Origin of the sequence: Agrobacterium sp. SORGH_AS 787 (assembly GCF_030819035.1) — a bacterium.
Taxonomy (GTDB): Bacteria; Pseudomonadota; Alphaproteobacteria; order Rhizobiales; family Rhizobiaceae; genus Agrobacterium; species Agrobacterium larrymoorei_B.
The window spans coordinates 1,453,639-1,915,011 of the sequence record NZ_JAUTBG010000001.1 but is presented as its reverse complement, the minus strand read 5'-3'; the positions used below and the strand labels follow the sequence as shown (position 1 = coordinate 1,915,011).

General features: G+C 57.8%; 400 protein-coding genes, 3 tRNA genes and 6 pseudogenes (2 of these 409 cut by a window edge). 198 read left to right on the top strand and 211 right to left on the bottom strand.

From position 1 onward, the window contains the following. On the top strand, window positions 1-1,507 hold the 3' portion of the coding sequence (locus tag QE435_RS08435; protein ID WP_349040944.1) for a DEAD/DEAH box helicase. 1,505 nt of this gene lie to the left of the window's left edge; the window shows 1,507 of its 3,012 coding nt (coding positions 1,506-3,012); its start codon lies beyond the left edge, outside the window; the stop codon is at window positions 1,505-1,507. A 136-nt stretch (window positions 1,508-1,643) separates the two neighbouring features. Here QE435_RS08435 and QE435_RS08430 read toward each other — a convergent pair whose 3' ends face one another. Together QE435_RS08430 and QE435_RS08425 are read right to left on the bottom strand one after the other, a co-directional pair. After that, window positions 1,644-2,669 carry a hydroxyacid dehydrogenase gene (locus tag QE435_RS08430; protein ID WP_349040943.1) on the bottom strand — a complete coding sequence of 342 codons (1,026 nt, stop codon included), beginning with the start codon at window positions 2,667-2,669 and terminating at the stop codon, window positions 1,644-1,646. A gap of 170 nt (window positions 2,670-2,839) precedes the next feature. Then, window positions 2,840-3,628 (bottom strand): DUF4394 domain-containing protein, encoded by a 789-nt coding sequence (locus QE435_RS08425; RefSeq protein WP_349040942.1) that lies wholly within the window; start codon window positions 3,626-3,628, stop codon window positions 2,840-2,842. A gap of 202 nt (window positions 3,629-3,830) precedes the next feature. Here QE435_RS08425 and QE435_RS08420 point away from each other — a divergent pair, with 202 nt between their 5' ends. Next, window positions 3,831-4,376 carry a sigma-70 family RNA polymerase sigma factor gene (locus tag QE435_RS08420; RefSeq protein WP_349041160.1) on the top strand — a complete coding sequence of 182 codons (546 nt, stop codon included), beginning with the start codon at window positions 3,831-3,833 and terminating at the stop codon, window positions 4,374-4,376. Beyond that, window positions 4,373-5,071: an anti-sigma factor gene (locus tag QE435_RS08415; protein WP_349040941.1), complete on the top strand. Its 699-nt coding sequence runs from the start codon at window positions 4,373-4,375 to the stop codon at window positions 5,069-5,071. The genes QE435_RS08420 and QE435_RS08415 overlap by 4 nt, the downstream gene beginning before the upstream one ends. A 149-nt stretch (window positions 5,072-5,220) precedes the next feature. On the opposite strand, the gene QE435_RS08410 is transcribed toward QE435_RS08415, so the two are convergent. Together QE435_RS08410 and QE435_RS08405 are read right to left on the bottom strand one after the other, a co-directional pair. Further along, window positions 5,221-6,114: an NAD(P)-dependent oxidoreductase gene (locus tag QE435_RS08410; protein WP_309770390.1), complete on the bottom strand. Its 894-nt coding sequence runs from the start codon at window positions 6,112-6,114 to the stop codon at window positions 5,221-5,223. Between the two features lie 178 nt (window positions 6,115-6,292). Beyond that, on the bottom strand, window positions 6,293-7,204 hold the full coding sequence (locus QE435_RS08405) for a LysR family transcriptional regulator (protein ID WP_349040940.1): 912 nt from the start codon (window positions 7,202-7,204) through the stop codon (window positions 6,293-6,295). Window positions 7,205-7,341: 137 nt separating this feature from the next. Here QE435_RS08405 and QE435_RS08400 point away from each other — a divergent pair, with 137 nt between their 5' ends. From QE435_RS08400 to QE435_RS08370, 7 genes are all read left to right on the top strand, one after another. Then, the gene (locus tag QE435_RS08400) at window positions 7,342-8,139 is read left to right on the top strand and encodes an alpha/beta hydrolase (protein ID WP_349040939.1); all 798 of its coding nucleotides are present in this window, start codon (window positions 7,342-7,344) and stop codon (window positions 8,137-8,139) included. 50 nt (window positions 8,140-8,189) lie between these two features. Further along, on the top strand, window positions 8,190-9,380 hold the full coding sequence (locus QE435_RS08395; RefSeq protein ID WP_349040938.1) for an efflux RND transporter periplasmic adaptor subunit: 1,191 nt from the start codon (window positions 8,190-8,192) through the stop codon (window positions 9,378-9,380). A 124-nt stretch (window positions 9,381-9,504) separates the two neighbouring features. Then, a complete protein-coding gene (locus tag QE435_RS08390) occupies window positions 9,505-12,696 on the top strand; it encodes an efflux RND transporter permease subunit (RefSeq protein ID WP_349040937.1) in 3,192 nt (1,063 codons plus the stop codon). Between the two features lie 293 nt (window positions 12,697-12,989). Then, a complete protein-coding gene (ugpB, locus tag QE435_RS08385; protein ID WP_349040936.1) occupies window positions 12,990-14,294 on the top strand; it encodes a sn-glycerol-3-phosphate ABC transporter substrate-binding protein UgpB in 1,305 nt (434 codons plus the stop codon). Between the two features lie 79 nt (window positions 14,295-14,373). Then, a complete protein-coding gene (gene ugpA / locus QE435_RS08380) occupies window positions 14,374-15,255 on the top strand; it encodes a sn-glycerol-3-phosphate ABC transporter permease UgpA (protein WP_309770381.1) in 882 nt (293 codons plus the stop codon). 9 nt (window positions 15,256-15,264) lie between these two features. Next, on the top strand, window positions 15,265-16,113 hold the full coding sequence (gene ugpE, locus QE435_RS08375) for a sn-glycerol-3-phosphate ABC transporter permease UgpE (RefSeq protein WP_309770380.1): 849 nt from the start codon (window positions 15,265-15,267) through the stop codon (window positions 16,111-16,113). Beyond that, complete coding sequence (locus QE435_RS08370; protein WP_349040935.1) at window positions 16,113-17,162, top strand: sn-glycerol-3-phosphate import ATP-binding protein UgpC; 1,050 nt, start codon at window positions 16,113-16,115, stop codon at window positions 17,160-17,162. The genes ugpE and QE435_RS08370 overlap by 1 nt, the downstream gene beginning before the upstream one ends. A 64-nt stretch (window positions 17,163-17,226) precedes the next feature. Here the strand turns inward: QE435_RS08370 and QE435_RS08365 are convergent, their stop codons facing one another. After that, window positions 17,227-18,210: an asparaginase gene (locus tag QE435_RS08365; RefSeq protein WP_349040934.1), complete on the bottom strand. Its 984-nt coding sequence runs from the start codon at window positions 18,208-18,210 to the stop codon at window positions 17,227-17,229. A 223-nt stretch (window positions 18,211-18,433) separates the two neighbouring features. On the opposite strand from QE435_RS08365, the gene QE435_RS08360 reads away from it, so the two are divergent. From QE435_RS08360 to QE435_RS08345, 4 genes are read left to right on the top strand one after another with little or no spacing between them, the layout of a single operon-like run. Continuing rightward, entirely contained in the window at window positions 18,434-19,102 is a 669-nt protein-coding gene (locus QE435_RS08360; RefSeq protein WP_349040933.1) for an FCD domain-containing protein, read from the top strand. A gap of 41 nt (window positions 19,103-19,143) precedes the next feature. Further along, entirely contained in the window at window positions 19,144-20,043 is a 900-nt protein-coding gene (locus QE435_RS08355) for a polysaccharide deacetylase (protein WP_306927739.1), read from the top strand. Between the two features lie 26 nt (window positions 20,044-20,069). Further along, window positions 20,070-20,369: a hypothetical protein gene (locus QE435_RS08350; protein ID WP_349040932.1), complete on the top strand. Its 300-nt coding sequence runs from the start codon at window positions 20,070-20,072 to the stop codon at window positions 20,367-20,369. After that, entirely contained in the window at window positions 20,369-21,430 is a 1,062-nt protein-coding gene (locus QE435_RS08345) for a GTP-binding protein (protein WP_349040931.1), read from the top strand. Before QE435_RS08350 ends, QE435_RS08345 begins: the two co-directional genes overlap by 1 nt. 65 nt (window positions 21,431-21,495) lie before the next feature. Here QE435_RS08345 and QE435_RS08340 read toward each other — a convergent pair whose 3' ends face one another. The 7 genes from QE435_RS08340 to QE435_RS08310 form a co-directional block, all read right to left on the bottom strand. Beyond that, on the bottom strand, window positions 21,496-22,221 hold the full coding sequence (locus QE435_RS08340) for an SDR family oxidoreductase (protein WP_349040930.1): 726 nt from the start codon (window positions 22,219-22,221) through the stop codon (window positions 21,496-21,498). Window positions 22,222-22,278: 57 nt separating this feature from the next. Further along, the gene (locus QE435_RS08335; RefSeq protein WP_349040929.1) at window positions 22,279-23,889 is read right to left on the bottom strand and encodes an FGGY-family carbohydrate kinase; all 1,611 of its coding nucleotides are present in this window, start codon (window positions 23,887-23,889) and stop codon (window positions 22,279-22,281) included. Window positions 23,890-23,966: 77 nt separating this feature from the next. Continuing rightward, window positions 23,967-24,698, bottom strand: a complete 732-nt coding sequence (locus QE435_RS08330) for an SDR family oxidoreductase (protein ID WP_349040928.1) — start codon at window positions 24,696-24,698, stop codon at window positions 23,967-23,969. 37 nt (window positions 24,699-24,735) lie between these two features. Then, window positions 24,736-25,713 carry a ribose ABC transporter permease gene (locus QE435_RS08325; protein WP_349040927.1) on the bottom strand — a complete coding sequence of 326 codons (978 nt, stop codon included), beginning with the start codon at window positions 25,711-25,713 and terminating at the stop codon, window positions 24,736-24,738. Next, window positions 25,703-27,205, bottom strand: a complete 1,503-nt coding sequence (locus QE435_RS08320; protein ID WP_349040926.1) for a sugar ABC transporter ATP-binding protein — start codon at window positions 27,203-27,205, stop codon at window positions 25,703-25,705. Before QE435_RS08320 ends, QE435_RS08325 begins: the two co-directional genes overlap by 11 nt. Before the next feature lie 129 nt (window positions 27,206-27,334). Continuing rightward, window positions 27,335-28,246, bottom strand: coding sequence for an ABC transporter substrate-binding protein (locus QE435_RS08315; protein WP_349040925.1), 912 nt, complete (start codon window positions 28,244-28,246; stop codon window positions 27,335-27,337). 92 nt (window positions 28,247-28,338) lie between these two features. Continuing rightward, on the bottom strand, window positions 28,339-29,223 hold the full coding sequence (locus QE435_RS08310) for a helix-turn-helix domain-containing protein (RefSeq protein WP_349041159.1): 885 nt from the start codon (window positions 29,221-29,223) through the stop codon (window positions 28,339-28,341). Between the two features lie 554 nt (window positions 29,224-29,777). On the opposite strand from QE435_RS08310, the gene ggt reads away from it, so the two are divergent. Continuing rightward, window positions 29,778-31,535, top strand: coding sequence for a gamma-glutamyltransferase (gene ggt, locus QE435_RS08305; protein ID WP_349040924.1), 1,758 nt, complete (start codon window positions 29,778-29,780; stop codon window positions 31,533-31,535). 194 nt (window positions 31,536-31,729) lie between these two features. On the opposite strand, the gene QE435_RS08300 is transcribed toward ggt, so the two are convergent. From QE435_RS08300 to QE435_RS08290, 3 genes are all read right to left on the bottom strand, one after another. Continuing rightward, the gene (locus tag QE435_RS08300; RefSeq protein ID WP_306927756.1) at window positions 31,730-32,251 is read right to left on the bottom strand and encodes a flavin reductase family protein; all 522 of its coding nucleotides are present in this window, start codon (window positions 32,249-32,251) and stop codon (window positions 31,730-31,732) included. Window positions 32,252-32,313: 62 nt separating this feature from the next. Beyond that, window positions 32,314-33,699, bottom strand: coding sequence for an NtaA/DmoA family FMN-dependent monooxygenase (locus QE435_RS08295; RefSeq protein WP_349040923.1), 1,386 nt, complete (start codon window positions 33,697-33,699; stop codon window positions 32,314-32,316). Between the two features lie 392 nt (window positions 33,700-34,091). Beyond that, window positions 34,092-35,027 carry a helix-turn-helix domain-containing protein gene (locus QE435_RS08290; RefSeq protein ID WP_306927759.1) on the bottom strand — a complete coding sequence of 312 codons (936 nt, stop codon included), beginning with the start codon at window positions 35,025-35,027 and terminating at the stop codon, window positions 34,092-34,094. 535 nt (window positions 35,028-35,562) lie between these two features. On the opposite strand from QE435_RS08290, the gene QE435_RS08285 reads away from it, so the two are divergent. Both QE435_RS08285 and QE435_RS08280 read left to right on the top strand, forming a co-directional pair. Beyond that, complete coding sequence (locus QE435_RS08285) at window positions 35,563-36,738, top strand: zinc-dependent alcohol dehydrogenase (RefSeq protein ID WP_349040922.1); 1,176 nt, start codon at window positions 35,563-35,565, stop codon at window positions 36,736-36,738. Between the two features lie 11 nt (window positions 36,739-36,749). After that, window positions 36,750-37,301, top strand: coding sequence for a hypothetical protein (locus QE435_RS08280; RefSeq protein ID WP_349040921.1), 552 nt, complete (start codon window positions 36,750-36,752; stop codon window positions 37,299-37,301). A gap of 140 nt (window positions 37,302-37,441) precedes the next feature. Here the strand turns inward: QE435_RS08280 and QE435_RS08275 are convergent, their stop codons facing one another. The 5 genes from QE435_RS08275 to QE435_RS08255 form a co-directional block, all read right to left on the bottom strand. Then, window positions 37,442-39,445, bottom strand: a complete 2,004-nt coding sequence (locus QE435_RS08275) for a CocE/NonD family hydrolase (RefSeq protein WP_349040920.1) — start codon at window positions 39,443-39,445, stop codon at window positions 37,442-37,444. 89 nt (window positions 39,446-39,534) lie between these two features. Then, on the bottom strand, window positions 39,535-41,148 hold the full coding sequence (locus QE435_RS08270; protein ID WP_349040919.1) for an ABC transporter ATP-binding protein: 1,614 nt from the start codon (window positions 41,146-41,148) through the stop codon (window positions 39,535-39,537). Then, the gene (locus tag QE435_RS08265) at window positions 41,145-41,969 is read right to left on the bottom strand and encodes an ABC transporter permease (protein ID WP_349040918.1); all 825 of its coding nucleotides are present in this window, start codon (window positions 41,967-41,969) and stop codon (window positions 41,145-41,147) included. Before QE435_RS08265 ends, QE435_RS08270 begins: the two co-directional genes overlap by 4 nt. Continuing rightward, window positions 41,966-42,913: an ABC transporter permease gene (locus tag QE435_RS08260; RefSeq protein WP_349040917.1), complete on the bottom strand. Its 948-nt coding sequence runs from the start codon at window positions 42,911-42,913 to the stop codon at window positions 41,966-41,968. Before QE435_RS08260 ends, QE435_RS08265 begins: the two co-directional genes overlap by 4 nt. Beyond that, complete coding sequence (locus QE435_RS08255; RefSeq protein ID WP_309770353.1) at window positions 42,913-44,475, bottom strand: ABC transporter substrate-binding protein; 1,563 nt, start codon at window positions 44,473-44,475, stop codon at window positions 42,913-42,915. Before QE435_RS08255 ends, QE435_RS08260 begins: the two co-directional genes overlap by 1 nt. A 232-nt stretch (window positions 44,476-44,707) precedes the next feature. On the opposite strand from QE435_RS08255, the gene QE435_RS08250 reads away from it, so the two are divergent. Then, window positions 44,708-44,974 (top strand): cyclic nucleotide-binding protein, encoded by a 267-nt coding sequence (locus tag QE435_RS08250; protein WP_349040916.1) that lies wholly within the window; start codon window positions 44,708-44,710, stop codon window positions 44,972-44,974. A 6-nt stretch (window positions 44,975-44,980) separates the two neighbouring features. Here the strand turns inward: QE435_RS08250 and QE435_RS08245 are convergent, their stop codons facing one another. Together QE435_RS08245 and QE435_RS08240 are read right to left on the bottom strand one after the other, a co-directional pair. Beyond that, on the bottom strand, window positions 44,981-45,871 hold the full coding sequence (locus QE435_RS08245; protein ID WP_349040915.1) for a LysR substrate-binding domain-containing protein: 891 nt from the start codon (window positions 45,869-45,871) through the stop codon (window positions 44,981-44,983). A 126-nt stretch (window positions 45,872-45,997) separates the two neighbouring features. Further along, complete coding sequence (locus tag QE435_RS08240; RefSeq protein ID WP_349040914.1) at window positions 45,998-46,288, bottom strand: hypothetical protein; 291 nt, start codon at window positions 46,286-46,288, stop codon at window positions 45,998-46,000. Between the two features lie 150 nt (window positions 46,289-46,438). Here QE435_RS08240 and dinB point away from each other — a divergent pair, with 150 nt between their 5' ends. The 9 genes from dinB to QE435_RS08195 all read left to right on the top strand — a co-directional run bounded on the left by dinB (window position 46,439) and on the right by QE435_RS08195 (window position 56,139). After that, on the top strand, window positions 46,439-47,536 hold the full coding sequence (gene dinB, locus QE435_RS08235) for a DNA polymerase IV (protein ID WP_349040913.1): 1,098 nt from the start codon (window positions 46,439-46,441) through the stop codon (window positions 47,534-47,536). 3 nt (window positions 47,537-47,539) lie between these two features. After that, window positions 47,540-48,316: a DNA polymerase III subunit epsilon gene (locus tag QE435_RS08230; RefSeq protein ID WP_349040912.1), complete on the top strand. Its 777-nt coding sequence runs from the start codon at window positions 47,540-47,542 to the stop codon at window positions 48,314-48,316. Next, window positions 48,313-48,675 carry a hypothetical protein gene (locus QE435_RS08225; protein WP_349040911.1) on the top strand — a complete coding sequence of 121 codons (363 nt, stop codon included), beginning with the start codon at window positions 48,313-48,315 and terminating at the stop codon, window positions 48,673-48,675. The genes QE435_RS08230 and QE435_RS08225 overlap by 4 nt, the downstream gene beginning before the upstream one ends. 331 nt (window positions 48,676-49,006) lie before the next feature. Further along, a complete protein-coding gene (locus QE435_RS08220) occupies window positions 49,007-49,135 on the top strand; it encodes a hypothetical protein (protein WP_349040910.1) in 129 nt (42 codons plus the stop codon). Next, window positions 49,132-50,973 (top strand): ABC transporter ATP-binding protein, encoded by a 1,842-nt coding sequence (locus tag QE435_RS08215; protein ID WP_349040909.1) that lies wholly within the window; start codon window positions 49,132-49,134, stop codon window positions 50,971-50,973. Before QE435_RS08220 ends, QE435_RS08215 begins: the two co-directional genes overlap by 4 nt. Window positions 50,974-51,012: 39 nt before the next feature. Continuing rightward, entirely contained in the window at window positions 51,013-52,548 is a 1,536-nt protein-coding gene (locus tag QE435_RS08210) for an ABC transporter substrate-binding protein (RefSeq protein WP_349040908.1), read from the top strand. Window positions 52,549-52,621: 73 nt separating this feature from the next. Next, window positions 52,622-53,545 carry an ABC transporter permease gene (locus QE435_RS08205; protein ID WP_349040907.1) on the top strand — a complete coding sequence of 308 codons (924 nt, stop codon included), beginning with the start codon at window positions 52,622-52,624 and terminating at the stop codon, window positions 53,543-53,545. A 6-nt stretch (window positions 53,546-53,551) separates the two neighbouring features. Continuing rightward, a complete protein-coding gene (locus tag QE435_RS08200; RefSeq protein WP_349040906.1) occupies window positions 53,552-54,400 on the top strand; it encodes an ABC transporter permease in 849 nt (282 codons plus the stop codon). 5 nt (window positions 54,401-54,405) lie between these two features. Further along, entirely contained in the window at window positions 54,406-56,139 is a 1,734-nt protein-coding gene (locus QE435_RS08195) for a M14 family metallopeptidase (RefSeq protein ID WP_349040905.1), read from the top strand. Between the two features lie 20 nt (window positions 56,140-56,159). On the opposite strand, the gene QE435_RS08190 is transcribed toward QE435_RS08195, so the two are convergent. After that, on the bottom strand, window positions 56,160-57,737 hold the full coding sequence (locus tag QE435_RS08190; protein ID WP_349040904.1) for a sulfatase: 1,578 nt from the start codon (window positions 57,735-57,737) through the stop codon (window positions 56,160-56,162). Window positions 57,738-57,854: 117 nt separating this feature from the next. Between QE435_RS08190 and QE435_RS08185 the strand changes: the two genes are divergently transcribed. Beyond that, on the top strand, window positions 57,855-58,772 hold the full coding sequence (locus QE435_RS08185) for a lysylphosphatidylglycerol synthase transmembrane domain-containing protein (protein WP_349040903.1): 918 nt from the start codon (window positions 57,855-57,857) through the stop codon (window positions 58,770-58,772). 8 nt (window positions 58,773-58,780) lie between these two features. Here QE435_RS08185 and QE435_RS08180 read toward each other — a convergent pair whose 3' ends face one another. The 3 genes from QE435_RS08180 to ribA are packed head-to-tail and all read right to left on the bottom strand — an operon-like array spanning window position 58,781 to window position 61,429. Further along, the gene (locus QE435_RS08180) at window positions 58,781-59,536 is read right to left on the bottom strand and encodes an FkbM family methyltransferase (RefSeq protein WP_349040902.1); all 756 of its coding nucleotides are present in this window, start codon (window positions 59,534-59,536) and stop codon (window positions 58,781-58,783) included. Beyond that, window positions 59,533-60,297, bottom strand: a complete 765-nt coding sequence (locus tag QE435_RS08175) for a CDP-alcohol phosphatidyltransferase family protein (RefSeq protein ID WP_349040901.1) — start codon at window positions 60,295-60,297, stop codon at window positions 59,533-59,535. The genes QE435_RS08180 and QE435_RS08175 overlap by 4 nt, the downstream gene beginning before the upstream one ends. A gap of 25 nt (window positions 60,298-60,322) precedes the next feature. After that, window positions 60,323-61,429, bottom strand: coding sequence for a GTP cyclohydrolase II RibA (gene ribA, locus QE435_RS08170; RefSeq protein WP_349040900.1), 1,107 nt, complete (start codon window positions 61,427-61,429; stop codon window positions 60,323-60,325). Window positions 61,430-61,757: 328 nt separating this feature from the next. On the opposite strand from ribA, the gene QE435_RS08165 reads away from it, so the two are divergent. The 4 genes from QE435_RS08165 to QE435_RS08150 are packed head-to-tail and all read left to right on the top strand — an operon-like array spanning window position 61,758 to window position 64,831. Beyond that, a complete protein-coding gene (locus tag QE435_RS08165) occupies window positions 61,758-62,585 on the top strand; it encodes a zinc-binding alcohol dehydrogenase (protein ID WP_349040899.1) in 828 nt (275 codons plus the stop codon). 13 nt (window positions 62,586-62,598) lie between these two features. Then, entirely contained in the window at window positions 62,599-62,997 is a 399-nt protein-coding gene (locus tag QE435_RS08160) for a 6-carboxytetrahydropterin synthase (protein WP_349040898.1), read from the top strand. Continuing rightward, window positions 62,994-64,040 (top strand): glycosyltransferase family 4 protein, encoded by a 1,047-nt coding sequence (locus QE435_RS08155; RefSeq protein ID WP_349040897.1) that lies wholly within the window; start codon window positions 62,994-62,996, stop codon window positions 64,038-64,040. The genes QE435_RS08160 and QE435_RS08155 overlap by 4 nt, the downstream gene beginning before the upstream one ends. Next, complete coding sequence (locus tag QE435_RS08150; protein ID WP_349040896.1) at window positions 64,037-64,831, top strand: class I SAM-dependent methyltransferase; 795 nt, start codon at window positions 64,037-64,039, stop codon at window positions 64,829-64,831. The genes QE435_RS08155 and QE435_RS08150 overlap by 4 nt, the downstream gene beginning before the upstream one ends. Here the strand turns inward: QE435_RS08150 and QE435_RS08145 are convergent. From QE435_RS08145 to QE435_RS08085, 13 genes are all read right to left on the bottom strand, one after another. Next, on the bottom strand, window positions 64,760-65,593 hold the full coding sequence (locus QE435_RS08145) for a RibD family protein (protein ID WP_349040895.1): 834 nt from the start codon (window positions 65,591-65,593) through the stop codon (window positions 64,760-64,762). The genes QE435_RS08150 and QE435_RS08145 overlap by 72 nt on opposite strands. A gap of 10 nt (window positions 65,594-65,603) precedes the next feature. Further along, window positions 65,604-66,137: a cytochrome b gene (locus QE435_RS08140; RefSeq protein WP_349040894.1), complete on the bottom strand. Its 534-nt coding sequence runs from the start codon at window positions 66,135-66,137 to the stop codon at window positions 65,604-65,606. Window positions 66,138-66,305: 168 nt separating this feature from the next. Next, a complete protein-coding gene (locus QE435_RS08135) occupies window positions 66,306-68,132 on the bottom strand; it encodes an ABC transporter ATP-binding protein (protein ID WP_349040893.1) in 1,827 nt (608 codons plus the stop codon). A gap of 3 nt (window positions 68,133-68,135) precedes the next feature. Further along, window positions 68,136-69,920 (bottom strand): gamma-glutamyltransferase family protein, encoded by a 1,785-nt coding sequence (locus tag QE435_RS08130; RefSeq protein ID WP_349040892.1) that lies wholly within the window; start codon window positions 69,918-69,920, stop codon window positions 68,136-68,138. Window positions 69,921-69,941: 21 nt separating this feature from the next. Beyond that, the gene (locus QE435_RS08125; protein ID WP_349040891.1) at window positions 69,942-70,814 is read right to left on the bottom strand and encodes an ABC transporter permease; all 873 of its coding nucleotides are present in this window, start codon (window positions 70,812-70,814) and stop codon (window positions 69,942-69,944) included. Then, complete coding sequence (locus tag QE435_RS08120; RefSeq protein ID WP_349040890.1) at window positions 70,811-71,758, bottom strand: ABC transporter permease; 948 nt, start codon at window positions 71,756-71,758, stop codon at window positions 70,811-70,813. Before QE435_RS08120 ends, QE435_RS08125 begins: the two co-directional genes overlap by 4 nt. Before the next feature lie 81 nt (window positions 71,759-71,839). Beyond that, the gene (locus QE435_RS08115; protein ID WP_349040889.1) at window positions 71,840-73,351 is read right to left on the bottom strand and encodes an ABC transporter substrate-binding protein; all 1,512 of its coding nucleotides are present in this window, start codon (window positions 73,349-73,351) and stop codon (window positions 71,840-71,842) included. A gap of 65 nt (window positions 73,352-73,416) precedes the next feature. After that, the gene (locus QE435_RS08110) at window positions 73,417-74,154 is read right to left on the bottom strand and encodes an FCD domain-containing protein (protein ID WP_306927828.1); all 738 of its coding nucleotides are present in this window, start codon (window positions 74,152-74,154) and stop codon (window positions 73,417-73,419) included. A 203-nt stretch (window positions 74,155-74,357) separates the two neighbouring features. Beyond that, window positions 74,358-75,167, bottom strand: a complete 810-nt coding sequence (locus tag QE435_RS08105) for an inositol monophosphatase family protein (protein ID WP_349040888.1) — start codon at window positions 75,165-75,167, stop codon at window positions 74,358-74,360. 30 nt (window positions 75,168-75,197) lie between these two features. Beyond that, window positions 75,198-76,259: an ABC transporter ATP-binding protein gene (locus tag QE435_RS08100; protein WP_349040887.1), complete on the bottom strand. Its 1,062-nt coding sequence runs from the start codon at window positions 76,257-76,259 to the stop codon at window positions 75,198-75,200. Then, complete coding sequence (locus tag QE435_RS08095; RefSeq protein WP_349040886.1) at window positions 76,256-78,487, bottom strand: iron ABC transporter permease; 2,232 nt, start codon at window positions 78,485-78,487, stop codon at window positions 76,256-76,258. Before QE435_RS08095 ends, QE435_RS08100 begins: the two co-directional genes overlap by 4 nt. 92 nt (window positions 78,488-78,579) lie before the next feature. Next, window positions 78,580-79,605, bottom strand: coding sequence for an ABC transporter substrate-binding protein (locus QE435_RS08090; protein ID WP_349040885.1), 1,026 nt, complete (start codon window positions 79,603-79,605; stop codon window positions 78,580-78,582). Window positions 79,606-79,704: 99 nt separating this feature from the next. Then, window positions 79,705-80,733 (bottom strand): ABC transporter substrate-binding protein, encoded by a 1,029-nt coding sequence (locus tag QE435_RS08085; protein ID WP_349040884.1) that lies wholly within the window; start codon window positions 80,731-80,733, stop codon window positions 79,705-79,707. A gap of 215 nt (window positions 80,734-80,948) precedes the next feature. Here QE435_RS08085 and QE435_RS08080 point away from each other — a divergent pair, with 215 nt between their 5' ends. The 3 genes from QE435_RS08080 (at window position 80,949) to QE435_RS08070 (ending at window position 85,961) form a co-directional block, all read left to right on the top strand. Continuing rightward, on the top strand, window positions 80,949-81,695 hold the full coding sequence (locus tag QE435_RS08080; protein ID WP_349040883.1) for a response regulator transcription factor: 747 nt from the start codon (window positions 80,949-80,951) through the stop codon (window positions 81,693-81,695). After that, window positions 81,692-83,797 (top strand): ATP-binding protein, encoded by a 2,106-nt coding sequence (locus QE435_RS08075; RefSeq protein WP_349040882.1) that lies wholly within the window; start codon window positions 81,692-81,694, stop codon window positions 83,795-83,797. The genes QE435_RS08080 and QE435_RS08075 overlap by 4 nt, the downstream gene beginning before the upstream one ends. 154 nt (window positions 83,798-83,951) lie before the next feature. Then, window positions 83,952-85,961, top strand: a complete 2,010-nt coding sequence (locus tag QE435_RS08070; RefSeq protein WP_349040881.1) for a hypothetical protein — start codon at window positions 83,952-83,954, stop codon at window positions 85,959-85,961. 121 nt (window positions 85,962-86,082) lie between these two features. Here the strand turns inward: QE435_RS08070 and QE435_RS08065 are convergent, their stop codons facing one another. The 3 genes from QE435_RS08065 to QE435_RS08055 form a co-directional block, all read right to left on the bottom strand. Further along, window positions 86,083-87,375: a diguanylate cyclase gene (locus QE435_RS08065; RefSeq protein WP_349040880.1), complete on the bottom strand. Its 1,293-nt coding sequence runs from the start codon at window positions 87,373-87,375 to the stop codon at window positions 86,083-86,085. Between the two features lie 155 nt (window positions 87,376-87,530). Further along, the gene (locus tag QE435_RS08060) at window positions 87,531-88,673 is read right to left on the bottom strand and encodes a GTP-binding protein (RefSeq protein ID WP_349040879.1); all 1,143 of its coding nucleotides are present in this window, start codon (window positions 88,671-88,673) and stop codon (window positions 87,531-87,533) included. Window positions 88,674-88,785: 112 nt separating this feature from the next. After that, entirely contained in the window at window positions 88,786-89,829 is a 1,044-nt protein-coding gene (locus QE435_RS08055) for a D-alanyl-D-alanine carboxypeptidase family protein (protein WP_349041158.1), read from the bottom strand. A gap of 236 nt (window positions 89,830-90,065) precedes the next feature. On the opposite strand from QE435_RS08055, the gene QE435_RS08050 reads away from it, so the two are divergent. The 4 genes from QE435_RS08050 to QE435_RS08035 all read left to right on the top strand — a co-directional run bounded on the left by QE435_RS08050 (window position 90,066) and on the right by QE435_RS08035 (window position 92,763). After that, window positions 90,066-91,229, top strand: coding sequence for a M20 aminoacylase family protein (locus tag QE435_RS08050; RefSeq protein WP_349040878.1), 1,164 nt, complete (start codon window positions 90,066-90,068; stop codon window positions 91,227-91,229). Between the two features lie 248 nt (window positions 91,230-91,477). Further along, the gene (locus tag QE435_RS08045) at window positions 91,478-91,783 is read left to right on the top strand and encodes an ETC complex I subunit (protein ID WP_062424309.1); all 306 of its coding nucleotides are present in this window, start codon (window positions 91,478-91,480) and stop codon (window positions 91,781-91,783) included. A 31-nt stretch (window positions 91,784-91,814) separates the two neighbouring features. Then, a tRNA-Arg gene (locus QE435_RS08040) sits at window positions 91,815-91,891 on the top strand. A 731-nt stretch (window positions 91,892-92,622) separates the two neighbouring features. Beyond that, window positions 92,623-92,763: a hypothetical protein gene (locus QE435_RS08035; RefSeq protein WP_306927938.1), complete on the top strand. Its 141-nt coding sequence runs from the start codon at window positions 92,623-92,625 to the stop codon at window positions 92,761-92,763. Window positions 92,764-93,709: 946 nt separating this feature from the next. On the opposite strand, the gene QE435_RS08030 is transcribed toward QE435_RS08035, so the two are convergent. The 3 genes from QE435_RS08030 to QE435_RS08020 all read right to left on the bottom strand — a co-directional run bounded on the left by QE435_RS08030 (window position 93,710) and on the right by QE435_RS08020 (window position 95,930). Further along, the gene (locus QE435_RS08030) at window positions 93,710-94,750 is read right to left on the bottom strand and encodes a pentapeptide repeat-containing protein (protein WP_349040877.1); all 1,041 of its coding nucleotides are present in this window, start codon (window positions 94,748-94,750) and stop codon (window positions 93,710-93,712) included. Between the two features lie 56 nt (window positions 94,751-94,806). Continuing rightward, the gene (locus QE435_RS08025; RefSeq protein ID WP_349040876.1) at window positions 94,807-94,929 is read right to left on the bottom strand and encodes a hypothetical protein; all 123 of its coding nucleotides are present in this window, start codon (window positions 94,927-94,929) and stop codon (window positions 94,807-94,809) included. A 924-nt stretch (window positions 94,930-95,853) separates the two neighbouring features. Continuing rightward, window positions 95,854-95,930, bottom strand: a tRNA-Pro gene (locus QE435_RS08020). Between the two features lie 258 nt (window positions 95,931-96,188). On the opposite strand from QE435_RS08020, the gene QE435_RS08015 reads away from it, so the two are divergent. The 5 genes from QE435_RS08015 (at window position 96,189) to QE435_RS07995 (ending at window position 100,988) form a co-directional block, all read left to right on the top strand. Then, on the top strand, window positions 96,189-97,487 hold the full coding sequence (locus tag QE435_RS08015) for an efflux RND transporter periplasmic adaptor subunit (protein WP_349040875.1): 1,299 nt from the start codon (window positions 96,189-96,191) through the stop codon (window positions 97,485-97,487). A 14-nt stretch (window positions 97,488-97,501) separates the two neighbouring features. Beyond that, window positions 97,502-98,224 carry an ABC transporter ATP-binding protein gene (locus QE435_RS08010; protein ID WP_309770303.1) on the top strand — a complete coding sequence of 241 codons (723 nt, stop codon included), beginning with the start codon at window positions 97,502-97,504 and terminating at the stop codon, window positions 98,222-98,224. Further along, the gene (locus QE435_RS08005; RefSeq protein ID WP_349040874.1) at window positions 98,214-99,422 is read left to right on the top strand and encodes an ABC transporter permease; all 1,209 of its coding nucleotides are present in this window, start codon (window positions 98,214-98,216) and stop codon (window positions 99,420-99,422) included. The genes QE435_RS08010 and QE435_RS08005 overlap by 11 nt, the downstream gene beginning before the upstream one ends. A 73-nt stretch (window positions 99,423-99,495) precedes the next feature. Continuing rightward, a complete protein-coding gene (gene greA, locus QE435_RS08000; RefSeq protein WP_349040873.1) occupies window positions 99,496-99,978 on the top strand; it encodes a transcription elongation factor GreA in 483 nt (160 codons plus the stop codon). 74 nt (window positions 99,979-100,052) lie between these two features. Then, window positions 100,053-100,988 (top strand): MYG1 family protein, encoded by a 936-nt coding sequence (locus QE435_RS07995; protein WP_349040872.1) that lies wholly within the window; start codon window positions 100,053-100,055, stop codon window positions 100,986-100,988. Between the two features lie 65 nt (window positions 100,989-101,053). Here QE435_RS07995 and sufA read toward each other — a convergent pair whose 3' ends face one another. The 8 genes from sufA to QE435_RS07955 form a co-directional block, all read right to left on the bottom strand. Next, window positions 101,054-101,443 (bottom strand): Fe-S cluster assembly scaffold SufA, encoded by a 390-nt coding sequence (sufA, locus tag QE435_RS07990; RefSeq protein WP_349040871.1) that lies wholly within the window; start codon window positions 101,441-101,443, stop codon window positions 101,054-101,056. Between the two features lie 110 nt (window positions 101,444-101,553). Continuing rightward, window positions 101,554-101,961: an SUF system Fe-S cluster assembly protein gene (locus tag QE435_RS07985; protein WP_349040870.1), complete on the bottom strand. Its 408-nt coding sequence runs from the start codon at window positions 101,959-101,961 to the stop codon at window positions 101,554-101,556. A 23-nt stretch (window positions 101,962-101,984) separates the two neighbouring features. Further along, window positions 101,985-103,238, bottom strand: coding sequence for a cysteine desulfurase (locus tag QE435_RS07980; protein WP_349040869.1), 1,254 nt, complete (start codon window positions 103,236-103,238; stop codon window positions 101,985-101,987). Beyond that, window positions 103,231-104,502 (bottom strand): Fe-S cluster assembly protein SufD, encoded by a 1,272-nt coding sequence (sufD, locus tag QE435_RS07975; RefSeq protein WP_349040868.1) that lies wholly within the window; start codon window positions 104,500-104,502, stop codon window positions 103,231-103,233. The genes QE435_RS07980 and sufD overlap by 8 nt, the downstream gene beginning before the upstream one ends. A gap of 24 nt (window positions 104,503-104,526) precedes the next feature. Further along, the gene (gene sufC, locus QE435_RS07970; protein ID WP_306927952.1) at window positions 104,527-105,282 is read right to left on the bottom strand and encodes a Fe-S cluster assembly ATPase SufC; all 756 of its coding nucleotides are present in this window, start codon (window positions 105,280-105,282) and stop codon (window positions 104,527-104,529) included. 11 nt (window positions 105,283-105,293) lie between these two features. After that, on the bottom strand, window positions 105,294-105,515 hold the full coding sequence (locus tag QE435_RS07965) for a hypothetical protein (RefSeq protein WP_349040867.1): 222 nt from the start codon (window positions 105,513-105,515) through the stop codon (window positions 105,294-105,296). Further along, the gene (gene sufB, locus QE435_RS07960) at window positions 105,515-106,984 is read right to left on the bottom strand and encodes a Fe-S cluster assembly protein SufB (protein ID WP_306927957.1); all 1,470 of its coding nucleotides are present in this window, start codon (window positions 106,982-106,984) and stop codon (window positions 105,515-105,517) included. The genes QE435_RS07965 and sufB overlap by 1 nt, the downstream gene beginning before the upstream one ends. 201 nt (window positions 106,985-107,185) lie before the next feature. Further along, window positions 107,186-108,355 (bottom strand): cysteine desulfurase family protein, encoded by a 1,170-nt coding sequence (locus QE435_RS07955; RefSeq protein WP_349040866.1) that lies wholly within the window; start codon window positions 108,353-108,355, stop codon window positions 107,186-107,188. A 211-nt stretch (window positions 108,356-108,566) separates the two neighbouring features. Between QE435_RS07955 and QE435_RS07950 the strand changes: the two genes are divergently transcribed. Together QE435_RS07950 and tyrS are read left to right on the top strand one after the other, a co-directional pair. Then, the gene (locus QE435_RS07950; protein WP_062441481.1) at window positions 108,567-109,244 is read left to right on the top strand and encodes an alpha/beta hydrolase; all 678 of its coding nucleotides are present in this window, start codon (window positions 108,567-108,569) and stop codon (window positions 109,242-109,244) included. Window positions 109,245-109,423: 179 nt separating this feature from the next. Next, on the top strand, window positions 109,424-110,677 hold the full coding sequence (gene tyrS / locus QE435_RS07945; RefSeq protein WP_306927961.1) for a tyrosine--tRNA ligase: 1,254 nt from the start codon (window positions 109,424-109,426) through the stop codon (window positions 110,675-110,677). A gap of 85 nt (window positions 110,678-110,762) precedes the next feature. Here the strand turns inward: tyrS and QE435_RS07940 are convergent, their stop codons facing one another. The 5 genes from QE435_RS07940 to QE435_RS07920 all read right to left on the bottom strand — a co-directional run bounded on the left by QE435_RS07940 (window position 110,763) and on the right by QE435_RS07920 (window position 113,152). Further along, window positions 110,763-111,305, bottom strand: a complete 543-nt coding sequence (locus QE435_RS07940; RefSeq protein ID WP_349040865.1) for a lipocalin family protein — start codon at window positions 111,303-111,305, stop codon at window positions 110,763-110,765. A gap of 75 nt (window positions 111,306-111,380) precedes the next feature. Next, a complete protein-coding gene (locus QE435_RS07935; RefSeq protein WP_349040864.1) occupies window positions 111,381-111,824 on the bottom strand; it encodes a VOC family protein in 444 nt (147 codons plus the stop codon). 72 nt (window positions 111,825-111,896) lie between these two features. Beyond that, window positions 111,897-112,472 carry a hypothetical protein gene (locus QE435_RS07930; RefSeq protein WP_349040863.1) on the bottom strand — a complete coding sequence of 192 codons (576 nt, stop codon included), beginning with the start codon at window positions 112,470-112,472 and terminating at the stop codon, window positions 111,897-111,899. An 89-nt stretch (window positions 112,473-112,561) separates the two neighbouring features. Further along, window positions 112,562-112,636, bottom strand: a tRNA-Glu gene (locus tag QE435_RS07925). A 222-nt stretch (window positions 112,637-112,858) separates the two neighbouring features. Beyond that, entirely contained in the window at window positions 112,859-113,152 is a 294-nt protein-coding gene (locus tag QE435_RS07920; RefSeq protein WP_349040862.1) for a DUF1127 domain-containing protein, read from the bottom strand. A 94-nt stretch (window positions 113,153-113,246) separates the two neighbouring features. Between QE435_RS07920 and QE435_RS07915 the strand changes: the two genes are divergently transcribed. The 3 genes from QE435_RS07915 (at window position 113,247) to QE435_RS07905 (ending at window position 117,261) form a co-directional block, all read left to right on the top strand. Then, on the top strand, window positions 113,247-114,659 hold the full coding sequence (locus tag QE435_RS07915; RefSeq protein ID WP_349040861.1) for a PLP-dependent aminotransferase family protein: 1,413 nt from the start codon (window positions 113,247-113,249) through the stop codon (window positions 114,657-114,659). A 114-nt stretch (window positions 114,660-114,773) separates the two neighbouring features. After that, a complete protein-coding gene (gene purL, locus QE435_RS07910; protein ID WP_349040860.1) occupies window positions 114,774-117,008 on the top strand; it encodes a phosphoribosylformylglycinamidine synthase subunit PurL in 2,235 nt (744 codons plus the stop codon). A 19-nt stretch (window positions 117,009-117,027) separates the two neighbouring features. Next, a complete protein-coding gene (locus QE435_RS07905) occupies window positions 117,028-117,261 on the top strand; it encodes a BolA family transcriptional regulator (RefSeq protein ID WP_003516012.1) in 234 nt (77 codons plus the stop codon). 72 nt (window positions 117,262-117,333) lie between these two features. On the opposite strand, the gene QE435_RS07900 is transcribed toward QE435_RS07905, so the two are convergent. Further along, complete coding sequence (locus QE435_RS07900) at window positions 117,334-118,488, bottom strand: hypothetical protein (protein ID WP_349040859.1); 1,155 nt, start codon at window positions 118,486-118,488, stop codon at window positions 117,334-117,336. A 153-nt stretch (window positions 118,489-118,641) separates the two neighbouring features. On the opposite strand from QE435_RS07900, the gene QE435_RS07895 reads away from it, so the two are divergent. Next, a complete protein-coding gene (locus QE435_RS07895) occupies window positions 118,642-118,905 on the top strand; it encodes a hypothetical protein (protein ID WP_349040858.1) in 264 nt (87 codons plus the stop codon). Window positions 118,906-118,919: 14 nt separating this feature from the next. Here the strand turns inward: QE435_RS07895 and QE435_RS07890 are convergent, their stop codons facing one another. Next, window positions 118,920-119,636, bottom strand: a complete 717-nt coding sequence (locus QE435_RS07890) for a polysaccharide deacetylase family protein (protein ID WP_349040857.1) — start codon at window positions 119,634-119,636, stop codon at window positions 118,920-118,922. Between the two features lie 186 nt (window positions 119,637-119,822). On the opposite strand from QE435_RS07890, the gene grxD reads away from it, so the two are divergent. Then, window positions 119,823-120,158 carry a Grx4 family monothiol glutaredoxin gene (grxD, locus tag QE435_RS07885; RefSeq protein WP_306927989.1) on the top strand — a complete coding sequence of 112 codons (336 nt, stop codon included), beginning with the start codon at window positions 119,823-119,825 and terminating at the stop codon, window positions 120,156-120,158. Window positions 120,159-120,295: 137 nt separating this feature from the next. Further along, complete coding sequence (locus QE435_RS07880; RefSeq protein WP_306930146.1) at window positions 120,296-121,504, top strand: multidrug effflux MFS transporter; 1,209 nt, start codon at window positions 120,296-120,298, stop codon at window positions 121,502-121,504. A gap of 76 nt (window positions 121,505-121,580) precedes the next feature. Here QE435_RS07880 and QE435_RS07875 read toward each other — a convergent pair whose 3' ends face one another. The 5 genes from QE435_RS07875 to QE435_RS07855 form a co-directional block, all read right to left on the bottom strand. Then, window positions 121,581-122,405 carry an inositol monophosphatase family protein gene (locus QE435_RS07875; RefSeq protein ID WP_349040856.1) on the bottom strand — a complete coding sequence of 275 codons (825 nt, stop codon included), beginning with the start codon at window positions 122,403-122,405 and terminating at the stop codon, window positions 121,581-121,583. A 24-nt stretch (window positions 122,406-122,429) separates the two neighbouring features. Beyond that, window positions 122,430-123,260: an inositol monophosphatase family protein gene (locus QE435_RS07870; RefSeq protein WP_349040855.1), complete on the bottom strand. Its 831-nt coding sequence runs from the start codon at window positions 123,258-123,260 to the stop codon at window positions 122,430-122,432. Between the two features lie 43 nt (window positions 123,261-123,303). After that, window positions 123,304-124,182: a tRNA 2-thiocytidine(32) synthetase TtcA gene (gene ttcA / locus QE435_RS07865; RefSeq protein WP_349041157.1), complete on the bottom strand. Its 879-nt coding sequence runs from the start codon at window positions 124,180-124,182 to the stop codon at window positions 123,304-123,306. 68 nt (window positions 124,183-124,250) lie between these two features. After that, window positions 124,251-125,180 carry a glutaminase gene (locus QE435_RS07860; RefSeq protein ID WP_306927993.1) on the bottom strand — a complete coding sequence of 310 codons (930 nt, stop codon included), beginning with the start codon at window positions 125,178-125,180 and terminating at the stop codon, window positions 124,251-124,253. Between the two features lie 59 nt (window positions 125,181-125,239). After that, window positions 125,240-127,108 (bottom strand): murein L,D-transpeptidase, encoded by a 1,869-nt coding sequence (locus QE435_RS07855; protein WP_349041156.1) that lies wholly within the window; start codon window positions 127,106-127,108, stop codon window positions 125,240-125,242. Window positions 127,109-127,547: 439 nt separating this feature from the next. Here QE435_RS07855 and fumC point away from each other — a divergent pair, with 439 nt between their 5' ends. Next, window positions 127,548-128,939: a class II fumarate hydratase gene (gene fumC / locus QE435_RS07850; protein WP_349040854.1), complete on the top strand. Its 1,392-nt coding sequence runs from the start codon at window positions 127,548-127,550 to the stop codon at window positions 128,937-128,939. Window positions 128,940-129,197: 258 nt separating this feature from the next. Beyond that, window positions 129,198-130,268 (top strand): GGDEF domain-containing protein, encoded by a 1,071-nt coding sequence (locus tag QE435_RS07845; protein ID WP_306927999.1) that lies wholly within the window; start codon window positions 129,198-129,200, stop codon window positions 130,266-130,268. A gap of 46 nt (window positions 130,269-130,314) precedes the next feature. Here QE435_RS07845 and QE435_RS07840 read toward each other — a convergent pair whose 3' ends face one another. The 3 genes from QE435_RS07840 to QE435_RS07830 are packed head-to-tail and all read right to left on the bottom strand — an operon-like array spanning window position 130,315 to window position 133,197. Then, window positions 130,315-130,923, bottom strand: a complete 609-nt coding sequence (locus tag QE435_RS07840; RefSeq protein WP_306928001.1) for a pyridoxamine 5'-phosphate oxidase family protein — start codon at window positions 130,921-130,923, stop codon at window positions 130,315-130,317. Window positions 130,924-130,963: 40 nt separating this feature from the next. Beyond that, window positions 130,964-132,781, bottom strand: a complete 1,818-nt coding sequence (locus tag QE435_RS07835) for a monovalent cation:proton antiporter-2 (CPA2) family protein (protein ID WP_306928004.1) — start codon at window positions 132,779-132,781, stop codon at window positions 130,964-130,966. Window positions 132,782-132,816: 35 nt separating this feature from the next. Beyond that, window positions 132,817-133,197, bottom strand: coding sequence for a DUF971 domain-containing protein (locus QE435_RS07830; RefSeq protein WP_306928006.1), 381 nt, complete (start codon window positions 133,195-133,197; stop codon window positions 132,817-132,819). 237 nt (window positions 133,198-133,434) lie between these two features. On the opposite strand from QE435_RS07830, the gene QE435_RS07825 reads away from it, so the two are divergent. From QE435_RS07825 to mobB, 7 genes are all read left to right on the top strand, one after another. After that, window positions 133,435-134,115 carry an alpha/beta hydrolase gene (locus tag QE435_RS07825; RefSeq protein ID WP_349040853.1) on the top strand — a complete coding sequence of 227 codons (681 nt, stop codon included), beginning with the start codon at window positions 133,435-133,437 and terminating at the stop codon, window positions 134,113-134,115. Window positions 134,116-134,292: 177 nt separating this feature from the next. Next, window positions 134,293-135,282, top strand: a complete 990-nt coding sequence (locus tag QE435_RS07820) for a carbon-nitrogen hydrolase family protein (RefSeq protein ID WP_349040852.1) — start codon at window positions 134,293-134,295, stop codon at window positions 135,280-135,282. 194 nt (window positions 135,283-135,476) lie between these two features. Further along, window positions 135,477-136,526, top strand: coding sequence for a GTP 3',8-cyclase MoaA (gene moaA, locus QE435_RS07815; protein WP_349040851.1), 1,050 nt, complete (start codon window positions 135,477-135,479; stop codon window positions 136,524-136,526). Between the two features lie 148 nt (window positions 136,527-136,674). Then, window positions 136,675-137,577 carry a DMT family transporter gene (locus QE435_RS07810; protein ID WP_349040850.1) on the top strand — a complete coding sequence of 301 codons (903 nt, stop codon included), beginning with the start codon at window positions 136,675-136,677 and terminating at the stop codon, window positions 137,575-137,577. After that, a complete protein-coding gene (locus QE435_RS07805) occupies window positions 137,574-138,800 on the top strand; it encodes a multidrug effflux MFS transporter (RefSeq protein ID WP_349040849.1) in 1,227 nt (408 codons plus the stop codon). Before QE435_RS07810 ends, QE435_RS07805 begins: the two co-directional genes overlap by 4 nt. Beyond that, complete coding sequence (gene mobA, locus QE435_RS07800; protein ID WP_349041155.1) at window positions 138,800-139,429, top strand: molybdenum cofactor guanylyltransferase MobA; 630 nt, start codon at window positions 138,800-138,802, stop codon at window positions 139,427-139,429. Before QE435_RS07805 ends, mobA begins: the two co-directional genes overlap by 1 nt. Beyond that, window positions 139,426-139,947: a molybdopterin-guanine dinucleotide biosynthesis protein B gene (gene mobB / locus QE435_RS07795; protein WP_309770273.1), complete on the top strand. Its 522-nt coding sequence runs from the start codon at window positions 139,426-139,428 to the stop codon at window positions 139,945-139,947. Before mobA ends, mobB begins: the two co-directional genes overlap by 4 nt. A 51-nt stretch (window positions 139,948-139,998) precedes the next feature. Here the strand turns inward: mobB and QE435_RS07790 are convergent, their stop codons facing one another. Next, window positions 139,999-141,552, bottom strand: a complete 1,554-nt coding sequence (locus QE435_RS07790) for a peptidoglycan DD-metalloendopeptidase family protein (protein ID WP_349041154.1) — start codon at window positions 141,550-141,552, stop codon at window positions 139,999-140,001. 348 nt (window positions 141,553-141,900) lie between these two features. On the opposite strand from QE435_RS07790, the gene QE435_RS07785 reads away from it, so the two are divergent. The 7 genes from QE435_RS07785 (at window position 141,901) to QE435_RS07755 (ending at window position 150,888) form a co-directional block, all read left to right on the top strand. Then, window positions 141,901-142,836 carry a LysR family transcriptional regulator gene (locus QE435_RS07785; RefSeq protein WP_309770271.1) on the top strand — a complete coding sequence of 312 codons (936 nt, stop codon included), beginning with the start codon at window positions 141,901-141,903 and terminating at the stop codon, window positions 142,834-142,836. A gap of 133 nt (window positions 142,837-142,969) precedes the next feature. Next, entirely contained in the window at window positions 142,970-143,449 is a 480-nt protein-coding gene (locus QE435_RS07780; RefSeq protein WP_349040848.1) for a formate dehydrogenase subunit gamma, read from the top strand. Continuing rightward, on the top strand, window positions 143,446-145,002 hold the full coding sequence (locus QE435_RS07775; RefSeq protein ID WP_349040847.1) for an NADH-quinone oxidoreductase subunit NuoF: 1,557 nt from the start codon (window positions 143,446-143,448) through the stop codon (window positions 145,000-145,002). The genes QE435_RS07780 and QE435_RS07775 overlap by 4 nt, the downstream gene beginning before the upstream one ends. Before the next feature lie 4 nt (window positions 145,003-145,006). Further along, window positions 145,007-147,889: a formate dehydrogenase subunit alpha gene (gene fdhF, locus QE435_RS07770; RefSeq protein ID WP_349040846.1), complete on the top strand. Its 2,883-nt coding sequence runs from the start codon at window positions 145,007-145,009 to the stop codon at window positions 147,887-147,889. Between the two features lie 9 nt (window positions 147,890-147,898). Further along, window positions 147,899-148,723 (top strand): formate dehydrogenase accessory sulfurtransferase FdhD, encoded by an 825-nt coding sequence (gene fdhD / locus QE435_RS07765; RefSeq protein WP_349040845.1) that lies wholly within the window; start codon window positions 147,899-147,901, stop codon window positions 148,721-148,723. Then, the gene (locus tag QE435_RS07760) at window positions 148,713-149,048 is read left to right on the top strand and encodes a formate dehydrogenase subunit delta (RefSeq protein WP_306928028.1); all 336 of its coding nucleotides are present in this window, start codon (window positions 148,713-148,715) and stop codon (window positions 149,046-149,048) included. The genes fdhD and QE435_RS07760 overlap by 11 nt, the downstream gene beginning before the upstream one ends. Window positions 149,049-149,235: 187 nt before the next feature. Continuing rightward, the gene (locus QE435_RS07755) at window positions 149,236-150,888 is read left to right on the top strand and encodes an OFA family MFS transporter (RefSeq protein WP_349040844.1); all 1,653 of its coding nucleotides are present in this window, start codon (window positions 149,236-149,238) and stop codon (window positions 150,886-150,888) included. Window positions 150,889-150,964: 76 nt separating this feature from the next. Here the strand turns inward: QE435_RS07755 and QE435_RS07750 are convergent, their stop codons facing one another. From QE435_RS07750 to QE435_RS07695, 12 genes are all read right to left on the bottom strand, one after another. Beyond that, complete coding sequence (locus tag QE435_RS07750) at window positions 150,965-151,618, bottom strand: protein-L-isoaspartate(D-aspartate) O-methyltransferase (RefSeq protein WP_306928033.1); 654 nt, start codon at window positions 151,616-151,618, stop codon at window positions 150,965-150,967. Beyond that, window positions 151,615-152,391, bottom strand: a complete 777-nt coding sequence (gene surE, locus QE435_RS07745; protein WP_306928034.1) for a 5'/3'-nucleotidase SurE — start codon at window positions 152,389-152,391, stop codon at window positions 151,615-151,617. Before surE ends, QE435_RS07750 begins: the two co-directional genes overlap by 4 nt. Before the next feature lie 139 nt (window positions 152,392-152,530). Continuing rightward, window positions 152,531-153,814 carry a serine--tRNA ligase gene (gene serS / locus QE435_RS07740; RefSeq protein ID WP_349040843.1) on the bottom strand — a complete coding sequence of 428 codons (1,284 nt, stop codon included), beginning with the start codon at window positions 153,812-153,814 and terminating at the stop codon, window positions 152,531-152,533. Window positions 153,815-153,909: 95 nt separating this feature from the next. Next, complete coding sequence (tatC, locus tag QE435_RS07735) at window positions 153,910-154,722, bottom strand: twin-arginine translocase subunit TatC (protein WP_306928037.1); 813 nt, start codon at window positions 154,720-154,722, stop codon at window positions 153,910-153,912. Beyond that, window positions 154,719-155,552, bottom strand: coding sequence for a Sec-independent protein translocase protein TatB (tatB, locus tag QE435_RS07730; RefSeq protein ID WP_349040842.1), 834 nt, complete (start codon window positions 155,550-155,552; stop codon window positions 154,719-154,721). The genes tatC and tatB overlap by 4 nt, the downstream gene beginning before the upstream one ends. A gap of 89 nt (window positions 155,553-155,641) precedes the next feature. Beyond that, window positions 155,642-155,854: a twin-arginine translocase TatA/TatE family subunit gene (locus tag QE435_RS07725; RefSeq protein WP_306928039.1), complete on the bottom strand. Its 213-nt coding sequence runs from the start codon at window positions 155,852-155,854 to the stop codon at window positions 155,642-155,644. Window positions 155,855-156,013: 159 nt separating this feature from the next. Further along, complete coding sequence (gene scpB / locus QE435_RS07720) at window positions 156,014-156,748, bottom strand: SMC-Scp complex subunit ScpB (RefSeq protein ID WP_349040841.1); 735 nt, start codon at window positions 156,746-156,748, stop codon at window positions 156,014-156,016. Further along, on the bottom strand, window positions 156,735-157,580 hold the full coding sequence (locus QE435_RS07715; RefSeq protein ID WP_309770263.1) for a ScpA family protein: 846 nt from the start codon (window positions 157,578-157,580) through the stop codon (window positions 156,735-156,737). The genes scpB and QE435_RS07715 overlap by 14 nt, the downstream gene beginning before the upstream one ends. A gap of 47 nt (window positions 157,581-157,627) precedes the next feature. After that, window positions 157,628-158,644, bottom strand: a complete 1,017-nt coding sequence (nagZ, locus tag QE435_RS07710) for a beta-N-acetylhexosaminidase (RefSeq protein ID WP_349040840.1) — start codon at window positions 158,642-158,644, stop codon at window positions 157,628-157,630. Between the two features lie 100 nt (window positions 158,645-158,744). Then, window positions 158,745-161,822, bottom strand: coding sequence for an SPOR domain-containing protein (locus tag QE435_RS07705; RefSeq protein WP_309770261.1), 3,078 nt, complete (start codon window positions 161,820-161,822; stop codon window positions 158,745-158,747). Window positions 161,823-161,890: 68 nt separating this feature from the next. Next, window positions 161,891-163,648 (bottom strand): arginine--tRNA ligase, encoded by a 1,758-nt coding sequence (argS, locus tag QE435_RS07700; protein WP_349040839.1) that lies wholly within the window; start codon window positions 163,646-163,648, stop codon window positions 161,891-161,893. Between the two features lie 63 nt (window positions 163,649-163,711). After that, window positions 163,712-164,929 carry a deoxyguanosinetriphosphate triphosphohydrolase gene (locus QE435_RS07695; RefSeq protein ID WP_349040838.1) on the bottom strand — a complete coding sequence of 406 codons (1,218 nt, stop codon included), beginning with the start codon at window positions 164,927-164,929 and terminating at the stop codon, window positions 163,712-163,714. 175 nt (window positions 164,930-165,104) lie between these two features. On the opposite strand from QE435_RS07695, the gene erpA reads away from it, so the two are divergent. Both erpA and xth read left to right on the top strand, forming a co-directional pair. Further along, window positions 165,105-165,434 carry an iron-sulfur cluster insertion protein ErpA gene (gene erpA / locus QE435_RS07690; protein ID WP_306928044.1) on the top strand — a complete coding sequence of 110 codons (330 nt, stop codon included), beginning with the start codon at window positions 165,105-165,107 and terminating at the stop codon, window positions 165,432-165,434. Window positions 165,435-165,516: 82 nt separating this feature from the next. Further along, the gene (xth, locus tag QE435_RS07685) at window positions 165,517-166,311 is read left to right on the top strand and encodes an exodeoxyribonuclease III (RefSeq protein ID WP_349040837.1); all 795 of its coding nucleotides are present in this window, start codon (window positions 165,517-165,519) and stop codon (window positions 166,309-166,311) included. An 88-nt stretch (window positions 166,312-166,399) separates the two neighbouring features. Here xth and QE435_RS07680 read toward each other — a convergent pair. The 6 genes and pseudogenes from QE435_RS07680 to QE435_RS07655 form a co-directional block, all read right to left on the bottom strand. After that, a pseudogene (locus QE435_RS07680) lies at window positions 166,400-168,384 on the bottom strand (methyl-accepting chemotaxis protein). Between the two features lie 195 nt (window positions 168,385-168,579). After that, window positions 168,580-169,374: an exopolysaccharide production regulator ExoR gene (exoR, locus tag QE435_RS07675; protein ID WP_306928049.1), complete on the bottom strand. Its 795-nt coding sequence runs from the start codon at window positions 169,372-169,374 to the stop codon at window positions 168,580-168,582. Next, window positions 169,368-169,703 carry a hypothetical protein gene (locus QE435_RS07670; protein ID WP_349040836.1) on the bottom strand — a complete coding sequence of 112 codons (336 nt, stop codon included), beginning with the start codon at window positions 169,701-169,703 and terminating at the stop codon, window positions 169,368-169,370. The genes exoR and QE435_RS07670 overlap by 7 nt, the downstream gene beginning before the upstream one ends. A gap of 193 nt (window positions 169,704-169,896) precedes the next feature. Further along, a complete protein-coding gene (locus tag QE435_RS07665) occupies window positions 169,897-171,063 on the bottom strand; it encodes an outer membrane protein transport protein (RefSeq protein ID WP_349040835.1) in 1,167 nt (388 codons plus the stop codon). Between the two features lie 404 nt (window positions 171,064-171,467). Then, complete coding sequence (locus QE435_RS07660; RefSeq protein ID WP_349040834.1) at window positions 171,468-174,395, bottom strand: valine--tRNA ligase; 2,928 nt, start codon at window positions 174,393-174,395, stop codon at window positions 171,468-171,470. A 106-nt stretch (window positions 174,396-174,501) separates the two neighbouring features. Next, a complete protein-coding gene (locus QE435_RS07655) occupies window positions 174,502-177,903 on the bottom strand; it encodes a DUF3971 domain-containing protein (RefSeq protein ID WP_349040833.1) in 3,402 nt (1,133 codons plus the stop codon). Window positions 177,904-178,078: 175 nt separating this feature from the next. Between QE435_RS07655 and bcp the strand changes: the two genes are divergently transcribed. From bcp to QE435_RS07610, 9 genes are all read left to right on the top strand, one after another. Then, window positions 178,079-178,546 carry a thioredoxin-dependent thiol peroxidase gene (bcp, locus tag QE435_RS07650; RefSeq protein ID WP_306928057.1) on the top strand — a complete coding sequence of 156 codons (468 nt, stop codon included), beginning with the start codon at window positions 178,079-178,081 and terminating at the stop codon, window positions 178,544-178,546. A gap of 24 nt (window positions 178,547-178,570) precedes the next feature. Continuing rightward, the gene (locus QE435_RS07645; protein ID WP_349040832.1) at window positions 178,571-179,392 is read left to right on the top strand and encodes a ferritin-like domain-containing protein; all 822 of its coding nucleotides are present in this window, start codon (window positions 178,571-178,573) and stop codon (window positions 179,390-179,392) included. Window positions 179,393-179,467: 75 nt separating this feature from the next. After that, window positions 179,468-180,727, top strand: coding sequence for a peptidoglycan DD-metalloendopeptidase family protein (locus tag QE435_RS07640; RefSeq protein ID WP_349040831.1), 1,260 nt, complete (start codon window positions 179,468-179,470; stop codon window positions 180,725-180,727). A gap of 188 nt (window positions 180,728-180,915) precedes the next feature. Further along, window positions 180,916-182,418, top strand: a complete 1,503-nt coding sequence (locus QE435_RS07635; RefSeq protein ID WP_349040830.1) for a DEAD/DEAH box helicase — start codon at window positions 180,916-180,918, stop codon at window positions 182,416-182,418. Continuing rightward, complete coding sequence (locus QE435_RS07630; RefSeq protein WP_349040829.1) at window positions 182,418-182,831, top strand: NUDIX domain-containing protein; 414 nt, start codon at window positions 182,418-182,420, stop codon at window positions 182,829-182,831. Before QE435_RS07635 ends, QE435_RS07630 begins: the two co-directional genes overlap by 1 nt. A 147-nt stretch (window positions 182,832-182,978) precedes the next feature. Further along, window positions 182,979-184,052 carry an ABC transporter substrate-binding protein gene (locus tag QE435_RS07625; protein WP_349040828.1) on the top strand — a complete coding sequence of 358 codons (1,074 nt, stop codon included), beginning with the start codon at window positions 182,979-182,981 and terminating at the stop codon, window positions 184,050-184,052. A gap of 139 nt (window positions 184,053-184,191) precedes the next feature. Beyond that, the gene (gene rpe / locus QE435_RS07620; RefSeq protein WP_349040827.1) at window positions 184,192-184,869 is read left to right on the top strand and encodes a ribulose-phosphate 3-epimerase; all 678 of its coding nucleotides are present in this window, start codon (window positions 184,192-184,194) and stop codon (window positions 184,867-184,869) included. A 126-nt stretch (window positions 184,870-184,995) separates the two neighbouring features. Further along, entirely contained in the window at window positions 184,996-186,303 is a 1,308-nt protein-coding gene (gene purB, locus QE435_RS07615; protein ID WP_306928072.1) for an adenylosuccinate lyase, read from the top strand. A gap of 149 nt (window positions 186,304-186,452) precedes the next feature. Further along, window positions 186,453-187,040, top strand: a complete 588-nt coding sequence (locus QE435_RS07610; protein WP_349040826.1) for an alpha/beta hydrolase — start codon at window positions 186,453-186,455, stop codon at window positions 187,038-187,040. A gap of 399 nt (window positions 187,041-187,439) precedes the next feature. Here the strand turns inward: QE435_RS07610 and QE435_RS07605 are convergent, their stop codons facing one another. Next, a complete protein-coding gene (locus QE435_RS07605) occupies window positions 187,440-187,781 on the bottom strand; it encodes a DUF1476 domain-containing protein (RefSeq protein WP_349040825.1) in 342 nt (113 codons plus the stop codon). Window positions 187,782-188,028: 247 nt separating this feature from the next. Here QE435_RS07605 and purC point away from each other — a divergent pair, with 247 nt between their 5' ends. The 5 genes from purC to gpt all read left to right on the top strand — a co-directional run bounded on the left by purC (window position 188,029) and on the right by gpt (window position 190,998). Beyond that, window positions 188,029-188,793: a phosphoribosylaminoimidazolesuccinocarboxamide synthase gene (purC, locus tag QE435_RS07600; protein ID WP_306928078.1), complete on the top strand. Its 765-nt coding sequence runs from the start codon at window positions 188,029-188,031 to the stop codon at window positions 188,791-188,793. 17 nt (window positions 188,794-188,810) lie between these two features. Continuing rightward, entirely contained in the window at window positions 188,811-189,053 is a 243-nt protein-coding gene (gene purS, locus QE435_RS07595) for a phosphoribosylformylglycinamidine synthase subunit PurS (protein ID WP_062441600.1), read from the top strand. A gap of 119 nt (window positions 189,054-189,172) precedes the next feature. Further along, entirely contained in the window at window positions 189,173-189,844 is a 672-nt protein-coding gene (gene purQ, locus QE435_RS07590; protein WP_349040824.1) for a phosphoribosylformylglycinamidine synthase subunit PurQ, read from the top strand. A 66-nt stretch (window positions 189,845-189,910) separates the two neighbouring features. Next, window positions 189,911-190,315: a hypothetical protein gene (locus QE435_RS07585; protein ID WP_349040823.1), complete on the top strand. Its 405-nt coding sequence runs from the start codon at window positions 189,911-189,913 to the stop codon at window positions 190,313-190,315. A 185-nt stretch (window positions 190,316-190,500) separates the two neighbouring features. Beyond that, window positions 190,501-190,998 carry a xanthine phosphoribosyltransferase gene (gpt, locus tag QE435_RS07580; protein WP_306928084.1) on the top strand — a complete coding sequence of 166 codons (498 nt, stop codon included), beginning with the start codon at window positions 190,501-190,503 and terminating at the stop codon, window positions 190,996-190,998. 110 nt (window positions 190,999-191,108) lie between these two features. On the opposite strand, the gene soxR is transcribed toward gpt, so the two are convergent. After that, window positions 191,109-191,576: a redox-sensitive transcriptional activator SoxR gene (soxR, locus tag QE435_RS07575; protein WP_349040822.1), complete on the bottom strand. Its 468-nt coding sequence runs from the start codon at window positions 191,574-191,576 to the stop codon at window positions 191,109-191,111. A gap of 64 nt (window positions 191,577-191,640) precedes the next feature. Here soxR and QE435_RS07570 point away from each other — a divergent pair, with 64 nt between their 5' ends. After that, window positions 191,641-192,216 carry an NAD(P)H-dependent oxidoreductase gene (locus tag QE435_RS07570; RefSeq protein ID WP_349040821.1) on the top strand — a complete coding sequence of 192 codons (576 nt, stop codon included), beginning with the start codon at window positions 191,641-191,643 and terminating at the stop codon, window positions 192,214-192,216. A gap of 114 nt (window positions 192,217-192,330) precedes the next feature. On the opposite strand, the gene QE435_RS07565 is transcribed toward QE435_RS07570, so the two are convergent. Continuing rightward, window positions 192,331-192,909, bottom strand: coding sequence for a histidine phosphatase family protein (locus tag QE435_RS07565; RefSeq protein WP_349040820.1), 579 nt, complete (start codon window positions 192,907-192,909; stop codon window positions 192,331-192,333). 756 nt (window positions 192,910-193,665) lie between these two features. On the opposite strand from QE435_RS07565, the pseudogene QE435_RS07560 reads away from it, so the two are divergent. Further along, a pseudogene (locus QE435_RS07560) lies at window positions 193,666-197,471 on the top strand (vitamin B12-dependent ribonucleotide reductase). 254 nt (window positions 197,472-197,725) lie between these two features. On the opposite strand, the gene QE435_RS07555 reads toward QE435_RS07560, so the two are convergent. The 6 genes from QE435_RS07555 to QE435_RS07530 all read right to left on the bottom strand — a co-directional run bounded on the left by QE435_RS07555 (window position 197,726) and on the right by QE435_RS07530 (window position 205,267). Then, window positions 197,726-199,177 carry an SMI1/KNR4 family protein gene (locus QE435_RS07555; RefSeq protein WP_349040819.1) on the bottom strand — a complete coding sequence of 484 codons (1,452 nt, stop codon included), beginning with the start codon at window positions 199,175-199,177 and terminating at the stop codon, window positions 197,726-197,728. Between the two features lie 257 nt (window positions 199,178-199,434). Then, window positions 199,435-199,782, bottom strand: a complete 348-nt coding sequence (locus tag QE435_RS07550; protein WP_306928093.1) for a hypothetical protein — start codon at window positions 199,780-199,782, stop codon at window positions 199,435-199,437. A 172-nt stretch (window positions 199,783-199,954) separates the two neighbouring features. Beyond that, window positions 199,955-201,562 carry an ABC transporter ATP-binding protein gene (locus QE435_RS07545; protein WP_113180238.1) on the bottom strand — a complete coding sequence of 536 codons (1,608 nt, stop codon included), beginning with the start codon at window positions 201,560-201,562 and terminating at the stop codon, window positions 199,955-199,957. 1 nt (window position 201,563) lies between these two features. Beyond that, on the bottom strand, window positions 201,564-202,694 hold the full coding sequence (locus QE435_RS07540; RefSeq protein ID WP_306928097.1) for an ABC transporter permease subunit: 1,131 nt from the start codon (window positions 202,692-202,694) through the stop codon (window positions 201,564-201,566). Then, complete coding sequence (locus tag QE435_RS07535; RefSeq protein ID WP_349040818.1) at window positions 202,687-203,610, bottom strand: ABC transporter permease subunit; 924 nt, start codon at window positions 203,608-203,610, stop codon at window positions 202,687-202,689. The genes QE435_RS07540 and QE435_RS07535 overlap by 8 nt, the downstream gene beginning before the upstream one ends. Before the next feature lie 58 nt (window positions 203,611-203,668). Then, window positions 203,669-205,267 (bottom strand): peptide ABC transporter substrate-binding protein, encoded by a 1,599-nt coding sequence (locus QE435_RS07530; RefSeq protein ID WP_309770237.1) that lies wholly within the window; start codon window positions 205,265-205,267, stop codon window positions 203,669-203,671. A gap of 380 nt (window positions 205,268-205,647) precedes the next feature. On the opposite strand from QE435_RS07530, the gene QE435_RS07525 reads away from it, so the two are divergent. From QE435_RS07525 to QE435_RS07515, 3 genes are all read left to right on the top strand, one after another. Beyond that, on the top strand, window positions 205,648-206,445 hold the full coding sequence (locus tag QE435_RS07525) for a DeoR/GlpR family DNA-binding transcription regulator (RefSeq protein ID WP_306928103.1): 798 nt from the start codon (window positions 205,648-205,650) through the stop codon (window positions 206,443-206,445). Window positions 206,446-206,528: 83 nt separating this feature from the next. Further along, window positions 206,529-208,037 carry a glycerol-3-phosphate dehydrogenase gene (gene glpD / locus QE435_RS07520; protein ID WP_349040817.1) on the top strand — a complete coding sequence of 503 codons (1,509 nt, stop codon included), beginning with the start codon at window positions 206,529-206,531 and terminating at the stop codon, window positions 208,035-208,037. Between the two features lie 87 nt (window positions 208,038-208,124). Then, window positions 208,125-208,451, top strand: a complete 327-nt coding sequence (locus tag QE435_RS07515; RefSeq protein WP_349040816.1) for an ATP-binding cassette domain-containing protein — start codon at window positions 208,125-208,127, stop codon at window positions 208,449-208,451. A 162-nt stretch (window positions 208,452-208,613) separates the two neighbouring features. Here the strand turns inward: QE435_RS07515 and QE435_RS07510 are convergent, their stop codons facing one another. The 4 genes from QE435_RS07510 to QE435_RS07495 all read right to left on the bottom strand — a co-directional run bounded on the left by QE435_RS07510 (window position 208,614) and on the right by QE435_RS07495 (window position 212,847). Further along, window positions 208,614-209,636 carry an LLM class flavin-dependent oxidoreductase gene (locus QE435_RS07510; protein WP_349040815.1) on the bottom strand — a complete coding sequence of 341 codons (1,023 nt, stop codon included), beginning with the start codon at window positions 209,634-209,636 and terminating at the stop codon, window positions 208,614-208,616. Between the two features lie 91 nt (window positions 209,637-209,727). After that, entirely contained in the window at window positions 209,728-210,816 is a 1,089-nt protein-coding gene (locus QE435_RS07505) for a glycine betaine/L-proline ABC transporter ATP-binding protein (protein WP_349040814.1), read from the bottom strand. Continuing rightward, window positions 210,809-211,696 carry a proline/glycine betaine ABC transporter permease gene (locus QE435_RS07500; protein ID WP_306928123.1) on the bottom strand — a complete coding sequence of 296 codons (888 nt, stop codon included), beginning with the start codon at window positions 211,694-211,696 and terminating at the stop codon, window positions 210,809-210,811. The genes QE435_RS07505 and QE435_RS07500 overlap by 8 nt, the downstream gene beginning before the upstream one ends. Before the next feature lie 149 nt (window positions 211,697-211,845). Further along, window positions 211,846-212,847, bottom strand: a complete 1,002-nt coding sequence (locus QE435_RS07495) for an ABC transporter substrate-binding protein (protein ID WP_349040813.1) — start codon at window positions 212,845-212,847, stop codon at window positions 211,846-211,848. A gap of 413 nt (window positions 212,848-213,260) precedes the next feature. Between QE435_RS07495 and fba the strand changes: the two genes are divergently transcribed. From fba to QE435_RS07480, 3 genes are all read left to right on the top strand, one after another. Then, entirely contained in the window at window positions 213,261-214,325 is a 1,065-nt protein-coding gene (fba, locus tag QE435_RS07490; RefSeq protein ID WP_306928127.1) for a class II fructose-bisphosphate aldolase, read from the top strand. A 186-nt stretch (window positions 214,326-214,511) separates the two neighbouring features. Then, window positions 214,512-215,171, top strand: a complete 660-nt coding sequence (locus tag QE435_RS07485) for a peroxiredoxin (protein ID WP_306928130.1) — start codon at window positions 214,512-214,514, stop codon at window positions 215,169-215,171. Between the two features lie 165 nt (window positions 215,172-215,336). After that, window positions 215,337-216,965: an ABC-F family ATP-binding cassette domain-containing protein gene (locus tag QE435_RS07480; protein WP_349040812.1), complete on the top strand. Its 1,629-nt coding sequence runs from the start codon at window positions 215,337-215,339 to the stop codon at window positions 216,963-216,965. A gap of 77 nt (window positions 216,966-217,042) precedes the next feature. On the opposite strand, the gene QE435_RS07475 is transcribed toward QE435_RS07480, so the two are convergent. Next, window positions 217,043-217,276 (bottom strand): DUF2171 domain-containing protein, encoded by a 234-nt coding sequence (locus QE435_RS07475; RefSeq protein WP_349040811.1) that lies wholly within the window; start codon window positions 217,274-217,276, stop codon window positions 217,043-217,045. A 202-nt stretch (window positions 217,277-217,478) separates the two neighbouring features. On the opposite strand from QE435_RS07475, the gene QE435_RS07470 reads away from it, so the two are divergent. Both QE435_RS07470 and QE435_RS07465 read left to right on the top strand, forming a co-directional pair. Further along, entirely contained in the window at window positions 217,479-219,158 is a 1,680-nt protein-coding gene (locus tag QE435_RS07470) for an FAD/NAD(P)-binding protein (protein WP_349040810.1), read from the top strand. A gap of 52 nt (window positions 219,159-219,210) precedes the next feature. Continuing rightward, window positions 219,211-219,951: an MOSC domain-containing protein gene (locus QE435_RS07465; protein WP_349040809.1), complete on the top strand. Its 741-nt coding sequence runs from the start codon at window positions 219,211-219,213 to the stop codon at window positions 219,949-219,951. Between the two features lie 18 nt (window positions 219,952-219,969). On the opposite strand, the gene QE435_RS07460 is transcribed toward QE435_RS07465, so the two are convergent. The 12 genes from QE435_RS07460 to QE435_RS07405 form a co-directional block, all read right to left on the bottom strand. Further along, window positions 219,970-221,211 (bottom strand): glucoamylase family protein, encoded by a 1,242-nt coding sequence (locus tag QE435_RS07460; protein ID WP_349040808.1) that lies wholly within the window; start codon window positions 221,209-221,211, stop codon window positions 219,970-219,972. Window positions 221,212-221,317: 106 nt separating this feature from the next. Beyond that, window positions 221,318-222,376 carry a lipocalin-like domain-containing protein gene (locus QE435_RS07455; protein WP_349041153.1) on the bottom strand — a complete coding sequence of 353 codons (1,059 nt, stop codon included), beginning with the start codon at window positions 222,374-222,376 and terminating at the stop codon, window positions 221,318-221,320. Between the two features lies 1 nt (window position 222,377). After that, window positions 222,378-224,786, bottom strand: a complete 2,409-nt coding sequence (locus tag QE435_RS07450) for an FtsX-like permease family protein (RefSeq protein WP_349040807.1) — start codon at window positions 224,784-224,786, stop codon at window positions 222,378-222,380. Then, window positions 224,783-225,442, bottom strand: a complete 660-nt coding sequence (locus QE435_RS07445) for an ABC transporter ATP-binding protein (RefSeq protein ID WP_349040806.1) — start codon at window positions 225,440-225,442, stop codon at window positions 224,783-224,785. Before QE435_RS07445 ends, QE435_RS07450 begins: the two co-directional genes overlap by 4 nt. A 49-nt stretch (window positions 225,443-225,491) precedes the next feature. Beyond that, window positions 225,492-226,031 (bottom strand): 2'-5' RNA ligase family protein, encoded by a 540-nt coding sequence (locus QE435_RS07440; RefSeq protein ID WP_349040805.1) that lies wholly within the window; start codon window positions 226,029-226,031, stop codon window positions 225,492-225,494. Then, a complete protein-coding gene (locus QE435_RS07435; protein WP_306928146.1) occupies window positions 226,003-226,254 on the bottom strand; it encodes a DUF2188 domain-containing protein in 252 nt (83 codons plus the stop codon). Before QE435_RS07435 ends, QE435_RS07440 begins: the two co-directional genes overlap by 29 nt. 104 nt (window positions 226,255-226,358) lie before the next feature. Then, on the bottom strand, window positions 226,359-227,252 hold the full coding sequence (locus tag QE435_RS07430) for a DMT family transporter (RefSeq protein WP_349040804.1): 894 nt from the start codon (window positions 227,250-227,252) through the stop codon (window positions 226,359-226,361). Window positions 227,253-227,503: 251 nt separating this feature from the next. Then, on the bottom strand, window positions 227,504-229,246 hold the full coding sequence (locus QE435_RS07425; protein WP_349040803.1) for a methyl-accepting chemotaxis protein: 1,743 nt from the start codon (window positions 229,244-229,246) through the stop codon (window positions 227,504-227,506). 172 nt (window positions 229,247-229,418) lie between these two features. Beyond that, on the bottom strand, window positions 229,419-230,072 hold the full coding sequence (gene alkB, locus QE435_RS07420) for a DNA oxidative demethylase AlkB (protein WP_349041152.1): 654 nt from the start codon (window positions 230,070-230,072) through the stop codon (window positions 229,419-229,421). Window positions 230,073-230,074: 2 nt separating this feature from the next. Continuing rightward, window positions 230,075-230,710 carry a hypothetical protein gene (locus QE435_RS07415; RefSeq protein ID WP_349040802.1) on the bottom strand — a complete coding sequence of 212 codons (636 nt, stop codon included), beginning with the start codon at window positions 230,708-230,710 and terminating at the stop codon, window positions 230,075-230,077. Window positions 230,711-230,907: 197 nt separating this feature from the next. After that, a complete protein-coding gene (locus QE435_RS07410) occupies window positions 230,908-231,900 on the bottom strand; it encodes an aldo/keto reductase (RefSeq protein WP_349040801.1) in 993 nt (330 codons plus the stop codon). A 97-nt stretch (window positions 231,901-231,997) separates the two neighbouring features. After that, on the bottom strand, window positions 231,998-232,774 hold the full coding sequence (locus QE435_RS07405) for an SDR family oxidoreductase (protein ID WP_349040800.1): 777 nt from the start codon (window positions 232,772-232,774) through the stop codon (window positions 231,998-232,000). Window positions 232,775-232,883: 109 nt separating this feature from the next. On the opposite strand from QE435_RS07405, the gene QE435_RS07400 reads away from it, so the two are divergent. Together QE435_RS07400 and QE435_RS07395 are read left to right on the top strand one after the other, a co-directional pair. Beyond that, window positions 232,884-233,801, top strand: a complete 918-nt coding sequence (locus QE435_RS07400) for a LysR family transcriptional regulator (RefSeq protein WP_349040799.1) — start codon at window positions 232,884-232,886, stop codon at window positions 233,799-233,801. A gap of 145 nt (window positions 233,802-233,946) precedes the next feature. Next, window positions 233,947-234,669: a metallophosphoesterase gene (locus tag QE435_RS07395; RefSeq protein WP_349040798.1), complete on the top strand. Its 723-nt coding sequence runs from the start codon at window positions 233,947-233,949 to the stop codon at window positions 234,667-234,669. 186 nt (window positions 234,670-234,855) lie between these two features. On the opposite strand, the gene QE435_RS07390 is transcribed toward QE435_RS07395, so the two are convergent. Further along, window positions 234,856-236,667: an IlvD/Edd family dehydratase gene (locus QE435_RS07390; RefSeq protein WP_349040797.1), complete on the bottom strand. Its 1,812-nt coding sequence runs from the start codon at window positions 236,665-236,667 to the stop codon at window positions 234,856-234,858. Between the two features lie 495 nt (window positions 236,668-237,162). Here QE435_RS07390 and ytfQ point away from each other — a divergent pair, with 495 nt between their 5' ends. The 5 genes from ytfQ to QE435_RS07365 all read left to right on the top strand — a co-directional run bounded on the left by ytfQ (window position 237,163) and on the right by QE435_RS07365 (window position 242,588). After that, a complete protein-coding gene (gene ytfQ, locus QE435_RS07385) occupies window positions 237,163-238,122 on the top strand; it encodes a galactofuranose ABC transporter, galactofuranose-binding protein YtfQ (protein WP_306928161.1) in 960 nt (319 codons plus the stop codon). Window positions 238,123-238,291: 169 nt separating this feature from the next. Next, complete coding sequence (locus QE435_RS07380) at window positions 238,292-239,815, top strand: sugar ABC transporter ATP-binding protein (protein ID WP_349040796.1); 1,524 nt, start codon at window positions 238,292-238,294, stop codon at window positions 239,813-239,815. Then, the gene (locus QE435_RS07375; RefSeq protein ID WP_309770214.1) at window positions 239,815-240,858 is read left to right on the top strand and encodes an ABC transporter permease; all 1,044 of its coding nucleotides are present in this window, start codon (window positions 239,815-239,817) and stop codon (window positions 240,856-240,858) included. Before QE435_RS07380 ends, QE435_RS07375 begins: the two co-directional genes overlap by 1 nt. Further along, on the top strand, window positions 240,855-241,835 hold the full coding sequence (gene yjfF, locus QE435_RS07370) for a galactofuranose ABC transporter, permease protein YjfF (protein ID WP_306928167.1): 981 nt from the start codon (window positions 240,855-240,857) through the stop codon (window positions 241,833-241,835). The genes QE435_RS07375 and yjfF overlap by 4 nt, the downstream gene beginning before the upstream one ends. Before the next feature lie 21 nt (window positions 241,836-241,856). After that, window positions 241,857-242,588, top strand: coding sequence for a FadR/GntR family transcriptional regulator (locus QE435_RS07365; protein WP_306928169.1), 732 nt, complete (start codon window positions 241,857-241,859; stop codon window positions 242,586-242,588). 54 nt (window positions 242,589-242,642) lie between these two features. On the opposite strand, the gene QE435_RS07360 is transcribed toward QE435_RS07365, so the two are convergent. The 8 genes from QE435_RS07360 to QE435_RS07325 all read right to left on the bottom strand — a co-directional run bounded on the left by QE435_RS07360 (window position 242,643) and on the right by QE435_RS07325 (window position 253,083). Further along, complete coding sequence (locus tag QE435_RS07360) at window positions 242,643-245,909, bottom strand: error-prone DNA polymerase (protein WP_349040795.1); 3,267 nt, start codon at window positions 245,907-245,909, stop codon at window positions 242,643-242,645. Further along, window positions 245,906-247,420: a DUF6504 family protein gene (locus QE435_RS07355; RefSeq protein WP_349040794.1), complete on the bottom strand. Its 1,515-nt coding sequence runs from the start codon at window positions 247,418-247,420 to the stop codon at window positions 245,906-245,908. The genes QE435_RS07360 and QE435_RS07355 overlap by 4 nt, the downstream gene beginning before the upstream one ends. Further along, window positions 247,335-248,096: an ImuA family protein gene (locus QE435_RS07350; protein WP_349040793.1), complete on the bottom strand. Its 762-nt coding sequence runs from the start codon at window positions 248,094-248,096 to the stop codon at window positions 247,335-247,337. Before QE435_RS07350 ends, QE435_RS07355 begins: the two co-directional genes overlap by 86 nt. Before the next feature lie 148 nt (window positions 248,097-248,244). Then, window positions 248,245-249,516 carry an O-antigen ligase gene (locus QE435_RS07345; RefSeq protein ID WP_349040792.1) on the bottom strand — a complete coding sequence of 424 codons (1,272 nt, stop codon included), beginning with the start codon at window positions 249,514-249,516 and terminating at the stop codon, window positions 248,245-248,247. A gap of 7 nt (window positions 249,517-249,523) precedes the next feature. Beyond that, on the bottom strand, window positions 249,524-250,792 hold the full coding sequence (locus tag QE435_RS07340; RefSeq protein ID WP_349040791.1) for a polysaccharide biosynthesis/export family protein: 1,269 nt from the start codon (window positions 250,790-250,792) through the stop codon (window positions 249,524-249,526). A gap of 119 nt (window positions 250,793-250,911) precedes the next feature. Further along, window positions 250,912-251,592, bottom strand: coding sequence for a sugar transferase (locus QE435_RS07335; protein ID WP_306928179.1), 681 nt, complete (start codon window positions 251,590-251,592; stop codon window positions 250,912-250,914). A 666-nt stretch (window positions 251,593-252,258) separates the two neighbouring features. Continuing rightward, window positions 252,259-252,819, bottom strand: a complete 561-nt coding sequence (locus QE435_RS07330) for a type 1 glutamine amidotransferase domain-containing protein (protein ID WP_349040790.1) — start codon at window positions 252,817-252,819, stop codon at window positions 252,259-252,261. 42 nt (window positions 252,820-252,861) lie between these two features. Further along, on the bottom strand, window positions 252,862-253,083 hold the full coding sequence (locus QE435_RS07325) for a hypothetical protein (protein WP_349040789.1): 222 nt from the start codon (window positions 253,081-253,083) through the stop codon (window positions 252,862-252,864). A gap of 307 nt (window positions 253,084-253,390) precedes the next feature. Here QE435_RS07325 and QE435_RS07320 point away from each other — a divergent pair, with 307 nt between their 5' ends. Beyond that, entirely contained in the window at window positions 253,391-254,044 is a 654-nt protein-coding gene (locus tag QE435_RS07320; protein WP_349040788.1) for a glutathione binding-like protein, read from the top strand. Window positions 254,045-254,129: 85 nt separating this feature from the next. Here the strand turns inward: QE435_RS07320 and QE435_RS07315 are convergent, their stop codons facing one another. From QE435_RS07315 to QE435_RS07300, 4 genes are all read right to left on the bottom strand, one after another. Then, window positions 254,130-255,032 (bottom strand): amino acid ABC transporter substrate-binding protein, encoded by a 903-nt coding sequence (locus QE435_RS07315; RefSeq protein ID WP_349040787.1) that lies wholly within the window; start codon window positions 255,030-255,032, stop codon window positions 254,130-254,132. Beyond that, entirely contained in the window at window positions 255,029-255,973 is a 945-nt protein-coding gene (locus QE435_RS07310) for an amino acid ABC transporter substrate-binding protein (RefSeq protein WP_349040786.1), read from the bottom strand. The genes QE435_RS07315 and QE435_RS07310 overlap by 4 nt, the downstream gene beginning before the upstream one ends. A gap of 194 nt (window positions 255,974-256,167) precedes the next feature. Continuing rightward, on the bottom strand, window positions 256,168-257,112 hold the full coding sequence (locus tag QE435_RS07305) for an amino acid ABC transporter substrate-binding protein (RefSeq protein ID WP_349040785.1): 945 nt from the start codon (window positions 257,110-257,112) through the stop codon (window positions 256,168-256,170). Between the two features lie 4 nt (window positions 257,113-257,116). Further along, on the bottom strand, window positions 257,117-259,327 hold the full coding sequence (locus QE435_RS07300) for an EAL domain-containing protein (protein ID WP_349040784.1): 2,211 nt from the start codon (window positions 259,325-259,327) through the stop codon (window positions 257,117-257,119). Between the two features lie 263 nt (window positions 259,328-259,590). Here QE435_RS07300 and QE435_RS07295 point away from each other — a divergent pair, with 263 nt between their 5' ends. Continuing rightward, a complete protein-coding gene (locus tag QE435_RS07295; RefSeq protein WP_349040783.1) occupies window positions 259,591-260,523 on the top strand; it encodes a methylenetetrahydrofolate reductase in 933 nt (310 codons plus the stop codon). A 40-nt stretch (window positions 260,524-260,563) separates the two neighbouring features. On the opposite strand, the gene QE435_RS07290 is transcribed toward QE435_RS07295, so the two are convergent. The 4 genes from QE435_RS07290 to QE435_RS07275 are packed head-to-tail and all read right to left on the bottom strand — an operon-like array spanning window position 260,564 to window position 264,450. Continuing rightward, on the bottom strand, window positions 260,564-261,481 hold the full coding sequence (locus QE435_RS07290) for an ROK family protein (RefSeq protein WP_349040782.1): 918 nt from the start codon (window positions 261,479-261,481) through the stop codon (window positions 260,564-260,566). After that, window positions 261,478-262,659 (bottom strand): N-acetylglucosamine-6-phosphate deacetylase, encoded by a 1,182-nt coding sequence (nagA, locus tag QE435_RS07285; protein WP_349040781.1) that lies wholly within the window; start codon window positions 262,657-262,659, stop codon window positions 261,478-261,480. The genes QE435_RS07290 and nagA overlap by 4 nt, the downstream gene beginning before the upstream one ends. Further along, window positions 262,656-263,678, bottom strand: coding sequence for an SIS domain-containing protein (locus tag QE435_RS07280; protein ID WP_306928190.1), 1,023 nt, complete (start codon window positions 263,676-263,678; stop codon window positions 262,656-262,658). The genes nagA and QE435_RS07280 overlap by 4 nt, the downstream gene beginning before the upstream one ends. A 22-nt stretch (window positions 263,679-263,700) precedes the next feature. Further along, the gene (locus QE435_RS07275; protein WP_309770201.1) at window positions 263,701-264,450 is read right to left on the bottom strand and encodes a GntR family transcriptional regulator; all 750 of its coding nucleotides are present in this window, start codon (window positions 264,448-264,450) and stop codon (window positions 263,701-263,703) included. A 473-nt stretch (window positions 264,451-264,923) separates the two neighbouring features. On the opposite strand from QE435_RS07275, the gene QE435_RS07270 reads away from it, so the two are divergent. The 5 genes from QE435_RS07270 (at window position 264,924) to ugpC (QE435_RS07250) (ending at window position 270,361) form a co-directional block, all read left to right on the top strand. Continuing rightward, the gene (locus QE435_RS07270) at window positions 264,924-266,102 is read left to right on the top strand and encodes a Gfo/Idh/MocA family oxidoreductase (protein WP_309770200.1); all 1,179 of its coding nucleotides are present in this window, start codon (window positions 264,924-264,926) and stop codon (window positions 266,100-266,102) included. Between the two features lie 13 nt (window positions 266,103-266,115). Continuing rightward, window positions 266,116-267,000 (top strand): sugar ABC transporter permease, encoded by an 885-nt coding sequence (locus tag QE435_RS07265; protein ID WP_062441711.1) that lies wholly within the window; start codon window positions 266,116-266,118, stop codon window positions 266,998-267,000. Beyond that, window positions 266,997-267,857 (top strand): carbohydrate ABC transporter permease, encoded by an 861-nt coding sequence (locus QE435_RS07260; protein WP_349040780.1) that lies wholly within the window; start codon window positions 266,997-266,999, stop codon window positions 267,855-267,857. The genes QE435_RS07265 and QE435_RS07260 overlap by 4 nt, the downstream gene beginning before the upstream one ends. Before the next feature lie 95 nt (window positions 267,858-267,952). Further along, a complete protein-coding gene (locus tag QE435_RS07255) occupies window positions 267,953-269,116 on the top strand; it encodes an ABC transporter substrate-binding protein (protein ID WP_309770630.1) in 1,164 nt (387 codons plus the stop codon). 126 nt (window positions 269,117-269,242) lie between these two features. Next, window positions 269,243-270,361: a sn-glycerol-3-phosphate ABC transporter ATP-binding protein UgpC gene (gene ugpC, locus QE435_RS07250; protein ID WP_349040779.1), complete on the top strand. Its 1,119-nt coding sequence runs from the start codon at window positions 269,243-269,245 to the stop codon at window positions 270,359-270,361. 242 nt (window positions 270,362-270,603) lie between these two features. Here the strand turns inward: ugpC (QE435_RS07250) and QE435_RS07245 are convergent, their stop codons facing one another. Both QE435_RS07245 and QE435_RS07240 read right to left on the bottom strand, forming a co-directional pair. Next, complete coding sequence (locus tag QE435_RS07245) at window positions 270,604-272,079, bottom strand: M81 family metallopeptidase (RefSeq protein WP_349040778.1); 1,476 nt, start codon at window positions 272,077-272,079, stop codon at window positions 270,604-270,606. A gap of 35 nt (window positions 272,080-272,114) precedes the next feature. Next, a complete protein-coding gene (locus QE435_RS07240) occupies window positions 272,115-272,603 on the bottom strand; it encodes a hypothetical protein (protein ID WP_349040777.1) in 489 nt (162 codons plus the stop codon). Window positions 272,604-272,716: 113 nt separating this feature from the next. Here QE435_RS07240 and QE435_RS07235 point away from each other — a divergent pair, with 113 nt between their 5' ends. The 7 genes from QE435_RS07235 (at window position 272,717) to QE435_RS07205 (ending at window position 280,360) form a co-directional block, all read left to right on the top strand. Next, on the top strand, window positions 272,717-273,103 hold the full coding sequence (locus QE435_RS07235; protein ID WP_062424125.1) for a RidA family protein: 387 nt from the start codon (window positions 272,717-272,719) through the stop codon (window positions 273,101-273,103). A gap of 10 nt (window positions 273,104-273,113) precedes the next feature. Further along, window positions 273,114-273,980: a MurR/RpiR family transcriptional regulator gene (locus QE435_RS07230; protein ID WP_349040776.1), complete on the top strand. Its 867-nt coding sequence runs from the start codon at window positions 273,114-273,116 to the stop codon at window positions 273,978-273,980. 4 nt (window positions 273,981-273,984) lie between these two features. Beyond that, window positions 273,985-274,767 (top strand): SDR family oxidoreductase, encoded by a 783-nt coding sequence (locus tag QE435_RS07225; RefSeq protein ID WP_349040775.1) that lies wholly within the window; start codon window positions 273,985-273,987, stop codon window positions 274,765-274,767. Between the two features lie 27 nt (window positions 274,768-274,794). After that, entirely contained in the window at window positions 274,795-276,714 is a 1,920-nt protein-coding gene (locus QE435_RS07220) for a family 20 glycosylhydrolase (RefSeq protein ID WP_349040774.1), read from the top strand. A 14-nt stretch (window positions 276,715-276,728) separates the two neighbouring features. After that, the gene (locus tag QE435_RS07215) at window positions 276,729-278,168 is read left to right on the top strand and encodes a M81 family metallopeptidase (RefSeq protein ID WP_349040773.1); all 1,440 of its coding nucleotides are present in this window, start codon (window positions 276,729-276,731) and stop codon (window positions 278,166-278,168) included. 220 nt (window positions 278,169-278,388) lie between these two features. Then, entirely contained in the window at window positions 278,389-279,633 is a 1,245-nt protein-coding gene (locus QE435_RS07210; RefSeq protein ID WP_349040772.1) for an MFS transporter, read from the top strand. Beyond that, window positions 279,626-280,360, top strand: a complete 735-nt coding sequence (locus QE435_RS07205; protein ID WP_349040771.1) for a copper homeostasis protein CutC — start codon at window positions 279,626-279,628, stop codon at window positions 280,358-280,360. The genes QE435_RS07210 and QE435_RS07205 overlap by 8 nt, the downstream gene beginning before the upstream one ends. A 29-nt stretch (window positions 280,361-280,389) precedes the next feature. Here QE435_RS07205 and QE435_RS07200 read toward each other — a convergent pair whose 3' ends face one another. Further along, a complete protein-coding gene (locus tag QE435_RS07200; protein WP_349040770.1) occupies window positions 280,390-281,799 on the bottom strand; it encodes a diguanylate cyclase in 1,410 nt (469 codons plus the stop codon). Window positions 281,800-282,112: 313 nt separating this feature from the next. Beyond that, on the bottom strand, window positions 282,113-284,203 hold the full coding sequence (locus QE435_RS07195; RefSeq protein ID WP_349040769.1) for a carboxy terminal-processing peptidase: 2,091 nt from the start codon (window positions 284,201-284,203) through the stop codon (window positions 282,113-282,115). Between the two features lie 405 nt (window positions 284,204-284,608). Between QE435_RS07195 and QE435_RS07190 the strand changes: the two genes are divergently transcribed. From QE435_RS07190 to QE435_RS07165, 6 genes are all read left to right on the top strand, one after another. Further along, a complete protein-coding gene (locus QE435_RS07190; protein WP_349040768.1) occupies window positions 284,609-284,896 on the top strand; it encodes a hypothetical protein in 288 nt (95 codons plus the stop codon). A 390-nt stretch (window positions 284,897-285,286) separates the two neighbouring features. After that, window positions 285,287-285,790, top strand: a complete 504-nt coding sequence (locus QE435_RS07185) for an RNase H family protein (RefSeq protein WP_349040767.1) — start codon at window positions 285,287-285,289, stop codon at window positions 285,788-285,790. A 138-nt stretch (window positions 285,791-285,928) separates the two neighbouring features. Next, a complete protein-coding gene (locus QE435_RS07180; RefSeq protein ID WP_306928222.1) occupies window positions 285,929-286,795 on the top strand; it encodes an SDR family oxidoreductase in 867 nt (288 codons plus the stop codon). Between the two features lie 90 nt (window positions 286,796-286,885). Further along, window positions 286,886-287,272 carry a hypothetical protein gene (locus tag QE435_RS07175; protein WP_349040766.1) on the top strand — a complete coding sequence of 129 codons (387 nt, stop codon included), beginning with the start codon at window positions 286,886-286,888 and terminating at the stop codon, window positions 287,270-287,272. Between the two features lie 72 nt (window positions 287,273-287,344). Further along, window positions 287,345-287,806, top strand: a complete 462-nt coding sequence (locus QE435_RS07170) for a hypothetical protein (protein WP_349040765.1) — start codon at window positions 287,345-287,347, stop codon at window positions 287,804-287,806. A gap of 151 nt (window positions 287,807-287,957) precedes the next feature. Then, the gene (locus QE435_RS07165; RefSeq protein WP_349040764.1) at window positions 287,958-289,097 is read left to right on the top strand and encodes a ceramide glucosyltransferase; all 1,140 of its coding nucleotides are present in this window, start codon (window positions 287,958-287,960) and stop codon (window positions 289,095-289,097) included. 85 nt (window positions 289,098-289,182) lie between these two features. Here the strand turns inward: QE435_RS07165 and QE435_RS07160 are convergent, their stop codons facing one another. The 6 genes and pseudogenes from QE435_RS07160 to QE435_RS07135 form a co-directional block, all read right to left on the bottom strand. Beyond that, entirely contained in the window at window positions 289,183-289,434 is a 252-nt protein-coding gene (locus QE435_RS07160) for a hypothetical protein (RefSeq protein ID WP_349040763.1), read from the bottom strand. 171 nt (window positions 289,435-289,605) lie between these two features. Next, entirely contained in the window at window positions 289,606-290,889 is a 1,284-nt protein-coding gene (locus QE435_RS07155) for a glycosyltransferase family 4 protein (RefSeq protein ID WP_349040762.1), read from the bottom strand. A 134-nt stretch (window positions 290,890-291,023) separates the two neighbouring features. Beyond that, window positions 291,024-292,278 (bottom strand): annotated as a pseudogene (locus tag QE435_RS07150) (glycosyltransferase family 4 protein). A gap of 9 nt (window positions 292,279-292,287) precedes the next feature. Beyond that, window positions 292,288-293,058, bottom strand: a complete 771-nt coding sequence (locus tag QE435_RS07145; protein WP_349040761.1) for a polysaccharide deacetylase family protein — start codon at window positions 293,056-293,058, stop codon at window positions 292,288-292,290. After that, window positions 293,033-294,379: an O-antigen ligase gene (locus QE435_RS07140; protein WP_349040760.1), complete on the bottom strand. Its 1,347-nt coding sequence runs from the start codon at window positions 294,377-294,379 to the stop codon at window positions 293,033-293,035. Before QE435_RS07140 ends, QE435_RS07145 begins: the two co-directional genes overlap by 26 nt. Beyond that, on the bottom strand, window positions 294,379-295,848 hold the full coding sequence (locus tag QE435_RS07135; protein ID WP_349040759.1) for a GumC family protein: 1,470 nt from the start codon (window positions 295,846-295,848) through the stop codon (window positions 294,379-294,381). Before QE435_RS07135 ends, QE435_RS07140 begins: the two co-directional genes overlap by 1 nt. A 119-nt stretch (window positions 295,849-295,967) precedes the next feature. On the opposite strand from QE435_RS07135, the gene QE435_RS07130 reads away from it, so the two are divergent. Further along, window positions 295,968-297,257, top strand: coding sequence for a lipopolysaccharide biosynthesis protein (locus QE435_RS07130; protein WP_309770177.1), 1,290 nt, complete (start codon window positions 295,968-295,970; stop codon window positions 297,255-297,257). 121 nt (window positions 297,258-297,378) lie between these two features. Next, window positions 297,379-298,323, top strand: coding sequence for a hypothetical protein (locus tag QE435_RS07125; protein ID WP_349040758.1), 945 nt, complete (start codon window positions 297,379-297,381; stop codon window positions 298,321-298,323). A gap of 89 nt (window positions 298,324-298,412) precedes the next feature. Here QE435_RS07125 and QE435_RS07120 read toward each other — a convergent pair whose 3' ends face one another. From QE435_RS07120 to QE435_RS07100, 5 genes are all read right to left on the bottom strand, one after another. Further along, window positions 298,413-300,578, bottom strand: a complete 2,166-nt coding sequence (locus QE435_RS07120) for a glycoside hydrolase (RefSeq protein ID WP_349040757.1) — start codon at window positions 300,576-300,578, stop codon at window positions 298,413-298,415. Then, window positions 300,578-301,579, bottom strand: a complete 1,002-nt coding sequence (locus QE435_RS07115) for a glycosyltransferase (RefSeq protein WP_349040756.1) — start codon at window positions 301,577-301,579, stop codon at window positions 300,578-300,580. Before QE435_RS07115 ends, QE435_RS07120 begins: the two co-directional genes overlap by 1 nt. A gap of 155 nt (window positions 301,580-301,734) precedes the next feature. Then, complete coding sequence (locus tag QE435_RS07110; RefSeq protein ID WP_349040755.1) at window positions 301,735-302,016, bottom strand: hypothetical protein; 282 nt, start codon at window positions 302,014-302,016, stop codon at window positions 301,735-301,737. 164 nt (window positions 302,017-302,180) lie between these two features. Continuing rightward, window positions 302,181-302,873 carry an SDR family NAD(P)-dependent oxidoreductase gene (locus tag QE435_RS07105; protein ID WP_349041151.1) on the bottom strand — a complete coding sequence of 231 codons (693 nt, stop codon included), beginning with the start codon at window positions 302,871-302,873 and terminating at the stop codon, window positions 302,181-302,183. Between the two features lie 14 nt (window positions 302,874-302,887). Further along, window positions 302,888-304,438, bottom strand: a complete 1,551-nt coding sequence (locus tag QE435_RS07100) for a cryptochrome/photolyase family protein (protein WP_349040754.1) — start codon at window positions 304,436-304,438, stop codon at window positions 302,888-302,890. Window positions 304,439-304,791: 353 nt separating this feature from the next. On the opposite strand from QE435_RS07100, the gene QE435_RS07095 reads away from it, so the two are divergent. Further along, window positions 304,792-305,106, top strand: a complete 315-nt coding sequence (locus tag QE435_RS07095; RefSeq protein ID WP_349040753.1) for a BA14K family protein — start codon at window positions 304,792-304,794, stop codon at window positions 305,104-305,106. A 66-nt stretch (window positions 305,107-305,172) separates the two neighbouring features. Here the strand turns inward: QE435_RS07095 and QE435_RS07090 are convergent, their stop codons facing one another. Beyond that, the gene (locus QE435_RS07090; protein WP_349040752.1) at window positions 305,173-305,802 is read right to left on the bottom strand and encodes an outer membrane beta-barrel protein; all 630 of its coding nucleotides are present in this window, start codon (window positions 305,800-305,802) and stop codon (window positions 305,173-305,175) included. Window positions 305,803-306,108: 306 nt separating this feature from the next. Between QE435_RS07090 and QE435_RS07085 the strand changes: the two genes are divergently transcribed. Further along, on the top strand, window positions 306,109-306,306 hold the full coding sequence (locus tag QE435_RS07085) for a hypothetical protein (protein ID WP_306928251.1): 198 nt from the start codon (window positions 306,109-306,111) through the stop codon (window positions 306,304-306,306). 61 nt (window positions 306,307-306,367) lie between these two features. Here the strand turns inward: QE435_RS07085 and QE435_RS07080 are convergent, their stop codons facing one another. Both QE435_RS07080 and QE435_RS07075 read right to left on the bottom strand, forming a co-directional pair. Further along, window positions 306,368-307,555: a Gfo/Idh/MocA family oxidoreductase gene (locus QE435_RS07080; RefSeq protein ID WP_309770170.1), complete on the bottom strand. Its 1,188-nt coding sequence runs from the start codon at window positions 307,553-307,555 to the stop codon at window positions 306,368-306,370. A 26-nt stretch (window positions 307,556-307,581) separates the two neighbouring features. Continuing rightward, window positions 307,582-308,634 carry a sugar phosphate isomerase/epimerase gene (locus tag QE435_RS07075; RefSeq protein ID WP_306928255.1) on the bottom strand — a complete coding sequence of 351 codons (1,053 nt, stop codon included), beginning with the start codon at window positions 308,632-308,634 and terminating at the stop codon, window positions 307,582-307,584. Between the two features lie 280 nt (window positions 308,635-308,914). Between QE435_RS07075 and QE435_RS07070 the strand changes: the two genes are divergently transcribed. The 6 genes from QE435_RS07070 (at window position 308,915) to QE435_RS07045 (ending at window position 315,306) form a co-directional block, all read left to right on the top strand. Next, the gene (locus QE435_RS07070; protein ID WP_349040751.1) at window positions 308,915-309,607 is read left to right on the top strand and encodes a superoxide dismutase; all 693 of its coding nucleotides are present in this window, start codon (window positions 308,915-308,917) and stop codon (window positions 309,605-309,607) included. Between the two features lie 307 nt (window positions 309,608-309,914). Beyond that, a complete protein-coding gene (locus QE435_RS07065; protein ID WP_309770168.1) occupies window positions 309,915-311,513 on the top strand; it encodes an ABC transporter substrate-binding protein in 1,599 nt (532 codons plus the stop codon). A 145-nt stretch (window positions 311,514-311,658) separates the two neighbouring features. Then, window positions 311,659-312,663: an ABC transporter permease subunit gene (locus QE435_RS07060; protein ID WP_349040750.1), complete on the top strand. Its 1,005-nt coding sequence runs from the start codon at window positions 311,659-311,661 to the stop codon at window positions 312,661-312,663. 15 nt (window positions 312,664-312,678) lie between these two features. Continuing rightward, window positions 312,679-313,596, top strand: a complete 918-nt coding sequence (locus tag QE435_RS07055) for an ABC transporter permease subunit (protein ID WP_306928261.1) — start codon at window positions 312,679-312,681, stop codon at window positions 313,594-313,596. 1 nt (window position 313,597) lies between these two features. After that, the gene (locus QE435_RS07050) at window positions 313,598-314,464 is read left to right on the top strand and encodes an ABC transporter ATP-binding protein (protein ID WP_306928262.1); all 867 of its coding nucleotides are present in this window, start codon (window positions 313,598-313,600) and stop codon (window positions 314,462-314,464) included. Further along, on the top strand, window positions 314,461-315,306 hold the full coding sequence (locus tag QE435_RS07045) for a dipeptide ABC transporter ATP-binding protein (RefSeq protein WP_349040749.1): 846 nt from the start codon (window positions 314,461-314,463) through the stop codon (window positions 315,304-315,306). The genes QE435_RS07050 and QE435_RS07045 overlap by 4 nt, the downstream gene beginning before the upstream one ends. Window positions 315,307-315,346: 40 nt before the next feature. Here the strand turns inward: QE435_RS07045 and QE435_RS07040 are convergent, their stop codons facing one another. Further along, a complete protein-coding gene (locus QE435_RS07040; protein ID WP_349040748.1) occupies window positions 315,347-316,156 on the bottom strand; it encodes a methyltransferase domain-containing protein in 810 nt (269 codons plus the stop codon). Between the two features lie 110 nt (window positions 316,157-316,266). On the opposite strand from QE435_RS07040, the gene QE435_RS07035 reads away from it, so the two are divergent. The 5 genes from QE435_RS07035 to QE435_RS07015 all read left to right on the top strand — a co-directional run bounded on the left by QE435_RS07035 (window position 316,267) and on the right by QE435_RS07015 (window position 321,836). Next, the gene (locus QE435_RS07035; protein ID WP_349040747.1) at window positions 316,267-317,400 is read left to right on the top strand and encodes an ABC transporter substrate-binding protein; all 1,134 of its coding nucleotides are present in this window, start codon (window positions 316,267-316,269) and stop codon (window positions 317,398-317,400) included. A gap of 94 nt (window positions 317,401-317,494) precedes the next feature. Further along, window positions 317,495-318,631: an ABC transporter substrate-binding protein gene (locus tag QE435_RS07030; RefSeq protein ID WP_349040746.1), complete on the top strand. Its 1,137-nt coding sequence runs from the start codon at window positions 317,495-317,497 to the stop codon at window positions 318,629-318,631. A gap of 1 nt (window position 318,632) precedes the next feature. Next, window positions 318,633-319,700 carry an iron ABC transporter permease gene (locus QE435_RS07025; protein ID WP_349040745.1) on the top strand — a complete coding sequence of 356 codons (1,068 nt, stop codon included), beginning with the start codon at window positions 318,633-318,635 and terminating at the stop codon, window positions 319,698-319,700. After that, window positions 319,694-320,446, top strand: a complete 753-nt coding sequence (locus QE435_RS07020; RefSeq protein ID WP_349040744.1) for an ABC transporter ATP-binding protein — start codon at window positions 319,694-319,696, stop codon at window positions 320,444-320,446. The genes QE435_RS07025 and QE435_RS07020 overlap by 7 nt, the downstream gene beginning before the upstream one ends. Window positions 320,447-320,693: 247 nt before the next feature. Next, on the top strand, window positions 320,694-321,836 hold the full coding sequence (locus QE435_RS07015) for a PLP-dependent cysteine synthase family protein (protein WP_349040743.1): 1,143 nt from the start codon (window positions 320,694-320,696) through the stop codon (window positions 321,834-321,836). Window positions 321,837-321,857: 21 nt separating this feature from the next. Here QE435_RS07015 and QE435_RS07010 read toward each other — a convergent pair whose 3' ends face one another. Both QE435_RS07010 and QE435_RS07005 read right to left on the bottom strand, forming a co-directional pair. Continuing rightward, window positions 321,858-323,039, bottom strand: coding sequence for a low temperature requirement protein A (locus tag QE435_RS07010; RefSeq protein WP_349040742.1), 1,182 nt, complete (start codon window positions 323,037-323,039; stop codon window positions 321,858-321,860). Between the two features lie 51 nt (window positions 323,040-323,090). Then, on the bottom strand, window positions 323,091-323,474 hold the full coding sequence (locus QE435_RS07005; protein WP_349040741.1) for a hypothetical protein: 384 nt from the start codon (window positions 323,472-323,474) through the stop codon (window positions 323,091-323,093). Window positions 323,475-323,732: 258 nt separating this feature from the next. Between QE435_RS07005 and QE435_RS07000 the strand changes: the two genes are divergently transcribed. From QE435_RS07000 to QE435_RS06990, 3 genes are read left to right on the top strand one after another with little or no spacing between them, the layout of a single operon-like run. Continuing rightward, window positions 323,733-325,187: a CHASE3 domain-containing protein gene (locus QE435_RS07000; RefSeq protein ID WP_309770629.1), complete on the top strand. Its 1,455-nt coding sequence runs from the start codon at window positions 323,733-323,735 to the stop codon at window positions 325,185-325,187. Beyond that, the gene (locus QE435_RS06995) at window positions 325,184-325,621 is read left to right on the top strand and encodes a response regulator (protein ID WP_306928275.1); all 438 of its coding nucleotides are present in this window, start codon (window positions 325,184-325,186) and stop codon (window positions 325,619-325,621) included. The genes QE435_RS07000 and QE435_RS06995 overlap by 4 nt, the downstream gene beginning before the upstream one ends. 13 nt (window positions 325,622-325,634) lie before the next feature. Further along, window positions 325,635-326,663: a histidine kinase dimerization/phosphoacceptor domain -containing protein gene (locus tag QE435_RS06990; protein WP_306928276.1), complete on the top strand. Its 1,029-nt coding sequence runs from the start codon at window positions 325,635-325,637 to the stop codon at window positions 326,661-326,663. A 19-nt stretch (window positions 326,664-326,682) separates the two neighbouring features. On the opposite strand, the gene QE435_RS06985 is transcribed toward QE435_RS06990, so the two are convergent. The 3 genes from QE435_RS06985 to QE435_RS06975 all read right to left on the bottom strand — a co-directional run bounded on the left by QE435_RS06985 (window position 326,683) and on the right by QE435_RS06975 (window position 329,542). Then, on the bottom strand, window positions 326,683-327,429 hold the full coding sequence (locus tag QE435_RS06985) for a L,D-transpeptidase (RefSeq protein WP_309770164.1): 747 nt from the start codon (window positions 327,427-327,429) through the stop codon (window positions 326,683-326,685). Between the two features lie 123 nt (window positions 327,430-327,552). Then, window positions 327,553-328,557 (bottom strand): murein L,D-transpeptidase family protein, encoded by a 1,005-nt coding sequence (locus tag QE435_RS06980; RefSeq protein ID WP_349041150.1) that lies wholly within the window; start codon window positions 328,555-328,557, stop codon window positions 327,553-327,555. Between the two features lie 205 nt (window positions 328,558-328,762). Beyond that, entirely contained in the window at window positions 328,763-329,542 is a 780-nt protein-coding gene (locus tag QE435_RS06975; protein ID WP_349040740.1) for an SDR family NAD(P)-dependent oxidoreductase, read from the bottom strand. Between the two features lie 110 nt (window positions 329,543-329,652). On the opposite strand from QE435_RS06975, the gene QE435_RS06970 reads away from it, so the two are divergent. Continuing rightward, on the top strand, window positions 329,653-330,207 hold the full coding sequence (locus tag QE435_RS06970; protein ID WP_349041149.1) for a DNA-3-methyladenine glycosylase: 555 nt from the start codon (window positions 329,653-329,655) through the stop codon (window positions 330,205-330,207). Window positions 330,208-330,623: 416 nt separating this feature from the next. Here the strand turns inward: QE435_RS06970 and QE435_RS06965 are convergent, their stop codons facing one another. The 4 genes from QE435_RS06965 to queC all read right to left on the bottom strand — a co-directional run bounded on the left by QE435_RS06965 (window position 330,624) and on the right by queC (window position 332,897). After that, the gene (locus tag QE435_RS06965; RefSeq protein WP_309770162.1) at window positions 330,624-330,815 is read right to left on the bottom strand and encodes a hypothetical protein; all 192 of its coding nucleotides are present in this window, start codon (window positions 330,813-330,815) and stop codon (window positions 330,624-330,626) included. A gap of 257 nt (window positions 330,816-331,072) precedes the next feature. After that, window positions 331,073-331,822, bottom strand: coding sequence for a 7-carboxy-7-deazaguanine synthase QueE (gene queE / locus QE435_RS06960; protein ID WP_349041148.1), 750 nt, complete (start codon window positions 331,820-331,822; stop codon window positions 331,073-331,075). Beyond that, window positions 331,819-332,187 (bottom strand): 6-carboxytetrahydropterin synthase QueD, encoded by a 369-nt coding sequence (gene queD, locus QE435_RS06955; protein ID WP_309770161.1) that lies wholly within the window; start codon window positions 332,185-332,187, stop codon window positions 331,819-331,821. The genes queE and queD overlap by 4 nt, the downstream gene beginning before the upstream one ends. Beyond that, window positions 332,187-332,897, bottom strand: coding sequence for a 7-cyano-7-deazaguanine synthase QueC (gene queC, locus QE435_RS06950; RefSeq protein ID WP_349040739.1), 711 nt, complete (start codon window positions 332,895-332,897; stop codon window positions 332,187-332,189). Before queC ends, queD begins: the two co-directional genes overlap by 1 nt. 214 nt (window positions 332,898-333,111) lie before the next feature. Here queC and QE435_RS06945 point away from each other — a divergent pair, with 214 nt between their 5' ends. The 3 genes from QE435_RS06945 (at window position 333,112) to QE435_RS06935 (ending at window position 337,170) form a co-directional block, all read left to right on the top strand. Further along, window positions 333,112-333,636: an RNA polymerase sigma factor gene (locus QE435_RS06945; RefSeq protein WP_349040738.1), complete on the top strand. Its 525-nt coding sequence runs from the start codon at window positions 333,112-333,114 to the stop codon at window positions 333,634-333,636. Further along, a complete protein-coding gene (locus QE435_RS06940; RefSeq protein WP_349040737.1) occupies window positions 333,633-334,583 on the top strand; it encodes a FecR family protein in 951 nt (316 codons plus the stop codon). The genes QE435_RS06945 and QE435_RS06940 overlap by 4 nt, the downstream gene beginning before the upstream one ends. A gap of 313 nt (window positions 334,584-334,896) precedes the next feature. Continuing rightward, complete coding sequence (locus QE435_RS06935) at window positions 334,897-337,170, top strand: TonB-dependent receptor (protein WP_349040736.1); 2,274 nt, start codon at window positions 334,897-334,899, stop codon at window positions 337,168-337,170. 189 nt (window positions 337,171-337,359) lie between these two features. Here QE435_RS06935 and QE435_RS06930 read toward each other — a convergent pair whose 3' ends face one another. From QE435_RS06930 to QE435_RS06905, 6 genes are all read right to left on the bottom strand, one after another. Further along, window positions 337,360-338,493, bottom strand: coding sequence for a Gfo/Idh/MocA family oxidoreductase (locus QE435_RS06930; protein WP_349040735.1), 1,134 nt, complete (start codon window positions 338,491-338,493; stop codon window positions 337,360-337,362). A 122-nt stretch (window positions 338,494-338,615) separates the two neighbouring features. Next, entirely contained in the window at window positions 338,616-339,377 is a 762-nt protein-coding gene (locus QE435_RS06925) for a sugar phosphate isomerase/epimerase (protein WP_349040734.1), read from the bottom strand. A gap of 43 nt (window positions 339,378-339,420) precedes the next feature. Further along, on the bottom strand, window positions 339,421-340,509 hold the full coding sequence (locus QE435_RS06920) for an ABC transporter ATP-binding protein (RefSeq protein WP_349040733.1): 1,089 nt from the start codon (window positions 340,507-340,509) through the stop codon (window positions 339,421-339,423). A 4-nt stretch (window positions 340,510-340,513) separates the two neighbouring features. Continuing rightward, window positions 340,514-341,455 carry a carbohydrate ABC transporter permease gene (locus QE435_RS06915; protein ID WP_306928296.1) on the bottom strand — a complete coding sequence of 314 codons (942 nt, stop codon included), beginning with the start codon at window positions 341,453-341,455 and terminating at the stop codon, window positions 340,514-340,516. Further along, on the bottom strand, window positions 341,448-342,350 hold the full coding sequence (locus QE435_RS06910; RefSeq protein ID WP_349040732.1) for a sugar ABC transporter permease: 903 nt from the start codon (window positions 342,348-342,350) through the stop codon (window positions 341,448-341,450). Before QE435_RS06910 ends, QE435_RS06915 begins: the two co-directional genes overlap by 8 nt. Before the next feature lie 139 nt (window positions 342,351-342,489). Beyond that, window positions 342,490-343,725: an ABC transporter substrate-binding protein gene (locus tag QE435_RS06905; protein WP_349040731.1), complete on the bottom strand. Its 1,236-nt coding sequence runs from the start codon at window positions 343,723-343,725 to the stop codon at window positions 342,490-342,492. Between the two features lie 657 nt (window positions 343,726-344,382). Here QE435_RS06905 and QE435_RS06900 point away from each other — a divergent pair. From QE435_RS06900 to QE435_RS06840, 13 genes are all read left to right on the top strand, one after another. Continuing rightward, window positions 344,383-345,513: an HD domain-containing phosphohydrolase gene (locus tag QE435_RS06900; protein ID WP_349040730.1), complete on the top strand. Its 1,131-nt coding sequence runs from the start codon at window positions 344,383-344,385 to the stop codon at window positions 345,511-345,513. Continuing rightward, window positions 345,510-345,821, top strand: coding sequence for an STAS domain-containing protein (locus QE435_RS06895; RefSeq protein ID WP_349040729.1), 312 nt, complete (start codon window positions 345,510-345,512; stop codon window positions 345,819-345,821). Before QE435_RS06900 ends, QE435_RS06895 begins: the two co-directional genes overlap by 4 nt. Then, complete coding sequence (locus tag QE435_RS06890) at window positions 345,822-346,190, top strand: response regulator (protein WP_112357843.1); 369 nt, start codon at window positions 345,822-345,824, stop codon at window positions 346,188-346,190. After that, window positions 346,187-348,184 carry a chemotaxis protein CheA gene (locus QE435_RS06885; RefSeq protein WP_309770149.1) on the top strand — a complete coding sequence of 666 codons (1,998 nt, stop codon included), beginning with the start codon at window positions 346,187-346,189 and terminating at the stop codon, window positions 348,182-348,184. The genes QE435_RS06890 and QE435_RS06885 overlap by 4 nt, the downstream gene beginning before the upstream one ends. Continuing rightward, entirely contained in the window at window positions 348,181-348,723 is a 543-nt protein-coding gene (locus tag QE435_RS06880; RefSeq protein WP_306928306.1) for a chemotaxis protein CheW, read from the top strand. Before QE435_RS06885 ends, QE435_RS06880 begins: the two co-directional genes overlap by 4 nt. Before the next feature lie 169 nt (window positions 348,724-348,892). After that, entirely contained in the window at window positions 348,893-350,707 is a 1,815-nt protein-coding gene (locus tag QE435_RS06875) for a methyl-accepting chemotaxis protein (protein ID WP_349040728.1), read from the top strand. 137 nt (window positions 350,708-350,844) lie between these two features. Continuing rightward, window positions 350,845-352,908: a methyl-accepting chemotaxis protein gene (locus QE435_RS06870; RefSeq protein ID WP_309770147.1), complete on the top strand. Its 2,064-nt coding sequence runs from the start codon at window positions 350,845-350,847 to the stop codon at window positions 352,906-352,908. Between the two features lie 131 nt (window positions 352,909-353,039). Next, a complete protein-coding gene (locus QE435_RS06865; RefSeq protein WP_349040727.1) occupies window positions 353,040-354,737 on the top strand; it encodes a methyl-accepting chemotaxis protein in 1,698 nt (565 codons plus the stop codon). A gap of 120 nt (window positions 354,738-354,857) precedes the next feature. Continuing rightward, window positions 354,858-356,798 (top strand): methyl-accepting chemotaxis protein, encoded by a 1,941-nt coding sequence (locus QE435_RS06860; RefSeq protein ID WP_349040726.1) that lies wholly within the window; start codon window positions 354,858-354,860, stop codon window positions 356,796-356,798. 99 nt (window positions 356,799-356,897) lie between these two features. Further along, complete coding sequence (locus QE435_RS06855) at window positions 356,898-357,392, top strand: chemotaxis protein CheW (protein WP_306928315.1); 495 nt, start codon at window positions 356,898-356,900, stop codon at window positions 357,390-357,392. A 12-nt stretch (window positions 357,393-357,404) separates the two neighbouring features. After that, the gene (locus QE435_RS06850; RefSeq protein ID WP_306928316.1) at window positions 357,405-358,253 is read left to right on the top strand and encodes a protein-glutamate O-methyltransferase; all 849 of its coding nucleotides are present in this window, start codon (window positions 357,405-357,407) and stop codon (window positions 358,251-358,253) included. Between the two features lie 6 nt (window positions 358,254-358,259). Then, the gene (locus QE435_RS06845; protein ID WP_349040725.1) at window positions 358,260-359,348 is read left to right on the top strand and encodes a chemotaxis response regulator protein-glutamate methylesterase; all 1,089 of its coding nucleotides are present in this window, start codon (window positions 358,260-358,262) and stop codon (window positions 359,346-359,348) included. A gap of 122 nt (window positions 359,349-359,470) precedes the next feature. Next, complete coding sequence (locus QE435_RS06840; RefSeq protein ID WP_349040724.1) at window positions 359,471-360,163, top strand: ParA family protein; 693 nt, start codon at window positions 359,471-359,473, stop codon at window positions 360,161-360,163. 33 nt (window positions 360,164-360,196) lie between these two features. Here the strand turns inward: QE435_RS06840 and QE435_RS06835 are convergent, their stop codons facing one another. Together QE435_RS06835 and QE435_RS06830 are read right to left on the bottom strand one after the other, a co-directional pair. Beyond that, the gene (locus tag QE435_RS06835) at window positions 360,197-361,627 is read right to left on the bottom strand and encodes a mannose-1-phosphate guanylyltransferase/mannose-6-phosphate isomerase (RefSeq protein ID WP_349040723.1); all 1,431 of its coding nucleotides are present in this window, start codon (window positions 361,625-361,627) and stop codon (window positions 360,197-360,199) included. 265 nt (window positions 361,628-361,892) lie between these two features. Continuing rightward, complete coding sequence (locus tag QE435_RS06830) at window positions 361,893-364,322, bottom strand: glucose/quinate/shikimate family membrane-bound PQQ-dependent dehydrogenase (protein WP_349040722.1); 2,430 nt, start codon at window positions 364,320-364,322, stop codon at window positions 361,893-361,895. Window positions 364,323-364,853: 531 nt separating this feature from the next. On the opposite strand from QE435_RS06830, the gene QE435_RS06825 reads away from it, so the two are divergent. From QE435_RS06825 to QE435_RS06815, 3 genes are all read left to right on the top strand, one after another. Then, window positions 364,854-367,142, top strand: coding sequence for an NADP-dependent malic enzyme (locus QE435_RS06825; RefSeq protein WP_349040721.1), 2,289 nt, complete (start codon window positions 364,854-364,856; stop codon window positions 367,140-367,142). A 170-nt stretch (window positions 367,143-367,312) separates the two neighbouring features. Next, entirely contained in the window at window positions 367,313-368,890 is a 1,578-nt protein-coding gene (locus QE435_RS06820) for a glycosyltransferase family 39 protein (RefSeq protein ID WP_349040720.1), read from the top strand. A 133-nt stretch (window positions 368,891-369,023) separates the two neighbouring features. Further along, window positions 369,024-370,286, top strand: a complete 1,263-nt coding sequence (locus tag QE435_RS06815; protein WP_349040719.1) for an FAD-binding oxidoreductase — start codon at window positions 369,024-369,026, stop codon at window positions 370,284-370,286. 112 nt (window positions 370,287-370,398) lie between these two features. Here the strand turns inward: QE435_RS06815 and QE435_RS06810 are convergent, their stop codons facing one another. The 3 genes from QE435_RS06810 to QE435_RS06800 all read right to left on the bottom strand — a co-directional run bounded on the left by QE435_RS06810 (window position 370,399) and on the right by QE435_RS06800 (window position 374,076). Continuing rightward, a complete protein-coding gene (locus QE435_RS06810; protein ID WP_349040718.1) occupies window positions 370,399-371,346 on the bottom strand; it encodes a substrate-binding domain-containing protein in 948 nt (315 codons plus the stop codon). 132 nt (window positions 371,347-371,478) lie between these two features. After that, window positions 371,479-372,492 (bottom strand): ABC transporter permease, encoded by a 1,014-nt coding sequence (locus tag QE435_RS06805; RefSeq protein ID WP_349041147.1) that lies wholly within the window; start codon window positions 372,490-372,492, stop codon window positions 371,479-371,481. 63 nt (window positions 372,493-372,555) lie between these two features. Continuing rightward, entirely contained in the window at window positions 372,556-374,076 is a 1,521-nt protein-coding gene (locus tag QE435_RS06800; protein ID WP_349040717.1) for a sugar ABC transporter ATP-binding protein, read from the bottom strand. 161 nt (window positions 374,077-374,237) lie between these two features. Between QE435_RS06800 and QE435_RS06795 the strand changes: the two genes are divergently transcribed. After that, a complete protein-coding gene (locus QE435_RS06795; protein ID WP_349040716.1) occupies window positions 374,238-375,281 on the top strand; it encodes a LacI family DNA-binding transcriptional regulator in 1,044 nt (347 codons plus the stop codon). Between the two features lie 28 nt (window positions 375,282-375,309). Here QE435_RS06795 and QE435_RS06790 read toward each other — a convergent pair whose 3' ends face one another. After that, window positions 375,310-375,579 (bottom strand): DUF6074 family protein, encoded by a 270-nt coding sequence (locus QE435_RS06790; RefSeq protein WP_306928331.1) that lies wholly within the window; start codon window positions 375,577-375,579, stop codon window positions 375,310-375,312. Window positions 375,580-375,920: 341 nt separating this feature from the next. Between QE435_RS06790 and QE435_RS06785 the strand changes: the two genes are divergently transcribed. Both QE435_RS06785 and QE435_RS06780 read left to right on the top strand, forming a co-directional pair. Further along, on the top strand, window positions 375,921-376,211 hold the full coding sequence (locus QE435_RS06785; protein ID WP_309770133.1) for an exopolysaccharide production repressor protein: 291 nt from the start codon (window positions 375,921-375,923) through the stop codon (window positions 376,209-376,211). A 128-nt stretch (window positions 376,212-376,339) separates the two neighbouring features. Beyond that, window positions 376,340-377,329 carry a glycosyltransferase family 2 protein gene (locus QE435_RS06780; protein ID WP_349040715.1) on the top strand — a complete coding sequence of 330 codons (990 nt, stop codon included), beginning with the start codon at window positions 376,340-376,342 and terminating at the stop codon, window positions 377,327-377,329. 23 nt (window positions 377,330-377,352) lie between these two features. On the opposite strand, the gene QE435_RS06775 is transcribed toward QE435_RS06780, so the two are convergent. Both QE435_RS06775 and QE435_RS06770 read right to left on the bottom strand, forming a co-directional pair. Next, entirely contained in the window at window positions 377,353-378,306 is a 954-nt protein-coding gene (locus QE435_RS06775) for a polysaccharide pyruvyl transferase family protein (RefSeq protein WP_349040714.1), read from the bottom strand. Window positions 378,307-378,358: 52 nt separating this feature from the next. After that, window positions 378,359-379,324, bottom strand: coding sequence for a glycosyltransferase (locus tag QE435_RS06770; protein ID WP_349040713.1), 966 nt, complete (start codon window positions 379,322-379,324; stop codon window positions 378,359-378,361). A 120-nt stretch (window positions 379,325-379,444) separates the two neighbouring features. On the opposite strand from QE435_RS06770, the pseudogene QE435_RS06765 reads away from it, so the two are divergent. From QE435_RS06765 to QE435_RS06725, 9 genes and pseudogenes are all read left to right on the top strand, one after another. Further along, window positions 379,445-380,930 (top strand): annotated as a pseudogene (locus QE435_RS06765) (lipopolysaccharide biosynthesis protein). Window positions 380,931-381,286: 356 nt separating this feature from the next. After that, complete coding sequence (locus QE435_RS06760) at window positions 381,287-382,435, top strand: acyltransferase (RefSeq protein ID WP_349040712.1); 1,149 nt, start codon at window positions 381,287-381,289, stop codon at window positions 382,433-382,435. A gap of 3 nt (window positions 382,436-382,438) precedes the next feature. Next, entirely contained in the window at window positions 382,439-383,227 is a 789-nt protein-coding gene (locus QE435_RS06755; RefSeq protein WP_349040711.1) for a glycoside hydrolase family 16 protein, read from the top strand. A 41-nt stretch (window positions 383,228-383,268) separates the two neighbouring features. Further along, complete coding sequence (locus QE435_RS06750; protein WP_349040710.1) at window positions 383,269-384,468, top strand: glycosyl transferase family 1; 1,200 nt, start codon at window positions 383,269-383,271, stop codon at window positions 384,466-384,468. Continuing rightward, window positions 384,465-385,481, top strand: coding sequence for a glycosyltransferase family 2 protein (locus tag QE435_RS06745; protein WP_349040709.1), 1,017 nt, complete (start codon window positions 384,465-384,467; stop codon window positions 385,479-385,481). The genes QE435_RS06750 and QE435_RS06745 overlap by 4 nt, the downstream gene beginning before the upstream one ends. After that, the gene (locus QE435_RS06740) at window positions 385,478-386,410 is read left to right on the top strand and encodes a glycosyltransferase family 2 protein (RefSeq protein WP_349040708.1); all 933 of its coding nucleotides are present in this window, start codon (window positions 385,478-385,480) and stop codon (window positions 386,408-386,410) included. The genes QE435_RS06745 and QE435_RS06740 overlap by 4 nt, the downstream gene beginning before the upstream one ends. Further along, window positions 386,407-387,399, top strand: a complete 993-nt coding sequence (locus tag QE435_RS06735; RefSeq protein WP_349040707.1) for a glycosyltransferase family 2 protein — start codon at window positions 386,407-386,409, stop codon at window positions 387,397-387,399. Before QE435_RS06740 ends, QE435_RS06735 begins: the two co-directional genes overlap by 4 nt. Window positions 387,400-387,469: 70 nt before the next feature. Continuing rightward, complete coding sequence (locus tag QE435_RS06730; RefSeq protein WP_349040706.1) at window positions 387,470-389,818, top strand: Wzz/FepE/Etk N-terminal domain-containing protein; 2,349 nt, start codon at window positions 387,470-387,472, stop codon at window positions 389,816-389,818. Between the two features lie 124 nt (window positions 389,819-389,942). Continuing rightward, on the top strand, window positions 389,943-390,887 hold the full coding sequence (locus QE435_RS06725) for a glyoxylate/hydroxypyruvate reductase A (RefSeq protein WP_349040705.1): 945 nt from the start codon (window positions 389,943-389,945) through the stop codon (window positions 390,885-390,887). Between the two features lie 65 nt (window positions 390,888-390,952). On the opposite strand, the gene QE435_RS06720 is transcribed toward QE435_RS06725, so the two are convergent. Together QE435_RS06720 and QE435_RS06715 are read right to left on the bottom strand one after the other, a co-directional pair. Continuing rightward, complete coding sequence (locus QE435_RS06720; RefSeq protein ID WP_349040704.1) at window positions 390,953-393,901, bottom strand: PAS domain-containing protein; 2,949 nt, start codon at window positions 393,899-393,901, stop codon at window positions 390,953-390,955. A gap of 139 nt (window positions 393,902-394,040) precedes the next feature. Continuing rightward, window positions 394,041-395,252, bottom strand: coding sequence for a TIGR03862 family flavoprotein (locus QE435_RS06715; protein ID WP_349040703.1), 1,212 nt, complete (start codon window positions 395,250-395,252; stop codon window positions 394,041-394,043). A 75-nt stretch (window positions 395,253-395,327) separates the two neighbouring features. Between QE435_RS06715 and QE435_RS06710 the strand changes: the two genes are divergently transcribed. From QE435_RS06710 to QE435_RS06700, 3 genes are read left to right on the top strand one after another with little or no spacing between them, the layout of a single operon-like run. Further along, on the top strand, window positions 395,328-395,915 hold the full coding sequence (locus tag QE435_RS06710) for a YigZ family protein (protein WP_349040702.1): 588 nt from the start codon (window positions 395,328-395,330) through the stop codon (window positions 395,913-395,915). A gap of 52 nt (window positions 395,916-395,967) precedes the next feature. Next, window positions 395,968-396,636: a pseudouridine synthase gene (locus tag QE435_RS06705; RefSeq protein ID WP_349040701.1), complete on the top strand. Its 669-nt coding sequence runs from the start codon at window positions 395,968-395,970 to the stop codon at window positions 396,634-396,636. Window positions 396,637-396,644: 8 nt separating this feature from the next. Then, the gene (locus tag QE435_RS06700; RefSeq protein ID WP_349040700.1) at window positions 396,645-397,271 is read left to right on the top strand and encodes a class I SAM-dependent methyltransferase; all 627 of its coding nucleotides are present in this window, start codon (window positions 396,645-396,647) and stop codon (window positions 397,269-397,271) included. Here the strand turns inward: QE435_RS06700 and QE435_RS06695 are convergent. Next, window positions 397,268-397,453 carry a hypothetical protein gene (locus QE435_RS06695; RefSeq protein WP_306928359.1) on the bottom strand — a complete coding sequence of 62 codons (186 nt, stop codon included), beginning with the start codon at window positions 397,451-397,453 and terminating at the stop codon, window positions 397,268-397,270. The two genes, QE435_RS06700 and QE435_RS06695, sit on opposite strands and share 4 nt — an antisense overlap. A 182-nt stretch (window positions 397,454-397,635) precedes the next feature. On the opposite strand from QE435_RS06695, the gene QE435_RS06690 reads away from it, so the two are divergent. From QE435_RS06690 to QE435_RS06665, 6 genes are all read left to right on the top strand, one after another. Further along, the gene (locus QE435_RS06690; RefSeq protein ID WP_349040699.1) at window positions 397,636-398,859 is read left to right on the top strand and encodes a PQQ-dependent sugar dehydrogenase; all 1,224 of its coding nucleotides are present in this window, start codon (window positions 397,636-397,638) and stop codon (window positions 398,857-398,859) included. Between the two features lie 112 nt (window positions 398,860-398,971). Next, entirely contained in the window at window positions 398,972-399,988 is a 1,017-nt protein-coding gene (locus tag QE435_RS06685; RefSeq protein ID WP_349041146.1) for a DNA topoisomerase IB, read from the top strand. Window positions 399,989-400,126: 138 nt separating this feature from the next. Continuing rightward, window positions 400,127-401,782, top strand: coding sequence for a phosphoethanolamine--lipid A transferase (locus QE435_RS06680; protein ID WP_349040698.1), 1,656 nt, complete (start codon window positions 400,127-400,129; stop codon window positions 401,780-401,782). 67 nt (window positions 401,783-401,849) lie between these two features. Further along, complete coding sequence (locus tag QE435_RS06675; protein ID WP_306928364.1) at window positions 401,850-402,503, top strand: response regulator transcription factor; 654 nt, start codon at window positions 401,850-401,852, stop codon at window positions 402,501-402,503. A 37-nt stretch (window positions 402,504-402,540) separates the two neighbouring features. Continuing rightward, window positions 402,541-403,854, top strand: coding sequence for an ATP-binding protein (locus QE435_RS06670; RefSeq protein WP_349040697.1), 1,314 nt, complete (start codon window positions 402,541-402,543; stop codon window positions 403,852-403,854). 148 nt (window positions 403,855-404,002) lie between these two features. After that, window positions 404,003-405,103: an RHE_PE00001 family protein gene (locus QE435_RS06665; RefSeq protein ID WP_349040696.1), complete on the top strand. Its 1,101-nt coding sequence runs from the start codon at window positions 404,003-404,005 to the stop codon at window positions 405,101-405,103. Between the two features lie 126 nt (window positions 405,104-405,229). Here QE435_RS06665 and QE435_RS06660 read toward each other — a convergent pair whose 3' ends face one another. The 6 genes from QE435_RS06660 to minC all read right to left on the bottom strand — a co-directional run bounded on the left by QE435_RS06660 (window position 405,230) and on the right by minC (window position 411,531). Further along, window positions 405,230-407,428: a methyl-accepting chemotaxis protein gene (locus QE435_RS06660; protein ID WP_349040695.1), complete on the bottom strand. Its 2,199-nt coding sequence runs from the start codon at window positions 407,426-407,428 to the stop codon at window positions 405,230-405,232. Between the two features lie 316 nt (window positions 407,429-407,744). Continuing rightward, window positions 407,745-408,680 (bottom strand): dihydrodipicolinate synthase family protein, encoded by a 936-nt coding sequence (locus tag QE435_RS06655; protein WP_306928372.1) that lies wholly within the window; start codon window positions 408,678-408,680, stop codon window positions 407,745-407,747. Window positions 408,681-408,814: 134 nt separating this feature from the next. After that, window positions 408,815-409,534 carry a GntR family transcriptional regulator gene (locus QE435_RS06650; protein WP_306928374.1) on the bottom strand — a complete coding sequence of 240 codons (720 nt, stop codon included), beginning with the start codon at window positions 409,532-409,534 and terminating at the stop codon, window positions 408,815-408,817. A gap of 165 nt (window positions 409,535-409,699) precedes the next feature. Continuing rightward, window positions 409,700-409,960 (bottom strand): cell division topological specificity factor MinE, encoded by a 261-nt coding sequence (minE, locus tag QE435_RS06645; RefSeq protein ID WP_062424021.1) that lies wholly within the window; start codon window positions 409,958-409,960, stop codon window positions 409,700-409,702. Then, the gene (gene minD / locus QE435_RS06640) at window positions 409,957-410,769 is read right to left on the bottom strand and encodes a septum site-determining protein MinD (RefSeq protein ID WP_309770107.1); all 813 of its coding nucleotides are present in this window, start codon (window positions 410,767-410,769) and stop codon (window positions 409,957-409,959) included. Before minD ends, minE begins: the two co-directional genes overlap by 4 nt. A 30-nt stretch (window positions 410,770-410,799) precedes the next feature. After that, window positions 410,800-411,531 carry a septum site-determining protein MinC gene (minC, locus tag QE435_RS06635; protein ID WP_349040694.1) on the bottom strand — a complete coding sequence of 244 codons (732 nt, stop codon included), beginning with the start codon at window positions 411,529-411,531 and terminating at the stop codon, window positions 410,800-410,802. Between the two features lie 208 nt (window positions 411,532-411,739). Between minC and QE435_RS06630 the strand changes: the two genes are divergently transcribed. After that, entirely contained in the window at window positions 411,740-412,591 is an 852-nt protein-coding gene (locus QE435_RS06630; RefSeq protein WP_349040693.1) for a TIGR02587 family membrane protein, read from the top strand. Between the two features lie 7 nt (window positions 412,592-412,598). Then, entirely contained in the window at window positions 412,599-413,009 is a 411-nt protein-coding gene (locus QE435_RS06625) for a TIGR02588 family protein (RefSeq protein WP_349040692.1), read from the top strand. A 3-nt stretch (window positions 413,010-413,012) separates the two neighbouring features. On the opposite strand, the pseudogene ugpC (QE435_RS06620) reads toward QE435_RS06625, so the two are convergent. From ugpC (QE435_RS06620) to QE435_RS06595, 6 genes and pseudogenes are all read right to left on the bottom strand, one after another. Further along, window positions 413,013-414,090 (bottom strand): annotated as a pseudogene (gene ugpC / locus QE435_RS06620) (sn-glycerol-3-phosphate ABC transporter ATP-binding protein UgpC). Further along, entirely contained in the window at window positions 414,087-414,917 is an 831-nt protein-coding gene (locus QE435_RS06615; RefSeq protein ID WP_309770103.1) for a carbohydrate ABC transporter permease, read from the bottom strand. The pseudogene ugpC (QE435_RS06620) and the gene QE435_RS06615 overlap by 4 nt, the downstream one beginning before the upstream one ends. Next, complete coding sequence (locus tag QE435_RS06610; RefSeq protein WP_349040691.1) at window positions 414,907-415,806, bottom strand: sugar ABC transporter permease; 900 nt, start codon at window positions 415,804-415,806, stop codon at window positions 414,907-414,909. Before QE435_RS06610 ends, QE435_RS06615 begins: the two co-directional genes overlap by 11 nt. Before the next feature lie 124 nt (window positions 415,807-415,930). Further along, window positions 415,931-417,136 (bottom strand): sugar ABC transporter substrate-binding protein, encoded by a 1,206-nt coding sequence (locus QE435_RS06605; protein ID WP_349040690.1) that lies wholly within the window; start codon window positions 417,134-417,136, stop codon window positions 415,931-415,933. A gap of 52 nt (window positions 417,137-417,188) precedes the next feature. After that, the gene (locus QE435_RS06600; protein ID WP_349040689.1) at window positions 417,189-418,121 is read right to left on the bottom strand and encodes a sugar phosphate isomerase/epimerase; all 933 of its coding nucleotides are present in this window, start codon (window positions 418,119-418,121) and stop codon (window positions 417,189-417,191) included. Window positions 418,122-418,129: 8 nt separating this feature from the next. Further along, window positions 418,130-419,164 carry a Gfo/Idh/MocA family oxidoreductase gene (locus tag QE435_RS06595; RefSeq protein WP_349040688.1) on the bottom strand — a complete coding sequence of 345 codons (1,035 nt, stop codon included), beginning with the start codon at window positions 419,162-419,164 and terminating at the stop codon, window positions 418,130-418,132. Between the two features lie 139 nt (window positions 419,165-419,303). Here QE435_RS06595 and QE435_RS06590 point away from each other — a divergent pair, with 139 nt between their 5' ends. Beyond that, the gene (locus QE435_RS06590) at window positions 419,304-420,344 is read left to right on the top strand and encodes a LacI family DNA-binding transcriptional regulator (RefSeq protein ID WP_349040687.1); all 1,041 of its coding nucleotides are present in this window, start codon (window positions 419,304-419,306) and stop codon (window positions 420,342-420,344) included. Between the two features lie 43 nt (window positions 420,345-420,387). Here QE435_RS06590 and QE435_RS06585 read toward each other — a convergent pair whose 3' ends face one another. From QE435_RS06585 to QE435_RS06565, 5 genes are all read right to left on the bottom strand, one after another. Next, the gene (locus QE435_RS06585) at window positions 420,388-422,391 is read right to left on the bottom strand and encodes an aldo/keto reductase (RefSeq protein WP_349040686.1); all 2,004 of its coding nucleotides are present in this window, start codon (window positions 422,389-422,391) and stop codon (window positions 420,388-420,390) included. Window positions 422,392-422,426: 35 nt separating this feature from the next. Next, complete coding sequence (ugpC, locus tag QE435_RS06580; protein WP_349040685.1) at window positions 422,427-423,509, bottom strand: sn-glycerol-3-phosphate ABC transporter ATP-binding protein UgpC; 1,083 nt, start codon at window positions 423,507-423,509, stop codon at window positions 422,427-422,429. Window positions 423,510-423,524: 15 nt separating this feature from the next. After that, complete coding sequence (locus QE435_RS06575; RefSeq protein ID WP_349040684.1) at window positions 423,525-424,361, bottom strand: carbohydrate ABC transporter permease; 837 nt, start codon at window positions 424,359-424,361, stop codon at window positions 423,525-423,527. Beyond that, a complete protein-coding gene (locus tag QE435_RS06570; protein ID WP_309770094.1) occupies window positions 424,358-425,218 on the bottom strand; it encodes a sugar ABC transporter permease in 861 nt (286 codons plus the stop codon). The genes QE435_RS06575 and QE435_RS06570 overlap by 4 nt, the downstream gene beginning before the upstream one ends. 90 nt (window positions 425,219-425,308) lie before the next feature. Beyond that, entirely contained in the window at window positions 425,309-426,580 is a 1,272-nt protein-coding gene (locus QE435_RS06565; RefSeq protein ID WP_349040683.1) for a sugar ABC transporter substrate-binding protein, read from the bottom strand. 87 nt (window positions 426,581-426,667) lie between these two features. Between QE435_RS06565 and QE435_RS06560 the strand changes: the two genes are divergently transcribed. The 4 genes from QE435_RS06560 to recX all read left to right on the top strand — a co-directional run bounded on the left by QE435_RS06560 (window position 426,668) and on the right by recX (window position 429,981). Then, window positions 426,668-427,561, top strand: a complete 894-nt coding sequence (locus tag QE435_RS06560; protein WP_349041145.1) for a helix-turn-helix domain-containing protein — start codon at window positions 426,668-426,670, stop codon at window positions 427,559-427,561. Window positions 427,562-427,771: 210 nt separating this feature from the next. After that, window positions 427,772-428,002, top strand: coding sequence for a helix-turn-helix domain-containing protein (locus QE435_RS06555; RefSeq protein WP_306928407.1), 231 nt, complete (start codon window positions 427,772-427,774; stop codon window positions 428,000-428,002). Between the two features lie 184 nt (window positions 428,003-428,186). Further along, window positions 428,187-429,434 (top strand): adenylate/guanylate cyclase domain-containing protein, encoded by a 1,248-nt coding sequence (locus tag QE435_RS06550; RefSeq protein WP_306928409.1) that lies wholly within the window; start codon window positions 428,187-428,189, stop codon window positions 429,432-429,434. Between the two features lies 1 nt (window position 429,435). Then, window positions 429,436-429,981, top strand: a complete 546-nt coding sequence (gene recX, locus QE435_RS06545) for a recombination regulator RecX (RefSeq protein ID WP_349040682.1) — start codon at window positions 429,436-429,438, stop codon at window positions 429,979-429,981. Between the two features lie 8 nt (window positions 429,982-429,989). On the opposite strand, the gene QE435_RS06540 is transcribed toward recX, so the two are convergent. The 4 genes from QE435_RS06540 to QE435_RS06525 form a co-directional block, all read right to left on the bottom strand. Next, a complete protein-coding gene (locus tag QE435_RS06540) occupies window positions 429,990-430,376 on the bottom strand; it encodes a cytochrome c family protein (protein WP_349040681.1) in 387 nt (128 codons plus the stop codon). A 102-nt stretch (window positions 430,377-430,478) separates the two neighbouring features. Then, window positions 430,479-431,009: a DUF992 domain-containing protein gene (locus QE435_RS06535; RefSeq protein WP_309770089.1), complete on the bottom strand. Its 531-nt coding sequence runs from the start codon at window positions 431,007-431,009 to the stop codon at window positions 430,479-430,481. 318 nt (window positions 431,010-431,327) lie between these two features. Beyond that, complete coding sequence (locus QE435_RS06530; protein WP_349040680.1) at window positions 431,328-432,149, bottom strand: endonuclease/exonuclease/phosphatase family protein; 822 nt, start codon at window positions 432,147-432,149, stop codon at window positions 431,328-431,330. 153 nt (window positions 432,150-432,302) lie between these two features. Then, complete coding sequence (locus QE435_RS06525; protein ID WP_349040679.1) at window positions 432,303-433,763, bottom strand: phospholipase D-like domain-containing protein; 1,461 nt, start codon at window positions 433,761-433,763, stop codon at window positions 432,303-432,305. A 125-nt stretch (window positions 433,764-433,888) separates the two neighbouring features. Between QE435_RS06525 and QE435_RS06520 the strand changes: the two genes are divergently transcribed. From QE435_RS06520 to scpA, 8 genes are all read left to right on the top strand, one after another. Further along, window positions 433,889-435,190 (top strand): L,D-transpeptidase family protein, encoded by a 1,302-nt coding sequence (locus QE435_RS06520; RefSeq protein ID WP_349040678.1) that lies wholly within the window; start codon window positions 433,889-433,891, stop codon window positions 435,188-435,190. Then, on the top strand, window positions 435,187-435,420 hold the full coding sequence (locus QE435_RS06515) for a sulfurtransferase TusA family protein (protein ID WP_349040677.1): 234 nt from the start codon (window positions 435,187-435,189) through the stop codon (window positions 435,418-435,420). Before QE435_RS06520 ends, QE435_RS06515 begins: the two co-directional genes overlap by 4 nt. A 97-nt stretch (window positions 435,421-435,517) precedes the next feature. After that, on the top strand, window positions 435,518-436,336 hold the full coding sequence (locus QE435_RS06510; RefSeq protein WP_349040676.1) for an N-formylglutamate amidohydrolase: 819 nt from the start codon (window positions 435,518-435,520) through the stop codon (window positions 436,334-436,336). Then, window positions 436,333-438,207 carry a flavohemoglobin expression-modulating QEGLA motif protein gene (locus QE435_RS06505; RefSeq protein WP_349040675.1) on the top strand — a complete coding sequence of 625 codons (1,875 nt, stop codon included), beginning with the start codon at window positions 436,333-436,335 and terminating at the stop codon, window positions 438,205-438,207. Before QE435_RS06510 ends, QE435_RS06505 begins: the two co-directional genes overlap by 4 nt. A 12-nt stretch (window positions 438,208-438,219) precedes the next feature. Beyond that, window positions 438,220-439,266 (top strand): glutathione synthase, encoded by a 1,047-nt coding sequence (locus tag QE435_RS06500; protein WP_349040674.1) that lies wholly within the window; start codon window positions 438,220-438,222, stop codon window positions 439,264-439,266. Window positions 439,267-439,367: 101 nt separating this feature from the next. Then, window positions 439,368-440,261: a DMT family transporter gene (locus tag QE435_RS06495; protein WP_349041144.1), complete on the top strand. Its 894-nt coding sequence runs from the start codon at window positions 439,368-439,370 to the stop codon at window positions 440,259-440,261. Window positions 440,262-440,448: 187 nt separating this feature from the next. Then, complete coding sequence (locus tag QE435_RS06490; protein ID WP_349040673.1) at window positions 440,449-441,717, top strand: GNAT family N-acetyltransferase; 1,269 nt, start codon at window positions 440,449-440,451, stop codon at window positions 441,715-441,717. A 162-nt stretch (window positions 441,718-441,879) separates the two neighbouring features. Beyond that, on the top strand, window positions 441,880-444,021 hold the full coding sequence (gene scpA, locus QE435_RS06485) for a methylmalonyl-CoA mutase (protein ID WP_349040672.1): 2,142 nt from the start codon (window positions 441,880-441,882) through the stop codon (window positions 444,019-444,021). Window positions 444,022-444,156: 135 nt separating this feature from the next. Here scpA and QE435_RS06480 read toward each other — a convergent pair whose 3' ends face one another. The 5 genes from QE435_RS06480 to QE435_RS06460 form a co-directional block, all read right to left on the bottom strand. Next, window positions 444,157-444,987 (bottom strand): DUF4167 domain-containing protein, encoded by an 831-nt coding sequence (locus tag QE435_RS06480; protein WP_349040671.1) that lies wholly within the window; start codon window positions 444,985-444,987, stop codon window positions 444,157-444,159. 385 nt (window positions 444,988-445,372) lie between these two features. Continuing rightward, window positions 445,373-446,236: a peptide chain release factor N(5)-glutamine methyltransferase gene (gene prmC, locus QE435_RS06475; RefSeq protein WP_349040670.1), complete on the bottom strand. Its 864-nt coding sequence runs from the start codon at window positions 446,234-446,236 to the stop codon at window positions 445,373-445,375. Further along, window positions 446,233-447,312 carry a peptide chain release factor 1 gene (gene prfA, locus QE435_RS06470; RefSeq protein ID WP_306928435.1) on the bottom strand — a complete coding sequence of 360 codons (1,080 nt, stop codon included), beginning with the start codon at window positions 447,310-447,312 and terminating at the stop codon, window positions 446,233-446,235. The genes prmC and prfA overlap by 4 nt, the downstream gene beginning before the upstream one ends. Window positions 447,313-447,343: 31 nt before the next feature. Beyond that, a complete protein-coding gene (gene ptsP, locus QE435_RS06465) occupies window positions 447,344-449,611 on the bottom strand; it encodes a phosphoenolpyruvate--protein phosphotransferase (RefSeq protein WP_306928438.1) in 2,268 nt (755 codons plus the stop codon). A gap of 163 nt (window positions 449,612-449,774) precedes the next feature. Further along, the gene (locus QE435_RS06460; RefSeq protein WP_349040669.1) at window positions 449,775-451,055 is read right to left on the bottom strand and encodes an aspartate kinase; all 1,281 of its coding nucleotides are present in this window, start codon (window positions 451,053-451,055) and stop codon (window positions 449,775-449,777) included. Between the two features lie 342 nt (window positions 451,056-451,397). On the opposite strand from QE435_RS06460, the pseudogene QE435_RS06455 reads away from it, so the two are divergent. Then, window positions 451,398-453,243: pseudogene (locus tag QE435_RS06455) on the top strand (DEAD/DEAH box helicase). A gap of 134 nt (window positions 453,244-453,377) precedes the next feature. On the opposite strand, the gene QE435_RS06450 reads toward QE435_RS06455, so the two are convergent. Then, window positions 453,378-454,154, bottom strand: coding sequence for an SH3 domain-containing protein (locus QE435_RS06450; RefSeq protein WP_349040668.1), 777 nt, complete (start codon window positions 454,152-454,154; stop codon window positions 453,378-453,380). Between the two features lie 215 nt (window positions 454,155-454,369). Here QE435_RS06450 and ubiG point away from each other — a divergent pair, with 215 nt between their 5' ends. Continuing rightward, window positions 454,370-455,116, top strand: coding sequence for a bifunctional 2-polyprenyl-6-hydroxyphenol methylase/3-demethylubiquinol 3-O-methyltransferase UbiG (ubiG, locus tag QE435_RS06445; protein WP_349040667.1), 747 nt, complete (start codon window positions 454,370-454,372; stop codon window positions 455,114-455,116). A gap of 149 nt (window positions 455,117-455,265) precedes the next feature. On the opposite strand, the gene QE435_RS06440 is transcribed toward ubiG, so the two are convergent. Genes QE435_RS06440 through QE435_RS06425 form a run of 4 tightly spaced genes read right to left on the bottom strand, consistent with a single transcriptional unit; the run spans window position 455,266 to window position 457,645 of the window. Then, a complete protein-coding gene (locus tag QE435_RS06440; RefSeq protein ID WP_306928448.1) occupies window positions 455,266-455,694 on the bottom strand; it encodes a DUF1178 family protein in 429 nt (142 codons plus the stop codon). Further along, the gene (locus tag QE435_RS06435; protein WP_349040666.1) at window positions 455,691-456,551 is read right to left on the bottom strand and encodes a carbon-nitrogen hydrolase family protein; all 861 of its coding nucleotides are present in this window, start codon (window positions 456,549-456,551) and stop codon (window positions 455,691-455,693) included. The genes QE435_RS06440 and QE435_RS06435 overlap by 4 nt, the downstream gene beginning before the upstream one ends. Before the next feature lie 37 nt (window positions 456,552-456,588). Further along, on the bottom strand, window positions 456,589-456,843 hold the full coding sequence (gene grxC / locus QE435_RS06430; protein ID WP_062423982.1) for a glutaredoxin 3: 255 nt from the start codon (window positions 456,841-456,843) through the stop codon (window positions 456,589-456,591). A 43-nt stretch (window positions 456,844-456,886) separates the two neighbouring features. Next, window positions 456,887-457,645, bottom strand: a complete 759-nt coding sequence (locus QE435_RS06425; RefSeq protein WP_349041143.1) for a ComF family protein — start codon at window positions 457,643-457,645, stop codon at window positions 456,887-456,889. A gap of 81 nt (window positions 457,646-457,726) precedes the next feature. Between QE435_RS06425 and QE435_RS06420 the strand changes: the two genes are divergently transcribed. Further along, window positions 457,727-458,599, top strand: coding sequence for a methyltransferase domain-containing protein (locus QE435_RS06420; protein WP_349040665.1), 873 nt, complete (start codon window positions 457,727-457,729; stop codon window positions 458,597-458,599). A 35-nt stretch (window positions 458,600-458,634) separates the two neighbouring features. Here the strand turns inward: QE435_RS06420 and QE435_RS06415 are convergent, their stop codons facing one another. From QE435_RS06415 to argJ, 5 genes are all read right to left on the bottom strand, one after another. After that, window positions 458,635-458,832, bottom strand: coding sequence for a Flp family type IVb pilin (locus tag QE435_RS06415; protein WP_349040664.1), 198 nt, complete (start codon window positions 458,830-458,832; stop codon window positions 458,635-458,637). Window positions 458,833-459,103: 271 nt separating this feature from the next. Continuing rightward, window positions 459,104-459,421 carry a hypothetical protein gene (locus QE435_RS06410; RefSeq protein WP_306928455.1) on the bottom strand — a complete coding sequence of 106 codons (318 nt, stop codon included), beginning with the start codon at window positions 459,419-459,421 and terminating at the stop codon, window positions 459,104-459,106. Window positions 459,422-459,563: 142 nt separating this feature from the next. After that, a complete protein-coding gene (mutT, locus tag QE435_RS06405) occupies window positions 459,564-459,977 on the bottom strand; it encodes an 8-oxo-dGTP diphosphatase MutT (RefSeq protein ID WP_306928457.1) in 414 nt (137 codons plus the stop codon). Continuing rightward, window positions 459,977-460,747, bottom strand: coding sequence for a GNAT family N-acetyltransferase (locus tag QE435_RS06400; RefSeq protein ID WP_349040663.1), 771 nt, complete (start codon window positions 460,745-460,747; stop codon window positions 459,977-459,979). The genes mutT and QE435_RS06400 overlap by 1 nt, the downstream gene beginning before the upstream one ends. A gap of 18 nt (window positions 460,748-460,765) precedes the next feature. Beyond that, on the bottom strand, window positions 460,766-461,373 hold the 3' end of the coding sequence (gene argJ / locus QE435_RS06395) for a bifunctional glutamate N-acetyltransferase/amino-acid acetyltransferase ArgJ (RefSeq protein ID WP_349040662.1). Its footprint extends 634 nt past the window's final position; the window shows 608 of its 1,242 coding nt (coding positions 635-1,242); its start codon lies off the right edge, out of view — the gene reads right to left on this strand; its stop codon occupies window positions 460,766-460,768.

The following is a 461,373-nucleotide window of genomic DNA, read 5'->3' as shown; positions in this document are numbered from 1 at the left end:
AGTCGCGTTGCGCGCAGCGGCAGCGGTAGCCCTCTTCGGCGGACAGGTTGCCGTTATCGCGCCCACGACCGTTTTGGCTCGCCAACACTTTCAAACTTTCGTGCAACGCTTCGAAGGAACGGGCATTTCGGTCGGGCTGCTGTCTCGACTGGTGAAGCCCGGGGAAGCCAAGCAAACGAAGGCGGCACTCGCTGACGGTACGATCAGTGTAGTCGTTGCAACCCAGGCCATCTTCGCAAAGGACGTAAGTTTCGCGCGCTTGGGGCTGTTGATCGTGGATGAGGAGCATCGTTTCGGCTTGAAAGAGAAGAGCGCTATGGCCAAGCTCGCGCCTTCCCTTCACACGCTTATGATGTCGGCAACGCCAATTCCGCGAACACTGCAATCGGCGATGGTTGGCGTTCAGGAGGTCAGCCTGCTCACCACGCCGCCCTCGCGAAGGCGTCCGGTGCGCACCTCACTCGCTGCTTTCGACCGCGCCTCCATGCGAACTGGGTTGATGCGCGAGCATCGCCGCGGAGGCCAGAGCTTCGTCGTCGTCCCTCGCATTGAGGACATTGAAGGCGTCGAAGCGATCCTTAAGAGCATCGTTCCGGAACTGTCGGTCAAAGTCGCGCATGGTAAGATGCCGGCCGCAAAAATCGACGAGACGATAGTTGGCTTTGCGGGAGGAGATGGAGACATCTTGCTCGCCACCAACATCATCGAGAATGGGCTCGACGTGCCGCGGGCGAATACCATGTTCATTTGGCACCCAGAGCGTTTCGGGCTTGCTCAACTTCATCAACTGCGCGGACGCGTCGGTCGTTCAGGCGCGCAGGGCAGAGCGACCCTGTTGCTGGAAGAGGGTTCAGATCTGGGCGAAGACGCCATGTCGCGGCTTTCGACCCTTGTTGAGAGTGACCGGCTGGGATCCGGCTTGGCAATCAGTGTTCGCGATCTTGATTTGCGTGGCGGTGGCGACATCGCTGGCGATGATCAGGCCGGGCATATGAGGGTGATCGGGGTTGGACTATACCAAAAGCTTTTAGCTGGAGCTGCCGCGAAACTGGGCAAAAAGCCATCGCCATTCCCGCCACGGACGATCCTTCAGCTTGACGCGGCAGCCACGATCCCGGCAAGCTATGTGTCGGACCCCGCCACCAGACTCAATCTTTACGCCAAGCTCTCCCGCGCTTCGAACCTCGCGGAGATAGATGATCTCAAAGAAGAGTTTGAAGACCGGTTCGGTGAATTGCCTTCAGAGGTCCTCATCCTGCTGCGAACAAGCCGCCTTCAGCTCGTTGCCGCGCGCCTCGGCATATCGAAGCTCGAGGCTGGACCAAAGGCGCTCGCATTGACCTTCACACAGAGGACACCAGCCAAGGTTCTCGCACATCTCACGAAAAAGGCTGGAGCAATGCAACGGGACGACAGGCTGATCTTCCAGATTTCGAGCGAGACCGGAGACAAGCAATTGAAACAGTTTGAGCACATCCTGGCGGAAGCGCAAACGAGTGTGAAGTAAGAGCTAGAGCGTTTCCATTTATCAAGGAAACGCTCTAGCCGCACTCTTTGGTCGACGTTGGGCTGGGCAACGTCCGCCAGGCTATCAGTCGCAATCGCGAAATATCACGGTTTAGGTTACGCAGTTAACTTCCTGATCAGGAAACAGAAACTGGCTTCGATCTCATCATGTTAGCGGTTGCCGGATCGGCTCGGCGGCAGAGCCTTGGCGGCAGTCCCTTCATGATCAGCTCGGCATCCGCAACAGCCATAGAACCCAACGCATAGAAAGCGTCGCGCGTGCCGCCCGTCCTGTGAGCCGAGAGAAGAACACCAGGTGCTTTACGCACAGGATCGTCTGGCCCGACGGGCTCCTCCGGAAACACATCCGTCGCCACCCTGATGTGGCCCGATGCTGCAGCCTCAATCATCGCCGGAAAGTCAACAACGGCAGCACGGCTCATCAGCAAGAATGCCGCGCCCGGCTTCATCGAGGCAAATTCCTTCTTGCCGAGAAACCCCTCGTTTTCGCTGGTCACACTGGCAAAAACGAAAACCACTTGGCTTTCGCGCAGGACGTCATCGAGCGTCGATGGCAGACAATCAAGTCGCTCGACGATCTCTTTTGGAAGCCAGGGATCGAACACGCGGACCGTGTTTCTAAAGGGCCGAATAAGCTCTCGCAATTCACGACCAAGATCCCCGAAACCGATGATACCCACCGGCGCTCCGGCAAAACGGAAGGTCTCCGCATTACCATCTAGCCCATAACGCTCGGTTCCCTGCCTGAACGCGCGATCCGCCGCGGTAATGCCGCGCGCTAGGTCAAGCGCCATGGCAAGCGACGCTTCCGCAACCGGTGACGCGAAAGCCGAGGCCGGTGTGATGACCCATATGCCTCGCTCGACACAGGCCTGGTAATCGATGTTCGGGAGAAAATTCGATTCCACATTTATGATCGCCTTCAATCGCGGCGCCCGATCCAAACGTTCTCTTGGCATATCCGTTTGGCCGAAAATCAAAACCGTGTCAGGAAGATAGCGCTCCACCTCTTCGGCAGGCATCTGGCGGTCTTCGGATACGATCACCTCACCGAACGCCTCCAGCCGGGCTCGAACGGAAGGCTCCATGATCAGGTCCAGCGTCCTCGGCAATGGATCGACCAGTATGATATTGCGGCTCATCGTTTCCTCCCTCGAGAATCGCCTTGAGCAGCAGATTAGCGTGAACACCCCCTCGACGGGCAAGCTCAATTCGGCAATGATTCCGGTCGAAAACTATGAGTGCCGATTTCACGCCCTACCCCATAAGAAGCGTGGGAGCAGACAGATGATGCTGTCTGCTCCCTCCTTGCTTACATCGCCGGCAGAACGGCGATGTCTCTCACTTCATTCTCCAGGCCGGTGATCGCGCCGACTTCCGTCGCTTTGCCGGTTTCCAGATTGACGGTGTAGAGCATCTTGTTTGCCACGAGGTAGGCGGAGTTTTTCCCGCCCTCCATGCCCTGAACATCGAAGGCGTAGGTCGCCGGCTTATCCTTGAGACCAAGCTTACCGATCGCCTTCAGCGTCCCATCATTCGGCTTGGTTTGTTGGATCAACGCACCGATGGTAGCGTCGATATTGTACATCGCCGTCTTTTCCGGCTTTCCAATGGAGTTTGTGTAGGCGGCCGCGACGATGTTTGGCGTCTCTCCCTTGTGCATATCGCCTTCTTCGAAGGCGAGCGTACCGTCGACCGTCACCGCACCCGTGTCCGGGTGAACCCGGTGGTTGGTGGTTCCTGTCATGAAACGCAGGCGATCGGCCATGGGATTGAAATCGACCACTACTGGCGCGTCGGTAATGGTCAGCATCTTGTCCATCTTGGCGATATCGCTTGCAGCACCCGTCTCCAGATTAATGCTGACAATGCGATGATCAGGCGTAACCCCGATGACGGTCCTGTTGCCGGGGCGGTAATCGATGCCGACGAGCTTGTCGACGCCTGTTACGTCCATTGTCTTCGATACAGCGGGCTTCTCCGTGTCGAACATGACGAGCGTCTTATCGCCGCTCAATCCAAGTATCGGTGCTGCCAGCGCGGATGTCGCAGTAGCGATGACGGATATGGAGGCTGCCAAAGCGAAACGAATAGTCTGCATAATCTTCTCCCGTGCGTTTGAATTCGAAGAAGGCTTCGCCACATGGCCTTGAACCCTTCATCTTGAAGACACCTCGGATGATGCGATTGGATGCAGCAGGCAAAAAAAAGTTTTAGAGATGCATCTAACAGCCGTCGACACGGGTATAGCTTGAAAAGCAACGGGTTTACCTTTCCGATCGGAGGAGACGGGTTTGACAGTGATGGGCTCCATGCCGATTGACCTCGCAAAGGCCCTCGATGGCTGCGCCAAAGGCGACCGTCTGGCATTGCGGCAAATATTCGATCAGGAAGCTGGCAAGCTTATCGCGGTTGCCCAACGTATCGTTAGACGTCGTGAGCTTGCCGAAGAGGTGGTGCAAGAGGCCTTTATCCGCATCTGGACGCACGCCCATCAATACCGGTCCGACAATGGGTCGGCGCGCGGTTGGATCTATGCCATCGTCCGCAACAGAGCGCTCAACTTGCTGCGCGACGGTAGACGAGAACACTCAGTCGAAGACGTTGAAGCGCTTCGCGATGATCAGCAGGCGGATGAGATTATGGCGGCCTGGCATCGTCTGGATCGCAATTCGCGCCTATACGAGTGCCTCGGTACGCTTGACGCCACCAAGCGCCAAGGCATCCTGATGGCCTATGTCGGGGGCTATTCTCATGGCGAGATCGCCGGCCGGCTGCGCGTACCGCTCGGCACCACCAAATCCTGGATCCGGCGTGGGCTGTCGGCGCTGCGGGAGTGCCTGGCATGACCTATGACCGCAAGGACGTGCCCTATCTCGCTGACGAATATGTGCTCGGGTTACTCGACGCGGTTGAGGCCGAAGAGATCGAGGATTCCATGAAACGTGATCCCGAACTACAGGCCGCGATCGCAGCAAGCAGGGATCGGTTCCTGCCACTCGACACGGGGCTATCGCCTCAATCGGTGAGTGAAGACGTTTGGCAGCGCATCGAGTCCGCCCTACCCCAACAAGAGAAGCCTGCCACCCCTCTGCCGGTGGCAAATGACAATGGCGTACGGCGCTGGAAGTTTGCAGCGCTCACCTCGCTTGCAGCCTCTCTGATCCTCGCTGTTGGACTAATCTACAGCCTCACCAGAACAGTGGAACCGCTGGTCATTGCGGTGCTGGTCAACGATGCCGGTGAGGTTCAGGCCGTTGTCGAGGATTTCGGCAATGACGAAGCGTCTGTCCGGCTGCTGGCCGATTTCGCCGTTCCGCGCGACAAGACGATCCAGGTCTGGACCTTGCCGTCCCAGGATGTCGGACCCGTCTCACTCGGCTTACTTGAGGGCGTGCGCTCGGCGCGCCTGCAAGGGCCAGCGCTTCCAAGACCACGCGCCGATCAACTTTACGAGCTGACGCTCGAGCAGGCAGGCGGCTCACCGACAGGCCGTCCAACGGGACCGATCCTGGCAAAGGGATTTGCACGCATGCCGCGCTAGCACTTCGCTGCCAAATCGAACCCCGGATGGGTTTTTAGGCGTTTCAGACCCGAGATGGGTGAAGCTTCCGCATATACTGAAGAAGAGGCCAATGGCGAATTCGCGTTGAACCCGCCATCATGTTTAGCTCTTGATCAGACGGACCTAGCTTACCTCGTCACATAGCGCTTCCAAGGATGCTCCTCTTTGAACCCTAGAACTTCTCGCGCTTTGCGATTGGACAGCGGCGCTTCGTCCCTCCCCATTTCACGAGTTACAGGCGTATTAGGAGCATATTTGGCGAGGAATTCCGCCGTCGGCAGATCGGCCGTGATGGTGTCGTTGACCGCGTTGAACACCTGAAAGCCCAATCCATCTTTTTCGATACAGAGATGAACGATCTCACCAAGATCGCGCGCATCGATGTAGCTCCAGGCATTGCGTTTGCGAGACATCGGGTCGTCAATGAAGGCTGGAAAGTTGCTGTACTCATGCGGCTCGATCACATTGCCGATGCGCAGGGCGTAGATATCGGCCTTGTATCGCATGGCGAAGGCGCGTGCCGTCTTCTCGTTCACCAGCTTGGAGAGACCATAGCTGTCCATCGGGTCGATATCGTAATCCTCTTCCAGAGGGAAAGAATGGAAGTCCTTGTCTCCTTCGGCAAAGCATACGCCATAGGTCGTTTCGCTGGAGGCGATGATGACTTTGCGAACGCCGAGCTTCATCGCAGCTTCAATGACATTGTATGTGCCGACGACATTTGCCTGAAATGTCTTGTTATCAGGCTCGATCAACACGCGAGGGATCGCCGCAAAGTGCACGACGGCATCGGGCGCCGAAGGCGGAGCACCGTTTTCAAAACCTTCGAAACCGTTATGCGTCGTCAGTGCATTGAAGACCTGACCGCTATCGGTGATATCCGCGATCAGCGTGTTCACTCCTGGCAAGTCCAAGGGCTTCAAATCGATATTGAGGACGGAGTATCCCTTTTCCAGAAGCTTGGGAACGGCATGGCGTCCAGCCTTGCCTGTGCCACCGGTGAAAACGATGCGTTTGGTCATGTCTTGCCTCCTCTTGCAACTCCCGCGCCTCTCGATGGCGATCATTACGAATCTGATCGCGGCCACCGTTTGCGCCCGCTATACATACGACATTAAGTCCCGCCTCCACGCAACGCAGGAAATCGAAAGCAAACTTAATCGTGATCTTCCAGTCACTTAAAAAACTTTATAACGGCAATCACAACGTTCCCAACGCGCTTCTGTTCAGCAGCTTTGCCACCCAATCCACAAAGACACGAACCTTGTTCGTCACGTGTCTGGTCTGCGGGTAGACAATATAGATCGGCATGGGCTCGCTTTTCCATTCAGGCAAAACACGCACCAGCTTTCCCTCTTTAATCTCATCCCTTATCGAGAACGGCACCAGTTGCCCGACCCCCATTCCGGCGACCACAGCATGCTGATAGGTCCGCGCATCATTCGCGGACACGATATACCGCGGACTGATTTCAACTGAACGGGTACCATTGTCGAAGGCCATGCTCATGACTTGGCCGGCATTGGCGTTCAAGTACCCAACACAGTGATGATCGACCTCAAGGTCTTCCGGCGTCTGCGGCATGCCAAAGCGCTCGATGTAAGCGGGCGAGGCAACAGTGAGAAAGTCGAGTTCCGAGACTTTTCGGGCGATCAGCGACTGGTCGCGCAGGGTCCCCACGCGCAAGGCACAGTCCACGTTTTCGGCGATGTAATCGACCAGACGATCTCCAACACCGATGTCGAGCCGGATCTGTGGGAAGCGCTGGTGGAAATCGCAAAGGTTGGGAATGATGATCTCGTCAGCGAACATCCCGGCCATTTCCACACGCAGGCGACCAGAAGGCTGGACATTGGCGCTTGAAACGCTACCATCCAACTCGTCGATCTCTGCCAGAATTTGCGTTGCCCGCTCGTAATAAAGAGCGCCGTCCGTGGTCACCATCACGCGGCGCGTCGTTCGGTTGAGCAAGGTCGTGCGCAAATGCGCCTCAAGCCCTTGCACCATGTTCGTCACGGTCGTCTTGGGGATGTTCAAGGCATTTGCAGCTTTCGTGAAGTTCCCTGTTTCAACGACCCGCGCGAATACCCGCATCGCAGCCAGCTGATCCATCCTGTCACCTCGCGTTATTGTCCGTGAATTTGGAATAGTGTTTTCGAATTTGGATGCTTGCGCAACTTATCCCGAACAATATATCAATATTAGAAAGCACTACAAGAGATATAGACGAGTCTCTAAAGGAAACGACGATGGACACCCGGTGGCACCAAATGGAGACGAGCGGCACAGCGTGCACGTCCCTATCCGTGCGTGTCTACAGCAATGAGGGCAAGGTGCGCACGCCGCCTCTGGTCCTTTATCTCAGAGGTGGCTCCTTTCTGGCAGAAGGGGCGCAGTGTGAGGAGCTACCAGTCGCGAAAGCGCTTGCCGAAAGTGGAGCGGTGGTCATTGAGGCAGATTACAGCACCGGCTCCTGCAATGAGTTTCCGGCTGTGATCGATCGGGCTTTCGATGCGCTGGATTGTCTCAGCAATAGCCGCAAGCAGTATGGCAGCGCGAAGTCCCTGCTGTTCGTGGCCGGCGAAGAGGCAGGCGGCAATGTCGCTGCGGGCTTGGCTTTGAAGGCGCGCGATCGGATGCCGGGTAAATTGGCAGGGCAGATTTTACTGTCGCCGATGATCGATCCGTTGATGGCGTCGACGTCTTTCAGGGATGCCGACAAGATCGGGATGCGGAAGCGTTGGGCAGAAGGCTGGAGCCGGTATTTGGCAAAGGCCTGTGGGGTGGCCCACCCTTATGCGGCGCCCTGCCAGTGTACGAGGCTAGACCGAGTGGCACCGGCTCTCATTTTTACTGCTGAGGACGACCCTTTGCGGGACGAGACAGTCAATTACGCCGGGCGCCTGCGTGATGCAGGAATACAGGTTCGGCTCCATGTTTTCCCTGCTGGCTCCAACTGGACAGGGCTTTATCGAGGTGAAGGTGGCAAATGGCTTCCGGCTGTTTGCAATGAATTTTCGGGTTTTGTTCAAGACCTCAAGCACTAGCATTTAAGACAATCACTGATCGGCTTCCTCACGAAGCCAAGGAGTATCCCATGACGCTCAAGAACAAGCGCCGTGCCCTTGCGGGTGCCGGCATAGGCCTTGCCATGTCTGTTGCAGCCGGACCGCTGCTATTCGATCTTCCCATGACGACGGGTGCCGTCGCTGCGGCTCCGCAAGCGGAGGCGCCTGCGATTCCAGTCACTGTTGCGGTTGTTGAAAGCCGAGACGTCACGCACTGGGAGCAATTTTCCGGCAGGCTCGAAGCTGTCGAGCGCGTTCAGGTCCGCTCCCGCGTTGCAGGCCAGATCCAAGCGGTTCACTTTCGTGAAGGCGCACTGGTAAAAGCTGGCGATCCGCTCTTCACCATCGATCCGGCCCCCTATCAAGCAATTGTCGCTGGCGCGGAAGCACAGGTTGCCTCGGCAGAGGCGAAGGTCAGTCTGGCCAAAACCGAACTGGAACGGGGCCGGCGACTTTCAGACAACCGCACCATTTCGCAAAGCGATCTCGATCAACGCCAGAGCAATGTCGCGGAGGCCGAAGCCCAACTGCGGGCGGCGCGTGCAGCACTGACCACCGCACAGCTCGATCTCAGCTACACGGAACTGCGCGCACCGATTTCAGGGCGCGTCGGCAAGCTTGATGTGACAGTTGGCAATCTCGTTGCCGCTGGCTCCGCATCCCCTGCTCTCACGACGCTCGTGTCTATCGATCCGATCTATGCAAGCTTCAATGCCAGCGAGGAAATCGTCACCAAGGCACTGTCGCAGCTTCCAACCTCAAATGGAGCGCTTCAGGCCCTGGAGCAAATCCCGGTCGAAGTCGGCACGCTCGCAGATGAGGGCACGCCGATCAAGGGAACGCTTCATTTGATCGACAATCAGGTGGATGGCGCAAGTGGCACCATCGGTGTCCGCGCCGTATTCGCCAACACGGATGGGCGCCTCATTCCCGGCCAGTTCGTTCGTGTTCGGTTGGGAGAACCTAAATCCGAAAAGCGCATCGTCATCACGGACCGCGCGATCGGCACCGATCAGGACAAGAAGTTCGTCTTCGTCGTCGATAAAGACAACAAGGTGAACTATCGCCAGATCAAACCCGGCCCATCGGCTGAGGGAATGCGCGTCGTCGAAAGCGGCCTTTCCGTCGGAGACAAGATCGTCGTCAACGGTCTGCAGCGCATCCGCCCCGGTGCGGTCGTGGCTCCGCAGACCGACGACAAGGTCGCGGCGGCGCAATAACCGATCCGACGGGCCTACTCGGCCCGTCTCATTCACAATCCAGGCAGCGAGATCCTCCTGCCGGTGGCGACACGCCACCGGGGCGGTCTCTCGCGTTCAGAATTCACCCGGAGAGGGCTAACTCATGAACATCTCCAGATTTTTCGTGGACCGGCCAGTTTTTGCTGGCGTCCTATCGGTCCTCATCGTCGTGGCAGGCCTTATCGGCATGCGCGCTTTGCCGATTTCCGAATATCCCGAAGTCGTACCACCCTCCATCGTCGTTCGCGCCACCTATCCCGGCGCGAACCCGAAGGTCATTGCCGAGACGGTGGCGACACCGCTTGAAGAGCAGATCAATGGCGTCGAGAACATGCTCTACATGTCCAGCCAGGCGACCTCCGACGGCGTCATGACGCTGACGGTGACTTTCAAGCTGGGTACCGACCCGGACAAGGCGCAGCAGCTGGTGCAGAACCGCGTGTCACAGGCCGAGCCTCGCCTTCCCGCCGAAGTCAGAAGTCTTGGCGTTTCCACCGTCAAGAGTTCTCCCGACCTGATGATGGTCGTGCATCTCGTCTCTCCCGGCAATCGGTACGACCTCACCTACCTGCGCAACTACGCCGTCCTCAACATCAAGGATCGGCTGGCGCGCATCGAGGGTGTGGGCCAGGTACAGATCTTCGGTGCCGGCGATTACTCCATGCGTATCTGGATCGATCCGCAGAAGGCCGCCGAGCACGACCTTGCCGCCAGCGATATCAGCAACGCCATTCGCGAACAGAACGTGCAGGCGGCAGCCGGCACGATCGGCGCTTCGCCAAGTCCGAACGGCGTCGATCTGCAGCTCAACGTCAACGCACAAGGTCGGCTTTCCACTCCGGAAGAATTCGGCAACATCATCGTGAAAAGCGGCTCGAATGGCGAGATCACCCGCCTGCGTGACGTCGCACGTGTCGAACTCGGCGCTGCCGATTACGCCTTGCGCTCGCTGCTCGATGGCGAATCTGCCGTTGCAATTCCGGTCTTCCAGGCCCCCGGCTCAAACGCCATCACCATTTCCGATCAGGTTGCTGCGACCATGCAGGATCTGCAGAAAGCGATGCCAGATGGCGTCAAATACGAAATCGTTTATGACACGACCGAGTTTGTTCGCGCCTCCATCGACAAGGTGATCGACACGCTTCTGGAAGCCATCGCCCTTGTCGTGATCGTCGTCATCCTGTTCCTGCAGACATGGCGTGCCTCCATCATCCCGCTGATTGCCGTTCCGGTGTCGATCATCGGTACATTCGCAGTCATGTATGTCTTCGGCTTCTCCATCAACGCACTCAGCCTGTTCGGCCTTGTGCTTGCCATCGGCATCGTGGTGGATGACGCTATCGTCGTGGTGGAGAACGTCGAGCGCAATATTGAGAACGGCCTTTCTCCCCGTGACGCGACCTACCGCGCTATGAAAGAGGTATCCGGTCCGATCATCGCGATCGCGCTGGTGCTCGTGGCCGTCTTTGTGCCGCTGGCCTTCATTTCCGGCCTCTCGGGGCAGTTCTACCGTCAGTTCGCATTGACGATCGCGATCTCCACCGTCATCTCCGCTATCAACTCCTTGACGCTGTCACCCGCACTGGCGGCCCTGCTTCTAAAGGACCACCACGCGCCGAAGGATTGGCTGACCCGTGGCATGGACAAGGTTCTGGGCGGCTTCTTCCGTGGCTTTAACCGTGCCTTCGGCGCGGCATCCAATGGTTACGGCAAAAGCGTGGGAGGTCTGCTCAATCGCAAGAGCATCGTGATGATCGTCTACGTCATTCTGGCAGCCGCGACCTATGGCATGTTCAATGCAGTTCCGGGTGGCTTCGTCCCCGCGCAGGACAAGCAGTATCTGATCGGCTTTGCACAATTGCCGGATGCCGCGAGTCTTGATCGAACGGAAGACGTCATCAAGCGCATGAGCGACATAGCCATGCAGCAGCCAGGCGTCGAACATGCGATTGCGTTCCCCGGCCTCTCCATCAACGGCTTCACCAACAGCTCGAACGCGGGCGTCGTTTTCGTCGCCTTGAGTCCGTTCGAAGAGCGCACCACGTCGGAGCTCTCCGGCGGCGCCATCGCCATGGCGCTCAACCAGAAATTCGGCGCCGTTCAGGATGCTTTCATTGCCATGTTCCCGCCACCGCCGGTCAACGGCCTCGGCACCACCGGCGGCTTCAAGATGCAAATCGAAGACCGCGCAGGATTCGGCTACCAGACGCTCGACGAGGTGACCAAAGCCTTCCTCGGCAAAGCCTATCAGACGCCCGAACTGGCTGGTCTGTTCTCAAGCTTCCAGATCAATGTGCCGCAGCTCTACGCCGATCTCGATCGTGCCAAGGCGGAGCAACTGGGCGTCTCGGTGACGGACGTGTTCGAAACGCTGCAGATCTATCTCGGCTCGCTCTACGTGAACGACTTCAATGCCTTCGGCCGCACTTACAGCGTGCGTGTGCAGGCGGATGCCAAGTTCCGCTCCCAGGCGGAAGACATCGGTCAGTTGAAGGTGCGGTCATCTAACGGTCAAATGATACCCTTGTCCGCATTGTTGAAGGTGGACGCCACGACAGGCCCTGAGCGTACGACACGGTACAATGGCTTCCTGTCGGCCGATATCAATGGCGGCCCCGCACCGGGCTTCTCTTCCGGCGAAGCCCAGGCAGCCATCGAACGCATCGCCAATGAGACCTTGCCATCGGGCATCGCCTTCGAGTGGACGGATTTGACCTATCAGCAGATCCTCGCCGGAAGCTCGGGCTTCCTCGTTTTCCCGCTGGCGCTGCTCTTGGTCTATCTGGTTCTGGCCGCACAGTATGAGAGCCTCACCTTGCCGCTCGCCATCATCATGATCGTGCCGATGGGTGTGCTTGCGGCCATGACGGGTGTCTGGTTGACGGGCGGGGACAACAACATCTTCACCCAGATCGGCCTTATCGTCCTTGTCGGGCTCTCGGCGAAGAATGCCATCCTGATCGTAGAGTTTGCACGGGAACTGGAGTTTGAAGGACGCTCACCGGTTGCCGCAGCCATCGAAGCCAGCCGCCTTCGTCTGCGCCCCATCCTGATGACATCGCTTGCCTTCATCATGGGTGTCGTGCCGCTGGTCATCTCCACCGGCGCGGGAGCGGAGATGCGCGCCGCTATGGGCGTCGCCGTCTTCTCCGGCATGATCGGGGTCACCTTCTTCGGCATCTTCATGACGCCGGTCTTTTATGTGCTCGTTCGCAAACTCTCCGGCAATCGTCCGCTGGTCCAGCACAAGCAAGAGCCTGCGAACACTGACTACAAGATGAGCGAAGCCGTGTGACGACGATTACCACATCGTCAAACAAGAAGCCCCGAAGACATTTGTCTCCGGGGCTTCTCTCTATCGTCTGGAGTGCTCCAAGCCGACGCCAACCGGCCATCAATATTCTCAGCCTCTGGTTTTGCACAACCACAAACAACCGACTGTCATAATTTCGTTGCACGTTCACTTGTTTTCGTTTTCTATATGACATGCTTCGAATGAAGCAGGTTGACGCTGGTTCTGGGAGGTTCCGGCGGAAAAAAATCCTGGGCAGCTTGTTGCTGGACCATGCGTAAATTTAGGGAGGCATCATGTCCACGAAACGTCTCGCTGCATCCGCGGCGGCATTTGCTATTTCGCTTTCTTTTGGCACCTCTGCCTTTGCAGCAACCGAACTGCAATGGTGGCACGCCATGACCGGCGCGAACAACGAAGTGGTCGATCAGCTCGCCAAGGAGTTCAATGAGAGCCAGAGCGAGTACAAGATCACGCCGGTGTTCAAGGGCACCTATCCGGAAACCCTGAATGCAGGGATCGCAGCCTTCCGTTCGAAGCAGCCTCCTGCCATCATTCAGGTCTTCGATGCCGGCTCTGGCGTCATGATGGGCGCAGAAGGCGCCATCATGCCGGTCGCCGACGTTCTCAAGAAGGGCGGATTCGAGTTTAACAAGGCCGACTATCTTGCTGGGATTGTTGCCTATTATTCGAAGCCGGACGGCACCATGCTGTCCTTCCCCTACAACTCGTCTTCGCCGATCCTCTATTACAACAAGGATGCCTTCAAGAAGGCCGGCCTCGACGCCGAAAACCCTCCAAAGACCTGGCCGGCTGTGTTCGAAGCCGCTCGCAAGATCAAGGAAAGCGGCGCTGCACCCTGCGGCTTCACCTCGACCTGGCTGACGTGGATCCAGACCGAAAACTTCGCCGCCTGGAACAACGTCTCCTACGGTACGAATGAGAACGGCCTCGGTGGCGGCAAGGTGGAATTGAAGATCAATGCGCCGCTCTTCGTCGAGCACTTCCAATCGATCGCCGATCTCGCCAAGGATGGCACCTTCCGTTATGGTGGCAGAACGTCCGAAGCGAAACAGCTTTTCCTGTCCGGTGAATGCGCGATCTTGACGGAATCATCCGGCGGCCTCGGCGACATCGTAAAGTCCGGAATGAACTACGGCATCGGCCAGCTTCCTTATTACGAAGGTCACGGACCACAGAACACCATTCCAGGCGGCGCAAGCCTTTGGGTCTTCGGTGGAAAGACCGATGAAGAATATAAGGGCATTGCCCAGTTCTTCCACTTCCTGTCGCAGACGCCGATCCAGGCACGCCTGCATCAGGTGTCCGGCTACCTTCCTGTGACCAATGCCGCTTACGAAGCCACCAAGGCTTCCGGGTTCTATGAAAAGAATCCGGCGCGTGAAACGCCGATCCTTCAGATGACCGGCAAGGCACCGACGGAAAACTCCAAGGGTGTTCGCCTGCCGAACCTGCCGCAGGTTCGCGACATCATGAATGAGCAGTTCGAAGCCATGCTGGCGGGTAAGCAGGATGCCAAGACGACGCTCGATCAGATCGTCAAGCGCGGCAACGCAGCCATCGCGGCCGCCTCCAAATAATCCCTGTAAGCTGAAGCCGCTGCCCGCATCTTTGGATGCGGGCAATGCTTTTTCCCTGGCCGGCTGAGGAGCATCACCCTTGCACACGGTTCACTTCCCGAACAAAATCCTACCCTACCTGCTGTTGGCACCCCAAATCGTCCTGACACTGATTTTCTTCTTCTGGCCCGCAAGCCAGGCGATCTATCAGTCGGTGCTGCAGGAAGATGCATTCGGGCTTAAAACGACCTTCGTCGGTCTTGCCAATTTTTCAGACACGCTGTCGGACCCGAATTATCTCCACGCGCTTCAGGTCACGATCGTCTTCAGCGCGTTGACAGCCCTGGTTTCCATGGCGGTGGCACTGCTTCTGGCAACGGCTGCCGACAAGGTCGTACGCGGACAGACATTTTATCGTACGCTGCTGATCTGGCCCTATGCGGTTGCACCTGCCGTCGCTGGCATGCTGTGGCTCTTCATGTTCAACCCTGCCATGGGAACGCTTGCCTATCTGCTGCGCTCCACTGGCTTCCAGTGGGACCCGCTGCTGAAGGGCGACCAAGCCATGGCACTGATCGTCTTTGCGGCAGCGTGGAAGCAGATCAGCTATAATTTCCTCTTCTTCGTGGCGGGTCTTCAGGCCATCCCGAAGTCGCTCATTGAGGCCGCGTCCATTGATGGCGCTCGAGGAAGCCGGCGCTTCTGGACGATCATCTTCCCGCTTCTTGCGCCGACCACGTTCTTCCTGCTGGTGGTCAACACGGTCTACGCCTTCTTCGACACCTTCGGCATCATTCACGCCGTCACCGGCGGCGGCCCTGCCAAGGCTACCGAAACGCTCGTCTACAAGGTCTACAATGATGGCTTCGTCAACCTGAACCTCGGCTCATCCGCGGCCCAGTCCGTGATCCTGATGATCATCGTGATCGGCCTGACAGCCTTCCAGTTCCGCTTCGTCGAGAAGCGGGTGCATTACGGGTGAGGACCAGACATGATTGAAAAACGCCCTATCGCAAATGGCATCGGCCATCTCATCCTCATCATCGGCATCATCATTGTCGCCTTCCCGATCTATTATACGTTCATCGCCTCCTCGATGACATCGCAAGACATCATCCGCCCGCCCATGTCGCTGCTTCCGGGCGGCCACCTTGTGGAAAATTATCGAGAAGCCTTGGCGGGTGGTGTCGAACGTGTGGTCGGCGTCAGTCTTGAACGCCTGCTCTTCAACTCCTTCGTCGTGGCCATGGCGATAGCGGTCGGCAAGATTATCATCTCGTTCCTCTCTGCCTTCGCCATCGTCTTTTTCCGCTTCCGCTTCCGGATGTTTTTCTTCTGGATGATCTTCATTACGCTGATGCTGCCAGTCGAGGTGCGCATCCTGCCAACCTATAAGGTGGTCGTCGATCTCGGTTTGATCGACACCTATGCGGGCCTGACCCTGCCATTGATGGCGTCGGCCACGGCCACCTTCCTGTTTCGGCAGTTCTTCCTGACGATCCCAGGAGAGCTGGTCGAAGCGGCGCGCATCGACAACGCCGGACCGTTCCGCTTCATGAAGGACATCCTTCTTCCGCTCTCGAGCACCAATATTGCAGCTCTCTTCGTGATCCTGTTCATCTATGGCTGGACCCAATATCTCTGGCCTCTCCTGGTCACGAATGACGCCAAGATGAACACGATCATCATCGGCCTTCGCCGCATGGTCGACTTCACTGACGCCTCCACCCCCTGGAACTACGTCATGGTCACAGCGATCCTCGCTATCATCCCACCCATCATCGTTGTCGTTGTGATGCAGCGGTGGTTCGTTAAAGGTCTTGTGGAGACAGAAAAGTAATGGCCCAGATTGTTTTGAACGATGTCCGCAAGATGTATGGCAGTGTCGAAGCCATCAAAGGCGTGTCTCTGCAAATCGCCGATGGAGAACTGGTCGTTCTCGTAGGCCCATCCGGTTGCGGCAAATCCACGCTGCTGCGCATGATCGCCGGTCTCGAAAGTATCTCAGGCGGTGAAATTTCGATCGGCAATCGGGTGGTCAACGACTTGGAGCCGTCCGAGCGGGATATCGCCATGGTTTTCCAGAACTATGCGCTCTATCCGCATATGACGGTGCGACAGAACCTCGCTTACGGGCTGAAAAACCGTAACACCCCGAAGGACGAGATCGATCGCCGTATCGAGCAGGCGGCAAAGGCGCTGGAAATCGAGCAGTTTCTGGAGCGCAAACCGAGGCAATTGTCCGGCGGCCAGCGGCAGCGTGTTGCGATGGGGCGCGCAATCGTACGCGAACCCGCCGCCTATCTCTTCGACGAGCCTCTATCGAACCTTGATGCCAAGCTTCGCGTACAGATGCGTGTCGAAATCAAGAGGCTCCAGCGTTCGCTTGCCACGACAAGCGTCTACGTTACGCATGACCAGATGGAAGCGATGACGCTGGCCGATAGGCTTGTGGTCCTGAATGCAGGGCGCATCGAGCAGGTAGGCACCCCGATCGAACTCTATGAGCGTCCGGCGACGACCTTTGTCGCGACCTTTATCGGCTCGCCCTCGATGAACCTGCTTGCCATCCCGACATCGTCCGGCAACTGGTCGATGACGCAAGACGCAGCAACTCCGGCCGCTGCAACCACGCTCGGCATTCGCCCGGAAGACCTTCACCTGATCGCAGACGTTCCCCAGGATGAGGCCTTTAGCGCATCCGTCAAGGTGGCTGCGGTGGAACTGGTCGGCGCTGAAAGCTACGTCCACGGCACATTAGCCGATGGCAGCGATATCGTCTTTCGTGTGGCGGGACGCTCACGCATCGAGATGGACGATGTGTTGCAGATCGGCGCGAAGGCTGCGGATCTGCACTTCTTCAATGCCAGCGGCGCTCGTATCGACTGACTGCAAAAATGAAGCGGGATCTCCGAAGGTCCCGCTTCAACAATTCGGTAGAGCGAAACATCGCCTAAAGACCGAAGCGCTCGACCTGACGGCGTATTTCTTCGATCCCCAATCCGGATCCTAGAAGCATCGAGAGAAGAACGCGCGCTTTTTGCGAACTCAGATCACCTGCAAAGATGACGCCGCCTTCGGCAAGCGTCTTGCCGCCGCCGTTCCCGTAGATCGGTTTGACGCGACCGCGTTGGCACCTGCTCGTCATGATGACGGGGAAACCGCTCTTGACGAGATCGATAGCAGCAGCCGTCACGGCGGGCGTCGCATTGCCACGGCCAAAACCCTCGATGACGATGCCGCGCATTCCTTCAGAGGCAGCGAAGCGGAGGAACCGGTCGCTGGTGCCGATTCCAAGCTTGACGATCTCGATATCCGACTCGACGCGCTCTGCGCCAATTTTGCCGGGGCTCACCGGACGCCGGTGCACGACGACCAAGTCGCCATCGACTTCGCCTAGTTTCCCATGCTCGGCAGAAATGAACGTATCGGTACGAGAGGTGTGCGACTTCGTCACGTCGCGGGCCGCATGAAACTCCTGCTCGAAACAAAGCAGCACGCCCAGACCGCGGGCGGTCTCAGATGCAGCGATACGAGCCGCGTCCGCGATGTTTCGCGGACCATCTCCGTCCGGCTCATCGGCTGCGCGCTGCGCGCCGGTGAAGACGACCGGCTTTTCGCAGTCGATGAGAAGATCGGCCATATAGGCGCTCTCCTCCATCGTGTCGGTTCCATGCGTCACGACAACCCCGTCGATTTTGGGGTCGGCGAGATGGTCCCTTATCCGGCAAGCGAGAGCAAAGGCGTCTTCGAGCGAAAGCGCAAAACTCCCGACCGTCATGAATTCGTCGACCACCAGCTCGACGCCAGCAAGACGGCTTTCCACCGTGGCCCGAAGGTCATTACCGCCAAGCTTAGCAGTCACATGGCCTGTGCTCGCATTCTTCTGCGAGGCGATCGTCCCGCCCGTGGTAATGAGGCAAACAGTTTTCGTCATGATCATTCCCCTAAAATCTTTAAGGCAGCTAACTTGGTCTGACCAAGATTGTCAAATGGCTAAGAAATGGGCAGGAACTGCCTATTCTTTGACGTTGACGGCCTGACCAAAATCCGATCTTCTGCAACAAACAAAACCCTTGGTCAGACCAAGACGGAGAACAAACCTGGTTGAAGCGGCGATCAAGAGGACAGCGGGAGGGGCAAGCGCAGGCGGAAGCACTGTGGCGGCCACGGTCAAAGCGCTCGCCTCGATGATCGCCGAAGGCCACTGGTCGCAAGGCGCAGCACTTCCGCCGCAGCGAGAACTCGCAAGGCTTCTGGACATCAGCCGGGCGACACTTCGTGAGGCCATCTCCGTTTTGTTGACCACCGGCAAAATCAAAGCTCAAGACAATGGTCGCGGGTTCATCATCGCTGAGGCCAGCGACGAGAGAAACGGTGCCTGGCCGCAAGCCGCCCCCTACTCTCTTCGCGAGGTTTACCAGTTGCGGCATGTTGTCGAGAGTTACGCAGCGCAGCTTGCTGCGATCTCCCGCACGCAGGACGATCTTGCCGCCCTCCGCAACACGCTCGCTGCCTTTCGCCGCGCGGCACATGACGCGGACTTGGGCGGTTACGTAGAGGCCGATGCAGAGTTTCATCGCCAGATCCTGGCGATCTCCGGCAACCGTCTGCTCGTCGATATGCATCGAACATTCGCGGTCGTCATGCAGGAGAGCCAACGTATGCCGGTATTGCACCCCGGCGATCTTTGGCCTGCGGTCAAGGAGCATGAGTTGATCCTGGAGGCCATCGAACGCGGCGATCCGGACGGTGCGCACTATTACATGCGCAAACATATCAGCATGGGGGGCAGCCGCTCGGGCCTCTCTCCAACCGAACTGCCCTGAATTTAATCAGGCCAACCTGGCCATTACAGAAGGAAGCGATCATGGCGAAGGAAATTTTGGTGTCCTATGGTATCGACGTCGATGCCGTCGCGGGCTGGCTTGGCTCTTACGGTGGCGAAGACAGCCCTTGCGATATTTCCCGCGGCGTCTTTGCGGGCAAGGTCGGCTCTGTACGCCTTCTCCGTCTTTTCGAAAAATGGGGCATCAAGACCACGTGGTTCATTCCCGGACACTCGATCGAGACATTCTGGGATGAGATGAAGCAGGTCGCCGATGCCGGTCACGAGATTGGCATGCATGGCTATAGCCATGAAAACCCGATTGCCATGACGCCCGAGCAGGAGGAAGCGATCTTCGACAAGTGCGTCGACCTCATCACCAAGCTTTCCGGCAAACCGCCGCGCGGTTATGTGGCGCCTTGGTGGGAGTTCGGCTCCAAGACGAACGAGTTGCTGAAGCAGAAGGGTATTCTTTACGATCACTCCCTGATGCACAATGACCACCATCCCTATTACGTCACCGTCGGTGACGAGTGGACGAAGATCGATTATTCGAAACATCCTTCGCACTGGATGAAGCCTTTCACCCAGGGTCCCGAAACCGACCTGATCGAAATCCCAGCATCCTGGAATCTCGACGACCTCCCGCCGATGATGTTCATCAAGGCCGCGCCCAATAGCCACGGCTTCGTCAACCCACGCGACCTCGAGCAGATGTGGATCGACCAATTCGAGTGGGTCTATGAGAACTACGATTACGCCGTCTTTCCGCTGACCATCCACCCGGATGTCTCCGGCAAGCCACACGTTCTCAAGATGCATGAGCGCATTTTCGACCACATCCGTCAGTTTGAAGGCGTGAAGTTCGTCACCATGGAAGAAATCGCTGCTGACTTCGCCAAGCGCTATCCACGCAGCGGCACGGCCCGTCCACAGTCATAAGTCTTAAGGCATAAGGGAGAAAGCGAATGTGCGGCCTGTGCGGTGCGCTTGGCGCGGCAGATCATTGGAGCAGCGGCGGCAAAGGCGTTGCGTCGATGACGCCCGCCGCCGAGCGCTACCGACAGGCCAGTGCCGTCAATGCAGTCCTCGGTCACTATGGGCTGCGTTTGAAGGTGTGGAACGATCGATATGTTCTCACTGGCCGCACGGGAAGAAGTGCGGTCGTGGACCATCTGGGCCAGTTGTGGCCATTGGCAGAGGCTTTTGCCGGCGAGGCGATCGATCCTCTCGATCCAACACTCCTCTTGAAAATGCGGGAGGCGTGATGGCATCCGGCGCCCAGCAACCCATTATCGTCAATGTCCTCACCGGCTTTCTGGGCTCCGGCAAGACGACTTTGCTCAATGCATTGCTGTCGGAGCCCGATCTTTCCAACACCGCTGTGATCATCAATGAATTCGGCAGCATCGGTCTCGATCACCTGCTTGTCGAGACGATTGAGGACGACACCGTCCTTTTGCAGAGTGGCTGCATCTGCTGCACCATCCGCGGCGATCTGAAGCAGGCGATCCTGTCCCTCTTCGAAAAGCGCAAGGCAGGTCGTATAGGCTCTTTCACCCGGCTCATCATCGAGACCACGGGACTTGCCGACCCGGCACCGATCGTCGCCACGCTGACGGCTGATCTGATGTTGAAATATCATTTCTCGATGGGCAACATCGTCACCGTCGTCGAAGTGCCGAATGGGCAGCATAACATTGAGACCTATACCGAGAGCGCGCGGCAGGTCGCCGTTGCCGATCGCCTGATCATTACCAAAACGGATCTTGCAGAGCCCGATGCGATAGCGGCGCTCATCGCCAAGCTGTCGACCATGAATCCGACAGCCAGCATCGAAATCACCGATCCTGCCAATCCCGCGGCGAGCCTGATCCTGACGGAGGATATCCACGACCTCTCAGCCCGGCCAGCCGAAGCTCGGCGCTGGGTCGCAGCTGAGCGTTACCATGACCACGCACATGCGCCGCTGCAAGACGTCAACGCGCATGGTGCGATCCGCGCCATATCCGTGACCACACCCAACACCGTCTCATGGCCACGGTTTTCGACATGGCTTTCCCTGCTGGTCAACAGGCATGGCGAAAAGCTCCTGCGGGTAAAGGGCATCATCGGCGTCAACGGATATGAGACGCCGGTGGTGATCCACGGTGTTCAACATCTTATCCATCAACCCGTGCACATGGCCGCATGGCCCGCAGGCGACCGCACGAGCGTGCTCGTCTTTATTGTCGATGGCGACATCGGGGATATTGCCCAGTCCTTTGCCGCCTTTGTCGAGGCCGATCCGCTTGCGATAACAGACTCTCCGAAGCAGGCGGAGCGATAGTCACGCCTCGCTCATCGAACGCCAAGCGCGCGGCTTCGCTACTGATTAGCTTTGAAACCCGCTGATCAAACAGCGAGGAAGCCGCCATCGATCGGCAGTATGGCACCGGTAATCATCTTGCTGTCGTCGGACAAGAGCAGCGCGATGCTCTCTGCCACTTCCTCCGCCTCAGCGAAGCGATTGAGGGGATGGCGAACCATCATCGGCTGGCTCTTGACTGGATCGTTCCATGCTTCTGCAGCGAGTTCGGTCAGGGTGATGGTGGGTGCGACCGCGTTGACGCGAATACCATGGGGACCAAGCTCTTTGGCAAGCACACGCGTCGCGCCCTCAAGCCCGGCCTTGGACGCCGCATAGCAAAGATGGTCCTGAAACCCGCGGTGTCCGGCAATTGACGTGATGTTGACGATCGCGCCGCCCCCTCCTTTTGCCACACGTGCCCGGGCGAACTCCTGGCAGGTGATAATTGCCGCGCGCAGATTGATGCAGAGTACAGCCTCATAGCCGGCATCCGTCATGTCCAACACGCTTTCCAACACATTGATGCCGGCGCTATTGATCAGAAAATCGCAGGGGCCTGCTTCTGCCATTGCGGCCCGGGTGGCGGCGGCATCGGCAAGATCTGCGCGGATCGAGCGTCCACCAATTTCGGCTTTCAGGCTGTCGAGATCGGACTGAGTACGGCTGATCGCCACGACCTCCGCACCGCGTGACGCCATCAGGCGGGCGCAGGCGCGTCCAATTCCTTTTCCGGCTCCGGTAATGATGACGGACTTTCCAGTAAACTGCATGGTATCCTCGCATTAATGCGGCCGCGTTGGCCTGCTAATCTCTGACTTCTACGGTGTTCAGGAGTGACTGTTGGAGCGAACGGTCCGTGCTACATTCTGCAGCGCCAGGAACGCCTGGTAGCGCGCATCGTGCACCTTTCGGAATGCAGCTTCAGGTGAGGCAAGGTTTTTAACCCTCGACATTGCAGGCATAGCGGACGAAAGATCCGGGAAAGCCCCTGCGGCAACTGCGCCCAGCATGGCCGAACCAAGAAGAACCGGCTCTTCGCATTCCGTCAGCTCGACAGGCATACCCATCGCATCCGCCAGCAACTGCTGAGCAAGCGGATGGGCCCCCGCCCCTCCACTGACGCTGATGGTTTCCACCGGCGCACCGTGGCGCGCCTGTGTCTCGATGATCTGGCGAAGCCCGTAGCCGAGGCCAAGAAGCCCCGCGACATAAAGCGCGACGAGGGAATCCACCCCAGTCTCCATGCCATAACCAGCGATGATAGCGCGCGCGTGGGGGTCGGCGAACGGCGCGCGATTACCGAGAAATTCCGGCACAACGTGAAAGTCCTTGGCAATATCCGCTGCGGCGGAAGCCGACGCAGCCAGGCTCAAGGCGCGATCGGCGAGCCAGACCGGCAAGGCCTTGCCCTCCTGATCGGCTCGCGCCTTTGCCTCGGCAAATGCCGGATGCAGTTGCACCAGATAATCGATGGCAGCCCCGGCAGCCGACTGCCCGCCTTCATTCAACCAGGCGCCTGGAACCATGGCGGAATAATAGGGACCCCAGACGCCTGATACAAAGGCAGGTTTGGCGGTGGTCGTCATGGTGCAGGAGGATGTGCCGAACACGTAACCGAGGCATCGCGACGCGTCACCGCCTGCAGCGACCGTTCCCACTCCACCGGCATGCGCGTCGATCAGACCGGCGGCGACAGCGGTGCCGGGGCGTAACCCCATCGCTCGTGCCGCCTCTTCCGTCAGGCCGGAGCCGAGCGCAGTGCCGGGATGGACGACGCTTTGACCAATGCGGCGGAAGCCCTGCTCCGCCAGGTCGCCGAGACCGATCGCGTTGAAATAATCGGCGTCCCACCGGTCCTCATGGGCAAGATAGGTCCATTTGCACGTCACGGTGCAGGCGGAACGGTCGAGCGATCCGGTGGCCTTCCATGTGAGAAAATCCGTAAGATCGAAAAACTGCGCAGCGCGGTCGTAGACAGTGGGGCTGTTTTCCTTAAGCCATAGAAGCTTGGGCGTCTGCATCTCTGGCGAAATGCGCCCGCCAACATATTGCAAGACGGCGTGGTCGCCGGCATTGATCCGCTCAGCCTGTCCAACCGCGCGGTGATCCATCCAAACGATAATGTCCCGCTCAGGATGGCTGGGATCGCCAACCGGAAGCGTCTCATCGCCCGCACCGCAGACAACAAGCGAACATGTCGCGTCAAAGCCGAGGCCCGCCACGTCAGCCGGGTCTATACCTGCTCGCGAAACGCTTTCCCGGACGCTCTCGCAGACCGCTTGCCAGACCTCGGCACTCGACTGTTCCGCAATGCCACCGTCTTCCCGATGCATCGAGATCGATCGCTTGGCCGTTGCGAGAAGCTTGCCCTCGGTATCGAATACACCAGCGCGAGCAGATCCAGTGCCGACATCGACGCCAATCAGGTAAGAAGCCATTTGAGACAGTCCTCGCTCGGGTGATCCAATATGTGAGAATAGCGTCTGAAATATTTGATTTCAGACGCTCCTTGATGTTAGACGCGATCGAAGTTGGTCGGCAAAACCAACATGTCGCGGATCGTGACCGTGCGCTTGCGCGTCAGCATATAGACGATGGCGTCGGCCACTTCGCTCGCGTCGATGAGGCTACCCGACTCCTTGGCCTTGCGGAGGTTTTCCTCCGGCCAGTCTGCCAGCAGCGCGGAGACGACCGGACCGGGCGAGACCTGGGCGACACGCACACCGTGCGGGATCATCTGGCGGCGCATGCCTTGGACGAAGCTGGTGATCGCCCATTTCGAACCGGAATAGACGGGCTCCCAATAAGTGGGGAAGTGACCGGCGATCGAGCAGGTCACGATGATATCGCCAGTCTTGCGCTCCGACATGTGCGGGACCACGGCGTGGACATTCTTCATCACGGCATTGACGTTGAGGTTCAACATCTTGTCGATCGCGTCAGGCGTCGTCTCCGTCAGATCGCCGCCGATGTAGGTGCCAGCATTGCAATAGAGAATGTCGATGTGATCGACCTTTGCCAAGATCTCCGGGATCATGGAATTGCAGCTGTCGGTATCCAGAAGGTTGGTAACCTGCGCGATGGCACGCTCGCCAAGCTTTGCGACGAGCTCATTCAAGGCCTTTTCGTTCCAGTCGACCATGACCACGGTCGCGCCCTGTTCCAAGAGTGCTTCGGTGGTAGCAAGCCCGATACCGGAAGCGGCACCGGTGATGACCGCGATCTTGCCTTGCAGCGATTCAGACATTTAGTTCTCCTGCGTTTATGAAGATGTTCCGGATGACCTAGCGCCACTCGCGCCCGATATAGATGGCCAGCAGAATGATGAAGCCCTTGATGACGTCCTGCAGATAGGGGTTGATGCCCATCAGGTTGAGGCCGTTATTGAGGATGCCGAGCAAGACGGCGCCGATCAGTGTGCCGAGAATAAGCCCTCTGCCGCCGGCAATGGCCGTACCGCCCAGGACCACCGCAGCGATCGCATCCAGCTCGAAGCCGACACCGGCGTTGGGCTGACCGCTCATCAGACGCCCGGTCAAAATGAGGGCAGCGAGCGCGGCCGTGACGCCCGAAATGCCGTAGACGGCAAGCTTGACGCGCTGCGTCTTTACACCCGAGAGCCGCGCTGCGAGCTCATTGCCGCCAAGAGCGTAGACGTGACGACCAAAGGCAGTCCGCTGAAGAAGAACCCAGGCAACGGCGTAGATCACAACCATGATGACAACCGGGACAGGTACGATGCCAATGCGGCCAACACCGAACCAGGAAATCCAGCTTGGAATGCCGCTGACTGGGTAGCCGCCGGAATAGATAAGGCCGAGACCGCGCGCCATTCCCATTGTCGCCAGTGTAACGATGATGGCCGGCATCTTTCCCCAGGCGACAAGAGCGCCATTGAATATGCCGATACCGAGCCCGATGAAGAGCCCCGCGGGCAGCGCCACCGAAGCTGGCAACCCGGTATTGACCATCAATCCCGCCGAGAGCGTTCCGACAAGCGCCATGACCGCGCCGACGGACAAGTCGATGCCGCCGGTCAGGATGACGAATGTCATACCGACGGCAAGAATGCCGACCACTGACACCTGCCGAAGCACGTTCATGATGTTGTTGACGCTGAAGAAGTTGTCGCTCGCGAGACCCATCAGGATCGAGACGACGATCAGGCCTGCAAGCGGCAATGCTAAGGGCGAATGCAGCAGGCCGCTCAGTTTGAAGCCGCCCGTCTTCACGGCAACGCCGGTGTTTGCATCAAGCGACATGTTCAACTCTCCCGGTGGTGGCGTTTGTCATTATTGTTTCGGAATTGATATCGTCGCCCTCGAGCGTGGCGACGATGCCGCCGGAGCGGAAGACGCAGACCCTGTCGGACATGCCGATCACCTCGGGCAGCTCTGACGAGATCATGATGATCGAGTGGCCGCTTGCGGCGAATGAACGCATCAGCGCGTAGATCTCTGCCTTGGCACCCACATCGATGCCACGCGTAGGCTCATCGAAGATCAGCACGCGCATGTCATGGTTCAGCCAGCGCGCAATCACGATCTTTTGCTGGTTGCCACCGGATAGCGTGTCAACGCGAGCGTAGGGTCCCTGCGCCTTGACCTGCACCTGCGCCATCGCCCGCTGCGTGTGCTCCAGTTCCTTCTTGAGGTCTAGGAACCAATGGGCTTTACGGTATTTGCGGTAATTGTTCAGCGAAATGTTTTGCAGGATGGAGAAGCTGGTGATGAGCCCCTCTTCCTTCCGGCTTTCCGGTAGCAGGCCGATACCGCGGATCAGCGCATCGTCAGGACCGGAGAACCGCGTCTCTGAGCCATCCAGCTTTATCTTGCGCCGCGAGGCAGAGTGCGCGCCAAGCATGGCGAGAACCGTTTCCGATCGGCCCGAGCCCACAAGCCCGGCGAAGCCGAGGATCTCGCCCTTACGCAACGAAAACCGCGAGACGGGGCCGCCCTTCTTCAGCTGAAGTTCTTCGACATCGATCACGACGTCGGCCGATGGATCAAGCTTCGGTTTCGGCGGGAAGCTCGCCTCGATGCGCCGGCCCACCATCATTTCGACCAGCCGATCGTTATCCACCTCGGATGTCAGGCAAGACCCGATCAGCTCTCCGTCACGCAGAACGGTGATGCGGTCACAGATTTCGAAAATTTCCTCGAGGTGATGCGAAATGAAGATGATCGCCACACCCTGGCGACGCAGTTCACGCATGACGTTGAACAGGTGCTCAGTCTCGGACGGGGTCAGCGTTGCCGTTGGCTCGTCGAGCACAAGAATGCGCGCGTCGAGCGATAGCGCCTTTGCAATTTCGACGAATTGTTGCTGAGCGACCGAAAGCCGTTTGATCGGCACATCAAGCGGAACATCCACCGCCAGACGGCGCATGATCTCAGCGGCCCGCTTGCGCATGGCGCCCTTGTTCAATAGGCGAAACGGCCCGCGGATCTCCCGGGCGAGGAACATGTTCTCGACAGCGTTGAGGTACGGGATCAGGCTAAACTCCTGAAAGACGATGCCAACCCCGGCAGCAATAGCCTCATCGTAGGTGGCGAAACGCCGCTCCGTACCGTCGATGCGGATCGTCCCTTCGGAGGGCTGCAAAATGCCACAGAGGATCTTCATCAAAGTCGACTTGCCAGCGCCGTTCTCGCCGAGAAGCGCATGCACCTCTCCGGGGCGTACCTGAAGGTCGGCACCGCGCAGGACTTCGATCTTGCCGAAGCTTTTTCTTATTCCATTCAGTTCCAGCATCTTAACCCTCCTCAATGGTCGGGATTTAGAGCGCCGTGCGTCTTTCAGGACGCAAAAAGGACGCTCTAATGTCGTTAGATCCAAGCGTCCCGCCCCCGCCTAAGCGAGGACGGAGCCTGGGAGGAGTTCTTACCAGCTGAATTCGCCGGCGTTCTTGCTGTCCACGACCATGACGTCGATCGGGACTTCCTTCGGCACAACGCGGGCGCCCCACTTCTGGGCAAGCGCCATGGCAAGTCCGACACGGACCTGGTCACGCGGGAACTGCGCCGTGGTTTCGATGAAAGGCGTACCGTCGGCGATGGCCTTCACCGCTTCTGGAGCGCCGTCTACGGACGTCAGCTTGATGTCCTTGCCGGAACCCTGGATCGCCGAGAGCGCCCCCATCGCACCGCCGTCATTCACGGAAAAGATGCCCACGAGGTTGGGATGCGACTGGATTATGTTCTCGACGACGCCAAGAGCAACGGAGCGATCCTGACGGCCATTCTGCGTGTCGACGAGCTTGATATCCTTGAATTCCGCCAGTGCGGCCTTGCAGCCTTCGACGCGCTGGAGGATCGGCACGACCGGAATACCGTCGAGGATCGCGACCTCGCCCTTGCCGCCAACGGCGTCACCGAGATGTTTGCAAGACATGTAGCCCGCATCGCGGTTCTTCGAACCTACGAAGGTGTCGACCGGACCATTTGCATTGGCATCCACGGCGACAACGATGACGCCCGCGGCCTTGGCGGCATGAACGGCGGCTTCGATGCCTGCGCTGTCGGTCGGATTCAGAAGAAGGATATCGATCTTCTGCTGAAGCATATCTTCAACGTCGGAAATCTGCTTCGCAACATCATGGCCAGCGTCGGTTAGGACGACATCGGCACCGATGCTCGCTGCGGCTTCCTTCAGCGCTTCCTGCATGGACACGAAGTAAGGGTTGTTCAACTCCTGAAACGTCATGCCGATCTTCAGCTTTTCCTGCGCCAGAGCTGGAGCGGCCATCAGTGCAAGCGCGGCTGTCGCCATCAGAAACTTGGATTTCATTTTCATGTACTCTTCCTCCCGTTGGAATTTGGGCAGCAACTACCCGTTTCCGGACAGTCGTCTGTCCGAATTGATGAAGTCTGCGATGTACGGTTGCGTTATTCCGCCATGACTGCCGCCTTTTGGGCTGCGAATATGGTTCGGAATCTCGACGGTGACATTCCCTTAAGCTTCAGGAAATGCCGGTTGAAATTCGACAGGTTGGAGAAGCCTACATCGTAGCAGACTTCTGCAACCTTGACGTCCTGATCCGCCAGCAGCATCTGGCAGGCGAGATCGATCCTGAGTTGATTGCGGTAACGCACAAGCGTCGTTCCGGTATGACGCTTGAAGGCCCGTGAAAAGGTGCTCGGGCTCTGGCCGACGATCTCAGCCAAATCGATTTCATCCACCTGAGCGGTCAGATGCTGGCGCAGATGCGACAAGGCGCGATTGATGCCGCTATCTCCGGTTCCTGTCAGGTCCAGCTCATAGCTGAGACTGGCCAGAACTTCGGGAGATGGCGCTTTGACGAGCAGGTCAAGAATTTCCCAGAAGAGCGCGAGGCGAGTGAGCCCCTGTGCTTCTATTAGCCTTTCGATCAGAGGCCGGACGCGGTTGCTCGTCTCATCGTCAAACAGAATGCCACGGCGGCTACGCTCCAACAGACTGCGAACCGGTTCCATCTCCGACATGCATGCGCTGGCGTCTTCAATAAATACTTCCGGAAACTGGATCACGAGAGAGCGCGTCGGAACGATTTCCTCGGGCTCAATCTCGCTAATCCAGTTCTGGGGGAGATTGGGTCCGGTCATAATCAGCTGACCGGGGTCGAAGCGTCCAACGAAGTCACCGATATAGAACGTGCCAGAGGTGGCCACGACGAGGTGAATTTCGTACTCGGGGTGGTAGTGCCAGCGGACCGTGCGGAACGGGTAGCCATGCCGCCAAGCAGCGAAAGACTCGCCCTTGCGAATATGGACCAGTTCCAGATCGGGCTGCATCATGGTTCCTCCCTCACGCACGTCCGCCTTAATTAGAAGCGAGACCATTCCTCTTATGGCTCGTCCCGGGCGTTGATGCGGACCATAGGCGCGACAGCATATGTTGCTCCACATCACGGCGCGGAAATTGCTGATACTTTTTTGACTCCTATATGCTGAAAATCGAATAGACGTGCATCGGGCCCTTCAATCAACAGCAAACACGCAGCCATTTTAGCCAACAACTTTGCGTGATGCGCTGACAAACAGTGCAATCGCACCCCGAGCAGCCAAAATTTTTACACTTCTCGCGGAGGCGACACTGGCGCGTGCCTTATACTTTTCCGCACATCTTGTGGTGGATAATCATCAGAAAATCATCGGTGGTAAAATGGAGGACTATCATCGGAGGCGTCCATCCGAACGTCGTGCACCTGTCATCAGTCAGAGTGGACAGGCTGAGACGCAGTCATCATAGTGTCACCAAATCGTTGCGCACCTGACCGGCTTGGGACCTGGCGCAAGGAGGCATCCCACTGCCATTGGTCGTCATGCCACTTAGAAGGATAGGACGAATGCAACCGAAACTTCTCAGCCAAACCTTTTTTGCCCTGACCCTATGCGCCGCCGTGGCCTCGGCACAGCAGGCGTCCGACATCGTTGCGCCGGAGAAAGCGACAACGGTCGCAACCGCCCAACGTGTGGAAGCCAAAGACTTTATGGTGGCAGCGGCCAATCCCCTCGCTGCCGAGGCGGGGCGTGATGTCATCGCAGGCGGCGGAAATGCGATCGATGCGATGGTTGCCGTGCAGACCGTGCTTGGTCTCGTCGAACCGCAAAGCTCCGGTCTCGGCGGCGGTGCGTTTCTCGTCTATTACGATGCAAAAAGCGGGAAGCTGACCACCTTCGATGGCCGGGAGACAGCGCCTATGGAGGCCACACCGACACTCTTTCTCGACGAGAAAGGTCAACCCCTGAAGTTCATGGACGCTGTGGTTGGCGGTCGCTCCGTTGGAACGCCTGGAACGGTCCGCCTGCTTGGGGACGTCCACAAACGCTTCGGCAAAACGGAATGGGCAAGTCTGCTGAAGCCGGCCCAGACTCTGGCAACGCAAGGGTTCCAGGTGTCGCCGCGTCTTGCCTCCCTGGTTGCTTCCGAGGGTGACCGGTTGAAGACGTACAAGGAAACCACGTCCTATTTCTTCGATAGCGCAGGCGCGGCCTTGAAGGCAGGCACCGTGTTGAAAAATCCGTCTTATGCCGACACGCTTGCGATACTTGCGAAGGACGGTGCCGACGCTTTCTACAAAGGGAAAATTGCCGAAGACATCGTCAAGACTGTGCGGGAAGCCGCCGGTAATCCTGGCGTACTTTCGCTGGCCGATCTGTCCAACTATCGCATCATCGAGCGAGAGCCGGTCTGCTTCACCTACCGCGCTCTCGATGTTTGCGGCATGGGGCCGCCGTCGTCAGGCGCGGTTGCCGTCAGCCAAATTCTCGGCCTCTCGGAACATTTCGATCTCAAGGCTTTGGGGCCAAAGAATGTGGAAAGCTGGCGCATCATCGGCGATGCCCAACGTCTTGCCTTCGCAGACCGCGAACGTTACCTAGCCGATCCGAACTTCGTGCCTTTGCCGATCAAAGGCTTGCTCGACAAATCCTATTTAAGCGAGCGATCAAAGCTGCTGGATGGTGACAAGGCGTTGACCAAGGATGCGGTCAAAGCCGGTGAACCGGGTTGGGACCACGCGCTCCTCTTCGGGCAGGATGCGGCACTGGAATTACCCTCCACAAGCCACTTCGTCATCGTCGATAAGGAAGGCAACGTCGTTTCCATGACGACAACGATCGAAAATGGCTTTGGGTCGCGTCTGATGACCAATGGCTTTCTCCTCAACAACGAGTTGACCGACTTCTCCTTCAAGACCCATGACGGCGGCCTGCCGATTGCCAATCGTGTCGAACCCGGAAAGCGCCCACGCTCTTCGATGGCGCCAACCATCGTGATGAAGGACGGCAAACCGCTGCTCGCCATTGGCTCTCCAGGCGGCAGCCAAATCATCGGATATGTGGCGCAGGCGCTGATCGCCTATATCGATTGGGGCATGCCCGTGGAGGAAATCGTCGCCCAGCCGCATCTCATCAATCGCTTCGGCACTTACGATATCGAGGCTGGCACCCAGGCGGAAGACATGGCCGACGCCCTCAAATCGTTGGGATACGACGTGAAGCTGGGCGAGATGAATTCCGGCTTGCACGCCATCGAGATCACCGACGAGGGTTTGGCCGGAAGCGCCGATCCGCGACGGGAAGGCGTGGCTGTGGGGAACTGATTTGTCCCGCGAAAAGGCAAGCCTCTCCTAAGAGGCGATGTGAGAACCGAAGCCCAGAGCTTATACCAAAGCTTACTGTCGGTATTAAACATGCCGGAAGATCGACCTAAACTGGCTCACTCTTTCCTATGCCGTACACATCTCAGAGGCACCCTCCCCTCCATTCTCGGGTTTTTGGACTTTCGGTTACCCCCTCACGCTTCTGCCAGTGTGACCTGTGGAAGCGTCGTCATCATCCGGTCGAAATAGACCAGCGGCAACGGACCCCTTTGGCTATCGGCAGCGTGAACGTCGCAAAGGAAGATCGTATGCGTCCCAGAGCGCATCGTATCGTGAATGGTGCAACTGAATCGCGCACATGCGTCTTTCAAAATGGGCTGCCCCAATTCATCCGAGCCCCACTCCCCAACCTCAAAACGTTGCTCCGGGGGAACCTTGCCGCCAAATGCGCCTGCTACGGCCTCTTGGCCTTTCGCCAGAATGTTCAGGCTCAACCGGCCATTTTCAACAACGACAGGATGCGCGGAAGCTGACGTGTTGACACAAACAAGGAGACGGGGCGGCTCCTGGGAAACGGAACAAGCCGCAGTCACCGTCAATCCACCTCGCCCGGCCTTGCCATCGGTCGCGACGACTTTGACGGCGGCGGCCATCATCGCCATGGCATTCTTGAAGTTGGCGTTCTCTGCCGCCTCAATGTTTTTATCAGTGGACATGTCTGTCTCTCCAACGTGTTGACCCGAAGGATCCGGCGATGCCGGATCCTGTTTCTCGCAGATCACTCCGCTGCAACCTGCGTGGCACCGTTGCGTGCGAGGCGCAGCGCCGCGCCGGGGTGGTTGTCGGGAAGAAGCGGACCTCGGCCGAAGAGCTTTTGACGGAGCGGGCCTTCCGCATACTCCCGCTGAGCTAAGCCCCGCTGCTGCAAAACGGGCGTGACGTGGTCGATGAAATCTACGAATGTTTCCGGGTGAAGCTGGCAGATCATGTTGATGCCATCAACGCCTGCATCCTGCCAACGCTCAAGTTCATCCGCGATGAAGTCCGGCGTGCCCACGATGCGGCAATTATAAGACAGCGCATTCGCGACTTCCTTGACGGTGGCCTTTTCCCCGTGAGGCTTACCCATCTCAATCATGCGCGCATATCCCTGCAGGCCGTCGAGACCAGACTCGTCCACCGGCTTATCAGGGTCGAGATGGGAAAGATCGACGCCCATATCGCGGCTGACATGGGCAGCAAGCCCTTCATAGAGAACCCATTCGTCGATTTCAGCGGCTTTCCTGTTTGCCTCCTCCATCGTGCTGCCGACGACGAAGGACAAGCCCTGGATGAACTTAATGTCGTCCACGCCCCGCCCCATCTGCTCGGCGAGCTTCTTCGTTCCCGCGATGCCGATACGGGCGCCATCGACATTCGGATAGAGGATGAACGTGCCCTCTGCGTGTTGCGCCGCGAATTGACTTCCCCTTTTCGAGGCACCAGCCTGGTAGAGCATGGGCGTACGCTGAGGCGATGGCGCAACAAGGTGCGGTCCCTGCACCTTATAACGTTCGCCTACGTGGTCTATGGGGTGTACTTTGGTGTGATCGCTGAAGACCCCCCTCTCCCGATCGGCGATCATCGCGCCCGCTTCCCAAGACCCTTCAAAAAGCTTGTAGACCACGTCCATATATTCATCGGCCCAGTCATATCGCTGATCATGAGGGACGATCTTGTCATATCCGAAATTGCGCGCTGCATTGTCTGTCACACTCGTAACAATGTTCCAGCCGATACGCCCGCGGCTGATGTGGTCGAGTGTGGACGCCTTCTTCGCAAATGCGAAGGGATGCTCGGAAAGAATCGAACTCGTAAACACCAGTCCAAGGTTCTCTGTCACGGCAGCAAGCGCGGCGCACATTGTAAACGTGTCGTTACAGGGCATGTGAAGGCCCTGTTCAAAATAAGCATCCCACTTTCCATCATAAGCCGGGTCGATACCAAGGATGTCGGCGAAGAATATCGCGTCGAAGCGCCCCGCTTCCAGCTTCTTGACGAGTGCTGACCAGGTCTCGAACTCGTTGAACTTGGCAAGCTGGTTTCGCGGATGGCGCCAGGTACCGTGATAGATATGAGACGCGACATTCATGGTGAAGCAGTTGAATATCATTCGCTTGCGCATTCGCTGTTCCTTCTCGCTTTTCTGTTGCGGTTGAAGGAAAGATTATGTCGCAGTGCAGCAAGCGTCTTGCTCCACAGTGAACATCGGTTGTTCTCAGAGTGTCGTGTAGACCAACCGGACCAACACGAGCCGCGCCCCTTCGAGTGACACGCATCTCCATTCGGCTCTGCCTACACGGCGGTGCTGGTCGCCAAGAAAGGAAGAAGGCAAGTCGATAGCAGGATGACGTTTCGTAAATCGGAGCCACAGGATCACGGAGGCTGCGATGCGTATGCACGAGAAGACTGTGTGAGTGCAGAGGTCGTATCGGGTCTGAATTCCCTTGGGATTTACCGGCTTAAGCGCGGCCCATGGGGCGACCTCAACGGCGCAGCGGGCATCTGGCGGATGGATTACGGCAGTCTGTAGTCCCTGGGGGCAACACCGAACTGGTTCTTGAACGATCGGCTAAAGTGCGAGAGATCGTTGAAACCCCAGCGGAACGCGATCTCGCCGATGGAGTGGCCCTTATCAGCTCGCAGATCATCTGCACATTTTTCCAGCCGACGCTTGAGCAGAACCTTGCTGAATGTATCGCCGCTGTCCTCGAGAAGCCTATGTACATACCGCACTGAGATGCGAAAATGATGGGCGGCTTTGGCAGGCGTCAATTCAGGATCGGCAGCGTGCGTTGCAATGTATTGGACAAGGGATTTCGAAAGTTGCTGCTTCAAGGTCCCTCGCGCCTGCTCCTCCTCCCGCGATGAGATGCCCATTGCCAAGGATACCAGCTCGATGATTTGGCCCGATACCGGGGCTGCAACCGGCCCCAGATGTTCGGCCTGTGTCGCGATCGAGGTCAGATAATCGCACGCAATCGAGGCAACCGGATCGGAACGGCTGATCAACGTGGCCGTTTGCTGCTCCGACCGTCTCAGAAAAGGCTTGAGCGCTGCTCTGGGAATTCGGAAGGAATGCTGCTTCCATCGATCGCTGCAATAATCGTTGAGATAGGGTTCGGTCGAATCCACGATGGAAAAATCGCCAGGCCGAAGAAACGCCTCGCGACCGCCTTGCATCATCCGACACTGACCCTCCACCTGAAGATTGAGGAAGTAGACCTCTTCAGGCATTCTGCTGATCTCTTGCCGTCGCCTGTAGACCTTTTGCCGCGTCGAGGAGATCGTCGTGACATTTGTGGAGCCAATGAGGTTTGCCTTGACCTCCCCACCAAAGCCCTGCTCCGCGTCAGGGACGGGGTTCAATGCAATATAGGCCTCACAGAGGACTTCCTTCCAGAAAGGGAAGCGATCCTTAACGGGCAAGTCATTCGCACTCCAGAATGCCATCGTCGCCTCCGCGTCTTCAAAGGTCAAACTCTGTGACGCAATCTTCGTGCCAGTTGGAACAACAACCGATTTTCTGACCATCTCCTTCATATTGTTCGTTCAAGAACAGCCCGTCAGTGTGAAGCTGCTCAAGGGAAACGCCCGTCGCTAGTGGATTGATCTCAACTCTCCCCTTGGATCCTCCCCACCATTTTATCCTGAAGGCTTCTGAACGCCGGGCATCTGACACCTCCAGAAAATCGAACGGCTTTGAATGCGATCGAGACGTCCGGGTCGGTGGGACTATCGTCCCCTCTCGCAATAAAATCCGGGAACTTCCGCAAAATGCCGTGGTTCGCAGGGCTTGGCGATGAACAGGCAATGCGTGCCTACAGCATCGGCCCGAAATCGGAATGGATTTTCGGATAAGCACGATACGTAGGTTCAAAGAGTTAGAGCGTCCTTAGTCCGTCCAAAAAGACTCACGGCGCTCTAGACACAGCGCGCGGCGAAGACCGCCATATCCGCTATCGATCAACCCTGGCAGGAGAAAGCAATGCGCGCACTTGTTTGGCATGGCAAAGAAGACATACGATGCGACACCGTATCGGACCCGGAAATCGAGCATCCCCGTGATGCCATTATCAAGGTAACGAGTTGCGCGATCTGCGGCTCAGACCTTCATCTGTTCCACAATTTCATCCCCGCGATGATGCCGGGCGATGTGATGGGCCACGAAATGATGGGAGAGGTCGTGGAGACCGGGTCGCAGATGAACGGCCGCCTGAAGAAAGGCGACCGGATCGTGGTACCCTTTACGATCAACTGTGGTGAATGCGATCAGTGCAAACGCGGCAACTTTTCCGTCTGCGAGCGGTCGAACCGCAAAAAGGAGCTGGGAGATAAGGTGTTCGGCCACACCACGGCCGGCCTGTTTGGCTACACGCATTTGACGGGTGGCTATCCCGGCGGTCAGGCAGAATATCTCAGAGTCCCCTTTGCGGATGAAACGCACATAAAGGTGCCGGACAGCCTCACTGACGAACAGGTTCTCTTCCTGGGCGACATCTTTCCGACCGGCTGGCAGGCCGCTGCACAATGCGACATCGAACCGACCGATACTGTCGTCGTCTGGGGCTGTGGTCCGGTCGGTCAGATGGCGATCCGCAGTGCTGTGCTTCTTGGCGCCAAGCAGGTGGTTGCTATCGACCGCATCCCGGAGCGGCTCTCCATGGCCGAGGCAGGCGGCGCCATCACAATCAACTTCAGCGACGAAAGTGTCGTCGAGCGGCTCAACGAGTTGACCGGCGGCAAGGGGCCGGAAAAATGCATCGATGCGGTTGGACTGGAAAGTCACGTTTCGATGGGGCAACCGGACACGCTTCTCGACCGGGCAAAGCAGATTGTGATGCTAGAGAGTGACCGTCCGCATGTCCTACGCGAAATGATCTATGTCTGCCGGCCAGCCGGGATCATCTCAATTCCCGGCGTATACAGCGGCCTCGTCGATAAACTTCCGATGGGCATAGCGATGAACAAGGGCCTCACCTTTCGCATGGGGCAGACGCATGTCCGTCGTTGGACCGACGATCTTCTCCGCCGCATCGAGGAAGGCCAGATCGACCCGTCATTCGTCATTACCCACACAGTCGGGCTCGAACAGGGGCCGGAGATGTACAAGACGTTTCGCGACAAACAGGACAGCTGCATCAAGGTTGTTCTCAAACCGTAAGGAGGTCCAACATGTCGTTTTTCAGCAATATCACTCGTCCAGAAGGCGATCCGCGCGTCATCAAGTCGGGGCAAAGTTCACTTAGTTCGTCCGATCGGCTGGCCCGCAATCTCGGTTGGTTCAGCATCGGCCTCGGGCTCGTGGAAATCGTTGCAGCCCGGAAACTGACCCGAGCGCTCGGCCTGCGCGGTCAGGAAAATCTTGTGCGGGCGTTCGGGGCTCGAGAAATCGCCTCCGGTTTTGTGACTCTGTCGGTTGACAAGCGAGCGGGGTTGACCTCCCGGATTGCGGGCGATGCCCTCGATATCGCCACCCTGGCAACCGCCATGCGGCCGGAGAACCCGAAGAGGGGTAATGCCGCCTTGGCTCTGCTGATGGTTGCCGGCGTTACCCTTCTTGACGTGATCGCGGCTGGCGCAACCACCATCCGTCACACCAGCCACAAAGGTCAGCGCCGCAGCTACGATGACCGGAGCGGCTTCCCGAAGGGAATCGAGGCCGCACGCGGCGCAGCGCTTAAAAAACTCAGCGACAAGAGGCCGACCCCGAGCGCCAACCTCTGATCAAGATTTTGCGCCGCTCCGCTCAGGCTCAACACCTCCAAGCGGAGCGGTGCAAGATCGCCCTTGTCCGACCAAGCCCGCGCGCCAAGAATTTGTCGCCTTTAGCGATGGCTGCCAATTCTATCTTTAGCAGGTCATCCTTAGATCAGATCACGGTCAAAGCGCTCGTCCCATTGGCGCGTCTTGACCAGCGTTCCATTCTCGAATGCTGACAATTCTCCGGCCAGGTAGAATTTGTTCTCGTCCGAGCGCATTTCTGTTCGGCTTTCGATTTTTATCCGCCAGCCGTCACGCCCCATTTCATAGGTTTGGGTCAGCACGTATTTCGCCGAGAGCGGATCGTCGTCCTTGATGGTCAACTCACGGCGAAGGCTGTGACTGAGTTGAGTATCGATCTCGTCGAAGCGGATGACGCCCTCTCCGAACAAGCCGCCCACGCCCTCCGTGATGTAGGTGTTGATACCAGTTTCATGATCCTGTTCGGTCCAGCGTCTGACGGTGCCAGCGTCGATCTGCGTCGTAGGAGTGAACGGTCCGTGCGCAGGCGCCTCGAAACGCACTTTTGCCTCCTGCGAGGGCGCACGAACCGGTAGCTCGAGTCTGCTTTCCGCGACTGAGATGCTCAGCGTCGCGTCATAGGGTGACGTCCACACCATGGGCCAGTAGGCTGTGGCGATGGCAAGTTGGAGCCGATGACCTTTCGCAAAGCGATAGCCGCAATCATTAAGCTTGATCGCTACATCATAGAACTTGCCTGCTTCCAGTGCTTCGGGTTCTTCGTGGCTATCACGATGCGTCAGATTGAAGACCTGATAGCTCACGCGCGTGACACGGCCATCCGGCAGAACGTCATTCAAACGAAGGGAGACTTGCGCGACCGGGCAATCCGCGGCAACCCGCAGGCAGACCAAGGGCGCACCCAAAACGTCAAAGTCCTGTTCCAGCACATCCGTTTCGAAAACGAGCGCGCCGCCATTATCGAGACGCTGGTCTGTCGGGTGTTCGCCCGGGCAGCCCGTTGCCATCCATTCTCCACCTGCTTTTCCATGGCTTTGCGGGGAACGAATTTGCAGTATCGCTGCTTGCCCTGCGTCACCACCAAGGCGGCGATCGGCACCGAGATTGAACTGCTTTGCAGCTATCTCAGGCGATGGCCACGTTGCCTCACCAACCCATCGACCGTCCGTCGTGGTGCGCGTGCCCGTGGGTTCGATTGTATCACAGACAAAGGCGCGCAGCATGGGCTCATCCATGACGCCGGTCTCTTCACCCTTAAGCCACTGGTCCCACCAACGGGTTGCCTCCTGGAGGAAGCCAATGGCAGGACCTGGAACACCATCCTGAGGATAGATGTGCCCCCAGGGACCGATAATCCCGCGACGTGGAACCTGCAGGTTTTCCAAAAGTCGGGACACAGGGTTGGTGTAGCTATCGGCCCAAGCGCCGATTGCCAGCACCGGGCACTGGATTGCGGTCCAGTCTTCACAGACCGAACCGTGTTTCCAGTAGTCGTCATAACGCTGATGTTCGAGCCAAAGGGCGGGGAAGAAAGGGAGCCTGTCGAGCCGTTCCAGCCACTGCTCTCTCCACGCCTCGCCGACGATCTTTAGGTCCAGAGGCCGGCTCTGGTAAGCGAGCATGATTGTGCCCCACCACAAATTATCATTGAGCAGCAAGCCGCCCATGTAATGAATGTCGTCCCTATAACGATTATCCGTCGAATAGGCGGTGATGATCGCCTTCAGCGCTGGCGGCCTGCGCGCCGCCACCTGCAAGCTGTTGAAGCCGCCCCAGCTTTTTCCCATCATTCCAACATTGCCGCTGCACCAGGCTTGGCGGGAAATCCAGTCAATGACTTCAAGCGCGTCATCCTGCTCCTGCTTCAGATACTCATCCGCCATATGTCCATCGGACTCGCCCGTCCCGCGCATATCGACGCGGATGGCCGCATAACCCTGGCTGGCAAAATAGCCATGCATCGGCTCGTCACGCCCGCGCGTGCCATCGCGTTTGCGGTAAGGAATATATTCAAGGACTGCCGGAACCGGCGATTGTTCTGCGTTCTCCGGCAACCAAAGCCGCGCCCCAAGGCGCGTACCATCGCTCAAGGGAATCCAGATGTGTTCTTGGACATGCACTGTCATTTCAACTATTCCAGTCAGAGTATGCGCCTTACCGGGGCTCCAGTAGCGACGATAGGATTTTGAACGGCGATCGAAGATCGCCGTCGTCCTCAAGCGGCGGGAATTCCGCGATTTGCCAATACGCCATCAAGCCAGTCTCGCCGCAGCTCCGGCACGGAAGTGATGAGCTGTTCGGTATAGGGCTTGTAAGGCGGTGCAAAGACATCAGCCGTTTCACCGGTTTCGACAATCACGCCATGCTGCATCACCATGGTCCGGTCGGCCAACCTGCGAACGACGCCCAAATCATGGGTGATGAACAGATAGGAGACGGACAACTCATCCTGCAACGAGCGCAGCAATCGCAAGATCTCTTCCGCCACAAGCGGATCGAGCGCAGACGTAACCTCATCGCAAATGATGAGATCGGGACGCGCTGCAAGGGCGCGGGCAATACAGACGCGCTGCTTCTGACCGCCGGAAAGCGCTTTAGGAAGCCGCTCGGCAAAATCCCGCGGTAGTCCTACAAGATCCAGCAGCCGTCCAACTTCGGAAGCGCGCTGGTCCTCTTTCATGTTGAAATAAAATGACATGGGCCGACCGATGATGTCGCCCACCGTCTGTCGCGGATTGAGTGCCACATCCGGTAGCTGATAGACGAGTTGGATGCGGCGGAGCTCTTCGCGGCTGCGCTTCTTGTAGCTGTCGGCAAGCCTGTGCCCGACAAGTGAGATAACCCCCGAGGAATGGGGTGGCAAACCTGCGATAACGCGTGCGAGCGTGGACTTTCCAGACCCGGATTCGCCGACGACAGCGAGCGTTTCACCGCGGCGCAACGTCAGATGGACATTGTCCAATACCTTTTTGCGCCCGTAGTGAGCCGTCACGTCCCGCACATCCAGCAAGACCTCGCCACTCTCGTGGTGAACGCCTTGCCCCGCCATGCTGGTTTCGCGTTCCGAGACAAGACGCTTGGTGTAATCCTCTTGAGGATGCTCGAGGATCTGCTCGGCGCTCCCCTCCTCTACTCGCTTTCCATGGCGCAAGACCGTGATCGTATCGGCCACCTGCGCCACCACCGCCAGATCGTGCGTGATGTAAAGGGCGGCGGTCTTGTACCGCTGGATCAGATTGCGCAGCAGCGCGAGAACTTCGATTTGCGTCGTGACATCGAGAGCCGTGGTCGGCTCATCGAGCACAAGGATGTCCGGCCGGCATGACATCGCCATCGCAACCATGGCACGCTGCAACTGACCTCCGGAAACCTGATGCGGGTAGCGATTGCCGAAATTGCGAAAATCCGGCAGTTGTAGCGCTTCGAGCAATTCCAGCATCCAGGCATGGGCCTCCTGCCGGTTCATGATGCCGTGATAGAGAGGCCCCTCGATGATCTGATCGCCGATCTTCATGGCGGGGTTGAAAGCCGCAGCGGCACTCTGGGCGACATAGGCAATACGCGCGCCACGCACCGCCTCGCGTCCAGCACGGCCGATCTTCATCAAAGAAATGCCATCGACGACGATCTCGCCGTCAACGATGCGGCAGCCATTTCGACCGTAGCCCATGGCGGCGAGGCCGATGGTGGATTTCCCCGCCCCCGATTCACCGATGAGGCCTTTGACCTCACCGCGGGACAGGTCGAGATCGATGCCATCGACCAGAATGGCGCCGTTGGGAGCTGCGACTTTCAGGCCGCGGATTTGAAGGACTTTGGTTTCGCTCATCGATCCGCTCCTTGAATTGCACTGCGGCCCGCCAGCAACCAGTCTACGACAAGATTGATGCCGATGGTCAGGATGGCGATCGCGGCAGCGGGATAAAGCGGCGCATAAAGGCCGTAAAGAATAGCCTGCTGGTTATCTTTCACCATTCCGCCCCAGTCTGCGAAAGGCGGCTGAATACCGAGGCCAAGGAATGAGAGACCGGCAACGAAGAGGAAGGTGAAGCAGAAACGCAGACCGAATTCCGCGATCAGCGGCGGCAGCGCGTTCGGCAAGATTTCCTTGAAGACCAGCCACACCAAGCCTTCGCCCCGCAGACGTGCGGTTTCGGCGTATTCGAGAACATTGATCCCTTGCGCAACGATACGTGCCAGACGAAACACACGGGTCGAGTCCAGCAATGCAATGGTGACGATCAGAACCGGGATCGACGATCCCAGCGCCTGCAAGACGACCAAAGCCGAGATCAGCACCGGAATGCACATGACGGTATCGACGATGCGCGAGAGAATGGTATCGACCCAACCTCCGAAAATGGCCGCAATAAAGCCGAGCGTGATGCCGATGGTAAACGACAACAAAGATGCGGCGAGCGAAACGCCGATGGACATCTGCGCGCCTGCGAGAATACGCGACAGCATGTCCCGGCCGTTCTGATCGAGACCGAACCAGTGGGCGGCTGAAGGGGGATCGAAGGGCGATCCGACGATCTCTTCCTGCCCGAAAGGCGCAATATGGGGACCGGCCAAGAACAGGATAATGTTGAGTGTAATGATGAAGAGACCGATCCATGCCGTCGGTGAAATAGTACGCAGGAATTTCATCGGGCATGCCTCAGGCGCGGATTGAGCGCGATTGCCGTAACATCGGCAATAATGTTCAGGATAACGTAGGCGGTGCCGAACACGAGCGCCGCCGCTTGAACCAGCGGAAGATCGCGTTTCGAAACGGCATCGACCATGAAGCGACCAAGCCCGTTGTAGTTAAACACCGCCTCGACCAGAACGACGCCGGTAATGAGGTAGGCGATGTTGAAGGATACGACATTGACGATGGGGGCTGCCGCATTGGGAAGCGCGTGGCGAAGAACCGCACGCTTGGTGCGTAGACCCTTCAGGTAAGCAGTCTCCACATAGGCCTGATCCATGACGGCCAGAACCGCGGTCCTTGTCATTCGCAGCATCTGGGCGACCGTTACCAGAACAAGCGTCAGAGCCGGAAGCGTCGTCGCCTTCAGCCAGTCTCCCATGCTCATGCCCGGATAGGTGTCCGCAAGGCTTGGCAAGAGATTGTATTGCACCGAGACGAACAGGATCAGCAGCAGGCCGAGGAAGTATTCGGGAAGCGACACGAAGGCAAGTGCCGCGATATTGACGGCCCGGTCGAAAACAGTACCTCTCCAGATCGCGCTGAGCAGCCCCAGAAGAACGGCAACTGGCACCGAGATCACGGCAGCGTAGAACGCAAGCGCCATGGTATTCCAGAACCGTGGCCATAGCAGATCCGCAACGGGCTGCCGGTTGGCAAGCGAATTGCCAAGATCACCGGTTACAAAGCCGCCGAGCCAAATCAGGTATCTGTGCAGCAGAGGTTGGTTGAGACCGAGTTCCGTGCGCAGCACTGCGAGAGACTCGGGCGTTGCATTCTGTCCGAGTATTGCCGACGCCACATCACCAGGCAGAAGCTGCGTGCCGGCGAAAATCAGCGCCGACACGAGCAATAGCGTCAGAATACCCAAAGCAATGCGCTTCAGGATAAGGATAGTCATTACGCGTCCAACCATACCTTTTCAGCGAGACGAGCACCCATGAAGTTGAACATCGGGTGCGTGGTGACGCCTTTGAGCTTTTTGGACGTGGCGTCGAGATAATCGCCGAACATCGGGATCATCGCGCCGCCTTCGTTCGAGATCAGCGCCTGAAGCTCGGCGTAGATTTCCTTGCGCTTGGCATCGTCCAGAAGAGCGCGGGCTTCGATCAGCTTCTTGTCGAAGGTCTCGTTCTTCCAATGCGTGTCGTTCTGTGCCGAGGTGGACTGGTATGCAATCGTCAGCATCTGGTCGGCGGTCGGACGTCCGCCCCAATAGGACATGCAGAACGGTGCCTTCATCCAGACGTTGTCCCAGTAACCATCCGAGGGCTCGCGCTTGATCGAAACATCGATTCCGCCCTTGGCAGCGCTGGTGCGGAAAATCGCTGCTGCGTCGACCGCGCCAGAGAACGCCGCGTCCGAGGCCGATATCTCGACCTTCAACGCATCGAGTCCAGCCTGCTTCAGATAGAACTTGGACTTCTCGGGGTCATAAGGGCGCTGCGGCAGATCCGCCGCGTAAAAGCGATCGGAACTTGGGATCGGATGATCGTTGCCGATACGGCCATAGCCACGCAAGGCAGTTTTCAAAAGCTGCTCGCGATCGATCGCGTGCTTGATGGCAAGGCGGACATTGTTGTCCTTGTAAGGCGCCTGCGTGCAGTCCATCAGGAATGTGAAATGCTGGCCGCCAGCCGATTGAACGATGTTGAGGTTAGGATTACGACGCAAGAGATCGACGGTCTTGAAGTCGAGCTGGTTGATCGCATGAACCTGGCCCGACATCATGGCATTGGTGCGCGCGGCAATGTCATTGATGACGATCACTTCGACGGCGTCGACATGCGCGGCGTTCGGCTTCCAATAGCTAGGGTTACGCGTAAACCGCGAGCGCACGCCGGGATCATAGCTTTCGAACACGAACGGACCCGTACCGACGGGCTTGTTGAAATCCGTCCATCCTTCGGGAACGACAAGGAAGTGGTAGTCGGAGAGAATGTAGGGAAGGTCGGCGTTGCCGCTTTCCAGGACGATCTTGATTTCGCTGTCCGAGACTTTCTCGACGCTTTTGAGCGCAGACGCGATCGAACGCGCTCCAGAGGTGGTTTCCCCACGGTGAAGATTGATCGAGTAAATCACATCTTCGACTGTCAGCGTCTTGCCGTTATGGAACGTTACGCCTTGCCGCAGCTTGAACGTCCACTCCTTGGCACCGGGCTGCGCTTCCCAGCTTTCGAGCAGTTCTGGAACCGCGTGATTGTTGGCGTCGATCTCAACAAGGCCATTCATAATCATGAAGGCCTGATTGACGGGAACCCAGTCCTTCAAGATGCGCGGATCGAGATTGTCTGTCGTGCTACCGCCGCCAATACCAAGTTTCAGCACGCCCCCTTTCTTCGGAGTTTGAGCGTCTTGTGCGCTGGCCTGCGTGATGAAACCAGCAGAAAGCGCCGTCAGACCGGCAGCGCCGATCAGGAAGCTACGCCGGTCGAGAGAAAAGGAAGAAGGGGGGTGAGTCATGGTACAGTTCCCTGTTTTTATCATCGCCGTTCATGGGACGGCTCTCGGGTTTGGCCTATCGTACTCGGCGGTTCGGCACTAGAGACGCAGCCATAACCGAGGGTATGATTTTTGCGCATGGGGTCATGAAATCAAAGCGTATCCGCTTGTTTGCGAAGCGGAGTAAACGGGCGGCGCCGGAGTGAACCGGCGGTCGATGCGACCATACTAGGCGGATACGGAGTGCGTATAAATGGGGCTTGCGGATATTGTTGGCCTTGCAGGAGCAATTTTCTATCTCATCGCATATGCCCTGCTGCAATTGCGCGTTCTGAACGTTGAAGACGGCCGCTACACCATTCTCAACATCCTCGGCGGCGTTCTCCTGATCTACTCGCTGATATGGAATTTCAATCTTGGCTCCCTGATTTCACAGGTGGCCTGGCTGATATTCACTTTGATCGGTTACGCACGCTTCATGCTGGATCGGCGGCGTAGAACTCGTGTTGCGCAAGCTTAACGAAGATCAGCGCGCGGTTTGCTTGTTGTTTGCAATCAACCAGTCCGCCACTTCGCGCACGATTTTTCGCTGATGCCGATCGGCAGGCCGCATAAGATAAAATCGTCCTTCGGATCGCATCGTGTGGCTATGCACCGGAACGAGAATACCACTGTCCAATTGATCGCGGATAAGCCATGTCCAGCCCAGCGTGGTGCCGAGACTCTGGGAGGCAGCGGCGACACATAGACCGTAATCCCCGAGCTTCCAGTGCACGGCATCCTGGGGCGGGGACATCTTTGATGATCGCCACCAATCTCCCCAATCCTGCCACTCTCGCATAGAGTCTTCAATGGAAATGAGTACCGGCGCCTTTTGCTCTTCCAGCGTCACCGCGCCAGCGCCCGAAACCGGCACGACCTCTTCCTGACCAAGTTCAGAGAGCCAAACGCCGATCGGTCTTTCTTTGCGGTAGAAAATCGCAAGATCGAACTCGTCGAGCCGCAAATGTGCGACGTCGTCGGTGACGCGCAGTCTGAGTTCAAGACCTGTAATATCGTTCTTCAGTTTCTTGAGGCGCGGCATAAACCACTGATCGGCGATCCCTCTGGAACAGGCAATCGTGATCTGGCTGGCGCCTGTCCATGAGCGAACACCATCCGTGACACTTGCGATATCGAGGATCAGTCGAGAGACGTCGATGGAATAATTCTCGCCCACTGTCGTCAACCGCACGCCTGTCGGTACACGTTCGAACAGTTTCGAGCCAATAAATGCTTCCAGCTTACCGATCTGGCGGCTGACCGCGCTCTGGGTCAGGCCGAGTTCGATGCCTGCACGGGAAAAGCTTCCGAGACGCGATGCCGCTTCGAAAACAACCAGCGCTTCAAGTGGCGGCAATCTGGAAAAGGTCTGCATTTTGATCCCTGACGTTGCCGGATCAAATACATGCACATCACAGGATCATCAACGTGGTTATTGTCCTAAGGCGGCAAGCTCTTCTTCAAGAACCCATGGCTTGCCGCCTAAGCTTATCGCCTCGCTTCAGCGGCCTGAAACCCGGATCGCACCGGCGTCACCAAAACTGCGCTGAACGGCCTGCAGCTGGTCGGCTGCGATATCAACAGACACTTCGATCTCACCCTCGTGGGGAGCGTCGGCGCGCTTCACATCCCCGCGGGACGATTCCGTTCCCGTGGTGTTTTCGTCGGAAGCGGACTGGATGATGTCCGGGCGAGCAATACCGTGCTGCTGCACCAAGTGTTCGACGGCAAGGTCGGCAGCCTCACGGGTATCGAATGTCGCGCGAATGGTACTGGTGGCGTTGTCGGCCATAATGGATCTCCTCAAACCTTTTGAGGAGATCAAACTCTTCATAGGCGCGCTGGTTTCATCGGCTCGACAAACTTCTGGCGTCAACATATTGGCGCACGCGATCGCACATGCTATGTTCTACTTTTGTTCGAAACTGCATCCCCGGCCTCCATGAGCTTCATCGACCCCTCGCCGCTTCGAAAAATCATTCATGTGGACATGGATGCATTCTACGCGTCCGTCGAGCAGCGTGACAATCCCGAGCTTCGTGGCAAGCCTCTCGCCGTTGGCGGCGCTGCGGCGCGTGGCGTTGTGGCAGCAGCGAGCTACGAAGCGCGCGCCTTTGGCGTACATTCCGCCATGCCCTCCGTGACCGCAGCACGAAAGTGCCCCGACCTCATCTTCGTCAGACCCCGGTTCGAGGTCTACCGCGCCGTCTCTCAGCAAATCCGGGAGATATTTGCCGAGTATACGCCATTGATCGAGCCGCTTTCGCTCGATGAGGCCTATCTGGATGTGACCGAGAACTTGAAGGACATGCCGATCGCGACCGAGATTGCGCTCGAAATCCGCGAGAAGATCAAGATGGTGACTGGCCTCAACGCATCCGCCGGGATTTCCTACAACAAGTTTCTCGCCAAGATGGCGTCGGACCTCAACAAGCCCAACGGTCAGGCAGTGATCACGCCCAAGCGCGGGCCGGCCTTCGTCGAGGGATTGGCCGTCAAGAAGTTTCACGGCGTCGGACCTGCAACCGCCGAGAAGATGCGCAGATTGGGGATCGAGACCGGCGCCGATCTCAAGGCACAGACGCTCGAATTTCTCACACAGCATTTCGGTAAGTCAGGGCCGTATTTCTATGGGATCGCGCGTGGTATCGACGAGCGCAGGGTTCGACCCGACCGCGTCCGAAAATCGGTCGGCGCTGAAGATACTTTCATGCAGGATATTGAAGACCTCGATCTTGCCACCGACGAGCTGAGACCGCTTGCCGAGAAGGTCTGGAGCTACTGTCAGGCCAAGGGTTTCAGCGGGAAGACTGTGACCGTGAAGATCAAGTACTCAGACTTCACGCAGGCGACCCGCAGTAGAAGCAACGCTGTCCCGTTCGCCAACGGGAACGCTATCCTGGAAGCCGCCGCAGGACTGCTCGCAACCGTCTATCCTTTTAAGCGGTCGGTCCGCCTGCTCGGCGTCACGCTTTCCTCTCTGACCAACGAGGGCAACTCAGACGATGGGGAACAACCTCAGCTCGGCTTCGATTTATAATCGATGAGAGACAGTAGAGACGACCTAAAGGCGGCAGCGCAGCGCATACGCGTGATTGATCTAGAGACCGCCGGTAACGGTGCAAATGACGTTTGCGAGATCGGCTGGCAGGATGTGGCCCTGGCCGATGACGGACGTTGGGCGCTGACGGACGAGCGTGGCGCCCTCTTCGTCAATCCCGGTCGTCCCATAACGGCTGACACCATGGCCATCCACCACATTCTCGACGAGCAGGTCGCGGACGCACCTTTCTGGAGAGACGTGGCGCCGAGCGTTTTGCGTCCTGAGGGCGGCTTGGTAGCGTTGGCAGCTCACCGTGCGGCCTTCGAACAGCGATATTGTACCGCCAGATTTACGGGAGGGTTGCCCTGGATCTGCACGTGGAAATCTGCGCTACGGGTTTGGCCTGAGCTGCCACGGTTTTCCAACCAGATGTTGCGCTATCAGCGGATGCCGGAGGGACTTGTCCATGAGATCGGGCTGCCTGCACACCGGGCCATGCCGGATGCCTACGTCACCGCCCATCACCTGCGCGATATGCTGAACGCTGCCTCGCTCGAAGAGCTACTGGCGTGGAGTGCCGAGCCAGGATTGCTGCCGCGCGTGCCTGCAGGTCCAGACCGCGGGAAAGCATGGGCTCGCCTGACCACCGAGGCATTGGCTGGATATCTTCACGACCGGGATGGCGATGTGCGGTTCAGCGCCCAAACCGAGTTGAACAAGCGCGGAGACATTGAAATTCATCAAGACATCGAGCCGGCGCAGGGTTCGTTGTTGTGAGCGGCCGCGCAAAGCCAACCTCCTATCCTGAAACACCAGACGGTCGGTATTTTGTGGTCCGCGGACGCCTCTGGCGCAAAAGCGATCCCGCTCTGGACAAGGAGACCAAGGCGCGATTGGTCAAGGAATTGATGGCTGCGAGGCGCGCTGTTCGGCAAGCGAAGGGTGATCAGGCGAAGTTGGCGCTGGCGCGTGCGCGGGTTGACGACGCCAAGATCGCTCTTGGCGAGAGGGGAAAGGTGTGGTGGGATGATGGGGAGCCCGATCTTAATCGGCACCTCGTCAAGAACACCGTTTATGCGACCTGGTTTTCGCAGCTTTCCGCAGGCGAGCCCATCAACAGCGACTCGCGCGTTTAGGTGTCAGCTCAAGTTGTGAGGGTCTCACCATTTAACCTGCTGGCTATCGACTCTCCCACACTACTCCCCGTCAGACAACCGAATTTCGGTCCTCTCTGCGCGCCCGGCAGCAACCTGTCGAGATGCCTTAAGCCCAGGAATATGGCCGAGCCAGCATGCGGGTTAATTCCACGAAGATGCCGCGCTGCGGGGTGTACGTCCTGCGCAACTCTCTCGCCCAAAGCGAAAGCATGTGACTATTTGTAGGGCAATATGCAAAAATTGTTCAACACGATGGACAGGATTGTTCGCCTTTGTTAGCGTCGATTTGTATTGTGGAGGAACCAGTACGATGCTGCTCATCGGCTTCAAACGCGACCTTTCGACCAATTTCAGCGCCCCTGCGACCGGCAAGGACGGTCCTCACGTCCTTGACCTTGGCGACACTGGCACGGTCCTTGCAGCAAGGGCGCTGACATGACCATTGCAAAGGATATTGCCCTTATGGACGACAAGACACCGCTCCTCTCCGTCGAAGGTCTGAGCGTTGAGTTTGGTGAAAACCGAGTCGTGGACGATCTGTCGTTTATAGTGAAAGCGGGTCGGACGGTCGCAGTCGTCGGTGAATCGGGATCGGGCAAATCGGTCACGTCACTTTCGACGATGCGTTTAGCCGACATGATGGGAGCGACCTATCCGACCGGGAAAATCCTGTTCGAAAACAAGGATCTGTTGAAGACATCTCAGAAGGAGATGCGGTCGATCCGCGGCAAGGAGATCGCCATGATCTTCCAGGAGCCGATGACGTCACTAAATCCGGTCTTCACGATTGGCGACCAGATTTGCGAAGTGCTGATCTTGCATGAGAAGCTCAGCAAGCAGGAGGCAATGGCGCAAGCCCAGTCGCTGCTCGACATGGTGCGTCTGCCGGATGCGGCCGAATTGGTAAAGCGCTATCCCCACCAGCTCTCCGGGGGCATGCGCCAGCGCGTGATGATCGCCATGGCGCTTGCCTGCCGCCCGAAGCTGCTGATTGCCGACGAGCCGACGACCGCGCTGGATGTCACCATTCAGGCCCAGATTCTCAACATCATGCGAGACCTGCAAAAGAAACTCGGCATGGGCATGGTCTTCATCACCCACGACATGGGCGTGGTGGCAGAGATGGCCGATGATGTCGTGGTGATGTGGAAGGGCAAGAAGGTCGAGGAAGGTCCGGTCAAAGATGTCTTTGCCCATCCTAAGCACCCTTATACGCGCGCGCTCCTCTCCGCTGTTCCCCGCCTTGGCAGCATGGAAGGCGAAGACTATCCCAAACGCTTGCCGCTGACTGTATTGCAGAATGGCGAACCCGTCACCGTCGGTGAAGAGCGTGTTCAGGACACGGCAAAATACGATCAAAAGCCGCTTCTCTCCGTCAAAGATCTCTTCGTGCGTTTCGACATCCGCAAGAACCTGTTCGGCAAGACGACCCATCGTCTGAGTGCAGTCCAGAAGGTGAGCTTCGACATTCATGCTGGGGAAACGCTGGCACTGGTTGGTGAATCCGGTTCCGGCAAGTCCACCATCGGACGGACCATCCAGCAATTGCAAAACGCCGTCTCTGGCGAGATCTCATTCAACGGCCGCAGCTTTTCGCAGATGTCCGCCTCCGAGCGCTTCCGGATGCGCCAGGAAGTGCAGTACATCTTCCAGGATCCATTCGCCTCGCTCGACCCACGCAAGACAGTCGGCTTCTCGATTGCCGAACCCATCAACACGCATGGATTGATCAATGATAACAAGGCGGTGAAGCGACGTGTGGATGAACTGCTGGAGCGCGTTGGATTAACGTCCGAACACGCCTCACGCTATCCCCACGAGTTTTCAGGCGGTCAGCGACAACGTGTCTGTATCGCCCGTGCGCTCGCATCCGATCCAAAGCTGATCATTGCCGACGAGGCACTGTCAGCGCTCGACGTTTCCATTCAAGCCCAGATCATCAATCTCTTCATGGATCTGCAGGCCGAACGTGGCCTCGCCTACCTCTTCATCAGTCATGACATGGCCGTGGTCGAGAAGATGAGCCACCGCGTGGCCGTGCTCTATCTCGGTCAGATCATGGAGATGGGAAGCCGTCGCCAAGTGTTCGAGACACCGACGCATGACTACACCCGTCGATTGCTTTCTGCCGTGCCGGTCGCCGACCCGACCATAGAGCGCCGCATCGCCATGATCGAAGGCGAGATACCCAATCCGGTGCGCCGCGTCGGCGACGAACCACCGATCCTTACCCATCGCGAAATCAATCCTGGTCACTTCATCGCCCAAAGTGCCTGACCGAACCAACACTCACACCATCTGAAGAGGAAACAGAAGATGAGACTAATCAAAAGGGGAATATCCGCTGCCATGACGTCGCTGGCCTTGGCCAGCGTAGCATTCGTGGCATCACCCGCTTTTGCCGCCGGCAAAATGACCATTTCCAGCCCGCAGGACCCGGGCAGCTGGGACCCGATCGACACCTTTCTGGTTCAGTGGGCAGCGGTTGCCACCAACATCTTTGACGGTCTGACCTATCGCGGCCCGGATTTGAAGCTGGTCCCAGGCCTCGCTGAATCCTGGGAGGAACTGGATGGGGGCAAGCGCATCCGCTTCAAGCTCCGCCAGAACGTCAAGTTCCACGACGGCGAGCCCTTCAACGCCGCCGCTGTCAAATTCACCTTCGAGCGCCTTCTCGGCGAACAGGGCGCAAAGGGCCCACAGCGTTCCAACTATGTGTCGATCGAAAGCGTCGATATCGTCGACGACTATACCGTCGATATGAAGCTGAAGGCACCCGATCCCGTGTTGCTGACCAAGCTGGCCGGTTACGGCGCCATGATCGTGCCGCCGAAGTACATTCAGGAAAAGGGCGAGGACAACTTCAACCTCAATCCTGTCGGCACCGGTCCGTTCAAGTTCGTGTCCTACGCACCGAAAAACAACATCAAGCTGGAAGCGGACCCGGATTACTGGGGCGGCGCTCCGAAGCTGTCGGAACTGGAATACCGCTTCATCGCTGAGCCTGCGACCGCCGTTGCAGAATTGCAGGCAGGCCGCGTCGATCTGGTCATACCGCCCACCATTCCAATCGGCATGATCCCTGTGATTGAAGGCGACTCCAAACTTGAGATCGTCAGCGTTCCAGGCCCAACCGTTGACGCACTGCGCTTCAACACCCGTGATGGCGTGACGGCCGATGCAAAGGTGCGTAAGGCGATCATCATGGCGGTCGATCGCGGCACCATTGTGAAGTCGATCCTTGCCGGGCAGGCCTCGGAAATCGCAAGCTTCCAGAGTGCATTGTCCTTTGGTTACGATCCCGAACTCAAGCCTCTACCCTACGATCCAGAAGGCGCAAAGAAGCTGTTGGCCGAAGCGGGTGTGAAGCCTGGCACGACGCTTCAGATCGACATTCGCGGCAATGACGCGACGATGAATGAGGTGGCGCAGGTCATTTCCAGCTATCTCTCCATGGTTGGCATCACCGCGACCATCAAGCCCTATGAAACCAACGTTCTACTGAACGACATCATCCCGCAGGGCAAGACCGGTGCCATGTTCCAGCAGAAATGGGGCGGCTGGACCTTCGACTACGACAACACGGCCTATTCCATGTACCACTCCGGCGAAAAGTGGAACCCCTATGATAAGGACGAGAAGCTCGACAAGATGCTGGAATCCCAGCGCCCGCTGACAGACCGCGCCGAGCGGGAAAAGATCCTGAAGGAGATCGGCAGCTACACCGCCGATCGCGCACTTGAACTTCCGCTCTACAACACCAACGCCATCTACGGCATGAACAAGCGGGTCAAGGGTTTCATCGCACCACCGGACAACCGTCTGAAGCTCACCGACGTCACCGTCGAATAAGGCTCTCGACCCTTTGACGCATCGCCTTGCCCGCTTGCGCGGGCAAGGCAGGACATTTCTCAAGGAAAAACACGTGGCCGGTTTTCTCATCAAGCGATTGCTGCAGGCGATTTTCGTCGTCATCGCCATCACCCTTCTCGTCTCCTTCGCGATCCGTCTCACGGGCGACCCCGCGGTCACCATGTTCCAGGGCGGCGGCAGCATAACGGAAGACGACCTGGCACGCATTCGTGCAGCGCTCGGGACCGATCAACCCTTCTTCGTTCAATATTTCAGCTTTCTGAAGGGGCTTGTAACGCTCGATTTTGGGCGCAGCTTCACCGGCAGCACGCCGGTCTCCCGACTGATTGCGGACGCACTCCCAGCCACGCTGCTCCTCGCTTTCATCTCCATGACCGTATCGATCGCGCTTTCCATTCCGCTTGGGATCAAGGCTGCCACGTCGCGCGGCAAGACGGCGGATCAGGTGATCCGCATCTTCTCGCTCATCGGCCTGTCGTTTCCGAATTTCTGGCTCGCGACGATGCTGGTGCTGCTCTTCTCGATCACGCTCGGCTGGTTGCCTCCCAGCGGCATGGGCGGATTTGCGAGCTACATCATGCCAGCCGTCACAATGGGCGTCATCCTGACAGCAACCAATGTTCGTCTGGTGCGCACGGCCATGCTCGACACGTTACGCTCGCAATATGTGATGGTGGCGCGGGCCAAGGGCCTGAGCGAAAACAAGGTGCTCTACAAGCACGCCCTCCGCAACTGCGCCATTCCGCTCATTACTTATTTCGGCCTTCAATTCGGTGGGCTGCTCGGCGGCATCGTCGTCATCGAGCGCGTCTTCAACTGGCCGGGCCTCGGCACGCTCGCCTTCGATGCGGTCGGTGCACGCGACTACCCGGTTCTCCAGGCCGTCATCACTGTCCTGTCGCTGATGATCGTCGGCATCAACCTTCTGGTCGATATTGCCTATGGGCTTGTCGATCCGCGCATCCGCACGGAGTAAGAGACGATGGCTGCCAAAACCTTGCGTGCCTCGCGCTTCAACAGTCTTGAATTCATCCTGGGCGCAACGCTGACGCTGGTGATCTGCCTTGCCGTCGTCTTCTCTGACTTCCTCTTTCCCGGTGGCGCAGACAAGATCGACCTGATGGCGCGACTTGCAAAGCCATTTACAAATGCGGCTCATCCGTTCGGGACCGACCCGCTTGGCCGCGACGTCTTGGCACGCGTCGTTGCTGGCGGCAAGATTTCACTCCTCGTTGGCTTCACCTCGGTGATCGGCGCGGTGATCTTCGGCGTCGCTGTGGGGCTGGTGGCCGGTTATTACCGCGGCTTCTGGGACATGCTGGTGATGCGCTTTGCCGACATCCAGCTCGCCATGCCCTTCATCCTGCTGGCCATCACTTTCATCGCCATCGTGGGCGGTAGCCTGACGAACACCATCATCCTGCTGATCGTATCGCAGTGGGTGCAGTATGCCCGTCTGGTGCGCGGTTCGGTGCTGACGCTGAGAGAGCGCGAATTCATTCTGTCTGCCCGTGCCATCGGCGTGAAGGACTGGCGCATCATCCTCCAGCACCTGCTACCAAACCTGATCGGTCCCGTCATCGTGCTGATGACGCTGAACATCGCCACCAACATCCTGCTCGAGAGCAGCCTGACCTTCCTCGGCCTCGGCGTCGATCCCACGATTCCCAGCTGGGGCGGTATGCTGGCGGATGGGCGTACTTATCTTCAGATCGCATGGTGGGTCAGCGCCTTCCCAGGCCTGGCGATCCTTTTGACCGTTCTCGGTCTCAACCTTCTCGGCGACTGGCTGCGCGACAGCCTGGACCCGACCGGCAGAACCTCGAGGTAAACGCCATGAACCAGCTTTTCCGCCAGACTTTCACACGAACGCTGGACACCTTGGTCGAGCATGGAATTCCAGGCCAGCAACTGGAAGCCTGGACCTTCGACGATCCTGAAAGCCGGCGGCAGGCGGAAAAGCGATTGCAGGAAAAGGGCGTGGATGCGCGGATCCGAAGCGCTTATAAACCACTTCTCTTTGCTTTCCTGGAAGAGATCAGCCTGGAGGGTGTCGAGGCGATCGAAGTGCGCTATCCGGTCCATCCCAACGCACCCGCCAACCGCTTCCGCCTGGAGGCCTATCCGCTCGCGGCTCTCGTGGGTGAGGCAAACATCAGCTTCATCGCCCGTGACGACGATGACTTTCACTATGATCTCTCGTTGAAGCGCGGGGAGCGGATCGAAAGCGTGACTGTCCTCGCGCCGAACCGCGTACATACCGACATCGTTGGCGAAATCAATGTATCACCCACAGGCTGGGTGAAGCTTGGCGGGCAGCCGGGTGAGCGACTGGAAACGGATTACGAGAAGCTCTTCGAGGCGGGTATCAAAGCCGTAGCCAATCATCCCTGGGGTGACCATGAACCCTATTTCGAAGAACTGAACGTCCGTGTTACTCACCCCGCGCAGGATATCTCGTTGCCGGTCGGCGATGAGGTCGTGAGCCTCCGCGAAGCGCTCCATGAAGATTTCTATTTCTCCCTTCTCGAATTTTTCCAGAAAAAATCCGGCCGGCCCTTGGGTGATCGGGGGCTGAGACCGGGCCAGATCGTGCCGGAGATCGTCAAGAGCGACGGCGAAATTTCGGTCGTCATCGAGACGCGAGCGCTCACGACAGGTTTCTCCGACGGCAATGAGCAGCCGATCGACACCGCCCGAGAACCAATCGCGGAAAGCCAGATCAGAAAGCTTCTTACAGACATCGGCGGCGAGGCCTTCGAAGCACAATCGCGTTCCGGACGCGTCCTTTCCGCTCGCTATAAAGCGGGCGACGATACCGCCGTGATGATCAGCGGCGGGCAACATCCGAACGAAACGACGGGCATTGTCGGCGCTCTTCGCGCAGCCCGTAAGCTTGCTCAGAGGAAGCAAGCCCACTTTACGATATCTCCGCTGGAGAACCCGGACGGCTATGCCGTGCACCAGCGACTTCGCCTCGACAATCCTCGCCATATGCATCATGCGGCCCGCTATACGGCGCTTGGCGATGATCTCGAATATCGCACCTCGGAGAACGCTGGCACGAACCTGTTCGAAAAGGAAATCCGATTCAAGGCCGAGCAAAAGAGCAAGGCGAGGCTGCATGTGAACCTGCATGGCTATCCATCACACGAATGGACGAGACCGCTTTCCGGATATGTGCCGCGCAACTTCGCCATGTGGACGTTGCCGAAGGGCTTCTTTCTCATCATCCGCCATCACCCGGATTGGGAACTTCAAGCAGAAGCGTTGCTGGACAAGGTCACACGGCATCTCGGCGCGATCCCCGGGCTTCTCGATTACAACAACCGCCAGATCGCTCTGTATGAAATCCACGCGGGCGAGACAGGTTTTCGGATCATCAATGGCTTCCCCTGCCTCTCATCCGTCGATGATCGGCATACGGTCCCCATGACCCTGATCACCGAGTACCCGGACGAAACGATCTATGGTGACGATTTCATCACCGGTCACACCGCGCAGATGGAGACGGTTCTCTCGGCCTACGACGCTTGGCAAGAGATTATGCGTGAGACCGCGTCTGCCTGACCCACGCGTGCGCGCCTTCCTCAAGGCGCGCCACTGAAAGCATCGATGAGAGTCTGACGGAGGTCGCTCATTGGTTGCTCTGGCGTCGTATTGGCGGGCATCATCCCGCCAACAAATCCCTTGGCCTCAAAGTGGCCAACGAGATCAGCATCGTCGCTGACGATATGCACGGGCACGGCGCGGGACGCGCCCTGCCCCGTAATGATGGACGCGGGCTGATGATCGCCGAGGATAACGTAGACCACGCCGCGATGATGCCTTTCCATGAACTCCCCGAGCGTCGCCAACGAATAATCGATCGTCTGTATGTATTGGCGGCGCACCCGCTCGGGGTCAGCCCAGACGACGGAGGGCGGGTCGCCACTGGCAGCCTGATCGTTGAAGGCGGAGCCATCGCCGACCTTGTCCCAATCGATGAGCTTCGGCACCGGCGTCCATGGCGCGTGGCTGGAAATGAGTGCAATCTCCGCCATCACATTCTGCCCCCGCTCGCGCGCAGGTTCGAGCGCCAAACGATCGACAGCAGACATGGTGTACTGATCCGGCATCGTCACCCAGTTGAAGGGCTTGCCACGATATTGAAGGCCGGATGCCGACAGGATCTGGTCATAGCCGAAATAATCCGCTTCCGGCCACGCCATGGTGATGGCTGGCATGACAGCCACGCTGTGCCATCCGGCTTGCGAAAACAGCCGGTTCAAGCTCGGTTGGCGGCTGATCATCAGGCGATCGTAGCGTGCCTGACTGTCGACCCACAGCCCTGACAGCAAGGTGCCGTGGGCAAGCCAGCTCAGGCCACCAACCGTTGGAGACGTAACCCAGCCACTGGCTGCGTGTAAGCCTGCCTCTCCGATCTCACTATTGATGGCGCTGAGCCGCGGCACTGTAACGTCGGCGTATCGGGGATCTTCGATTGCAGACCGTCCATAGGACTCAACGAAGATCAGAATGACGTCCTTGCCTTTGACGCTTTGAAAAAGATCACGCCCATCTGTTGGACCAAGCCCCGTGACCAATTCCTTTTCGAAAGCTCGCATGTCCTCTGCGGAGCGTACGACCAAACTCAGCCTATTCGACAAATAGCCGGGCGTGCGAAAATCCACCCAAGGCAAGCCCAGCCACATCAGCCCTGCCCCAAGGACAAAGATTGCCGCGAAAAGCGCTGTCAGAATGCGCCGCGTCGACCCAACAGCCTTCCCCATCCACGTCAGTGACCTCAGGAAGACGCTTGCCACAAGGACGAAGATCAGAACTCCTCCGACCAAGGCTGCGAGCGCTGCCGGTGTGCCGATCGTACCGGAAATCAGGTTCCAGCCATCCTTTAGCATCTTGATATCGAGATAGGGGTTGAACGGGCGCTGGAAGGCAGACTGCACGCCAATATCCGCGAGCTTCAGGAAAAGCACGAGGAAGACGACGAAGCCGCACACGAAAATCACGATGCGCCTTAGCCAACCCCTCGTCAAAAGCGTGAGAAGGCCGATGAGAGACCACTCCAACGGGAGTCTCTCGAAGGCTCCCATCCCGAGTGCATCGGGATGATCAGGCAGGTTGAAAGCGAGCAGTGCAGCAGACGAGAAAAGCAATGCACCAATCATGGCTTTCAAGTTAATGTGTTTGCGGCTGGACCCGATTTTCCCGTTCACTTCAATCCACTCTCCAGGCAGTGCGTATCAATGAGCTGGAAAAGCAGCCGAATGCAAAGGTCTTCCCGCTTGAACAAACTGCGAATTGTCGTCTCTTTTATCACGCTTACATTTCTGATTGCGATCATTCTTCGAACAGATGTGAGCGCTCTCGGACAATCGCTCTCCCGAACCTCTTGGGTTGTTGTCGCAATCTGTCTTGCGCTGGTCCAGGTGCAAGTCGTCCTCTCTGCGCTTCGCTGGCGTTTCACCTCCCGTCGTCTCGGCCATGACATCGCTCCTCTTAAAGCAATACGCGAATATTATGTCGCAAGCTTCCTGAATCAGACCCTTCCGGGCGGCGTGGGTGGAGATGCCATCAGGGCGTGGCGAATGCGAGGTAACGAACCCGGCGGCTGGCGCCAGCCTGCCAAGGCGGTGATCTTCGAGAGACTGTCCGGGCAGATTGCCTTTTTCATTCTTGCGATCGTCGGGATCATTGTCTGGCCGTTGGTGACGACGACGGATTTCGGACAACAGCTGCGGCACTATCTCCTGTTTGCTGGCGCGCTCCTTTTGGTCGCAGCGTTCGCTCTTTCTCTGGCGAAGCCCAAATGGGCGGCGGAGAGCGCATTGCATGAAGGCCTCGCCGAGGTGTTTGTGCGACGAGGAGCATGGGTCGTCCAGTCCATCACAAGCATGAGCGTGCTGATGACCTATGTGATCATATTCTTCATCGCCGCTGCCGCGACAGGCTCGCACCTGCCCTGGGTCGCCTGTTTGACGATCATCCCTTTCTGTCTCGTGGCAATGCTCATTCCAACAGGCTTTGGCGGCTGGGGCACACGTGAGGCCGCGGCAATGGCGCTCTGGCCGTTGTTGGGAGCGGCACCGGTCGATGGACTGGCGGCGAGCATCACTTATGGGTGGCTGTCTCTCCTGGGCACCGCGCCCGGCGCGATCTTCCTTGCCGCCAGCGCCTTGAAGAGACGACCGAGCCACGCCTGAGCGCTGCCTCACCGACGATCAATCCGCGCATAGACGTCGCCGGACCTGGCATCGGCCGGCATAGCAGCGAGTTCCGTCAGCATCTGGCTTCCCGTTTTCCACCCTTGCGAAACGAAGCGATGGGTTTCGCCTTCGACGCGATTGAAGCGGTAGTCGCCGATCGAGACAAGCTTCGCGATCGCTTTATGGGCAACAGACGGCATGGCCGGGATATACTCGAATGCGATGAGGTCAATCGGCTGGCTCAAGCCTGAGAGGACCGCTGCTTCAGCGCCCTCCACGTCGATCTTGATGAAGGCCGGCACCCCGTATTTTTCGATGAGATCATCCAGGCGCAGCATGGGAACGGTGACCTTCTTGTCCCATTCGACGTGAGAGAATCCGGCATTCTGCTTGACCGCTTCAACAAAGCTGGACGAAACGCTGGTAACCGTTGGGTGGCGGCTGGAGATCAGCAGGTCCACACTTCCCTGAGATGCACCGACAGCGACCCTTTCGAACCCCTCAAGCTCTTTGCCAAGATGCTTTTCGATGAAATCTGCGAAGAGCGGCTGAGGCTCGATTGCAACGACCCTCGCTCCGATCTCGATCAGTGTTCGGCTGCGGCTTCCCACATGAGCGCCGATGTCGAAGACGAGTTGTCCAGGGGAAACAAGGGAACGGTAGAGGCGCTTCAAGCCGAAACGTCTCCACGGCTGACCGTAATAGACGATGAGAGAGCGAATGAGACCGAGCGATGACGACAGCCTCCCCGCCACCGTCATGCGCCCACCCGCTTGCCCACGAGATACACAATGTCTGCAGCAAATGAGTAGACAAGCATCAAAAGCGCTGCCGAAGCCAGATAGTCTGAAACTGGAGCCACGACAGCAGGCACGAGGATGAGGCACAGCGCCGACACCTGCACGACGCAGACGAACTTGCGTCTCGTGGACGGCGGGAGATCGGCCGCGAGGGCCGGAAGAAGCCAGCCAGCCGCCACAAAGACATAACGCATCAGCCCGATCAGCAGCACCCAAGCACCAGCCTTGTCCAAAAGAGCGGCTGCGACCGAAAGGATCAGGATCAGGAAGGCATCGACTTCCATATCGAAGCGCGCACCAAGCTCAGATTCTTGGCGATACCGCCGTGCGAGATAGCCGTCGATCCCGTCAAGCATCAACGCCACCACAACGACGCCGACGAGGATCCATAAGACCGTTTCGGCCTGCTGCAGGCTTTCGAAACACAGCACCGTTGCCGCCGTCAAACTCACGAGCGACGCCCGAAAGGCCGTCACCATATTGGCGTAGCCGAATTGCCGATACGGGTATTGCGGAAGCATATAGAGCACAAAGGCAAAGATGGCCGAAAGGGAAAGCGTTGCCGCAACGACAAAATCCCAACCCAGCGACATTTCCACACGCACCAAGACGGCGACGGCGATGGTGCCGAACAATAGGCAGGCGAGATTTACCAGCGTATTTTGCAGGAGAGGCCTTCGGTCTTTCAATGTCGCCAGCGACTCGCCGTGGATCAGTGCCATTTGTCTCCTCCCGGGATCCTTAGGCTTACTCGGCTGCGACCAGCGTTTCAAGGTCCATCAGATGCCCGGCCCGAACGGTCTTGGTTCGAAGGTAGTTCTGGTTCTCGGCGGTCACGGTGCCCGTGACGGGCGCGCGCGCTTCTACCTCGATACCCCCGGCACGAAGACCTTTGATCTTGGTTGGATTGTTCGTATAGACGGCCACTCTCGTAATGTTCATATGGCCAAGCATGGCGACAGCGGCCTCATAGCGGCGATGGTCCTCGGAGAGGCCAAGCTCGGCGTCGGCATCGATCGTATCGAGGCCGAGATGCTGGTAACCATAGGCACGCATCTTCGCGCCGATACCGGTGCCGCGACCCTCCTGGTCGAGGTAGAGCAGCACGCCACCCCCGGCCTGCTTCAACAGCGCCAGACCGTTGCGCAACTGATCGCCACAGTCGCATTTCAGCGAGTTGCAAAGGTCACCCGTGATGCAGGACGAATGGATGCGGATCGGCACGGTCCGCGACACGTCGGGATTGCCGACGACAATCGCGACCTGATCTTTTTGCGCAAGTCCTCCGCGGAACACGACGAACTCGGAATCGCCGAGATCCTTAAGCGGGACGCGGGTTCTCACCACCTTTTCGAAACGCTGGAGCGCCATTCTCGTATTCAGCAGGCGGGACGCAGAGAGCTCGCAGCATCCGGAAAAACGCTCCGGCGACGAAGACACATCGGCCATGACCATGGCAGGTAGGAGCAGCGCCACGCGCGCCAGCTCTGCCGTCTGCGATGCAAGTTCGTCGGCCTTGGTCCATTTTTGCGGACGCTCTGCACCCAGAACGTAGGATAGCTGCGAAGCCTGTTCGAAGCTGACACCTGAAAGGGGCGTCAGCACGTCTCCATGACCGAGAATGCCAAGACGTGTTGCACGTGGCGCGGTCAAGAGCAGAGAATGGCTGTTCGCAGTTGCCATTGCGAACTGGTCGTAAACCGAAGGTGCAACGGCATCCAGCGCGAGAACTGCCAGGCGTCGCTCGTTCGAGGAGAAGAGGATGGGGCGACCGTAGCGAAGTTCCGAAACGGCGCGCTCTACTTCAATCTCAGGGGTGGAAGACTCAAAGGCAGCTTGGGCGGCAGACGACATGTGACATACTCTCCCTAGACGTTTTTGCTCTCTACGGAGAAGATCATGGTTGGATTTCTCGCAGACACGGAATTTATTTTGGTAATCCGCACGGAACAAAACGCGCGTCTTGGCAATACGCTCCATTGAAATCGCATTTATCAGGATCACCCTTTTGGCACCAACGTCGGCCGAACCTTCGAATAGCAGAAACATAATTTGCCGGGCGCTGTGGGTCGAGACAGCAAACCGTTGCGCCTTAAGGCAAGAGACCCTCGAGCCGGTTCAGGCAGACCAAGTTCTGGTTCGCACGCTCTTTAGCGGGATCAGCCGTGGCACTGAGTCTCTCGTGCTGGCGGGCAAAGTGCCGCTGAGCGAGTTCGACAGAATGCGCGGTCCCCACATGGAAGGCAATTTCTCCTTTCCCGTGAAGTACGGCTACTCCACAGTCGGGAAGGTTGAAGATGGCCCCAACGATTTGATCGGCAGGACGGCGTTCTGCCTTCATCCGCACCAGGATCGTTTCGTCACCACCCGCGACATGGTCGCGTTACTGCCAGAAGATCTTCCGCCAGAGCGTGGCGTGCTCGCGGCAAACATGGAAACGGCACTCAACATCGTTTGGGATGCCATGGTCCAACCGGGCGACAGGGTCGCTGTTTTCGGCGCCGGCGTCGTTGGCACGTTGATCGCCGGTCTTTCCCGCCGGATTGCAGGCACAGAGACGGTCTTGGTGGACACCAACACCGATCGCCGCGCGCATGTGGAGGCCATGGGTATCTCCTTTGCAGAGGCGGGTACGCTCAATGGCGAGTTTGACGTGTTGATCAACGCCTCGGCGGCGGGCGCCGCACTTTCCGAGGCCATCGAACACGCTGGCACCGAGGCGCGCATCATCGAGGCAAGCTGGTATGGCGACAAGAACGTATCCATTCCGCTCGGCGGCGCCTTCCATTCCAAGCGCCTGCAACTCCTAAGTTCGCAGGTCGGTGCCGTTCCTGCCTCGCGGCGAGCGCGCTGGAGCTTTGGCCGACGTATGGCGAAAGCCTTGGAACTGTTGGAGGACGAGAGCCTCGATCACCTGATTTCCGGCGAGACGGCCTTTGCTGATCTGGCCGACGATTACCCCCGTATCCTTTCATCGCAGACGACGCTCTGCCACCGCATCCGCTACTAACGAAAGAGAGACCATGTTCGCAGTCGAAGTCAGAGACCACATCATGATCGCCCACAGCCTGCCGCGTCCCGTCTTCGGACCAGCACAAGGCATGCATGGCGCCACCTTCGTTGTCGATGCTGCATTTTTCACGAAGGACGTGGACGAAGACGGTCTTGCCGTTGATATCGGCGCAGCGACAAGTGTTCTCTCCGAAACGCTGAAGCCGTTGAATTATCAGAACCTCGACGAGCTTGATGTCTTCAAGGGCAAGGTCAGCACCACCGAAGTCATTGCAAAGCATATTTTCGATCAACTCGCTGAGGCCATTGCCGCCAAGCGGCTTGGCCCCGGAAGCCACCGGATTTGCCGCATCCGGGTGCTGCTGCATGAATCGCACGCCGCACGCGGCTGGTACGAGGCCGACCTTTGAGACAACGGCTGGCCTTCGCCTACCCCGGTAATCTTGAACTGAAGACCGGAGGCTATGGCTACGATCGTGAAATGATCGCGGGTCTGAGGCGGCTTGGATGGGATATCGACCTTATCGCTCTTGGAGAGGGTTTTCCCTCCCCTTCTTTCCAGGCATTGGAAAAGGCTGAAGGACGTCTCTCTGCGCTGCCCGACGGCACGCTGGTGATGATCGACGGGCTTGCCTTCGGCGTCATGGACGAGTGGGCAAAGCGTGAAGAACAGCGCCTGAAGATCGTGGCGCTTGTCCATCATCCCCTGGCGCTTGAAACCGGCGTAAGCGAGGCCGATCAATCCCGCTTGCGGAGCAGCGAAAGACGGGCTCTTGCCACGACGCAGCATGTTTTCGTTACGTCACCAATGACGGCACGCGAGCTGATCAAGAACTTTGCTGTTCCGACCGCCAAGGTGAGTGTGGCTGTGCCCGGCACGGTGAGGCAACCGAAAAGCCATAAGGCACAAAACGACGTCCCTCAGATCCTCTCCGTCGGCTCCCTCACGCGACGAAAAGGCCATGACGTCCTGATCGCCTCGCTTGCCATGATCGTCGATCTGCCGTGGAAGACCACGATTATCGGGAGCCCACATCTCGACCCTTCTGTCGCTGCCGCTTTGGCGGAGCAGATCAGCGCTCTTGACCTGAACGACCGCATCACGCTGGCAGGTGAATGCGAGGAGCTTTCGGCGGCCTATGCGAGTGCGGACATCTTCGCGCTTGCCAGCCGCTATGAAGGCTACGGCATGGTGTTTGCGGAAGCACTCTCTTACGGCCTGCCGATCGTTGCGTGCCATACGGGCGCCGTGCCGGAAGTCGTGCCAAGCGAGGCCGGTTATCTTCTGCCGGTGGACGATGTGGAGGCTTTAGCCTCTGCGTTGAAACGCCTCTTGATGGATCCCGAGGATCGAGCACGCCGGGCCGAGGCGGCAGCATCTGCGGGTGCAGATCTTCCGAGCTGGACCGATACGTGCACCATCCTTTCCAACAGATTGAAAGCATTGATATGAGCGGCTTTGACAAGGAATGGCTTCGCCTTCGTGAACCGGCAGATCGCGAGGCACGATCGTCCTCTCTTGTTGAGGCGGTGAAAGAATACATCCAATCCCACTCTCAGCATGTCGTCATGGATATTGGTTGCGGCACGGGATCGACCTTTCGCACCCTCTCGCCACGTCTTCCCGATGTTAAGTGGAAGCTACTGGATTATGAGACGGTGTTGCTTGACGAGGCAAAACGCCAGATCGGGCCGCGGGACGACGTTTCGTTTCATTGCGCCGACCTCAATACGCTGGACGAGACCTTGCTCGACAATGTCGCGGTCGTCACCGCATCCGCCTTGTTCGACCTCTGTTCGGCGGACTTCTGCCGACGATTTGTCGAGCGATTGGCGCGCAAAAAGATCGGGCTTTATGCGGCGCTCAACTATGACGGCGCCATGGAATGGTCGATCAAGCATCCTCTTGATCGTGCCGTTGTTGCCAGCTTCAACCAGCATCAACGCACGGATAAGGGCTTCGGACCGGCTCTTGGACCTGACGCTTCAGGCTATCTGTCGAGCTTGTGCGAGGATGCAGGATTTTCCGTCAAGACGGCCTCCAGCCCATGGGCGCTCGGGCCTGATTCCGAGGCGCTTCAGAGCGAGTTTCTTGCGGGCCTCGCCGCCCCTATCCAAGAAATCGGAAACATCGACACGGCAGAGTTCAAGAGTTGGCTTGAGTTTCGCTTGTCACGCGTTGGCGTAGATGGAAGCCGGTGCATCGTCGGCCACACGGATTTCCTGGCCCTTCCGAACGTTTAAATCCGACTGCGGCTTCAGGCAGCAGTCGAAAAGCACGTCGCTCCCGAGACCATAGATATCGGCTTGGGGGCGGTGGGCGTTGCAAAGCCTTGCGATCGGCGGAAGCGAAATCCCGCACGGACCTGAACCAATAATCAGAGGCGCGATCGCAACATGCAGTCGGTCGACCAGTCCCGCATCGATAAAGCGAGAGATCGTGCGCGCCCCGCCTTCGACGAGAATGCGTTTCAATCCGCGCTCTGCGAGACAATCGAGAATGTCTCGGGGGTCAAGTCCTCCGGCGCCGCGCTGAAGTTTTATCACCTCGGCGCGATACGACGTCGCATGCGCGTCATGTCCTTGAATGACGATCACTGGAGCGCCGTCATCATTGAACAGCCCCTCGTGTCCAGTCAGTTCGCCCTTGCAATCGATGATGACACGTGTGGGGCTCGGTCCCTTGACTTCGCGAACCGAAAGGCGCGGATTGTCGTTCTGAACCGTGCCGACACCGACAATGACCGCATCCACAAGGGCACGACACCGGTGGAGATGCGCCAGACCATCAGGTCCGGATATGTCGCGAGCATCGCCTGTTGGCGTTGCGACCCGACCGTCAAGCGACTGACCGACCTGCGCGATGACGAAACCGTCCCTGGCTGCCGCAATAGGACCATAGAGCATGAGCGCTGGGTCGGCTTCCTTTCGGCGCAGTGCATCCTTCCCGTCACGAATGGAAAGAAGCTTTGTCCAGAGCCTGTCGGTCATGTGAAGGTTGCGCATCGACGTCCCTTTAAAGAATGCGGTAAAGCGTGGCGTCCCGGCGGATCAGATGGTGGAAGATCACAGCCAGCATGTGTAACGCGAACAGCGCTAAAATGATCCAAGCGCTCCATTCATGGATCGCCGAAAATACCGGTGCGATCTCAGGAGATTTTCCGATCGGGCTCCAGACGGGCACCACTCCGAACCATTGCAGGGGAAAGCCATACGCATTCGTGGCAAGGAAACCAGACACCGGCATGATGATGAGGAAGAGGTAGAGCAGACCATGGACCGCATGGGCGGCGATCCGCTCCAGCGCTGGTCCCTCTATCGGTGGCGCCGGTTGATACAGTCTTGCCCCGACCCTCAGCAACATGACCCAAAGCAGCAGAAATCCAAGGCTTTCGTGGACGAGGTAAAAGTCGAGCTTCACCTCATCCTTGACGAAGCCGATCATCAGACCCAGCGGCCATGTCAGGAAAACGAGGATGGCAACGACCCAGTGAAGCCCCCTCGAAGCGGCACTGTATCTTGGAACATCCGGCAGCGATTGATTACTCATCCATAAGACTCCTCGGAATCGAGCATCATCATGCCACAACGGACGGAGCGAGTGATAGTTCTCAGTATTGATAGAACTCGATGTGGTACCCTTGCAATGCGATGCGGCAACGAGTGTCGCAGTGTGACCCGATCTCCGGTCTCGCTGCGACCGTGTTCGTCGTAGCGATCAGGCCAACACGAGATGTCCTGGCGAAACCTCACGATACTCTCGCTTCGGTGCGACATAGCCGACATTTCGGACAGGACTTTTCAGCTCTTCGATGCCGGCATTGCGCCGAATGCCGCGACGGGCTGGGTCTGGCACAGGTACTGCCGCCATCAGCTTCTTCGTATAGTCGTGCTGTGGATTGGCGAAGATTTCCGTGCGCGGTCCGATCTCGACGATCTCTCCGAGATACATGACTGCCACCCGGTGGCTGACGCGTTCAACAACTGCCATATCATGGCTGATGAAAAGGAAGGCGATCTTGAACTGCTCCTGCAAATCCATCAGCAGATTGCAGACCTGCGCCTTGATGGACACATCAAGCGCGGAGACACTTTCGTCGGCAACGATAACCTTCGGATTGAGCGCCAAAGCGCGGGCAATGGCGACGCGTTGACGCTGACCGCCGGAAAACTCATGCGGGTAGCGATCCATCATGGTGGATGACAACCCGACCCGTTCCAGAAGATCAGCCGCTTTGCGGCGCGCATCCGAAGGTGACGCGATGCGGTGCTTGATCATCGGCTCGGCTACGGCAGAGCCAACGGTCATGCGCGGATTGAGACTCGAGAACGGGTCCTGGAAGATCATCTGCACGCTTCGACGTAGCGAACGCAGGCCCGTCGGGTCGAGCCTCAACACATCATAACCGTCTAGCGAAACTTGACCGGACTCTGGTTCCACGAGCCTCGTGATGGAGCGGCCCGTCGTGGACTTACCGCAGCCAGACTCGCCCACCAGCGAAAGCGTCTCACCTTGAAAAAGATCGAAGCTGATATTCTCGACTGCATGCACCGCGCCCGTGACCCGGCCAAAGAGACCGGAGCGGATGGAAAATCGCGTGACGAGGTTCTTGACCGAAAGAACAGGCGTAAGCCCGCCTTCCACGGTGTCTGCGACCTCGACGCTCTCGCCCACCTCACCCGTTTGCATATCGACCTTGGGGAAGCGCAACGGTCGTCGATGCCCATCCATGGAGCCAAGTTTCGGTACCGCCGCGAGAAGCGCGCGGGTGTAAGGGTGCTTTCCGCGGTGAAAGATATCCGCAGTGTCGCCGGTCTCGACCTGGTCACCACGAAACATCACGATGGTGCGGTCGGCAATTTCAGCGACGACGCCCATATCATGGGTGATAAAGAGGACCGCCATGCCCTCCTCTTCCTGGAGGGTTTTGATCAGGTCGAGGATTTGTCCCTGGATCGTCACGTCGAGCGCGGTCGTCGGCTCGTCGGCAATCAGAAGCTTCGGTTTCGAGGCCAGCGCCATGGCAATCATGACGCGCTGCCGCATGCCGCCGGAAAACTGATGCGGATACTCGTCGAAACGACCCGCCGCATTGGGGATGCGGACCTTTTCCAGCAGCCGTATTGTTTCGTCCCTGGCTTGGGCCTTGGTCATTCCCTTATGCCGGATTAGCACCTCGGAGATCTGTCGACCGATGGTAAAGACCGGATTAAGCGATGTCATCGGCTCCTGAAAGATCATCGCGACATCATTGCCGCGAACATGGCGCATCTCATGCTCGGAAAGCGAGAGAATGGCCTTGCCGTTCAGTTCCACCTCGCCTTCGATCCGGCTGACCAGGGGATCGAGAAGCCGCATCAACGACAGCGAGGTTACGCTCTTGCCCGAACCGCTTTCTCCGACGATAGCGACCGTTTCACCGGCTTTCACCTCAAAGGAAAGTCCGCGGACGACCGTCTTCCATTCGTCATCGACCTTGAAGGAGGTCGTCAGGTTTTTGACACGCAGAACTGCTTCATTGGAAGTCTGCCCGTTGACGGTCATGGCTCATCTCCCCACAGCATAGGCCTGCATCAGGCGTGGTGTCGCCGCCGCGCGCAGCAGCCCATCGTGATCGCGTCGCGCTGCCGTCAGGCGGCCGACCGTCCACGGCTCGGCGGGCGTCACGTCATGGCCGCGGCTGCGCAATTCGCGCAGGGTATCTTCACCAACGCTCGTCTCGATCATCACGTTACCGGGCTGGCGCGTTCGCGGATAGAAGGACCCCGGGAAGTGCGATGTATGGAAGAGTGGCAGATCGATCGCTTCCTGCAAGTTCAGTCCAAAGTGGGCATAGCGCAGGAAGAAGGAAAGCTGCCACTGGTCCTGCTGGTCGCCGCCCGGCGTCCCGAAGGCGAGTGTCGGGCGACCCTCGAAAAGGGCGAGTGACGGTGTCAGTGTCGTGCGGGGGCGCTTGCCGGGCGCAAGAGAGGTCGGAAGACCCGGCTTCAGCCAGAACATCTGCGCGCGGGAGTTCAGGCAGAAACCGAGACCGGGAACGATGGGCGAGCTTTGCAGCCAGCCACCCGACGGCGTGACCGAGACGATGTTTCCTTCCCGGTCGATCACGTCGATATGGACTGTGTCGCCGCGCTTTTCTGTCAGATGCGACATGGTCGGCTCGTAGACTGCGCCAATCCCTTGCATGGAGTTCAACATGGAGAGCGTCAGATCGCGCTGGTTCTCAAAGCCGGGCACCAGTCCCGGCCGCAGGTCCATCGATGCCTTGTCGGAAATCAGCGTGCGACGCTCGTCATTGTAGCTGTCGGACAGCAGAGTCTGCACCGGCACCTGCGCGAAGTCCGGGTCTCCGTAGTAGACTTCGCGGTCGGCATAGGCGAGCTTCATCGCCTCGACGACGGTGTGAACGAAGTCGGGACCAGCCGGGTCCATCTTGCCAATATCGACGCCCTTCAACAGCGCAAGCGATTGAAGCAGGACTGGGCCCTGCCCCCACGGCCCTGTCTTGGCAATCGTCCAGCCGTGATAATCATAGGTGGTCGGCGCATCGATGGTGGCCTGGTAGCCCGCCATATCATCCGCCGTCAGCACACCCTTGTGTCTCGAACCGCTGGCATCCATCACCTCGGCTTTGGCCAGATAGTCGGCGATCTTTTCAGCGACGAAGCCTCGGTAGAAGGCGTCGCGTGCCGCTTCAATGCCGGCTTCGCGACCGGGCTTTGCCTCCGACTCCTTTACAATCCGCTTCCAAGTCTCCGCAAGCACCGGGTTCTTGAAGTTCGACAGTGGTTGCGGCACTGCACCGCCCGGCACCCATGTCTCGTAGGACGTCGGCCATTCCGTCTCGAAGAAATGCGCCAGACCTGCAATCGAGGCCGAAACGCGGGCCAGCAGCGGATGGCCGTTTTCGAGATAGTGGATAGCGGGCTCCAGCACCTCACGCACACTCATCGTGCCATAATCGCGCAGCATCAGCATCCAGCCATCGAAGGCGCCGGGAATAACGGTCGCCAGCAACCCGTCGCCGGGGATGATGTCGATGCCCTCGCCTTTGTAGTGCTCGATGGTTGCGCCAGCAGGGGCCGGACCCTGCGCGCAGATTACCTCGACCTTATCCTTCTTCTTTGAATAGATCACAGCGGGCATGTCGCCGCCTGGACCATTCAGATGCGGCTCGAGCACCTGGAGCACGAAGCCCGTTGCAACGGCAGCGTCGAAAGCGTTTCCGCCCTTTTCGAGAATGCTCATGCCGACCGAGGATGCAATCCAGTGCGTGGAGGTCACGACACCGAATGTACCGAGGATTTCAGGGCGAGTTGTGAATGCAGTCATAGGTTCAGTCCTTCGGGATTATCAGTGTTCGCGCGGATCGAGCGCATCTCGCAGGCCGTCGCCCAGGAGATTGAAACCGATCACCACGAGGAAGATGGCTGCACCCGGCCAGATGGCCATCCAGGGTGCCTGGGAGAGATAGTTCTTCGCCACATTGAGCATGGAGCCCCAGCTCGCTGCCGGCGCCTGCTGCCCAAGGCCAAGGAAGGAGAGGCTTGCCTCGGCAATGATTGCGGTTGCTACCGTCAGCGTCGCCTGAACGATGATGGGCGGCACGATGTTGGGAAGGATGTAGCGGAGCATGATATCGTAATGTCCGAGCCCGATCGAGCGCGCTCCTTCGATATAGTCCTCGGTCTTGACCGCAAGTACCTGTGCGCGTGTCAGCCGGATGAAGATAGGCATGGCGGAAAGGCCGATCGCGATCATCGCATTGGTCAGGCTCGGGCCAAGAAAGGCGGCCAGCGCGATTGCCATGATCAGGAACGGCATCGCCAGAAAGGCTTCCGTGATACGGGAGATGACTTGGTCCAGCCAGCCGCCGAAATAGCCGGAGACAAGGCCGAGCGGCACGCCCGTGATGACCGCTATGAACACGGAGATGACGCCCGCCATCAGCGAGGCCTGCGCACCCCAGATCATGCGCGAGAGAATGTCGCGGCCGATATCATCCGTGCCGAGCCAATGCGCCGCCGACGGTGCCTTGCGAATGGCACTCCAGCTTGTGGCATAGGGATCGGCGATCGGCAGAACGGGTGCGAGCAGAGCGACGACGGCAAAGAACACGATGATGATCAAACCGGCGATAGCGCTCTTGTTGCGCTTCATTTTCTTCCATGCGCGATTTTGCGAGCGCTTGGCGACCGGTGCGGCTATCTGAACGGTCGCGCTCATATCGCAGCCCTCATGCGCGGATTGAGGAGAACCGTGACGACATCCGCCAGCAGGTTCATCAGGATGAAGCCGATTGCTGTGCAAAGCACCACACCTTGGACGACAGCATAATCACGCGTGAAAACCGCATCGACGATGAGCTTGCCGAAGCCGGGAATGGTGAAGATCTGCTCGGTCAAAACCGCACCGGCCAGCAGCTCTCCGAAGAGCAGCGCCGACAAGGTGATGACGGGCAAAAGAGCGTTTCTGAAGGAGTGGCTGAGCACCACCTGCCAGTTGGACAATCCCTTGGCTCTGGCGGTGCGGATATAGTCGGACTTCATCACCGAGAGCATGGCAGATCGCGTGTGACGCATCAGCGTCGCGGCCAGCGCATTACCGAGAACGAAGGACGGCATGATCATGGTCTGGATCGAGCGCACGGGATCAACGAAAATAGATTCGTAGCCTGATGCCGGAAGCCAGCCAAGATGGACCGACACCAGCAGGATCAGCATGATACCAAGCCAGAAATTCGGGATCGAAAGGCCGGACAGCGCGACGATGTTAGAGAGATAATCGATCCACGTATTCTGTTTGACGGCAGCAAGAATACCGATCGGTACACCGATGATCAGCGCGAAGAACATCGACATCAGGGCAAGCTGGATGGTGACCGGGAGCTTCTGGCCGATCAATTCAAGAACCGGCTGGTTGGTCCTGAGCGAAATGCCGAAATCACCCTGAAGCACAGAGCCAAGCCAGTAGAAATACTGGTAAACGACCGGGTCGTTCAATCGATACCGCTCGCGTAGCAATTCGATAACGGCAGGATCGCGCTCCTCCCCCGCCATGGCGAGAATGGGATCGCCCGGCAGGAGCTTTTGCAGCGAGAAGACGAAAATGGAAATGATAAGCAGAGTCGGTATGGCAACCAAGAGCCGCTTGCCGATATAGATGTGCATTGCATCGATCCTTGAAACACCGGGTGTGCCAGAGATTGGCACAGGCGCTGTTGCCAGCGCCTGCGACGGAACATCAAGGGCTTATGAGCCTTTCTTCACACCGGTCAGGCGGATCATGCCATCGGACGAAGGGGTGAAGCCGGTCACGGCTTTGGACGTCGCGTAGAGATAGGCCTGATGACCGAGATAGATCAGCGGCAGATCCTCATCGAGGATCTTGGTCGCCGCATCATACTTCTCCTTGCGAACGGCATTGTCAGTCGAGGCACGCGCCTCGTCGAGCAGCTTGTCCACTTCCGGGTTGCAATATTTGGTGTCGTTGATGCCGCCCTTGCAGGTAACAAACTGGTGGATATTGCCATCGGGATCGGAACGACCAGACCAGTCGGAGCGTGACAGAACGTAATTGCCCGCTGTCTGCTCCGAAAGCAGCGTCGCGAATTCAGTGGCCTTCAGCTTCACATCGAAGCCTGCCTCCGCCACCATGGCCTGAATGACCTGCATCATCTGCGTCTGGGTCGTATTGTTGGCATGCTGCAATTCGATTTCGTAGCGGTCGAAGCCAGCTTCCTTCATCAGCGCCTTGGCTTTTTCCACGTCGCGCGCCGGCACGGGAACATCCTTGTTGTACCAGGGGCTGGTCGGCGGCCATGCCTGGTTGCCAGCCATTGCCGTTCCTTCGAAGACAACCTGGTTGATCGCCTCGCGGTCTATGGCGAGCGAAAAGGCCTGGCGCAGACGCTTGTCCTTGCCGAAAGGATTGTCCGCCTTCGGCCCGTTGCCGATATTGACATACATGGCCATGTAGCCCGGCCCGACGACTTCACCATAAGTCAGCTTCGGATCGTCTTTAACCGATGCTGCGTCCGAAGCAGAAATGCGCTCCGCCATGTCGAGATCGCCGGCACGCAGGTTCGCCAGACGAACCGTCGTATCGGGAATAGGGAGGAAGGTCACCTTGTCGAGAAAGATGTTATCCTTGTTCCAGTAATCGGCGAACTTCTCCAGCACGATGCGGTCCTGCTGGATGCGCTCCACGAACTTGAAGGGACCGGCGCAAACCGGCTTAGAACCAAAATTGGCGCCAAGTTCCTTGCCGGCCTTCGGCGAAATCATCATGCCTGCACGGTCCGAAAGCTGAGCGAGCAGGCTGGCATCCGGCTTCTTCAACGTGAACTTGATCTGGTACTTACCAGTCGCTTCAACCTTGGCTACGGAGGCGAGCTCGCTCTTGCGGCGCGACTCCGGCATCGTCATGTTGCGCTCGATCGTATAGACGGCAGCCTCGGCATTGAACGGCGTGCCATCATGAAAAACGACGCCTTCACGCAAATCCATTGTCAGCGTGTTGCCATTGTCGCCCCATGCCCATTTCGTCGCGAGCTGCGGAACGACGGCGAGATTGTTGTCGAGATCCACAAGCTTGTCGCACATGCTGGTATAGACCAGGCGACCGACGAAGGTGCGTGACTGGGCCGGATCGAGCACGTCGGCATCGTCCTGCAAACCTATGCGAATATCCGCAGCAAAGGCGGAGGTGGACAGCAATGCTGCAGTCAGCAGACTGGCGGAGAATTTGGTGATCTGTCTCATGTCGTTCTTCCTCTGAATGGCGTTCAGGCAGCCGGTGTTCCGGTTCATGCCGTGGTGATTGTCTGTCAGATCTCTCCCGTCGATCCGTGATCGAGATGATCCATCGATGTCTGGCGGATAAGCCGTTCCTGCAATGTCAGGAGGTGATTGCGCATGGCTTCACCGGCCTTCGATGGATCGCGAGCCGCAATCGCGTCGATGATTTCGGCATGCTGGTCGCGCGATTCCTTCAGCGTGTCATCGAGCCGGCGTGCACGTTCACGAACCGCCTGCCAGGACGGGTCCTGGCGAACCCGATTGACGACATCGAACAGCGATAGGAAGAGCTGATTGCCCGCACTTTGCGCGATCAATCGATGGAGCGAACCATCCCAAAGCTCCCGCCAATCCGCATCGGTTCGCTCATAGATCTTGGCGCAGGTTTCCCGCATACGAAGAACGTCGGAGGGTTTGGCGCGCATGGCGGCAAGCTGTGCAAGCTGCGGCTCGATGCGGAGCCGGACCTCCATGATCTCCATGAAGTTGGTGCCGGGGACGAGACTTGCCGCATGGTCACCCCAACTATCCGGTTTTTGACCAAGGAAGGTACCGGCACCCTGGCGGCGCCAGATCAGGCCTTCCGCTTCAAGCACTTCCAATGCTCGCCGAATTTCCCGGCGGCCCGCACCAAGGCGCTCGCTCAACGTGCGCTCTGTCGGCAATTTTCCATCGCGTCCAAAAGCACTTACGGCGATCAGTTCACGCAAGCGTTCAAGCGCGTAATTCGCATTGTCCAGCCCGGTGATGTTGGACTTCTCATTCATTGGTGCGTACCAATTTCACATTGGTTCAATCAATGCCGAACAGGTCCTTTCGTCAAGCTTAAAATTTACCCACGCGGAAATTTTATGCAGTGAAGCTTCACGGAGAGAGCGCGTTTGCCCGAGATAAACGCGAAATAGCAGCGGTCGTGTTACGGACCGCTGCTTTCTATACGCGCCAAAAGTGGCTTCTCGTTAGAACGGTATCAGGCAGCCAAACTGGTTTGATGAACTTCGACAAGCTCTTGATAGCATGAGATATTTCCTGCAAGAACGGGTTGGCCCTCGAAGAGCTTCTCACCCTCTAGCGAAAACGGCATGACCTTTCCGCCTGCCTCCTTCACCAGGCAAAAACCGGCCATGCAGTCCCAGGCTCGCATATGAGGCTCGTAGTAGCCGACCAAGCGACCCGCAGCGACATAGGCCAGCATCAGCGCACCGGATCCATTGCGAATAAAATTGCCGCCGCGCGCCATGACGTCGCTGATGATCCGACCGACACGCTCCGGCGTCACGTAGTTGTTGCAGCCAATCCCGGTCAGGGCGTTCTGAATATTTCTCGAAGGGTCGAGCGTCAAACGCACACCGTTCAATGTCGCGCCGTGGCCTTCGGCAGATGCGTAGGTTTCGTTAGCACAGGGTACGCGGATCACACCGATGACCGGCTTGCCGTCCCGGACCACGGCAATAGACACACAACAGCTTGGCATGCCGTTGACGAAAGGGGCTGTGCCATCGATCGGGTCGACCACCCAGGTGTAGCCAGAGACACCGTCGTCGTAGCCATGCTCCTCGCCGAGAAAGCCATCCCCGGAAAAGATCGCAGCGACGCGCTCCCGCAGCATGGTTTCGACGTTGCGATCGGCGATTGAGACAACGTCCTGAAGGTCCCTCTTGGTTTCGATCACCAGGCTGTCGCGCTTGTTGAAATAGTCGAGCGCCATGGCGCCAGCCTCAGCCGCCAATTCCTTTGCAAGCGCAAAGCGCTGTTCGAGGCCGTCATTCCGTTCTGTCATTTCCAATGTCCTTGATTCAATCTGCGATGTTTACGCGTCGATGAGCGCTATGCCACGGTTTTTAAAACTCAGTGTGACATCGCTGGTCTCGTTCACAGTCTGGTTCATGTCGTGATCAACGATGAACAGCGTGCCGACTTCTGTCTCGACTTCGTATTCCAGGTGCCCGCCGAGATAGGCGGTGTGCAGCACGCGTCCCGGCATCCCGGCCTCGCCCGGCGCGCCGATCCGGATAGACCCTGGACGAACGGCAAGTTTTGCCGCGCCAGCGCGGGGATGCCTGCTTGGAATGCGATGTTCCGTCTTACCGATCCGGACGATCGCTTCCTCGCCTGACTGTGAGATGACCTCGCAAGGCACGACATTTGCCTCGCCCATGAAGTCCGCAATGAAGGACGATGCCGGGGCTTCGTAGAGCTCGCGCGGTGCTCCCGATTGGGCAATTTCACCCTCCTTCATGACGATGATGCGATCGGAAACCGCCAGCGCCTCATCCTGATCATGGGTCACATAGACAGCGGTAAAGCCGATGCGCTGTTGCAGTTCACGAATGTCGGTGCGCACGCGTCGGCGCAGACGTGCGTCGAGGTTCGACAAGGGCTCGTCGAGCAGGAGCACTTGCGGCTCCAGCACAAGGGCTCGCGCAACTGCCACGCGCTGCTGCTGCCCGCCGGAAAGTTCGGCAGGTAGACGATGGCCCATGCCGGCGAGACCGACGAGGCGCAGCCCTTCCTCCGCCTTGTCACGCGCCTCGTACTTCTTTAGCCCGGAGGATTGAAGGCCATAGGCAACGTTGTCCAACGCACTCATATGGGGAAACAATGCGTAGGACTGGAAGACCATCGACACATCGCGCTCATTGGCCGGCAGCATGGTGACATCCTTGCCGCCGATCAGGATACGGCCGGAGTTCGGATGCTCAAGACCAGCGAGCATTCGAAGCGTCGTCGTCTTGCCACAACCGGACGGGCCAAGAAGCGTAACAAGCGTGCCCGGCTCGATGGTGAGAGATAGATCCGGTATGGCAGTAAACGCGCCGAAGGTCTTGCGAACATTCTGAAAAACGACTGAGCCGGGTTTGACGGTAATCATGCGGCTTTCTCCTGAGGATTGGATATGGATGTGGCTGGGGAAAAGCCGGCAACGCGGTTTTCACGGCGAAGGCGTCGTTCCCCAACGGCAAGTTGGAAGCCAGCGATGACGGTGATCATGACGACAATCAGCATGGACGAGTAGGCGATCGCCACTCCGTATTCCCCATTTTCAACCAGGCCGACGATGTAGGATGTCGCCATGTTGTACTGGGCACTGACGAGGAAGATCACGGCACTGATGGATGTGATGGCGCGGACGAAGGAATAGACGAGTGCCGCCCTGATCGCCGGACGAAGCAACGGCAGCACCACCAGCCGTATAGTGCGGAAGCTGTTTGCGCGCAGCGTCATGGAGGCTTCGTCCAGGCTCTTGTCCAACTGGCTCATGGCCGCGATGCCACCGCGCACGCCGACCGGCATGTTGCGGAACACAAAGCACATGATCAGGATGATGGCGGAACCCGTCATTTCCAGCGGCGGCAGGTTGAATGCCATAATGTAGCTGACCCCAATGACCGTCCCAGGAATGGCAAAGCTCATCATCAACGCGAATTCGAAGAGATTGCGCCCGGCAAATTTCTGTCTGACGATGATGTAGGCGGTCAGCAAGCCGACGGCCGCCGTCAGGGGCGCCGCGATGAGCGCGATTTCCATGGTCGTCCAGAAGGAGTTCCAGGCAACACCCGTCCAGGCGATGGAACCGTTGCTGATGCTGACGGAGAAAGCGCGAACGTAATGATCGATCGTCAGCGTGTTGTCCAAGCCCCAGGTCTTCACGAAGCCACCGACAAGGATCATGCCATAGATGACGACGGTAAAGATCATCCATGGAACCACCAATGCATGAACTGCAATCGACATCGATTTCGGCAGAGCGATGTGTGCCCCGCTGTCGCCCTTGCCCGTCACCGTGGCAAAGTTCTTTCCCGACAGCCAGAAGCGCTGTGCAAGAAAGGCAGAGAGCGTGAAGCAGAGCAGGACGATGGCAAGGACGGCCGCTCGCGAAGGGTCGTTCTGAGAACCAACCACTGCAAAAAAGATTTCGGTCGAGAGAACGCCATGGCTCCCACCCAGCACCAGCGGGTTGCCGAAGTCGGCCATACTTTCGATGAAGCCGATCAGGAACGCGTTTGCGAGGCCAGGCTTCATCAGCGGCAGGGATACGCGCCAGAAGGTCCGCCAGCGGTCGGCACGAAGCGTCTGAGATGCCTCTTCCATGGAAGGGCTCACCCCTTCGACAACGCCGATGAGGACGAGGAAGGAGATGGGTGTGAACGAGAGAACCTGGGCGATCCAGATACCCGAAAGACCGTAGAGCCAGCGACCCGGTTCGACGCCAAAGACGCCAGACATGAATTCGGTCACGACACCTGCGCGCCCGAAAAGCAGCGTGAGTGCGAGGCCGATCACGAATGGAGGTGTGATAATCGGCAACACCGTCAACAGACGCAAACCCTTCTTGAAAGGAAAGCGTGTTCTTGTCGCCACCAGTGCGAAGGCAAGGCCGAGGATGGTGGATCCTGCTGCTGTCATGATCGCCAGGAACAGGGTTCTCCATGCCACACCGCAACGACCACCGCCCATGACGCAGTCAAGGCTCCAGATGCCTGGATCGCGCATGTTGCGGATGAAGCCGTCAGGATTGAAGGAACCGTCGAAGTCCTGAAGGGCGCCGACCATCATGCTGCCGATCGGATAAAAGACGAAGACGCTCACGAGAAAAATCAGCAGCGAGATGCATGAGACGATAAAGGCATCGCCTTTCATGAAGCCCCGTTCGGCAAGCCCGAAGGAAATAAACAGGACGAAGACGAAGGCCATTGTGACTGCGCCTGCACCCATGGAAGGCTGGCCATCCGACAGGGCACCAAAGAGACCTTCGGTCGCTTGCCAAGTCCAACCGGAAAACCCGATCGCCAGCCCCTGAAGCACGAGGAAACCGAGACCGAGACTGCCCGCTGTCACCAACAAGGCGCCACGTTTGTCGGCGTCAGAGATCATCCGCCCAGCCACTCCCAGAAGGAAGAACGCAAGGACGCCGAACAGCCAGGCGCGACCTTCAGACACCATCTGAAGAATGCCCGGAGCGACCGCCTTAGAGAGCGGGAATTCCGCCAGCCAGCGGAGACCGAAGAAACCGCCTTCAATGCGGTACCAGGGAACGAGCACAAGTGCCGCTAGTCCCACGGCCAGAACAATGTCCAGCCGGCGATTGCCATGGGTCATGGTCAACCTCACAAATTTGAATGTGTCAGAAAGGACCGCCTTCATCCCTAATCTGGCGAAGACTTGAAGACGAAGGCGGCAGGAGGAAGCAATCAGTTGGCGGCTGCGCCAACGTCCTTGTCCCAACGTTCCAGCAAGGCCTTGCGCTTTGCGGGATCGCCATAGGTCTTGAAGTCGTAGTTGATCAGCTTGATATCCTCAAAGCGTGGAGCTTCTTTCGGAATTTCAGCATTCTTGTTGGATGGAAGCTGGAACGACTTGGCGTCCTTCATCCGCGACTGCACATCGGCCTGCAGTGCCCAGTCGTACCAGATCTTGGCATTCTCCATATTGCGGGCGCCCTTGACGATCGACATGGAGCCGATTTCGTAACCCGTGCCTTCGCAAGGGGCGATCGACTTTACCGGGAAACCCTCTGCTGTCTGAGCAACGGCATCGTGCATGAAGACGATCCCGAGCGCCGTCTCACCGCGGGCAGCCGCCTTTACGGGCGCCGAACCGGACTTGGTGTATTGAGAGATGTTGGCGTTCAGCTTCTTCAGATAATCGAAGGCCTGATCTTCTCCCATGATCTGCGCAAGCGAAGCGAGCGCCGTGTAAGCCGTTCCCGAAGAGTTCGGATTGGCGATCTGGATTTCACCCTTCAGCTCTGGATCAAGCAGGTCTACCCAGCACTTCGGCTCCTTGAAACCCTTCTTCTTGAAAATGTCGGTGTTGTAACCCCAGCCCAAGGCACCGGCATAGACGCCGACTGTCTTGTATCCGGCGCTCTCAGCCTGGTTCTTTGCCCAGTCCTGCAGCTGGTCCAGCATCTTTGATTTGTATTCAAGCGTCAGGTTCTCGGATGCTGCCTGCAGGTGCGGATCGCCGGTCCCTGCCCACCAGACATCCGTCTTCGGATTGCGCGCTTCGGCACGGATTTTGGCATATGCTTCGCCAGACGACATGCGCACCATGTTGACCTTGATATCGTGGCTCTTTTCAAAGTCGCCTTTCATCTGTTCGCAGATCACCACATCTGCTGCACAGATGAGATTGAGGTCACCGGCCGCATGGGCAGGTACGCTCATCAGAGTAGTTCCTGCCAAAAGCAGGCTGGAAATAAGTGTCAGTCGCATGTTTTCCTCCATGATGTGCGTCTGAATGCTGATCTCAGGACATGGCTTCGCCGTCCGGCGTGCTATCGCCGCCGTTTCTGTCCCGGTTAAGTCGCTGATCTATTGGCTGGGCGGATGGACTTCCCTATCGAACCTTAGAAGAAGTCTGCCTCTTTCCTCTGGAGTGCCAAATGTCGCAAAGTCGTAGTCAACCATCTTGATGAGCGATAGGTCGGGCGCTCCAGGTGGCAAGGCAGTCTTTGCGTTGGAAGGGACCTGGTTCTGCCCGGCGGCGGCACCTGTCGCCTGCCCTTCGGCGCTCAGCGCAAAGTCCACAAACCGCCTTGCCTCGTCCCGGTTCTTTGCCCCGCGGATGACGCTGACCGCGCCAATCTCGTATCCCGTACCCTCGCAAGGGGCGACAATGACAAGCGGCGCGCCCGCCTCCTTCTGCGTCACGGCATCGTGCATAAAGGATATCCCGATGAGCGCTTCTCCACGAGCGGCGGCCTTTACGGGTGCGGAACCGGCCCGGGTATAATCGGCGACATTCCGGTTGAGCGCCGCTAGGTAGCTGAATGCCTCATCCTCACCGAAGAGTTGCACGAGGGTGGCAAGCATGGTGAAGGCCGTGCCGGAATAGTTGGGATCGGGCATGACGACTTTGCCGCGATAGGCCTCGTTGATCAGATCCTTCCAGCATGTTGGCGCCGGTAGACCTCGCTTCTGCAGGAGTTCGCTATTGTAGGCAAAGCCGAGCGCGCCGCCATAAATCCCTGCCGCCTGCCCTCCTGACATGGCAAAGAAATTCTGAGCCCAGGGAAGAACCTCCGGTTCATGCACGGACGCATAGGCCTCAAGCAGACTTTCGGATGCGGCCTGAAGATGCGTGTCGCCGGTGCCACCCCACCAGACATCGACGGTCGGCGCGTCCTTTTCTCTTCGTATTTGATCGAGAACTTCACCCGTGCTCTTGCGTACCACGATGGTTTGGACACCACTCTTCTGCTCGTAGGCGCGCTGCATTGCCGCACACCACGCCTCGTCGGCTGCGCAAAGCACGCTCAGCGTCGCGCCGTTCCGTGCCAAGGCCGCGCCACCAACCCATAGGATCAGCCCTGCGCTCAATGCCGCAAGCAGTGATTTCAATCGATCCTCCCTGGAACCTCCCCGTTCCATTCTTGCCGCCAAGAATGCCAGAACCGGGCGCTTGCGCAATCGCAGAATGGTTACCGATTTTTCAACACTCAGATCATGCAAGGACATTCCGTTACGAATGTTACAAATCTGACAGGCCCGGTCATCATCGACCTTTTGAATAATCCCGCGCTCTTGCCTATGATCGATACCGGGAGGACTTCATTTTGCAAAACCAGAGGATCAAGATTCTGATCGTCGAGGACGATCTGGATATGGCAGAATTGATTGCGGATCTCGTTGAAGCCGAAGGCTGGTTACCAACGGTTGTCCATTCCGCCGAAGACGCGACCGCGATTTTAGCGCGCGATCAGTTCCATATCGTTCTTCTCGACCACAATTTGCCGGGCATATCCGGAAGAACATTTGCGCAGCGTATCCGCACCAACCTTGGGCTCAATGTCGGCATCCTCATGGTCACAGCCGCCGGCAGCGCCACCGAACGTGTTCTCGGGCTGGAAACCGCGGCCGATGATTACGTCGTAAAACCCTTCGAGCCGATCGAGTTGACGGCACGCATAAAGGCGGTCCTTCGCCGTATCGCGCCCTCGCTCAAGGTGGAGAGAGAGCCGGAGCGCGAGCACGAAGCGAGTTCTTTGCGACTTGGCGATTGGGCGGTCGATCTATCCGCGCGACGCGCGCTCTGCCTTGCCGATCGGAGCAAGACGCTGACCAGCGCCGAATTTGCTCTCCTGGAGATACTGGCGGAGACGCCGAACAAACCGGTCAGCCGGTCCCAGATCCTCGATCGTCTCGGGGCGGAGAGTGATCGCTTCATCGATCGTAATGTCGATGTGCTGGTCCTACGCCTGCGCCGGAAGATCGAGCGCAATCCGGACCTGCCGCAGCACATCCAGACCCGCCGCGGCAAGGGATATGTCCTGCACACAGACACCGCAGAGCTGCCTCAGTGATCGACCGGCGCTTCCTCCAGTCCATCGCGTTTCGGCTGCCCTTCGCCATCGTCTTCATCTGTTCATCGGTCTTCATCCTGTCGGCCGTCGCGATCTACGGTTTGCATAAAGCCAAGAAGGAGATGGCGGCCTACAGCCTGGAGGCCTTTTCCAGCCTCGCCCGAGCGTCGCTCATTTCGCGCCAGGTGACCGATCTTGTTTCCAGCGCACCGCTGTTAGTGAACGCTACATCCCCCTATCGGGTCTCCAGCGAGAGCCGAGCAGTCGTGGCGCAAGTCGATGGGCTTCTTCAGACAATTGCGCAGTACAAGCACGGAGACAGCCAGAACGCACTGCCGAATAATGATATCGTCAGCCTCCTCCAGTCCATTCGTCAGCAGACCATGTCGCTTGCGGCGGATGCAGATGCGGCACAGCAACACAAGGCGGAGGCGGCCGCAGCACTTGGCCAGATTGCAACTCGCCAAACCCTTGCCGAAGATGCGATACGCCAGCGCCTCAATGCTCTCGTCCAGGCAGCCGCCAATTCTGCGAGCCTGTTCCAACTGGGCGAACTACAGCGCCGTTTCACTGCGGAGACCGGCTACTTCATCAATGACCCGGCAGCTGCACCGCAGATCGGCAATGAAGGGCTTACGCTTTACAAGAGCGTGTTCGACGCGCAGACACAGTATCTTCTGGAGATGTTCGCCATCCAGTCGTCGGTGTCGAAACTCCACACGGTTTCCCGTAGCCTGTCTCTCGCGACCGAAACGCAGAGTGAAGCGGTCGCTGAGAGACTGACCGGAGGACTTGCCTCCGCATCGGCTGCACTGACGCGATTGATTGTCATGGTCGCGATTGCCTTTTTTATCGTCGTTATTCTCTCTACCCTCTCAATCCGCTCCGTCATGCGGGTATCGAGCGGCATCACGGCGCTGTCCACTGGCATGAACTCGCTTGCCAAGGGTGAGCAGGATGTCGCCCTTTCCGCCTATAGAGGCTCAGAGACCGAACTCGTGCGTCTGTCGGCTGCATTCCACGCCTTCAAGGATAGCGTCGATCGGGCCTCGCGTCTGCGCCGCACAGCGGAAGCCGCAGCAAGAACGATCCGCTCGACGTTCAGGACCATGAAGGAGGGCATCGCACTTTTCGACGCGACCGGTCAGCCAATCACCATGAACAGGCGGATCATCGAACTTGTCGGCAGGCGGGGTGGATCATCGCGAAAGTTGCCCCTGCGCAGCTTTATCAGCACGATCCCCGAAATCGACCCACAGCTTCTGCCACGTGACGGTGATCCTGGAACGCTTGAAAACCGGATCATCGTACGTCATCGCACCGACAATCAGCAGGTCACGGAGATTGCGCTTTCCCGTCAGCCGGATGGCGGGATCGTCATTCTGGCGCGGGACGTCACAGCGCTCGATCGGCAGGAGGCGGAAGCGGCGAAAGCCCAGAGGCTCGATGGTATCATGCGCATGACCCATCAACTGAGCCACGAAGTCGGCAACATGATCGGCATCATTACGGGAAGTCTTGGACTTCTTGAGCGGGAGACGGGCTTCAGCGAGCGCCAGCAGCGCAACATCAACCGCATTCGCAAAGCGGCAAATCGTGGGCGCGAACTTGCCAGCAGCATGCTGTCGATCGGCAGTCAGCAGCCCATTCATCCCGCCTCCGTCGACATCGGCGCACTTTTGCGGGCAATGATGGATGTGCTCGAGATTGCGGTTGGCCCTCGCAACCACATCACTCTCGAAATTGAAGACGCCTTGCCGCAGCTCGCATTGGATGCCGCACTGTTCGAACAGACGATCCTCAACCTCTGCCTCAATGCCGCAGCCGCGCTGCCGAATGGCGGCTCGATCCTCATCTCGGCGCGGATGCTAGAGCAGGACGTGGAAGTGTCGGTGGAAGACAATGGACACGGCATGGATCAGGATGACATAGACAGGGCTTTCGAACCTTACTTCACGACGCGCACCCAGCAGGGCGGTACGGGGCTTGGCCTTGCCATGGTGTATGGCTTCATGCGCCAGAGCGGCGGCGACGCGAAGATCACATCGAAGCCGGAGCAAGGTGTTTGTGTGGCACTGACATTTCCCACTCTCGGGCGATGACCGCGGCGGCAGCTGCGCACTTTCGTTTGCCGTTATCGCCAAGGACGCGAATAACGGCGCGATATGTTGTGACGGCTGAAATGCCCCCTTGCCTGGCAACTTACGCGTGCCTAGAAGACCTTAATTGTCATTTGGGCTGGAGAGGACAGGCATCGTGGAACAAGCAAACACCAAGAGCGGCAGCGGAACGAAGAAGGCCCTTTGGGCCGCAACGGCGATCATCGTTGTCGTTGGCGCGGGCGCGGTCGGTGCCAAGGTGTACTATCAGAAGCAGGTCGAAAAAGTCATTGCCGAAAGAGGCGCGACCGCGGCTTCGGTGGATGTCGACTTTCTGGGACAAGTTCGCATCCGCGACCTGACTTTGCCTTTGGAGAAAGGTGAGAAAATCAGCATTGCCTCGGTTGACGGACGCCCGAAACTTCCCTTTGCCGACGGCGTGCTGGAACTCAGCAACATCTCCATGGATGTGGCGAAAACCAATATCGTCATTCCCAACGCCCGAATTGAGAACGCCGAGGTCGAACGACCTGCTTCATCGCAAGCAGATGGAAAAGATGCTGACATTTCGCTCTCCAAGCGCATCGAGCGCTTCTCAGCCAAGCGCATCTCCATGCCTGTCGTGACGGTCTCGCAATCCATAGGCAGCGTGCAGCAGAAGATCGCTTACACAAACGCGGTCCTCTCGGATATTGCCCATGGACGGATCGAACAATACACCATCGACAAGACAAATATCGATGCCAGCGTTGTTGCAAGCGGCAGCAAGAGCGCGTCTCAACCAAAACCAATGACGATGTCGACCGGCGAAATCAAAGGCCAGGATGTCGACCTCGCCTACGCGGCCAGGCTCTACACGGAAGCGGCTGGTCCAGACGACAAGGAGCCCAAGCAGGTCTATGGCCCTGTTTCCGTGAGCAAGCTGTCCATGTCCGATCGCTCGGGACGATTTAGCTACGAGGAACTGCGCAGCGACGGTTTCAGCGCCAAAATGCCGGCTCAACCACTCGTCGAAACGCTTGCGGCAATCACGGCAGTCCAAAACATCGACGATCTGACGTCTAAGCAACGCCAGGCATATTTCGGCAAGGTCCTCTCGATCTTCGGCATGATCGGAAAGAGCAACATTCAGTTGATAGGACTCAAGATCGATGCTGCCGACGAGGTTGCAGGGACGCAAGGCAAGCGGTCGATCTCCACGATTGACCGCATTGAAATGCAGATCGAAGGCCACAAGACGGATTTCGGCCTGCACGGCCTGTCCATCGCAAACGGTGAAGACAAGGTCTCGATGGAGGAGGCGAGCATCAAAGGGCTTGATTGGACCTTGCCCGCCAAGGGGCTCACCCAGGCCGCCGCTCTGGAAGCAGACGAGTTGGCAACCTTCCCCGTTAAGCAGTTCTTCCCAACCTTCGACCGGCTGCGGCTTGCTGGTTTGGATTTCGACACATCAGGACCGAAAAAGTCGGACGAACCGGTAGACGGCAAACCCGAGCGCATCAAGTTCACGCTCAGGAATTTTGAAACGGTGCTGAAGGATCCGGTCAACGGCATTCCGACCGATTTCGAAAACAAGATGGAAGATCTCGTTATCCCAATCCCGGAGGGTTCCTCTGAATTTGCCGGGGCGCGCGCGCTGGGCTTCAAGGAACTGACACTCTCCTACGCGCTCTCAAGCGCTTGGGATGAAAAAAACAGCAGCCTGGTAATTCGCCAAATCTCTGTCAGCGGCAAGGATTTTGGCCGGATCGAACTGTCAGGACTGTTGAGCGGTATCACCAAAGAGTTCTTCTCGTTCGACGCCGCCAATGCTTACGCAGCGCTTTTCAGCGTGATGGGTCGTGAGATCAAATTCACCTGGAAGGATGAAGGTGGAGTAGCGCTCCTGACGAAGCTCTACGCCTTGCAGAACAACATCAGCGAAGCACAAGCGCGCACGACCTTGACGCTGGGTGCAAGCTTCCTGCTGCAACAGGTTGCCGCCGAGCGGCCGCAGCTTAGAAGCGCAACCGATGCCCTTGCCGCCTTCGTCCTCAAGCCAGGTACCCTCACCGTTACCGTCAAGGCGAAGAGCCCCAACGGGTTGGGGATCTTCGATCTCGCGGCAGCATCGCAGGATCCGCTCGTTCTCCTCGACAAGGTCGATATTCAGGCGGCGGCCGAGTAACCGAAAAACGAAACATTACGCGCGTCGGCAACGGCGCGCGCATTCTCCCCCAGGCCATATATCGTTAAAAGAAAGACAGAGTTAGGCCAGTCGAGCCTCCACCGGCCGTAGACGCCGCACCTCAATGGGTGATGGCAGGATGAATTTTGGCTTCCAAGGTCCACCGATCCTTGCCTGCCGCTTTCGCCTGATAAAGCAAGACATCGGCATCGGCCAGGAGCTCATCAAGAGACGTCTTGGCGGGCGTCCAGACGCCACCGATCGTGGCACGGACATCGACAGTCGTTTTGCCGACGCTGACGGGCTCGCGCATGCCTTCCACGATGCGGGCTGCGACTTGATCAGCAACGCTGAGGTCTCCCGCAACGACGATCACAAATTCGTCTCCGCCCGTTCGACAGACCAGATCTCCGGGACAGACGTGTTGCTCCAGACGCCTGGCAGTCTCTAGCAGCACCTTGTCGCCTGCGGAGTGACCGTGAACGTCGTTGACGATCTTGAAGCCATCGAGGTCCATCAGCAAAACCGTCCATCCAGCCGATGATGACAGCAGTGGGAAGCGCATGGCGAGACCGCGTCGATTGAGAAGACCGGTCAGAGCGTCGGTTTCCGAGCGGCGCTCGAATTCCTTGAGACGCAGATGCTCGTCGGTGAAATCGATAGCGACGCCCACGATCCTGCGCGGTGTTCCGTCAGGATTACGCAAGAGACGGCGGTCGCAGCGCATCCATCTCTCTCCAAAAACTGTGTTGAGACGGTACTCCGCACAGGAGTGATCGACTTCGCCGGACAACAGAGACGTTAGATCAGCAGCCGCCATGTCGCTAGGATTGACCCGCGCCAGATAGAGCGCCAGATCAAGCCGCGCAGCCGCCGGACCACCTATGAACTGTGCCAGCCGTTCGGAGGTTTCGAAGCGGCCCGCGGCCACATCCATGTGCCAGAACCCGCCACGCACGGCTTCCATGGCAAGCTCCAGTTGTGCCGCCTTTTCCGCCAGTTGCCGCTCGCTTTCCTTTTGAGCGGAGATATCCTGGACCTGAGACAATAACTGCACGATATTCCCGGTCGCGTCCCGCATCGCGGTCAGATGGATCACCACATGAACGATTGCGCCGTGCCGATTGGTATATCGCTTCTCGATGGAGTACCCATCTCGCGCGCCCTCGATAACAGCATTGAACAGCGTCTGGTCCCGGTCGACATCGTCGGGATGGGCAAAATCCGCAAATGACATACCCTGAAGCATATCGAGGGGAATGCCGACGAGCCGGGAGAAAGCCTGGTTTACACGACGAATACGACCATCGACATCATGAAATACGACGCCGACCGGGGCATGCTCGAAAGCAAAGTCAAAAAGCGCCAAGCGGGCTTGTGCGTTTTCTTTCAGCCACTGCGCCCCTCTGTGCAAAATCTTCTCCTTGAAACAACGCCTGCCTATTTATTAGTAGGCACGAATGTATTTGATTCAAGCACAAGAAATCATGGTTGGTCTCACGACGATCGGCCTTATGGCCGACTTATGCGACGTTTACGCAGTTTTCATCCCGATCGCGCTCGTCGACATTAGAACCTCAGCCCAGGCACCGCGAGTGGATTGTCTGTCATCGCCTGACGATCCGGCCTGTCGATATTGGCTGTTCCGGTAAAGGCCGCGAACAGATCCTTGACGAAATCCTCGCTCAAGTCCTTGGTGATGAGCACCATGCGGGTACGGCGATCTTGAGGGTCGGGCCATGCGGGCAGACGCTGCGGCGGATGGAAGATGGACTGCACGCCATGCAGAACGAGCGGTCGATCTAAATTGTCTGAGAGCGCAACGATCGCCTTCATCCGCAAAAGCTTTTCCCCATGAGCAGAGCGCAGCAAATCCACGAACATTTCAATCGCCATCGGGTCGATAGGGCGATCATGCATGATCGAGAAAGACCGAATGGACGCGTTGTGCCGGTTCACATCGTGGTGGTGATGATGGTGGCCGTGATGATGATCATGATCGTGGTGGTGATGATCGCCATGATGATGGTCTTCATCATGCGCGGCCTCTTCACCCAGCCACCGGCTGACATCCGCGCTCTTGCTGGCAAAATCATAAAGACCATTGTCCAGAAGACTTGCGGCGCTCCACTTTTCCTGATCACCATCCTCAATCGCTGCACGGGGATTGAGATGAGCAAGACGCGCTACGAGTGTTGCGACAGTATCCAGGGAGGCTAGCTTTCTCTTCGTCAATACCAGCCGGTCGGCAACCGCCACCTGTTTCACGGCTTCCTCATGATGATCGAGCGTCGATGCCCCGTTGACCGCGTCGACAACCGTAATGACGCCATTCAGCATGAAGTTCTGCGCAATGACAGGATTGCCCATGATCGACTGCATGACGGGCGCCGGATCGGCGAGCCCTGTGGTTTCGATCACCACCCGCTTTACCGGCTTCAAACGTCCTGTCTGGATGCCATCCATGAGTTCGGCCAGCGTATCCACCAACTCGCCGCGCACGGTGCAGCAAAGGCAACCCTCCGCAAGCTCGATGATACCGTCACCCGAACGCTCCACGAGCAGGTGATCGATACTCACATCACCGAACTCGTTGATGATGATGGCTGCATCGGCCATGTCCGGGTCTTTCAGCAGCCGGTTGAGCAAGGTCGATTTGCCGGCGCCCAGGAAGCCGGTGAGAATGGACACGGGGATCCGTTCGAATGCCATAAGGCACCTTTTCGTTATAATGTTACAATGAGCCGCTTATAGCATCAAACGCGGCTTGGGAAAGCCGCTAGACGTCTTAAAGGCTTTGCTAGATGTCGAGAAACCCAAAGGGTCAGAAAGCCGGGCGCGGGATCGGGATCGGCACATTGGCCATTTGGCTTTCGCCTTTGCCCTTTGTTTCAGCCACTGCAACCGGTTCCGTGCCGGGGATCAGCCCAGCGAAAGAATAGACCGGCGGACGTGTCATTTCGCGCACATAAGGCGACTTGATGATCATGCGGCCCGCCTCGTCGCGGCTTTCGCTTCGCACCTTGGCAGCCTTCGGGTTGCAGATTTCCTTGCTGATATCGTTCACCGCAAGCGTATCGCCATAGGGCGCGAGAGAGGCGAGCGATACGCCCTGCCCGGCTGGCGAAGTCAGGCCAAGCTGCAGCAACTCGGCGGATTCATCGGTGCGCCCGGCAAGACTGTCGGAGCCAAGAACCACGGAAATGACCTGCCGTCCATCGCGCTTGGCGGAAGAGACCTGGTTGAAGCCGGAGGCACAGATGAAGCCAGTCTTCATGCCATCGGCACCATCGAAGCGGCCGACCAGCATATTGTAATTGGCATAGTTCTTCTTGCCGGTCGTCACACCTTCCAGCGAGAAGTAACCCGCATAATCTGGAAACTCACGCTTGATGATAAGCGCCAGCAGCGCCAGATCGCGCGCTGTCGTATACTGCCCAGCGCCGGGAAGGCCGTTCGGATTGATGTAATGGGTGGAGGACATGCCCAGACGCGCGGCTTGAGCGTTCATTTGCGCGACGAAATTGTCTTCCGTGCCACCAATGGTTTCTGCAATCGCCACCGCGACATCATTGGCCGACTTGATCAGCAGCAGCTTCAGCGCGCTATCGAGTGTGAGCTTCGAGCCAGGCTTGAAATACATCTTGCTGGCGGGCTGATCGGACGCATGCTTGCTGAAGACAACAGGCGTGACGGGGCTGAGCTTTCCCGATTTCATGGCGCTGAAAGCAATATAGGCCGTCATCAGCTTGGTCAGCGATGCGGGATACCATTTGCGAAAGGCTTCCTGATGCGCAATCACCCTACCGGTTTTGACATCCACCACAATCTTGGGATTGGCCTCAGCCAACGATGTCATCGCCAGCATGCTGGCAGCCACAGCGGCAACGGTTTTCGAAAGTCGTCCAGCGGCGCGGCGTGTTCTGCGATCGTCTTGCAAGGCCTGTCCTCAAATTCCCGTCTTCTTTGCGGGATTGGCAATATTCACCATATATGGCCTAGCAATGGCAAACTAGATTGATTGCGTCAATTATGCGGCGCAATATCGAGGCGAGCAGTCATACGATTCACGCATCCCGTTTTTGTAAAGTCAGGACCGAGAGAATGCCCATCTTGAATAGAGCCGCCGAGTTGCAGGAAGAAGCGACGCAATGGCGCCGCCATCTTCATCAAAACCCGGAAATTCTCTATGATGTGGAGGAGACCGCCCGCTTCGTCACTGAGAAGCTGACAGCCTTTGGCGTCGACGAAATTGTCAATGGCATTGGCCGCACAGGCGTCGTTGGCATCATTCACGGCCGCAGCAAGAATGGCCGCACCATCGGCCTCCGCTCCGACATGGATGCCCTGCCGATCCTTGAGGAAACCGGCAAGCCCTGGGCCTCGCTCACCCCTGGCAACATGCACGCCTGCGGCCATGACGGACACATGGCCATGCTGCTCGGTGCCGCCAAATATCTTTGCGAGACCCGCAACTTCGACGGCACGGTGGTTGTTATTTTCCAGCCCGCCGAAGAAGGCGGTGCAGGCGCGCTCGCCATGGTGGAAGATGGGTTGATGGATCGGTTCGGCGTGGACGAGGTCTATGGCATGCATAATATGCCGGGTATTCCGCTTGGCCAGTTCGCCATTCGCAAAGGCGGCATCATGGCCGCACCGGACAAATTCACCATCACCGTCAAAGGCCGTGGCGGCCATGCCGCCCAACCACACCGCACTGCAGATCCCATCGCCATCGGCGCGCAGATCGTCACCAATCTACAATTGATTGCCTCCCGCAATGCCGATCCCCTGCGCTCGGTCGTCGTTTCAGTTACCCGCTTCCAGGCCGGCACCAGCCACAATATCATCCCAAATGAGGCGCTGATCGCCGGCACAGTGCGAACGCTCGATGAGGACGTGCGCGATCTGGCAGAAACACGGATACGCCAGATCGCAGAAGGCCTCGCTCTCGCCAACGGCGCCGAAGCGGAAGCCGAGTATCACCGCTACTGTCCTGTCACCGTGAACCATCCCGCAGAGACCGACTACGCGGCGCAGGTTGCCCGCGACGTGGTTGGCGCAAACAACGTCGATGCCGATGTCGATCCTTCCATGGCGGGAGAGGATTTCTCCTACATGCTGAAGGAGCGCCCGGGCGCCTTCATCTTCATCGGCAATGGCGAAACCGCGGGGCTGCACAACCCCAGCTACGACTTCAACGACGAGGCGCTCGCCTATGGCATTTCCTACTGGGTGAAACTCGCGGAGCAGCGGTTGCAGGGCTGACGAGTAAGAGCGCCGTGCGTCCATTGGGACGCACAAAAGACGCTCTACCTTTTTGAATCTACCCATCGTGCTTCGCTGAAATCGGTTAAGTTTTCGGCCTGATGCTGTGGCATCTACGAAGCAAGCGGCTTGACTTCGCGCATGAGTCGGTCCAAGTGAAATTCTGGTGCTGATCGTAATAAAATGGTTACGGGAAGCCACGTAGAAAGAGCGTCATCGCGCTTGATCGCTAGACTGGAGCAGTTGAAATGTCTGCAAAAATTTATCGTCCGGCAAAGACCGCCATGCAGTCCGGCAAGGCCAAGACGAATATCTGGGTGCTGGAATTCGACGCCGAGGTCCCGCGCAAGATCGACCCGATCATGGGCTACACGTCTTCGTCGGACATGAAGCAGCAGGTCAAGCTCAATTTCGACACACAAGAACAGGCCGAAGCCTATGCACAGCGCAAGGGCATCGAGTACCGCGTGATCCAACCAAAGGAAGCAGAGCGTCAGACGGTTTCCTACACGGACAACTTCCGCTATACGCGCACACAGCCTTGGACACATTAACCGTTTTCGGCGCCTCCACGGCGCCGCGAGTGGCCCCTTAGCTCAACTGGATAGAGCAACTGCCTTCTAAGCAGTAGGTCGCAGGTTCGAGTCCTGCAGGGGTCGCCATTCTTCTCATTGTCCAGACCGAAGACACGTAGCAGTCTGCAGTTCTGATACTCACGCTGCATTCGTCAATCCACGGCTCGAGTTTGCCTGGCCGACCTGCTTACATCAAATTAAGTTATTGATCTTGCAAGATTTTGGTGTCCACGAGAGGATTCGAACCTCCGACCCCAGGATTCATACCACTTCGACTTTCGCCGCCGTCCCGCCGTTAGGTGGGCGCGTTCGTGGTCTGGACTGTCCCTTCACCATGGGCTTAGAAGCCTTTAGGTGCTACCCATCCAGTCTCTACACCTTCAACGGATTTCTCCGAAGCTTGGCTCGGGATTGGCATGCTGGAAGCCCAACGAAGCGTTCCCCGACTTTGAGCAGATCGATCGCGTCGTTTCCGGGCGCGACCCCCAATTTAATTAGGAATCCTGTGCTCTATCCTGCTGAGCTACGTGGACACACACGGGCGCTTTTAAACCACTGGTCATTCAGGATCAACCTCGTTCTGAGAGCGGACGGCGTTCTGGCCGGAAATTTTACAGCATCGGGCCGAAAATCGGAATCGATTTTCGCAAAGCGCGGTGCATAGATTCGAAAGGTAGAACGTCCCTTGTACCTTCATGATGACGCAACCCCGCTCTACCGAAACATAACAGCCTTCACCAACAGAAAAAGCTAAAGCCACGCTTGAACGGAAAGCACGAAGCATATTCTATCGCGGCAACAGTGAGGAGACACGCATCATGAGCGACAACGTCATCAAGTTTCGCAAGCCGCAACCGCCCAAGCAGCCCCGTCCCGGCCAGAGCAAGCTCCTGGCGGTGATCATCGGCGTCGTCGCGCTATGCGCTTTGATCTGGCTTCACTTCCAATACGGAGTGTGAGGCCGACTATCTGGATTTGGGGCGGGAAGCATGTCTATCATAGCGGCAGCTATCGTAGGAGATGAGGTCGAACTGACGCTCAGGCGCAACCTAAAGCGCAATCCTCTGTGCTTTTAAAATCAGATTGCTGGACGTTGTGCATAGCGGATCGTTGAGCACAGAAACATAAGCTCAACTCCCACCGAACTGTCACAAGCACAGTTTTGAATGATGGGTAGGAAACGACAATACTAAGACAAATCAACTATTTGTCGAATGGTCGGAGTGGAGAGATTCGAAATCGCCATCTCTACTCGAACACCGTGAAACGAAGATAAGACCTCACCAGGGTGCGCTTGCTCTTCCATCTTATCCGACGCTTCGCGCCGAAACAAAGACCTTCATACAAAAGATGGACCACGCGATGCAGAGCCTTTTTAATCTCTGTGGCGTCTTTTACGGTGAAGCGACATTGAGAAAATCCGGCAAGTAGTTCGACGGCCTGCATAATCATCTTGCCAATACACTGGAGGAAGATGACGAGTTCATCAAGTTCTCTCAAGGTCTAGCCGGGTTCGGTAAACTTGTGAGAAATGTGCGGCATTGCATAGAGCATCCAAAAACGGATCGACAGATCATCGTAAATGACTATCGCCTCACCGCTACCAAAGAGCTCCTTGAGCCTGAAATAGGCGTTATACATGAGTTAACGCCCCTTGACTTTGTTCGAGCAGATCAATTTTTTGGATCCTTTGTGGAGGCGGCAGCAACTTGGTGTGAAACCTTGATGGCGTTTTTGGCAGGTCGATATACGGCTGAATTTAAAGCATTCGAGATTGTGGTCGATGAAATACCTGAGGCGCAAAGTCGATGCGGCGTTCGTTATGGATACCTCGTAAATTTCGGCGGGAACTTTTCTAGGCTGGGCTGATCGAGCGCTATGGCTTCCCACGAATTCAAATCGTAGTCAGTCCCCTTTAGCGTCCTTAATTGCACCTGAAATCATTGCACCAACTTTGGGCCCGCCGAGTAGCGCAGCGGTTACAGCGAAGCTCCCAGTGACAGGCGCACCGCAAAGACCCATGAACGCAGTTCCGATTCCTATCAAACCAAGCCGAGAAGAGCTATCGACAATCTCCTGAGAGTTGGATGCAATCCAGTCTGCTAATTCATTTCTGAGCCGCGCAACGACCGAAGCCGGTTTTTGGAACCGCTCGAGCGGCGCTTCAGATCTTGGGATGGCCGCCAAGATACTTTCATGCAACTCCCTCAGACCATTCGAAAGTCGGGAGAGGAAAGAAACTCGCAATTCCCACCCAGCGAGTTGGGCGGGGTCGTTCGGCTTACTGCGTTCCTCACGTGCAATTTCCGCTTCTACGTTAACGGCGAGAGCTAAGGCCATTTCGGCCAAACCCTGCGGTTGTGAGTTTAGATGTCTTGTGATTGACGCAGAATAAGCGCCTGTCAGCGTTTCGCGTTGGGCCGCGGCCGCATCTTCGGTGTCGTTGCCCTTTTTTTGCAATCGCCCGTCCACGTAGTTGTAGGAGCTGAAGATCGGCTGTCGAGAAGTGGCTCGACTCACCTTGGCACGGGAAAAATCTGTAGAGCTGTCAGTTTTGACTTCGTCAAAAATGCAATGCTCGTTGATTGTAGTGTCTGCTAAGCTTGCGCCACGAAAATCCGCACCCGTGAAGTCGACGCCTTGCATACTACTTGGTGCGAATGACGCGCCACGAAAACTGCAAAGGGTGAAATCACAGTTGAGGATAGCGGATGCGATTTTGGCTCCATCAAATTTCGCGTTCGCGGCCTTTACGCCTATAAAGAGTGCCGATGTGAAGTTACAATCACTAAGATCTGAGCTTACGATGTTAGTGCCCTCTAGTTTAGCGGAGTGGAAGTTGCGCCCACGTAGCTCGCGGTAAGACAGGTCTTCGCTACTGAAATCTCCCCCAGCAAGGTCCGTCTCGCCCTCTTCAAGCTGCTGCAAATCTGAAAGGTTCGACATCACATTCACTCACTCTTTGCGACAAATTACGGGTAGATACGATCAGCTTTGACTGCCTAAACGAGCGAGAAATGGCCGAGGACTGCGGTGGTGCCGCAACCGGCCATTCCTTCAGCGAGGAAGTGCCTGATCGTTGCGGTCGAAGGTACTGATACCTGTAGAGAAGTCATGTCGGGCATCAGCTCATATCCTCTCTGCTCTACGTCAAGTCGTGCTACCGTCAGTTCCGCAGAGTGACCTTGTCGTTTCTAACATCAGAAAAGGCGCTCTAGGTGAGGGCAATGAACCTCTTTTTTGCGTGCGAACACATGAATCACTTTCTTGCTACTGCAATATACTTGGTAGAGTGGATGCGCGACAACTCTCAGGTGTGTCGTTCAAGACAAAATCTGACAATTTCCCCACTTTAACCACTCGTCGTCGAAGCTAACCGCTTGACGCCATTTGCTCTTAGGAGCCGTCATCAGATTAGGGACGAGCCACCGCTGGATTGCTAGTTCGACTGATTGCGCCAATGGCAGCGCTTCAGGATTATCTTGGAGGCACGTTGCTTGCTGGCGGCCACCCGTGTGGAGTTACGGTCTAGCCTTTTGCTAACCGGAGAAGATCAGTCGAAACGTAAGAGACCTTGTTGGTGCCAAGCCAGTGGCACGCGGTATCGGAAGCCTTGTGGCAATAAGCTGCCCATCCAAAGCCGTCTTCGATTTTCGCAAAGGCAACTTGCCGTGGGGCGGCTTTACCCATCATCCTACCCGCCTGCCTTAGCAAGTGCCTCCCGAACAACTTTCATGTCGGCGTCGTAAGTAGAGTTAAGAACAAGAACGCCGTGGCCAAGCAATGCCAACTTGTCTTTGAATTGAAGCTACCGCTGCGGCGTGGTTCCGAAGCGCAATCGCTTATCGCCACCAAGCTAGATTTCCAGCTCAGCCCGATTGTTTAGATATTGCCGGAGGGATGGAGGAATGACGACCCTTGCCGAATAGCGCCCGTTTCGCTTTTTCCCATGCTGAGGCTTGCCAGCCATTCGAACCCCATTTTGTGACGTCAACATGGGCTAAAAGCCTTGCTACGCGAGGGGTTCTAACGATTTCAATAAGATCAAATGGTCGGAGTGGAGAGATTCGAACTCCCGACCCTCTGGTCCCAAACCAGATGCGCTACCAGACTGCGCTACACTCCGCCGATGTCGTGAGCGGGGAGATACACGGTTACCGCACAGGCTGCAACAGCTAAAATCACCTTTCGTTTGTTTTTTATCTATGGCCATCCAAGGCCTGGGTTGTGTGACCAGATGCAAGCGGCGGTAAGATTACGAAGTTTTCACTTCACCTACCCCTCTCGCTGTGCCAAGCGGTCCCATAGACGTATTTTAGCAGTTGCAGTGACTTGCTCAGATAGCCACCTATCAAGGCAAACTTTGCAATCTCTCATAATGGGAATGAACAATTTGGACGCCAGCACCGACAAACCGAACAGCCAGGAAGCGAAGCCCGATCTTCGGGACATTCTGGCATCTTCGAAAACCGGGAAGAAAAAGTCGAGGCGTTCGCTCTATGTCGTTCTCGCGCTGCTGATGATTGCTGGCGCGGCAGCCTACTACTACGTCTTTGCTGGCGCCAGCGTCGCCTATAGCTACACGACACAGGAAGCGAAGCGCGGCGATCTCTCCGTGATCGTCACATCTACCGGCTCTGTACAGCCCACCGACCAGGTGGATATTTCCAGCGAACTGTCCGGTACGATCCGCAAGGTCAATGTGACGTTCAATACGCCCGTCAAAGCAGGAGACGTCCTGGCGGAGCTCGACACCAACAAACTTGAGGCTGATGTGCAGAGCGCGCGGGCCAAGCTTGCATCCGCGAAGGCCAATGTCGCGAAGGCGAAGGCAGATCTCGGTTCGGCCAATACCTCGCTTGAGCGGTTGAGATCGCTGGTGCAGAACCGCGTCTCAAGCCAGCAGGATCTCGATGCGGCACAGTTCAACCGGGATGCGGCGGCGGCAACGCTGGAAGTCAATGAGGCGACGGTGCTTTCCTCCGAGGCGGATCTGCGGCTTGCGGAAGTCAATCTCAGCAAGGCGAAGATCGTTTCTCCGATCGATGGCGTGATCCTGACGCGTGATGTCGATCCCGGTGCGACGGTGGCATCGTCATTGAATGCGCCGGTGCTCTTCACCATCGCCGGAGACCTGCGCCGTATGGAGTTGCAGGTCTCGATCGATGAGGCGGATGTCGGCAAGGTGGAGAGTGGTCAGGAGGCTACCTTCAATGTGGATGCCTATCCCGAGCGGCGTTTTCCGGCGAAAATCGAAACCGTTCGTTTTGCTTCGGAAACGGTCTCCAACGTCGTGACCTACAAGGGTATTCTGACGGTCGACAATGCAGAACTCCTATTGCGCCCCGGCATGACGGCAACCGCCAATATCGTGGTCGAACATGTGAAGGATGCGCTGCTGGTGCCCAACGCTGCCCTGCGCTACACCCCACCGCGGGAGAATGCGTCGCGCGGTGGTGGGCTGATGGGCCTTTTCCGCCCTCCCCGCATGAACCGCTCGCGCGGCGCCGGTGCCGAACAGGCCGCTGCGGGCAAGCGTCAGGTCTGGGTGCTGCGCAACGGCACGTCCGTCAGCGTCTCGGTGCAGACAGGCTCCACCGATGGCCAGTTCACTGCTGTGACCTCGGACGAGCTGAAGCCGGGAGACCAGGTGATCACCGACGCAACCCAACGCAGCAGCTAGGCGGGAGTAGAAGCATGAGCGCACCGCCTCTGATCGAATTCCGCGATGTCGTGAAGCAATATGGCAAAGGCGAAGCGACCATTCGGGCACTGGATGGCGTCAGCCTGTCAATCAAGGAACACGAATTCGTCGCTATCATGGGACCATCCGGGTCAGGCAAGTCGACCTCGATGAACATCATCGGCTGCCTGGATACGCCAACTGCCGGGGAATATCTCTTTCAAGGCGTGCCGACCAGCGGTTTTGATAATGAGCACCTGACGCTGCTTCGCCGCCACATGCTGGGCTTTGTATTTCAGGGCTTCAACCTGCTGTCGCGCACCTCGGCTGTCGAGAATGTCGAACTGCCTTTGATCTATCGCGGCATGAAGTCCGGTGAACGGCGCGCGCTTGCCATGGAGGCCTTGGCGCAAGTCGGGCTGAAGGGGCGCGAGCACCATACCACGCAAGAGCTTTCCGGCGGGCAGCAGCAGCGTGTGGCGATTGCCCGGGCTATCGTCACGAAGCCTGCCTTGCTTCTGGCGGATGAGCCGACAGGCAATCTCGACACCAAAACCAGTATCGAGATCATGGACCTAATCACCTCGCTCAATCGCGATCGCGGCATCACCGTGGTGATGGTGACGCATGAAGAGGACATCGCCGCCCACGCCAAGCGCCTGTTGCGCTTCGTCGATGGTCATCTGGACTCCGACAGCGCCGCCGAACATGTACGGGAGGACGCTGATGTTCTTTGAAACCGTCAGGCTCGCCATGCGCGCCATCAGCCGCAACATGCTGCGCTCCTTCCTCACGGTGCTCGGTGTGGTCATCGGCGTGGCCGCGGTCATCGCCATGGTCACCATCGGCAACGGCACGACGGAACAGGTAAAGTCGGAGCTTTCGCGCCTCGGCACCAACATGCTGTTTGTCCGTCCCGGTCAGTTCGGCCCCGGCCGCGCGAGTGTGGATGCGAAACGGTTCACCGACAGCGATGTGCAGGCGATCCGCGACCAGATCAGCGGTGTACGCGCAGTCGCGCCGTTGAACCGCTCATCGGCGGCGACGGTCATCTATGGCGGCAAGAACCACCAGACCAGTGTGGTGGGGACCACCAACGACTATCTGATCGCGCAGGACTGGACGATAGCGCTTGGCCGGGAATTTCTGCCTGCAGAAGATCGCGGCGGACAGATCGGCTGCATCATCGGCGAAACGGTTCGGCAGGAGCTCTTCGGCGCATCTGATCCAGTAGGCCAGACGATCCGCGTCAGCAATATCTCCTGCCCGGTCATCGCGGTGTTGGCGCGCAAGGGGCAATCAGGGCTCGGCGACGATCAGGATGATACCGTGATCATGCCGCTGAAAATCCATCAGCGCCGCATCGGCGGTACGACGACGATTTCCTCCATCATGGTGTCAGCGCAGGATGGAGTCTCGACATCAAAGGTGCAATCCGATCTGGAAAACCTGCTGCGTGAACGCCGACGCATCGGGCTTGGCCGCCAGGACGATTTTACCGTCAACGACATGGCGCAAATCGCTTCCGCCATGACGGGCACCACGACCCTGCTGACGGGTTTGCTTGGCGCTGTAGCAGCCGTCAGTCTTCTGGTCGGCGGGATCGGCATCATGAACATCATGCTGGTTTCGGTCACGGAACGAACGCGCGAAATCGGCATCCGGCTTGCCATCGGCGCTCTGGAAAAACAGGTGCTAACCCAATTCCTCGTCGAGGCCGTCATGCTGTCGGCCTTCGGTGGGACTGCGGGGATTTTGACAGGCCTTGGACTGGCCTATGGCGTCGTCAGCTTCCTTGGCGTGCCCTTTGTCACCAGCCCGGCAATCATTGCCGTTGCCTTTGCCTTCTCGGCGGCCATTGGCGTCGTGTTCGGCTACTTTCCCGCCCGCCGCGCCGCAAGCCTCAGCCCGATCGAGGCGTTGCGCCACGAGTGACACGTCTGACAAACTTGCGAAAACGCCTCACACTCTCCATATGGAAACGAGTGAGAAATGAGGGAGTTGGACCGTGAGCGTTGCCTTTGTGAAGGAAGAAAGTGCGGAAACCGCAGCCGAGACCCAGCTGCCGGATCGCCCGGTCTCTCAACATCCCAATCTCGTCACCGAAGCGGGTCTCAAGGCGCTTGAAGACCAGATGAAGGCTGCCCGTGCCGCGCACGAAGCTGCCAACGCGGTTGAGGATATCAACGAACGCAGACGCCAGACCGCGCCACACCTGCGCGATATCCGGTATCTGGCCGAGCGCTTGCGCACGGCGCAGGTCATGCCCGCACCCGAGAGCAACGACATCGTCTCGTTTGGCAGCACCGTGACCTTCACGCGCGAAGATGGACGCGTGCAATCCTACCGTATCGTCGGCGAAGACGAGGCAGACCCCAAGGCCGGGTCTATCTCCTACGTATCTCCTGTCGCTCGCGCTTTGAATGGCAAAGCCGTTGGCGATATCGCCACTGTCAGCGGGCAAGAGTTGGAAATTACCGCCATTCAATAAGCCGCCAGTTGCAGCAGGTCAAAATAACGGGTAACTGCCGAGTGACTTGACTTTCAGCAAAAGGTTTACTGCGCATGGCGGTGGAATTCCTCGTCACCCATTCCGGCGGCTTCCACGCCGATGAACTGCTTTCCAGCGTCATTCTCACCCGGCTTTATCCAATTGCCAAGATCGTTCGCAGCCGCGCGCCGGAGTGGATCACGCCAGCGCAAGACCGGATCATCTATGATGTCGGTGGCGCTTATGATGCACAGGCACACATCTTCGATCACCACCAGCGCGGCGCGCCTCTGCGTGACGACGGCCAGCCCTACAGCTCATTTGGGCTCGTGTGGAAACATTACGGTCGTGATTATCTGGCAGCGCTTAACGTTCCTGCCGCCGATATCGAAGACGTTCACGCGTCTTTCGACAAGAGCTTCGTGCTGCCGATCGACCTTACGGACAATGGCGCTCTGAGCCCTGCGATTGCCGGAGAACTCGCCGGTCTGACCTTGCCGTCGCTCTTGGAAACGCTGAAGCCCTCATTCGACAACCGTGAACCGGGCGCTGACGACGCAGCATTCCACAACGCGCTGGCGATCGCTCGCGCCTTTGTTGAAGCGGGGATCGAGAAGAAGGCCGCAAAGCTCAGGGCAGAAACGCTCGTTCTGAAAGCCATAGAACAGACCGGCGAAAGCCGCATTCTGGAATTGCCGATCGGGATGCCCTTCCGCCCCGCAATCGTCAAGGCCGGCGCCGACCACCTCCTATTCGTCGTTCATCCGCGTGACAAGGATTGGTGCGTCACAGGCATCCGCCGCGCCGAAGAAGGCTTCGAACTTCGCGCCGATCTGCCTGTTTCCTGGGCGGGTTTGACCAATAGCGATCTGGAGCGGGCGAGCGGCGTCGAAGGCGCAACGTTCTGTCACAATGGCCGCTTCATCGCCGCCGCTAAGACACGAGAAGCCGCACTGACGATGGCTGAGATCGCTACGCAGGAAGCCCTCTTAGAGCGGCAATCTGCCTAAGTATCTTCTGAAAAATGAAATACGCGGTGCTTGATGACAAGCACCGCAATGCCGTTGGGTGGAGATCAGGCGTTTTCTGCTGCCTCACGCTGCTTGACGAGTGCTGCAAGATCTGCCGCCTTCAGCTCGACGGATTCACCGCAGCCGCAAGCCGAGGTCTGGTTCGGATTATTGAACGTAAAACCGGAGCGCATCTTGGTGACTTCAAAGTCCATCTGCGTGCCGAGGAGATAGAGCACCGCGGACGGCTGGACCCAGACCTTCGCGCCGTCATGCTCGATCAGATCGTCCTTGGCATCAGGCTGCGTTACGAGATCGATGGTGTACTCCATCCCCGCGCAGCCGCCCTTCTTGATACCGACGCGCACGCCTTTCGCATCAGGACCTGAATTTTCGACGATCGCTTTGACGCGAGAGGCGGCTGCCTCCGTCATGGTCATCACTGCAAAGCCCATGGGCTTGTCACTCCTTCGACAGTCGGGTTCAAGGCCCGATGCTTATGGATTTAAATCTAGTCTTAGGTCGAGATGGTATCAAGAGCTGCCGATCGTCTAATCGACCGCACTCAGTACCAGCCGACCGCAACCTGCGCTTCTTCCGACATGCGGTCAGGCGTCCATGGCGGATCGAAGGTCATTTCCACCGTCACGCCCGATACGCCCTCAACCGCACCGACCGCGTTTTCCACCCAGCCCGGCATTTCACCGGCCACCGGGCAGCCAGGTGCTGTCAGCGTCATGACGATCTTGACCATGCGGTCATCTTCGATGTCGATCTTGTAGACGAGCCCAAGCTCGAAGATGTCGGCCGGGATCTCGGGATCATAGACGGTCTTCAGCGCGGCGATCACGTCGTCGCTGAGGCGCGCCAGTTCATCCGGCGAGATGCTGGAGGCCTTGGCAGGGACGGGTGCAGCCTCTTCAGCAGGCGATTGCGCCAGATCCTGCGGCTGTTCAGTTGTATCGGTGCTCATGGTCCTGATCCTCAATTCCGATCTCAGGCGAAGAATTTGCGGGCGTAGTCGAGCGCTTCGGCCAGTGCATCCACTTCCGCGCGCGTGTTGTATAGCCCGAACGATGCCCGGCATGTGGAGGTCACGCCAAAGCGTTTCAAGAGTGGCATGGCGCAATGGGTGCCAGCGCGGACGGCAACGCCGCGGCGGTCGATGACCATCGAAACATCATGGGCATGGATGCCTTCGAGCTCGAAGGAGAATATACCACCCTTGCCCGGAGCATTTCCGATAATGCGCAGCGAGTTGATGTCACGCAGACGGTCAGTGGCATAGGCGGCAAGATCTGCCTCATGCGCAGCGATCGCCGCGCGTCCGAGATTGTCCATATAGTCCAGCGCATAACCAAGACCGATGGCCTGAACGATTGGCGGCGTGCCCGCCTCAAAACGATGTGGCGGCTCGTTATAGGTGATCTCATCCTCAGACACGTCGAGGATCATTTCACCACCACCCTGGAACGGGCGCATCTCTTTCAAGCGATCTGCCTTGCCATAGAGAACCCCGATCCCGGATGGACCGTAGAGCTTGTGACCCGTCATCACATACCAGTCGCAATCGATGTCGCGGACATCGACCGGCATATGAACCGCACCCTGGCTACCATCGATCAGCACGGGGATGCCGCGCTCATGGGCGATGCGGCAAATTTCCTTGACCGGCACGATGGTGCCGAGCGCATTGGACATATGGGTGATGGCAACCAGCTTGGTGCGTTCCGTCAGGCTTTTTTCAAAAGCCTCAATGTGGAAAGCCCCCTCGTCGTCAACCGGCACCCAGACGAGCTTCGCGCCCTGGCGTTCGCGAATGAAGTGCCATGGCACGATATTGGAGTGATGCTCCATGATCGAGATGACGATCTCATCGCCCTCGCCGATCTTCGGCATCCCATAACCATAGGCGACCGTGTTGATCGCCTCAGTGGAAGACTTCGTGAAGACAATTTCATCCACCGAGCCAGCATTCAGAAAGCGCCGCACCTTCTCGCGCGATGCTTCATAGGCATCCGTCGCCGCATTGGAGAGAAAGTGGAGGCCGCGATGCACATTGGCGTACTCGTTCGAATAGGCATGCGACACCGCGTCGATGACCACCTGCGGCTTCTGCGCGGACGCACCATTGTCCAGATAGACAAGCGGCTTTCCATAGACCTCGCGCGTCAGGATCGGGAAATCCTTGCGCACGGCTTCAACGTCGTAGGGGACTGCCGCGATGGCGCGTTCGCTATTATCAGGCATGAGCTTCCAGCCAGCTGGAGATGATGCCTTCCAGCGCCTCTACCAGCTTGTCATCTTCAAGTTCTTCGACAATCTCCGCAACGAATGCGTTGACCAGCATGGCACGCGCCTTCGCTCGGGGTACACCACGCGCCATCAGGTAGTAAAGGTGTACGTCGCTGATATCGGCAACCGTCGCACCATGGCCGCACTGAACGTCGTCTGCGAAGATTTCAAGTTCAGGCTTTGCCGAAAACTCGCCATCGTCGGACATCAGCAGCGTGTTGCACGCCATCTTGGCGTCGGTCTTCTGGGCATCGGGCGCGACCCGAATCATGCCTTGGAAGATACCCTTGGCACGATCGAAGACGACGTTGCGGAAGATTTCCGTCGAGGTCGTGTTCGGAACATTGTGGCCGAGAACCATGGTCACATCGGTGTGGGTTTCACCACCGAGCAGATTAACGCCGCGCACCGAAAGATCCGTGCCCTCGCCTTCGACATCGATGCGCAGTTCCTGCCGCACCAGCTTGCCACCGGCATTGATGATGAAGAGGCGAAGGTTTGCCTCCGCACCAAGCTTGATGCGTAACTGAGCCAGATGCGTGTCGGCCGCACCCTGCTGTTGCAGAAGGATGTAAGTGGCTTCCGCGCCGTCCTGAACCTCGAGATCGGTCACGTGCGAAACGAGAGCCGCTTCCGTCGCAACCGACAGATGACGCTCGATAATCGTAGCCTTCGATCCCTTGCCGAAGCGAACCGGCGAACGGGTGTGCACCTGTCCGGCGCCGTGGATAAGCTGAAGCTCAAGCGGCTGCTCGATATCGGCCTCATCCGGTACAGTCACAGAATAGCCATCCCGAACGAAGCTGCCATTCAGGCGACCGATCATGTCGTCCTTGTCGGCGGCCACAAGTGCTGGAGCGGCTGTGCCATCCAGCAGGCTCTCGGCATAGTTGCCGACTTCGAAACTGGCGATCTCGGTGTCCACGGCCTTGCCGTGGAGCAAGTAAACCGCCTGAGAACCGGCAACAGCCGGATCACGCTTTTCGATCAGCGGCGCAGAAGCATCATCTGGAATGCTGCGCAGCAGGCTCTTCATATCGGTGTAGTGCCAGGCCTCGATACGGCGCGTGGGAAGACCGGCAGTCTTCAAATCGTCGAACAGCACGTCACGCGCAGCAACGACATCGCCATTGCCGGGAAGCTCGCTGAACTTGGCTGTAAAGGCTTCCACCAGCGCGGTTTCCGCAGGTGTCAGCCGGTTTGTCGTTTGAATATTCATGGACATGGTCTCCTGGCCCGTTGATTAGGCCGCTTCACCGATGATGTCGGCGTAACCATTGTTTTCCAGTTCCAGCGCCAGTGACTTGTCGCCCGAACGGATGATCTTGCCCTTGTAAAGGACATGGACGCTGTCCGGCACGATGTAATCGAGCAGGCGCTGATAGTGGGTGATGACGACGGTCGCGCGGTCCGGAGACTTCAGCGCGTTGACGCCATCGGCAACGATCTTCAGCGCGTCGATGTCGAGGCCTGAGTCCGTTTCGTCCAGAACGCAAAGCTTCGGCTCGAGCAGCGCCATCTGCAAGATTTCCGCACGCTTCTTCTCACCGCCGGAGAAACCGACATTGAGCGGACGCTTCAGCATCTCCATGTCGATCTTCAGATCGCCAGCCGCTTCCTTCACCTTCTTGATAAAGTCGGGGGTGGTGAGTTCAGCCTCACCGCGTGCTTTACGCTGCTCATTCATCGCAACCTTCAGGAACTGCATGGTCGCAACGCCTGGAATTTCGACCGGGTACTGGAAGGCGAGAAAGACACCCTTGGCGGCGCGTTCGGCAGCGTCAAGCTCCAGAATGCTCTCACCATTGTAGAGAATGTCGCCGGAGGTCACTTCGTAGTCTTCGCGGCCCGAAAGAATATAAGACAGCGTGGACTTACCGGAGCCGTTGGGACCCATGATGGCCGCGACTTCGCCGGCGGCAACCTTCAGGTTCAGACCCTTGATGATCTCGGTTTCGGTATCGGCGATCTTTGCGTGCAGGTCGATGATTTCAAGCATGTTGTTATCTCTCAATCTTGTTTTCTCTTGCGAGAAGAGAAACGGTCAAATGGTCCAAACACGTCGGAGAGCCAAAAGACGGCAATCATCCCGCTCGCGCTTGCGATTAAAATTGGCTTGGCGAACTCAAAGCCCGCCATTAGCCCAGCAAGTCCAATGAACACCCCGACCATCGATACGAAAACCCCTAACACCAGCAGGCGTGAGCTTTTCGCGAGGCGGGGCTCGTTCATTAACCGACGCTGCCTTCCAGCGAGATGCCGATCAGCTTCTGCGCTTCGACAGCAAATTCCATCGGCAGCTCCTGAATGACTTCCCTGACGAAGCCGTTCACAATCAGAGCGATCGCGGCTTCTTCCGGAATGCCGCGCTGCAAGCAGTAGAACAGCTGATCCTCGGAGATCTTCGACGTCGTTGCTTCGTGTTCGAAATGCGCAGAGGCATTCTTTGCCTCAATGTAAGGCACAGTATGTGCCCCGCACTTGTCGCCAATCAGAAGGCTGTCGCACTGCGTGAAGTTGCGCGCATTGGTCGCCTTGCGATGGGCCGAGACCTGGCCGCGATAAACGTTTTCCGAAAAGCCTGCCGCGATACCCTTGGCGATGATGCGGCTCGACGTGTTCTTGCCGAGATGGATCATCTTGGTGCCGGAATCGACCTGCTGGTAACCGTTGGAGACAGCGATCGAGTAGAACTCGCCACGGCTGTCGTCGCCACGCAGAATGCAGGATGGGTACTTCCAGGTGATGGCAGAACCGGTTTCGACCTGCGTCCAGGAAATCTTGGAGCGATGGCCACGGCAATCGCCGCGCTTGGTCACGAAGTTGTAGATGCCGCCCTTGCCTTCCTTGTCGCCCGGATACCAGTTCTGGACGGTGGAGTATTTGATCTCGGCGTCATCGAGCGCAACGAGTTCGACAACGGCGGCATGAAGCTGATTTTCATCCCGTTGAGGTGCAGTGCAGCCCTCAAGATACGAAACATAGGCGCCTTCTTCCGCAATGATCAGCGTGCGCTCAAACTGGCCCGTGTTCTTCTCATTGATGCGGAAATAGGTGGAAAGCTCCATCGGGCAACGTACGCCCTTTGGAATGAACACGAAGGAACCGTCGGTGAAGACTGCGGAGTTCAGCGTTGCGTAGAAGTTGTCGGTCGTCGGCACGACGGAACCGAGATACTTCTTCACCAGTTCCGGATGCTCACGCACGGCTTCCGAGATGGACATGAAGATCACGCCCGCCTTCTTCAGCTCTTCCTTGAAGGTGGTGACGACGGACACGGAGTCGAACACGGCATCAACAGCCACGCGGCGGTTCTCGACGCCGGCCAGGATTTCCTGTTCCTTCAGCGGAATACCAAGCTTTTCATAGACCTTCAGCAGCTCAGGATCGACATCTTCGAGCGACTTCGGGCCGGGCGTGCTCTTTGGCGCGGCGTAGTAATAAAGGTCGTTAAAGTCGATCTTCGGATAATTGACGCGCGCCCAGGTGGGCTCTTCCATCGTCAGCCAACGCTGATAGGCGTCAAGGCGCCATTGAAGCAGCCATTCAGGCTCCTGCTTCTTGGCGGAAATGAAACGGATCACTTCCTCCGATAGGCCTTTCGGCGCCTTGTCGACTTCGATCTCTGTTTCGAAACCGTATTTGTACTGGTCCACATCGATCTGGCGAACCTGATCGATTGTTTCCTGAACCGCTGCCATTGTCGTTCTCCAATCTCGCCGGATACAAGGTCCGGTGGCTTGTCAACGTATCAAGACGGAACCCCCGCCTTCATTCGCGCTTCACATAAATGCGGGAGCCATCTGAGGCCAGCGCTTTCATGCGTTTATTTAAGAGCGGGTTGGCGTTTTTCCCACCGCACCGCAAGCGAAATTTTGACATTTCGCAGTTTATCCCAGCCCTCAGGCTGCCTGACCGGAAAGCTTGCGCCGTCCTGCAATCTTGCTAAAGGCGCGGACCGCCTTTTCAATATCGTCTTCTCTGGTCGCATACCCAAGCGAAATGCGAAGAGCGCCGAGTTTCGGATCCTGCCCCATGGCCGTCAGCACATGGCTCTCCCCGACTTTGCCGGAAGAGCAGGCCGAACCGGCTGAGAGAGCGACACCTTCGATATCGAATGCGATCTGCCCCGTTTCCGACTTTAACCCCGGAAGCGTGAAGAAGGTCGTGTTTCCGACCCGCGCAACGTCGCTGCCGTGGATAATCACGTCCGGCGCAGAAACGCGCATACCATCTTCCAACCGCTCCCGCAAAGACGCCAAACGCGCGCTTTCCGCTTCTTGCATCCGCGAGGCTTCTCTCGCAGCCACGCCAAAACCTAGGATAGCATGCGTATTCTCGGTGCCTGAACGATGACCCTTTTCCTGCCCACCACCATGGATCAGCGGCAGAGGCATCATCACTTCCCCCCGTGAAATCAGCGCGCCAACGCCCTTAGGGCCGCCGATCTTGTGTGACGACACGATGAGGAAATCCGCCTCCAACGCTGCGATATCCACGGGGATGCGGCCCACCGCCTGGACGGCATCGACCACGAGCAAACCACCGGCAGCATGAACGAGCCGCGCTGCATCTTTCACCGGCTGTATGATTCCAGTCTCATTATTGACCAGCATCAGCGCCACCATTGGCAGACCGGATGCTCGGTCGTGCTGCGAAAGCAGGCTTTCCAACGCCTCGACATCGAGGAGCCCCTGGCGCGTCACAGGAACTTCCGTGACCGCGGACCGGTTGAACCGTCCGCCTTCGCGGATAGCGGGATGCTCGATAGCAGATACGTAGAGATGACTAATATTTAGGGGTGCACGGCCCATTTTAAAGTGCGGGCACAGTACAAGATTTGCAGCTTCCGTCGCGCCACTGGTGAAAACAACGTGGGACGCCTCGGCACCGACCAGCACCGCCACATCCCGACGCGCAGCCTCGACAGCCGCGCGAACGGCACGTCCTTCCTTGTGAACAGACGACGGATTGCCGGAGAGATCGAGAGCAGAAACAAGCGCATCACGGACGGCCGGCAGCAAAGGTGCTGTCGCATTCCAGTCCAGATATGTGCGCTCCGCTGTGCCCATGGCGCAAATCGTGCCTTTATCCCGGTCATTCGCGCCTTAGAGCGCATTTTCCTTGAAATTTCCGTCACCCTTGCCTTATGACACCACCAACAGCGCCACGGAACGCAAGTTTCGAACAGTTCTAAACTAGGTTTTAGAAAAGCTGACCATCTACGTCAAGTCTTCTTGCGCGGGGAAAGCGTCAGAAACATAAAAACCGACCGGAGTACCTATGCCTGAAGTCATTTTCAACGGCCCCGCAGGTCGTCTCGAAGGCCGCTACCAGCCCTCCAAGGAAAAAAGCGCCCCGATCGCGATCATTCTTCATCCGCATCCGCAGTTCGGCGGCACGATGAACAACCAGATCGTCTACCAACTCTTCTATATGTTCCAAAAGCGCGGTTTTACGACCCTGCGCTTCAACTTCCGCTCGATCGGTCGCAGCCAGGGCGAATTCGACCACGGTGCTGGCGAACTGTCGGACGCAGCGTCCGCACTCGACTGGGTACAGAGCCTGCATCCCGATTCCAAAAGCTGTTGGGTCGCCGGCTACTCTTTTGGTTCGTGGATCGGCATGCAGCTTCTGATGCGCCGTCCGGAAATCGAAGGCTTCATGTCGATTGCGCCGCAGCCGAACACTTATGATTTCTCCTTCCTCGCCCCCTGCCCGTCATCCGGCTTGATCATCAATGGCGATGCCGACAAGGTTGCACCGGAAAAGGACGTCAACGGCCTGGTGGAAAAGCTGAAAACCCAGAAGGGTATTCTCATCACCCACCGCACCGTACCGGGCGCAAACCACTTCTTCAGCGGCAAGGTGGACGAATTGATGAGCGAATGCGGCGACTATCTCGACCGTCGCCTGAATGGCGAATTGGTCCCGGAGCCAGCGGCCAAGCGCATTCGCTAAACCTCGATAAGCCCCTCAGAACTGCCGGCCCTCCGGCGGTTTTTTTGTTCTGATGGCTGCGTGCCCGCAAGCAACATTCGTGGCCCAAGCGGGTGTAATTTTCCAAAAACAATGATAAAGCCGCTGCCGTTCACTGAAATGCAGTGAAGGTCACGACTAATCCCAGAAAGAAAAAGGTTATGTCCAGGTTCAAGTCCGATTTCCTCCGTACGCTCGATGAGCGCGGCTTCATTCACCAGATCTCCGATGAGGCAGGTCTCGACGAACTGTTCGCCAAGGAAACCGTGACCGCCTATATCGGCTATGACCCGACCGCGCCTAGCCTTCACGCAGGAAGCCTCATTCAGATCATGATGCTGCACTGGATGCAGAAGACAGGCCATCAGCCGATTTCGCTGATGGGCGGCGGCACTGGCATGGTGGGCGATCCGTCTTTCAAGGACGAAGCGCGTCAGTTGATGACCATCGATACGATCGAGAGCAATATCGCCTCGATCAAGCGGGTGTTTTCGAACTACCTCGACTACGATCGCGCGGATAAGCCAGCCTTGATGATCAACAACGCCGACTGGCTGCGTGACATCAACTATCTCGAGTTCCTGCGCGATGTCGGTCGGCATTTCTCGGTCAACCGCATGCTGTCCTTCGAGAGCGTCAAGACCCGCCTTGATCGCGAGCAGTCGTTGTCGTTCCTCGAATTCAACTACATGATCCTTCAGGCCTACGACTTCGTGGAACTGAACAAGCGCACCGGCTGCCGTCTGCAGATGGGTGGTTCGGATCAGTGGGGCAACATCATCAACGGGATCGATCTTGGCCACCGCATGGGGACGCCGCAGCTTTACGCGCTGACCTCGCCGCTCTTGACCACGTCCTCCGGCGCGAAGATGGGCAAGTCTGCCAATGGCGCTGTCTGGCTCAACCCCGACATGCTATCGGCCTACGACTTCTGGCAGTACTGGCGCAACACGGAGGATGCGGATGTTTCCCGCTTCCTCAAGCTCTACACCACGCTGCCCATGGACGAGATCGCTCGGCTCTCGGCGCTCGGCGGCTCGGAGATCAACGAGGTCAAGAAGATCTTGGCGACCGAGATCACCGCCATGCTTCATGGTCGTGAAAACGCAGAACAGGCAGCCGAGACCGCTCGCAAGACGTTCGAGGAAGGTGCGCTTGCCGATAACCTGCCATCGATCGAAGTGCCGAAGACAGAACTGGAAGCAGGCATCGGTCTCCTCTCGCTGATCGTGCGTGCCGGTCTTGCCGCGTCGAATGGCGAAGCCCGTCGTCACGTGCAGGGTGGTGCGGTGCGCATCAATGATGAGAGCGTCTCGGATGAGCGCAAGCTCATCGGCTCGGGTGAAGTGACGGCAGACGGCGTCATCAAGCTTTCGCTTGGCAAGAAGAAGCACATTCTGGTGCGCCCGGCTTAAGCCGGTTGCCGAAGTCTGAGGGCTGCAAAAGTGGCCCTCAGATCATTGCAGACCACACGGTCGTGCAGTCCCGAAATCTGATAACTCAAAACTCTGGAAACTCGAGCTTCGAGGTATCGTAGCCGAGTTCCTTTGCCTTCCTGACCATCACCGCAAGCTTGGCTTTAGATGGCACGGAGCGAGAGTAAATCCACAGGTTCTCCATATCCGGCGTTGCGCTGATGAACCACGTCTTGTCCGGCGAATTGTAAAGCACCCAGTAATTGAAGGTGATGAAGAGCGGATAGCGAACCCGCATCTTGGCCATAGTCGTCTTCGCGTCCGTCACCGTGCCAATACCCTCGACGGTCTTGAGCTTGCCGGTCGGCGAGCCTTCGCGGCACCCATCCTCGACCAGCACCTGACCCGGCGCAGAGCCGGGTTTGTAGATCGAATAGCCAGCAACGCAGCCATCGGTGAGCCACATGGGCGTTCTGCCGATTTCGAGCCACTTCCCGCGGTAGTGCGACAGGTCGGTCTGAGCGACTGCTGGCTTTTTCGCCGTCTCGGCCTGCGCAGGGGAAAGGAAGCTGATGCCCAAGGCGCATGAGACGAGGCCTGCGCCGGCCCATCGAAGCAATGTGTGCATACTGGTTCTCCGCAAAAGTGTCGCGGGAAACGCTCGCTTGACAGACCGGTTGCATCAACAAGATGGTGAGGAAGATCAGACCAAAGCTGCGCGCCCATCCGGATACTCCGCCGGTCCCTTCACCTCCAGCAAGTTACCGAATGGATCGTGGATATAGAAGGAATGCCCCATCCCACGTGCGCCGCCATGCATTGCCTCACGCTGGATGGTCACGCCATGATGTTCGAGATGCGCTCGCAAGGCATTATGCTCGAACGGGCCGGTCGCGATGCAGATATGGTCGACGTTGCGCCCACCCGCCACCGGCGGCGCGGCCTTTTGGCCGCCTGGATGAGTGATGTCCCACAGCACGATCAACGACGCGCCGCACCACACCTGCTCCATGCCGAGCGCCGGGTAGGAATAGCCCGGTCGGCAACCCAGAACCTCACGGTAAAAGGCGAGCGCCTTTTCCATGTCGTCGATGAGCAGGACGACATGATCTATTCCCACAAGCGAAAACAGCACATTCGATGTCACTAAATCCTCCCAGAATGACGGTCACAGCCATCACGCAATTGAGACTGGGGTCAACTGCAAAACCTGTCAGGCCTATTTCAGGAGAAGACTGGACAGAAGCTCGCCGACCGCGATGTCGTGACCAATCTCTATTTTTGGCAAAGAAAGCCGCAACACCTCGCGATCGACGAACCGATTGAACGCGATGGCACGTTGAGAGAACTTGTCGATCAGAAACCGTGCATCAGGTTCGCGGCAATCGTAATCGCTCTCTGCTTTGATCCGCCGCTCCAGCAGCCCCTCGACAGTCACAAGCCAGGTCGCCCGTACATGCTGCATGTCCAACTGCGCAACCAGTTCCGGCAAAAGTGCCGAGCCTTCCAGAACAAGAGGTTCGCCACTCTCGATCAGCGGCAGCACCAAAGGGCTCCACATGGAGCGATAATGGGCGAGCACGGATTGCATCATCTCATCCAGCCCCAAATCGCGATAGTGGTCGGCGACATGCGGCGGCGGTTGCTCAGGCGCATGGCGCCAAGGCCGCCCGGGATGCTTCGCCAGACTGTCGGTCGAAATGCAACGACAATTGAGATAATTCGCAGCGGCAGCGGCCAGCGTCGTTTTTCCGGCGTGGGATGGTCCGCCGATAAGAAACAATCGGGCAATCATGCGCGTCCTCGTGCTATTCTTGCAGGCGGCAGAACGCGCTACGAGTAGACATCGTCAGAGGCTATTTTATGGGAGAGTATAAAGCCAAGTGGCACGCCCTAGGGGAGTCGAACCCCTCTTTTCAGAATGAAAATCTGACGTCCTAACCGATAGACGAAGGGCGCGTGCGCTTGGTTTGTGGCGCCCTTATAGTCAGAGCTTTTCCATACCGCAAGCGGTAAAATGCACGATTTGACAAAAAAATGACATCGCCACCGCAAAGCCCTGGAAAACAAGGATTGCCTATTCAAAACAAAAGCTTGTTCGACACCAAAAAGCCCGCTGCACCGGTTGGGACGGGTGCTGCGGGCTTCTCATCTCGACGCTTCCACATCGAGAAGCTGTACTCAAAGCGAGCGCGTCCAGCTCGATAGAAGCGCCTTGCGCGACTCCTGATCGGCTTCTGCACGCGACAGGCCGATATCGACGAGCTGTTCAGGAGACAGATCGTAAAGGCTGAGGCGACTTTGTCGTTTGACATGCCAGAACGACATCCGCCGGAACACGCGCGTGAAAAAGCTTGGCGCTTCAATCGGCACAAATGGCTTGGCGGGCGTCATCCGATCACGGACGAGCGTCGTCACCTCTGACTCGGTGCCACCCTGTTCCGCTATTGCTAGATATTCTTCCATCCTGCGCATGATTGTACCTGCCTGGCGCTCTGCCCTTCCGTTTGATCTTCGGTGCAATCAATACAATTGACAGATCAAGGGGTACAATGCATATATTGTCACCATGACAAATTGGCTTCCAAACCTCGCAGACGGCTCCGGCCCGATTTATATTCGCCTTGCCGATCATATCGAATCAGCGATTGAAGATGGCCTTCTGGCTCCCGGCACAAAATTGCCGCCGCAACGAAATCTCGCCTATGACCTTGGTGTGACGATCGGCACGATCAGTCGTGCTTACTCCCTCATCCACGAACGCGGTCTCGTCAGCGGCGAAGTGGGCCGAGGAACCTATGTCAATGATCGAAAGCCCGGGGAAGCGACACAGAGGGCTGTCGAAAGCCCCTTCGGCGGAACCAGAGTATCGATGGCAGCGCCCGGCCAGATCTCCTTCAATGGCACCGCTGCACCAGACAATGGTCAGCAAGGAATTATTGCCGACCACGTGACTGAGATCGTCAAGGACAAGCCCTCGGAGATCATGGACTACACGCGCGCTTTCCCATCGTTCTGGACGGAAGCCGGTTCCCGATGGCTGTCTCATCAAGGATGGTCTCCGAAGCCTGAAAATATCGTCACGACGCTTGGCGCCCATGCGGGCGTGATGAGCATTATCACCGCCATGACCGCGCCTGGTGACCGAATCGTCTTCGAACCCGTCACCTATTCGCAAATCAGCCGCGCCGCCTCGCTTTCCGGTCGGCGGATATCGATCGTAGATATTGATGCCGATGGCATCATCCCGGACGAGTTCGAAAGGATCTGCGCACAGCAGCATCCAAAGATCGTCTTTCTGATGCCTGCGGGTCAAAACCCGACCTGCTCGACACTCCCGCTTGAGCGCCGCAAAGCGATTGTCGAGATCGCGCACCGATACAATGTCTGGATTGTTGAAGACAATCTCTATGGCGCGATGACCGGGAACGAATTGCCCCTGATCGCTGAGCTTGCGCCAGACAGAACATTTCTGGTCAATGGACTTTCCAAATCGGTCAGCGCTGGCTTACGGGGCGGCTGGGTGGCTTGTCCGCCCAACTTCGTCACACGCATTCGTGTCGCCCACAAGATGATGACCGGCGGCATCCCCTTCCTGATGGCGGAGCTTTCCGCCCGGCTGGTGATCAGCGGCGATGCCGATGTCATCCGAAAGGGATGTATCGACGAGATCGACGCGCGACGAGGCATCGTCAGTGAAACCTTGAAGGGCGTGGAATTCAACAGCGCGCCGGGCATCGCTTTCGTCTGGGTGAAACTCCCCGAACCCTGGCTTTCTGGCACGTTTCGCAACGCGGCGATGAACGAGAATGTCCTCATTGATGATGAAGACGAGTTCAAGCCGGCCCGGACGGACAGAATCTTCCATCGTGTGCGGGTGAGCTTTTCGCTGCCCAAGACCCATGACGAGTTGAAACGCGGGCTCAGCGTTCTAAGACGGCTCCTCGACAACGGTTCTGCCGGCTACGACAGCATCGAGTAAAGGTGCGCAAGACGCTGAATTGAAGGCTCGCAAAGGCATTTTCCTGTCGCAAGAGCGCATGTCTTAGGGTAAAGAACCGGAAATTCCCGTACCGGCTCGAACCCCGTGAGACCTATGACACTTCCAAATCATATTCAGATCACCCCGGAACTCGTTGCATCCCACGGGCTGAAGCCCGATGAATATCAGCGCATTCTCGACCTGATCGGACGCGAGCCGACCTTTACCGAACTTGGCATCTTCTCGGCCATGTGGAATGAGCACTGCTCCTACAAGTCCTCGAAGAAGTGGTTGAAGACGCTGCCGACAAAAGGTCCGCGCGTCATCCAAGGGCCGGGCGAAAATGCCGGTGTGGTGGATATCGACGACGGAGACTGCGTCGTCTTCAAGATGGAGAGCCACAACCACCCATCTTACATCGAGCCCTATCAGGGTGCGGCGACCGGCGTCGGCGGTATTCTTCGTGACGTCTTCACCATGGGTGCGCGCCCGATCGCTGCCATGAACGCGCTGCGTTTCGGCGCTCCCGACCACCCGAAGACGCGCCACCTCGTGGCCGGCGTCGTTGCCGGTGTCGGCGGTTACGGCAATTCCTTTGGTGTTCCAACGGTCGGTGGCGAAGTCGAATTCGACCCACGCTACAACGGCAACATCCTCGTCAACGCCTTTGCAGCCGGTCTGGCAAAGTCCGATGCCATCTTCCTGTCGGAAGCCAAGGGCGTCGGTCTCCCTGTTGTCTACCTCGGCGCCAAGACTGGCCGTGACGGCGTCGGTGGCGCGACGATGGCTTCTGCGGAATTCGACGAGTCTATCGAAGAAAAGCGTCCCACCGTTCAGGTGGGCGACCCCTTCACCGAAAAGTGCCTGCTGGAAGCCTGCCTGGAACTGATGAAGACCGGTGCGGTCATCGCCATTCAGGATATGGGTGCTGCCGGTCTTACCTGCTCCGCCGTGGAAATGGGCGCGAAGGGCGATCTTGGCATTGAGCTGAACCTCGATCAGGTTCCGGTCCGCGAAGAGCGCATGACCGCCTACGAAATGATGTTGTCGGAAAGCCAGGAGCGCATGCTTATGGTTCTAGAGCCCTCCAAGGAAGAGGTCGCCAAGGCGATCTTCGTGAAGTGGGGACTGGACTTCGCCATCGTTGGAAAGACCACGGACGATCTGCGCTTCCGCGTTCTGCACAATGGCGAGGAAGTCGCCAACTTGCCGATCAAGGAACTGGGCGATCAGGCACCGGAATATGACCGTCCATGGACACCCGCAAAGGTTTCCGCTCCGCTGTCCGAAACCGACGTTCCGGACGCCGATGTTACAGACGCGCTGGTCAAGCTCGTCGGCTCGGCCAATAATTCTTCGCGCCGCTGGGTTTACGAACAGTATGACACGCTGATCCAGGGCAACTCGCTGCAACTGCCAGGCGGCGACGCAGGCGTTGTGCGCGTCGAAGGCCACGACACCAAGGCGCTTGCCTTTTCCTCCGACGTCACACCGCGCTATGTCGAAGCCGACGCCTTCGAAGGCGGCAAGCAGGCCGTGGCCGAATGCTGGCGCAACATCACCGCCACCGGCGCGCTGCCGCTGGCGGCAACCGACAACCTCAACTTCGGCAATCCGGAAAAGCCGGAAATCATGAGCCAGCTCGTCCATGCCATCAAGGGTATCGGCGAAGCCTGCAAGGTTCTGGAGTTCCCGATCGTGTCGGGTAACGTCTCGCTCTACAACGAGACCAACGGCCAGGCCATCCTGCCGACCCCGACCATTGGCGGCGTAGGCCTGTTGAAAGACTGGTCGAAAATGGCCCGAATCCGTTTCGCTGCGGCGGATGAGGTCATCCTGCTGGCGGGTGCGCCTGAAGGTCTTGGCACCCACATCGCTCAGTCGGTTTACATGCGCGACATTCATGGCCGCATCGATGGCCCTGCCCCGCATGTCGATCTGGAAAAAGAAAAGAAGACCGGCGATTTCGTTCGCACCATCATTACCGAGGGTCTGACGAGCGCGGTTCACGATTGCTCGTCCGGCGGCCTGGCACTCGCCGTTGCCGAAATGGCGATCGCAGCCGACATCGGCGCGACGATCGACGCGGTGTCCGGCAACAATCCGATCCTGGCCTTCTATGGCGAAGATCAGGGCCGTTATGTGCTGACCGTCAAGCAGTCCGATCTCGAAACCGTCAAGGCGCAAGCCGCTTCGGCTGGCGTGTCGCTCGCAATTATCGGCAAGACTGGCGGATCTTCGGTAAAGCTGGGTACGGCGCGCGCGGTCGAGATTAAAGAATTGCGCAACCCCTATGAATCGTGGTTCCCTCAGTTCATGGACGGCGAGACACTCGTCGCAGCAGAATAAGAATTGAGGAGTAGACACCATGCCCATGAAGCCCGGCGACATTGAAGACATGATTAAAGCTGGAATTCCCGGAGCAAAGGTCACCATCCGCGATCTCGCCGGTGACGGCGACCACTACGCGGCTGAAGTCGTGGCAGATGCCTTCAAGGGCAAGACGCGCGTGCAGCAGCACCAGATGGTCTATGACGCATTGAAGGGCAATATGGGCGGCGTCCTGCACGCATTGGCGCTGCAGACCTCCGCCCCCGAATAAGCCTCTTTCGCTCAGCAACAAAAAGGCCTGCGTGATGCCGATCACGCAGGCCTTTTTCGTTTTGTCTTTCGGTTATTGAAATGCGGCGGCTGGCTCGTCAGACTTCAGGCCTATGAATGAGGCGGCTGGCAACGGACCGGCCGTCAGCAGCGTGAAATCGAAGCCGGACTTGCGGTCAGATCCCAGTACGTATTGACGATGCATGCGCAGGAAATTGAGCTTGTTCTTGCGGTAGCGCTCATCGGAAAGCGAATGCTTGAACTTGATCCGCACGATCTTGGGCTGTGTGGCATCCGCATGCCCCGTCAGATGCGCCGTGTTGCATTTGTAGAGATGGATCGGATCGGAAAGACACTGGATGTCGAACCACGTGACCTCAGCATGGCGCGCGAGCGTGCCGATGCTTTGCCGAAGGCGCGCAGCTTTTCCAACGAAAGCGCATTGGAGTGCTGCACCGCCCAGCGTGACGAAAGAAACTTTGCGTCCCTCGAACGCATCGGGTTTCAATTCCAGCACACGCCCTGCGACCGCGAGCGCCAGGCTTGCTCCCATGCTGTGCGATACGAAGAGTACCTCATCCGAGGACTGTCCGAGCGCGAGCAGGATTTTCTGCGCCTTGTCCTCGATCCAGGCACGCGCAACCGGCTCGTCGCGCCCCACCATGAGTGCAAACCGCCAGTCGGCAAAGAGGTGCAAGGTGTGAAACCGCCCGGAAAACGGGATGACGCCCTTATAGAAGAACAGCCATGCTGCCGGCGCGCTCAAAAGACAGAGGAACGGCGAAACATGCAGCAGCAGCGGCAAGACGGCAATCAACGCCGCAAGGACGAGACCCATCACGATCAGGAGATAGGGAAAGATGAAAAAAAGGCCGAAACGCCAGGCATGGCGAAAGTATCGAAAGGCTGCGCCGCTGGTGATGATCTCGACCCCGGCTTTGAAGCCGAACAGTATCTGCTTCCAGATCGGAGGCGCTCTCAAGGCCGAAATGATGCTGTTATGATCATGAATATAGATGTTGCTATTCGTCTCCTGGCCGTCGGAGATCGAGACCACCTCCATACGGCTCCCAGCCTCAGCCTCCTCGACAGGGCCGACCGTATAGTCAAGCCCGAAGGTCTTGCCGGATTGGACGGCACTGCGCTCGTAGCGACGATGATGGGCAGCAGCATCCAGCGGATCGAAGCCGGGAAAATAGAACACGAGACGGGACGATACAGAGGGCATGAAGGAGCCTAAGGGGTCAAAACCTGAAGGTTGCGAAGAGCCCAAAAGGATCGCTTGATACAATGGGTGTCGCCCATATAGTAAAGACCGTGGCTTAATTATGTTTTATACCATAAGCAGTCCCATGGATTTTGTTGCGGAGCGGAGAAGATCTTGTCGAAAATCGTTGATCAGATCATCGGGAGTGTTGTGAAGGGTGCCATGTCGGAGATCCTGTCGAAGACAGGTGTCCGAAAGACGCGACGCGCGCGAGGAAAGGCGAAAGCTGGCACAACGCTTGGCGGCGGTATTCTCGGCGGCATCCTGGAGGCGGCACTCGGCGAAAAGCCCGCACGAAAGGCGAAGCGGACGCCCGCCAAGAAGCAGGTCAGCAAACGCCGGACCGCTGCCACTCGCAGCAAGCAACGCGCGCGATAGGCCTGCGAGCTACGTTACTGCTGCTGGTGCTTCATCAGTTCCGACACCGTGACGAATTGGAAGCCGCGCTCACGCAAACCGTCGATGATCTTGGGTAGGGCCTGACGAGACGCTTCCCGGCTTCGATACATGACATGCAGCAGAATGATGGAGCCGCTCCTGGCGTTCTGGATCACGTACTCAGCGATTGCATCGGCATCCTCGGCGATGTCTGGATAGGATTCCGGCTCCACATCCCAGGTGATCGAGGTCCGCCCGGTTTGCGATAAGTACCATGGCAAGGTCAGAAGCTTCTTGCCATAGGGCGGCCGAAAATAGATCTCGCCCTGATAACCCGCCATGCGAATGGCACGATCCGTTCGCTCGATCTCGTCGCGCACCTTGTCGAACCCCATCAGGCTCATATTGGAATGGGAGAAAGAGTGGTTGGCGATCTGGTGTCCCCGCCGAACGATGTCGGCTGCGAGCGCCGGCGTTTCCTCCATCTCTCGGCCTGTGAGGAAAAAGGTCGCCTTGACGTTCTTCTCATCCAGCAGATTCAAGACGTCGCGCGTATAGCGAAGTGTGGGACCATCATCGAGCGTGAGAGCCACGAGAGGTTCGCTGGTCTCTACCCGCGGCACGATCGTTCCAAAGAGCTGATAACCACGCGCCTTGCTTAGCTGGAACAACCCAAAGACCAAGAGCAGGATCACCGCTACTCCAATGATCCAAACACCAAATTTGCGCATTTTGAGCCTCGGCCGGAGTTGAATGGAGCATCAGGGCACCACACCTTCGGGGCGGCATCATGACTATCTGTGCCAATTCCGACTGCCCTTGGTTTTTTCGCCTTTGCGACTGGAAATAACGACATTCCATGTTATTTAAGAACGAACGAAGCAGCGGCCTTGACCCGCATGTGAAAGGATTCAGCCATGAGCGGCATTCACGACCTGATCGACAACGAAGTGAAGAACAACGACATCGTTCTTTTCATGAAGGGAACGCCCCAGTTCCCGCAGTGCGGCTTCTCCGGACAGGTGGTCCAGATTCTCGATTATCTCGGCGTGGACTACAAGGGCGTCAACGTCCTTGCCGATGCCGATATTCGTCAGGGCATCAAGGACTATTCCAACTGGCCGACGATCCCTCAGCTCTACGTCAAGGGTGAATTCATCGGCGGCTGCGACATCGTGAGAGAGATGTTCCAGTCCGGCGAACTCCAGAGCCAATTCCAAGAACAGGGTATCAGCGTCCGCGGCGCGGCCTGATTTCGGCCGGTTCATCCGGCCCACCCTGATTGTCAGAAAACTATGCCAGGCGTTGCGTCATGCAACGCCTTTGCCGTTCTTTTTGAGGCAATCCTGTGACACATCCACCACAAACAACCGCTTCGCCCGCAGGCACTATGGGGCGCACGGAATTCATTGGGCTGGCCGCCATGCTGATGGCGCTCAATGCTCTTGCCATCGACATCATGCTCCCCGGCCTGCAGGAAATCGGCGCGTCCCTTGGCGTCGATAACGAGAACCATCGCCAGTATGTCGTCTCTGCCTATCTGCTCGGCTTCGGCATCGCCCAGCTCTTCTACGGGCCGATTGCGGATCGCTTCGGGCGCCGCAAGCCCATGCTGTTTGGCCTCGGCGTTTACATTCTGTCGTCCATCGCAGTGATCTTCGTGCCGAGCTTTGCCGGTCTTCTCGCACTTCGGTTTATCCAGGGCATCGGCTCTGCGGCCACACGCGTCATCACCGTATCCATTGTTCGCGATATCTATGGCGGGCGGCAGATGGCGGAAGTCATGTCGCTGATTATGATGGTATTCATGGTGGTGCCGGTTATTGCGCCGGGAACTGGCCAGATTGTCTTGTTCTTTGGCGACTGGCATCTGATCTTCGGCTTTATGGCCGCAATCGCGACCATCGTGACAGTCTGGATGTATATTCGGCTGCCCGAGACGCTTCGTCCCGAAGACGTGCGCCCGCTGACCGTCTCATCCGTCTTGAAAGGCTTCAAGATCGTTCTGACCAATCGCGTCGCGCTCTGTTACACCATCGCCAGCATGATCATCTTCGGCGCGCTGTTCGGCTTCATCAACTCCGCCGAACAGGTCTATAAGGGCATCTACGATCTCGGCGCCTGGTTTGCCGCCGCCTTCGCTGCCGTCGCGCTGTTCATGTCGCTGTCGTCCTTCCTGAATTCGAAGCTGGTCGGGCGCTTTGGCATGCGCAAGCTTTCGCATGGTTCGCTGCTCGGCTTCATCGCCATCAACTTCGTATGGTTGATGATGATGATCTTCGGCCCGCATCCATTGCCCTTCGCGCTCTTTATCGTGATGTTCGGTCTCGCGATGTTCCAGTTCGGTCTGATCGGCTCGAACTTCAACTCGCTTGCCATGGAGCCGCTTGGTCACGTCGCCGGAACGGCATCGTCTGTCATCGGCTTTCTTGGAACGGTGGGCGGCTCGCTGATCGGTGCGGGCATCGGTCAGGCGTTCAATGGCACGGCGCTACCTATGGTCAGCGGCTTCTTCATCGTCTCGATCTTCGGTCTTGTGTTCGTTCTGATCGGCGAGAAGGGCAAGCTCTTTCAGGCGCATAACAAGCCGACGCACTGAAACAGGCTTTTAAAGATAAAGAAAGGGCGCGGTTGCATGACAACCGCGCCCTTTCTTTTGGCTATCTTTGAGCCGATCAGACCGTGAAAATCTTCTCGCGCAGCACGGTCCATGTCTCCTTGTCCGGGGCCAGCAGCAAGCCCCCGCTTACATGGTTTGGCAGATAAGGAGATCCGTCGAAACGGGCCGCGTAGGCGCCCGCCTCCTGCGAGATCAGCGTACCGGCGAGATGATCCCAAGGCATCAGCTTGTTGTACATCAGGAAGTGCATGTGGCCGCCGCAGAAGATGCGGTATTCGTGCGCTGCGCAACGATAACTGGTGAAGAGCCTGACATCGGCGAGATTGTTCAAGAGGCGACGGCGCGTCTCTACCTCGAAGTAGCCCGTATTGGCGATACCGACCATCTGTGACAATTCCGGTGCCGGAACCACCTGCATTTGTGTTTGGGAGCCATCGGCGCTGCAAAGCCAGGCTCCGGAGCCTTTTTCTGCGATCACCCAGTCATTGCCCATCGGGTCGAAAATAATACCTGCGACCGTTTCGCCCTTGGAGACGACGCTCAGCATCACGCCGAACAGCGGCAATCCGGCTGCAAAGTTATAGGTCCCGTCAATCGGATCGACGACCACCGCAAGATCCGCGTCACCGAGCTTTTCCAGCAGCGAAGCGTCTGCCGCGACGGCTTCCTCGCCAATGAAGAGTGCATCCGGCATGAACTCGGCTACACGGGCGCGGATCAAACGCTCCGCTGCCTCGTCGGCCTCCGTCACCAGATCGATCGCCTCGGTCTTCACCCGAACGTCACCCTCACCGAGATTACGAAAACGCGGAAGGATTTCCACCGCCGCCGCCTCCTGTAGGGCGTTGGCAAGCGAGGCTATGTCGAGTTCGACGGACATGGGAGGTTCCTTTACATGTTCAAATCAAAGACCGAGAATGTCCCGGCGCAGCATCTTCCAGCTTTCCTTGTCAGGTGCAGAGAGGATGCCGCCTTCGGTGTCTCCCGGACGGTAGGGCGTGCCATCAAGCTTCGCCGTGTAGCCGCCCGCTTCCTGATGGGTTAGCACGCCTGCCAGATGGTCCCAAGGCATAAGCTTCTCATGGCCGATGAAATGCAGCTTGCCCGTCGCCACCAGCCAATATTCGTGCGCCGAGCAATTCAACGACAGCGCCATCTTCGTCTTGGCCATGTTTGCGGCAATCATCGGTCGGCGGTCGGGATGGCTGTGCCCCCACGAGAAAATGCCCACCATGTCCGCAAGACGGCCAACCGGTTCGGCGACACGCAGTTTCGCTTCACTGCCGTTTTCGCGCTTCAGTATGGCGCCTGCACCTTTGACCGAAACGATGCTGTCGCCCATCACCGGATCATGAATGATGCCAGCGACAGTTTCGCCTTTGACGGCCACGGCAAGCAGCGTTCCGAAGGCCGGAAAGCCGGAGGCAAAGTTGAACGTGCCATCCACGGGATCGATGACAAAAGCAAGCGGCGCATCGCGCAGCGCAGGGATGACGGAACGGTCGGCATCATAGGCTTCTTCGCCAACGATGTGGGCGGTTGGAAAGCGCTGCAGCAGGGCTGCAGTGATCTGCTTTTCAGCTCGGATATCGGCTTCCGTGACCAGATCGACAGCCGATGTCTTCTCGGAAATGTCCGAAGCGCTGAGATTGCGAAAGCGCGGCATGATCTCACTGACACCGGCATGTGCGACAGTTGCAACGAGGAAATCGATATCTGAATCGGAAAGGGTCATGAAAACAATCTGAGTTGGTGAGGAGTGCGCCTCCCCTACCCCTCTAGGATGACGGATCGGTGACAGTCAGGCCGGAAAAATCGAAGAGCTTCGTATCGAGCAGATGAGACGGATTGACGTGCGCGAGTGCACGCAACATCACGTCCTTGCGGCCAGGCATGCGGCGTTCGATATCGGCCAGCATATCCTTCATGGCATTTCGCTGCAAACCGTCCTGGGAGCCGCAGAGATCGCAGGGGATGACAGGAAACTCCATTGCCGCGGCGAATTTTGCCAGGTCGTCCTCGGCGCAATAGGCAAGCGGGCGCAGCACCATCAGATCGCCTTCGTCATTCATCAGCTTCGCTGGCATGCCAGCAAGCCGGCCGCCATGGAAGAAGTTCATGAAGAAGGTCTCCAGAATGTCTTCGCGGTGATGACCTAAAAGCAGCGCGTCGCAGCCCTCTTCGCGCGCGATGCGGTAGAGATTGCCACGGCGAAGGCGCGAACAGAGCGAGCAATAGGTTGCGCCTTCCGGCACCTTCTCTTTCACGATCGAGTAAGTATCGCGATACTCGATGCGATGCGGCATACCGATCTTCGTCAGATAGTCCGGCAGGATGTGTTTCGGAAAATTCGGCTGGCCCTGGTCAAGATTGCATGCAATCAACTCGACGGGCAGAAGGCCCCGCCACTTGAGATCAAGCAGCAGCGCCAGGAGACCATAACTGTCCTTGCCGCCGGAAAGACCAACGAGCCAGCGCTTCTGACCATTCAACATGCCAAAGTCGTCGAATGCCTGTCGCACGTTTCTCAACAGCCGCTTGCGCAGCTTGTTGAAGGAGACGGAGCGTGGCGCATCGGCAAAGAGCGGATGGGCACCACCAGCCTCTTCGACCTCGCCGGCGTCCTGAATGTCATCGATCTGTGCGGCAATGGTCATGGTCATCTCGCTGTCTCATCCGCTTGAACGCGGTTAACGACAGGGAATGCCCTCATATAGGCGCGAGATCAAGCCCCGAATACGGACCAGCCCATGCGGTTTGCCAGCATTTCAAGCGCATCGGAACCAAGAGCGGAGTTGCCAACCTTGTTGAGACCTGGCGACCAGACTGCGATCGATGCCTTGCCAGGTGCCACCGCCAGAATGCCGCCACCGACGCCGCTCTTGCCGGGAAGGCCGACGTGATAGGCAAAGTCGCCGGATCCATCATAATGGCCGCAGGTCAGCATCAGCGCATTGATGCGGCGCGCCCTACGATCCGAAACCACCGTGTGGCCGGTCAGTGGATTGCGTCCGCGATTGGCCAGGAAGAGCCCGGCCCGCGCCAGCTGAACGCAATTCATCGAGAGCGCGCACTGGTGGAAATAGACACCCAGTGTGTGTTCGACCGGATGGTGGATATTGCCGAAACTGCGCATGAAATTGGCGAGCGCGAAATTGCGGAAGCCGGTCGCCTGCTCGGATTTCGCGACCGTATTGTCGATCGAGATGGTGTCGTCATTGGCGAGATAGCGAACGAAGCGGAGCAGTTCACCGATGGCCTCTCGCGGCTGATGTCCCGCAAGCACCATGTCGGTCACAACGATCGCACCCGCATTGACGAACGGGTTGCGGGGAATGCCATGTTCATGTTCGAGCTGAACGATGGAATTGAACGAGGAGCCGGAAGGCTCGCGTCCGACACGCTTCCAGACGGATTCACCCGCCTTGCCGAGCGCCAGCGTCAGCATGAAGACCTTGGAGATACTCTGGATAGAGAATGGAACGACGGCGTCGCCTGCGATGAAGGTCTCGCCTTCAACTGTGGTGACGGCAATGCCGAACTGTTTCGGATCGATCTTGGCAAGTTCGGGAATATAATCCGCGACCTTGCCCTCCCCGAGGTGGTTCTTCATCTCGTCATAGATGGAGTCGATGACCGTCTGAATGTTTTGCATACCCTGCCCCGATACAGAAAAAGCGCCCGTGGGCGCTTTTACCAGATGTTTCAACCGCCTCAGATGGAGGTTGAGCGCGCCTTGGTGGTGGTGGCAAATGCCTTCATCACATAGCTGTCGCGATCGTAAACGTCGTCGAAATACTGCACCTTGCCGTCCTTGTCCGGCCAAGCGGTGAAGTAGGAGACATAGACCGGAATTTTCACCGGAACAGACACCGCGCGGTTTTCGCCGGATGCAATCTGCTTATTGACGTTATCGATCGTCGTGCCGAGAACGGCTGCGGCCATGCGACGCGGATCGACAAGACGGATGCAGCCGTGGCTCAGAGCGCGCATATCGCGGTTGAAGAAGCTCTTCGATGGCGTGTCATGCATGTAGATCGCATGGCTGTTCGGGAAGAGGATCTTCAGATCGCCCAGCGCATTGTCGCTGCTTGGCGGCTGGCGAACCGAGATCGCGTTGGTCGAACCATACCAGTTGACACTGGACGACGAGACGGTACGTCCATTGACCGAAACCTCATAGCCAAGGCGATCGAGATAGGATGGATCGTTGCGCAGCTTCGGCAGCATTTCGTTGACGATGATGGACTGCGGAACGCCCCAGTACGGGTTGAACTCGACAGTCTCGATTTCGTCCTGGAAGAAATAGGTCTGGTTGGTCTTCGAACCGATGACCACCTTCATACCAAACTGCTCTTTGCCCTGATCATGGTAATACGCCATGAAAGCAGGCTGATTGATGAAGACGTAACGGTCGCCGAGATCTGCCGGCAGCCAGCGAACCTGCTCCATGGCGACTTCAAGCTTGGCGATCTTCGCCTCGTTGCTGTCGCCCGTCATCGCACGAACCGTAGCGCGACCGATCACGCCATCGGCCTTCAGGCCGTTTTCGCTCTGAAACGCCTTGACCAGATCGACCAGTTCCGGCGTGTACTGCGTCGTCTGCTGATAGGCGGTCAGCGCAGATGCATGCTGCGACTTCAGCGTTTCGGATGAACGATGCTCGATCGCCTTCACCACATTGGCGAGTTCAGCATTATCCTCGCCAGGCTTCAGCACCAGATCGGAGCGGACGGCGATCTTGCTTTCGCCAGACTTGTCCTCGTCGCGAAGCTTGACCAGTTCCGCTTTCAGCGCCCGATATTCCGGGCTGGAAGGCTCCCGGGACTTCAGATAGGCGGTCACATCGGGGCTTAGCGCTGCAAGCTTCAAAACCGGAGCGAGATTAACCGTCTTGCGCTTGAAGTCATGATAGCCAGAGAGTTTGTTCGGATCGACACGACCACGGGTCGTATCCTGTACATAGCCCAGAACCTTCGCAGAAAGAGCAAGCTCGAACTGCATCATCGCGCGGTTGACTGGCTTGACCTCGTTTTCCGTGACGCTGACCGTCTGGACTTCTGCCTGCGGCTCATCGGCAATGCTTGCGGTCACGTCCAACGAGGGCGCCGAAATGCTGTAATCCGCCGGATCCAGCCCGCTGTCGCCCACCGTTTCAAAGAAAGCGAGGACGGCGGAGGCGCGTTCGTTGATATCGCCGTTGGAAACCCAGATCGGTTTTGCGCCGCTGGCGTAGTAAGCCTCGAGCGCCTTGGCGATTTCGGGCGTTGCGGAGATCTTAACGCCAGCATAGTCCGCACCGAACTTCGAAGTATCGACCGCGCGCGTGCCATCCGCCTTGTAGGTATAGTAGCGGGGACCGGAAATGCGCGGCGTCGGCTCTGGATCTATATCGCGGCCAGCAGGCGCGCTTTGCTGGACGACGCCCGGAAGGGCACGATCCTGTCTTTCGCGCTCGATCTTGCCGGGACCGCCACGAAGTAGATCCATAAGGGTGATGGCGCTGGCTGGTGCGGGAATGCCCGCAGAGACGGAAACACCGAGAGCCAGTATAAACGCCGCCGATTTTTTTCCTGAAGTGATCTGCAATTTAGTCCTCATTGCGTCCAGCGCCGTGATCCATCGAAGCGCGCGTAAAAACATTGTTTGTCTAGCCGATTGGCCTTCGCTTGAAAAGAAAACGCGCAAAGTCCGATCTCGTGCCAAAATCGTCCTGCCCTTTGGCAAAAAAACTCCGGCAATCTCCTTAATTTTTGGCAGGAATAGTTAAATTTCTCTTTAATTTCGAAGCATTGCGGCAAGATGTTTTTTTACCAGTCAGGCATGCCGCGCCATCGAATTGTCGGTTTTTCGGACGTTACCCAAAAGTCACGCCAATTGACTTTCGAATGTGCGGCAAAATCTGAGGTCCCGCGGCGAGTGAGGCTTTCCAGAGTTGCGGGATAGCTCTATATGTCGGCCCGCGCGCAAGACGAGCTCAAACCGCCGCCTTGCCAACGAACACAATGGAGAGGCACGCACGATGACAGCCACACGCACGGAAACCGATACTTTTGGCCCGATCGAAGTCGCCAGCGATCGCTATTGGGGCGCGCAGGCCCAGCGCTCGCTCGGCAATTTCAAGATCGGCTGGGAAAAGCAGCCCATCTCCGTTATTCGTGCTCTCGGCATCGTCAAGCAGGCAGCTGCACGCGCCAATATGGCGCTGGGCGGTCTCGACGCGCAGCTCGCCGAGACGATCATCAAGGCGGCTCAGGAAGTCATCGACGGCAAGCTGAATGAGCATTTTCCCCTCGTGGTCTGGCAGACCGGTTCGGGCACCCAGTCCAACATGAATGCCAATGAAGTGATCTCCAACCGGGCCATCGAAATGCTCGGCGGCGTGATGGGCTCAAAGAAGCCCGTTCACCCGAACGATCACGTCAACATGAGCCAGTCGTCCAACGACACCTATCCGACGGCCATGCATATTGCCTGCGCCGAGCAGATCGTTCACCACCTGCTACCAAGCCTGAAACACCTTCATGCCGCGCTCGACAAGAAGGCGAAGGACTTCGCCCACATCATCAAGATCGGCCGCACCCATACACAGGATGCAACGCCTCTGACGCTCGGCCAGGAATTTTCCGGCTACGCCGCTCAGGTCGCTTCGTCGATCAAGCGCATTGAACTGACGCTCCCCGGCCTCTGCGAACTGGCACAGGGCGGCACCGCCGTCGGTACTGGCCTCAATGCTCCGGTCGGCTTTGCCGAAAAGGTTGCCGAAGAGATTGCCACCATCACCGGCCTGCCGTTCGTGACCGCGCCGAACAAGTTCGAAGCACTGGCAGCGCATGACTCGATGGTCTTCGCCCACGGCGCGATCAACGCGGCGGCTGCAGCACTTTTCAAGATCGCCAACGACATCCGCTTCCTCGGCTCTGGGCCACGCGCCGGTCTCGGCGAGCTATCGCTGCCGGAAAACGAGCCCGGTTCCTCGATCATGCCAGGCAAGGTCAACCCGACCCAGTCCGAAGCGCTGACCCAGGTCTGCGCCCACATCTTCGGCAATCAGGCGGCCATCACGTTTGCGGGATCGCAGGGCCACTTCGAGCTCAACGTCTATAACCCGATGATGGCCTATAACTTCCTGCAGTCCGTTCAGCTCTTGGGCGATGCAGCCGTGTCTTTCACCGACAATTGCGTGGTGGGTATCGAAGCGCGCGAAGACAACATCCGCAAGGGTGTGGAGAACTCGCTGATGCTGGTAACCGCGCTCAACACCAAGCTTGGCTATGATGCCTGCGCCAAGATTGCCAAGACCGCGCACAAGAACGGGACGACGCTGCGCGAAGAGGCTGTCGGCGGCGGATATCTGACGAATGAGGAGTTCGACCAATACGTCCGCCCGGAAAACATGATCGGGCCTAAGTAATGACAATGGTCAGACAACGGGTCCGCTTCCGTTGTCTGACCACCTCATCTATTTCTGATCGGTCTTAAATACTGTTTACATTTACTAATTTTCGTAGATAAAACTTTGTGAGCCTTAAACTAGATTCCCTGCTCTCGCGTGAGTCTCGGAGACGGCTAAGCCAACCGACTTTTCCATGCAGCATCGACAATCAGTTGGGGAACTATTGTTGACGGAGCATCGGCCAGAATAAAATATTGGACGATCTGGGGACGCATCATGAGTACGGGACCAACACAAATTATGCCCGGCGCCGACGTGGCAAACCAGATCATGCATGCCATGCGGACCATGGGTATCTCGCCCATTCCCCGCAATTACAATCTATTCTACGAAGCCTTTATCGGATCCAACCCTGCTCTGTCGAAGGAGCTTCTTCAACTTGGCAGCAGGGCGACCCAGGAAGAGCTGGACGAACTCGGTACCCGCTACTTCAACCACAGCCACAGCAAGATCATCGAGACGGTTCACGAGAAGCTGCATCTCGAGTTGGAAGCTCTCCTGACTGTGCTGAAGCACGAACAGTCTAGCCTTGAGAAATACAATCGGCTGCTGGATGAAACACGCGAACGCATCACTGCCAAAAGCGCGACGAGCACCTCGCTGGTCGGCGTGGCCATCGCGATCCTGTCCGAGGCCACCGGAAACAAGATCGCTCAAGGAGAGAGCAGTTCCAAGGATCTGGACCGGCATGCCGAAGAAATGCAGCAAGTTCGTCTTGAGCTGGATGAATATAAACGCATCGCCAACACCGATTCGCTCACGCGTCTTGCCAACCGCCGAGCCTTCGATGAAAAGCTCGCCGCGACCTACGACACGAGCTTCGGACTTCACCTCTCATCCCTGATCCTGCTGGACATCGATAACTTCAAGCGCGTCAACGATACCTACGGCCACCCGGTTGGCGACAAGATTCTCGCGAGCGTGGCGTCTGTCATCCGCAAGTCGGTCCGCAAGGACATCTTCGTCGCCAGAAACGGAGGCGAGGAATTCGCGATCATCGTCGACAATATGAATGCCGAGGAAGTAAGGGACATGTGCGAGCGGATTCGTCTCTCGCTCGAGAAGACCCCGTTCAAAAACTCGAAGACCGGCGTGGATTACGGCCAGATTACCGTTTCGATCGGATACGCCATGGCCTCACAGGCGCAAAGCCCCGTCGATCTTTACGCACACTCGGATGTCGCGCTCTACAACGCGAAGACATCCGGCCGCAACCGAACGGTCATCTTCGAAGAGGGCATGCAGAAAAATTACTCCGGCAAAAGCTGGTTGATCTACCGCACGTAAGAGCTGAGTTTCCCAAGGCGCCAAGTGGCCGCGAAGGCATGCGCCGTCACCACATGGTTTTCGCTGCGCGCTCAGGCCATTCCTTATCGTAAGTCTCCTTGTCGAAATCCGCTTTTGCGGCTTTCAGCAATGCGCCGGGTGTGGGAAGCGACGCGGGATCGATGAAGTGTTCAGGGTTCCAAAGCTCAGAACGGATCAGCGCGCGAGCACATTGGAAGTAAACCTCCTCGATGGTCACAACGGTTACGGTGCGCGGGTTCTTTCCGTCCATTACGAAACTTTCCAACAGCGCCGGCTCCGCTGATACCACCGCCTTGCCATTGATACGCATCGTTGTTGTCGAACCGGGGACCAGGAACATGAGCGCCACACGCGGGTCGCGCACGATATTCATGAGGGAATCGACACGGTTGTTGCCGCGCCAGTCCGGCAGCAGCACGGTTTTCTCATCCTGAACCCGCACGACACCGCCCTTGTCGCCGCGAGGCGAGCAGTCCATTCCTTCGGGACCGACGGTCGCCAGCGCAAGGAAGGGAGCCGCCTCGATCATCTTGCGGTATTCGGGCGTTAGAGATGAGGTGACCTTGACCAGAGATGCCTCAGAGCAACCGTCGTAGATTGCCTTCAACTCCTCCACGGAACGAATAATACCCATCTCCCACACTCCCACTTCCAGTCTTCGTTACCAAGAAACGTCAGCCGCTTGCCTCTGCTTCTTCACGTGCTTCGCGTTCCGCCCGCTCACGAGCCGTCCTGGCGGCAACGAGATCGGCGGGAGATGCATTGCCACGCATGAGTGACCGGCCTGCATAGATACCGCCGACAATTTCCATCGCAAAGCGTTCAGCGTCAACATCACGGAACTCTTCGACCAGACGCTCGGCGGTTTCGTGTGCCTCACCTACGGATGTCAAAACCTTGCCAGTGAAATCGAGCGCGGATTCGTAGGTTTCGCGAATCTGATAATCAACACCGGCCTTCACCAGATCGATGGCATGTCCGCGGTCAAAGGCGCGCGCCAGAACCGGCACCAGAGGAAACTCGTGCTTGACGATCTCGGCAATGCGAACCGCTGCCTCCTTGTCGTCCACGCATATGAGAATTGCGCGGGCAGTGCCCGCTCCTGCGGCATGCAGGATTTCCGATCGTGCCCCATCGCCGTAATAGACCTTGAAGCCGAAATCGGCGGCATCGCGAACGAAGTCTGCGTTCTTGTCGATCAGCGACAGGGTGTAGCCACGCGCCAGCAAAGGCTGGCTGACGATTTGGCCGAAGCGGCCGAAACCGATGATAAGGATGCTGCCCTCGACATTTTCCGGAAGTTCAAGACCATCCGTGTTGGGCTTTGCCGCCGGCATGATCCGATCATGCGCAATCACCATCAAAGGCGTCAGGATCATCGAGATGATGATCATCGCCGTCAGCACCGCATTGGTTTCTGCATCGAGAATACCGGCAGCGGATGCAGCGGAATAGAGCACGAAGGCGAATTCACCACCTTGTGCCATCAGCACGGCCCGTTCGATTGCCTCACGCTGACAGGTGCCGACGAGGCGTGCCACACTGTAGATCAACAATGCCTTGACGAACATGTAAGCGATGACGCCGACGACCACGATCTTCCAGTTCGCAGCAATCACCGAAAGATCGATCGCCATGCCGACGCCGAGGAAGAAGAGCCCGAGAAGAATGCCGCGGAACGGTTCGATATCGGCTTCCAGCTGATGACGAAAGGCCGACTCGGAAAGAAGCACGCCCGCAAGAAAAGCGCCCATGGCCATAGAGAGCCCGCTTACCTGCATCAGCAATGCCGACCCAAGAACGACAAGCAGAGCCGCAGCCGTCATCACCTCACGCGCGCCGGAAGAGGCGAGCAATCGGAAGAAAGGATTGAGCAGATAGCGCCCGGCGAAGACGAGCGCGACTGTGGCAGCCAGGGCGATGCCGATCGAGGAAAGCCGCTCCGTCATCGTGACTTCTTCGCCGCCACTACCGAGGAATGTGATCAGCACCAGAAGTGGCACGATTGCCAGATCCTCGAAGAGAAGGATGGCGATGATCCGCTGCCCTTTCAACGTCGAGAGGCTGTTGCGCTCCTGAAGCATCTGCATGACGATGGCGGTGGATGTCAGGACGAAGCCAGTCCCCGCCACGAAGGATGGAATGACAGCATAGCCGAACGCCACGCCGATCATCGTCAGGCCGCCGATACACACCATCACCTGAAGTGCGCCAAGACCGAATATGTCCTTGCGCATGGACCACAGCCTCGAGGGCTGCATTTCGAGACCGATGATGAAGAGGAACATCACCACGCCAAGTTCGGCGATATGGATGATCGCCTGCGGATCGGAAAATGCACCGAAGCCGAACGGCCCTATAACAAGACCGGCCGCCAGATATCCAAGAACCGAGCCGAGACCGATGCGTTTGAAAATGGGTGCGGCCACCACACCGGCGGCCAAAAGGACGACCACCTGGGCCAGATCATTCGCATTTCCCTCGACGGCCAAGTGTCACCTCTCTGTTCAAATCATATGCAACTTCCCTAACGGAACCGCGGCTCTCTGCTCAAGCCTTTTTCCGCAAGTTCCTGTTCGTAAGCCTGGAACAGTGCGTCTCCCTTTTCACCCAATTCCTGAAGATACCGCCAGGTGAAGATGCCGCTATCATGCCCGTCATCAAAAGCGATGCGCACCGCGTAATTGCCCGTCGCCACCACGTTACGGATGGCCACATCGCGCTTGCCCGGCACCGTGATCTTCTGCCCGGGACCATGTCCCTGGACCTCCGCGGACGGCGATAAGACACGCAGCATTTCGGCAGGAAGCGCGTGAGAGACACCATTGTCGAACACCACCGTCAACTGCCGACGGTCCTTCGAAACCCGCAATTCGGTGGGCCAAGCCTGATTGTCACTGCTGCTCATGATTTCTGATCGTTCTACCGAGGTGTGAAGAGTTCGCTGTCGGCGGGTAAGTCCCGCGACAATCCGTCATAGCAGTCCCTGGCGACAATGGCTATTGTGCGAAGTCAAAGGTTTAATGCGCAAGTCAACGCATATTGCTAACAGCGCAAAAGTCAGAGAGGATCGTGGAACCAGCGGCTTCAGCACGCACAGTATTCCTCAACGGTCATAGCCCGGTGGGGTGTGGTAGAAACTGAAATGGAACTTCTACTGTTACACGCGCTCCCTTTGGACGGGACAATGTGGGCCAAGCAAATGGACCTCCTGCCCGGAGCAACCCATGCCCCGACCCTCTACGACTTCGGAGACCATATCGAATCCTGGGCAGAAAAAGCATTGTCACTGACGACCGCCAAGCGCCTCGTCGTAGTCGGTTGCTCCGTGGGCGGATCTTGTGCACTTGAGGTAGCCGCTCTTGCGCCAGACCGGGTCAGCGCACTTGTCCTCATCGGTTCTAAGGCTTGGCGACGGCGAGACCTCGTCTATCACTCCTCTGCTCTGCAAATACTGGAAGAGGAAGGTCTTGAACTTGCGTGGTGGAAATCTTGGAGCCCACTTCTCTCCAAAAAGGCTTCGCCCGAAGCGATCGAGGCGACCAAAGAGATCGCCCTGCGTCAGTCCCCAGAAAAAGTAGCGCGAGGTGTGAGAGTCTTTCATACACGTCCAAGCCGCGAGGATGTTCTCACAAGTTTTTCCGGTCCGGTCGCTATCGTCACGGGATCCGAGGATATCGCTCCTGGGGTCGAGATCAGCAGAAAGCAGGCAGACATGGCGAGAAGGGGTCGCTTGCACGTTATTCCCGACTGCGGTCACTATGTTCCGATAGAGAAGCCGGAGGTGCTTAACTGCATTATCCGCCGCGTCCTTGAGACCGCTTGACGAATCGATAGCCGCTGGACATCTTGGTTTCGGCGTGGCCTGCGCCCAACCTCTCAGACCTTCCCCAGCATGGTCTTCAAACGAGGCAAAGGGACTCCTGTCTCAGGCCGCTTGTCTTGGTCCGATCGTGCCGGATGGTTGCTGGGGAACGACGTCCGGGACGTGAGAGGCTATATCATGACCCAGAACGGAAATTTCAAACGCCGCGTGCGTGCTCGTGCAGCCAAAACCGGTGAATCCTACACTGCTGCCCTTCACCACATCCGCCAGCAGTCAGACAGTCCCGCATTCCGGTCGCTGCGGATGGCTGTTGCGCAAACGTCTCTTTTCGACGATCCCCGCGATGTATCGGCATTCCGCGCCAGTGGAGCGGAGATGCGCCGCCTCATGCATGATGCCCATCAAGCAGGATGCCGCCTGCTCCATTTTCCGGAGGGAACAACCTGCTGGCCCGGCAAGCGCATCATGTCCGAAACGGGACCGCGCTCTATCGGCCCTTCCGATTGGACACGCTTTCAATGGGGTGTATTGCGCGAGGAGTTGGAAGAAACCAGGAGACTGGCCGGCGCGCTCAAGATATGGACAGTGTTCGGGTCCGTTCATCCGCTAACTTCGCCGCATCGACCGCACAACAGTCTGTATGTCGTTTCAGATCGTGGAGAGTTGGTGACGCGCTATGATGAGCGCCTTCTCTCGAACACCAAAATCTCTTTTATGTATTCGCCCGGCAAAAAGCCCGTTACGTTCGAGGTGGATGGCGTACGCATCGGGTGCGCCTTGGGCATGGAGGTCCATTACCCGGAAATCTTCGTCGAATATGAGACCCTTGGGGTCGATTGCGTCTTGTTCTCCACTGCGGGAGGAACACCGTCCGGAGCTCCTGCCTTTGCGGCGGAGGCGCTCGGGCACGCTGCGAGCAACAGCTACTGGATCAGCTTCTCCACCCTTGCACCCCAAAGCCCTGGCGCACCGTCTGGTATTGCCTCGCCGGACGGGCAATGGGCCGCTCAATGCCGCATGGATGGTCAACCCGCCATTGCGCTTGCCGAAATCCAGACGAACCCCGAAGGTCTTGCGCGGTCATGGCGGAGAAAAGTCCGCAGTGGTCTTTACGCGCCTCATCACATTGAAGACGATTTAAGAAGCGATGATCGAAGCTTGTTTTGATTAATCAGGAATTCGGCGCTGGTCTAGTGGCCGGATGGTCAGATAGGCGCTCTGCCCACTAACCGTCCCGCAGTTTGAACTTTTTCAGATTAACGCGGTGGGATGCGGTGGATTACGACGCGAGAAGTGTCACTCCAAGCGCAATTATGGAGTTTCGACTTGACGTTGGCCCATCGCATCCCCAGACTCTGAGCATGAACAGCGTCACCGGTTTTCCCGTAACGGCAAGTCCGCTCTCTGAGGTTAGGGCTCCCATGATCGATCCCTTCGGTCGGGCAGTCACCTATCTGCGCGTTTCGGTCACGGATCGCTGCGATTTTCGCTGCACCTATTGCATGTCGGAGCACATGACCTTCCTGCCGAAGAAGGATTTGCTGACGCTCGAAGAACTGGACCGGCTCTGTTCCGCCTTCATCGCCAAGGGCGTGCGCAAGCTGCGCCTGACAGGCGGTGAACCCCTGGTGCGCAAGAACATCATGCATCTCGTCCGCAACCTCGGTCGCCATATTGAAGCGGGCACGCTGGATGAGTTGACGCTGACCACCAATGGCTCGCAGCTTGCCGCTCACGCCGCCGAACTTTATGATTGTGGTGTGCGCCGGATCAATGTGTCGCTCGATACGCTGGATGCAGAAAAATTTCGTCAGATCACGCGCTGGGGCGACTTCTCCAAGGTGATGGCGGGCATCGACGCAGCGCTTGCGGCGGGCATCAAGATCAAGCTCAACGCTGTGGCGCTGAAAGACTTCAACGAGCACGAAATTCCCGAGCTCATGCGTTTTGCCCACGCGCGGGGAATGGATCTCACGGTTATCGAAACCATGCCGATGGGCGAGATCGAGGAGGACCGCACAGATCGTTACTTGCCACTGTCGGACCTTCGGGCCTCGCTGGAAGAGCGTTTCACGCTCACCGATATCCCCTTCAAGACCGGCGGACCCGCACGCTACGTGGAGGTGAAGGAAACCGGCGGACGGCTGGGCTTTATCACGCCGATGACGCATAATTTCTGCGAGAGCTGCAATCGCGTTCGCATTACCTGTACCGGCACGCTCTATATGTGTCTTGGCCAGGACGATGCGGCGGATCTCAGGATGCCCCTTCGCGCCTCGGAGAGCGACGCGCTTCTGTCTCAGGCCATCGACGACGCAATCCTGCGCAAGCCCAAGGGTCACGATTTCATTATCGATCGGGATCGCAAGCGGCCCGCCGTCGCGCGCCATATGAGCGTCACCGGCGGCTGATTCTTCCGCCAGCTTATTATTTGATACCCTTACATTAAATGGATTGAATTCGACCGCTCACCATGTCACGACTTTGGGACAGGAGGAGTGAACGGAGTCGCTTCGCTGCGGAAGACCCGCACAGCGATGTCGTTCTTGGGATGGCATCATGGCATTGACGGACAATACGCGCGGAGCGCTGCTCATGGCTCTGGCGATGGCAAGCTTTACGGTCAACGACGCCTTCACCAAATCCGTCACGCCCTACATCAATACCGGACAAATCCTTTTCATTCGCGGCGTTATGACCTGCATGCTGGTTTATGTGATCGCGCGCCATATGGGTGCACTGCGTCCGCTCAAAACCATGCTGCGTCCCATCATTCTGATGCGCTGTCTCTGCGAGATTTCGGCCTCTATCCTTTATCTCAAGGCGCTCAGCCTGATGGAGTTTGCCAATGTCGCGGCCATCATGCAGTCCCTCCCCCTCGCAGTGACCCTCGGGGCAGCACTTTTCTTGAAGGAGCCTGTGGGCTGGCGGCGTTGGACCGCCATTTTCGTCGGCTTCCTTGGCGTTGTTGTTATTCTCAGGCCCGGGCCGGAAGGTTTTACTTCCGGCGCGCTACTGGTGTTGGGTGCGATGTTCGTTACCGCCGGACGCGACCTCTTGACCCGGCGCATGTATACGGATGTTCCCTCCATGGCCGTCACCATGACCACCACCATCGTCAACACCTTGTTTGGTGCCGCGCTGATCATTCCCTTCGGCGGATGGCAACCGATGAGCGGTTATGTCTGGTCGCATCTCGTGGCAGCTGCCATCCTGGTCGTCATTGGTTATCAGGCGGTCATCACGGCAATGCGCAGCGGTGATATCTCCTTCGTCGCACCCTTCCGCTACACAAGCATGATCTGGGCCTTCTCCATCGGCTTTTTCTTCTTCGGCGATCATCTGGATGTCTGGACGCTGTCGGGCACGGCCATCATCGTCGCCTCCGGTCTCTACACATTCTACCGCGAAAGCAGGCGTCACCGCGCGCCGATCGCCAAGCAAGCGATAGGTATCGAATGAACAAGGCGCGCTTTCTCGATCGCTCGACCCCACCGCATGTGATGACGCTGGTCCTCGTCGCCGGTGTCGCAGCACTCAGCATGAATGTCTTCCTGCCGTCGCTTGCGGCCATGTCGCTCTACTTCGGCACCGATTATGCGGTCATGCAGTTTGCCGTCTCCGGCTATCTTGCCGCAACCGCCGTCCTCCAACTCGTGATCGGACCGCTTTCCGATCTCTTCGGGCGCAGACCCGTGATGCTCGTCAGTATCCTGCTGATGATTGTTGCCACGTTGATCTGCACATTTGCGCCAAACATCACTGTCTTCATGATAGGCCGCGTTCTGCAGGCGGCGATCGCATCGGGCTTCGTGCTGGCGAGAGCCATTGTCCGCGACATGGTGCCTGCCGAACACGCAGCCTCAATGATCGGCTATGTCACCATGGGCATGTCGGTTGTTCCGATGGTCGGGCCCACGGTCGGCGGCTTTCTCAATGATCTCGCCGGCTGGCAAGCAAGCTTTGCATTTGTCGGCCTTTCAGCGGTTGCGGTTCTGCTACTCGTCTTTTTCGACATGGGCGAAACCAACCGCCAGAAGTCGGCCAGTTTCGCAGCCCAGTTCAAAGCTTGGCCACAGCTTCTCCGCTCCACCCGTTTCTGGGGCTATGCGCTGACCTGCACGCTCTCATCAGGCCTGTTCTTTTCCTTCCTCGGCGGCGCCCCTTTCGTTGGCAGCGTGCTTTACGGGCTCACGCCAGCGGTGCTGGGCATGCAATTCTTCTTCATGGCGACAGGATACATGCTGGGCAACTTCGTCTCCGGCCGCTACGCCAGCCGCATCGGCATCCCGGTGATGATGTTGGCGGGCAATGTGATCGCGCTTGCCGGTATCGTCATCGCCTACTTGCTTCTTCACCTTGATCTCAACAGTCACTATGAGTTTTTCATTCCGCTGGCCCTCATCGGCGTCGGTAATGGCGTGACGCTGCCCAGCGCCAATGCGGGCATGGTCAGCGTCCAGCCGCATCTGGCAGGCTCTGCCTCCGGACTTGGCGGCGCACTGACGATTGGCGGCGGAGCGATGCTTTCCGTGATCGCCTCCTCCCTGCTATCGGAAGAAGCTGGCACGACGCATCTTCTTCTCGTCATGCTGGTGAATGGCGCGCTTGCCATTGCGACAAGTGCTTATGCGGGCAGGCAGGAACGCCGCCACGCGCAACATGTGCTAAGGGGTGAGGTATGATGAATAAGTCGCGCTCCCTCCCCGGCCTGATCCTGGCCGGTGGTCTTTCCCGACGCATGGGCACCAACAAGGCCCTGTGCCCCTTTGGCGAGCGACGACTTCTGCACCATGTCATCGACAAGATTGCGGTGCAGGTTTCAGCGCTGGCGCTCAACACCACGGGCGAATGGGGTAAAGCCTTTGACCTGCCTCTGGTGCCCGATACCAAGATTGGTCACGCAGGACCCCTCGCCGGCGTCCTCGCAGGTTTGCAGCACTTTCAGAAAAACCCGTCAGGCGCGAGCCACATGCTAACGGTGCCCTCCGACAGTCCCTTTTTTCCAGACGACCTCGCCTTGAGGCTATTGGATCATCTGCCGGACGAGAACACCATCGTCATCGCCGCATCCAAGGGACAGGTTCATCCTGTCTTTGCTCTCTGGCCGCTCGCTCTTGCGAATGATCTCGAGCAGTGGCTCGCGGATGACGACAACCGTCGCATCCGCAGTTTCTTGGCACGCCACCCCACCATTGGCGTTTCCTTTCCACCGGTGGAAAGCAGCACAAGCTCCATCGATCCGTTTTTCAACATCAACACCCCGGAAGAGTTGGCGCAGGCGCAAAACTTCCTGAAGAGTCTCACTCAATGACGCGTCAAAAAGTATTCGGCATCTCCGGCTGGAAAAATTCGGGAAAGACTGGACTTGCAGTCCGCATCGTCACGGAGCTCACCGCGCGCGGCTACCGGGTTTCCACAATAAAGCACGCGCATCATGATTTCGATATCGACAAAGTGGGTGCCGATAGCTGGCGGCATAGGCAGGCCGGTGCGCATGAAGTAACGATCGTATCCGGTACACGCTTTGCCATCATGCATGAGCTGCGTGGCGCAGCCGAGCCCTCATTCGAGGAGATTCTCGCCCGGATAGCACCTTGCGATCTGGTTCTGATCGAAGGCTATAAGTACGAGCCCGTGCCGAAAATAGAGGCCCGCCGGAAAGAGGCGGCGAAAACAGAACCGCTGGCGCCGGGCGATCCGCATATCATCGCAATCGCGGCCGATCACCTGATCCCGGATAGCACCCTCCCCGTCTTCGACCTCGATGACACTGCCCGCATCGCCGACTTCATCGAGGCAACGGTGGGACTCGAGCGTCCGTCAAAATGAAAAAGCCGGGCCTCACGACCCGGCTTTTCCTTTACCCTGATACGCAAAACACTATTCAAGGAAAGAGGATGGGTTAACCGGCGTTGCGTCCTTACGGACTTCGAAGTGAACCTGAGGACGCTTGGCGCTGCCGGTCATGCCCGAGGTTGCAATCGTCTGGCCGCGCTGAACCTTCTGGCCGCGCTGAACCTCGAGATTTGCAGCATTGCCGTAAACCGTGACCTTACCGTCGTCGTGACGGACCAGGACCGTGTTACCGAGTTGCTTCAAGCCGTTGCCAGCATAGATGACCACGCCGTTTTCGGCAGCCTTGATCGGCGTGCCTTCCGGAACGGAGATGTTGATGCCGTCGTTGCGGTTGCCATCGACATTCTCGCCGAAGCCGGAAATGACGGCGCCACGGACCGGCCAGCGATATTTGCCGATGCCGGTCGACTCCGGTGCAATCGAAGCGACGTCGGACTTCTTCTCGACATCGCTGACACTTGCTTCGGCAGCTGGTGCTTTCGGTACCTCTGTCTTGGCAACCGGCGTCTCGACAGCCTTTGAAGCCGCAGGGGCCGTGGTTTCATGCGGCTTGACCGATGCGGTCTTGATGCCGTCTGTTCCCGCAACGGGGATGGTAAGGGTCTGACCGATGCGGATATTGCCGTCCGCAATGTTGTTGGCGGCCTTGAGATCGGCAACGGACACACCGTGTGCGCGCGCAATCTTGGCGATGCTGTCGCCCGGCTTGACCTTATAGCCACCGGTTGGCGGCAGCGGCTTGCCGCCTGGAGGCGTCAGCTTGCCATTCTCAGCCGAAACCTTGTCGCGAGCAGCACCCTGTGCGGGCAGCACCGCGACATTCTGTTCCTGACCACGGGTTGGAGCCGGGGCGTTGTTCTTGCTGAGATCGATATTGTCGGATGCCGCACGGGCAGCGTTGCGTGTCTGACCAAAGCGCGGGATGATGATCGATTGACCGGGACGCGCAGCGGATGCGCTCTTCAGGCCGTTTGCCTGGAGGAGTGCCTTTTCCGGCACGCCGTAGCGTCTGGAGAGCGTGGCGATGGTCTCGCCGGAATTCAGCGTCACCGAAGACGCGCCTTCGGTGTGCCAGCCATTATTGTCGCTCTTGACCGAACCGGTCGACATCGTATCGGCGCTGTTGTTCGCAGGCAAACGTGCCGACGCCATGGAGGGCGCGCGGTTTGCTGTCGCGGCTGGCAACGGCTGCGCCATGGCCTCGCTTCTCGTCGCAGGATCGCGAGTTGCGACCGGCGATGGAGCGGAAAGCTCGGCGCGCTGAACTGGCGCAGCAGACGATGCAGCACGGGCCGCCGACGGCTGGACCGAACCATAGCCGCCATTCGAAGCCGGATAAGGCTGGTTCATGGCCGCGTTCTGGTTGCCATAACCGCCCTGCGGCGCAGCAGCGTAGCCGCCACCATTCATATCAGCCTGGGGAACGGGTGCCTGGCCATAGGCACCGGCACCGTTGCGCTGAGGAATGGACGCGGTCGTCATCTGGTCCGTATTGTTACTGGAAAAGAGTCCGGAGAAGCGTGTCGCGTCCGAGCTGCAACCCGTTGCGACGCTTGCCAGCAATGCCGCTGCGAACATCTTTGCGATTGATTTTCCGATTTTAGGCGAATGACTCATACGCATGACTCGATCTACACTGACGCAAACGCCGCATCGGAACCGATCCGGCTGAACAAACACTTGCAAGGCCCCTCTTCCGAAACGGAAAAACCATGCGTCGATGAGATGATTAAAGCGCGTTAGTGTTACCACGCCGTTAAAACGTTAAGCTCTTCGCATATTTTTTGACAATTCGATAACCATGCCGACCTCAGCGATGTCCGGCATAGGGTGCTAATCCGTCGCCAATGCACGGCCCTGCTTGATGTTCACCAGTTGACCGCACCCCTACATCCGCGTCAAACCTTGATGGAGGGAGGAACGACGATGATCGACAAGCTGGAATTTTTCATTGCTCTTTCCCGCGCCGAACATTTCGGTCGGGCAGCCGAAGAATGCGGCATTTCGCAGCCGACATTGTCAGCGGCGATCCGCCAGCTTGAGGATCAGTTGGGCGTCGTATTGGTCGTGCGTGGGTCGCGCTATCAAGGACTGACACCGGAAGGACAGCGTGTTCTCGAATGGGCAAGGCGGATCGTCGGCGATGCCCGCACCATGCGCGAAGAGATGCGAGCGGCCCGAAAGGGGCTTGCTGGACATATAAGGATCGCCGTTATCCCAACCGCACTGGCCATGGTGCCGAGGCTGACGGAGCCGTTTCAGACACGTCATCCGGACGTCACCTTTTCGGTCACCTCCCGTACCTCACTACAGGTGTTAAGCCAGCTGGAAAATCTCGAGATCGACGCCGGAATCACCTATCTCGACAATGAACCGCTAGGCCGCGTCACAACCGTTCCTCTTTATTCGGAGCGCTATCATCTGATAACTGCGGCCGGAACCCCGCTTGCGGATCGCCAATTCGTGACGTGGAAGGAGGTTTCCGGCCTTCGGCTTTGTCTATTGACTCCAGACATGCAGAACCGCCGCATCATCAATTCGCATATGGCTGAAGCGGGCGTCCAGGCCAAGCCGACGCTTGAATCGAATTCGATGATCGTCTTGTTTTCCCACATAAGAACGGGGCAATGGGCTTCCATCATGCCACGTAACGTAGCGGAATCATTCGGTTTTCCTGAACAGATCCGGATGATTCCGATCTCGGAGCCGGATGCCGAACACCTGGTGGGCTTGGTCGCAACCCACCGGGAGCCACACACGCCACTCGTTTCAGCGCTTCTTCATGAAGCCAGATCCCGCGCTGCTGCATCGGCTTTCGATAGAAATTTTCTATCGCACAACGGGACGTCTTTATTGACCTGAAGGATGCATTCTCGCCATCCTTCCCGAAAGCCAGATGTAACATGTGTCACTGCCCAGCATTGAGCTGCTTGGTATCGCATGTGCGGCAGAGACAATCCTCTGTTCGTCTGGCGTCGGTTTGGGAGGACTGACCATGAACATTCGAGCGGTTGCCAGCACCGAGGCGAGCCGGATTTCCGAAATCATCGATCACTGTCGCCACTTGGAAGGGCCGATGTTGCCCATCCTGCATCAGGTGCAGGAGGAGTTCGGCTATATTCCCGAAAGCGCCAAGCAGTTGATCGCCTCCGCGCTCAACCTCTCGCGGGCGGAAGTGCATGGTGTCATCACCTTCTACCACGATTTTCGCGATCATCCTGCTGGGCGCCACACCTTGAAGCTCTGTCGCGCCGAAGCCTGTCAGTCGATGGGTGGCGACAAGCTCGCCGAACGCGCGAAAGCAAGGCTCGGCCTCGATTGGCACGAGACCGCACCGGACGGCTCGGTCACGCTGGAGCCCGTCTTCTGTCTTGGCCTCTGTGCCTCTGCCCCGGCGGCTATGCTGGATGGCGAGCTTTATGGCCGCGTGGATGAGCACTGTCTGAACGACATCGTGGCGGAGGTCAGCAAATGACCATCACCGTCTTCGTTCCCCGTGATGCGGCAGCACTTGCCGTGGGTGCCGACAAGGTGGCAGCGGCCATTGAGCGCGAAGCCGCCTCCCGCGGACATGATGTCCACATTATCCGGAACGGCTCTCGCGGCATGCTCTGGCTGGAAGTGCTGGTTGAGGTGCGCACCGACGCGGGGCGTGTCGCCTACGGCCCGGTCAAGGCGTCGGATGTCCCGTCGCTTTTCGATGCGGACTTTCTGAATGGCGGCCGGCATCCGCTCGGTCACGGCCTGACGCAGGATATCCCTTTCCTCAAGGGCCAGACACGCCTCACCTTTTCCCGCTGTGGCGTCACCGATCCGCTGTCGCTCGATGACTACCGCCAGTATCTGGGCCTGACCGGCTTGGAAAAGGCAATCAAGATGGCACCTGCGGATATCGTCCGGCAGGTAACGGACAGCGGCCTTCGCGGCCGCGGCGGTGCGGGCTTCCCGACGGGCATGAAATGGAAGACAGTTGCCGACACTTCTGCCGAACAGAAATACATCGTCTGCAACGCAGATGAGGGCGATAGCGGCACCTTCGCTGACCGCATGATCATGGAAGGCGATCCCTTCGTCCTGATCGAGGGCATGGCGATCGCCGCAATCGCGGTCGGTGCGACCAAGGGCTACATCTACACCCGTTCTGAATATCCGCACGCGATCGCCATTATGGATCAGGCGATCAGAATTGCTCGTGCAGCTGGCATCCTCGGTCCTTCAGTGATGGGCTCGCCTCATGCCTTCGACATGGAAGTGCGCGTGGGCGCTGGTGCCTATGTCTGCGGCGAGGAGACCTCTCTACTCAACAGCCTGGAAGGCAAGCGCGGTATCGTTCGCGCCAAGCCGCCTCTTCCAGCCCTTCAGGGACTTTTCGGAAAACCGACCGTTGTCAACAACGTCATGTCGCTGGCCTCCATTCCGGTGATTATGGATCGCGGCGCGCAGTTCTATCGTGATTATGGCGTCGGTCGGTCCAATGGCACGATCCCGATTCAGCTCGCCGGCAACCTGAAACATGGCGGTCTTTACGAAACCGCATTCGGCATGACGCTTGGGCAACTGGTCAACGAGATCGGCGGAGGAACCATCTCCGGCCGTCCGGTCAAGGCAGTGCAAGTGGGCGGCCCACTCGGCGCTTATTTCCCGCCATCGCTCTTCGACACTGTCTTCGACTATGAGGCCTTCACTGTCGCTGGTGGCCTGATCGGTCACGCGGGCATTGTCGTTTTCGACGACACCGTCGACATGCTGAACCAAGCGCGGTTTGCGATGGAATTCTGCGCGGTCGAAAGCTGTGGCAAGTGCACCCCCTGCCGCATCGGTTCGACACGCGGCGTCGAAACCGCCGACAAGATTGCCCGCGGCATCGAGCCCGAGAAGAACCGCCAACTCCTGGCGGATCTCTGCAACACTATGAAGTTCGGCTCGCTCTGCGCGCTGGGCGGCTTCACCCCCTATCCGGTGATGAGTGCGATGACGCACTTCCCGGAGGATTTCGCACCCACCCCACTTGTTGAAGCGGCGGAGTGATACCATGACCCTTGTTCACGAAATCGATTACGGCACCCCGGCCTCCAGATCCACGGACCTGGTAACCCTGACCATTGATGGTCGCGAAATCACCGTCCCTGCGGGCACCTCCATCATGCGCGCCTCCATGGAAGCGGGTATTCAGGTTCCGAAGCTTTGCGCCACCGATATGGTCGACGCATTCGGCTCCTGCCGCCTCTGTCTGGTGGAGGTGGAGGGCCGAAACGGCACCCCCGCCTCCTGCACAACGCCGGTTGCTCCAGGCCTCGTCGTCCACACACAGACGGAGCGATTGAAGCAGATTCGCAAGGGGGTGATGGAACTCTACATCTCGGACCACCCTCTCGACTGCCTGACCTGCGCGGCCAATGGCGATTGCGAGTTGCAGGACATGGCGGGCGCAGTCGGGCTCCGCGATGTACGCTACGGCTATGAGGGCGACAACCATGTGAAAGCGCGTTCCACCGACGGCAGTATCAACGCGCAGTGGATGCCGAAGGACGAGTCGAACCCCTACTTCACCTATGATCCGTCAAAGTGCATCGTCTGCTCACGCTGCGTCCGCGCCTGCGAGGACGTCCAAGGTACATTCGCCCTGACCATCGAAGGGCGCGGCTTTGACAGCCGCGTGTCCCCCGGTGCGCATGAAGCTTTCCTCGATTCCGAATGCGTCTCCTGTGGCGCCTGCGTTCAGGCCTGCCCTACGGCGACACTGACGGAAAAGTCGGTGATCGCCATCGGTCAGCCCGAACACTCCGTCGTGACCACCTGCGCCTACTGCGGCGTCGGCTGCTCCTTCAAGGCTGAGATGCGCGGCGAAGAACTGGTTCGCATGGTCCCTTGGAAGGATGGCCAGGCCAATCGCGGCCATTCCTGCGTCAAGGGTCGCTTCGCCTATGGCTACGCCAGCCATAAGGACCGCATTCTCAATCCGATGATCCGCGAGAAGATCACCGATCCCTGGCGGGAGGTGACATGGGAAGAGGCTTACTCCCATGTGGCGTCCGAGTTTCGTCGTATCCAGGCACAGTATGGCCGTGAGTCAATCGGCGGCATCACCTCCTCGCGCTGCACGAATGAGGAAACCTACCTCGTTCAGAAGCTGATCCGCGCTGGCTTCGGCAACAACAATGTCGATACCTGCGCCCGCGTCTGCCATTCACCGACAGGCTATGGCCTCGGCCAGGCCTTCGGCACGTCCGCCGGTACGCAGAATTTCGACAGCGTCGAGCATTCCGATGTCGTGCTTGTCATTGGCGCCAACCCCACGGACGGCCACCCGGTCTTCGGTTCACGCCTCAAGAAGCGGCTGCGCCAGGGCGCCAAGCTCATCGTCATCGATCCGCGCCGTATCGACCTTGTGCGTACGCCGCATGTGGAGGCCGCCTTCCATCTGCCGCTGAAGCCCGGCACGAATGTCGCGGTGCTGACCGCACTTGCACATGTCATCGTCACCGAAGGGCTTTTCAACGAAGCCTTCATTCGCGAACGTTGCGACTGGTCCGAATTCGAGGATTGGGCGGCCTTTGTTTCCGAGGAACAGCACAGCCCGGAAGAGACGGAAAAGTTCACCGGCGTTCCGGCAGCGGAACTCCGCGGTGCTGCGCGTCTCTATGCCCGCGGCGGCAATGGCGCGATCTATTACGGTCTTGGCGTCACCGAACACAGCCAGGGCTCGACGACCGTCATGGCAATCGCCAACCTCGCCATGGCGACCGGCAACATCGGTCGTCCGGGCGTTGGCGTGAACCCATTGCGGGGGCAGAACAATGTACAGGGCTCCTGCGACATGGGCTCGTTCCCGCACGAACTGCCGGGCTATCGTCACATCTCCGATGACGCCACACGCGAGACCTTCGAGAAGCTCTGGGGTGTGACACTCAACAACGAGCCGGGCCTGCGTATTCCCAACATGCTGGATGCTGCTGTCGAAGGCTCGTTCAAGGGCATCTACATTCAGGGCGAAGACATTCTGCAATCCGACCCGGATACCAAGCATGTGTCTGCCGGCCTCGCTGCAATGGAATGCGTTGTGGTGCACGATCTCTTCCTTAATGAGACGGCGAACTACGCGCATGTCTTCCTACCGGGTTCGACCTTCCTGGAAAAAGACGGCACTTTCACCAATGCCGAACGCCGCATCAACCGCGTGCGCAGGGTGATGAGCCCGAAAAATGGCTATGCCGATTGGGAGGTGACCCAGAAACTTGCTCAGGCGATGGGGCTCGATTGGAACTACACCCATCCATCGCAGATCATGGATGAGATCGCAGCAACGACGCCAAGCTTCGCCAGCGTGTCCTACGACTATCTGGAGAAGAACGGCTCGGTTCAGTGGCCTTGCAACGAGAAATTCCCGCAAGGTTCGCCGATCATGCATGTCGACGGTTTCGTGCGTGGCAAGGGCAAATTCATCCGCACCGAATATGTGGCAACCGACGAGCGCACTGGTCCTCGCTTCCCATTGCTGCTGACGACGGGTCGTATCCTTTCGCAGTACAATGTCGGCGCGCAGACGCGACGGACGGAAAACGTCGTCTGGCATGAAGAAGATCGGCTGGAGATCCATCCGCACGACGCCGAACAGCGTGGCATCAAGGAGGGTGACTGGATCAAGCTTGCGAGCCGCTCGGGCGACACGACGCTTAGGGCGCTGATCACCGACCGGGTTTCGCCGGGCGTGGTCTATACGACGTTCCACCATCCGGACACGCAGGCCAATGTCATCACCACGGACTTCTCGGACTGGGCGACCAATTGCCCGGAATACAAAGTCACGGCCGTTCAGGTCTCGCCGTCCAACGGTCCAACGGAATGGCAGGAGGATTACGAAGAATTTTCCCGACAGTCGCGGCGAATCGTGGCGAAACTCGACGCGGCGGAATAGGATCGGAGGATGCAGCAGAAACCGAGCCGAACGATCGACGAATGGCGCTTCCGACAGGGGCGCATGGAGACAGGTCACCGCATCGTTCCGGAGGAAGTGCCGGTCGCCTTTTCCTATGGCGGCTCCACCCATGCCGTGATGATGGCAACGCCGACAGACCTCATCGACTTTGCCTATGGTTTTTCGCTGGCGGAGGAAATCGTGACGTCGGCGGAGGATATCCTCGAGGTCGATCTGGTCGAAGCCGGTCGCGGGATCGACGTGCAGATTACGCTGAAGGATACGACAGCCGACGCGCTGGTGGCCCGCCGGCGGCGCATGGCAGGACCGGTCGGCTGTGGTCTCTGCGGTATCGAGTCGATTGAGCAAGCAACTCGAAGCGTGGCGAAGGTAAAAGATCCTTCCGCCCGCCTGATGCCGAGGCAGATCAGCGAAGCCATTCGCCTGCTTGGCGATGGGCAAAGCCTCAATCGCGAAACACGAGCGGTACACGGCGCGGGTTTCTACCGGCCAGAGAACGGCATCGTCGCGGTGCGAGAAGATGTCGGGCGGCACAATGCCTTGGACAAGCTTGCCGGCGCGATCCTTCGCTCCGCGCGACCGGCAGCCGATGGGGTCGTGGTCCTCACCAGCCGCCTCTCCGTTGAAATGGTGCAGAAAACGGCGCTTCTGGGATGCCCCGTTCTCGTTGCGATTTCGGCACCGACGGCGCTTGCCATCGAGACGGCGGAAGAAGCAGGCATCAGCCTGATCGGAATTGCGCGCGGTGATGAATTCGAAGTTTTTACCAGACCGGACCGTCTGGCCTCCGGGGAGAACAGTCATGTCGCTTAGTCATACTGATGAAAAGCTTGTCCGCATGGCGAACCAGATTGCCACATTCTTTACCTCCCAGCCACAGGACGTGCAGGTGGATGGTGTGGCGACCCACATCAACAAGTTCTGGGAACCGCGCATGCGGCGGCGCTTTTTTGAGATGATCGACAATGATGCAGACGGCTTCCTGCCGCTCGTCATTGCCGCCTCGGCTAAGATCAAACGGCCTGACGACCCCACGACGCAGGCAGTCGGCCTTGGATCGGATGCCGCAAGAGGTGCTCCGGGAGGTAAAGGTCCGATCGCCGGGGAGTCTCTGTCGGAACCCAGTGTTCCTTCTTGAGCGGCGTGATCTTCCGCTCATGGCGTGCCTCGTTCGGCACACCCCAACGTGACGAGATCGAAACATCTTTTCGGAAGACAGGTCAACGATCGGCCGAGCCTTCCATTCTTCTCCTCGATGCCCGCTCATCGCGTATGAGTGGATGTACTCGAAGTTATCATGACATTCCAAGAGGGAGGTATTGTCCATGGCAGTTGCAGGCGTAAGCGGAGGAGGCATGGCGGGGGCCGGTCTTCTTGATCGAGAGCGAATTATCGCCAAGCCCGGTTTCAATCGCTGGCTGGTTCCACCAGCGGCACTAGCAATCCATCTGTGCATCGGCATGGCCTACGGCTTCAGCGTGTTCTGGCTGCCGTTGTCCAAAGCCCTTCCGGCAACCGATCCAAGCTGCTCGAGCCTGACGCTCGTCGGCGCTCTCTTCACTACCGCCTGCAATTGGCGCGTCGCTGACCTTGGATGGATCTATACGCTCTTCTTCGTTCTCCTCGGCTGCTCGGCAGCGATCTGGGGCGGCTGGCTGGAGCGGGTCGGCCCGCGCAAGGCCGGCTTCGTTTCCGCCTGCTGCTGGTGCGGCGGCATTCTGGTCGCAGCCCTTGGCGTTATGACCCATCAGCTGTGGCTGATGTGGCTTGGTGCAGGCGTGATTGGCGGCGTGGGTCTTGGCCTCGGTTACATCTCTCCCGTCTCGACCCTGATCAAGTGGTTTCCCGACCGGCGCGGCATGGCGACCGGCATGGCGATCATGGGTTTCGGCGGTGGCGCCATGATTGGTGCACCGCTTGCCAACCTGCTGATAGGCTATTTCAAGACCGATACCACGGTCGGCGTCTGGCAGACCTTCGTCGTCATGGCGCTGATCTATTTCGTCTTCATGATGGCAGGTGCCTTCGGTTATCGTATTCCCCCGGCTGGCTGGCGCCCTGAAGGCTGGACGCCACCTGCGGCCAAAAGTGCGATGATCACCACGCGCCATGTGCATTTGCGTGACGCGCACAAGACCAAGCAGTTCTGGTTGATCTGGGCGGTTCTCTGCCTCAACGTTTCCGCCGGCATCGGTGTCATCGGCATGGCCTCGCCGATGCTGCAGGAAATCTTCGCTGGCTCTTTGATTGGTCAGCCAGGCGTTGCCTTTGCCGGTCTCGATGCCGCGCAAAAGGCGCAGATCGCCGCTATCGCGGCAGGCTTCACCGGGCTTCTGTCGCTCTTCAACATTGGCGGCCGCTTCTTCTGGGCCTCCATGTCCGACAAGATCGGCAGAAAGAACACATACTTCTGCTTCTTCATTCTCGGCATCATTCTTTATGCGCTTGCGCCAACGCTCGCTTTGATGGGCTCCAAGGCTCTCTTCGTCCTTGCCTTCGGCATCATCCTGTCCATGTATGGCGGCGGTTTTGCCACTATTCCGGCCTATCTTGCCGACATCTTCGGCACGCAGTTCGTCGGCGCCATCCACGGTCGTCTGCTGACGGCCTGGGCAACGGCTGGCATCGTTGGTCCGGTCGTGGTCAACTATATCCGTGAGGCGCAGATCGCCGCCGGTGTAGCGCCGGGTCCGGCCCTCTACACGAGCACGATGTATATTCTTGCCGGTATGCTGGCGCTTGGCCTCATCGCCAACGCCTTCGTCAAACCACTCTCCGACAAGTGGTTCATGTCGGATGAGGAGGTCGCCTCGCTCCAAGCCAAGACCGCCACCGCCAATGCTGGCCCGACAGGTTCTTTCGGCATCGGCAAGGGCGGTTTCGATGGCAAGGCCGCTCTCGCCTGGGCTGCTGTCGGTCTTCCGCTTCTGTGGGGCGTGTGGGTGACGCTGAAGAGCAGCTTCGCGCTTTTCGGGTAAGTTGCTAAAGCACGTTCAGGATCATCAAGAGCCGGTGCAAGTCGGCTCTTTTTTGTTCGCGAAGCCCAACGCCGATCTAAAGATAGGTCGCGATGTGGGATTCGATCGGCAGATAGGGCGTCTCGAAAAGCTCTTCGCGCTCGAAGCGGCTGCCGGTCTTGGAGAAACGCGTCATCACGCAGCGACCGTCTTCCAAGATGATCGGTGCAATCATCATGCCGCCGGAGACGATCTGCTCGGTGAAGAAGCGTGGCATGGCAGAAAAGGCTGCGGTTGAGACGATACGGTCGAAGGTGCCCTCGCCGACGAGACCGTTGGAGCCATCGGCCTGACGGATCACCACATTGCGGATACTGAGATCATCCATTCGGTTCTGCGCCGCTTGAACAAGCGTCTTGTAGCGCTCGACCGAGAGCACGCGCTCAGCTCTCCTCCCAAGCACAGCTGTCATGAAGCCGCTGCCGGTGCCGATTTCAAGCACACGCTGGCCGGGCTTGACCTGAAGGCGGGCGATAATCTTGACTGCCATGTCGGCGCCCTCCATGAAGGCCCCGCAGTCGATAGGGATGGTTCGGCTGGAATAAGCGTCCGCCGCAAGCGGTGCCGGTACGAAGAGAGAGCGCGGTGTTTGCTCGACCGCAGTCAGAAGATCGAGATCGGAAATGCCTTCAGCCCGCAGCCTCAAGACGAGAGCGGCAAAGCCTTCTTTCTCCACCATGGGGGATTTCAATCGTTCACTCCGAATCCAAGTGCCTTGGCGATCCGATCCTTGACCGAGTAGTCGGTGAGGTCAAGCTTGAGCGGCGTCACCGAAATCTTGTTGTGCTTGACCGCATGGATGTCAGTCCCATCCATGAAAGTACCGAGACGCTCGCCGAAGCGCAGCCAGTAGTAAGGAAGACCGCGGCCATCCTGACGCTGCTCGACTGTCAGCCCGAAGTCGAGCTTGCCCTGCCCCGTAACGGACACGCCCTGCACGTCTTTCGGTGCGCAATTGGGAAAGTTGAGATTGAGAAATGTGCCATCCGGCAGGTCGATCTCGCTCAACTTGCGAATAAGATCCGGCGCATAGGTTTCGGCCACCTCCCAGGGAACGACCCGCTCGGCATGGCCCGTATAGGCGAAGGCTTGACTGAGCGCGAACGAACGCACGCCCTGCAGCGTGCCTTCGATAGCGCCAGCAATCGTACCGGAATAGGTCACGTCGTCAGCCATGTTGGCACCGGAATTGACACCGGAGAGCACAAGATCCGGCTTTCCGGGCAGGACCTCTCGAATGCCCATGATGACGCAATCGGTCGGCGTGCCGCGCAACGCGTAGTGCTTGTCGGAAATTTTGCGCAGACGAAGAGGCTCGGAAAGAGTCAGCGAGTGTGCAAGACCGCTCTGGTCCGTCTCCGGCGCGACGATCCAGACATCGTCGGAGAGCGTGCGGGCGATGCGTTCAAGCGCAGCCAGCCCTTCGGCATGAATGCCATCATCATTTGTCAGCAAAATCCGCATGATCGTCTCCCTATCGCTCCATTCTACAGCGCATAGCGCCCGTCTCTGCTCAACCGGATGCCTGGCTGGACAAATGCTCTCCTCCCGGGCAGAGCCGACTTGCTCCCGCGCCGCAGACGCAGGAGCAGATATCCGCGGCTCAGGCTGCCTTTTCGATCCGCTTCAAGCCACCCATGTAAGGCAGCAAGACGTCGGGAATGGTCACCGAGCCGTCCTCGTTGAGATAGTTTTCCAGAACTGCGATCAGGCAACGTCCGACGGCAGTGCCCGAACCGTTCAGCGTGTGAACGAATTTCGTGGCCTTCTCGCCCTTACCGCGGTAGCGCGCATCCATGCGTCGTGCCTGGAAATCGCCGCAGACGGAGCAGGACGAGATTTCTCGGTAGGTGTTCTGGCCCGGAAGCCAGACTTCGAGGTCATAGGTCTTGCGCGCGCCAAAGCCCATGTCTCCCGTGCAGAGCGTCATGGTGCGGAAATGCAGACCGAGGCGCTTCAGCACCTCTTCTGCGCAGGCCGTCATGCGCTCATGCTCGGCAATGGAGCTTTCCGCGTCGGTGATCGAGACAAGTTCGCATTTCCAGAACTGGTGCTGGCGCAACATGCCGCGTGTATCGCGACCGGCAGAGCCTGCTTCCGAACGGAAAGAAGGAGTCAGCGCCGTGAAACGGAGCGGCAGCTTCTCCTGCTCGAGGATTTCACCGCTGACCAGATTGGTGAGTGTCACTTCTGCCGTCGGGATCAGGTATCGTCCATCCGTCGTCTTGAACAGATCTTCTTCGAACTTCGGAAGATTGCCCGTGCCATACAGCGTTTCGGCGCGCACCATCAGCGGCGAGGACACTTCCGTATAGCCGTGCTCGCTGGTGTGCAGGTCGATCATGAACTGGCCGAGCGCGCGTTCCAACCGGGCGATCTGGCTGGTCAGCACCGTGAAGCGCGAACCGGAAAGCTTGGCGGCGCGATCGAAATCCATGTAACCGAGCGCTTCGCCGATTTCGAAGTGCTCCTTGGCTTCGTGGTTCCAGCCAGGCTTCTGGCCGACGACACGGGTCACGACATTATCGTTCTCATCCTTGCCGACCGGCACATCGTCCAGCGGAATATTGGGAATGCGAGACAGGGCATCGTTAAGCTGGCTGGTAACCTGACGGTCCTCCTCCTCCAGCTTCGGCATGCTGTCCTTGATGTCCGCAACCTCGGCCTTCAGCTTCTCCGCCAGCTCGGCATTCTTCTGCGCCATCGCCGCACCGATTTCCTTGGAGGCGGTGTTTCGGCGGGACTGCATGTCCTGGAGGGTCTGGATCACGGAGCGGCGCTTCTCGTCGAGCGCAATCAGGCTCGCGGACTGAGGTTCGGCTCCGCGCTTGGCCAGCGCCGCATCGAAAGCTTCAGGGTTGTCGCGTATCCATTTAATATCGTGCATCGTGGTTCCAGACCGTGGTTTTACGTCTTTGCTTGTTGAAAAACAAAACGCCGGGACAAATGACCCGGCGTCTGAAGAAAGAATTCAAGAAGCCGTCACGCCTCTTCGGGACCGTCAAGCTCCCGGCCAGCGTTTTCGGCAGCGCGCTTCTTCTCCACGAGTCGAGCCATATAGATGGAAACCTCGTAGAGAAGGATCGCTGGCAAGGCAAGACCGATCTGGGACATCGGATCGGGTGGCGTGAGAACGGCCGCCACGATGAAGGCAGCCACGATCGCGAATTTGCGTTTCTCTCTCAACCAGTCGCTGGTCAGCAATCCGACACGCGCCAGAAGCGTGGTCACGACCGGCAGCTGGAAGACGAGCCCGAAGGACAGAACCAGCGTCATGATGAGGCTGAGATATTCCGACACCTTCGGCATAAGTGAGATAGCCACCTCACCGTTTTCCGGCAGCTGCTGCATGGCGAGGAAGAACCACATCACCATGGGCGTAAAGAAGAAGTAGACAAGCGCGCCGCCGAGCAGAAACAGCAGGGGCGATGCGATCAGGAATGGCAGGAAGGCAGCGCGCTCATTCTTGTAGAGACCGGGCGCAACGAATTTGTAGAGCTGCGACGCCACCACAGGAAAGGAGATGACCATGGCGCCGAACATGGCAACCTTGATCTGCGTAAAGAAGAATTCCTGGGGGGCCGTATAGATCAGCGAGGATTTGGCGACGTCCAGTCCCGCCCAGATCACCGCCCATTTGTAGGGGATGACGAGAAGGTTGAACAAGTGCTTGGCCATGGCGAAGCAGGCCAGAAAGGCCACGAAAAATGCCCCGAGCGACCAGATCAGCCGCGTGCGCAGTTCCATGAGGTGTTCGATAAGCGGCTGCGGCTTATCCTCGATATCCTCACTCATGCTTCATCCTTCTTGGCCTTGGCCGTTCTTGCTCTCTTTGCAGGCTCAGCAGCAACAGTGACATCGGGCTTGTTGCGCGCCACCTTTGGCTTAGGCGCTCCGGCCAATGCGACTGTCTTGTCCGCGGCCTTTGCTGACCTCTGTTTTGCAGCTTTGGCCGCGACGTCTGTCAGCGCAGGGGAAATTGCGGGCTCAGCCTCCATTTCAGTGACGGACGACACCTTAGGCTTCTTCGCATCGGCCTTGGCCGAGATCGTGCGCGGCGCGCGTTTCGGCTTTGCGGCCACCGCCTCGGCTTCCACTTCCTGCGTGGTTTTCACGGCAGGCTTGCGGCTGCGCTTCGGCTTCTCGGCAACCTGTTCTGCGACCGGCGTTGCTTGCGCAACCACCGGCGCCGGAGCCGCCGGGGCGGCAACGATCGGTGCAGGTGTCAAAGCAGGCGGCGGCGCGTCGGGCAACTTCATCTCCGGCTCGGACAGGCTGACATCCGGCGCATCGACGGGGGCGCTGGTTGCCGGTCCAGTGGGCGTTGCTGCCTTTTGCAGATCGGAGCGGATATCATTGCCAAGCTGACGCAGCGGGTTCATCGCATCGCGCAGGGAGTTGGTCGGGTTGAGATTGCGGACATCGGCGATCGTCTGGCGCACGTCGTCCATGTCGGCCTCCTTCATGGCCTCATCGAATTGCGCGCGAAAATCACCCGCCATCTTGCGGAAGCCGGCCATCGTCTTGCCGAAGGCACGGATCATGGGCGGCAAGTCTTTCGGGCCAACAACCACGATCAATACGATCGCAATCACCAGCAACTCGCTCCAGCCGATATCAAACATCAAAAAGCTCCAGACACGCGCAACAACGCGCCATGATCCTCAAGGCCCGACGACCAGGGTGAAGACAGTCTCGCCCCACCCCGGATCAATTACTTGATCTCGTCAGCCTTGTGATCGACCGTCTTGGCATTGACATTGGTGTCTGCAGGCGGCGGCGTAGCGTCGTCGTCGGACATGCCCTTCTTGAAGCTCTTGATGCCCTTGGCAACATCGCCCATCAATTCGGGAATCTTGCCCCGGCCGAACAGAACCAGCACGATCACCAGAACGATCAGCCAGTGCCAAACACTAAAAGAACCCATCACGCAAACTCCCTGAATTTTGCTTTGAACCGATGTAAGCCGTTTGAATGGCTTTTTCAAACAACAAAATGGCTATTCAACAAAGTAAGCGGATCGCAATTGCTGTGATACAGCAGCACATCGACACATCTGCGTGATCGCTATGCTGTTGCAACAAAATCAATCATCTGCATCGCCACCGCGGGGTGCGAGCAGTCCAAGTTCCTCTAGATCGAGCTGCGTGATCGGGTCCTCGTCCTCGGTCAATTCGTCGCTCATCGATGGCACTGGAATGCCAAAATTCGGCGGAATGCGGCCAGACAGCAGCCCCGCCCCCTTGAGTTCATCAAGGCCCGGCAGGTCGCGCAACTCCTCAAGTCCGAAGTGATCCAGAAACTCGACCGTCGTTCCCATGGTCACCGGCCGTCCAGGGGTGCGGCGACGGCCTCGAAAGCGCACCCATCCTGCCTCCATCAGCACATCCAGCGTGCCTCGTGAGGTCTGAACACCGCGTATGTCCTCGATCTCAGCGCGCGTGACAGGCTGGTGATAGGCGATGATAGCCAGGACTTCCAAGGCGGCACGGGAGAGCTTCTTCGGTTCCTTTTCGTCGACATGGATGACAAAGGAAAGATCGCCCGCCGTGCGGAAGGCCCAGTTGCCGCCCACCTGAACCAGATTGACGCCGCGTGTCGCGTAGACTTGCTTCAGCCGGTTCATCAAAGGCGGGACATCGATACCGCGCGGGATGCGCTCAGCAATGAAGGCTTCCGATACAGGCTGCGCCGAGGCAAAGACCAGCGCCTCGGCAATACGCTCTGCCTCAATTTCGAGGCGCTGCGCCACGGTGGCGACCCCGCCCTCCGCAACGTCATCGGCAACGTCGTCCTGCACATCCACATCATTCGACATCATCGGCCCTTTCAGAACGGTCCCGCGCTCTACCCGAGCCTTTGCGCATGAAAATCGGCTGGAACGCTCCGTCCTGACGAATCTCCAGCGAGCCTTCGCGGACCAGTTCCAGCGACGCTGCAAAGGCACTGGCAATGGCAGTCGCGCGCATCGAAGGATCAGGAACATATTGCAGGAGATACCGGTCGAGCTCCGTCCATTCGCCGATCTCACCCAGTATCGAGGTGAGCAATTCACGGGCCTCCACCAGCGACCAGACCTGGCGTTTCTCGATCGTCACCTGCGTGATCGCCTGGCGCTGGCGAAGCGTCGCATAGGCGCTCAGCAGGTCGTAAAGGCTTGCCTCGAATGCGGAGCGACTACGATGGGGAATATGCTCCGGCGCACCACGGGCGAAGATATCGCGGCCGAGCTGATTGCGGTTCACCAGCCTCTCGGCCGCGTCGCGCATGGCTTCCAGACGTTTGAGCCGGAAGGCCAAGGTCGCGGCCATTTCCTCGCCTGTCGGGCCATCATCCTTGCTCTGTTGCGGGATCAGCAACTTGGATTTGAGAAAGGCCAGCCAAGCGGCCATGACCAGATAATCGGCGGCGAGCTCGATACGAACCCGGCGCGCGGTTTCGACGAATTGTAGATATTGTTCCGCCAGCGCCAGAACCGAAATTCGGGACAAATCGACCTTCTGGACGCGGGCGAGATGCAGCAACAGATCGAGCGGGCCTTCGAAGCCCGCCACGTCGATCATCAATGCCGCCTCGCCCGTCGCACGCTCCGGCGTCACATCCTGCCAGAGCTTGTCCATCGGCGTGCTGCCGCGTGATTTCTCTGCTGCCATCGTCTCGTCAGCCGGACCTTTCGCTGGCGCTCTGCCCGGCGACCGGATCAGGCAACCGCCAGCATGGCGTTGAATTCGTCTCTCAAACGCGCCTCATCGGCACCGTCTGCAGCGGGAAATCCCTCTTCGACGGCCTTGGCGCGCTCCAGTGACCGGCCGGAAAGAACAGGAACTTCCCTCACGACCTCAAGCATTTCACTCATCACACCGTTGCAATGCAAGACTATATCGCAACCGCCCGCAACAATATTGGCGGCGCGTTCTCCGAGCGTCCCCTTCAAGGCATTCATCGAACTATCATCTGACATCAGCAGCCCGTCAAAACCGATACGGCCACGAATGATCTCGTGGATCACTTTGCGGGACGTCGTGGCTGGACGCTCGGGATCGATTGCATTGAAAACAAGATGCGCGCTCATACCCATCAGTTCCTTATTCAACGCACGAAACGGCACGAAGTCATGGGCATCAAGGTCATCCAGCGGAACATCCACCACCGGTAGTTCATGATGCGAATCCACCATTCCACGTCCATGGCCTGGAATATGCTTCATCACCGGCAGCATTCCGCCGGCCTTCAGGCCGTCAGCGGCCGCCTGCCCCATTTCCGAAACCAGCTTCGGGTCAAAGCCGTAAGCGCGGTTGCCGATGACGTTGCTCGCGCCTTCGACCGGCACATCCAGAACGGGCAGGCAATCCACGTTGATGCCGAACCGCATGAGATCGAAGGCGTGCAGGCGAGACATCAGCCAGGCCGCCCGCAGACCCTGCTTTCGGTCGCGCAGATAGATCGCGCCCAACGCATGCGCGTTCGGGTAGGACTGAAGGATCGGCGGTCGGATCCGCTGAACGCGCCCGCCCTCCTGATCGATCAGGACCGGTGCATTCGGGCGACCGACCGCGTCACGCATGGAAGCCACAAGATCGGTGATCTGCTGAGCCTCACCAATATTACGGCCGAAGAGAATGAAGCCCCAGGGCTGCTCTGCCTTGTAAAGGGCAATCTCTTCTTGCGTCAGCGCCAAGCCGCTACAGCCTAGGATCATAGCTTTCGATTCAGTCATGGACTTGGTCCTTTGGGGTATGTCGGATGCAACGCGCTACCGTCTATAAAAAAAGCCGGGACGGTGAGACCATCCCGGCTTTCCTGTTCAACTGTTCAGATCAGCGGGCGATGAGGCAGCTGCCGCCGGCAGAGCGGAAACGTTCGCACAATGCCGCCGCCTCGTTCTTGTCGCCAGCGGGAATACGAACACGGTAGAACGTGCCCTTCCCGGCGATTTCCGCAGCCTTGATGTCCACGCCGCGGCCACCAATGACAGAGCCGAACTTGGCCGACATGTTCTGATAGGATTTCTGCGCTTCCGCCTGGCTCGGCAGAGATGCGATCTGGATGTAGTAGCCACCGGAAGACGGCGTGCTGGTTGCAGCTGCAGGGGCCGACGCCGTCTGCGGAGCCGGTGCGGCCGGGCGAACATTGCCCTGATTGGTCACGGTAGCGACGACATTAGCTGGCTGGCTCGACGGACGGGCCGCTGGAAGCGGTGCCGCCGTCTGGGTCGGCTGCGCCGCGGCGGGTGCCGTGCGAGCCGCCGTCTGCGATGCTTGCGCAGGCTCAGGCGTTACTGGAACGCGGGACGTCGCGAGCACAGATGGGGCCTTTTCCGTCGTTGCAGGCGCCGCCAGTTCCTCGACCTTATCCTGCGTCGGCGTTCCCGCTGCAGGCGCTGGCGCTTCCTGCGTGACAAGCGTGCCATCCGGCTTGACGATCATGGTGCGCACCTTACGAGGCGAAACATTGACGCCAGATTGACCGTTATGGTCAGCCGCCTGTGCATTCTCTCCACGAGAAAGCAGACGCGGATCTTCCGTCTCGCCAACCGGTGTGGATGTCGCGCCCTGCATCTGGTCGGCTTCGTCTTCCATCGGAAGTTGCTCAGGGATCAGCGTGCGCTGCACGACATCGACAGGCTCTTCGTTAGTGGAAATCAGCGATGGCTGTTTGGGATCGGACGGTGCGGCACCGGCAACGCGGTCATAAACTGCCTTGTCCTGGTTCGGTACGACGCGACCACCGGGGTTTTCCGGCACGACCTTCGTCGGTTCACTGTCGGCGGAGATAATCACCGGCGCGCCATTCGATCCCATGTGGGACGAACCACCACCGATCAGCGCATAGGTGCCGCCGCCGACCAGCAGAAGACCAACAGCCGCTGCCATTGGAACGAACCAGCGGCGTGCACCGCCTTCGCGCTCATCATCGGCATAGCGAACCTGCTGCTCTGGAGCGGCATCGTCGCGAGTCTGCGAACCGAAGCGGCCTTCTGCCGCTTCCTGCATGCTGCGGCGGAAGTCCTGTTCCAGCGCACGCTCGAACTCGTCCACCTCTTCCTGTGTCGGCTGAGGCTGCGCCTGACGGGGCGCTGCATTCTTTTGACGATCAAGTCCGCCTGAAGCGGGTGACGAAAAGAGCGAGGCGAGCTCGGTGTCGAGATCGAGATCTTCGTCCTGGCGGCGTGCAACCGGCTTCGGCTCGAAAACGCCAACCGGCAGTTCTGGAACATCCAACTCGGTGATGGCTTCGGGCGCATCCTCCGTCTCGCCGATCTGGCTTGGGTCGAAAGGCAGGCTCTCGAGAGACGCTTGGGGCGCAACCGGCGCCGGAGCTGCCGGGCGACGTTCTTCATAGCGCGCACGCTCGACGACAGGCTGAGGCTGTGGCTGCGGGCGGGGAGCGACAGAAGCCACAGCGGCAATCGGTGCCGGGGCTGGCTTCGGCTGCACGACCGGTGCCGACTTTGCAACCGGCGCAGGCTGAGCGACGGGTGCAGGTGCTACATCGATGTTGGCGATCTCGGAGAGGTCGATATCAAAATCGATATCTTCGAGAGCCAGCTCGAAGTCGGAGTCGTTAAAAGCATCGAAGTCATCCGCAGCTGAGGGAGCGGCAACCGGGGCCGGAGTCGGAGACGCAGCGCGTGGCGCTGGCGCAACCGGGGCCGATACACGCGGGGGGGGCACAGGCGCAGCATCGACCGGAGCGGAAGCGGCAGGAGCCGAGACGATCGGCTGTGGTGCGACCGGTCTTGGCGCAGCAACCGGCGTTTCGAACACAGGCTCTGCGCGAACGGGTGCAGGCGCCGGCTTGGAGGGCTGCACCTTGCTGACGGGCTCGACCGCTGGCAGGACCGGGGCGGCCGTTACGACCGGTTCCATTCTCGCGACTGGGGCAGTAGCATCGACGCTCTTGTTGCTGATCTCATAGCGCGCAACGTCATAGATGAGCTCATCCATGGCGGACATCTTCTGCCCTGCGAGCACGTTGGCGCTCGATTGCAGGGCGACAGGCGCCGCGGCTTCGACCGCGGGGATCGCCACTGGAGCAGGCTGCGGCTGAGCCTTCGGAGCGACAGGCGTCGCACGCGTCGTGCCGAAATTGGCAAGCGGCAACCGCAGGCTGGAGAAATCGAGGGAGGACTTGCGCAGAGACGGTGCATTCGGCTGCAGAGACGCCGGTGCTTCATCGGCAACCGACATTTCCAGTTCGCTGGCGAGATCGATCGCGGTCTCGCCGGATGTCTCGGCCATCCGTTCCCAATCCGGCTGCTGGACAGGGGCTGGCTGCGGCGGAGTAACCGGCTGCTGCATCTGGACCGGCTGTTCGTAAGCACGGGGCTCCGGCACCGGAGCGGCCGGGATAGAAGCCGTGGCAACAGCTTCTGGTACAGCGGCTGGGGAAGGTTCGTACTGCTCTGGGGCCTGATCGCGATGATTGACATCAAACACGGCAGCGACCGAATGCGGATCGTCGCTGAAATCGTCTCTCAGATCGGCACGCGGCGTTGGCGCAGCGTGCTCGGCCACCAGATACTCTTCACGGCTCGCAGGGACCTGCTGTGCAACCGTCTCAAGCTCAGGCTCGCGGCGCGAGAATACCGATTCCACCCGCTGCATGAACTCATTGACCGGAACGGACGCACGAACGTCGTTGGCGGGATCGAGTGCGATAGGCTCGTGGCGCGGCGCGTCATAGACGGCGAACTCGCGCAACAGCTCATCTTCGAGGTTGAATTCCGGCTCCCGGCGCGTGGCAGGCGACGCAGCGTTCTGCGCAGCCGGGGGAGCAACGTGGGGAGGACGATCCTCTTGCGCGACGAGTTGCGCCAATTGAGCCAGGGGATCGTTGTCAGCGAATTCCTGCGACCGAGAGTCTCGGTTATACGCGACATTTTTTTCGACCATTACGTGTTCCACCATCTACGCATCACAGCACTTGCCAGCGTATTGTGAGCAAATAATGGTGAGGGATGTCATCGCATCTCGTCAGGCGCGTCCGCTCCCAAAAGCGTCAATCCGGACTTCAGCACATTTGCGACAGCACTCACCAGCCCTAGTCTGGCAACGCTCAATTCTCGGTTTTTATCGTTAACAAAACGTAATTCCGGCTGATCTTTACCTTTGTTCCAGTGTCCATGGAAGGAACTGGCCAAATCATAGAGGTAAAATGCCAAGCGATGCGGCTCATGATTCTGTGCCGCAGACTCGATCAGACGCGGATATTCCGCCAGTTTCGCGATCAGCTGCAACTCATTGACATCGTTAATCAAAACCGATCCGGACGAGAGAGTGGAGGCATCCACATCCAGCTCCGGAAACGCCTCATGCGCCTGCCGGAACACCGACTTGCAACGGGCATGAGCATATTGCACATAAAATACCGGATTGTCTTTAGATTGCTCGGTCACCTTGGCGAAATCGAAGTCCAGTGGCTCCGAATTCTTCCGGTAGAGCATCATGAATCGCACCGGATCGCGTCCGACTTCGTCGACGACGTCCCGCAATGTGACAAAATCACCTGAGCGTTTCGACATCTTGACCGGCTCGCCATCACGGAAAAGTTTGACCAGCTGGCACAGAAGCACGGTCAGTTTAGCTTTGCCTTCCGAGACGGCGCGCGCAACGGCCTCCAGACGCTTGACGTAACCGCCGTGGTCGGCACCGAGCACATAGATCATCTCGGAGAAGCCACGATCGTACTTGTCCTTGAAATAAGCCACGTCGGCCGCAAAATAGGTATATGTGCCGTCCGACTTCATCAGGGGACGGTCCATGTCGTCACCCACTTCAGTCGAGCGGAAGAGCGTCTGCTCGCGGTCTTCCCAATCTTCGGAAACCTCGCCCTTTGGTGGCGGCAGCGTGCCTTTGTAGACGTGACCCTTGAAGGTGAGGTCGTTGATAGCGGACAGAATCGGACCGGCATTGCCAGCGTGCAGAGCGCGCTCCGAGTAGAACACATCATGCTTGACGTTCAATGCCGCGAGATCCTCACGGATCATCGCCATCATCGCATCGATTGCCTTGTCCTTGACGATCGGCAACCACTGCTCTTCCGGCATGGCGCGCAGCTTGATGCCGAATTCATCGGCCAGCGCCTGACCGACAGGAACGAGATAGTCGCCCGGATAAAGGCCCGGAGGAATGGTGCCGACATCTTCACCCAGCGCTTCGCGATAACGCAGGAACACGGACTTCGCCAGCACGTCGATCTGCGAACCGGCATCGTTGATGTAGTATTCCTTGGTCACGTCGTATCCGGCAAAGGCCAGCACATTCGCAAGCGTATCGCCAACGACGGCGCCACGGCAGTGTCCGACATGCATCGGACCTGTGGGATTAGCGGACACATATTCGACGTTGATCTTCTTGCCGGTACCAACCGAGGACCGGCCAAAATCCAGACCTTGCGAAATCATTCCGGCCAGGAGGCGTTGCCAGTAGCCGACTGAGACGCGGATGTTGATAAAACCAGGGCCTGCGACATTGACGCTATCGACGTCCGCATCCTGCTCAAGGGCTGGAACGATGAGCTCAGCCAGCGCCCGCGGATTGGTCCCGAGCGGCTTTGCCAACACCATTGCGGCGTTGGTTGCGACGTCGCCATGGCTTGGATCGCGCGGCGATTCCACGGTGATACGGCCAAAATCGACAGCATCGCGATTGGCTTTGACGAGATCGATCGTCTCGAGAGCTTTTTTGATTCGTGCGTCAAAATCGGCAAAAAGGTTCATGGTCATCTACCTGCGCGAAGGGCTTTCAGTCATCCGGATATCGGCTTCGCAGTTGCGCGCTGCCTATCGCAAATCGGGTGTATGGTCAAACAGCCGCTGGTGCGTCCTCAAGGCGTAGCTGTCTGTCATGCCAGCCAGATAATCGCCCACATGGCGGGCTCTGGCCGCTTCCGTCATGCCGGGAATGCTGTCCACCCAGTAGTGGCTCTGCATCTCGGCTGGCGTTTCCATATAGCGGTGGAAAAGATCGGTGACGATCTGGGTCGCGCCTGAGCGAATACGCATGATGTCAGGGTGGCGGTAGATATGTGCAAAGAGCAGCTTCTTGATCTGCTTGTCGGTCTCAGCCATGGCAGGCGAGAACGTCGCGATCGTGCGGTCGGCAGCGCGGATGTCAGCCGCACATTTCGGCTTTAGGAGGCCAAGATTTTGTTGCGCAACGCCAATCACGTCTTCAACCATTCGCGTGATCTGACGGCGCATGATTTCATGCGCAAAGCGCTCGTCGTCCAGCGACGGATATTTCGCCCGAACCTCAGCCATCAGACCGGAGAGGAACGGCACTTCCTCCAGCATATCGAAGGTTAGATAACCGGCACGCAGGCCGTCATCGATGTCGTGCGTATTATAGGCAATGTCATCGGCAATGGCGGCGACCTGCGCCTCCAGGCTGGCAAAAGTGCCGATCTCCAAATCCTGGAGCTGGCAATAGTCAAGGATCGGCAGCGGCACCGGACCATGCGTCCCCTCACCCGCAGCATTCAACAGCGGGCCATTATGCTTCACCAGACCCTCAAGTGTTTCCCAGGTCAGGTTGATGCCATCATATTCGGCGTAGCGGCGCTCAAGCTTGGTGACGATGCGCAGCGACTGGGCGTTGTGATCGAAGCCGCCATAGGGTTTCAGCACCGCATCCAGCGCATCCTCACCGGTGTGACCGAAGGGCGTGTGGCCGAAGTCGTGCACCAGGGCGACACCCTCTGCCAGATCTTCATCCAGCTTCAGGGCACGGGCAAGAGCGCGGGCAATCTGCGCCACTTCGATCGTGTGGGTGAGACGCGTGCGGTAGTGATCGCCATCCGGGCTGATGAACACCTGCGTCTTGTGCTTGAGGCGCCTGAAGGCCGTGGTGTGGACGATACGGTCACGATCGCGCTGGAACTCGGAGCGCGTCAGGCTGGAGTCCTCGGGAAACAGGCGTCCGCGCGTCGTCCATGGATCGGCGGCATAGACCGCTCTTTCTCCGCTACCAAAACCCAACGCACGCTGATCGATAATCATCTCTGTCCTGCCATCGGCCCATTGACCTTTTACATTCCCCTTCATACCTATCGCGAAGGTTGCCGCAAAGCGCGTTTGCGGGCGGTAACGCTATAGACGGTGAATTTGACTGGTTTATAATCGGTCTTACACAGAACTTTGCTCGCCGGTTCTTGACTCCGGTTGGAGAAACGACATGACCACAGACGTTACACTCTCTGAATCCGCCGCAAAACGAATCGCCCAGATCGTCTCTGCCGAGGCTGGCAAGCAGGCGCTTCGCGTCTCCGTCGAGGGCGGCGGATGTTCCGGATTTTCCTACAAGTTCGACCTGGATGGCGCACCCACCGACGACGATATCGTCATATCCCGCGGAGATGCCAAAGTGCTCATCGACAGCATGTCGCTCGTCTATATGGCAGGCTCCGAAATCGATTTCGTCGACAATCTTCTCGGCCAGTCTTTCCAGATCAAGAACCCGAACGCGGTTGCCAGTTGCGGTTGCGGGACCAGCTTTTCGATTTAAAGCTTGCTGTTGAAACAGTGAAAACCGGTGGCTTTCGCCGCCTCATCGGGTAAAACAGGGTCCGAACGGAATGGAACCTGCGATGAAGATTGCCACCTGGAACATCAACGGCGTCAAGGCGCGCATCGAAAACCTTTGCGAATGGCTGAAGGAGTCGAGCCCGGATATCGCCTGCCTTCAGGAAATCAAATCCGTCGATGAAAACTTTCCGCGTCTGGAGATCGAAGCGCTCGGCTACCACGTGGAAACCCACGGCCAGAAGGGCTTCAACGGCGTTGCACTTCTTTCCAAGATGCGCCCCGATGAGGTCAATCGGGGTCTGCCGGGTGATGATGGCGATGAACAGGCGCGCTTCATCGAAGGCGTTTTTTCCGTCCAGGGCGGTGTCATCCGGGTCTGCTCGCTCTATCTGCCAAACGGCAACCCGCCGGATGATCCGGTGAAGTATCCTTACAAGCTGGCATGGATGGAGAGACTTCGTCGCTTTGCCGAAGACCGGCTGCAACTGGAAGAACCGTTGATCCTGGCTGGCGACTACAATGTCATCCCCGAGCCTTTCGACTGCCATGACCCACGCGTTTGGGCAGGCGACGCCCTGTTCCTGCCGCGGACGCGCGCTGCTTTCAGACGGCTCGAAAATCTTGGCCTTACCGATGCCACACGCGCCACCTCCGACGAGGCGGGACTTTACACCTTCTGGGACTATCAGGCAGGCGCCTGGCAGAAGAACAACGGCATTCGCATTGACCACCTGATGCTGTCATCGGAAGCGGCGGACAGGCTGCATTCCGTCTCTATCGAAAAACATGTGCGCGGCTGGGAAAAGCCATCCGACCACGTGCCGGTCTCAGGCTATTTTGATTTTCAGCCGGCCTGAGATCGTGGCCCATGAAATGCGATGAGGCCGGACGAGATCCTTGCTCGCCCGGCCACTTGTCCGATTCATATTCGATTTTGGGCTATGGTCAGAATTCTTCCCACTCGCTCTTCATGGCAACCGCTGCGTTGCCACGATATTGAGGTACGGCTGATCTCCTGCCCGGCGCATGATGCTGGGAATTCGCCGCCTTCGATACCGGCGCAGTTTGACAGCTCCCCGTTTTAAATCGGGCCACGAGGTTGCTGAGATTGACCGCTTCGTCGGCAAGTTTGCTGGTTGCCGCTGTGGATTGCTCTACCATCGCCGCATTCTGCTGCGTCGTCTGGTCCATCTGGTTGACGGCACCATTCACTTCGCTGAGGCCGGTCGACTGCTCTTTCGAGGCGGTGGCGATCGAGTGAACATGTTCGTCGATTTTACTAACGTGCTCACGGATCGCTTCGAGCGCGCTGCCAGTCTCGGTCACGAGCGAAACGCCGGAACTGACTTCATTGCGCGATCTGACGATCAGTGTCTTGATATCTCTCGCCGCTGTTGCGGAGCGTTGCGCAAGCTCACGCACTTCCTGCGCCACCACAGCGAAGCCCTTGCCAGCCTCACCAGCGCGAGCAGCTTCCACGCCAGCATTCAATGCCAACAGATTCGTCTGGAAGGCAATCTCGTCGATAACGTTGATAATGTTGCCGATCTCGTTGGATGCTTGTTCGATGCGGCCCATGGCCGACACAGCATTTCTGACAACATTACTGGACTGTTCCGTGCTTTGCCGGGCCTGCACCACCATATCGGATGCTTCGGTAGACCGGGTCGTGGAATTCTTCACCGCCGACGTAATTTCCTCGAGCGCCGCTGCCGTCTCTTCAAGAGACGCGGCCTGCTGTTCGGTGCGTTTCGAAAGATCGTCAGACGCGATGCGCAGTTCGCCGGCACCGCTTTTGATCATGTCAATCGCAGAGCGGACCTCCATCATGACCGAGCGCAGGCTCTCCATCGTCACATTGACGTTGCGCTGTAGTTCAAGGAACACACCGCGGAAATCACCCTGCATCGATTCTGTCAGGTCGCCGTCCGCAAGGGCCGCGACCACGCGATTGGTCTCTGCCACGCCGCGGTCCACTGATGTGACCAGTTCGTTGACGCTCAGCGCGAAACGATTAAGGTCCGGGTTCTCATAGCGCTTGCTGATGCGCGCGGAGAAATCACCCGCAACTGCAGAGGAAACGACCTGGGCGATATTGCTTTGTAAGTCCGCGTTCTGCTCCTAGAGTGCAGCCTCCTGAAAGGCAAGATCGCGAACCCGCACTGCGTTCTCTTTGAACACCAGAACAGCTCTCGCCATATCACCCACCTCGTCCTTGTTATCGGTGTAGGGGATCGCGACTGACAGATCACCGTCGGCCAGCGTCTTCATACAATCCGTCGTTCTGGCAATCGGCGTCGCAATGGCACGGCGACCAAAGAAGGCGGAGACGATCATCAACAGAACCATGAGGCCTGACAGAGTGATCGTAATCGTGGAGGCTAGCGCTTGAAGCTGCCTTCGCTCTTCATTCGCTGCCTCTGATCTCGCTTTTACATCATTGACAATCTCATCAGCCATAGATGCCAGTTGAGCGCTCGTAGTCTTCAATGGAACAAGCTGATGAGAGATTTCTGCATTCGCCGCACGATCGGTTAAGAGCTTTCCGACGTCAGCGTTGTACTTGGCGAGCACTTCGGAGATCTTCTGAGCCCTTCCTTGTTGGCAGATGCCTCCATAGCGGCTGTTCCCAGCTCAAGATATTTGACCGCCGATTCATGGCGCTTCGTCACGTATGTTTGCGCGTCTTTCAGTTCAGAAGGCGTAGAAGCAAGTCGTATTTCCCCAACACCGATTTCCATGCCTCGCAGCGAGGCCTTCATGTCAACCATGTTGCGCGCAATGTCCGCCTGAACGCGTCCCTTGGAGACTGCAGCGTCCACAGCCTGAGACAGAAACCATCCCGTCACTGAAGCAGTCAGAACAAGAACAATGCCCGCTCCTGACATGAGCGCGAGTTTTGTGCGAATGCGGTAAAAGTCCAACGCCATAGCAGTAGCCCATCGAGGAAAATACACAATGAAAGGACATGCTTTGTGGAGCAACGCAGGCGCGAGTCATTCTGCCGGCAGGTAAGTACGGAGACACAAAAGCAACTCATGGTCGCTTCTCATATTTAACATAACGTTATTGTGAACAGCGAGATTTCGCTAAATATAAACGCAGAAATATGAGTGAAAATAAACTTAGTCGGCGTCGCCTGAAGAGATGTTGCGCGCAAGCTGGATAGCGACACGACGATCATCTTCAGCCGCAACGGAAAACGCCTGCTCCTGAAGGTTTTGTATCCACACACAGTTGGCTGCAGCGCATTTGTCCAGCGCGGCTGTCATAAAGGCCAAGCCGCGAACCGTCTGGCCCTCTTGGAAAAGCAGATTGCCGAAGATCGACATAGCGCCGGCATGGCCGTGCTTGCGTGCCTGATTCAGCCACTTCTTGGCCTGCTGCGCATCTGCGCGGCCGCCCTCGCCTGCAAGAATCATCTGGGCCAGTTGGAACTGCGCCTCGGCCACACCGAAGGTCGATGCGACTTGGAAATACAGTTGGCGCGCTTGGCCGAGATCCACCTTCACAGGGCTGCCTGGAATGCCGTGACGATAATAGTCCGCCAGAGACAGCAACGCATTGACGAAGAAACCCGTATCTTCCGAACCAGGCTCTACGCCCTGGCTCGCAATCTCGCTGTAGATCTTGAAGGCTTCGAAGTCGTTCTTGGCGACACCGTCGCCATAGGCGTACATGTTGGCAAGTGCCCAGCGCGAGCCCGTATGGCCCTTTTCGGCCGCGTAACGATACGCTTCGACCGCATCTTCCTTCTTGCCATTCTTGTAGGATTTGAAGCCGAACTTGAAGAGATCGAAGGGGCCGGATTCCTTGGTGACGCCTGAATTGATATCAAATGCCAGAACCGGCATCGAAAGCGATGCGAGCATCAGCCCCAGACACAGCGGTTTCAAAACGTTGATGTCACATCTCAGCATTTCAACGAACTTCTCTCACTCTTCCCACACATGGCGAAGGCTAACCTCGCGTCCAAGGAGGGCTGCGATCTCTCAACACACTGCGTCGTTCCAGCAGCAACTCTCAATGCGCTGCGGGTGATCCTGAGCGGTAATAAATCAGCAATCTCATGAGCACAGGTATAAGTACCGTTTCCGGCAACATCACGGCGTTTTTTTGCCGTCTGGATACCACCAAACAAGCGCTGACGGAGAGAACCCGTCTTTACTTGCTTAGAGGCTGAATCCGCACCTGTTTTCACTTCCACCACTTCCGCAGCACCACTTTTGATGTCTGCATATTCTTCCATTCCCGCGCCGTCGAAAGCACTCAAGCACATGCTTTGTGGCGGGAAATGGACAAATACGACCACATTCTTACGCTACGTGAAGGTTGCAGAAATTTGTTGCCAAATCGTCACAATATTGCCGATCGGCAACAAAAAACCCGGCCATGTAAGGCCGGGCTATTTCATGTTTCAACAAGTTGATAAATCAGTTTGATCAGAACGCGATCTTGTAAGATGTACTGACTGCGTAAGCCCAATCGCCTCCAGCAGTGGCGTTGAAGTCTGCCCTTTGCGCGGTCGATTGGCTTCCGGACGTCAAATAAGAAACGCCTGCGCCAACACGGAGCACACCTGGACCGCTCTTGATCTGTGCGCCCGCACCCAGTGTCCAGACGTCCGTCATGATATCCGCACCTGTACCAACACCCTTGTCCCAAGTCAGCGTGACAGCGCCGGAGACATTTTCATTGAAGCTATGCCCAATACCGCCGGTGATGGTCCAACCGTCTTTCCAAAAGAAGTTTTTTTGCTGATTTCCGAGACCCGTAATAGTGTAGTTCAGCGTCTGGAGAACACTCCAGTCTGTCCATTTCACCGAACCGAACGCCAGCCAGTCAGGAGCAATGCCGCTCTGTAGATTGAGTTCGACGGACTGCGGTAGGGAACCCGTGCCTATAGCAGAGCGAGTGGCCGGACCTACGACGCCAGCACCAAAAGCACTCGGCGTGAAATTGCCAGATGCGTCATGATCGACCTGTGACCGATACATCAATTCAGCACGGAGGGCATATTCCTTGATTTCGTAAGCAGTACCAATACGATAGCCGCCAGCACTCGAATCTTCAAGATGAAGGGTCCCAAGCGTCTTTGTCTCTCTGTAGTCGAAGCTCTCTACGAAGCCACCGCCTAGGAAATAGAGTTGTCCCGGCCCCACATCGAAGTTGACGGCACATGTGCCACCATACTCGTTTGTCGAGAACTTGGAATTTATAACGGCATTGCCGAAAGGCGCACCTGCCGCGACATCTGCTGCCCTGTCTGCGGCCTGCGCTTGCGCACCATACTCTGACTTAGCACCAAAAGGCTGCGTGTAAGTGAAAGCGCATGACAAATTTTGCGAAATTCGCGCCTTCGCGGAAAACGACGGTATGGCATAGTTCTTGGAGTAATCGTCGTCGGTTGCATTCGCACCGCTGATCGTCTCGAAGCTCCGCTTCGGAATAACGTAGATCACGCCGCCGCGTGCTGCCACCGTGCCATCTTCATACAAGATTTCCGTATCGGCGTCGCCGCGTGTGAAACCGCCAGCCTGAGCGCTACCAACAGCCATGCAGGCGCCGACAAGACCCAGAGTCCCTCTTTTGATCCAAGTTGTTGCCATCTCTCTCCCCAATCAAAGGCAATGTAGTGATCAGAAATTGAAATGCTTTGGAGAAAATGACAATGCACCCCTACCCCCATCACCAGGGGTGACTTAGATCAAAGATTTACGTGAAAAATCGTGGTAAGGCAAAAATCGGGGAACAATCAAAATATTTTTCCAATTAATGAGGTGAAAAGGCTTATTCTGGGAAAATATTAGCTCATTCAATCTTGTGTGTGTCTGCGACACAACATTCATACTTTTCACTCAAAAAAGTCCGAATTCCGTCATGTTCTGAGGGACTTGGTCAAGAGACTGCGAGGACAGCAGTTCACCGACGACTCGATTACCCTAGCCTCACGAAACAAATAAAAAAGCGCCTCCATCGCGAAGGCGCTTTTTCAGGTTATGTGAACGTCAGATCAACCGGCCTCATTGACCCGCTGCAATGCGATCTTCAAGCTCTTTATCTGAAGCTCGAGTTCAGCCTTGCGGTCACGGTCTGTTGCGACCACTTCCGGATCGGCATTGGCCACGAACTTCTCATTCGAGAGCTTCTTGTCGATACGTTCTAGTTCGGCCTGTGCCTTACCGATCGCCTTTTCAAGACGCGTTCTTTCCGCAGAGACATCAATGAGATTGCCGAGTGGAATGCAGACGGTCGCCTCACCGACGACGATCTGTGCCGATCCCTTGGGTGCTGTATCGGCAGCCAGGATTTCATCGGCACGCGCCAGACGGCGGATTGCGGCGGAGTGGCGGTCGAGACGCATCTCGGTCGTCGGGTTGGCGGCAACGACGACCAGCGGGGCAGTAGCACCGGGCGGTACGTTCATTTCCGCGCGCGTCGAGCGAATGCCGGAAACGAGATCGATCAGCCAGTTGATTTCCGCAGCGGCCGCTTCATCCCGGAATTCTGGTGCGGGCCAGTCTGCATGGCAAAGCAGTCGGTCGCGGCTTGCGCCTTCGCCGGCCGTATGCGCCCACAATTCTTCCGTCATAAATGGCATGAAGGGATGCAGCAGCTTGTAGATTTCTTCCAGAACATAGGCCGCGCAAGCCTGAGCCTCCGCCTTGGCTGCCTCGTCCTCTCCGTTGAAGACGGGCTTGAGAAGTTCGAGATACCAGTCGCAGAACTGGTTCCAGACGAAGCGATAAAGCGTGCTGGACGCGTCGTTGAAGCGGTAGTTCTCGATTGCCGCCGTAACGTCCTTTGCCGTGTTGGCTAGTTCGGTCAGAATCCAACGGTTGATCGTCTGGGTCGCTGCTTCCGGCAGGAAGTGCGGATCGCGTTTGACGCCGTTCATTTCGGCAAAACGTGTCGCATTCCACAGCTTGGTGCCGAAGTTGCGGTAGCCTGCAATGCGCGCTGGATCAAGCTTCACGTCACGCCCCTGCGCCGCCATAATGGCAAGCGTAAAGCGCAGCGCATCCGCACCATACTGATCGATCAACTCGAGCGGATCGATGACGTTGCCCTTGGACTTCGACATCTTCTGGCCGTTCTTGTCGCGAACCAGCGCGTGGACATAAACAGTATTGAATGGCTCGACGGCGTGACCGGCATCATCCTTCATAAAGTGAAGGCCCATCATCATCATTCGGGCGACCCAGAAGAAGATGATGTCGAAGCCCGTGACGAGAACATTGGTCGGATAATAGCGCGCAAGCTCCGGCGTTTTGTCGGGCCAGCCGAGCGTGGAGAACGGCCAGAGCGCGGAAGAGAACCACGTGTCAAGAACGTCTTCGTCGCGTGTGAGAATTTCGCCCGGCTTGAAGTTCTCGAGCTTCTCCTGCACCCAAGCCTTCCATGGGCCTTCATGCGCAAGATAGTGCTGAACGGCGGCGTCGAGCGCTTCTTCCTCTGTCTTCTCGACGAAGACCTGACCATCCGGGCCATACCAGGCAGGAATCTGATGGCCCCACCAAAGCTGACGCGAGATGCACCATGGCTGGATGTTTTCCATCCATTCGAAATAGGTCTTATCCCAGTTCTTCGGCACGAAATTCGTGCGGCCTTCGCGAACCGACGCCATTGCAGGTTCGGCAAGCGTCTTGGCATCGACGAACCATTGGTCGGTGAGCATCGGCTCGATGACGACGTTGGAACGGTCGCCAAAGGGCTGCATGATCTTCTTGTTTTCGACATAAGGAACGTCGTTGCCTTCGGCGTCCTTCACCGTAACGGCAAGCCCATCGGCATTGATGGCAGCGATGACCCGCTTGCGCGCTTCATAACGATCAAGACCACGATACTCATCGGGAACGAGGTTGATGGCATCGACATCGGCTTCGGATGGCAGCTTGCCGGAGCGCGTGATTTCGCCTGCGAGTTCCGCGCAGCGTGCATAGGGCTCGCCGTCATCGCGCATCTGTGCCTGCGTATCCATCAGGCGATAAAGCGGAATGTTGTTGCGACGGGCAACCTGATAGTCGTTGAAGTCATGCGCGCCGGTGATCTTGACGGCACCGGAGCCGAAGGTCGGATCCGGGTACTCGTCCGTGATGATCGGGATCAGGCGGCGGCTTTCTTTCGGGCCGACAGGAATTTCGCACAGCTTGCCAACGATGGGTGCATAGCGCTCATCGGACGGATGAACGGCCACCGCACCATCGCCCAGCATGGTTTCCGGACGCGTGGTCGCAATCGCGATGTAGTCGCGCTCTTCCTGGAAGACGATGTTGCCGTCCGCATCCTTCTCGACATAGGTATAGGTTTCGCCGCCGGCCAGCGGATATTTGAAGTGCCACATATGGCCGTCGGTCTCGCGGTTTTCGACCTCGATGTCGGAAATCGCCGTCTCGAAATGCGGGTCCCAGTTGACCAGACGCTTGCCGCGATAGATCAGGTCCTGCTTGTAAAGCGTGACGAAGACTTCAAGAACAGCCTTCGACAGCCCCTCATCCATGGTGAAGCGTTCGCGCGACCAGTCGCAGGACGCGCCAAGGCGCTTCAACTGGTTGAAGATCAAGCCGCCCGATTCGGCCTTCCATTCCCAGACCTTGTCGATGAAGGCTTCGCGACCCATGGCGCGACGGCCGGGAAGCTGGTTTTCCATCAGCTTGCGCTCGACGACCATCTGTGTGGCGATACCGGCATGGTCCATGCCGGGCTGCCAGAGAACATCCTTGCCGCGCATACGCTCGAAACGGACCAGAATGTCCTGAAGCGTATTGTTCAGCGCATGGCCCATATGCAGCGAGCCGGTGACATTCGGCGGCGGAATGACGATCGTGAAAGTCTCGGCATCCGGCTTTGCATTCGCGCCTGCGCGAAATGCATCGGCCTCATCCCAGGCCTTGGCAATTTTTGGTTCTACGGAAGCGGAATCGTAGGTCTTATCGAGCATTTCCTGGCCTGAAATCTGGAGTTCTATTTTTGGTTTTTAAATAAGGATGGCAGGTTGAGAGTCAACAGTTGCCGACGCGGCATCAGGCTTATGCGTTACCGCTTTATCACTGGAATTCAAATATCTGCCGGAAAACGCCGGGCGCGATCAGAGACAGAGGGTTGATCTGTAACCGCGGCGTCGCCGTCGGGCCCGTCAGTTTGAAGGTGATACCAAGCAGGCCACGGTCACGACCATTGCCCAAGAAGATGCCGATGAACGGCAACTCGCCGAACAGCCGGTTAAGGCCATAGGCAGGCATGAAGGTGCCGGTCATATCGATATTGCCGTTCTGGTCCTTCAACACGCCCTGGAAGGTGGCGCCAATCTGCTCGCCACGCACCACGCCATTTTCCAGCGCCACGACGCCGTTGACATAGACGACACGCGCAAAGCCGCGCTGGAACTTTTCCGAACTGACATCGATGTTGCGCCGTACAGCCGCATTCAGACTGCGGCCATCCTGACCGGAAGGGGTGGCAACAATATCCTGCAGCTTGGCTTCATTGAGAACGGCGAAGTTGCGCAGATCGAGCGAACCGCTCCAAGACGAGCCGTTGGACGTGGTCATGACGAGGTTCAAGAGACCGCCACGAATACGAGTATAAAGATTGGTGAAGCGCGCGAAGGCACCGGCATCACTGCTGGTCAGATTGATCGTCCCGCCATCGCCTTGGTTGGTGGTCTGCGCTACCACGGCCTGCCCGCGGCCGGACACACCCTTGAAATCCACCGTGCGCACCTTGCCATCCCTGACGCCGATGCTGGCGGTCACATTGGAGAGCGCCTCGTCGTTGAAGCCGTAGACCCGGTCGAGATCTGCCTTGATGTTCAGTGATCCCAGGTCGCCACCTGGAGCCGCACCCGCCGACGCGGCGGAAGCGCCGCTTTCGGAGTTGCGCAGCTTGGCGATGATGGGTCTGAGATCAGCCGACTTGCCGCTGATATTGACGGTGTAGCTTCTTTTTGCGGCGGAGACTGAGACCGCATAATCATCTTGAGGCGACAACTGGAAACGGGAGAAATCGGCCGAGATCAGGCCGCCTTTATCAAAGGTGAGATCGCCAGCAGCGCCAAAACCATCACCCTTGAGCGCCAGGTCGTGAATGCTGGTGCGGCCATTGACCGTCTCCATGCTGAAGGACGCATTCGCCTTGACGCCCACACCCTTTGTCCAGCCAATACCCGGCAGAACCATGGACGCGTTGGAGAGATCGAGCTTCACATCCTGCCGCTCAGGATCTGTGCTGTCTATTTCAAGCAGCGTCGTTCCCCCCAGAACGCTGGAGAGTTCCGGTGCCAGCTTGGCGATTTGGCCGGGCTCCAGAACCGCATTCAGCACAAGTTTTCGGCCTGTCGTGCTGGTTTTGCGAATGGGCTGGGTCAAATCGATATTCATTGCAACATCGTCAATCCGACCCTTACCGAGAAGGTGCAGCGTTTCGTTGTTGAGCTTCAGGCTACCGTTGACCGAAGACACCTTGCGGTTGGAGATCGGTCGCGCCAAGGAAACGTCATTGAGCGCCAGATCCGCTGTCCACACGGGATCGGGTGGAGACTGGCTTTTCAGAAGGCCAACACGCAGTTTGGCGTGAGCGGTCACATTGCCAGAGAAATCGCCGGGCTGGAATTCAGTGTCCTTCAACGCGTTGATCGGCTGGAAGGACGCAAGCTCTGCAATACTGTCGGCCGATCCTTTGACATTGAGATCGAGGTCGGCCATCAGCGGCTTTTCGTAGACATCAGCGATCGAGAAGTGGCTGTTTTCCAGCTCGAGACTACGGTTCGATGGGAAGAAGGAGGTGGCTTTCGAGACGGTGACGTCGATCTTCTCACCCACGAGCTCGAAATGAGCATAGGCATCGCGAAGCGGTGGAATGTCGCCGGCAACGTTCAAGCGCGTGTTCTCGACGTCGAATTTGATTTGCAACTCGCTGGCGGACAATTCCAGCGGGCAGTTCGGCCCGCACATGCGACCAGCGGGTATGAACACCGCGATGGAGCCGTTGCGCACCGTGCCGCCGAACAGGTTGGCAATGACCCATGGCCGCGCCTTATGCGCCATCCAGAACGGCCAGAGTTGCTTGACAGCCGTCGCCTCCATTTTTGGGATTTGCCCGCCAAAGCTGATTTCGGGAGAGCCCTGCCCGAAACGGACCTTCAGCGAGCCTGCCATGTCGCCAAGCTGGCTTGAAACATACAGGGACGGTACATTGATCTCACGTGTCGTGCTGTCAAACGTGCCATCCGCCTTCAGATCGAAGGTCACGGGCTCTTCGCCGCCTGCATCGGCAACGGCTGCCGCATTTGGCAGATGAACGGAAAAATCGAAACCCTTGTCGTTGTCGAGGAGTTTTGCCTGGATGGGTAGCGTCGTGCGGCCAAATTGCAGGTTCGAATTGTCGACCAGAACAGCCTTGCCATCGAAATCGTAATGCGCGTTGACCACACCACCCGTCACGGGCTGTGCTTCCCCGCCGATATAAAGCTCGCCATTTCCCAGCGCGAAAGAAAGATCCAGCGCCGGCTTTTGATCGGTGGCACCGCGGGCCGCGGCGATGTTGATGCCGGTCTTGACGTTGAGCCCCTGGTGCATCAGCCCCTCGTCATCGAATTGTTCGAGAAGCGGGCCAATATCGAACCCGTCCAGCCGGGCGGAGAAATTGTTGATGCGGCCATCGACGGCGGTGGCAGCAAGAGCCAATTCCGCAACCTGGCCGTTGAAAGCCACATCGCCATCGAGCGTATAGCCGCCCTCGCCATCGGGAACGAGAGACAACTCGCTGACAATGATCGTGCGGGGCTTGCCGTCTTCTCGCGGCGGCAGGCGGATCGCGATATCGGAAAGATCGATTTCCTCCGTGCCGCTGCGCTGAAAGGTTTGCGACAGCCGATCGAGATCGCCGAAGGCATTTTCCAGAAGTGCCGGGATCGCATCGATACGAAGTTGCGCGAGATCGAAGGCCTGCCCCTTGGGCAACAGTGCCGTATCAAGCTCCATGCCATTGGCTTCCAGCGTGGCGATCGACACACGCCCGGTCAGCAGCGCGAGAGGATCAAGCGCCATGCCGATGGAACGCGCACGGCTTAGATGCTGCCCCGATTCGCTATCGGTAATATCGACATCCTGGGCAACCAGCGAGAGCCGCAGCCCGGAGGAAAAGCGGATTGCTGTGGAGCCTATGCGCGCTTCGTAGCGAGGGCCGAGTGCCCGCTCCAAAGCCTGCTGCGCCTGGCTTGAGAGAGCGCTGTCAACCGAACCGGTTTCGACCGATAAAATGATGCCGCCGATGGACAGGAAGGCGAGGACAAAGAGGGCCGCGAAGACCTTGGCGAAAGCGCGCAGCATGGAGCGAGGCGGCGGGCAATGAACGATGATCGGGTCTTCCGCTTGCGCAGACGGTAAAGCGTGCAGCGGCACGATGTCGCGCTTGCTGAAACTGACCTTCTCCCCACGAATTTCCGCCATTCGTACCCTGCGCGCTCCCGGAAATATCCTGAACCCCAAGCCAGGGTCTTTTCAGTTTGGCGGTTTCACCCTGCCATCCCGCATGACTTGCCACAAGACTGGACGAAGCTGTTATTCGGTATATATCGAATACCCGCCCCCATGCTCAACAATCCGGGCAAAAGAAAGGTGAACCATGGCAGAACTGACGATTGGCGACGAAGCACCCGATTTCCGTCTTCCCAGAAACGGCGGTGGCGATATTTCTCTTTCCGATTTGAAGGGCAAGGCGGTCGTCCTCTATTTCTACCCGAAGGATGACACATCCGGCTGCACGGCAGAGGCAATCGACTTCAGCGCATTGGGTGCTGAGTTCGAAGCGGCCAATACCGTCGTCATTGGGATTTCGCCCGACTCGGTGAAGAGCCACGACAAATTTGCCGCCAAGCATTCGCTCACCGTGATGCTGGCCGCCGATGAAGACAAGAGCGCGCTGGAGGCCTATGGCGTTTGGAAGGAAAAAAGCATGTACGGCAAGAAGTACATGGGTGTTGAACGCACCACCTTCCTGATTGCGCCAGACGGCAAGGTTGCGAAAATCTGGAACAAGGTGAAGGTGCCAGGGCATGCGCAGGCGGTTCTCGATGAGGCCAAGGCTGTTTGACCGGCCAAGACTGATCCGACGACCATGACATTCACGCTGACATCGCTAAGGGGCGCTGCAACCGAAGCCATCGCCTCAGCCGATCTCGACCGCAAGACGGCGCTGGCGCAGGAAGCGGCAACCCGCTGGTTCGAGCGACGTCTCTCTCTGCGCTCGCCGCTCGACCCGAAATTGCCGGACCGCCCGGGACGACCTGGGAAGCCGGAACTTGTCCCGCCAACCGCAGTCAAGCGTCGGTCTCTCCACAGCGTGAAGGGCCGGATCGCTCTCTTGCACGCCATCGCCCATATCGAACTCAACGCCGTGGATCTCGCACTCGATATCGTTGCGCGTTACGCCAGCGAGCCGGTGCCGCAGTCCTTCTTCCATGGCTGGATGCAGGTTGCCTTCGAAGAGGCAAAACACTTCCGGCTGGTGCGAGATCGCCTGCGGGCGATGGGCGCAGATTACGGAGATCTTCCGGCGCATGACGGTCTCTGGCAGGCCGCACACCAGACGCGCAATGACCTTACCGCCAGGCTTGCAGTCGTGCCGCTCATTCTCGAAGCGCGCGGTCTCGATGTCACCCCCTCCCTCCAGGCCAAGATGCGGGAGACGGGCGATCTTGAGAGCGCTGCCGTTCTCGACGTCATCTATAATGACGAGAAGGGTCACGTTGCGATTGGCGCGAAGTGGTTCCGCTTCCTGTGCGCGCGTGAAAAGAAGGACCCGGCGGAAACCTTCAAACAACTGGTCCGGGTCAATTTTCGTGGACCGCTGAAGCCGCCCTTCAACGATCTTGCCCGCGCCGAGGCGGGATTGACGCCGTCCTTCTATCGGTCGTTGACCGCCGTCAGCCAAAGCTGAGCGCCTCTGTAAAAGCTTCGTTAACCTTAACAAATTATCTTTCTCAGTGGACGAAGAACCGCCGCTGGAGCTGAAATGACGGAAGCGAGGACAAACCTGGCCTTTGGCAAGAAGCGCAAGCAGCACATCCTCATTCTGGCGAGCGGCGAGAAGATTCGCCATGTCACGATCAGACCCTTGATCGTCGTCCCCACCCTGCTGATTATCCTCGTCATGAGCCTCGGCTTTATCGGCTCGACTGCCTATCTCGTTTTCCGCGACGATATGCTGGGTGCGATGATTGCACGGCAATCGCGCATGCAAAAGGATTATGAGGACCGTATCGCCGCACTCCGTTCGCAGGTGGACCAGATTACATCGCGTCAGCTTCTTGATCAGCAAGCTGTTGAGAAGAAAGTGGAAACGCTTCTCGCCCAGCAGAATGCCCTGTCCTCCCGTCATGGACGCGCCAACGAACTCCTCAATGAGGACGCTGTATCGGCACAGGAGGACCAGAGCGTCACACCTTCGGCCAACGCGTTCGCTCCCCAGAAGAAGGCAAGCCTTTCCGGCGGCGTATCCGCCATCGACCGAGCGCTACGTGGTCCTGAAAAAGGATCGACGCTCAAAGGCAGCTTGACCTATAGCGACAACAAGGACGCCGTGTCCGGTCGCGCGCTGACGCGCATGCTCGCCTCGCTCAACCGCATCGAATCGGACCAGCTTGGGCGAATCGCTTCGCTGACGACTGGCGCAAAAAGCCGGGCCGATGCGATGGCCGATATCATTCGTAGCACCGGGCTGAAAATTGACGACAAGCCTGACGATGCCATCGGCGGGCCCTTTGTGGAAGCCTCGACCAATCCGTTTCAGGCCTCGCTCGCAGATCTCGACGATGCCTTGAACCGCCTGGAGACCGTTCGTGGTACGGCAGAGCGCCTGCCGCTCGGTAACCCGGCGCCCGGTCGCGATATCACCAGCCGCTTCGGCAATCGCATGGACCCGTTTCTCGGTCGTCCTGCACTGCATACCGGCATAGACTTCCGCGCGGAGACCGGTGCCGATGTGCGGGCGACGGGTGCTGGCACCGTTTCTTTCGCAGGCTATTCAGGCGGTTACGGCAACATGGTAGAGGTCGATCACGGCAAAGGTGTCACGACGCGCTACGGCCATTTGTCGCAGATCCTTGTTCGCACCGGCGAAAAGATCGAGCTATCCGATGTCATCGGCAAGGCCGGCAGTACCGGACGCTCCACCGGACCTCATGTTCATTACGAAGTGCGGTTGAATGATGAGGCGGTTGATCCAATGCGCTTCCTCGTCGCGGGCACTGAATTGAAGACCTATCTTCAGTAAAGCACCGCTTCGCATCAGAATTTGAGCCGAATTTTCTTTCATCGGCCAGTTTTCATGTGCCATTTCGGGACAAATCCCTGTTTCCTTGACTTTTCGGCGATTTAAGCCTATGTCGCGGACCACGATCTGCGGCACTAACGCTACGACAGTCGCTTGTTCTTCGAACCAGAACGGAAACAGTTTTTCCTTTGACAACATTCTCTGATCTTGGCCTGAGCCAAAAAGTCCTTTCCGCTATTGCCGATGCTGGCTACACCACGCCAACACCTATCCAGGCGGGCGCCATTCCTCCGGCGCTGGAAAGACGCGACATTTGCGGCATTGCACAGACGGGAACCGGCAAGACGGCGTCCTTCGTGCTGCCGATGCTCACCCTGCTCGAAAAGGGCCGCGCGCGTGCGAGAATGCCGCGTACACTCATTCTGGAACCGACGCGTGAACTGGCGGCCCAGGTTGCCGAAAACTTCGAGAAGTACGGCAAGAATCACAAGCTGAACGTCGCACTTCTGATCGGCGGCGTCTCCTTCGAAGAGCAGGACCGCAAGCTGGAGCGTGGCGCAGATGTCTTGATCTGCACCCCCGGCCGTCTGCTCGACCATTGCGAACGCGGCAAGCTTTTGATGACGGGCGTGGAAATCCTCGTCATCGATGAAGCCGACCGCATGCTCGACATGGGCTTCATTCCCGATATCGAGCGCATTGCGAAGATGATCCCCTTCACGCGCCAGACGCTGTTCTTCTCGGCCACCATGCCGCCGGAAATCCAGAAGTTGGCCGATCGCTTCCTGCAAAACCCGGTCCGCATTGAAGTGGCTAAACCCTCTTCGACGGCAAAGACCGTGACGCAGCGCATCGTTGCGACCCACGACAAGGATTACGAGAAGCGCGCCGTGCTTCGCGACTTGATCAAGGCTCAGACCGAGCTCAAGAACGCGATCATCTTCTGCAACCGCAAGAAGGACGTGGCCGATCTTTACCGGTCGCTCGAACGGCACGGTTTCTCCGTCGGCGCCCTGCATGGCGACATGGATCAGAATTCGCGGACAAAGATGCTCGCGGGCTTCAAGGACAATCAGATTACGCTGCTGGTCGCGTCCGACGTTGCCGCACGCGGTCTCGACATTCCCGATGTCAGCCATGTCTTCAACTTCGACGTCCCGATCCATGCGGAAGATTACGTCCATCGCATCGGCCGTACCGGCCGCGCCGGTCGCTCCGGTGCTGCCTTCACGCTCGTCAATCGTCGTGACACCAAGTATCTCGACGCCATCGAAAAGCTGATTGGCGAAAAGATCGAGTGGCTGAGCGGAGATCTTTCGGAACTTCCCGCACCCATGGAAAGTTTCGCCACCGATCGTCCGCGCCGCGGCAAGGACAAAGAACGGGATCGTGGCCGTGGCCGCGACAGAAACCGCCGCGAAGAGACTCAACAGGTCGAAGCGGAAACCCCCAATGTGAAACAGGCTGACACCATTCAGGTTGCGGCAAATGGAGGCGACAAGGTGAAGGCAGAGCGCAGGCACGAAAAGGCACCTCGCAATTTCGAGCGGAGCCACGGTGCTTCCCATGCGAATGACGACAACCGTGATCGTCGCCGCCACTATCGCGACCATGATGATGGCCCGACACCTGTCGGCTTCGGCGACGATATCCCCGCATTCATGCTGATCGTTGCAAACGCCAAAGGCTGATGGCACAGCCAGGCATCGATTTTCCCGGTGTCGGATGCGGTCTCGTCATCAGGCGGGACGGCAAGGTGCTGCTTTATAAGCGCGTAAAATCGCCCGAAGCTGGCCACTGGAGCATTGTGGGCGGCAAGGTCGATCACATGGAACACGCCCTTGAGGCCGCCCGTCGCGAAGCCGAGGAGGAAAGCGGGCTGACCATCGGGGACGTCCGCTTCCTCTGTATCAGCGAGCAGATCATACCAGCCGACAGGCAACATTGGCTGTCGCTGATCTACGTGACCGACAACGTGACGGGAACAGCGCAATTGACGGAGCCGGACAAGCTCTCCGAGATGGGCTGGTTCGATCTCAACGACCTGCCCTCTCCCCTGTCTGTTTTCGCCCAGGACGCCTTTCGCCATCTCGCATCACGATGAGAACGTCGCCGTGCCAAGGTTGGCGGTCCATCCACCACGCGACGAACAATTATTCTTTGCTATAAAGCGCATTTTTCTTGGCGTTGAACCTTTTGCATCCTGCTCAGCCTCGATAACATCGGACAATCGCACAGGATAATGCCGTTGATGAATTCACTCCGCCTGCTCAGTTTTGCCTTCAGTCTCAGCCTGGCTGGCGTTGCAAATGCTGCGACCATCGCAGTCGTTGCGCCGCAGAACGGCGCATATGAGACGCTGGGGTTGCAAATCCGGCAGGGTGTGAAGGCGGCGGCGGCAAAGGCCGGCCTCGATGTGATGGAGATCCATGAAAGCTGCGAGGACGGCAGCGGTGGCGCCATCGCTGACGGTCTCGTTGCGTCGAAAGTCTCCGTGGTCGTCGGTTTTCTATGTACGGAAACCCTCGCGGATGCGCTGCCGACGCTCAAGAATGCCGCAATCCCCGCCATCACTCTGTCGAGCCGCTCGCCCATCCTGATGGAAGATGCGTTGAAGCGCGGCTGGCCGCTCTTCCGTATGGCACCGTCGGAGAACGACGAGGCCTCTGCCGTGGCGGATATCATGCTGCGCGACTGGAAGGGATTGCCCTTCGCGCTTCTTGATGACGGGACGATCTATAGCCGTGAGCTGGTGGACCGTGTGCGAGCGCGCTTGGAAGAGGCGGGGTTGAAACCGACCTTCACCGACACGCTGCGCCCGTCGCAGGAACAGCAGATCGCCCTTGTGCGTCGCCTGAGCCGCACAGGCGTGACTCATGTCTTCGCGGCGACAGAACGCAATGACCTATCGATCATTGCACGCGATGCTGCGGCAGAGAAAATTCCCCTCCTCCTTATGGGCAGCGACGCGCTGCGAGCGGCAAATGCACCTGTTCCGCTGCAGCCGGGCACGCTTGCTGTCGCCCTGCCGGACTACGCGGCCCTACCCTCTGCGGCAGACGTGGTTCAGCAGCTCCGCGCTGCCAACATCGAACCCGAAGGCTACGTTCTTCCGGCCTATGCCGCCGCCCAACTCTCGGCCCAGGCGCTGGAAAAGGCATCGGAACAATCGAAGCCAACGCCTGTTGTGATGGTTGGTACAACCTTCAACACGGTGATCGGCCCCGTCATCTTCAACGATCACCACGAGTTGCAGGACAATCCCTACCGGCTTCAACGCTGGACCGGAACGAATTTCGTCTCTGTGGACAAGGCGCTAAATTAGGGTGCTCCAGCAACGTCATATCGCGAGATCGATTTCTATCTAATCGATTTGGCCCTTCTGAGGTTTGTATCGCCGCTTGTTGACCCATGCATGCGGTGCTAAGGGCCAGCAACGCCTTGCCAAACAGGAGCATTTGCAGATGACCCTTCCCGTCCGGATCGCCCCCTCCATTCTTGCCTCCAACTTTGCAAAGCTCGGACAGGAAGTCGCCGATGTGACGGCCGCTGGCGCCGACTGGATTCATCTGGACGTTATGGACGGTCACTTTGTGCCGAATATTTCCTTCGGACCGGATGTGATCAAGGCGCTCCGCCCCCACAGCAAGGCCTTCTTCGATTGCCATTTGATGATCGCGCCTGCCGATCCCTATCTCGAGGCCTTCGCGAAGGCCGGTTGCGACAGCATTACGGTCCATGCCGAAGCGGGCGCGCATTTGCACCGCTCGCTGCAAACCATCCGCTCGCTCGGCAAGAAGGTCGGCGTCACGCTCAATCCCGCAACGCCGCTTTCCGTGCTGGAAAACGTGCTGGACGATGTGGACCTCATCCTCATCATGAGCGTCAATCCAGGCTTTGGCGGTCAGAAGTTCATTCCCGCCATGCTCGACAAGATCCGCGCAGCGAAGTCACTCATCGGCAATCGCCCGATTGAGCTGGAAGTGGATGGCGGCATCACCACCGAAACGGCTGGCAGCGCTATTGCGGCGGGCGCCAATGTGCTGGTTGCGGGTTCTGCCGTCTTCAAGGGTGATGGTGTGGATGATTATACCAAAACCATCTCCGCTCTCAGAGCATCCGCCGAAAGCGGCAGAGCCTGATCGCCACGTAAACGCCTTTCGGCAGAGGCCGTGTTGTCGAATTCACCCTGGCACACCGAATGCGTTGAGATTGCCGGAACACTTTGCTAAACGGGCACCAGATTTCTCACTCAAGAAGGCTTTGCCATGATCCCTCGTTATTCCCGGCCGGAAATGGTCGCTATCTGGTCGCCGGAAACCAAGTTCCGCATCTGGTTCGAAATCGAGGCGCATGCCTGTGACGCGCTGGCGGACATTGGCGTAATCCCGAAGGAAGCGGCAAAGACGATCTGGGAAAAGGGTGGTGCGGCCGAGTTCGACGTTGCCCGCATCGACGAGATCGAAGCCGTCACCAAGCATGACGTCATTGCTTTCCTCACCCATCTTGCAGAATTCGTTGGACCGGATTCCCGTTTCGTCCACCAGGGCATGACCTCATCCGACGTGCTCGACACGACGCTGAACATCCAGTTGGTTCGCGCTGCCGACCTGCTGATCGCCGGAATGGACCGCGTTCTGACCGCGTTGAAGACCCGCGCTTTCGAGCACAAGAACACGGTGCGTATCGGTCGCAGCCACGGCATTCATGCCGAGCCGACGACGATGGGTCTGACATTTGCGCGATTCTATGCCGAGATGGACCGCAACCGCGCCCGCCTCATCAACGCCCGCGCCGAAATCGCCACGGGCGCCATCTCCGGCGCTGTCGGCACCTTCGCCAATATCGACCCTTCCGTCGAAGAGCATGTCTGCAAAGCACTTGGTCTGTCGCCGGAGCCCGTGTCCACGCAGGTAATCCCGCGTGATCGTCACGCCATGTTCTTTGCAACACTCGGCGTCATTGCCTCGTCGATCGAAAACGTTGCCATCGAAATTCGCCACATGCAGCGCACGGAAGTTCTGGAGGCGGAAGAGTTCTTCTCTCCTGGCCAGAAGGGTTCCTCCGCAATGCCGCATAAGCGCAACCCCGTTCTGACAGAGAACCTCACGGGTCTGGCTCGCCTCGTGCGCATGTCTGTCGTTCCTGCTTTGGAGAACGTTGCTCTCTGGCATGAGCGCGATATCAGCCACTCGTCCGTCGAGCGTGGCATCGGCCCGGACACCACCATCACGCTCGATTTCGCCCTCAACCGTCTGGCCGGCGTCATCGAGAAGCTGGTGATCTATCCGGAAAACATGTTGAAGAACATGAACAAGTTCCGTGGTCTCGTCCATTCGCAGCGCGTCCTTCTGGCTCTGACACAGGCCGGCGTTTCGCGCGAGGATTCCTATCGCCTCGTTCAGCGCAATGCGATGAAGGTCTGGGAAGAAGGCAAGGACTTCCTCGAAGAACTGTTGTCGGACGAGGAAGTGCGCGCAGCCCTTCCGGAAGAGACGATTCGCGAAAAGTTCGACCTTGGCTACCACACCAAGCATGTCGACACGATCTTCAAGCGTGTCTTTGGCGAGGCTTGATCCCTCAGCATCACGATAAGAGTTGCTCACCTTGGACAGCACTAAGGTGAGCACGACTGCATGGTGATACTCAGTCGCTCTCGACGCGTTGTGACCGATCCTGTGCTTTACATCTTGATAACGCCAGCCAACACACCAAGATAAGCGGCATGAAAGTATCAGAAGCAGATATCCTCATTGTTCCCGGCTACACAAATTCCGGCCCCGACCACTGGCAAAGCCGCTGGCAGGAAAAGCTGTCGACAGCACGGCGCGTCGAGCAGGCGGAATGGTCTAAGCCTGTCCGCGAAGACTGGGTCGCTCGGCTTGTGGAGGAAGTCAACGCCTCGACGAAACCTGTGGTCCTCGTCGCGCATTCGCTCGGCGTGCCGACGGTTATCCATGCCCTGCCTGAAATCGGGTCCAGGGTTGCTGGCGCCATGCTCGTCGCACCGCCAGATGTTGCCAATCCCGAAATCCGGCCAAAGCATTTGATGACCTTTGGCCCCTATCCACGCGACCCGCTCCCATTCCCGGCGATAACCATCGCCAGTCGCAACGATCCTTTCGGGACTTACGAGCATGCCGACGACATCGCCGCGGCCTGGGGCTCGCTTCTGATCGATGCTGGCATGTCAGGACATATCAACACGGAATCGGGTCATGGTCCCTGGCCCGAGGGCACCATGGTCTTCGCCCAGTTCCTGAGCAAGCTTCAACCGCCGGCTGGCTTCGATACGGCTGTTCATAACCGCTGAAAAAATCAGTTCTCTTTGCCACGCTGACGGTGCATGGAAAGTAAAATAGAAATGCCGCGCAAGTATATCCTGCGCGGCCTCGGCTTTTCGGCATCGGTGATCAAAAGCCATATGTGTCTGGTAGCCTGGAGACTGGATCATCTCCAGGCATCAGAGCATCGGCGCGAAAATCGGAATCGACTTTCGGAAAAAGCACGATGCGCAGACTGAAAGAACGAGCGCCCTTAGTGCATCCAAAATGACGCACGGCGCTCTAAGGGATTGTCCAACCAAAAGTGTGCAGCGGTTTTGCGATAACGACATGCAATAACAAAGACCTAAAGCGTATGAGCGAACCTGAAGGATCGCGACACGCTTTAGGCCGAGCGCCGCTGGATGTTTGGAATTCGAACGGAAGACTCAGGCAGCGCGCTTGCTGTCGAACTGCGCAATCCCATTGCGAAGTTCGTCGGCGGCACAGTGCAGGAGGCTGCTCATTTGGTCATGGATCGCGTCATCGGTGACGCCAACGCCAGCAGCGACGAAATCGTCATGCAGCTTGTTGAACACGGCGTCATCGCCGTCGCGGCCGATGGCGGCGGCAACGATCTCACTGGCATAAGAATTGGCGTCTTCCTTGTGCATGAGGGATGCAGCCCAAAGGCCCATCAACCTGCTGCGCATGCCGTGAAGACGGAAGCTCAGTTCCTCTTCGTGAAAATACAGATTTTCAAGCGCTTTACCGCGTTTTCTCAGACCCATGATTATACCCCGTTTTACTTAGTTGTTATTTGCGTCCTCTTGATCGGGACAACAGTGTTCTAGAATACAACTATTGAAAAAGCGTAACTTTGAGACGATGCCTTGGAAGAGCCAAAAACAAGGTTGAAGAATTGCAAACAAGCGCACGCCGTCGCATTGTGAAATTGCTTCTTTTCCGTTATGGGACCGCTTCAAGAACCGAAACGACCGCCACCAGCACCGGCGCTAGAACAAGAGATATGTCGCTATGAACCGTCGCCGCCGAATCTATGAAGGCAAGGCCAAGATCCTGTATGAAGGTCCGGAGCCCGGAACGCTCATCCAATTCTTCAAGGATGATGCCACCGCTTTCAACAAGAAGAAGCATGAAGTCATCGACGGAAAAGGCGTTCTGAACAACCGCATCTCGGAATATGTCTTCACGCATCTGAACAAGATCGGCATTCCCACTCACTTCATCCGCCGCCTGAACATGCGCGAGCAGTTGATCAAGGAAGTGGAAATGATCCCGCTCGAGGTTGTCGTGCGCAACGTCGCCGCAGGCTCGCTCTCGAAGCGTCTCGGCATCGACGAGGGTATCGTGCTGCCGCGCTCGATCATCGAGTTCTATTACAAGTCGGATGCGCTCGAAGACCCGATGGTCTCCGAAGAGCACATCACGGCTTTCGGTTGGGCAAACCCTGCTGAGCTCGACGACATCATGGCACTTGCCATCCGCGTCAACGACTTCCTCTCCGGTCTCTTCCTTGGCGTCGGCATTCAGCTGGTCGATTTCAAGATCGAGTGCGGCCGTCTGTTCGAAGGCGATATGATGCGCATTATCCTTGCGGATGAAATTTCGCCGGATAGCTGCCGCCTGTGGGATATCGAGACGCAGGAAAAGATGGACAAAGACCGCTTTCGCCGCGATATGGGTGGGCTTGTGGAAGCCTATTCGGAAGTCGCGCGCCGTCTCGGCATCATCAATGAAAACGAACCGATCCGCGGCACAGGCCCGGTTCTCGTCAAGTGAAATCAGGAGACCATCAGGTGATCAAGGCACGGGTGACTGTTACGCTGAAGAACGGCGTTCTCGATCCGCAGGGTAAGGCAATCGAAGGCGCGCTGGGGAGCCTCGGTTTTGATGGCGTCGGCCAGGTTCGTCAGGGCAAGGTCTTCGATCTTGAACTGAACACCACCGACAAGGCGAAGGCCGAAGAAAATCTGAAGGCGATGTGCGAGAAGCTTCTCGCCAACACCGTCATCGAAAACTACGCGATCGCCATCCTCTAGAGCAATTGCGGTGAACGGTGGTTCACCTCCATTGCTTTCACTCTTTGTTTGACGCATTTCCGGACGCAAAACCGCAGACACGTTTGCTGGAAATGCTCTGAATTTCGGAGCCAAGGCCCATGAAATCCGCAGTCGTCCAGCTTCCTGGCCTCAATCGCGACCGTGACATGATCGCGGCCTTGACGAAGATTTCGGGCCAGGCACCCGTCACCATCTGGCAGACGGAAACACAAATCCCGGATGTCGACCTGATCGTCATCCCCGGCGGCTTTTCCTATGGCGATTACCTTCGTTGTGGCGCGATCGCGGCCCGCATGCCCGTCATGCAGGCGATCCGCGAGAAGGCGGAACAGGGCGTCAAGGTTCTGGGCGTCTGCAACGGCTTCCAAATTCTCGTCGAAGCCGGAATGCTGCCAGGTGCCTTGATGCGCAATGCCTCGCTCAAATTCGTCTGCCGCGAAGTCAAGCTCGAGGTCGTCAACAACGACACCGAGTTTACCCGCACATACGATAAGGGCCAGATCATCCGTTCGCCCGTCGCCCATCACGATGGCAACTACTTCGTCGAAGCCGACGAGTTGAAGGCGATGGAAGACAATGGCCAGGTGGTGTTCCGTTACGCGGAAGACACCAACCCGAACGGCTCTCTGAATGATATTGCCGGCGTTATCAACGCCAAGGGCAATGTTCTCGGTATGATGCCGCATCCGGAAAACCTCATCGAAGCGGCCCATGGCGGCAAGGATGGCCGCGGCATATTCGCCTCGGCGCTCGGCGTTATCGCTGCCTGATATCAACAGCATCGAGCCGGGCGCATCAGCCCGGCTTTCTTTTTGCCGCTCCTGCTGGATTGAAGAATGAACCGCACCGTTCCCACACGTTCCATCGGCATCGCCGCTCTGGGCCTCGCAGCAATCGCACTTGCTGCATGCCAGCCTAAGCCTGAGGCGCCGCGGGTTGCGTCGCAGTCGGCCCTTCCGGTGATGGAGCGCATCGCCCTTGGCGCCAATGCCTGCTGGTTCAAGTCTGGCGATCCGGCCTTCAAGGCCTATCGCCTCGCGCCGGAACTCAACTCCTTCTCAGGACGTCCGCGCATTCTGCTCGTCCCGCGCAACAGCCCGGAATCGCGCCCGATGCTGGTGGTCCAGGCCGAAGGCAATCCGGCCAATCTTCAGGCCTTCGGTCCTGTGATGAATGACGGTCACGCACCGCGCATTTCCGCTGACATCAAGCGCTGGGCCAATGGCGGCAAGGGCTGCTGACAGCCATCCACGTGACCGCGACGCGTCGCGGCCTCTTAAAAAGAGATCGCTGGACGTTCTCGGAGCGCCTCCGTGGGTACCGTCAGCGCGATCATGATCGCCGCAAACGCGCGGACTTGCTTTTTGCCGTTTCTTGCCGCTATTAGCCAAAGCCATTAGCAATTGAATGAGATGGCAGACCCACCATGTCCCTTCCCGATAAAGCCTTCCCAGTCTCCTGGGATCAGTTTCACCGCGATGCCCGCGCACTGGCATGGCGTCTTGCCGGCCTGAACAAGGAGTTCAAGGCTATTGTCTGTATCACCCGCGGCGGCCTCGTTCCGGCAGCCATCATCTCCCGCGAGCTCAACATCCGCCTAATCGACACGGTGTGCATCGCCACCCGTCACGATTACCTCAATCAGGGCGATACCATTCTGCTGAAGGGCATCTCTCCTGAGCTGCTGGAGAAATCCGGTGAAGGCATTCTCGTCGTGGACGATCTGACCGATACCGGCAAGACCGCATTGGAAGTGCGCGAGATGCTTCCAAAGGCGCATTTTGCCTGCGTCTATGCCAAGCCGACCGGCGTTCCCACTATCGACACTTTCGTCACCGAAGTGAGCCAGGACACCTGGATCTACTTCCCATGGGACATGGGCTTCACCTATCAGGAGCCGATCGCCAAGGGCGCGCCCGGCTGATCACCGCGCATCCATCATGTCGCGCCAAGTCTTCTGAGGTTTGGCGCGACATGAGCCGATCTTGCTTTCCCAAATCGCATCTTGCTTCGAAGGTCTGCGAAATTGCACCCTCACGGCCCAGGCTCCAGCAGCACCGGCCCGCTGCCCTTATCTCCCAATATATCCGCCGGATTGCGCAACGGACACTCCTCCGTCGATAGACACCCACAGCCGATGCAGCCGGTCAGCTGATTGCGCAACCGCGTGAGGCGCGCAATGCGGTCATCCAGTTCGGCCTGCCAATGGGTGGCAAGCCGCTGCCAGTCCTTAGCGGTTGGTGTTCGTCCATCCGGCAGGGTGTTCAGAGCCTGCTGAATTTCCTTGAGCGGAACGCCTGCTCTCTGCGCGACCTTGATGATGGCAATGCGCCGCAGCACGTCGCGTCCATAACGACGGTGATTGGAGCTGTTTCGCCAGCCTTTAATCAGCCCTTCGGCCTCATAAAAATGAAGCGTCGAGACCGCCACGCCAGCGCGCTCGGCCACATCACCGACGGAGAGATCCCGCACCAAAGGAATCTGCTGAAGTTTTTTCGTCATGCCTGTTGACCTCAACCTTACTTGAGGAATTACCACATGAAGGTCAACGCTGAAAGGGATATCCATGACAGACAAAACGCTCTCGCTTCGCATTATTCTGGGCAGCGCCCGCGCCAACCGCTTTGCCGATATCGTCGCAGCCTGGGTGACCGAACGGCTGGCATCGATGCCTCATCTCACGGTGGAGCTTCTCGACCCTCGCGAACTCAAGCTGCCGCTCGGACATGATCCAGAGGCTGCCTCCGTAAAGGCATTGCGTGAGAGCCTCGATCGCGCCGATGCCTTCATTATCGTCACGCCGGAATATAATCGCAGCTACACGGGCGAACTGAAGACGCTGATCGATTCCGCCTACGCCGAATGGAATGCAAAGCCCGTCGGCTTCGTCTCCTATGGCGGCGTTTCTGGCGGCCTTCGTGCCGTCGAACATCTCCGCACCGTCTTTTCCGAAACCCATGCCGCGACGATGCGGGATGTCGTCAGCTTCTCCAATCCGTGGACGATGGTGGATGCGGGTGGCAAGCTGGCCGCCGGAAAAGACTCCGAGACGGCCTTCCAAACCATGATGGGTAGATTGGAATGGTGGGCCAATGCGCTGAAGCTGGGTCGCGCGGCCGTTCCCTACAGGAAGTCAGCATAATCGTGCCGCAACCCATCATAGTGAAGGCGAGGTTGCTTCCGGTGGCATCCCTCACCCCAATATGACGACCATGATCATTTACGCAGGTACAGATGCATCCGCCCTCAGGATCGATCAGCTATTCCATGCCCGAATAACCGGTTCCTCGATATCGTGTTCGTAGCCCAGCACGCTGACACTTGCCGTACCAAGGACAAAGCTTCGTCCGTATTCAGGTGGAAGCCCAAGCCACCGGGCTGCCAGCACGCGCAGGAAATGCGAACTTGAGAAGATCAGGATGGTCTCCCCGCTGACCCGGATATCGTGGATGATACGATCTGCTCGCGCGCCCACCTGTTCAATGCTTTCACCGCCGGGAGCGCCATCACGAAAAAGCTGCCAGCCGGGTGCCGTCTGGTGGATCTCCTTCGTGGTGATGCCTTCATATTGTCCGTAGTCCCATTCGTTGAGGTCCGGCTTCACGGACATTCCGGAGGCAAATCCAGCAAGCTCGCATGTTCTGCGCGCGCGCAGAGAAGGGCTCGACCAGACCACATCCGTGGTGATCCCTTTCAGTCGCTCGGCGAGCAATCTTGCAGCATTTTCTCCGTTCGGCGTTAGATCGATATCCGACCTTCCGGTGTGACGACCGGACACCGACCAAGCCGTCTCGCCGTGTCGAACCAGAAAAATCTGTGGCAGCGATGATTGCATCGGGTGTCCCTTCCATGGATCGTGATCGGAGGTTAGATAAGGCCCGTCGTCGTTTCAAGATTTTGCTGTTCTGTTTCTCTTCTGGCGTGGGAGCCCGAACCGGAAACCCTTCCGGCTACCGCTATATCTTGTATCGAGGCACCTCCACGCGCCCCACGCATCGCAAACATTGTGGATAGGCATGGCACTTGTTGCTTGTACGCAACAACGAGAAGTTCCCACAGTGGCGCCATATCGCCCCCTCCGTAACGACAGGCAAGCTTCACGCAAGGGAAGAGGCGAGGGTTTGGTCGCCGCAAGTGCCTGATATTTATGGAAGGTTTTTCTTTCCCCGTTTTCCACACCCTATCCCCACCACATCTTGTGGTAAATGAACCCTTACAAACTAGGCCTTGACGGAATCAGCACGTTTTCTAAAAGTAGCTCCATGTTGCGGCAGCAACGGAATCGGCAGTTTCATCTGCGGTTCTCTCCTGTATCTGTTCACGCGTTGTCTTGCGTTCCAACCACGAGGGGTGTGGAACGTAGGGCTGTGTCCGTCAGGGAGCTGTCAAAACGTGCGGCGGGGTATGGCGACAAGAAACTGTTAATACTATATATAGTATGCTTGCAGCCACGATAACCACGACATAAGGGAACGACATCCAAGGATGAACGTTTCCAACTCATCGGCAGACAACTGGCTGCGCATGGCCCATGCGAAGCCAGAACGATATTTTGCGCCTGATCGGGCGCCAACGGACAAGGACACCTACGATGCGCATCGAACGCCGCTTTACGAAGCCCGGCCAGTCGCCCTACGCGGAAATCGAATTCCGCAAGGCAGTCAGCGAAATCAAGAATCCGGACGGTTCCATCGTGTTCCGCCTCGCGGATATTGATGTGCCGGCGCAGTTCAGCCAGGTGGCGACCGACGTTCTGGCGCAGAAGTATTTCCGCAAGGCTGGCGTTCCGAAGGTTCTGAAGAAAGTCGAAGAGAACGACGTCCCGTCCTTCCTGTGGCGCTCCGTTGCCGATACGGCTGCCATGAAGGATCTGCCTGAGGCTGAGCGTTACGGTTCGGAAATCGACGCGCGTCAGGTTTTCGATCGCCTCGCCGGTACCTGGGCCTATTGGGGCTGGAAGGGCAAGTATTTCTCGTCCGAGAAGACGATGCTCTCGCCTTCCGCGATGAGCTCGCCTACATGCTCGCCACCCAGCGCGTCGCGCCGAACTCGCCGCAGTGGTTCAACACCGGCCTGCACTGGGCCTATGGTATCGATGGTCCGGGCCAGGGCCACTTCTATGTCGACCCCTTCACCGGCAAGCTGACCAAGTCCAAGTCCGCTTACGAGCATCCGCAGCCGCATGCCTGCTTCATCCAGTCCGTTGAAGACGATCTCGTCAATGAGGGTGGCATCATGGACCTTTGGGTTCGTGAAGCGCGCCTCTTCAAGTACGGCTCCGGTACCGGCTCCAACTTCTCCTATCTGCGTGGCGAAGGCGAGAAGCTTTCCGGCGGCGGCAAGTCCTCCGGCCTGATGAGCTTCCTAAAGATCGGTGACCGCGCAGCCGGCGCCATCAAGTCCGGCGGCACCACCCGTCGTGCAGCCAAGATGGTCGTCGTCGATGCCGATCACCCGGATATCGAAGCCTATATCGACTGGAAGGTGAACGAAGAGCAGAAGGTTGCTGCCCTCGTCACCGGCTCCAAGATCGTCGCCAAGCACCTAAAGGCCATCATGAAGGCCTGCATCAACTGCGAAGGCGACAACGGCGATTGCTTCGATCCCGCCAAGAACCCTGCCCTGAAGCGCGAAATCCGCGCTGCCAAGAAGGACCAGGTTCCGGAAAACTACATCAAGCGCGTCATCCAGTTCGCCCAGCAGGGCTATAAGGATATCGAGTTCAAGACCTACGATACGGACTGGGATTCGGAAGCCTATCTCACGGTCTCCGGCCAGAACTCCAACAACTCCGTGTCGTTGAAGGACGACTTCCTGCGCGCTGTCGAAAGCGACGGCGACTGGAACCTCACCGCACGCCGCGACGGCAGAGTGATGAAGACGCTGAAGGCACGCGACCTGTGGGAAAAGATTTCGCATGCCGCCTGGGCTTCTGCCGATCCGGGTCTGCACTTCAACACCACCATGAACGACTGGCACACCTCGCCAGCCGCCGGTTCCATCCGCGCATCCAACCCATGCTCGGAATACATGTTCCTGGATGATACGGCCTGCAACCTTGCTTCGCTGAACCTCCTCCAGTTCAAGGACGCGGCGACCAAGAAGATCAACATTGCCGATTACGAACATGCGGTTCGCCTGTGGACCGTCGTTCTCGAAGTCTCGGTGATGATGGCGCAGTTCCCATCGCGTCAGATCGCAGAGCGCTCTTACGAATACCGCACGCTCGGCCTCGGCTACGCCAATATCGGCGGCCTGCTGATGTCGTCCGGCATTCCTTATGACAGCGATGAAGGCCGCGCGATTGCCGGTGCCTTGACCGCGATCATGACCGGCGTCTCCTACGCGACGTCGGCTGAAATGGCTGGTGAGCTTGGTCCTTTCCCGGGCTTTGCGCCGAACCGTGACAACATGCTGCGCGTTATCCGCAACCATCGCCGTGCGGCCCAGGGCCTCGCCTATGGTTACGAAGGCCTGTCGGTAAACCCGGTTCCGCTCATCCATGCCGACTGCACCGATCCGGAGCTGATCAAGCACGCGGTTGCAGCCTGGGACAAGGCGCTGGAACTTGGCGAGCAGAACGGTTACCGCAACGCCCAGACCACCGTCATCGCGCCGACCGGCACGATCGGCCTCGTCATGGATTGCGACACCACCGGCATCGAGCCCGACTTCGCGCTGGTGAAGTTCAAGAAGCTTGCCGGCGGCGGCTACTTCAAAATCATCAACCGTGCGGTTCCAGAATCGCTGCGTTCGCTCGGCTACTCGGAAAGCCAGATTGCCGAGATCGAAGCTTACGCTGTCGGCCACGGCAACCTGAACCAGGCGCCTGGCATCAACCCCGGCTCGCTGAAAGCCAAGGGCTTCACCGATGAGAAGATCGAAGCCGTCAATGGCGCGCTGAAGAGCGCCTTCGACATCAAGTTCGTCTTCAACCAGTGGACGCTCGGCGCGGACTTCCTGAAGGACACGCTGAAGGTTTCCGACGAGCAGCTGTCCGACATCAGCTTCAACCTGCTGGAGCATCTCGGCTTCTCGAAGAAGGACATTGAAGCGGCAAACGTTCACGTTTGCGGTGCGATGACGCTGGAAGGCGCGCCGTTCCTCAAGGACGAGCATCTGTCCGTCTTCGATTGCGCCAACCCCTGCGGCAAGATCGGCAAGCGTTATCTCTCGGTCGAATCCCACATCCGCATGATGGCGGCGGCACAGCCCTTCATCTCGGGCGCGATCTCCAAGACGATCAACATGCCGAACGATGCGACGGTGGAAGATTGCGGTGCAGCCTACATGCTGTCCTGGAAGCTGGCGTTGAAGGCCAACGCCCTTTACCGCGATGGCTCCAAACTTTCCCAGCCGCTCAATGCTTCGCTGGTGGAAGATGAGGACGACGAGGACGCCATGGAAGAGCTGCTGGCTCAGCCACAGGCAGCCCAGGCCGTCACCATCACCGAAAAGATCGTCGAGCGCATCATCGAGCGTGTCGTTCGCAGCCAGGAAAAGCTGCCGACCCGCCGCAAGGGCTACACCCAGAAGGCAAAGATCGGTGGTCACACCATCTTCCTTCGCACCGGCGAATATGACGACGGCCGTCTTGGCGAAATCTTCCTTGATATGAACAAGGAAGGCTCGGCACTGCGCGCCTTCATCAACAACTTCGCGATTTCCGTTTCGCTCGGCCTGCAATATGGCGTGCCGCTGGAAGAATATGTCGACGCCTTCACCTTCACCAAGTTCGAGCCTGCCGGCATGGTTACGGGGAATGATGCGATCAAGAACGCCACGTCGATCCTCGACTACGTGTTCCGCGAACTCGCCATCTCCTATCTCGGCCGCCACGATCTGGCGCATGTCGATACGTCGGACTTCTCCAACACCGCACTTGGTCGCGGCGTGTCCGAAGGCAAGGCAGATGTCGTCTCCAAGGGCCTGACCCGCGGCTACAAGCCAACGCTCGTCTCCAACAATGGAAGCGAACGTGGCTCGGCAGAAATCAAGGGTTCGGCAACGGCAGCCCCTGCCCGCGCCTCGGCCAATGTGACAGCCATTTCCGGCAACGCAGCCCGCAAGCTGGAGGCAACCGTTTCAGTCGCCACCTCGGACGTCGTCGCCTTCAAGCGCGACTATGAGGAACGCGCCCGCGAACTGGCCGAAGAGATTGTAGAAGAAGTGGTCGAAACCGAACAGAGAGCCACCGGTCTCTTCTCGGACAAGGCCGCAGCGGACGCAGCCTCTGCTAAAGCCGACGCCAAGAAGGTTGAAAACGAACGCCGCATGCGCTCGATCGCTCAGGGCTATACCGGCAACATGTGCTCCGAGTGCCAGAACTTCACGATGGTCCGGAATGGGACTTGCGAGAAGTGCGACACGTGCGGTGCGACGAGCGGTTGCAGCTGATGACTGGATTGCCCCACTTAAAGGTCATAAAGTGGGGCGTCAAAGTTCGGAGAAGCTGTAGTGTTGCGTTCGTTTACTCACGAGATTCAAACGTGACCTCGCTTCAAAACTAAGGCTTCTTTTTAGGCCGTTACGCTCGAACGAACGTGACGGCCTATTCCTTTGGTGTCTTAGGAGGTCGTACCGCTCCAATCCTCAACACAAATCAGAGGAAACAGAGCAAGCGGGTCGCAGAATGCACCGGAAAACTTGAGTTAGACGACGTTCCAGTTTTCAACTCTAATATCGAGTCCGTGCTCTGGATCAAACCCTGCCTCGACGTGGATCGTAAACGCCCTTCCTCCATGAACGTAGATTGATGCCTTTCGCCCAAGTAACGGCCAAATTTCTGGGCTTGAGTTGATCTGTGGGAAGTCCTTGATCCACTCCTGCTTTTCCTCCGCATCCATGGCCTCAAACTCGGGATAGTATCGCTCTCTGTAAATGTGAAAGACGTGATCCTCGAAAGTTTTTCGGAAGGATGCCTTACTGAGTATTTCAGTTATGAATTCTATCACTTCAGCAGTCAGCGCATCCTCCTCACCACCGACGTGAAGTTCACATTTGAACTCCGCCCAGACCGGAGCCACCTTCTTCTTGAGGTGCCATTTATATGTTGTGTCGAAACCGAAGGTGCCGATGCCCTTCACACGCACATCCTTAATCGCTCCCTCAAGACGCCGAACGATTGTCCAAAGTCCCGATTTTATATCATAATACAGCAGGTATTGCTCATCGAAAGTCAGTTCGTCCCCAATCGTGCTCTTTACGGTCATCGTCATAAAACCCTTGGAGAGCTTCTGTCCGACAAACCCGCCATCATAGGGAGTGGGCATCCCAAACCGAATAGCGCGTCGCACGACAGCAGTTGAACCATGAAAGGCGTTCGTTGGCATTTCATGACCGCTGGCTATCGCACTTTTTTTGATATCCTCCGATGTCTCAAATCTTCGCCCGCTAACGTAATGGTCGAACTCTATGTTTCTAGCGCCATCAAAAATGGTCTCCTCGCGCCGGTCGAAGTAGCCTTGCAACAAAATTTCCGGAGTTGATGCAGAGGAGGCGATTACGCTCGGTTTTTTTATTTCACTGGCGAACAACCGCTTAAAAAGAGCCTCATTGTTTTTCTCCGCTTTTGCCCGGAGGTTTCTCTCAGGCCCCACCTGTTCAATGAATGTTGCAAAATCATCCGCGAGGCGTATGGGCTCAGAAGGTGTTTGATCGTCATGATAGCCAATGGGTCGGACACCCCAAATCGAACCCAAGTCCTCCCCTTCATTTAAATCAACGAGCAACCGAAGCGTTACACTAGGCCTAAACTCTCCGCTTATTTCACAAAGCGGATAATAAAGGGCTGGGTTGCCCGGTAGTCGTCCGCCCTCGTTGCGATCCAGATAATGCTCGTATCGGCTCTTGAAGAAAGCCTGATCTTCCACGCCTTTGAATCTCAAATTGAGAAGAGCGTCGCCTCGCGCAACAAGTACGGCACTGTAATCATACTCCAACTTCCAGGATCCGATATTCAAGAGGTACCACCGGATGTCTTCTGGAAGAGGCTTACCGACCAGCGCCTCAATGGCATCTACGGTCTCAGCATCATAGCGATAGGAATAATACGGGTCTCTCTCATACCCAGCGCGACCCACAGTATCTTCAATTCTGCTCATGACTGTCCTATTTCTTCACCCCGCTGCGCTCAATTCACGCAATGGAACGGGAGTATCCTCTCCATTCTGCAGTAATCAAATGTCAAAATTTAAACCTATTGATTCGAAAAATCAGAAAATACAACGCAGAGAAGAAGTTAAAGATTGAGTATTTCCATGTAAAGTGGCGGGTCATCGTAGTTGCCTCTTCAATCACCACCGCGACACAAAAAAGGCCCGCCTAAGCGAGCCTTTCCAACCTCTTCCGAAAACCTCAATCAAATCTCTGGACAACCTCGCTGGTTGGCGAAAGTGATGGTGTCGGGGCCGCGGCGCGTGTCGCCTTCGACGACCACGCGGCGTGGCGTCATGCGGACCACTTCCGGGTCGCGCAGGCCAGAGGCGCGAGCGGCGGCGCGAGCTTCGCGTTCGCTGCAGCCGGCCATGCGTGGCGGGCCACGGCGGTCCATGTCGCGGCGGTCGCGATCGCGGTCGCGGATAACCGGACGGACGCCATCTGGGCCGATCCGCAGTTCAACATCTTGCGCCTTTGCAACGGTAGATACGGCTACGCTTGAAACTGCCATAGTAATAGCAAGTCCTGCAACTTGAATAATCTTTCGCATGTTGCCTCCTCAGTGCCATTACTTCGGCACACGTCAATGTTCACAGCGCTATAACGTCGAGAAGCCTCACTGGTTCCTTTGCAGTAATCTTGGGAGGCAAGCAGATTACAATAGAATGCCCCGCCGAAGCGGGGCATATACGATTGATAGTGCGTATTGAGGGATCACCACCTCAGGCTGCTACATCCGCAGTGAAAGCGGATTTGATCAGCGTCTTGGTGTAGTCGGCAGAAGGCGCGTTGAAGATCGCGTCGGTCTCGCCTTCTTCCACGATCTTCCCATCCTTCATCACGATCACATAATCCGAAATCGCCTTGATGACCGAAAGGTCATGGCTGATGAAGATGTAGGAAAGGCCGTGCGTCTTCTGCAATTCGCGCAGCAGATCGATCACCTGGCCCTGTACCGAACGGTCCAGCGCCGAGGTCGGCTCATCGAGAATGACGACATCCGGCTTCAGGATGATGGCTCTGGCAATTGCGATACGCTGGCGCTGGCCGCCGGAGAATTCGTGCGGATAGCGGTTGCGGGCCGCAGGATCGAGACCCACTTCCTTCAGCGCTTCGATGGCGCGCTTGTCCCGCTCGGCACGGCTCAATTGCGGCTCGTGGACGAACAGGCCTTCGGTGATGATCTCGCCCACCGTCTGGCGCGGCGAGAGCGAACCGTAGGGATCTTGAAACACAAGTTGCAGCCGACGACGTAAGGGGCGCATCGCTTTGCGATCCAGCCCCGTGATCTCCTTCTTCTCGAAGGTAATCCGTCCCTTGGCATTGGTGAGCCGAAGAAGCGCGCGCCCAAGCGTCGATTTGCCGGAGCCGGATTCCCCCACGATACCAATGGTCTGACCCTGGCGCAGATTGATATTCACGCCATCAACTGCGCGAAACACGCTCGCCTTGGAGAGGAAGCCACCGGGAATGTCGTAATCGACGGTGACGTTCTGGCCGGAAAGCACGACCGGCGTGCCGTCAGCGACCGGCGGCTTGTGGCCGCTCGGCTCGGCATCCAGCAGCATCTTGGTGTAATCGGCCTGCGGGCGTTCGAAGATATCCTCCGTCGTGCCCGCCTCGACCACCTCACCGCGCCGCATCACCGTGACGCGGTCGGCGAAATGGCGCACCACGCCGAGATCGTGGGTGATCAGCACCACAGCCATGCCGAAGCGTTGTTGCAACGACTTCAAAAGATCGAGGATCTGCGCCTGGATCGTGACATCGAGTGCTGTCGTCGGCTCGTCCGCAATGAGAATGTCCGGCTCGTTTGCCAGCGCCATGGCAATCATGACGCGCTGGCGCTGCCCGCCGGAAAGCTCATGCGGGTAACTGTCGATACGGCGTTCCGGGTCAGGAATGCCCACAAGCTTCAGAAGCTCGAGAACACGCGCGCGCGCCTCGCTCTTGCTGCCGCCGCGATGATGCAGGATCGGCTCGGCGATCTGCGCCCCGATCCGGTAAAGCGGGTCGAGCGAGGTCATCGGCTCCTGGAAGATCATGGTGATCTTCGCGCCGCGGATGGTGTTGAGTTCATCGACCGGAAGGCCGATCAACTCGCGCCCGCGATATTTCGCCGATCCATTGATGACGCCATTGGAAGCCAGAAGCCCCATGATGCCCATCATCGTCTGGCTCTTGCCGGAGCCGGATTCACCGACCACGGCAAGCGTCTCACCTTGACGAACATCGAGATCGATGCCCTTGACGGCATTGACCATGCCATCCGGCGTGGTGAAGTCCACCTTGAGATTGCGAACCGTCAATATGGTTTCAGATGTCGTCATGTCAGCGATCCTTTGGATCGAGTGCGTCACGCAACCCGTCGCCCACGAAATTGAGGGAGAACAGGGTCAGCACGAAGAACAGAGCCGGGAAGATCAACAGCCAGGGTGCCGACTGCATGTTGTTGGCGCCTTCCGAAATCAGCGCACCCCAGCTCGTCAACGGCGCCTGCACGCCAAGGCCAAGGAAGGAGAGGAAGCTTTCCAGCAGGATCACCTTCGGCACCACCACGGTGACGAAAACGACGACCGGGCCAATGGTGTTGGGGATGATGTGACGGCGGATGATCTGCCAGTCGCTCAAGCCCAGCGCCTGCGCGGCACCGACGAATTCCCGTCTTTTGAGCGCCAGCGTCTGCCCACGCACGATACGCGCCATATCTAGCCATTCGACAGCCCCGATCACCAGAAAGATCAGGATGAAGCTTCGGCCGAAGAAGACCACGAGCACCACGACGAGGAAGACGAAGGGCAGCGAATAGAGGATTTCGACAAAGCGCATCATCACATTATCGACACGCCCGCCGATGTAACCGGCGGTCGCGCCATAAACGACGCCGATGCCGAGCGACACAAGGCTTGCCAACACACCGACGGCAATCGAGATTTGCCCGCCCAGCATCACGCGGGCCAGCATGTCACGTCCGTTGGTATCGGTGCCGAAGAAGAAGTATTCCCGGTTCACCTCGCCTTCCAGCTTCAGTGTCCGGCCATCGTCTTCGGTGGCCACGACCTTGGTGTTTTCGAACTCGTTGGCACGGTCGAAGTAGCGTGTCGTCCGCGGATCGATGGCGCTGCTGGAGGTTACGGTGGCGGTAAAGGTCTGGCCGCTGACGGCAAATTCCTTCAGCTCGACGCGGGCACGGCTCGCCACACCCTCCACCACCTCCTGCAGATTGTTCACATCCGGACGGGGTTCCAGGCTTGGCGGCACGGAGACGTAGGAGGAGAACACCTGATCATAAGTGTGGCTCAGGAAATGGGGGCCGATGAAAGAGAAGAGCGTGATCAGCACCAGCATGACGGAACCCGCCATCGCCGCCTTGTTGCGGCGGAAGCGCATCGTTGCCAGCTGGAACAGGCTTCGGCTCTGCACCTCGGCTTGGGGTGGAAGATTGGTCGAAATATCAGTCATGTCGAACCCTCGGATCGAGAAGGCCGTAGAGAATATCGACCACGAGATTGAAGAGGATGACGAAGATGGCAACGAGAACGACTGTTCCCATGACCAACGTATAGTCGCGGTTGATGGCGCCAAGAACGAAATAACGGCCAACACCTGGAATGGTGAAGATCGTTTCGATCACGGCAGAACCGGTCAGAAGCGCAGCAGCGCAAGGTGCCAGATAAGAGACGACCGGCAGCATGGCTGCACGCATCGCGTGGAAAACCACGACGCTTTTTGCCGGAAGGCCATAAGCCTTGGCAGTGCGAATATGGTCCATCCGCAAAGCCTCGATCATCGCACCGCGCGTGAGACGCGCGATCACCGCAAGCTGTGGCAGTGCAAGCGCAATCGTCGGCAGGATGAGATAGCGCAGCGATCCGTCACCCCAGCTACCGGCAGGTAGCAGGCCGAGGAAGACGGCAAAGACGAGTGTGAGCACCGGCGCAACGACGAAGTTCGGCACGGTAACACCCACCGTCGAAATCGACATGATGGAGAAATCGAAGGCGCTGTTTTGCCGAAGGGCCGCAAACGTACCGGCAAGCACGCCACCGATCAGCGCCAGAAGCAGCGCATAGCAGCCAAGCTCCAGCGAGTAAGGCAGGCCTTTGCCGATCAGCTGCGCGACGGTGTTATCCTTGTAAATATAGCTCGGACCGAAATCGCCGGTCACCGCATTGCGCAGATAAATCAGATACTGACGCCACAATGGTTCATCCAGATGATAGATCCTCATCAGGTTTTCCATCGTTTGTGGCGGCAGGGGCCGTTCAAGGTTGAACGGACCGCCCGGTGCAAAACGCATCAGGAAAAAAGAAATGGTGACGACGATAAATAGCGTCGGCACCGCGCTCGCCAGACGGCGCAGAACAAATGAAATCATGGCTTTTCAGGCTCCGGGCATGGCACGGCGGGGTTATCAACCGCCGTGCCAGCGCTGCTTATTCGGAAACGCTCAGAAAGCGGCTCAAGTGTTCATTGGCGGCATTGTCGTGCCAACCCTTGACGCGATCCGAGACCAGCCAGAGATCGGCCTGGGTCAGAAGCGGTGCCACCGGCTGCTCCTTCATCAGGATGGTTTCAGCCTCATGCAGCAGCTTGGAGCGGGCTGCCGGATCCTTTTCCTCATAAGACTTCTTCATCAACGCATCATATTCGGCGTTGTTGAACTTGGCGTAGTTGAAGGTCTTGTTGGAGGAAATGGAAAGCGCCAGGAAGTTTTCAGCATCCGCATAGTCGGCAACCCAGCCGGCACGCGCGACATTGTATTTTCCGCCTTCCTGCAGGTAGCCGTAGTGCGAGGCGACGTCGAGGTTTACGAGCGAAACCTTGGCGCCGAAGGTGTTCTTCCACATATCGGCGATGGCGGTAGCCACGCGCTCGTGGTTCGGGTTGGTGTTGTAGCGGATTTCGATGGAGAGCGGCTTGCCGCCTTCACCGTAACCGGCTTCCTTCATCAGCTTGAGGGCTTCGTCTTCACGGTCAAGCTGGGACATGGTTGCGAAATCGGCCTTGGACGGCTCGCCGTAGGAGTCCATGCCGGGCGGCACCATGGAATAAGCCGGAACCTGCGAACCGCTATAGATTTCCTTGGCCAGGAAGTCGCGGTCGACAGCCATGGAAAGCGCGCGGCGGACGCGCACGTCACTATAGGGCGCTTCGCGCGTATCGAAGGTGTAGTAATAAGTCGCAAGGGTCGGCGACACATGAACCTGCTCGCCATAGGACTTGCGCAGACGATCGAGCTGATCGGCCGAGAAGTTGTAGGCGAGATCCATTTCCTTGGCCTCGAAGCGACGGACCGAGGCGGCCTGGTCGTCGATCGGGTAGAAGATCACCTTGTCGATCTTGGTATTGGCAGCGTCCCAGAAGTTCGGGTTCTTGACCACCGTCAGGCTGTCGTTCGGCACGTGCGACTGAAGCGTATAGGCACCGTTCGAGACCATGACGCCCGGCTTGACGAAATCCTTGCCGTTCTTGTCGAAGCTCGCCTTGGAAACAGGCAGTGCGGTCTGGTGCGCGAGAAGCTCGAGGAAGAAGGGCGTCGGGCGCTCGAGCGTGATTTCGAGCGTCTTATCGTCCACCGCCTTCACGCCAAGCTGATCAAGCGGCAATTCGCCCTTGTTGATCTTTTCGGCATTCTTGATGGGGTAGAGAATATTGGCATATTTGGCTGCCGTCTTCGGGTCCTGAACGCGCTGGTAGGAAAACACGAAGTCTTCAGCCGTCACCGGCGAACCATCCGACCACTTGGCGTTATCGCGCAGCTTGAACGTATAGACGGTGCCGTCATCCGACAGCTTCCAGCTTTCCGCCGTGCCGGGAACGATCTTGCCGGCAGCGTCGTAAATCGTCAGGCCCTCATAAAGGTCCTTGAGGATGAAGGCTTCGATATTGATCGAGGTCTGTGCCTGATCGAGAGTTTGGGGTTCCCCCGGATTACCGCGATGCAGAACGGTTTCAGCAAGAGCGGAACTGGCGCCAATCAGAAGTGAGCCGAGAAGAATTGCGGCTCGCGTTGTCGTTTTAAACGAAATCATTTTTTTAATGCTCCCAGACAGTTTGAGAGGCCTAAAACAAGGGCAAATTGGCTTGACGCGCAACCCCCAATATTTTCAGCCACTTCAGGCCTGCCTTTTGAGCAGGCAATATTCATGAATGCGCAACAATGCGGCAAGGCAAAATATCTTGGAAAAATATCGGGATACGCGACGTCGTAATCGGTCAAGCTGACTGACAAATTTCGTTGAGACATGACGTCTGCCTGTGGAAAACGATGAACCGAGAAGCGCAAATAGAGCCCACCTTTTAGAGAATCCTCTGCCGACAGGCTGATGGGGAAAGAGAGTGAAGGGCGCTTGAGCGGCTTTCGTTTTTGGCTAAACTGAAACAAAACGAAAAGATTTTAGGGCGTCATTCAATGTTTTTCAGCGCGCGTCAAACCGAGATCATAGAGCTTGCAAAATCCGAAGGACGAGTGCTGGTCGAAGACCTCGCGGCACGCTTTTCCGTTACGCCTCAAACGATCCGCAAGGACTTGAACGAACTCTGCGAAAACAGAACGCTGAACCGCATTCACGGCGGCGCGATTTTCCCGAATGGCACCGAAAATATGCGCTACGAGGCGCGCCGTTCGATTGCCGCGAGCGAAAAGCAGGCCATCGGCAAGGCGGCAGCAAACATCATCCCCAACAAGTCCTCGCTCTTCATCAATATCGGCACAACAACGGAGGCGGTGGGCGATGCGCTGCTCGATCATCAGGAACTGATGGTCATCACCAATAATATCAATGTCGCAAACCGGCTGCGTATCTTCCCGTCCATCGAGGTCATTATAGCCGGCGGCGTCGTGCGCGGAACCGATGGCGGCATTGTTGGCGAGGCGGCAGTGGACTTCATTCGTCAGTTCAAGGTGGATTATGCGGTGATCGGCGTTTCCGCAATCGATCAGGACGGCGCTCTGTTGGACTACGACTTTCGGGAGGTGAAGGTAGCCCAGGCCATCATCGCCAATGCGCGCCATGTGATCCTTGCCAGCGACTCAAGCAAATTCGACCGCACAGCCCCCGTCCGTATCGGCCATCTCTCGCAGGTTCAGACCTTCATTACCGACCATTGCCCGTCGGAATCCATCCGCAACATCTGCCGGGAAGCAGGAGTCGAGCTGATCGAAACAACCCCACGAGAGACAGACATCATAGACGATAGTTTCGTTTGACATTCGCTTTCAGTTCCTTTTATTTTCCCTTTAACAAAAAATGCTTCGCCTTCAAGGCGCAAGACAGCAGGGAGTGGTGACAGGTGGCTCAAGAGGCGGTTCGCGACATCTTCGTGATCGGCGGCGGTATCAATGGCTGCGGCATCGCGCGTGATGCGGCTGGCCGGGGTTATTCCGTCACGCTGGCCGAGATGAAGGACTTTGCTTCCGGCACGTCCTCCGGCGCCACCAAGCTGATCCATGGCGGCCTGCGCTATCTCGAACATTATGAGTTCCGTCTCGTGCGTGAAGCCTTGATGGAACGCGAAGTTCTGTGGGCGATGGCGCCCCATATCATCTGGCCGATGCGCTTCGTTCTGCCCTTCCACAAGGGTGGCATTCGCCCCGCCTGGCTGATCCGGCTCGGTCTCTTCCTCTACGATCACCTCGGCGGTCGCAAATTGCTGCCTGCCACCAAGTCTCTCGACATGCGCCGCGATCCGGCTGGCAAGCCGTTGAAGCCGCTCTTCACCAAGGCCTTCGAATATTCCGACGGCTGGGTGGATGACGCGCGTCTCGTGGTGCTGAACGCACGCGACGCGGCAGACCGCGGCGCGGACATCATGAACCGCTCGAAGGTAACTTCGGTCCGGCGCGAAAACGGGCTTTGGACCATCAACGTCCAGAACATCGAAAGCGGCGACGTGAAAACCGTGCAGGCACGCATGCTGGTGAATGCCGCCGGTCCCTGGGTGGATCAGGTTCTGTCCAACGCGGCTGGGAAAAACCAGGTTCACAATGTTCGCCTCGTTCAGGGCAGCCATATCGTCGTGAAGAAGAAATTTGACGATCCCCGCGCCTATTTCTTCCAGAACCCCGACAACCGCATCATTTTCGCCATTCCTTACGAGACTGACTTCACTCTGATCGGCACGACCGACCGCGACTATGACGGCGATCCGTCGCAGGTGAGGATCAGCGACGAGGAAACGGATTATCTCTGCAAGGCGGCCAGCGAATATTTTGCCGAGCCCGTGACGAAGGATGATATCGTCTGGACCTATTCCGCCGTTCGTCCTCTCTATGACGACGGCGCATCCAAGGCGCAGGAAGCCACGCGCGACTATGTGTTGAAGCTGGAGCAGAACACCGGCGAGCCGCCGCTGCTCAACGTCTTTGGCGGAAAGCTTACCACCTATCGTCGCCTTGCCGAACATGCGCTGGAAAAGATTAATGAAGCGATCGGCACCAAGGGTTCGCCCTGGACGGCGAAAAGCTCGTTGCCGGGCGGCGATTTTGCTCCGACCGGCTATGATGCTGAAGTGGCAAGACTGAAGGGCCGTTATGGCTTTCTCTCGGATCGCCATGCCCGCCGTCTTGTCAGGCTTTACGGAACGAAGGCTGCGGTCTTCCTGGGAGATGCGACAGGTGTGGAGGCGCTCGGTCGTCATTTCGGCGGCGATCTTTACGAACGCGAAGTCGCCTGGCTCATGGAAAAGGAATGGGCCAGAACGAGCGAGGATGTGCTCTGGCGCAGGACCAAGCAGGGCTTGCATTTTTCCGTAGAGGAAGCCGCTGCCCTGAACGAATACATGACGACAAAGGCTGCTTAAGACGACTGATTAAGAAGCGTCGTAACGGCGCTGCGTAAGACATATTGATTGCAGACATCTTGGTGGTGGAGGAGGCCGCGGGACAGAATGCTTGAATTGCGCAACATCGCGAAGATGGTGGGCGGGGATTATCATATCTACCCGACCAATCTCACACTCAAGCGGGGCACGCTGAATGTCCTGCTTGGCCCGACCTTGTCCGGCAAGACCTCCTTGATGCGACTGATGGCCGGCCTCGACAAGCCGACCGAAGGCTCGCTGATCTTCGACGGCGCCGATGTGACGGGCAAACGCGTGCAGGACCGCAGCGTCGCCATGGTCTATCAGCTGGCACCGCAGCTAAAAGTCGAGAACGAGAAGGAGAAGCCGCTTACCGTCAACTACGACGAACTGGTGAAGAGCTGGCAGAAGTAAGTCGAAGGCCCAAAGCATGTCGCGCAAAAGTGTGATGCGGTTTTGCAATCACGATACGCGATGCGAGAAGGGCTTGAAGCGTGAAACGCGAATCCGAAAGATCGCAACACGCTCTAAGAGAGCGAAAGCCGGGGGAACATTTTCCCCGGCTTTCCTAATCAATCAGCGCCAGCCAAGTTCCGGCGCAACATGTTTCAAGATCGCTTCCAGTGCATGGACGTTATAGTCCACACCCAACTGGTTGGGGATTGTCAGCAGCAGGGTATCGGCTTCGGCCACCGCCTCATCCTTCGCCAATTCTTTCACCAAGACATCCGGCTCGGCTGCATAGGACCGACCGAAGATCGACCGCGTATTGGCATCGATGTAGCCGACACTGTCACTTTCTTTCGAGCCCCGACCGAAATAGGCGCGATCGCGGTCATCCACCAGAGCGAAAATACTCCGGCTCACCGACACCCGTGGGGTGCCGCTATGGCCAGCTTCCTTCCAAGCTTCGCGATAGGCGCGGATCTGCGCCGCCTGCTGGACGTGGAAGGGTTCACCGGTTTCGTCGTCTTTCAGCGTCGAGCTTTGCAGATGCATCCCATGTTTTGCCGCCCAGACCGCAGTCGAGTTGGAGCCCGCACCCCACCAGATGCGATCTTTGAGACCCTCGGAATGCGGCTCCAGTCGTAACAGACCCGGAGGGTTCGGAAACATCGGCTGGGGATGGGGCTCGGCAAAGCCCTTGCCTTTGAGGACCTGCAACAATATCTCTGTGTTGCGACGGCCCATGTCCGCATCGCTCTCCCCTTCCGCGGGGCGATAGCCGAAATAGCGCCAGCCGTCGATCACCTGTTCCGGCGAGCCTCGGCTCAAACCCAGTTGAAGACGTCCGTTGGCTATCAGATCGGCGGAGCCTGCATCTTCCGCCATATAAAGCGGGTTCTCGTAGCGCATGTCGATGACGGCCGTGCCGATCTCGATCGACTTGGTGCGCGCGCCGACTGCCGCGAGCAACGGAAATGGCGAAGCAAGCTGGCGCGCAAAGTGATGCACGCGGAAATAGGCACCATCGACGCCGATTTCCTCAGCGGCGACGGAGAGCTCGATGGATTGTTGCAGAACGTCCTTGGCAGTACGTGCTTGCGAGTGAGGCCCCGGGCTCCAATGGCCGAAGGACAGAAAACCGATCTTCTTCATAAGGTAAAACCTGCTGGCTCAATTAATGTGGTTGTCCCACATATAGTGCGGCACCAGCAGGATGTACCTAAGCGATTAGTGAACAGTCCGTTCAGGCCTGCGCACGAACGACATTGTTCCCGTGAGGAAGCTCCGCAGACCCAGATCCAGGCGCATTGACCATGGCGCCAGCCAGTTGACGGAACGTCACGATGCCGAGCGGCTCTGCCTGTTTGCCAACAACCGTCGCAACCTCATGTCCGCCGATAGCAAGCAGACGCATGGCCTCTTCAATGCTGGTGCTGGCAGGAACCGGCGGTGCATCCGCAACGACACCGCTGCGCACTGGCGTCATGACGGCCTCAACATTGACGACGCGACCGCGGTTCACTTCCTTGACGAAGCTTTCGATATAGGCGTCGGCGGGACGAAGCACGATATCCTGCCTGTCGCCCTGCTGGATAACTTCGCCATCGCGCAGGATGGCAATCTGGTCACCAAGACGGAGTGCTTCATCCAGATCATGCGTAATAAACACGATGGTCTTCTTGATCTCGCTCTGAATATCGAGAAGCACAGTCTGCATATCCGTACGGATCAGCGGGTCGAGCGCCGAATAGGCTTCGTCCATCAACAGCACCGGCGCGTCGTTGGAAAGCGCGCGCGCGAGACCGACACGCTGCTGCATGCCGCCTGATAGCTGGTTGGGGTAACGTTGTTCGAAACCCTTCAAACCAACGCGTTCCAGCCACCGCATAGCGATGTCGATGCTCTTGTCACGCGCCACACCCTGGACTTCGAGTCCATAGATCGTGTTGTCCAGCACGTTGCGGTGGGGCAGAAGCGCGAACTTCTGGAACACCATGGCCGTCTGATGACGCCGGAACTCGCGAAGCTCCGTCGGCGACATCTTCACAACATCCACGCCATCCACCAGCACCTCACCGGCGGTCGGGTCGATCAGCCGGTTGATGTGGCGGATCAGCGTGGACTTGCCGGAACCGGACAGGCCCATGATGACCTGAATGCAGCCGGATGGAATGGTGATGTTGATATCGCGAAGCCCGAGCACATGGCCATACTTCTCGTTCAACTCTCCCTTCGTCAGGCCGTTGCGCACGGCCTCCACATGGGTCTGAGGGTTGGAGCCAAAAATCTTGTAGAGATTGCGGATTTCAATACCGCCGAAACCATCAGCCATGGGCGACCTCCTGGTGCTTCTGAAGCCGCTTGCCATAGGCCTGGCTGATCCGGTCGAAGATGATGGCAATGCCGACGATGGCAAGACCGTTGAAGATGCCGAGGGTGAAGTACTGGTTGGCGATGGCTTTCAGCACCGGCTGACCCAGCCCCTGCACACCGATCATGGATGCGACCACCACCATGGCAAGTGCCATCATGATCGTCTGGTTGATACCCGCCATGATCGTCGGCAAGGCGAGCGGCAATTGTACCTTGAAGAGCTTCTGCCAGCCTGACGAACCGAAGGCATCTGCCGCCTCCAGCACATCCTTGTCGACCAGGCGGATGCCGAGATCGGTCAGGCGGATCATCGGCGGGATGGCATAGATGACGACGGCGATCAGGCCAGGAACCTTGCCGATGCCGAGCAGCATCACCACCGGTATCAGATAAACGAAGCTCGGCATCGTCTGCATCACGTCCAGCACGGGATTGACGATCCGCTGGAAGCGATCGGACCGCGACATGGCGATGCCGATCGGAAGGCCAATCGCGATGGACAGGACCGTACAGACGAAGATCATCGAGATTGTCCGCATCGTGTCGGTCCACATGTCGAAATAACCGATGAGGAGAAGTGTGATCATACAGCCGAAAACGATCTTGATGCTGCGGCTTGCAACCCAGGCAATTCCCATGATGATCAGGATGATGATCGGCCACGGTGTCTGTGTCATGAAGCGTTCGGCCGAGATCAGAAAATGCTGTAGCGGCGAAAAGAACGTTTCAATAGCGCCGCCCCATTCTCGGGTAAAGCCGCGGAAGCCGTCGTCGATCACCTTCTTGAGGTTCCGGAGAGCCTCATCATTCATATGCGGAAATGTGTAAAACCAATCCATAGTCATCCCCTGTGAGCGTTGCCCCTGGAGGGGGAACGGTCTAACAGTGACGTATCGTCACCCACGGCGTTGACACGCGGCAGATGGGCGCCGCATGTCGTTTCGCGTGCCGCGCGTTCTCAAGAGAACGGCGTGGCGAGGGGGAGTAGTTAGAGAGACGCCTTGATCTTCGCGGCTGCTTCCGGCGAGACCCATGTTGTCCAGACGTCGGCATTTTCCTTGAGGAAGTGCTTGGCGCCGTCTTCGCCAGTCGCCTGGTTGTCGGTCATCCATGCCATCAGCTTGTTGACGGTGGCGTTGTCCCAGGAACGCTTGTTGAGATAGGCCATCACGTCAGGGCCAGCCTTTTCGGAGATGGGCTTGGCGACGAGCGTCACGACCTGGTCAACCGGCCAAGCGTTCGGCTTGGGATCCGGGCAATCGGCAACCGTATTGCAGCGCTTCCATTCCGCCGGATCGTTCGGCACGTCCTGCGTCAGCTTCACCATCTCGTATTTCCCGAGAATCGCGGTCGGCGCCCAGTAATAGCCGACCCATGGCTGCTTGCGCTCATAAGCCTTTGCAATCGAGCCATCGAGACCGGCCGCAGAACCGCTGTCGATCAGGTTAAAGCCAGCCTTTTCGCCGCCATAGGCTTTGAAAAGCTGCGCGGTTACCACTGTACCACCCCAGCCCTGAGGGCCGTTGACGACAGCGCCCTTGCTCGGATCTTCAGGATCTGGGAACAGCTTCGGGTTCTTGAAGACATCTGCGAAGGTCTTGATTTCAGGATGCGCGTCCGCGAAATATTTCGGGATCCACCAGCTTTGAACGCCGCCATCCTTGAGGGCCTTGGCCGCGACGACCAGCTTGCCTTCATCGACGCCGCGCTTGACGACATCTGGAAGCAAATCCACCCATGCTTCCGGCGCGATATCCGGCTGGCCCTTCTCGGCCATCGAGGTGATGGTCGGAACGGTGTCGCCGACGGTGATCTCCGCGGTGCAGCCATAGCCTTCGTTGAGGATGATCTTGTCGATGGCGGAGAGCACTTCAGCGCTCTGCCAGTTCATGCTGGCGATGGTGGGGCTACCGCATTCGGCAGCGTTGGCGGCGGCAGCGCCACCCAACAGTCCAAATAGAAGACAGGTCGATGCAAGAAGTTTGTTCATATCTGTTCCCTTTGTTGGCGGCATCTATGAAAGCGCAAGTGCGCCGCTGGCACCAGGCTCATTTCTTGTCTTTTGCAAGCTTGAACGGATGATGGCGTGAAGACCGCCGACAGCCTGCGCAGAAAGCGACGGGTTTTCGCTCAACTACGACAGGTTAATTTCTTTTGAATTGGTCCATTGAAAGAAATGATTCGACTCTCGCGTAAGTTGAAAAAGACAAGCGAGCCACCGGTTTGACGGACCATCCCAAAAAAAGATTCGATCCAAATCGTTTGAAAAACTCGTGCCGTTAAAAAGTGCTTGGCGAGTTATTCCCTTCAAGACAAGAGTGTTTTCCGTGATGAAAAATCGGTCACACACTCGGTTCAAATGGTCCCCGCAATCGACGGCGACCTCAATTAAGGGGAGAAACCTTGGCTCGAATTACGCTCCGCCAACTGCTCGATCACGCAGCTGAACACGATTATGGCGTGCCCGCCTTCAACATCAACAATATGGAACAGGCGCTGGCGATCATGGATGCTGCCAGCGAAACCAACGCACCCGTCATCATGCAGGCCTCGCGCGGCGCGCGTGCTTATGCGCATGACATCATGCTCAAGCACATGATGGACGCAGTAGTGGAAATCTATCCGGACATCCCTGTCTGCGTTCACCTCGACCATGGCAACGAGCCTGCCAACTGTATGACGGCCATTCAGGCCGGCTTCACTTCGGTCATGATGGACGGCTCGCTGAAGGCCGATGGCAAGACGCCTGGTGATTGGGATTACAATGTCGGTGTGACGCGCCAGGTTACCAATATGGCGCATTATGGCGGCATCTCGGTCGAAGGCGAACTCGGCGTTCTCGGCTCTCTCGAAACCGGCATGGGCGAGGCCGAAGACGGTCACGGTGCGGAAGGCGTTCTGTCGCACGACCAGCTCCTGACCGATCCGGACGAAGCGGTGAAATTCGTTCGCGAGACCAAGGTCGATGCGCTGGCCGTCGCCATGGGCACCAGCCACGGCGCCTATAAATTCACGCGCAAGCCCGACGGCAGCGTTCTGGCCATGAACGTCATTGAAGAAATCCATCGCAAGCTGCCGAACACGCATCTTGTCATGCATGGCTCTTCCACAGTGCCACAGGATCTGCAGGACATCATCAACGCCTATGGCGGTGCGATCAAGCCGACCTTCGGCGTTCCGATCGAAGAAATCCAGCGCGGCATCAAGAATGGCGTTCGCAAGATCAACATCGACACCGATTGCCGCATGGCGATCACCGGTCAGATCCGCAAGGTTCTTGTCGAAGAGCCTGCTGAATTCGATCTGCGCAAGTATCTCAAGCCTGCGCGCGAAGCCATGACCAAGCTCTGCAAGGAGCGTTTCGAGCTCTTCAATACCGCCGGTCAGGCAGCCAAGATCAAGCCGATCGCGCTGCGCGACATGGCAAAGCGTTATGCCTCTGGCTCGCTCGACCCGGTCATCTCGTAAGGATCTACTAATTGAGTGATGGCCGAATATATGGTTCGGCCATCACTCCCTATTGGGATAAATTTTGCGCCAATACTCCAACTTCAGACTTATTTTTCTTTGAAGCCGATCTGCGAGCATAAATCTGCGGCGACAAGAAGCCGGTTTCGGGCCACTATCCCGTCAACATGTGAATGGGAGCAGACAATGACATTGCGCATCAACCAAACCGCACCGGACTTTACCGCCGACACGACCCAGGGCCAGATCAGCTTTCATGACTGGATCGGCGATAGCTGGGCAGTTCTCTTCTCTCACCCGAAGAATTTTACACCCGTCTGCACCACCGAACTTGGCGCGATGGCAGGCCTTGATGGGGAATTCAAGAAGCGCAACGTCAAGGTGATCGGCATTTCCGTCGATCCGGTCGAAAGCCATGCGCAGTGGAAGCAGGACATCAAGACCGCCACCGGCTTTGAGGTCGAATATCCGCTGATCGGCGACAAGGAACTGAAGGTCGCCAAGCTCTACGACATGCTGCCGGAAGACGCGGGCAGCAGCTCCGAAGGGCGCACGCCGGCGGACAACGCCACCGTGCGCTCCGTCTATGTCATCGGCCCCGACAAGAAGATCAAGCTGATCCTCACCTACCCGATGACCACCGGCCGTAACTTCGATGAAATCCTGCGCACGATCGACTCCATTCAGTTGACGGCAAAGCATCAGGTAGCGACGCCTGCCAACTGGAAGCAGGGCGACGATGTCATCATCACCGCTGCCGTCTCCAATGAAGATGCTGTGAAGCGCTTCGGGTCCTTCGACACGGTGCTTCCTTATTTGCGCAAGACCAAGCAGCCCCAGGCATAACCAGCCTCCCAAGGCGAGAAGACGAAAAAGCGGTCATAAGGGCCGCTTTTTCTTTTAAGAGCGGCTTTGGCACCGTTCTTGGGGGTCCGTCATCATTCAACGGATGACACCGCAGGCGGGTCGTGGCATAGGGGCGCAACGTTTTGACAGTTTGGTCCGCTCCCCATGATCCGCATTGAAAATATCAGCAAGTCCGCCAGCCATCGCATTCTCTATATCGAGGCGTCCGCGGCGCTCAACCGCGGCGAAAAGGTCGGTCTCGTGGGACCGAACGGTGCCGGCAAGACCACGCTGTTTCGCATGATCACCGGCGAGGAACTGCCGGATGAGGGTCAAGTTGCGGCCGAAAAGAACATCACCATCGGCTACTTCAACCAGGATGTCGGAGAGATGTCTGGCCGCAGCGCGGTTGCGGAAGCCATGGAAGGCGCTGGCCCCGTCAGCGTCATTGCCGCTGAACTTCGCGAGCTCGAAGCTCGCATGGTCGATCCCGACCAATTGGACCAGATGGACGAGATCATCGAACGTTATGGCGAAGTGCAGGCGCGTTACGAAGAGCTTGATGGCTATTCGCTCGAGGGTCGCGCGCGCGAAGTGCTGGCGGGCCTGAGCTTCAGTCAGGAAATGATGGATGGCGACGTTGGCAAGCTTTCGGGTGGCTGGAAGATGCGCGTGGCACTTGCCCGCATCCTCTTGATGCGCCCTGACGTGATGCTTCTCGACGAACCGAGCAACCACCTTGATATCGAAAGCCTGATCTGGCTGGAAAACTTCCTGAAGACCTATGACGGCGCGTTGTTGATAACCTCTCACGACCGCGAGTTCATGAACCGCATCGTCAACAAGATCATCGAGATCGATGGCGGCTCGCTGACCACCTATTCCGGCGATTACGGCTTTTACGAGCAGCAGCGGGCGCAGAACGAAAAGCAGCAGCAGGCGCAATTCGAACGCCAGCAAGCGATGCTAGCCAAGGAACTGAAGTTCATCGAGCGCTTCAAGGCGCGTGCATCGCATGCCGCCCAGGTGCAAAGCCGGGTGAAGAAACTCGACAAGATCGAGCGCGTCGAGCCGCCACGTCGTCGCCAGTCTGTGGCGTTCGAATTCCTTCCTGCGCCACGTTCCGGCGAAGACGTGGTGTCGCTAAAGAAGGTCAAAAAGGCCTATGGCAGCCGCACCATTTATGACGGGCTGGACTTCATGATCTGCCGCAAGGAACGCTGGTGCCTCATGGGTGTCAACGGCGCTGGCAAATCCACGCTATTGAAACTGGTAACGGGCAGCACCGAGCCGGATGATGGCATCGTGACGATCGGCGCGAGCGTCAAGCTCGGCTATTTCGCCCAGCATTCCATGGATCTCCTGGACGGCGAAGCCACCATTCTGCAATGGCTGGAACAGCGCTTTCCAAAGGCCGGACAGGCACCGCTACGTGCGCTCAGCGGTTGCTTCGGCTTTACCGGCGATGATGTGGAGAAGAAGTGCCGCGTACTCTCGGGCGGCGAGAAAGCGCGACTGGTGATGGCCGCCATGCTGTTCGATCCGCCGAATTTCCTCGTCCTCGACGAGCCGACCAACCACCTCGATCTCGACACCAAGGAAATGCTGATCAAGGCGCTCTCGGAATATGAAGGCACGATGCTCTTCGTATCGCACGACCGCCATTTCCTAGGCGCCCTCTCCAACCGGGTTCTGGAGCTGACGCCGGATGGTATCCATCAATATGATGGCGGATACACCGAATATGTCGAAAGGACCGGGGTGGAAGCGCCGGGCCTGGAACGCGCCGCCTGATAGCGCTGCTGGCCTGAATGAAAGCGAAGAAAAATGCGGCTCAAAGGCCGCATTTTTCGTAATTGGGTATCACTCAATCAGTTGAGTGTTTCCCAGTTCTGTCGCACGTCCGATGCGGACTTGCTGAGGTGAACGTGGGAATCGACATGATCGACCCACTCCAGAGGGATGAGGTGATGCTTGCCGTCATCGGCGTCGTTCTTGGTGAGCTTGATGCGGCTCTGGCCTTCCAGATGGTCGACGGTGCCGACATGGCTTCCATCAGCGGATTTGACTTCCATATGCTCGCGAATGTTGTCTGCAGATACCATTGGTATTTCCTCCTGCTTTATCGTTGCTGACGCCAAGAAAATGAGCCGGGGGCCGTTTCGTTCCGACGAAAAAGACCGACTTGGCCGTCGAAGAAAAGGATCTCACCGTCCGTTACCGGACGCTTTGAGGAAAGATGGAACAACATCCTGATCCTGGTCTTTAATCTCGTCATCATTATCATCCGGACTAGGCGGGATCCTCGTGAAAAACAGAATATGCATTATTGGATCGGGTCCGACCGGCATCTACACGCTGAAAAACCTGATCGAGTCCGCCACTCCTCTCGACATCACCATTTATGAAGCGGAGAGCGAAGCCGGCAAAGGAACGCCCTATCTGCCGGGCATCAACGATCCTGTAATGCTCTGCAATATTCCGAGCATCGAAATTCCATTGATCGGCCAGACGTTGATGGACTGGTTGAAACAGCAGCCGGACGATTATCTCCAGCGCTTTGGTATCGTGAAAACCGAGATCAATGAGCGCCAGTTCTATCCGCGCGTGGTGCTGGGAGACTATTTGCATACGCAATTCCGGTTCCTCCTTGCCTTAGCAGAGGAGAGAGGGCACGTGGTTACGGTGAAGTCTGGCCATCGTGTTTCGGATATCATCGTCGGCCCGGGCGCCATTCAGGTAAAAACGGAACATGCCGACCAACTGGGAAGCGCCTTCGGCCATGTGGTGATGGCGACTGGTCATGATTGGCCTGAAACGACCGAGACGAAGCCCGGTTATTTCGTGTCGCCTTGGCCCGCTACCGCATTGGAAAAAATTCGCGGCGGTAGGCTTGGCATTCTCGGAACGTCGCTCAGTGCCATCGATGCACTGATGACCGTCTCGACGTCCAACGGCTCTTTCATCTACGACGAGGCTGGCGCACTGACCTACAAGCCTGCAAGCGACGCCAATGATTTTCACGCGACGCTCATGTCGCGAAAAGGACTACTGCCAGAGGCAGACTTCTATTTCCCAATCCCCTATGAAACACCGACCGTCTGCACGGAAGAAGCGGTCGATGCTCTGATTGCCAAAGGACCGACCGGTCTTCTGGATGCGACATTCGAACTCTTCCGTCAGGAACTCTCCCTGCGCGATCCGGACTACGCCATGCAGATCGGACTGTCGGATCTGGACGCCGATAACTTTGCCGACGCCTATTATGCGTACCGCTCCGGGACGGACCCCTTCGCTTGGGCAGCGCTCAATCTGGCCGAAGCGAAGAGCAATATGACCAAGGAGATCACGGTGCCGTGGCGCAACGCGATCATGATCACCCACGAAATCGTCGCCAGGATCGTGCCGCATCTGGACATGAAGGATTTCAAGCGGTTCGGAAAGTCTTTCAAAAGCATCTTCATCGATGAGTATGCGACGGTCCCGCATCTCTCCATCCAGCGTTTGCTGGCGCTTCGCAATGCTGGCGTGCTGTCCATCCAGAAACTCGGGAACGATTATGAGATCGCAACGACGCCGGGCCATCGGGGCGCGACTGTGACGATGGAGGATGCCACCCTTCAGTTCGATACCTTTATCGACGCGACGGGCCAAAGCGCGCACTCGGCCAAGGATATTCCTTTCCCAAGCCTTGTAAGCGGTGAGGTTGTTCGGGAGGCGCCGACCGTGCTGGAGCTTGGCGTGCTGTCCGATGGCAATGCACGCGAGATCGCGCATCTCGGGGGCATCGATGTGGATGAGGACTATCGCGTCATTTCCGGGGGCGGACTTCAAACAGCGCTCTATTGCGCAGCAATTCCCTATCTCCTGCACAAACATCCGTTTATACAGGGGATTACCAGTGCCGCTGAGATAGGAGAAGCCGTTGCAGGGTCGATCATCAAGGACTTGGCGAAAATTGACCTGCACGAGCGCCTTACGGCTTAAGAACGCTTCCCGTCAAAGGGATGCATTCTGATCAACCGTTGGAATTCGCAGCATGGATAAAGTCGGCCACATCCAGGAAATCTGGCGGTATCCCGTCAGTTCAACTGGAGGCGAGAGGTGTGAAACCGTCACCCTTCATGAACGAGGCATTGCCGGTGATCGGTGCTTTGGGCTTTTCGAGACCAACTCGGGCGCCATCGCCACTCCTGAAAAGGATGTTCGCTGGCGCCCTGCTCTCCTGCTTTCGAGCCGAATAGATGGTGCCGGGAAAACCTGGCTCCGGTTTCCCGATGGGAATGAGCTGCCCATCGATGACCATCATCTTCCAAGACGGCTGTCTTCACATTTCGGCTTCGCCGTCTCTATTGGCAAATATGCCGATACGGCGGAGGAGCTCGGACCGCGGCTTCCGGTCATCGGCAGGGCCTATCAGGCAAGCCCGCTTCACCTTCTCTCCTCGGCCTCCATCGAGCACATCGAAAACCGGTTAACCTCAGGCGAGGCGGATCGCAGACGCTTCAGACCGTCGATCCTTCTGGAAGCTTCGATAACAGATCCATTTCCCGAGGACGGCTGGATCGGCGCTATCCTGCACATCGGCAACATCCGTGCCATCGTGATTGAGAAGACCAAGCGCTGCGGCATGACGCTGATCGCGCAACCGGAACTGCCTGAGCAACCAGATGTTTTGAGAACGATCCTTCGAACAAACCATAGGTGTCTTGGCGTTTATTGCGACGTCGTCGAGACCGGTACACTGCGCGCCGGGGATGACGTTTTCATTGAAGGCTGACGACCAAAGTGGGGACCTTCACTTCAAGCGTTCAAAACCCAACCGATCCAGTCCGCGCTGTACTTCCGGCGCATGCATCAACAACCGCCAGAGGAGACCGGAGCGATGGTTCTCCATCATCGCGACAATCGGCCCCTGATTGGTTGCCAGATGCGTCTGCGCCGTCCAACCGGTTGTGGGTGAGAAGGAATCGACAAAGCCATATCGTCCTAGCAGCTTTCCATCTTCGTAAGACGCAAACATATCCAACGCCTCTTCCGCCTCATCCGGTAGATAAGCAAAACTTGAGAGCGCGGCTGTCGGCGCAATAATGCCGCCGTCCACCGTGGGCGAGAAGGCGCGATATCCTTTCGGCCCGTCACAGGCCGTCATGCCCCAAGGGGCTTGAGCGCCAAGCTGCCCCTTGCAATAATCATGGTTGATCCGGGCATGGGCCGTGACCTGCTCCGCATAATTGCAGTAGCGGTCTCGAAGGCCGAATGGGTCGAGGCCACAGAATGAATACTGAGACAGGAACAGCGGGCCACCGAAAGGCTCGCCAAGTGGCAACACCGTGCCAAGATAGGTATTCCCATTGACCATCTCGCCATGCCTTGCCCAACCGGCATGATAACTCTCCGGCTTGATGGCATGATGCTCTGCGCCGGCCGCAAGCACGTAAGCGAGCAGCGCTTCATTCCACCCGGTGATCGGCACATTGCGCGCCCAATGGTGCTTCGGGCTCCAATGCCAGTAGAGCGGCCCATCCTTCTTGCGTGTAAACCAAGACCATTCGACCCCTTCAATGATCTGATTTGCCGAAGCTCTGAAAGCCGTTTCCTCTGCCGTCTGTCCTGCGAAATACTCTCGGGCGCAGATGAGGCCCTGTAGAAACAGAGATGTTTCCACCAGATCGGCGCCATCATCCTTGCGACCGAAGGGGAGAATTGTCAGCGTCTGCGCATGGACGAAATGGAGTAGCGCGCCGTGAAACCGCTCCACAGATGAGAGCGACTTGAGAACTCGGACAGCACGCTCAAGAGCTTGACCGCGAGCTATCCAGCCCTGCTCGGCACCGACGAGGATCGCCATGAGACCGAAGCCTGTGCCCGATATCGAGACGATGTCGTTGATCGGCTTTCCGTCGGCGCTCATTCGGTCGAAGGGCAGGCCCGTATCGGGGTGAGCACCCGACCAGAAGTAGTCGAAGCTTGACCGATGGATATCGTCGAAAAGATTGACGGCGGGAAAGGCACTCGTCTCAGACGTCTCTATTCGCACTCTTGTCCGGCCATCGCCTTTGCGACAGCCGCCCCTGGCATCGAGATCATGGTATCAACTCACTTCCTCTGTATCGCAGAGACGATTCTGTGCATAGGCTTGCGTATCAATAGCCCGTCATCTCCAGATAACCCACACCATTGCTGCTGCCCTCAAAGGAAATTGGTCCTTCCCAGTAGGGCGTCGACGTCGCCATCCAAGCCTGCTCGTTGAGGGGACGTGTCGTAATATCGAGACCTTTCCCAGGGATCCTTACCCGCCATGCCACCGGGATGGAGCGGCCATTGACGTCAGCGCTTCGCAGAGGTTCGAGAATGACGTCATCGGACGAAAGCGGCGTCGTCTTGCCATCGGCAGATATCCAATTGGCGGACGTATACCCACCCTTGTTGTCCCGCAACCGGAAGGCCATGACCTTGTCGCCCGATGCCAGATGAAGCGAGAACCAGTCCCATCCGGTCTGATCGGCAGCGAGCGGCTGCGACGACCATTCCCTGTCGAGCCACGCACGCCCGCTGACTTTGACCGGCTGGCCGTTCAGTTCGACACTGCCCGTGACCTGATAGAAGGGCTGGGAATAATAGTAACTCGCCTGCCCTGCGAGCGACTTGACCGAAAAGCCACGATCTCCCTGCAGCGCAAGAGGTCCTTTGGCATCCAGTTGCAGTCGATAGGAGAATTCTTTACCGTTTGCCGTGAGCGTCAGATGATCCAAAGCATCGCCGGATCCCTCCGGACGGGCCGTCATCTGCCAATCGTCGATCCAGGCTTTGAAGGGGGAAACGTCAACGCCGGCTTGGCCCACGCCGCCCCGGCCCAATCGTTCGGCAACGAAATGCTTCTCCGCCGTGGTGACGGCCGCGTGACCGATCCAGATTTGGGAACTCGACCAGCCTTGCTTGTCGGTGGGCGCTAGGGCGGAGCGAAAGAGCGTCCACTGCGCCCCAAGAGCCCGCCCATCCTCCGTCGTCAGATTGGCGGTCGCGTACCACCACTCGATGCGATAGTCAGGGTGGGCTCCATGATCCCTGGGAAAACTCAAGCTCACGCCGCGCTGCGGAATGGCAAAGCCTTCTGCATCCGAGCCCAGCCCCGCAAAGCCTTGCGCCGATGCCGCCAGCGGCTGCGACAAAGTGAGGCATAAAAACAGGAGGCGCAGAAGCATTCTACCGCTCATTGGCAAACACCCTGAGAAGATCGGCTGGATCGATAGAGGCCAGGCGGCGCACGGGCAGAACGATGGAGAGGAGCGCTGCGATCAGCGCGATGACACCAAGTCGAAGCCACTCCAGCGGAAAGATCATCATCGGAAGCTTCCAGCCGAAAGCTTCGACATTGACGATCGCCAGCAGCACCCATGCCAGGGCAAGACCAACGGGAATGGCGAAAATGAAGGTGGTGAACCAGAGAGCCAGCGTTCGCCACACTTCGAAAAGCGCCAGATTGCGCCGCCTGATCCCCATGGCCCAGACAGGTGCGAGCTGGGGTAGTCGCGCGCCGGAAAGCGTGAGAAGGCTTGCGAACATGGCAAATCCCGCAACGCCGAGCGTCAAAATGTTGAGGGCCGCCGTCACCGTGAAAGTTTGCTCAAACACCGCCCGAGACTGCCGCTTGATCGCTGCCTGATCGACAATATTGCCTTCGGGCAAGCCGAGCTCCGTCACCATCTGCCTTTTCAGTTCAGTGGCACGCCCAGGCTCGACGCGGACACCATAGCGCAGCCTCGATGCCTGCGGATAATGCCTTGTCAAAGCATCGGCGCCAACCATAAGCTGGCCGCGCGGGTTGCCGTAATCGGAGTAAACGCCAACGATCCGCACTGTCCAACCGTCCGCCAAGTGCAGGGCTTCGCCGAGCTTCAAATTCTCTGCGCGCCAGAGCTGCTCATTGATGAGAGCACCGTCCCCGCTTGCGACAGCGTCCCAAGCGTCCGGCTCATGCGATAGCAGCGGCCAATGATCGCGATACGTCGCATGGTTGGCTACGCCTGATATCTGCACAGGCTTGCCCCTGACCTCGCCCTCCGCACTGAATATCGGCAGCACCGCATCAGCATGCTCCGGCAGCCATGCTCGGAGGCGAGCGGCCTCCTCATCATTTCTCGCTGTCACATAGAGCTCAGCCACCAGGCGCTGATCGAGCCAGCCGATGAAGGTCATCCGAAAGCTCGATACCATGGTCCCTACGCCGATATTAGCAGAGAGCGCCAGAAGCAGCGCCATCAGGGCAAGAGAGAGGCCGGGCAATTGCAGGCGGGTATCGGCCCAGAACCAGACGCTCAGCGCCGACTTCGCACGCCGTTGCGCCCCTGTCAGCGCCTTTGACAGAAAGGCGGGCAGAAGCAGCGCAGCACCCAAGAGCAAGGCGCCCAGCACGGCAAAGCCAGCGACAAGCCCTTTGCCAAGCAGGGCGACCAGCAGCGCGATGACAAGGAGACCAGCCCCGGCGACGGACTGAAAACGGAGCGCGCGAGCCGATGAAAGACCCCAGGCTTGCGGTTGCGAAGAGGCAAGCAGTGGCATGTGTCGCACCCGCCATAGACTTTGGATGGAAGACAGAAGCGTGCCGACAAGCGCCATACCCATTCCCGTTACCCACCATTCCGGGCGTAGTTGAAGGCTTCCAGGAACGGAGGCGCCGTAGAGACCGCGAAGCGTCGATGAGACACCCGGAAGCAACGCCGAGGCAATGAGGTAGCCCAACGCAACACCGATCATCCCCGCCAGCAGGGCAAGAACCATGATTTCCGCGAGCAATAGTGCGGTCAGCATGGGCAGCGAAACGCCAAGCCCGCGGATGGTACGAAAGCTGGCTCGTCTCTGTTCGAACGACAAGCCGGTGGCCGAGTAGACGATGAAGAGGCCGACAATGAAGGCGAGAAAGCCGAAGGCAGTCAGGTTGAGATGGAAGCTGTCGGTCAGTCGGGCCATATCAGCCCTGTCTTCCATCGGCTGGATATGAAGCTGTGGCGTGATTTTCTGCAAATCCGGTAAACCGCCACGCTGGCTCTGTGCCATCACGATGCGGCTCAGTCGCCCATTTCGTTCTAACAACCTGTCCGCAAGCCCGATATCGACGAAGGCAGCGTCATCCGGCACATCTGGTGATATCCTCAAAGGAATCTGCGTCTGGCCTTCAAGCCGCGCTGCAGTCGAGGGTGAGACGATCAACAGCCCCTTGTCTCTCATCCAGTCCATCAGATCGGATGAACGCGCAATTTTGACTGGGCCGCCCTCTCCCGTCATCGTCAGCGGATCGACACCGATCAGCCTGATCCGCACGGTGTTGAAGCGGTAATCCCCCTCGATCACCGGCGAGACATTCCATCCGGCCCGCCGCAGCGCCCCGAAGTTTTCCGACGCGATCAAGCCTCCGTCTTTGGCGATGAGGTGCGGAAGATTGCCTTGCTCAATGATCGAGGCTGAACGGGCGTAACTTGCCCTCGCCTCCGCATTGATGGCCTGAACGCCGGACCAGAGCGCAGTTGCCAGACCGATGCCGAGCACGAGTGTGACAAGCTGGAGCGGGCGGTAGCGCCAGTGCGACATCAGCGCGTGGAACACGGCCCAGATCATGCGACGATCTTTCCGCCGCGCAATACCACCTGCCGGTCGAGCTTGCTCGCCATGCGGCTTGAATGTGTCACCAGCAGCAATGCCGAGCCCGCACTTCGGCTCAGCGAGATCATCAAGTCGAGCACCACTTCGCTGGTTGTCTCATCCAGATTGCCGGTCGGCTCATCGGCCAGAACCAGCGCGGGGCGTGCCGCAAGCGTCCGGGCGATCGCCACGCGCTGTTGCTGACCGCCCGATAATTGCTCGGGATAGCGCTTGAGCAGGGCATCAAGCCCTAAGGTCTCCGCGAGTTCACTCACCCAAACTGAATCGTAGCGTCCGGCAAGCTTCGCGTGAAAGGCAATATTGTCTACCACGCTGAGCGAAGGAATGAGGTTGAACTGCTGAAACACAAGGCCGACCGTCTTTCGCCTGTAGCCGGCACGCCCAGCCTCATCCAGCGCGGTAATGTCCTCACCATTCACAATGATCGAACCGGCATCGGCCCGATCCAGCCCGCCTGCGAGATGAAGAAGTGTGCTCTTTCCGCTGCCCGATTCACCCGTCAGAGCCACGCTCTGCGCGGCATCCACCGACAGATCTATGCCCCGCAAAACGGTGATCGGCCCCTCAGCCGTCTGGTAGGATTTACTGACATTGGAGAGGGTTATAAGCATCGCTGGAAACATCACTTTTCGTGTTGGTCGGCGGACAGTCGCGACCACCCTATTCCGGAAACGGCAGAGACGCGCGGTGTTTCCATGGTCCACCAAGATAGTCCCACAGGTCAATTCCAAGGATCGCGATCCGACGCGGTTGGAAGTCGGCTCGCAGTTCATCGTGGAGCCTGTCTGCGAACACTTTCTCTACCTTGTTCTGGACGGTGATATGCGGCTTGAATTTCTGCCGATCCTGCGGGCCGGGCCACGAGCCAAACGCGTTGAAAAGATCCGCGCGCAGGGTTTCCAATTCCAGACTCTTGATCTCCAAGGCAACTCCAGCGCCCAGATGCCGAACGCCCGAAACCTCTGCCAAAAAGGCTTTCGTCCGAGCCACAACCTCGTCTGCAAGACCCAATGCGTCGTCAAACACCCGCCCCGGCAGGTGATGAAACAGGGTGATGTGCGCTTTGAGAAAATTGCGATGGGGCGGAAAATACTCCCGCCTCAGTTGCTCGAAATATGCCATATCGCCTGGGGCAATATGTGCCGTGACGATGATGGGCGGAAGCGTCATCTTATCGGTCTGAAGTGTCGTCGACGACATCCGTATCCGGCCGGTCTCCGCCGTTCACATGCTGCGACTGCCAGCTTCCATCGGAAAGCTGGTAGGAAATTTCCACTTCGTCTCCGCCGATCTGCTGGCGGCGGGCTGCATCCCGCGCGGCTTCCAGAGCCGTATCGTGGTCTGGAAAGGTCTCCGACCAGACATCATCGACACGATACGCAAATCCACCGTCATGTTGATCGACATGATAAACAACTGCCATGAGAGTCTCCTTTTACAGGCTCTCGCAAACGTCGCGACAGCGTGGATGTTCCCAAACAAGGCGGCTTTGACAGCGACAGCATGTTCACCACGAAAGCGTAACGTCTAAAGAATACGCTCCTTGGGCGATCCCACCATTCGCCTCTCCCAGCCGACAAGCACAAGGCTGGCGGTCACAATCAGAAGAGCCCCAATGAAGACGTTGGCCGCCGGAATTTCCGCCCAAATAAGATAGCCGTAGAGAAACGCCCAGATCAGCCCCGTATATTCGACAGAAGCGAGGGAGGAAGCTTCCGCGTGCCGGAATCCCTCATAGAGAAGAAATTGGCCGAGCGTCGAGATCAGGCCCACCCCGATCATCAGCGCCCACCCCTGCATGTCCGGGTTCTTCCACAGCCACGGCAGAGCCAGTGCGCAGGCGATACCGAAGAGAGCGCTCGTCGCATACATTTGCGTCAGCGTGGTTTCGCTCTTGCTGACGATACGAACGAGAATGGTGCTCCAAGCCCAGCAGAAGCCGGCAACGATGCATAGAAGCGCCGGAATCCAGTTCGGCGAGTGCGTCGGATTGGCTGCCACAAGCACGCCGACGAATCCAAAGGCGCAAGCAATCCAACGCCCCACGCCGACCTTCTCCTTCAAAACGAAGATCGAGAGAACGACGACCATGATCGGTGCGGAGAAGTAGAGTGTCGTCAATTCCGCCAGACCGAGATAAAGCGACGAGCTGTAAAACAGCATCCAGGCGATCAGCATCAACGTCGCGCGAAGCGCGAGCGTGCCGCGATACTTGCTCTTCAAAATCGACGGATGACGGTAGAAATAAGCCAGCGTTCCGGTGATCGCCACGATGACGGCACTGCGGACGAAAAGAATTTGCGGAACATAATAGGTTTCGACAAGGTACTTCACCAACGCATCCTGCATGGCAAAGCAGGCATAGCCCATAGCCGCGAGACTGATGCCGAAAAGCGGCCTAGCCTCCAAAGAACCCGTCATGCTCATTCACCACTGGCTGTCGATGCTTGCCCGTTCAACGCCGATCGGCTACCGGAATTTCAAGCAATCATGAACGCGTCCACTTTCTGGAACGCAGTGCAGGATGGATCGGACATCCCGCTCGCTTTTGCAACCCCAAAATGCGTTGACCTACAGCGTCGAGCCAGCACCGATGCGCATATGCCTTAAAGCAGAAAGCCGCGGAGCGAACTCCACGGCTTTCTCGTGACTGTGAAATGCATGCTCAGCGATCAGAACAACGCATCGGCGAAGAGATCATCATCGTCTGCCTCTGCTGTCGGTGCGGCGGAAGCATGGGCGCTGGCACCGCTCGACGGCAGATATCGCACGTGAATATCGCGCTCATGCGCCATGGTGTAGAGCTTGTAGACGCGCGATGAAAAGCCTTCGATCTTATCGGTGAAGCCGGACACATCGGCCTGATATCCCTCCGACAACTGCGCTGCGATATTACAGCAATCGTTGAAGGTGGCACCCAGCTCGCTTTCGAAATCGAGGGTGGTGACGACGGCACTGATGCGGCTGAAGACGGCCTGGCCTTCTTCGGCAAGCGCCTGCGTCCCTTGCTCCATCTGAGATTTGGCATGTCGGATCGAATCCAGCGCTTCGTTGAGCGGCGCGCTGAAGTTCTTCGAAAGGCCCTGCCCCTGTTCCACCAGCGCCTGTGTCGCAATCTCTACGCCACGCAGATCCTCGACGATTGCGTCTGCCGGTGTTTCTAGCTTGCCAGCAAAAATCCGCATCTCTCCGCTGACAACGTTGACGGAACGTCCGGCCTCTCCCAGCTTGGAGCAGCGCAGGTTGGAGTTTAGCGCCATATAATGGATGTCGATCTTGATCGAACGCAGCACCTCGATACCGCGCAACAATTCTTGGGCACTCTCGGCAACGGAGATGACCACCTTGTCCGCATCACCGCTGCTTCCCTGAACACGTTCGGCCAGCTTGCACGCCTCGACAATGTCCTTTTCCATCAGCGCGAGGACGTTGTTGTCGCCATTCGAGCTGCGATCGACGAGCTCATCTCGCAGTGAGAGAATGCGTGCCGCATCATCGGTGAAGCTGGAAATGCTGGTGAAAATCTTGCTGCAATCCCGCTGGAAGTCAGCAGCCGTTTCGTCCATCTGCGCACTGACAAGCTGCAGCACCGCTTCGCGCAGCACCTCATGTTCGGTCCCGGTAAGCGCTTCGCCTTCCGGTGAGGAGACGAACTCTTCCAAAAGTTGGAGAATGCTCTGAACATGCTCGATGCGCTGTCTGGTAATGTCGCCGATCTGCAGATTGGACAGGACGGAACCGATCTTGCCCTGCACCCCCTGGGCGATCTTCTTGACCTGTCCCGCGATCTCCGCCATCTCCCGGTGCTGGTCAACGAAGCGGGCGGAATTTTCCGTCAGTCCCTTGATGATGGGGGGAATGATCGCGCCGAAGTCGGTCAGGGTTTTCGTAGAAAATGAGCGGGCATCGGACAGTTGCAGACGCATCGTCTCAAGATTGGCACCAAAACGGCCAACCTCATCCGCACCAGACTGGATGCGTTCGCGAATTTCGTCGGCAAAGCCGGAGAACTCCGCAAGGCCTGCACCGGCAATCTTCACCGTCACGGCAAAAGTCTTGAGGTAACGGATGGTCTCGTGAATATCGTCGATATGGACGCGGGTCGAGGAGCACATGGTGGTGAGTGCTTCGAAGCCGGCTTTACGATCGCGCTCGATTTCCGGCAGATGCGACAGATCTGTCATCGTCCTGCGCAGACCGGCAACCGTTTCTTCGGTCTTGCCCTGGTCCATCGTCCCGGTGATCCCGTCGAGAATGCCGATGAGATCGTTGAGCATCTCCATGACGGAAACGAGCACTGCGCCGCCGTCGAGAAACCGCTTCTCGATGCGAGCATGGGCAGCCGTCAGCTTACTGTTAAACTCAATTTGGCGGTCTGTATTGTATGCCCTGTTCGGTTTGAGCTTTGCACCCATGGTCGTTTCCCGATCTCGTGTTGTGCTTTCACGCTACACGGGATGACAAAACGACAAGTAAACGCGGCTTTAGGAAAGCGCGGAGATCGTTTTTACAGTTAACATAGTCGTTAAAATCGTTTCTTTCTGAAACTATTTTCCGACCGCTTAGTAAAGCTCTGTCATCTCATCATCAAACGACGGCGTGGCGGAAGGTAAGATTATAGCGGAAAGCACCCGCCTTCTCATGGATGCCGTTCTTCAGGGTCAGCACGCCATGATAAAAGAGCCGGGAAGCGCCGCCCCAGACCACCACGTCCCCATGCTTCAGCGGATACTTCGTCACAGGATCCGTGCGTTGCAACCCGCCAAACTGGAATGTAACGGGCAGGCCAAGCGACACGGACACGATGGGGCGGGAAAAGTCCCTTTCATCCTTGTCCTGATGTAGCGCCATTTTCGCGCCTGGCTCATAGCGGTTGATCAGGCAGGCATTCGGTATGAAATCGGGATAACCGGCCTCGTGTGCCGCCGTTACCGCAAGCGACAGAAAGCTCTCCGGCATCGGGCTCCAGTTCTCGCCGGTCAGAGGATCCTGGCGCTCATAGCGATAGCCGCGCCGATCCGTCACCCACCCATAGGTGCCACAATTGGTCATCGCGACCGACATGGAAAAACCACCGGGCGTGACCATGTGCCGGAAGGGGGCCGACGATGAAATGCGGTGGATATCGTCGATCAGTTGATCTGCCTGCGAGAGCGCATGGCCACGCATCAGCACGGCACCGTCTGCCATATCCTGCCGGGACGCCTCTTGAGGCTCGAGCCCGGCGAAGAGGTCATTCATCATCAGGCAGCATCCTGATCGGCGGTCTCAAGAGACGGATGGAGCACGGGGCGATAGCCCGCCTCCAAAGCTTTTAGCGTCGAAGGCGGCGTCAACAGCCCGTCGACGAAGGGGAGCGTGGACGTCCGACGATAACCTTCAGGGCTCCAGCGGTAGGTATTGCCACTGGCAACGAGATAGGCCTCGCCTTGGGCCGCAATCATCGTCCCATCCGGCAGCTCTTCGACAGGCGTCAGCAGGACATTGACGCGCTTCCGCTTCATCTGCAGGCGTTCCCGGTGCAGCGTCGCATCGATATCGCGGATGGAGCCTGCCGGTGAACCGTTGCCCTCGACCCAGGCGGCGACGAACTTGCCGGCCTCTTCGCGCCGGCATTGAAAGCAGGGTCTGTGCCCGGCTGCCAGGGCAGTCGCCTCATCCAGAAAGAACAGCTCCGTCCAGCTTCGCGATGCCATCACGTCACGGCGAACGCCCTTATAGTTGCAACTGCAAATCAGCCAGGATTTCGACGCCCAGCGCTTGGCTGTCAGCGTCCTTGACGCCGGATCGTGGATGATGCCGCGATTGCCGGTGAAGAGACCCCGCATTGGCAGGTCGAGAATATCCCCGAATGGATCGACGCGGTTTTGCAGCGGCATGTCCTTCCTCCCCTGCTTCCAAAGCAACATCAACAGTAGTTTCCAGAAACTGGACCATTTTAGGGTGAGAACCGGCAGAAAGACAAATAATGCGTCATACGACTTACTTTGATCTCATGAGAGTGAAGGATACAAAACCTCGGCTTGCGGAACGCCGTGCGTGATACGATCCACGGCGCTCTTCTTCGTATCTTTATCTACCAGCGCTGATGGACATGCGGCGCGATTTTCTCACGATAGAGCGCCCTCACCTTCTCCATAACCTCTTCTGGGATTGCCGGTACGCGGCTCGCCGCGGCGTTTGCGGTCGCTTGATCACGGTTTTTCGCACCGGGAATGACGACCGACACGGCGTCCTCCATCAATATCCAGCGTAGCGCGAACTGGGCCATGGTGGCGTTGCTCGGAACAAGCGCTCGCAATTCCTCGACCGCCTCAAGCGCAACATCGTAAGGAACACCCGAAAAGGTCTCGCCGACATCGAATGCCTCACCATGGCGATTGAAGTTGCGGTGATCGTCGGCAGCGAAGGTCGAGTCCTTGCCCATTTTCCCCGTCAGCATACCGCTTGCCAGAGGCACGCGCACGATGACGCCGACATCGCGCCGCTTGGCCTCGGAGAAGAACAGATCGGCGGGACGGTGCCGAAACATGTTGAAGATGATTTGAACGGTCGAGACGTTCGGGAAGGCAATGGCCTTGAGCGCTTCTTCCACCTTCTCCACCGATACGCCATAGAAGCGGATCTTGCCTGCCGCAACGAGGTCATCCATCGCACCGAAAACCTCAGGTCGATAGTAGACCTCTGTCGGCGGGCAGTGAAGCTGGACAAGGTCGAGAGCCTCGACGCCAAGGTTCGAGAGGCTCCGATCAACGAAAGCCTCAAGATTGGCCTTGGTATATCCGTCGGCGACATGCGGGCTAAGCCGACGTCCCGCCTTGGTTGCAACGATCGGCCGCTCGCCACCCCGCTCCTTCAGCACGTCACGGATGATGCGCTCCGAGCGACCGTCACCGTAAACATCAGCCGTGTCGATGAAGGTCATGCCGGCGTCGAGCGCAGCATGGACGCTGGCCTTGGCATCAGCCTCATCCACGTCTCCCCACGAGCCGCCAATGGCCCAAGCGCCAAAACCGATTTCCGAGATGTTCCAGTTGGTGCGACCGAGACGGCGTGTCTGAATGGTCATGAATATACTCCATAGATAGATCGAGACTTCGGCGAGAAGCCGGTGGGCCGATGGGCGATGTCAAAGATTGGGCGAGGCAAAGGTGTCGAAGACGCCATCACGGCATGAGCTGTCCGCCGTTCACCTCAAGAGTCTGCCCGGTGATGTAGCCGGACAGGAGTGGTGATGCGAGAAAGAGATAGGCGCCAACGCATTCATCCGGTGTACCAACACGGGCCATTGGCACGCTCTGCCGCTGGGCATCGAGCATTTCCGGGCTGGTGTAGCGATCATGAAAGGGTGTCGAGATAATGCCCGGTGCAACGGCGTTGACGCGAATCCCGTCGCCAACGAACTCCTTTGCATGGCCACGGGTGATCGTCGAGACGAAGCCCTTGGCGGCAGCGTAGAGGATTGCGCCATTGCCGCCACCGTTGCGCGCCGCAATCGAGCTCGTGTTGATGACGAAGCCCTGGCGCCGCTTGAGGAACGGAACAGCTGCCTTCGTCGCAGCCAAGACGGAGCGGGCGTTAAGGTCCATGACGCGGGCATAATGGGCGTCGTCCATGTCCGCCGTCGGCACGCGACCAAGCATGCCTCCGGCGTTATTGATGAGCCCATCGAGCCCACCGAGCTTTTCCGCAGCGGTTTCGACGACGCGTTCACTCGTGCCCGGCTGGGACACATCACCTTGAACAAGGATGGCCTCGCCCCCAGCGTGGCGAATATCGGCAAGCACCGCCTCGGCGGCCGCCGCACTTTCATTGTAGTGGACGGCAACCCTTGCCCCTTGCGCGGCAAGCGCCTTCGCCACTGCGGCGCCGATGCCCGTGGAGGCTCCTGTTATGAGAACGGCTCGGTCGTTCAAATCCGGAATCGTCAATTCGTGCCACATGGGGTGCTCCTCCGCACGCTTCAGTTGGACCGACCCTAGGCCTTGCAGGCATAGAAGCAAGGTCTTATCCTTGCACCACATTCAACGATGCACTGAACGGAAATCATTCATGCCACCGTTCCTTCGGTCCGAGCTGCCGGACCTCGCCGCGTTCTCCATCGTCGTCCGGCGCCGCAGTTTCAAGGCAGCCGCGATCGAACTAGGGATCACGGCATCTGCTCTGAGCCATGCGATCCGCCGGCTGGAAGAGCGCCTCGGCACGAAGCTCCTCAATCGTACAAGCCGAAGCGTTGCGCCGACGCCTGCGGGTTTGCGCTTTGCCGCACGCCTTGAGGCAGGGTTTGACGAGATCGCCTCGGCACTGTCCGAGATGGAGGACGGACATGCCGGCGCCTTCGGCGAGCTGCGCCTGAACATTCCTGCCGACGCCAGTCGCCTTCTGGTCAGCCCGGTGCTACCGACCTTTCGCAGGCTCCTGCCGGATATGCGGTTTACGGTCGTCGTCGAAAATCGCCCTGTCGACATGGTGGCTGAAGGCTTTGATGCGGGGATACGATATGGGGATACAGTTCCCGAAGATATGATCGCCGTCGCGCTCACCGAGCCTTTGGAATGGGTGGTCGTCGGCGCCCCGCGCTATCTCGACACCCATGGCCGACCGAAAAGCCCTGAGGACCTGATGCAGCATTCCTGCCTGCGCCTTCTGCTGGGCGACAATTCCGCCTTCCGATGGGAGTTGGGCAATGGCGATGCCATGATGCGGATCGACGTGCCTGGAACCTGCACCATCAACGATACGCAGACCACCATCGATGCCGCCGCCGATGGCCTGGGTCTCGGTTATGTCTTGAAACGGCGTGCTGACGCGGAATTGCGCGAAGGACGGCTGGAGGTCGTCTTGCCGGAATGGTCGTCGACTGGTGCAGGTTTCCACATGTACTATCCCAGCCGACGGCAAAACCACCCGGCGCTACGCCATTTGATCGAACTCATACGAGCGCGGGAAGGACTGCCACCCCTGGCGTGATGAAGCCTCACTCCAGCCGGTCTGAACGCCAAAAGATCATCCCGTCGCGCAGTCCGGTAGAACGTTTCCCTTTGAACACGAAGTGCTCTAAGGCTTGGGATCAATACCGCGGCTCCCGCCCCTTCTCGAGATATATGGTCCCGCCATGCGCCAAAAGCTTTTCTTCTCCGAACGACCGGAGGTCATCTACGCAGTGGGCGATGTCCATGGCTGTCTCGACCTTCTTCACATCCTGCAGGAGAAGATCAAAGCCGACGCTGCGCTGGAGACGGGCGACAAGTGGATCATCATGCTCGGCGACTATGTCGATCGCGGACCGAAATCCTCTGGCGTCCTTGAAGAGCTGAGTACGACCCAGCCTGATGGCATTCAGCGTTTCTGCCTTTCGGGAAACCACGAAGACTCGATGCTGGATTTTCTCAAGAATCCTCACCGGGATCACCGCTGGCTGGAATTCGGCGGGCTGGAAACCTTGCAGTCCTACGGTATTCCTTGGCTACCGGACGACAATCGGCAATTGCGCATAGCGGTGCAGCAGGCCATTCCGCCCCATCACATCACCTTTGCGGCTGGCCTTCCTTCGCTGATCGCGGTGCCCGGACTATGCTTCGTCCATGCCGGGCTTTTGAACGACGTTCCCCTCGAACAGCAGGAGGATAAACACCTCCTCTGGCTCCGTCCGAGCCAGCAGGGAGCGCCCTCGGTGCCGAACCCGTTCCTGACGGTTCACGGTCACACGCCGGTGCGCAACGTTGCGATGGTCGATAACCGGCTGAATGTCGATACCGGCGCCTTCATGACGCGACGCCTTTCTGCCGTGAAAATCAAACGCGATGGCGAAGTTACGGTTATGACGTCAGACGGATAAAGCACATCGCGCTGAAACGTGCAGCGGTTTGGCGATAACAACATACGACGGGAAAAAGGACCAAAGCGTAAAGAGCGGATCTGAAAGATCGCGACAGGCCTTGGACAAAGAAAAGCCGCCGGCTGAGTAACAACCGGCGGCGAGGAAATGACGTGCCGGACTACTCCGGCACGTCAGCAAACCAAGTTAGTGGTTATCGCGCGGGAGACCCTTGGTCTGGGCGATGCGCTGATACTTTACGGCTGGTTCAAGAACTGCGCCCGTTTCCATCTGGCCGACGATGCCGCGCTGGATTTCCTGCCAAGGCGTCTGGTGATCAGGGTACTTGTAGCCACCCTGAGAATTCAGCGCCTCATAGCGCTTTGCCAGCTCTTCCGGCGAAATCAGGATGTCGGCCGTGCCTCTGCCCACATCGATACGAACGCGGTCGCCGGTCTGAAGAATGGCAAGACCGCCACCTGCTGCCGCTTCCGGCGAGGCATTGAGGATCGACGGGCTGCCCGAGGTACCGGACTGACGGCCGTCGCCGATGCAAGGCAACGAGTTGACGCCTTCCTTCAGCAGGTAGTCGGGAGCACGCATGTTGACGACTTCAGCTGCACCGGGATAGCCGATCGGGCCCGCGCCGCGCATGAAGAGAACCGTCTGCGCGTCGATACCGAGCGACGGGTCGTCGATGCGGTGGTGATAATCTTCCGGACCGTCGAATACGACCGCACGGCCTTCGAAAGCCTCGGGATCGTTCGGGTTGGAGAGATAACGCTCGCGGAATTCCGGGCTGATAACGCTGGTCTTCATGATGGCGGAAGAGAAGAGGTTGCCACGCAGAACGCGGAAACCTGCACGCTCCTTCAACGGACGGTCGTAAGGACGGATGACCTTTTCGTCTTCGATGATTGCGCCACGGCAGTTTTCGCCAATCGTCTTGCCGTTGACGGTCAGGGCGTCTTCCATGATGAGGCCCTGCTCCATCAACTGGTTGACGACGGCCGGAACACCACCGGCGTGGTAATAGTCTTCGCCGAGATATTCGCCGGCTGGCTGCAGGTTGACGAGCAGCGGAACTTCTTCGCCATAGGTCTGCCAGTCATCGACGGTCAGTTCGACGCCGACGTGGCGTGCAAGACCGTTCAAATGGATCGGCGCATTGGTGGAACCGCCGATTGCCGAGTTGACACGGATGGCGTTGATGAAGGCATCCTTGGTCATGATATCGGACGGCTTCAGGTCTTCCTTCACCATCTCGACGATACGAAGACCGGTGAGGTACGAAATCTCCTGGCGATCGCGATAAGGCGCGGGGATCGCGGCAGAACCCGGAAGCTGCATGCCGAGCGCTTCGGCGAGCGAGTTCATCGTGGTCGCCGTGCCCATGGTGTTGCAATAGCCGGTCGATGGCGCGGAGGAAGCAACGAGCTTGACGAAGCCCTGATAATCGATCTCGCCCTTCGCCAGAAGTTCACGAGCCTTCCAGACGATGGTGCCCGAACCGGTGCGCTCGCCACGGAACCAGCCGTTCAGCATCGGGCCGACGGAAAGGGCGATGGATGGAATGTTCACGGTGGCCGCCGCCATGAGACAGGCAGGCGTTGTCTTGTCGCAGCCGATCGTCAGAACGACACCATCGAGCGGATAGCCATAAAGTACTTCGACGAGGCCGAGATAGGCAAGGTTACGGTCGAGACCGGCGGTCGGGCGCTTGCCGGTTTCCTGGATAGGATGAACAGGAAATTCGATGGCAATGCCGCCCGCTTCGCGGATACCTTCACGAAGGCGGTTCGCCAGTTCCAGATGGTGGCGGTTGCAAGGCGAAAGGTCGGAACCCGTCTGCGCGATACCAATGATCGGGCGATCCGACTGCAATTCAGCCTGGCTCAGACCGAAATTCATGTAACGCTCGAGATAGAGCGCCGTCATGTCGGCATTTGCGGGATTGTCGAACCACGCGCGTGAGCGCAGCTTGCCTTGCGGGGCGGTCAAATTCTTCGAGTCTGTCATGATAGTGGTCTCCAGCCGGAAGTGGCGAACGGGTAGGTCAACGGGAGTGCGACGAATTCATGGTGAAGCGTCGACAATGGGACCACGCAAACGCGTAGCGGAGACGACGACATCTGGCAAGGCGGACATCGGCCCAAACCTTCCACTGCGCCCAAACTCTCGCTGACGACTCGCACGATTCCTCCCGCCTCAATCTTTTTCTTCCCCTGCCTGATCTGGGGCAAGTGAGGAACGCGGTCAATGCCGCAGATTGTTCTTTGTATTCGTATTACTATTTCGGCATCCACGCAATTGTCAAGGAACATGCGGGCAGGCACGGCAGACGCTGAGAAAAAATATTACTAATTTATCTCATTGAATCTAAATGACATTATTTGGAATGACCTGTTCCATTTTGCCCTCGATGACGATTTTAAGCAAAAAATCTCTTTCCAAAGATATTACTATATGCTGATATCGCTTCGTCAGCCGACATCATCTCTGGGAGGATTAAAGATGAAAAAAGCACTCGCGGCGGTTACCGTCGCTCTTTCCGTATGCCTTGCATCCGGCGTATCCGCAAAGTCACTCACCGTCGGCTTCTCGCAGATCGGTTCGGAATCGGGCTGGCGCGCTGCGGAAACAACCGTCACCAAGCAGCAAGCCGAAAAGCGTGGCGTCAATCTCAAGTTCGCCGACGCGCAGCAGAAGCAGGAAAACCAGATCAAGGCCGTTCGTGGCTTCATCGCGCAGGGCGTTGACGCCATTCTGATTGCACCTGTCGTGGCCACGGGCTGGGATGCCGTTCTGAAAGAAGCCAAGGAAGAAAACATTCCTGTTATTCTTCTAGACCGTCAGATCGAAGCACCAGACAACCTCTACCTGACCGCTGTGACTTCCGATCAGGTTCACGAAGGCAAGGTTGCCGGTGACTGGTTGGTGAAGGATGTCGGTTCGAAGGACTGTAACGTCGTCGAGCTTCAAGGCACGACCGGTTCTTCGCCTGCCATCAACCGCAAGAAGGGCTTCGAAGAAGCTATCGCTTCGCACAAGAACATCAAGATCACCCGCTCGCAGACCGGTGACTTCACCCGCACCAAGGGTAAGGAAGTCATGGAAAGCTTCATCAAGGCTGAAAATGGCGGCAAGAACATCTGCGCCGTCTACGCCCACAATGACGACATGGCTGTCGGCGCGATCCAGGCCATCAAGGAAGCCGGTCTGAAGCCCGGCACCGATATCAAGGTTGTCTCCATCGACGCTGTTCCGGATATCTTCAAGGCCATGGCTGCCGGTGAAGCGAACGCGACCGTCGAACTGACGCCGAACATGGCTGGCCCTGCCTTCGATGCACTTGAAGCCTACCTGAAGGACAAGAAAGAGCCGAAGAAGTGGATCCAGACGGAATCCAAGCTCTACACGGCGTCTGACGATCCGATGAAGGTCTACGAAGCCAAGAAAGACCTCGGCTACTAAGCCCAGCTTGGGGGTGAAGCCCGCTTCACCCCAGATGCTCTAACGCTTCCGTTCTTGCGCATTGCAGGGTGCCCGCTTGCTCTTTGCTGCCTAAAATCGGAACTGGCGATCGGAACGGTGCTCCGGCACCGTTTCCATTCACGCTTTTTCTTCAATGGAATGCTTCAGAATGTCCGAACAAACGTCCCTTCTGGAAGCACGTGCCATCGGTAAGTCCTTCCTCGGCATAACCGCTCTCGACAATGTCGATTTCACCTTGCGCGCGGGCGAAGTCCACGCGCTGCTTGGCGAAAATGGTGCCGGCAAATCCACGCTCATCAAAATCCTGACCGGCGTTTACACCCGCGATAAGGGAACAGTGCGCCTCAATGGCGACGAGATTTTCCCCACCGATGTCGGTGAAGCCCAGGCTCTTGGCATTGGCACCGTCTACCAGGAGGTCAATCTCCTGGAAAACCTGACCGTTGCCGAAAATCTCTTTCTCGGCCGACAGCCGCGCCGCTTCGGCCTCATCGACAAGCGCACTATGCGCGACGAGGCAAAGAAGTTGCTTGGCCGTTACGGCCTGAACATCGACGTCGATGCCCTTCTCTCCAGCTATTCCGTCGCCATCCGGCAGATCATTGCCATTGCGCGCGCTGTCGATCTCTCCGGCAAGGTCCTCGTCCTCGATGAGCCGACGGCCAGTCTCGATACGCATGAAGTCGAGATGCTCTTCACGGTGTTGAGACAGTTGCGCGCCGAAGGCCTTGGCATCGTCATCATCACGCACTTCCTCAACCAGGTTTACGACATTGCCGACCGCGTCACGGTTCTGCGCAATGGCAAGCTGGTAGGCACGCGCACCATTTCGGAGCTTCCGAGAGGCGAGCTCATTTCCATGATGCTTGGCCGCGAATTGCAAAATGTCACGCATAATCGCCAGCCCTCCGACAATGATGCGGTCGAAGGTGCACCCGCCATCCGTTTTCAAGGCTACGGCAAGCGCGGCAGCGTCGAACCCTTCGATCTTGATATTCGTCCGGGAGAAGTGGTTGGCATTGCAGGGCTCCTCGGTTCTGGCCGCAGCGAAACCGCCTTCCTTCTCTTCGGCATCGACAAGCCGGAGAGCGGAACGGCGACCATTGATGGCAAGCAGGTGTCCATCCAATCCCCGGAAGCGGCCATTGAACAGGGTTTTGGCTTCTGTCCTGAAGAGCGCAAGACCGACGGCATTATCGGCGATTTTTCCGTCGCCGATAATATCGCGCTTGCCCTGCAAGCCCGCCAGGGCTGGATGCGACCGATCTCCAAGCGTCAAAAGGCAGCGCTTGCCGATGACTTCATCAAGTCGCTCGATATCCGACCCGCCGATCGTGAACGGCCGATCAAGTTTCTCTCCGGTGGCAATCAGCAGAAAGCAATCCTCGCCCGCTGGCTGGCGACCGAGCCTCGCCTTCTCATTCTCGACGAGCCGACGCGCGGTATCGATATTGGTGCCCACGCCGAAATCCTCAAGATGATCGAGAAGCTCTGTCAGGAGGGCATGTCGCTCGTCGTCATTTCCTCGGAGCTGGAAGAACTGACGGCGGTCGCCCATCGCGTCATCGTCCTGTCGGACCGTCGCCATGTTGAAGAACTCAAGGGATCCGACGTGACTGCCGAAAACATCATGAAGGCGATTGCGACCTCCGCCCGCACGGAGGCCGCGTGATGAAGAGCGTGACATTGAAGTTGAAGAGACTGGCCCCGCAGTTCATCGCGCTGTTCATCATTCTTGCTGCCATTACGGTGATTTCACCTGGCTTCCTGAATGTCTCGATGCAGAATGGACGCCTCTACGGCAGCCTTATCGATATTCTGGTGCGCGCTGCGCCCGTCGCACTTTTGACGATCGGCATGACGCTCGTCATCGCCACCAAAGGTATCGATCTTTCGATTGGCGCGGTCATCGCCATTTGCGGTGCGGTTGCAGCCACGCTGATCAGCGCCGGGCATTCCATTCCGGTGGTGATTGCCGTCTCATTGGCAGTCGGCATCGCCTGCGGCATATGGAACGGCATCCTTGTTGCCGTGCTGGATATCCAGCCGATCATCGCCACCCTCATCCTCATGGTTGCCGGCCGCGGCATTGCACAGCTGATCACCGAAGGCGTCATCTTGACCTTCAACAATGACAGCTTCGCCGCCATCGGTTCTGGCTCCTTTGCAGGCGTTCCGCTCCCCGTTGTCATCTGGGTGGCGAGTGCCGTTCTCATCGGTCTTCTGGTGCGCAAATCCGCGCTCGGCTTCCTGATCGAAGCAACCGGCATCAATCGCCGTGCGGCAGCACTTGCCGGTGTTCGCGCCCGCTTCCTGCTGTTCTTCGTCTACGCGATTTCGGGGCTTTGTGCAGCAATCGCCGGTATGATCGTGACCGCGGATATTCGCGGTGCAGATGCCAACAATGCCGGGCTCTGGCTGGAACTCGATGCAATCCTGGCGGTCGTCATCGGTGGCACGTCCCTGAACGGCGGACGCTTCTCCATCACTGCTTCGCTCATCGGCGCGCTGATCATTCAGACGATCAATACCGGTATTCTCGTCTCGGGCTTCCCTCCGGAATTCAACCTGATCATCAAGGCAGGCATCATCATCGTGGTTCTGACGCTTCAATCGCCGGCACTCGTCACGCTTCTGGGCTTTGCCAAGACGCCAAAGAAACCAAGCCCGGCGGCACCGGCACCCACCGCAAACAAAGGAGAAGCCGCGCGATGATCCACACCCGCAACCTTCCCTTTTTCACCACGCTGGCGATCTTCATCATTGCCTATGCTCTGTGCGTATCCCAGTACCCCGGCATTCTCAGCACAAGGGTCATCGGCAATCTTCTGACAGATAATGCGTTTCTCGGCATTGCGGCTGTCGGCATGACATTCGTGATCCTGTCTGGCGGGATCGATCTGTCCATTGGCTCGGTCATTGCTTTTGCCAGCGTCTTCGTTGCCGTGCTCGTCAACGGATATGGTGTTCATCCGCTCATTGCCTTTGCAGCAGTGCTCGTTATCGCGACGATTTTTGGCAGCCTCATGGGTGCGATGATCCGCTTTCTCGCAATCCCGCCCTTCGTGGTCACCCTCGCGGGCATGTTTCTGGCTCGCGGTGCCGCCTATCTCATGTCGACCGATTCCGTTCCGATCTCCCATCCGGTCATCGACGCGATCCAAGGCTTCTACATTCGCGTGCCCGGCGGCGGTCGGTTGACGGCGCTTGCCATCGTCATGCTCGTCGTCTTCGCGGTTGGCATGCTGGTTGCGGCACGCACACGCTTCGGCGCCAATGTCTACGCGCTTGGTGGAAACCAGCAATCGGCAGAACTGATGGGCGTTCCCGTCGCCAAAACTACCGTTGGCATCTACGCACTCTCCGGTTTTCTTTCCGGCCTCGCGGGCATCGTCTACACGCTCTACACCTCGTCCGGTTATTCTCTGGCAACTGTGGGTGTCGAACTGGATGCGATTGCGGCGGTTGTCATTGGCGGAACGCTTTTGACAGGCGGAACAGGCCTCGTCGCCGGCACCTTCATCGGTCTTATGATCCAGGGCCTCATTCAGACCTATATCGTTTTCGATGGAACACTGTCATCCTGGTGGACGAAAATCGTCATCGGCATACTTCTGTTCATATTCATCGTTTTGCAACGCACAATCATCTGGTACTCAAACAGAAGAATGGCGGCGGCTCACCCGGCATAGCAGCAGCGAGGGAGATAGTTGTTGGGGTTACTGGAAAACACGATATCGGGACGAAAGCGGCGCAACAGCCATGCGCACGTCGTGGCGGAACTTGGCAGCGCCATTGTTTCGGGCCGGATACCGGAGGGTTCCCTTCTTCCCAACGATGCCGAACTTTCGCTTCGCTTCGGTGTTTCGAGAACCGTTCTCAGAGAGACGATGAAGACGCTGGCCGCCAAGCGGCTGGTGGAGGCCAAGGCAAAAGTCGGTACACGCGTTCTCGACAAGTCGAGCTGGAACTTCTTTGACCCGGATGTGCTGGGGTGGCGTTGCGAAGCGGGCCTCGACCCAGAATTCATCGAGCATCTGGCCGAAATTCGTCTGGCGCTGGAGCCTGCCGCGGCAGCCGCGGCGGCACGGCACGCCTCCAGCGAGGATATCGTTTCCCTTTACGCGATTGCAGCCAAGTTCGATAACACCCACCATACGGCCGAGAGCATCGCCAAGGTCGATCTGGAATTTCACCTCGCCGTCGCCAGCATTTCCGGCAACCCGTTCATGCGCTCGGCAAGCGGATTGATCGAGGCAGCACTGGCCATCTCCTTCAAACTCTCGTCGCCAGCCTCTGCTCCCGCAACCATCGCAGAGATTGCTGCCAACCATTTGCGCATCGTTCACGCCATTGCAGCGCGAGATGAAAACGCTGCTGTGAAGGCCATGCGGCATGTGATCGAAGTCGGCAAAGACCGGATCAAGAACGCCGCTCTGACCTGAATCACCTCTCCCAAGAATGTCAGTCCGCTTGCGAGTGACACGCGTGGCTATATTTCAGTGGAAGTTGCGGCCCTTGACGGTGATGTGATCTTCATCGCTCTCCTGAAGAGCTGATCTCGGCGGCAATCCGCGCCTGTCACGCGCCGTCGGTATCCCGTGATGAAACTCATCGCCGCGACCATGCGGCAGCGGAAACGGCTTATCCCTCTCGCCGACACTTCTCAAAACATCCGACAGATCGGTGATACGGTGGGCAACGACGTGGACGACCTCGCCTTCACGCTGAAGCTTGCCGTAAATCCCAACCATCCCCGCCGACAGGATGACACGGCGATACTTCTCGAAGGTCTTCACCCAGACGACGGCATTGGCAATGCCGGTCTCGTCTTCGAGCGTCATGAAGATAACGCCCTTTGCCGAGCCGGGGCGCTGCCGCACGAGCACCAGACCGGCCACTTCCAGCCAGCGACCGTCATTCGTCTTGAGCGTCTCAGCGCATGTTACGATCCGACGTCGGGCGAGATCCCGACGCAGGAAGCTCATGGGGTGGTCTCGCAGGGTCAGGCCTACATGACCATAGTCTTGCACCACCTCTCCGCCTGCGGTCATGGGTAGCAAGTTGACTTCCGGCTCCTGCAACTCCTCGATCAACGCGTTCTCTCGTGCAGCGGCAGCGGCGAAAAGCGGCAGGGGCTCATCGCGCAGGCCCTTGATCGCCCACAGTGCCTCACGACGCGAGAGACCGAGGGACGGAAGAAAGGCATCCGCCTCGGCAAGACAGACCAGCGCGGAAACCGGCACCCCTGCCCGTCTCCATAAATCATCAATAGATTGGAAAGGCCGCTCCTGCCGGCAGGCTATGATATGTCCCGCATGCTCGTTGGACAGCCCCTTCACCAGCCGCATACCAAGGCGCACGGCGTTGCGCTCCGGGCCGACCTTCTCCTCCAGCACGCAATCCCATCGGCTCGCATTGACGCAGACGGGCCGAACCACGACGCCGTGGTCGCGTGCATCGCGAACAAGCTGTGCAGGGGCGTAAAATCCCATCGGCTGGGAGTTCAACAGCGCCGCACAGAAGATATCAGGATGGTGGCACTTCACCCATGCCGATGCATAGGCAATCAAGGCGAAGGAGGCTGCATGGCTTTCGGGAAAGCCATAGCTGCCGAAACCTTGAATCTGAGCGAAGAGTCTTTTGGCAAACTCTTCGCTAAAGCCATTTTCAATAAGCCCTCCGATAAGCCGTTTTTCGAAATTCGCGATAGTCCCAACATTTTTGAATGTGGCCATCGCCCGTCTCAGCTTATCCGCTTCACTGGGGGTAAAGCCGGCACAGTCGATGGCAATGCGCATGGCATGTTCCTGAAACAGCGGAACGCCAAGCGTCTTCTCAAGAACCTTTTCAAGGGTGGGATGCTCGTAATCGATCTTCTTGCCCTCAGCTATTTCCTGACGCCGCTTCAGATAGGGATGGACCATATTGCCCTGTATCGGACCCGGTCGCACGATTGCGACCTGAATGACGAGATCGTATAGCTCCCTCGGTCTCAGCCTCGGCAACATCGACATCTGCGCCCTACTTTCGATCTGGAAGGTGCCGATCGTGTCGGCCTTGCAGATCATGTCATAGGTAGCTGTGTTTCCACTATCGATGCTGGTCAGGCCAAACTCGTAGCCTTTACGCACTGTCAGCATTTCGAAAGCCCTTCGCATGCAGGACAGCATGCCGAGTGCCAGGCAATCCATCTTCATGAATTTGACGATCTCGATATCGTCCTTGTCCCATTCGATGATCCGCCTGTCCTTCATGGATGCTGGAAGAATGGGAACGAGTTCGTCTAGCCGGTCATGGGTCAAAACGAAACCGCCGGGATGCTGGCTGTAATGGCGGGGCGTTCCGATCAATTGGCGTGCGAGATCGAAGGCAAGCCTGACGCGCCGATCCTCCAGATTGATGTTCAATTCATTGGCATGCTTCTCGCCCGTGCCTTCCGTCCACCACCAGATCTGCGAGGACATGAGCTTTGTCAGGTCTTCGGGAAGGCCAAGCACCTTGCCCACGTCCCGAATGGCCCCCTTGCCGCGATAACAAGTGACCACGGAGCAGAGGGCCGCCTTATCGAACCCGTAATGATCGTAAATCCACTGAATGATCTCCTCGCGCCGCTGGTGCTCGAAATCGACATCGATATCCGGCGGCTCGTCGCGGTCCTCGGAGACGAAGCGTTCGAACAGAAGGTCGCTCTCATCCGGATCGATGGCCGTGATGCCGAGAACATAGCAGACCGCCGAATTGGCCGCGGATCCCCGTCCCTGACAGAGGATTTTCATCTCACGCGCTTGCCGGACGATTTTATTGACCGTCAGGAAATAGGGGGCATATTTCTTTTTGGCGATGATGGCCAATTCGTGCCGCAGCGTCTGCTCCACCTTCTCCGGCACACCATCGGGATAGCGCTTCGGCGCTTCGTCCCATACGAATTTTTCCAGCGCTTCCTGTGCCGTCATTCCCGGGACTTGTCGCTCGTCCGGATATTGATATTCCAGTTCCGAGAGGGAAAACCGGCACTTCTTCACGATCTTCAGTGTGTTTTCCAACGCATCCGGATAGGCAGAAAAAAGCCGGTACATTTCCTCCGGCGGCTTCAGATAGCGATCCGCATGACGCTCGCGCCTGAAGCCGGCATCGTCGATCGTGCAGTTGTGGCGAATGCAGGTGACGACATCCTGCAACATGCGACGACCGGGCTCATGAAAAAGAACATCATTGGTGACGACCGTTGCCACACCGGCGCGCGCTGCCATCTGCGACAGTTCATAAAGACGCAGCGCGTCATTTGGCCGGCGGCGCAGGCTCATCGCCACATAGGCGCGATGACCGAAATCCGTCTTTATCCGGCGCAGATGGCTGGAAAGGCCTTCATCCGTCTCATCCGGCAGGAGAACCACGATCAGCCCTTCGCCATAGGCAACCAGATCGCTCCATGTGAGCGAGCACTTGCCAGCCTTGCCGCCTTTCTTCCCGAATGTCAGCAGACGGCATAGCCGACCATAGGCCTCTCTGTTCGTGGGATAGACCAGCACGGAGACATCCTGCACCAAATCCAGCCTGCAGCCGACCACCAGCCGAAGCCCAAGCTCCTCGGCGATTTTATGCGCCCGGGGAATGGCCGCGAGGCTGTTGCGATCGACAATGCCCAGTGCCTCTATGCCGAGCGCTTTAGCCTGAGCGAAAAGTTCCTCGCAGGAACTGGCGCCACGCAGAAAGGAAAAATGCGAGGTCACCTGCAGCTCGGCGTAACGAACACCCGCACTCATGCGAAAAATCCATGCATGAACCAGTCCAAGGTGCCAGTCTCTGTGTGCTCGCCATCGCCGGAACGGAAGATCCAGAAACGCTCACCGCTCTCATTTTCCACGCGGAAATAATCGCGCACCGCCGAGAGTTCTCGATCGCGCTTCCACCATTCGCCAAAGACGCGCTCCGGCCCGTCGGCCCGCTTGACGATGTGACGCACCCCGCGCCATGTGAAGCTTCGGGGAGGATGATCGGGAAGCAGTGCCACTGTCTGGATCGGCTCCGGCCTGAACAGAAGCCTCACCGGTCGCGGCCAATGTTCCGGCCAGCCGGGCGCATCCGTAGCCTCGGCTGGAATTTTCTCAACGGAGCGCTCCGGTACATCGCTTTGAACGGCGGCATAGCGATAGACCTTGTGGCCACGGTTGAGGATGATATCGACAGCCTCACCAATATCGCCTCCTGCCTCTTCCAGAAGAATGGAACGTGCTTGTCCGGCAAGAAGCGGCTCGGCATGGGTTGCCGTCAGCGTCATCTTCTCGATACCAAAACCCGGATCGATCGTCTCGATACGGTCAGTCAGAAGGCGGGACAATTGCTTGCTATCGCGTGCAGGTTTGGAGGTTCCAGCCCGGATCGCCTGCACTCCACTGTCCACCCGATGGAAAACCAGATCGACGCGACGCGCACCTAAACCCCGCTTCTCCAGATCCAGACAGAGGTCGGACACAAGCTTTCGAGTGTATTTTGCAATGGTTTCTGCAGCACCAATCGGTTCGGGAAAGAAGCGCCGCACCGTCACCAGTTCTGCTACGCGGACTGGCTCTATCGGTTCCGACAGGACACCGTGAGCCTGATCCAGCCTGCGCCCCACTTCGGGGCCAAACCGCAAGGTGATCGGCGCGCGCGGCGCGGCTGCCAGTTCTCCAATACGGCGAAAGCCAAGGACCTTCAGCTCATTGACCAGATGGGCATCCAGTCGCAAGGCGGCAAGCGGCAGCGGCGCGAGAGCCTCCCTCACGCTACCTTCAGGTAAAATGGTGACGGCCTCGCGCCCGAAGCGGGCTAGCGCGTGGGCAGCGCCCCAGCTTTCGGCGATTGCCGCACGCGCCGTAAAACCCAGCGCATGCAGGCGATTGATCATGCCTGTCAGCATCAGCCTTTCATTACCATGCAGGTGATCGGCTCCGGTCGTATCGAGCACCAGCCCATCGGGCGCGTCCGGTGCAACGATGGGGGCGTAGATGCGCAAAAACCAGAAGGCCAGATCCTCAAGGGCTTTTGCATCATCCTCCGGCTTCAAGTCTTCGACAACAAGGCCCGGCAGAATGGCCTGCGCCTTGCTGGCTGGCATGCCAGGGCGCAAGCCCGCTTTCATCGCGGCGCTATTAAGAGCAGCCACGAGCCGGCGGCTTCCCTGGCGCGCAATCATCACCACGGGTGTTTCAACCGGTGGCGCTGCGTCCCCAAGCATCCTGCGGTATCGATCCGTCTGCCATGTCGGCAGGTATAGCGAGACGACCCTCTGCATCACAGGCTTCCACTTCCAGTTCAAAAGGTTCGCCGCCCCGGACACGCAGCAATTCCACAAGCCAGCGGGATCGCCCTACCCCGCGCACCGGCAACGGTGTGGACGGACGCATGGAAATGCGCCACCGGGTGACGGCTGCGGTTGGTTGGCCGAAATCGCCAACACCACTCACATGGCGCCAGCGGCGAAGAGCAATGGCTGCCACGCCGGAAGCTTCCGCCGTCAGCTGCAGCCGCCGCGACATGTTCATCGGCAGCTTCGACACTTCACCGATCACGGCGCCAAAGCCGTTGCAGCGCAGCCCTTCCTCAAAACAGTCCAGCACGCCCTTTTCATCACGACACTCGACGATGATCAGCCGGTTATGCGAAAGCCCTGCCTGCGTGAGGGCTGGCATGAAGAGATCGGGACGGGTCACACACCACAGGATCTTGCCCTTTAACCGGGCCGCGATGCCCGCACAAAAGAGCGCTGATGCTGCACCATCCACGGCCCCGTTTCCACCACCGCTCACCTCATGCAAGCTGCCAAGCTTCAAGCCTTGACCGGGAAGCCGCTCATCGATGGCAGGAATATTGAAGGGCAGAGTCTCCTGCTGTCTGGCAGGACCTTGGGTGATCCTCTCCAGCCTTTCTCGCAATTCCTCCACGACAAGCTGTTCTGCGCGCTTCTGCATGACACGAAACTTCTCAGAGCATTCCACGCTAAAAAACTAATGTTCACTTTTTGTTCTATATTCACAAAAGAGTCAACACGACTCCGCCGGACTCCTGTGGAGGGGTGAGAAGATTCTTTAGAGCGTTTCCTTGTTAAATTGAAACGCTCTATCCTCCCGCCAATGGCCGTACCGAGAGACCGGCCATGAAGGGCGATGTGACCACAGAGGTGCGCCGCGGCAGGCTGAGTTTGCCAGCCGCATAAAACAGCAGGAAAGAGCCGATCTGGTATGGGAAGATAATATCGATCTCGACAAAGGAGCGGACGACAAAAAGAGCGCAGAGCGAAAACAGGATCAGCGCCTGGGGATCCTGATTGCGCATCAAAATCGAGCGCAAGTGGCCCAACAGCGTGCCGTAGAGCAGGATCGCCAGCAGAATGAGACCGACGAAGCCGTTCTCCACCACCACTTCGATATAGGTGTTGTGGAAATGGAAGCCGCTACGACCGGTAATGAAGAAATCGTCCCACAACCTTTCGGCATCGGAAAACCCTGGCACCCAGAAGCCCTGATAGCCGACACCGAAAATGGGGGCACGCTTGGCCGCCTCGATACCCTGCTGCCAAAGATAGGTGCGTCCCGTCAACGTCGTATCCTTGCCGAACACGCCAAGAATTGCGTCGAAGAGACCGAACTGCAGCGCGGCCACGACAAACAGGCCACCGAGGCCAACGGCTGCAAAAAACAGCATTTTCCTATTGCCAGGCGACAAGGCCCAGAGCGGTAACAGACCCGCCATCATGACAACGACGGCGGCGGTAGTGATCGCGGATGTCGCCGATTGGGATGCAAGCAGGCTGTAGGCAGAGATGAGGCCGGCAACGCCTGCGATCAGCAACCATACGCCTCTTTGACGCAGCACGAGCACCGAGGCTGCGGCAAAGAGAACGCCAAGCGAGGCATAGAAACCCAGCTGGTTCTTCGAGGAGAAGGCGCCGACGAAGCTGGTCGTGCCATCCAGCGCATCGAAAAGATAGGTGCCGAAGAGCAGCGAGTAGACGAGCACGAGAGTGATGCCGATTAACGCGCCGCGTGTCAGTGTGCGGATAGAGATGACACGCATGGCAATCAGCGCGCAAACGATATGCGTCATGTACTGAATGGAGGCGCGCAGGCTGACGGACATGGCATCCGACCAGAAGCTCGACAGTATCGCCAGAATGCCGAAGGCGAAAATCCAGAAATAGCGAGCATAATTGCCAAGGACACGACGATAATCGACCACGACCAGAGGCAGCCAGACGGCGTAATAGGCAAGGATCGAGACTTGGCCGAACTTCGACGAATAGGCGAAGACGAAGAAGGACAGCGCCACCGCCGCCGTTCCGTAAAGTCCGTTTCTATCGGGATCGATCAGTGCCGATTTCGCAATCCGCATCGCCGCCTCACTGCATCAGCACTTCCGAGGAAACCTTGATAACGTCGCCAGGCTCAAGAGCCGTGGTTTCGTCAACCTTAATTTCCTTCGATTTTCCCTTGTCTTCACGCACAATGACATAGGAAATCGAGGCAGATTTGCCGGACGGATCGAAACGCAGAGCTTCAGCGGATTGCGCCAGGGCCTCCGACATGAGCTCTCGACTGGTGGAAAGCTGAAGGTTCAGCTTCTGCAATTCGGCCTGCGTATCCTGCAACTCCTTCGATCGCTGCGCGTCCCAATCGTTTCGCAGGTTGATCTCATCCTGGACCGCCTTGTTGATATCCTGCTTGGCGCGAAGCGCATTGGTATCGATATCGAGAAGCGTGGCCTCCACCTCGGCTGCGCGTTCTTCTGCGGAGATGCGGCGCTGAGCGAGTGCAAGGCCCTGCTCGTTCAAGCGATTGACCTTCTCGCGGTCTTCATTGGCCAATTGCAACTGCCGTTGCTGGCTCTCTGCCTTCTTACGCAGAGATTCCACTTCCGCATCCAGCAGTTCGCGCAAATCCTTCAACGCCTTCAACTGAAGCGTATAGCGCTCGGTGCGAGACTTCATCAGCGCGCTTTCGCTTTCCAGGAGCGCGTCGATATTGACGACCTTTTCCATTTCAGGCGTCTTCTTGATCTCCTGCTCGCCGCTCACCTCGGCAATCAAACGCGCCTGACGTGCCAGAAGACGGCCGCGCTGGTCGTCATAGACGGCAGCGTCACCACGGGCATTGATAAAGTCACGCGCAAAACGTTGCCCCGCATCGGAACGGCGCAGACCACCTGCGAGGCTGACCGCCTTCAAAACCGTCATGTTGGGCGCATAGGGATATTCGCCCGGCGTTTGCACGTCACCTGTCAGGAAGACCGGTCGGAACTGGGCAACTTCGACGGAAGCCGACGGAAGGTTGCGCAGGGCAAACTTGCTTTGAAGCTCTGCGCCAATCGCCTCTCCCACCTCGCCCGCAGTCTTTCCGGCGACATTCAACTGACCAATGAACGGAAGTGACAACGTACCGGACGGACCGACGGAGTAATCGCCGTTGATCACATCCCAGTTACGGATGGTGCCGTCTGCCGGCTGCCACTCCGCAACGCGGATACGAAGCTTGTCAGCGGTTCCAAGTCGATACTGGCCATCCTGTGCGAGAGCGCTCAGCGGAGTGATGAGCAGCAGGGCTGCGGCGACAGCCAAAGCGGTACGTTTACGCCATGTTTTAGGGAGAGGTTCGTCGGCAATGCCAACCATGTAAAACTCCATGTTGATGCCTTGAAAAGTGAATGCGCGACCGGTGCAAGTCCGGTCGCAGCCGCAAGGCATGGCACAGGTGGGAGGTCCTGCGTTCACGCCGAGTGTCTATTCTGGCTTCAATAGCTGCCGCGGGACATGCAGACAGCGGGCACGGTTTTCATGATGATGGAAATGTCTTTCATCATTGACCAGTTCTGAACATATTGCGTGTCGTAATCCACGCGCTCCTTGTAGGAGACGTCGTTTCGACCGCTGATCTGCCAGAGACCGGTAAGACCAGGACGCGTGCTGAGATAGTAGCGCGCGGCACTTTCATAATAGTTGAGCTCTTCGTCCACGACAGGACGAGGACCGACAACACTCATTTCACCACGAATGATGTTGATGAGCTGTGGCAGTTCATCAAGGCTCAGCTTGCGAAGAACGCTGCCAACCGCTGTCACACGCGGATCGTTCTTCAGTTTTCTCGTTTGGCGCCATTCCTCCGCAGCCTGCGGATCGGTAGCAAGATATTGTTTCAGCACCTCATCTCCGTTCACGACCATCGTGCGGAATTTCAGGCAATGAAACGTGCGGCCATTATGGCCGATACGGCGGTGGCCGTAAAAAGCAGGTCCCTTGTCGGATAGTTTGACCAAGACCACGATCATGAGAAAGATCGGGCTGAGGACAAGAAGTGCGAGCAGTGCCGAGGAAACATCGAAACTGCGTTTCACGATGCCCCCGATGGGAAAGCTCACATCAAACTCTTCAGAACCACTAAGCGGCGAAACAGCCGATCGAGTCGCGGACTTCATAGAGAGAACTCCATTTATGTTTTGCGATAGGTCGGTACCCGTTGGGCGCGTCATGCAGTCATCATGAGACATGAACTCTGTGGTCGGAATTTGATGCTTTTGAATTTTTTGTGAGGCAGCGTTACCCGGCACCCTAAAACGGGCATCCCCAAATTCCTCACATGATGTTGGCCGAGACTATTAATAACCGCCTATAAAAGGAACAACGGCAGGTGTTCGTCATGCAGTTCACGCATGATTACCAAACATATGTATTGCATCCCTATTTATATTAAAGCTGTTCTTCTGGTTTACTGGTTTTCGCAATTAAAAGGGCGAATACACAGGCGCCTGCTAAATAAGATAGATGTAATATTTCTTATATGCGGCGCAGCAAAATTACGGCAGCGCACACACAAAATAATTAAAAATAAACCGATTTTGTTGGAAAAGATTAATTTCAACGGTCATCTGAAACGTTTCCGGGTCAAAAGGATGGCGTAATTAAGGCAGAAATGTGGTGAATTTTGCATCCCGGTCATGTCTAGAGCCTTCCGACTCGTAACGCGCACGGGCGTCCTGCAATTCTTCTTTTATCCTATTCCTATGGTATGGGCCTGCAACAAAAAGGCCGGCGCGCAGATTGCGCACCAGCCCTTGATTGGCTTTCAAGCTATGAAAAATAGCTTATGCTGCCTGACGGTCGTGGCGGCCTTCTTCGACCTCTTCCACGATTTTGGCAACAAAGGCTTCCAGGTCGTCGGGATTACGGGACGTGACGATGCCCTTGTCGCAAACGACCTTCTCGTCCTTCCAGATGCCACCGGCATTTTTCACGTCAGTCTTGATCGAGCCGTATGAGGTCACCTCACGGCCGCGCACGGCATCGGCTTCGACGAGAAGCCAAGGTGCGTGGCAAATGGCCGCCACTACTTTACCGGACTTCACGAACTCCTTGACCACGCGCATCGCTTCATCATTGGTGCGCAGGACATCGGGGTTGATCTGGCCGCCCGGAAGCACGAGAGCGTCGAAGTCTTCGATCCGAACGTCTTTTGCGAGAAGATCGACTTTAACGCTATCGCCCCAGTCCTTCTCATCCCAGCTCTTGATCTCGCCGTCCTTGATAGAGGCGATCTTGACGTCCGCGCCCTTGCGCTTCAGTTCCTCATAGGGCACGCGAAGCTCCGAACGCTCGTATCCGTCGGTCGCGAGAATGACGATCTTGGCAGAATTGATAGCAGTCATGGCTGTTTCCTTCCTGGTGCATATTTGTTGGGGGTAGGTTCGTTAGGATTCCACGTCTGAATTCACAGACGGCAGAAAGAACTCGACATCGGCGATCCGCTCCTTGTCGAGAGCGGCGATGCGCTCCTGCCAGAAGCGTTCCGCCTCTTCAGGCTCGTTGTCGTACTGGCGAACAAATGTCTTGTTGTCGTCGATCATCACCTGGCGGGTGCCGCCGAGGAGCATGTATTCTTCCGCAAGCTTTCGCGTTTCGGTCTTTTCCACGTCAAAACCTCCTTGGCAGCCAAATTATTTTGGCAGATTGGCGGAGACGGCCGGATGGATGAGAAGCTCGTCTGCCTTTTCGTTGGCCATCGGGAGAAAACGGAAAAATCCTGATGTTCTCCAGCACCATCACGTCCGTTTGACACGGCGCGTCTCCTGCCAATCGAACGTGGCCCTCCGCTATTGGTTCCGGAAAAATTAAAGCAGAGGTGAAGGGAACACATTGATGCAAAGCCGCTATGCTCCCTCGTCACTTTCCCTCAATAGACGTGCGCGGTAGCTTTCTTGAAGCCAAAGGGAGATCGTCATGGCAAAACTGTTGCGCCTCTTTTACAGCAATGGCGCCTGTTCGCTCGCGCCGCACATCGCGCTTGAAGAAACGGGCGCGACCTTCGAACCGGTCCGCATAGACTCGGCGTCCGGAGAGCAGCGCAAACCTGATTATCTCCGCATCAATCCAAAAGGCCGTGTGCCGGCGCTCGGCGTCGATGACTGGGTGCTGACGGAAAACCCCGCCATCCTACAGTTCATCGCCACCTCTTTTCCCGACGCAAAATTATGGCCGGAACAATTGCGCGATCAAGCGCGCGTGACGGAATGGCTCGGCTGGATCGCCTCTACCGTCCATGTCGCCTATGCGCATGTCCGCCGCGCGGAGCGCTATGCAGAAAGCGAAGAGGCACTGAAAGATGTCCGCGCGAAGGGTTTGGAGACGAGCCGCGATCTATGGCGAGCCGTCGACGCCCGCCTCGGTGCGGGGCCTTGGGCCATCGGCGATCTCTATACCGTCGCAGACCCCTATCTCCTGGTATTCTGGACCTGGGGACGTGGGCCGGTGCTTGGGTTCGATATGGCCAACGACTTCCCAAACTGGGCAGCGCATGCGCAACGGATGGCCAATCGGCCCGCCGTGCAACGGGCGTTTCAGCGCGAGGGCCTAAAACTGCCTGCCCAAAGCTGATCGGACTTGTCTGCCCCCATCTCCCGCTCCTAAATGGGAGAGATGAGAATTTCCTGGAAAGGACGAGCCGCCCTCTCCCCACCAATCATTCAATTACCTTCGGATTTATGATCGCGTCCATGAGCCACCGGTTCATCGGCAGATCGAGTTTGATGTTGAGCCCCGGCATCGGGTCTTCAAACCACCGCTTATAAATATCCCTGACTGCCCCAGTTTTATAGATGTCGGCCAATCCTTCATTCACCGCATTGACAAAAGGCTTATCGTTCAAGCGCATCATGAAGCCGAGCGGCTGTACATCCGTCAACTGTTCGTCCGAGAGCGCATAATCGGAAGGATTCTGCGCGCGAGCGATCATCGTTTTCAGCAGGACTTCATCCATTGCGAAGGCGGCAACACGACCATCCGTGACCATGTCGAATGCAGCTTGAAGGCTGTCGACAGGGACGGGTGAAATATTAAGTCTCCGCTTTCGGCTGATGTCATTGATCTCGTTGATATTGACCGTGCCGAGTGCCACGCTGACCGAGCGGCCCTTGAGATCGTCGAGCTTCGCCAATCCGTTCTTACGCAAAGAGACATAGCGCGTCACGCCGTAAAAATGGCTGTACGAGAACGCCACACTCTTGCGCCGTTCCGTCGTATTGGTGCTGGCATTGCATTCGATGTCCATGCTCCCGTCGTTCAAAAGCTGGATGCGATTGCTTGGCGTGCGCGGGACGAACTCTATGTCGATAGATCGCAATTTCAAACGCTGCTTCAACCGTTCCACTACGCCGCGGCAGAGATCGATCGAGTAACCAAGAACCTGACCATCCGCATTCAGGAACGAAAACGGCGCTGTCGAACCGTAACCGATCCTGATCTTTCCCGTCTGGACGATCCTGTCGAGAGTCGGCGTGTCGAAAATCTTGTCTTCGGCGCTCACCCGAAAAGGGGCTGCAAGGCAAAAGATCAACGAGAGACCTTGGAGGATACGCATTTTCATTGCAGATATTCCTTCGGCTCCTTGAAAGCCGCTTTCAGCTCCGAAGAGAGAGGAAGATTGAAATTTCGATTGTCCGGCGGCACCGGGGACATGAACCACTTATTGTAGATCGTCTCTATCTCACCGCCGGTGAACATTGTGAACAAAGCCTCGTTGACCAGCGCCTTGAATGCATCATCCCCCTTGGGCAAAAGAATGCCATAGGGCTCGGGAGGTCCGAAGGTCTCCCGAGAGATCGCATAGTCCTCCGGTGTCTTGGAGAAAGCCACATGCGCGGCCAACAGCACATCGTCCATGACGAAGGCGGATGCTCGATCGTTCTCCACCATGCTGAATGCTTCGGAATTCACCTTGGTAATCGCCACCGAGATATTCAGTTTTTGCGACCGGTTGACGTTTTGCAACTGTGCAATGTTGATGGTGCCTGTCGTCGAAGCGACGGTTCGCCCCGAAAGATCCTTGATACTGTTAAGATTGCTGGATTTCTTCGACACGAAACGGGTCGCGGTGATGAAGTGCGGATAGGAAAATGCCACCTGCTCTCGCCGCTCGGCATTGTTGGTCGTTGCGCTGCATTCCATGTCGATTTTACCCGACTTAACCAGAACGAAACGCGTTCCTGGCGTGGCCACCACATAATTGATTTTGAGCCCATCAAGCTTCAGCGCATCTCGGACGTGATCCGCGATCCTCTGACAAATGTCGATAGAGTAGCCGCGCACGACGCCATCTGGCGTCACGTAGGAAAACGGCAATTCATCCGTGCGATGCCCGATCGTAATCGTCTTCGTTCGCGCTATCTTTTCAAGCGTCACGCTCTCTGTTTCGTTGGCCGCCGCGGACAGCGCAAACAACGGAGAAAACACGATCACAGCAAGCAAACTAGGAAGGAAGCGTTTTAGCTTAGACGCCTCTCTCTCTGAAAAATCGACGACCTTCATGTTCCAAATCCTCGTGTTTTGACTTTCACACCTCTACAGCCTGCACATGCTCACCAAACGCCATCTGTGAAAATCGGACCACCACTACAGCTTGGTTCCGAGACGCACGGCACTTAGGTTTCTCTGCCTGATGGAATTTATCACTCCGATATAAGATGCTGCGTATCTCGCCAGAGGGGCAGCAGAGGTCGAGTTCATTGATCATACTCCGCTGGATTCTTGAATTCCGCCCTCAGTTCCTCCGAGATCGGGAGATTGAAATTGCGGTTCATCGGCGGCACCGGAGACATGAACCACTTATCGTAAATCCTGTTTATCTCGCCGCTCGTGTAAATCTTGTACAGGGCTTGGTTGACCAGCGTCTTGAATGCAACGTCATCCTTGGGCAACATAATTCCATAGGGTTCGGCGGGTCCGAACTTGTCTTGTGAAATCGCATATTCCTCTGGTGCGTCCGAAAAAGCGACCTGTCCGGCGAGAAGAACATCGTCCATGACGAAGGCGGATGCACGGTTGTTTTTCACCATTGCAAAGCCCTCGGAATCCACTTTGGCGATCAGAACCGAGATGTTCAGATTGTGAGTTCTGTTGACGTCCTGCAACTGCTCGATGTTGATGGTGCCGGTCGTCGAGGCGACGGATCGACCTGCGAGATCCTGGATCGTGTTGAAGCCGCTCGCCTTCTTCGCCACAAAACGCGTGGCGCTGTAGAAGTGCGGATAAGAGAATGCCACCTGCTTGCGTCTTTCCGCATTGTTGGTCGTTGCGGCGCACTCCATATCGACCTTGCCAGATTTGACCAGCACGAAGCGGGTTCCTGGCGTCGCAACAGCGTAATCGACCTTGATCCTGTCAAGTTTGAGCGCATCCCGGATGTACTCGGCAACCTCCTTGCAGATGTCGATGGAATAGCCTGCCACAGTACCATCCGCCGTGACATAGGAGAAAGGGACCCCATCGGTACGATGCCCGATGGTGATCGTCTTCGTCTGCTTAATCTTATCGACGGTCGAGTTCGCAACACTGCCGGCCTGCGCGGTCAGCGACAGAGGAAAGTTGCATGCGAGCAGAGTGAGCGGGACTGAGAGAAAACGCGACCGTCTTGACCAGAAATATCTAAAAATATGAAAAAATTCCATTTTTCTAACCGTGAGCTATTTTGACAGGATCGGAATGCTTTAGGTTTTCAATCTCCGATAGAGGCATTGGGCGACCGAGGTGATAACCCTGCAAAAGGTCGCATCCGGCAGCGCGAAGCAGCGAAAGCTGTTCCTGCGTTTCCACGCCTTCAGCCGTCGTTTTTAGTCCAAGGCCTGCGGCGATGTGAATGAGACCCTGAATGATTGCGAGGCTCTGCGTGTTGCTCATCACTTCGGCGATAAAGCTGCGGTCGATCTTGATCTTGCCGATCGGAAGCTTGGTCAGATAGGCAAGGCTGGAATAGCCGGTCCCGAAATCATCGAGCGCGATCCTGACACCAAGCGCCCGGATGTCTTGCAGACATGTTGTAGCCTCGGCTCCTGACAGGAGAACGGTTTCCGTCAACTCGATCTCGAGCCGCGATGCTGGCAGGCCGCTATCCGTCAGTGCCCTTTGAACCTTTTCGGCAAGATCACCCTGCTGTAGTTCGATCGCGGAGATGTTGACGGCCACTGTTGCGTCATTTGGCAGTCGCATGGCTTCCTGGCACGCGCGCTTCAACACCCAGTCGCCGATTGCACAAATCTGGCCGGTCTTCTCGGCCAGCGGAATGAAATCGTCGGGTGTCACCCAGCCGCGAACCGGGTGCTGCCAGCGCACAAGCGCTTCATAGGCGACAGGCTCTGGATTGGAGAAACAGAAGATCGGCTGATAGTGCAGCACCAGTTCGTCCCGCTGAACTGCAAGGTCGAGATCCTGCTGCAGTTCGTGGTCCTGTTCTTTCGACATTTCCATTCCGTGTTCGAAGAACCGGAAATTCCCACGGCCCTCGGACTTGGCGGAGTAAAGCGCCACATCCGCGTGTTTGAGCAATTCGGACATCTCATGACCGTGAAGCGGCGCTATCGAAATGCCGACGCTGGCTCCGACGGACGCCTCTTTGCCCAGCAACACAAAGGGCCGCGATGCAGAAGCGATGATACCCTTCGCCAGGCGACCGGCCTCACGCACCGCATTTTTTCGGACGATCTGCAGGATAGCGAATTCGTCACCGCCAAGCCGGGCGACCATGTCCTGCGGCCCGATCAATTGCAGTAGGCGCTCTGCGAAGGAAACGAGAAGAGCATCGCCGCTTGCGTGGCCCAATACGTCATTGACCGCCTTGAAGCGGTCGAGATCGAGAAGCATGAGATTGAAACGATGGCCGTTCGCCAACTCTGCGATCTCACCTTCCAGACGCTTGCTGAAGAAGGCACGGTTTGGTAGTCCGGTCAGTGGATCGTGATGGGCAAGATGTTCCATCTGTTTTGCCACGTCGCGGATTTGGCGCAAGTTCTCCCGCTCGACCACCGCTTCGCGAACCTTCTCAATCGCGACCGCCACCCGACCGATTTCGTCATTGCGATGCTGAAATGGCGTCACCGAGGCTGTGTCGTCATGGGCGATTTTGGTCAACGCTTCGATCAGCGCGGGCACCGGCATGAAGACCTTGCGCATCATGAGCGCAACGACCCCACCAGTTACGAACAGAATGGTGATGAGAAGCGCAAGGGAGTTATGCAGAAGCTTGGTTTGTGTTTCGAGAAGCTCGGATGCCTCGCCGATCGTCGTCACCACACCGCCCTGCAGCTTTCCGTCTTGATTGACCACGGGAACAAAAGCGATGAAGTGCCGCACGGTACCGAGTTCGGCAAAACCGACGTAAAATGCATTCAATGCCGTGTCTTCGGGCAGCTTCAACGAGATATTTTCCACGTCCCCCAACGCGTCGGCGGAACTGGTGAAGGTCTGTCCAGTGGGGTCCTTTTGAAAAATCCAGACATTGTTCTTGGTTTGCGCAGCCGCAAGCGCCAGAACATCCCCGGGATTGAAGCCAGTATCCAGAATGGACGCATCATCCCCCAGCGGTCGTTCGCTGGTAATCTTGACGATCTGGCCGCTATTATCACTGTCGATGGAGATGAAGGTGTAGATCGTACGGATCGCAGAGCTCGTCACCTGTGCGTTCAGTTCTGCCTCTCGACGCCACTGGTCGAGCGAGTCCCGCTCGACCATGATCCAGCCGACAGCGGCACCAACAAGGTAGGCAAGCACAATGCTGGACACGAGCGAAACGGTAATCTTCCAGAACAACGACTGGTACCAGACAACTCTGGCCGGCCGTGCTGGCGCGTCTGCCTCGAAATGATCCGCACTTTCCGTGCTCAAGAGCATCTGGCTCTCACTTTTGCCTCTTATCAAATAAAAATCAGGTCAAATTTATCTTCTAGCGTCTCGTTACGTCGCAGTTTGCGAGCACCACTCTTAAGCAAGAGAGTAAAGATATCCTGACATCGTTCTGCGAGATTCTATGGGATGGATAAAAAAGAGCAAACAGGCCGATTACCCCAGATCAGACGCAGTCCAATTGCAGATCTGGCTCGGAAATGGCGGCTCCTCTAAACCTGGCGCGTGGCAGGCAGAAAGAAAATCAGCATATGGCAATACTGAAATTCACCGATCGGGCGAAGAACAAGAGCGGCGCTGGTGCAAAATCCTCCAGCGCTCTGCTCAATCCCTACTCCATTGAGGTGACGCCGAAGACCGCCGCAAAGATCAATGACTTTTCCAAATTTCTTCCCGCTGGAACACGGGTCTATATCGCCCATATCGCGGGAACATCGATCCAGGACATGGTCGCCACGGCAAAGCGCCTTCGCCAGGACGGTTTTGCTGTCATGCCGCACTTTCCGGCACGCAGCATTCCCGACATCGCCACTCTGGGGAGTTGGATAGAACTCTATCGCCATGAGTCCGATGTGACCGAGGCCCTGCTGCTCGGAGGTGGAGAAACACGTCCCGTCGGCTCAATCGAAAGCTCGATCCAGTTGCTGGAGAGCGGCCTCTTCGATCGGTATGGTTTCAAACGCCTGCATGTGGCAGGCCACCCGGAAGGGAGCCGTGACATCGATCCGGACGGCACGACGCGCAATGTCGATAGCGCGTTGAAATGGAAAGCGGACTTTTCTCGCGTGACCGATGCCGAGATGGCCATCGTCACGCAATTCGGCTTCGAGCCCACGGTCATCACGACATGGGCGGAACGGATCGCAGAGGCTGGCATTACCCTTCCGATCCATGTGGGGATTGCGGGGCCAGCCAAACTTCAGACCCTGATCAAGTTCGCCATATCCTGCGGCGTCGGCCCTTCATTGAAGGTGCTGCAAAAGCGGGCTTTGGACGTAACGCGCTTGCTCATGCCCTATGAGCCGACCGAGATGGTGGAGGCGCTCACCACTTACGTCGAGAACAATCCGGCGTCGCTGATATCGCAGCTCCATTTATTCCCACTCGGCGGAATCGAGCCCGCGGCCCGGTGGGTGGGAGACAATACCGTTACTCAGTCTCACGCTGCCACTGCGACATTATAAGCAAGCAGCTAAGATTGCGCAGCGAACTCATTCTTAGGAATTAACCGTCAGACGAGGTAAATGCCAACCCAAGGACTGCCGCACCGACAAGGCCGGGCTCAATGGCACATTCAGCCTTGACCACGACCGGACGTTGGAATTTGCGGAGAATTCTCGCTCTCACGGCTTGATCGAGCGCCTTAATCAGCGGCAACGAGTTGGAAAGCCCTCCGCCGACAGGAACGATGGTCGCGCCGGTCATATTGATAACGAGCGACAGGGGCGCGGACACGATATCGATATAGATCTCGATCGTGCGCGCAGCTTTTTCATCGCCGCCCTGCCAGGCGTCCAGAATCTCTTCCGCATTCATATCGGTGCCGGTCAGGTGACGGTGCAGCTTCTCCATGCCGCGCGCGCTGCCAATGGCATCGACACATCCATCGAGTCCGCAACCGCAGGTAAAGCGCGGCAGTTCCACAGGCGGATTTCCGGCACGTGTGGCAGCAACGGGACCGTGGCCCCACTCCCCCGCAAAGCCACCGGCACTGTTGATCAGTTTGCCATCCACAACGAGGCCGCCGCCAACGCCCGTCCCGAGAATAGCGCCGAAGACGACGCGATGGCCACGCCCTGCGCCTGCGCCATATTCCGCAAGCGCGCAACAGTCCGCATCATTGGCAATCAGCACGGGAAGCCCAAGCGCTGCCTCGAGGTCTGCTTTCAAAAGACGTCCATGAGCGCAGGGAATGTTGGCGATGTTGGCGCGGTCGGTATCGGGGTCGATGACGCCAGCAATCGACAGCGCGACGCAGTCCGGGTTCTCTCCGATGTCTTCAATCACGGATTTCAACACGTTCACGAAGGCATCGAAATCATGGATCGGCGTTTGCCGCCGCGCAACCGGGCGGATGTCATCGACCGCCCAGGCACCAGCGCCCTTGATGGCGGTGCCGCCAATATCGAAACAGACGATCAAGCCGCAGCCCCTTGTGAGAAATCGTTACCAAAGACGCAAGCGCCGGCGATGAAGGTCGCCATCAGGCTCAGATCCTGTTTCAACACCAGGACATCGGCGTCCATCCCGACGGCGAGACTGCCCTTGGTGGCGCAACCAATCGCCTCCGCCGGATAGAGCGAGGCCATATTCAGGGCTTCCGTCAAGGGCAATCCGATATGTTCATGGGCGAAACGCACGCAGGACAGCATATCGATATCGGCGCCTGCAAGCGTGCCATCGGCAAGCGTCAAACGCCCTCCACGTCGGAACACTTCACGATCGTTGAGGAGGAATCCTTGCTGATCGGTACCGATGGTCGACATGGCGTCCGTTACCAGGAATATCCGGCCTGGCCCCTGCTTGGCAGCGAGCGCCACCTGCATCACGATGGGATCGACATGGAACCCATCGGCAATAAGACCGCAGGACAAGCGGCCGTTGGCGAGTGCCACACCGACCAGCCCCGGCTCGCGATTTTCCATCTGGCTCATCGCATTGAAGAGATGCGTGACCATGGATGCGCCAGCCGAGACATAAGGCAAAATGTCACGCGCTTTCGCATTGGTGTGACCGAGGCTCACGACATATCCGGCTTCAACCAGTTTGGTGACATCTGCGGCTGAGACGCTTTCCGGCGCTAGCGTGATCAGGGCCTCACCGAAGTGACCGGCCTTGCCGACGAGGAAATGCAGATCGTCACTCTCAAGGGGGCGGATCAGCGAAGGATCGTGGGTCCCCTTGCGAGCGACGGACAGATGCGGACCTTCAAGATGAAGACCGAGATAGCCCGGCACGTTTTCCGCAAAGGCAGCAACACCGGCGGCAACGGCCCTTGCGCGGATATCGACCGTATCGGTGATCACGGTCGGCAGAAGAGCGGTGGTGCCGTAGGCTGCGTGGGCAGAGCAGATCGTTCGGATGCCGTCGAGGTCGGGCTGATTATTCAGCAATACCCCGCCGCCGCCATTCACCTGAAGATCGATAAATCCGGGAACGATGAGGCCACCGGCGACGTCGCGCCGCTCGATGGAGGAAGAGAGATCCGCCTCAGCTAAGATGGCATTGATACGACCATTCTCAACGACAACCGCGTAGCCATCCAGAAAAGTGGCATGGTTGAAAACCCGGCCGCCACACAACGCGAATGAAGCATTCATCGTGTTTCTGTCACCTTCTTGAGGGCAGCAGGCTTGTCGGGATCGAAGCCACGCGCACGCGACAGCGCTTCAACCATGCCATAGTAAGGGACAATCAGCGCCAAGGCATCGGTCAGCGGGTGACCCGTCTCAACGAAGGGAAGAACGGTGGCACCCCTGCCCTTGTCGGATGTCAGATAGACATTGGCATTCTTGCTGACGAGACCGGATGCCGTTTCGGCAATCGAGGCTTCCGCCTTGTCACGTGCGGCAAAGGCAATCACGGGAAAGCTTTCGGCAACCAGCGAAACCGGGCCATGCAGCACCTCGGCCGATGAGTAGGCTTCCGCGTGCAGCTCGCAGGTTTCCTTGCATTTCAGCGCTGCTTCCGTGGCAATGGCGAGTGCCGGGCCACGGCCAAGCATATAAAGAGATTCTGCCTTCGCCAGCGGTTCCACCAGCCCGCTCCAATCGAGCGCAAGCGCCTTGTCGAGATGATCGGGCAGCGCTGCCACCGCCCTCTTCAGGGAGTCCGAGCCGCTCCATTCACCGAGAACTGCCAGTCCGGCAACGATCGAATTGACATAGGACTTGGTCGCGGCAACCGCAATTTCTGGCCCAGCCTGGATATTGAGCGCAATCGAGGCAGTGTCGGCGAGAGGGGATGGTGTCGTATTGACGAGAGATACGGTCAATGCGCCGCCTGCCTTTGCACCTTCCAGCATCGAGACGATATCCGGGCTTGCACCCGACTGCGAAACCGCGAAGGCAGCAGCCCGCTGCAGGCGCAGTGGCGCCTTGTAGATCGAAGCCAGCGAGGGACCGAGAGACGCGACCGGCAGACCGAGTTCAAGCTCTATGGCATATTTCAGGAAATAGGCTGCGTGGTCCGAAGAGCCACGAGCGACCGTGACCACAACGGCGGGATCGTGGGCCGCAAGAGCGTGTCCTGCCCGCGAAATATCGTCTTTCCCGGCATCCAGCAGCCGGGCTACGGCCTGGGGGATCTCGTCGATTTCGCGTCGCATCATTGTCGTCATTAGTATGGCCTCTCGGTTTTGATCAGGCGCCGATCGTGAGTTCTGCGACGAGATCGTAGGCGTCGCTGCGATAAAGCGCGGTGGACACTTCCATCACGCGCCCCGTACTGAGATAGGCGATACGCTGCACGGAAAGTGCAGCGGAGCCCGGTGGAACCTCCAGCAGTTCGCTTTCGTCATCGCGCAGCAGCACGGCGGAGATTCTTTGATTGGCGCGAACCGGGCGAATGTCGCGGGCAGCCAGCGCGAGATAAAGCGAATCTTCCACCTTCTCAGGCTCAGGCAGAATATCGTCCGGAAGGCTGGTGCGCTCGAGTGCAATCGGCATATCGTCGGCCGTGCGCAGACGCAGGATCCGTGCGACACGCGCCCCGCCCGACAGGCCAAGCATCATGGTTTCCTCAGGGGTCGGGAATTTGAGCCCGCGCTCCAGCCACCGCGATCCTGCAACCATTCCACGACGACGCATGTCTTCTGTAAAAGAGGTCAAACGCGTCAAGGGCTGCTGCATCTTCGGCACCGGCTTGGCGACGAAGGTTCCAGACCCGTGCCTGCGCACCAAAATGCCCTGCTCGACCAATTCGTCGATGGCCTTTCGGACCGTCACCCGGCTGATCGCTGCGGCGTCGGCGATATCCCGTTCGGCCGGTAGCGCATCCCCGTGCTTCAGCCGGCCCGTGGAGACGGCATCCTCGATCAGGCGGCGCAACTTCTGGTAAAGCGGCCCGCCTCTTAATGCCTGCAATTCACCAAACGGCAAAACACCGTCCATTGCGCCTCTCCGATCTGTGCCCAAGCGATAGTCCCGCCTCCCATGGCGGAAACCGTCCCTTTCAGACACCATACCAAAACAGATACCAATACAACGCCACATTGGCAATATGCAGAACCAATCAATCGAAAACCAGTAAAATTGCAGCGATTTCAACGCCGAACATCTATTCCAGGATCACTTCCGAAGAAATTTTTGTTCCACTGTAGACAGAAGGTATTTTTTTGGTATTAGTTATTAACAACGACGACCGGCCTGCGGAAAACCGAAAGTGGCTGGCGAGGGGAAATGCCCAAGACTCCAGTGTTTAGACGTTCATCGCTCACGCCCCCAAAAGGCGGAGACCAAGAAAACAATTCTGAGTGTGAAAATTATTTTCATAGTTACAATCGATCGCGGTTTTTCCGGTTGACCATACGGGAAATTTGCAACAGGCTACGAAAATAAATTACGAAAAGGGGAGCTGCAAAGCCATGAAAGTCGCAATAATCGGACTCGGATTCCGCCTTGGCTATCTCGGCCAGGTCTTCACGGAAATCGATCCTGATTTTGAGATCGTCGCCCATGTCGACCCCGAGCCAGCAGGCATGAAGCAGCTGGAAGCAGAAAACATTTCGGCTGGCCGCGCTTACGAAACCCCTGAAGAGATGATCGCGAAGGAAACCTTCGATCTTCTCATGATCGGCTCTCCCAATACATTCCATCTGGAACATATCCGCATCGGTCTGGAGGCAGGCCTGAAGGTCTTCACCGAAAAGCCGATCGTTACCACCATCGAAGAGAGCTTCGAACTCGCACGGCTTTTGAACCAGTATGGTCAGGACCGCCTAATGGTCGGTCTGGTGCTTCGCTACTCGCCGCTCTACCGCGATCTGCGGCAGGCACAGGCTCAGGGACTTCTCGGCGATATCGCCTCGATCGAAGCCTCCGAGCACATCGCACCCTATCACGGCGCGTTCTTCATGCGAGACTGGCGCCGCTACGACAAGTACGCCGGCGGCTTCATGCTGGAAAAATGCTGCCACGACCTCGACCTTTATAACGGCGTGATGGGCGTGCGCCCCCGCTATGTCTCGAGCTTCGGCGGACGTCGCAGCTTTGTGCCGACAAACGCTCCGCAGAATAGCGGCGTCAACGATCTCGACGTCTATTTCCGCAAGCCAAGCGGCTGGATGGGTGCCGACAAGGTGTTCGATAGCGACGGAGACATCATCGACTTCCAGACCGCCATCGTCGAATACGAAAACGGTGCGTCACTGGCATTCCACACGAACCTCAACGTGCCTGATGAATTCCGCCGCTTCTGCGTCGTCGGCGCAAAGGGCATGGCGGAAGGCGATTTCGTCCGGGGCTTCCTCGACGTTCACCGCGCCCATGACAGCGCCAAGCTGATCGGCAACACCTATCAGGCGCCATCGGTGAAGTCTCACCATTACGGGGCGGACGAGCAGATGGCAGCCGACGTTTTCGCACATGTTACGACCGGGGCTGCCCTTCCTGTTTCGGCGCTCGACGCAATTGAAGCAGGCATCCTGGCGATTGCCATGGACGAGGCGCGTGCTGCCCGCAAGGTGGTCGATCTGGCGCCGGTCTGGGCAAAGTACGACGCTTGCCTCCACGGCACCGAAGACGCGCAAAAGCGCTCCGCCTGATGAAAGGGTGATCATGGACACCAGACGAAGCGCCGTTTTCTTCGCATGGCTGCTTTTGGCGCCAGCCCTTCTCTACGTTCTCGCGGTCGTCGCCTACCCGCTTGTCGATACCTTTATTCTGTCCTTCACCGACGCATCGCTGAAGAAGACCACAAATTGGGTGGGTTGGGCCAACTACGACAAGATATTCAATGCTTCTTTTGCGGAAGTCATCATCCGTACCTTCATCTGGACGTTCTTTTCCGTGGCGCTCAAGATGATTATCGGCACGTTCGGCGCAACCATGCTGAATGCTGCCGTACCAGGCCGGACACTCTTTAGAGTACTGACAATGCCGCCCTGGATCGTCCCGATGGCGATCGGCATCTTCATGTGGGGCTGGATGTATAATGGCCAGTTCGGCATGATTTCCGGCCTGCTGCAACGCGCCGGTCTGGTCGATGGACCGGTCGCCTTCCTGGCACAGGGCTCCACAGCATTCTGGGCGACCGTCGTGACCGACGTGTGGATCGGCGTTCCAATGGTCACGTTGTACTTTCTCGCGGCCATGCAGTCGATCCCCCAGGATCTCTATGAGGCTGCATGGGTGGATGGCGCCGGACGCTTTTATCGTTTCCGCCGCATCACGCTGCCGCTTCTCGTCCCGTCCATGATCACCATGTCGATGCTGTCGCTGATTTCGACCTTCAACTCCTTCGACATCATCTGGATTTTGACCCGCGGCGGTCCGAACGGCGAAACAACGACGATGATCATCGATACCTACAAGACTGCGATCGGCTCTTACAAGTATGGTGAGGGTGCTGCACGCGCCGTGTTGATCTGCATCTTCCTGTCCCTCTTCTGCATTGCCTATTTCCGCATTGTCAGCAAGCTTTCCCCCGGAGAGAAGCGATGACACCTCCTCCCGCACTGATCAACCGCTACAAATGGTACGAAGTCCTCGCGATCTATTGCGGCATCGCGCTGTTCCTTATCTTTGTGCTGTCGCCCTTTGTCGAAGGCTTTCTGGTGTCGCTGAAGCCGCTCAGCCAGCTCTTCTCGTCACCCTATCGCTTCTGGCCGGAAAACGGCTCCTTTGAAGCGTATAGAACGATGTGGGTGAGCGTACCGGGCTTTGCCCGCTACATTTTCAACTCCTTCCTAATCTCGGGCAGCATCACACTGATCGTCCTGGTCTTCGTTATTCCAGCGGCTTACGCTTTCGCGAGATTTGACTTCAAGGGCATGGATGTGTTGCTGGGTGGCTTCCTCGCCGTGAAGATGTTCTCCGGTGCTGTACTGCTGATCCCACTCTTCCGTCTAATGCGTTCCATAGGCGTGCTGAACACGTATATGGCGATGATCATTCCAGGCGTAGCCTTTATTATTCCGACCGGAATATGGCTCTTGGTCACCTACATCAAACGCATTCCTCGGGAACTGGATGAGGCTGCCTATGTCGATGGCGCGGGCTACTTCTATACGCTGCGCCGCGTCATCATCCCAGTCGCAATGCCCGGTATCATGGTCGTGGCGATCTCGTCCTTCATCGAAGCCTATGCGCAACAATTCATCTACGCGCTAACCTTCAACTCAAAATCTGAATATATGCCTCTGCCGGTTGGCCTGTTCGCCTATTTCGGCCGCCAAGAGGTCATCTGGAACGAACTCATGGCCGCAAGTTTCGTCGGCATTGCGCCGGCGATGATCGTGATCTTCTTCCTGCAACGCTATCTCGTCAGCGGACTGACCGCAGGCGCGGTGAAACAATAAAACAACCACCAGAGAATGGGAGACTGACCGTGAATACCAAATTCAAGTTTACCCTCTACGCGCTGAGCCTTGCTGCTTCCACAGCACTGGGCGCCATGTCTGCACAGGCTGCCGACAAGGAAATCTCCTGGATTTATTGCGGCGACAAGATCGACCCTATCCATGAGAAGTACATCAAGGAATGGGAAAGCAAGAACGAAGGCTGGACCGTCAAGCCAGAAGTCGTGGGCTGGGAACAGTGCCAGGACAAGGCAACGACGCTTGCAGCATCCGGCTCTCCAGCCGCCATGGCCTATGTCGGCTCGCGCACGCTGAAGCAATTCTCTGAGAACGACATGATCGTTCCGGTCCCGATGACGGATGAGGAAAAGAAGTCCTATTACCCGCACATCGTCGACACGGTTACCGTTGACGGCCAACAGTGGGGCGTTCCGATCGCCTTCTCCACCAAGGCTCTCTACTGGAACAAGGACCTTTTCAAGAAGGCAGGTCTCGATCCTGAAACGCCACCGAAGACCTGGGCGGAAGAAATCGCCTTTGCCAAGCAGATCAAGGAAAAGACCGGCATTGCCGGTTACGGCCTCCCTGCGAAGACCTTCGACAACACCATGCACCAGTTCATGCACTGGGTTTACACCAACAACGGCAAGGTCATCGATGGCGACAAGATCGTCATGGACAGCCCTGAAGTGCTGGCTGCCCTGCAGGCCTACAAGGACATCACGCCTTACTCCGTCGAAGGCGCAACGGCTTACGAGCAGAACGAAATCCGCGCGATCTTCCTCGACGGCAAGGTCGGCATGATCCAGGCTGGTTCGGGTGCAGCTTCGCGCCTGAAGAAGACCGGCATCAACTGGGGGATCGCAACACTCCCGCTCGGCCCTTCGGCCAAGGGCCCAGGCACGCTGCTCATCACCGATAGCCTTGCCATCTTCAAGGGTTCGGGCGTGGAAGACAAGGCGATCGAATTCGCCAAGTTCATCACCTCTCCTGGCCCCCAGGGCGAGTATGAGCTTCAGGGCGATGCCGGCCTGACGCCTCTGCGTCCTTCCGCGAAGGTCGATGAATTCGTTGCAAAGGACCCTTACTGGAAGCCTCTGATCGAGGGCATCACTTACGGTGGTCCTGAGCCGCTCTTCACCGACTATAAGGGCTTCCAGAACACCATGATCGAGATGGTCCAGTCTGTCGTCACCGGCAAGGCTGAGCCTGAAGCCGCGCTGAAGAAGGCGTCGGGCGAACTCGAGCAATACAAGTAAGACCGAACCGAAGGGGGCGCTGGTTCCAGCGTCCCCTTCGACACCACCGCATGGATCGAACAGCCTTGCGGTACACCAACAGCGCTGCCGAATGCACTGGGTGCAAACGGCCCTCTGGAGACGATCGTGGGTCAGCTTCATCTCAACAACGTTAAAAAATTCTACGGCGACTTTGAAGTTCTCAAAGGCGTGCAACTCAATGTTCCGCACGGAGAATTCGTCGTTTTCGTCGGCCCGTCCGGCTGCGGAAAATCAACGCTGCTGCGCATGATTGCAGGCCTGGAATCGATCAGTGACGGCGATATCGTCATTGACGGTATCCGCGTTAACGATAAGCCGCCGGTCGAGCGTGGCATCGCCATGGTCTTCCAGTCTTACGCGCTCTACCCTCACATGACCGTCTTCGAAAATATCGCCTTCCCACTGCGTGTCGAGAAGATGGCGGAGGATAAAATCCGCGAAAAGGTGCATGCGGTGGCCAAAATCCTGCAGCTAGAGCATCGCCTCGAACAGCGGCCTGGCATGCTGTCGGGCGGCCAGCGCCAGCGCGTCGCCATCGGCCGCGCGATTGTCCGCGAACCGAAAATCTTTCTTTTCGATGAGCCGCTGTCCAACCTCGATGCCGCGCTGCGCTCGGACATGCGTATCGAGCTGACCAAGCTTCATCGGCAGCTCAAAGCCACGATGATCTACGTGACCCACGACCAGGTGGAAGCCATGACCATGGCCGACCGCATCGTCGTTCTCAATGCCGGCAGCATCGCCCAGGTCGGTTCGCCACTGGAACTCTACCACAAGCCAGATAATCTCTTCGTCGCAGGCTTCATCGGCAATCCCAAGATGAACCTCCTGCCCGTGACCTGCGTGGAAGCCTCCGACACCGGTGTGACCATTGCTTATGAGGGCAAGCAATTGACGGTGCCTGTCGCGCGCGGACAAGTGCGGGCCGGCGATACGCTGACGCTTGGTATTCGCCCGGAGCACCTCAGCCTCGGTACCGGCGACATGACCATCACCACCATCCCAAGCGTTATCGAACGGCTTGGCATCAACACGATCTCCTATTCGACACTGTCCTCCGGCCAGCAGTGGTGTGCGCTTCTTCCAGGCTCTGCGCCGGTTGCGGTCGAGCAATCCGTCTCGGTCGCGATCAACGGCGCGGATTGCCATCTCTTCGATGGCGACGGCAACGCGCTGGAACGTCGCATCGACTGGAAGACACAGGAAATGCCAGTTCTGGCTTGATCCCTGTTTCGTCTAAAGCATATTGCGACCTTTCAGATTCGCTCATACGCTTTAGGTTTTTGTTATCGCATGCCGTTATCGCAAAACCGCTGCACACTTTTGCGCGGCATGCTTTAAAGGCGGATTGAAGCGCAGATAAAAGTTAAGGGCGTTTCCTTGTTTGAAGGAAGCGCCCTTAATTTATGTGTTCATTTCGATGGACACCGAGACAGCATCTGCCGCTCTCACGATCATCGGTGACGTCAGGCCGCTTTGGTGCCGTGCGGGTCTTGAATGATCGGCCAGATGTCGCGCCTGACGCGGCGATAGGGATTGGTCGCCGGATCGTTCGGATAAGGCTTACCCGCAGAACAGTAAAGAATCTGCGAGGCGATCTTCGAAAAAGCGGCATAGAAGTGATTGGTCGACTTGATCAGCAGGATCTTCTTCGAGAGCGGATCGATGCCGAGGGCGGTGAAGAGCGATGGGTCGTAGCTTTGAACCCGCACCGTCCCCAAGATCACGTCGATCCCGTTGAAGTGAATATGTGCCGCGTCACCGAAGGGCGCGATGCTGTCGCCGAACTTCATCTCTGCACTGGGGACCACTTTGACGACCTTGACCAAGGCATCGATCGGATCGCCGGTATTGGGGGCGGATTTCGCCCCAAAGCGCAACGGGATTTCCGCCCCCTCGCCTGCCGCCATGCAGATTTGTACGGCAATCGGATCCCAGACAAGACCGGCAGCCACGCTCGTCGCGCCCTGAGCCATCAGTTCACGCAGCAGCACCGTCGCATCGCCCGCCGTGCCACCGCCTGGATTGTCCCACACATCGGCAATGACAACGGGTCCATTCGATGTGTCCGCCTTCATCGCAAGCGACACCGCCTCGGCCTCGCCGATCTGCGGCATCATGAAGGTGCCACGCTTGTCGAAAAGCTCAAGCCCGATCGAGCGCGCCAGCGCCATCCCTTTGGTTGTATTGCCATCGGTGACCGCGATGGTCTTCGTTCCCATTTCCGGCACATCGCCTGCCATGAAGCCATGAATAACGGAAAGCGATAGCACCTCCGGGTCCTGCTTCTCTAAGGCCATCATGCGATCGACAATGCCGCGCATTGGTTCACGTGACGTCGGAAACACATCGATCATACGGCAGTCAAACACAGACATGACAGGCTTGACCCGCCCTTCCAGCGTATCCACTGCGATACGCCAGAGGTCTTCGGCTCGATCGACGAAATCCGTATGCGGAAATTCCTTGAAGACGACGAAGTAGTTCACGGCATCGACGCGCTTGCTCGTCAGATGGCTGTGCGGATCGAGCTCGGCGCAGACAAGGATGTCCGGCCCGACGACTTCGCGAACGCGCGTCAAAAGATCGCCTTCCGGGTCGAGATATCCATCCGCAACCATGGCGCCATGAAGGCCCAACACCACCGCATCGACAGGCATTGCCGCCCGCAATTGATCGAGAATTTCGTCACGCAGGCTCTCAAAGGCTTGGCGGTTGATCAAACCCGCCGGATCAGCCCAGGCTGCGGTTCCTTCGATCAGCGTCCAGCCTTTGGTAGCACAGACTGCGCGACCGACGGTGATTGGCGCGGTGCACAGCGTGGGGGTGACAGGATGCTGGCCCGGAGGCGCGTAAAGCGATTCCTCGAAAGCCCGCCTGTCGATACAGATCGGCGCGAAAGTATTGGTCTCGGTGGCGAGAGCCGCGGTAAAGATGCGCAAGAGCTTGGGCCTTTTTTGCTAACGAATGGCGGGAATCACTGGCCCATGGGGTTCGGCAGATAACCGGTGAAGCCGGAAATCTTCCAGCGGCCCTCATGCAGGCGGCAGTAATAGAGCGTCTGCCACTTCATCAGGTCTACGGAGCCGTCCGCTTTCTTGATGCTGCCGTCGAATTTCTTGCGCACCAGTGCGGTCTCGCCCGAAATCTCGATCTCTTCCAGGGTCGTCGTGGTAAAGATAGCCGTGCGCGGATCTTCACCATAGGTGCCTTCAGCAAACTCTTGAGCCTGTTTCAGCCATTCATCGCGATATGCTGAGAGGTTGGGGAAAGCCAGCGTCCATTTGTCGGGGTTCGGTTCGCGATTGCCGCTGATCCCGATGAAACCATCCTCCACGAAATCACCCGCAACCATGGACCAATCCGCAGCCAGAAACGCATCGATATCGCGCGGGACAAGCATCTCCCAGATGGCGTATCGTGCGCTGTCCGAAGCTGGAAATGGGTTTTGGAAAGGATCGCGCATCGAGGGCTCCAGATCTAAATAATTTTCATGACAACCAAAAATCTCTGGCAAAAATCCGTTTTCTATGGTCACTTGTCAATGAAGAACGAAAATAATTTGCAAGAGCCCATCCCATGAGCATCAAACGATATGGCGCTGAAAAATCCGGCGCAGGTGGACAGACACTTCCTTTTGCACGCGCAGTCGAGGCCGATGGCTGGCTGCATGTTTCCGGCCAGGTCGCCATGGAAAATGGTGAAATCATTTCCGGCGGCATCATCGAACAGACTCACAAGACCATCGAGAACGTGATCGCCATTCTGCATGAGGCGGGCTACGGCGTCGAGCATGTCGTGCGCTGCGGCGTATGGCTGGATGACCCGCGTGACTTCTGGACGTTCAACCGCATCTATCAGAGCTATTTCGGCGAACATCCGCCAGCGCGCGCCTGTGTCCAGGCCTCGATGATGGTGGACTGCAAGGTCGAGATCGACTGCATCGCCTATAAACCCAAGTCCTGAAAGCAGGCCGATGGATATCTTCGCGACCATTCAGGATGAAAGAGCGCAGTTTTCGCCATCCGAACAGCGCATCGCGGAGATATTGCTGAACGAGTTCGACTTCGCCGTCGGCGCGTCGATCATCGAATTGGCGGAAAAGGCGGATGTCTCTCCGCCGACCGTCACCCGCTTCTGCCGTCGGCTCGGCTGCCAGAACTTTGCCGACTTCAAGGTGCGTCTTGCCAAGACGGCCTATGTCGGTGTGCGTTACCTCAATCCGGAAGCCAAGAGCACGGCTGCGGTCGATGTCGCCGAAGACATCATCACCAAAGCCCAGAACGCGCTCTTCATGATGCACCGCGCGCTCGATCCACAGGCGCTGGATACCGTGGCCGACCGGATCGCGGCGGCGACCATGGTCTATGCCTTCGGCTCCGGCGGCAATTCGTCCATGGTAGCAACCGAATTTCAGAACCGGCTGTTTCGGCTAGGCACCCGCATCACCGCCAGCAACGATCATAATATGCAGCTTATGCTGACTGCGGCAGCGCAGGAGGGCGATGTGATCATCGGCTCGTCCTTCTCCGGCCGCAATCAGGAACTGATGCGTTGCTTCAAGCTGGCAAAAGAAAATGGCATCCGCACCATCGCGCTCACTCAAGTGAAAAGCCCGGTCGCGAAACTCGCAGATCATGTCGTCGGCATCGACCTTCCCGAGGGCGATAACATTTACCGACCCACCTCGACGCGCTTTGCCTATCTCGCCGTGATCGACGTGATTGCCAGCCTCGTGGCCTACAAAAACCGTAAGCACTCCACCATCACGCTGCGCCAGATCAAGCAGCAATTGCTGGAGCATCGCGATGGCGGCGACGACCGCCAGATACTGGGAGACTGACACTATGACGACCCATAAGCGCATCGCCGTGGTGACCGGCGCTGCCGGCGATATCGGGCGCGCAATCGCTGCCCGGCTCGCTGCGAGCCATGACCTCATAGCGCTTGTCGATATCGATGCGGGTGCTCTGGAAAGTGCTGTTGCCACGCTTGGCGGTGGATCCGCCTATGTAACAATCGTAGCCGATGTCACCAGCGCTGACAGCTTAGCGGCCTTGACAAGCCACCTCGCAACCCTCGGCAAGGTCGTCACCCTCGTCAACAATGCCGGTGCGGCACGTGCCGTTTCCCTACACGACACGACGCCAGAGATTTGGCGCATGGATTCAAGCCTCAACCTTGAGGCTGCATTCTTGACCTTCCGGGCTCTCGAAAATGACCTGAAGGAAACACAAGGCTCCGTCGTCAACATCGCCTCCGTCAATGGCATGGCCGTCTTCGGCCACCCGGCCTATAGCGCCGCCAAGGCGGGCTTGATCCATCTGACCAAGTTGATCGCGGTCGAATACGGAAAATTCGGAATACGAGTCAACGCAGTTGCGCCTGGAACCGTGCGCACCCAAGCCTGGGAAGCACGCGCCGAAGCCAATCCGAATGTCTTCGAAGAGGTCAAGCGCTGGTATGCGCTGCGCCGTATCGCCACCACCCATGACGTCGCCAATGCCGTCCATTTCCTGGCAAGCGATCAGGCAGCCGCGATCACCGGCATCTGCCTGCCTGTCGATTGCGGGCTGACGGCGGGCCAGGCCGAGCTGGCCCACACCTTCTCGCAATCCGAACATTACTGAACACGCATGAAAATCAAGGGAACGACGATGAGCAAGACCGGATTCCGCCTCGAAAATGCATGGCATCCCATTGAGGGCGACCCTTCAGGCGGGTTTGTCTTCACCCTCGTCAACCTGACTGACAAGCCGATCAGCGACTTCAAGCTCGCCTATACGGCATTGACGCGCGTGATGGATGACCCATCTTGCGAGAACGCGACGTTCCTGCTGCGCAACGCCAACTTCCACCAATATGCACCGCCTGCCGGCTTCGTTCTGGAGCCCGGCGCCAGCTGGCGCTTCACCGTGCGCGGTCTCTGGCGTCCGGCCAAGCACAGAACTGATGGGGCAAAATCCGCCTATCTGACATTCTCCGACGGCACCCATCACACCATCGATGTCGCCGACCTGATGCTGGAAGGCAGGATCAGCGAGCCGCAAAAGCCGCTCCTGCCGGAAGGACGCGTCACCGAACCCTTCTCGCTTCTGCCTTGGCCGAAACAGGCGGACTTGCGAGCCGGCGAAACACCCGTCGTCCTCTACCCGGCAGAAGGCAGCGCGCTCTCCGACGTGAAGGCGATGGATACCGTCCTCAGCCTTCATCGCCGTCTGTTTTCTGTAGCCCATCAGCCATTTTCGCTGGTTGCCGTCGAACAGGGCAAGGCTGTTCGTTTTCAGCAAAGCGGTTCACTCGCGGCAGAAGCTTATGAACTGACATTCGCCGAGGATGAGATCTTGCTCACCTATGGCGGCAATGCGGGCCGTCAATACGGCCTGACGGCACTGGCGCAGCTTCACGATGGCGCGCGCCGAAATGCGGCACTGTTCCACTTCCCGGGTTCGGGCACCATCAAGGACGAGCCGCGTTACCGATGGCGCGGATGCCACCTCGATGTGTCGCGCCAATTTGCTCCAGCGCCAGACGTGCTGCGTCTCATCGATATTCTGGCTTGGTACAAAATGAATGTCTTCCATTGGCATCTGACCGATGATGAGGCGTGGCGCTTTGAGGTTCGCGCCTATCCTCAATTGACGACCGTTGGCGTTAAGCGCGGGCCGGACGAGCCGATGCTGCCGCAACTCGGCAATGCAGCAGAGCCGGTTGAAGGCTTCTACACCCAGGCTGACGTCGCTGCGGTCGTCGCTCATGCGACCGAGCTGAATGTCGAAGTCGTGCCGGAAGTCGATATTCCCGGCCACAGCACCGCGATCCTGGCCGCTCTTCCCGAACTGATCGACGGTCAGGAAGCGCCAGACAGCTACCGCTCGGTTCAAGGCTTCCCCAACAACGCGCTCAATCCTGCGATTGAAGAGACCTATGTGTTCCTCGGCAAGGTCTTCGACGAGATGGTTGAGCTCTTCCCTTCAAAGCTCATCCATATTGGCGGCGACGAAGTGGCCGACAACACTTGGATGGCCTCGCCGTTGGCGCGCAAGCTGATGGAAAAAGAAGGTCTCGACGGCACCTTCGGGCTACAGAGCCACTTCATGAAGCGCATCCAGAAAATGCTGGCGGACAGAGGCCGGAGCATGGCCGGTTGGGACGAGGTCTCCCACGGCGGCGGCGTCAACCCGGACGGCACATTGCTGATGGCCTGGCGTGCGCCGGAGGTCGGTGTCGAGTTGGCTCAACAGGGTTATGACGTGGTGATGACACCGGGACAGGCCTATTATCTCGACATGGTGCAGGACGAGGCCTGGCAGGAGCCGGGCGCCAGCTGGGCCGGCACCGTGCCGCCGCACCACACCTATCATTATGAGGCCGTCGGCGAGTTTCCCGAGGAATTGAAGCCACGTCTTCGTGGCGTCCAGGCCTGCATCTGGACAGAGCATTTCCTCAATCGGGATTACTTCAATCATCTGGTCTTCCCTCGCCTACCGGCAGTGGCGGAAGCCGCGTGGACGCCGCGTGAGCGTAAAGATTGGGATCGATTTTCGGCGCTTGTGCGCCTCAGCCCCAAGCTTTGATAGGAGACGGTACCATGGTGTTACGCATTGCAGTCGGCGGCATTCACACGGAGTGCTCCACCTATTCTCCGGTTCTGATGCAGCCTGAAGACTTTCGCGTGATGCGCGGGGACAATCTGACCGGTGCTGAGTATTTCAGCTTCCTGCCGACCGAAGGCGTGGAGATCCATCCACTCCTTCATGCCCGCGCCATTCCAGGCGGCCCGGTCTCTCGGGCCACCTATGAAGGCTTCAAACAAGAGTTTTCCGACAAGCTGCGGGCCACCCTGCCCCTCGATGGTCTGTATCTCGCCATGCACGGCGCGATGAATGTCGAAGGCATGGACGATGCCGAAGGCGACTGGATTGCCAATGCGCGCTCGATCATCGGCCCGGATACTCCGCTGGCTGTGAGCTACGACCTGCACGGCAACGTCACCCAGAAGATCGTCGATCAGATCGACATCTTCGCCGCCTATCGCACCGCGCCGCATATCGACGTGCGCGAGACGATGGAGCGCGCCTGGTCGATGCTGATCAGGATGCTGAAAACGGGAGAAAAACCGGGCGTCGCGTGGGCGCCGGTTCCGGTTCTGCTGCCCGGCGAGAAAACCTCGACGGAAGACGAACCCGCAAAGTCGCTCTACCACCGCCTGCCGGAGCATGATCGGATCGAGGGTGTCTGGGATGCCAATCTGATGGTTGGCTATGTCTGGGCGGACGAGCCACGGGCAACGGCCTGCGCCGTGGTCACGGGGTCAAATCCCGAGGCAGCGAAACGCGCCGCCGAAGAGATTGCACTCTCCTACTGGCAGGCAAGGCAGGATTTTCGCTTCGGTCCCGTTACGGGTGATCTCGAAGCCATGCTCGATCTGGCAGAAAAAGCCGAAACCCAACCCGTCATCCTTGCTGATTCAGGCGACAATCCGACCGGTGGCGGCGTTGGAGACAGGGCGGATGTGTTGAAGTCGCTGATCCTGCGCGGCTTCGAGGGCGCGGTCATCGGCGGCATTACCGACCGTCCGGCGGTGGAAACCTGCTTTGCCGCAGGCATCGGCAAGACGCTCAGCCTCAAGATCGGTGGTTCGCTCGATCCGGCCAGCCCCTTCGTTGAAGTCGGTGCCGAGGTCATCAGCCTCGATGATCCCGGCCCAGCCGACGAACGGCAGGCTGTGGTCAAGATTGGCGGTATCACGCTTATTCTTGCAGCCCGGCGTCGCCCCTATCATAATATTGCAGACTTCATGCGCCACGGCATCGATCCTGCCAAGGTGCGGTTGCTCGTCGTGAAGTCCGGTTATCTGTCACCAGAACTTCAGCCACTGTCCAATCCCAACCTGATGGCGCTGACGGATGGTGTGATCAACCAGAATATCGAGACCTTGCCATCGAAGCGGCGGATGCAACCGACATTTCCTTTCGTCAAAGACTTCGACTATACACCGTCTGCGAAACCGTCCGCACGGTGGCGTTAAGGCTTTAAGCCAAGCGCTGACAGTCGGATCACCAATCGGCGCTCGTGACACCACACGGGCGCCTCTCTAACTTACCATCCTGCGTGATCGCAGGCTGTCTCTCCTGAAGCGTGCGCGATCTTTCAGATTCGCATACGTTTTAGGTCCTTGTTTTACCGCATGTCGTCATCGCAAAACCGCTCCACACTTTTGCTTGGACCATGCTTTAAGTGGACGATCCATGCTGTCGGCGCTGCCCTTTGTTTATCGACATGACCAGTTGCGGCTTTCGGCTGCCGGTATCTTCGTCTTCGGCTTCACTGGTGCCGCCACCGCGCCCTATATGTCACTGATCGGCATTCGCGAACTCGGTCTGACCGATGCGGCTTTCTCGATCCTGAGTTTCATTGCCGCGCTGGTCAACGTGTCGGCCAGTATCAGCATGGGCATCCTTTCGGACCGACTCGGCCACTATAAACTTCCCATTCTCGGAGCCTGTATATCCGGGGCTTTGGGCTATGGCGTAGTCTATGCCTTTCCGACCATTTGGACTTTCGCGCTTGCGCTGCTCATCCCCGTTCCGGTTTATGGCGCACTCAACTCGCTGATCTTCGCCTATGTTCGCGCGAGCTGCGCCAGCATGCCGCCGCGTGATCTCATTGCCGTCAACTCAGCGGTCCGCGCCGCCATCTCGCTTTCCTGGGTGCTGGTGCCGGGCATCGTTGGCTATGCGCTCGCGGGCAGATCGAGCATGCTACCGGCATTTTTACTGGCAGCACTCGCCTGCGTACTCTGTTTCATTCTCTTCGCCCGCTTCATGCGGGAAGACGGCGTTGCACATGCCGAACGGCAAGAGCCAGCTTACGCGTTCCTGGCATCCATCCGCCATCTCGGCACACGCCAGATCTGGCCCTTCGTCCTTGCCATTGCGCTGATCTCATCCACCCTTCATGTCAACGGCATTGTGCTGCCGCTGGTCGTCACAGGAAAGGCTGGCGGGCAACCGGCCGATGTGGGCGCGATCGTCGGCATTGTCGCTCTCCTCGAAATCGTGTTCATCTTCTTTTGGGGGTGGGTGGAAACCAAAACATCGGCTGCGGTCGCCATAGCCGCAAGTGCGCTCCTCTATTGCGCCTACATGCTCGGTCTTGGGCTGGCGCAAGACCCGATGACGGTCTACTTGCTGACACCTCTCTCGGGCCTCGGCGCAGCCGGTATCATTTCCTTGCCGATCACCTATCTGCAAAACCTCATCGCGCGGCGCGCCGGTCTCGGGAGCTCGCTGATTGCCGTCAATATTTTTCTGGCCGGTGGCTTGAGTTCGCTGCTCTTCTCAGTCGGAACGGCTGTGAGCGATTATTCTCACACGGCAATGCTCGGCGCCTTTGCGGGCCTCTGCGGCGTGGCACTCCTCAGCTTCCTTCACAAGCGACCGTCTGTTAAGGACGACCTCCCGACCCAACAAGGAAGCGAACATCATGGCTGATCATACCGCGCGGCGGCTGGAGATTTGCGTCGACAGCGCAGAGGGTCTCGCCGCAGCGATCGAAGGCGGCGCAGACCGCATCGAGCTTTGCTCCGCGCTTGGCGTTGGCGGACTGATGCCGTCTTACGGACTGATGCGACACGCGAAGAGAACGAGCTCGATCCCTGTCTATCCGCTGATCCGCCCAAGAGCCGGAAACTTCATCTACGATGCATCCGATGTCGCCATCATGGAGGCGGATATTGCACAGGCGCAGGAGCTCGGTTTGCCCGGCGTCGTCATCGGTGCAACCACTCCAGATCGCCGCCTCGACCGGCAGGTTCTCGAGAGGTTGATCGAAGCGGCCTCCGGTCTGGACATCAGCCTTCACCGGGCCTTTGATATGGTGAGCGATCCGATCGAAGCGCTTGAGACCGCGATTGATCTCGGTATTTCCCGCGTTCTGACCTCAGGCTGCGCAAAGAACGTCTCGCTTGGAATGGAAACGCTGAAGCGCCTCGCGCATCAGGCGAATGGCCGCATCAGCATCATGCCGGGCGGTGGTGTAACGGCCGATCTCGTTCCGGAGCTTCTGGCCGCAACCGGCATCCACGAAATCCATGCCTCGGGCAGTGCCTCTTCCGCAGAGGACCCTACTCTGGTGGCATTCGGTTTTGCGCCCGAGCAGCACAGACAAACCAGCCCGCAGATCATTCGCACCTTAAAGACGATTGTCCTTGACGCCTGATGGCCACCTGCGCGGAAGCGTCCCAAGGATCAAGACGAGGATGCTGCCAGATCTACATCGTCTCGGAATGGAGAAGCCGCACCGCGATTGAGACGCTTGGCAATATAAAGCGCCTCGTCTGCACGTCTGAAGACAGGATCCGGTGAGGTCTCCCCTGCCATAACCCTGCTCATTCCGTAGGATGCTCCAACCGTCATGATCGTGCCGTTGACTTCGTAAGGCTTGGAAATAAGCGCTGCCAACTGACGGCAACGGCTATCCGCCTCCTCTTCCGAAACCTTTGGCATCATCACCGCAAATTCGTCGCCTCCGAGGCGAAAGCAAACGTCGTTCGCGGCGCATCCGCCACGCAAGCGCTCGGCAACCTGCTTCAACAGATCGTCGCCATCGGCATGACCGAAGCGATCGTTGATCGCCTTGAAACCATCAAGATCGATGCAGACGACTGTTAGGGGCCCGTGTTCCGCCAGCTGGGTAAACTTGGTCGAGACCAGCGTTCTGTTGGCAAGCCCTGTGAGAAAATCATGCGTTGCCGCATGCCGCATGCGCTTTTCCGCATCTACGAGCATACTCAGCGCCTGTCGCGATGTCGAAATGGCAAGCGCACAACTGACGGTGAAGATACAGAGCGTGGCCGCAGCGAAGGGCAATGACTGGCGCAGAAGATCATGGGCCGGCGTGTTTGCCCGCCATGACAGGACCTGAACCTGGCCGTTTGGCGCAACGGCGATATCCACCAAGGCACGGTCGGGTTTCACCTGTTCGGCCGGCTCGACGGCTGCATCGTCAAGCATGAAGCGTTCACCGAAAAACGCCTGAAGGCTGCCAGCAATCGGGATAGCCGAAACCAAGATTGGCGCGCGTTCGGTATTGGGGACGACAGTGCCTATGTCTGGCTGGAAAAGACTGGCTGTCAGTAGGAGAGCGTCGTTCCCCACAACTTCGATCTTGCTGGAGGCGATCCGGTCAGGAATTCCTTTCTTCTTGGGCTGATGCTCCCGCGCACGCACCGAGTCAATCAGCGGCCGCGCCGCCGCGACAAGCGCGCTCGGCTCCTGTTTCAGAAAAGAATGGTTGGCAAAATCATCCGCTGTCTTGGCGTAGATAATCTGGTCGTTGCCGTCGATGACGGCAAGCGAGCGCACATTCGATGTGCCGATCACCGACTGACCGAGATTGCGCTCTGCCCAGCCCAGATCGAAATTGTTGTTGAGCTTGTCGATCGCCTCATCCCAGATCGTCCAGGACGTCAGAACGACCTCCATATCCGACATCCAGATCGCGACATTGCGCTCGACCATCGTCTGCTGCCGCGCCTTCGCCTCGGCATCCAAGCGGTCCGCACCGAGAAACAAAATAGCAGCCAGTCCGAGCAACAAAAGCCCGACAATAAAGGCAACAGGACCGACAAGCTTGAAGTGGTTAAGGCGCGCCGTCATAGGGGGTTCCGTTTGCAGTAAGCCGATACTGTATATCGGCAACAATGCAGGCACAGTTATCAGGCGGAACAATTACCTTGGCAAGGTTAATGGTTTTCTCGCCAGTCACGAGCTCGTGTCGGCTGTCTCAGCCAAGGAGGAACCGGCAACATTCAAGCTGCCAGTTACCGGCACCGCCCGATATCATCGGACACCAAGAGCGCCATGAACAATGCTAACAAGGAATGCCCTTGCCCTCGAATAGCCGCCTCGGCCTTCAAGTCGAAATCGATTGTCAGGCCGACGCTGCAGATCCATCCATCCGCTTCGGATTTTAACGCGCAGCTTTTTCCTTGCCAGGCAGGATATTCGCTACATCAGCCACGATGGCAGCCGCTTCGGTCTGAAGCACGTCTTTCGCGTTCTTCCGCGCATTTTCCAAAGCAAGGTTGGCGCTGAGGCTTCGTTCGTTGGCTTGCAGTCCGTCATCGAGTTCTGGCACGACGACGCCGGCTTCCTGGCGCGCTTTGAGCTTTGCTGCGACTGCGGCCATCTCCTTACGGCGCTCCGCCTCGTTAAGAGAGATCGTCTTCTTCTCTCGCTGGGCCTTCAGTTCTGCGGCATCTTCGACGAAGCGCTGATAATCCTTATCGTTCTTGATGCGCGCTTCATGGCGGCTTTCCAGTTCGGGCACGAGTGCCGACATATCGCCAAGCTTCTTGTACTTGGCAGGCTTGATCGTCGTCCACGGCAAGGCGTTGTCATAGCTGGATTCGCCGAGCGTCTTCGGGTCCAGCACGCTTGGCGTATTGATGTCAGGCGTCACGCCGCGCAACTGCGTCGTCCCACCATCGATCCGGAAGAACTGCGCAATCGTCAATTTGAGCTGGCCGAGCTCAGGCTCCTGCTTACCAGCAACCCTGTCCAGATCGACAACCGTCTGAACCGTGCCCTTACCGAAGCTCGGGTCACCGACGATGACGCCGCGCCCGTAATCCTGAATGGCGGCCGCAAAAATCTCCGATGCAGACGCCGAACCGCGATTGATCAGAACGCCGAGCGGCCCATCCCAAACCGGGGTGGAGCGGTCATCATTCTCGACCTCGACCTTGCCAGCTGCATTGCGCTGCTGAACCACCGGGCCCTTGCCGGTGAACAACCCCGTGAGATCGATGGCTTCAGCCAGAGAGCCGCCACCATTGTCGCGCAAGTCCATGACGACGCCGTCGACCTTCTCCTGTTTCAATTCGACGAGAAGCTTTTCGACGTCGCGGCTGGCGCTTCTGTAGTTCTTGTCGCCAGCACGCCGCGCCTCGAAGTCCTCATAGAAGGTCGGCAGTGCGATGACGCCAATCTTCAATGTCTGGTCGCCAAGCTTGACGGGAACAACGGACTTTTTGGCGGCTTGCTTCTCGAGGCTGACCTTATCGCGCACCAGGTTGATCACCCGATGACCGCTGGCATTTCCGGCATCGGCCGGCAGAATGTCCAGGCGCACCATAGATCCTGCTTCGCCGCGGATCATCTGCACGACCTCGTCGAGACGCGTTCCGACGACTTCCTTGATCGAACCTTCTTCGCCTTGGCCGACGCCGATGATGCGGTCGCCGACAGCGAGTTTGCCGGAGAGTTGCGCTGGTCCGCCGGCCACGAGCTCGCGGATCGTCGTATAGCCGTCGCGCTCCTGCAGCACGGCACCGATGCCCACCAAAGAGAGCTTCATAGAGATATCGAATTCAGCCGATGCTTTGGCGCTGAAATAATCGGTGTGGGGATCGACCGCAGTGGTGAACGCGGCCATGAAGGACTGGAAAACGTCATCGGCCTTATAGGTCTCGACGCGGTCGAGAATGTTCTTGTAACGCTTGTCGAGCGTGTCGCGGATTTTCGCTTCGTCCTGATCGGCAAGCTTCAGTCTGAGCCAATCGCTTTTCACCCGCTTGCGCCAGAGTTGGTTGGCCTCTTCTTCCGTCTTCGCCCAAGGCGCATCCTCGCGCGACAGCGGATAGTCTTCCTGAACCGTAAAATCGAAGCCGTTCTTCAGCAGGCTGCGGGCATAGGTCATCCGCTCGGTCACACGCTGATTGTAAATCTTGAACATCGAGAACGGGATGTCGAGGTTCTTGTTCAGGATCGCGTCGTCTATCTTCTTGCTGTCCTTGGCAAAGCTCTCAATATCGCCCTGCGTAAAGAGCATACGGTCGGGGTCGAGCGACTTAATATACTTGTTCATCACCTTGACGGAGAGCGCATCGTCCAACGGCACAGGACGGTATGCATAACGCTCCAGGAACTGTGCGCTGAGAGCGGCCGCTTCTGCCTCGGGTGCAGTGGCTTCCAGCACCGGCATCTGCGCGGGCTCGCGCGCCTGCGCGACGGTTGCAATTCCGATGACAAGGCTGAAGAAAAGGGGCTTCAAGCGCATCCCGACATGTTCCTTATTACTCAATATCTCCGTCTTATCTTATTCTTGGGCGAAATTGCGATAGTTTAAAAGCGATCAAGATATATTGATCCTTTGAATTTGAGATGGACGGCCCACGCCTCACCTCAGACCTGCTGGACTTCATGCAGCAGTTAGCGACGGCAACCGCCACACACCAGCTAAAGCGCTGTGCCTCCTGTTGGACGCACAAAGCATGCTTTGCCTTTTCTGAATCTACGCATTGTGATTTCCGAAGATCGAGTCCGATTTTCGGGGCGATGCTGTAGGATTTCGCTACGTTACAGGCCAAGGCGAACTGCTGCCCAGTAGCACACAAACATGTCAAATCGATTCCGATTTTCCCGTCGATGCTGTAGAGAAGCTCCTGCAAATCAGGAGTAAAACATGCAAAATATCAGAAGCTTGGTCGTGACCATCATCGTCGGCATCGCTGTCGGAGCGGCATTCATGATGCTGGATAAGTCGCGAGGCGCGGAATGGGCCGTCTCGCCTCAGCAGATCGAACAGGCGAAAGCGGAAGGCAAAGCCGGATACGAATCCTCTCCCGGCACCGTGACCGTTCTGCCGATCCGCAGTGAAACCGCGGATGCTCTTCCCTTCAAGTGGACGATGTATGGCCTAGTGGCTGCTGTCGTGACCTTCGTCACCCTGCGCCGCAAACAAAAACGCTGAAAACGAAAAAGCCTGCCGCGGGAGGAGGTGCGGCAGGCTTTCGAAAATAATCGAACAGCAACTGGGAGGAGGAGTGCTGCTGCTCTAACAAATGCCCTTTGGGAGGAGGATAAGGACATTTGCAACTCGAAGCTTTGCGGGAGGAGGTGCATCGCTTCGATAGGTAGAAACTACCCATAATTCTCGGCATAATAAATGGCCTTTATCGCAGGTGAGATATGCGTAAACGCATAGCTGGCTGTTTGGGAGCAGTTCATTTTTAGAACTCTGCCGAGGAAAAAGGCACAACGCTGTATTTCCTGTGTTGGGCCTGCTCTGGCAAGGCTGAAGCATGCCTGTATTAGCCGCGTTGTGAGCATCGCCAACAAGTGACCGAAAGATTCCCAGCCTATGACGACGCCCTCTATGCCACACAACCTCCAGCTCTTCGTCGACGGCTCATATGACCCGCTCAAGCGCCTGGGCGGTTGGGGCGTGATTTCGGTCCGCAATGACGTCCATATAGGCTCCCGGTCCGGCAGCATAAGCTGCGCCGACAACAGCGCGCCGGAACTTGTTGCCGTTCTTGAAGCCTTACGCTGGCTGGAGGTGAATGCGATCGGGGAGGCAGCGACGATCTGGTCGGACTCTTTCTACGCGGTGACGGGGTGCAACAAATGGCGCCATATTTGGAGAACGAACCAATGGAGAAAACGTGCACCGAATGGCAAAGGTCGCAGCAGAGACGTCCCCAATAGCGATCTTTGGAGGGCACTCGACGCGTGCCTGACACGCTGCGACATGATCGAGATTGCATGGTGCAAGGGTCATGTAGGCCTGCCATGGAATGAACAAGCCGATGCTCTGGCAAGGCACGCGGCCAAGCCCGCTGTACTCGGGATAGCTGGGTCGTGAGACAAGTGTCCCGCGTGCCGGACCAATCGAACTCCGACTGCGGCAACGCCACAGACACTTGAGGGTTCGCTAAAGCTTGGAGGGAACTGCATTTGCTAAAACGTGTTTGGGCTTCGTCAACAATTGTGGAGCACAGACATGGATGCCGAGACTCGCCACCCTTCCCCGCCCTATCCTGAACAGAAGCAGACGCCGCCCGGGACCACCGGTCAGATGGAGCCAAAGCCTGATCATGGCGAGCATTCCTATAAGGGTAGCGGCCTCCTGAGCGGTAAAGTCGCTCTGATTACCGGTGGGGATTCCGGTATCGGTAAGGCTGTCGCAATCGCCTTTGCACGTGAAGGCGCCGATCTCGTCATCTCCTATCTCGACGAGGAAGAGGACGCACGCGACACAGTGAAATGGGTGGAAGAAGCCGGTCGCAAGGTGGTGGCCGTTCCTGGCGACATCACCTCGGAAGACCATTGCAAATCCCTCGTGCAGCGCACCGTCGAGGAATTCGGCAAGATCGATATCCTCGTTAACAACGCTGCATTCCAGCGCACCTATGCGGATATCGCCGACATCGATTCCGCTGAGTGGGACGAGACCTTCAAGACCAATATTTATGCGCCGTTCTTCCTGTCGAAGGCCGCTGTCCCACACATGAAGTCTGGAAGCTCGATCATCAACACCGCCTCGATCCAGTCGAAGCAACCCTCACCACAGCTGCTTGCCTATGCCTCCACCAAAGGTGCTGTGCTAAACTTCACCGCCGGGCTCGCCGGGATGGTCGCTGAAAAGGGTATCCGCGTAAACGCCGTTGCACCTGGCCCGATCTGGACGCCTCTCATCCCGTCCACCATGGGCGTGGAGAAGACCAAGACCTTCGGTGAGCAGACATTGATCGGACGCGCTGGACAGCCCGCCGAGCTTGCCGGCGCCTACGTTCTGTTGGCATCGGATCGCGGCAGCTACATGACTGCTGCCGTCATCCCGGTCACCGGTGGCGAGATCATGATCTGATCTTAACGGTTGAGACTGGACAAAGCGGGGCCGTAAAGGAACCGCCTTGTCCGTCTGCGGTTCGGTCAGAAGAATAGGGAGAAACTTCAGATGTCCGATCCACCTCACGCAGTTGGCTCAAATGAGGTCGGCTCCGTCAGCCGATTGCAGCAATCCGAAAGCCTTAACGTCTACAAGCTGGCTCCCGTGGCAAAGGCAGATGACCCACACTGGGATAAAGGCGCCTCCTATGGAGAAGTCCTGGTCGCCGCCCGGTCGTCAGGCGATGCACGTATCGTCGCGGCCGAGGCACAGCCTGATGCCTCCGCGGCGACTGCGCAGCCTTCCGAGGACGTCTCCACCCGCTTTGCTAGCGCTTTCCGCGACGAGACGCTCTACACCGTCATCGAGGTAGAGCGTGATCGCTCGGACATCGAGCGGGGCATGATGCCCGAGCTGTCTGTTGACGCGACGATAAAAGCAGGTGGCGACGCTTAATCGTGCCTGATCGAACCGGAACCCTCCCGCGTCTAAGAAGTTGAGACGACGAACCCTTACGGAGACAAAATAATGTCCGACCAAAATTCCACCTCACCTGCCGTCGCCTCACTGCATGAAGAGCAGGCAAGACAGCGCACCGGCAAAGAAGATCTTCAAAAGGGGCTCGAAGACACCTTCCCTGCCTCCGATCCCGTGTCCCACACAACCACAACGACAGCCACATCGACATCCGCGCCCGAAGAAGAGCAGGATACGGGGGAGGCTCCAAAAGTGGATGAGGCGCTTGCTGCCGTCAAAGCACGCCAAGACACACCGGCAACCGACCATGCCATGGAAGAAGTGAGAGCACTTCGCTCCGAACTTGGACGGATCACAGAGTCGGCCCAGGAAGCGCTTTCCGCATCGGCACGCATCACCCGCAGCGAAATTCAGTCCGCTCAGAGCAAGGTGATCCGCCAGATCCGAAAGCGTCCTCTTCAAGCATTGGGACTGGCAGCACTTGTTGGCTATGTCTGGGGTATGACACGATAGTTTCGAGCAGCGCGTAACAGGATGGCGGGCGTACGGTATCCGCCATCCACAGCAGAATGAATGCTATATGACATTGATCTGTCATGAAAGCGTTATACTTGCGATAGGGACATAAACGCCGGGCAGACGATCCGGATGTGTGGAGTTACACATGGACATCGCTCTTGCCGTAATCGCCTTTGCGCTGATCTTCGTCCACCTGTTGAGCATAGGTCTGACGGCCGTTCGTGTGAAATCGACCGCAAGAAGGAGTGCGGCGCAGCAGAACCAACCGCCAGTCTCCCTGGTCGTCCCACTACGCGGCGTGGAGAATTTCACTGCACTGACCATCCCTCATGCCTTTCAGCTGGATTGGCCAAACTACGAAATCATCTTCTGCGTGGCGGATAGCGCAGACCCTGTTATCCCCCACGTCAAATCGAACATTGCCGCCTTTCCTCACATTCAGGCTACATTGCTGCTGGGCGATGATAGGATCAGCGCCAATCCGAAATTGAACAATTGCGTAAAAGGATGGCGTGCAGCCACAAGCGAATGGGTCATTCTCGCCGATTCCAACGTGCTGATGCCCGATCATTACATTACGACCTTGATGGGCGCGTGGCGCAAAGATAGCGGCCTTGTCTGCTCCCCGCCCCTCGGCTCCCGGCCAGCCGATATCTGGTCGGAGCTGGAATGCACATTCCTCAACACCTTCCAGTGCCGGTACCAATATGCGGCAGAGACATTGGGTCAGGGCTTCGCACAGGGCAAGACGATGCTTTGGAACAAGCCGCTCCTCGATTCACTCGGCGGCATTGAAGCCCTTGGTGCCGAAATTGCCGAAGATGCCGCAGCCACCAAGCTTATCCGTGCAAGCGGGCGCAAAGTTCACCTCGCACCAGCCCCCTTCGAGCAGCCGCTCGGTACGCGCAGCTTCGCGGAAGTCTGGTCTAGGCAGGCACGCTGGGCGCGTTTGCGGCGAGTGACCTTCCCCCAATTCTTCGCACCGGAGATCCTCGTCGGAGGCATTCCTCCTCTCCTTCTTGCACTGGCCGCAGCTATGCTGGCGGGGGCGGATGGCAAGACAATCGTGGCAATCACGGTAGCGATCCTTGGGCTCTTCTATCTCCCGGAATTGGCGCTCGCCAAGCTCAAAGGATGGCATGTCTCGTGGACAAGCTTTCCAACCATGATCATGCGGGACGCGTTGCTACCGCTCATCTGGGTAAGAAGCTGGATGGGGTCTTCAGTCTCGTGGCGTGGCAACATGATGACCGTTGGAACGCAAGAAAGCACGCTAAGCGGCTGATAACCGCAGAGGCATGAGGGCGGATCGAGCACGAAAATAGGGCTTCGCCTCACCCCTCAGGCTCGGGTGGCCCAGCACTGTTTCGTCAGGCTTTTTGCCCTGCATGTTCCTGTAGAAGCTGTGCAAGTTCATCACCGGCAATCAGCACGTCGTGCCCGCCTCGATGGAGATGCAGTTCAACGCGAGTTGGGCGAAAACTATTGCCCCGGATAAATTCAATCGCACTCTTGAGGGAGTCGAACATCTCCCTGTGCGAGACTTCGAAACGCTGCCACAGAACGACGGTCGTGTGGCTCTCTCCAAACCGGCTCATTGCCTCGCTCGCATCGAAAACCAACCCAGTGCTCCTCACCGTTGCGTGTGAAAAGCAACGCTTGAAGAAGCTGATCGTTCAACCGCCTCGACGGTTTATGACGCGGTGCATGTCTGGAAGGTATGAGGAATGTCGATTCAGTCTAGTGTGCAAAGCGTCCTTGGAACCCACAAAGGGCGCTCTAACTCCTTGGATCTACGCATCGTGCTTTCTCAAAGGTTCCGATTTCCGGGGCCTATACTGTAGCGTCCAGTTGCGCTTCAGAACGGACAGATAGAGAGAAGCCGTCTGCTCGCAGATGCTGTTCCAATTGTAGCGAGACATGATCGTGCTGCCAGTCTCTCCCATTTCCACAGAAGGCTGGGCGGCGTCCGGACGCTGCGACAACTTTGCCTGCATTGCTTGGGCGAGTGCGGAAATGTCCCCCAGGCGGAAATACGAGCCTGCATCCAGTTCGAGCGCCAGATTGGCTTCGATGTCGCTTGCTAGTACTGGCAAACCATAGGCGAGCGCTTCGAGAAGTGCGATCGGCATCCCCTCATGACTGGACGGGAGAACGAACAGGCCGGCATTGGCAAAAAGACCCCCAAGCCGCGCGCCAGATTGCGATCCTGTCAGCACGATGTTCGGATGAGATTTCGCGCGTTCACGCAATCTTTCTGCGTAATCACTTCTGGCATCGCCGCCGCCGACGAGAACAAGCTTGGTGCCCGGCATGTCGGCACGCAGAAAGGCATCTATCAAATCCATCTGGCGCTTCTCTACGACAAGGCGCGCAACCAGCAGAACGTAACGGCCTTTCGTCAGTCCGAATTCATCCAGAACGCCATCATGTGCGGCGCCGATATCGATCTGCACGCCATTGGGAATGAAATGGACGCTGCGATTGAACTTCGCCTGCATCGCATCGGCAATATGTTTGGCGACGACGATGCGGCCTTGGGCAAACCGTATGCCCGCCCACTCGCCAAGACGCAGAACTTTCTTTTCCAGCGCGTTCCATTTCTCGCGATCGTAATCATAGCCGTGATGAGTGAAGACGACTTTCATCCCCATTATCCGCGCCAAAGGTGCCACGAGCGAAGGACCGACGGCATGAATGTGGACGATGTCGGGCTTGAGCATTCTGGCTTTGAAGAGAGCCAGCAGCGTATGGACTATGGCCTCCAATCGCGTGTTGCTCGGCGCCCATGTCGGATGGACAGTGACGCCGCGCCAGACGTAAGGCACTTCACCGGCAACATAATTTTGGCGCGCATAGACGTGAACGTCTGCGCCTCTTTCTACCAGCCCTGGGACAAGTTGCTCAACATGGGTTTCAATGCCACCGGGAACCCCTGGCACACCGCGCAGACCGATCATGCATAGGCGAACCCCATCCAGATTTGGAAAGTGGACCTCGTCGGCATTGCTGCGCGCCCGAAGTGCCGTCGTCTGTTTCGACGCCGCATAGTCCACCACTCGCTTGCTCTCGGGCATCCAACCCCACTCCTACGGCACAGCTATAACAGCAGCCATCGGCAGGCAGTTTTCACGCTGCCGCGTATCCCCAACCTTACCGCCATTATATTGACGAAACCCTTCAAACATATATAAAATTATAACTATCTAAATTACCGCCTGCCGCTGTAGGGCGCTGAGACCCCGAGACTTCGATAGAGGGTCAGCGTCCTCTCAAAAAATGCGTTACGCGAAAACTCCGCCTCTACCCAGGCCCGACCACGCTTTCCCATATCGTTGCGTGCGGATGCCGAGAATAGGTCCATCGCGATCAGTGCCCGTGCAAGATCATCCTTATCGCCAGGTGCCGCGATAAGACCTGTCTGGCCGGGCTGGATCAGTTCGGGAATGCCACCGATATCCGTTCCTATCACCGGGCGCCCAAGGGCGTAGGCTTCCAGAATACTGACCGGCGCATTTTCATACCATTCGGACGGAAGAACGAGCGCCTTGGCACCGGCCAATGTCTCATGCAAGGCGCGACCGCTGAGATGGCCGAGGAACTGAATATCGGCATTTTCCCTCTGCGCCAGCGCCCGAAGCGCTGCCTCTTCCGGCCCTGTACCGGCAATACGCAGACGCTGCCCCGACTGCGCCGCAGCGCCGGATGAGAGTGTCCACGCCCTTCTCGGGCGCCAGGCGCCCGGCAAACAGGAAGTAATCACCCTCCTCGACGGTGAAGCTCTGCTCGCTGATCGCATGGTCGACGAAGTTCGGAATATAGACCAGCTTATCCTCCGGCCATTCCCATTCCATCAGCTTCTGCTTGTAGAACCGGCTTGGAACCACGAGCTTATCGATATGATCGCGATAAAGACGGAGCGCGCGGTGCACAGCCGTCTCCACCATGACAAGGCCACTTAACGCTACGGAACCTTTCATGCAGCGGTGAAGGAGGACATTATAGATACGACCGCCCTTGCATCTTTCGCAGACGCCATCCGGCGCCAGCATTTTGTACGAAGGACAGGCGAGCTTCAGATCATGTACCGTCATCACCGTGGGAATTCCCCGCTTTTTCAGGAGCGGAAAGATCGCCGGAGAAATGTGGTGATAGACATTGTGAGCATGCGCCACGTCAGGCCTTACGCGGTCAATCAATGCGGCCAGGCTTTGTCGCGCCTTGCGAGAATAGATGATCTCCAGCCCATGACCGATCTTCGTCATCAGACCGCCTTGACGACCGAACTCGATCTCGGGAACGAAATAGGGCGACCACTCCGATGGCAGATTGTCTGGGTGCTGCATAGAAAAGGGCACGGCATTCCACCCGGAGCGGGCAAACATCTCCATCTGATCAAGAAAAATCGCGTCTGCCCCGCCACGGCGGTAGTGGTAATTGTTGATTGCCAGAAACGTCGCGCTCATTGCGTCATCTCAACTCTCCACATGCTGAAGAGCATCGCGAACCGGCAGAACGAGGCAGCCGCTCGAAACGGCATGGCGCACTAATGTGGAAAAGGTCGATGGTGTGCATCCATAGGGTGTCGGCGTATCGCTAACATCGTGGGTGAAGAACACCAGCCAGCCCGGCTCTTTCACCACTGCGTCAATCTGCCGAACCAATGCAAGGGCGTCCTGTTCCGGCTGGCGAATTTCCATTCCCCAGAGAAAGCCGCGATTGACCTTGCCCCGGTTGATGCGATCTCCCCCGCCACGCGCTGTCTGATAACGATCGGCAAAGAGCTGCCGGTGCCGCAGCGACCCTTGGTTATAGGGATAGGCAAAGTTTCGCTTTGCGACCGCCGGCTCAAAACTATCCAGCAAAGCGGCGTTGCGACACAGACTTTCACGCAAGGACCGTCTTGGCAGCGTATGGACGATTTCGTGCCCGAAAGTATGGCAGCCGAGTTCATGGCCCGCAGCAGCAAGCTCCCGGCATCCTTCCTCCGAGATTATGTTGCGGTCCGGCTCCACGCGATTGAGGAGACTTCCGGCAATGTAAAACGTGCCGCGGACCGCATTCTCCTCAAGAATCCTCGCACCGGCGCTCAACGCCGTGCAAGGAACATCGTCGAAGGTGAAGGACACAACGGGGCGGCGGCAGGCAACGTTCAGCGTCGAGGCAGGCAGAGCGCGCACAGCACGTTCGGCAAAACGGTCTCGCAGATATTCAAGCTTATCACTGACTTTGGATAAAAACGCCATGGCTTTCCTCCCTGGTCACAACCGGTTCTTTGACGAGGCTCATCCTGGACTGCAGGACCAAGCCGAAAATGGAGACAAGAAAAACGAAAAACACCGGACTGCCATTCTGGAAGAAAATAGCCTCGAGGCAGGCGGAGTAGAGCACGCAAAGCCAGGTCCGCTGGAAGAGGCGTGTCAATGCCGGATCATTTGGTGGCGCCCGGTCCAGCCGCGCGATCGCCCGCATCGGCACCAGAATGACGAGCGTCAGCGCTAGCAGCACCCCCGGGATCCCTGTCGTCAGCAGCGTATCCACATAAGCGTTATGTCCGTTGAAAGCCCGGACCGCCCAGGTCTCCAGACCGGCAGGGCTATGCATAAGGTCAGGCGTTTGCCAGAAGCCCTGGAAGCCATAACCAAGGATTGGGGATTTGGCGATCGCGTCAAAGGCGATTTTCCAGATATCGGAGCGGTTGGTGAAGGTCGGATCAATGCCGACCGAGGCCACCAGGCTTCGAAAATCCGATGATAGGGTGGCGCCAAGGATCAGAGTGTTGAAGGCGACGATACCGCCCACCGCGATGAACCACCGCGTCCAGCGAAACCTCTCGAATATCCATTGCAGAACAAGGATCATTGGCAACATGGCGGTCGAAGATTTACCCCCGGTGTGCATAAGAAAGAAAACGGCCAGAACGATAATGAGGATGCTGCTTTTCTTCCATCCTGCACTGCGAAAGTAGAGCCCGAAAAATGCGATCTGCAGCATCACCGCAGCAGTGAGGTTCTTGTGTGCATAATGGCCCCTCCAGTAGCCCGCATTCATCGGTTCGACAATTTCTGCCGCCTGATGGATCGAAAGCCGGGGCAGAAAAACAACGCCGAAATAAGCCACCCCGAGCGTGATGGCTGTGCCATAAAGCATCAGTCGCGCAAATTGCTCCTCTGAACGCGGAAGAAGCAGGAACATGCCTGCGTTGAAGAAAGTCAGGATCGCAAGGATCGTCCGCTTGATCGCATCGATGGGATAGTTCGACAGCGCAGACGAGATGAAAAACCAACCGAGAAGCGCAATGATCAAAACTCTTGGCTGGCAAACCTCCGAGCGCATAGGATGGTTCACGGCGGCATAGATGGTCAGAGACGTAATCAGCAGAAACGTCATCTGATTGAGAAAGTTTGACCCCGATACAATATCCGTTCCCGCAGATTGCAACTTCACGAGGTCGATAAACGGGTTCGTAGTAATAAAGTAGAACAGGAAGATCGCCACGAAGGTCGCAACTCTGACCTTCATATGCTGTCGACTGACTTGAGCTGGCGAGATTGTGGTTACCTGCATCACATAATCCGCTCGAACCGCCAGTCGTTGCGTCTGAGTTCAATCAACGTCCGACCTGCGACGACGAAAAACGCACCAAGCAGGATCCCGGCGATCAGGCCACCGATCGCAAGCAGCGAAGTCGGAGGAGGGAAGCTGCGCTTCTCAGGCGGTACTGGCTCGGTGACGATGCGGAGATTGGAAACGTTGAGCTGTTCCTGCTCTCCGGTTTCGCCCGCGCGCTTCAGGAACGTATCGTAGAGCGCTGCCTTAGCCTCGGCATTTCTCTGTAAATCCTGCAATTCGACTTGCGCCGCATCGTCGGTTGAGACCCGGCTCTGGGCCGTGTTGATCTGGCTGCGCAGAGAATCGACAGTGCTTTGCGCCTGGTCCATCTCAAGCTTGACGCTTTGCAAGACGCGTTCTGTCTCGCGAGCGATTTCGGCTCTGAGCGTCGCCAGCTGCGCCCTCGATGCGGCAAGCTTTGGATACCGTTCCCCATAGGTCAGTGCCAGTTCGTCATATTGCTGTTTGAGAACGGAATACTGCGATCGCAGCGTATCGAGAAGCGGTGACGATAGCGAATTGGCCCCAGTGCCACCATTTGCCGAAGGCTGGCTCAGCTTATTGTAGCGCGCCTTGACCTCCTGCAGCCTGGAATTGGCATCATTCAACCGCGTATTGAGCTGCGAAAGACTTTGAACATTGACGGAACCTGCACTGCCGAGATCCTGAAGATTGTTTTTCTGCCGGAACTCCACGACCGCATTGGCTGCGTCTGTCGAAGCACGCCTCAACTCTTCAAGGCGCGTCGCGAGCGCCGTGCTCGCGCTCTTGGCAAGATCACTGCGCGTAGCCTCAAGCTCCTGTCTGAAAGATTCTGCGAGTGTCGCCAGTATCTTGACCGACCGCTCGGGATCGCGCGTCCAAAGGCTGATGTTGATGAGATAGGTTCCGCCTTCGCGGCCAACCTTGATGCGCTTGTCGAGAATTCGCATCGCCGTCAATGTTTGATCCCCTGGGGGCTGCGGGTTGGCGAGACCGAGCACCTCCATCAGATTGAAGCCGGGTTCGAGCGAGGGGTTGAACTCCGGAAGCTCCTGCAAATGCCCGCGCTCAACAGTCCGTCTCAAAACGTTGCCGGAGTTGAGCAGCAGAATTTTGCTGGATATGTCTAGGATTTGGGCCTCGCTCTGAAGGGCGGGAACCGTCAACTCATTTGGAAGGACCTGACCTGAAGGCGGCGGCAGCAGGATATCCATCGAGGCCGTATAGCGCGGCTTGGTTAGGATCCCGAAGGCAATGCCAGCCGCTGCGCCGAGAATAGCGAAGAGCAGAATGACAAAGAGCCCACGACGCAACCAGAGAAAGACATTGCCGGGGGTGATGATCGGGCCCAAACCCGCAGTTGGTTTCGTATCGACGATTCGACGCAGCGAAGGCTCCGGCGTTGGGCGCTCGACGCGCTTCTGCGTTGGATACTCGTACATGCGCGACCAGACCTCTGTGTCAATCGAAACGAAATATTTTCAGCTTATAGCTCCCATAAACCACACAGACCGCTGAGAAATGGTTTACGCCCCACCTCTTTCTGGGCATGGAATGATACATGGCAAGAAACGCACCAGGAAATACATCCAGATTGCTTGGAATGCTCTTGTCTTACAGCGCTTCCTCGGCGAGTCTTCTGATTGCAAATGCCGCGCAACTCGTCACATTCGCGATACTGGCCCGAACTTTCGGGGCCGAAGAGTTTGGTCGCTACGTTTCCTTGATCGCCGTCACCAACATTGCTGTCCATCTCTGCGGCATGGGTGCATCGGAATCCCTCGTCCGCCGCGTACCGCAAGACCCGTCCTGCTTCCCCCGGATCTTCGGCCACGGCATCATCTTAAGCGGTATCAGTGGAGCGGTGCTGATCGTGATAGGCATAATTGTCCTGCCCCACTTTATGCGTTTTGGGGAGACGTCAGGCGAGAACCTCTGGATAACCTTTCAGCTGCTTTTGACCAATATCGTCCTGGTGCGCCTGATCATGTTGGGCGAAACCATCTTCCTCGCCCATCGACGGAATGGCGCTGCCAATGCCTCCATTATGGGCTTCGCGCTGATCCGCACACTGACAGCTGCTCTCGCCTGCATCGCCTTCAAGGTCGATACGGTCGAAAGCTGGGCGACGTGGCAAATGGTTTCATTCATACTGACGCTTGCGCTTTACGGATTCCTCGCCTTTCGCATCGCGCGGCCAGACTACAGACTGGACCGTGCCGAAATCCGCCTTGGGGTCCTCTTCGCGACACCGTTCATTTTTCGGGCTTTTCGTCAGAATGTAGACCTTCTGGTTCTCAGCTTGGTGGCGGGGCCTGAAATGGTGGGCAGTTACGGGGTCGCCAGGCGTATCACCGATAGCAGCTATATGGCAGTGGAAGCGCTCAACCGGCTCATTTACCCTCACCTTGCGGTGGCAAGCGTCAACGGCATCCACCATGCTTTCAAATTGACGATGCGTATTCTCGCAATAGCGATTGGCCTTGGGTTGGCCGCAGCCCTCGTCATATTCTTCGCTGCCTCGTTCATGCCTCTGATCTTCGGAACGGAATATGTGTCCCTGCCGACATTTGTTCGGGTCTTGGCGCCGCTGATCCTCCTGATCGCAATCTGGTCGGTTGCGGTCGATCTTCTTGGAGCAGCCGGTGAGCATGGAGCGCGTGCCTGGGTGCTGAACCTCGCAAACGGCATCGGCGCGCTCATCATCGGCGTGGCTGCATGGATCTGGCCACCCTACGGAATTTTCATCTCAGCCTATATTATCGAATTTAGCATCGTGATTGCTTCATGGCTCGTAGTCAGGGCCTATGTCGCCCGCTCCATCGCAGCGCGCAAGGAGGTTGAAATATGACGACAAAAACACGTCAAAGCTCCGCCCCGCAGAGCTTGGCGATGTTCCCCAGATGAGCGCACTTTTCAGTTCCGTGTTCCGGTCCCGCTCCAAACCGAAGACGAAAGCGCTCGAAGCGCACATGTCTGAGATCTTGTTTACGCATCCAAATTACACACCCGAGAACGGCAGCCTTGTATCGGTGGACGAAACCGGTGCGTTGAAAACCATCTTGACCATCATACCGCTCACCTATCGCATCGGCGAGGAGACCGTGATTGCGAGGCTGACCTGCGGCTTCGCAACGACGCCGGATGCCAATCCGCGAGCCGCCGCGGCGGTGTTTTTAAGCACCCGGCCGAAATCCGATAACATCCTCTTTACCGACAGCGGCGCCCCGATCGGCATTGCCCATTTCAAGGCGATTGGAGGGATAGAACTCCAAGTGCAGGCTCTTCGGTGGTACAAGATGTTCAGACCGCTGCCTGCGCTTATCAGCTTCCTGAGAATCAAGCTTTTCGACCGCTTTGCGCGTCTCATCAGCCGAGGGCAGCTTCCTGACAATAGTCTTGCGAAAAACGTGACGACAGCGGACGGATACAGTGTTGCAGAAGCCACCCCTGCGGTCTTTGCCGAATACGCAACCCGTTATCTGGCACGTTATGTGGTCGCGCCGGTTTATGACGAGGCCTACGTCACCTGGGCTGTCAACGCCTCCGCCGGAGATGACGGACGCGGAAAACTGATGCTGGCACAGGTCAGGGATAAGAACGGCAATGTCGTTGGCGTTTTCTCAGTCGTGGGCGAAATGGGCGGTTCGGCGCATATCCTTGATCTTCTGTACGAAGACAACGCTCAAGGTGCCGTCGTCGATGCGGCGCTGCTTGCCCTGGAACGATCCGGCTTCACCTATGCCTGCTCTCAGGCCCGCCCCGAGATAATCCGCTCGCTCTCCCGCTATAGCCGCATCTGGTATCGCTACTTCACCGGGATATCCGCAACTCCCGCTCCGCCGCGTTCAAGGAGGCGATGGAGAGCGGCCGGGCCTATTACGGCGGACTGGGTGGAGAAGGCTGGACACGTCTGACGCGCGACTTTTACTAGGTTGAGACCCCACTCTGCGCGACGATATGAGCCTAAAGCGCAAGGAGCGAATCTCAAAGATCGTGACGCGTTTTATTCGGTCCGCTCGACCAGGAAGTAGGTCGTGGGACCGCCGGGCGTGTCGTTCGACAAACGCACGATTTTACCACTCTTGGCGGTCGCGACCGGTGCACGGACACGGCCATCCAGACCCACAGGAGAAATCTTGAAGGTGCCGGGTGCCTCAAAGCGGAGACCGACTTCCATGCGCCTGATGAGAACCGGCAGATGGCCAAAATCTTCGATGACGCGCTGATCCGCGTCGCGAAAGCGCATTCCGGAATTGCGGGCATCCGACGCCAGGATCAAAAGCTGCCGCTTGCTCTCTTTCAACGGCGCTCCGTCCAGCGACGACAGCGATAGCAATCCTCGTCCATCCGCTTGCTTCACGCTGAAAGCGCCTAGCTCGACGCCGTCCCCGACCTTATCGAAAGCAAGCGCCTCGGTCATCGGCGTTTTCAAGGCCAGGGCCTCGGCTCCGGCGTCCAGTTGCAGTTCCCCGGTCTGGCTCACCACCTTACCACTATCCAGATCGGCCGGCGCGGACGGATCGATGTGACCGTCAGCTTTCAGCTTTGCCACAATCGCCATAGCGGTCTCACCCTCACGCTGCGGCGCAACCGCAACCACATCAGGCTTCGCATCGGTCACAGATTGGAGGCCAATGGCCCCGATGAGGCCGAGGCGTGTGAGAAGCTCGGGCTCCATGTCGCTGACACCTTGCGGCAGACCCTTTTGCCCGTCGACGAGGAAAGGGATGTCGAGCGACGTGCTCTTGGCATCGCCGCGGCGAAAGACGAGCGCAGCCAGCGTTTCGCCCGCTCGCGCCACCGGATCGAGTGCGATCGTGTAGGGCAGAATCTGCTTCTTGAACCGGAAATCCTCACCATAGGCCAAAACAATCGGACCGTGCCCGTGTCGGCACAGAACATCCCAACCCTGCAGGGCAGCAAAAGCGGGTGCCGCAAGACCTGCCTCATACCGATAGGGGTTCCAGAAGAGATGGTCATATTCCGTGATAATAAATGGCCGACCCAGCCACCGTGCAGCACCCACGGTTCTCAAGTAGCGCAGCCCGTCTTCCAGCGAGCTTTTCCCCTCAATGCTGGTGCCCGGTTCATAGGAGCCAACCCAGTCATGATAGATGTTCATCGCCACCGCATCCTGGATGCTGCGGGTTATGCCGGTCTGGATCGTTGGCCAGTTATTGTAAGGCAAGACGATACCGCGGAAGCCAAGATCGCGAAGCGCCTTGGTCATGCGCCGGGTGGCGTTCTGCTCTACGTCAATGAAGAAGGATTGCAGGTCGCGCATCCGTTCGCTGCGCTCATTACGGTTGGTCGGCAGAGCAACAGAACGATCCTCAAGACTGCCTTCCTTCGTCCACCAACCCCATTTCTGCTTTAACGCATCGTCACTGCCATATTTCTTCAAGAGCCAGTCATTGAAGAGCGGTTGAAGCTGCTTCTGAAAGACGCTGCCCCGCACGCCCTCTTGCACGATGGAATCAAATTCCAGGCCGTTTTCGTTGAAGGGCACGATGGCAACAAGTGCCGGATCGCGAATGGGGGCGATGCCGGTATAGGGATTGACCTTGCCGAGGAAGGCCTGCTGAAACTTCAGCCAGTGATTGAAGCCTGCATCCGTAATCTGCGCATCGACCTTGAGGTCGCCATTGAGATCCCATCGGTCCTCATAGCCGCCATAGGCCCCACGCGTTGAACTCAGACCGTCCATGATCCAGTAGATGCCGTTTCGCTTCAGTGCCGCCATGAGGTAATGGACGCGATCCAGCACCTGCGGATCGAAGTCGAAATCCTTGGTGCGATCCGCCATCAACGCGGCATCGACATAATGGAAACGGGCGATATTGTAGCCGTGCCTCTTCAGCTGCAGGGCATAGCGGTCGGCAGCATCATGATCCGGAAACCCGCCAGACGCCGGGCTCAACGCAAGAGACGCACACAGGAAGCGCTGCGGCTCGGCGGCATCGTTTGCCATTGCAAGCTTGCCGGCAGGATTGATAACGATCCGCGTATTCTCGTCGATCTTTGTCTCTGGAAAAAGGCCGGAAAAATCAAGCGGGCTTCCCGCCTGAACTTCAAGCGACCTTTCTCTGACGGGAAGCCACTCTTCGGCGTAGGCTGGCCGGATCAATGCACACGAAACGACCAGTAACCGTAGAAGGGCTTTTTTCATCAGGACTTCAACAACCTGCTTTCAATCCAACTACCGGGATCTTTCCGTCGCGATATGAGGCCGAACGGAAGTGCCGCCGCATGAAAGCACCAGGCCACAATGGCGTAAAGGCCAAGCTCCAGACTTTTTTTCCTGATCGACATTGCCACGATTGGCAGCGCGAGCAAGGCAACAAAAGCAATCAGCCAGATAGGATGGAAAATGCTGCCGATCAGGCAGAAAAGCAGAATTGCCCACCAGGCATAGACGGCAAGCCAAAGCTTGATCTCTGGATTTTCTTGAATGATCTGTTTGAACCGCCCTTGCTGCCAGCCGGCGCGCAACAGCTCTCCAGTGCCGAGCAGATATTTCGACGACCAGCGCCGTGTCAGCAGCACATAGGAGTTGATGTTATGACCGAAGTGATCGACATAGCGCCGGTCCAGTCGGTAAAGCGTCCAGCCGCGCAGCCGAAGACGTTGAGCAAGATCGAACTCCTCGAACGCATGGAGATTGCGGTCGGAGAAATATCCCGCCTCCTCGATCGCCGCGCGACGGTAAACGCCGCCGCCGTTCAGACGATCGCGAACGCCATGCTTGACCTCCGATGCAATGCGCTGCACGCGGCGGGTAAATTCCAGATTATCGAGATTGACCTCGTTGATATCGCCGCTGACACCAGCAACGCGGGGATGCTTATCAAGATAATCGAAGGCCTCGGGCAAGAATGTCGGATCGAGCAGCATGTCGCCGTCCATCAAGGCGACGAATTCCCCCTTGCTGTATTGAAATCCAAGCTGGGGACCGACACCGCAACTGGCTTTGGCGGGTGCCTGAATCTGTGCGATGATGACAGGGTATCGAGAAGCGATCTCGATTGTTCGATCCTTCGAACCACTGTCGGCAACAATGATTTCGCTTTCGATATCAGGCACGGCCTTCAACGCATCGATCGCGCTTTCGATGGCCGCACCGATCCGGTTTTCTTCGTTGAGCGTCTTCAGAATGACCGATAATTTCACAGCCGCATCCGTTATATGTCAGTCTACCTAGGCAAGAATACAGATTTGAGCGCGAGGCTGCATGCGGATTTTCTTATATGCTTAACGCCACACCAAAGATTTATGCGGTTGTTGCGAGTCTGGCAAGGATTGGGTTTGCAGCACTGTGAAGCCGGTCAGTGGAGCATCCGGCTTCCGGACGCCTTCTCCGTGTAAAGCTGCAAAAGCGTCATGGATTGCCTTAGTATAAGCTCAAGGGGCCTGAAGTTGTTCGAAGAGCTGTCGCCGCTTTCGCCTTCTATCATCGCCGCCATAGCGCGAAAATTCTCCGCCAGCCGCACGTCGCCCTCCTCCGCTGCATGTTCCGCAGCATCGAAAAGGGCTTCACTGACGGTATTCATCATGGCATACCGCTCGCCAGCATTCATCTCCGGCAAGCTTTTCGGTGCTGATTGCATGGATATCTCTCCGCGCGCGCCTTCAACCTCGCATCCACTTCGCAGATGCATGAGCAATGCGCTTTGTTTGATCGGAATTATTGAACCAGAGATAGGGTTACAGGACGGGCGAAGCAAGTCATGACAGAAATGACCCCCATGCATGGCCTTGAACGTCCTATGCTTCACCACTCGATACTCGAGCCGTCATAGGCATGGAAGTTGCCACTCTGCTCCGGCTGAAGTCTATCCAGAACGGAAAGCATTCTGGTCGCGCTCTCGGCCGGTCGAAACCGATCACGACCGTTGCTATAGTCATCGCTAAGGGAGGTTGCCACGGTCCCGGGATGCATTGCCGCCAAGACGGACTGCGGGTGCGTACGGCTGATCTCGATGGAGGCGGTTCGGATGATCTGGTTCAAGGCTGCCTTGGAGGCACGGTAGGATATCCACCCACCAAGATGATTGTCACCGATCGAACCGACCCTTGCTGACAGAAACGCCATAAGCCCGCGTTCTCGCCTCGGCAGTCTCGCAGAGACATGTTTCATCACCCGCGCAGGGCCAAGAGCGTTCAGCGCAAACTGCTTCATCATCGCATCGGGAGAAAGCTGCTTCAGCGCTTTTTCCGGTCCAGTACCGTCAATGGTCAGCGCACCGGTGGCACAGAAGATCAGATGAAACTCGCCGTCCAGTCGCCCGATCGTGTCCTGAACGCTCCTCTCATCGGTGATGTCCAAGCCATCGGTGGAACGTGAAAGGCCGATCACCTCTGAGCACCTCTCGTCCGCCTCCAGCAGTTCTGCGACCGCCGAACCAATCCCGCCGCTTGAGCCGATGACCAGCGATCGATATCCCTCGGCAAGTGAACTCATCATCATCAGGAGAACTCCTACACAGGCTCCGCATCATCGAGCTTTTTAAGAAACCTGCGCGCAGCACCTTTATAAGCATTGCGCTGCTCCTCCTTCATCCGACCCCAAGTGGCGTAGGGCTGAGCAAGACGTCGGTTGCCGTCGAGCTTCTTCCTGTTCCGGTCGAGGAAATCCCAGTAGAGTGAATTGAAGGGACAGGCGCCCTCCTCCGTCTTCTTGCGCACGTCATATTGGCAATTTTCGCAATAATCCGACATGCGCGAGATATAGGCACCGCTTGCGGCATAAGGCTTGGACCCAAGCAGTCCACCATCGGCGAACTGGCTCATGCCGATAACGTTCGGCATCTCTACCCACTCAAAGGCGTCGGCATAGACTTCGAGATACCATTCATGCACCGCGTGAGGGTGGAGGCCAGCAAGAAGCGCAAAGTTGCCGGTAATCATCAAACGCTGAATGTGATGGGCGTAGGCGTGATCGATGGTTTCACCAATGACCGTCGAGAGGCAATTCATTTCCGTCTTCCCGTCCCAGAAAAAGGAAGGAAGCGGCCGCGACGCCTTGAAGAAGTTGCGCTCCGCATAGTCCGGCATAAAGTGCCAGTAGATTCCCCGCATATATTCCCGCCAGCCGATAATCTGGCGGATGAAACCCTCGACCGCATTGATCGGCGCGTCGCCTTCGAGATAGGCGCGCTCCGCCCTCCGGCAGATATCGAGCGGATCGAGCAGGCCGAGATTGATGTAAAAAGAAAGAAGCGAGTGATTGAGAAAAGGATCGCTGGAGAGCATGGCGTCCTGCGTCTCGCCGAAGCCCGGTAAGAAGTGCTCAATAAAGGCGTCTGCCGCGCGTTCCGCATCCTTCTGCGTGACCGCAAATGCGAAGCCCTGTGCCTGCCCCATATGCCCGGCAAAACGTTCATCGATCAATTTCATCACGTCGCGAGTCATCTTGTCAGGCGGAAACTGCGGGTGTGAGGGCCGGAAGAGATCGGGCTTTGCCGGCTTCCGGTTCTCGGCATCGAAGTTCCAGCGCCCGCCCACCGGCTTGTCACCGTCCATGAGCAGATCGGTTTTTCGACGCATGTCTCGATAGAAGAACTCCATCCTCAACTCGCGCCGCCCTTCGGCCCAGGTGGAGAACGCCTCCTTCGAACAGAGAAAACGGCTGTCGGCACATATCTCAACGGGAATGCCTAGCGACTTTTCCCACCCCACCATCGCCTGCAAGACGCGAAACTCGCCCGGCTCGGTGACAATGACCCTCTCCGGCCTGATCTCTTTGACGGCGCGCTTCAACTCATCGGTGAAGCTCCCCGTGTTCGCCTTGTCATCCAGCTCTATGTAGCGAACATCAAATCCCCTGCCGCGCAAGTCTTCGGCGAAGTGACGCATGGCCGAAAGAATGAGGATGATCTTTTTGCGGTGATGGCGCACATAGGTCGTCTCTTCCTGCACCTCACACACAAGGACCGCATCCTGGTCCGGATCAAAACCCTCCAGACTCGATATGGAGTGAGACAATTGATCGCCAAGAATGAAGATGAGATTGCGGCAGCGCTGTTTCATCGCAGCAGAACGTTGAGCCGCCGCCTCGCGTTCCAGACAGAAGACGACACGGACTTCATTTCGAGTTTAGCGGCGTGCAACCTCTGCTGTTGTCTGCCCCACTGACATGGGGCGCGAGTTGAAAGCGAAAAAAGTCGCGAATTGCAATTGCTCGGAAACGACAGAACGCTCCGATCCGCCGAAGGAGACGGATCACATCGAGAGGACGATGGAACTCAAGATGCGAATCAGGACTGAAAGTGCCTTCATAATCGATTATCACCGGCACGTTACTTCTAAGACTTCGTTAACAAGGGAACCAAAGCCAGTCTTGCCACGTTGCTTTTTCGAGATACGGAAAAGGAACTTCCAAAATGTCAAGATCAGGAAACGTAAAATCCGTAGTTTTTTTAGCAGCTGCATTCCTGTGCGCTGCAAGCGGCCCATCACTCGCTCTGAGCGTCATCAACCCCGCTTATGTGAGCGAGGCCTCTGCGGAAGAGGGCACGAACGCTTCCGTCTCCGCGTTCAGCAATGGCGGCGCGACCAAAGGCAGCGGCGATCTTCTGCTTTCGGCAGATGAAGTGCAGCACATCCGCTGGTGCGCAACACGCTATCCATCCTACCATGCATCGGACAACACCTTCGCTGACGCCTCTGGTGTACGCACGGAGTGCCGTTCGAAGTAAGGCGGGCTATCTGTCGCCCGCCTTTTGAGTGAAGTTGTTGGCAGGTTTGAACTCTGCCAAAAGACATTAGAAGTGGTAGTTCAGACCGCCCTTGACGACGTTGTCGCTGATGTCCGTCCGCGATGTGGTGCCGCCGGAGAATGTCCGGACATCGTTTGTCGCGACGTAGTTATATTCAACCTTACCTGAAATCTGCTGATTGAACTTGTGTTCGATACCAGCGCCCAGCAGGTAGCCTTCCTTCATGCCATCAGGACCGACGACATTGTCGCCATCGCGAAGGCTCGTGACCGTCAGACCGGCTGTACCATAGATCAGTGTTTCGTCCATCTTGACGCCAGCCTTGGCCTTGGCCGCAACCCGCCAGCGCTCACGAAGATTTCCGTTTGGAACGGAGACGCGGGTATCGCCAAGATGGGTTGCCTCAAGTTCACCACCGACGACTGCGCCGCCGAGATCGTAATTGTAGCCGCCCTGAACGCCGAGCGCCAAGCCCTTGCCGTCACGGAACGGGTTTGCACTTGGCATGGCAGCGCCAATATGGCCACCGGCATAAGCGCCCGTCCAGGACGAGCTTGCTGGCTCGTTATAGGCCGGAGGCGCCTCGTAGGACGAGGTAAGGTCTGCAGCAAAAACCGGGCTTGCAGCCAAAAGTGCCGCAGCGGCAACACCATAAGATCTGAATTTATTGGACATCATCAACTCCATACAAGTCCACGGGCCCCTTAGTGGGAGGCATCATTCCGAAAGCAACCGACGACAGCGCCTGTCTGACTGCTGTTATGGTCAACATAAGCGCGAAGGTATGGCGGAAAAAGAAACTTGGTTAGAATTTGGCTAAAACTTTAACGGCATGGATAACAGGTGGTTAACAGCACATTACGGTTGTCGCGGTGGTTGCCGAGGCATCGGGACTGATCACGGAGACAGGTTGCGGAGTAAGATGGGAACCAATGTATCGGGCTTCTGTTTACCTACCGAACAACAATGAAGGAGGTTACCATGCCAAACCGTGATCCACTGGACGAGTCCACGATCGACAGCCCGCGTGGTCCAACATCCACACCGGGCATTCCGGATCGAGTTCAGGAAAAGCCGCCCGTTCCGCCAGTCCAGGATCCAGGCGATACCAAGAATCCGAACGATCCGACGCTTAATCCCGCACTTCTGCCGATTGGCGATCCAGCGGGCGCAGCTTGAAAGCTACGATAAGAATTCAACAAACCGCCATGCGACATGATCGCATGGCGGTTTTGTCGTGTTAGAGCTTGACCCAGTTGCCGTTGTCCTTTGACGAACGAATGCATGCCTCCACGAAGGCAACACCTTTCACACCGTCATCCACAGTCGGGTAGATGACAGCCTTGTCGAGATCGGAACCGTTGCGGCGCGCGTCGATGGCGTTTGCGGCTTCCGAATAGATCGTCGCGAAGGCTTCGAGGTAACCTTCCGGGTGGCCCGAGGGAATGCGGGTCACCCGGGCTGCCGCTTCACCTGCACCGGCGCCGCCACGGGTGATCAGTTGCTTTGGCTCTCCGAGCTTGGTGAACCACAGATAGTTCGGGTCCGCCTGCGTCCATTCCAGCCCCGCCTTGGTGCCGTAGACGCGTACCTTCAAACCGTTTTCGTGGCCGACGGCGACCTGGCTGCACCACAGAAGACCTTTGGCCGCCTGCTTACCGTCTTTTGCCTTGAAGCGCAGCATGACATGCGCGTTGTCATCCAGGCGCCGCCCTTCGACAAAGGTGTGTACGTCGGCCGCGAGTTCGTCCAGTTCAAGCCCGGAGATGAAGCAGCCGAGGTTGTAAGCGTGCGTGCCGATGTCACCGGTCGAGCCGCCTGCACCCGACTGTGCGGGGTCCGTTCTCCAGACCGCCTGCTTGGCGCCGGTCTGTTCGATCGGCTCGGCCAGCCAGTCCTGCGGATACTCCATCTGCACCAGGCGAATATCGCCAAGCGCGCCACTTTCCACCAGTTCCCGTGCGTGGCGCACCATGGGATAGCCGGTATAATTGTGGGTAAGCACGAACAGCGCATCAGCCTTATCGGCGACCTCTTTCAGCTTCCTGGCGTCTTCGAGGTTGGAGGTCAGCGGTTTGTCGCAAATGACGTGGATGCCGCGCTCCAGAAAGGCTTTGGCCGCGGGATAATGAACATGGTTCGGCGTCACGATGGCGACGGCTTCGATACCATCCTCGCGTGCCGCTTCCTTTTCCGCCATTTCCTCATAGGAACCGTAGCAGCGGTCTTCGTCGAGCCCCAATTCCAGACCGGAGGCCTTGGACTTCTCCGGCGTGGACGACAACGCGCCTGCCACCAGTTCAAAGCGGTTGTCGAGGCGCGCCGCCATGCGGTGAACGCCGCCGATGAAAGCGCCGCTGCCGCCGCCGACCATGCCGAGGCGAATACGCTTGGACGCCTTGTCGGTCGTCTTTCCTTCAATTGCCATAGTTTTCAGTCCTCGCAATCGTTCTATTACAGGCCAAGCATACGCCGGTTGGCTGCGTCATCTGTGCCGCTGGAGGCGAAATCGTCGAAGGCCTTCTCCGTGACGCGGATGATGTGCGCCTTGACGAATTCCGCACCTTCACGCGCGCCGTCTTCGGGATGCTTCAAGGCGCATTCCCATTCGACCACGGCCCAGCCATCGAAATCATTGGCTGCCATCTTGGAGAAGACCGCACCGAAATCCACCTGGCCGTCGCCAAGCGAGCGGAAGCGGCCCGCGCGGTTGACCCAGCCTTGATAGCCGCCATAAACGCCCTGGCGTCCCGTCGGATTGAACTCCGCATCCTTGACGTGGAACATCTTGATGCGGTCTTTGTAGATATCGATGTTGTCGAGATAATCCAGGCACTGCAGCACGTAATGCGATGGATCGTAAAGCATGTTGGCGCGGCTATGGTTCTTCACCCGCTCCAGGAACATTTCGAAGGTAACGCCATCATGCAGATCTTCACCCGGATGAATTTCGTAGCAGACATCGACACCCTGCTCGTCGGCGAAGTCCAGGATCGGCGTCCAGCGTCTTGCAAGTTCGTCGAATGCGGTTTCCACCAGGCCTGCAGGACGCTGCGGCCACGGGTAGATGAAGGGCCAGGCGAGAGCGCCTGAAAATGTCGCATGGGCATCGATGCCGAGATTGCGCGATGCCTTCAAGGCGAGTTTGACCTGCTCCACCGCCCATTCCTGCCGCGCCTTGGGATTGCCGCGCACTTCCGGCGCTGCAAAACCGTCAAAGGCTTCATCATAAGCAGGGTGGACCGCCACAAGCTGACCCTGAAGATGGGTCGAAAGCTCGGTCACTTCGACACCGTTCTGGCGCGCAACGCCCGAAAACTCGTCGCAATAATCCTTGGATTCCGCGGCCTTCTTAAGGTCGATCAACTGGCTCGCCCATGTCGGCACTTGAACACCGACATAGCCTTTTTCAGCGGCCCATTTGGTGATCGCGTCCCAGCTATTGAAGGGTGCGGCATCTCCCGCGAACTGACCCAGAAACAAACCGGGGCCCTTGATCGTCTTCATGTCTGACTTCCTCCTGTATCGATACAGTTGAACGGACCGAGCCTCCGCCGCACAACCGCGGACAAGCTAACCGCTCCAGAATTTCGTGCAACCCTGAATGTCGCATCCGTCGCTAATAATTACGGAGAAGAAACGTCTGCTCGTGCAGCCAGCCCTTGAGTATACTTGACGCGATAACAAGTTCGGGAGCACGCCCCAAACCACATCACCCCGGGAAACCTTTTCCAGTTGCGGCGGTTATCGAAACTCAAACCTTCATCACCAGGAGCTTCGAACCGCCATGATACTAACAAGACGCGCAATCCTTGCTGCCGGCGCCGCCTCCGCTGCGGCAACGGTTCTTTCAACGCCGTCTATCGGCCGTGCCGCAACTCCTTTCGAGCAACCCGCCCTTCCCTTCAAGGAGGACGCACTCGCACCGCATATTTCGGCAAAAACGGTCGGCTTGCATTACGGCAAGCACCACAAAGCCTATTTCGACAAGCTCAATATGCTTTCGAAGGACACGCCCTATGCGGACATGAAGCTGGAAGAGATCGTGACCGCGTCTTACGGAAAGGCGGCAGACAAGAAAATCTTCAACAACGCAGCCCAGGCGTGGAACCACATTTTCTACTGGGACCAGTTCGTACCCGGCGGCCCGAACAGACCAGAGGGAAAAACGGCGGATGAAATCAACGCCGCATTCGGCAATTATGACAAGTTCATCGAAAAAGCCGTCGCGGCATCCGATGAGGTCTTCGGCACGGGCTGGGTATGGCTCACCAGAGACGACGCGAACAAACTTGCGCTGGTCGGCTATGAGGACGGCAACAATCCTGTGGCTGTCGGTCGCCCCGCCTATCTCGGCATCGATATATGGGAACATGCCTATTACGTCGACTACGAGAACCGTAAGCCCGCGCATATCAAGGCCGTGCTGGAAAACCTCGTGAACTGGCGTGTCGTGGGCGACAAAATCTCGGCAGCCTGAGGCACCTCGACAAGTCGAGAACTGAACCGCTAATATCCTCTCCAGCGCCCTGCTTTTCGCGGGGCGTTTTCGCATGTCTTAAGGTAGCTGCGAGAGAAGGATATATCACTTTTAGCCGATCCGACGATCATAACATTCTAATGATATCGCCTAAAATAGTATCAGATCGCGGAAAGTTGAATATTTGATCAAAAATCATATGAATCGTTTCAGTGTTCGCTTGAGTATGTAAAGACTTTCTTATAACGACGATCAATCGGCATTCGCGGGACAAGCGAGCCGTTTACAAAAAATTGGGAGCTCATATATGAGATACAAACTTGGCATCATCGCCGCCGCCCTGCTTTCGGCGACGTGCTTCGCAAACGTAGCCAGTGCGAAAACCTTCGTTTACTGCTCCGAAGGTTCGCCAGAAGGCTTCGATCCTGGCCTCTACACAGCCGGCACCACCTTCGACGCCGCTGCACACACCGTTTACAACCGCCTGCTGGAATTCGAAAAGGGCACCACCAAGCCAATTCCAGGGCTCGCCGAGAGCTGGGAAGTTTCCAAGGATGGCAAGGAGTACACCTTCAAGCTCCGTCCCGGCGTCAAGTTCCAGACCACAGACTTCTTCACACCGACCCGCGACCTGAATGCCGATGACGTTGTTTTCTCCATCGAGCGCCAGATCAAGACCGACAACCCTTGGCACCAGTATGTTCCGGGCACGTCCTGGGAATATGCCGCCGGCATGGGCTTCCCTGAACTGATCAAGTCGGTCGAAAAAGTCGACGACATGACGGTCAAGTTCACGCTGAACCGTCCGGAAGCTCCCTTCCTTGCAAACCTCGCAATGCCTTTCGCTTCGATCGTTTCGAAGGAATACACCGACAAGCTCGCCGCTGAAGGCAAGCAGGCAGAACTGAACCAGAAGCCAGTCGGCACCGGTCCGTTTGCTTTCGTCGGCTACCAGCAGGACGCCGTCATCCGCTACAAGGCCAATAAGGATTATTGGGGCGGCGCACCGAAGATCGACGATCTCGTTTTCGCCATCACCACCGATGCTGCCGTTCGCTACCAGAAGCTGAAGGCTGGCGAATGCCACCTGATGCCTTACCCGAATGCCGCTGACGTGCAGTCGATGAAGGCCGACCCGAACCTCAAGGTCATGGAGCAGGAAGGCCTCAACGTTGCCTACCTCGCCTACAACACCACCCAGGCTCCATTCGACAAGGTCGAAGTGCGCAAGGCGCTGAACAAGGCCATCAACAAAAAGGCTATTGTCGACGCTGTCTTCCAGGGCATGGCAACACCTGCCAAGAACCCGCTGCCGCCGACCATGTGGTCCTATAACGACAAGATCGAAGACGATACCTACGATCTCGACGCTGCAAAGAAGATGCTCGCAGACGCTGGCGTGAAGGACCTTTCCATGAAGGTCTGGGCAATGCCTGTTTCGCGTCCATACATGCTGAACGCCCGCCGCGCTGCTGAAATCATTCAGGATGATTTCGCCAAGATCGGTGTGAAGGTCGAAATCGTTTCTTACGAATGGGCCGAATATCTCGACCGCTCCAAGGCCAAGGATCGTGACGGCGCCGTCATGCTCGGCTGGACCGGTGACAATGGCGATCCGGACAACTTCCTTGACACACTGCTCGGCTGCGAAGCTGTTGGCGGCAACAACCGTGCACAGTGGTGCAACAAGGAGTTCAACGATCTGGTGAAGAAGGCCAAGGTTACGACCGATCAGGCTGAGCGCACCAAGCTCTATGAAGAAGCTCAGGTTGTCTTCAAGAAGGAAGCACCTTGGGCCACGCTCGACCACTCCCTGTCCATCGTTCCGATGCGCAAGGAAGTAACGGGCTTCGTCCAGAGCCCGCTGGGTGACTTCACGTTCGAAAACGTCGACATCACCGAGTAATCGCTGCACCCAAACAGACTTGCCGCGCATCTTCTTGAAGGTGCGCGGCAGTTCCTTTATGCGGCACTCATAACATACCAATAAGCAGGCGAAACTGCCTCGTGCCAGAGCATAGGTTCCTCAAGGAACAGATCGAAGGTTTCTCATGATTGGCTTTCTTGTGCGGCGTATTGCCGTGCTCATCCCGACATTCATCGGGGTTTCCATTATCGCGTTCCTGTTCATCCGGCTTCTGCCGGGCGATCCGGTCGCACTTCTCTCCGGCGAACGTGTCATGTCGCCAGAGCGTCATGCGCAGATCAGCGCGGCTCTCGGTCTCGACCGTCCGCTGGTAATCCAATATTTCGACTATTTGAAGGGCATCCTGACAGGTGATTTCGGCACGTCCATCGTGTCCAAGTCGCCGATCATCGATCAGTTCTTCGCGCTCTTCCCGGCAACCGTCGAACTCTCCTTCTGCGCCATTATACTGGCCATCTGCATTGGCATTCCGGCAGGTGTGTTCGCGGCCATCAAGCGCGGCTCGATCTTCGATCAGGGTCTGATGGGCATCGCGCTCGTCGGCTATTCCATGCCAATCTTCTGGTGGGGCCTGCTGCTGATCATCCTGTTTTCCGGCATTCTGCAATGGACACCGGTTTCGGGACGCATCTCGCTGATGTACTACTTCCCGCCGGTCACCGGCTTCATGCTGATCGACTCGCTGCTCTCCGGTCAAAAGGGCGCCTTTGCCTCAGCACTCAGCCATCTGGCCCTGCCGTCGATCGTGCTTGCCACCATTCCGCTCGCCGTCATTGCGCGCCAGACACGCTCGGCCATGCTGGAAGTGCTGTCCGAAGACTATGTGCGCACCGCACGCGCCAAGGGCCTTTCTCCCTTCCGGGTGATCGGCATCCATGCGCTGCGCAACGCCATGATCCCGGTCATCACCACCATCGGTCTCCAGGTCGGCGTCATGCTGGCGGGTGCCATCCTCACCGAAACGATCTTCTCCTGGCCGGGCATCGGCAAGTGGATGGTCGATTCCGTCTTCCGCCGCGATTACCCGGTTATCCAAGGCGGCCTGCTGTTGATTGCGGGCATCATCATGGTCGTCAACCTCATCGTTGACCTCCTGTATGGCCTGATCAACCCGCGCATCCGGCACTAAAGGGAGGACCGTTTCATGGCCGATACCGCCATCACCAAAACCGCAGCACCGGTTTCCTCTGCCGCCATGCGCAAGCAGATGCTCAAGGAATTCTGGTTCTATTTCTCCGAGAACAAGGGCGCCGTGATCGGGCTCTATGTGTTCATCGCGCTCGTGATCATCGCCGTCTTCGCACACTTCATCGCGCCGCACTCGCCGTTCGAGCAGTATCGTGACGCCGTCCTTCTGCCGCCCGCCTGGGTCCAAGGGGGACGCCTCACTTATCTGCTCGGCACCGACCCTGTCGGTCGCGATATCCTGTCTCGCCTGATCTATGGCGCACAGTATTCGCTGTTCATCGGCGTCTTCGTCACCACCCTGTCCTTGACCACCGGCGTCGTCATCGGCGTTCTCGCAGGCTATTATCGCGGCTGGCTCGATACCGCCATCATGCGTTTGATGGACATCATCCTGGCCTTCCCGTCGCTGCTTCTGGCGCTTGTTCTTGTCGCCATTCTTGGACCGGGGCTGACCAACGGCATGATCGCGATTGCGCTCGTTCTTCAGCCGCATTTCGTGCGCCTGACCCGTGCGGCCGTCATGTCGGAGAAATCCAAGGATTACGTTACGGCCTCGCGCTTGGCAGGTGCCGGTCCGCTGCGTCTGATGTTCCGCACCATTCTGCCGAACTGCACCGCGCCGCTCATCGTTCAGGCGACGCTTTCCTTCTCCAACGCCATTCTCGATGCTGCCGCTCTCGGCTTCCTCGGCATGGGCGCGCAGCCGCCCGCACCCGAATGGGGCACCATGCTTGCCGAAGCGCGTGAATTCATTTTGCGCGCATGGTGGGTCGTCACCTTCCCCGGTCTTGCCATCCTCATCACCGTTCTCGCCATCAACCTGATGGGCGACGGTTTGCGTGATGCGCTCGATCCGAAACTGAAGAGGTCCTGATATGGCACTTCTGCAAATCGATAATCTCACCGTCGAGTTCGAAACCGCCAATGGCTGGTTCCGCGCCGTGGATGGCGTGTCGATCTCGGTCGATCCGGGTGAAGTGCTTGCCATCGTCGGCGAGTCCGGCTCCGGCAAGTCCGTTTCCATGCTGGCCGTCATGGGCCTGCTGCCATGGACGGCGCGCATTACCGCCGACCGCATGCTCTTTCAGGGCAAGGATATCCAGAAGCTCAGCGCATCCGATCGCCGCAAGCTGATCGGCAAGGATGTCGCCATGATCTTCCAGGAGCCGGTTGCAAGCCTCAATCCTTGCTTTACCGTCGGTTTCCAGATCGAGGAAGTTCTGCGCATCCATATGGGTCTGGACAAGAAGGCACGTCGCGCCCGTGCCATTGAACTCTTCAAGCTTGTCGGCCTGCCGGACCCGGAAGAACGCCTGAAGCACTTCCCGCATCAGATGTCTGGTGGCCAATGCCAGCGCGTGATGATCGCCATCGCGATTGCCTGCAATCCAAAGCTCCTGATCGCCGACGAACCGACGACCGCGCTCGACGTGACGATCCAAAAGCAGATCCTCGATCTTATCATGCGCCTGCAGGCCGAAAACGGCATGGGCCTGATCATGATCACCCACGACATGGGCGTGGTGGCGGAAACGGCAGACCGCGTCGTGGTTCAGTACAAGGGTCGCAAGATGGAGGAGGCCGACGTGCTCACTCTGTTTGAAAACCCGAAGAGCAACTATACCAAGGCACTTCTGGCAGCGTTGCCGGAGAATGCAACGGGCGATCGCCTGACCACCGTTTCGCAGTTCTTCGACGGGACACCGACGCCAGCCTCGAGCATTGGGGGAGAAACGGCATGAGCGACAACAAGATCATGCTCGAAATCCGTGACATGAAACGGGATTACCATATCCCCGGCGGATTTCTGAAAAAGAGCAAGACGGTCCATGCCGTCAAGGGCGTGTCCTTCAAGCTCGAGACCGGCAAGACATTGGCAATCGTCGGCGAAAGTGGCTGCGGCAAGTCGACGCTTGCCCGCATGCTGACCTTCATCGACGAGCCGACCTCCGGCGATCTCTTCATCGATGGCGAGAAGATGGACACGCGTCCCGGCCACCTGACGCCGGAAATGCGCCAGAAGGTGCAGATCGTGTTCCAGAACCCATACGGCTCGCTCAACCCGCGCCAGAAGATCGGCGACGTGCTGGGTGAATCCCTTCTGATCAACACCAACATGTCCGCCGCCGAGCGTCGCGAAAAGGCGACCGACATGCTGGTGCGCGTCGGTCTCGGCCCTGAGCATTACAACCGCTATCCGCACATGTTCTCCGGTGGTCAGCGCCAGCGTATCGCCATTGCGCGTGCACTGATGCTCAACCCGAAGCTTCTCGTGCTGGACGAGCCGGTTTCCGCGCTCGACCTTTCGGTCCAGGCCCAGGTGCTGAACCTGCTCGCCGATCTTCAGGACGAGTTCGGCCTCACCTATGTCTTCATCAGCCATGACCTGTCGGTGGTAAAATATATCGCCGATGAAGTGATGGTGATGTATTTCGGCGAAGCGGTTGAATACGGCACCCGCGACGAGGTCTTTTCCGACCCGAAGCACAGCTACACCCGCACATTGTTTGCGGCGACGCCAAAAGCGGATGTGGAGTCGATCCGGGCTCGTATGGCCGCCAAGGCGATGGCGAAAGCCGGCTGATCACACGATCCTGAAGCCTCGGAGCAATCCGGGGCTTTTCTTATCCCGGCTTGCGCGCACAGATAGCGTAGCGGTGCTGAATGCCACGCGCCGCAGCCTTCAGGACATTCCAGTTCTTTGCCTGGCTCTTGTGAACGTCGCGAAGATCGGTGTCGATCGACACGTTCTCAAAACCAGCATCCCGCAGCAGTGCGGCCACCGCCTCGGCACGCGCACCATTGGAAAAATAGACGCGGGATAGAATGCTATTATGCGTGCCCGCCATATCCGGCGGCATGTGCACCGCTTCGGCTTTTAGAAGCCCGCGCCTTTGCAGCCAGTTCGCGAGGTCTTTCAGAAACTTCTCCATGCGGCTGACATTGACGAAATCGCCATCAACGATCAGCACCTGACCGCCGGGTTTCAAGACCCGCAGCCACTCACGGAAGGCAGCCTGCGGATCGACCAGAGTCCAGACGAGATGGCGGTTGATCACCACATCATAGGTCGCATCCGGCTCCATGGTGTTTTCCGCGTCGCCCATACGAAAGGCAATTTGTCGGTTTCGGCTTTTCGCCTTGGCTTTTGCGCGTTCCAACATGGGCTCTGCCCAGTCTAGGCCAGTCACGCGGAAGCCGAGATCGTCCATCAAATGGGAGACGACGCCGGTGCCGCTTGCGAGATCAAGCGCCAGCCTCCCCTCACCCGCCCCCAGATGCTTCAGCACGAGCCGATGCCAGGCAGCGCGTTCGTCCTCGGAAAAGATTTCATGCCCGGGAGAAAGATCGAAGGTGGCAGCGCGAGCGGACCAGTAGGCCTTGATCTCATCTCTCAAACCAAAATTGCTTCCATAACCATTTGCGCTGTCCATGCCGGTCGACCTTCGCGATTGCAGTTCAGAATTCCTCTAAAAGATAAAACTTGACTAATGCAATCATAAAATCTTAAAGCGCCAAAAGTTTTATTGGAGAGCTATTTTCAATGCGCATTACGAGCAGATCCGCAGTTCTTGCAATGGGCCTTCTAGTGTCGACCGTATGGCCGGCATTTGCTGAAAAAGTGACAGTCAAAGACGTTACCGGACGCGATGTCGAGGTCAACGTGCCAGTCAAGCACGTCATTCTCGGCGAAGGCCGCCAAATTTATTTCCTTGCCGCTTTGGATAAGACCAACCCCTTCGAACACATCGTTGGTTGGCGTGACGATCTGCCGAAAGCCGATCCGGAAACCTATGCGGCCTATCTCGCAAAGTATCCGGATATCGCCAAGCTGCCGAAGTTCGGCGGCATGAAGGATGGCACATTCGATATCGAGCAGGCGGTTACGCTGAAGCCCGACGTCATTTTGATGAACGTCGATGCCAAGACGGCAACGGAAGAAGCCGGCTACATCGAGAAGCTCGGCAAGGTTGGCATCCCGCTCGTCTATGTCGACTTCCGCGAAAAGCCGATGGAAAACACCGAGCCGAGCATGCGCCTCATGGGCAAGCTTATGGGCAAGGAAGCGGTCGCGGAAGACTTCATCAAGTTCCGCTCCGACAGCATCAAGCGCGTTACCGACGTTCTCGAAAAGGAAAACCCAAAGAAGCCCGTCGTCTTTGTCGAGCGCGCTGGCGGCTATTCTGACGATTGCTGCATGTCCTTCGGCAATGAGAATTTCGGCAAGATGGTCGAGATCGCTGGCGGCATCAACATGGCGAAGGGCATCATTCCCGGCACCTTCGGCACGGTCAATCCCGAGCAGATCATTGCTTCCAATCCAGACCAGATCATCATCACCGGCGGCAAGTGGGAAGCCTATGTTCCGGGCGGTAAGTGGGTGGGTGTTGGCTATGGTGCAGACCTGAAGGAAGCCCATCGCAAGCTGGAGGCCCTGACGAAACGCCCGGGCTTTACCGGCGTCAAGGCGGTGGAGAACGGCGATGTGCACGCCATCTGGCACCAGTTCTACAACAACCCCTATCAGTTCGTCGCGATCCAGGAGATCGCCAAGTGGCTGCATCCCGATCTCTTCAAGGACCTCGATCCTGAAGCGACCTTCAAGGAATTGCATGAGCGTTTCCTGCCGCTCGAATACAAGCCCGGCTACTTCGTCTCGTTGAAAGACAACACTTAAGATCGAGACCATGAGGGCCTTAACGGCCAGAAACGAACAATGCGAGGCGGGCTTGATCCGCCTCGCCATGCTGTTTTTAAAAGAGGGTCATCCCATGATTTTCAAAACGCTTGGCACGATTGCAACCATCATCCTTGCGACGCTCTCCTCCCCGGCTTTGTCAGGGCAAATCGTCGACGCGGCCGGTCGTACCGTCGAGATGGATCTGCCTGCGAAGCGGGTGATCCTGGGCGAAGCCCGGCAGGTTCATGTTGTCGCGGCCCTCAAGGGCGACCAGACGTTCGACACCATCGTCGGTTGGCGCGATGATCTCATCAAGAAGGACCCGGACAGCTACACCGCCTATGTCGAGCGTTTTCCGCAGATCAAGGACCTTCCACGCTTCGGCTATCTACCGCAGGGTGAGTTCAGCCTGGAGGCGGCGATTGCACTCTCGCCAGACGTGATCACTCTGAACCTGGAGGCAGAGCAAAGCGCCAAGGAAAGCGGCTTCGAAGAAAAGGCGGCAGCAGCCGGGATCAAGGTGGTCTATCTCGACTTCCGGCTCGATCCGGAGAAAAACACCGAACCCTCCATTCGCGCCCTTGGCCAGATTTTCGGCGCCGAACAGCGGGCCGACGCGTTCATGGCCTATCGCCGCGAGCAGATTGCACTCGTTACCGACAAGCTGGCAACCGTGAAGGATCTGAAACGCCCTGGCGTCTTCATAGAGCGCGCACCGGGTATCTCCGGCGAGAACACCTGCTGCCGTACCTTCGGCCCGGTCAATTTCGGTGCGATGATTGAAGAGGCCGGTGGCCACAATATTGCGTCCGACGTGATCAAGACAACCTTCGGCGATCTCAACCCGGAGCAACTCGTCGTCGCCGATCCAGCCCACATCATCGTCACAGGTTCGAACTGGGCCGCGGAATCCGACATCAACCAGTTCGTCCCGGTCGGACGCGGCGCGGACATGAAGCTTTCGCGTGAGCGCCTTGCCAAACTCATGACACGCACGCCCTTTCCCGAATTGAGGGCTGTCAGAGATGGCAATGTGCACGCCGTCTGGCACCAGTTCTACGGTGCTCCCTACGAATTCGTGCCGATCCAGCAGTTCGCAAAGTGGTTTCATCCCGATCTCTTTGCTGACCTTGATCCAGAAAAGAACTTCGATGACTTCCACAAGAGGTTCCTGCCTATCGCATACAAGCCCGGTTACTTCGTCTCTCTCGAAAAAGGCGTAAACTAAGATGGCTTCCATCAGCGAAATGCCTGTAGCGACGACAGGAGGGCATCAATACCGGGCACTTGCCGGTCGCCGTATATTGATCCTCGTCGGTCTTCTTCTGGCTTTGTGCCTCAGCGTTGCGACCGACATGGCGCTGGGGCCGGCGCGTTACACGCTTTCAAACGTTGTGAGTGCAATCTTCGATCCGGCGGCTGTCGCCAACCAGCTTCGCGTGGTCATCTGGGATATCCGCATGCCAATCGCCCTGATGGCGGTCACCGTCGGCGCCTCTCTTTCCGTCGCGGGCGCGCAGATGCAGACTATCCTGTCGAACCCGCTTGCCAGCCCCTTCACGCTTGGTATCTCGGCAGCGGCAAGTTTCGGCGCAGCCATGGGACTCGTCGGCGGCGTCGCGATCTTTCCAGGCGCCGTGGAATATATGGTTCCAATCAACGCTTTCATCATGGCGATGCTGGCTGCTCTCTTCATTCACTTCGCCTCGACGATGCGTGGCGTCAGCGTAGAAACCATTGTGCTTCTCGGGATCGCACTGGTCTTTACCTTCAATGCCGCCCTGTCACTGCTGGAATATCTGGCATCAGAACAGGCTTTGGCAGCGGTCGTCTTCTGGACCATGGGGAGCCTCACCAAAGCGACATGGGCAAAGGTCTATGTCACGGCCGCCATTCTCGTGCTGACGGTGCCGCTCTTCATGAAGAACGCCTGGGCTTTGACGGCGCTCCGGCTTGGCGATGACAAGGCAGCCAGCATGGGCGTCAATGTCCGTCGCCTGCGCCTCCAGACCATGCTGACGGTGAGCCTGCTGGCCGCCATTCCGGTGTCCTTCGTCGGCACGATTGGCTTTGTTGGCTTGGTCGGTCCGCATATTGCCCGCATGGTGGTGGGCGAGGATCAGCGCTTCTTTCTGCCCGGCTCCGTCATCTGCGGCGCGCTTCTTCTTTCCGTCACCTCCGTCGTCAGCAAGATGCTGATCCCCGGCGCGGTGCTGCCGATCGGCGTCATCACTGCTCTTGTGGGCGTTCCCTTCTTCTTCATCCTGATCTTTTCCAACAGGAGGCGCGCATGGTAGCCTTGGCTCTTCAGGATGTCGGCGCGAAATATGGGCGCACGACGGTTCTTTCCAACGTCAGTACGGACATGCTGCGGGCCGGAAGCGTCACGGCCGTCATCGGCCCGAACGCCGCGGGAAAATCCACGCTCTTCAAGCGCATTGCCAGCCTGATCTCCGGGCTAGGCGTCGTGACGCTGTCGCAGACGGAGCAAGGCCCGAAGACGATCTGCTACATGCCCCAGGACACTGGTGCCAATGCGGTGCTTACGGTGTACGAATCCATCCTGCTTTCCGCGAAGCAAGGAAGCGGCTGGAAAGTTCACGACGACGAGCTGGCCGAGATCGACGCCATCTTGAAGGCGCTGAACATCGACAACCTATCCTTCCGCGGGCTTGGCGAATTGTCTGGCGGCCAGCGTCAGCTTGTCTCTCTGGCGCAGGCCCTGGTACGCAAGCCGGAAGTGCTCTTGATGGATGAACCGACGTCGGCGCTCGATCTCCACCGCCAGGTCGAAGTGCTGGACTTCATCTCAAGCCTCGCCCGTCGCGAGGGCATGATCGTGCTGATTGCGCTTCACGATCTGAACCACGCGCTACGCTATTGCGAAAACACCATCGTGATCGCCGGTGGCCAGATGGTGGTAAGCGGGGCGACTGAAGATGTCATCACGCCCGCTATGCTGCGCGATATCTATCGCGTCGAGGCGCGCATCGAAACGTGCTCCAAGGGACAGCCCTTCGTTCTGGTGGATGGCACGGCCTGAGGTGATCGCTGTCTTGTGAGATTTGGAAGCCCCACGCGCGCGCCCTCAATTTCCGCGCCTTATTGCACCCGTTTGCAGCAAGCCACTTTGCAAAGTCATCGTTCTAATATAGGACGATTCCATGGAACATTCTTCTTCCATATCTTTTCATGGGAGCATGATTTTATGGAAAACACGATTTTTAAAGAATATTCAAGCACACTGCGTTTGGTGGTAAATCTGCTGGAGCAGATGGAGGTCAAGCGCCATGGATGAATGTCTTTCCACGCCCCCAATCACCCCGCTGCCGGCATGCGAAGACCGCGAATGGGCGCGTCGCGCCATCGGCATTCTCCAGGGCGACGGACGGCGTTCAGCTGATACCCATCTGGTAAAGCCCGTCTTCAACGGCCTGCGCGGCATATCGATCTATCTAAAAGACGAGTCGACGCACCCAACTGGCAGCCTCAAGCATCGCCTCGCGCGTTCTCTGTTCCTCTACGGCATCTGCAACGGCAAAATCCGGCAGGGGACGACGCTGGTAGAAGCCTCGTCCGGCTCCACCGCTGTCAGCGAAGCCTATTTCGCGCATCTGCTCGACCTTCCCTTCATTGCCGTCATGCCGCATTCCACCAGCCGCCAGAAGGTGGAGGCCATCGAACGCTTTGGCGGCCGCTGTCATTTCGTCGACAGTCCCGCCGAAGTCTATACCGTTGCCGAGAAGCTGGCTGCGGAAGCGAACGGCCACTATCTCGACCAGTTCACCTATGCGGAACGCGCAACGGACTGGCGCGGCAACAACAATATCGCCGAATCCATTTTCGACCAGATGCAGAGCGAAGAGCATCCAGAGCCATCATGGGTGGTGATGAATGCAGGCACCGGAGGCACCTCCGCTACGATCGGGCGCTACATCCGTTATCGCAACCTTCCAACCCGGCTTTGCGTGGTGGATGTGGAGCACTCGGCCTTTTACCAATCCTACATGTCGGGAGATCGAAACGTCACCTGTTCGACGCCATCGCGCATCGAGGGCGTGGGCCGACCGCGTGTCGAGCCCTCCTTCATCCCCGGCGTCATCGACCACATGATCAAGATACCGGACGCGGCATCCATCGCTGCGATGCATGTCCTCTCAGAACGCCTCTTCCGGCGCGTGGGCGGCTCCACCGGCACGAATTTCTTCGGTGTCTGCTGGATTGCAGCTGCGATGATGAAGGAAGGGCGAAAAGGTTCGCTCGTCTCTTTGATCTGCGACAGTGGAGATCGCTACGCAGCCACCTACTATAATCCAGAGTGGCTGGTTCACAACAAGATCGATACCGAGCCTTACAAGGCCATGCTGAAAGCCTTCATCGACAATGGAGACTTCAGCAACTTCGACGTGACTGCTGAAGAGCGTGATAGCTGAACGCGGTTCGAAGTGCTGCGACTAACCTATTGCCGCGGCATGTTTGCGAAGCGCGACGTATTCCCAGATCGCGACGAGCAGAAGGATGGAGCCACTGGCAATCTGCAAACCATAAAGCGGAATATCTGGGACGAAGAGGAGTGCCACCAGCACTCCGACACCGACAAAGTGCGACACTGGCCTGACATAGGATGCCGCAACCTTGACGCCGATGTTGCCGAGCAAAAACAGGATCGGCCCGCCCAATATCGCAAGCGATTCCCGTAATGTCGCAGGATCATGGCTGTTCGAAAGGCTGAAGTCCTCGCCCACAGCCGTCAAGATAACGCCTGCAACGATGGGTAGGTGGCCGTAGTTGAAGAGATTCTGTGCGATCTTCTCAGGCTCCGCCGTCTCCTCTGCCTTTTCCGAGACTTGCTCCTGCCCGTGGTGAAAATATATCCACCACATGATGACGGTGCTGGAGAAGGCCGCGCAGAACACCACAAAGGTCAGGCTGGAATTCATATATTCCGTTGCCGTCTTGCCGGTCGTGAGGATCGTTTCACCGAGGCAAATGATGACGAATAGCGCGCATCTCTCCGCAAGATGCTCGCCCGAAAGGAGAAGCTGCTCATCATCATGCGCACGCATGCCAGGAACATAATACCGCAGAAGCGGCCCTATATATTCAATGGCGATCGCCACCGTCCATAAGACGAGCCGAGAGGTCAAGCTATCAGTCAGGCCGCCTGCGATCCAGAAGAAGCTGGAAACGACCAGCCAGACGGTGATCCTGCCGAATGTCTTGGAATTACCGTGATCGACGCCGTGGAACACATAGAGGCCGAAGAGCGAGCGGGACAGCTGCATCGCCGTATAGATCGAGGCAAAAATGATGCCTTGGCTCTCAAACGCTTTTGGTAAAGCGACGGCAAGCAACACCCCTGCAAACATGAGGCCGAACAGGAGCATCCTGACAGGCCCCTTATCGGTATTGAGCAGATTGGTAAGCCAAGTGGTGTGCACCCACAGCCACCAAAGTGCAAGGATGAGGATCGCGGCCTCATAAAGGGCGGTTGCTCCAAAATCTTCCGTTAAAGTATAGGAAAGCTGGATCAGAGCGAAGACGAAGACGAGATCGAAGAACAGCTCTGGAAACGTGGCCTTTTGCGACTCGTCGTCGTCAGGCCTGATCCAGCCGCTTCTTGCACTTCCCGCCATATAGATCCCCAAGTGAATGAAAGGCCGTTACGCCTGATTGCAGCAAGCGGCTTATCGCGAAGCCGTCGAAATGGACGTATCCATCAGCGCCGCTTCTCTCATCAAGGCGTCTTTGCGCCCCGCCAACTCCACCTCGTTGGAATTGTCAGGATAAAAGCGTGGGCCGATAAGGCGCACACGCTTTCCAGACACATCAACGATGTAGGTAGCAGCGACCTCAGCTTTAGGAGCAACCTCCGCTTTTGGGGCAACGTCCGTTTTGGCAGCCACGGCTGTTTTTGTCCGCTTGGCGAGCTTTGGCTTCTTCGTAACGGAATTGGTAGACGAGACTTTCTTGGTCGGCGCAATACTGCTGACTTCGTAGTTTTGCGCAAGAACGACGGTCGTCGTTGACAATAGGAAGAGCGCGGCGACGCCTGCTGCGAACCGTTTCATCGGGGTCTCCAGAACTGTTTTAGCTTTGCAGCAACAACAGCAAACGCAGAATTTTGGTTCCACTACCCTGACGACAGTCAAACTCTTTTGTGCGAAACCGTACTATCCTGCTGGCAAGCCTGCGGGAACTTGCATAAACAACAGGATAGGCATAGGTCGTTTTCAACTGAGCATTGCGACATGCCGGGCAACTGTGCCGAATGAGATGTGGGGACGTCATTGGTCAAACTCTCTCCCTTTGTCAGGCGAACGCTGGTCATGCTGGGGCTTGGCATAGCGCTGCTGATCGGAATGGTTGGAGCATCGCTCTGGCTTGTACAAAAGAACGATGATTACTCCCGCGAGATTGTGGATCTGCGCCGCATTCGTGCAGGGATACTGGACGTCCTCACCACCATCCAGGACGCTGAAACTGGTCAGCGCGGGTATCTGCTGACGCGCACGGAAGATTATCTCGCGCCTTATAAGGAAGCCGTACAGACGCTTCCTGAAAAGCGTGCGCGGCTCGTGGCCAGCGTTCAGGACAAGCCGATCTATGCCGGGAAACTTCCTGTCCTCCAGACGGCCCTCGACGCAAAGATCACCGAAATCGGTCGCACGATCGAACTAGTGGATGCGGGACGGGTCGATGAGGCGATCAACATCGTGCGTGCCGATACGGGTCTCCTCTATATGCAGCAGATCCGTAACACCTTGGATGAGTTTCAGGACGTGACGGATGACCGCCTGCGCGTCATCGTTACCGATCAGCTGCGGGCAGCCGACAATCTTCGCTGGGTGACGATCGGCGGCGCTATCGCCATCATTGCGGTTGTGGGCGGCGCTCTTTTCCTGATCGCGAAATATGTCGGCGAACTGATGCGCTCTCGCGAAGAGGTCGATTCCCTCAATCGTGGCCTTGAAGAACGCGTCAACGAGCGCACCCGTGACTTGATACGCGCCAATCAGGAGATCCAGCGCTTCGCCTATATCGTGACGCACGATCTGCGCGCGCCGCTCGTTAACATCATGGGCTTTCTGTCCGAGTTCGAAGCCTCGCTGAAACCCATCGAGAGCTACGTGCTGGCCGATGGCGCCACGCTCTCGGAAAACGAGATCAGGGATGCCCGCCTTGCCGTCAAGGAAGACCTGCCCGAAGCAATCGGCTTCATCCGTTCCTCCACCCGCAAGATGGATCAGTTGATCAATGCGATCCTCAAGATTTCCCGCGATGGCCGGCGTAAGTTGCAGGCGGAGAAAGTCGATCTGAAAGAGCTTTTGGCGGCAGCCGCCGCAAGCGTACAGCATCAGGTTTCTGCGGTGGGCGGTGAGATCGATGTCAATGTGCAGCCCTTCACGGTCATCAGCGACAGGATTTCGCTCGACCAGATCCTCGGCAATCTCTTCGACAACGCCGTCAAGTATCAGATGAAGGGTCGTCCGCTCCAAATTTCTGCGCGCATCTTGCCGCAGGGACGTGGTATCGTTCGGCTCGACATCACAGATAATGGACGTGGTATCGCGGAAGACGATTTTGAGCGGATCTTCGAACTCTTCAGGCGTGCCGGAGATCAGGATCAGCAGGGCGAGGGCATTGGACTAGCACATGTTCGTTCGCTAATAAGAAATTTAGGCGGGGACATTACGGTTGCCTCGGAACTTGGCAAGGGAAGTACATTCCATCTCACCTTGCCAACCGATCTGCGTAAAATCACACGAGGTAACGAGATATGAAAATCACCGGCCAGGAAGTCACGATCGTCATGATCGAAGACGATGAAGGACACGCCCGCCTCATCGAAAAGAATGTGCGACGCGCAGGCGTCAATAACGAGATCGTGCCCTTCACGCTTGGCAACAAGGCGCTGGATTACATTCTCGGACCGGACCGCGACGGCCTCGTCAGCAAGGACCGATATATTCTCGTTCTTCTTGACCTCAATCTTCCCGATATGTCTGGAATCAGGATATTGGAGCAGATCAAAAGCAACGAGCATACCAGGCGTCTGCCTGTGGTCGTGCTGACGACGACAGATGACGAGACTGAAATCCAGAAGTGCTACGATCTCGGCGCAAACGTCTATATTACAAAGCCGGTCGACTACGAAGGCTTTGCAACCGCGATCAGAAACCTTGGCCTCTTCTTCTCGGTGATACAGGTTCCATAAAGGCGTAACAGCGGTGCATATACTTTATGTCGATGATGATCCCGCAGTCGCTCGGCTCGCTACACGCGTGCTGGGTCGGCACGGCGTTCAGGTCGACCATGCACCCTCCGTCGCTCTTGGGCTTGAGAAATTCAATGCCGGCATATTCGACGCCGTGGTGCTCGACCATTATTTCCATGGCGGCACCGGCTTGCAATTTCTCAATGCCATCGGCGACCGCAGCCGCGATACACCCGTTCTTTATGTCACTGGCGCCAGCGAAGCCCAGATCGCTATCGACGCGTTGAAGGCGGGTGCCGCGGATTACGTCATCAAAACGGTTGCCGACGACTTCTTCCCGCTGCTCTTGACCTCCATCGAACAGGTCTGCGCTAACTTCCAGCTTCGCAAGGAGAAAGAGGAGGCCGAGCGTCTTCTCGTGCGGGCCAAGGAACGCGCAGAACTGATGGCCAAGGAGATGAACCACCGCATCGCCAACAGCCTGTCACTGGTGTCGGCCATGATCCGCATGCAGATGATCGCAGCTTCCAGCGAGGAGGCGCGCACCGTTCTATCCGAAACCCAGAACCGTATCTCCGCCATCGCGGGTGTTCACCGCAGCCTCTACACCGCCGACAATATGGGTGTGGTGGATCTTGACGCCTATCTGTCCTCGATCATCAACGAGCTGGCGAAATCCGGCCCGGACAATGAGCGCATTCGCATCAAGACGGAAATGGAAACGATCAGCGCAGCGCCCGATCAGGCGGTGGCACTCGGCGTAATCGTGACCGAGCTTGCCACCAACTCCCTCAAATACGCCTATCCCAGCGGTGACGGCGATATCCGAATTGCGCTCAAGAGCCGCGAGGGCAAGCTGCAACTGACCGTCGAGGATGATGGTGTGGGCATGGGCAGCAAGCCGAAGCCGCAAGGAACCGGGCTCGGCACGAAGCTCATTTCGGCCATGGCTCAAAGCCTCAAGGCGACGGTGGAGCAGAGTAGTGTTCAGGCGCATTCCGGAACACGTATCTGCGTCGAATGGGAAGCGACGCCGGCCTGACCGGCAACGCTCCCTTGAATTAGTAAGTACCCGGCAAACCAGCAACGACCTGCGGAGCAGGCGCACCAGCCATAACCTGTGATGGTGGAGCAAGCGAGGTCACGACAATGGGCGTGCCGTCCGGGACACGATTGTAGAGATCGACGATATCCTGATTCATCAGACGAACGCAGCCGGACGAGACGGACTTGCCGATCGTCCACCATTCCGGCGAACCGTGCAGCCGGTAGATCGTATCGCGACCGTCCTTGAAGATGTAGAGCGCCCTTGCGCCCAATGGGTTCATCAAGCCGGGAGCCATGCCGCCATTGGCAGCACTGTAGGGCGCAAGTTCCGGTTGACGTGCGACCATCTCGTCTGGCGGAGTCCAGCGCGGCCACTGGCGCTTGTACTGGATGACACCCCTGCCCGCCCACTCGAAGCCCGCCCGTCCCAAGCCCACGCCATAGCGCATCGCCTGATTATTCTCATAGGTGAGATAGAGGAAGTGGTTCGCCGTATCGACGACGATCGTACCCGGTCGCTCGCCGGTTGGGTTCTCGACCATCTGACGATAGAAACGCGGATCGATTTTCTGGTACGGAATCGCGGGCAGCGGGAACTGCTCATCCGGCTTAGGCCCATAGACTTCGGCGTAATAGGGATCGACTCTCGGGCGCGTTTCCACCGTTTCGCGTGGCGTGGTGGTGCACCCTGAAAGTGCTGTCAGGGCCAGTCCGCCAGTGCCGAACAGAAAGCTCCGGCGTGTCGTTTCATGCTTCTTCAATCCAGGTCCTCATCAACAAGAGCGCCGTGCATCCTATGGGACGGAGAAATGACACTCTATCTCCTTTAAATATGCGCATCGTGCCTTCTGAAATCGGTTTCGATTTCCGGGCCGATGGTGTCGTCATCGTGCGCCGGAAAACGGATCGGCGAGCGCCGCTTCCGGTCGGCTTATCGGATATTTCGTACCGGAAACCCGTCCGGCCATGGTCTTTGCCCCGCTGCTTTTCAAAAGAGCGCGGAAGCTCGGATGCATTCCGCCATCGACATAAGCGTTCATCACGCTGGAAGTTCCCCCAGCCATCGCAACTTCGAGTTTCTGCTTCTCGATGTCGAGCCGCGAGGCCACCTGCGGGTCGAGTTGGTTGGTGGCCGGTGGGCAGGCAGCAAGCGGATCAGCCGGTTCCCCGTCAGCGAACTCTGTATTGAAAACATAACGGCGACCGCAGACCGACACCTTCGGCTGACGGCGGGTGACTTCGAAATAGTCGTAGCCGTCCTTCAGCGTGCGCCAGAAGGGGAAGTTAGGATCGTTCTTGTAAGCCGCCAAATTCTTCGCCGTCATGCGGAACGGATAGGCCTGAACCTGGAAGCGATCCTGCCCGCCCTTCAACGCCCGTTCGACGATCGCGTAAATTTCGCCGATCTGCGCATCGGTCATGGCGTAACAGCCAGACGAGGAGCAGGCGCCATGCACCATCAGCGCTTCACCCGTATAGCCGAGAGCCGATTCAAGGCGGTTCGGATAGCCGAGGTTGAAAGAGACGTAATATTGCGAGTTCGGGTTCAGCATGCTGGAAGAGACATGATAGAAACCTTCAGGTGCCTGCCTGTCTCCGCTCTTCGTCTTGGGACCAAGTTTGCCCGACCACCGGCACATCGGATAGGACTTGAATAGGGCATAGTTGCCGGTCTTATCGACCTTCCAGACTTCCAGCTCGCTTTCCTGCTTGAAAATGCGAACCAGCACCGGGCTTTCCGGCTTCATGCCTTTTGCAGACATCGCGGCAGCAACCTTGGAGGATAATTTAGGCGGCTCTTTCGACGCGCTATCGAAACCCATGGAGGTACAGGCGGCAAGCGACGCGCACAGCCCAATGATAGCTGCGGCGCGCGCCGATGCGATCATGATGCCTCGAAGCTTCGTCGCTGCGAAACCCGATTTTGCCAAAGTGTTCATGGAACGTCTTGCCCGTCTCTCTGCCGTGTGCCTACCTAAAGAAGGTGACCACATAACGGCAATCACCCAATCGGACAAAGAGTCGTGAATTTACGTTACGAGTCCGTTAATCATAGAGACACAACGACGTGAGCAGGATCAGCAGCTTCTTCCTCTATCGCAAAAGTCCCTGACCACCATCGATCCAGACCGGCGTGCCGGTAATATGTCGGGACTTATCGCTTGCTAAAAACACCACCAGATCGGCCACGTCTTCGCTCAAGCCCGCCGCTCCGCCTGTGATCGGAATGTCTCCCTCCGGCCATTCCACCGGGATTGCCGTTTCATGAGAGCCACGGATATGGGTGTTGTCGTCGATCTTCGTCTCGATTGCGCCTGGGCAGATCGCGTTGACGCGGATCTTGTACTGGCCAAGCTCCAGCGCCAGTTGCTGCGCCATCGCAAGCTGCCCGGCCTTCGTGGCCGAATAGGCCGTTGCACCGGGCGACGTGAAGGTGCGTGTGCCGTTAATGGATGAGATGATGACAATCGATCCGCCACCGGTGGCCTTCAGATACGGCACCGTCTTGTGAAGGGTCATGTATGTACCCCGAAGGTTAACCGTGATGGTCTTATCCCACTCTTCCGGCTTCAGGTCGTCGATCGGCGCCCATACACCGTTGATACCGGCATTCGCCACCACGACGTCCAACCGCCCATGGGATTCAACAAGCGCGGTCACGGCCCTATCCATTGCAGCCTCGTCCGCCACGTCGGCGACCAAGGTCAGGGCCTTGCCGCCATTGGTGTTGATCTCGGCGACGAGCGTGTCAAGTTCATCGGCGGTGTGGCCGAGCGCACCTATAACGTAGCCGTCCTTGGCAAGAGCAATAGCGGAAGCGCGACCGATGCCCGATCCAGCGCCGGTAACGAGTGCAACTTTTTCCTGCGCCATGATGGCCTCCTGTTGATGGCGGTCAAGTCTTGGCCAGAACGAACGGCCTCATCCACAAACTGTATAAAAAACGGGTTGTTCCCTTCGTCTTCGCGCGTCACCATATTGAAATGAACAAGGATTTTTTCGACAGAGATGCAGTGGTCGTTGCCAAGGCAATGATCGGGATGGAGTTTCGCTTTCACAACACGGGCGGCATCATCGTTGAGACGGAAGCCTATCGACCTGATGACCCCGCCTCTCACAGTTTCAACGGGCCGACGCTGCGCAATCGTGTCATGTTCGGACCTCCGGGACACCTCTACGTCTATCGTTCTTACGGCATCCATTGGTGCGCCAATATCGTTTGCACCTCTGGCTCCGCAGTTTTGATCCGGGCGCTTGAGCCTCAGACAGGCGTGGAACTGATGAAGATAAGACGCGGAACTGATCTGCTAAGGAATCTGTGCTCCGGTCCCGGGAAACTCTGCCAAGCGCTTGCTATTACCGGCGATGTCGATGGAGCCTCGGTGTTGGAGCAGCCTATCCTCCTTCGATCGGCACAGACTGATCTAGAGACTGTCGCCGGACCGCGCATTGGGATTACAAAGGGGATGGAATTGCCTTGGCGTTTTGGCGCTAAGCGCTCGCCACATCTCAGCAAGCCATTTCGTTGTCCAACCTAAAGCGTGTCGCGATCTTTCCGATTCGCTCGCACGCTTTAGGTCCTTGTTTTATCGCATGTCGTTATCGCAAAACCGCTTCACACTTTTGCGCGACACGCTTTAAACCACCATCGGTGGCTCATCGTTCTCATCGGGGTTGGGATTTGGAACTTCATCCGGCAGGCGGTCGGGCTCTGGCTCATGGATTGGAGGAATCTCAGGCTGTGGCGGAATGGGCGGGGTCGTGGGATCTGGCTCTGGTGGGACAATACCCATTGCGTCTCGCCTCCAATGTTTGCGGGCAATTGGTCCGCTGAAATCGCCGTCCGGTCCACTGTGTTCGCCGGATCAGTCCATTCGCGAGACCAAGCTGCCCGCTCTCCTGACATGTAGTTTTAACGCGTTCGTCCGTGGTGGGTTGCGCTCTATTTTGGAGCTCAAACAAATCCGAGTGAACTGCGCGCGATGTCGCGCTGATCGCCGTAGTCACGCGCATGGGCGTCGTGGCCATATTCGTGTGCGGCATTGGTCAATTGCAACTCGGGAACCTGAAGCAAGGCATCGGCATAGGTGCCGGTCTCCTCGTCATTCTCAACAATGGTATGAGTTGGCTTCAAAAAATCGAACATGGCTTCCTCCCATTCGACGTGTCTGGTTAACGCATCAGCCGACGCTACGTTCCTCCTCATAGCGGCAAATCATCTCCGTCAGGGACCAACTCTACTACACTTTAATTTGACGAATCGTTATGAGGCAGACGCGCATTGTAGCGACTGCGACTGAAAGCAGGCTGCTATCTTTTTACCGTTGCCAAAGCGCTCTCGGAGTTCTTGCCTATCGGGACGGCGAAATCGCAAAATCGCATCATGTATTGGCGGGCTAAGCTTTAGACGCCGCGGCGATTGCCCCAGAGCAAGACATGGAGTTGAGGCAGCACACGCGCTTCAAACCAACGCTCGGACACGACCTTTTCCACCAGCCACAACATGCGATCCATAATGCCGTCGACATCCACCCGCGCATCATCATCGTCTGGCGGTGGCGGAGTATGATTGCCGGGTTGGAGATAGACAGGGAGTGCTGGAAAGCGCGACGCCGCGTCCCGCGCAAAGGCAAAATCGGCGTCATCGAAAACGACAATCTTCAGCGCGAGTTGAGGTGCCGTTCCAGCAGCCTCCAGACAGTGTTCGAAGGCCTGCCAATCCGTTTCCATGCCGCTGGAGGGCGGCTTGGGGCTTAGCACGAGGTAATCCAAGTCAGAGAACCAGTCCTTGGAGATGCTGCCTTGGGTCTCCAGCGCAAAGCGGTATCCCTCGTCTTTGCCCTTGCGGATCAACGGTCCAAGCGGCTGGATCGCCGGATTGCCGCCGGATAGCGAAATCGTCAGAGGTTTTCCGCCAGAGAGTTTCTCGACCTCCGCCCAAATGGCCTCGACGGAGAGCGGCTTCCAGTCTTCCCGATAATCGCTATCCACGGCATGCAGCGTATCGCACCAGGAGCAACGATAGTCGCATCCTCCTGTGCGAACGAAGACGGTCGGCAAGCCGATCAACAGCCCCTCGCCCTGAATGGTCGGGCCGAAAATTTCGCTGATCCGGATCGGCAGGTCGCGCGGCGCGTCGACAGCCGCACTCATCGCGCAGCCGCCGGTCGATACTCTGCCCATGTCTTGGCGGTCTCGCTGACGCGCACGGCACTCGTTTCGGGCAGTCGCTCCTTACACCACGTGTAGAAATGCTGCGCCAACCTCTCCGCAGTCACCATGTCGTGGCCGAGAACGTCGTTCAGATGCCGGTGGTCGAAGCAGTCGTCTATATAGCGCTTCAGCGGCGCCAGCTCGTGGTAATCACGCACGAAGCCGTGCTCGTTCAGCTCGTCACCGGAAAGCTCCACCTCGACAATGTAGTTGTGACCGTGGAGGCGTGCACATTGATGATCGGCGGGCAGCCCTTTCAGCTGGTGCGAGGCGGAAAAATGAAATTCCTTGGTGATGCGAAACATCAACGCACCTCCTGCGCCGCATAGGCACTGGTGGCAGCCACCCAGAAATCCGGGTCTTCGTAATCGGTGGGATCCTTCACGCCAGCCAGATGAAAGGCCTCGCGCCGCTCGACACAGGTGCCACAGCGGCCACAGTGGCGCGCACCACCCTTGTAGCAAGACCATGTCTCGGCAAATGGCGTGTCGTGCTTCGCCCCATCGGTGACGATATCGGCCTTGGACACCATGACATAGGGAGCGTAAAGCTCCACCTTGGCATAGCCCTCCAACGCATGGGCCTGCATGGTGTTGAGGCTGTCGATAAAGCCCGGACGACAATCCGGATAGATGAAGTGATCGCCGCCATGAACGGCAATCGCTACCGCATCCGCCTGCTGCGCGGCCGCCAGGCCGAAAGCGATGGTGAGCATGATGGCATTGCGGTTCGGCACCACGGTGGACCGCATGGTCTCTTCCGCATAATGCCCATCCGGCACCTCGACATCGTCGGTCAAAGCCGAGCCCGTCAAATGAGCACCAATGGTGCGGATATCGATAACATGATGCGGCACGCCGAGACGCGCAGCACATGCGCTGGCGAAGTCCAGTTCCTTCTTGTGGCGCTGGCCATAATCGAAAGACAAAAGAGCGAGTAGTTCATGTTCCGCTGCAATTCTGTGCGCGAGCGAAACGGAGTCCAATCCGCCGGAGCAGATGACGATCGTTTTCATAATTTGAGATCCCTTGTTTTGACCGGGTGGGCTGCGACCGGATAACGACTGGGCTTCTAGAGCAAAGGATGGAGCTTGTGAAGCCGGAAAAAGCCTTCTCGCTTTCACCAGACGTACGCAATATATAACATGATTTTTAAAGTCATCTTTTGTTGCCGGAGTGTGATTTCCGTTCTATGAGAGCGCAACGCACCCAGTAGTCGGACACTTACCCATGTGGAGCAAGCCTGCTTCCCAATCTCAGATCAATGAGGCGATGGAAGCCTATTATGACGACCTTTGTCGCGCCATGCGAAAGCGTGGGCACTCGCCTCTCGCGTCGCAAGATATCGTGCACGATATCTATGTGCGTCTCATGGGAAAGCCACGGCTTCCGGAAAACAAGTCGGCGGTAAAGGCATTCCTCATTCGTGCCTGTATTAATCTGGGCATAGATCACTTCAGAAGGATGAACTTCGAAAAGCGGTTATTCGCCGGCAACTCCGAGGAGGCTGCAAGTGTAGCGGACGCTCGCCACAGCGCTGAAGACACCGCGGACATCGGTCGAAGGCTCGCTATTCTGAAACTGGCAATCATGGACCTGTCGTCGCAGCGGCGCCGTGTATTTCTTGCCAGTGCGGTCGGAGGACTGACATCGACCGAGATTTCGAAGAAGAGCGGACTGACGAAGAATATGGTCGATCGCCATCTGCGCAAAGCGTACCTGCACTGCCTCCAAAGACTGGAGCCAACACTTTGAGCAATCATCCGAATCTTAACGGAAATGCTGAAGAGGAAGCGGTCGATTGGCTCCTGGAGTTGCGGGACCGACCAGACGATGAAGAGCTTCAGAAGGATTTCGAAGTCTGGGTCGCCGGAGACGAAGCCAATGCGAAAGCTTATGAGCGTTTACGCTGTCTTGTAGGCGATGCGAAACGGCTTTCGGCAAGAGAAAGCGGTTTTGAGTTCCCGCCAAAATCCAAGCAACGTTCAAGGACCATTTTGCCCTCCATCATTGTCCTGATCGGAATAGCGGCCGGCTCCTATTTCTATATTACGGATGCCTTTATAGACTTACGAGCAGATCGCGTCACGAAAATCGCTGAGCAAGCATCGTTCACAGCCCCCGACGGTTCCAACCTCGTGCTCAACGCCAACTCTGCCATTGCATTTCGGTTCTCGCAACACGAGCGGCGCGTCGTCTTAATGCGCGGAGAGATGCTCGTTGACGTTGCGTCAGATCCAAAAAGGCCCTTCGTCGTAGAGGCGAACGGCGCGACCATCACAGCTTTGGGCACAGCGTTCGACGTCAACATGCTCGAAACCGAAACGAAGGTGGCCGTCGTCCGGCACAGTGTCGCTGTGCGCCTCACCGATGCAGATCAGATGCAGGTCGTCAGAGAGAATCAGGGTGTTAATTATGCTTCCGCGTCTGGAATGAGCGAGGTCTTTCCTATCAATCCACAGTCCGTCACTGAATGGCAGAGCAGAAGGCTGGTTTTCGAAGACCAGCCTGTTACGGACGTTATCGAGACTGTCAGTCGATACGTCCCGGGAAAAATCTTGGTCGCCAACGGAAAACTGCGGAGCAAGATGGTGTCCGGCAGCCTCGATATGAGCGATCCTGACAAGGCTCTTCAGTCTTTCGCTAAAGCTTTCGATATCAAGCTGCTCAAGGTCACGCCTTATCTCACCATCCTGCGCTGACAGAACCGGCAAAAAATTTCAGAAAACATGTCCTGAAAACTCAGGTTCATTCGTCCCGGGGATGAAAACATCCAATATCCGGAGACTCCCCATGGACCGTGGACACATCAACATTCGACCGAGAGGTCGAAGCTATATTTTGCCGACGTTGCTTATCGGCTTAGCACTTGGGGGTGGGGTCAATGCCTTTGCACAGCCGGCGAAGCTGGATACGTTTGACATTCCAGCAGGCTCCCTTAGCTCGGCGATCAACCGATTAGGCTCTCAATCCGGGCTGCAAATTCTTTTCGATTCTTCGATCACGACGGGCAAAATGAGCCCGGAGATCAAAGGGCAGATGGACGCACGCCGTGCGCTCGAGGTCCTCCTGTCAGGCAAGGGGCTGGTCTATCGTTACATTTCTACGGATACGATAAAGATCGAGCTGGCGCCTGAGCCGAGCCAGCCCTCATCGTCAGACGGAGCCACGACACTTAAGACCATCATCATCACAGGTCGCGAGTTCAACGAAAGTGCTCCTGGCAATGCAACCTATGATTCAGCCGATATCGAACGTTCCCAAGCCAGCACGCTTCCGCAACTGCTACAGCGAACATCGGGTGTCGCGACTGCCGGCGGCGTAAGATTGCAGGGACAGAAGACCGTCATCCGCGGATTTGCGCGACCATCCGACACGAGAGTGTTGCTAGATGGTGCTCCGAAGAATTTCGAGCTCTATGATCAGGGCTCCATTTTTATTGAGCCGGAAATCTTAAAGCGCGTCGATCTTCAGAAGGGCGCAACATCCGTTCGCTACGGGAATGGCGGTTTTGGCGGCACTATCCTGATGGAAACAAAGACGGCGAGGGACATGTTAAAGCCCGGCCAAAATTTCGGAGGCTGGACGAAAGGAAGCTATCAAACCGCGAACAATCAGCGGACAGGGAGTGCCATGATCTATGGGCAATCCGATTTCGACACACCGGTGACCTATGACGGGCTGATGTCGGGGACCTGGCGCAAAAGCGGTAATATGCGCGTCGGCGGCGGAGAGGTTTATGATGCCTCCAACGATCGGCTCACGACATTTACCGCCAATGGTGGCGCTGCTTACGACGGTCACGAGCTTCGCGCTTCCGTAACCTACGGACGCTCCGACGATTGGGGACCGGTGGCAGCCGTACGCGGCGGCCTTGCCGTCAGCCAGTCGAGTATCGACCGGTATGGGAAACAGCAGGCCCGCCTGCGGGCACTGGCTGCGCGAGACTTGGACGACTTTTCAGCCACGCTCAAATATCGATATGACGGCGAAAGCGACCTCGTGAACTTCAAAGCGATGACAAGCTTCTCCTCCACAAGCCTGCATCGTACGCGCCCGATCATTCCAGGATTTACGCCCGGCGCATCCCTTGGCGGTCAAGAGAATGATGCTCAATACTCAGACATCAAGTTCGAAGCAGAGAACACGTCTAGGTTCGAAATCCTGGATATGCCGCACGTCTTGAACTACGGCATCCAGATCGGCAGGCAAGACCGTGACACATGGATGTACGACGTCGCGAACAGGGCTAATCCGAACTATAATTACGGCTACTATGCATCCTGGATCGTACCAGAGGGCACGCAGGCATCGATCTCAGCCTTCATTCGTGATGAAGTCGAAGTAACGGACGGCGTGTTCATCACTCCGGGACTTCGTTTCGACCACGTTCGGATGGAGGGAAAACCCAACACCGCGCCGATATATAACAACCCGGCGGCTGGCCACGATTACTCCGCAGTTTCTTACAATGGTCTCACGCCAGCGCTCAGCGCCCGTTGGGAAGCAACGGCGTCCACAACGCTGTTTGTCGACTGGGCCTACGCCCTACGGACACCCATTATCGACGAACTCTACTCGTCCCAAAGCATCGCAACGAAGGCATCCGCGACATCAAGAGATCTTCAGTCAGAACGCAACAACGCATTCAATGTGGGGGTCTCCCAGGAGTTCTACGATCTATGGAGTACAGGCGATACTCTAACCACCTCTGTATCAGGATTTTACAATCACGTGACCGATCCCGTGACCCGACGGTTTGGCAGTGCCAATCTGGCAAATGTGACAGGCCCGGTGCCGTTCTATTGGAACACGCCATCCTATCGGATCTACGGGCTGGAATTGAATGCGGATTACGAGTCGGACACCGTATTCGGCAGCCTCGGTCTTTCCATCATGAATGGCTCACGCAAAGGCGCAATCAACGACATTTACGGCGGGAAAACCTACCCCGGCGATATGACCCCGCTGACGGTGAATGCCTCGTTGGGCTATCGAATTCCAGACTCGGATCTGTCACTGCGCTGGACGGGACAGTTTGTCGCCCGACAGAAGCACACACCTTACTATCAAGGCACAGGCCATTTTTACGCGAGGCCTGAAAGTGGAGGCTACGGCGTCCACGGACTGCTTCTCGAGTGGACGCCGAAAGAAGGGTTCATGGCGGGTACGGAAGTCAGGGCCGGCATAGAAAACATCTTCGATAAATTCTACAGCCCCTATCTCGCCGACGGCGTATCGGCGATGGCAGGCAGAAACTTCACGCTCTCGGTGAGCAGGAAGTTTTAGAAGCGTATCCTTTGGCTTGAAGCGCATCCTTGGTCAGGATGCGCTTCATTTTCGTTCTCGCCGGAGACAAGGTTTCGATCAAGCGACACCGGTCCATATGACGACCACCGGGGCGAAATCGCCATCCCGGTGGCAGCCGTTCTTCACAAGAGCTTGCCAGCGACAAGGGCTCCTCAAATGCAGCCGATACTACCGCAGCAAAGCTTGCGCGTCTTCGATGCCGAGCGCCGCAGGCTGGGTGCAGGTGGTCGTCAGTTCGATGAAGCGGCCTTCTTCGCCGGATTTCAGGATTGAGGTCATGACGTCGATGCCGTGGAGCGAGCGCTCCAGCGAGCAGCGGGCGTCCCGGCCTTCGATCAGCGCCATCACCATGTCTGCGAGGCCGGCCGTGCGATAGTTGGCGCGCGGGCCGTTCGGGCTTTCCTGATTGGAGACGCCGAAGGGATGCGCCCAGTCTTCAAGCGGCTTGATGTCCTTGTCGCGACCGCTGGCCTCGACCACGCCACCAAAGAAGTTCGGGTCAGGCACATAGATTGAGCCTTCGGTGCCGTAAAGCTCCATGTTGGCATGGCGGTGAGACCAGACATCCCAGCTTGCCGACAACGTAATCGTCGCACCGTTGACGAATTCCAGGAGCGCATGAATGTTTGTCGGCGTTTCGACAGGGATTACCTGGCCGTTGAGCGGCTGGCTGGTGACGGTACGCGTCGGGTTTGCCATGGAGGTCAGGGCGCCAACACGCTTCACCGGACCGATAAGATTGATCAGGTTGGCAATGTAGTATGGGCCGAGATCGAGGATCGGACCGCCGCCCTTGAGGAAGAAGAAGCCTGGATTGGGGTGCCACATTTCCATGCCGGGGCTCATCACATGGCATGTGCCTGAGGTAACACGGCCAATGCCGCCTTCGTCGATATGCTTGCGAGCCAGCTGGTGCGCGCCGCCAAGGAAAGTGTCTGGTGCGCAGCCAACTGCGAGGTTCTTTTCCTTCGCGATCCGGCGCAACTCCTCGCCCTCTTCCAGGCTAAGCACGAGCGGCTTTTCCGAATAGACGTGCTTACCGGCTTCGAGAATGGCCTTGGACACCTCGAAATGCGCAGCCGGAATGGTGAGGTTGACGACGACGTCAATTTCGTCATTCGCAAGCAGTTCTTCGATAGACTGCGCCTTAACGCCGAATTCCTCGGCGCGAAGTTCCGCGGCGCTTCTGTTCAAGTCAGCGCAGGCAAGCACCTTGAGCCCTTTAAAGAGCGGAGACAGCGAGAAGTATGTGGTTGAAATATTGCCGCATCCAATGATGCCGACGCCAAGTTCCTTGGCCATGATGGGTGACTCCGAAGTGGTCTCGATGATGGTATCCGACCAGACGATAGTGGGTTTCGTTGGCCGGGCACCCGTGAAAGTAAAGCGGTGATTGCGGCGAGCTGACGCTCACCGCGGTGTTTTTAGTAGGACTTGAACGCTTCGATGGAGCGCGTGATCAGGCGGTCAGCGTCGCTTGGATTGTCATGCTCGACCACGTAATACTTCACGGCTGTGTTCTTCAAAGCCGCGACAAGGCCCTTCCAATCGACGGTGCCGTGCCCGACATCCGACCAGCCATCCTCGTCCTTGTTTTCACCGGCGGGCGCAATGTCCTTCACGTGGACGGCTGTGATGCGCTTGCCATAGCTTTCAATCCAGGCGAGCGGATCGGCATTGCCGCGGATAATCCAGGCGATATCGGCTTCCCACTCCAGATCAGGGCCGCCCGCAAGGATCTGCTCCTGTGGCGTGGAGCCGTCGTCAAGCGTGGCGAACTCGAAGTCGTGATTGTGCCAACCGAAGGAAATGCCGGCATCGCGATAGGGCTTGCCTGCTTCCTGAAGACGCTTTCCGAAGGCGAACCAGCCTGCGGCATCGCTTGGGCGCTGATCAGGCAGGAGATAAGGGCAATAGATCGCCTCGATACCAAGCGTCCTGGCGACCTTCAGAGACTGTTCGCGATCGTTTTCCAGCATATCCAGACCGAAATGGCCCGTCGGCATGGTGAGACCATTGGCGTCCAGATCTGCGCGCAGACCCTTGAGAGCCGCCTCATCCATATTGGCATAGATGCCACCGAAGCCTTCGACATGGGAATAGCCTGCAGCAGACAGCTTCTTGAGGATATCGGAAAGCGGCGGGAAATTGCGCGCGCTGTAAAGTTGAAAGCCGAGTTTGGTCATATGTCTCTCCTGACATTTGGCTCTAATGGTGAAGATGAGAGGATCAAATGCGGTCTTCCGTTCCCGCATCGAAAAGGGACGCCATGGTCATGTCGAAACCGAGCTTGACCCTGGTTCCGGGGGCAAAACGCCGATGGCCGCCGACGCGCACCGAGATCGTATGGCCGGCATGTTTCAACCAGATGAGGTTATCCGCACCCATCGGTTCTTCGATGTCGACTACGGCCTCATGCACCTCGCCGCCGGTAATATCGGCGTCCACACGAATATGCTCGGGGCGAACGCCGAGAACCACAGGCCTGCCGGCGCTCAGCGGTGCTAGAGCCTCATAACCGTCGAGGCTGAAGCTGACGCCATTCGTCGTGAAGACAACCTTGCCATCCTTTTCGACCAGTTCACCCCGCAGGAAATTCATCGACGGCGAGCCGATGAAGCCCGCGACGAAAAGATTTTTCGGACGGTTATAGATCGAGACCGGATCATCCAGCTGCTGGATGACGCCGGCTTTCATGATGGCGATACGGTCGGCCAGTGTCAGCGCCTCGATCTGGTCGTGCGTCACATAGATCATCGTGTTCTTCAGCGACTGATGCAGGCGCTTGATTTCCACACGCAGTTCGGAGCGCAGCTTGGCGTCGAGGTTGGACAGCGGTTCGTCGAACAGGAACACATCCACATCTCGTACCAGCGCACGGCCAATCGCCACACGCTGACGCTGTCCACCGGACAGTTCGGCAGGCTTGCGCTTCAAGAGAGGCTCGATCTGCAGAATGCCCGCGGCTCTTTTAACGCGACGATCGATCTCGTCCTTCGGCACCTTTGCGACCTGCAAGCCGAAGGACAGGTTCTTCTCCACCGTCATCTGCGGATAGAGCGCATAGGACTGGAAAACCATGCCGATGCCACGGTCCTTTGGCTCTTCCCAGGTGACGTTGCGATCCTTGATGAAGATCTGCCCCTCGGTCGGGTCGAGAAGTCCGGCGACGCAATTGAGAAGAGTGGACTTGCCGCAGCCAGATGAGCCGAGAAGGACGAGAAACTCGCCATCATAGATATCGAGATTGAGCGTGGACAGCACGTTGACTGCACCGAACGACAGAGACAAATCCCGAATGGAAACGCTTTTATTCATGAACTTACCCTTTGACTGCGCCTGCGGCGATGCCGCGCACAAAAAGTCGGCCTGAAACGAAGTAAACGAAAAGAGGAACGGCACCCGTCAGCAGTGTAGCGGCCATGTTGACGTTGTATTCCTTCACGCCTTGGACCGAGTTGACGATATTGTTCAGCTGAACCGTCATCGGATAATATTCAGGCCTTGTGAACACGACGCCGAAGAGGAAGTCGTTCCAGATGCCCGTGACCTGAAGGATCATGGCGACGACGAAGATCGGCATCGACATGGGCAGCATGATGCGGAAGTAGATCTGCCAGAAATTGGCGCCATCGATGCGTGCGGCTTTGAAGAGCTCTTCCGGCAGCCCCGCGAAATAGTTGCGGAACAGCAGGGTCAGGATGGGCATACCGAAGATGGTATGAACCATGATGAGGCCCGTCAGCGTGCCATAGATGCCCATTTCACGCAGCACGATGACGATCGGATAGATCATGACCTGATAGGGAATGAAGGCGCCAATGATCAGGACCGAGAAGAAGAACTCAGAACCCTTGAACTTCCAGTTCGCCAGCGCATAGCCACTGATCGAGGCGATCAGGATCGACACGATGGTGGACGGGATCATGATGCGGACGGAATTCCAGAAGCCGCGGGAAAGCCCGTCGCAATTGAGGCCAGTGCAGGCATTCGCCCACGCCTTGACCCAGGGCTCGAAGGTGATTTCCACCGGCGGCGCGAAGATATTGCCGAGACGGATCTCCGGCATGCCCTTCAGCGAGGTCACGACCATGACGTAAAGGGGCAGGAGATAATAGAGCGCTGCGACGATCAGCGTACCATAAAGGATGATGTTGCGGCGCGACAGCGTCTTGCGGGGTTTACGACCGCGAGGGCCGCTCAACTGATCCGAGACGGCATCGGCACCGGCAGCGACTGTGTTGAGAGTGCTGATGTTAGCCACGCTTGCGCCCTCCGAATTCGAGATAGGCCCATGGAACGATAATGATGGCAACGGTGAGCAGCATCATGGTGGAGGCAGCAAAGCCCTGCCCCAGATTCTGGGCCTGGAACATGTAGTCATAGACGTATTTCGCCGGAACTTCCGAGGCGATGCCGGGACCGCCGCTCGTCTGTGCGACGACGAGGTCGTAGACCTTGACGATGCCGCTGGCGATAATGACGAGCGTGGTGATGAAGACTGGGCGCATCATCGGAATGACGATGAGCAGGTACGTTTTCCACATGGGGATACCGTCCACACGCGCTGCTTTCCAGATGTCTTCATCGATGCCGCGCAGTCCTGCGAGCATCAGGCACATAACGAGGCCCGTGCCCTGCCAGAGCGCCGCGATCAGGATACCGTAGATGACGATCTGCGAGTTATAGAGCGGATCGAAGGTAAAGCTTTCCCAGCCGAGCGAACGGACAACCGACTGAATGCCGAACTCCGGGTTAAGCAGCCACTGCCAGACGAGGCCCGTCACGATGAAAGACAGGGCAAAGGGGTAAAGGAAGATCGTTCTGAACGTGTTCTCGAAGCGGATCTTCTGATCCATCAGCGCGGCGAGCAGGAAGCCGATCACCAGACTGAAGATCAGCGACAAGACACCATAAATGGCGAGGTTCTGGATCGAAACGATCCAGCGCGGAGCGGCCCACAAGCGCTCATACTGATCGAATCCGACAAAGGTCGTTCTCGGCAGGAGCTTGGAGTTTGTGAATGAATAAACAATCGTCCAAATCGTACCGCCAAGAAAAATGACCATCGACGTCAGGATCAATGGGATGGAGGCAATCTTGGAATTAAGATTGCGAAATAGCTGGTTTGGACGTCCCGAATGGCTCTTTACTGCCATATGCCCTCCTATCAATCGTTGCTTCGGACATCTGGCGAGCAATGCTGCAAAGATATCCGGTCAGGCACGATCTCCTGCGCCTGTCGAAGTGTCGCGAGATCGGCGGGCCATAAACCCGCCGATGCCTTGCGATTGATAATCAGTCTGCCGAAGAGATGATGTCCGCGAAGCGCTTCTGCGCCTGCTCTGCGGTCAGCGACTCGTTGGCAAAGAACTCCGCCATCAGGTCTTCCTTCTGCTTCTGCGAGTCGGCCGAGATCAACTGGTCGGTGCTGGTCAGAGCGTTGCCCTTGCCGAGAATGGCAAGACCCTTTTTCATGCAGTCATTGGCTGCATTGAGATCGACGTCCCCACGGATCGGAAGAGAGCCCTTCTTCAAGTTGAAGGCAACCTGCGTCTTGGGATCGACGATCGTCTCGGCCAGCACCTCCTGCGCCTTGGACTTGGCTTCATCCTTCAAGAGCGGGAAGTAGAAGGCGTCGCCACCGGTCGTGAGATATTCGTTGAGACCAAGACCCGGCAGGCAGGAATAATCCGTCCCGGCTTTCTGGCCGGCAAGCTGGAACTCACCCTGCGCCCAGTCACCCATGACCTGACCACCAGCCTTGCCGGTGATGACCATGTTGGTGGCCTGGTTCCAATCCTGAACATTAGAGCCCTTGGCAAGCTTGCGGGCGGCATCGGCTGCAGCGAAAATCTTCGCCATTTCCGGTCCGGCTGCGGCCTCGGCATCCTTGTCCTTGTAAACCTTCTCGTAGAGATCCTTGCCGCCGAGTGACAGAACAAGCGTATCGAACAGGCCGTTCGCCTGCCATGCCTGACCACCAAGCGCCAGAGGCTGGATACCGGCCTTCTGCAACGCAGGACCAGCCGCAATAAATTCATTCCAGTTCTTCGGAACATCGACACCAGCCTTCTTGAAGGCTTCATTGGAGAGCCACAGCCACTGCCAGGAGTGGATGTTCACCGGCGCGCAATAGATCTTGCCATCGATGGTGCAGCTGTCGAGCAGGCTTGCGGGTTTGATGACCTCTTTCCACTTGCCCTTTGTGGCAACATCGGTGAGATCGCGCATCAGACCGGCCTGAACGAGCTCTTCAGCCTGCCGTCCGTGGTTGAACTGGGTGGCGCCCATCGGGTCACCGCCAGTAATACGGCTGATCATGATCGGGCGGGCAGTGCCGCCGGAACCCGCAATCGCGCCATCCACCCACTTATTTCCAGTTGCATCAAATGCTTTCGCCAGTTCGGCCACCGCAGCAGCTTCGCCGCCCGATGTCCACCAATGCGTTACTTCAAGATCTGTCGCTCCGGCTATACCCGTCGGCAGCATAACACTCGCCGCCAAAGCGGTCAGGATAGAACGAATGCGCATGAGTCTCCTCCCTCACTGAAACGTTGCCGTAAGACCGTATGCGAATCATATTCATTGTGCAACCGGGCACGACACGAAATTTTAATCCTTTAATATATTCATTAATTTCAGATACTTAATGAATGATCAGGCGAAGCATTCAGATCGAATCTGCGGGAATGAACGCTCCGCACCTGTGAGTCCGCCCTCTGGCAACGGCGCGTTGCTAAATTGGATCGCGTGCGCGATACTACTTCAAGCATAAAATATATAACCAACTAAAAAAGCCTTCTCAATATGACGCAATGCTCATCAATATTTTTCGAAATCCGCTTATACTTCCATCCTTGACGTCGGCGTATTGAGACCCGCGAAAACCTATTTCGCGTATTGTCAAATATAAACTCAAATCCTTTTATTTATTGATGTTTTTCGCTTGGAAATAAAAAAACCCTTCGATCGCCTTTTAACGCGACTTTAACCATCGTTATATTAAATACCTTTTGACAGCCGCACCTCGATCCCGTGTTTTCCCGACATTGTGAATTGCAGGGGACGGTCGCAGTGGGCGCATGACGCAGGCCCAATCTCCCAAATGTCCTCATCCTTAAGAACGCCCGCTCCGGCTTCAAAACCGAAGAACGGAATTCTGTTCCCTGTCGAATGCCTGGAGCCACGGTGAAGGTAGTACTCGTAGACGATAGCCGGTCCGCACTTTTTGCTCTTCAATCATCGTTGAGCAATATTGAGGGTATTAAACTTATTACATTTACGGCGCCGGACGAAGCGCTGACCTATTGTCTCGCCAATCCTGTCGATCTGCTTTTCATCGACTATATGATGCCAGGCCATACGGGCATCGACATTATCAAGGCACTGAAGCAGTCGCCCGATTATGACCTCGTGCCAATCGTCATGGTGACTGCCGAACGACAGCGCGAAGTCCTGATAGCCGCTATCGAGGCGGGCGCGACAGAGTTCGTATCCAAGCCCTTCGATGCAATCGAACTTCAAGCTCGCGCCACCAATCTGGTGCAGCTCCGCAAAGCCCATCTGGAACTCTCGCGTCAAGCCGCCCGGCTTGAAGAAGAGGTGGCGCACGCCACGCAGGAAGTCGTTTCGCGTGAAGAAGAAATTATTTGGCGCCTTGCGCGAGCGATCGAGTTTCGCGACGGCGCCACCGGTGATCACATCTCTCGCGTAGCCAAAATCAGCCAGTTGATTGCGGCCGATCTCGGCCTCGATAAAGAAACCTGCCGGATGATCTATCTCGTGGCGCCGCTTCATGATGTCGGCAAGATCGGTATTGCCGACTGTATTCTGCAGAAGCCCGGCAAACTGACGTCCGACGAAATTGCAGAAATGCGCAAGCATGTGGAGTTCGGCGTCAGTCTTCTCGGCAATGGCACGTCGCGCCTCCTGCAGGTTGCCGAAGCGATCGCAGGCGGCCATCACGAGAAATGGGATGGCACTGGGTATCCCAACGGCCTTAAGGGCAAGGACATCCCACTCGTCGCACGGATCGTCGCGGTCGCAGATGTCTTCGAGGCATTGTGTACCGAACGTCCCTATAAAAAGGCATGGGCAATCGATGCTGCCAGAGACCACATCCGCGAAAACAGCGGATTGCACTTCGATCCCGACTGCGTCGCAGCCTTTGATCGGCAGTGGCCCGCCATCCAGAAACTGATGACGTATGTCAACAAGGCGCATGTCGAGCCACCGGCCCTAGCCGTCAGCCTCGACGACACTCTTTCTCTTTCGCCCAAGGGGCGCGTTCCAACCGAAAACACCCAGGAAAGCCGATGACCCCTGAAACAGTCACTCTTCCCTCGTCCCTCTCGATAAGGGGGATCGCCGCGATCCACGAGACCCTTCTTTCCGCTTTTAAGGAAAGCAGCGCGGTTGTGCTGGATATACCAGAGGACGCATCCGTCGATCTGAGTTTCCTTCAACTTGTTGAATCGTCCCGTCTTTACGCCCGGGAGCAGGGCAAATTCATCACTTTAAAAAAGCCAGCAGGCCAAAGCGTCATGGAAACGCTGGGGCGGGCCGGCTTTCTTGAGAACATGGACGAGGCTTCGCGCCTCTTCTGGCTGCATGGAAAGGACATTTAAATGAGCGCCAACATTCTTACCGTGGACGATTCCGCAAGCATTCGCATGACGACGAAAATTGCCCTGACTAACGCCGGCTACCAGGTAACCGAGGCTGTCGATGGGGCTGACGGACTTGCGAAAGCGAAAAGCGCTCCCTTCGATCTCATCGTCACCGACCTCAACATGCCGAACATGAACGGTTTGGAGATGATAGAATCGCTGCGTCAGTCTCCAGCCCACACCGGCGTGCCGATCATCTTTTTGACGACGGAGTCCGATGCCGACATGAAGGCGCGCGCCAAGGCAGCCGGCGCTACCGGCTGGGTTACCAAGCCGTTCGACCCGGAAAATCTCGTCAAGATTGTCAGAAAGGTACTCGGTAAATGACGCTGCTGGACCCTATTCAGGTTTTCAGGACTGAAGCCGCAGAGCTTTTCGAGCAGATCGAAAGCGGGCTTCTCGACCTTTTGCATGATCTATCCAATCAAAGTCAGATTGATGCCGTGTTTCGCGGTCTGCATACCTTAAAAGGGTCCGGCGCAATGTTCGGCTTCGAGGCGCTCGCTGCCTTTACCCACCATTGCGAAACGGCCTTCGACCGCGTTCGCAAGGGCGAAGTTCCCGCCACCAGCGAATTGATCGCTGCAGTCCTGGAAGCTCAGGACCATATGCGCCGCCTGGTGGACAACCCTGCGAGTGCTTTTCCCGAAACCGGTGAGCGGTTGCTGGCCAAATTGCAGGCGGCCGTCGGTGAAGGCGCCGGCAGCAAGGCTGTTGCTCCATCGGTTTCAAAGGCGACCGCTGCTGTTACCGAGCCGAAAATCTCTGGTGCGACCTGGACCATCAAATTCCGCCTTCCTGAGAACGCCATGGCGAATGGCACCAACCCGCTCGGCCTGCTCAATGAGTTGACCGAACTCGGCGAGTGCACCGTCGTCGCCAACACAGGTGCCATTCCTCCTCTTGGAGAAATCGATCCGACGCAGCTTTATGTCGGCTGGTCCGTAACCCTGACCACCGAACAGCCCCGTTCCGCCATCGACGATGTCTTCATCTTCGTCATGGACGACATGGAACTCGAGATCACGAAGGTGGAGGACGCTACGACTTCCCAGGAAATCGTGCCACCTCCTTCTCCTGTCGAGGAAGCCGCCAAGGCCAATCCTCAGCTTGTCCAGGCAGCCACGGATGGCAAGCAGGGGAGAGCTGCAGAGAATGTACGCGTCCCCGCTGAACGGCTCGATGAGTTGATGGACCGCGTCGGCGAGCTGGTTATCGCCCAGTCGCGTTTGTCGCAGCTTGCCAATACCAGTGTCGACATTCATCTGCGTGCTGTCTCAGAAGATGTAGAGCGTCTTTCGGGCGAGCTTCGCGACACGATGATGGTTCTGCGCATGGTTCCTATCGCCCAGCTGTTTAGCCGCTTCCGCCGCCTGACACATGATCTGGCGCGCGAAACCGGCAAGCAGATCGAGCTGATCACCGAGGGCGAAAGCACTGAAGTGGACAAGGCCGTGATCGAACGGCTTGCCGATCCGCTCGTCCACCTTGTGCGCAACTCCTGCGATCACGGCCTGGAAACACCGGAAGAGCGTCTAGCCGCTGGCAAGGACCCAGTCGGACATGTTTCGCTTGTCGCACGCCAGACCGGTGGTGACGTCATCATCACAATCAAGGACGACGGTCGCGGCATCAACCGTGAGCGGGTCCGCGCCAAGGCGGAATCCTCCGGGCTCGTGGCGCCGGGCGCCATCCTGACAGATCAAGAACTCCTGCAGATGATTTTCGAGCCAGGCTTCTCGACAGCAGCCCAGGTCACGAACCTGTCAGGGCGCGGCGTCGGCATGGATGTCGTCAAAAAGACGATCGAGGCGCTTCGCGGCACGATCAACATCACCAGTGCTCCAGGCGCAGGCTCGGAAGTGTCGCTCGCCATTCCGCTCACACTTGCCATCATCGACGGCCTGCTCGTTCGTGTCGGCCATGGCTGCTACGTCATTCCGCTCTCGGCAGTCGAAGAGTGCCTGGAACTGTCGCCTGAAGACGACGTCAAATCTCGCGGTCGGTCCTTCATTTCGCTGCGCGAAAGCCTGGTACCGTTCATCCGCCTGCGGGAGCTTTTCCAGAGCGGCACCAAGCCGGACCAGTTCCAGAAGGTGGTGGTCATTTCCACCGGTTCGGAACGTGTCGGATTGGTCGTCGACCAGATCATCGGCGATCACCAGACAGTCATCAAAGCCATGTCCAAGCTGCACCATGATGTCGCGACCTTTTCCGGCGCCACCATCCTTGGAGACGGCAGCGTCGCTCTCATTCTCGACGTCGCACATCTGGTTGCGGCAGGGCAGCAACAGGAGGCGCAGATGCGCATTGCCGGATGAACCAGCCGCTTTTGAAACAGCCCGAAGACTTCTGGGCAGAACGCCAAGACATTGAAGTTCTAACCTTTTCGATCGAAGGCGAGACCTTTGCGATCGAGGCCGCACAGGTTCAGGAAATACTCGACCTTCTGCCCGAAACGGCCGTTCCGGGCGCCAAGGCTTTCGTGTCCAGCGTCATCAATTTTCGCGGCAAGGTCATTCCGCTGGCGGACATCCGTCTCGCCTTCGGCATGCATGCGGCGGAAAAGACCATCGACAGCCGCATCATCGTCATCGAGCTTTCTCTGGAGGGTGAGCAGACGCTGGTCGGGCTTAGAACCGACAAGGTCTACGAAGTGACGACCTTCTCCAAGTCCGCCAGCGAACCGCCGCCCAGCGTCGGCATGCGGTGGCGGCCAGACTACATCAACTGCCTGATCAAGCGCGGGTCCGAGTTCGTCATCATGCCGAACCTGATCGCGATCTTCTCGGCGCAGCGCGAGGGCATGCCCGGAAAGACAATCGCCCAGGGCAATGTCGTGGAATTGGGAAAAGTATGACCCTCTCCGTCGAGGGGGATCGACGGTCAAGAGGATGCCGAAAGGCTTGAGCGCAAATATCATTCGCCCACCCGGGCGGATGATAACGAACGACACCGCGAACTGAAAGAAAATGGATCTTTTGGCCAGCAAACACTGATGCGCCTTGAGCATCACTTACGGGGGCAAAATGCGATTTACGATTAAACTTAAACTGACGCTGGCATTCGGCATCATCCTCACGGTCCTTGCTGCGCTGTCGTTCTACAGCATCAACAGCCTTGGCACGGTCAACAACGCGATTGGCGACCTGGCAAACGGCCCGGAAAAGCGCCTGCAATACGCGCTGCAGATCGACCGTAATCTCTCCGAGATCATTCGCCAGCAGAAGAATGCCCTGCTTGAGAACGATGCTGCGGGCGTCACTCGCTACACCAAACTCTCGGACGACCTATTGGTGACCACTCTTGAGCTTGCCCGCACAGGCCTCTCGCAGGCTTCCGAACAGGGCAAGCCTTATTGGGTTGCCGTAATAGAGAATTTTGAAAAATTCAGCGGGGAGTCCGTAAAGCTGAAGGACCTGCTGGCAGCCAGCAACAAGCAGAGCGCCATTGAGTTTTCCAACGGCCAGATGCGCGCCCTCGCGCAGACTATCGGCACCAACACCAAAGAACTCGTGCGGGTTCAACTTGAACGGGTCGATACAACGCTCGCCGAGAGCCAGGCGACCTATGAGCAGGTTCGTCTGATCATGATCATTGCGGTGGCATCGGCTGTCCTTGGAAGCCTGATCATTGCAACCTGGATCGCGCTTGGCATCAACACCGGTCTGCGCAAGATCATGACGGTTGCTGAAGCGGTTGCTATTGGCGATCTCGACCAGAACGTCGAAATCAAGACCAATGATGAGATCAAGGACCTTGTCGAGCGCATCAACGCGATGACGGCCAACCTCCGCAACACCGCCAATGTCGCAAACCAGATTTCCGACGGCGATCTGACCGTGACTCCAAAGCCGCTCTCCGACAAGGACACGCTCGGCATCTCGCTTGAAAAGATGGTTGAACGCCTGCGTGGCGTCGTGGGTGATGCGCTCGCTGCAGCCGACAACGTCTCCTCCGGCAGCCAGGAGCTGTCTTCGTCTTCCGAACAGCTGTCTCAGGGCGCGACGGAGCAAGCCTCCTCTGCCGAAGAAGCCTCCGCTTCCATGGAAGAGATGGCAGCCAACATCAAGCAGAACGCCGATAACGCTGCCCAGACTGAGAAGATCGCTCGCCAGTCGTCGAAGGATGCGGAAGCCAGCGGTGAAGCTGTCGGCCGTGCCGTCGTCGCGATGCGCACCATCGCCGACAAGATCTCCATCGTTCAGGAGATCGCGCGTCAGACCGACCTTCTCGCACTCAATGCCGCCGTCGAAGCCGCGCGTGCGGGTGAGCATGGCAAGGGCTTTGCGGTGGTTGCCTCGGAAGTTCGCAAGCTGGCAGAACGCAGCCAGGCGGCGGCCGCTGAAATCTCCTCGCTCTCCGGCGAGACCGTTCAGGTTGCGACCGAAGCGGGCGATATGTTGAACCGTCTGGTTCCGGATATCCGCAAGACGGCAGAACTGGTGGCGGAAATCTCTGCTGCATGCCGCGAGCAGGATATCGGTGCCAGCCAGATCAACGAAGCGATCCAGCAGCTCGACAAGGTGACGCAGCAGAACTCCGGTGCTTCCGAAGAAATGTCTGCGACCTCCGAAGAACTTGCAGCACAGGCCGAAGAGCTACAGGCCAGCATCGCCTTCTTCAAGGTCGAGCGTGCCACCACGAATGGTCGCACGGCACAGGCTCGCCCCGCCGCTCCATCGGTCTCCCACCGTCCTGCTGCAAAGCCTGCTGCTCCCGTTCGCCGCGCAGCCCCGACCCACTCCGTCCACGCCCAGCAGGCGCGTGCCAATGGCTTCGCACTCGACATGTCGATGGGTGGACCGGACGATAACGATCGGGACTTCAGAGAGAGTGCCTAAAATATTCGAGGAGCCTGTGATCAACCGAGCACAGGCTCCTCACCCCCAGTAACAACTGCCATTCCCGAACAAACCTTCAAGAGCCAGTGCCTTTCTCCCTTTCGTGGCGTATCGGCATATCCAAGGACACCATCAAGATGCGATTTACGATTAAGCTCAAACTTGCACTTGCTTTTGCTCTCATCATTCTGCTGTCAGCAGGCATGGCGGGCATGGCGATTACCCAACTTTCATCCCTTAATGCCGCAGTGACCGATATCGTTCAGGGCCCCGCCGCCAATCTGCGCAACTCAAGCGATCTCTCCGACGCAATCCTGAATGCCATTGCTAGCGAAAAGAGCGCGGCGCTGAATGAAGATCCAGCTCGCATTTCAACGTACGTCGACTCCGCACGCACCGAGCGCGCAAAGATCGGACAGATCACTTCAGCTCTTGAAAAAGAGACCAATCCGGCAATCCACGCCAAGGTAATCGAGCTCAAGGCCGCCGTTCCCGCTTGGGAAAAACTGCAAGAAGACGTGCTGCGTCTGGCAACCGAGAACACAGCCGAAAGCAATCGCCAGGCTGGCGCGATCTCCATGGGCGACGGTGAAAAGGCAACGCGCGCGCTATTGAGCACGCTCGAAGCGCTGAACAACGAAATCGCTGCCGACTTGAAGGCAACGGACGAAGCGACCAACGAGGAATATGCCACATCCCGCACAATTCTCATTAGCGTCGTCGTAGCGATCATCGTCCTCTCGATCCTGGTCGCGACATGGATTGCACTTGGCATCAACAGGGGATTGCAGCAGGCGATCCGCGCTTCCCGCGCCGTCGCGCTTGGCGACCTTGATCAGGACATCGCAATCAAAAGCAATGACGAGATCAAGGATCTTGTCGACAGCATGAACGTCATGACGACGAATCTCCGTGCTACGGCTGCGGTCGCAAACAATATCGCACAGGGTGATCTCTCCCAAGATGTGAAGCCGCTCTCCGATAAAGACAGTCTTGGCATCGCCATGGGCAATATGGTCGTCAATCTGCGTGCCACCGCCGATGTTGCGGGCACCATTGCCGCTGGTGATCTCTCCAAGGATGTGAAGCCGCTTTCGGACAGGGATACGCTCGGCAACGCCATGCTGCACATGGTCACGAACCTGCGCGAAACCGCCACTGTCGCAAACCAGATCGCCGACGGTGACCTCACCGTGACGCCGAAGCCGCTCTCCAATAAGGATACGCTCGGCATTGCGCTTCAATCGATGGTGGAACGTTTGCGTGGGGTGGTGGCCGACGCATTGGCGGCCGCTGACAACGTTTCGTCGGGAAGCCAGGAACTATCCTCGTCTTCCGAACAGCTGTCTCAGGGTGCGACGGAGCAAGCCTCCTCTGCCGAAGAAGCCTCCGCTTCCATGGAAGAGATGGCTGCCAACATCAAGCAGAACGCCGACAACGCTGCCCAGACCGAAAAGATCGCTCGCCAGTCGTCCAAGGACGCCGAAGCCAGTGGTGAAGCTGTCGGTCGTGCCGTCGTCGCCATGCGCACCATCGCCGACAAGATCTCCATCGTTCAGGAGATCGCGCGTCAGACCGACCTTCTCGCACTCAATGCCGCCGTTGAAGCCGCACGTGCCGGTGAGCATGGCAAGGGCTTCGCCGTCGTTGCCTCGGAAGTCCGCAAGCTGGCAGAACGCAGCCAGGCAGCAGCAGCTGAAATCTCCTCGCTCTCCGGCGAGACCGTTCAGGTTGCGACCGAAGCTGGCGAGATGCTGAACCGTCTGGTTCCGGATATCCGCAAGACGGCAGAACTCGTATCGGAAATCTCTGCCGCATGCCGCGAGCAGGATATCGGTGCCAGCCAGATCAATGAAGCGATCCAACAGCTCGACAAGGTGACGCAGCAGAACTCCGGTGCTTCCGAAGAAATGTCTGCGACCTCGGAAGAACTCGCCGCACAGGCCGAGGAGCTACAGGCCAGCATCGCCTTCTTCAAGGTCGAGCGTGCCAATGCTGCCGCAGCAGCTCGCTCTGTGCCGGGTCGTCCTGCAGCTGCGGCGGTCTCTCACCGTCCTGCGGCAAAGCCTGCTGCTCCAGTCCGTCGCCCTGCATCGACCAGCACCGTCCATGCTCAGCAGGCCCGCGCAAATGGCTTCGCACTCGACATGTCCATGGGCGGCCCCGACGACAATGACCACGACTTCAGGGAAACCGCCTGAAACCAGGATACTTCCCTACCATCTCGAAACCATGGCGGGCGCTTTAGCCCGCCACCACGGGGGCCAAGGTCTCTTTGAAAAGCGGCATGATAGCATGGGCTATGTGTCCTACTTAGTTAAGGAACACCTCGATGCGTTTTACGATTAAATTGAAACTCACTCTGATTTTTACCTTGCTCGTCGGCCTCATGGCAGGCTGTGCGATTTTTGGTATCAGTGGCGTCAATCAATTGGCAACGCTCCAAGATGCTATGATGACCGGGCCAATCCAACAGGATGATGTAGCCAATGATCTGGCGAAGGCCTTTGATGGTCTCGGTTTGGCAGAGGGCGACCTTTTGCTCGCAACCACCGAGCAGAAAATGAACGCCGCCTTCGAAACCATCGAAGAAGAGAGAAAAAATTTCAGGACGGCGCTTAATGCGGGCGAAGCTGCAGCCCCCGAAGAATTCAAAAGCAAGTGGATGGAAATTCGCGAATTCTGGGCTGGCTACGAGAAGCTGGAAGATAGTCTTGTCGGTTACATGAAAACGGGTCGCCGTGATGACGCGCTTGCCTTGAACCAGAATGAAGGAACAGTGGCGGGTCAAAAGCTAGACGCCCTGACGGAATCGCTTTCCAGCTTGACCGAAGCCGCCGTAAAAAAAGCCGATGAGGCGAGCGACGCTACCTACCAAAGCACATTCAGCACGCTTGTGATTATCGCTTCAGTCGCTGGCGTCGTTTCTATCGTTTCAGCAATATGGATCAGCATCTCCATCAGTCGCGGCCTCACAAGGGCAACGACAGCGGTTCGCAAGGTAGCCGAAGGTGATCTGACAGAGAATATTCAAGTGACATCCCGTGACGAGATCGGTGTACTGATCACGCATGTAAACGACATGGTCGAGCGCCTGCGTGGCGTCGTGGGTGATGCGCTTGCCGCAGCCGGCAACGTATCATCCGGCAGCCAGGAACTGTCCTCATCTTCCGAGCAGTTATCTCAAGGCGCGACGGAGCAAGCCTCCTCTGCCGAGGAAGCCTCCGCTTCCATGGAAGAGATGGCTGCCAACATCAAGCAGAACGCCGATAACGCTGCCCAGACCGAAAAGATCGCTCGCCAATCGTCCAAGAACGCCGAAGCCAGTGGTGAAGCTGTTGGCCGTGCCGTCGTCGCGATGCGCACCATCGCCCAGAAAATCTCTATCGTTCAGGAGATCGCGCGTCAGACCGACCTTCTGGCACTCAACGCCGCCGTCGAAGCCGCACGTGCCGGTGAGCATGGCAAGGGCTTTGCGGTGGTTGCCTCGGAAGTTCGCAAGCTGGCAGAACGCAGCCAGGCGGCCGCCGCTGAAATCTCCTCGCTCTCCGGCGAAACCGTTCAGGTCGCGACCGAAGCTGGCGATATGTTGAACCGTCTGGTTCCAGACATCCGCAAGACGGCGGAACTGGTGGCGGAAATCTCTGCCGCATGCCGCGAGCAGGATATCGGTGCCAGCCAGATCAACGAAGCGATCCAGCAGCTCGACAAGGTGACGCAGCAGAACTCCGGTGCTTCCGAGGAAGTCTCTGCCACGTCCGAAGAACTCGCCGCACAGGCAGAAGAACTACAGGCCAGCATCGCCTTCTTCAAGGTGGACCGTGCCAATGCAAACCGCCGCGCAGCACCGGACCGCCCTGCGGCTACCGCGGCAACGCATCGTCCAACTGCGAAACCTGCCGCTCCAGTTCGCCGCCCTGCTCCTTCGCAATCCGTCCACGCCCAGCAGGCGCGTGCCAACGGCTTCGCACTCGACATGTCCATGGGCGGACCGGACGAAAACGACCAGGACTTCAAGCAAAGCGCGTAAAAATCTTATCGCTAGTTGGTACCGACGCAGTCGCGCCGGTACCAACGACCCAAAGAAGCAAACGGCCAGTTTGACGATCAAGGAAACACCAGAGTTCTAAGAGGCGTAAAGGTACAAGAGATGTCGCTATACGTTCAGATGAAAAAATCCTCCCGTCCCTCAACGGCAATCGAAGAGATTAAGCGTCTCCAGGCCGTCTTCGAGGAAGGAAACATATCTGCACGCGCCGATCTCGCTAGTGCGACCGGCGGTGCACGAGATGTTCTGGAGGCAGTCAATGCTCTTCTTGAGGCAGCGACACGTCCCGTCGAAGCCTTTGCACAATCGATCTCCCACATGTCCGCCGAACACGATCGCGGCGACATCGATGTGGCGATACCAGTCGAGACCTTCAAAGGCAGCTATCTCGCAATGGCGAAGGGCGTCAACGAGATGGTCGCTGGCCATATCAGCGTCAAAAGGAAAGCAATGGCTTGCGTCCGCGAACTCGGCGAGGGCAACTTCGATGCTCCTCTTGAGCAGCTCCCGGGCAAAAAAGCCTTCATAAACGACACGATCGAAACCTTACGCGGCAATCTGCGCGGCCTGATCGCTGAGATGAACAAGATGTCGTCCGAGCATGACAAGGGCGATATCGACGTCTTTGTTCCCGTCGATCATTTCAAGGGCGATTTTGCGGTGATGGCAAAAGGCATCAACGACATGGTGGCGGGCCATATCGCTGTAAAAAAGAAGGCGATGGCCTGCGTCAAGGCATTCGGCGAAGGCAATTTCGACGCCCAGTTGGAACAGTTCCCTGGCAAAAAAGCCTTTATCAACGAGACGATCGAGACGCTTCGTGGCAACTTCCGTGAGATCATCAAGGAACTTCAGCGTCTGATCGACGCATCCACCGCCGGTAAGCTGAGTGAGCGCGGCGCTGCCGATCATTTTTCCGGCGATTTTGCCGGACTCGTGACGGGCATCAACGGCATGCTGGACGCGATCATCCTGCCCATTGCGGAAGGCAATCGTGTTCTCGATCTGGTCAGCACCGGCGACTTGACCGAATTCGTCGAGATCGAGTGCGAAGGCGACCACGAGAAAATGAAAGACGCCATCAACTCGTTGGTGGAAAATCTCTCTAAGGTGGCAGCCGGTATCTCGAATGCCGCCGATCAGGTTGCCGCCGGTAGTCACCAACTTTCCTCTGCCGCGGAGCAAGTCTCGCAGGGTGCGACGGAGCAGGCCTCCTCTGCCGAAGAAGCATCCGCTTCCATGGAACAGATGGCGGCAAACATCAAGCAAAACGCCGATAACGCTGCCCAGACAGAGAAGATTGCCCGCCAGTCGTCGAAGGACGCAGAGGTAAGCGGTGAAGCCGTCGGTCGTGCTGTCGCTGCGATGCGCACAATTGCGCAGAAGATTTCGATCGTTCAGGAGATCGCTCGTCAGACTGACCTTCTCGCACTCAACGCTGCTGTCGAAGCTGCACGTGCCGGTGAGCATGGTAAAGGCTTCGCCGTGGTTGCTTCTGAAGTCCGCAAACTTGCCGAACGTAGCCAGGCGGCCGCCGCTGAAATCTCCTCGCTCTCCGGCGAGACGGTGCAGGTCGCGACCGACGCGGGCGAGATGCTCAACCGCTTGGTTCCGGATATCCGCAAGACCGCGGAACTGGTGGCCGAAATTTCTGCGGCTTGCCGTGAGCAGGATATTGGCGCAAGCCAGATCAACGAGGCAATCCAGCAGCTTGACAAGGTGACGCAGCAGAACTCCGGCGCTTCCGAGGAAATGTCTGCAACATCCGAAGAACTGGCGGCGCAGGCCGAAGAGCTTCAATCGAGCATCGCTTTCTTCAAGGTTGCGCGTGCCGAGGCAGCGGCTCCGGCAAAGCCCGTACCTGTCCGCCATTCGGTAGCAGCGCCAGTGCCCCGCAGTGTTACAAAGCCTGCAGCTCCTGTCCGTCGCCCTGCGCCAACTGGCACCGTGCATGCCCAACAGGCTCGTGCCAAGGGCTTTGCCCTGGACATGTCGATGGGTGGACCGGACTCAAGCGATGATGATTTTCTGCACGGCAGGTAATAGCAAGTAAGTCGCGCAAGAAGCCTCCCGCTTCCTGCAATATGAAACACCTTCACGCCTCATCGGCAATGTCGACCAAGACTTCTGGAGAAGACGCAAATGGCGAGCCCAACATCTACCATGCAATACGTGACGTTCAGCCTTGGCGAGGAAGTCTTCGCGGTTCCCGTGGACGTCGTTCGTGAAATCCTCGACCACGAGGAAGCCTTTAAGATCCCTCACGGTCCTGATTATCTGCTCGGCCTGAGGGATGTGCGCGGACAGGGCGTTCCGGTCATCGACCTTCGCCTACGCCTTGGCATGACCAAGACGGTGAAGACATCGCATACGCGCATTCTGGTGCTCGACATTCCTTTCGTCGAAAAGGTGCTGGCGCTCGGTCTCGTTGCCGACAAAGTCTTCGAGGTCACGCCTTTCAGGCAGGATCAGATCGAGACCGCACCTGACATCGGTATTCGCTGGAACTCCAGCTATATCGCCGGGGTCGTTCGCCGCGAAAGCGATTTCGTCGTCATCATCGATCTCGCAAAGCTGTTCTCTGGCGATGCCGGCGAGCTTGCAAAGGTCGACAACGGCCCGATGCGCGCCGCCTGAGAGGACGAGTAATTGAGTACAGCTGTTAGCGTCAACTTCGAAGATAGTTTGAACACCCGCGATTTCCGCCAGCTATCCGCCTTCATTTATGATTACTGCGGAATCAAGATGACGGACGCCAAGCGTTCGATGCTGGAAGGCCGTCTGCGCAAGCGTTTACGCGCGACGGGCTTTCCGACCTTTTCGGACTATTGCGAGTATCTGTTTCGCCAGGACGGTCTGAAAGACGAGGTCATATATCTCATCGACGTGGTAACGACGAACAAGACGGATTTCTTTCGCGAACCGAACCACTTCGACTTTCTTGAAAAAACCGCTCTTCCGATGCTTGCCAAACAGGGTATCAGACAGCCGCGCGCGTGGAGTTCCGCCTGCTCGACGGGTGCCGAACCCTACACGATGGCGATGATCATGGCGGAAGCCGTCGAGAAGGGCGTGATCTCCGATTTCAGCATCCTCGCTACGGATCTCTCCACAGACGTTCTAAAGAAGGCGCATTCCGGCATCTACAATCGGGATCTTCTGGAGCCCGTGCCGAACGCCATGCAACGCAAATATGTCATGCAGGCAAGAGACAAATATCGCAGCGATGTCCGCATTTCGCCGAAGCTGCGCTCGAAGGTGGGCTTCGCCCGCATGAACCTAATGAATCCGTCCTATGACATCGGCGCGCCGGTCAATATCATCTTTTGCCGCAACGTGCTGATCTACTTCGACAAAAAGACACAGACCCATGTGCTGACAGAGCTTTGCAAGTGCCTGGCGCCCGGCGGCTATCTGATGATCGGGCACTCGGAGTCTGTCACCGGCATCAATCTGCCGGTCAAACAGGTCGCCAACACGGTTTTCCTCAAGCAGTAGGTTATCATGGTCAAAAAAGTACGCGTCCTCATCGTTGATGACTCTGCCAGCGTGAGACAAACGCTGACCGCTGTGCTGGAGGCCGATCCTGCGATCGAGGTGATCGGTGCTGCCTCCGACCCCTTCATCGCCGCAAAGAGGATCCAAGACGATCTCCCGGACGTCATCACCCTTGACGTCGAAATGCCGCGGATGGACGGGATTACGTTTCTGCGAAAGATCATGTCGCAGCATCCCATCCCGGTGGTGATGTGCTCCTCCTTGACCGAAGCAGGTTCTGAAACGTTGATCCAGGCCTTGGAAGCAGGGGCCGTCGACGTTATCCTCAAGCCTCGCATTGGCGCTGCGGATCATTTGGCGGAATCCGCCTTGCGTATCTGCGAAGTCGTCAAGAGTGCGGCGCATGCGCGGGTCAAGAGCGTGCGTGCCCAGCCTCGCGCGTCGAGCACACTTGGTACCCAGGCCAAGTTGACGGCAGATGCCGTGCTGCCACCACCGTCGGGCAAGGCGATGGCACGGACCACGGAAATGGTGATCTGTGTCGGCGCCTCGACAGGCGGTACCGAAGCCCTGCGGGAAATGCTGGAGAGACTGCCGGCAAATTCACCGGGCATGGTCATCGTCCAGCACATGCCGGAAAAGTTCACCGCGGCCTTCGCGAAGCGCCTGAATGGCCTCTGCGAAGTCGAGATCAAGGAAGCGGAAGATGGCGACCCGGTTCTGCGCGGCCACGTGCTGATCGCACCTGGCGACAAGCACATGCTTTTGGAGCGCCAGGGCGCACGTTACCATGTCTCGGTCCGAAACGGCCCGCTCGTCTCCCGTCACCGACCGTCAGTCGACGTGCTCTTTCGTTCTGCCGCGCGCTCTGCCGGATCGAACGCTATGGGCGTTATCATGACAGGTATGGGGGACGATGGCGCCCGCGGCATGCTGGAAATGCATCAGGCCGGGGCCTACACGATTGCGCAGGATGAAGCCTCCTGCATCGTCTTCGGTATGCCGAAGGAAGCGATCGCCCATGGCGGCGTCGACAAGATCGTTTCGCTCGATCAGATCGCGCGCGAAATCATGGCGGAAGACCACAGACGCTGACTTCTCGCACTTTCTCTTCAGACCCTGTTAACCATATTGTTGAATGATCGAACCGCACCATGAGATGGGTGCGGTTTCTTGCGCGATGATCGCCGCCCCCTCTTTTTACGCTCGGGTTCATCATGGCAGTCATCACGTTCGCAAACACCAAGGGCGGTGCAGGCAAGACAACCGCAGTTCTTCTCTTGGCATCGGAGCTTGCGCGGCGGGGCTTGCGCGTCTGCGTGATCGACACCGACCCGCAGCGCTGGCTCTCGAAGTGGCGCGATAATGCCGACCACCGCATTGACCTTACGGTCATCACGTATGTTTCGATAACCACACTGCAGCAGCATGTGCTCGACAACCGCAAGAAATTCGACCATGTGATCGTCGATCTGCCCGGCGCCCAGTCTCCGCTTCTGGCAACGGCCGTCGGCCTTTCCAACCACGTCATCATCCCCGTTCAGGGCAGCACGATGGATGCGCAGGGTGCCGCACAGGTGCTGGAGCTCCTCCGCTATCTCGACGATCGTGCAGGCATCAAGATCCCACATTCCGTGCTCTTGTCACGCGTCAATTCGATGGTGACGACGCGCGCGCTGCTGGCAGCGAAAGCGCTGCTCGCCAAGCGCGACGTCAACGTGCTGAACACGCCGATCATCGAACGCGCCGCCTTCCGCGACATGTTCGAATTCCGCGGCTATCTCCACATGATGAACCCGTCACAGGTCAGCAACCTCGACAAGGCGCTTCAAAACAGCATGGCCTATACCGATGAAGTGCTAAGGCTTTTGCCGGCACAAGGTACCGTCAAGTTGTCTTCCGCAGCCTGAGCCGATCCGCGTCCCAACATCGAGGCGCGAATTCTACTCGCGCCTATAGTCGTCGTGCAGTCGGATGATATCGTCTTCACCCAGGTAGGAGCCGGTCTGAATTTCGATCAGTTCCAGTGGGATCTGGCCCTCATTCGCCAAGCGATGCGGCTTGCCAATCGGAATATAGACCGACTCGTTTTCCGTTAGAAGGCGAGTCTGGTCTTCAATCGTGACCGTTGCGGTGCCCCGAACGACGATCCAATGCTCCGAGCGGTGATAATGCTGCTGTAGCGAAATCCGATGACCCGGCTCGACCTTCACGTGGCTGACTCGATAGCGATGACCGGAATCCGTCTGCTCGATGTGACCCCATGGACGGTAGGCGCGCTTGTGCCTCTCCGTCTTCAAGGAATGGTCGCCACCTTTCAGAGTTTCCACTAGGCCTTTCACGTCCTGGACACGGTTCTTCGGCGTGACCAGAACCGCGTCTTTCGTGGCGACCACGACGAGATCCTTGGCACCGACGACAGTCGTCAGCAAGCCGGTGGAATGCACGAGGCAACCTTCGGAATCGACAATGATCCCCTGCCCCTCGATCGCATTATCAGCGCCATGCTTGTCGGCAATTTCCCAGATGGCATCCCAGCTACCGATATCGGACCAACGGAAGTGACCTCGTACGACTGCCATGCGTTTGGTGTTCTCGATGACGGCATAGTCGATCGAGTTCTTCGGCGAGGATTCAAAGCTTTCCTTATGGAGACGAACAAAGCCGAGATCGACTTCCTGGTTCTCGACAGCCGCCTGAACTGCGGCCAGGATCTCGGGAGCATGGCTCCTCAATTCTTCGATCATGATATCGGAGCGGAACAGGAAGTTGCCGGAATTCCAGAGATAGCCCTTTTCGACGTAGCTGACAGCACGCGCCTCATCCGGCTTTTCAACGAAAGCCTCTACGACACAAAGGTCCTGATTGCCGTTGATGGTCTCGCCGGGATTGATGTAACCGTAGGAGGTACGCGGTTCGGTCGGCGTCAGGCCGAAGACGACGATATTTCCCTGCTCAGCCGCTTCCGCACCCAGCCTCACCGCATCCGCGAAAAGATCACTGTCCAGCACCACATGGTCTGCCGCGAGCGCCAAAACGAGCGACCCCTTCTCGCGCCGATCCGCCAGCAGTGCTGCAGCAGCCATGGCGGCAGCGCTGTCACGGCGCGCCGGTTCCAAGACGACGGTTGCCGGCAGATCGATCTCTTCGGCCTGTCGTCTTGCGAAGAAGCGAAAATCCTCGTTGGTGATCACCAACGCCTCGGCATAGAGGCTCTTGTCGCTGACGCGCTTTAAGGTCTGCTGATACGTCGAAAGCTCTCCAACGAGAGGCTGGAACTGTTTGGGCAACTGATCGCGTGACACCGGCCAAAGTCTGGACCCCGCGCCGCCTGCCAGAAGTACGGGAGTAATCTTTCGAACCTGTTCATTCACGGCATAGACCTTTCCAACGCATAAAATTTCTGCGCCGGACAATATAGGAAACTCCCGATACCGCCACCTTCGGCTTATGGGAGGACCAACGAAAGTTCACAAGACCACCCATCAAATACTGGTGGAATGTCGGAGCCCACTGCCCGGCACACACTCTCCAAACGTCACGTTGCGATTGAGGTTCCACCTGGTTCTCAGCGGTCTTCTACGCAAAAACCCGGGATCGCTCCCGGGTTTTGCTTTTCTTCATGGTCTCACACTGCGATCATTTCGGCAATGCATAGGCAATGACGTAATCGCCGCGATCGGGTGACTGGCGTGCGCCGCCCGCCGAGATGACGATATACTGCTTACCAGTCTTGGGTGACTTGTAGCTCATCGGACCGCCCTGGCTGCCGACGGGAAGACGGGCTTTCCAGACTTCCTTGCCGGTCGCGGTGTCGAAGGCGCGCAGATAGTAATCCTGCGTGCCGGCGATGAAGACGAGGCCGCCCTGTGTGGCGAGCGTGCCGCCCAGTGTGGGCATACCGATTGGGATCGGAAGGCCCATCTTGATCCCCAGCGGACCGGTATCTTCCACCGTGCCAACAGGAACCTGCCACTTGATCTGCTGCGTCTTCATATCGATGGCTGTCATCGTGCCATAGGGCGGAGCCTGGCAAGGAATGCCGACCGCAGACAGGAAGCGGTTTTTATCGACCGCGTAAGGCGTTCCCTTCATCGGCACGAGGCCCATGCCGGTATTGACGCTTTCGCCACCGCTTGCCGTTGCCTTGGTCGGGGCGGCTTCCTTCATCTGGATCCACAGGCCAAGCCGCATGTCGTTGACGAAGATGGTGTTCGTCGTCGGATCGGTCGAAAGACCACCCCAGTTCATGCCGCCGAGCGAACCCGGGAAGCTGAGCGACAGGTCAGTGCCCGGCGCCGTATAAAGGCCCTCATAGCGCATGCCCTTGAAAGCGATTCGGCATAGAAGCTGATCGAATGGTGTCGCGCCCCACATATCCGCTTCGGTAAGGGTCTGCGCACCGATCTGCGGCATGCCGACGGAGCGCGGCTGCGTTGGCGCATAGCGCTCATTCGGAATGTTGGCCGGCTTGACCGGAACCTCTTCCACCTTCGTCAAAGGCTGACCGGTGGCGCGGTCGAGAACATAGAGCTGTCCAGCCTTGGTGCCGAAGACCAGCGCAGGTACTGTCGTGCCATCCGCCTTAGGGAAATCGATGAAGCTTGGCTGCATCGGTACGTCGAAATCCCAGAGGTCGTTATGAACCGTCTGGTAGACCCACTTCTCACGACCCGTCGTTGCATCGAGCGCCAGCATCGATGCGCCGTATTTATGATCGAGCGGCGTGCGCGTGGCGCCATAAAGATCGACCGACGGGCTGCCGACCGGCATGTAGACCGTGTTCCGATCCGGGTCATAGGACATGGATGCCCAGACATTCGGCGTCGAGCGCGTATAGGTCTGGCCTTCAGGGGGTAGCTTGGTGATTTCAGGATTGCCCGGGTCGAAGGCCCAGCGAAGTTCACCCGTGATCACGTCGAAGCCGCGCATGACGCCGCCCGGCATATCCACTTGGACGTTATCGGCAATACGTCCGCCGACGACGACCGTCGTGCCTGCAAGCGTTGGCGCGGAAGTGAGAACATATTGCGGGTCGGGCGCATTACCAAGCCCGATCTTGAGATCGACGCGACCATTCGTACCGAAATCGGGGCAAAACGCGCCGGTATCGGCATCGAGCGCGATCAGTTCGGCCGTGATCGTGTTCATCAAAATGCGGCGCTGGCAAAGCGCACCATCGGCCACGACCGCGGGCGTCACAGGCGTCGAGCCAGGTGCCGTTGGCTGCTGCAAAGGTGCCTTTGCATCGAAATAGGCAAGACCGCGGCAACGCATCCAGACGGACGACTTGGCGTTGATCTCGGTTTTCCACTTTTCAGTTCCGGTATCGGCATCGAGCGCGATGACATTATTGTGCGGTGTGCAGAGGAAAACCGTGTCGCCAACCTGCAGCGGTGTTTCCTGGTCTTCGGCACCATTCGCGCCGGGGCTGATCGGCGTATCGCCGGTGTGGTAAGTCCATGCGACCTTGAGGTCTTTGACATTGTCGCGGGTAATATCGTCAAGAGCGACGAAACGGCTGCCGCCTGACGTATTGCCGTAGTGCTCCCAGTTCTTCTGCTCCTTGTCAGCCGTTACCGGCGTCAGTTGAGCCACCTCACCCTTGAAGGCGACGGTCGGATGGGCCACGAACATTCCAGCAAAACCAGCGCCGGAGGCGATGGCTAGAATGGCAGCAATGGCAAAAGACGAGCCATAGGCTGGCGTCTTGCCCTGGGCGCGCCGCAACAGCGGAGAGGAGAGCGCCACCACAGTGGCCCCGACGCTGATCGCCAGCAGGCGGGAGATCAAGGGCCAGAAATGCAAGCCTGCCTCCCAGACCGCCCAGATGCCGGTCGCGATGAAAACCAGACCGAAGAGAAGCGCGCCTGCAGGTTTGCGAAGAAGGATCAGCAGACCCGAAACGACAAGCACGACACCTGCCGTCACGAAATACGGGCTGCCACCGAGCGCAACGAGCTTGCCGCCGCCGATGGCGAAGAACAAACCTGCGGCAAGGACGACCGCGCCCAGTACCAGCAGCCACAATCTGGCTGGAAGTGAAAGTGAATTTGACGATTTACTCATGAAATCAATGTCCAATTTGAGAGCCGGCAGAAAGGCCAGGCTCAATGATCGTTCAGTATCCGGCAACGCCGGGACAGACCGCAGGAATTATGGCGATGCCAAACCTCAATGAGGATTGCATTACTGAACAGGAGAGAGCGATGGGGACGGCGTCCGACAGAATTGTCATATCGATCCATTCAATGCAGATACAACCGGTGTTTTGACCGGCAGTCAACGACCAGAATAAATCCTCCCCGGCACGGATGCACCTACTTAAACCAGTATCGGCACCCAGACCTTAACCTGGGGTATAACGCCGCATCGGCACTCGAGCAATCGGTGTTCCGCACTTTATCCACATAGCGCGGTAGAGCAGACTGCTCGGCATATCACCAAGTATTCCCAATTAATCGATTGAATCGCCTTACGATGTCGTCGCCTTCAGTTTTGCTGCACTGAACAACATTCGGACCTTGGCATGCTCGCGAAAAATACAATAACTACGGCAGAGATTTTATACGGTTGATAGACGGAAAGTACCCAAAGCTCATGTCAGACGCGCCAAAGAACCCCAGCACAAGAACATCGGTTACGGATCAGGAAGCCCTGGATTTCCACTCGGAAGGCCGCCCCGGCAAGCTGGAAATCGTTCCGACAAAGCCGATGGCAACGCAGCGGGATTTGTCGCTGGCCTACTCCCCCGGTGTCGCAGTACCGGTGAAGGCGATCGCTGAGAACCCCGCCACAGCCTATGATTACACCACGCGTGGTAACATGGTGGCGGTCATTTCCAACGGGACTGCCATCCTCGGCCTTGGAAACCTTGGAGCGCTGGCGTCCAAGCCGGTGATGGAAGGAAAGTCCGTCCTTTTCAAGCGCTTTGCCGATGTCGACTCCATCGATCTGGAAGTCGACACGGAAGATGCTGACGCCTTCATCAATTGCGTGCGCTATCTCGGGCCCTCCTTTGGCGGCATCAACCTCGAAGATATCAAGGCGCCGGAATGTTTCATCATCGAAAGCCGTCTGCGCGAACTCATGGACATTCCGGTGTTCCATGACGATCAGCACGGCACTGCCATTATTGCCGCTGCTGGCCTTATCAACGCCATTGAACTGACGGGGCGCGACTTCAACAACACGAAGCTGGTCTGCAACGGCGCCGGTGCGGCAGCGATCGCCTGCATGGACCTCATCAAGGCCATGGGCTTCAACCCCGCCAACATTATCATGTGCGACACGAAAGGCGTCATCTATCAGGGCCGCACCGAGGGCATGAATCAATGGAAGTCGGCTCATGCGACGAAGACCGACAGCCGCACGCTCGCGGAAGCGATGAAGGGTGCGGATGTGGTCTTCGGCCTTTCGCAGAAAGGCGCCTTCACTGAAGAGATGATCAGGTCCATGGCACCGAAGCCGATCATCTTCGCCATGGCCAATCCCGATCCGGAAATCACACCGGAAGAAGTGTCGCGCATTCGCGACGACGCCATCATGGCGACGGGCCGCTCGGATTATCCAAACCAGGTCAACAACGTTCTCGGCTTCCCTTACATCTTCCGCGGCGCGCTGGATGTTCGTGCACGCCAGATCAATGACGAGATGAAGATCGCAGCAGCCCAGGCGCTTGCCGATCTTGCGCGCGAAGACGTGCCCGACGATGTGGCCGCAGCCTATCAGGGCAACCGCCCCCGCTTCGGGCCGCAATACATCATCCCTGTTCCCTTCGACCCACGCCTGATTTCGGCGATCCCCGTCGCCGTTGCAAAGGCTGCGATCGAGACCGGCGTTGCCCGCCGCGTCCTGCCCGATCTCGATGCCTACGCCCGCGAACTATCTGCACGCCGCGACCCCATGGCATCCACCACGCAGCGTCTCTACGAACGGATCCGCCGCTCGCCAAAGCGCGTGGTCTTTGCCGAAGCCGAAGAAGAACAGGTCATGCGCGCCGCGATCTCGTTCACCGCGCAAGGACTTGGCACCGCCATCCTTCTTGGGCGCGACGACATCATCAAGGCCAATGCCGAGCGCGCCGGCATCGATCTCGACCGTCCGAACATCAAAATCACCAATGCGCGACTTTCCGAGCGGGTCGATTCCTACATCGATTACCTCTACGCCCGCCTGCAGCGCAAAGGCTTGCTGCTGCGCGACGTCCAGCGACTGATCCACAATGACCGAAACCATTTTGCGTCCTGCATGGTGGCGATGGGCGATGCGGACGCGATGGTCACCGGCACGACGCGCAACTACTCCACAGCCCTTGAAGATGTGCGCCGGTGTATCGACGTCAAGCCCGGTCATCGCGTGATCGGCGTGTCTCTCGTCGTCTCGCGCAATCGCACCGTCTTTGTCGCGGATACGGCCGTTCACGACATGCCGTCGGCCGAAGACCTGGCGGATATTGCAGAAGAAGCGGCAGGACTGGCGCGGCGTTTCGGCTACGAGCCGCGCGTTGCGATGCTTGCCTATTCCACCTTCGGCCACCCGACCGGTGAACGCTCCGACAAGGTTCGCGAAGCGGTGCGTATTCTCGACAAGCGCAATGTGAAATTCGAAGTGGACGGTGAAATGGCGGCAGACATCGCCCTCAACCACCACAAAATGCAGAGCCAGTATCCGTTCGCGCGGCTGTCTGGACCGGCGAATGTTCTGGTGATGCCCGCCATCCACTCCGCATCGATCTCAACAAAGATGCTGCAGGAGCTTGGCGGCGCTACCGTGATCGGGCCTCTGCTGGTCGGTCTCGATAAATCGGTCCAGATCACCGCCATGGGTGCCAAGGACAGCGATATCGTCAACATGGCCGCCATTGCTGCCTATAACGCCGGACGTTAATGCCAAAGGGTGCCCGGTGCGCCGGGCATCCTCGCTCCGCAAGCGATCCTCTGGAATTTTCTGTCTCGACGCTGCGATTTTTCACGAGCAAAATAATTAGACCGTGCTAAAACGCGCCCGCAAACATTCGCCGATCTGGCGGATGCGGATGACGAATAGTTGGATCCACAATGGCACTCTGCACATCCTTGGATCAAAGAGCGTCGGGCATAAGCGGTCTCTACAGACAACTCTCCCGCTCTCTGGTGAAAAATCCGAACACGGTGATTGCCCTTTTTGGCGTCTACTTTCTCGTTCAGGTCGCGGTTCGGCTCCTGCTGCCACCGGCGCTACGCATAGACGAAGCGCAACAGGTGCTGTTTGCCCAGTGGCTGGCGCTCGGCTATGACGCACAGCCGCCGCTCTATAACTGGTATCAGCAAGCGATCTTTGCGATTTTCGGCACGTCCATGCTGGGTCTTGCGGTCGCAAAGAACCTCGTTCTTTTCCTGGTCTTCGCTACCTATGTGAAGCTTGCGGACCTCGTTTTGAAAGAGAAGTCTCTGATCCTGGTAGCGTCTTTGGCGTTTTTCTTTAGCCCTCAACTGTTCTGGCAAGCGCAGCGCGATTTGACCCACACGACGATGTTGATGCTGACCAGTCTCTGGTCGATTTATCTGAGCGTGCGGCTTCTCCAGAAACCGACCACCATGGGCTACATACTGACCGGGGTTGCGGTCGGCTTGGGGATGCTGTCGAAATACAACTTCATCCTCATTCTTCCGGCCATCTTTCTTGCCGTCTGGCTTCATCCGAAAGGCCGCGAGCGCATCTTTGACTGGCGCATTCTGTTGACGGTTGGAATCAGCCTCGTTGTCTTCCTGCCGCATTCGATCTGGCTTTTCGAAAACCTGCAATTTGCGTCGGATGTGACACTCAGACGGATGGCGGAAGAAGCGCCTGAAAGCCGGTGGATGCAAATCCTGACCGGTATCACACACGTTTTTTCAGGCTCTGCCATCGTGATGATCCTGCCTTTACTGGTACTCTTCGCGTCGCGTGGAAAGCAGGCAGGCACCAGAACCGACGAACAACAGGCTTCGCCCTGGCTTCGTTTCTTCCTCCATTACTTCATCGCGCTTTCGGCGGTTCTCCTCATCGTCATCGTAGCAACGACAATGACGGAGGTAAGGGACAGATGGTTGCTCCCGCTCGTTATGCCTTTCCCGATCCTCGCGGCTCTATGGCTTGAACAGAGGTCGTTTGATCCGACCGTTTTCGTCAAGAAAGTTCTACCCGTCTGCCTCGTCGTCATGGCCATTTTACCTGTTGCTTTGATTGGCTCCGTGCCGGTCCAGGCGATGCTCGGCAAGATATCCAGGTCCAACAACGACTGGCAGGTCTTCCGGCAGCATCTTCAAGAGAAGGGGATCTCGCCCTCTCTCATCGTGACATCCGACTGGTACACAGGTGGAAATCTGCGTTTCATCTTCCCCGACACCAAGGTTGCCACCACCACCTACGACGACTTCGATCCCACCTTCGCGCTGACGAGCGATCATCCTGTACTGTTTGTCTGGGTCACAGGGCGCGATCAGTCGGCTGGTATGGTGGATTGGCTGCAGGCTCAAATGGGTGTGACGTTGAGGAACATCAGCCTCAACACATTCGAGGCGCCGATGTACTTTCCGGTCGACGGCAAGATGCAGAGGTTCAGCTACGTTTTGATCACACCGGACAATGTGGAAAAATCACCGAAGCAGCCTTGAAGCAGGATATGACCGTCTTCAAATCCTGGGCCGGATAGCACGTGGCACACGCCAGTCGACAAACAATATCCAATAATGTTAGGCAAGCGACGGATTTGCGATCGGCGCTTATCTCGTTCGGAATGGATGAGACATGGATAGAAACGGCTCTCTGGGCAAATGTGAAGTGCTGGTCATCGGCACAGGAATCGTCGGCGTCATGTCGGCGCTCTATTTGCAGAATGAAGGTAAGTCAGTCACGTTTCTGGAGCGCGGCGAGATAGCCCGCGGCGCGAGTGCCGGCAACGCCGGAATCCTCGCTTTTCCCGAAATCATCCCCATGCCCGCGCCCGGCATCATGAAGAAGGCGCCGAAATGGTTGATCGATCCGCTCGGGCCGCTCAGCGTTCCGCCAGCCTATGCTATTAAGATTGCGCCCTGGCTGTGGCGCTTTTGGAAGGCAAGCTCGCAGCGGATTTTCGAACATGGCATGCGTGTGCAAACGAGGATGATGGCGCTTGCCGCATCCGAGATGCAGCAGGTGGCTGCAATGCCTGAACTGTCATCCTTCATTTCCAACACCGGCACGCTCGATCTCTACGACACGAGCGCGAGCTTCGATGCTTCGAACCATCATTGGGAAGAGAAGGCCAAAGCCGGTTTTACGTTTTCCCGGATCGGCCGCACCGAGATCGATGAGTTGCAGCCGGGCCTCGCGCCACAGTTCAAGCATGCGGTCTATACGCCCGCCGGTCTGCAAGTCAGCGACCCGCACGAATTCACCAAAGCCATAGCCGAACTGGTGATTGCGCGCGGTGCGAGCTTCAGGAAAGGCGAGGCTGTAAGGATCGAAGCGGTCGGAGAAAGCACCATCGTGACGCTTGCCAATGGCGACAAGATCGACGCTGACAAGGTGATCCTGGCAGCCGGCGCTTGGTCAAAGCCACTTGCCGCATCTCTTGGCAATGATGTTCCGTTGGAGACCGAGCGCGGCTACAACACCACCCTCCCGGTCGGCAGCTTCGATCTGAAACGCCAAATCTACTTCAACGACCACGCCTTCGTCGTCACGCCACTGTCGAGCGGCGTGCGTGTCGGGGGTGCTGTCGAACTCGGTGGCCTCGATCTTCCCCCCAATTTCCGGCGCTCTGAAGCGATGCTGAAGAAGGCGAGCCGCTTTCTGCCGGGTTTGAAAACGGAAGGCGGTCAGCAATGGATGGGGTTCCGCCCCTCGCTGCCGGACAGTCTTCCAGTGATCGGACCATCGCGCAACGCGCGTTCCGTCATCTACGCCTTTGGTCATGGCCATCTTGGCCTGACGCAATCGGCGGCCACCGCGCGTCTTGTCACGGAACTGGTCTGCGAGCGCGATACGTCGATCCCCGTCGACCCCTTCCGCGCCAATCGCTTCTCTTGAGCTGCAGCATTGTGAAGTAAAGCGACCTTGGTCCGTCCAACACGTCGCAGGGCGCTCTAAACGCAAAAGGCCCGCTTCGACAGCGGGCCTCCGGTGAAGAGCTCGATCTCGATTAGAACGGCGAATCCGGGAAGTAGAAGTCTTTCGCGTTGTCCTTCGTCACCAGCGTGGCGTCCAGGATATAGGTGCCACGAACCGGAACCTGATCGTAGAAGTTGGCAGCGGTCAATTCCATGGCAGTTGCCACCATCGACGGTGGATACAGAACGTCGACCGGGATCATCTTGTCGCCATCCATGACCTTCTTGATCATGTCCTTGGAGCCTGCACCGGCAACGACATACTGAATGTCGGTACGCTTGGCCTGCTCGATGGCCTGCAGAACACCGACAGCCATGTCGTCATCCTGGCACCATACTACGTCGATCTTCGGATATTTCGTCAGATAGTCCTGCATGACCTTGAAGGCATCGTCGCGGTTCCAGTTGCCGAACTGGCGGTCCAGAACCCTCACCTTGGAGCCCGCAATACCCTTGTCGAAACCGTCCTGGCGCTGCTGATCGATCGGGATCGGCAGGCCGCGAATGATAACGACCTCAGCATCTGGCGTCTTTTCAGCGATGTACTTGCCCGCGACTTCGCCGAGTGCCGGGTTGTTGCCGGCGACATAGAGATCGCGCACGGTATCGTCATTGACACTTGGAGCGCGGTCAACAAGGGCGACGAACTTGCCGTTGCCTTTGACTTCCTTGATGGCGTTGACCAGCGGATCAGGATCGGACGGCAGGATGACCAGCGCATCGATGCCCTGCGTCTCCAGATCCTGCACCGCATTTGCCTGCGTTGCGGCATCCGGCGAGGTCTTGACGATGACGTTGAGGCCCGGATGCTCCTGCATCAGAAGTTTGGCAACGCGTTCCGCATGGAAGACGACGCCGGATGTCCAGCCATGGTCGGCGGCCGGAATCGAAACGCCGATCGTTACTTTCTTGTCTTCTGCATGTGCTACCCCCGCCAGCGCCACCATGGCGACAGCCATTCCCAATAGTCTTTTACGCATGTGTCTTCCTCCCAACAGATAAGGTCTCGATTCCGAAGCCGGGCAACCTCTCGACCCGGTGTTTTCCGGAGCGCCTTACACCCATCAGACGGGTAGAGGCGCTCCAAGACTTTGAAAACATGCAGCGTGTTATCAGCGCTGGCGCATCAGCGACCGCTGCACCAACATGGCGATGATGATGATCGCGCCCTGGATGGCCCCGATCAGATACTCGCTGATGAAGTTGGAGAGCAGCATGATGTTGCCGACGAGCTCGAGAATGAAAGCGCCGCATATCGTGCCCCAGACGCGCCCTGCCCCGCCCTTCAGCGCCGTGCCACCGACGACGACGGCCGTAATCGCCTGCAATTCCCACATCATACCTGTCGTGGCGGATGTAGAGCCAAGGCGCGGTACGTAGAGAAGAACGGCAATTGCAACGCAAAGTCCCTGGATGACAAAGGCGATGGTGCGGACGCGGTTGACGGCGACGCCCGAATATTTGGCAACGTCGCGGTTCGATCCGACTGCGGTTACATGCCGGCCATAGCGGGTGCGGTAGAGAATGAAAGCTGCAATCGCCGTCACCGCAAGGATGACGATGATCGGGACAGGAACATCGAAGATCGTGCCGAAATAGGCAGGACGATACATGCTTTGCAACTGTGGTTCGCGCAGCGTGATTGCACCACCTTGGGACAGCCAGGTCGTCAGGCCGCGAAAAACGCCCATCGTACCAAGCGTTGCGATGAAAGGCTCGATCTTGCCGACTGTAGTGATCAGGCCGTTAGCAAGACCACAGAGCGAACCGGCAATGATGGTGAACACAATTGCCGCTGTCAGCATCAGCGCGGGATCGGTAATTATGCCGGAATTCATCAGCAGGATCATGAGACTTGCAACGAAGGCAACCATGGATCCGACCGAAAGATCGAGGTCTCCGGCAGAGATGACGAAGGTGGCGCCGACGGCGATGATCGCAATGAAAGCGCTACGGGTTGCGACATTCGCCAGATTGTTGATGCTGATGAAGTTCGGGTTGACCAGTGCGCCGACGATCAAAAGCAGCAGCAGCGCGACAAAAGGCGCCACGGCGCGCAGATCGACGTCACGAAAGGATCGAGACCGACGGACACTCTTTTCCTTGCCGTCTTCACTTACACTCATACCCACAACAGACCTCCCGTCCTGCCCCTCTTGCCTGCGATGACCCCTCTTTATCGGGTCCGTTCAGGCCGCTGTTTTTGTTTTCAATCCGGCTGCATAGCGCATGATTTCATGCTCGTTGATCTCGTCGCCCTCAAGCATGCCAACGATCCGGCCTTCGCGCATTACCGCAACGCGGGTGCAAAGCCCGATGACTTCCTGCATTTCGGAAGAGACGACGATGACCGAATGACCATCTCGCGCAAGCGCCGAGATGAAATGATAAATCTGCTGCTTGGTACCGACATCGATGCCGCGTGTCGGCTCGTCGATGATGATGATCTTCGGCTCGGTCTCCATCACCTTCGCCAACAGAAGCTTCTGCTGGTTGCCGCCGGACATGCGGCCAACCATCACATTGCCGTCGCGCACCCGAATGTCGAAGCGACGGCGCGCCTTTTCCAGCGCTCTCGCCTCACTGCCGGAACTGAGATAGCCGAAGCGGCCATGCCGGTCGAGAGATTGCAAGGTGAGATTCAGCCCCATGCCCGAGCCCAGCAACAGGCCCTTGGATTTCCGGTCCTTGGTCATATAGGCCAAACCCGCGTCGATGGATGCCTGCAGATCATGCGAAGGAAGCGTCACGCCATTGGCGTCCACCTCCCCTGCCTGCCGCGCCTTGATGCCGACGATGGCCTCCATTAACTCCGTTCGGCCTGAACCGATCAGGCCCGAGAAGCCCAGGATCTCGCCCTTGCGCAGTTCGAAGCTGGCGTCCTTCACGTAACCCGTGGAGAGACCTTTGACATTCAGCACAATCTGCTCGTCGACATCCGGCTCACGTTTTGCCGGGTAGAGGCTCGAAAGCTCGCGACCCACCATCAGTTGGGCGATTGCCTCGCCATCCAGCATCGAGGTGGGCGCGGTCTTGACCCAATGGCCGTCACGCAGGACCGTAACCCGGTCGGTCAGTTCCATCACCTCATCCAGCTTATGCGAAACGAAGACGAAGCTGGTGCCCTGGTCGCGCAGTTTTCGGACCTGCTTAAACAGATAATTCGTCTCCTCGCGGGAAAGAACAGCCGTCGGCTCATCCATGAAGACGATACGCGCTTCGCGGCTAATGGCTTTGGCGATCTCCACCATCTGCTTCTCCGCGATGGAGAGGCTCGAAATCATCGCGTCTTCATCGACATGACAGTTGAGGAGATCGAGAATGCGCCGCGTCTCAGCGCGCATGAACTTTCTGTCCAGCACGCCTAAGCGTGTCACCTCTCGACCGAGGAAGATGCTTTCCGCCACGGTCAGGTGGTCTGCAAGGTTGAATTCCTGATGAATGATGACGATGCCGAGCGCCTCCGCGGCGCCGTTCGGCGGCAGCTTCACAAGCTGCCCGTCCAGAAGAATGTCACCGGAGTTCGGCTGCTCGAAGCCGGAGAGGACCTTGACCAGCGTCGATTTACCGGCACCGTTCTCACCCATCAACGCGTGGATCTCGCCTGCCTTCAGCTCGAAATTGACGCTGAAGAGGACCTGCACCCCGTTGAACGATTTTGAAACCCTGCGTGCGCATAGCACAGCACTGCCGTTTTCGACGGTTTCCATCCACTCCTCCACGCGGCTCCCATTCCGCAACGCTGGTGTAAACCTTTACATTATTGATGTAAAGGTTTACATTCTCAGTTGTTACACAGATGTGATCAATCCATTTGACGCAACGCGCGGCGTGTGTAGTGTCCGGTCGCAGATAGACCCGAGGCTTATCTTTGTCCAATTCGCCACCAGCCACGATTGAAGACGTAGCCCGTATTGCGGAGGTATCGATTGCCACCGTATCGCGCGCCATTCACAACCCTGAAAAGGTTGCCAACTCGACGCGATTGAAGGTCAATCAGGCTATTGCCGTCACGGGCTACACCACCAATGCAGTGGCGCGTAGCTTGAGACTCGGTCGCTCGAACATGATTCTCGTGGTGGCGCCGGATATTGGCGACCCCAACTTTTCCAATATCCTCATTGGACTGGAGAATGAGGCGCGTGCCCACGGCTACGGCATATTGATCGGCCACACGCAGAACGATGCGCAGCGCGGCCTCGAATATCTGAAATTTCTCAACGCCAACCAGACGGCTGGCCTTATCCTTTTTACCGGCATTCTGCCCTTCGGCCATCAGGCGATGACGGCGCGTCTCCCGCCCAGCGTCGGCGTCTTCGAACCGATCTTCAATGGCGGCATTCCCTATGTGGGGGTCAATGACACGGCGGGCGCTCGCAAGGTCGTCGATATGCTGATCGCCGAGGGCCATGAGCAGATCGCCTTTATTGGCGATTCCAGAGTTCGCCTCGCCTATATGCGCAGACGGGCAGGCTTTGACGAAGGAATGGACGCGGCTGGTCTGCCGAAAAGTAGCCGCATGATCCTTGAGGGCGATGGTACATTGGAAAGCGGCAGGCTTGCGGTCGAGCAGCTTTTCATGCGCGACAAGTTGCCGACAGCCTTCATGTGCGTCAACGATCAGACTGCCATCGGTGTGATGATCGGCCTCTCGGCGCGCGGCTATGATGTGCCAGAGGATTTTTCGGTCACGGGCTTTGACGACATCCCGCAAGCCGTCTTCATGTCGCCGCCGCTGACGACCATTCGCCAGCCCCGCAGCGCCATCGGCAAACACGCCATGGCGCTCCTTTTGCAGCTTCTCAACAATGAAGAGCCTACAGAGCCGGAAGTGTTGCTGACACCCGATCTTGTGGTGAGAAATTCCGTTGCAGGACCTTCCCGGCGGGGCCACAAATTGCGCGACAAGAGCTAGGCGCGATCGGAGAGATCGTCAAACACTCTCAATACGTATCCCGGCGAACAGCCTCTTCCGTCTGGGATTGCGCCCAGAGTTGTGTCTGAACGGCGTTCTGAAACTCCATCACCTCATGGCGCATGGCTGTCTCGTCATATCCGAGTTCCGTCAAATGCTGAGCAAGCGCGCGGCACTCATCCCGCCAGAAACGGTTGGCTTGATCCCCGTGGAGGGTCTCCAGCATATCGACGCAACGCTGAATGTCGCGGACGCGATTTTTGACGGGAAACGCAATTACTTCGGAACGCTTGGGCACACGCACACCTGACAGCTTGAGAATCGGTTCCCAAGTTTTACGGGCTACATAGTTAACGAAGTCTGCAGACGCGAAGGGGAACCGATTATTGGCCCCTCGACGTCGCGTTTCGCTCACGCATCCTGTGACGACTACCGCACCACCACGCATTATCCGATGCGAGAATATCTCTGTTGAGAAGATTTTTACCGTGAAACCTTACGCGAATTTCACGCTTCGCGGGGTATTTGAGCCTATTACTTGGTTGAAACGATGCCAATTTGCCCATATATTTTATGGAAAAAGAACCAATGAAAAATTGTATCCCGCAGCATGGGATAGCGTCAGGCGAGGAGAGAGACATGTACGCGCCCCGCGTTTTCGTCAGCATGATCTGCGCCTTGCTGGTGTTTGCAGTGGCGACCTATTGGATCCATGGCTCGTTCTACACAACGCTGATCCAGACCGCTATCTCGCTTGTCGTCATTCAGATCTGTTACTTTATCGGTGTCGTCTTCATGGTATCGCGTGAGAAGAAGCGCATGCGCAAGACGCTGGAGTTCCAGAAGGACAGGCCTGCTTCACCCGAGCAGTCGGGCTCGGAAAACATCGCCGCTGTCAGCCGTCGCCGCCCGACGCTGAAGGACATCTGACCGCTCTCAACTAACTGAAGCGACATCGAATATATTTCGCAGGTGCGAAATAGCACTTCCCTCTCCTCATCCCTGACATGTTTTCTCTTCAGTAATCGTGGCAAATGCTGAAGAACGGGAGCAAAGTCATGGGCTCACAATCCATCTGCGTCATCATCGCGGCAAGAAACGCGTCATCGACAATCGGTGAAGCCATCCGATCGGCGCTGGCAGAGCCGGAAGTCTCCGAAGTCGTCGTCATCGACGATGCATCGACCGATGACACGTTTCAGGTTGCGAAGCACTGCGATGATCAAACCGGACGCCTGATCGTCGAGCGCTTCGATGTCAACCGTGGCCCTTCCGCCGCACGCAATCATGCGATCGGTATTTCTTCTGCACCGCTGATCAGCATCCTGGATGCCGACGACTTCTTCTTCAAGGGCCGCTTTGCCGCCATGGTGGCAGAGGATGACTGGGATCTGGTGGCAGACAACATCGCATTCATTCAACAAGGCTCACCTGCGGCTGCCAATATCGTTCCGCGACGCTTTGCGCCCCAGCATCACTTCCTGACGCTCACGGAATTTGTTGAGGGAAATATCTCAACAAGAGGCGTTGAGCGTGGTGAGACCGGCTTTCTCAAACCCGTCATTCGCCGGGCGTTTCTCGATCAGCATCGGCTTCGCTATGACGAAGCTTTGCGCCTTGGCGAAGATTACGAGCTTTACGTTCGGGCGCTCGCCTCAGGTGCGCGCTACAAGGTCATCCGCAATTGCGGTTATGGTGCCATCGTGCGCGGCAATTCCTTAAGCGGGCGACACAGCACACAGGATCTCAGGCTGCTCTACGAGGCCGATCGCAAGATCCTCGCCGACTACGCTCTTTCGGCGCAAGAGCAGGCAGTTCTCCGACAGCACGAGCGACACATTCGGGAAAAATTCGAGCTTCGTGATTTCCTCGATGCCAAGTCAACGCACGGCTTGGGCGGCGCCATGGCTCATGCTCTGCGGCGCCTTCCCGCTGTTCCTGCCATCACCAATGGGATCTGGCACGACAAGACAGCACGCTTCCGCAAGAAGCCCGCACAGCCTGCCGATATCCGCTATCTCCTGAAAGGAACGCCGCTGTCTCCCTGAAGGAGCAAGCGGCGTGTGTCACGTCAGAAGTAGTCTCGTTTGACGGTTTCGAGCACCGCCTGAAAGCGGTCCTTGCGCTCCTCCAGCCGCCCATCTGGGCTGAGGCGTGGCTCTGCACGGCTTGCCTGCCATAGCGCCAGAACAGACGGCGCTGCGAGAACCTGCTTTGCCAGCTTGCGCAACGGGCGTTGGCTCTCCGCACGAACCAGCACTTCGCCATCGTCATGAGGCGCCGCGGACGTGCGTTCAACGATGACCGGCGGCGGTGGCGGCGGAAAGCTCATGCCCCAGAACTTCGAGCCCTTCTTTGCCGCCTCTGCGCGGGTCGAGACTGGAATATAACGCGGCTCGTAAGACACGCCGACACTTCCCGCCCAGTCGCTCCATTTGAAGCTGTTGATCGATTGCGAGGTGCTGACCGCGACCCATGGAACGCGGAATGCATCGGCAAGGATCGCGCCGTGCATGGATTCGGCCACGATCATTTCCGACTGCGCGATTTGTTTGATGACGGATTTCGCCTCGCCTCTCGGATCGAGATAGGTGAGACCAGCCGGTTCGCACAGGGCCTCCCACATGCCGAACTCTGCCGATTCCCAATGAGGAACGAAGGTCTTCTTGTAGATCTTCTGGAGGTTTTGGAACTCCGGCATCTCCGTCACCATCACGGCGGGATCGATGATGCCCTTTTCAGCCGGCAATCCGAGCTTGGCGGCGGTCATTTCACCACGCACACAACGAATATCCCAGAGATCGGGGTTCGATGTATCGGGGACCGCCCCATACCCGTACCCACTGCCGATCACCAGCTTGCGCTGGCCGGGTGGAAAAAGCACATCGTTGAGAACGGTGCCGACGCCGACAAGCAGAACGTCTGGACGAACATCACGAAGCCCCGGAAGCAGGAAATCCCAGAGCCAGAGATTGAGGTCGTCGCCGAAATTCCCGTGATGGGATTCCCAATGGTAAGGTTTCATGGATTTCTCCCGAAAGAAAAAAGGGCTTGAAGGAAAGCCCGGAAAGAGACGATCACTTCGAGCGGACGATCTTGCCCGCCCCAAGTTCGAAGGCAGCACGCAAGATCGCCGGATCACGCATCATCCATTTGAACAGCAGGCCAAGCTCGGGCGCCTTGCGACGTTTCAGCTTGCCGGCCTGGCTCCAGAGCGCCTGTCTGCGCGCCGTGTTTTTGTAGGACGCGATGGAAGCCACATCGGCGGGACGTTTGGAAAAACGGCTCTGCAAGGTGTCGAGCGCAACCCATGTGTTGAACTGCTGGCGCAGGAATTCCGGCGAGGTGTTGTCGATACTATGGAAGATGTTCACACCCATGCCGCGCGCGGCACCGGCATCGTCGCATAGAAGCGTGCGCTTGGATGCGAGGATGCAATCGCAGAAGAAGAGCACGTCTTCGGCCGCTAGGCGAAGGGCGGGATCGAAGCGGATCTTTTCAAACAGCGGCCTGCCGATGACCATGCAGGACAGATGGAGGAAACTCCAGTTGCGCAGCATGACGCTTGCAAGATCGGGCAGCTCTATGACACGCGGTGATTCGCTCAAGCGCGCGGCACCCTCGTTCTTCTCGAGTTCCGACATGGCGAAGTGGTAATAGAACTCGTCGCTTGCCTGCATCGACGCCCAGTAGCATTCGCCTTCGAACTCATCGAGGCTGAGCTCAGCATTTTTCAAATGCTCCGGCGTCCAGATATCGTCCGAATCAAGAAAGGCCACATAACGCGTTTCGGCGGGCACATGATCGAGCCCTGTATTGCGCGCGCCACCCGGACCGGCATTCGCCTGCTTCACCACCTTGATGCGGTTTTTCTGCTCGTCGCTCAGCTCTGCCAGTTCATTTTCAATGGGATAAGGCGATTCGTCGTCGACAATGACGAGATCGAAATCCTGGCATTCCTGCGAGAAAACCGATGCGAGCGCTCGGCCAAGTATGCCATGCTTCTTCTGGTAGTATGGAATAACGACTGTAAATTTCGCCATTGTTTCGCCCCTTGTTTCATCAAGAAGTGTCGGGCCCGCCGTAGACTTACGGCCCCGATGAGTGGCAACCCTCCCGCCGGCTCCACGATTTTTGCCGGCCTCCAGACACAGGATGGACCCATGCCTCCAGCCCCAAGCGTCAAAACCATCACGGCCAATGTCGGGTGGAGCGTGTTATCAAAGACAGGCACATTCGGGCTTAAATTTGTCACAGTCCCGATTCTTGCACGTTTGCTGACCCCGGAAGAATTCGGCGTCGTCGCTGTCGGACTCACGGTCGTGCAATTTTTGACGATGATTGCAGGCGCTGGCCTGACCTCCGCTCTGATTGTGGAAAAGGAAGAGGATATGGATACGATCCATACCGTCTTCTGGGCCAATCTGGCAATTTCCTGCACCATGGCTGCGATCCTTTACTTTGGCGCGGAGTTCTTCGGTGGTCTGCTGGGTGCGGTGGAAAGCGCCTATCTGCTGCGCATCATGGCCTTTCTCATTCCCCTGCAACTGGCAGGCGATGTGGCTTATTCGCTTCTGGCGCGGCGGATGAATTTCAGCAAGGACGCCATTTGGAGCATGACGTCGGAAAGCGCCGCCGCCATCATTGCCGTCGTGCTGGCCTTTGCCGGCTTTGGGGTGTGGGCTCTGATCATCCAGCTTTTCGCCGCAGCACTGATCCGGCTCGTCGGGCTCTACGCCGTGTCACGCTATACGCCGCGCCTCGTCATGAAGCCAAAGCGGCTGATCCCTTTGCTCGGCTTCAGTTCGGGCCTGATGGGCTCGGAGATCGCCAACTTCGTCACCTTTCAATCGCCGATGGTGATCATCGCCCGCTATCTCGGGCTTGCCGACGCTGGCGCATACTCCGCGTCCAATCGCTTCGCCAGCATTCCCAACCAGGTTGTGCTCTCGGCGGTGATGGGCGTTCTCTTCCCCGCCTTCAGCCGCATGATGGACGACCGGCAGCGGCGGCGCGAAGCGCTGATGTTCAGCACGCAGGTATTGACCGTCATCCTGGCACCGATGATGTTCGGCCTTTGGGCGGTGGCAGAACCGGCAATGCTGGTGATCTTCGGTCAGAACTGGGCCTATGCCTGGCCGGTGCTCGGCCTGCTTGCCCTGTCGAAAGCCATCCTCACCCCATGCAGCACTTTCATTCCCTATCTGAAGGGTGCCGGCTATGGGCGTGTGCATTTTCTGGTCCGCCACGATCCGTGCCGTCGTCACCACTGCTGCGGTCTGGGTTGCCGCGGTTTATGGCTCGCTGATCGACGCGATGATCTGGCTCTGCATCGTCAATGCCGCGACGCTCATTGCCTATTCCTGGGCCGTGTTCAAGGCGAGCGAAACACCCTTCTTCTCGGGCCTCTATGTCAGCAGCCGGCCGATGATTTCGGCCTTCATCATGGCCCTTGCGGTCCGCTACATTCTGCAATGGATGGGCGCCTCGCTTCCGCATGCCTATATGCAGGTGCTCGTCGGCGCTGTCGCCGGCGGCGTAATCTACGGTGTTTTGATCCTGCTGACCGAGCGCGCGCTTTTGCGCAAAATCATCGGTCTGGTGAGATCGCGCAAAGACCAAGGCGCACCTGCACCCGTCGCCAGCTGACAATGAACCGCATCTGACCATCAAAGCGACTCTGTCCAAAAAGCGACGAAGAGAATAAGGCGCATCGCAGAGTTATTTTGCGATGCAGCATAACAGCTTGCCTCTTCTCCACAGGACCAATGCTTCAGCATGCCGGAACGAATGAAGCTTAAGCGTCAATAAAATCATACACTTAATAAAGACGCCTATTTTAGCAAATCAGCATCCAGACATTTACCCCTGATATCTTGCGGCGCGATTTTCCCGCGCTGCCACATTTTGCCCTCAACTGAAAACCAAACTTTTGCTCACGGGCTTCAAGTTCGCTCTGTGTGAAACGCGGTGAGGGGAGACACCGCCCAACTAGGGTAACTGATGTGACTGTTGATCAGAACCTATCGTCCCGTATCAATTTGATGCGCATAATTTTGATATCCGGCATCGTGTTCGTTCACGTTCCGCACGATCCGGAGACAAGTCCGTTTCTGGGTCTATACGGATTTTTTGATTGGTTCCGGGTGTTCCTTGGTGATGCCCTGTTCCGCATTGGTGTGCCGTGCCTGAGCGCGATTTCCGGCTATCTGCTGTTCCGGCGTGGCTGGAGCGCCTTCAACTATCCGGCAACGATCAAGTCCAAGACCAAGACCGTGCTTCTGCCATTCCTGCTGTGGAATGGCGGGCTTTTCATTGCGGTCATGCTGCTTCAGCGCGCAGGTATTGGTGTTGGCTATTTTCCTGACCTGTGGAACGCCAGCCCGCGCGAAATGCTAAGCCATGGCGTTGCAGTGGAAGAATTGCCCGTCAATGTGCCGCTCTATTTCCTCCGCGATCTCTTCGTCTGCATTTTGCTGTCGCCGCTTCTGGCGATTCTCGTTCGTCGCTTCGCTTTGCCGACGCTGGCCATTCTATTGCTGCTGACCGCAATCCCCGACCTCAGCCTGCTGATCGTGCAGAAGAAATCGATCCTGTTCAGTTTCACACTTGGCATTGCGCTCGCTCTTCACAAGATCGACCTGAAGATGCTCGACCCTTACGCCAAGTCCCTGACGGTGGGAACGCTGATCGTCGCCGCCGGGCTTGCCACGGCGCTTTATTGGACAGGCCCGGAATTCACATTCGGTCTTAATCTCTTGCGCAATCTTCTGGCTGTCTTCGGCGTTCTTGGTTTCTGGGTGGCATCGTCCCTGCTCGTGCAGAACCGGCTTGGCCAGCGTCTATCGCAAACCGGTAGCCTGAGCTTCTGGATATTCTGCGCCCATTATCCGCTCCTCGTCATCCTCTGGATGGTCTGGAACAAGGGTGACCTCGACTTCTATCCCGCCTTCTATATCGGCGCAGTGGCTTTGACCTTCCTGCTCCTGATCATCACCAATGCGCAGGTCCGCGCACGGCTACCCGCTCTCTACGCGGTCTTAACCGGTAGTCGCAGCGGCAAGCCCAAACCTCTTTCTCATCACGACGCGGTGGAACCTATCGCCGCCAGCCAGTCTTCTGCCAATCCCGCCTATTCACAACGACGGAGGTAACCGATGACCTACCCCGCCCTATGTCAGCCGCGCATCATCGCTGCCGCATTGATCGCTATCACGTCTGCCACATCTCCAGCCTTGTCTCAGGAAGAGAACGGCAAGTCCTTCATCGAAAACTTCGACAGCATGGACCGCTCCTTCTGGTACGTTTCGGATGGGTGGAACAACGGCCCGCACCAGAACTGCACATGGTCCAAGAAGCTGGTGGCCTTCGAAGATGGGCATCTGCAACTGGGCTTCAGCAACGAAAAGCTTGGAGACCGCAACTATTCCTGCGGAGAAATCCAGACCAAGGGCCGCTATCGCTACGGCACCTATGAAGCGCGGATCAAGACCGCACCGGGTTCAGGGTTGAATTCGGCATTCTTCACCTATATCGGGCCAACCGATAAGAAGCCGCATGACGAGATCGACATGGAAATCCTGGGCAAGGACAGCAATCAGGTCCAGTTGAACCAGTATGTGTCGGCAAAGGGTGGCAATGAAAAGCTGGTGGATGTGCCGGGTGGTGCAGACAAAGGCTTCAATGACTACGCCTTCGTTTGGGAGCCTCAGCGGCTGCGTTACTACGTGAACGGCAAGATGGTTCATGAGGTTACCGACCCATCGAAGATCCCGCAGAACGCGCAGAAGATATTCTTCAGCCTTTGGGGCACCGACACGCTGAAAAGCTGGATGGGCAAGTTCGATTATTCCGGCCCCGTCACGATGCAGGTCGATCGCTTCGCTTTCACCGCACTCGGGGACAAGTGCCAGTTTTCGGAATCCGTCGCCTGCCAAACCAACTGATGCATCCTGCCCAAAGTCAGACGAAGATGAACGGATCGGACATGACCCACATTCTCTATTTTGCGCATGATCTGGCAGACCCCGCCATCCGCCGCCGCGTCATGACGCTGCAAGCGGGCGGCGCGACCGTCAGCCTTGCAGGATTCAGGCGCGCGGATAACGGGCTGGCTGACATCGATGGCCTCGTCCCGATCGATCTTGGGCAAACGGCCGATGGCCGCTTTGCTCAGAGAATGGCTTGCGTGGCAAAAGCGAGCCTCGCACTTCCAGCCAAGTTGTCGCCGGTGAAGAAGCCGGACGTGATCATTGCTCGCAATCTGGAAATGCTGGCGCTTGCCCGGCGCGCCGTCAGCCACTTTGGCGCGCATGTTCCGGTCGTCTATGAGTGTCTCGACATCCACAGGCTTCTGTTGAACGAAGGACTGCCCGGCAAACTGCTGAACGCCGTTCAGCGCGCGCTCGGGCGGAACGTCAAACTTCTCATCACAAGTTCACCGGCATTCGTGGAGAATTACTTCAAGCCCCGTTCCGGTCTTAACCTTCCCGTGCTGCTGCAGGAAAACAAAGTCCTGGCACTGGATGGCGACGACATGCCCGCCCCGTCCCCGCGTGTGCCGCAAGTGGGAGAACCATGGAAGATTGGCTGGTTCGGTGCATTGCGTTGCCGCAAGTCACTGCAGATCCTTGCAGACTTCGCCGCAAAGATGGACGGCAAGGTCGAAGTCGTCCTGCGCGGCCGCCCGGCCTATTCAGAATTCGATGACTTCGACAGCTTCGTCGCACGTGCGCCTCATCTCACTTTCTATGGCCCATACAAAAATCCGGAGGATCTGGCCTCGATCTATAACGATGTCCAGTTCACCTGGGCTATCGACTTCTTTGAAGAAGGACAGAACTCAAGCTGGCTCCTCCCAAACAGACTCTACGAAGGCGGTCTCCACGGCGCTCTTCCGATTGCGGTCGCAGGCACCGAAACGGCGCGCTTTCTGCAGCAGCGGAATATCGGTCATGTTCTTGAGAAAGCCAGCGTTGCATCGCTTGAAGCAATGTTCTCCGCACTGAGCGATGCCTCCTATCTGCAAAGCTTCCAGACGTTGGCCGCGATCGACCGGCAACAGTGGATTACAGACGTAGACGACTGCCGGGAGCTTGTCCGCGTGCTTCAATCCCTGACGATGCGACCGGATGGGCGCCCGGTCGATGCCGTTCCTTCGATGGCTTTGAGCGGGAGGACATCATGAAATCAGTCTCTGTTCCCGGCGTGAAGACATTGATCGTCATTCCCTGCCTCAACGAAGCACGGACGATCGACGATCTGCTGTTGAAATTTTCCAGCACATTGAATCATTCCGATGACCGGATCATCGTCGCGGATGGTGGCAGCGAGGATGGAACCCGTGACATCGTTGCCGCTTTCTCCAGACAGGATCAGCGCGTCATTCTGCTTGCCAACCCCAAGCGCATCCAGAGTGCGGGCATCAACCTGGCAGTAGAGGTCTTCGGAGAGGGCTACGACTATATGATCCGTATCGATGCGCATGGCGACTATCCGGACGACTATTGCCATCGTCTGCTGGAAGACGCTGTGGCGATGGGCGCGGATTCGGTGGTTGTCGCCATGGACACTGTTGGCCATGGCACGTTTCAGAGGGCGACCGCGGCAGCGCAGAATTCCAAGCTCGGCAATGGCGGCTCAAAGCATCGCGAGGGTGCCAAGGGTCGCTGGATCGATCACGGACATCATGCCCTGATGCGGATCGAGGCCTTCAAGGCGGTCGGCGGCTATGATGAAAGCTTCAGTCACAATGAGGACGCTGAACTCGATCACCGCCTGCGCAAGGCGGGCTTCCGCATCTGGATGACCGACAAGACACGCATGACCTATTATCCGCGCGCCAGCATCGGTCCGCTGTTTCGCCAATACATGGCCTATGGTCGGGGAAGAGCGAAGAACCTGCTGAAGCACCGCGCCATTCCGAAAATCCGCCAGATGATCCCGCTTGCGGTGTTGCCCTGTGCGGCTCTCGCGCTCTTCGGCTTTGTCCACTGGATCGCCCTTATCCCACTTTGCCTCTGGATTGCCGCATGTCTGGGCTATGGCCTCTGGATGGCAATTGGAGAGAAGAATCCTTACGGGCCGCTTGCGGCCGTCTCGGCAATGACCATGCATCTGGCCTGGTCGACAGGTTTTTGGTGTGAGCTTCTGGGCTCTTTCGCCACGCCCCAGCCACTTGCAGGAAAGGCTGTCTCGTGACCTATCATCCCGCAACTCATGAGAAAGTCGATATCGGCATCTGCACCTATCGCCGCCCGACGGTGGTGGATACGCTGCTCTCGCTGTTCCGGTTGGATGTGCCAGAGAACGTGTCCGTGCGTCTGATCGTCGCCGACAATGACGCAGAGCCATCCGCGCGGGAGCTGGTCAACGCCCTGCAACAGCGAGCGCCTTTCCCGATCCATTACGTCCATTGCCCGAAATCCAACATCTCGATTGCCCGCAATGCCTGCCTCTCCGAGTGCGAGGCCGACTATCTGGCCTTCATCGATGATGATGAGACCGCGCCTGCAAACTGGCTGACCGAGCTTTTGAAGACGGCACAGGAAACCCAAGCCGATGCCGTGCTTGGCCCGGTGACGGCGCTTTACGCGGAGGATGCGCCGGGCTGGATGACAAAGGGCGACTTCCACTCGACGCGGCCTGTCTGGGTCAATGGCGACATCATTACTGGCTACACCTGCAACACGCTTCTGCGCATGGCCTCTCCTGCGGTCAAAGGCCGGCGCTTCGCCCTGTCGCTCGGACAAAGCGGCGGGGAAGACACGCATTTCTTCACCCATATGCATCAGGACGGTGGACGCATCGCTTATTCAGAAAATGCCTTGCTGACAGAGCCTGTACCGCAAAGCCGTGCCAGCTTCATCTGGCTTGCCAAACGGCGCTTCCGCTCCGGCCAGACGCACGGACGTTTGCAGGCCGAGCAGAAGGCGGGGCTCAGACGCCTTCCGCTGATCCTGTCGACGGCCGCAAAGATCACCTATTGCGCGGCCACCACCTTTCTCACCGCTTTCGATCCTGTCCGTCGCAGCCGTTCGGCTCTGCGCACTTCGCTTCATGCGGGATCGCTAAGCGGCATCTTCGGCGTTCGTGAAATCCGCCAATATGGCACTGTGGAGGCTGCATGAGCGCATTGCAAACCGAACCGGATGTGACCTTCGTCATCGCGGCCTACAAGGCAGCCGATACGATTGTCGCGGCGATCGACAGCGCTCTGGCGCAAGAGAATGTCTCGCTTGAGGTGGTGGTGGTCGATGACTGCTCGCCGGACGAGACGCGCGCTGTCGTTCAAGCAGTGACCGAGCGCGATCCCCGCGTCAAACTGATAGCCCTCGACAGCAATCTCGGTCCAGGGGGCGCACGCAATGCCGGGATCGACGCTGCCCAGGGACGTTGGATCGCGGTACTCGATTCCGACGACATGGTCTATCCGGAGCGCATGGCGCAGATGATCGTGCGCGCCGAGAAAGCCAACGCGGATATCGCCGTCGACAATCTGGATGTCGTCTATAGCGACGGGCGCCCACGCGAGACGATGTTCGAGCCCGCCTTCCTGCAAGCAAGAAGGTTGCTCACACTCGAAGACTTCATCCGTTCCAACATCCTCTTCAAGTCGACTTTCAATTTTGGCTACGTAAAGCCGATTTTCCGTCGCGATTTCCTTAATGACCACGGCCTTCGCTTTCGCCAGGATCTGCGCATCGGCGAGGATTACCTTCTTCTGGCGTCAGCGCTCGCGTCTGGCGCCTCCTGTGTCATCGAACCAATGCCTGGATATATTTATAATATCCGACAGGGCTCGATTTCGCGCGTGCTCGAACTCCATCACGTCGATGCGATGATCGCCGCAGACAAGGAATTCTTGCGCCAATACGCGCTTCTGCCGGCCGCGATGGACGCGCAGGCCGAAAGAACGAGAAGCCTTATCCAGGCCAGGCACTTCCTGATGCTGGTCGACAGCATCAAACGACGCTCCGTATCAGACACGATCAGGATCGCGCTTCGCGACCCTGCCGCAGTCAAACATCTCCGCATGCCGATTTCCATCAGACTGCAAAAGCTGAAGAAAACGCTTTTTCCTTCAGCCTTATCTTCGGCAATGCCGGCCAGAAACTGAACGCAGCGGGACAGCCGAAGGCAATCCACTGCCACGCGTCACGCGCCCATAAAAATGACAAGGTAGGTCCATGAACCAGAAAACCTTTAGATCGAACGGCCATTTCCCGGACCCTGCAAAGGATTCCGACACCTTTATCGACCTCGACCGCCTGTGGGCTGCTGTGGTACGCCGGGCCAATATCATTGGCGCTTGCGTCGTCGCGAGCATGGTTCTGGCCGGACTTTACCTTGTTCTGGCAACCCCGGTTTATACCGCAATGACGCAGGTGCTTCTCGACGAAAGCCTGTCTCGTTACGCCGAGGAGGAGAGCCCGGTCCCTGCAGCCCAGGTCATCGACAACCGTATCGCCAGCGCTGTTGAAATCCTGAAGTCGAAAGAGATGGCTCTGACGGTCGTGGACAAGGCAAAGCTTGACGAGAATGACACCATCGTCAACCCGCCGACGGGCCCTGTCGATATCGTCAAATCCTCCGTCAAAGCCGTGGTCGACCTGCTGACACCAAGCGATACGCCCGCCTCAGAAGAGGCAATCCGCAACGGCAAGCGTGAAAAGGCCGCTGCCGTTATTCAACAGGCGCTGACGGTGGAACGCGTCGGTCGAAGCTCGGTTATTGCGATCTCCATTCGCTCCACCGACCGCCAGCTTGCCGCCAACATCGCCAAGACCTACGCCAACTCCTATCTGACCGAACAGTTGAACGCCAATTTCGATGCATCGGAACGCGCTTCGGTCTGGCTACAGGAACGTCTGACGGATCTCAATCAGCGCGCGCAGGCCGCTTCGCTCGCCGTCGAAAAATACAAGTCCGACAACAACATTGTATCGTCGCGAGGCGAGTTGATGTCGGAAGGCCAGCTTGCCGATCTGAACGGGCAATTGATTGCAGCGCAGGCCGATGCAGCGACGGCACAGGCGCGCTACTCTCAATACAAGTCGATTATCGACCAGGGGCCGGACAACGCGGTCAATAACGCTGTCGTTTCGGCACGCGACACCGACAATACGGTCATTCAGGATCTGCGCAAACGCTACATCGGCATTTCGGACCGAGAGCGCGGCGTGATCCAGCAGTTTGGCAAGGATCATCCGCAGGCTATCGCTCTCGAGGCCGAGAAAAAGGATTTGGCGGGCCAGATCTACCAGGAACTTCAGCAGCTGACTGGTAGCTTCAAAAATGAATTCGATGTCACCCAGTCACGTGTGCAGTCCTTGCGCGATAACATCGACCGGGTGGCCGGCCGCAACTCCCAGACCAACATAACGATGGTCAAGCTTCGGGAGCTGGAACAGCAGGCAACGGCGCTGAAGACCCTTTACGAGTCCTATCTCGGCCGCTTCGAAGAGGCTTCGCAGAAGCAGTCCTTCCCGATTGCAAAGGCACGCGTCATCTCCGAAGCCGGCCTGCCGACATCGCCCTCAAGCCCGAAAAAGACCATGACGATGGCGCTGTCGATCGTGCTTGGCCTGATGCTCGGTGGCGGCCTAGCCGCGGTGCTGGAATTCCGGGATCGCTACTTCCACACCGGCGCCGACGTGCGTGACAATCTGCGGATGCGCTTCCTGGGCTACCTGCCGTTCATTGGCGAAAAAGGCGTCGAAACCGGAAAGTCGGAAACTGGCGCGGCCACGCCGGATGTGCCTGATACCAATATCGAAGACAACGGGCAGGTCTCTTTCCAAAAGATGCTGCGGCTTGCCGTGGACAGCCCGCGCTCCAGCTTCACCGAGACGCTGCGCAACGTGAAACTGACGGCCGATGTGGTGATCCAAGAGCGTCAGTGCCGTGTGATTGGCGTGATCTCCTGCTTGCCGAATGAAGGCAAGTCGGTCGTGGCGCTCAATCTCGCAGGCCTGATCGCCACGACTGGCAAGCGGACGCTGGTGGTGGATGCCGATATTCGCAATCCCGGCCTCAGCCGCATGTTGACCACACGCCAGTCGGCAGGCCTCGTCGAAGTCGTTCTGGATGATGTTCCATGGACCAAGGCAGTCAAGGTCGACAGCCGCACCAAGATGGGCATTCTGCCGGTCTCCGTCAGCAATCAGTTCGCCCATTCGAGCGAATTGCTCGCGTCCGCGGGTATGCGCAAGTTCATGGAATCGGCCCGTGAAGCCTGCGATTACATCATCGTTGACTTGGCGCCAGTCGTACCGGTGATCGATGCCAAGGCCTTTGCCTCGCAGGTGGATGGCTTCGTGTTCGTCACCGAATGGGGCAAGACACCGATCCAGATGGTTCAAAACCTGATGAACCACGAACCGGAAATCGCCAGCAAGACACTGGGTATCGTTTTGAACAAGACGGATATGGCGGAGCTTCAGCGCTATGCAGACCCCGGTGGCTCTGAACATTACCACGAGCAGTTCGGCGCCTATTATGCCGACGCCAAAAAGCCCGTGCCGGAAACGGTTTGATCAAGCAACAAAATGCCCGCCATCAAGCGGGCATTTCTCATGTCAGGCACTATAGCGGGGTGGATTTCCAGATCATTTTCCGACTTTATGTCGGCTCAGCCGATCTTATTCAGGACAATGACCCATGACCTCCCCTATCGCTTATGTTTCCCGATCAGCCGATGATGAGGAGGCGACATGGATCGAAACGCTTTCGAAGGCGATGCCGGGGGAAAAGATTGTCTCCATACGGCAGATGACGGAGGAGCAGCGGCAAGCCGCTGAGATCGCGATCGTCGCCAATCCCGATCCCGCTGACATTGCCAGGCTTCCCGGACTGAAATGGATCCACAGCCTCTGGGCTGGCGTGGAACGGATCGTTTCGGAACTTGGGCCAACCGCTCCCCCCATCGTGCGGCTGACAGACCCGGAACTGGCACGCGTCATGGGAGAAGCGGTTCTCGCCTGGACCTATTACCTGCATCGCAACATGCCGGACTACCGACAACAGCAGGAAAAGAAGATCTGGAAAGACTTGGAATACCGCCATCCCAAAGACGTCACGGTCGGTCTGATCGGGCTTGGCCTGCTTGGCACCGAATCCGCGAAACGTCTTCTAAGCGCCGGTTTCGATGTCATGGGCTGGAGCCGCTCGCTGAAAGACCTTGAAGGCGTGGCGACGGTATCGGGCGAAGAGGGGCTGAACGAGCTTCTGGCAAAAAGCGATATCGCCGTCTGCCTGGTTCCGTTGACGGCAGAGACCCGTGGCCTCATCAATGCCCGTCGCTTGCAGCGCATGAAGCCGGGCGCATCGATCATCAATTTCGCCAGGGGCGCGGTTATCGTAGCCGATGATCTTCTGTCCTCTCTGGACAGCGGTCATATCGCCCACGCCGTTCTCGATGTCTTCGAGAAAGAGCCTCTAGACCAGGGTTCACCGTTCTGGAGCCATCCGAACGTTACCGTTCTTCCCCATATCTCGGCGCCGACCGACCCAGGCTCATCTGCCGCAATCGTCGCTCAAAACATCCACAATTGGCGAAAGACCGGTGAATTGCCGATGACGGTCGATATGCAGCGGGGCTATTGATCAAGACGGTGAGCCATCGATCAAGCGTGTCACGATTTAAAATCGTGACACGCCCTGATAGCTGATCAGGAATTGCTCATCGCCTGACCGATGGCATAGCGCACATCGTTCTCATTATAGGGCTTGCACAGCAGGACGGCTCCTGCCGGCGCGTTCTTTGGCAGGAAATTGTCACCTGTGGCAAACACCACCGCAATGTCCGGCTTGCGCTGCTTCACCAGAACGGCGAGTTCCGCACCACCCATATCCGGCAGCCCAAGATCGGTGACCAGAATATCGACCTCTTCCCGATCGAGAAGATCGAGCGCCTGCGTTGCATTCGCGGCTTCGACCACCATGTGACCGACCTCGGTCAGAATATCGGTCGTGTTCATGCGGATCAAATCGTCGTCCTCAACCAGCAAAACACGCAGCATATCCTTTGCCTCCACCTTCGTCGGTTCACTGGCGACAGGGTGATCCGCTATGCGGTCGCGCCCGGATTCGACTCTCTGCTTCTGGTTGGCGATCACATGCCGCAGACGGCGGGCGAGCGCTTCACGCGTATAGGGCTTCGACAGAAGCTCGACACCCGGATCCAACTTGCCGCCATGGACAATCGAGTTTTCCGTGTAGCCGGAGGTGAACAGGATGGCGAGATGCGGCATGCGCTCCTTGACCCGGCGCGCCATTTCGCTGCTCTTCAACGGACCTGGCATCACCACGTCGGTAAAGATGACGTCGATCGGCACGCCGCTTTCGGCAACCGTCAAGCCTGCCTGCGCATCACGCGCCGTCAGGACTCGATAACCGAGATCGGTCAGCATCTCGACAACGGTGCCACGGACCTCGTCATCATCCTCCACGACCAGAACGGTTTCAGAGCCGCCGACAACCGGTCCGTTATGAACGACGATCTCCCTGTCTTCATCCGCCATGGAGCGCGGCAGGTAGATGCGCACTGTGGTACCCTGCCCCAGCTCGGAGTAGATTTTCACATGGCCGCCGGATTGCTTGACGAAGCCGTAAACCATCGACAGGCCAAGGCCCGTCCCCTTGCCTTCAGGCTTGGTGGAAAAGAAGGGTTCGAACACGCGATCGAGGATTTCCGGTCGCATGCCGGAGCCGGTATCGGTGACGGCAAGCATGACATATTGACCCGGCTCGACCTCCGCATGATTGCGCGCATAGTCCATATCGAGAGAGGCATTACCGACTTCGATCGTCAGCTTCCCGGTGCCCTCCATGGCGTCTCGCGCGTTGATGGCAAGGTTGAGAAGTGCGTTCTCGACCTGGGTCGGATCGGCATAGGTGTTCCACAAGCCGCCTGCGGTGATCACTTCGACCTCGACGGCCTCGCCAAGCGAGCGTCTGAGAAGATCGTCCATGCCAGCGACGAAGCGACCGACATTGATGACGCGCGGCTCCAGCGCCTGACGACGGCCGAAGGCCAGGAGCTGGCTTGCAAGTTTCGCACCACGGCTGACGCCAGCCAGCGCGTTGCCGACGCGACGTTCGGCTCTTTCGTTGCCGGCCACATCCTTGGCAAGAAGCTGGAGATTTCCGGCAATCACTTGAAGCAGGTTGTTGAAATCATGCGCGACGCCGCCGGTCAGCTGGCCGATCGCTTCCATCTTCTGCGCCTGCTGTAACGCAATCTCCGTCTGGCGACGTTCGGCAATTTCCTTCTCAACGCGTGCTTCGAGCCCTTCGTTCAACTGACGAAGCTGATCTTCAGCGCGAATACGGTGACGGATTTCGCGTTCGAGATTGGCGGCATGCTCTTTCAGCGCCACCTCGGCAGTGCGTTGCTCGGTGATGTCGGTGTGGACGCCGACCCACTCTATAATCTCAGATTGCGCATTGATAATCGGCACGCCGCGAATAGCATAGGTGCGATAGACACCATCGCGACGGCGAACGCGATGTTCCCAGACATATGTTGCTTTGGCCGCGACGGCGCGGTTCCAGCTATTGATCGAGCCTTCGCGATCTTCCGGATGAACCGCCTCTGCCCAACCGAAACCTTGATACTCGTCATAGCTTTGGCCGGTCAGCTGTGACCAGGCAGGCTGTTCACCGAGCATCCGGCCTTCAGGGCTGTTCGTCCACAAGACACCGTGTACAGCTTCGACGGCAGCTTTAAAGCGGCTGTTGCTGACGAGAATGTCCCGCTCGGCCTGCTTCCTCGTCTCAATATCGATGATGAGGATATAGCAGCCGTCGACGTCGCCCCTGTGGTCACGCCTCGGCACATAACGGATTTCAGCCGCATGCCGCGTCCCATCCGGGCGCTGGATGCTGCTGTCGGAGACGATCTGCTCGCCCGCCATGGCCCGTTGAATGAATGGCTTGCGCTCATTGAAGAATGTCTCGCCCACGACATCGATGACGCGCTTCCCGAGAACCTCCTCAGGCGCACGGCCGAACCACTCCAGATAGCCCTCGTTGGCGAAACGATAGGTGTAATTTAAGTCGATGAAGCCGACGAGGATTGGAAGGGCAGAGGTCAGGCGGCTGAGTTCTTCACGGCTTGCGGCCAGTTCCTGAACGGTCTTCACCTTCTCGGTGTTTTCCAGAACCGTGCACAAGACGCCTTCGACAATACCCGCGTCATTATAGATCGGCGTGTAGAAGAGATCGAAGACGACCTCCTCCGGTGCACCGTTGCGATGCAGAACCATTTTCTGATCGCGAAAGGACTGTATTTCCCCGCGGAAACCCGCTTCCAGGATCTTTTCGTTCCAGTCCCAGATTTCCGGCCATATGCCGGGGACAGTGCCGCCGAGAGCGCGCGGGTGGTAGTTTCCGGCAATTTCGGTGTAGCCGTCATTATAGATCATCACATGATCCGGCCCCCACATCAAAACCTGCGGTATGGGTGAATTGACGACCGAGTTCACCTTAAGCCGAAGGGTCTGCGACCAATGCGCAATCGGTCCAAGCGATGTCTTGGACCAGTCAAAAGCGCGGACCAAGGCACCTGCCTCTCCACCGCCGACGGGCCAACTCGCAAAAGCACCCATATCAGTCATGCAAATTCACCCACAAGAACATCGACTTGTCACGCCAAGTCTTGAGTACAGGAAATAGAAGCAGGCTTCGCTTATCTATTTGAACGCACTTATCAAGCTTTTTTTCATGCGCGACGCAAGAGGCATGACAATCATGTGACTAACAGACCTTTATCAACCAATGAAGCAGGCCTCGTGCGGCCGCTTTTCCCGTTGCAAAACAGGTCGTTAGCAGGTAGCCGCCAGTGGGTGCCTCCCAGTCCAGCATCTCGCCTGCGACGAAGGTGCCGGGTAGCGATTTCAGCATATAGTTCTGGTCGATGCTCTCCCAGCGAATCCCACCAGCGCTCGATATCGCCTCGGCTATCGGTCGCGGCGAGGAAAGAGCAAGTGGAACCGCCTTGATCAGCCGAGCGAGCTCGCTGGCCGACATGTGCTGTGGGACCGCGCATTCTCGCAACAGTGCGATCTTCACCGGGGAAAGCCCGGCGCTTTTGCGTAGTTTGTTCGACACACTATCCTTGCTGGGCGCACGCGCCAGATCTCGGGCAAGACGCTCCTCGGAACGGCCCGGCGCCAAATCGATGGTTAGGAAAGTTCGGCGGCCTTCTTGCAGACTGTCACGCAACGCAGCGGCGTGCGCATAGATCAGCGTCCCCTCCACCCCATTCTGCGTGATCACGAACTCCCCTTCGAAGCGACCCGCGTCGGAGGTGGTCACGACGGATTTGACAGGCTCTCCAGCGAAGCGCTCGCGAAAATACTCGCTCCACGCCACGTCGAACCCGCAATTGGCCGGTTGGAAATCCGCGACATCGACACCTGCCTGTCTCAGACCGCCCACCCACTGGCCCGTCGAACCGAGCCTCGGCCAGCTGGCTCCCCCCAGCGCAAGCAGGACCGCATCGGGCCTGATCTCCACCTGCCCCTCCGGCGTTTCGAAAAGAAGCGTGCCATCATCGAGACCGATCCAGCGATGACGGAGCTTGATCTCCACCCCCCGCTCAGAGAGGCGGCTGAGCCAGGCCCGTAACAGAGGGGAGCCCTTCATCGCCTTAGGAAAAACGCGGCCAGATGTTCCGACAAAAGTCTCCTGCCCCAAGGCCTCCGTCCACTCGCGCAACATCTGTGGCGTAAACTCGTCAAGCGCGCCTTTGAGCCGCGCTTCTGAGGCGCCGAAGCGCGTGGTGAATCGGTCGTAATCCTCACCATGTGTGATGTTGAGGCCAGACTTGCCCGCCATCAGAAACTTGCGCGCAACGGTCGGCATTGCTTCATAGACAGTTACGTCCACATCCGATGTGGATAATTCCTCGGCAGCCATCAGACCTGCCGGACCTCCACCGATGATCGCAATCTGTTTTCTTCGCATTGCCCACTGCTACCCTTCGCCTTTCGGTCTTCTTAGAGCGTTTGCCGCGACGCGTATATGCGCTATTAAGGCGTCATGTTCACGCTGATCCGAACGGAAACTTTTGAACAGGACATCAAGAAGAGCCGCTTTATCGCGACGGCAGGTCCTGCTGCCAATGAGGGCGCTGCAAGACGCTTCATAGCCGACAATTCGGTCGCGGCGGCCAACCACAATTGCTGGGCATGGCGCGTCGGACAAAGCTACCGTTTCAACGATGACGGCGAACCGTCCGGCACGGCCGGTAAACCGATTCTCCAGGCGATTGACGGAAATGAGCTCGATCACATCGCCGTCGTCGTTACGCGCTGGTTCGGCGGCATTCTGCTTGGAAGCGGCGGGCTTGTTCGCGCCTATGGCGGAACGGCGGGGTCCTGTCTCAGGAACGCCGAAAAGGCTGCCATCATTCCGGCTCATCAACTAACGCTGTCCTGCGGCTTCTCCGACCTCGCGCTTGTCAAAGCCCGCCTGCTGTCGGTCGACCATCTGGTCATCGAGAGCGAGACATTTACCGGCTCAGGGGCGGACCTCAACCTTTCCATACCGTCAAGCGAGGCGCAACGCGTCGCGCAGATGATTCAAGACATCACCAGTGGGCGTGTCCTTCTGCCACTGGTGGAATAGACCGTCAGGCGGCGCTCTGGCGTGTCGCGCAAATCATGCTATGAGGCTTCGCATGTCTGGCCAATTGCACAACCCGATCTACAACCCGCCGCTGGAGCCCTATATCTCGATCCTTCACCGGGATGAGAGCCTGTTGGTGCTGGATAAGCCGAGCGGTCTGCTTTCAGTGCCGGGAAAAGATCCGGCGCTGGCTGACAGTCTCGCGACCCGCGTTCAAAAGCAATTTCCATCGGCGTTGATGATCAACCGGCTCGACAAGGACACCTCCGGGATCGTCTTGATGTCATTGAACAAGAAGGCCCATGCCGCTATCGCAAGCCAGTTCGAAAACCGCACGACGACGAAAATCTACAAGGCGATCGTCTGGGGAGAGGTCATGGGCGAAAGCGGCGAAATCGATCTTCCACTGGCGATCGATCCGGACAACAAGCCGCGGCATCGCGTGGACTGGGACAACGGTCGGGCAGCACAGACACAATGGCGCGTTCTGGAACGTCTGTCCCTTCCCGCCACACGGCTGGAACTGCGTCCCTTAACCGGGCGGACACATCAATTGCGGGTGCATATGAAGGCGCTTGGTCACGCCATTCTCGGCGATGAATTTTATGCCGGTGGCGAAGCCCTTGCCGCAGCACAGCGGCTTCTACTGCACGCCGAAGAACTGGGCTTCAGACATCCGTACGGTCACGATGTGACATTCCGTGTTCCTGCTCCCTTCTGAGACGAGCCATGGCAAAAAAAGACGCAGAAGAGTTTGTCGTTGATTTTGTCGGGGGAGCCGTCGGGCACCGACTGCGCTCGGGCGAAGGACGGGGACAGGCTTTGCCAAAGGCCGCCGGCTTCACCAAGGGCCGGACACCCTTCGTCGTCGATGCGACGGCGGGTCTTGGCCGCGATGCATTTCTGCTCGCCTCGCTCGGCGCCAATGTCACACTGATCGAGCGATCACCAGACATGTACGTCCATTTGCAGGACGGAATTGCCCGCGCAAAAGCCGAAGGCGGTATCTACGAGGAAATTGCGTCCAGAATGACATTGCTTCACGGCGACTCCAGAGAGTTGCTCAAGACGTTGTCACCCGACGTAGTGGTTGTCGATCCGATGCACCCGCCACGCCACAACAGCGCGTTGGTGAAAAAGGAAATGAGAGTGCTGCGGGATGTTGTGGGTTCAGATCCGGACCAGCGGGAACTGATGGAAGCAGCGCTGCAAGCTGCGCGCAAAAGAGTTGTATTGAAATGGCCGGTTCGGGCTGCGCCTATGGAGGGGCTTCAGAAGCCCTCCCATCAGATTTCCGGAAAGAACACGCGCTACGATGTGTTCATGATATTCCGGGACGAGCCTCTCGCCGATTAACGAAATACCGGCTTGCGCTGGGCGTTCATCAAAAGCTCATGACGCGATGCAAAATCTCCGAAAAGTTTGCGAAGACGCTTCTCTTCAGACTCATCCAGTCGATAACGACGGCAAAATTCCATAACACTCAAAATTGGCTTGACCTCGGCTGTGTCAAGCTCTTCCTTGTCCAATCTTTGCATAATGCCCTCCTGACCGACCGAGATTAACGCTGGCGGAAGAAGAACGTTCCCGAATAAATCGTGTAGACGAGAATTTGCAGGATTGGACACGTAACGATCAAGTTTTCTTGACCTTGCGGTGATGCAACTTAAAAAACACCGAAATGTTCCCGATCCGCTCAATTAAACTGGAAGGGAGTTCCATGCCGCGCGTTCGATACCTGCTAACCACCACGCTTCTGTCTGCCATTCTCACCGTTCCCGGCTACGCTTTCGCGCAATCCGCAAGCCCGGTTGAAACGAACCCGCCCCATGGAAAAAACCAGACACCCGCCTTTGAAGGGCAGACGCGGGCTCCACAGCCAGACAAGATGCCATCGCTGCAAAAGACCGTCGTTGCTGACGACCTTCCACATCTCTGGTCGATGGCGCTTCTGCCCGACGGCCGTATGCTTGTTGCCGCCAAGGAAGGTGCGATGCACATCGTGAAGGATGGCAAGGCCGGTCCTGCCATCGAGGGCGTGCCAGAAGTCGCGTCATCCGGGCAAGGTGGCCTTCTCGATATTGCTTTGGCTCCTGATTTCGATACATCTGGCATGGTCTACTTCTCCTTTTCCGAACCACGCGATGGCGGCAACGGCACGTCGGTCGCTTCGGCAAAGCTGATCGAGACGAACGGGACCGCGGTTCTTGAAAACACCAACGTCATCTTCCGTCAGATGCCCACATACGATGGAGACAAGCACTTCGGATCGCGTCTCGTCTTCGGTAACAATGGCGAGCTTTATGTCACGGTCGGCGAGCGTTCGGACAAGGAGCCCCGCGTTCAGGCACAGGATCTCTCCAGCGGGCTGGGCAAGGTGTTCCGCATCGACACCAGCGGCAAGGCGCTCCAGGATAATCCTTTCGTCGGCCGCGAAAATGCCCTGCCGGAAATCTGGAGCTATGGCCATCGCAACATTCAGTCAGCCGCGCTCGATGGCGACGGACGCCTCTGGACCGTCGAACACGGTCCGAAAGGCGGCGACGAACTGAACCTGCCCAAGGCCGGACTGAACTATGGCTGGCCCGTGATCACCTATGGCATCGAATATAGCGGAGACAAGGTCGGCGAGGGCGCAACCGCCAAGGAGGGTATGGAGCAGCCCACCTATTATTGGGATCCGGTCGTCGGCCCGTCCGGCATGGTCTACTACAATAGCGACGCCATTCCCGAGTGGAAAGGCTCGTTCCTGATCGGTGGCTTGGTCACCCAGGGTCTCGTGGTGCTGAAGATGGACGGAGACAAGGTGGTTTCGGAAGGGCGACTGCCGCTGGAAGCGCGCATCCGCGATGTCGAGCTTGGCAAGGACGGCGCCGTTTACGCTGTGACCGAAGAGCGTGGCGGCGGCAAATCTCAGATCATTCGTCTGGCACCGGACGCCTGATCAACCGGAGTCTGATCAAATTGAAGGGAGCGGGCATGTTCCGCTCCTTTTTCTGGAACGGACATCTGTTCAGCGCAGTTATTTGAGAAAACTCGAAGGCAGCGCCAAGATCATGAACCAGCACCCTGTCCGGCTCCTCAAGAAAATCGGCTTAACCTATGTCAGCGACCAAGAGCCCGGTATCGCCCGTGAGCGGCGCGGCAAGGGGTTTTCCTACCGCCTTCCCGACGGGACGCTGCTTTCCGACAAGATAGAAATCACACGCATACGGTCGCTCGCAATTCCCCCAGCCTATCAACGCGTCTGGATATGCATCGAACCCTCGGGTCATCTCCAGGCAACCGGCTTCGACGCAAGAGGGCGAAAACAATACCGCTATCACGTAGACTGGCATGCATTTCGCGGCGAAACAAAGTTCTTCCAGCTGAAGTCGTTCGGTGAGGCATTGCCGGCAATTCGCCGCCGGGCGCTTTCCCACATCGAGAAGGACATCAACAGCCAGAACAGGACGCTTGCGGCGTTGATTCTTCTTCTTGACGCCGCCTATCTGCGCGTCGGCAACAAGACCTATCTCGAAAGCAACGGGACCTACGGTGCGACGACCCTTCTCAAGCGTCACGTGTCGCTCGGCGAGACGATCGAACTTCGTTTCATCGCAAAAGGTGGACAGAAGGTGCGCCGCAGCCTCCGTCATCCCCGGCTGCAAAAGATTCTGGAGGAGATTGCCGATTTACCCGGCAAGCAGCTCTTCGTTTGGCAAGATGAGAACCATATGGTCCATCCCATCGATTCCAGCGCGCTCAACAGCTACCTGTCCGAAACTGCGGGCGAAGGTATTTCGGCCAAGACCTTCCGCACCTGGGGCGGCACGCTTGCGGGCTTCTGCCACGCCGCCGAGAGACTGGCGAGTGGCAGCGCCCCGACCATCAAGAGCATTTGCGAGGCAGCCGCCGAAGAACTCTCCAACACGCCAGCCATCTGCCGCAAAAGCTATGTCCACCCCTCCGTTCTCGATCTGGCGACCGAACCGAAGGCGATCAAGCGGCTGGAAACCGTTTTGGAAACGCCGACAAAGACCATCTCGGGACTACGAGCAGACGAGCGGCGGCTCATCTCCTACCTCCCCTAATTTAGAAATATCTTTATGGACGGACTGATCCGTTCAGTCTCGTGTCAGCAAATCTCTCCAGAAGGCGTTGATTAGCCGGAAAAGCAAAACGCGCTCACGCGCGTCCGGTGCATCGATTGGCACGAGGAGAGTGGGCGCTTGGCACCTTTGACAGATCATCTGGACGGCAGCGAAATCCGTCGTCCCGAAATCGGCAGCATTACCTTGAGCGTCATCGCCGCTCTCTATCTGCTGTTCTTCATGAACCAGACATTCTGGTCGAAGGTTAACACCCACCTGTCCGCCTATCCCGTCGCGATCTACGCGCTCTATGTGGCCATGGCGGCGCTTTTTGCCGCACTGCTCATCACCTTCTCGGCAAAATACATCATGAAGCCGATCCTGATGGTGCTGATTACCATTTCCGCGCTTTGCTCCTGGTTCATGGATCGCTTCGGCGCGGTGATCGACCGCGACATGGTCCGCAACGCGTTCGAGACGACCACCGGCGAAGCAAACAATCTGATCACCTCCGCCTTCCTTCTGCACATGGCGATCTACGCGCTGGTTCCCATCCTGCTTCTCGCTTTCGTGCGCATCCGCCACCGTCCGATTCTCGGCAAGTTGTTCTGGAATACGCTGAGCGTGATTGCATGCCTCGTCATCATCGGCGGCATTGGCGCGATGAATTCCAAGACCTTCACGACTGCGATCCGTCAGCACCGGGATATCGTCAAAAGCCTGAATCCGATTTCGCCACTCTTTGCGACGGCGCATTACTTCCAGATCGCAAATAAGGAAGCACAGTTGACCGTCACGCAGACCGGCCTCGACGCGAAGGTGAAACCTCCTGTCATTGCCGTCGGAAAACCGCGCGTGACCGTCGTCGTCGCAGGCGAAACCGCACGTGCGGCCAACTTCTCGCTGAATGGCTATGGCCGCGAAACCAACCCTGAGCTCAAGAAGAGAGACGTGATCTATTTCCCGAGCACGGTCAGTTGCGGCACCTCTACAGCGATTTCAATCCCTTGCATGTTCTCGAAGTTCACCCGCTCGGAATATACCCACAGCAAGGCGCTCTCCAATGAGAACCTCATGGATGTTCTGGTGCATGCCGGGGTCGACTCGCAGTGGCTGGACAACGACACCGGAAGCAAGGGCGTGGCGGACCGCATTCCCTATTTCGATTTGAGCGCAACCCGCGATGCCACCTTCTGCAAGACCGGCGAATGCAGTGACGATATCTTCCTCGACAGGCTCGACAGCTGGCTCGACCGCGTCACCAAGGACAGCGTCATCGTCATCCACCAGCTCGGTAGCCACGGCCCGTCCTACTATCTCCGTTATGGCGATCAGTTCAGGACATTTACGCCGGACTGCCGCACCTCGGAACTTGGCAATTGCAAGGACGAAGAGATCGTCAACTCCTACGACAACACGATCCTTTATACCGACCATTTCCTCTCTGCCATCATCGACAAGCTGAAGGCCCGCTCCGATAGGCTCGCCACCGGAATGCTCTATGCCTCCGATCACGGCGAATCTCTTGGCGAGAACGGGCTTTATCTCCACGGCGCGCCTTACATGCTCGCCCCAGCAGAGCAGACGCATGTTCCCTTCCTGGTGTGGATGGACAATGACTTCGCGCGCTCCATGGGCGTCGACCGCGCCTGCCTTGCCGATGAGGCAAAGGCCGGTGGTAAATCCCATGACAATTTCTTCCACAGTATTCTTGGGATGATGAACGTCTCCACCTCCGTCTACGACCCGTCGCTCGACGTGTTCCACGCGTGCCAGTCGAAGCCCACGACATGATGCGCATGTGCCTTGACGACGAACCGCCCGAAGCGATACGCATTGGCAGTTCTGGAGTGAGGTCGGTGTGCGCGTTCTGCTGGTGGAAGACGATCATGTGCTGGGAGAAGCGCTAAGAGATCACGTGGCGGCAGCAGGGCATGCCGTGGATTGGTTCAAGACATTGAGCGAAGCCATGGCGGCAACCCAGACAGTGAGCTACGGTCTCATCCTGCTGGACTTACGCCTTCCCGATGGCGAGGGGCTCAGCCTCTTGCGGGCCTTGCGCAAAACGAACAACGCCGTGCCCGTGATCATCCTGACCGCACACGATCAGGTCTCCGACCGGATCGAAGGCCTGAATGCCGGGGCGGACGACTATCTCGTCAAACCGTTCAATCTCGGCGAGCTGACGGCACGGATGCTTGCCGTGTCGCGCCGCTATGAAGGACGTTCGACGCCCATCGTCAGGTTGCCCGGCATCGAAATCGATCAGGCGGCGAAAAGCATCACGGTCCAAGATCGCGCGTTGACGCTGAGTGCCCGGGAATGGGCAGTGCTGGAGAAACTCGTAGAGAGACCAGGCGCGCTTGTCTCGAAAGCGCAGCTACAGGAGACCTTGTATGAGTTCGGCGCTGAGATCGAAAGCAATACCGTCGAGGTCTATATCAGTCGCCTGCGCAAGAAGATCGGTTCCGATCGCGTGGAAACCGTAAGAGGGCTTGGTTATACGATTCGCTGATCTCATACCCTTTAAGCTCGGACCTTATAAACCGAGCATGACGCGCCGGATGGTTCTTGCGCTGGTCAGCGTCCTGTCGATTTCCTGGATGGCCGCCTCCGCGCTTGGCGTCATGGTCATGGAAGAAGAGTTTGCGGAAATTTTCGACAGCGGCGTCCAGGAAACCGCCGACAGATTGCTTCCGCTTGTCGCGGAAGACCTTCGCGAACGAAGCCCGGAAGCACAACGCCGTCTTGGCCAGCCCACGACCGGCTCTGAATATCTGACCTATCAGGTGCGCGATCGCGACGGTGCTGTTTTGCTGCACTCTCATGACAGCGCCCGTGAAGGCTTCGACGTGCCGCTGAGGCCGGGTTTCGCCGATACGGATACTCAACGGATTTACACCGTCGTGACGCCTGAGGGCGATCTTTATCTTCAGGTAGCCGATGCTTTTGCCAATCGGCGCGAGGCCATCGAGGAAGCATCTACGGCGCTCATCCTCCCCGTCCTTGTTCTCATTCCGGCGAGCATCATTGCGGTCATTCTGGTCATCCGCCGCACCCTGGCGCCGATCCAGACGCTCAGAGACGATATTGCCCGCAAAGACGGCGGCAATCTTGCGCCGGTCGATTCCGGTCGTCTTCCCGCCGAACTCGATCCGATCGCCCGTTCGGTAAACCTGCTGCTGGAGCGATTGCGGTCAGCACTGGAGGCGGAGCGCTCGTTCGCGTCCAACAGTGCGCACGAATTGCGAACGCCGATCGCCGGAGCGCTTGCCCAAGCGCAGCGATTGAAGGCGGATATTCCGCCCCATCTTGCCCCGCGTGTCGATCAGATAGAATTGTCGCTCTCCAATCTCGCGCAGTTATCAGAGAAGCTTTTGCAGATGTCGCGTGCGGAAGCCGGTATTGGCATCTCCGATACCCTCGTCGATCTTCTGCCGGTGCTGGAACTCGTCGTCGAGGACATGAGCCGGTCAGAACTTGGGGCCGGACGTATTCACCTGCATCTGCCCGATGACGGCCAGCTTAAGGGCAAGGTCGACCCGGACGCTTTCGGTATCGTCGTTCGAAACCTGCTGGAGAACGCGCTGACGCATAGTCCTGAGGATTCGCCGGTCGAAATCTACGTCCATAAGAACAGATCCGTGCGGATCGTCAATGACGGCACGCCCGTCGATCCGGCACTTCTCCCTCGCCTGACGACCCGCTTCATGCGCGGCCAGACCCAGGCGTCCGGGTCCGGGCTTGGCCTTGCAATTGTCGACAATCTTTCCAAACGCATGAATGCGCCGCTCACCCTTTCCTCACCGGCTCCTGGGCGCGAGCGGGGTTTCGAAGCGCGGATCGATCTGCCAAAGCAGGTTTGAGGCCTCGACACAGCGTCGGCGGCCTCATGCATTCAGTCCTCGTGTCTGTGGCTGTGATCGGCATCACGCTTTGCGATAGTTGTGAACATCGTTTGAAACCGAACAGGCAGGATTGCTTTCAATGCGGTCTCCCTCTTAAGTGAATCCAATGACCTACGAGTTCGCTCTACTGAAAGCCACGAGGCTCCTGCGCGCCCTGACGCGAGCGGGGGAGTCTTTGGCGCGTCTTGACGAACGAGTTAGTCGCTCGCCTATCCGCGAGGGGTTTCTGCAGCGACAGAACTTCCACGACGCTGTCTCATCGCTTTGGGTCGACGGAGAACTGGTCCATGTGGAGGATCTGGTTCTGCACGATGCACGCATGGACATTCGTGCACCGACGAATGAAATCGTCAATGCCCACCGTATCCTGCGTGCCAGACGGCTTATGGAAAGTCATCCGCCACAATGGGCGCTGAGCGACCATGGCATCGACCTGCTTCGCGGCAAGAACGTTCAGTCACAATCCGCGCCGTTAAAACTGGTGTCTGATGAGCAAGACGCGGACCCTGAAGAGCCAGATGATGCGCAAGACGCTCTTGCTGATGAATTGGCCGAGATGGACGCCGTGCTCTCGCGCAGCAGCGCGATTGTTGCGGATGCCTTGAGCTACCGCGTTCAATCGGAACCATCCACCGATCGTCTTGCCCTCGACCAGTCTGATGAAGAGAGTGAAGAGGAGCGACTTCATAAGTGGCGTAAGCTCCTCGACCGGTATTCAGACTATCCAGCCCCGCTGCAGGCGGCCATTCTTCTGGATGCCTGGCGCGATATTCAGGTCTCGGACCGAAGCCCTTGGCTCGGTAGGCAACTGGCCGCCGCATCACTTCGTTCCAACGGTTTGACGATCCTGCCGGCGCTCAACAGCGGCCTCCGTGCCATTCACAGAGAACGGCGTCATTCCCACGATCAGGAAGAAAGACTGATCGCGATCCTCGATGGAATGTCTGAAGCGGCTGAGCTCGGCATGAAAGAGCATGACCGGCTTTTGAACGGCAAGAGCCGCATGGAAAGACGGTTGATCGGAAAGCGCTCGAATTCGAGGCTACCGGATCTGGTTGAATTGGTTCTGGCAAACCCCGTCGTTTCTACATCCATGATTGTCAAGGAACTCGGTACCACTCCTCAAGGGGCGATGGTTCTTGCTAATCAGCTGGAGCTCCGCGAAGTAACGGGTCGCGGACGCTTCAGGGCCTGGGGCATCTTGTAAGCCCCCTCGCCCCTACGGTATCGGCCCGAAGGTCTGGACCTGTTTTCGGCAAGGATGGTAACTCAAACGAGAGAGGGCGCTGCGTGTCCTCCTCGACGCGCGGCGCGCTCATCGGTGTTTCGTCAATCAGCTTGCCATCGCATAGCGCGCGTGGGACGGGTTCGAGGCAAGCCTCGTCTCACCGCTGACGCGGAAACGTCCCACCATGCTGGCTAGGTTTTCGGTCTCCTGTGACAGATTTTGAGCGGCCGCGGTGGTTTCTTCCACCATCGCTGCGTTCTGCTGCGTGACCTTGTCCATCTGGTCAGCCGCAGAAGAGACTTCCTTCAAGCTGATGGCCTGCTCACGAGCGCCCGCTGCAATCTGGTTGACGGTCTGGCTCATGCCGAGGACCTGCTCGACGATCTTACCAAGCGAATTGCCCGTTTCTTCAACCAGGTGCACGCCCGTTTCGACCTGGCTGGACGATGTGGAGATCAAGCCCTTGATTTCTTTCGCCGCGGTGGCCGAGCGCTGGGCCAATTCACGCACTTCCTGCGCAACAACGGCAAATCCCTTACCGGCTTCACCGGCGCGAGCCGCTTCGACGCCTGCATTCAGCGCCAAGAGGTTGGTCTGGAATGCGATTTCATCGATGACACTGATAATATTGCCAATCTTGCTGGACGAGCCCTGGATTTCGGTCATTGCCGCAACGGCACGGGCAACAACATCGCCACCCTTCTCGGCATCTGCCCTGGCGCTGTCGACGGTTTTTTGCGCATTCGTAGCGCCATCGGCCGTATCATTCACGCCACGAGTGACCTCGCTGAGCGCTGCGACGGTTTCTTCCAGAGCGGCGGCCTGCTGCTCCGTCCGGCGCGCAAGATCGTTCGAGGCGGTGGAAATTTCGCTGAGGCCTGAGCGGATCGTATAGACCGCACGCACGACATTGCTGATCGCCTCTTCGAGCGCAGAAACCGAGATGTTGAAATTCTGGCGGATCGTGTCGAATTCCGGCGCGACCTTCTCGTTCATGCGAACCGTCAGGTCGCCGGTTGCCAGAGCATTGAAGCGGCTCTGAACAATCTCGACAAAATGCCGGAGATCTTCAGCCTTGGCATTGTCGATGTCGCTCTGGCGCTTGCGATCGGTTTCGACCTGGCGCTGGAGTTCTTCCTGCTCGGCCTGGATGTCTTCGCCTCGGGCAAGCGCGAAACGGAACTTTTCTAGTGCTGCGGCGAGATTACCAAGTTCATCCGGTTTGCCCGTCTGGGCAACCTGATCCTTGTAATTGCCATTGGCCATCTTTCCGACAGAACCCAAAACGGACGTCAGAGGCCTCTTGATCAGGAACTGCGTGGCAACGAGGATGACGCCAAGTGTCACACCGAGAATGATCAGGCCGCCGATCAGCATGCTGTAGATCTGCTGCCAGACAGGCCCGGAGAATACGGCCGGAGGCACGTCCAGAACCGTCGCCCAGGTGGTATTCATGCCAGGTGCGGTGAAGGGATAGACGAGGCGGACAGAACCGTCCGGGAGACCCTCGATCACGCGCATCTTTCCGTCTGCCAAAGCCTGCTTGACGAGATCGGCGCCGACATCGGAATAATCCTTCATCAGATTGTCAGCGTTGGTATGCGCCAGCCACTTGCCGTTACTGGCCAGCAGCATGACGCTGCCGCCTTCGAAAGGCTTGATCTGCGACAGGCTGGCGGTCAAATCATCGAGCTTGATATCGACGCCCGCCATGCCGACCATGGTGCCGCCCACCGTCACAGGTACGGAGACGGATGTGACGAGCTTTTTCATGTTGGTGAGATAGGGAGAGGTGATGAGCGGTTTACCGGTCTTTAGCACGCCGCCGTAATACTCATCCTCCGGCTTGATCGACCATGTCGAGAACTCAACCTTGCCGCTGTCGCTCTTGGTCCAGTAAGGCGTGAAGATACCTTCCTTGTTGAGACCCTCCGTGCCAACCGTGGGCTTCGGGCTCTTGCCGTCGACCAGTTCACACATCCATGCACCGAAGACGTTCGGATATTGCGGCGCGACTGTCTCGATCATCGAAACGATGTCGGCGCGACTGCGCGAACCGTTTTCGATGAAGCCGCCGATCGTAGCAGCAAGTGTTGCGCCTGCCGATGTCGCGACGGAAATGTCTCCAGCGATTTGCTCGCTGACCGCGCCGGCCTTCTCGGTGGCAAGCGCCATGACGTCACGCTCTGTTGCTGACTTCACGTTGACCACATTGACCGCAGTGTAAGCAATCATGATGCCGGCAATAGCTGTTCCTGTCGCCAGGATAAGCTTTCCAGAAACGGAATTGAGAATCTTCTTCATACGACGAGCCCTCTAACGTTAGGGCAACGGTAGGTTAAACTTTTAAATAATCTCCAAACAAATTGCGCGAAGAATAGCATTGCCTAATGCATGTCGATTGGACGCAGTTGACCCTTCCTCCTTCAAGGAAGCCGTTTTTTGCTTTGTTCCAGATTAACTCTGCCTGTGATGAGCTCGTCCGTCCGATCTTGAAAAAAAAGACGGCTGAGGTCCAGCCGTCCCATTTTTCTTTGTTCTTGATCGCGCAGCTCAGAAATGGACTCCTGACGCGCTGACAGAGTTCTAAAATAGGGCTAAGCCCTCAGGCATGCGGCATTCAAGCCGGATAACGAGACGCGTACCAATTGCGGAACAAGGTATACTGGCTTTCCAGATGACGGCGCTGCGAGGCGCTCAATTCGTCCGTTTCGTTGAAGTGCAGCGTGTATTCGGTATCGCCGTTCAGCACCATCAGATACTTGTAGTGCAAAACGAGGTCCGGACCTTCGTCATAGGTTGAAAGCACCGTCAGCGCCTCTTCCAATTCGCGTGCTTCGGCGCGTGCGGCCGCATCGCCCTTGGCAGCCTTTTCGCACAGAGCGACGAGATGCAGCACTTCCTTCGGCAGCGCATTGCCGATGCCAGTGATGGCGCCGCCGGCACCGCAATTGACAAAGCCATGATAGACGCCCGTGTCGACACCAACCATCAGGGTTAGATCATCGTCACCGGCGGTGATGTTTTCGGCGGCATAGGTCATGTCCTGCTTACCGCCGAACTCCTTGAAGCCGATGAGGTTCGAATAGCGCGAGCGCAGATCGAAGAAGAGGTCGGCGCGAGTTGCAAAACCGTAATAGGGGCTGTTGTAGATCACCGCTGGCAGACCGTTTGCAGCTTCCAGAATGGCAGAGAAATGTGCCTTCTGCGCAGAAACCGACGATCCGCGGGAGAGCACGCGCGGAATGACCATCAGGCCCTTGGCGCCCACCTTTGCAGCATGTGCGGCATGGCTGACTGCGGACTTGGTGTTGATGGCGCCGGTTCCGACGATAACGGGAACGCCAGCTTCGGCAAGACGCTGCACGCCTTCCTGGCGCTGCTCGTCCGTCAAAAGCGGCCAGTCGCCCATGGAGCCGCAATAGACCACCGCTGACATTCCAGCGGCGATGAGCTCCTTGCCCTTCTTCACGAGCAGATCGAAGTCAGGGGTTCTGTCCGCCTTGCAAGGCGTCATGAGGGCGGGAATGCATCCGGTGAAGATCGTGCTGGCCATGGTTTCCAATCCTTCTGCGGCTCCACTGCCGCTTGATATGCAGCTCCTATAGCACCGAACCACAGTCTTGTCGACAAATAAAATACAAGAAATGGGAACGCAAAGGTGTCGCCCTTTATCAACCCTTGTTTTGGCTAAAGGCTCAGATTGGCGCTCTGGCGGGTATCGGCAGTGATGTAGGAACGAATCTGGGTGACGATCTGATCGGCATGTGCCTTGGCCAGTGCGTCGGCCCTCTCGACATTCCGCTCGATGATCGCCTGGATCATATCCTCATGTTCGCTGACATACTGATTGGGCAGGACATCGTTGAAGGAAGAATAATAAAGCCGCAGGATCCGCCGTCCCTCATCGAGAAGCCGGGTGAAGAGCTCGACATAATGGCGGTTGCCGCCGGCGCGCGCGATCGCGACATGAAAATCGCGATTGGTGGAAATCATCGCAAGCGCATCGCGTTGCTCGACGGCCAGAGCAAAGGCGCTTTGCAGGGTGCGGATCTGCGCGATATCCACCTCCGTGTGGTTGGCGGCGGCAAGTCGCGTCGTGACGCGATACATCAACGTCAGAGCATCGAAGAATTCCGGCAACCCTAGAAAGTCGATCTGGGAGACGATGGTGGCTCGGTTTGTCAGCGTCGTGATCAGCCCTTCGGCGGAAAGACGCACCAGCGCCTCGCGAATGGGCGTGCGCGACAGGGAGAACCGTTCTGAGAGCTGTAGCTCATCGATCGGGCTGCCGGGTGCCAGCTGCAATTCGATGATTTCATTGCGCAGCGTTTCGTAGACGGTAGAAACACCAAAACCTCTTCGGTGCGTTTGCTTTTCCTGCTCGTCCGCCTTCTCCGCCTCTGCCATCAAATCATCCTTCGCTATCGGTCCGAAGCATGTCGCGCAAAAGGGTGAAGCGATTTTGCGATGACGACATGCTTTAGAAAGGCTTAGTCCAGAATCGTCGCAGAAGGAAAGTTCAAACCGTCCAAAGAAAACGCCGGGACAGTGCCCGGCGTCATCTGAAGCTGTTTACGCTGCGCGGAGCGACGCGCTCAGCGGGATTTCGACATCGATTTCCAGAAGCGACATATGCTCGTCGCTGTCCATCTTCACATGGACCTTATCGCTATCGATCTGCACATGCTTGGCGATTGCCGCCAGGATTTCCTCACGCAGAATGACGACCAGATCCGAACCCTGATTGGTGCGCTCATGCGCAAGAAGGACCTGCAACCGTTCGCGTGCGACGGGTGCGGACTTCTGTTTGCGGAAAAGGTTGAAAATGCTCATGCGGCCCTCCCGAAAATCTTGGCAAAGATGCCGCGCTTTTCGCCCGGAACGGAAACCGGAATGTCTTCACCCGACAGACGTCGTGCCGCATCGAAATAGGCCATGGCCGGTGCCGACTTGGCGTCAGCCAGCGTGACCGGTGCGCCAACGTTGGAAGCACGCAGCACGTCCATGCTTTCGGGAATAATGCCGATCAGCGGAATGGAGAGAATTTCCAGAACGTCATCGACCTTGAGCATGTCGCCACGCTCGGCACGTGCCGCATCGTAACGGGTGAGCAACAGATGCTTTTCCATCCGCTCGCCGCGTTCGGCCTTGATCGTCTTGGAATCGAGAAGGCCGATGATACGGTCGGAGTCGCGAACGGAAGACACTTCCGGATTGGTGACGACGACGGCGACATCCGCGTGGCGCATGGCAAGTGTCGCGCCGCGTTCGATGCCAGCCGGGCTATCGCAGATCACCCAGTCAAAATGCTTCTTCAGTTCATTAATGACCCACTCGACACCTTCCGGCGTCAGATTGTCCTTGTCGCGGGTTTGCGAGGCCGGCAGCAGGAATAGCGTATCGAGACGCTTGTCGCGGATGAGAGCCTGCGTCAGCTTGGCATCGCCCTGAATGACATTGACCAGATCGTAGACCACGCGGCGTTCCGCACCCATGACCAGATCGAGGTTGCGAAGCCCGACGTCAAAATCCACGACGACGACCTTTTCCTTGTTCTGGGCCAGCGCGGCGCCAAGTGCTGCGGTCGACGTCGTCTTTCCGACGCCTCCCTTGCCGGAGGTAACAACAACTACCTTCCCCATCCTGATCTCCTGTTTCCTGCCGCTTACGGCTTAATTGAGTTTGTCCGCCTTGATCGTATCGTTTTCCAGCCAGAGCTGGACGGCCTGCCCCCGAAGCTTCGGGTCGATATCTTCAGCGACCTTATAAACACCGTCGATGGCGAGAAGCTCGGCTTCTAGCTTCTTGCAGAAGATGCGTGCCGAAGCGTTGCCCAGTGAGCCCGCCATGGCACGACCGCGCAGCGCGCCGTAAATATGGATCGAACCGCCGGCGATCACTTCTGCGCCGGAGGCGACTGAACCGACGATCGTCACATCCCCTTCCGGGAAAATGATCGACTGGCCCGAGCGCACCGGCTCGCTGATCATAAGCGACTGCACGACGCTGCGGATTTCCGTCACAGGCGCGCGTTGCTCCGCCGGGGCTTCCACCTCGGCGAGCGCCACCGGCTCCACCTCGACATCGGAGGCCGGCTTGCCGCCTTTGAGTGCAGGCGGCATTCCGGTTTCGATCATCGAAGGGCGTGCGCCTTCAATGCCCATGATCGCGACGTTGCGATGGTAAAGCTCCGCTAGCAGGGATTTCAGGCCTGCCTTATCGAGCTTCAGGTCCGCCACATCCAGTACCACCGGACGTGACAGAAAGAACCCGGCAGAGCGTGCTGCCAGATCGTCAAGTCGCTCCAGCCAGACATCCAGCGGCGACTCGGGAGATAGAACGACCGCCAGAAATGAGCGGCCCTTGATACGGATCGAACGCGAGTCTGTTAGCACTTTGGTCATCTTGGTAAAGAAATCGTTGATAGAGAGGTAGCGGTGATTTGGTTAACAAATGGTTAACACGGACCTTTCGCGGCTGCTAAAATTAACTTCGGGACCCCCTTGACCGAGTGCCCGACTGAGTCGCTCGACCGTCGTCAGAATATCCTCTTCTACGCCTGCTGGAACCGGCCATAATTCAGACGGTTATAAGCTCATCCGGGGGAAGAAGATGGCTGAGAGCGCGACGCAAAATTCATCGAAGGAAACCGAGTTTCTGACCGGGCTCGCGCGCGGTGTCGGTGGCGCGCTTCTCTTTGCGCTTCCGATGTTCATGACGATGGAGATGTGGTTCCTCGGCTTCTACATGTCGCGTGAAAAGCTGCTTCTTCTCGGCGTCCTCAACATTCCGCTGCTGGTCGTCCTGGCAAAGCGCGTGGGATTTGAAAAAACCTCGTCATGGTTCGAAGCGATCCGTGATGCGGTGACGGCTTACGGCCTGGCGATCATCGTCAGCGCTGCAATTCTTGCGCTCTTCGGGGTGATCAACGACCAGGTGACGACCAGCACGACGGTGGCAAAGATCGCAATCCAGGCGGTGCCCGCCAGCATCGGCGCGCTTCTCGGGCGCAGCCAGCTTGGCATGCATTCTGAAGACGATGATGAGGAAGACGACGACGCTGAGACAGAAACGAGCTACTTCATTGAACTGTTCATGATGTTGGTGGGCGCCCTTTTCCTAGCGCTCAATGTCGCCCCGACAGAGGAGATGATCCTCATCGCCTACAAGATCACACCCTATCAGACACTCATCACCGTGCTGCTGTCGCTCACGCTCATGCATGGTTTCGTCTATGCCCTGCACTTCAAGGGCGGGCATGGCCGATCGGAAGACATCGCCTGGTGGCATACATTCATCCGCTTCACCATCCCGGGTTATGTCATTGCACTTGGCATTAGCCTCTACTGCCTGTGGAGCTTCGAGCGGCTCACGGGAACATCCCTGTCAGAGATTACCGCAGCCGTGGTCATCTTGTGCTTTCCCGCGGCGATCGGCGCCGCTTCCGCCCGCCTCGTATTATGAGAACGCCATGACCAAATCTTCCGTAGACGGCCATATCGAAACCTCATCGCCCCACTGGATCGAATGGGTCACCGGCATCGTCTCGTCGTTGCTCGTGATGGCACTGCTCGGATGGATCTCATGGGACATCTATCGCTATGACGACGCCAAGCCGGATTTCGAGCTCTCCGTCGTCTCGACAGAACCTGTCGGCAGCGGCTTCAGGGTGAATTTCGCCATCCACAATGTCAGCCAGACGACGGCTGCAACGGTGCATGTCGTCGGCACGTTGCGCAGTGTAGACGGTGCGACGGATACAGCCGATGTGACCTTCGATTATGTTGCAGCCGAATCCCACGACAACGGCACCCTCTTCTTCAAGAGCGACCCGCAGGCAGGCGCATTGGAACTGCATGTAGCCGGTTTTACCGATCCTTGAGGATCAAAGCCGTTTGTCGGTCTCATCGTCGAAGAGATGCAGCGACGCGGGATCGATGATGAAACCGACCAAGTCACCAGCTTTCACATTGCTTCTTCCCTGAAGTGCTACCGTCATTTCCGGCTGGGTCGCCGTGGTGACGGAGGTAGCAGAACCTGTCGTTTCCACGATCCCGACTGGCAGGGTGATGGACGATGATCCGGGCGGTGCAAGCGTGATGTGCTCCGGCCGGATGCCCACGGTCACGCGTGCGCCCGGCGTGAAGGCAACCGGCGACGGGATTGTCTGAGGTTCCGATGTGCCGCCGAAATTCAAAACAAGTGTTCGTCCATCCTCCGAAGCGACAGCCGGCACGAAGTTCATCGCAGGAGAGCCGATGAAGCCAGCGACGAAGCGGTTGACCGGCCGGTCGTAGAGTTCAAGCGGCGCTCCCTGCTGTTCGATCACACCGGCGCGCATGACGACGACATGATCGGCCATGGTCATGGCTTCGATCTGGTCATGCCGTGACATACACTGAGGTCGCGCCAAGACTGTTGTGCAATTTGCGGATTTCGGCCCGCATATGAACGCGAAGTGCTGCATCGAGATTGGATAGTGGCTCGTCGAACAGGAACGCCTTGGGATTGCGGATGATGGCACGGCCCATCGCAACACGCTGGCGCTGGCCGCCGGAAAGCTCCCGCGGATAGCGGTCGAGAAGGGCCGTGAGGCCAGTGATCTGGGCAATCTCTTCCGCCTTGCGACGTGCCTCAGCCTTGGACACGCCCTTCAGCCGCAAAGAATAGGTGAGGTTCTTCTCCACCGTCATATGCGGATAAAGCGCGTAGGATTGGAACACCATGGCGATATCGCGCATGCGCGGCGGCTGGCGGGTGATGTCCTCGCCTTCGATGCGGATCGCGCCGCTGGTGATTGTCTCCAACCCCGCAAGGGTGCGCAGCAAAGTCGACTTGCCACAGCCGGATGGGCCGACAAGCGCCACGAACTGGCCCTTCGGGATGGCGATATCGATGCCGCGCAGCGCGTGGTAGGCGCCGTAATGTTTCTGGATACCGGACAGTTCGATCTGCAATGTCATTTGAGCGCTCCGGATGTCAGGCCGCTGACGATGCGGCGCTGAAGCAGGACGAAGATGATGAGAATGGGCGTCACATAGATCGCCGCGAAGGTCATGATGCCGGTCCAGTCGGAGGCATTCGGCCCGACGAAGAACTGAAGTCCAACGGTCGCGGGCTGGAACGCTCTGTCGGTGATGAGCGAGCGCGAGTAGACATATTCGCCCAGCGACTGGAGGAAGATGAGGATGGCCGACACCAAAATGCCATTGCGGGCAAGCGGCACCGAAATGCGCAGGAACGCGCCGATGCGGCTGTTGCCATCCACCAGTGCTGCCTCTTCGAGCTCCCGCGGCACCTGGGTGAAGGCCGCACGCACCAGAACGATATAGAGCGGCAGCTTGTTAGCCGCCGTTGCCAGGATCACGCCCGTGCGCGGCCATGACAGCAGGCCGAGCTGGCTGAATGCGACAAAGATCGGCGTGACCATGAGGGAGGGCGGCAGGACCTGCAACATAAGGACGAGAAAAAGCGCCAGATCCATCCACATCGAGCGGACACGCGCAAGCGCATAGGCGCAGCCCGTGCCAAACAGCACCACCAGCGAAACAGTGCCGAAGGCGATGATCAGCGAGTTCTGGATGAAAGTATCCATGCCCATGTCGTTCCAGACACGGGTAACCTTCAACTCGGGATGATGTGGCCAGAGTGTCGGCGGGTTGGCAAAGGTTTCGGTATTGGTCTTCAGCGCCGTCACATACATCCAGTAGAGCGGGAAAAGGTAGATCGCGACGACAGCGATGGCGATGGCCAGCAGAAGCCAACGTTTCCAGGGGGTGCTAGACAACATGTTCGTGCCTCGTCGAGCGGACATAAGCGGTGGCGACGACGATGACCAGAAGGGTCATCACCACGGAAACGACCGAGCCATGGCCGATGCGGTATTCGCGGAAGGCAAGCTCCCAGGACCAGTATTGCAGCACATTGGAGGCATTCGACGGACCGCCCTGGGTGAGCGCTGCAAAGAGGTCGAATTGCTGCAGGGTAAAAATAATCCCAAGCGAAATGACGGCACCAAGCTGCGCCCGCATCATCGGCAGGGTGATGGTGAAGAAGCGCTGCAAGCGCGTTGCTCCATCCAGTTCCGCCGCCTCGTAAACGTCATCGGGGATAGAGGCGAGACCGACCGACAACAGGATCATGTTGAAGGGAACGCCGAGCCAGATATTGGCGATGATAACGGAGTAGATCGAGATCGACGGATCGGAAAGCCAGAAGATCTTCTGCTGAGTGATACCGAGTGATTGCAGGAGCCAGTTCAACACACCGAAGTCACCGGCGAGAATCCAGCCCCAGATGGCGCCGACCACCAGCCCTGGCATGATCCAGCCCGCGAGAAACAGTCCGCGCAGCCACGAGGCACCGGGAAAATCAAGCCGGAAGAACAAGGCAAGAGCCAGCCCGATCCCAAGCTGGAAGATCACCGACAGGAAGACGAACAGGAAGGTGTTGCGCACGATCGGCATGAACAGCGGATCGTCGATGATCTCGCGGTAATTATCGAGACCGACAAACGGGCGATCGAAGGTGGCGATGGTAAAAAGATCGACGCTCTGGAACGAGATCACCAGATTGTAGATCAACGGGAAGGCCGAAAAGGTAATAAGGTAGGCAAGCGCGAATAGAACCAGCGCGCTGTCAAATCCACCGCCATCGCGGAAAACTTTGAAACGGAGCATTTCGCCTCCCGACATCTCACATCCGCATTCCAGCAAAGCGGACCATGCGCTAAATCAGTTTGAAAACTGGCTGCGGACCTCAACGCGCCCGCAGCCTCTTGATCAAAGGACCCGATCAACCAGCTTACTTGAGGATCTTGTCGATCGACTTCTGCGCTGTCGTCAGCGCATCTTCAGCTGTAGCTTGGCCGGTCAAGGTCGTCTGGATCGCGGTCTGAATGGCCTTTGAGATCTTCGACCAGTCGGGGCTTGGGCCGCGATTGCGCGCAAACTTCATCGACTCCTCAAACACCTTATAGGCCTGTGGATACTTCGGATCGTCGACCTTGACCGGATAGGCAGGAACATAGCCGAACTCGTTCCAGACGCGCGGCATCTGCTCATACATATATTCGATGAACTTGAACGCCTCTTTCGGATGCTTGGAGTTGGCAACGATGACGTTGTCGCCTTCACCCAAAGCCGATGCATGCGGAGCGCCCTCCTTCGGAACCGGCAGGATCGCGACACGGTAATCGAATTTCGCATCCTGGCTCATGCGCGGCAGTTCCCATGGGCCGGAAATGCTCATGGCGGCGTTGCCGGCATTGAAGGTGCCCGTCGAATCCCACTGGCCACGGATCAGCGTGTCCTTGGAGGCAAGCCCCTCATCGATGAACTTCTTCCAGAGCGTCAGCGCTTCTACGCCACCCGGAACATTCACCTTGTTGTAATCACCGCCCGCCATCTGCAGCCAGGGCAGGAACTGGAATGTGCCTTCCTCGGTCGCTGCGGCGGAGAAGGCCAAGCCATAGACGCCCTTATCAGGCTGCGTCAGCTTCTTGGCGGCATCGTAAAGCTCGTTCCATGTCTGCGGTGGCTTGTCCGGATCGAGCCCTGCAGCCTTGTACATGTCGGCGTTGTAGTAGAGCGCAATGGTGTTTGCGCCACGCGGAATGCCGTAGACCCCGTCCTTGTAAGTAACGGAGGCGAGCGGGCCGGGGAGAATCTGATCGAGCTTGATGACCGAGCTTTTCTCGATCATTGGCTTCATGTCCAGCAGCAGCTTGCGCGAGGCAAAAAGTGCCACATCGGGATTGTCGATATAGGTAACGTCAGGCGCCTCGCCGGTCGCCATGGCCTTCGCCAGTTCATTGACCATATCCGGAAACTGAACCGAGCGGACATTGACCTTGATGTCCGGGTTCTTCGCCGAGAACTCCTCCGCCATCTTATAGTGATATTCGCCCGGCCGGTCGACGGTCCAGAGATTGATCTGAACCTGTTCGGCCCATGCAGGCGTCGACAATGCGGCAAGTGCAACTGCACCCATCAACTTTGCAATAGTCATGATACTCCTCCTTTGATCATCAGTGCGATGCCGGCTCCCCCCGGCTTCACTGTTACAGAAGCGACGGGTCGCCGCCTCCATATTCTGCGGCGAGATCGACAAAAGCCCCTCCCCGGCTATGCTTGAGATAGTTGAGCGCATGGACCTGGCCCGTCATTTCCAGCCGATCGCGATAGACCGGATCATGCCAGCCTTCGATATCGATGGAGCCAGACCAGCCGGCCAGCCGAAGCTCCGAAATGATGTCGGTCCAGTTGCTATCGCCGAAGCCCGGGGTGCGCATGAAAACGAAAGGGTGCTTGCCAAAGATGCCGTGTTCCTTGATCACGTCCCAGCGGATGGTTGCATCCTTGCCGTGGACGTGGAAAATCTTGTGCGCCCATTTGCGGATCTGCGGCAGCGGGTCGATCAAATAAACCATCTGGTGGCAGGGCTCCCACTCCAGACCGATATTGTCGTCCGGCGTTTCGTTGAACATCAGTTCCCAGGCATCGGGGTTATGAGCGATGTTCCAATCACCCGTTTGCCAATTGCCATCCATGGCGCAGTTTTCGAAAGCGATCTTTACACCCTTGTCGGCAGCGCGTTTCGCCAGCTCGCTCCAGATTTGCCTGTAGCGCGGAAGGCTTTCCGGCAAAGGCTTGCCCCGGACGCGACCGGTAAAACCAGCAACGCAGGTAGCGCCAAAATGATGGGCGTTGTCGATGCAGTCCTTCCAGCCCTGAAGGGTCTTGAGGTCCATCTCCGTCTCTTCCAAGGGGTTACCGAACATGCCGAGCGTCGAAATGGTGATGTCGCGGTCGCCAATGGCGTCGACGCAGCGCTTGCCGAGTTCTGCCAGATCCTGGCCATTGGTCGTCTGCCAGAAGAACGGTTCGAAGCTTTCGAAACCGAGGTCGCCGATTTCCGAAATCCGCTCGGCGGCGTCCCCCTTTGTGGCGCTGACCATGGTGCCGATGCGGACGGATTTTGCTGGATCGCTCATATTAGACCTCAAATTTCGATGAGAACACGCTGACCCGTGCGGGCGCTTTCAATCGCGCCCATAACCATGGCCAAGCTTTTGATATTGTCGGAGGAAACGGTCTCCGGGACCGTCCCATTTTCGATGGCGCGCAGGAATGACAGGAGCACGCTCGCATGCCCTTGCGCCTGCTCATCATCGACGTTTTCAGAAACGTTTACGGTAGATGATCCCCGCAGAAGCCCGTCCTCGGTTCCTGCCACGGATGCCGAAAAGTTCTCTTCCCCGTCCCAAGTGATCATGCCCTTCGACCCGACGAGACGCCAGTTGCTTTCCCAGCTTGTCCGCTCGCCCTCGGCACACCACGAGCCGCGATAGGTGAAGACAACGTCATTCGAAAGTTCGAAGATGGCGTTGGCCGATGCGCCATGGGCGTACCATGAGCCGGCTGGATTTCTCTCCACGCAATAGACCGCCAGCGGGTTTTGATCGGCGACGAAACGCGCGGCATCGAAGGTGTGGATCGCCATATCCAGCAGCAGCACATTTTGCATTTGCTCGCGGAAGCCGCCAAAGTGGGGGGCCAGAAAGAAGTCGCAATGAATGGCGGTCAACTGGCCGATCACACCATCTTGAACGGCACGGTGAAGACGACGTATACCACTGATATAACGCCTGTTTTGAACAATGGCGTGTATCTTTCCCGCACCTTTGGCAAGCTCCAGAAGCGTCTTTGCCTCTTCCAGAGAAGGCGCCATCGGCTTTTCGCTCAATACGTGGCAACCCGCCGCCAATGCGGTGGAAACCACGCCGAAACGCGCATCTGGAATAACGACGTCGAAAACCACGTCAGCTTTGGTTTTGGTGAGAACATCCTCAAGATCGCTTCCGATGACGACATCGTGGAGGGAGAACTCATCGGCCAATGCCCTGGCAACGTTCTCGTTCAAATCCACAAGTCCGCAGATGCGGATCGAGGATTGCAGATCTGGATGTGAGGCAATCGCGCGCAGCCAACCCTTGGCCATGGCTCCGCACCCGCACAAAACGGCATTCAATGTCACATTGTCCTCCCTGCTGCCCTGCAAACTCCTCTTTGCAGAACCAGCTTTCGTAAACGTTTACGAGACTATGCTTAAGGTGTTAGATATGTCAAGACCGTAGATAGATGCCTCGATGATGTCGTGCGCCAGGAGGAGATGCATGAAGGGCATACGCCAGCTCGCTGATTATCTGGATATCTCCATCGGCACTGTGTCCCGCGCCTTGAACGGCAAGCCGGACGTGAATGACGATACGCGCCGCAAGGTTCTGGAGGCCGCCGAAAAGCTCGGCTATGTGGCAAACCAGTCCGGCCGGAGCCTCAGACAGGGAACGACCAATGTCATTGGCCTAATGACAGGTAGCGATGCGCAGACGGTCGAGAATGCGGACAACTTCTTTCTCGGCCTGACGGACGGGCTGCAAAGCGCCTTTTCCGCCCACAATCTCGATCTGATTGTGCTGCCGTGCCCGGCAGAGGAAGACCCGGATGAGTATTTGAAGCGGATGGTGGCGCGGCGCATGGTGGATGCGATGGTCATCTCGTCCACCAGCCGGATCGACAAGCGTGTCGATTTTCTCAAGCAGACGCGCCTGCCTTTCGTTACTCTCGGTCGAACAGGTTCCAGCACCGATCACGCATGGATCGATCTCGACTTCGAAGGTGTTGCAAGAACCGCCGTGGCGCGCCTTGCCGCCGCCGGCCACCGTTCGATTGCTGTCGCAGCACCCGACACCGACATCAACCTCGGCTACGTGTTCCTCGAGGGTTATCGCAAGGGTCTGGAGGAAGCGTCCCTCCCCTTTGACGAACAACTCATCATCCGCGCCAGATCCAGCGAACAGGGTGGCTATCACGCAGCAAGCGAGTGGCTGCAGATGCGGCCACGCCCCACGGCCCTGATCCTGATTTACGAGTTGATGGCGATCGGGCTTTACCGGCGTCTTGCAGAGGTTAATCTCCGCGCCGGACAAGATCTGGCTGTCATCGGCTTTCGTGAGGGCCCGAGCGGTCAATTTCTCGAACCGAGGCTGACGAGTTTCCGCATGTCGCTGCGCGATCTTGGAGTCTCTGTCGGTAAGACGCTGCTATCGACCATGCCGGCCTATAGCAGTTTCTATCCCGACCAGCCCAGACACATCGTCTGGCCGATGCAACTCATTCCGGGCGACAGCGATATCGCGAACCTGCAATCCAGGTGACATCCGGCCGCAGGAAGTCGCGGCCGAATATCTTCGTCCTCACTCAAGCTTCCAGCCAGCGAACCTGCTCAGGCGTGAGCTTGATGTCGAGAGCCGAGAGGCTGTCTTCCAGCTCGGCGATGGTCCTCGGGCCGATCAGCGGAATGACGGGGAACGGCTGGGCGATCACATAAGCAAGCGCGATGTGGATCGGGTGACGGCCAAGCTGCTTGGCAAGCTCGATTGCCCGATCACGGCGTTCGAAATTGCGCTCGGAGTACCAGACGCGCACAATCTCCTCATCGTCCCGCTTGTCGCGGCCCGCCCTGTCGGTGAAGAAGCCTCGGCCTTGGCTGGACCAGGCAAAGTTCGGGATCTGGCGCTCTTTCGCCCATTCTTTCCAAGGCTCGTCAGAGGCCGCCACGCATCCTGCCCAGATTGGGTCCAGCATTTCGGCCAACGAGAAATTGTTGGAAAGAGCGCCCGGCGCGGTCTTGCCGGTCTTCTCAGCATAGGCGATTGCCTCGTCCATGCGCCGGCGCGTCCAGTTCGAACCGCCGAAGATACCGCGGATGCGCCCGCGCTTCACCTCGGCATCCATCGCATCGACGAACTCGCCGACTGGCACATCGGTATTGTCGCGGTGCATGAAATAGATATCGACGTAATCCGTCTTCAGCCGGTTAAGAGACTCGTCGAGCTGCTTGGCAATCACATCGGGATAGCAAAGCGGCGAATGCGCCCCCTTGCCGATCAGCACGATCTCTTCACGCGGCACGTTACGGCTGGTGTGCCAGTCGCCAAAAACCGCTTCGGTCTTGCCGCCGCCATAGACGAAGGCCGTGTCGAAGAGATTGCCGCCCGCCTCGTAGAAGCTGTCGAGCGTCAGCGATGCGGAAGCAAAGTTCGGGAAGAACTCGAAACCGAGCGCCACGACGGATGCGGGCTTGGCGACGCCCGGAATCTGACGCTTGGGTACGGAACTGCCGGGCGCAACCTTACCGCCTGTGACGTTCAGAACGCGCTTGGCCGCACTTTCCACGCCATATTCCAGTCCGACCGAGGCGCGCCACTGATCCATGACCCGGAGATTCCCGAGCGTGTCGGCCCAACTCATGCCGGGATAGGAGAATTCCTGGGACTGGTTGCGAATAGCCTCGCCTGCCGCATCCACCTCGAATGAATAGAGATAACGATCTTCGGCAACCTCGATCGTCTGGCGATCCTTGCCCTTGATCAGGTCGATCTTGCCCACACCGCCCTTGTGGCCGGAAGCGAACCAGAAGTCCTGCACCTCGATGCGGCCTTCCGAACCGATGATGCGCAGCACATTGTCCTGGTTCGCCATGATCGAGCAGGACACTTCGGCGATGATCTCGTTGGGAAACTTCAGTACGGCCGAGGCCCATTCATCGACCCCCGACTGACCAAGATGCGCGACGCCAGAGACCTTGGTGGGCTCCAGGAAAGGCTGCCCTGAAACGGCACCGGCAATCAACCGCGCCATGGAAACCGGATAGCCACCAACATCAAGAATGCCGCCGCCAGCAGTCTCATTGGCAAACAGGCGGTGATCGGCGCGGAAGCTACCCATGCTGAAACCGAAGCTGGAGCGGATGATCCTCACCTCGCCGATCGCGCCGCTTTTGACCAACTCGACGATCTTGGCGGTCTGCGGATGCAGGCGGTACATATAGGCTTCGCCAGCGAAGACGCCCGCCTTCTTCGCCTCATGGAAAATCGCGTCGGCATCATAAGCAGAAAGCGCAATCGGCTTCTCCACCAGCACATGCTTGCCAGCACGGATCGCCTTGATCGCCCATTCGGCATGGCCGGTATGCGGGGTTGCAATATAAACGGCATCAATTTCGGCATCAGACAGCAGCGCATCATAGCCATTGACGATGCGGGCGCCGGGGAAGCCGTCGCTCAAGCCGGGCCGATCGGGATTGCGTGTGGCGATTGCGACAAGCTTGCCGGTGGTGGAGTTGGCAACGCCTTCGGCGAAGGTCTTGGCGATGGTGCCGGGTCCGATGATGCCCCAGCGGATGGTTTGAAGGTCGGGCATGATAGTCCTCGTCTGCTTTGGATGTGAAATGGGGTTTAGCGCAGGCGCGTGCCATCGCTATTGAACAGGAAGGCCTTGTTGGCCGGGACGGAAACGGTGAGCTGGTCGAGCTTACCGACATGGCGGGACTCGGGGCGCTCGATAATCAACGGCAACTCTTCCGCCAGATGCGCATAGACGTAGCTGGTATTGCCGAGATGTTCGGCGACATCCACGGCAACCGTCAGATCGGCGGCCTTGCCGGCATCCTCGAAATGCTCCGGGCGAATCCCGAGCGTTATCGGTGCCCCGATCCCAGGCCGCGCCGCAACCGGCAAGGTGAGCGAGAATGCCGGCGCGTGGTCCAGCGTGATCGTAACGCCCTCAGCGGTCTCGTGAGCGACCTTGCCCGGCAGAAAATTCATCTTCGGCGATCCGACGAAGCCTGCAACGAAGCGATTCTCGGGATCGTCATAGAGATCGAGCGGCGCGCCGACCTGCTCGATTTGACCGCCGCGCAGCACCACGATCTTATCGGCAAGCGTCATCGCTTCCGTCTGGTCGTGGGTGACGTAGATCATCGTCGTGCCGAGTTGCTTGTGCAGCTTGGAAATTTCCACCCGCATCTGGACGCGCAATTCCGCATCGAGATTGGAGAGGGGCTCATCGAACAGGAAAACCTGCGGTTCGCGGACGATGGCACGTCCAATGGCGACACGCTGCCGCTGCCCGCCAGAAAGCTGCTTTGGCCTGCGCTGCATCAACTCGTTGATCTGCAAAATTTCTGCAGCACGCCGAACGCGTTCTTCCGTATCCGCCTTGGGATTGCCATTCATGCGAAGGCCGAAGGACAGATTTTCTTCAACCGTCATATGCGGATAGAGCGCGTAGGACTGGAAAACCATGGCAATGCCGCGATCGGCAGGCTCGGCATCGTTGACGACGTTGCCGCCGATCTCGATCTCGCCATCGGAGATATCTTCCAGACCGGCGATCATGCGCAGCAAGGTCGATTTCCCGCAGCCGGATGGGCCGACAAAAACGACGAACTCGCCGTCCTCAATCTTCAGGCTCGCGCCGTGGATCACCTCCAGCGAGCCATAGCGTTTGACGACGTTTTTCAGTGAAAGTCCCGCCATGCGGCTCCTCCCGGATTACTTGACGGCGCCGGCTGAAATGCCGGCGATGAAGTGGCGCTGCAGGACCACGAAGATGACGAGAATTGGCGCGGTGAGCAGCACGGCCCCGGCCATGATGCCGCCCCAGGAGACCTTGGTAAGACCTATCAGCGTGCCGAGGGCCACGGGTGCTGTCATCATGCCCGGACGGGAATTGATCAGCAGCGGCCAGAGGTAATTGTTCCACGACGCCAGGAACAGGATGATCGAAAGAGCGGCCATTGTCGGGCGGGCAAGCGGCAGCGCGATGCGCAGGAAGATTTGCCACTCTTTGACCCCTTCGACCCGCGCGGCGTCGAACAGCTCGCCGGGCATCATGGAAAAGGACTGACGCATGAAGAGCACGCCAAGCGAGTTGAAGAGCGGAGGCACGATCAACGCCACCCAGGTGTTGGCAAGCTTGAACTCGCGCGCCACCATGATGAATTGCGGGATGACCACGACGGCGTAGGGCAAGGTAATCGTGCCGATAATGATGGCAACGACCACCGACCGTCCGGCGAAGCGATAGCGCGCGAGCGCCCATCCTGCCATCGAAGTCAGCATCACGGAGAGGAGGGTGTAGACCACCGCCACGGTGATCGAGATGAACATGGCCCGCAGAAAATCGGTGTCGGCCTGTAGGTTCTGGAAGTTCTCGATGAAATGCGTCGACGGGATGAGCTCGATATTCGGGCTGAAGATGCCGTAATCCGGCATGGTCGAGAAGACGAACATCATCCACAGCGGGAAAAGCCAGATCAGAGCAAGCGGCGTGAGTGACGCGTGAAGCGCGATTTTCTGCCAGAGAAGCGATCTTGATTTCGATCTCATTTCTGCTCCCTCCCGACCCAGAGATTGAAGAGCGATATGACGATGGCAAGGGCTGCGATCGTATAGGCAATCGCCGAGGCGTAACCGAAATTGAGCGAGGTGAAGCCCTGGCGGTAAAGGAAGATGCCGAGCGTCTCGGTGCCGCCACCCGGACCGCCACGATTGGTGATGAGGAACGGTTCGGTGAAGAGCTGCATGGTGCCGATCACCGAAAGCACCATGCAGAAAATGATGATCGGTTTGAGAAGTGGCAATGTGATGTGGAAGAACTGCTGGCGTTTGCTGACGCGGTCCAGCCGCGCCGCCTCATAGACGTCGCCAGGGATGGATTGCAGTCCGGCCAGGATGATGATGGCGTTGTAGCCTGCCCAGCGCCACGTCACCGCAATGATGATCAGCGCCATGGCAGCTGTCGCATTGTCAAACCAGGAGATGGGCGAGAGACCGACAGTCACGAGCATCTTGTTGATGATGCCGAAATCGGCACTGAACATCAGACGGAAGACGGCGGCATAGGCAACCTCACCCACGACAACCGGGGCGAAGAAGGCAAAGCGGTAAAGCGGTCTTGCTTTCAGAAGCGGAGAATTGAGCAGCACGGCCATGATGGTGGCCAGCGCGATCATGATCGGCACCTGGATGACGAGAATGATCAGCGTGTTGTAAAGCGCATTGTAGAAGGCGGGATCGCCGATCAGGCGTCCCCAGTTCATCGACGGCGCGAAGCGCCAAGGATTGACGCGCGTGTTCTGGAACGACAGCAGAAACGAATTGATGATCGGCCAGAGCCAGAACGTCGTGAAGATCAGAAGATAGGGCGCGAGAAACGCATAGGCGACCCTGGTTCTGATGGGCATCTCCACCTCCCGAATGATGATTAGCATGAAGGCTGAGCCTATCCGGGCGCCCCGTGCGAGGGGCGCCCGGCTCTGGTTCAGCTTGGGAGATCATTGCGCAGCGGGAAGACCCGTCGCGGATTCGATCTGCTTGGCGGCATCATCGAGTGCCGTCTTGGCGTCCGGGTAACCGCCTGCCAGATATTTCGTCTGGACGGCGCGGTAGATCCCTTCTGCATCGGACTGGTAGGCCGTGCCTCTGCTTGGCTTGATCTTCGGCAGGGTCGCCAGAATATCCGTCCACACGGCCTGGCCGCGCCAATAGGGCTGCGGCTCCTTGACGAAGGGATCGTTGACGGCAGATAGAAGCGACGGAACGAGACCGAAGGATTTCAGCATCGTCACCTGGCCCTCATTCGTCGTCAGCGCGTAATCGACGAATTTCCAGGCCGCTTCCTTGTTCTTGGAGACGGAACTGATGGCAAGCGACGAGCCGCCGAGGTTTGCCGCGCGTGGACCGTCAGCGGTCAGGCTCGGCATCGGATAGACGCCCCATTTGCCGGACAGGTCCGGAGAGCCCGAGCGGATCGAGCCTTCATACCAGCCACCATACATCTGGCTTGCGACCTTGCCAGCGGTGTTGGCCTGGATCTTTTCATCCCAGATGGCTGCGGTGATGATGCCCGCATCCTTCATCTGCTTCAGCTTTTCCAGCGTCGCAACACAGGCCGGCTGATTGATGGTGATGGATTGGCCATCTGTCGAAAAGTAACCGCAACCCTGCTCGTTGGAGATCATGCGGAACCATTCGCTATCGCCGTTGAAGTCGGCTTGCGTCATGACAACGCCTGGATTGGCCTCCATGACCTTCTTGCCGGCGGCGATAAAATCGTCCCAGGTCTTGATGCTTGCCGGATCGACACCGGCCTTTTCATAGAAGTCGCGGCGGTAGAAAACCGCTACCGGACCGGAGTCCCACGGAACGGAATAGGCAACGCCATCGACTTCCAGTTCGGTACGTTTAAATTCGGGGAAAAGCGCCTGCTTTTCAGGCGTGTAGCCGAGCGCCGTCACGTCGGTGAAACAATCAGGGAAGCGGCTCCAGAAGACTTCCGCCTCAAAGTTTTCAACGGTTACGATATCCGGCAAGCCTTCGCCCCCGGCGGCGCAGGCAGCGAGCGCCTTGTCATAGACCTGGTTGTTGCCAAGATCCTGCACGTCCACTTTGATGTCCGGATTGGCCTTGTTGAAACCCTCTAAGGTCGATTTCAGCGCCGATGCGGCAACGTTCCAGCTCCAGATCGTGATGGTGGTTTGCGCGGAAGCGGGCGCAGCCGCAAGCAGGGCGAGCGATACCGCCACGCCCGTCATTTTAAAGCACATTGAAAACCTCCCTTTTTTCAATTGCCGTTCTCAAGCGAACATGTGCAGATTAGCGGGGTGACGAAATCTGTCTCGTAAAATGGGAACCTGAATTTGTCGAAAAGTAAGATCGAGGAAAAAGCCGTCTATCAGCCCGGCGCCAGCAGCATCGAGGGATGGCCGACGACGCTACAGTTTTTCTACGCGCACCCGCCCGTCATGCTGATGCCCCACTGGCATGCGCAGGTGGAGGTCAATTACGTCATGTCGGGCAGCGTCCACTATCGCATGGGCGACCATACGTTCCGCATGAGCGCCGGGCAGATGTGCTTGTTCTGGGGCGGACAACCGCATCAGATGGACGAATCTTCTGACGATTCCTTTTACGCCGGCGCGCATCTGCCGCTCTTTCACTTCTTCCGTATGCGTCTTCCACCCGCCGTCTCTGCCATGCTGATGGGCGGTGCCACCATGCTGACGGAGGTGACGGGAAAGGCCGATGATGAGAACTTCGCCCGGTGGCGGGACTATGCCAGATCGGGTGACACGGCGAAGGCCGAGAATGCTGTGCAGGAGTTGATACTGCGTGTCGAGCGCATGTTCATGGAACCCTACAGCGTCATTTCCTCGACCTCCTCGGCATCGAAAACGACCAGCCAGGACAATGCCGCCTCTGTTGCGGTGGCGCGGATGTGCGATTTCATCGCCGCCAATTTTCTTGAAGATATCGACGCGACGGATATTGCCCGGGTCGCGAACCTGCATCCCAAATACGCGATGAACGTCTTCCGCAAATCGACCGGCATGACGCTGATGAAATATCTGACACTGCTCCGGCTCTCCCGCGCCCAGGCGATGCTGGTCAACGGCAAGGACAATATTCTCAGCATCGCGATGGAAAGCGGCTTCGGTTCGGTCAGCGCCTTCAACAAGGCATTCCGCCAAATTGCCGGTATCCCGCCCTCGGGGTTTCGACGCGGTTCCAGCGGCTATTTTCAGTGATCCGCGGCTCGTTTCACCAACCCGCACAACCGCCAACGAACAGGTATATTCGTTAACCGCAATTTAACTATTGCAAGCGCGGCAAAGATGGCTATTTTCCCTGCTGCGCTGCAACATTCATCTCTCCTTTGCAGCGCAGTCGCATGCAATTCAACGCGACGGCATTCGCCGCCGGCACATTCAGTGTCCATTATTATAGGGAGATTACTCATGACGATTTCCGTCTCTACATCTTTTACAGGACATGAAACCAGCGCCCCTTTTGCAGGCAAAATCGCCTCGGCGCGGAACGCTGCAGGTTACACGGTCGACCAGTTGGCTCTGACCTGCGGGCTGACCTCGCAGGAAATTCTGGCGCTCGAAACGGGCGCGGATAGTGATCCGTCGCGACTGAAACGCGTTGCAAACGCGCTTCAGCTGCCTTTGACTGCCGTTCTCTAAAACGATCCTTCAAGATCGAAAAAGGGCGCCTGCCGGCGGAGACCGCGTGCAGGCGCCCTTTTTTATATCCAGTATTTCTTATCCTCCCGGCTCTTCCATTTTCCGTTATGATGCACCAAATGCCCTGCATTGAAGTGGGAGTGCTGCCGCCTCTTCAATCGTGCAAAGGCGGAGAGGCGAGCACATGGCTCTGATGGAAACCGTAGAACTTCCGATTCCTGTCGACCAGACCGCGCTGTGGCCGCATCAGCGAAGCGATGTGCTCAACTGGCTGGTGACGGAGACGAGCGACAATCGCTATATCGACAACATCTTCGTCGAGATGTGCGGGCGGTTGCGACGCCAGGGTATTTCGATTGCACGCGCAACGCTGAATTTTCTGGTGCAGCACCCCCAATGGCGCGGCGCGCGCATCCTCTGGAACCAAGGCGAAACGGAAGCCGAGTTTGCGACCTATGCCTATGGTAGCGAAACGACGGCAGAATATTTGAACAGCCCGCTCTATGACATTCACAAGGGCGCGAACGAGGTCCGGCAGGCGCTCTACCTGCCTGGCCCGATCGAGCCGGACTACCAGATCTATCGGGATTTGCGCGAAGAAGGGCTGACGGAGTATGTCGCCTGGCCGCTTGAGCACACATTCGGCAAACGCCATGTGCTGACCTTCGCCAGCGACCGGCCGAATGGGTTTTTAGACTCCGAAATCCAGACGCTGAAGAGCCTTGTGCCAGCCATCTCTCTCGTCTCCGAAATACGTCTTAAGAACCGCATGGCCCGCACCTTGCTGGAAACCTATGTCGGCCCGCATGCCAGCCAGGAAATTCTGGAGGGCGCGACGCGTCGCGGCAGCGGCAATACGGTCAGCGCCGCGATCATGATCTGCGATCTGCGCGACTTTACCCGCATTTCCGACCTCTGGCCTCGTGACGACGTCATCGAATTGCTCAACGGCTATTTCGATGCGTTGGCAGAACCGATCGAAAAGCATGGGGGCGAGATCCTGAAATTCATGGGCGACGGCCTGTTGGCGATCTTCCCGTTGAACAATGGAGAGGCAGGGCCGAACCTGATCGCCGCCATTCGCGAGGCGCAATTGGCGCTCGAGGAGCTGAACACCAGCAATATCGACAAGGGGCATGAGCCTTTCGGTTATGGTATCGGCGTTCATGTGGGCGATGTCATGTATGGCAATATCGGCTCCAAGAGCCGCCTCGATTTCACGGTGATCGGCCCGGCGGTCAATATCGCCTCGCGCCTGGAAACCCTGACCAAGACGGTCCATAGGCGCGTTCTGCTGTCAGAGGACTTCGTTGCGATGATCGACAACAAGAGCCAGTTCGACAGTATCGGCCCGCAAATGCTGCGCGGCCTCGAGCATCCGGTAGGCGTCTACGCTCTTAAGAACCCGCAGGGCGAGGCGCCGCAGACCTGACATGAGCGACGAGCCGACCGAGACCGCTCCCACAAGCCGCATGCTGACATGGGCCAGGAATTCCACGATCTACCGGCTGGAAAGACGGATGATGACGGAGCGGCAGCTTTTCGATGCCATTTCCCGCAAGGCCAAAGAAAAGTTCGACGACATTTCCGCAGAACAGATCCGCGCACTGGCCGACTCTGCCGTGCGTTTTGCCTATGAAATCAAGGCGCTGGACGATAATGCCTTTGCCGAAATTACCACTCGCTCTGCCGTGCGCAGTGGGAAGTCCAAGCGGGCGATTGCGCAGAAGCTGAACCAGAAAGGCGTCAGCAAGGATGTCGCAGCCCACGCTCTTGAAGCGAGCGACGATCTTTACGCGGCCGTGGTGCTGGCCAGGAAGAGGCGTTTTGGTCCGTTTCGCCGTGAAGATGAGGTCGACGAGAAGCGGATGAACAAGGAAATCTCGGCTTTTGCAAGAGGCGGTTACAGCTTCGAATTGGCGAGCCGCGTCTATTTCATGTCTCTCGATGAGGCGGAGGACATTCTCGCCTCGCGTTGATAACTGGCTCAGGGAGCCGGTTTTGTCTTGAGATAGGCGATGATGTTGTCGATCTCCGTTTCACTCCAGAGGCCGTAGAAACGCATCGCGGTGCCAGGCACCTTCTTCTTCGGGCTTGAGAGAAACTCCCGTAACGCCTCTTCATTCCAGACGAGACCGCCTGCCCCGGCATCCTTCATGGCCTGCGAGTAATTCGGATAATCGGCAACGGACCCCGCTGGCCTTCCCACGACGCCCATCAAATGTGGTCCAAGACGCGTCCGGGGCGTATCGACGTTGTGACAGCTTGAGCATTTGCCGAACGCACGTTCACCCGCCGCCGGATCGCCATCGGCATAAGCCCCAGTCGTCAACAGCAAAAGAACAGCAACGGCGAGCGACAAGAATGGCTTCATGGGATTTCTCTGGTCTAATAACGAAAACGCCCTCCCCGCTATGATAGCGAAGAGGGCGATTGTTGATCATGCGGCATTTTGACGTGGCCGCGATGATGCCGATTAGCCGTTGGCAGGCGTCAGGGTAACCGAGGTGCCCGTCGCAGCAAGATTCAGGCCGACCTGGCCGGTAACGCTGATGGTCTGCAGCTGGATAGAGCCGGCAGTGCCGCCGACGAGAACGTTTGCACCGACGCCGACGCCAACGGTGGCTTCCGCGGTCGCGCCCTGATAAAGGCCAGAGAGCGAGCCGCGGTGATAACCAGCCGTCGGAGCGAACACTGCCCAGACAAGCTTGCCTTGCGTGGTGAAGCCAAGATCAACACCCATCTTGCGGATCACACCGGTGTAGCTGTCGGTGCGGCGTGCGCCTACGGTGGACTTGAAGGTGCATTCCAGTTCCTTGGCCGAACCGATCACGTAGCCGACACCGCCACCAACGTCGCAGGTCAGATAGCCGATCTTAACGCCATTACGGTCATCGCTGTCCTGGTAGGTTTCGCGGTACGGCGCCAGATCGGCTGCGACTGCGCTAAGCGGACCGCTCAGTCCAAGTGTCATGGCAGCGAACGTAACGGCAAAAGTCTTTTTCATCTGTTTTCTCCTGTTTTATTCTGTGACCCAACAGCCCTGAAGTCTTTGTCGGACATTCAATTGCGCACACTCAAAATGGTTCCACGAATTGATCGAACCTGTTCAAGACCGTTGGAGAATCTCTTCAATCACCCCAACCCCATGATGGACTAGAAGTTCATTTGGGCGGGATAAGGGCACCCAGATACCGCATTCTTGAATGCGAAAATCATTTGCCTCGTCAGATTGGTCGAAGAATACCAAGCGGGATCCGGTAAGCCTGATGTTCAGGGACGGAAGAATTGGCACTCGGTTGTCCGTTTGAAAACCCGCAGCGATCTAGCCAGCGACAGACATCTTGAGAACATCTGCGTTGATCGTCGCCTTAAGTGGCAAGTGGTCGGACGCCACACGCGCCAACGCGCTGTCATGGGCCTCGACCTTTTCGATCATGCCTTCGCGATTTGCGATGATACGATCGAGCGCAAGCACGGGAAGTCCCGAAGGAAAACTCGGCACCGCGGGCGGCAATGTCCCAAAGGCCTCGCGGAAGGTATTGAGCGATGAGCCATTGCCCAAACGCCACTCGTTTAAATCGCCCATCAAAACGGTTGGCTGCGCCTCGCGCTTGTTAAGCAACTCCACCAGCGCTTTCGCCTGCTGCGCGCGTGAATGACGCAGCAACCCGAAATGCGCGGCAATGATTCGAACCGTTCCCGCAAGCTTCAAGTCCAGCTCCACCACGAGCGCGCCGCGGGGTTCCAACCCAGGCAGCTTGACGGTGTGCACATCGCGGACAGCACCCTCACGAAACAGCACGACATTGCCATGCCACCCATGAGCCTTGCTGGCACCGGCCACCTGCACCGGGGTTAGCCCACAATCCCGCTCAAGCCGCCCGAGATCAAGCAGACCGGTTCGCTCACCAAATCGGCTATCGGCTTCCTGCAACGCAACCACATCGGCGCGCAACTCGTGAATGACCTTGCAGATGCGATCGGGGTCAAACTTACCGTCGCGACCGATACACTTGTGGACATTGTAGGAGGCAACGACGGGTGAGGTCTCCTGCGTCGATACGGGGTCGAGACATCGCCGGTTCTTGCGATTGCGCAACGAAGAGATGAAGACTGCAGGGAGACTATCGTTTTTCGGTCGCATCGTGTTCCTGTCTAGAGTGCCGTGCGTCCGTAAGACCGCACAAAGGACGCTCTAATTCTTTCAATCGACGCATGTTGCCTTGTGAAAGTCGGGCTCAATTTTCACAAGGCAACACGCCGTGGGATTGCGTTAGGGTTGGACCCGATCCCGATGTCAAAGGTAAGGCGAGGCCAACCATAATACTCGTTCTGTCAGACGAACGAGAAAAGGCCTTGCCCTCAACTCTTCCAGCTTCACCGGCGTTGCATTTTCGAGTGCTAGCCCCATCCGTTCCGATATTGTGTTCGCAAAGCCTTCGTCCAGAACTTCCATATCCACCTCAAAGTTCAATCGAAGCGAACGCGGATCGAGATTTGACGAGCCGACATAGGACCAGCGATCATCGATGACGAGGAGTTTGGAATGATTGAAAGGACCGGTGGCGCGCCATATGCGGCAGTAACTTTTAAGCAACTGATCGAACTGTGCGGTCATGGCGCGATCGACCAGCATCAGATTGTTGGTCGCCGGAACGATGATATCGACCGAAACCCCTCGGCGCGCGGCCGTCGTCAGGGCAGAGATCAGTTCGCGATCGGGCAGAAAATAGGGCGACATGATGCGGATCGAGGACCGGGCGATGGAGAATGCGCCCATCAGCATCTTGTGGCTCGTCTCGATGCTGTTATCAGGACCGGAGGCGACGGCACGCATCAGGATCGGCTCACCGGGTATACCATCGGGGAGGGTGATATCCCAGACTGCTCCGTCCAGACGCTCGCCGCTGGCAAAGCGCCAATCTTCCGCCGCGACCGCAAAGAGATCGGCAACGACCGGTCCCTGAACCTTGAAATGCGTGTCGTGCGATTGCTTCTCCCCATGGAACTCGCGGGTGAAGCCCTCGCGAATATTCATGCCGCCGGTAAAGGCGAACTTGCCATCGACGATCAGGATCTTGCGGTGCGTGCGCAGATTGGCATAGGGCAACCGGAGCCCCATGATCACATTGCCGTTGAAGACCGCGGATTTGATCTTTTCCAGTCGCAGCTTTGAGAGAATGCTCGGAACCGAGTATCGCGCACCGACGGCGTCCACCAGAACACGAACCTCCACGCCTCGCTCTTGCGCCTTAGCGAGTGCTGCGACGAAACGAAGCCCGATCCGGTCGTGATCGAGAATATAGGTTTCCAGAATGATCGAGCGACGCGCCTCACCGATGGCCTCGAGCATTGCCGCATAGGCCTCGTCTCCATCGGACAGGGTCTCGATGATATTGCCCGTGGTGAGCGCCGCACGCGTCACCCGGTCGCCTACGGTCTTCATGGCAACGAAGCGGCGCCCGAAGCGCTCGACGACAAGAGTATTATCCGCATCGAAGCGCGCGACCCGATCCATGATCGTGCCATGCATCAAAGACCGCTGTTGCCCCAGGTTGCTGCGCCTGATCCGGTTGATGCCGGCAATGGCATAGAGCAACGCACCGATGATGGGAGACAGCACGATGACGCCCACCCAACCCAGTGCGGAGCGTACTTCCTGTTTCGTCATCGTGGCGTGAACCGCAGCCACGGTCCCCATGACAAGCGAGAGCAGTGCGAGAACGTGGGGCCAGTAGGCTTCGAACAATGCGATCATGACATGAATATAGCGATGAAAGAGCGTGCCGCAACGACCTGAATCACGAGAGAAAACAACTGACTTGTAATCAAATTCAATTTACCTTACGAGCATTAGACATCATGCAAATCGGTATGACGCCCATGCGTTTGAGACACATCGCTCTTCTTGCCTGCGCCGGTCTGATGCTTGCGGGCTGTAACGAAACGCTCGAAACCGTCGAGCGTGACGTGTCTCATGTCAAGAACAAGGTCGATTATCCCCTCTCCCCCACCATCCTTGCCGAGATGGACAAGAAGAACATGGATCGCAATGCGCCGATCATGATTCGCATCTTGAAGGAGGAAGGCAAGCTGGAAGTCTGGAAAGCAAAGCGCGACAACCGTTTCGAGGTCATTGCTTCCTACGATATCTGCGCCTGGTCCGGCAAACTCGGACCGAAGGTGAAAGAGGGAGACAGGCAGGCGCCTGAAGGGTTCTACAACCTTTCGCCCGGCCACATGAATCCCTATTCCAATTATTATCTCTCGATCAACACCGGGTTCCCGAATCGCTACGACCAGGCGAATGGCCGCAACGGCACGAACCTGATGATCCATGGCGCATGCTCATCGTCGGGCTGCTACTCCATGACCGACGCGCAAATGCTGGAGATCTACGCCTTCGCGCGTGACGCCTTCAAGGGTGGCCAGAAGACGATCCAGCTACAGGCGCTGCCATTCCGCATGACCGCGGAAAACATGGCGCGCCATCATAAGAGTGAGAATTACGAATTCTGGAAGATGCTGAAGGTCGGCTACGATCATTTCGAAGTCACCAAGCGTCCGCCGGAAGTCAATGTCTGCGAGAAGAAGTACGTCTTCAATCAGCAGACGCAGGGCGGTCAGTTCAACGCCAGTGCCGCCTGCCCCGCCATGACCACGCCGCCGGCACTCGCCAGCACATTGGTGAGCTACAACAAGACCTACGACCTTGCCTATGACAAGGCGATGAAGAAGTTCGACGGCATGGTCTGGTATGATCCGACCGAGGCGGAGCGCAAGGTCCTGGTTGCGGACAAGCGCAAGGGGCGCGAACCGGCTTATGCACCGACCGGCTCTGCTCTGAAGGCTGGCAAGCTGATGAAGGAAACCGAATTCGCTGCCCTGATGGAAAAGAAGGCGGCGAAGGGCATCTCCGCCACGGGCGCGACAGCCATTGCATCTACCTCTGGTTCGGTGCCGCGCGCGACTGCTCCGGCGTCTCAGCCGACTGCACCACAGCCAGTCGTTGCTGCCCATCCATCCTCCATCATGCTCGCTTCCGCGACGACGGTTAAACCGCAGGTACCCACGGCAGCCACCCAGTCCGTGCCCGTGCCCGCTGTTAATCCGCTCGCCTTCAGCGCCCCGGAGCCCGAAGAGCCGGCAAAGAAACCATTTTGGAAGTTCTGGGCCAAGGAGTGACCTTGGCCACGGATGTAGTCTTCGATCTGAAGGGGCTCAAATGCCCTCTTCCGGTTTTGCGTAGCCGCAAGAAGCTTGCCGGCATGAGGTCTGGCGAAGACCTGATCATAGAGACAACGGATCCTCTGGCGGCCATCGACATTCCCCACATGTGCCGCGAAGACGGCCACGCTCTTCTCGAAAACGCCAAGACGGCGGACGGCCATCGCTTTCGCATTCGACGAGGTTGAGCGCATAAGGCACCCGGACCATTTCATGGTAGCGTAGAGGTATCCTGGAACCAACATTCGCGCATTCGTGTTTCTTCCCCGACTTCATGAGGGGAAAATGACGGAAAACGGAACGCGATCCAGCGCATTGAAGCGACAAATATGGTCGGCCTCTTTCGGGGAGTCTCCGATCATCGGCACCGCGATCCATGATGGCCATATTCTCCGCGATGACCTCGTGACCAACATCGCGCTGTCGGAGAAGGAACGGCTCTACGAGGAAGATCCCTTTACCGGCGAAATGGTCGGCGGTCTCACCAACCGGATCGTCGGTCACAGATCCCGTTTTGAGATCGACCTCAACCGCGCAAAAGACGCCGCAATCTATCTGACCCCTGAACAGTCATGGGGACTGAAGGTCTGGCATGAGCGGCCGGCGGATGCTGCAATTTCCGCATCTCTGTCCCTCCACGACGATTACTACGCCATGCTTGCGGCCTTTCTGGACCGCATTGAACATCGCTACGGCCGCTTCATCCTTCTGGACGTTCACAGCTACAATCACCGCCGTGAAGGCGCAGATGGACCTGCAGCACCGCAAGAGAAAGCACCCGACATCAATATCGGCACAATCTCCATGGATCGTGATCGCTGGGCCTTTGCAGTGGACGCCGTGATGGAGCACTTTGCTTCTGCCAATATTGGTGGCCGTAAGCTGGACGTTCGCGAGAACATTGCCTTCCAAGGCCGCGGCGAGCAGACACGCTTCGTTCACGAGAGATATCCGGAAACCGGATGTGCCGTTGCCATCGAGTTCAAGAAGATCTTCATGGACGAATGGACCGGAGAACCGGATAGGCGCGTCATCGCCGATCTCAGACGCACCATGATCGATTTGGAAGCTCTGCTCGAACGGCTGTTGCGAGAACGCCAATGAGCAATGTTTCCCCTTTCAAACCGGCCATCGAAGAGCCACTGCTGTCGCAAATTGTAACTGCTCTGTCAGAAGGACAGGCGATCCGTAAGGATGTCGGCAAGGATGGACGTCTTCATATCGACCGACCGCTTCCCTTCCTCTGCCTCCACCTGACATACGGTACGAAGAATCTGGCAGCACGCGACATTGCCTCTGCCAATGCTTCCTACCTCATTGCATCGAGCCTCAAAGAAGCCGCACCGATCATCCAGGCGATCGGCAACGAGATGGTGAAGCGCTTCGGCGCCTTCGTTATCCTCGACATTGGCGAACTGGAGCACGACATCCTGCTTGCCGATGATTCACCCTTTCTCCCGCATTACGAAGTCGCGGTCTCCGCAACAACTGAGCGCGAGACCCAGAACGCCCGAAAAGCCTTCATCAAGGCGATCTGCGATGCGGAGGTTCGTTTTCGCACGCCGCGCATTACCCGGCCGGAGCCCGTCCAGGATCCGATCTTACGGCTGAACGAGGCTGGGATTTCTTTCCCCTGCATCAGCGTTCGCTTTGCCCCCATCTACCGCCAGCCGGAATCCGGAGCAGACTATCCGGGCCTGCGCGAAACGATGATCGCCGATCTCTTCGATGCCGGACTTCGCGCTTTCTCGGCCTTTGCGACTGAAACGAATACACTCGACATCACCACACATCGCGCGCTCGGACGAAAAGCGTTCATCGATGCGGTGCGCCGTGCCGACCGCTCGATCGATGAAATTGCGCAGTCCTTCGATTTTCTCCTGTCGGTCACGCCGATCAATGCGCGTCAGGCCTTCGAGGAATTCAAGCAAAGCGATTTTGAGTATGCGCCGCATTTCCTTTATCGCCCGCTGGGCGTCGACGTGGAAGAGCAGAAGCGCAAGCTCTATTCGGTCGCCTTCGACCATCTGGAGGACCCGGTCCTCTATCATCTTTACCGCGAGAAGCAGCAGGAGATCGACCTGCAACTGACGATGCTCGCCCACCTGCACAAGCGACAATATACCGATTTCGGTCGCGCGCTGTACGGTTCGGTCGAGCCGGAACTGCTGGCACTCGCGCTCGATGTGCTTGCGCGCTGCAAGATGCCTGCCAATGAAGACGAGATCCCGATGGTCGGCTGCTATGAAGTCGCGCAAAAGGCCCGGGAGATGGTCGATGCCTATCACCAGGAGGAGGCGAGCTTCAAGGCACGCGTCGAAATCCGTGATGACCTTCCACCGGGTCTCATGGTGACAGGCGAAAAGCTGCTGATCTCGCGCCACACGGTCATGGAACAGCGCCGTCTCGACGCATTGCTGCACCATGAAATCGGCGTCCACCTGCTCACCTACTTCAACGGCTCTGCCCAGGGCCTTCGGCTCTTTCGCAGCGGTCTTTCCGGCTATGAGGGCGTGCAGGAAGGTTTGGCGGTGCTGGCCGAGCATCTTTCGGGCGGTATGACACGCCAGCGCCTGCGCCTCGTGGCCGGACGCGTCGTCGCCAGCGCCGCCATGCTCGATGGGGCAAGTTTCGTCGAGACCTATCGGCTGGTCACGGAAGAGCACCATTTCGATCAGGCAAACGCCTTCAACATGGTGCTGCGCGTCTATCGCGGCGGCGGACTGCCGAAGGATGCCATCTACCTCAGAGGTTTGAGCGAAATCCTCCAGCATCTGCGAAAAGGTGGCGCCCTAGATCCGTTCTGGATGGGAAAGATTTCAGCAGCCCATTTCCCCATCATGCAGGAGCTTTCGCTCCGCGGACTGTTGCGACCGCCCGGCATACGCCCGGCTTTTCTCTCGCTGGCACGCGCCAATGAGCGGCTCGAAAAAATACGATCAGGACTGTCCATTGCCGAAATGGCAACGCTTTAAGGAGAGGGACCCATGCGCCTAGCGTTTTTTGTCAATTCAATCGAAGGGGAGCATCCAAGCTACGCCACGGGACTTCTAGCGATGGCAGCGCTCAATCGCGGCCACGAAGTCATCTATCTGACGCCCGGAGATTTTACCTTGCGCCCGGATGACACGCTCGTGGTCCATGCGCTTGTCATGCCAAAGCAAAAATACAAGAAGGTCGAGAGTTTCCACGCGGTCCTGCAGGAACGCCAGTTGCAGCGAGAAACCATCGACATCGAGGAGATCGATGCGCTGATGCTACGCAACGATCCGTCGCTCGATCAGACCGCGCGGCCTTGGGCGGTGCATTCCGGCATTCTCTTCGGCCGATTGGCCGAGCAGCGAGGCGTGATCGTTCTCAACGACCCGGAAGGCCTGGCGCTCGCGCAGAATAAGCTCTACTTCCAGAGCTTTCCTGAAATCGTTCGCCCGACCACGCTGATTTCCCGCAATGTCGAGGAGATTCGCGCCTTTGCTGATGCTCATCCCAAAGGCGTCATCGTCAAACCCTTGCAGGGTTCCGGCGGCAAGAACGTCTTCAAGATCGGCTCCTCGAAGGAAACGAACCTGAACCAAATTTTTGAGGCGATCAGCATAGAAGGTTATCTTATCGCCCAAGCCTATCTGCCCGCAGCGAAGAATGGCGATATCCGTTTCTTCATGATGAATGGCGAACCGTTGATGCGAGACGGCGCCTATGCCGCGTTGCGTCGCGTGCCAGCAAAGGGCGATCTGCGCTCCAACATCCATGCCTCGGGCACAGCGGAAGCGGTCGAGGTGAATGACGAGGTACTGGCGCTTGCCGAAATGATGCGGCCGAAGCTGGTGGAGGACGGCATGTTCCTCGTCGGGCTCGATATTGTGGGTGACAAGATCCTTGAGGTGAACGTCTTTTCTCCGGGTGGTCTCGGCCATATCCGCGAACTCACCAGTGTGGACTTCACCGATACCGTTATCGAAGCTGTGGAAAAAAAGGTCTCCATGCAGGCGGCTTCAGGCGGTACGGTGAGCAACCGGCTGCTGGCCACGCTGTGATCCAACTTGCGGCCGCTTCGGCGAGGAAAATCCAATTGACCGAATCCGGACGCTTGCCTAACTGTTCCGGCATCACCTCTCTTGCCGGAACAATCAACGTCATGAAGCCGGGCCAACTCGCCGCCTATATCTTTCTTGCTGTGGCCTGGGGCCTCTCTTTCATGCTCGTGCTCCATGTGGTGGGCGCGTTTGGCTGGGTGGGGGCCGTGTCGCTCCGATGCTTCATCGCCAGCATCACGCTCTATCTGGTCGCCAAGGCGATCGGTCGTCACCTGGATTTTTCGGCTGGGTGGCGCGCCTTTGCCATGGTGGGAGCGACGACCGTTGCCGGACAGTTGATCGGCCTCTCCTACGCCACCCCCTTGATCGGCACCGCGATGGCGGCAATCATGGTCGCCAGCATTCCGCTCTTTTCCATGATGATCGGTCAGTTCTGGGGGTTGGAAAAGATGTCGCCGCAGTCGTTGCTCGGCATCGCCTTCGGCATCCTCGGCATCGTCATTCTTGTCGGCTTCCCCGCCGTTCCCATCACGGAGGCCTTTGTGCTCGGATGCATCGCCTGCATGCTGGGCTGCCTATGCGCTGCCTTCGGCAGCAACTATGCCAGCCGCTACCTGAAGGGGACTGGCTCGTGGGAAATCACTATCGGCTCTTTCTTCGCTGGCGGCGTCGTCACTCTGCCCCTGCTTGCCGTCGTGCCTGTTCCAACAATACCGTCCCTGCTCGATATCGGCTACTTGTTCGCTCTTGCCATCGTCATGAGTGCGCTGACCTACATCACCTATTTCCGCCTGGTCGCGACGATCGGCGCCACCAAGACGATCAGCGTCGAATTCGTGGTGACTGTAATTGCGGTGTTCATCGGTGCATTTGCTCTGGACGAGCCGCTATCGGCAGCGCAATTCATCGGTGCCGGTATCATTATCATAGGTTGCGCTCTGGTCCTCGGAGTTCTCCCTGCCCGCAAGCGCGCGCCCGTCGTTCCGGATTTATGATCTCATGCGAATATTTCGTTGCGGGGGCACTCAACATTTGTCCGATCCCGATCTATGATCAATACGTTGTGGTACCCGCTGGAGCGTGATGATTTCTCACCCGTCTCATTCGCCTGATACCAATTAAAGTACGGAAGCTGCTTCGGCTTTTATGGTAATCCTACATCCAGCAATGGTATAGAAGAGCATGGCAAGCGACCCAAACGATCCGGATTTCAGCGAAAATCGATTCGCCATGATGAAGACCTCCGTTGAACTGGAGCGACCCGAAGCGGATAGCAGTATCCGTGTCGGTCGCGAGGGTCGCGAATTCTGCATCTATCCAGGCCAGCTTGGTTACGATCTTCAGGAAGAACTCGATTTCCTGTCCAACCGCGTGATGGAGCCGAACGTCTTTTTCACCGGACGGCTTCTGGCACCAGCCATGCCGCGCATCGACGACCGCTCCGTTCGCTTCGCCCTGATGCGGGACGAAAATGGCACGCGCAGCCGCATGCGTTTTCTCATGCCTTTCACCGTCGAGAAGCCCGGCTTCTCCGTCGGCCCATCCATTCTGCGCGCCTGGGCCAATCCCTTTGGTCCACTCGGAACGCCGCTTGTCGATATTGAAGGTGCCGGTGAAACGGTCGATAATCTGCTCGACGCCCTGATGCAGCCGGAACTCAGACTCCCCAAGGTGCTCGTTCTTCCCTTGGCGCGGTTGAATGGCCCCTTCGTGCGAATGATCCGGACGATCGCCATGACCCGAAACCTTCCGGTTGCGACCGCCGAACGCGGCAGAAGGCCGCTTCTGGAAAACGGTCCGGATGCTGACAGCTTTCTTCATGACCGGCTTTCGGACGCTGACCGCGCGCTTCTCAAGGCCAAATGGTCGGATCTGGAAGCAATGGGAGAGGTCACCTATGATGTCGCCCGCCAGGCTCGCGACGTGCGCATGCGAATGGAGGAGTTTCTGGCGCTGGAGGCGCATGGCAGGAGTAACCGCAAGCGCAATGCGCTCGTTACCGATCGCTACCGCACCGCCTTCGCCCGCGAAGCCATGAACAACCTGGCAGAGATCGACTCGGCGCGTATCCATACGCTCAACCTCAACGGTGAAGCGATCGCCTCCGTCGTCATCCTCATGGCCATGGGCGAAGCGTTTATTTGGAAGGCGGCATTCAACGAGCGTTATGCCAACTATATGCCGGAGCGTCTTCTTGCCCATCGGCTGACCGAATGGCAGCTTGACGACGCCAACATCATCCGGACCGACAGCTGCGTTCCAGAAGAGGAATTGCCGCTCAACCAATTGTGGGGCAACACTGCCGAGATGGGAACGCTTGTCATCGGCCTTTCGCAAAATAGCGACCGTGACGTGCGTCAGGTCGCAGCTCAGGTCCACATGTACCGAAACACCCGCAACCTGGCTAAAGCCTTGCGTGCACGCATCATGTCGCTTGGACGCAAGGCATAAGCTTGATCGATCGTAGCGGTTGTTAAATCACCCATTGCTTTCTAACGTGTCTGTCTGGTCGCAATCCGATGCGACCGGATGGAGAGATAAACGTTTGGTCCTTGCAGCGACTTCCGAAAGGCGCGTCGCTATCTCAAGACGAAACGCAACAGGGAGACAGGCATGTCGGAGGAAAAGTCGGTGATGGATTGGGAGAAACTGGCCGAGAAAGAACTCAAGCGGTCTCCCGACACATTGACCTGGCAGACGCCCGAGGGAATTGCCGTCAAGCCGCTCTACACTGCACAGGACCTAGAGAATGTCTCCCATCTCGATAGCCTGCCGGGCTTAAAGCCCTTCGTCCGTGGCCCACGGGCGACGATGTATGCAGGCCGCCCCTGGACGATCCGCCAATATGCCGGATTCTCGACCGCTGAAGAATCCAACGCCTTCTACAAGCGTAATCTGGCCGCAGGTCAAAAAGGCCTGTCTGTCGCCTTCGATCTTGCCACCCATCGCGGTTATGACAGCGACCACGAGCGCGTGGTCGGCGATGTCGGCAAAGCGGGTGTGGCGATCGATTCCGTCGAGGACATGAAGATCCTGTTTGACGGTATTCCACTAAAGGAAATGTCGGTCTCCATGACGATGAATGGCGCGGTGATCCCGATCCTCGCCTCCTTCATCGTCGCCGGTGAAGAACAGGGATGCGCACGCGCCGAGCTTTCCGGCACCATTCAGAACGACATTCTCAAAGAATTCATGGTGCGCAACACCTATATCTACCCGCCGGAACCCTCGATGCGGATCATTGCCGACATCATCGAATATACGGCGCGTGAAATGCCACGCTTCAATTCCATCTCGATTTCCGGCTACCACATGCAGGAAGCGGGTGCGACGCTGGTGCAGGAACTCGCCTTCACGCTGGCCGATGGTCGCGAATATGTGCGTGCGGCCTTGAAGAAGGGGCTCAATGTCGACGACTTTGCCGGTCGTCTCTCATTCTTCTTCGCCATCGGCATGAACTTCTTCATGGAAGCGGCGAAGCTTCGCGCCGCACGTCTTCTTTGGTCGCGGATCATGGAGGAGTTCAACCCGCAAAAGGCATCCTCGATGATGCTGCGCACCCACTGCCAGACCTCCGGCGTATCCCTTCAGGAACAGGATCCGTTCAACAACGTCATCCGCACGGCCTATGAGGCGCTGTCTGCCGTGCTAGGCGGCACGCAATCGCTTCACACCAATGCACTCGATGAGGCAATGGCGCTGCCGACCGATTTTTCTGCCCGCATTGCCCGCAACACCCAGCTCATTCTCCAGCACGAAACTGGCATCACCAAGGTGGTGGACCCGCTGGCAGGCTCTTACTATGTCGAAAGCCTGACGAACGAACTTGCAGAGAAGGCCTGGGCGTTGATCGAAGAGGTCGAGCAACTGGGCGGCATGACCAAGGCCGTCGATGAGGGCTTGCCGAAGCGGCTGATCGAGGAGGCCGCAACAAAACGCCAGGCTGCCGTCGATCGCGGCGAAGAGATCATCGTCGGCGTCAACAAGTTCCGGCTGGAAAATGAGGAGCCGCTCGACATTCTGGATATCGACAACTCCGCCGTGCGGGCCTCGCAGATCAAGCGTCTGGAGACCGTGCGACGCCAGCGCAACCCGGCTAATGTCGAGAAAACATTGGCGACGCTTTCGGAGGTTGCGCGCACGGGACAAGGCAATCTGCTCGAAGCGGCTGTTGAAGCTGCGCGTGCGAGAGCCACCGTCGGAGAGATTTCAGACGCAATGCGCGCCGTCTTTGGGGACCATGCCGCCGTACCGGAAGTCGTCCACGACGTTTACGGTGCAGCCTATGAGGACGATCCCGAATTCGCCACCCTGCGCAACCGCATCGATGAACTAACGAGCACCGTCGGTGGCAAGCCGCGCATGATGGTCGCCAAGCTCGGCCAGGATGGGCACGACCGCGGCGCTAAAATCATCGCATCCGCCTTTGGCGACATCGGCTTCGACGTCATTGCGGGACCGCTCTTCCAGACGCCGGATGAGGCAGCCGATCTTGCCGTGGAGAACAAGGTGCATGTGGTCGGCATGTCGTCGCTCGCTGCCGGCCACAAAACGCTTGCGCCGCAGCTTGTCGATGCGCTCAAGGCCAAGGGAGCGGAGAACATCGTCGTCATCGTCGGCGGCGTTATCCCGCGTCAGGACTATGAGTTCCTGCTCGATCACGGCGTCGCTGCCGTCTTCGGCCCTGGAACAAATGTGCTCGAAGCAGCACGCGCCGTTATCGATCTGATGCAGGGCCGATTGCGGAATGCGTGACCGCGGTACATCGGCCCGAAAATCAAACCAAGTGTCGGGCCGATGGGTGGATTGTAGGGACGCTCTCATCATCTCAACAAAAAAGCGATGGATTTTCACCCATCGCTCTTCTTTTATCGCTGTGAAAGAACTGCCTTACTCGGCAGCTTTCTCCAATTCGGAAGGCTGCTCGCCTTCTGCCTCTTCGGTGCCTGCCGTGCGGCGTGGGCGGCGAGGACGCGGGCTGGTGCTGCGCGTGCGGCGCGGTGCGCGCTCGCTTGCACCGGCTTCTGCCTGGGCTTCCTCTTCGACGGCCACTTCCTTCGGCGTGCCTTCGATCACCGGCTGCGGTGCCGAGCTTGCATCATAAACCGGAGCGACGGGGACCGGCGCTGCGTCGACAGTCTCTGCACTTTCTTCGGCCTGCGCTTCGCGCGGCTGACGATCAGGGCGATTTGGGCGGTCGCGGCGATCGCGACGCTCACCACGCTCCGGACGATCTTGCCGTTCCTGACGCTCAGGCCGCTCTTGGCGTTCCTGACGTTCGGGCTGATCCTGACGATGAGAGCGTTGTTCGTTCTGCTCATGCGCGATCGGCAGCACAACAACGACGTCGTCATTGTCATTGCCATCCATATCGTCGCCATCACGGTCGTTGCCGTACTCACCACGATCGTCGCGCTGGAAGCGTTCCTGCATCTGCGCTTGAGCGGATGCGATGATGCGGTTGTAATGTTCAGCGTGCTGCAGGTAATTTTCCGCCATGACGCGATCGCCGGAGCTTTGAGCATCACGGGCGAGTGCTGCGTATTTTTCCGCAATATGCTGGGCAGTGCCGCGGATCTTCACATCGGGGCCGGAACTGTCATAGGTTCTGGTCAGCGGATTTCCACCCTTACGGTTGAAATTGTTGTTGTTTCCGCCGCCATTATTATTGTTGTTGTTATTACGCCCCCGGCCGCGCTTGTTTTGCTGTCCTGGCCTCATCAATTGCTCACCTGAATTCTGTTGTGCTGACAATTCTCATTTTTCGATGCGATCCGGATAAGGAACCAGTCCTCCCTTGAACCGCGACCACTACGCGCCCTGCTCTCAAAAGAGACAAGACTTCGCGTTTGCCGACCCGATGCGCATATGCTGCATCTAGCCGCTTGCGAACAAAGTTTCCTGAATCACATGCCGGAAATGCCCAGCCTTTCAGAGTTCTCCAAGAGAACCCGCTTCGGGACTGATCCAAACCCTGACGAATCTTATCTCGCCCTCAGCCACCCGGCATGTGGCCGCAAACTAGCCCGCTTCCTGCGGAAATCCAAGCCTTTTCTTTTGCTTTGCAAAATATCCTTGAACAAAACACCCGCAGCTGTTTTTTGACCTACCTGCGGAATATCAATACGCGATCGTTGCCGCCATAGTCTTTGACGCGGTCGACGCAATCATATCCCTCAGATGCAAATATGGTCGCTACATCTGCCATTTGATCGTAGCCTATTTCGACCCCGACCACTCCACCACTTTCGAGAAAATCCACTGCTTTTTCAGCTATGACTCTGTACGGGAAGAGGCCATCCGCACCGCCATCCAGGGCGATCAAGGGATCGAATTCGCGAACTTCGCGACCCAATGTATCGATGACGTCTGTTCTAATATAAGGCGGGTTTGACAAGATTATGTCGAACTTCCCGGAAATATGGTCGTACCAGTCACTCTCCACCGTTTGAAAACGCTCCTGAAGTCCAAATCTTTCCGCGTTGCGCCAAGCCGTTGCCAGGGCATCCGCCGACACATCACTCCCGACGCCCGTGGCTTCAGGAACAGAATGCAGCAGTGACAGGCAGATCGCGCCGGTGCCAATCCCCATATCCAGGATACGCGCCTTGCCCTTTTGCGCAACGATGGCCCGCAGATGTGGCAACACGGCCTCCACCAGCGCCTCCGTATCCGGCCTCGGCTCCAGCGTTCCCGGTGACATGAGAAAGTCTAGACCGTAGAACTCGCGGTGTCCCAGGATGCGGTGGACAGGCTCTCCCTTTTCCCGCCGCGCGATCAGCCCTTCGATCCGCTTTGCTTCATCTGGATGAACCAGTCGCGATCCATTCAGAACGAAGTCGGTGAGCGAAAAGCCGATCACGTCGCCGATCAACAGCCGCGCATCCGTCGATGGATCGGCAATGCCCGCTCCAGCAAGGCGCCGCTTTGCATCGGCCACAAGAGCTTGAACGGTCGTCTCGACGCTCACTGCTGCTCGCCAAGCTGCGCCAGCTGACCCGCCTGATAATCGGCAATCAGCGCGTCGACCAACTCATCGATATCGCCTTCCATGATGCGATCGAGCTTGTAGAGCGTCAGGTTGATGCGGTGATCGGTGACGCGACCCTGTGGGAAATTATAGGTGCGGATACGCTCGGATCGATCTCCAGAACCCACCTGGCTCTTGCGATCAGCGGAACGTTCGCTGTCGGCCTTTTGCCGCTCGATGTCGTAAAGTCTGGAGCGCAAAACCTGCATCGCCTTCGCACGGTTCTGGTGCTGCGACTTCTCCGAGGATGTCACGATCAGACCGGTCGGCAAATGGGTGATGCGGACGGCGGAGTCGGTGGTGTTGACGTGCTGGCCGCCGGCACCGGATGCGCGCATCGTATCGATGCGGATATCTTCCGGGCGGATTTCGATGTCGATGTCCTCGGCTTCCGGCAACACGGCAACGGTGGCGGCAGAGGTGTGGATGCGCCCGCCAGCTTCCGTTTCCGGGACCCGCTGGACGCGGTGAACGCCGGACTCGAATTTCAGCTTGGAGAACACGCCGCGGCCACTGATCGTCGCAATGATTTCCTTGAAGCCCCCCGCTTCGCCTTCGCTAGATGAGAGCACCTCCACCTTCCAGCCCTTGCCGCTGGCGAAGCGCTCATACATGCGGAAGAGATCGCCAGCGAAGAGTGCTGCTTCAGAGCCACCGGTGCCTGCTCGGATTTCAAGGATCGCGCTCTTTTCGTCCGCTGCATCCTTCGGCAGAAGAAGGATCTGCATGTCCTTCTCCAGCGCCTCGATGCGCTCGGAAAGCTCCGGCAGTTCTGCCTCGGCCAGTTCACGCATGTCGCGATCCATCGTCTTGTCGGACAGGATCGCCTCCAGATCGGCAGCCTCGGCCGTCGCCTTCTCATATTCGCGAATGGTTTTCACCACCGGCTGGAGTTCCGAATATTCGGAGGCCAGCTTGACATAGACATCCGCGGCCGGGCCTGCAGACATACGCGCTTCGATCTCGCCGAAGCGGCGTTCAAGCTCACGCATTTTCTCGACGGGAAGCTTCGCCACCTGTCACATACTCCACTTTTTATTTCGTAGCTTAGATAGGGATTGAATGCGTTGCAGCAAACCGCACCAGCAAATCACGTGTACTTTCCAATGATTTGCTGTCATCCAGCGCAGCATTCAATTCTTCCGCCAGCAGACCCGCGTCGACCCCGAGCAGCATGGCTTTCACCGGACCGATGGCCGTCGGCGACATCGAAATCGATCGGAAACCGAGCCCGATCAACGCCATGGCCGACAATGGCTTGCTTGCCATTTCGCCGCAGAGCGTCACCGGCGTGTTGTTGCGTTCGCCAGCCCGAATGATGTCACGCAAGATACGCAGGAACGGTTTGCCCAGAGTGTCGAAGCGATCCGAGACACGGGCATTGCCACGATCCACCGCCATCGAGAACTGGAACAGATCGTTCGATCCGACCGAGACGAAGTCCACTTCCGACATCAACTCGTCGAGCTGCCACATCAGCGACGGCACTTCCAGCATCACACCGAATTGCAGCTTGCGCGGCAGCGCATGGCTGAACTTCGAAAGATGCTGAACTTCCTTCTGCATCAACTCGCGAACGGCATGAATTTCCGAGACTTCCGTCACCATAGGCAACATCATCTTCAGCTCGGCCCCAGACGCCGCACGCAGAAGCGCCCGCATCTGGGTGCGCAACAGACCTGGACGGTCGAGCGACAGACGAATGGCGCGCCAGCCGAGCGCCGGGTTTTCTTCTTCCTGTCCACGCATATAGGAGACGACCTTATCGCCGCCGATATCCAGTGTGCGGAAGGTTACGGGCTTGCCCTTGGCCTGGCGCAGGACGCTCCGGTAAAACGCCTCCTGCTCCTCGCCCTTCGGCATATTCGATGCGATCATGAATTGCAGTTCGGTGCGGAAGAGACCAATACCGTCCGCGCCGGACTCTTCCAACTGCGGAAGATCGACCAGCAGGCCGGCATTCATCTTCAGGCTGACCTTCTGGCCATCCTTCGTGATCGGCTCAACGTCACGCAGTGCACGGAACTGTTCCTGGCGGCGGGCACGGAGGCGAACCTTCTCTTCATAGGCGCGCTGCAGGTCGGTGACGGGCCGCAAATGCACCTTGCCGTCGTCGCCGTCGATGATGATCGGGTCATTGTTTTCGGCCAGCGCCACGATACCTGTCGCCTGACCGATGACCGGAATGCCCATGGCACGCGCAACGATCACCACGTGGCTCGTGACCGCGCCGTCTTCCAGCACCAGACCGCGCAGCTTCTCACGCGGATAATCCAAAAGCTCGGCAGCGCCCATGGCGCGCGCCAGCACGATGGCATCGACCGGAAATTCGTGTTCGGGACCCCTGCCGCCAAAGCCCATCAACTGCCGCAGCAGGCGGTTGGCCAGATCGTCGAAATCATGCATCCGCTCGCGCAGATAGGGATCGGTCAGGCGCATCATGCGCGCCTTGGTGTCGCTCTGCACCTTCTCGACCGCGGCTTCTGCCGTCAGACCGTTGCGGATCGCCTCTTCCATACGGCGAACCCAGCCCTGGTCGTGGGCAAACATCCGGTAGGTTTCCAGCACCTCGCGATGCTCGCCTTCGGTCGCGACATCACGGCGCTGCAACATGTCGTCGATCGAAATGCGCAGCGAGCCGATGGCTTCGGCAAGGCGACGGATTTCGGTATCGGCGTCTTCGTTCAGAAGGTTGGTGACGACGATGCGGGGATCGTGAAGGACAACGTGGCCGAGACCGATGCCTTCACCATAGGCGTCGCCATCGATGGAGACGGCTCTGGTCAGGTCCAATTCCACGCCGGGGCGGGTAATTTTCTTCAATTCGCCGCTCGCCACGATTTCCGCAATAAGCATTGCGGTTGTCTCAAGCGCTTCAACTTCATCCTCCCGGTATGTTCGGCTGGTCTTGTTCTGAACGACAAGAACGCCAAGAGTGCGACCGGATCTCAAAATCGGCACCCCGAGGAAGGAATGATAAATTTCTTCACCCGTTTCAGGGAGATAACGGAAAGCGGGATGCGCCTGGGCATCGGAAAGATTGAGCGGCTGAGCGGAAGCGGCGATCGTACCGACAAGACCCTGCCCCATTTTCAACTGGGCAAGATGGACCGCATCCTTGTTCAGGCCTTCGGTGGCATAAAGCTCGAGAATGCTGTCGGAGCGAAGCACGTAAACGGAACACACTTCGGCAACCATGTTGCTGGCGATCTGCCGGACAATCTGGTCGAGGCGCTCCTGCGGCTCAAGATGCTCCGCCATCATTTCGCGAAGCCGCCTGAGAAGGACACGCGGACCTGCGGAAAGGTCTCTCATCGCGCATGCTCCCGAATGCCGATCGTGCAAACCCTTGCGGCCCGCACGAAAGGCTCAATCAAATCTAAGGCGTACCGCCCCCGGCTCTCAAGCCGAAAGCGACACTTGCATCAGAACACCGTTCTTCGGAAAGAATCGAATAACGTGTACTGACGTTCAAGAATCAACTTTTATCCAGACCGTAAGCAGAATGCAAAGTGCGAACTGCAAGTTCGGCATAGGCGCCGTCGATCAGGATCGAAATCTTGATTTCCGAGGTGGTGATCGCCTTGATGTTGATGTTCTTTTCAGCCAGCGCCTTGAACGCGCTTGCCGCAACACCTGCGTGGCTGCGCATGCCGATGCCGATGACCGACACCTTGGCAAGGCCGGTTTCGTTCTGCACCACGTCAAAGCCGATCTGTGCCTTGTTGTCTTCCAGAACCGTCAGCGCCTTGGGAGCGTCGCCGGAAGGAACCGTAAAGGTCATATCGGTGCGCGAACCGTCTTCGGAAATGTTCTGCACGATCATATCGACGTTGATATGCGCTTCAGCGAGCGGGCCGAAGATAGCGGCCGAAACGCCGGGGCGATCCGAGAGGCGACGCAGCGAGATTTGCGCTTCATCCTTGGCATAGGCGATGCCGGTTACGACTTCCTGTTCCACGATTTCATCCTCGTCACAAATCAAAGTACCGGGCGGATTGATAAGGTCACCCATGCCCGGCGCATCGGGATCTTCAAAACTGGAGCGCACGAAGGTCCGAACCTTATGCACCATGGCAAGCTCGACAGAACGGACCTGCAGAACCTTGGCACCGAGCGACGCCATTTCGAGCATTTCCTCGAATGCCACCTTCTTCAGGCGGCGAGCCTTCGGCTCGATGCGCGGGTCGGTCGTGTAGACGCCGTCCACATCGGTATAGATGTCGCAGCGATCGGCCTTGACGCCAGCAGCAATGGCAACGGCGGACGTATCGGAACCGCCACGTCCAAGGGTCGCAATGCGATTGTCCGGGCCGAGACCCTGGAAACCGGCGATCACAGCCACCTGACCCTCGCCCATGCGGCGAATGATATCGGAACCGTCAATGTCGAGAATACGCGCAGCGCCATGGGCGTTGTCGGTGCGGATCGGGATCTGCCAGCCCTGCCAGGAGCGGGCGTTCACACCCATGGACTGAAGCGCAATCGCCAGAAGACCCGATGTGACCTGCTCGCCCGACGCGACGACGGCATCATATTCACGCGCGTCGTAAAAAGATGCGGAGCCACTGGCACCAGCGACCTTCGGCGTGTTCTGCACCCAATCGACCAGTTCATTGGTTTTTCCGGACATGGCCGAAACCACCACGGCCACTTCATGGCCGGCATCCACTTCACGTTTCACATGTCGGGCGACATTGTGAATACGTTCGAGGTTCGCGACGGATGTACCGCCGAATTTCATGACAATGCGAGCCATAGCCTAGACCAGTACCATCCCACTGCGCCGCGAGAGCGGCAGATAAGCACACATCCCGTTTCCCCCGGAGACCGGGCTGTCAGGTTGCGGGTCTCTTAGCGAAAAGGATAAGGCCATGCAATGCCGTTTGTGAACCATGCGGTACGGTTGTGGACGCGTGCCCGCGCCGCGCTCCAGGCAAGCCTTCGCGCCAAAATCAGTAAGCGTACCGCCCCGCACTGTACAAATGCGGGCAATCACAGTAAAAGCGCGCCACATGAATTGGCCATAGTGGCCTTAACGGCCTGTGTGGCGTCGTCCGTTTGGGACAAATGCAGGCATCCATATTCCGAAAGACGGTAGATGACAGACACTCAGGGTATCGCCCCTGCGATTGCGCAGGCGTTGGAAAAGCGCGGCTATAAAGACTTGACCCCGGTTCAGCAGTCCATGCTTGACCCAGACCTTGCCGACAAGGACGCGCTGGTCTCAGCGCAGACCGGTTCGGGCAAGACGGTTGCTTTCGGCATTGCGCTGGCGCGAACCCTTCTGACAAATGGCGACCGTTTCGGCGCAGCCGCTGCTCCGCTCGCTCTCGCCATCGCGCCCACCCGCGAACTTGCCATGCAGGTGAAACGCGAGCTTGAATGGCTCTACGAATTTGCCGGTGTCTCGATTGCTTCCTGCGTCGGTGGCATGGATATCCGCAACGAACGGCGCGCGCTGGAACGCGGCTCCCACATCGTCGTCGGTACGCCTGGCCGTATCTGCGACCATATCAAGCGGGGCGCACTCGACCTGTCGTCGCTGCGTGCCGTGGTGCTGGATGAAGCAGACGAGATGCTCGATCTCGGATTCCGCGAAGATCTGGAATTCATTCTGGAGGAATCCCCGGAAGATCGCCGGACGCTGATGTTCTCGGCTACCGTTCCGCGCAGCATTGCCAAGCTTGCCGAAAGCTACCAGAAGAACGCAGTGCGCATCGCCTCTGCGTCCGAACAGAAGCAGCACGTCGATATCGAATACCGCGCCATGATGGTCGCCCCTTCGGATCGCGAACACGCCATCATCAACGCGCTGCGTTTCTACGAGGCGCGCAATGCCATCGTCTTCTGCTCAACCCGCGCCGCCGTCAACCACCTGACGGCCCGCCTGAACAATCGCGGATTCTCTGTCGTGGCTCTTTCGGGTGAGCTGTCGCAGAACGAGCGCACCCACGCGCTTCAGGCCATGCGCGACGGACGCGCCCGCGTCTGTGTCGCGACCGACGTGGCTGCCCGTGGTATTGACCTGCCCGGCCTGGAACTCGTCATCCACGCCGACCTGCCGACCAATTCCGAAACGCTTCTTCACCGTTCTGGCCGTACCGGTCGTGCTGGACAGAAGGGTGTCAGCGCCATCGTCGTTCCCGTCAACCAGCGTCGTAAGGCCGAGCGTCTCCTCGAAGGCGCGAAGGTCAGCCCCGCTTGGGTTCACCCGCCCTTCTGCCGACGAGATCGTCGAACGCGATGGTGCCCGCCTTCTGGCAGATCCATCGCTGAACGAAGCAGTTACTGATGACGAGCGCCATTTCGTCACCAAGCTTCTGGAGCAACATGGCGCTGAAAAGGTCGCTGCGGCCTTCGTCCGTATGTACCACTCCGGTCGCTCGGCGCCTGAAGACATTGCAGAAGTTGCGCTGGATGGCCGCAAGCCGCGTCGCGACAGCTTCGAAACTGTCGAGAATAACGCGCCGCGCCGTGAACGCTCTGACTTCGCCGATAGCGCCTGGTTTACCCTTTCGGTCGGCCGCAAGCAGAATGCCGAACCCCGCTGGCTGATCCCCATGCTCTGCCGTTTCGGCAAGCTGACGCGCCAGGATATCGGCGCGATCCGCATGCAGCAGACGGAAACCTATGTGGAATTGGCAGCTGACGCCGTCGACCGCTTCGAGTCCGCTCTCGGCAAGGACATGACGCTTGAAAAGGGCATCCGGGTCAAGGCCATGGAAGGCAAGCCCGACATGACGGGCAAGAGCCGCGAAGACACCCGCCCGCCAAAGGCCCAAAAGAAATTCGTGGGCAAGAGTGATTTCGGCGGTGAGCGCCGTGGTGATGACAAGCCCTGGAAGAAAAAGGCCAATGCCGCAGGCGACCGGCCCGGAAAGTTCGAGGGCAAAAAGGATAAACCCTTCGAAAAGCGCGGGCCTAAGAAAAAAGACCACGCATAAAAAGAGCCCGGCTACAGCGCCGGGCCAAAAATCCGAACCGATTTTCGGACAGCACAATGCGTAGACTTAAAGAAAGATAGACCGCTGTGCGTCCAAAAGGACGCACAGCGGTCTCACCGTCTTGCTTTTCAGTTTTAACGACCTTCGCAGTTGCGATCGCCTGGGCGGCACCACATGCCACCCTGATTGGACGGCTCCTGTTGCTGCTCCTGCCAGCGCCGTTGGCGCTCGCCATCGTTCCAGTTGCGATTGCGTTCACCATCTCGGTCACGGTCGCGCTCCCAACGGGGGCGGTCCCTGTCGCGCTCACGCTCTCTGTCTCGCTCCATCCGTTGCTGCTCGCGCTCGCGACGGTCACGGTCGGCCTGATCCCAGTTGCCGTAACGCTCTTCCCAGCGCCCATCATTTGGGCCGGGACCACGCCGGTCGCGCCACTCTTCCCGCGGCGGACGGGGGCGATCGCGATCGGCCCATGGCGGTGGTGCGTTCCAGTAGCCACCTGCCGGTGGCGGGCGGCGCCAACGGTCGCGCTCGCGATAGAAGTCGCGGTCGCGATAATAGCGGTCCCAATAGCGGCCCACCTCGAAGGTGATGATCGGAACGCCGAGGTCGCGATAGTAGCGCGGCTCGACATAGACACGGTTCTGACGGTAGAGCGCCTGGATGTATCGACCGGCCACCCAGCCTCGTCCATAGCTGAACGAAACGTCACACCATGGCGTGTCGGAGAGGCAACCGTGGATGGTCAGCGGTGCCCCGTTCGGAATCACCACGACCGCAGGATAGGCGGTACTCGGGCCGGAGCGCATATTGACATTGGCGGTGGCAAATCCGCGCGTTGCCGCCTCAGCGAGCGCTGGCGCGGCCATGAGCGCCAGAAGCGCAATCGCACCAAATATTTTCTTCTTCACTTTTTTCTCCTCAAGCAAAGGCCGGGTCACCGATCTCGGCAATCAGTATGGGAAAAATACGCTCCACTTGCTGAACGCAGCATGAAACGAAAACTCCGCTAAAACAGTTCCTTGCGTCGATGGACCGCGGCCGAATACATCGTCCATGAAGACCCGACCCTTGACTTCACCACCCAATCATCCGACTTCAGGCTAGAAGCATTCAGGAGAACACCATGAGCGAGACCGCGAAAACGACGATCGACCAGAGCGAAGTGGATCGTTTCTCTGCCATGGCTGCAGAGTGGTGGAGCCCAACCGGGAAATTCCGCCCGCTGCACAAATTCAACCCTGTCCGGCTCGAATATATTCGCAACCGCGTGTGTGAAAACTTCGGGCGCGACCCGAAGGCACATCGCCCGCTGGAAGGCCTTCGCTTTCTAGACATCGGCTGCGGCGGGGGTCTCTTGTCAGAGCCGATGGCGCGCATGGGCGCCGAGATGGTTGGCGCCGATCCATCCGAAAAGAACATCGGCATTGCGTCCACCCACGCACGCGAGAGCGGCGTTCAGGTCGATTATCGCGCTGTCACTGCCGAACAGTTGCAGGCAGCGGGCGAAACCTTCGACGTGATCCTGAACATGGAAGTGGTCGAGCACGTTGCCGACGTAAACCTCTTCCTGACCACCTGCGCGCAGATGGTCCGCCCCGGCGGACTGATGTTTGCCGCAACGATCAACAGAACGCTGAAGGCCCGTGCGCTTGCCATTTTCGCCGCCGAAAATGTCTTGAAGTGGCTTCCCCGCGGGACGCATCAATATGAAAAGCTCGTTCGCCCGGACGAGCTGGAACGTCCTTTGACCGCCAACGGTCTGGATATCATCCACCGCACGGGGGTTTTCTATAATGTCCTGCAGGACAGGTGGAACCTGTCTCCCGACATGGATGTCAACTACATGATGCTGGCGAAGCGACCCGCGTAACTTACGGCCTCTCAGGCTGTTCAGAATTCCGGTTGGCATGCCGAAAATGGTGATTTCGAGAACCGGAGCGCAGCGTACTTAATATGTATGCACCGGGAACATGGAAATCGCCATTGGCATGCCACCGACGGCGATTACTCGGCAGACTATCAATTCACGTCGTCAGGAAGAACGGGAAGAGGTGCAACCTCAATCCCCTCTTCAAGCAGTGCTCTGGCGTCCTCAAGCGACGCTTGACCGATAATGCCGCGCTCTTCTACTTCGCCATAATGGATCTTGCGCGCCTCTTCGGCAAACTTGTCGCCAACATCCTCGGCATTAGCGCGAATTGCGGCGACCGCTTCCTTGATCTTCGTCAGAACTTCCTTTTGCGCCGTATCCATGGCGAGTGTGCGCATGGCGTCCTTCTTCCGTCCCGTCGAGACGGAAGGCGCCATCAATGTCTTGCTGATGGCTTGCGAATTGCAAACCGGACAGCTGATGAGCCCGCGTTCGACTTGGCTGTCGAAATCGGCGCTGCCCGAGAACCATCCCTCAAAGGCATGCGCATGTTCACAGGTCAGCGAGTAGCGTATCAAGCAAGTGCACTCCGGGAAGCCGCACTGGAGGCCACGGTATCGAGTTGAAAATCACGCGCGTTCTTCAGATTTGGAATCTTGCCTCGAACGGCAGAGACCTGTGCGGGATCGATATCGGCAACGATGATCTCTTCGCCAACACCTCCGGCAGCCGCCAGAACCTTGCCCCATGGATCGATGATCATGGAATGCCCGAAGGTCTCACGGCCATCCTCATGCTGGCCGCCTTGCGCCGCGGCAATGACAAAGGCACCATTCTCGATCGCGCGGGCACGCAGAAGAATTTCCCAATGCGCTTCGCCCGTCTGCTTGGTGAAGGCCGCGGGAACCGTCAGGACCTGCGCGCCTGCGACGGCTTCAGCCCGGAAGAGCGAAGGGAAACGCACATCGTAGCAGATGGCAAAGCCGAAGGTCGCCAGAGGCAATTCCGCAATGCGTGCCGCTTCACCCGGCTGGTAGGTGGCGCTTTCGCGCCAGCTTTCGCCATTGTCGAGATCGACATCGAACATGTGAATCTTGTCATAGGTGCAGATGCGGTCGCCGTCCGGTGCGAAGAGAAAACCACGATTGGCGATCTTGCCGTCGGGGCGCGCAATTGCCGTCGAGCCGACATGGACATAAACCCCGAGTTCCCGCGCAAGCTTCGCCGCGGTTGCAACGATGATGTCGCAAGTCTCGTCTTTCAAAACGGCCTGAAGTGCGGCACGGTCGCGCTGCAAAGCGCCCGTCATCTCCGGCGTCTGCACATAGACGGCGCCTTGCGCGACCGCCTCGCGGACGAGCTTTTCCATCGCTTCGGCGTTTCGCTTGGGATCGGTTCCCGAGCACATCTGGATTGCGGCGGCCTTGAAACTCATGTCTCTCTTCCCAATGTCCATTTCAAATGATCTGCTGTTATGCAGCAAGAAGCGGATCGAGCTTTCCGTCCCGATCAAGCGCATGAAGGTCGTCGCAGCCACCGACATGCTGCTCACCGATAAAGATTTGCGGAAAGGTGTTGCGACCGGACTTGTCCATCATCTCCTGACGGTACTGCGGGTTTTCCGTCGCATTATATTCGGTGAAGTTCACGTTCTTGCTTTGCAGCAGAGCCTTGGCGCGGGCGCAATAGCCGCAGAAATCGCGCGTATAGATCGTAACGGATGCCATATATCTGAACCTCTAAATCTGCGTGGAGCACGAAGTTGGCATGTCATATAGGCCCGGATATGGCCATTGCAAAGGTCAAAACAGTGACTTCCGCCGCGCCGGATTTTTTGAGCCGCTTCGCGGCCGCCGAGACTGTCGCGCCAGTGGTGTAGACATCATCGACAAGCACCACGCGTTTGCCAAAAATCTCGCCCTCCCGCGCGGGCGAAAGCGCAAAGGCACCTTGGACATTTTTCCTACGCGCAACGGCCGAGAGGCCGACCTGACGGCTGGTCGACTTCACCCTGATCAGAGTTGCCGGAAGGAAAGGCTTGTTGGCAATCTCCGCGAGATGGCGCGCGAGCTCGGCGGACTGATTGAAACGACGCGAGAAAAATCGCCAGCGGTGAAGCGGAACGGGAATAATGCAATCGCATTCGCTAAGCGCTGCGCCGCCTGCCCGCGCCATCCATAACGCCATCAGGCCCGCGAGATCCGTACGGTCCTGATACTTTAATTGGTGGACCAACTTGCGGGCTGGCCCGTCGTAAATTGTCGCGGATCTGAGGCGATCGAAGCTCGGTGGATTGGATATCGCTTCGGCGCTGACCATCCCTTCATCGTGGTCATAGACAAATGGAATGCCCAAAACCTCGCAATAGGGCCGCTCGATGAATTTTATCTCTGGCCAGCATTGAACACAGAAGGCCCCGGCGCCACCTGTAGCGCGACCACAGCCGGCACAGGCCGGCGGGTAGATCAGGTTACTGACACCTCTAAGCAACCAATGCAGAGGCTGCACGACAATCTGCCTTGAAACCATCGCCTTCCCCTTGCACCCCTTCGCTTGACAATAGGGGGAAAGGGGTGCCTTTGCGACAGCAAAGTTATGACAGGTTCGCCAATGGACATTCTCTTCGACCCCGATCTCATCAAACGACATCGCGAGCGCGCATGGCAGCTCGGAGATCGCCAGGCTCATTTTCTGCTGGATATAGCGGCAGACGAAATTGCCGACCGGATTGCCATTGTCGAGCGGCATTTCGATGCAGCAATCGAGCTTCACGGCGCAACGGGCGTTACCGCTCGTCGGGTCATGGAGACAGGCAAGGTGGGCTCGATGACCCGCATCGAGACCAGTGAGGATTTTCTTGGCCGTGAGGCGGAGGCGAAGGTCGCATCCCTTGAAGATTTAGCGCTAGATCCTGCATCCGCCAATCTCGTTATCTCGCCATTGTCTTTGCATTTGACCAATGACACACCGGGAACGCTGATCCAGATCCGCAAGGCGCTCAAGCCGGATGGCCTGTTTCTGGCCGCCCTTCCCGGCAGCGGCACGCTGCAGGAACTTCGCGACGTTCTTCTGGCGACAGAGGTGGAACTGCTTGGCGGCGCAAGCCCACGCGTCATCCCCTTTGCCGATGTGCGCGATATCGGTGCGCTCTTGCAGCGCGCCGGATTTGCCTTGCCGGTCACGGATACGGAAACCTATACGGTGCGCTACGATTCCATCTTCCCTTTGATGCGAGACCTGCGCGCCATGGGAATGGCAAACCCGCTTATGGGCCGCAGCCGCACTCCGCTTACCCGCCGCTTCTTCATGCGTGCAGCAGAGCTTTACGCGGAACGGTACAGCGATCCGGACGGTCGGATCAGGGCGACCTTCTCCATCATCTACATGTCCGGCTGGGCACCGCATGAAAGCCAGCAGAAGCCGCTGAAACCAGGTTCGGCCAATGTCAGGCTTGCGGATGCGCTAAAGGCGAAAAGCTCCTGAGAACGGGTTTCTCCGTACATTAAACGGACTGGCCGTCAGGATAACATCGCGCTGTTCAGCGCGTTGACAACCGCGGTGAAGACACCCAGAAGACCGTCGCGCACATTTGTCAGCCCAAGGATCAAGGCGCCGCCGATGATGCCGATCAGAAGACCATATTCAACCGCGGTCGCGCCGCGCTTGTCAGCTGCAAAATTACGAAAGTAACGCCAGATATTATGTTTCCCGTACAAATCGCAAATCCCTGCCGGACAGACGCAATATAATCGCCTCGAAATCAACATGCGTCCAAGGATGCGCCGAGGAGGTGTCGATTTCGTTACCGCGTCCGTAGCATTTCTACGAGACGTTGCGAACGACATGAAACGATGTGAAATTACCGAAGAGACGGTTAAATCATCTCACGCATCTAGCAGATCATGAGACGCCCTGTCTTCGGTCGCATCTACGCATCGCGCTTCGCGATATCGGTTCCGCGTTCAGGGCTGATGCTCTGACGGCTTCTCAGCAGTCGCGACCGCTGGAATATCCATCGACAATGCAGACGGAGCCCGGCATCGGCTGCGTGATGCTGCGGCGAATGCTGTAAGTTGATGGCTGGTCGCCGCGCTTGATCGAACCAGTGCTGATCATATCGATATTGTCCGGCACCTGCGCAAAGCGGGCCGGTGAGGTCTTGCCAGCCAGCATCGGTGTTACGATCAGCGAAAGCGCAATGGCCACCATACCAAACAGAAGCGCAACGTTCAAAACGCCTATCCGGCGTGACTTGGCGGAATAAGACTGGCGGTCTTCAACGGTCTTCCAGAAATCCTCATTCATACTCGGCCTCACTACGCGCCATTTACCAAATCTTCAGCACTGCAATTTGCCAGAGCTTGCTAAACGATCGGTTAACGGCGTGCCGTTTCAGGACGCATAGGCCTGTTGAAAAGGACCGATTTTCAGTCTTATCACAGGAATTTTAGAGGAGGTCCTGAAGATAAGGAATGAGAGGCTCGTCGGCGGGCGGCATAGGGTAATCGCGCAACGCCTGCGGCCTGACCCATTTGACGGTCTGCCCTTCCCGGCCATGCGGTATGCCTTCATAGCGACGGCAGACATACAGCGGCATTAAGAGATGAAACGTCTCGTAGGTGTGGCTGGCAAAGGTGAGCGGTGCGAGGCAGGCAATCTTGGTGGTGATGCCCAGCTCTTCGTTCAGTTCACGCACCAATGTCTCTTCAGGCGTTTCGCCCTGCTCCACCTTGCCGCCGGGAAACTCCCAGAGCCCAGCAAGCGACTTGCCCTCGGGTCTCTGGGCCAAAAGTATCCGCCCATCCTGATCCACGAGGGCACAGGCCGCAACCAGCAGGATCTTCTTGAGCGGCTCATCCATCAAGCGTCGTCCTTGCCCCAATAGCGATAGGTATAGGCCTCTTCGAAACCGAACGTCTCATAAAGAGCGAGCGCCGGCACATTGGTCGAGACGACCTGCAGCCAGGCGGTCTTTGCGCCGCTGATCCGGGCCCAACGCAGTGCAGAGGTCAGAATTTCGCGGCCCACGCCTTTGCGGCGCGCTGCACTCGCCACTTCGAGCGACAGAAGACCTGCGAGATCATTGTCCTGAACGCAGATAACGGTGGCGTGCGGATCACCCTCCACCTCTTCCTTGATGAAGAGGCCGAGATTGGGCTTGATCGAACTGACGATCTCGGCAATCGGCGAGCGAAGGGATGGGTCTTCATTGCCCACCTTGAGACTCGCTTCAACGAACCGGCCGATGTCATGAGTGGGAAGATGGGCCATGGTCTCAGGCAATTCGGCATGGACGAGGTCAGCCGTCATCACCTTCACCTCTTCGAAAACAGTCCAGCCATTATCGTAGAGATGAGCCCTCAATTCTGAAGGCATAAGCGTTGTTTCGCGAATGATCAGCGGTCTGCCGAAATCCTCGAATCGTCTGCGCGCCTTTTCAAGCCGAACACCGCAATTGCCGTAATCGGATGGGTCCAGGGGCACGACGCAGTTGATGCGCTTGGAGGGATGCGAGCCCGTCAGCCGGATCTGCCAACTGCCGTCATAGATGACCGACGATGCCGGCCAGGCACGAAAGCTCACCGCCTCCAGACGGCGAACGAGCGGCAAATTGACGGCACTGCTATGCATAGGTTTGGCCTCCACCGTTTAGCTCCGGTAGTCGCCGTTGATTTCGACATATTCCTTGGTGAGATCGCAAGTCCAAACTGTTGCCTTGCCATTGCCGAGCCCGATATCCACCTTCACCGGAATATCCTGCTGCTTCATCACCGAACTGGCCTCCGCTTCGGAATAGGCCGGGTCGCGTTCACCATTGACGGCAACGCGCACATGTCCAAACGAGATGGCGAGCCGATCACGATCGGCAAGCTCGCCGGATTTACCGACGGCCATGACGATGCGACCCCAATTGGCATCTTCTCCGGCAACTGCGGTTTTCACCAGCGGAGAGTTGGCGATGGAAAGCGCAATCTTCTTGGCAGCAGCATCGCTTTCAGCGCCAGTGACCGTGACCTCCACCATCTTGCGCGCCCCTTCGCCGTCACGCACGACCTGAAGAGCGAGATCTCTCAGAAGATCGTTGAGGGCAGCGCGAAAGCCTTCGAGCTTCGCGTCATCGGCATTTTCAATACGCGCCTGACCTTCGGCTGCTGCAGCGCCGGTGGCAAACAGCATCAGGGTATCAGAAGTCGATGTATCGCTGTCGACCGTCACGGAGTTGAAGGTCGGGCCGACGCCTGCGGAAAGAAGCGCCT

Excerpts from the sequence above, each read along its gene's own strand:
- QE435_RS07095 (WP_349040753.1), top strand. The coding sequence starts at position 304,792 with ATGTCAAGATCAGGAAACGTAAAATCCGTAGTTTTTTTAGCAGCTGCA.
- QE435_RS06875 (WP_349040728.1), top strand. The coding sequence starts at position 348,893 with ATGCGATTTACGATTAAACTTAAACTGACGCTGGCATTCGGCATCATC.
- QE435_RS06435 (WP_349040666.1), bottom strand. The coding sequence starts at position 456,551 with ATGAGTTTCAAGGCCGCCGCAATCCAGATGTGCTCGGGAACCGATCCC.
- QE435_RS06725 (WP_349040705.1), top strand. The coding sequence starts at position 389,943 with ATGACCTCCCCTATCGCTTATGTTTCCCGATCAGCCGATGATGAGGAG.
- QE435_RS07190 (WP_349040768.1), top strand. The coding sequence starts at position 284,609 with ATGCAAAATATCAGAAGCTTGGTCGTGACCATCATCGTCGGCATCGCT.
- QE435_RS08390 (WP_349040937.1), top strand. The coding sequence starts at position 9,505 with ATGAACATCTCCAGATTTTTCGTGGACCGGCCAGTTTTTGCTGGCGTC.
- grxC (WP_062423982.1), bottom strand. The coding sequence starts at position 456,843 with ATGGCATCCGTTACGATCTATACGCGCGATTTCTGCGGCTATTGCGCC.
- QE435_RS07045 (WP_349040749.1), top strand. The coding sequence starts at position 314,461 with ATGAGCGACAACAAGATCATGCTCGAAATCCGTGACATGAAACGGGAT.
- QE435_RS06805 (WP_349041147.1), bottom strand. The coding sequence starts at position 372,492 with ATGAGTGTAAGTGAAGACGGCAAGGAAAAGAGTGTCCGTCGGTCTCGA.
- QE435_RS07920 (WP_349040862.1), bottom strand. The coding sequence starts at position 113,152 with ATGCGCAGGATGGAAGAATATCTAGCAATAGCGGAACAGGGTGGCACC.
- QE435_RS07375 (WP_309770214.1), top strand. The coding sequence starts at position 239,815 with ATGAAGAGCGTGACATTGAAGTTGAAGAGACTGGCCCCGCAGTTCATC.
- QE435_RS07180 (WP_306928222.1), top strand. The coding sequence starts at position 285,929 with ATGGATGCCGAGACTCGCCACCCTTCCCCGCCCTATCCTGAACAGAAG.
- QE435_RS07940 (WP_349040865.1), bottom strand. The coding sequence starts at position 111,305 with ATGCACACATTGCTTCGATGGGCCGGCGCAGGCCTCGTCTCATGCGCC.
- QE435_RS07215 (WP_349040773.1), top strand. The coding sequence starts at position 276,729 with ATGGTGTTACGCATTGCAGTCGGCGGCATTCACACGGAGTGCTCCACC.
- bcp (WP_306928057.1), top strand. The coding sequence starts at position 178,079 with ATGGCAGAACTGACGATTGGCGACGAAGCACCCGATTTCCGTCTTCCC.
- QE435_RS06880 (WP_306928306.1), top strand. The coding sequence starts at position 348,181 with ATGAACCAGCCGCTTTTGAAACAGCCCGAAGACTTCTGGGCAGAACGC.
- QE435_RS06965 (WP_309770162.1), bottom strand. The coding sequence starts at position 330,815 with ATGTTCGATTTTTTGAAGCCAACTCATACCATTGTTGAGAATGACGAG.
- QE435_RS07035 (WP_349040747.1), top strand. The coding sequence starts at position 316,267 with ATGCGCATTACGAGCAGATCCGCAGTTCTTGCAATGGGCCTTCTAGTG.
- QE435_RS06785 (WP_309770133.1), top strand. The coding sequence starts at position 375,921 with ATGTACGCGCCCCGCGTTTTCGTCAGCATGATCTGCGCCTTGCTGGTG.
- scpB (WP_349040841.1), bottom strand. The coding sequence starts at position 156,748 with ATGATGTCGAATGATGTGGATGTGCAGGACGACGTTGCCGATGACGTT.
- ugpB (WP_349040936.1), top strand. The coding sequence starts at position 12,990 with ATGTCCACGAAACGTCTCGCTGCATCCGCGGCGGCATTTGCTATTTCG.
- QE435_RS07380 (WP_349040796.1), top strand. The coding sequence starts at position 238,292 with ATGTCCGAACAAACGTCCCTTCTGGAAGCACGTGCCATCGGTAAGTCC.
- QE435_RS07135 (WP_349040759.1), bottom strand. The coding sequence starts at position 295,848 with ATGTACGAGTATCCAACGCAGAAGCGCGTCGAGCGCCCAACGCCGGAG.
- QE435_RS06670 (WP_349040697.1), top strand. The coding sequence starts at position 402,541 with ATGACGCGCCGGATGGTTCTTGCGCTGGTCAGCGTCCTGTCGATTTCC.
- QE435_RS07165 (WP_349040764.1), top strand. The coding sequence starts at position 287,958 with ATGGACATCGCTCTTGCCGTAATCGCCTTTGCGCTGATCTTCGTCCAC.
- QE435_RS06660 (WP_349040695.1), bottom strand. The coding sequence starts at position 407,428 with ATGAAGAAGATTCTCAATTCCGTTTCTGGAAAGCTTATCCTGGCGACA.
- QE435_RS07900 (WP_349040859.1), bottom strand. The coding sequence starts at position 118,488 with ATGCCCTCTGTATCGTCCCGTCTCGTGTTCTATTTTCCCGGCTTCGAT.
- QE435_RS08330 (WP_349040928.1), bottom strand. The coding sequence starts at position 24,698 with ATGTCTGAATCGCTGCAAGGCAAGATCGCGGTCATCACCGGTGCCGCT.
- QE435_RS06625 (WP_349040692.1), top strand. The coding sequence starts at position 412,599 with ATGACCAAATCTTCCGTAGACGGCCATATCGAAACCTCATCGCCCCAC.
- QE435_RS06520 (WP_349040678.1), top strand. The coding sequence starts at position 433,889 with ATGCGTTTGAGACACATCGCTCTTCTTGCCTGCGCCGGTCTGATGCTT.
- QE435_RS07785 (WP_309770271.1), top strand. The coding sequence starts at position 141,901 with ATGATCGACAAGCTGGAATTTTTCATTGCTCTTTCCCGCGCCGAACAT.
- QE435_RS07305 (WP_349040785.1), bottom strand. The coding sequence starts at position 257,112 with ATGGAATTTTTTCATATTTTTAGATATTTCTGGTCAAGACGGTCGCGT.
- QE435_RS08255 (WP_309770353.1), bottom strand. The coding sequence starts at position 44,475 with ATGACTCACCCCCCTTCTTCCTTTTCTCTCGACCGGCGTAGCTTCCTG.
- QE435_RS07610 (WP_349040826.1), top strand. The coding sequence starts at position 186,453 with ATGAAAGTATCAGAAGCAGATATCCTCATTGTTCCCGGCTACACAAAT.
- QE435_RS07295 (WP_349040783.1), top strand. The coding sequence starts at position 259,591 with ATGGCAATACTGAAATTCACCGATCGGGCGAAGAACAAGAGCGGCGCT.
- QE435_RS08345 (WP_349040931.1), top strand. The coding sequence starts at position 20,369 with ATGGCATCCGGCGCCCAGCAACCCATTATCGTCAATGTCCTCACCGGC.
- argS (WP_349040839.1), bottom strand. The coding sequence starts at position 163,648 with ATGAACCTTTTTGCCGATTTTGACGCACGAATCAAAAAAGCTCTCGAG.
- QE435_RS06535 (WP_309770089.1), bottom strand. The coding sequence starts at position 431,009 with ATGAAAAAGACTTTTGCCGTTACGTTCGCTGCCATGACACTTGGACTG.
- QE435_RS07810 (WP_349040850.1), top strand. The coding sequence starts at position 136,675 with ATGGCATTGACGGACAATACGCGCGGAGCGCTGCTCATGGCTCTGGCG.
- QE435_RS07480 (WP_349040812.1), top strand. The coding sequence starts at position 215,337 with ATGATCCGCATTGAAAATATCAGCAAGTCCGCCAGCCATCGCATTCTC.
- QE435_RS06715 (WP_349040703.1), bottom strand. The coding sequence starts at position 395,252 with ATGCGAAGAAAACAGATTGCGATCATCGGTGGAGGTCCGGCAGGTCTG.
- QE435_RS07140 (WP_349040760.1), bottom strand. The coding sequence starts at position 294,379 with ATGCAGGTAACCACAATCTCGCCAGCTCAAGTCAGTCGACAGCATATG.
- QE435_RS08220 (WP_349040910.1), top strand. The coding sequence starts at position 49,007 with ATGCTGCTCATCGGCTTCAAACGCGACCTTTCGACCAATTTCAGCGCC.
- QE435_RS07465 (WP_349040809.1), top strand. The coding sequence starts at position 219,211 with ATGGATAAAGTCGGCCACATCCAGGAAATCTGGCGGTATCCCGTCAGT.
- QE435_RS07120 (WP_349040757.1), bottom strand. The coding sequence starts at position 300,578 with ATGAAAAAAGCCCTTCTACGGTTACTGGTCGTTTCGTGTGCATTGATC.
- QE435_RS07345 (WP_349040792.1), bottom strand. The coding sequence starts at position 249,516 with ATGCGGATTGCGAAATCGGCACTGATCGATCCCGATAGAAACGGACTT.
- fdhF (WP_349040846.1), top strand. The coding sequence starts at position 145,007 with ATGACCCTTGTTCACGAAATCGATTACGGCACCCCGGCCTCCAGATCC.
- QE435_RS07760 (WP_306928028.1), top strand. The coding sequence starts at position 148,713 with ATGTCGCTTAGTCATACTGATGAAAAGCTTGTCCGCATGGCGAACCAG.
- QE435_RS07280 (WP_306928190.1), bottom strand. The coding sequence starts at position 263,678 with ATGACGACAATGATGCGACGCGAAATCGACGAGATCCCCCAGGCCGTA.
- QE435_RS06980 (WP_349041150.1), bottom strand. The coding sequence starts at position 328,557 with ATGATCGCATCGGCGCGCGCCGCAGCTATCATTGGGCTGTGCGCGTCG.
- QE435_RS08195 (WP_349040905.1), top strand. The coding sequence starts at position 54,406 with ATGAACCAGCTTTTCCGCCAGACTTTCACACGAACGCTGGACACCTTG.
- QE435_RS06655 (WP_306928372.1), bottom strand. The coding sequence starts at position 408,680 with ATGGCCAGCACGATCTTCACCGGATGCATTCCCGCCCTCATGACGCCT.
- QE435_RS07000 (WP_309770629.1), top strand. The coding sequence starts at position 323,733 with ATGCTGGGGCTTGGCATAGCGCTGCTGATCGGAATGGTTGGAGCATCG.
- QE435_RS06735 (WP_349040707.1), top strand. The coding sequence starts at position 386,407 with ATGAGCGCATTGCAAACCGAACCGGATGTGACCTTCGTCATCGCGGCC.
- recX (WP_349040682.1), top strand. The coding sequence starts at position 429,436 with ATGAGCGACGAGCCGACCGAGACCGCTCCCACAAGCCGCATGCTGACA.
- QE435_RS08320 (WP_349040926.1), bottom strand. The coding sequence starts at position 27,205 with ATGCTGGAACTGAATGGAATAAGAAAAAGCTTCGGCAAGATCGAAGTC.
- QE435_RS07265 (WP_062441711.1), top strand. The coding sequence starts at position 266,116 with ATGGACACCAGACGAAGCGCCGTTTTCTTCGCATGGCTGCTTTTGGCG.
- QE435_RS07540 (WP_306928097.1), bottom strand. The coding sequence starts at position 202,694 with ATGACTGATATTTCGACCAATCTTCCACCCCAAGCCGAGGTGCAGAGC.
- QE435_RS06525 (WP_349040679.1), bottom strand. The coding sequence starts at position 433,763 with ATGATCGCATTGTTCGAAGCCTACTGGCCCCACGTTCTCGCACTGCTC.
- QE435_RS07240 (WP_349040777.1), bottom strand. The coding sequence starts at position 272,603 with ATGCGCGATCCTTTCCAAAACCCATTTCCAGCTTCGGACAGCGCACGA.
- tatC (WP_306928037.1), bottom strand. The coding sequence starts at position 154,722 with ATGAGTGAGGATATCGAGGATAAGCCGCAGCCGCTTATCGAACACCTC.
- QE435_RS08310 (WP_349041159.1), bottom strand. The coding sequence starts at position 29,223 with ATGCAGCCCGATCTGGAACTGGTCCATATTCGCAAGGGCGAGTCTTTC.
- QE435_RS07790 (WP_349041154.1), bottom strand. The coding sequence starts at position 141,552 with ATGTTCGCAGCGGCATTGCTGGCAAGCGTCGCAACGGGTTGCAGCTCG.
- QE435_RS06425 (WP_349041143.1), bottom strand. The coding sequence starts at position 457,645 with ATGGTTTCAAGGCAGATTGTCGTGCAGCCTCTGCATTGGTTGCTTAGA.
- QE435_RS07075 (WP_306928255.1), bottom strand. The coding sequence starts at position 308,634 with ATGAAGACGATCAAGGGCCCCGGTTTGTTTCTGGGTCAGTTCGCGGGA.
- QE435_RS07570 (WP_349040821.1), top strand. The coding sequence starts at position 191,641 with ATGACAGACAAAACGCTCTCGCTTCGCATTATTCTGGGCAGCGCCCGC.
- QE435_RS07060 (WP_349040750.1), top strand. The coding sequence starts at position 311,659 with ATGATTGGCTTTCTTGTGCGGCGTATTGCCGTGCTCATCCCGACATTC.
- QE435_RS06695 (WP_306928359.1), bottom strand. The coding sequence starts at position 397,453 with ATGCAAAGATTGGACAAGGAAGAGCTTGACACAGCCGAGGTCAAGCCA.
- QE435_RS06630 (WP_349040693.1), top strand. The coding sequence starts at position 411,740 with ATGGCTGAGAGCGCGACGCAAAATTCATCGAAGGAAACCGAGTTTCTG.
- QE435_RS06845 (WP_349040725.1), top strand. The coding sequence starts at position 358,260 with ATGGTCAAAAAAGTACGCGTCCTCATCGTTGATGACTCTGCCAGCGTG.
- sufB (WP_306927957.1), bottom strand. The coding sequence starts at position 106,984 with ATGGCAGCGGTTCAGGAAACAATCGATCAGGTTCGCCAGATCGATGTG.
- QE435_RS06720 (WP_349040704.1), bottom strand. The coding sequence starts at position 393,901 with ATGACTGATATGGGTGCTTTTGCGAGTTGGCCCGTCGGCGGTGGAGAG.
- mutT (WP_306928457.1), bottom strand. The coding sequence starts at position 459,977 with ATGGATGAGCCGCTCAAGAAGATCCTGCTGGTTGCGGCCTGTGCCCTC.
- QE435_RS07670 (WP_349040836.1), bottom strand. The coding sequence starts at position 169,703 with ATGGAAGAATATGCAGACATCAAAAGTGGTGCTGCGGAAGTGGTGGAA.
- QE435_RS07565 (WP_349040820.1), bottom strand. The coding sequence starts at position 192,909 with ATGCAATCATCGCTGCCACAGATTTTTCTGGTTCGACACGGCGAGACG.
- QE435_RS07320 (WP_349040788.1), top strand. The coding sequence starts at position 253,391 with ATGGCAAAACTGTTGCGCCTCTTTTACAGCAATGGCGCCTGTTCGCTC.
- QE435_RS07255 (WP_309770630.1), top strand. The coding sequence starts at position 267,953 with ATGTCTGCACAGGCTGCCGACAAGGAAATCTCCTGGATTTATTGCGGC.
- QE435_RS06650 (WP_306928374.1), bottom strand. The coding sequence starts at position 409,534 with ATGGCAGAGGCGGAGAAGGCGGACGAGCAGGAAAAGCAAACGCACCGA.
- QE435_RS07515 (WP_349040816.1), top strand. The coding sequence starts at position 208,125 with ATGCTTGAATTGCGCAACATCGCGAAGATGGTGGGCGGGGATTATCAT.
- yjfF (WP_306928167.1), top strand. The coding sequence starts at position 240,855 with ATGATCCACACCCGCAACCTTCCCTTTTTCACCACGCTGGCGATCTTC.
- QE435_RS07805 (WP_349040849.1), top strand. The coding sequence starts at position 137,574 with ATGAACAAGGCGCGCTTTCTCGATCGCTCGACCCCACCGCATGTGATG.
- QE435_RS07355 (WP_349040794.1), bottom strand. The coding sequence starts at position 247,420 with ATGCAGAGGGTCGTCTCGCTATACCTGCCGACATGGCAGACGGATCGA.
- sufC (WP_306927952.1), bottom strand. The coding sequence starts at position 105,282 with ATGCTTGAAATCATCGACCTGCACGCAAAGATCGCCGATACCGAAACC.
- minE (WP_062424021.1), bottom strand. The coding sequence starts at position 409,960 with ATGAGCATTTTCAACCTTTTCCGCAAACAGAAGTCCGCACCCGTCGCA.
- QE435_RS07995 (WP_349040872.1), top strand. The coding sequence starts at position 100,053 with ATGGCGGTGGAATTCCTCGTCACCCATTCCGGCGGCTTCCACGCCGAT.
- dinB (WP_349040913.1), top strand. The coding sequence starts at position 46,439 with ATGAGCTTCATCGACCCCTCGCCGCTTCGAAAAATCATTCATGTGGAC.
- ttcA (WP_349041157.1), bottom strand. The coding sequence starts at position 124,182 with ATGACCATTGCCGCACAGATCGATGACATTCAGGACGCCGGCGAGGTC.
- QE435_RS08050 (WP_349040878.1), top strand. The coding sequence starts at position 90,066 with ATGCCCATCTTGAATAGAGCCGCCGAGTTGCAGGAAGAAGCGACGCAA.
- QE435_RS07085 (WP_306928251.1), top strand. The coding sequence starts at position 306,109 with ATGCCAAACCGTGATCCACTGGACGAGTCCACGATCGACAGCCCGCGT.
- QE435_RS06970 (WP_349041149.1), top strand. The coding sequence starts at position 329,653 with ATGAACAAGGATTTTTTCGACAGAGATGCAGTGGTCGTTGCCAAGGCA.
- QE435_RS07100 (WP_349040754.1), bottom strand. The coding sequence starts at position 304,438 with ATGAAACAGCGCTGCCGCAATCTCATCTTCATTCTTGGCGATCAATTG.
- sufD (WP_349040868.1), bottom strand. The coding sequence starts at position 104,502 with ATGAATATTCAAACGACAAACCGGCTGACACCTGCGGAAACCGCGCTG.
- QE435_RS08095 (WP_349040886.1), bottom strand. The coding sequence starts at position 78,487 with ATGACCCATGGCAATCGCCGGCTGGACATTGTTCTGGCCGTGGGACTA.
- QE435_RS07555 (WP_349040819.1), bottom strand. The coding sequence starts at position 199,177 with ATGAGCAGAATTGAAGATACTGTGGGTCGCGCTGGGTATGAGAGAGAC.
- nagA (WP_349040781.1), bottom strand. The coding sequence starts at position 262,659 with ATGAATGCTTCATTCGCGTTGTGTGGCGGCCGGGTTTTCAACCATGCC.
- QE435_RS06895 (WP_349040729.1), top strand. The coding sequence starts at position 345,510 with ATGACCCCTGAAACAGTCACTCTTCCCTCGTCCCTCTCGATAAGGGGG.
- mobB (WP_309770273.1), top strand. The coding sequence starts at position 139,426 with ATGACGCGTCAAAAAGTATTCGGCATCTCCGGCTGGAAAAATTCGGGA.
- xth (WP_349040837.1), top strand. The coding sequence starts at position 165,517 with ATGAAGATTGCCACCTGGAACATCAACGGCGTCAAGGCGCGCATCGAA.
- QE435_RS07145 (WP_349040761.1), bottom strand. The coding sequence starts at position 293,058 with ATGGCGTTTTTATCCAAAGTCAGTGATAAGCTTGAATATCTGCGAGAC.
- QE435_RS07195 (WP_349040769.1), bottom strand. The coding sequence starts at position 284,203 with ATGCGCTTGAAGCCCCTTTTCTTCAGCCTTGTCATCGGAATTGCAACC.
- QE435_RS07425 (WP_349040803.1), bottom strand. The coding sequence starts at position 229,246 with ATGGGTGCAAAGCTCAAACCGAACAGGGCATACAATACAGACCGCCAA.
- QE435_RS07300 (WP_349040784.1), bottom strand. The coding sequence starts at position 259,327 with ATGCTCTTGAGCACGGAAAGTGCGGATCATTTCGAGGCAGACGCGCCA.
- QE435_RS06575 (WP_349040684.1), bottom strand. The coding sequence starts at position 424,361 with ATGAGATCGAAATCAAGATCGCTTCTCTGGCAGAAAATCGCGCTTCAC.
- QE435_RS08340 (WP_349040930.1), bottom strand. The coding sequence starts at position 22,221 with ATGCAGTTTACTGGAAAGTCCGTCATCATTACCGGAGCCGGAAAAGGA.
- QE435_RS07965 (WP_349040867.1), bottom strand. The coding sequence starts at position 105,515 with ATGAACGAGCCCCGCCTCGCGAAAAGCTCACGCCTGCTGGTGTTAGGG.
- QE435_RS07660 (WP_349040834.1), bottom strand. The coding sequence starts at position 174,395 with ATGCTCGATAAGACCTACGATTCCGCTTCCGTAGAACCAAAAATTGCC.
- rpe (WP_349040827.1), top strand. The coding sequence starts at position 184,192 with ATGACCCTTCCCGTCCGGATCGCCCCCTCCATTCTTGCCTCCAACTTT.
- QE435_RS06825 (WP_349040721.1), top strand. The coding sequence starts at position 364,854 with ATGTCAGACGCGCCAAAGAACCCCAGCACAAGAACATCGGTTACGGAT.
- QE435_RS07040 (WP_349040748.1), bottom strand. The coding sequence starts at position 316,156 with ATGGACAGCGCAAATGGTTATGGAAGCAATTTTGGTTTGAGAGATGAG.
- QE435_RS08140 (WP_349040894.1), bottom strand. The coding sequence starts at position 66,137 with ATGAGTAATCAATCGCTGCCGGATGTTCCAAGATACAGTGCCGCTTCG.
- QE435_RS08105 (WP_349040888.1), bottom strand. The coding sequence starts at position 75,167 with ATGACAGAACGGAATGACGGCCTCGAACAGCGCTTTGCGCTTGCAAAG.
- QE435_RS08045 (WP_062424309.1), top strand. The coding sequence starts at position 91,478 with ATGTCTGCAAAAATTTATCGTCCGGCAAAGACCGCCATGCAGTCCGGC.
- QE435_RS08300 (WP_306927756.1), bottom strand. The coding sequence starts at position 32,251 with ATGTCCACTGATAAAAACATTGAGGCGGCAGAGAACGCCAACTTCAAG.
- QE435_RS07350 (WP_349040793.1), bottom strand. The coding sequence starts at position 248,096 with ATGCAGAAGCGCGCAGAACAGCTTGTCGTGGAGGAATTGCGAGAAAGG.
- tyrS (WP_306927961.1), top strand. The coding sequence starts at position 109,424 with ATGTCCAGGTTCAAGTCCGATTTCCTCCGTACGCTCGATGAGCGCGGC.
- QE435_RS07275 (WP_309770201.1), bottom strand. The coding sequence starts at position 264,450 with ATGGACGGTGTTTTGCCGTTTGGTGAATTGCAGGCATTAAGAGGCGGG.
- QE435_RS07830 (WP_306928006.1), bottom strand. The coding sequence starts at position 133,197 with ATGAGCAGCAGTGACAATCAGGCTTGGCCCACCGAATTGCGGGTTTCG.
- QE435_RS07260 (WP_349040780.1), top strand. The coding sequence starts at position 266,997 with ATGACACCTCCTCCCGCACTGATCAACCGCTACAAATGGTACGAAGTC.
- QE435_RS06610 (WP_349040691.1), bottom strand. The coding sequence starts at position 415,806 with ATGCTCCGTTTCAAAGTTTTCCGCGATGGCGGTGGATTTGACAGCGCG.
- QE435_RS06605 (WP_349040690.1), bottom strand. The coding sequence starts at position 417,136 with ATGACTATTGCAAAGTTGATGGGTGCAGTTGCACTTGCCGCATTGTCG.
- QE435_RS08130 (WP_349040892.1), bottom strand. The coding sequence starts at position 69,920 with ATGACTGCATTCACAACTCGCCCTGAAATCCTCGGTACATTCGGTGTC.
- surE (WP_306928034.1), bottom strand. The coding sequence starts at position 152,391 with ATGCGGATTTTGCTGACAAATGATGATGGCATTCATGCCGAAGGGCTG.
- QE435_RS07665 (WP_349040835.1), bottom strand. The coding sequence starts at position 171,063 with ATGGCAACAACTTGGATCAAAAGAGGGACTCTGGGTCTTGTCGGCGCC.
- QE435_RS08400 (WP_349040939.1), top strand. The coding sequence starts at position 7,342 with ATGGACACCCGGTGGCACCAAATGGAGACGAGCGGCACAGCGTGCACG.
- QE435_RS08240 (WP_349040914.1), bottom strand. The coding sequence starts at position 46,288 with ATGGCCGACAACGCCACCAGTACCATTCGCGCGACATTCGATACCCGT.
- QE435_RS06400 (WP_349040663.1), bottom strand. The coding sequence starts at position 460,747 with ATGCATAGCAGTGCCGTCAATTTGCCGCTCGTTCGCCGTCTGGAGGCG.
- QE435_RS06590 (WP_349040687.1), top strand. The coding sequence starts at position 419,304 with ATGAAGGGCATACGCCAGCTCGCTGATTATCTGGATATCTCCATCGGC.
- QE435_RS07335 (WP_306928179.1), bottom strand. The coding sequence starts at position 251,592 with ATGAAGTCCGCGACTCGATCGGCTGTTTCGCCGCTTAGTGGTTCTGAA.
- QE435_RS06885 (WP_309770149.1), top strand. The coding sequence starts at position 346,187 with ATGACGCTGCTGGACCCTATTCAGGTTTTCAGGACTGAAGCCGCAGAG.
- QE435_RS07930 (WP_349040863.1), bottom strand. The coding sequence starts at position 112,472 with ATGATTGCCCGATTGTTTCTTATCGGCGGACCATCCCACGCCGGAAAA.
- mobA (WP_349041155.1), top strand. The coding sequence starts at position 138,800 with ATGAATAAGTCGCGCTCCCTCCCCGGCCTGATCCTGGCCGGTGGTCTT.
- scpA (WP_349040672.1), top strand. The coding sequence starts at position 441,880 with ATGTCGGAGGAAAAGTCGGTGATGGATTGGGAGAAACTGGCCGAGAAA.
- QE435_RS06840 (WP_349040724.1), top strand. The coding sequence starts at position 359,471 with ATGGCAGTCATCACGTTCGCAAACACCAAGGGCGGTGCAGGCAAGACA.
- QE435_RS07405 (WP_349040800.1), bottom strand. The coding sequence starts at position 232,774 with ATGTGGCACGAATTGACGATTCCGGATTTGAACGACCGAGCCGTTCTC.
- QE435_RS06820 (WP_349040720.1), top strand. The coding sequence starts at position 367,313 with ATGGCACTCTGCACATCCTTGGATCAAAGAGCGTCGGGCATAAGCGGT.
- QE435_RS07755 (WP_349040844.1), top strand. The coding sequence starts at position 149,236 with ATGGCAGTTGCAGGCGTAAGCGGAGGAGGCATGGCGGGGGCCGGTCTT.
- moaA (WP_349040851.1), top strand. The coding sequence starts at position 135,477 with ATGAACAGCGTCACCGGTTTTCCCGTAACGGCAAGTCCGCTCTCTGAG.
- queE (WP_349041148.1), bottom strand. The coding sequence starts at position 331,822 with ATGAGTGCGGCTGTCGACGCGCCGCGCGACCTGCCGATCCGGATCAGC.
- QE435_RS08090 (WP_349040885.1), bottom strand. The coding sequence starts at position 79,605 with ATGCGACTGACACTTATTTCCAGCCTGCTTTTGGCAGGAACTACTCTG.
- QE435_RS07525 (WP_306928103.1), top strand. The coding sequence starts at position 205,648 with ATGTTTTTCAGCGCGCGTCAAACCGAGATCATAGAGCTTGCAAAATCC.
- QE435_RS07225 (WP_349040775.1), top strand. The coding sequence starts at position 273,985 with ATGACGACCCATAAGCGCATCGCCGTGGTGACCGGCGCTGCCGGCGAT.
- QE435_RS07210 (WP_349040772.1), top strand. The coding sequence starts at position 278,389 with ATGCTGTCGGCGCTGCCCTTTGTTTATCGACATGACCAGTTGCGGCTT.
- QE435_RS07185 (WP_349040767.1), top strand. The coding sequence starts at position 285,287 with ATGACGACGCCCTCTATGCCACACAACCTCCAGCTCTTCGTCGACGGC.
- QE435_RS06565 (WP_349040683.1), bottom strand. The coding sequence starts at position 426,580 with ATGTGCTTTAAAATGACGGGCGTGGCGGTATCGCTCGCCCTGCTTGCG.
- QE435_RS06945 (WP_349040738.1), top strand. The coding sequence starts at position 333,112 with ATGTGGAGCAAGCCTGCTTCCCAATCTCAGATCAATGAGGCGATGGAA.
- QE435_RS06490 (WP_349040673.1), top strand. The coding sequence starts at position 440,449 with ATGGCAAGCGACCCAAACGATCCGGATTTCAGCGAAAATCGATTCGCC.
- queC (WP_349040739.1), bottom strand. The coding sequence starts at position 332,897 with ATGAAAACGATCGTCATCTGCTCCGGCGGATTGGACTCCGTTTCGCTC.
- serS (WP_349040843.1), bottom strand. The coding sequence starts at position 153,814 with ATGCACGATATTAAATGGATACGCGACAACCCTGAAGCTTTCGATGCG.
- ptsP (WP_306928438.1), bottom strand. The coding sequence starts at position 449,611 with ATGAGAGACCTTTCCGCAGGTCCGCGTGTCCTTCTCAGGCGGCTTCGC.
- QE435_RS07530 (WP_309770237.1), bottom strand. The coding sequence starts at position 205,267 with ATGATTTCGTTTAAAACGACAACGCGAGCCGCAATTCTTCTCGGCTCA.
- QE435_RS07170 (WP_349040765.1), top strand. The coding sequence starts at position 287,345 with ATGTCCGACCAAAATTCCACCTCACCTGCCGTCGCCTCACTGCATGAA.
- QE435_RS07440 (WP_349040805.1), bottom strand. The coding sequence starts at position 226,031 with ATGTCGTCGACGACACTTCAGACCGATAAGATGACGCTTCCGCCCATC.
- QE435_RS08430 (WP_349040943.1), bottom strand. The coding sequence starts at position 2,669 with ATGAGCCGCAATATCATACTGGTCGATCCATTGCCGAGGACGCTGGAC.
- QE435_RS08135 (WP_349040893.1), bottom strand. The coding sequence starts at position 68,132 with ATGACCGTCAACGGGCAGACTTCCAATGAAGCAGTTCTGCGTGTCAAA.
- QE435_RS07315 (WP_349040787.1), bottom strand. The coding sequence starts at position 255,032 with ATGAAAATGCGTATCCTCCAAGGTCTCTCGTTGATCTTTTGCCTTGCA.
- QE435_RS07340 (WP_349040791.1), bottom strand. The coding sequence starts at position 250,792 with ATGGTTGGCATTGCCGACGAACCTCTCCCTAAAACATGGCGTAAACGT.
- QE435_RS07435 (WP_306928146.1), bottom strand. The coding sequence starts at position 226,254 with ATGGCAGTTGTTTATCATGTCGATCAACATGACGGTGGATTTGCGTAT.
- QE435_RS08325 (WP_349040927.1), bottom strand. The coding sequence starts at position 25,713 with ATGTCGCTTGATGCAAACACCGGCGTTGCCGTGAAGACGGGCGGCTTC.
- QE435_RS07780 (WP_349040848.1), top strand. The coding sequence starts at position 142,970 with ATGAACATTCGAGCGGTTGCCAGCACCGAGGCGAGCCGGATTTCCGAA.
- QE435_RS08005 (WP_349040874.1), top strand. The coding sequence starts at position 98,214 with ATGTTCTTTGAAACCGTCAGGCTCGCCATGCGCGCCATCAGCCGCAAC.
- QE435_RS07455 (WP_349041153.1), bottom strand. The coding sequence starts at position 222,376 with ATGCTTCTGCGCCTCCTGTTTTTATGCCTCACTTTGTCGCAGCCGCTG.
- QE435_RS08265 (WP_349040918.1), bottom strand. The coding sequence starts at position 41,969 with ATGAAATTCCTGCGTACTATTTCACCGACGGCATGGATCGGTCTCTTC.
- QE435_RS07955 (WP_349040866.1), bottom strand. The coding sequence starts at position 108,355 with ATGGGCACAGCGGAGCGCACATATCTGGACTGGAATGCGACAGCACCT.
- QE435_RS07535 (WP_349040818.1), bottom strand. The coding sequence starts at position 203,610 with ATGATTTCATTTGTTCTGCGCCGTCTGGCGAGCGCGGTGCCGACGCTA.
- QE435_RS06495 (WP_349041144.1), top strand. The coding sequence starts at position 439,368 with ATGAAGCCGGGCCAACTCGCCGCCTATATCTTTCTTGCTGTGGCCTGG.
- QE435_RS08200 (WP_349040906.1), top strand. The coding sequence starts at position 53,552 with ATGGCTGCCAAAACCTTGCGTGCCTCGCGCTTCAACAGTCTTGAATTC.
- ugpE (WP_309770380.1), top strand. The coding sequence starts at position 15,265 with ATGATTGAAAAACGCCCTATCGCAAATGGCATCGGCCATCTCATCCTC.
- QE435_RS07860 (WP_306927993.1), bottom strand. The coding sequence starts at position 125,180 with ATGCAAAACATTCAGACGGTCATCGACTCCATCTATGACGAGATGAAG.
- ytfQ (WP_306928161.1), top strand. The coding sequence starts at position 237,163 with ATGAAAAAAGCACTCGCGGCGGTTACCGTCGCTCTTTCCGTATGCCTT.
- QE435_RS07090 (WP_349040752.1), bottom strand. The coding sequence starts at position 305,802 with ATGTCCAATAAATTCAGATCTTATGGTGTTGCCGCTGCGGCACTTTTG.
- QE435_RS08350 (WP_349040932.1), top strand. The coding sequence starts at position 20,070 with ATGTGCGGCCTGTGCGGTGCGCTTGGCGCGGCAGATCATTGGAGCAGC.
- QE435_RS06890 (WP_112357843.1), top strand. The coding sequence starts at position 345,822 with ATGAGCGCCAACATTCTTACCGTGGACGATTCCGCAAGCATTCGCATG.
- QE435_RS07055 (WP_306928261.1), top strand. The coding sequence starts at position 312,679 with ATGGCCGATACCGCCATCACCAAAACCGCAGCACCGGTTTCCTCTGCC.
- QE435_RS07025 (WP_349040745.1), top strand. The coding sequence starts at position 318,633 with ATGGCTTCCATCAGCGAAATGCCTGTAGCGACGACAGGAGGGCATCAA.
- QE435_RS06665 (WP_349040696.1), top strand. The coding sequence starts at position 404,003 with ATGACCTACGAGTTCGCTCTACTGAAAGCCACGAGGCTCCTGCGCGCC.
- QE435_RS07400 (WP_349040799.1), top strand. The coding sequence starts at position 232,884 with ATGCCACCGTTCCTTCGGTCCGAGCTGCCGGACCTCGCCGCGTTCTCC.
- minC (WP_349040694.1), bottom strand. The coding sequence starts at position 411,531 with ATGACCAAAGTGCTAACAGACTCGCGTTCGATCCGTATCAAGGGCCGC.
- purL (WP_349040860.1), top strand. The coding sequence starts at position 114,774 with ATGACACTTCCAAATCATATTCAGATCACCCCGGAACTCGTTGCATCC.
- QE435_RS07010 (WP_349040742.1), bottom strand. The coding sequence starts at position 323,039 with ATGGCGGGAAGTGCAAGAAGCGGCTGGATCAGGCCTGACGACGACGAG.
- QE435_RS07200 (WP_349040770.1), bottom strand. The coding sequence starts at position 281,799 with ATGACGGCGCGCCTTAACCACTTCAAGCTTGTCGGTCCTGTTGCCTTT.
- QE435_RS06910 (WP_349040732.1), bottom strand. The coding sequence starts at position 342,350 with ATGGCAGTAAAGAGCCATTCGGGACGTCCAAACCAGCTATTTCGCAAT.
- QE435_RS06865 (WP_349040727.1), top strand. The coding sequence starts at position 353,040 with ATGCGTTTTACGATTAAATTGAAACTCACTCTGATTTTTACCTTGCTC.
- QE435_RS06755 (WP_349040711.1), top strand. The coding sequence starts at position 382,439 with ATGACCTACCCCGCCCTATGTCAGCCGCGCATCATCGCTGCCGCATTG.
- ggt (WP_349040924.1), top strand. The coding sequence starts at position 29,778 with ATGCAACCGAAACTTCTCAGCCAAACCTTTTTTGCCCTGACCCTATGC.
- ubiG (WP_349040667.1), top strand. The coding sequence starts at position 454,370 with ATGAGCGAGACCGCGAAAACGACGATCGACCAGAGCGAAGTGGATCGT.
- QE435_RS08125 (WP_349040891.1), bottom strand. The coding sequence starts at position 70,814 with ATGAGCGCGACCGTTCAGATAGCCGCACCGGTCGCCAAGCGCTCGCAA.
- QE435_RS06685 (WP_349041146.1), top strand. The coding sequence starts at position 398,972 with ATGAACCAGCACCCTGTCCGGCTCCTCAAGAAAATCGGCTTAACCTAT.
- QE435_RS07015 (WP_349040743.1), top strand. The coding sequence starts at position 320,694 with ATGGATGAATGTCTTTCCACGCCCCCAATCACCCCGCTGCCGGCATGC.
- QE435_RS08365 (WP_349040934.1), bottom strand. The coding sequence starts at position 18,210 with ATGACGAAAACTGTTTGCCTCATTACCACGGGCGGGACGATCGCCTCG.
- QE435_RS07310 (WP_349040786.1), bottom strand. The coding sequence starts at position 255,973 with ATGAAGGTCGTCGATTTTTCAGAGAGAGAGGCGTCTAAGCTAAAACGC.
- QE435_RS06780 (WP_349040715.1), top strand. The coding sequence starts at position 376,340 with ATGGGCTCACAATCCATCTGCGTCATCATCGCGGCAAGAAACGCGTCA.
- QE435_RS07950 (WP_062441481.1), top strand. The coding sequence starts at position 108,567 with ATGCCTGAAGTCATTTTCAACGGCCCCGCAGGTCGTCTCGAAGGCCGC.
- QE435_RS07985 (WP_349040870.1), bottom strand. The coding sequence starts at position 101,961 with ATGAGCACCGATACAACTGAACAGCCGCAGGATCTGGCGCAATCGCCT.
- QE435_RS08405 (WP_349040940.1), bottom strand. The coding sequence starts at position 7,204 with ATGGATCAGCTGGCTGCGATGCGGGTATTCGCGCGGGTCGTTGAAACA.
- QE435_RS08315 (WP_349040925.1), bottom strand. The coding sequence starts at position 28,246 with ATGAAAATGAAATCCAAGTTTCTGATGGCGACAGCCGCGCTTGCACTG.
- QE435_RS07125 (WP_349040758.1), top strand. The coding sequence starts at position 297,379 with ATGTCTGAGATCTTGTTTACGCATCCAAATTACACACCCGAGAACGGC.
- QE435_RS07430 (WP_349040804.1), bottom strand. The coding sequence starts at position 227,252 with ATGACGGGTTCTTTGGAGGCTAGGCCGCTTTTCGGCATCAGTCTCGCG.
- sufA (WP_349040871.1), bottom strand. The coding sequence starts at position 101,443 with ATGGGCTTTGCAGTGATGACCATGACGGAGGCAGCCGCCTCTCGCGTC.
- QE435_RS06500 (WP_349040674.1), top strand. The coding sequence starts at position 438,220 with ATGCGCCTAGCGTTTTTTGTCAATTCAATCGAAGGGGAGCATCCAAGC.
- QE435_RS08120 (WP_349040890.1), bottom strand. The coding sequence starts at position 71,758 with ATGCACATCTATATCGGCAAGCGGCTCTTGGTTGCCATACCGACTCTG.
- purQ (WP_349040824.1), top strand. The coding sequence starts at position 189,173 with ATGAAATCCGCAGTCGTCCAGCTTCCTGGCCTCAATCGCGACCGTGAC.
- QE435_RS06530 (WP_349040680.1), bottom strand. The coding sequence starts at position 432,149 with ATGCGACCGAAAAACGATAGTCTCCCTGCAGTCTTCATCTCTTCGTTG.
- QE435_RS08395 (WP_349040938.1), top strand. The coding sequence starts at position 8,190 with ATGACGCTCAAGAACAAGCGCCGTGCCCTTGCGGGTGCCGGCATAGGC.
- QE435_RS08035 (WP_306927938.1), top strand. The coding sequence starts at position 92,623 with ATGAGCGACAACGTCATCAAGTTTCGCAAGCCGCAACCGCCCAAGCAG.
- QE435_RS08260 (WP_349040917.1), bottom strand. The coding sequence starts at position 42,913 with ATGACTATCCTTATCCTGAAGCGCATTGCTTTGGGTATTCTGACGCTA.
- QE435_RS06800 (WP_349040717.1), bottom strand. The coding sequence starts at position 374,076 with ATGGAAACCGTCGAAAACGGCAGTGCTGTGCTATGCGCACGCAGGGTT.
- QE435_RS07640 (WP_349040831.1), top strand. The coding sequence starts at position 179,468 with ATGACGGAAGCGAGGACAAACCTGGCCTTTGGCAAGAAGCGCAAGCAG.
- fdhD (WP_349040845.1), top strand. The coding sequence starts at position 147,899 with ATGCAGCAGAAACCGAGCCGAACGATCGACGAATGGCGCTTCCGACAG.
- QE435_RS08190 (WP_349040904.1), bottom strand. The coding sequence starts at position 57,737 with ATGATTGGTGCATTGCTTTTCTCGTCTGCTGCACTGCTCGCTTTCAAC.
- QE435_RS08015 (WP_349040875.1), top strand. The coding sequence starts at position 96,189 with ATGAACAATTTGGACGCCAGCACCGACAAACCGAACAGCCAGGAAGCG.
- QE435_RS06870 (WP_309770147.1), top strand. The coding sequence starts at position 350,845 with ATGCGATTTACGATTAAGCTCAAACTTGCACTTGCTTTTGCTCTCATC.
- purB (WP_306928072.1), top strand. The coding sequence starts at position 184,996 with ATGATCCCTCGTTATTCCCGGCCGGAAATGGTCGCTATCTGGTCGCCG.
- nagZ (WP_349040840.1), bottom strand. The coding sequence starts at position 158,644 with ATGACTGAATCGAAAGCTATGATCCTAGGCTGTAGCGGCTTGGCGCTG.
- QE435_RS06570 (WP_309770094.1), bottom strand. The coding sequence starts at position 425,218 with ATGCCCATCAGAACCAGGGTCGCCTATGCGTTTCTCGCGCCCTATCTT.
- purC (WP_306928078.1), top strand. The coding sequence starts at position 188,029 with ATGAACCGTCGCCGCCGAATCTATGAAGGCAAGGCCAAGATCCTGTAT.
- QE435_RS07980 (WP_349040869.1), bottom strand. The coding sequence starts at position 103,238 with ATGCCTGATAATAGCGAACGCGCCATCGCGGCAGTCCCCTACGACGTT.
- QE435_RS07495 (WP_349040813.1), bottom strand. The coding sequence starts at position 212,847 with ATGAACAAACTTCTTGCATCGACCTGTCTTCTATTTGGACTGTTGGGT.
- QE435_RS08060 (WP_349040879.1), bottom strand. The coding sequence starts at position 88,673 with ATGGCATTCGAACGGATCCCCGTGTCCATTCTCACCGGCTTCCTGGGC.
- QE435_RS06730 (WP_349040706.1), top strand. The coding sequence starts at position 387,470 with ATGAACCAGAAAACCTTTAGATCGAACGGCCATTTCCCGGACCCTGCA.
- grxD (WP_306927989.1), top strand. The coding sequence starts at position 119,823 with ATGAGCGGCATTCACGACCTGATCGACAACGAAGTGAAGAACAACGAC.
- QE435_RS06585 (WP_349040686.1), bottom strand. The coding sequence starts at position 422,391 with ATGCCCGACCTTCAAACCATCCGCTGGGGCATCATCGGACCCGGCACC.
- QE435_RS08245 (WP_349040915.1), bottom strand. The coding sequence starts at position 45,871 with ATGCAGACCTTTTCCAGATTGCCGCCACTTGAAGCGCTGGTTGTTTTC.
- QE435_RS07605 (WP_349040825.1), bottom strand. The coding sequence starts at position 187,781 with ATGGGTCTGAGAAAACGCGGTAAAGCGCTTGAAAATCTGTATTTTCAC.
- QE435_RS06770 (WP_349040713.1), bottom strand. The coding sequence starts at position 379,324 with ATGGCGAAATTTACAGTCGTTATTCCATACTACCAGAAGAAGCATGGC.
- QE435_RS07065 (WP_309770168.1), top strand. The coding sequence starts at position 309,915 with ATGAGATACAAACTTGGCATCATCGCCGCCGCCCTGCTTTCGGCGACG.
- QE435_RS07220 (WP_349040774.1), top strand. The coding sequence starts at position 274,795 with ATGAGCAAGACCGGATTCCGCCTCGAAAATGCATGGCATCCCATTGAG.
- alkB (WP_349041152.1), bottom strand. The coding sequence starts at position 230,072 with ATGAATGACCTCTTCGCCGGGCTCGAGCCTCAAGAGGCGTCCCGGCAG.
- QE435_RS07915 (WP_349040861.1), top strand. The coding sequence starts at position 113,247 with ATGACAAATTGGCTTCCAAACCTCGCAGACGGCTCCGGCCCGATTTAT.
- QE435_RS08420 (WP_349041160.1), top strand. The coding sequence starts at position 3,831 with ATGGGCTCCATGCCGATTGACCTCGCAAAGGCCCTCGATGGCTGCGCC.
- QE435_RS08285 (WP_349040922.1), top strand. The coding sequence starts at position 35,563 with ATGCGCGCACTTGTTTGGCATGGCAAAGAAGACATACGATGCGACACC.
- QE435_RS07890 (WP_349040857.1), bottom strand. The coding sequence starts at position 119,636 with ATGCGCAAATTTGGTGTTTGGATCATTGGAGTAGCGGTGATCCTGCTC.
- QE435_RS06745 (WP_349040709.1), top strand. The coding sequence starts at position 384,465 with ATGAAATCAGTCTCTGTTCCCGGCGTGAAGACATTGATCGTCATTCCC.
- QE435_RS07270 (WP_309770200.1), top strand. The coding sequence starts at position 264,924 with ATGAAAGTCGCAATAATCGGACTCGGATTCCGCCTTGGCTATCTCGGC.
- QE435_RS08370 (WP_349040935.1), top strand. The coding sequence starts at position 16,113 with ATGGCCCAGATTGTTTTGAACGATGTCCGCAAGATGTATGGCAGTGTC.
- QE435_RS07545 (WP_113180238.1), bottom strand. The coding sequence starts at position 201,562 with ATGACGACATCTGAAACCATATTGACGGTTCGCAATCTCAAGGTGGAC.
- QE435_RS06600 (WP_349040689.1), bottom strand. The coding sequence starts at position 418,121 with ATGAGCGATCCAGCAAAATCCGTCCGCATCGGCACCATGGTCAGCGCC.
- QE435_RS07110 (WP_349040755.1), bottom strand. The coding sequence starts at position 302,016 with ATGCAATCAGCACCGAAAAGCTTGCCGGAGATGAATGCTGGCGAGCGG.
- QE435_RS07655 (WP_349040833.1), bottom strand. The coding sequence starts at position 177,903 with ATGGCGGAAATTCGTGGGGAGAAGGTCAGTTTCAGCAAGCGCGACATC.
- QE435_RS08055 (WP_349041158.1), bottom strand. The coding sequence starts at position 89,829 with ATGCTGGCGATGACATCGTTGGCTGAGGCCAATCCCAAGATTGTGGTG.
- QE435_RS07705 (WP_309770261.1), bottom strand. The coding sequence starts at position 161,822 with ATGGTCGAAAAAAATGTCGCGTATAACCGAGACTCTCGGTCGCAGGAA.
- QE435_RS07005 (WP_349040741.1), bottom strand. The coding sequence starts at position 323,474 with ATGAAACGGTTCGCAGCAGGCGTCGCCGCGCTCTTCCTATTGTCAACG.
- QE435_RS06995 (WP_306928275.1), top strand. The coding sequence starts at position 325,184 with ATGAAAATCACCGGCCAGGAAGTCACGATCGTCATGATCGAAGACGAT.
- QE435_RS07500 (WP_306928123.1), bottom strand. The coding sequence starts at position 211,696 with ATGGATTGGTTTTACACATTTCCGCATATGAATGATGAGGCTCTCCGG.
- QE435_RS06830 (WP_349040722.1), bottom strand. The coding sequence starts at position 364,322 with ATGAGTAAATCGTCAAATTCACTTTCACTTCCAGCCAGATTGTGGCTG.
- QE435_RS07080 (WP_309770170.1), bottom strand. The coding sequence starts at position 307,555 with ATGGCAATTGAAGGAAAGACGACCGACAAGGCGTCCAAGCGTATTCGC.
- QE435_RS06700 (WP_349040700.1), top strand. The coding sequence starts at position 396,645 with ATGGCAAAAAAAGACGCAGAAGAGTTTGTCGTTGATTTTGTCGGGGGA.
- QE435_RS08175 (WP_349040901.1), bottom strand. The coding sequence starts at position 60,297 with ATGGCACTGATCCACGGCGAGTCGCTGGCGACATTGAAAGACCGAAGG.
- QE435_RS07020 (WP_349040744.1), top strand. The coding sequence starts at position 319,694 with ATGGTAGCCTTGGCTCTTCAGGATGTCGGCGCGAAATATGGGCGCACG.
- QE435_RS08215 (WP_349040909.1), top strand. The coding sequence starts at position 49,132 with ATGACCATTGCAAAGGATATTGCCCTTATGGACGACAAGACACCGCTC.
- QE435_RS06975 (WP_349040740.1), bottom strand. The coding sequence starts at position 329,542 with ATGGCGCAGGAAAAAGTTGCACTCGTTACCGGCGCTGGATCGGGCATC.
- QE435_RS07230 (WP_349040776.1), top strand. The coding sequence starts at position 273,114 with ATGGATATCTTCGCGACCATTCAGGATGAAAGAGCGCAGTTTTCGCCA.
- QE435_RS07875 (WP_349040856.1), bottom strand. The coding sequence starts at position 122,405 with ATGTCCGTCGAACTCGACATAGCCTCGCTTGCCAACGCCCTACAGGAG.
- erpA (WP_306928044.1), top strand. The coding sequence starts at position 165,105 with ATGACCACAGACGTTACACTCTCTGAATCCGCCGCAAAACGAATCGCC.
- QE435_RS07625 (WP_349040828.1), top strand. The coding sequence starts at position 182,979 with ATGAATTCACTCCGCCTGCTCAGTTTTGCCTTCAGTCTCAGCCTGGCT.
- QE435_RS08335 (WP_349040929.1), bottom strand. The coding sequence starts at position 23,889 with ATGGCTTCTTACCTGATTGGCGTCGATGTCGGCACTGGATCTGCTCGC.
- exoR (WP_306928049.1), bottom strand. The coding sequence starts at position 169,374 with ATGCTGAGATGTGACATCAACGTTTTGAAACCGCTGTGTCTGGGGCTG.
- QE435_RS08230 (WP_349040912.1), top strand. The coding sequence starts at position 47,540 with ATGAGAGACAGTAGAGACGACCTAAAGGCGGCAGCGCAGCGCATACGC.
- QE435_RS06615 (WP_309770103.1), bottom strand. The coding sequence starts at position 414,917 with ATGTTGTCTAGCACCCCCTGGAAACGTTGGCTTCTGCTGGCCATCGCC.
- QE435_RS07825 (WP_349040853.1), top strand. The coding sequence starts at position 133,435 with ATGGAACTTCTACTGTTACACGCGCTCCCTTTGGACGGGACAATGTGG.
- QE435_RS07725 (WP_306928039.1), bottom strand. The coding sequence starts at position 155,854 with ATGGGTTCTTTTAGTGTTTGGCACTGGCTGATCGTTCTGGTGATCGTG.
- minD (WP_309770107.1), bottom strand. The coding sequence starts at position 410,769 with ATGGGGAAGGTAGTTGTTGTTACCTCCGGCAAGGGAGGCGTCGGAAAG.
- QE435_RS06750 (WP_349040710.1), top strand. The coding sequence starts at position 383,269 with ATGACCCACATTCTCTATTTTGCGCATGATCTGGCAGACCCCGCCATC.
- QE435_RS06705 (WP_349040701.1), top strand. The coding sequence starts at position 395,968 with ATGTCTGGCCAATTGCACAACCCGATCTACAACCCGCCGCTGGAGCCC.
- QE435_RS07475 (WP_349040811.1), bottom strand. The coding sequence starts at position 217,276 with ATGGTATCTGCAGACAACATTCGCGAGCATATGGAAGTCAAATCCGCT.
- QE435_RS07905 (WP_003516012.1), top strand. The coding sequence starts at position 117,028 with ATGCCCATGAAGCCCGGCGACATTGAAGACATGATTAAAGCTGGAATT.
- QE435_RS07175 (WP_349040766.1), top strand. The coding sequence starts at position 286,886 with ATGTCCGATCCACCTCACGCAGTTGGCTCAAATGAGGTCGGCTCCGTC.
- QE435_RS07715 (WP_309770263.1), bottom strand. The coding sequence starts at position 157,580 with ATGGCAGCAGAGAAATCACGCGGCAGCACGCCGATGGACAAGCTCTGG.
- QE435_RS08100 (WP_349040887.1), bottom strand. The coding sequence starts at position 76,259 with ATGATTACCGTCAAACCCGGCTCAGTCGTTTTTCAGAATGTTCGCAAG.
- QE435_RS07840 (WP_306928001.1), bottom strand. The coding sequence starts at position 130,923 with ATGGGTATTATTCGTTCCGTGGAGGAGTTGAAGGCAATCTACGACGGT.
- QE435_RS07360 (WP_349040795.1), bottom strand. The coding sequence starts at position 245,909 with ATGAGTGCGGGTGTTCGTTACGCCGAGCTGCAGGTGACCTCGCATTTT.
- QE435_RS08295 (WP_349040923.1), bottom strand. The coding sequence starts at position 33,699 with ATGCGCAAGCGAATGATATTCAACTGCTTCACCATGAATGTCGCGTCT.
- QE435_RS07870 (WP_349040855.1), bottom strand. The coding sequence starts at position 123,260 with ATGACCCTTTCCGATTCAGATATCGATTTCCTCGTTGCAACTGTCGCA.
- QE435_RS07845 (WP_306927999.1), top strand. The coding sequence starts at position 129,198 with ATGAGTACGGGACCAACACAAATTATGCCCGGCGCCGACGTGGCAAAC.
- QE435_RS07205 (WP_349040771.1), top strand. The coding sequence starts at position 279,626 with ATGGCTGATCATACCGCGCGGCGGCTGGAGATTTGCGTCGACAGCGCA.
- soxR (WP_349040822.1), bottom strand. The coding sequence starts at position 191,576 with ATGACGAAAAAACTTCAGCAGATTCCTTTGGTGCGGGATCTCTCCGTC.
- QE435_RS07695 (WP_349040838.1), bottom strand. The coding sequence starts at position 164,929 with ATGATTATCGATCAGCGTGCGTTGGGTTTTGGTAGCGGAGAAAGAGCG.
- QE435_RS08115 (WP_349040889.1), bottom strand. The coding sequence starts at position 73,351 with ATGAGACAGATCACCAAATTCTCCGCCAGTCTGCTGACTGCAGCATTG.
- QE435_RS08280 (WP_349040921.1), top strand. The coding sequence starts at position 36,750 with ATGTCGTTTTTCAGCAATATCACTCGTCCAGAAGGCGATCCGCGCGTC.
- QE435_RS06540 (WP_349040681.1), bottom strand. The coding sequence starts at position 430,376 with ATGAAGCCATTCTTGTCGCTCGCCGTTGCTGTTCTTTTGCTGTTGACG.
- QE435_RS08150 (WP_349040896.1), top strand. The coding sequence starts at position 64,037 with ATGAGCGGCTTTGACAAGGAATGGCTTCGCCTTCGTGAACCGGCAGAT.
- QE435_RS08160 (WP_349040898.1), top strand. The coding sequence starts at position 62,599 with ATGTTCGCAGTCGAAGTCAGAGACCACATCATGATCGCCCACAGCCTG.
- QE435_RS06905 (WP_349040731.1), bottom strand. The coding sequence starts at position 343,725 with ATGCGCATTCGTTCTATCCTGACCGCTTTGGCGGCGAGTGTTATGCTG.
- QE435_RS06810 (WP_349040718.1), bottom strand. The coding sequence starts at position 371,346 with ATGCGTAAAAGACTATTGGGAATGGCTGTCGCCATGGTGGCGCTGGCG.
- QE435_RS08270 (WP_349040919.1), bottom strand. The coding sequence starts at position 41,148 with ATGAGCGAAACCAAAGTCCTTCAAATCCGCGGCCTGAAAGTCGCAGCT.
- QE435_RS07880 (WP_306930146.1), top strand. The coding sequence starts at position 120,296 with ATGGGGCGCACGGAATTCATTGGGCTGGCCGCCATGCTGATGGCGCTC.
- ugpC (WP_349040685.1), bottom strand. The coding sequence starts at position 423,509 with ATGGCGGGACTTTCACTGAAAAACGTCGTCAAACGCTATGGCTCGCTG.
- QE435_RS08250 (WP_349040916.1), top strand. The coding sequence starts at position 44,708 with ATGGGGCTTGCGGATATTGTTGGCCTTGCAGGAGCAATTTTCTATCTC.
- QE435_RS06555 (WP_306928407.1), top strand. The coding sequence starts at position 427,772 with ATGACGATTTCCGTCTCTACATCTTTTACAGGACATGAAACCAGCGCC.
- QE435_RS07130 (WP_309770177.1), top strand. The coding sequence starts at position 295,968 with ATGGCAAGAAACGCACCAGGAAATACATCCAGATTGCTTGGAATGCTC.
- QE435_RS07505 (WP_349040814.1), bottom strand. The coding sequence starts at position 210,816 with ATGGCTGATGGTTTCGGCGGTATTGAAATCCGCAATCTCTACAAGATT.
- QE435_RS06550 (WP_306928409.1), top strand. The coding sequence starts at position 428,187 with ATGGCTCTGATGGAAACCGTAGAACTTCCGATTCCTGTCGACCAGACC.
- QE435_RS07415 (WP_349040802.1), bottom strand. The coding sequence starts at position 230,710 with ATGCCGCTGCAAAACCGCGTCGATCCATTCGGGGATATTCTCGACCTG.
- QE435_RS07645 (WP_349040832.1), top strand. The coding sequence starts at position 178,571 with ATGACATTCACGCTGACATCGCTAAGGGGCGCTGCAACCGAAGCCATC.
- QE435_RS07050 (WP_306928262.1), top strand. The coding sequence starts at position 313,598 with ATGGCACTTCTGCAAATCGATAATCTCACCGTCGAGTTCGAAACCGCC.
- QE435_RS06510 (WP_349040676.1), top strand. The coding sequence starts at position 435,518 with ATGACGGAAAACGGAACGCGATCCAGCGCATTGAAGCGACAAATATGG.
- QE435_RS07330 (WP_349040790.1), bottom strand. The coding sequence starts at position 252,819 with ATGACTGCTATCAATTCTGCCAAGATCGTCATTCTCGCGACCGACGGA.
- QE435_RS07450 (WP_349040807.1), bottom strand. The coding sequence starts at position 224,786 with ATGATCTGGGCCGTGTTCCACGCGCTGATGTCGCACTGGCGCTACCGC.
- QE435_RS07445 (WP_349040806.1), bottom strand. The coding sequence starts at position 225,442 with ATGCTTATAACCCTCTCCAATGTCAGTAAATCCTACCAGACGGCTGAG.
- QE435_RS08010 (WP_309770303.1), top strand. The coding sequence starts at position 97,502 with ATGAGCGCACCGCCTCTGATCGAATTCCGCGATGTCGTGAAGCAATAT.
- ribA (WP_349040900.1), bottom strand. The coding sequence starts at position 61,429 with ATGTCGTCTGCCGCCCAAGCTGCCTTTGAGTCTTCCACCCCTGAGATT.
- QE435_RS07585 (WP_349040823.1), top strand. The coding sequence starts at position 189,911 with ATGAACCGCACCGTTCCCACACGTTCCATCGGCATCGCCGCTCTGGGC.
- QE435_RS06690 (WP_349040699.1), top strand. The coding sequence starts at position 397,636 with ATGCCGCGCGTTCGATACCTGCTAACCACCACGCTTCTGTCTGCCATT.
- queD (WP_309770161.1), bottom strand. The coding sequence starts at position 332,187 with ATGTTTCGCATCACCAAGGAATTTCATTTTTCCGCCTCGCACCAGCTG.
- QE435_RS06420 (WP_349040665.1), top strand. The coding sequence starts at position 457,727 with ATGGACATTCTCTTCGACCCCGATCTCATCAAACGACATCGCGAGCGC.
- QE435_RS08025 (WP_349040876.1), bottom strand. The coding sequence starts at position 94,929 with ATGCCCGACATGACTTCTCTACAGGTATCAGTACCTTCGACCGCAACG.
- QE435_RS06815 (WP_349040719.1), top strand. The coding sequence starts at position 369,024 with ATGGATAGAAACGGCTCTCTGGGCAAATGTGAAGTGCTGGTCATCGGC.
- fumC (WP_349040854.1), top strand. The coding sequence starts at position 127,548 with ATGACAGCCACACGCACGGAAACCGATACTTTTGGCCCGATCGAAGTC.
- QE435_RS07070 (WP_349040751.1), top strand. The coding sequence starts at position 308,915 with ATGATACTAACAAGACGCGCAATCCTTGCTGCCGGCGCCGCCTCCGCT.
- QE435_RS07410 (WP_349040801.1), bottom strand. The coding sequence starts at position 231,900 with ATGACCATTCAGACACGCCGTCTCGGTCGCACCAACTGGAACATCTCG.
- QE435_RS08290 (WP_306927759.1), bottom strand. The coding sequence starts at position 35,027 with ATGGCATTCTGGAGTGCGAATGACTTGCCCGTTAAGGATCGCTTCCCT.
- QE435_RS06855 (WP_306928315.1), top strand. The coding sequence starts at position 356,898 with ATGGCGAGCCCAACATCTACCATGCAATACGTGACGTTCAGCCTTGGC.
- QE435_RS08355 (WP_306927739.1), top strand. The coding sequence starts at position 19,144 with ATGGCGAAGGAAATTTTGGTGTCCTATGGTATCGACGTCGATGCCGTC.
- QE435_RS07235 (WP_062424125.1), top strand. The coding sequence starts at position 272,717 with ATGAGCATCAAACGATATGGCGCTGAAAAATCCGGCGCAGGTGGACAG.
- QE435_RS07550 (WP_306928093.1), bottom strand. The coding sequence starts at position 199,782 with ATGCGAAAGATTATTCAAGTTGCAGGACTTGCTATTACTATGGCAGTT.
- QE435_RS08145 (WP_349040895.1), bottom strand. The coding sequence starts at position 65,593 with ATGCGCAACCTTCACATGACCGACAGGCTCTGGACAAAGCTTCTTTCC.
- QE435_RS06775 (WP_349040714.1), bottom strand. The coding sequence starts at position 378,306 with ATGAAACCTTACCATTGGGAATCCCATCACGGGAATTTCGGCGACGAC.
- QE435_RS06505 (WP_349040675.1), top strand. The coding sequence starts at position 436,333 with ATGAGCAATGTTTCCCCTTTCAAACCGGCCATCGAAGAGCCACTGCTG.
- QE435_RS07105 (WP_349041151.1), bottom strand. The coding sequence starts at position 302,873 with ATGATGAGTTCACTTGCCGAGGGATATCGATCGCTGGTCATCGGCTCA.
- QE435_RS06930 (WP_349040735.1), bottom strand. The coding sequence starts at position 338,493 with ATGGCCAAGGAACTTGGCGTCGGCATCATTGGATGCGGCAATATTTCA.
- QE435_RS07820 (WP_349040852.1), top strand. The coding sequence starts at position 134,293 with ATGACCCAGAACGGAAATTTCAAACGCCGCGTGCGTGCTCGTGCAGCC.
- QE435_RS08275 (WP_349040920.1), bottom strand. The coding sequence starts at position 39,445 with ATGACAGTGCATGTCCAAGAACACATCTGGATTCCCTTGAGCGATGGT.
- QE435_RS08415 (WP_349040941.1), top strand. The coding sequence starts at position 4,373 with ATGACCTATGACCGCAAGGACGTGCCCTATCTCGCTGACGAATATGTG.
- tatB (WP_349040842.1), bottom strand. The coding sequence starts at position 155,552 with ATGTTTGATATCGGCTGGAGCGAGTTGCTGGTGATTGCGATCGTATTG.
- QE435_RS08410 (WP_309770390.1), bottom strand. The coding sequence starts at position 6,114 with ATGACCAAACGCATCGTTTTCACCGGTGGCACAGGCAAGGCTGGACGC.
- QE435_RS06480 (WP_349040671.1), bottom strand. The coding sequence starts at position 444,987 with ATGAGGCCAGGACAGCAAAACAAGCGCGGCCGGGGGCGTAATAACAAC.
- QE435_RS07155 (WP_349040762.1), bottom strand. The coding sequence starts at position 290,889 with ATGCCCGAGAGCAAGCGAGTGGTGGACTATGCGGCGTCGAAACAGACG.
- QE435_RS08210 (WP_349040908.1), top strand. The coding sequence starts at position 51,013 with ATGAGACTAATCAAAAGGGGAATATCCGCTGCCATGACGTCGCTGGCC.
- QE435_RS07485 (WP_306928130.1), top strand. The coding sequence starts at position 214,512 with ATGACATTGCGCATCAACCAAACCGCACCGGACTTTACCGCCGACACG.
- QE435_RS06860 (WP_349040726.1), top strand. The coding sequence starts at position 354,858 with ATGTCGCTATACGTTCAGATGAAAAAATCCTCCCGTCCCTCAACGGCA.
- QE435_RS06710 (WP_349040702.1), top strand. The coding sequence starts at position 395,328 with ATGTTCACGCTGATCCGAACGGAAACTTTTGAACAGGACATCAAGAAG.
- QE435_RS06925 (WP_349040734.1), bottom strand. The coding sequence starts at position 339,377 with ATGACCAAACTCGGCTTTCAACTTTACAGCGCGCGCAATTTCCCGCCG.
- gpt (WP_306928084.1), top strand. The coding sequence starts at position 190,501 with ATGTCCCTTCCCGATAAAGCCTTCCCAGTCTCCTGGGATCAGTTTCAC.
- QE435_RS07030 (WP_349040746.1), top strand. The coding sequence starts at position 317,495 with ATGATTTTCAAAACGCTTGGCACGATTGCAACCATCATCCTTGCGACG.
- QE435_RS06410 (WP_306928455.1), bottom strand. The coding sequence starts at position 459,421 with ATGAATGAGGATTTCTGGAAGACCGTTGAAGACCGCCAGTCTTATTCC.
- QE435_RS06920 (WP_349040733.1), bottom strand. The coding sequence starts at position 340,509 with ATGAATAAAAGCGTTTCCATTCGGGATTTGTCTCTGTCGTTCGGTGCA.
- QE435_RS07510 (WP_349040815.1), bottom strand. The coding sequence starts at position 209,636 with ATGAAGAAGATCGGTTTTCTGTCCTTCGGCCATTGGAGCCCGGGGCCT.
- QE435_RS08030 (WP_349040877.1), bottom strand. The coding sequence starts at position 94,750 with ATGTCGAACCTTTCAGATTTGCAGCAGCTTGAAGAGGGCGAGACGGAC.
- QE435_RS07630 (WP_349040829.1), top strand. The coding sequence starts at position 182,418 with ATGGCACAGCCAGGCATCGATTTTCCCGGTGTCGGATGCGGTCTCGTC.
- QE435_RS07395 (WP_349040798.1), top strand. The coding sequence starts at position 233,947 with ATGCGCCAAAAGCTTTTCTTCTCCGAACGACCGGAGGTCATCTACGCA.
- QE435_RS07390 (WP_349040797.1), bottom strand. The coding sequence starts at position 236,667 with ATGACAGACTCGAAGAATTTGACCGCCCCGCAAGGCAAGCTGCGCTCA.
- QE435_RS08425 (WP_349040942.1), bottom strand. The coding sequence starts at position 3,628 with ATGCAGACTATTCGTTTCGCTTTGGCAGCCTCCATATCCGTCATCGCT.
- QE435_RS08180 (WP_349040902.1), bottom strand. The coding sequence starts at position 59,536 with ATGACGGTGGCGGGGAGGCTGTCGTCATCGCTCGGTCTCATTCGCTCT.
- QE435_RS06460 (WP_349040669.1), bottom strand. The coding sequence starts at position 451,055 with ATGGCTCGCATTGTCATGAAATTCGGCGGTACATCCGTCGCGAACCTC.
- QE435_RS07775 (WP_349040847.1), top strand. The coding sequence starts at position 143,446 with ATGACCATCACCGTCTTCGTTCCCCGTGATGCGGCAGCACTTGCCGTG.
- QE435_RS08110 (WP_306927828.1), bottom strand. The coding sequence starts at position 74,154 with ATGAATGAGAAGTCCAACATCACCGGGCTGGACAATGCGAATTACGCG.
- QE435_RS06935 (WP_349040736.1), top strand. The coding sequence starts at position 334,897 with ATGAGCCCGGAGATCAAAGGGCAGATGGACGCACGCCGTGCGCTCGAG.